We start from the raw sequence: 382,754 nt of genomic DNA on the forward strand, positions 1-382,754 counted from the left end.
TTGAACCGTCAGAATCACTGGCTGTCGCAGACAGCAGTACCGGCGTGTTCAGCGGAACGACTGCGCCATTCAGTGGGGACGCAATTGCTCCAGTCGGCGAGGCATTTGCAGAAACGCTCACCGTAATCGTTTCGACGGCTCCGGCTGCGGCACCTGTATTGGATCCTGTGTCATACGCCTTGACACCGAGCGAGTGACTTCCAGAGGTTGAAAAGCCCCCTACGTGCGTGTACGAAAAGTCCCTGTACGGAATGTCACTGGCAGTGGCACCCGAGGCGCCGAGAGTGGCAGTCCCGACAAAAACGCCGTCGTTGTAAACATCGACCTTTGTGACGTCGAACTGCAGGACGTCACCGTCAGGCATCGCAATCCAATTGCCATATGCCCGACCGGTCAACTGAATGTCAGAGTTTGCTCGAAAGCTTGCAGTAGCTTGAGGTGAAAGGATGCCTGCACTGGGTGCTGCACACTTGCTTTGATAGCAGCCCGCCCAGACATCACCCGACGAAGTCAGCTGCAGACAGGTGAGGAAGCCGCCGCCAGGTTATGGCATTCCAGTATTTCCTCATCCCCCCCGCTCAGAGGTCAGCTGTGCCGTCTGTCGCAAACGGGGCGCTTGCCAACTTAGTGCGCCCCGCCCGCATCCACCGGCGCCCCGACACGCGGCGGCCGCTTGGTCAGCCAGACGCCGGCGATCAGCGTCAGGAAGAGGAAGGCCGAGGCGAGGAAGATGTCGTCGGCGGCGCGGGTGAAGGCCTGCTGGTCGACCAGTCGGTTCAGATAGGCCAGTGCCTGCTCTGGCGCCATGCCGATGCTGGTCAGCCGGTTCAGCGTCTCGCCAGCCACCGCATCGCCCTGCGCCAGCTTCTCGGCCAGATGGTGGTGGTGCAAGGTGGCGCGGTTCTCCCACAGCGTTGTCGAGATCGAGGTGCCCATGGCACCGGCGGTGATGCGCACAAAGTTCGACAAGCCGGCCGCGGCGGCGATGCGGTCGGGCGTAATGCCCGACAGTGTCAGCGTCGTCAGCGGGATGAAGAAGAAGGCCATCGCCGCGCCCTGTAGCAGCGTCGGCACCATGATGGTGGCGAGGTCGGTGTTGGTGGTGAAGTTGCTGCGCAGCTGCAGCACCACGCAGAACATGATGAAGGCAAAGGTCGCCATCCAGCGCGGATCGACGCGTGCCACATTGCGCCCCACCACGGGCGAGAGCAGGATGGCCAGCAGGCCCACCGGCGCCAGCGCCAGGCCGGCATCGGTGGCGGTATAGCCCATGTACTGCTGCAGCCACAGCGGCAGCAGCACCACATTGCCGAAGAAGAGGCCGTAGGCAATCGACAACGTGGCCGCGCCGAACAGGAAGTTGCGCCGCGCAAACAGGCGCAGATCAACGACCGGGTGCTCGTCGGTCAGCTCCCAGACGATGAAGAAGGCCAGGCCCACCGCCGCGGCAAGCGCCAGCAGCTGGATCTCGCCGCTGGCAAACCAGTCGAGCTCCTTGCCTTTGTCCAGCATAATCTGCAGCGAACCGACCCAGACGACCAGCAGCGACAGGCCGACCTTGTCGATGGGCAGCTTCTTCACCGGTGTCTCGCGCTCGCGGTAGATGCTCCAGGTCAGGCCGGCGGCGAACAAACCCACCGGCACATTGATGTAGAAGATCCAGGGCCAGGAGACGTTGTCGGTGATCCAGCCGCCCAAGAGCGGCCCGACCACCGGCGCCACCAGGGTCGTCACGCCCCAGAGCGCCAGCGCCGTGCCGGCCTTCTCGCGCGGATAGCTGGCCAGGAGCAGCGTCTGCGACAGCGGAATCATCGGCCCGGCCACCAGGCCTTGCAGCACGCGGCAGGCGACCAGCATTTCCAGCGAATGGGCAAAGCCGCACAACCAGGACGCCAGCACAAAAAGCAGCACGCTGGTGGTAAACAGGCGCACGGCGCCGAAGCGCTGCGTCAGCCAGCCGGTCAACGGCACCGAGATCGCGTTGGCGACGCCAAAGCTGGTGATCACCCAGGTCCCCTGCACCGGGCTGACGCCCAGATCACCCGAGATCGCCGGCAGCGACACATTGGCAATCGAGGAATCGAGCACGTTCATGAAGGTCGCCAGCGACAGCGCCAGCGTGCCCAGCACCAGGGCCGAACCCTGCAGGGGCTGCGGTGCGGCGGGCGGGCCTGGAGGGGCTGCGGCCGGCGCCGGCAGCGTGGCCGTTGGAGTGGCGGCGCTGCTCATCGATCAGGCCGCCTTCTTGGCCGCACGTGGCGCGGCGGCCGGCTTGGCACCGAGATTGGCCTTGATGATGCGCGCCACCTCGGCGTCAGCAGCCTGGTCCTGCGCATCAAACACGGCCGTCTGTGCCAGCGGCGTGCTGCGCGGCGCATCAGCGATGGACTTGCCGCCCTGCTCGCGCACATCAACAGCAACATTCATCGACAGGCCCACACGCAGCGGGTGTTCAGCCAGCTCCTTGGCATCCAGCGCAATGCGCACCGGCACCCGCTGAACCACCTTGATCCAGTTGCCGGTGGCGTTCTGCGCGGGCAGCAGCGCAAAGGCGGCGCCGGTGCCGGCGCCCAGGCCGACCACCTGACCATGGAACTCGACCTTCTCGCCATAGACATCGGCCACCAGCGTGGCCGGCTGGCCGATGCGCAGCCGCGCCAGCTGGCCTTCCTTGAAATTGGCATCGACCCAGGCCTGCTGCAGGCCGACCACAGCCATCAGCGGCGCACCGGCGGCCACGCGTTGACCCAGCTGTACACTGCGCCGCGCCACCCAGCCATCCACCGGCGCCGGCAACGTGTTGCGCTGCACCGCCAGAAAGGCTTCGCGCACCTTGGCCGCGGCGCGCTGCACATTCGGGTGCTCGGCGACCACCGTGCCTTCGGTCAGCGACTGGTTGGAACTCAGCTGCTCACGCGCGGCCTGCAGCGCCGATTGGGCGGCGGCCAGGCTGCTGCGGGCGCTCGTCACCTGCGCCTGCGCATGCTCGATTTCTTCCTTGCCCACGGCGCCGCTGGCCAGCAGCGGCGTGCGGCGCTGCACATCGGCCTCCAGCCGGGCCAGCTCGCTCTGCGCCCGCTTGACATCGGCCTCGCGGGCCTGGGCTTGCGCCTGCAACGTGCTGTTGTTGGCGTACAGCGTGCGCACCTCACGCACCGTCTGCGCCAGCTGGGCCTGGGCCTGCTCCAGCGCCACGCGGGCATCGGCCGGATCGAGGCTGACCAGCGGCTGGCCGGCCTTGACGAAATCGGTGTCGTCGGCATGGATGGCGCGCACCGTGCCGGCAATCAGCGGGGTGATCTGAACGAGATTGGCCTGCACATAGGCGTTGTCGGTCTTTTCATAGCGGCTGGCCACCAGCCACTGGTAGCCGCTGTAGGCGACAAAGCCGATCGCAATCGCGGCGGCCACCAGGGTCAGCCCCTTCTTGCGCTGAGCCGCCTTGTTGGCAGCGGGAGAAGAAGCGGCGGTGTGTTGATCGTTGCTCATGGTGTATTCCGAAATCTGGGGACGCTGGCTCGCGCCTGAGAAGCGTAAGGAGCGTGAGAAGCGCGAGACGACGTGATAAAGCGTGTTGGGTTCAGCGCTTGGCGCTGGTGCTGTCGTCGGCCTGATAGCCGCCACCGAGCGCCTGCATCAGCCGCACCTGGGCGTCCAGCGCCTGGGCCTGCAGCTCCAGCGCCTGGCGTTGTTGGCTCAGCTGCGCCTGGCGAGCACCGAGCACCGGCAGCTGGTTGCCCAGGCCGGCGGCGGCGCGCTGCTCCAGCAGCTGGGTCTGCTGCGCCGCATTGGCCAGCAGCTGTTGCTGCGTCTGCCGCTGCTGCTGCAGCGATTGCAGGGCGCTGAGTTGGTCAGCCGCTTCTCGAACGGCGTCGATCACGACGGCGTCGTAGGCGGCCACGGCGGCTTGCTGTTGTGCGGCCGAGCCGCGCAGCTGGGCGCGCAGCCGGCCGGTATCGAACAAGGGCAGGCGCAAGGACGGGCCGAAACCGAAATCGCGGCTGCCACCCTTGAACAGGCGATCGGTGCCGATGGCATCGAGGCCGCCAAAGGCCGTCAGGCTCACATTGGGATAGAACTGCGACCGCGCCACTTTCACATCCTCGACCGAGGCTTCGACCCGCCAGCGGGCCGCGACGATATCGGGCCGGCGGCCCAGCAGATCGGCGTGCGGCGCCTGCTGCCAGTTCAGCGTCTCGGGCAGGCGGGCATTCAGATCGGCGAGCGCGGCCTGGGGCTGCGCCGTCAGCGCGGCCAGCGCATGGCGCTGCTGCTGCACCTGAAGCGCCAATGCCAGGCGCTGGCGCTTCAGCTCGTCCAGCGGGGCCTCGGCCTGGCGCAGCGGCTGCTTGTCGTCCAGCCCGGCAGCGACGCGCTGGCGCACCAGGGCGAGGCTTTGCTCACGCAGGGCCAGCTGCTGTTCGAGCAGCTTTTCCTGCGACTGCAGGTGAGCCAGGGCCAGATAGCTGCGCGTCACTGCGGCCGACAGGCCCAGGGCTGCAGCGGCCTGTTCAGCCTCGGCCGCGCGGCGCTGGCCCAGGGCCGCTTGCAGCTCGGCCGCATGGCGACCAAAGAAGTCCCATTCGTAGCTGATCTGCGCGCGAATCGTGGCGCTGTCGCGCACGCTGCCAGCCAGCGGCGGCGGGAACAGGCCATTCTCGCTGTAGCGCTGGCGGGTCAGGTCGGCGCCGAGGCCGATCAGCGGCTTGTCGGCGGCGGCGGCGCCGTCAACCCCGGCCAGCGCACGTGCCAGCCGCGCCCGCGCCAGCGCAATGTTCGGCGCATCGCTGAGGGCGCGCTCGACCAGCGCGTTCAGACGCTCGTCGCCATAGTCGCGCCACCACTGGCTGTGTAGCTCGGTGCCCTCGGCGGCGAGGCCCAGCGTATCAGCCTGGCAAGGCGAGGCGGCTTCCGGCAGGGTCGGGATGGGCGCGCAGGCTGAGAGCAGCAGGCCTGCCAGCAGCATGGCGCTGGCCAGCGCCGGCAGGCGCCACTGTGTGTTCGCGTGTTTGTGCATGGGGAGAGCGGGGTCAGGATTTGTCGGTGGCGGCCTGCTCGCGCAGGGCCTCGCCATTGGCCACGATGCGCTGCAGCAGGCCGATCAAGGTGCGCCATTCGGCCTCTGTGAAACCGGCGAGATGGGCGTTGAAGATTTCGGACAGCACGCTCGGCAGCGAGGCGGTGGCGCGGGCGCCCTCCTCGGTCAGCGAGACCATGACGACACGACGGTCGCTGCTGGAGCGCTCGCGCTGCACCAGCCCCTTGGCTTCAAGGCGATCGAGCAGCCGGGTCAGTGCGCCGGCGTCGATGTCCAGATCGCGCCCCAGCGCCGCCGTGGTGCTGGCGCCGGACAAGCGCAGGCGCAGCATCGGGCCCCACTGGGCGTGGGTCAGGTCCAGCGCATCCAGACGCTCATCGGCCATGCGGACGATGGATTGTTTGATGCGCTTCAGGAGCCAGCCAATGCTCTCCTCGGTCCGATAGCTGTCGGCGCGGTAGAAAGTGGCGGGCTGCGGGGCTTTGCTTGACGGGGACACGGCTTGTGCTTAAATATTTGCCTAGGCAATTATTGTCATGGCAAATAACATTGTTGGCAACCAGGGCGTTGCGCGTCATGCGCCCGCCCGTCAGCCCCGCATCCGATTGCCAACTTGCAGACGGCCCCACCCGCCCCACCTACACTGCCGCGGGCTCATGCCCAGCCCGACCTCCCCAGGATTCCCGCCATGCCCCCACAAGACCTGACCCCGCCGATGCGCCCCGAGATGCCTGGGCCAGCTTCAGCACCAAGCTCAGCGCCTGATGCGCTCAAGCCGGCAGCGCGCCCCGGCCCCCGCGCGCTCAGCGGGCTCTGGCCCTTTTTGCGCCCCTATCGCGGCCGCATCGCCATGGCCGGCCTGTTCCTGCTGCTGGCGGCGCTGACCACGCTGGCCTTTCCGCTGGCGCTGAAGGCCTTGATCGACGAGGGTCTCGTCGCCGCCGATCCGGGCCAGCGGGTGATGGCGCTGCGCGATCATTTCCTGGCCTTGTTTGGCGTCGGCGTGGCGCTGGGCCTGTTCTCGGCGCTGCGCTTCTATTCGGTCACCTGGCTGGGCGAACGGGTGACGGCCGATCTGCGCAACGCCGTCTACCGCCATGTGCTGAGTCAGAGCCCGGAGTTCTTCGAAACCACCCAGACCGGCGAGGTGCTCAGCCGCATCACCACCGACACGACGGTGGTGCAGACGGTGGTCGGCTCCAGCCTCTCGATGGGCCTGCGCAACACGGTAATGGGCATCGGCGCCCTGGTGATGCTGGTGGCCACCAACCCCTATGTGATGACCCAGGTGCTGGGCATTCTGGTGCTGGTGGTGCTGCCGGCGCTGTACTTCGGCCGCCGCGTGCGCAAGCTCAGCCGTGCCAGCCAGGATCGCGTCGCCGACACCAGTGCCATCGCCGCCGAGGTGCTGAACGCCATTCCCGTGGTGCAGAGTTACACGGGCGAGAAGCGCGAGGCCGATCGCTTTGCGCTGGCCAGCGAATCCGCGTTTGAGACCGCGCGCAAGCGCACCCGGCTGCGCGCCGGCATGGTCGCCTTCATCATCAGCGCCACCTTCGGCGCCCTGCTCTGGGGGCTCTACCAGGGCACTCAGGCGGTGATTGCCGGCCGCATCAGCGCCGGCCATCTGGGGCAAACCGTCGTCTATGTGACGCTGCTGGTGTCCAGCGTCGCGGTGCTCGCCGAGGTGTATGGCGATGTGCTGCGCGCCGCCGGTGCGACCGAGCGGTTGATGGAGCTGCTCTCGGCCCGCTCGCCGGTGGCCGAGCCCGCGCAGCCCGTGGTGCTGCCGGCGGCCCGAGGTGGCTCGGCGCTGAGCCTTGCCGGCGTCAATTTCCACTACCCCTCGCGGCCGCAGCAGTTGGCGCTAGCGGACTTCAATCTGGAACTCAAGCCCGGCGAGACGGTGGCCCTGGTCGGCCCCAGCGGCGCCGGCAAGAGCACAGTGCTGCAGTTGCTGCTGCGCTTCTACGACGCGCAATCGGGCCAGCTGCGCCTCGATGGCCAGCCGCTGACGCAGCTGGCGTTGCACGAGCTGCGCGAGCGCATCGCGCTGGTGCCGCAGGAAAGCGTCATCTTCTCGGCCAATGCGCTGGAGAACATCCGCTACGGGCGCCCCGAGGCCAGCGACGAGGAGGTGATGGCCGCGGCCCGTGCCGCCTTCGCCGATGATTTCATCCGCGCCCTGCCCGAGGGTTACCAGACCTTCCTGGGCGAGCGCGGCGTGCGCCTGTCCGGCGGACAGCGTCAGCGCATCAGCATTGCCCGCGCCATTCTGAAGAACCCGCCGCTGCTGCTGCTCGACGAAGCGACCAGCGCACTCGATGCCGAAAGCGAGCGCATGGTGCAGGCCGCGTTGGAGGCGGCGATGAAGGACCGCTCGACCTTGGTGATCGCGCACCGGTTGGCGACGGTGCAACGGGCCGATCGCATCATCGTGATGGAACAGGGCCGTATCGTCGATCAGGGCAGCCATGCCGAGCTGATCGCCCGCGGCGGGCTCTATGCCCGGCTGGCGGCACTGCAGTTCGTCAGCTGAACCACCGCCGATAGCCCTCCAAATCGCGCCGAGATCCGGGTTTGCCAGCTCCCCCGCATTCATGGGGTGATTCAGGAAAACCAGCCCAGACTGACACAGCACTGCCATCGATGGCTCGCTAAGCTCGGCCCTGTCGAGGAGGGGAGGGTCTGAGCGGCGCTGCGTAGCGCAGCTTGGCCGCTGATCCTTGATGTCAGCCCTTTGACCTTTGCGGCAGCCAGGGCTGGCAGCGGCATGGCCGGGGGATGGCTTTTCGCGCCAGGCAAAAAGCGCCAGTTCAGCGGTTCGCAAACGTTTGGGATACCTCAGGGTGGACCTTAACGGGAGAAAACTGAGCTCGGTGCGCTGGCGCGGAGGCCGTCCTGCGGCCTTGCATCGAGTCCACGAGATCCAAGCGAGAACAGCAATGAAACTGAATACCCTGAGCATCATGGTGGCCGCCCTGGCCGCAGCCGGTTCGGCCGAGGCCGGCCTGAGTGTCGACAACACCGGTTACAACTACAGCCAGTCCTTCGACACGCTGGCCGCCAGCGGCAGCGCCGTCGCCTGGGCCAATGACAGCACGCTGGCCGGCTGGAGCCTGTTCAAGACGAACACGACCACGCCGGTGACCAGCTATATCGCCGACACCGGCAGCAGCAACACCGGCGGCATCCACAGCTACGGCAGCACCGCCGAGCGCGCACTGGGTGGCCTGGGCAGCAACAGCTTCAATGGCTGGATTGCCGTGGCCTTCAGCAATGCCACCGGCAAGGCGCTGGATGGCTTCAAGCTGAGCTTCGACGGTGAGCAGTGGCGCAACGGCGGCAACACCAGCAAGCAGACGATGACGCTGCAGTACGGCTTTGGCAGCAGCTTCGCCAGCGTCAGCAACTGGGTCGCGCCCGGTGGCAACTTTGATTGGAGCTCGCCGCTGGCCAGCAGCACCGCCGCCGCGGTGAACGGCAACACGGTCGGTCTGCTCGCCAACCGCGGCGGTACCGTGAACACCAACTGGGCCGCCGGCAGCACGCTGTGGGTCCGTTGGGTGGAGAACAACGACGTCGGCAATGACCACGGCCTGGCCATCGACAACGTCAAGTTCAGCGTCGTTTCCTCGGTGCCGGAACCGCAAACCTACGCCTTGCTGCTGGCCGGTCTGGCCGGTGTGGGCTTTGTAGCCCGTCGCCGCAAGGCCTGAGTCCCACGCTCAGCTGAAGCGCGCCGCCAAGCTGCCTTTCGTGGCACTTGCCGGCGCCCGACGTCGAACTCAATAGAATCGCGGCCATGAGTTCGACCCCAGCCCCCCATAGCAACACCCAGTACGAAGACCTGATGCGCCATGTTGCCGAGCACGGCGTGCAAAAGGGCGACCGCACCGGCACCGGCACCCGTTCGGTCTTCGGCCACCAGATGCGCTTCGATCTGCGCCAGGGCTTCCCGCTGGTGACGACCAAGAAGGTGCACCTGAAGTCCATCATCCTGGAACTGCTGTGGTTTCTGCGTGGCGACTCCAATGTCAAATGGCTGCAGGAACGCGGCTGCACGATCTGGGACGAATGGGCGCGTGAAGACGGCGATCTGGGGCCCGTCTATGGCGTGCAGTGGCGCTCCTGGCCCAAGGCCGATGGCAGTCACATCGATCAGATTGCCGAAGTCGTCAAACAGCTGAAGTCCAACCCGGACTCGCGCCGCATCATCGTCAGCGCCTGGAATGTGGCCGAGCTCGACCAGATGGCGCTGATGCCCTGCCACGCCTTCTTCCAGTTCTATGTAGCCGAGGGCCGGCTGTCCTGCCAGCTCTACCAGCGCAGCGCCGACATCTTCCTCGGCGTGCCCTTCAACATCGCCAGCTATGCGCTGCTGACTCATATGCTGGCCCAGCAATGCGATCTGGAGGTGGGCGATTTCATCTGGACCGGCGGCGATTGCCACATCTACAGCAACCATGCCGAGCAGGTGCAAACCCAGCTGGAACGCGTGCCCTACCCCTTCCCCCGGCTGCACATCAAGCGCCGGCCGGACAGCATCTTCAACTACGAGTACGAAGACTTCGAGGTGCTGGACTACCAGCATCATCCGGCCATCAAGGCGCCGGTCGCCATCTGAAGGGCCACGCCATGACCCAGCTGACCCTGATTGCCGGCGTTGCCGGCGGTGGCGCCATCGGCCGCGGCAATGAGTTGCTCGTTCGCCTGCCCGAAGACATGGCGCATTTCAAGGCCTTGACGCTGAATCACAGCGTCATCATGGGCCGCAAGACCTGGGACTCGATCCCGCCGCGCTTCCGCCCGCTGGTGCAGCGGCGCAATCTGGTGCTGAGCCGCCAGAGCGGCCTGCAGCTCGACGGTGCCGAGGTCTTCGCTTCACTGGATCAGGCGTTGGCCGCCTGTACCGGCGAGGACGAGGTCTTCGTGATTGGCGGCGCCGAGATCTATGCCCAGGCCCTGCCTCGCGCCGACCGGCTGGAGCTGACCGAGTTCGAACTCAGCGTCGATGCCGATGCCTTCTTCCCGCTCTGGAGCGCCGGTGATTTCGCCGAGCAGTCGCGCCAGACGCATCAGGCCAGCCTGCCCGATGGCCGGCGCCTGACCTACCATTTCGTGCGCTATCAGCGCCGTCGTTGATTCAAGAACTCAAGGAGTTATTTCATGTCCGGACACGGTTTCCACGTTCATGGCCCGCACGACCACGAACTGGAGCATGCAGCCCAGCACGAGCCCAAGGGCATGGCCGGCCAGTTGGCCGTGATCACCGCCATTCTGGCCACCATCGGCGCCCTGTTCTCGTACATGGGTGGCGCCACCCAGGCGGCGGCCGGCCTGTACAAAAACGACGCGGCGATCAAGAAGACCGAAGCGTCCAACCAGTGGAACTACTACCAGGCCAAGAGCAGCAAGCAAAACCTCGCTGAACTGGCGGCGGTGCTGGTGACGAGCGACGAAAAGCGCGCCAAGTACGCCGAGGAAATCGATCGCTACAAGAAGGAAAAGAACGAGATCAAGGAAAAGGCCGAGGCGCTGGAAAAGGAGTCGGCGGAATTCGACCACCAAAGCGCCGAGCAGATGCATCTGCACCACCGCTGGGCCCAGGCCACCACGGCGCTGCAGATTTCGATCGCCCTGGCGGCTATCGCGCTGCTGACCAAGAAGCGCTGGATGGAGTTCGCCACGCTGGCGGTGGGTGGCGTCGGCGTGGTGCTGGGTGCTTTGACCTGGCTGCACCTCTGAATACCACCAGCGAGGCCATCTGATGAAGTTCGCCACCTGGAATGTCAACTCCCTCGCCGTCCGGCTGCCCCAGCTGCTGGAGTGGCTGGCCGCCAATCCGGTCGATGCACTGGTCCTGCAGGAAACCAAGCTGACCGACGACAAATTCCCCACGCTGGAGATCGGTGCCGCCGGCTACCAGGTGCAGTGGTTCGGGCAGAAGACCTACAACGGCGTCGCGCTGATCAGCAAGCTGCCGGCCAGCGAGGTCGTCAAGAACATCCCCGGCTTTGCCGATGAGCAGGCGCGGGTGATTGCCGGCACCGTCGGCGGTGTGCGCGTGATCGGCGGCTATTTTCCCAATGGGCAGGCGCCGGACAGCGACAAGTTCGTCTACAAGATGGCCTGGCTCAATGCCTTGCACGACTGGCTGCGCGGCGAACTGAGCCGGCACGACAAGCTCGTGCTGATGGGCGACTTCAACATCACGCCGGATGACCGCGATGTCTACGACCCGGTCGCCTGGGCCGGGCAGATCCACTGCACGCCAGAAGAGCGTGCCCAGTTTCAGCGCCTGATCGATCTGGGTCTGGTCGACGCTTTCCGGCTCTTCGAGCAACCGGCCAAGAGCTGGAGCTGGTGGGATTACCGCAACCTCGCCTTCCGCAAGAATCAGGGCCTGCGCATCGACCACATCCTGGTCAGCCCGGGCTTGAAGCCAGGGGTCAGGTCTTGCGTGATCGACAAGCTGCCGCGCAAGAACGAGCGGCCCAGCGACCATGCGCCGGTGATCGTCGAGATCGAGTGAGCCTCACTCCAAGCAGTTTCAAGGAGTCTGCCAATGAGCCATAGCCAAGATCACCACGCCGTGCTGGAGCACTGGATGGCCGAGGAAGCCGCGGTGCGCACCCGGCTGCGCGGCGAGCCTGGCGTGGCCCGGCCCGAACAGCTGGCTGGCAAGACCGGCCTGCAGCAGATGCAGGCCATGCTGGACGGCGACGCACCGCCGCCGCCGATTGCGCTGACGCTGGACTTCATGCTGATCTCGGTGGCCGCCGGCCGTGCCGTGTTTCAAGGCCGGCCGCAGCAGCGCCACTACAACCCGCTGGGCACCGTGCATGGCGGCTGGTTCGCCACCCTGCTCGATTCAGCGCTGGGCTGCGCGGTGCACACCACGCTGGAACCCGGCCGCGGCTACACGACGCTGGAGTTCAAGGTGAATCTGGTGCGCGCCTTGACCGACAAGGTGCCGCTGGTGCGTGCCATCGGTGAAGTGACGCACGCCGGCCGGCAGGTGGCCACCTCGGAGGCCAAGCTGATCGGGCATGACGGCAAGCTCTATGCCCACGCCAGCACCACTTGCCTGGTGTTCGATCTGCCCAGCAGCAAACGAAGCTGAACGCCGTAACGTCCGGCCTCAGCCGCGCAGTGGATGCGTGGCCTGGGCCAGGCGGGTGATGCGCGCCCAGTCGCCTGATTCGACCGCGCTCTGCGGCGTCAGCCAGGAGCCGCCGCAGACCTTGACGTTGGCCAGTGCCAGGAACTCCGGCGCGGTCTCGGGCGTGATGCCGCCGGTCGGGCAAAAGGCCACATCCGGGAATGGACCGGCCAGCGCCTTCAGCAGGTTCACGCCGCCCACGGCCGTGGCCGGGAACAGCTTCAGAAACTGGTAACCTGCCGCATTGGCCTGCATCACCTCGCTGGCGGTGGACACGCCCGGCAGCAAGGGCAGGCCGTGTTGCTCACAGGCGGCGCCAATCGCCTCGGTAAAACCGGGGCTGACGCCAAAGCGGCAGCCGGCATTGCGCGCCGCCAGCACATCGGCCGGCGTGCGCAGCGTGCCGGCGCCAACGATGGCCTCGGGCACCGCGCGGGCCATCGCTTCCATGGCCTGCAAGGCCACCGGCGTGCGCAGCGTCACCTCCAGCACCTTGACGCCACCGGCCACCAGGGCCTCGGCCAGCGGCACGGCATCTTCCAGGCGCTGGATCACAATCACCGGGATCACCGGGCCGTGGGCGGCGAGGCTGAGGGTCTCAACTGTCATTGCAATTCTCCAGGCCTATCCAAGGGCCGATATCAGGGCCGAGATAAGGGCCGATTCTGTTCATGTCACTGCGCCTGCTGCGCCAGGGCCTTACAGCCAGCTGATCGCGCCCTCTTCGGCGCTGCGCACATTGCGGCGCATGCCGGCAAAGAGTTCGCGGCCCAGGCCGGCGCCGTTTTCCAGCGCCTGCGCCGTAGCGATGGTGGCCAGCTCGCGGGCCTCCCATTCGGCCGCCGGCACCAGGGCAGTCAGCTCGCCGCTGATCGCGTCCAGACGCACCAGATCGCCATCGCGCAGCTTGGCCAGTGGCCCGCCGGCCAGCGCCTCGGGGCTGACGTGGATGGCAGCCGGCACCTTGCCCGAGGCACCGCTCATGCGGCCGTCGGTCACCAGCGCCACCTTGAAGCCCTTGCCCTGCAGCACCGCCAGCGGCGGCGTCAGCTTGTGCAGCTCGGGCATGCCATTGGCCTGCGGCCCTTGGAAGCGCACGATGACGATGACATCGCGATCCAACTCGCCCGCCTTGAAGGCCGTCTGCATCGCTTCCTGATCAGTGAAGATACGCGCCGGTGCTTCGATCACATGGCGGTCTTCCGGCACGGCCGAGACCTTGATCACCGCGCGGCCTAAATTGCCCTGCAGCAGCTTCAGGCCGCCGCTGGCGTTGAACGGCACCGCGGCGGTGCGCACCACGCTCTCGTCGCCGCTATCGGCCGGCAGGTCCTGCCAGACGAGCTGATCACTGGCCTCGCCTTGCAGCGTAGGCACACGGCCATAGGCTTGCAGGCTGGGGCCGACGACGGTCAGCACCTCTTCATGCATCAGGCCGGCGCCGAGCAGCTCGCGGATCACAAAGCCCGGGCCGCCGGCGGCCTGGAACTGGTTCACGTCGGCACTGCCGTTGGGATAGACGCGCGACAGCAGCGGCACCACGCCAGACAGCTCGGAGAAGTCGCTCCAGTCGATCAGGATGCCGGCGGCACGGGCCACGGCCACCCAATGGATCAGGTGATTGGTCGAGCCACCGGTGGCCAAGAGCGCCACCATCGCGTTGACGATGACGCGCTCATCGACCAGGCGGCCGATCGGCGTGTAATCGGCCCGCGGCGCAATGCGCAGCACCTGCCGCACCGCCTCGCGGCTGAGCGCCTCGCGCAGCGAATCGTGCGGGTGCACAAAGGCGGCGCCCGGCAGATGCAGGCCCATGGCCTCCAGCAGCATCTGGTTGCTGTTGGCGGTGCCATAGAAGGTGCAGGTGCCGGCGCCGTGATAGGCGGCCGATTCGGCCTTCAGCAATTCCTCGCGGCCGACCTTGCCCTGGGCATACAGCTCACGGACCTTGGCCTTCTCGTTATTGGACAGGCCACTGCTCATCGGCCCGGCGGGCACGAAAACGCAGGGCAGATGGCCGAAATGCAGGGCACCAATCAGGAGACCGGGCACGATCTTGTCGCAAATGCCCAGCAGCAGCGCGGCATCGAACACATCGTGCGACAGGGCGATAGCCGTGCCCATGGCGATGGTGTCGCGCGAGAACAGGCTCAGCTCCATGCCGGGCAGGCCCTGGGTGACGCCATCGCACATGGCCGGCACGCCGCCAGCGACCTGCACGGTAGCGCCCTGCCGGGCGGCCTCGGCGCGGATCAAGGCCGGATAGCCCTCGTAGGGCTGATGGGCCGACAGCATGTCGTTGTAGGCCGTGACCACGCCGATATGGGGCGCCCGTTCGGCGACGATGCGCAGCTTGTCATTGGCCGGCATCGCGGCCACGGCATGGGCCACATTGGCGCAGCCCATACGCTCAACACCCCGCTTGCGCCCAGCCAGTTGCGCCACCTGTGCCAGATAGCGCTCGCGGGTGGCGGCGCTGCGCGCCTGGATGCGTGCAGTCACCTCGATCAAGGTCTTGTTCATGCCGACAGCCGATGTAACTCGGCAGTATGTAAGTTGGTAACCATATTACAAGATTCTGGCTCCAACGGCGTTACAAGCCGGGTACAAGATGCTGCCAGCCAGGCCTCAGTCGGACATCGTCGCTCCCGGGAAGAAGGGCAGGCTGCGCACCCGCTTGCCACTCAGGCGCGCCCAGGCATTGGCCAGCGCCGGCGCCAGCGTCGGCACGCCAAGCTCACCCACACCGCCCAGTGGCACGCTGCGGTTGGCGGCCGCAGGCGCCGGCAGGATGCTGACGCTGACCACGGGCATCTCCTTGAGCCGCATCATCCGGCTGTTGTTGAAATTCTTGGCCTGCGCCGCGCCATTGACAAAGGTCTGGCGGCCGTAGAGCGCGGCATTGAGCCCGTGGACGATGCCGCCAATCATCTGCGCCTCGATCGAGGCTGGATTGACGGGCAGATAGCAATCGATCGCCAGCCAGACTCGCGTGACCCGCGGCCCCGCGGTGCTGCCCGAGCCAGTGCTGGCCACCTCCACCACCTGGGCCACGATGCTGTTGAAGGCGGTGCCGATGGCAATGCCACGCGCCCTGCCTTTGGGCGCGCCGGCACTCCAGTTGGCCGCGTTGGCGACTGCTTCGAGCACGGCAATCCAGCGCGGATCGGTCAGCCGGGCGCGACGGAACTGGTAGGGGTCCTGCCCGGCCGCAAGCGCCAGCTCGTCCATCATCGACTCCACCGCGAAGGTGTTGATCGAGGCGCCCACCGAGCGCCAGAAACCGACCGGTATCGGCGAGGGATGGCTGACCCATTCGGTCAGCCGTGCGCCGAAGTTGTAGGGCAAGGCCTGCGAGCCTTCATAGCCCTGGCTGTCGCCGCTGGCACCCAGCACCGCGCCGCGCTGCGCCAGGATGGACGGCGACACATTGCGGTAGCTCCAGCCGGTGATCAAGCGGTTGGCATCGAGCCCGGCGCGTACGCGCACCAGGGCCATGGGCCGGTACTGATCATGGGTGAAGTCTTCCTCACGCGGCCACATCAGCTTGACCGGCCGCTGCAGAGCCATGGCCACCTGCACCGCCTGGCTGATGAAGTCGAGTTCCGCCTTGCGGCCGAGCCCGCCGCCCAGATAGGTGGTGTGCAGCGTGATCTTGTCGGCCGAGAGGCCGGTCAGGGCCATGACCAGCGTCAGTGCCGACTTGGCCGATTGCGTCGGCGCCCAGACCTCGCAGCGCTGGCCGGCCAGATAGTCCACCGTGCAGTTCAGCACCTCCATGCAGGCATGGGCCACATAGGGCAGGCTGTAACTGGCCTCCAGGCGCGTCACGGACAGAGCCAGTGCGGCTTCAGCATCCGCGGTGCTGCGCTCCACCGTGTAGACGGTACCGGCCGGATTGCTGCCACCGGCCACATAGGGCTTGGCACTGCTCATCAGGGCCTGGGCATCGGCAGCGAACTGGCTGCTGTTCAAGGCAGCCACATTGGCCGGCAAGTTCCATTTCAGGCTGAGCCGACGCGCGGCCTGCCAGGCGTCCCAGGTGTTGCTGCCCACCACTGCCACCGCATTGGTGTTGCCCACAGCCTCCAGGCCGCGCGCCGTGCCGGCCATCACCTTGGTCGGCACGACAGCTATGGCACCGTTCGGTGTGGCCGGTGTTGCCGCCAGCGTGCCGCCAAAGCTGGGGCAATGCTTGATAACGGCGTAGACCATATTCGGCACCCGCACGTCCAGGCCGTAGACGGCGCTGCCATCAACCTTGAACGGGATGTCCTGCCGCGCCAGCGCCTTGCCAATGCATTTGAACTGGCTGTCAGGCACCAGCGCGGGCGTGGCAGGCAGGGGCTGCAGCGCCGCGTCGGCGGCCAGCTGTCCATAGCTGAGTTGCTGGCCGCTCGGCCCATGTGTCACACGGCCATTGCTGACGCTGTAGTTGGCACGGCTGCTGTCGCCGATGCGCGCCATCGCGGCGCCCACCAGCATTTCACGCGCTGCGGCACCGGCATCGCGCAGGCGCCAGAAGTTGTTGCGCGTGACGCTGCTGCCCACGGTGTTGATGGCGGCCCCCACCGGCGCCAGTGTGGCCAGGCTGGGCGCGCCCTGCACCAGGCGGACGTGGGCCGGATCGACCATCAGGTCTTCACAAAGAATCTGCGCCAGGCCGCTGACGGCGCCCTGCCCCATATCGGAGGCGCCAATGGTCAGCGTGATGCTGTCATCACTGCCGATGCTGAGCCAGCTATTGACACTGGTGCCGCCGGCAGCGCCAGCAGCTGCATCGGCGCCGCCCGGGCTGAGCACAAGGCCCAGCACCAGGCCGCTGCCTGCGCCCAGGAATTGACGACGATCAAGCGATAGCGTGTTCTGCTTCATGGCTGCCTCCGCTCACAAGGTGTTCAGCGCTTGCTTGATGCGCTGGTAGGTGCCGCAGACGCAGACGTTCTCGATCTCGTTGGCAATCTCGCTGCCCTTGTGCCCGGCGTTCATCGCGCCCGCCACCGCCATCAGCATGCCAGACTGGCAGTAGCCGCATTGCGGCACCTGATGCAGGATCCAGGCCTTTTGCGCCGGATGGCTGCGGTCGGCCGACAGCCCTTCGATGGTGGTGATGCGCTTGCCGACCGCCGAAGAGACATCCATATCGCAGGACTTCTCCGGCTTGCCATTCACCAAGACCGTGCAGGCGCCGCAGATCTCGATGCCACAGCCGTACTTGGTACCGGTGAGGCCGATCAGATCGCGCAAGGCCCAGAGCAAGGGCATGCTGGTGCTGCTGACGGTGATGGCGTAATCCTTGCCATTCACGTTAAGAGTCAAGTTGGGCATCGTGTACTCCTTATGCCGGACTGTTGAGCGTTCGCGTCGAAGCGCAAACGCCGCGGTCCAGCTTAGGACGCCCCACGTCTCCTGGCTGTATGGCTTTGTAAGAGCACTGTCTCGCCAAGACTGGCGTAACGACAGTGCGGCCCGCGCCTGCCGCGTGTTCCGCGCTCAGCGCGGTACTGGCGAGGCATCAGGCCGGCGGTGAGGCTCAGAGCTGAGGTTGCAGCTGGGCTCGCAGTTTATGGAGGTCTTCGACGGTGTCGACGTCGACCAAGACGCCGGCGTCGTCCAGCTCCACGCCAGCCGAGGGATAGCGCGCGATCAGGCGTCGCGCGCCTTCGTCGCCTTGCAGCTCGATCAGGTCGGAATACAGCTCGGCAGCGAAACCAACCGGATGGCCGCGCAGGCCGCGGTACTGGGCAAAGGCGACCGGCGATTGCAGCAAAGCCTCGCCCACGGCCCGCATGCTCCGCGCGCGCACCATGGGCATGTCACCAGGCAATATCAACCAGCCGTCAGCGTCACCGCTGGCGGAAACACCTGCGGCAATCGAGTGCCCCATGCCGACAGGCAAGACCTGACCCTGCAGCCCGCGCTCCGGCAGCACCACCACGTCGCTGGCGGCGATCATTTCACGCACCGAGGGCGCCAAGGCCTCGCTGCAGACGACGACGACTCGCAAACCTGTTTCAAGCGCATTGGCCAAGGTACTTCCCAGCACGCTGGTCTGGCCCAAGCCCTGGACCAACTTGTGCCCTGCACCCCGGAAGCGCATGCCGCGACCCGCTGCGAGCACGACGACGGCCAGCCGTCGCATATCCATTCGTACACCCTTGCTTCAATGCCGCGAGACCATACCCGCCGACAGCCGCCATCATCCCGTTGCAAGCACAGGCTCATAAGTGGGGCCAACACCTAAGGTGTTCCCCGCCTGGGACATACTCCAGGGATGAACAAGAAAATTGCAGATCTGCGCAAGAGCTACGAGCTCGGCGAACTCGACGAAGCAGCCGCGGCCAACGCGCCGCTGGAGCAGTTCGGTCAATGGTTTTCGGAAGCCCAGGCCGCCGAGGTTCCCGAGCCCAATGCGATGACGCTCGCCACCGTTGGTGCCGACGGGCGGCCGTCCACCCGCATCGTGCTGATCAAGGATTTCGATGCGCGCGGCATCGTCTGGTACACCAACTACCACAGCCGCAAAGGCCGTGAGCTGGAAGCGCATCCCTATGCCGCGCTGCAGTTCCATTGGGTCGAGTTGGAGCGTGTGGTGCGCATCGAGGGCAGCGTCGAACGCGTGTCCGAGGCGGAGTCGGACAACTACTTCCACAGCCGCCCGCTGGATTCACGACTGGGCGCCTGGGCGTCGCCGCAAAGTGAAGTGATCAGTTCGCGCGCCGTGCTGGTGGCCAACGCCGCCAAGGCTGCCGTCACGCATGGCCTCAATCCGGCCCGCCCCCCGCACTGGGGTGGCTTCAGGCTGAAGCCGGAGCGCTGGGAGTTCTGGCAGGGCCGCAAGTCGCGCCTGCATGACCGCCTGGTCTACCGACTCGACGCGCAGGGCCAGTGGCTGCGTGAGCGGCTGGCCCCCTGAGCATTGACGACTTCGCTCAGAAGCGCAGCTGCAGCCCGGTATGCAGGCTGCGCCCCGGCAAGGGGGCAAGATCGCGCATGGTTGCGACCGTGCTGGCGCTGTAGGCCAGCTGATTGCCCAGGTTGTCGAGCTTGAGGTACCACAGGGCATCGGTGTCGCCCCAGCGGAACTGTCGCGCCACCGACAGTTTCAGGAGTCCGTAGCCGGCGGTGGCTCGGTCTTCGGCCGGAACCCGGGATTGGCGGGCCACACCATGCCAATCGGCACGCAAGGTCCAAGCGCCCTGCTGCGCCTCCAGCCCCAGACCCAAGCGCTGCGGCGCAATGCGCGGCAAGGGCTGTGCATGGCTCAGGTCTTCGCCCCGCACGCCGTCGAGCTGCAGACTGCCAGCCAGCTGCCAGCCGGCCAGCGTCCAGGCTTGCCGCAGCTCGAGCTCATAACCCGTCAACTGTGCGCGCACACCTTGATAGCGATACTCGGGCCAGGCCGTGCTATCGCCATCAGGGGTAACCGTTTGGCCGCTGGCGTTCAGCGCCAGATAGTTGGCAAAACGGGTGCGGTAGATATTGAGCTTGGCGCTGCCGCCGCCGCTGGCCCAGTGCATGCCCAAGTCCAGGCCGGTGGCATGCTCCATGTCCAGCGTGGCATCGCCGCGCTCATACGCACCGCTCGCCACATGAACACCGTTGGCGAAAAGTTCGTAAAAGCTCGGCGCCCGCTCGCTGTGGTTGACACTCATCGTCAAACCAAGCTCTGGCGTCGTGTGATAGCTGGCACTGAACGAGAAACTGCGCGGCGAGAAGCGCCGCTCAAGCGCCGGACCAAAACGGCCGACACCATCGGCGCCATCGCCATCGGAACGCACCCGCGCCTGCTCAACGCGCACACCGCCTGACAAGCCAAAGGCCCCTTGCTGCCACTGTTCAAGCAGGAAGAGCGCGCTGGATCGCGTGGCCGTGCTGGGCACCAAGGCCTCTTCGCCGACCGCTGAAAACGTCGACGATTCCATCTGCGCGCCAATGACGCCGCGCACATCACCGATGGCACGATGCTCGGCTTCCACGCGCAAGTCCTTGCCACTGCTCTTGAAGCGCGTGCCTACCGAACCATCGCCCTCCAGCTCGACATGCTCGTAGCGGCTGCTATTGAGCTGCCACTGCACCTTGCTCAGCATCGCGCCGGCATCATTCCAGGCGCCTGCCGTGGCAATGCGCTGGCGCTGCATCTTGATGGTGACATCAGGCTCCACTGTCACGCCGTAGTGGCTGTGATAGTCCTCGATCGAGACACCAGCGAAACCCTTGCCAAAGAACAGCGAACTGCCAAGCGCCGCGCCATGGCTGTCGCTGGCCGAGTTGCGCACGCGATGGGAGACGCTGCCCTCGGCAGCGCTGAACTCGGGCACAGCCAGATCACCGGCGCTGCGCCCCGAAGCATCGACATGCCAGGCCCAGCGCTTGTCGCCACCTTCCAGCACCATCGCCGCATTGCGCTCACGGCTGGCGCCGCCCAGGCGCAGTTCGGTCACACCACTCAAGCCATCACCTGCCACTCGTGGAATGCGGTTGTCCAAGGTGTTCACGACACCGCCCATCGCACTGCCGCCGTACAGCAAGGCCGAGGGGCCGCGCAGCACTTCGATGCGCTCAATCACCAGCGGGTCGACGGGCACGCCGTGATCAAAGCTGAGGCTTGAGGCATCCACCGAAGCGCCGGCATTGCTCAGGATGCGCACGCGGTCACCGTCCAGGCCGCGTATGGTTGGCCGGTTGCTGTTGGGGCCGAAATAGCTGGAGCCCACACCGCTGATCTGATCAAGGCTGTCGCCCAGCGTGGCGCCGCGCGATAGCGTCAGCGCCTGGCCGCTGAGCACCTGCGAAGATTGCACCGGGTCGCGCTCACCGAGCGGGTTGCCGGTGACAACAACCTGATCCAGTTTGTCGGCGATTTGCTGCGCTTGCGTGCCAGTAGCCAGCAGGCCAAAGGCCAAGGCCACAACACTGAAGCGTGAGCGGGTGTTCAGTGCATGGAGGGAGCACCCAGCAGCGTTGTAGTTTTGCGCCGGGCAGACGCGGGCGTTCCGCATCAAGGGAGTGCTGTTCTTCATTGTCAATCTCTAGGGCAGACGCAGCAGCGTCGTAGGCTGCAACGTCAGTCGAGCATCAAAGGGCAGGCTTGAACGACGCATGGCGCAACTGCGCAGCGGCCGTTCAGCGATGAACTCAGCCTAGAGACAGGGGCGGCCCACGGGCCTGGACATGCCAGCCGGTACGAACGATGAAGGGACTCGATGGCAGCGCCTGCTGCGGCGCTGCAGCGATGACGCCAGACGATGGCGTCGCTGCGCTACAGAGCCCGTCGCCTTGCGCGATATGGTCGAACAGCTGGCAGTCTGCACTGCCAGCCTCGTGCCCCAGCACGAACTTGGCCGTCAGCGTGGCGCTGCCATGGGGGTGCAGAACCCGGTGCCACTGCCCCAGGCCCTGCAGGCCCAGCATGCTGACGGCAAACAGCAGCGCCAGCCAGAAGCGGCGCTGCTGCACGGCGTTTGCAACCGTCTGTTGAGGCTTCATGCCGACCCTCCGCCCAGGCTCATGCGGCGCGACCTGCGGTCGCGGCGGGCGAGACATGGCGATGAAGGGAACAGGAAGTTCATGCGCGGCTTAGAGGCGAACTGCTGACAGTCTGTGACCATGAAGCGAAGGCGCGATTGTGCACGCAAGGGGGCTGCGCTGCCAAAGGCCATGTACTTGTGCCGCGGCGGACTCGGGGCACAGGACACAGCGCTCAGGCCTCAGGCCGCAGGTACTGGCCCAGGGTACGAACAAACTTGTCGACCTTGGCCGCAACCACGAACTGGCAATAGCCCTGCTCAGGATTGCGAGCGAAATAGTGCTGGTGGTAGGCCTCGGCAGGATGGTAGTCGCGGACCTGCTGCAGCTCGGTCACCACGCGCCCCCCTAGCGCTGCTTGCAGTTCCTCAATAACAGCAGCCGCCTCGCGCCGCTGCGCCTCATCGTGATAGAAGATGGCCGAGCGGTACTGTGTGCCAACGTCCGCACCCTGGCGGTTCAGCGTCGTCGGGTCATGGATGGTGAAGAAGATCTCCAGCAGCGCGCGCAGGCTGACTTGCTCGGGCACAAAGCGCAGCTGCACCACTTCGGCGTAGCCGGTCTGGCCGCTACAGACGGCCTCGTAACTCGGCGGCGTCGCAACAAGCCCGTTGCTGTAGCCCGACTCAACCGCGAGCACGCCGCGAACCCGCTCGTACACGGCTTCCAGGCACCAGAAGCAGCCCCCTGCCAGCGTGATGATGTCTTCGCCCGCTGCAGGGCGCACTGTGTCAGTCATTGCTGTGGTCCTCGTTGAGCGCCCGTGAAGGCGCAGTTCGCCGCGGCAGCATAGCCGAGCCGGCCTCAAGCCAGACTCAAGGACTGGAAAGGCTCAGCTGCGCATGGGGTTGCCAGGCCGGATCGCCATCCTCGCCGTCACGACGCAGCCTGGCGCCCAGGAGTTGCAGGCGCTGCGCGGCAATGCCACGCGCCAGCAGCGCCTCGCGCAAGGCAACGGCGCGCTGCAGGGCCAACGCCTGCCAATCGGACTCCGTCGGCAGCTGTGCCGCCAGCAGCAGCGCTTCCATCTGTTCAGGGGGCAATTCCTTCTTGAAGCCGATCAGCGTGCGCTCATGCTTGATCTTGGGACTTTCAAGATAGAGCTTGCGCAGCAAGGCGGCGCGCTCAGGCCCAGTGGGTAGCGTGCCCTGCGCGGCCAGCGGATGCTGCCTCCGCCACAGCTGCAGCAAGGCATCACTGAGCCACTGGCTGCGCCAGGCAGACAGCTCACCAGCCGGATCAACCCAGGGCGCTATCGTCAACTGCAGCTGAGATCGTTGTTGCAAGGCTTGTGCGAGCTGTTCCAGTTGCCCAGGATCTGCCCAGTCGGCCGTGCCCGGCTTGAAGCCGATCTGGTGCAGCTTGTGAGCCTCGGCGCCAGCGAACAGCGAGAACGGCGAAGTCAGCGCGCGGCCGATCAGATTGCCGACCAGGCGCAGCACCAGACCACCAACGCTGAACTCGGGATCGTTCACCGAGCCGCTGATGGGCAGGCTGACATCGATGACCCCGTTGCGATCCTTCAGCAGCGACAGTGCCAGAGCCACCGGCAAGCGCGTCGCATCCGGGCTGTCGACCTTGTCACCCAGCTGGAGCTGGTCCAGGATGACCTGGTTTTGGGCCTGCAGGCTGCCATCGGCCGTGATCTTGTATTGCAGCTTGCTGCTCAAGCTGCCATTGGCGATCGCGTAACCCGCATATTTCTCGGCATAGGGCGAGAGCGGACGCAAGGCGATATCGCGAGCGTCAGCTCGCAGATCGAGTTGCAGCGGGTGGCTCAAGGGATTGAGCGTTCCAGCAATTTCAAGCACACCTTCACCGGCAATACGGCCGCCAATGCGCAAGGCGGCCGGCGCGCCCGCGTTGCTGCTGATGCTGCCAAGCTCCCCCTGCAGCTCGCTGAGACGTGCGCTGTAGTTGGGCTTGATGAAGCGATCCTGGAATGCAACCTCACCGGCATCGACCCGCACGGAGCGAATCAGCAATTGCAGCGGCGGCGATGCGGGCGCAAGCGCTTGCGCGGGCACCGGCTTTGGCGCCGCCGGCTCAGCCGCCTCGACATTCAGGTCGCGAAGATTGAACTGCCCCTTGGCATCCAGGCTCAGCCGTGCAAAGAAGTCACTCAGTGCGATTTGATCCAAGCTCAGCTGCGTGGCCTGCTGCGGCCGCAACTGCAGCTGCAGCCCGGCAAGGCGCAGCGCCTGCCAACGCAAAAGCGGCTCTGCCGCCGGGGCAACAGCGCTCAGCGGCTGAGAGGCAGCGACCGCCTCGACATCACCGCTGCGCTGCACGCGCAAGCTGGCCAGCGCCGCGTCACCTTTCAGGCTCAGGGCTTCCGGCCCCTGCATGGCAAATGCGCCGCGATAGCTCAGAGCGCCCTGCTCCAGCTGCAGCCGTCGGGGCAAGCCGGCCTCATGCAAATAGCCTTGCAGCGGCGCCAAAGGCAAGCCGTCAAGCTGCAATTGGCCACTAACACCCAAATTGCTCGCATCTCGATTGAGCTGGACCTGTGCCTTCAGCCGACCGGCCGGCGCTGCTGCTGACTTGCCGGCATCTCGCAAAACGGCGTCGAGCAGCTGCAATTTGCCAATGCTGGTCTGGCCTTGCTGGCGCAAGTCTTGGGCGTTCAGGCGCAGCTCCTTGATGGCCAGGCGCGCGGCGGGGCTGACGCTATCGTCCTGCCAGTCGATCGCTGCGCCGTCCAGCGCCAGCTCTTGCAGGCTCACGTGCCAGGGTGTGGCGTCAGGTGCGGCCTGCGCTGCCTTGGCACGGTCATCGCCAGCGCCCTCGGGCTTGAAACCCGCCAGGGTGACGCTGCCGGCTGAGCGCCGCAGCGGCAATTGCAGGCCGCGCACTTGCAGACGCCCCAGTTGCAGGTCGCGAGCGGACACCACCAATTTCAACTGATCCAGCTTCAGCTCGGCCAGTTGCAAATGCGTTTGCGCCTTGCTGTCGGTCGAAGCGCTGCGGCCGCTTTTCAGCGCCAGATCACGGAGCGCCAGCGCGCTGCCGTCGATCTTCGAACGATCCAGCGCAGCGGGCGTCAAGGGCTGATCGACTTGCAAGCGCAAGCGCCCACCGGCCAACCCAGCCAGTTGCATGGCCCCGCCTGCCTCGGTCTTCAACGGCAGCAGCTCGCTGGCCCAACGCAGCGGCAGCTGTGACACATCGACTTGCAGCTCCGCCAGCGCCGCCGACACGCGAGCCTCCAGCGTCAGGTCTGCCTGCTCCTTGCCTTGCGCCGGCAGGGCACTGAGCAAGGTTTTCAGCGTCAGAACCGCTGGAGCGGCCTGCTCCGACAGCGGCCATTGCCAGGCACCCAGCTTGACTTGCAGCGCCTCGGCCTGCAGCGATGGCGTTCCGCCCTGCGCCTCGTCGCGCCACTGCACGCCCCCATCGCTGACAGTCAGGCCAGCCAAGCTGAGCCGCCAGGGCGCAGCCGAGGGACCTGCCGACTTGGTCGACGTGCCACCGGACGCCGTCGCGGCTCCGAAACCTTCGCTGCCAGGCAGCAAGACACGGCCCTGACGATCGCGCACCAGGGCCAAACGGGGCTGTTGCAGCACCACGTCACCCAAGGCCACTTGGCGCTGCAATGGCAATAGCTTCTGCAGCGGCAGCTTCAGCTGCTGCAGGCTGAAGCAATCGCTGAAAGGCGTGCTGCCACTGCGGCATTGCGCGGCCAGTTCGTTCAAGACAAGCTCGCCAGCCACCTGCATCTCGGCCGCCTGGCCTGGGGCCTGCTTGAAGCGCAGGGCCAAGTCAACATCCAGGCCGCCCTTCGTGATCTGCACCGGCAGCGCGGCGGGCCAGTAGGGACGCAGGCGCTGCAGCTCAAACCCACGCAGCTTCAGCGCGAGCTGAGCTTCATCAGCGGGACTGAAGGGGCGCAGATTGGCCTCGGCCTCAAAGGCGCTGCCATCGACGCGAGCCCGCAGCGCCGGCTTCACCGCCACATGAATATCTGCGCCCAGCTTGGAAATGAAGGGCAGCGCCAGGTGCAAACCATCGACCCGGTGCTGCTGCCGCAGCGGCCTGTCGTCAAGCAGCAGCTCGCCGTCCAGAACTTCAATGTTGTAGGCCGCCCAGCGCAGCTCAGGCTGATGGCGCTCATCAGACGGGGCGTCAGCCTGAAAGCGCTGCAGGAGATCATCGATGCTGTAGCGCCCCTCGCCGATTCGCGCCAGCCGCAGCCGCGGCCGCTCGATTCGAAGGCTGTCAAGCACGGCTTGGCGGTGCCAGATCGATCGCCAGGACAGGCTCAGCGCCACGCGATCGACATCGAGCAGCGCGGCACCCCCATCGTCACCTGCTCGCGCGGCAACCTGGAGCTTCTTCAGCACCACACCCAGTCGCCAGGGCTGAACCTCGGCCTCCTGCACCGACACCTTGCGCCCCAACGCCTCGCTGGCCGCTTCCATGCCGGGCCCGGCAAGCCAGCGGGGCAGCAAGGTAGCGGCAGCCAGCATCAGCAGCGCTGGCACGCCGATCAGCAGCACCAGGGCCCAACGCCAGCGGCTATAAGCAATCTTTGTCATTACACCCAAGCATCACAATCGCGGCTGCGATTATCAGGGGCAGCATAGGACAGACACCCCGTTTTCAATCCGTTTCAGTAGCGAGCCCCGCACAACGATGCATGACTTGATTTCCAGTCTAAAACCCCTGATCGCCCTGCTGCTGCTCCCGCCCACGCCGACCTGGCTGCTTTTGCTTCTTGGTCTGTGGCTGCGTGCCCGCCGGCAGAACATTGGGACCGGTCTGTGTGTGATCGCCCTGCTGTTGGCTTGGCTCAGTTGTACCGAGGGCATGGGCCAATGGCTTTGGACCCACGCGCTGAAGGCGCCACCAGCCTTGCAACGCGCCGAATGGCCGAGCAAGGCTGCACCGCGGACCGCCGTACTGGTGCTCGGCGGCGGCATCTACCAGCGCAGCCCGGCCTATGGCGCGGCAGATCTGAAGCAGGAGACGCTGGAACGACTGCGCTACGGCATCTGGCTGGCCCGCCAACTGGACCTGCCAGTGGGATTTACGGGCGGCCGCCCCTTCAAGCCCGAATCAGATGACGTCAGCGAAGCTGTGGCCGCCGCCCGGGTAGCGCGGCAGGAATTCGGCTTGCCCCTGCGCTGGACAGAGGATCAGGCACGCGACACCGTCGAAAACGCCCGGTATGCACTGCCACTGCTACGCAAAGACGGCATTCGCGATGTGCTGCTGGTGACCAGCGCGGCACATATGCCGCGCGCTTTGCGGGCCTTCCGCCAGGAGGCGGGCAAGGACCTTCGCATCATTGCCGCACCTATAGGCTGGAAGGAAGCCGGGCCAACGCCCAGCATTCATGACTGGGCACCCAGCGCCGAAGGCTTGCGCGCCGTACGCTACGCCTGCTACGAGTTGCTCGCGCTGGGGGCGAGCCGCTGAGGCGCTGGAGCTCACAACATATATAACCGCCATTCACGCATCCCGAAAATCACGGCTCAAAATGACGAACCCCGCCCGGTTTTGAATCGGGCGGGGCGAGTGGCTGACGCCACTATTGGGGCTCCACAGCTGCTGCTGCGGGGCTCCTGGCGCGCAAAGATTGCGCCAGAGGTGATGCCTGAACAGGCTTCTCAAGACTAGGCGCACGAAGCGCGGCCTTCAAGGCCAGGTGCCTGGGATGAACCCTGATGGAAAAGCGCTTTTTCTCAGCCTTTGTTCGGCGCTAGCAAGTTCGCAAGCAAGGCTTCAGCCTTGGCCGTCACTTCCGCCGGCATGGTGATCGTGCGGCCCCACTCGCGCGTTGTCTCGCCCGGCCATTTGTTGGTGGCGTCCATGCCCATCTTGCCGCCCAGGCCGCTCACCGGTGAGGCGAAGTCCAAGTAGTCGATCGGCGTCTGATCGACAAGCGTCGTGTCGCGCACCGGATCCATCCGGGTCGTGACCGCCCAAATCACCTCGTTCCAGTCCCGCGTGTTGACGTCGTCATCGACGACAACAATGAACTTGGTGTACATGAACTGGCGCAGAAAGCTCCAGACGCCGAACATCACCCTCTTGGCGTGACCCGGGTACGCCTTGCGAATGGACACCACCGCCATCCGGTAGCTGCAGCCCTCGGGAGGCAGGTAGAAATCAACGATCTCGGGAAACTGTTTCTGCAGCAGCGGCACAAACACTTCGTTCAAGGCGACACCCAGTATGGCCGGCTCATCGGGCGGTTTGCCGGTGTAGGTGCTGTGGTAGATCGGATCGCGCCGCTGCGTCAGGCGGCTGAGCTCGAAGACCGGGAACCAGTCCTGTTCGTTGTAGTAGCCGGTGTGGTCGCCAAAAGGCCCTTCCAGGGCGTGGAGGTAGCCATCCTTTTCCTTCAGTGGCACACCATCGGCGCTGAGCCCCTCATAGCCAGGTGCTGCAACGGGGATATGCCCTTCCAGGACGATTTCGGCGCTCGCGGGCACCTGCAGGCGTCGCCCCTCGGGGCCCACGGCCGTATCAACCAGCTCGGTGCGTGAACCACGCAACAGCCCCGCGAACTGATATTCAGACAGCGAATCCGGCACCGGCGTCACGGCACCCAGAATCGTCGCTGGATCGGCGCCCAAAGCCACCGCAATCGGAAACGGTTGCCCCGGATTGGCCAGTGCATGGTCGCGAAAATCCAGCGCGCCGCCCCGGTGGGCCAGCCAGCGCATGATCACTTGACGCGGTCCGATCAGTTGCTGGCGATAGATGCCCAGGTTCTGCCGCAACCGCGGCTTGGCGACGTTCTGCGGTCCGCGCGTCACCACCAGCCCCCAGGTGATCAAGGGCCCAGCGTCCCCCGGCCAACAGGTCTGAATGGGCAGGCGGTGCAAATCGATTTCATCGCCTTCCAGAACTTCCTCCTGGCAGGCTGCGCGCGAGACCAGGCCGGGCTTCATATCCCACAAGGCCTTGGCCATCTGGAACAGACGCCCTGCATCCTTCAAGCCCTTGGGCGGCTCCGGCTCCTTGAGGCTGGCCAAGACCTGCCCAACCTCACGAAGTTCGCCGAGCGAATTCTGGCCCATGCCCAGGGCCACTCGTTTGGGGGTGCCGAACAGATTGGTCAGTACTGGCATACCGAGGCTTGCTCGGTGCTCGAAAAGCAGCGCCGGACCTTGCTGCTTGAGCACCAGATCGCTCAGTGCCGTCATCTCTAGCCGCGGGGACACCGGCTGGCCGATTCGAAGCAGCTCGCCCTGGTTCTCCAGGGCCTGGATGAAGTCGCGCAAATCCTTGTATTTCATAACTCAAAGTAGTTAGAGAGCATCTTTATGCGCTTGACTGGTTATTTTTGATCCCTAAAATCCGCCCTGCCCTGAGTCTTCAGGGTTAACCCGTGCGCGCTTGAACTGGGATTGAGCGCGCACGCCGCTGCCGATGGACGCCGTTCCTCGCCCTGCGCTGACCTCGTTGCCAGGCCCAGGACAAGACAACGGCCCATTATCACTGTCGGCCCTGCCCCGCCCCTGGTGGACGATGGCAAGACCGGCAGAGAAGAAAGGAGTCGCATGACAGCGCGTCAAGATCTGTTATCCCTCGGCCGTTCCACCCGTGCGGCCCTGACCCTGTTCGTTCGCGATATCGGTCAAGGCCTGCTGGTCGTCAGCCACAACACTCTGGCCCTGGTCGGCCTGGCCGTCGTCGCCGTGCTGGCGACCTTTGCCAGCCAAGCCGAATTGCGCCACCAACTGGAAAGCCAAACCCTGGGCTGGTTGCATGCCCGCCAGGAAGCCCGCGCAGAGGCGCTGGGCGACACCCTGTCGGGTGTCGCCGACCCTGAAGCGATTGTTCGCGCCACCGCGACCGATCCCAAGGACCTGCCCCGACAGCAGGCTGCCGTCGCTCAGTGGCTGTCGCGCCGTTACAAGGTTGCGCCTGAGCCGATCAGCCGCTTGGTGCAAGAAGCCTGGGCGGTCGGTCAACGCGCCCATGTCGAGCCGACGCTGATACTGGCCATCATGGCCGTCGAATCCGGCTTCAACCCTTTTGCTCAGAGCACCGTCGGCGCTCAGGGCTTGATGCAGGTGCTGACCCGCGTCCATGACGACAAGTACGAGGCCTTTGGCGGCAGCCATGCGGCGTTCGACCCGATCACCAATTTGCGCGTCGGCGTTCAAGTGTTGAAGGAGTGCATTCAGCGTGCTGGTAGCGTAGAGGAAGGCCTGCGCTTCTATGTGGGTGCCGCCAATCTCCCCGACGACGCTGGCTACGCCGGCCGCGTGCTCTCTGAGCACGAGCAGATGAAGGCCGTTGCGGCAGGCAAGCCAGCCGCGGCGCCGGCCAAACCTGCCCGTGAGGCCGTCGCAGCGACCAGCAACGCTGCGCACGTCGCGATGTTGGATTGAGCGTCACCGCGCTCCGCTACACTCAGCACTTCGCGCGACTGGCGATCAAGGCGGCAGTCAGCCGCCCGAGGTGGTGGACCACCGGGAAGCGCGAACGACAAGCCCGTTCAGGGCCTTGCCGTCTTCAGCCGTTCGCCTGGGCAGCCCAGCCAGCAAGTCGGATCTTTCGACGGCGGGGCTGCGGCTCCAACCCTAGAGTACAGCCACCACACCATGTTTGACCGCAGCACTTCGACCCTGGCCAACATCGATCCGGACCTCTGGGCCGCCATTCAGGCCGAGAACCAGCGCCAAGAAGATCACATCGAGCTGATCGCCTCCGAAAACTACACCTCGCCTGCCGTCATGCAGGCGCAGGGCAGCCAGCTGACCAATAAATACGCTGAGGGCTATCCTGGCAAGCGTTATTACGGCGGCTGCGAGAACGTCGACGTCGTCGAGCAACTGGCGATCGACCGCCTCAAGCAGCTCTTCGGCGCCAACTACGCCAATGTGCAGCCCAACAGTGGCTCGCAGGCCAATCAGGGCGTGTTCTTCGCGCTGCTGCAGCCCGGCGACACCATCATGGGCATGAGCCTGTCCGAGGGCGGCCACCTGACCCACGGCATGGCGCTGAACATGAGCGGTAAGTGGTTCAAGGTCATCAGCTATGGCCTGAATGACAAGGAAGAGATCGACTACGACGCGATGGAGAAGCTGGCGCGCGAGCAAAAGCCCAAGCTGATCATTGCTGGTGCCTCGGCCTACAGCCTGCGCATCGACTTCGAGCGCTTCGGCAAGATTGCCAAGGAAATCGGCGCCTACTTCATGGTCGACATGGCCCACTATGCCGGCCTGATCGCTGCAGGCGTCTACCCGAATCCGGTCCCGCATGCCGACGTTGTGACCTCGACCACGCACAAGAGCCTGCGTGGCCCGCGTGGCGGCATCATCCTGAGCAATAGCGAAGAGATCGCCAAGAAGATCAACAGCGCCATCTTCCCTGGCATCCAGGGTGGCCCGCTGATGCATGTGATCGCCGGCAAGGCTGTTGCCTTCAAGGAAGCGCTGACGCCCGAGTTCAAGGCCTATCAGGAGCAGGTCGTCAAGAACGCCAAGGTGCTGGCCGACACGCTGATCGAACGCGGCCTGCGCATTGTTTCCGGCGGCACCGAAAGCCATGTGATGCTGGTCGATCTGCGCCCCAAGGGCCTGACCGGCAAGGAAGCCGAAGCCGTGCTGGGCCTGGCCCACATGACCTGCAACAAAAACGGCATCCCCAACGACCCGCAAAAGCCCATGGTCACCAGCGGCATTCGTCTCGGCACCCCGGCGATGACCACCCGCGGCTTCAAGGAAGAGCAGGTGCGCGCCACCGCCCACCTGATCGCCGACGTGCTGGACAAGCCACACGATGAGGCCAATCTGGCCGCCGTGCGCGAAAAGGTTGCCGCGCTGACGCGCGACTTCCCGGTCTACCGCTGATCGCTGCGGCTGCCCTCAGGCCCTAAGCGACGATGCGCTGCCCCTTCTGCAGTCATGCCGAAACCCAGGTTGTCGAAACCCGGGAATCGGATGAGGGCGATGTGGTGCGGCGCCGTCGCCGCTGCCAGGGGTGCGAGAAACGATTCACCACTTACGAGCGGGCCGAGATCGCCCTGCCCGTGGTGGTCAAGAAGGACGGCACCCGCGCCGACTTTGACGCCAGCAAGGTTCGTGCATCGATGCAGCTGGCGCTGCGCAAGCGCCCGGTCAGCATCGAACAACTCGATGCGGCACTGGAACGCATCCAGGAACGCCTGCTGACCAGCGGCGCCCGTGAAATCCCCTCCACCAAACTTGGTGAACTGGTCATGCGCGAGCTCAAGCGCATCGACAAGGTGGCCTACGTCCGTTTCGCTTCGGTGTACCGCAGCTTCGAGGACGTGGATGAATTCAGGCAGCTGATTCGGGATATTTGATCCCCACAACGGGGGTCTCCCCCCCTTACGGCACCCGTCAGCAGGACAGAAATGCCGGGCCGCTTGCCTTAATTTTGCTGCCACAGACAGCCAGCAAAGGGGCCAAGCATGAGAGCACAGTCATTGACAGGATCGCGCATGGCGGGTTTTTGCGCCGTCGAGGTCTGCGTAGCCGCAACGATCGTGGCCATGCTCACGTCACTTGCCCTCCCCAGCCTCAAATCAACGGTGACCGCCCACCGCGCCCAGCAGGCCTCGCAGACACTGCTGACAGCAATTCGTGAAGCCAGAAGCGAAGCCATTCGATCACAGAGCGTTGTGAAGCTGAATCTCCAATCGTCAACGCACGGCTCTTGTCTCGTCATGTATGTCGAGAACGGCCCAGCCAGCGCCGGCCGTCAGCCATGCCAATGCTCAGCCGATGGCACAGCGACCTGCAATGCCGCAGCAACCTTGCTCAGACACCAATGGCTACCCTCAACAGCGGAAGTCTCAGTCCTGACCAACGTGCCGACAATGAACTTTGAAGGTGCACGTGGGCTGGTCACGCCAGCCGGCCACTTCGACGTAAATCAGACTTCTGGGCCGGCCATCCGCCATATTGTGAGCATGGCGGGCCGAATCCGCAGTTGCAGCCCAGACGGCGAAGCGAAACAGCTCGTGCGCTGCTAAGCCCCCCCTCAAATCAGGGAGCAATAGATGAGCGGTCAGCTTCGACTGACCGATGGCAGCGCATTCACAGCAGATGGCACCAGGGACAGAATAATCGGGCCATGCACTCACAGACAAACCGCGTCCGACGATCAGCGGCAAAAGGTCCGGTCCAGCTGAGCGGACTGACCTTGATCGAATTGCTTGTTGTTTTGGCTATCGTCGGCATTCTGCTGGCGATTGGTCTTCCTTCGTACCAGCAGTACGTGATGAAGGGCCGCCGTGCCGACGCGATCAAGGCCTTGAATGAGGTGGTGCAGGCGCAGGAGCGATATCGCAGCAGCAACTCCAGCTATGCGAACTCACTGACGACGCTTTACTCAACCACCACGGCCCCCGATCTCGCGCAGCACTACGACATGACATTGAGTGGTGTTTCTGCAAGCGGCTTCACCATCGCTGCGAGCCCTAAGACCGGCGGCTTGCAGACTCAAGACACCGTGTGCGCCACGATCAAAATCAGTCTTGCCGGCGGCGCACTCACCTACTCCAGCCTCAATTCCGCGGCTGCTTCGACCACCTCCAGCTGCTGGCCAAAATGAAGAGTGTTCGCAAACCCATTGGCGTCGGCATAGTTGAAGTGCTCGCAACGCTAGCGATAGTTGGAATATTGCTCGCCGTGGCCGCGCCCTCGTTCTCAGACTTCCTTGATAGAAGGCGGGTTGAGGCAGCCACCACCGAATTTGCCTCAGACATCGCCTTCAGCAAAGCCCTGATCGCAAGCAACACGACCAATATCAATTTGAGCATTGGCAGTGCTTGCTACTCGGTGGCTTTTTTCGCCGGCAATACAACCTGCCCCTGTGAACCACCAATCCCGAACATCTGCCTCGTCAGCCCCACCGCTCAGGCCCAAACGCAAAAAACGGTCCAGAAGACCAACGGTATTCGGTTCTCTACCAGTCCGCAGGTGCAGAGCAACCAAAGGATTATCGCCATACAGGCGTCTGAAGTGCTTCCCCAGCCGGCCTACGTGGAAATTACCGGCGCACGGAGCAACTCGCTGCGGGTGGAGATTGGCCCGGTAGGCAGAGTCAGGATTTGCAGCGTCAGCGGCAACTTTTCTGGATACCCAACATGCTAGCCTCGGTCCAACCCACCGCTCCCGCCCTGCGGGGCGCTCGCCGGCGCCAAGCCGGCCTGAGTCTTGTGGAAATGATGGTGGGGATCACCGTCGGTTTGGTGGTCACCGCTGCCGCTGCGTCGATGATGCTGTCTCAGATGACGGAAACACGGCGACTGCTGCAGGAAACGGAATTGCAGCAGGATCTTCGCGCCATTACCGAGTTGATCCGCCGGGAAACCCAGCACGCAGGGTATTGGGCCAACCCAGATGCTGGTACTTGGATGATTAATGACTCAGGCAATCGAATCAGAAATCCTTACGGGCAAATCTCGCTCAGCACCTCGCCCGGTGCGACCACCCCTGACAGCATCACCTTTTACCGCAGTGAAGCCGAGCGCTTGCTGAATGGCCCGTCGACCAGTCCCGGGTCTGGCTTTAAACACGAGAACAATTCCGCCGATGCGGGCGAACAGCATGGTTTCAGACTCGTTAATTCTGTGCTGTCTTACCGGCTGACGCGTACCAGTCAATGGCAGCCGTTGACCTCAACTGATCAGGTCGAAATCACCAGCTTTTCGATCACACAATCGAACCAGTGCCTGCCGACCAATGAATTCTCGCCAACGCCCTGTCCCTCCGGTTCAACAACTTGCACACCGCCACCAGGTCAGGATGTGATGACTCTGAATTTCAGTATTGGCGCGAGGCTGGCGAAGGATCACAGTGTCACCCGCACTGCGACGACCAGCGTACGCGTCTTGAACGCGGGGAACTGCTGATGGGCACCATGCGCGTCTCTGAAATTCTGTCGCCCAGGCGGCAGCGTGGTGCCGCCACGCTGCTGGTGGTGATGGTGCTGTTCTTTGTCATGGCGCTCGTCGCTGCAGGTGCCGGTCGAAGCATCTTTTATGACCAGAAGATCACTACCAACTACGGCAGGGCAGACGTTGCAAACGAAGCCGCGATCGCCGGCATTGACTGGACCTTTAGTCAACTGAATGGCCTGAAGATCAACTCGAGTTGCACAGAGACCTCATCAGGCCCGGATAGGTTTGCTGAACGTTATCTGCAATTCACACCGACCGCGTCGACAGATCGGATGGATCCGAAACTCGGCATCGGCATCATTGCTCGTTGCGCCAGCTCAGCAACTGGCGCCTGGACATGCGAATGCAATAGCAATGGAGCCATCAATCCGCCTACGACACTGCCAGCTGGCAAGCCTTCGCCTGCCTTTGTAGTTCGGATGGCCTATTCGGACCGCGGTAGCACTGCGGTCGTGAGAGTCTTCGGTTGCACGTCCCCACTGACCAGCTCGTCAATTGGTAGCGATACGTGCAACGCCGCGGATCAAACTGGCCGGGCTGAGGGCGTGGCGAATCGTGTCATGCAGATCGATGCTGGGCTAATACCGGCGCTCAGGGTCCCTCCAGCCAGCCCTTTGATTGCACAAGGCCTGGTCAACTGGGGAGCAGCCGGTTCCAGTGCATTGGTACAGAACACTGACCCCGCAAGGAATGGCCTGATCGCCCAAATAGGTGATAGCCAAAGCGGTTCGACCGCCGGCCTGCAATCACTGCCAGGTACGCCGGTTCAGAATGCCTTGATCACTGATCCTGGCTTGTTGAATACCACTCTGACCTATGACGCGTTCTTCCAGCGCTTTTTTGCGATGACTCCGGCGACTTACCGAACACTGCCGGCAGTGAGAATTGCAAGCTGCCCAACTGGCGGCGGTGACTGCAGCTCCGCGATCAGCACGCTGTTCACGGCCGGAGCAAGAATGATTTGGATTGATGGGAATGCAACAGTATCGAGCGCGCTGACCCTGGGTACAGTGGGTGATCCCGCAGTACTCATCGTTGACGGCAATCTGCAGATCTCTGGCGGATTCAAGTCCGCCGGCGTGGTCGTCGCCAAGGGGGCGCTGAACTGGACGGGTAGTACTGCAGGGCTGGATGAACTACTGGGCAGCCTGGTTGTTGGTGGCGATACGACCTTTACCGGCCCGGTAGTGGTGAATTATGTCTACGCTCCCCTGCGCACTCTAGCGACTCGGCGCGGTAGTTTCGTCCCAGCTCCTGGCTCATTGTTGAATGTGACGCTATGAATCGGTCCAGCACACGTCGTCGCCCTACCCTGCAGTCAATGCCTGCGGCAGCGAGACGCGCAAGCCGTGGGATTACGCTGGTCGAAGCGCTGGTGGCCATGCTCATCATGGCATTCGGCATGGTTGCTTTGAGCGGAATGCAAACGGCCTTGCGACGTGGGGCTGACCTGGGTAAGCAGCGAACCGATGCAATGCGTGTGGCGCAGGCTGAGATTGACCAGCTCCGGTCGTTTACAACCATCACCGCGACGACACCGCCTACCGCTGGCGTTTTCGCCTACAGCAACATCACACAAGACTTGAATCTACCTGCGGTGACTGTCAACGCAACCAGCTTTTCTGTCAGCCGCGCCGTCACCGACCTCAGCAACCCGCCGCGCAAGAACGTTGTGGTGACCGTTACATGGACTGATCGCGCCAACGAGCAACAGTCCGTCAGCTTGTACAGCATGATTGCACCGCTAGACCCCAAGATTTCCGGGGCCTTGCGATTTGCTCCGAACTCAACGACGACACGGCGCCCACTGGAACGCTCCCCGGATATCCCTGCGGGCGCGAAGGATTTGGGCAGCAACTACAGCGCGGCCGCCCCTCCGGGTACCAGTGGCGTGTTCTGGCTGTTCGACAACACCACCGGTCGAATCACCGGCATTTGTGCAGTGCCTGGCGTCAGCCTGGTCAACCTGTCCAGCGGCGACGTCACCAACTGCCAAACCAATGTTACCGGCGGCGCTTACCTGGTCAGCGGTTTCATACGCTTCTCCACTGGCGTCACGGCCGACCCGGATAGCCCCAGCAGTGCTGCCCTACCACTGAGTGTGGATTTGAATGTCACGTCGACCTCGACTGTCACGCCGAAATCAACGTGCTATGACGACTCCGCGCAAGCTGTGGCGGCTGGGCAAACCTGGGCCAGCTATATGTGCATCGTCTATCCAGATGGCACTCACAATCCGCCAGATTGGGATGGGCGTACCAATTTGAATGGCCTGACCTTGGCGGCTGGCGGACAGCGCGTCTGTCGCTACAGTGCCGATTACAACGGCAATGGCAGCATCGACAACGCCGAGCACCCGCTGAATTACAGTGCGGTGCCAGGCTCCTTGAGCAAGCAAAACTTCCTGGTCATCGCCTATGCGAATACCTGTCCGGCAGGCACGCCGGCCAGTCCAAGCAGCGGTCGTTACATCAACACGGCCACGGTTGCCCATCAGCCCTGATCTGATGCTGCCAGACGCCTCCAAGCGACTGGCGAAGGCTAGACTGGAAGGATGAGTTCCGACCAGCCCGCCTCTCCCCACTCGCCCGCCTTTGCCACCCAAGCCATGCACCAAACCTTGGCGCTGGCGGCACAGGCAGTCGGCCTGTCAGACCCCAATCCTCGTGTTGGCTGCCTGCTGATCAGCGCGCAGGGGGAGTTGTTGGGCCAGGGTCATACACAAGCCGCCGGCCAAGCCCACGCCGAGGTGATGGCGCTGCGCGATGCGGCGGGTCGAGGCCACGACGTCCGCGGCGCGGTCGCCTACGTCAGCCTGGAGCCCTGCGCCCACCATGGCCGCACACCCCCCTGTTGCGACGCCCTGATTGCTGCTGGCGTGTCACGCGTTGTCGCTGCATTGGAAGACCCCAACCCTCTGGTGGCGGGTCAAGGCTTGGCTCGCTTGCGCACCGCCGGTATCGCCACCGAAGTCGGTCTGCTCGCCGATGAAGCCCGTGAGCTCAATATTGGTTTCTTCTCGCGCATGCAGCGGCTGCGGCCCTTTGTGCGGATGAAGGCAGCGGCCTCACTGGACGGCAGAACGGCATTGCTCAATGGGCGCAGCCAGTGGATCACCGCCGAGGCCGCCCGGCAAGACGGCCATGCCTGGCGCAAGCGAGCCGGCGCGTTGCTGACCGGCATAGGCACAGTTCGTGACGATGATCCGCGCCTTGACGTCCGGCTGGTGCACACTGAGCACCAGCCGCTGCGGGTGCTGATCGACTCGCACCTCGAGGTGGCAAACAGCGCCAGACTCTTGCAGCCCCCCGGCCAAGTGCTCATCTATCACGGCGGCAGCGCCGGACCTGTCACCGCACAAGCGCTGTGCGACCTTGGAGTGGAGCTGAAGTCGCTGCCCGACGCCCGCGGCAAGGTCGATCTGGTAGCAATGCTCAGCGATCTGGCGCAGCGCGGCATCAATGAGTTGCATATCGAGGCGGGACACCGACTGAATGCCTCGCTGCTACGGGCAGGTCTCGTAGATGAGTTGCTGCTCTATGTGGCGCCCAAATTGATCGGCGAAGGCGCCGGCATTGCCAGCCTGGGGCCGTTCGAGAGCCTGGAGCAGGCGCTGCAGTGGCGCTGGCTGGATGCCGAGATGGTTGGCAACGACCTGCGTCTGCGCTTGCGCAAGCTCGACGCGGTCGCCAATCCCAGCGATTCGAGCCTGTGAACTAGCCCGGCGCGCGGCGCCACCCGGGTTTGCCCGCCTACAATGCGCCCCATGCCTATATCACCTGTTCCCGAGCTGGTCGCCGAACTGGCGGCTGGCCGCATGGTCATTCTGGTCGACGAAGAAGACCGTGAGAACGAGGGCGACCTCGTGCTCGCCTCCGACCACGTCACCCCCGAAGCGATCAACTTCATGGCCAAGTTCGGCCGCGGCTTGATCTGCCTGACGCTGACCCGTGAGCGCTGCGAACGCCTGCAACTGCCGCCGATGGCCACCCGCAACGGCACCCAGCATGGCACGGCCTTCACCGTGTCGATCGAGGCTGCCACTGGCGTCACCACCGGCATCTCGGCGGCCGACCGCGCCCGCACCGTGCAGGCAGCCGTGGCTCGCAACGCCACTGCCGCTGACCTGGTGCAGCCCGGCCACATCTTCCCGCTGCAAGCCCAGGATGGCGGTGTACTGATGCGTGCCGGCCATACCGAGGCCGGCTGCGATCTGGCCCAGATGGCGGGGCTGACACCCTCCTCGGTGATCTGCGAGATCATGAAGGACGATGGCACCATGGCCCGCCTTCCCGATCTTGAAATCTTCGCCAAGGAGCATGGCCTGAAGATCGGCACGATTGCCGATCTGATCGAACACCGCTCCCGTCACGAGTCGCTGGTTGAGCGCGTCGCGCAGCGCCGCATGCAAACCCACCAGGGCGAATTCGACTGCAGCGTCTTCAAGGACCGCACCGGCGCCGTCCATCTGGCGCTGAGCCACGGCCAATGGCATCCCTGCGACGAAGTCTTGGTGCGGGTGCATGAGCCCTTCTCCGCGCTGGACCTGCTGGACGCCGGGCAATGCGGCCATTCATGGCCGCTGCCGCAGGCACTGGCGCGGCTGCGCCAGGCGCCGGGTGCCGTTGCCGTGCTGCTGAACTGCGGCGAAGACACCGAGGCCCTGCTCTCCCGCGTGCAAGGCCAGGCCAGCACGCCGGCTCGCAGCGCGATGGACCTGCGCACCTATGGCGTCGGGGCACAGATCCTGCGCGAGCTGGGCGTGCACAAGATGAAGCTGCTGGGCAGCCCACGGCGCATGCCCAGCATGACCGGCTATGGCCTGGAAGTGACCGGCTTCGTGGCCGCCGAGCCCGAAGCACAAGACTGAGAAAGAACACAGACCATGCAAGGATCAGACAAGGGCCAGGCCCCATCGCTGAACGGCCAGGACCTGCGCATCGGCATCGTGCAGGCGCGCTTCAACGAAGCACTGACGGCCAGGCTGGCCGAGACCTGCATCGCCGAACTGGAGCGCCATGGTGTGCCGTCCAAGCACATCCGCCACGTGACCGTGCCGGGCGCGCTGGAAGTGCCGGTGGCGCTGCAGGCCATGGCCGAGTCGGAGCAGTACGACGCGCTGGTCGCGCTGGGCTGCATCATCCGCGGCGAAACCTATCACTTTGAATTGGTGGCCAATGAGAGTGGCGCCGGCGTCACTCGCGTGGCGCTGGAGAACTGCCTCCCCGTGGCCAACGCCATCCTGACTGTCGAGAACGAAGCTCAGGCCTGGGCACGTGCCGAGGAAAAGGGCGCCGATGCCGCCCGTGTTGCCATCGAAATGGCCAATCTACTGAAAGCCCTGCAGTGACCATGCAAGACAAGCCCGCCAGCAAAGCCCCTGCCAAACGCGCCCCGGCCAAGTCGGCCCGCCGCCGTTCCCGTGAGGCGGCCCTGCAAGGCCTCTACCAATGGCTGCTGACCGGCGAGGACATCGGCGCCATCGACGCGCATATGCGTGAGCAGGACGGCTTCGACAAGCTCGACCGCGCCCACTACGACGCGCTGCTGCATGGCTGCGTGATCGAAGCCGCCGATCTGGACAGCGTGCTGGCCGCCCACGTCGACCGCAAGACCACCGAGCTGTCGCCGATCGAGCACGGCGTGCTGATGATTGGCGCCTACGAGCTGAAGCATTGCATCGACGTGCCCTACAAGGTTGCCATCAACGAGGCGGTTGAGCTGGCCAAATCCTTTGGCGGCACCGACGGCCACAAGTACGTCAACGGCGTGCTCGATCGCGCTGCCGAGGACCTGCGTCCGCTCGAGGTCAAGGCCGCACGCAAGGGCAAGTCCTGACCCCATGAAGCTCGCCGGGCGGCTCGATCAGATCGAGCCCTTCTATGTGATGGAGTGCGCCAAGACGGCTGCCGAACTGGCGCAGACCGCCTTGTGCGACCCGGCCCAGGGCGGCCGGCGGATGATCTTTCTGAACATCGGCGAACCCGATGGCGTGGCCACCGCCGCCGTGCAGGCCGCCGCGCAAGCCTGCATCGCGGCCGGACGCACCCAGTACACGCCAGCCACCGGCCTGCCGCCACTGCGCGAGGCACTCAGCCGTTGGTATCGGCAAACGCAGGGCCTCGCCATCGCCCCCGAGCGCATCGTCATCACGGCCGGCGCCTCGGCAGCCTTGCAGCTGATCTGCCTGGCCTTGTTCGAACGTGGTGATCAGGTGCTGATGCCGGATCCCTGCTACCCCTGCAACCGCCATTTCGTCGCCGCGGCAGATGCTGAAGCGGTACTGCTGGCCTGCGGCCCCGAGCAGCGCTTCCAGCTCGATGCCGAGCAGGTGCGTAGCGCCTGGAACGCGCAAACCCGCGGCGTGCTGCTGGCCTCGCCGAGCAATCCCACCGGCACCTCGATCGATCCCGGCGTGATGGGCGAGATCGTCAACGAGGTACGCGCTCGTGGCGGGGTGTGCATCGTCGACGAGATCTATCAAGGCCTCAGCTACGACGACCGCTTCGGCCGCAGCGCCCTGGCGCTGGGCGACGATGTGATTTCGGTCAACAGCTTTTCCAAGTACTTCGGCATGACCGGCTGGCGCCTGGGCTGGCTGGTGCTGCCTGAGACCTTGGTGCCGGCCGTCGAAAAGCTGGCGCAGAACCTGTTCATCTGCCCATCCAGCGTGGCTCAACACGCCGCACTGGCCTGCTTTGAGCCGGCCTCTATCGACGAGTATGAGCGGCGCCGCGCCGAGTTTCTGGCTCGCCGCGATCTGGTCGTGCCGGCGCTCAATGCGATGGGGCTGAGCGTGCCGGTGCTGCCTGACGGCGCCTTCTACGCCTGGGCCGATTGCTCGGCCTTTCGCGGCGGCAGCTGGGCGCTGGCTTTCGAATTGATGCAGCGCGCACAGGTCGCCTTGACGCCAGGTCGTGATTTCGGCCGTGCCAGCGCCGAGCGCTTTTTGCGCCTTTCCTTTGCCAGCAGCCGCGAAGACCTGCAAGAAGCGCTGGCTCGTCTCGCCGACGTGTTGCCGGAGCTGCGCGCATGAACGACGTCGCCCTGCCCTTCGAGCACCCACTGCGGGTCTATTGGGAAGACACCGATGCCGGCGGCGTGGTGTTCTATGCCAACTACCTGAAGTTCTTCGAGCGCGCCCGCACCGAATGGCTGCGTCAGCGCGGCTTCGCGCAGGAGGCGCTGCGCCAGCAAGAGCGGCTGATGTTCATCGTCAGCCAGACCTCGGTGCGCTATTTGTCGCCGGCTCGCTTGGATGACTGGCTGAGCATCAGCGTTGAAGTGCACGAGGCCGGCCGCGTCAGCATGACGCTGTTCCAGCAGGCCCGTTGCGGCGAGCGCCTGCTGGCCGAAGGCGAGATCCGCATCGGCTGCGTCAATGCCGACAGTTTCAAACCCTCCCGCATTCCGGCTGCCATGCTGGAAGGCCTTCAGCTGCGGGGCAGCCGCCCTGCTGACGGCCCCACCCCCAGTCCTTCAGCAGCGTCGATGCTGCAACCGGCGGCACCCACCGCCTGACGAACCCGCGAGCCATGAACCAAGACCTTTCGATCTTCTCCCTCATCGCCCATGCCAGCCTTGTGGTCCAGCTGGTCATCGGCATGCTTTTGCTGGTGTCGCTGGCCAGCTGGAGCGTGATCTTCAGCAAGCTGATCGCGATCTCGCGGGTCAACAAGAGCAACGAGTCCTTCGAGCAGGAATTCTGGTCGGGCAAGAACCTGAACGATTTGTTCAACACCGTTTCGAGCAAGGCCGATGGCGCGCCGCTGGAGCGCATCTTCGCCTCGGGCATGCGTGAGTTCCTGAAGCTGCGCGAGCGCCGCGTGGCCGAACCCAGCGCCCTGCTCGATGGCGCCCGCCGTGCGATGCGTGCCAGCTTCCAACGCGAGCTGGATGCAATGGAGAGCAATCTGTCCTTCCTGGCCTCGGTCGGTTCGGTGTCGCCCTATGTCGGCCTGTTCGGCACCATCTGGGGCATCATGCACGCCTTTGTTGGGCTGTCCAATCTGCAGCAGGTCACGCTGGCCACCGTGGCTCCCGGCATTGCCGAGGCCCTGGTGGCCACCGCCATCGGCCTGTTCGCCGCCATCCCCGCCGTGCTGGCCTACAACCGCTTTGCGCGCCAGATCGACCGCAGCGCCATCACGCTGGAGACCTTCATCGAGGAGTTCTCCAACATCCTGCAACGCAATGCCGGCACGCCGGCAACGCAGGGCAATACCCGCTGAGCGCTGCAGGAGAGCAAGCCCATGGCAGCAATCGCATCCCGAGGCCGCGGCCGCCGGCGCACGATCAACGAGATCAATATGGTGCCCTTCATCGACGTGATGCTGGTGCTCTTGATCATCTTCATGGTCAGCGCGCCGCTGATCACCACCGGTCTGGTCGACCTGCCCAGCGTGGGCAAGAGCAAGCAGCAGCCGGAGCACGTCATTCATGTGATCGTCAGCAGCGATGAACAGCTGAAGCTCAAGCTCGACAGCGAAGAGCCGCAATCCGTTCCACTCAAGCAGCTGGCCGCCCGCGTGCGCCAGGCTCAAGGCAGCAACGCCGCCACGCCGGTGGTGATCTCGGCCGACCGCAAGGTGCAGTACGAAGCCGTGGTCAAGGTGATGGATGTGCTGCAAAGTGCCGGCGTGCAGCGTGTTGGGCTGGCCGTGCGCAACGGCGCTGCCGCTGACAAGACCTGACCCCCTGCCCTGATCCCCGTTCATGAGCAGCACTGCCCTCGGTCACGCCGACCCCTTCCGCCCACCCGCCGCGCCCGGCGTGGCCCGCGGCTTTGGCTTTGCCATCGTTGCCCACGCCCTGCTGGTGCTGGCCCTGAGCGCCGGCATCAGCTGGCATGCGCAGCCGGAGCCGGCCTTCGAGGCTGAGCTGTGGTCGGTCGTGCCGCAGGCCGCGGCGCCGCGCGCGGCTGAACCGGAGCCAGAGCCGGAGCCGAAGCCTGAACCTGTCGCCAAGACGGCGCCGCCGCCGGAAGAAGCACAACAGCAGCAACGCGACGCCGAGATCACCATCGCCCGCGACAAGAAGCGCCGCGAGGATGAGGCCAAACGCCAGGCTGAGCTGGAGGCCGAGCGCAAGAAGCGCGAGTTGCAGGCCAAGCAGGAGCAGCAGGACAAGCTCGAGAAGGAACGCACCAAGGAACGCGAGCGGCAAAAGGAGCTCGACAAGAAGAAGGCCGAGGACAAACAACGCCAGCAGCAGGAAGCGCGCGACAAGGCCCGTGAGGACGCCAAGCGCGAGCAGCTGCGTCAGGACAATCTGAAGCGGATGATGGGGCTGGCGGGCGCCACCGGATCATCCAACAGCACCGGCACGGCGTTGCAGAGCTCCGGCCCCTCGGCCACCTATGCGGGTCGCATCAAGGCGCGCATCCGACCGAACATCATCTTCACCGACAGCGGCAACGGCAATCCGGTCGCCGAGGTCGAGGTGCGCGTGGCGCCGGATGGCAACATCATTGCGCGCAAGCTGCTGAAGGCGAGCGGTGACGCCGACTGGGACAAGGCCGTGCTGCGCGCTATCGACAAGACCGAAACCCTGCCACGCGACACCGACGGCCGCGTGCCGCCGGTGATCGTGATCAGCTTCAAGCCGGGCGAGTGAGGCCCGGCACGGCGCGGCAGTTCAACGACGTCGCGCCGCCAGCAACGCATCCACCGACCAACGCCCCGGCCCCCACAGCAGCAAGCCAATCAAGAGGCTGCCCCAGAGCTGATGGCCGATCAAGGCGGCCGGCGCTACCTCAGCCAGGCTGAGCACCGCCACCACATTCATCACGCTCAGGCCAGCCGCCGCAAAGCGGCCGCCCAGGCCCAGCACCAGCAGCACGGGCAGCAGCAACTCGCCGCCGGTGCCCATATAGGCCGCCAGCTCGGGCGGCAGCAGGGGCACGTGGTATTCATCTTCGAACAGGGCCAGCGTGATCGACCAGTCGCGCAGCTTGGTCAGCCCGCTCATGAAGAAGACCTGGGCCACATAAAGCCGCGCCAGCAGTTGCGCCAGCGATTGCGCTTCACGCAGCGGCAGCGCCAGCCAACGCGGCCGGGGCTTCGCGGTTTCCACACCGGGATCGCATGCGGCAGCCAGCACCTGGCGCCACCAGGGGCTCGTACTCGTCGTATTCATCGTGTCTATCCTTTGGGCTCGGCCAGCAGCGTGGCACCCGCGAGGCACTCGTCCAGCAAAGCCTGCTGGAACCATGCGGTGAAATCAAAATCGGCGTCCAGCGCCAGTGCGTGGTCCAAGGCCTGTTGCAGCGAGGCACCGGCCAGCAGCGCTGCATAGCATTGCTGCTCGGCTGCATCGAGCCGGCGCCAGCGGCCTCGCCACTGGCAGCGCCAGACCAGCACGCCGTAAGACTCAGAGGCAGGCGGCTGTTCACCACCTTCATCGACCAGCGCCAGCGCCTGCTCGTCAAGCTGCAACACTTGCAAGCCAGGGCGCATGCGCAGGCCCAGCTGATCGGCGCCATGCTGCTGCAGCAGCTGCAGACTGGCCGCGTCCAGGCTGGCATCGGTGGCACGCTCGGCCTGATGCAAGGCCCATTCAAGCGCCGCCACACCTGGCCAGCCTGCAGGCACGTCCGGCTGCGCAGCCAGAAACTCGGGCAAGTCCTGACCCCAGCAGGCCAGGTCGCCGCGCACCGGCGGCCGCCAACGCCAGAAGGCCCAGGCCATGGCGGCAAAGTCTTCATCGCTGAACTGCCGGCGCAGCTGCACAAACACCGCGGCCAGGCTGCGCTCGGCCACAGCCGCTGCATTGAGTCGGTAGGCTGTGAGGCCACGAAGGCGGCCATCGGTGGCAGCAATGCCGGGCAAGGCACGCAGCTGCCCGATCAAGGCCGGCTCGGCCTCGCGATTCAGCAGCGCCTGCACCAGACCGGCCTGCCGCTGCAGCTCGAGCTCAGACATGGGCCGGCTCCGCTTGCAATGCATCCATCAGCTGCGCCGCCTTGTCCGCCTCGTCCAGCAAGACCGAGAGAGCCGGCACATCGGTGTCCCATTCAATCAGGCTCGGAACAGCGCCGAAGCGCTGCAAGGCCGCCCGGTAAACCTGCCAGACCGGCGGGTGAACGCGGCTGCCGTGATCGTCGATGACGATATCGTCCAGCTGCGCATAGCCGGCCAGATGAATCTCGCCGACGCTGCCGGGCCGTACCGCCCGCATCCAAGCGCTGCAGCGTTGCACGGCTGTCTGCTCGTCATCGCCCTCGTTGAGTGCATTGACGACCAGGTTGTTGACATCCAGCAGCAAGCTGCAACCGCTGCGCCGTGTCAGCTCGTTGAAGAACTCGGGTTCGGCCAGCGTATCGCCCTGCCAGCCGATATAGGCGCTGAGGTTCTCAACCAGCAAAGGCCGCCGCAGGCGCTCCTGCACCTGCTGCACATGGCGCAGCATGATGGCGAGGCTGGCCTCGTTGAAGGCGATGGGCAGCAAGTCGTTGCCATGGATCACGTTCGCACCAGGCAACGCGGCCCGGGCAAAGCTGGCGTGATCAGAGACCCGCACCGGATCGACATCGCTGACCAAAGCTGCCAGCTGATCGAGATGCCAGGCATCCAGTCCAGCTGCCGATCCCAGCGACAGGCCCACACCATGCAGGCTGAGCGCATAGTGCTCCCGCGCCTGGCGCAGCACCTGGCGGCTGGCGCCACCGGCGGCGAAGAAATTCTCCGAATGCACCTCCAGAAAGCCCAGCATGGGCCGCTGCTGCATCAGTTCGGCGTAGTGCGGCTGTCGCCAGCCGATGCCGACCTTGCCTGCCATTGCGCTCATGCTGGATCTTCCTTACGACGGTGTTGCTTGGAGGGCTTACTTCTTCAGCTTGGCGCGAGCTTCTTCCGAGCTCAGGCCGCCTTCGGCCTTGCAGCTGCCCTTGGGCACATAGCGCCAGTCGGCGACGTCCTTGTCGGCGCTGGCCTGGCCGGCACAGGAGTGGGTGCCAGTCAGATTGGCGCAGTCATTGGCACCGGCCTTGGCAATGCCGTAGCACTTTTCCTTGGCGCCCTTGTCTTGCGCCATGGCCTGGTCGATGGCACCCAGGCTGAGGGCGGCGAACAGGGCAGAGGTAACGATCTTGCTGGTGGACATGGAGAGCTCCTTGAAAGGATGGGGGTTGAGGTTCAGGTGAAGGGGTTCTGGGCCTGCGAATCATCGTGCCCGCCGCCTTCGGTCGCAAGAGCCCCCGAAGTCCTTACACTGCGCGCATCAAATTTTTTCGACCCGCTGCATGTACGACATTTCTGCCAGCCTGGATGCCCTGCGCCCGCAGCTGCTGAAATATGCCCAGCTGCAGCTGCGCAACAGCGCCTGGGCCGAGGATGCGGTGTCGGAGACGCTGCTGGCGGCGATCGAGAAGCCGCAGTCCTTTGCCGGCCAATCGCAGCTGAAGACCTGGCTGATCGGCATCCTCAAGCACAAGCTGATCGATCAGATCCGCCGCAACTGCCGGGAAATGTCGACCACGCGCGAGGACGAACAAGACTTCGAAGAAGAGCTCTTCGACGAAACCGGCCACTGGCGCGAAGGCCTGCAGGACTGGGGCGACCCCGAAGCCGCCCTGCGCCAGCTCGATTTCATGCGGGTGCTGGAAGCCTGCGTCGAGCATCTGCCCGGCCAGCAGGGCCGGCTGTTCATGATGCGCGAATGGCTGGAGCTGGACACCGAGGAGATATGTAAGGAATTGCAGATCAGCCCGACCAATCTCTGGGTCATGCTTCATCGCGCCCGGCTGCGGCTGCGTGAATGCCTGCAGCTCAATTGGTTTTCCGGCACCCAAACGGCCAGCTGAGGCTGCCCCTTGAAAAGATTCCCCATGCTGCTGCGACGAACCTGCAAGCAAGTCACCCACCTCGTGCTGCAAGCCGAGGACAGCGCCCTGCCCTGGCCGGAAAAACTCGCCGTGCGCCTGCATCTGCTGGCCTGCAAGGCCTGCCCGCGCTTTGTCAGCCAGGTGGCGCTGATGCGCCGCGCCAGCCAACGGTGGCGGCGCTACTCCGAACAAGCCGTCGACAGGGAGCAGGACCTCAGCTGATCGCGCCGCCGCTCTGGCGCAGATCGACCTCGGTGCGCCAGGCGACTTCCAGCGCCAGCTTGACGCCGTCCACCATGGTCTGCAGTGGCATGCAGGGTTGTCCTGGATGCAGCGCCGCCTGCTCGGGCAGATAGGGAATGTGCATGAAGCCGCTGCGCACCGGGCGGTCGCGCAGCGCATGTTGCAGCCCGTAGAACACGTGGTTGCAGACAAAGGTGCCGGCCGTTTGCGACACCGAGGCTGGGAAGCCGGCTACACGCAGTGCGGCCACCATGGCCTTGATCGGCAGGGTGCTGAAGTAGGCCGCCGGGCCATCGGCACAGACCGGCTCGTCGACCGGGCAGGCGCCCCGGTTGTCGGCGATGCGGGCGTCGTCCACATTGATGGCGACCCGCTCCAGCGACAGATCACAGCGCCCACCGGCCAGCCCCAGCGCCAGCACCAGCACCGGCTGATGACGCTGCAGCAGCTCATCGAGCAGCGTCAGCGCCTGGCCGAACACGCAGGGCAGCTGGGCGGCCACCACGCTGGCCCCACCGATCTTCAAGCCGTGCAGCGACTGCGCCACCTCCCAGGACGGGTTCAGGCTCTCGCCACCAAAGGGCTCGAAGCCGGTAAGCAGAATCTGTGCAGGCCGCATCTCAAAATCCTTGATCGGCGGCCGACTGCCCGGCACTGCCATAAGCACCACCACCGGGCGTCGCGATGACGAAGACATCGCCCACCCCCATCTCGACCGAGGCAATATGCCCCAGCGGCTCGATCCGCCCATCGGCGCGCTCGATCCAGCTCTCGCCCGGCGCGCCTGGCTGGCCGCCGGCCAGGCCGAAGGCACCGCGGCTGCGCCCATTGGACAGCAGCGAAGCGCTCATGGCACGCAAAAAACGGATGCGCCGAAGCCCGCCATTGCCCCCGCGCCAGCGCCCCTGGCCGCCGCTGGCAGGCCGAATCACATAGGCTTCCAGCAGCACCGGAAAGCGGAACTCCAGCACCTCGGGGTCGGTCAGCCGCGAGTTGGTCATATGGGTCTGCACGACATCGCAGCCGTCAAAACCTGGCCCCGCGCCCGAGCCGCCCGAGATCGTCTCGTAGTACTGCAGCTCTTGGTCGCCAAAGGTGAAGTTGTTCATCGTGCACTGGCTGGCCGCCATCACCCCCAGTGCGCCGTACAGCGCATTGGTCACGCAGCTGGAGGTCTCGACATTGCCAGCCACCACCGCCGCCGGCGCATGCGGATTCAGCATGCTGCCCTCGGGCACGATCACCTCCAGCGGCTTCAGGCAGCCAGCGTTGAGCGGAATATCGTCGTCAACCAGGGTGCGGAACACATAGAGCACCGCGGCCATGGTCACCGACTTCGGCGCATTGAAGTTGTTGTCCAGCTGCGCGCTGGTGCCGCTGAAATCGATGCGGGCGCTGCGCTGCTGCTGATCGACGCTGATCGCCACCTGGATCTGCGCGCCGTTGTCGAGCGCCAGCGTGTAGCTGCCGTTCTGCAAAGCGCCGATGACGCGTCGCACCGAGGCCTCGGCGTTGTCCTGCACATGGCGCATATAGGCTGCCACCGTGGCCGCGCCGTACTGCGCCACCATGGCCCGCAGCTCCTGCTGGCCCTTCTCATTGGCGGCGATCTGGGCGCGCAGATCGGCAATGTTCTGCTCGACATTGCGCGCCGGCCACGGGCCGGACAGCAGCTGCGCGCGCAGCGCCGCTTCGTTCAGCCGCCCCTCGCTGGCGAGCAGGAAGTTGTCGAACAGCACACCCTCCTCCTCGATGCGGCGCGAGAACGGCGGCATCGAGCCGGGCGTGATGCCGCCGATATCGGCATGGTGGCCGCGCGAGGCCACATAGAAGTCTGGCCGCGCCGATCCCTCAAGAAACACCGGCGTCACCACCGTCACATCGGGCAGGTGGGTGCCGCCGTGGTAAGGGTCGTTGAGCAGAAAGACCTGGCCCGGCTGCATGGCCGGGTTGCGCTGCATGACGGTGCGAATCGACTCGCTCATCGAGCCCAGATGCACCGGCATATGTGGCGCATTGGCGATCAGCTGGCCCTCGGCATCGAACAAGGCGCAGGAGAAGTCCAGCCGCTCCTTGATGTTGACCGAATAGGCCGTGTTCTGCAGCCGCAAGCCCATCTGCTCGGCGATGTTCATGAACAGCTTGTTGAACACCTCCAGCATCACCGGATCCACCGCGGTACCCAGGGCCTGGCGGCGCTGGCGTGGCCGGTGGCGATGCAGGGTCAGTGCCCCTTCAGCATCCAGCCGAGCCGTCCAGCCGGCTTCGACCACGGTGCTGGTATTGCGGGCGGCGATCAAGGCCGGGCCCACAACCACTGCCCCAGCGGCCAGTGCTTCATAGCGGTAGAGGCTGGCCTGCTGCCAGCCCGCCTCGCCCTGTTCATTTTCGCCATAGAGCCGAATAGGCGGCAGCACGGCGGCGGCATCGACTGCCGCGGCCAACGGACGGTCGCGCTGAAGCGCTTCGCCAGCCAGCACCGCCTCGACGCTGGCGGCCTCGATGACCAGGCCGCAGCCCGGCATCAGCAGCGCAAAGCGGCGCCGGTAGGCGGCCTCGAAATCTGCTTGCAAGCGCTGTAGCAACGCCGTGTCGTCCAGGCCGGGTTCGGACATCGCAATCGCCAAGGCCGTGTCGGTGCCCTGGTAGCGCAGCAACAGGCTTTGCTGCAGCACCGGCTGGCCCTCGCCCTGGCCACGCAACTCGTTCAAGGCCTCGTCACCCAAACCGGCCAGCACACGCCGCGCTTCGGCCAGGCCGGCGGCGTTGAGCGGCTGCTCCAGCGCCGCCTCACGCATGGCGCTCTGGTCGGCCAGGCCCATGCCATAGGCGCTCAACACGCCGGCCAGGGGGTGGATGTAGATCTGCGCCATGCCCAGCGCATCGGCAACCAGGCAGGCATGCTGGGCGCCAGCGCCGCCAAAGCATTGCAGCGTGTAGCGGGTCACGTCGTAGCCGCGCGCCACCGAGATCCGCTTGATTGCATTGGCCATGCTGGCCACGGCGATCTGCAAGGCACCCGCGGCGACCTGCTCGGCGCTCATCGACTGCCCGGTCGCCTCGGCGATCTCCGCGGCCATCGCAGCGAAGCCGCGCTGCACCGTCGCCAGGTCCAGCGGCTGGCGCCCGTCGGCGCCAAACACCTGCGGAAACTCATCGGGCTGCAGCTTGCCCAGCATCAGATTGGCGTCGGTCGTCGTCAACGGTCCGCCGTGGCCATAGCTGGCCGGGCCGGGATAGGCGCCGGCGCTTTGCGGGCCGACGCGCAGCCGCGTGCCATCGAAGCGAATGATCGAACCGCCGCCGGCGGCCACCGTGTGAATGCTCATCATCGGCGCGCGCATGCGCACGCCGGCCACCTGGGTGTCGAAGGCACGCTCGAATTCGCCGGCAAAGTGAGACACATCGGTCGAGGTGCCGCCCATGTCGAAGCCGATCACCCGCTCGTGGCCGGCCGCCTGCGCGGTGCGTGCCATGCCAACGATGCCACCGGCCGGGCCGGAGAGGATGGCGTCCTTGCCCTGGAAGCGCCCGGCCTCGGTCAGGCCGCCGCTGGATTGCATGAAGTACAGCGGCACGCCGGGCATCTGCGCGGCGACGCGGTCGACATAGCGGCGCAAGATCGGCGAGAGATAGGCGTCGACGACGGTGGTATCGCCGCGCGATACCAGCTTCATCAGCGGGCTGACCTCGTGCGAGACCGAGACCTGCGCAAAGCCCAGTTCGCGTGCCAGCCGCGCTGCCGCCTTCTCGTGCGCCTGGTAGCGGTAGCCATGCATGAAGACGATGGCGCAGCTGTTCAAGCCTGCCTCGCGGGCCTCAAGCAGCTGGGCACGCAAATCCTTGAGATCGAGGGCCTGCAAGACCTCACCGGACGCCGTGACCCGCTCCTCGGCCTCGATCACACATTGATACAGCAGCTCAGGCAACTGGATCTGGCGGGCAAACAGTTCCGGCCGGGCCTGGTAGGCAATGCGCAGCGCGTCGCGATAGCCGCGTGTGGTCACCAGCACCAGCGGCTCGCCGCGACGCTCCAGCAGCGCATTGGTCGCCACCGTCGTGCCCATCTTGACGGCGGCCAGGCGCTTGGCGCTGATGCCTTCGTCGGGCCGCAGGCCGAGCAGACGTCTGATGCCCTCGATGGCCGCGTCTTCATACTGGCCGGGGTTCTCGGACAGCAGCTTCAGCGTCTGCAGTTCACCTTCGGGCGACAGGCCAACCAGATCGGTAAAGGTGCCGCCGCGGTCTATCCAGACCTGCCATTTCTGCAGTTTGCCCACGCTGGCGGCGCCCGGCGCCGGGGTCAGGTCTTGCGTCAAGGTGCACTCAGTCATCAAAACGAACTGGCCGCCCGGGCCGCCTGGTCATACATGCCCGACATGGTGCGCAAGAGCCTGGCGGCCTCGCCCATGCCGGGATTGAGTTCAGCATCCATGCTGGACAAGAGGCAGGTCTCGCGTGCATCGCGGTAGCTCAGCACCAGCGCCTCGCCTTCCGGCGTGGGGCTGTAGAGCACCTCCTTGCCCTGCTTGTCGGCCGCTACCAGTCCGGCCGCCACCAGTTTTTTAAGCGCATAGGCCACCACATGGGTGTCTTCGTAATTGAGCACAAAGCAGATATCGGCCAGCTTCTTGTTGCGCGCCCGGTGGAATAGATGGTGCAGGATCAGCACATCGGTCACCGCCAAGTCGGCCCGGCCGGCCGCGGCCATGCAACGGACCACCCAGCGCGAAAACGCGTTCCAGGCCACGATCAGGCCGAACTCGAATTCGCTCAGTTCCGGGCTGCGCGCCGACACCAGATGCGAGGACGACACGATGCCGCGCGGAGCGCCCCCAGGCATGGCGTCGGTGGCCAAAACGCCGCCAGCGAATACGTCACCGCCCGCATTCACCTTCGTTTCGGCGGACTCCTGGGCCTTGCTAGCGCTGTCAGTCATCGCTTTACCTTGAGTATTTGTTGATAAATTATCAGCGTTTCAGTGTACGTTCAGTGCCTCGGCAAGCACTCAGGGCTTCCCCGCAATCACCGTATCACTTGAAGTTCAGGGACCAAAGCCTTGATCTGGGCCGTGCCTATCGCCCATATCAGACAGCCAGCCCGGCGGCGCAGCGCTAGCATCCGACAGTACGGGTCACTGTCCCGACCTGCGCCCCACGGAGATGCTTGATGGCTGAATTGTCCGCACCGCTTGAATGGCCCCACGGCAGGCAGGCTGCCGCCCCGGCCGGCGATGCGCCCTTTGTCTGGCCCACCCCCCCCTTCACCGCCTACCCGCAACCGGCGCCGCAATCCGGCCCCGAGGCCTGCGAAATCCTCGGCATGAACAACAGCCGCTCGATCGGCCACCTGATCATGCTGCTGCCGCAGCAACGCATTGCCCAAGTGGCGGTGCCCCCAGCGCGCAATGCCATCCCGCTGAAGTTCGCCCAATTTCGTGCGCTCAAGCTGCTGCGCCCTATCCCAGCCGCGCCGCGCGACCCGAGCGCCGCCGACGCAGCCTTGACGCTGGACCACAGGCCGCGCAGCGAGTTCAAGCTCAGCTTCAAGGGGGGTGGCGAGCTCAAGGGCATCACCATCGGCCATCTGCAAGACGACAACGGGCTGTTCCTGTTCCCGCCGCTGAATGAGCACGACGACGCGGTGCGCTGCGTCTTCATTCCCAAGGAGGTGCTGGGCAGCTTCGAGCTTGGCGAGCGGATCGGCGATCTTTTGGTGAAGGAGCAGGCGGCGACCGCAGAACAGGTGGATGCCGCGCTGCGCGAACAGCAGGACCTGCGCCATCGCCGCGTCGGCGACATCCTGGTGTCCAAACAGGTGGTCAGCCCGGAACAGTTGCTGCAGGCCATTGAGCAGCAGGCGCGCATGCCCATGGTGCGCATCGGCGAGGCGCTGCTGGCGCTGGACCTGATCACACCGACCCAGCTGGAGGAAGCGCTGGCCCAGCAGCGCGACGACCGCTCGGTGCCGCTGGGCGAGCTGCTGGTGCGCAAGGGCGTGGTGACGCGGCAGCAGCTACAGTCGGCGCTGGCGCGCAAGATGGGCTACCCGCTGGTCGACGTTGACCATTTTCCGGTCGAGCCCGATGCCGTTCGCAAGCTGCCCTTCTCGGTCGCCAAGCGCCTGGAAGTGCTGCCGCTGGTGCTGCGCGATGGCCGGCTGATTGTGGCGATGGAAGACCCGACCCGGCGCGATGCGCTGGACGAGGTCGAGTTCATCGCGCAGCTGAAGGTGGTGCCGACGCTGGCCAAGGTCGGCACCTTGCAGTTCGCCCTGCCCGGCGCCTACGACCGTTTTGGCGCCGAGGCCTTGAACCCTCGCGATCTCTCGCTGCCGGCCTTCCAGGCCGACTTCGAGCTGGACAACGCCGACAAGCTGATTGAAACGCTGGAGCGCGAAGGCCAGGAACGTGCCGGTGCGCGCGAGGACGAATCGCAGATCGAGCAGTCCGACAACTCGCTGGTGCGCATGATCAACACCATGATCATCGACGCCAGCAACCAGGGCGTGTCCGACATCCACATCGAGACCCACCCGGGCCGCGAGAAGCTGAAGATCCGCTTTCGCAAGGACGGCGTGCTGCAGCCCTATTTGGAGCTGCCGCACACCTATCGCAGCGCCATGATCGCGCGCATCAAGATCATGTGCGACCTCGACATCTCCGAGCGCCGCAAGCCGCAGGACGGCAAGATCAACTTCGCCCGCTTCTCACCGCAGCACAAGCTGGAACTGCGCGTCGCCACCATCCCGACCAACAACAATCTCGAAGATGTCGTGATGCGCCTGCTGTCCTCGGCGCGGCCGATCGCGATGGAGAAGCTGGGCCTCTCGCCCTACAACTACACGCAGCTGAAGGAGGCCGTGCAGCGCCCCTACGGCATGGTGCTGTGCGTGGGTCCGACCGGCTCGGGCAAGACCACGACGCTGCACTCGGTGCTCTCGCAGATCAACACGCCAGAGCGCAAGATCTGGACGGCCGAAGACCCGGTTGAAATCACCCAGCAGGGCCTGCGCCAGGTGCAGGTCAACCCCAAGATCGAGTGGACGTTTGCCAAGGCCTTGCGCGCCTTCTTGCGCGCCGACCCGGACGTCATCATGGTGGGCGAAATCCGTGATGAGGAGACCGCCGAGATTGCCGTCGAAGCCTCGCTGACCGGCCATCTGGTGCTCTCCACGCTGCACACCAACAGCGCGCCGGAGACGGTGACACGCTTGCTGGACATGGGCACCGACCCGTTCAACTTCGCCGATTCGCTGCTCGCCGTGCTGGCCCAGCGCCTGGTGCGCCGGCTCTGCCCGGCCTGCCGCACCGCCGAGCCCCTGCCCGACGCCGAGCTGCAGGAGCTGCTGGACGACTATCTGCACGTCTTCCCGGTCGATCTGCGCCCACCGCGTCCGGTGCTGTTGAACGAATGGATCAGCCTCTATGGCGAAGGCGGGCAGCTGAAGCGTTATCACTCCAAGGGCTGCCCGCAGTGCGACCGCAGCGGCTTCAAGGGCCGTGCCGGCCTGCACGAGCTGATGATGGTCAGCAAACAGATCCGCCGCCTGATACAGACCGGCGCCCGGGCCGAGGAGTTGCAGCACGCGGCCCTCGCCGAGGGCATGCGCACGCTGCGCCAGGACGGCATCGTCAAGGTGCTGCAAGGCGTCAGCACCCTCGGCGAAGTACGCGCCACCAGCAACGCCTGACACCATGGACAGCAGCAGCCCCAACGACAGCAGCCGGCCCCAAAAACTGCGCCTCGGCGATGTGCTGGTGCAGCAGCAGCTGATCTCCGAGGAGCAGCTGGGTCAGGCGCTGGAACTGCAGCGCACCAGTGGCAAGAAGCTGGGCCGGCTCTTGATCGATGCCGGGCTGATCACCGAAGAAGCACTGGCCCATGTGCTGGCCCGGCAGCTGCGCGTGCCCTTCGTCAATCTGAAGACCTTTGCGCTGAAGACCGAGCTGGTGCGCCTGCTGCCCGAAACCCCGGCGCGGCGCTTCCGCGCCCTGGTGCTGGAGGAACGTGGCGAGACCCTCTTGGTCGCCATGGCCGACCCGCTGGACCTGTTCGCCTACGACGAGCTGACCCGCCTGCTCAAGCGCCGCATTGCCATGGCCGTGGTGGCCGAGAGCCAGCTCGCGCCCGCCTACGACCGCCACTACCGCCGCAGCGAGGAAATCAGCGGCCTGGCGCGGGCGCTGGAAAAAGACATTGGCGATGCGGTCGACTTTGGTGCATTGCAGGCCAGCGTCGGCCAGGAAGGTGCGCCAGTGGTGCGCCTCTTGCAATCGGTGTTCGAGGATGCGGTTCAGGCCGGCGCCTCCGATCTGCATATCGAGCCTCAGGAGACCGAGCTGCTGATACGCACCCGCATCGATGGCGTGCTGCAGACCCAGACCCAGGCCGACAAGCGCATCGCCGCCGCGCTGTCGCAACGGCTGAAGCTGATGGCCGGCCTGGACATCGCCGAAAAGCGCCTGCCGCAGGACGGCCGCTTCTCGCTGCGTCTGCGCGACAAGACCATCGATGTGCGCCTCTCCACCCTGCCCGGCCAGTATGGCGAATCGGTGGTCATGCGCCTGCTTGGCCAGGGCAATGCGATGCGCCGGCTCGATCAGATCGGCATGCCCGCTGACATGCTGGCCCGCTTTCGCGAAATCCTTTCGCAGCACAGTGGCATGGTGCTGGTCACCGGCCCGACCGGCTCGGGCAAGACGACCACGCTGTATGCCGCGCTCGCCGAAATCGATGCCGAACAGCACAAGATCATCACCGTTGAAGATCCGGTCGAGTACCGCCTGCCCGGCCTGACTCAGGTGCAGGTGAACGACAAGATCGAGCTGGACTTTGCCCGCGTGTTGCGCGCCACGCTGCGCCAGGACCCCGACGTGATACTGGTCGGCGAAATGCGCGACACCGAGACCGTCGAGGTCGGTCTGCGCGCCGCGCTGACCGGCCATATGGTGCTCTCCACGCTGCACACCCGCGATGCGCTGAGCACGCCGTTTCGCCTGCTCGATATGGGCGCCCCGCCCTTTCTGGTGGCCACCTCGCTGCAGGCGGTGTTTGCGCAAAGACTGCTCAGAGCCGTCTGCGAGGCCTGTGCCGAGCCGCATGTGCCAACGGCACAGGAAGCGGCCTGGCTGCGCGCCGTCGCTGGCGCCGATGCCGCCAGCATCAGCACCGTCAAGGGCCATGGCTGTTCGGCCTGCGGCGGTACTGGCTATCGCGGCCGGCGGGCCATCTACGAGATGCTGGAAATGGATGCGGCGATGACGCTGGCCATCCAGCGCAGTGACGCCGCCGGCTTCATGAGCGCGGCGCGCCACAGCCTGCATGGCAAGACACTGGCTGACCGCAGCCTGGAGTTGGTGCGCCAGCGCAAGACCTCACTCGCCGAGGCCATGCGCATCAGCATCGACATGGATGGCTGACGGCGATGCAGGCCTTCAACTGGCGCGGCCGCAACAACCGTGGCGAACTGCTCAGCGGCACGCTGGATGCCGAGCATGCCGATGCCGTGGCCGCCCAGTTGATGGCCGGTGGCGTCATCCCTATCGGCATCAGCCCGGCCGGCAACAGCGTTGCCAGCCCGCAGACCGATTGGTGGGCGGCCTTGCGTGCGCGGCCGGTCAATGATGAGGACTGCCTGACGCTGACCCGCCAGCTCTACACCTTGCAGAAGTCCGGCGTGCCGATCCTGCGCTCGCTGGCCGGCCTGCAGGCATCGACCGAGCACAGCGCCCTGATCGCACTGCTGCAGGACCTGCGCATGAGCCTGGATCAAGGCCGTGAACTGGCCACCGCCATGGGGCGCCACCCGAAGGTGTTTGGCACCTTTTACGTCGCCATGGTGCGGGTCGGCGAAATGACCGGCCGCTTGACCGAGGTGTTTCAGCGCCTGGGCGAGCATCTGGAGTTCGAGCTCGATATCCGTGCCCGCATCAAGCAGGCACTGCGCTACCCCATCATGGTCGTCGTGGCGATGGCCATCGCACTGATCATCATCAATCTCTTCGTGCTGCCCAAGTTCGCCGCGGTCTTCGAGCATTTTCATGCCGACCTGCCGCTGATGACGCGCATCCTGCTTGGATTCTCGGCCTGGACCGTGCGCTGGTGGCCGGCACTGGTGGTCGGTACCGTCATCGCCGCCTTTGCCTGGCGCAGTGCGCTTGCTACGCCGAGTGGCCGCTACCGCTGGGACCGCCTGAAGCTGCGCCTGCCGATTGCCGGCCCCATCGTGCTGAAGGCCACGCTGGCCCGATTTGCGCGCAGCTTTTCGCTGGCTTCACGCAGCGGTGTGCCCATCAGCCAGGCGATGGTCGTTGTTGCCCAAACAGTGGACAACGCCTTCATCGCCGGCCGCATCGAACAAATGCGTGCCGGCGTCGAGCGCGGCGAAAGCATTTCTCGATGTGCCGCTGCGGCGGGCGTGTTCACGCCCATCGTGCTGCAGATGATTGCCGTGGGTGAGGAGACCGGCGAGCTCGACAACCTGATGAGCGAGATCGCCGATATGTACGAGCGCGAGACCGATTACGCAATCAAGGGCCTGTCTGCAGCGATCGAACCCATCCTCTTGCTGATCATCGGTTGCCTGGTTTTGGTGCTGGCCTTGGGCGTTTTCCTGCCGCTGTGGGATCTTGGCCAGGCCGCCATGGGGCGCGGCGCTGGCTGAAGTCCAGCCAAGCGTGAATTTGGCCCTTCAGTTTCGGCCCCACTTGCCGATACGCTGAACAGATGCCGCAACAGGGCTCGGGCGCGACCATGGCGGTCGTCGAATTGCCTGTGCAACAAGCCTTTGCAGCCTTCGGCATCCAATGCGAGGCAGTTTATGAAGCGTGAGCAAAGTGGTTTCACTCTGATCGAGTTGGTGATGGTCATCGTCATCCTGGGCGTGCTGGCCGCCGTGGCCTTGCCCAAGTTCGTCGCCGTCGATGACGATGCCAAGCAGGCCGCCGTCAATGGCATTGCCGGCTCGCTGAGTTCGGCGTCGGCGATCAACTACGCCAGCCGCAAGGCAAACGCCGCGAACGGCAATGCGGTGACCAACTGCACCGATGTCGCCAACTCGCTGCAGGGCGGTGTGCTGCCAACCGGCTACGTCATTACCTCACTGGCCGTCGCGGCAGGCAATACCGAAGTCAACTGCGTGCTGACCGCCAATGGCAAGACGGCCAAGTTCACCGCCACCGGCATCCTCTGAACATCGAGGCGAAGGCGGCTTCACGCTGATCGAGCTGGTCATCGTGATGCTGCTGGTCGCCGCGCTGGCGGTGTTTGCCCTGCCCCGGCTGATAGATACCGCGATGTGGCGACTGCGTGCCTTCGGCGACGATGCCGTCAGCCAGCTGCAGGCGATGCAGCGGCTGGCCCTGGCCCAGCGCCGCCCCATCACCGCCACCATCACCGCCAGTGGCATCAGCATCGCCTACAGCGGTGGCACCAGCCTCGCGCAGCTGGATTGCCCCAGCGAAGCCAGCCCCTGCATTGCCGAAGGCGGCAGCCGCAGCGTGGTGTTCAACAGCGGCAACCAGGGCCGCAGCCTCGTGGCGGGCGGCGCCTCGATCACGATGACGGTGGCCTACGGCAGCTACAGCCAGGCCTACCGGATCGAAAACGAATCGGGCCTCGTTTACCCGCTTCCTTGAGGCATTCCCACGCCGCATGCCGGCCTAGCATCTGGGGCAGGAGTCCCCATGTCCCGGCACTTTGCACGCCCCTACACAGCAGCGATGAGGCCCAGCGGCCGGCGCCAGCCTGCCCGGGGGCTGTCGCTGATCGAGCTGTTGATCTTCATTGTGATCGTCAGCATTGCGCTGGCCGCGGTGCTGCGCGTGTTTGTACAGGCCGGCACGGCCAGCGCCGATCCGCAGATTCAGCGCCAGGCCTTGGCCATCGCCGAGTCGCTGCTCGAGGAAGTGGAGCTGATGCCCTTCACCTTTTGCGATCCTGATGACGCCAATGTGGGGTCCGCCACCAGCAGCGCCGGCTGCGCCAGCCTGTCCGAGGCCGGCATCGGCCCTGAGGCCGGTGAGAATCGTTACGCGACGCCGCAGTTCGACAACGTCAACGACTACCACGGCTTCGCGATGACCGGCATACGCGACCTCAGCAACACGGCGATTGCCGGTCTGTCCGGCTACAGCGCCAGCGTCAGCGTCAGCGCCAGCGCGCTGGGCAGCATCAGCCAGGGCAGCGGCGATGCGCTGCTGATCACGGTGACGGTGACCGGGCCGCAATCCACCTCCGTGAGCCTGCAGGGCCTGCGGGCCCGCCATTCACCGAACGCCGCACTATGAGAATGCCCAGCTCCCGGCGTCAGCTGAGTGGCTTCACCCTGATCGAAGCGGTGCTGGTCATCGTGCTGACCGGCGTGCTGATGGTCATCGTGGCGCAATTCATCGTCACGCCGGTGCAGATCTATCTGAACACCAATCAGCGCGTGCAGCTGGTGAACCAGGCCGACCTCAGCCTGCGCCGCATGGCGCGCGAGCTGGCCATCTCGCTCCCCAACAGTGTGCGCGTCACCAGCACGGCAAGCAGCAGCACGCTGGAACTGATTCCCAGCACCGGCGCGGCCCGCTATGCCAGCGAAGGTGCTGGCAAGCTGGACTTCGGCACCTTGGACACCAGCTTTGATCTGGTCGGGCTGCCGCTGACGCTGGCCGCCAGTCAGCAGCTGGTGTTCTACAACCTCGGCCCTTCGGTTCCAGATGCCAATGCCTATGCGGACAACAGCAGCGCCGTCACCCAGGCGAGCTCCAACCGCCGCATGGCCACCAATGGCGCTGGCTCGGCCAGCACGATCACGATCAGCTCGCTGGCCGCCTTGCCGGCCACTCTGCTGGCGCCGCCGTTTCGCGTCTATGCAGTCGAGCAGCCGATTACCTACCGTTGCGATCGCACAGCTGGAACGCTGACCCGCTACAGCGGCTATGGCTTTGTCGCTGTCCAGCCGGACCCACCGAGCGGCGGCAGCAGCGCCTTGCTGGCCCGTGGTGTCAGCGCCTGCAATTTCAGCTATGAAAACGCCATCGTCGCGGCGCGAGCCGCCCTGGTCAGCCTGAGCCTGAGTTTGACTGCCAAGGTCGAAGGCCCGGGCAGCGGCACGGAGACGGTGAGTCTCTACCGCGCCGTTCATGTGGACAACCTGCCATGAAGCAAGCAGCGCAGGGCTTCACGATGATGTCGGCTCTGTTCATCCTGGTCGTGCTGACTGCCTTGGGTGCGACGCTGGCCCAGCTGAGCATGCGCCAGCATCTGGGCGCCGCCAGCGAGCTGGAACAGGCCCGCGCCTACCAGGCCGCGCTGGCGGGGCTGGAATTCGGCAGCTTTCAGATCCTGCGTAACGCCGTCGCGCAGCCGCCCTGCTTTGCCACCACCTCGATTGCCTTCGGTACGCCGGCACAGCCCGGGCCGCCCGGGATGACGGTCACCGTCAGCTGCAGCCGCACCCCGGGCTCCGGCACCGTCAGTGACGGCAGCACGCAACTGGCCTTCTATCAACTGTTGGCCACCGCCTGCAATGCACCCAACGCGGGCAGCTGTCCCGGCGCGTCGCCGCCGCAGCCGAGCTACGTCGAACGCCAGCTGGCAAGGACCTTGCAGCGATGACGCGACTGCCTCGCTCATTGAGCGTGCCGCTGCTGCTGCACCGCTGGCGCATGCTCTTGCTGGCCCTGCTGCTGTGTTTGGGCCAGGGTGTGGCACAGGCCTGCACGATGAGCATCGATGGCCTGGCCACCTCGCCGGCCTCACCGACGGTCGGCAGCACGGTCACCATCACCATCCTGGTCACCTACCAGCATTGCCAGGGCGGCGCCCTGCAGTTCGGTGATGACGCGCCGGCCCGGCTCAGCTACAGCGGCTGCGCGATGCAGAGCACCGACTGGGACTGCAACAACGTCTACAACTCCGGTGGTCAGACCTATTCCGTCTACGTGCCTGGCAATACCGGCATCAAATCGGCGGCCATCGACTTCAGCTACACCGCGACCAGCACCGGCAGCACCACCATCACCTTCACCGAATACATCAGCTTCACCTCGCAAAGCGTGACCATCAACATCGGCACCGCCGTGCAACTGAAAGCCGAGTACCGCTTCGACGAATGCAGCAACTACAGCGGCGCCGCCGGTGAGGTCAAGGCCAGCACCGGCGGCGCCCATGCCACCGCGGTCCAAGGTGCAGCCAACACAGCAGCCACACCCGCCATCGTCAATCGCCATGCCGATCTGCGCGCTGTCGATGGGCGACGCTATTTCAGCGTCAGCGGTGGCACGACGATGAACAGTGACTGGAGCGTCAGCGTCTGGGTCAAGTTTCCACTCTCAACCGGTGGCAGCCGCTACCACGTGCTGGGCGCGATGAGCGGCGGCGGCGATCTGATGTACATGGATGCCTCAGACAGCTTTCGCTGGGGCGTCTACACCAATGGCGGCAGCACCGTGCCGGGCAGCTACAAGTTCAATGTGCTTTCCAGCGGCTGGCACCATATCGTGCTGGTCGCCACCCCGAACAGCACGGAGTTGTATGTCGACGGCGCGCAGAAGGACGCCGTCAATGCCCGCACCATTGGCACGCTGGCTTATATCGGCGCCTCTTACGACATTGATGCCGGCACCCACGAGGGCCTCAATGCCGAGATCGACGAGTTCATGGTGTTCAGCGGCGCGCTCAGTGCCGGCACCATCAGCAGCATCTACAGCAATCAGGCCGGCGGCAAGAATTACGACGGCAGCAGCCGAGCCAATCTGTGCCCGGCGGGCCCCTCGAGATTCGTCATCAGTGGTACCGGCAGCGCCTCGACCTGCACGCCACAAACACTGACTATCACCGCGGTCGACAGCGGCGGCGCCACGGTCACCAGCTATACCGGCAGCATCAATCTGAGCACATCCAGCGGCAAGGGCAACTGGAGTGCTGGCAGCGGGCCGGCGCCCGCGGGCACGCTGAGCCAGGCCGTCGCCAACAGCGGTGCGGCCAGCTACAGCTATGCGGCGGGAGACAGCGGCAGCGTCAAGCTGCGGCTTGACCATGGGCTGGCACAAACGCTGACCGTCACCGTCGTTGATCCGCTGATCAGCGGCTCGAGCAGCACCTCGGCCAGCATCAGCTTCAGCGACAACGCCTTTGTTTTCGCCGAGGACCTGAACAACAAGATCAGCAGCAATGATGTCGCCGTCGCCGGCCGGCCGCACGACTACACGCTGAGCTATATGCGCAAGGATCCGGTGAGCGGCACCTGCGGCGTCGCCACTGACTATGCCGGCAGCCATGCGCTGAAGTTCTGGCGCAGCGACAACGGCAGTTCCTGGACCGCGCCCACCGTGGTCTCCCCGGCCCTGAACATCCCAAGCGCTGCGCCGGTTGGCAACAACCTGACGCTGAACTTCACTGCCGGCGTTGCCAGCTTCAATCTGGGCAGCAGCGACATCGGCCGCTACTCACTCAATGCACGTGACGACAGCCTGAGCACCGCCAGCACCATCATCAATGGCAGCAGCAATGTGCTGACCGTGCGCCCATTCGCGCTGATCCTCGATGCGCTGAGCTACAACGGCGTCGGCAATGCCGGCGGCTCGACGGCGAGCAGCGCCGTCTTTGCGCCAGCTGGCGCCAGTTTCTCGGCCACGCTGGGCGCCTACCGCTGGACGGCAGCCATGACCAGCAATGGCGCCGATCCCACCAACACCGGCACGCCGGACAGCACCGCCAGCGCAGCGGCGCTGAAGGCCGGCGGCCTGGCGCCCGGCTTTGCCAGCGCCGTCACGCTGGCGCCGCTGGCCGGCACTCAGCTGCCCTTCCCGGGCACGCTGGGCAGCCTGTCCAACGGCAGCGTTGCCGCCAACGCTTTCAGCAGCGGCAGCGCCAGCCTCAGCCAGCTGCAGTACAGCGAAGTCGGCAGCTTTGCCTTCAACACGGCCGGCGTGGCGAGCAATTTCTTAGGCAGCGGGCAGAACCTGGGGCTGCTCGTTCTCAATGCCAGCGGCCAGCAAAACGCCCGCGTCGGCCGCTTTGTGCCGGCCGGCTTCAAGACGGCCAACAAGAGCATCACCCAGCGCGTCAACGCCGCCTGTCCCAGTCCATCGAGTTTCACCTACCTTGGCGAGAACCTGCGCCTGAACTTCGATCTGAGCGCGGTCAATCTGCAAGGCAACGTCACCAGCAACTACAGCGGCAGCTATGCCAAGCTTGATCTCAACAGCGTCTCCAGCTACACGGTGGCCGGCATCCAGGGCAGCACGATGTTCAAGGCGGCCAACAACCGCGTGCGCCTGGCCAGCAAGATCGATGTGGCCAGTGGCTGGAGCAATGGCCAGGCCACCGGCATCGGCCTGACAGCAGCCCTGCTGCGCGCAGCGGCGCCTGATGGCCCGTTTGCCACTGTCGCGGTCGGCGTGGCCGTCAGCGATGGCGAGGCCGGCATCTTCCAGCCCGATCTGGACACCGACTCGCCGGCCAATGGCGCCGACAGCAGCCAGATCGCCACAGTCGAGCTGCGTTTCGGTCGCCTTCGTTTGCAAAATGCCATAGGCTCGCAGACAAGAACGCTCGCCCTGCCCGTGCAGGCTCAGCACTTCGACGGTAGCAACTTTGTCACCAACACTTTGGACAGCTGCACCAGCATCAGCGCCAGCCAATTGAGCTTCGGCAATTTCCGCAAGACCCTGGATAGCGCCGATGCCGCGATGCAGGGCAGCTCGCTGACCCTCAGCAGCGGTGTCGGTGCCCTGGTGCTGGCCAAGCCGGCCAGCGGTCACGCCGGCAGCTACGACGTCGCCATCAGCCTGGGCGCCAATGCGGCCGACAACAGCTGCCTGAAGCCCTGGACACCGGCCAAGGCCGCCAGCAGCGGCGCCGGCCGCGACTATCTGCAGACCAATTGGTGTGGCAACAGCCTGGATCGCGACCCTGCCGCGCGGGCCAGCTTCGGCCTCTACCGCGGCAGTGACGCGGTGGTCTATCAAAGGGAGAACTATTGATGCGCTGGCCTTGGCAGACACGAGCCAACAGCCTGAGGCTGTCGCTGCGAATGACGCCCGAGCTCTTCGCCTATGTGCTCGGCGAGCCCGGCGCCGCCCTGCGCAGCTGGGGGGCCATATGGCGGGGAGGCGATAGCGAGGACGACTTCAATCGCCGCATCAAGGCGCTCGGCTTGCAGGCTGGCGAGGTGCAGGCCCTGCTTGAGCCGCCCGACTACCAGATCCTCAAGGTCGATAGCCCCAAAGTGCCGGCCGCGGAAATGAAGGCCGCTGCCCGCTGGCAGATCAAGGAAATGGTCGAGCACAAGCTCGAAGAGCTGACACTCGATGTGCTGCATGTGGGCATCGATGTGCATCGCGGCCAGCCGCAGATGTTCGTCATTGCGGCGCAAAACAGCGCTTTGCGCCAGTTGAACGAGCGAGCCGGCGCCTTGCAGCTAGGCCTTGACATCGCCGACATCTGGGAGACCGCGCTGCGCAACCTCCAAAGCGCTCAGGCCAAGCACGACGGCCTGGGCGAACGTGCCTGTGCCGCCTTGCTGTGGCGCGATGGCGAGCCCTGCCTGCTGTGCATCTGCGCCGAAGGCGAGCTGTACTACACCCGGCGACTGGACAGCGATGCGCGACTGCTTGCACGGGCCATCCAGAGCGACAAGCCGGCCGCCAGCCTGGAGGCCGGACTCAGCTTCGAAGCGCCACCGACCGATGCCAATGGCATCGTTGACTACTCGAGCGGCGGCGAAGAATCTGCGCTGGTGATCGAGCTGCAGCGCTCGATCGATGTCTGGGAACGCTCGACGCCGGACCTGCCGCTCGCGCGGCTCTACGTGGTCGCCGCCGAGCATGCCGAGCCGCTGGCCGCACTGCTGCAACGCGAACTCGGCCTGCGCAGCAGCGCTTTGCAGCTGGGCGAAATCTTCAGCGGCCTGCAAGCCGGCGATGCCCAGCAGCAGCTTGAACTCGCCGCCTGCCTGCCCCTGCTGGGCGCCAGCCTCCGCGACAGCGGCAAGGAGCTCTAGACATGGCGCAGCAGATCAATTTGTTGACGCCCATCCTGGCGGCACCGCGCCGGCATTTCTCGGCCCTGGCGATGCTGCAGGCGGGCGCCCTGCTGCTGCTTGGCATGCTCGCCATTTCGCTGTGGCTGGGTCGTCAGGCCGATCTGGCGCGACGCAGCCATGCAGCGGTACAGGCGCAAACCGAGCAGGAGCGGCGCATGCTGATCGAGGCCCTGGCGCGCTTGCCGCAATCCGGCGACCCCAAGTTGCTGGAGCAGCAATTGGCCCAGCTGGAGCAGCAGAACAACGAGCTGGCGCAGCAGCTGCAAGCCTTGCGCGGCGGCCTGCTCAAGCCCGGCCACCGTTATTCTGACCTGCTGGGCTTGCTGGCACGCAGCGTGCCCGAGCCGGTCTGGCTGAGCGAGCTGCGCTGGCAGCCCGGCCATTTGGCGATGCAAGGCGGCACGCTCGATCCATTGCCGCTGCGTGCCTGGGTCGTCGGCCTGGGCAGCCTGGCGCCGCTGCAGGGCTTGCAGATTCAGCAGGTACGGCTTGAAAAAACTGGCGGCCGCGTTTTGCCCCCGCTCAACAGCAGCCCCGGCAGCAGCACCGCTGGCAGCAGCGGTAGCCTGGCGGGCCTACCGGCCAAGGGGCCGAACAGCTGGGCCTTTGAAGTGCTGCTGGGGTCGGCACAGGCACTGCCTCCGACCGGCGCCGCCTCGCAAGCCAGCACAGGGGGCGCACGATGAGCAACAGCACCCTCGCACGCTGGCGCCAGCAGCTGCTCAACCTGGCGCAGCGGATCGATGCGCTGAGTCTGCGCGAGCGCGTCTTCCTGTTCGTCTCGCTGAGCCTGCTGGCCATGGCCTTGCTCGACCGCCTGCTGATCACACCGCTGCGCGCCGAACGCGAGGCCCAGACCGTGGCCCAGCAGCAGCTGGCCCAACAAATGCAACAGCTGCGCGAGCAGTTCAGCAGCGCCTCGCGGCAAAGCCTGGGCGACGGCCAGGTCTCGCTGCTGCGCCGGCGCATCACTGCCGCGCGCCAACGCCTCATCGCTCAGGCGCAGGACATGAATCTGGGCGCGCCCCAAGGCACGGCGCCCTTGAGCAGTCTGCTGGCTTCCCTGCTGAAGCGCCACGAAGGCCTGACGCTGGAGAAGCTCGACAGCATCAACGATGCCCCGGTCTACGCCCGCGGCATCAGCCTCAAGGGCTTGCAATGGCAGGGCCTGGAACTTCAGCTCGCCGGTGACTACAGCGAGTTGCAAGCCTATCTGCGCGATCTCGAGCAGGCCTGGCCCGAGCTGCATTGGGGCGAGATGCGCTTGCAGGCCGGCGCCAGCGGCCACGCCACCCAGTTGCAGCTGCAACTCTTTGTGCTGAGGGCAGCCCCATGAACCGTGCACGCAGTTCGAAGCGGCGGCAGCTGGCAGCGAGCCTGCTTCTAAGCTTGATCTATTGCCTGCAGGCGAACGCCGCAGCACCGGCACAGCCAGCGCCCGCAGCGCCGGCCAAGCTGCCGACGGCACCAGCTGCCGCCAGCGCCGTCGCTGCCTCCGGCGGCCGCGATCCCATGCAGTGGCCACCGGCCCTGCGCGCCGCTGCCGCCGCCGAGGCCCTGGCCGCCGCAGGCCCTGCCAGCGCAGCCGAGGCCGAGGCCATCGCGCCACGCCTGCTGCTGTTCAGCGACGGCAAGGCCTATGTGATGCAGGGCAGCCGCCGGCTCGGCATCGGCGACAAGCTGGGCGAGGCACGCATCGTGCGCATCGACCAGCAGGCCGTCTGGCTGCGTGAAGCAGGAGTGACCCGGCGCGAGCCTCTGTTCGCCGGCGTCGAGCTGCGACCGAGCCCCGAGAGCGACGCCGCCGCCTCAGCGCCGGCCGGCAAGGCCACCAAGCGTAAGAACAACAAGTCCGTCTCCAAGGAACAGCCATGACGCACAGCCTCCACCGCCTTGGCCGCGGTGCCGCCGCCGGCCCGCACGCATTGGCTCGCCGTTGCCGCAGCGCAGCGCTGCCGCTGATGCCCATCGCCCTGGCCCTGGCCTTCGTCCTGAGCGGCTGTGCCGAGGCACCGCTGCGCCTGGCTCAGCCAGCCGACAATCTGCGCGCCGAGCTGGAGGCTCATCGGCAGCAGCAAGCGGCACGGCTGGCCCAGGAACGCAGCCTGCAACAGGCCCAGCCAGCCAGCCCGCAAGCGGCGACGCCGGCCGCGCCCCCGCCTGCCGCGCCGGCCGAGCCGCGCTTCGACCTGATCGTCAACGGCGCGCAGATCCGCGACGTCTTTCTCTCCCTGGTCACCGACACCCGCTACAGCATGCTGGTCCATCCCGATGTCAGCGGCCAGCTGTCGGTCACCTTGAAGGGTGTGACGCTGCGCGAGGCACTGGAATCCATCCGCGATGTCTATGGCTTTGACTTCCGCATCGACGGCCGCCGCATCAGCGTCTACCCACCGACCATGCAGACCCGCGTGTTCAGCGTCAATTACCTGCAGGGTCAGCGTCTGGGCCGCAGCGAGCTGCGGGTCAGCTCCGGCGCGGCCCTGGTGGCCGCCAACAGCGGTGGCACCGGCTCGGGCAGCACTGGCACCAGCACCGCCGCCAATGGCGCCGGCAACAACACCGGCAATGGCAGCAACGGCGCCCTGACCCAGCCGGAAAGCAGCCAGGTGTCCACGCTGACGAGGAGCGACTTCTGGGCCGATACCGCCCAGGCGCTGCGCAATCTGGTCGGCAGCGAGCCAGGCCGCAGCGTCATCGTCAGCCCGCAGGCCGGCACGATTGCCGTTCGGGCAATGCCACAGGAGCTGCGCCATGTCGAAGCCTTCCTGCGCGCCACGCGCCTGGCCGTCGAGCGCCAGGTGATGCTGGAGGCCAAGATCGTCGAGGTTGAACTGCGCGAAGGCTTCCAGAGCGGGGTCGATTGGTCGGTGCTGGGCAAGAACGGCAGCATCGGGCAGACCAGCGTCAACCCCTCCATTCCCAGCGGCGTCAACACGGTGCTGAATCCGCTGGTCAGCAACAGCCTGCAGCTGCCGGTGCTGTCCACCGGCACGCAGGCACCCGCCTGGCCCGATCTGATTCCACTGCCCTCGGCCGGCGGCGGCGCCTTTGGCCTGGCGCTCAGCAAGGGCGGCTTCCAGGGCCTCTTGAGCTTTCTGCAAAGCCATGGCGATCTGCAGATTCTGTCCAGCCCGCGCGTCGCCACCCTGAACAACCAGAAGGCCGTGCTGAAGGTGGGCACCGACGACTACTTCGTCACCGGCATCACCGGCGGCAATACCAACACCGGCACCAGCACCAACAACAATGTCGGCATCAGCATGCCGACGCTGACGCTGACCCCTTTCTTCTCCGGCATTGCGCTGGACGTGACACCGCAGATCGACGACGCCGGCATGGTCACCCTGCACATCCACCCCTCTGTCACCACGGTGACAGAAAAGATCAAGCAGGTCGATTTGGGCACCATCGGCAATTACCGCTTGCCACTGGCGTCCAGCAGCGTCAACGAAACCGACACCGTGGTACGCATTCCCGATGGCGCGATTGCCGCCATCGGTGGGCTGATGCAGCTGGAGTCGTCCCGGCGCGGCTCCGGCCTGCCCGGCGCCGAGCAGAACCCGATCACCGCCACGCTGTTCGGCAACCGTGCCAACAGCGGACGCAAGCGTGAACTGGTCGTGCTCATCAAGCCGACCATCATCCACGGCAGCGACGATTGGGATCAGCTCAACCCGCAGCTGGGTGCCGCCGACACCGGCAGCGACAGCAGCCCGCGCCGCGTCATCACCGTCAATCCGCCGCCGTCCCCCCCCTCCACGCCCTCCTCTACACCGAGTACGCGCTGACGCGGGGTCAGGGCTTGCCCCGAGACGGCCACTATTGCCTCGCCCGAGCGCTTGCGGGATAGTCAGCCCTTCACCAAGCAGCAAGGGGGAGCGGCCATGGATTTGCCGTTGTACAGCCATTCCAGCGCCAGCGGCCATCCGAGCGGCTTGCCGGTGCAGGGCCAGCTGCCATCGGCACACCAGCAACTGATCCTCAGCTCGCATCAGCGCTGCCAGGCTTTTGGTCTGAATCCGGCCGATGAGGCCGATCTGCACCGGCTCGACGGCGCCGCGCTGCAGGATCTGCAGCAGCGCAATGCCAGGCTCTGCGCCCAGGCACTGCCGGTGATGGACATGCTCTACGAACAGCTGGCCCATGCGCAAAGCATGGTGGTGCTGGCCGACGCCGCAGGCACCATCCTGCATGCGCTGGGTGATAACGGCTTTCTGCAGCGGGCACAGCGCGTGGCGCTGGCACCCGGTGCGCATTGGGCCGAGGCTGACAAGGGCACCAACGCCGTCGGCACCGCCCTGATGACCGAGTTGCCGACGCTGGTGCATGGCAGCGAACACTATCTGCGCAGCATGCAGTTCCTGACCTGCTCGGCCGCACCGATCTTCGACCACAAGGGCGGTCTGCTGGGCGTCATCGATGTGTCGGGTGATCGCCGCTCCTACCATCCGCATACGCTGGCCTTGGCCGCCATGTCGGCGCGGCTGATCGAGAACCAGTGCTTTGCCGAACGTTTCAGGCACAGCCCGCGCTGGCATTTCCACGGCAGCAGCGCCGGCCTGGACACCTTGCAGGAAGGCGTGCTCGCGCTCGATGCCGAGGGCCGCATCCAAGGCGTCAATCGCCGCGCCCAGGAGCTGCTGGGCCTGTCGGCCGCGCAGCTGCGCCGGCACACGCTGGAATCGCTGCTGGGGCAAGGCCTGGGCCAGCTGATGGCTGCCGGCGGCGCCATCGACAACCCGGTCTGCGTGGAGCTGCCCGAGCCCTTGCTGCAGACCAGCCGCCATACGCGCTTCTTTGGCAAGCTGCAGGCGGGTAACCAGGCCTTGCGCGTCGCTGCTCTGGCCCCACAGGCCAGTGGCAACGCTGCGCCCAGCATCATGCTGGCGCCCCAGCCCGAGAGCAGCCCGGCGCAGCCCAAGGCCGAGCCTGTCGACCCGGAAGCGCTGGGGTTGAAGCTGGCCGCCCAGCCGACCACCTTGCGCCAGACCGAGGCCCAGGCCATCGAGGCGGCCGTGCAGGCGGCTGGCGGCAATCTGTCGCTGGCCGCGCGTCAGCTCGGCATTGGCCGCAGCACGCTTTATCGCAAGCTGCGTGGCGGCTGAGTCTCAGCGGCGCAGCAAGGCAAGAATCTCTGCCGCCATCGCTGCGGCCGCACCGCGGTGGCAGGCCGCAAAACGTCTGGCCTGCTCGGCCCGCTGCTGCAAGCCAGCGGGATCGGCCAGCAGCACCTGCGCGCGTTGCAGCGCGCCAGCCAGATCGTCAGCCCGCTCGGCCGCACCGGCCGCTGCGGCCAGCGCCGCAGCGTCGGCAAAATTGAAGGTGTGCGGCCCCATCAACAGCGGGCAGCCGCAGGCGGCGGCCTCGATCAGGTTCTGTCCGCCCAACGGCGCAAAGCTGCCGCCCAGCAGGGCCAGATCGGCCGCAGCATAGTAGAGCGGCATCTCGCGCATGCTGTCGCCCAGCCAGACCTCGGCAGCCAGCGCCGCGGCATCTGGCTCAGCGCCCCAGCTGCTCCGCCGCGCCAGGCGCAAGCCCCGCGCGCTCACCAGGGCCGCCACCTCATCAAAGCGCTGCGGATGGCGCGGCACGATCAGCAGCAAGGGGCGCGGCGCCGGCCATTGCAGGAACTGATCCAGCAGCTCGGCCTCTTCACCTTCGCGTGTCACCGCGGCCAGCAGCACCCGGCGCTCCTGCTGCTGCAAGCGCATCTGCCAGCCCTGCCCCTGCGCCAGCAGGCGCGGATCGGGATGCAGGTCGTACTTCAGATTGCCCATCACCCGCACACGATGCACACCGGCATCGCGCAGCCGCGTGGCGTCGGCCTCGGTCTGCGCCAGTGCCAGCGTCAGCCGCGCGGCCGCCGCGCCCAGCAAGGCCTGCAACCGGCGCCCCTTGCGGGCACTTTTCTCCGACAGGCGGGCATTGGCCAGCACCATGGGCAGGCCCTGGCGCTGTGCTTCGTAGAGCAGCGTTGGCCAGATCTCGGTTTCCATCAGCACGCCGACGGCCGGCCGATGGCGGCACAGGAAACGTCGCACCGCGCCGGGGCTGTCGTAGGGCAGCCAGCACTGCTGATCGCCGTCATGCAGCAGCGCCTGTCCGGCCTCGCGGCCGGTGGCGGTGGCATGGGTGAGCAGCAGGCGCAGGCCCGGCTGAGCGGCGCGCAAAGCCTCGATCAAGGGCGCGGCAGCGCGCGTCTCGCCGAGCGATACCGCATGCAGCCACAGCGCCCCGCCCGCCGAGGCAGGGACGGCAGCAGGCCCAAAGCCGAACCGCTGGCCCCAATCCTGGCGGTACAGCGGCTCGGCCGCTCCGCGCCGCCACAGCTTGAGCAGATACAGCGGCGTGGCCAGGCGCAGCGCCCAGCCGTAGGCCCAGCGCGCCAGCCGCTGCTTCAGCGTCTCGGCGCCGCCTGCCCTCATCGCGGGCTCAGTGGCCGGCCGCAAAGGTCGCGTCGGGCTTGACGCGCTTCAGCTGCGCCAGCACATCGTGCTGGATGCGGTCCAGCGCTTCCTGCGTCTGGCCTTCAAAGCGCAGCACCAGCACCGGCGTGGTGTTGGACGGGCGGATCAGGCCGAAGCCATCGGGGTACTCGATGCGCAAGCCGTCGATCGTGACCAGCTCGGTGGCGCCGGGGAAGTCGGCCAGCGTGGTCTGTGCCTTCAGCTGCTTGACCACTTCATGATGCTCGCCCTCGGCGCAGGGCACGTTGAGTTCGGGCGTGTTGAAGCTGTTCGGCAGGCCATTGAGCAAGGCGCTCGGGTCGGCCTCGCGCGACAGGATCTCCAGCATCCGGCCGGCCGTGTACATCGCATCGTCGAAGCCGTACCAGCGCTCGTTGAAGAAGATGTGGCCCGACAGCTCGCCGGCCATCGGTGCACCGGTTTCCTTCAGCTTGGCCTTGGCCAGTGAGTGGCCGGTCATCCACATCAGCGGCTTGCCGCCATGGGCGCGGATCCAGGGCGCCAGCTGCTGGGTGCACTTGACGTCAAAGATGATCTCGGCGCCGGGCAGGCGCTTCAGGATGTCGGCCGCCAGCACCATGATCTGGCGGTCCGGCATGATCATCTGGCCGTCCTTGGTGACGATGCCCAGCCGATCGCCGTCGCCGTCAAAGGCCAGGCCCAGCTCGGCGTCGCAGGCGTGGACGATGCGCTTCAGGTCTTCCAGGTTTTCCGGCCGCGAGGGATCGGGATGGTGGTTGGGGAAATCGCCATCGACCTTGGAGTAGATGTCGATCACCTCGCAGCCCAGCGCGCGCAGGATGGCCGGTGCGCTGGCGCCAGGGATGCCGTTGCCGCTGTCGACCACCACCTTCATCGGGCGGGCCAGCTTGCAGTCGCTGACGATGCGATGGCTGTACTCGGGCACGATGTCCATCGCTGCCACACGGCCCTTGCCGCTCACATAGTCTTCGGCCTCGATGCGCTGACGCAGGCCCTGGATCTGCTCGCCGTAGACGGCCGCGCCCTTGAGCACCATCTTGAAGCCGTTGTAATCCTTGGGATTGTGGCTGCCAGTGACCATGATGCCGGAGTTGCAGCCGTGCTTGGCGCGGGTGGCGGCCACGTAGTAGAGCATCGGCGTCGTCACCGGGCCGAGGTCGACCACATCCAGGCCGGTCGACTGCAGGCCGCGGATCAGCGCCGCGACTAGCGAGGGGCCCGACAAGCGTCCATCACGACCCACGGCCACGGCCTTCTCGCCCAGCTTGACCGCCTCGGTGCCGAAGGCGCGGCCCAGGTGCTCGGCCAGTTGCTCGTCGAGCGTGCTGCCAACGACGCCACGGATGTCGTAGGCCTTGAAGATGGAGGCGTGAACTTGCATGCGTAATCCCTGGACAAGCGTCCGATGCCAAAAACAGCGCGCCATTGTAGGCAAGCCCGGGGCCGCCGCCGTACTGTTGCCGTAACCGGCCCGGCGCTTGCGATTCAGCGCCGCGGTTGTCGATTCGTCGAGTGCGTGCCACCGCCCTGGGGCCATCCCTCTAGGCTTGCCTCCATCAGACACCGACACTGCCCGCCATGCCCACCCTGACCGATTTGCTGCAAGACTTTGCCTATGCCCGCGGCCGCTATTTCAAGCTGCACAAACACCGCGACGAGAAGTTGTGGGCGCGGCTGCTGATCAGCAGCGCCTTCGCACTGTTCTTCCCGACCTTCTTCATGAGCCTGGGCGTGGTGTTCGGCGACGCCCAGATCGGCCTGGCCGGCGTGCTGCTGACCTATCTGCTGGGTTTCTTCATTGCCTTCTCCATCCACGGCAGCTACCGCGCCGTTGAGCTGCTGCTGCCCGAGGCCCGGCTGCAGCGGCTGAACCGGGGCGGGCCCTACAGCAGCCTGTTCTTCGGCGGCGTGCCCGTTCTGATCATGGCGATCAGCTTCTTTGTGTTCACACAGCTGCTGCGCGTGTTTGCCGATGTGCGCATCACGGATTCGCCGTTTGATTCGATGCGGGCGGCCAGCAGATTCCTCTTCATCAGCCTGATCTTTGCCTTGCTCAGCGCCTTCATCTCCTGGCAGGCCAACAAGCGCAAGGCCTTGCAGCTGCAAGCGACCGAAGCGCAGCTGCTGCGCCTGCAGGCCCAGATCGAACCGCATTTCCTGTTCAACAGCCTGGCCGCGGTGCAAAGCCTGATCGACCCGGCACCTGAGCGCGCCAAGCAGATGCTCGAATGCTTCACCGACTATCTGCGCGCTAGCCTGGGCACGCTGCGGCTGCAGACCTGCAGCCTGGACCAGGAGCTGCAGGCGGTGCAGAGCTATCTGGCCCTGATGCAGATCCGCATGGGCGAGGAGCGGCTGCAGTTCCACATCGACGTGCCCGCCGAACTGCGCGCACTGAAGCTGCCGCCGCTGCTGCTGCAGCCACTGGTCGAGAACGCCGTCACCCATGGTCTGGAAGGCAAGGCCGAGGGCGGCACGGTACGACTCAGCGCAAGACTGCTGGATGAGCGCCTGCATCTGCGCGTCGAGGACGACGGCCTCGGCCTGCGTGCCGCCCAGCGCCGCGCCCGGCCCGGCCATGGGCTGGCGCTGAAAAACATCCGCGAGCGCCTGGACGCCCGCCATGGCGACGATGCCGCCCTGACCATCACCCCGGGCGAACAAGGCTGCGTGGCCGAGCTCGTTCTGCCCATCGAAGCCCAGCCCACCAGCAAGAACGACGACCAGCCATGACACGCGCCTTGATTGCCGACGACGAAATCCACCTGGCCGAATACCTGCGCCAGCAACTGAAGACCCTGTGGCCCGAGCTTGAGCTGCTGCCGCTGGCCCGCAATGGCGATGAGGCCGCCGCACTGATCGCCGCCCACGACCCCGAGCTCGCCTTCCTGGACATCCAGATGCCCGGTCTGACCGGCCTGGAAGTCGCCCAAGGCATCGAAGGCAAGACGCGTGTGGTCTTCGTCACCGCTTTCGATGACTACGCGGTGGAAGCCTTCGACCATGCGGCGCTGGACTATCTGCTCAAGCCCTTGAAGACCGACCGACTGGCACGAACGCTGGAACGCGTGCGTGCCACCCTGACCACCCCGGCCGCGGAGCCGGATGCAGCCCTCGCCGGTGCCTTGCAAAAGCTGCTCGGCGCCAGCCCACAGCCCGGGGTAGCGGCCCCATTGCGCTTCATTCGCGCCAGCCAGGGCGAGTTGATGCATCAGATCGAGGTGAACGAGGTGCGCTACTTCCACGCCGACGAGAAATACACCTGCGTACAGACGGCCGATGCCGAGTACCTGATACGCACGCCGATCAGCGAGCTGATCACCCAGCTCGACCCGACCCTGTTCTGGCAGGTACACCGCTCCACCATCATCAATCTGCAGCACCTGGCCGGTACCCGGCGCGATGAGCTGAGCCGGCTGTTCGTGCGCTTCAAGGACCAGTCGCGCGAGCTGCCGGTGAGCCGCGCCTATGTCCATCTGTTCAAGGCCATGTAGGCGGCCCACCCATTCAGTCGCGGGATAGGCCGCCCGCGGCGCGGTGCTAGAGTCGGCAGCAGGCCAGGGAGATAGAACAAGAAGCGGATGGCCTGTCGATGAATGGTTCTTTGGGCGCGGTGTGGGGCCGTGTCACCCTTTATGGATGCCTGCTGAGCGGATTGCTCTTGGCCCCTCCCTGCCTGGCTGCAGAGACCGAGCTGCAATGGGTAGCCGGCGAACTGCCACCGTTTGCCTGGATAGGCCCAGGCGGCGCGCCACAGGGCTATGCCAGCGAGCTGGCGCTGGCGATGGCGCAAAAGCTCGGCCGCAAGCCCGAGCTGCAGTTCTTCCCCTGGGCCCGCGCGGTGCGCATGACGGCCGAGGGCGAGAACTTTGGCGTTTTCCCGCTGGCCCGCACGCCGGATCGCGAGGCCGGCTTTCGCTGGCTGATTCCGCTGATGCGGGTCGACTACAGCTTCTTCGTCAAGCGTTCGCAGGGCGCCACCGGCAATCTGCTGGAGCTGCGCCGCCAGCGGGTCGGTGTGCTGCGCGGCTCGCCCATCATCAAGAACCTGCAGGCCGAGGGCTTCAAGCAGATCACCGAGGCCAAGGACTACAAAGACCTGCTGCGCATGCTGCAGCAGGGCATGATTGCCGCCATCTATGCCGGCACGCCGATGCTGCAGGCGGCGATTGATCAGGCTGGCCTGTCGCGCGAGGACTTTCTGATCAGCGCCCAACTCGGTTCCGCCGAGCTGTATATGGGCGCTTCGCTGAAGCTGAGCGAGGCCGAGGCCCAGCGCTGGCTGCGCGCCTATGAGCAGTTGCAGGCCGAGGGCACGGTCAAGGAACTGCAGCAGCGCTATCTGAAATAGCGGGCCGAAAACCGCCAGAGCGCCGCCGCCGCCGCGCCTATGATCGCGGCTTTTGCCATGCTGCCATGAAGCCCCGCGATATCCAGGAATTGCTCTTGCTCGCCGCCATCTGGGGCGCCTCCTTCCTGTTCATGCGCCTGGGCGCTCACCAGTTCGGCCCGCTGCCGATGGCGGCGATGCGGGTCAGCGGCGCCTGCCTCCTGCTGTTGCCGCTGCTGGCCCAACGTGGCCGGCTGGGCGAGCTGCGCAGCGCCTGGCGGCCGCTGCTGGTGGTCGGGGTGCTCAACAGCGCCCTGCCCTTTGCGCTCTATGCCTATGCAGCGCTGTCGATCACGGCCGGCCTGTCCAGCATCCTCAACGCCACCACGCCGCTGTGGGGCGCGCTGGTCGCCTGGGCCTGGCTGTCACAGGCGCTGACGCGCTGGCGCCTGCTGGGCCTGGCGGTCGGCTTTGGCGGCGTCGTCTTTCTGGCCTGGGATCAGGCCAGCTTCAAGCCCGGCGGCAGCGGCTGGGCCATCCTGGCCTGCCTGCTGGCCACCTTCTGCTATGGCATTGCCGCCAATGCCAGCAAACGCTGGCTGAGCCACATCAGCCCCTTGAGCGTGGCCACCGGCAGCCAGCTGGGTGCCGCGCTGCTGCTGGCCGGCCCGGCCTTCGTCTACTGGCCATCCGAGACGCCCGGGCTGCAAGCCTGGATCAGCGTGGCCCTGCTGGCCCTGCTCTGCTCCGGCATCGCCTACATCCTCTACTTCCGGCTGATGCAGCGCATCGGCCCGGCCAACACGGTAGCGGTAACCTTTCTGATCCCGGTCTTCGCCGTGCTCTGGGGCGCACTCTTCCTGGCCGAGGCCTTCACGCTGCACATGGCCGCCGGCTGCGCCATCGTGCTGCTGGGCACGGCGCTGGCGGTGGGCTTGCTGCCACGCAAGACCTGACCCCGCCCCCGAAACCCATCAGCGCCGCAGGCTGGCGCCGCGCACCTCGAATCGCACGCTCTGGATCAGCTTGCCGCTGTCGGAGAGCAGGCGCAGCTCATGCCGGCCCGGCATCGGCGCCCAGGACAGCGCCGCGCCTTGCCCGAGGCGCCGACCGTCGAGCTGCCAGACCCCGGCCTCGCCTTCAAAGCGCAGCCGCTGGGCACGCGGCGGGATGTCGGGGTCCAAGGCGTAGACGCTGCCATCGCGCGGGCTCTTGATGCCCTGGGCGGCCAGGCTCTGCACCTCGGCCGTGGCCTGCACACGCGCAAGTTCGCTGCCAGCCAGGAACCATTCCATCCGGTCCGCCTCGCGCGCGGCCTCGAACTGCGTTTTCAGCGCCAGCACGCCGGCCGGCGGCAGCGGCGGCCGCGAGGGCCGATCGCGGTGCAGCCAGCGCATCAGCCCGGCCCAGACCGGCGCCGCGCCGCTGACGCCGGAGACCTGGTGCATGGCCTCGCCGCTGGCATTGCCGACCCACACGCCCACCGTGAATCGGTCGCTGAAGCCGACGCACCAGTTGTCGCGCATGTCCTTGCTGGTGCCGGTCTTGACCGCCGCAAAGCCGCTGGTGGCCAGCGCGCTGTCCAGGCCAAAGGTCAGCGCGCGGGCATTGTTGTCGGCCAGCATTTGGGTGACGATGAAGCTGGCGCCGGCTTCGGCCACGCGCCGCCTGGCCGGCTCCGCGCCTGGCAGCGCCACCGCGCTGTAGACGCCGCCATTGGCCAGCGTGCGGTAGGCATTGGCCAGGGCCAGCAGGCTGACATCGGCGCTGCCCAGCGCCAGCGCCGCGCCGTAGTAGCCGCCCGGCTCGGCCAGCTTCAGGCCCAAGGCGTTCAGCCGTTCGGCCAGCGGGTCGGCACCCAACATCGCACCGACGCGCACCGCCGGCACATTCAGGCTGTTGCCCAGGGCTGTGCGGGCGCTGACCCAGCCGCGGAAGCGCTTGTCGTAGTTCTGCGGCAGGTAGAGGCCATTGCCGGTCTGGATCTGCGCCGGCGAGTCGTCCAGCAGGCTGGCCGCGGTGATCAGCCGCCGCTCCAGCGCCAGCTCGTAGACAAAGGGTTTCAGCGTCGAGCCCGGCTGGCGGCGGGCCAGCACCGCGTCGACCTCGGGCGCATCGGAAAAGCCACTGCCGCTGGAGCCGACCCAGGCCAGCACCGCGCCGCTGGCGTTGTCCAGCACGATGACCGCGCCGTCCTCGACCTGATGACCTTGCAGCTCGCCGAGCTGCTGACGCAAGAGCGCCAGCGCCTGGCGCTGCAGCGCGGCGCTCAGGCTGCTGCGCTGCGCATTCGGCCCCTCGCGGCGCAGCACCAGGCGGGCGTAATGCGGCGCCAGCTGCTCGCCCGGCGGCATGCCGCCGCGGCGCTGCAAGGCCGCCTGCGCCTGCGGCTCCAGCCCGGCGCAGTCCTTGCCCAGGCCTTGCACCTGCAGCAGCACGCAAGCCCGCTGTGCCACCAGGGCCGGCTTGGCATTGGGTGCGCGCAGCAAGGCCGCCAGCAGGGCCGCCTCGCGGGCGTCCAGGCCGGCCGGCGATTTATCGAACAGGGCCAGAGCCGCGGCGGGCACGCCGATCAGATCGCCGCGCAGCGGCACCCGATTCAGATAGGCCTCCAGGATTTGCGCCTTGCTCCATTGCGCTTCCAGCCGGCCGGCCAGCCACAGCTGGCTGACTTTCTGCGCCGGGCTGCGCCCCTCGCGCGGTCGCGCCAGGTCCTGCTCCAGCAGGCCGACCAGCTGCATGCTCAGCGTCGAGGCCCCGCGGGTGCGGCTGTTCCAGAGATTGGCCCAGGCGCTGGACGCCACCGCGCTCCAGTCGACGCCGCTGTGTTCGTAGAAGCGGCGGTCTTCGCTGTAGAGCATGGCGCGCAGCAAGGCGGGAGAGACCTCGGCCAGGCTGACCCAGGGCAGCACGCGCTGCTGCTTGTCCAGGCGCAGCGTCTGTATGGGCACGCCCTCGCGGTCCAGCAGCGCGATGTCGGATACCTTATGGCCGCTGCGCGTCGCCTCGAAGCTGGGCAGGGCCTGGGCCAGCTGCATCACGCAGGCCAGGGCCGGGGCCAGCAAGACCTGACCCCAGCACGCCCAGCCACGCCTTCGAAGTCTCAAGGCGCCACCTCCAGCACCCCGCCGGGCAGCTCACCAAATCGATCCGGTGCATACATAGCTTCGACCCGCGTGCCGGGCAGCTGGAAGCGACCGGCATTGTTCAGCCGAACCGTGTACTCGATCAGCTGCTTGCCGCGCGGCAGGTAAGCGTAGTAGCCACGCCAGGCCTCGAAGCTGCGCTCCTCATAGGCCAGCCAGCCATCGCCCTCGCGGCGTTCGCCTTCAGCAGCGAGCTGCCCACCACCGACGCCGCCACCCAACACACTGGCGCCCCCCGGCACCGGGTCGCTGATCACGACCCAGCTCATATCGGTCTGCGCCTCGATCTCCAGCCGCACCCGCAGCACATCGCCGCGGCTCCAGCGGCTCTTGTCCTTCTGCTCGACGGCCTGCAGGCTGCGGTTGATGCGGTAGCCGGCGTTCATCGGCCCGGCCAGCGGCACGGCAGCCAGCGTCTGCAGCGTCACCCAGGGCTTGCCAGTACCTTCCTGGCGCAGTTGCAGCGTGGCGGGCTTGGCTGGCCAGGGCAGGCTTTGGCTCTCGCCCTCGGGCTTGCGCGCCCAGTCCAGCGTGCGGCTGGCCGACTCCAACTGCGCGACGCTCTTGCCGCTGAGCTTTTGCGACTCGTATCGGGCGCCGAATTTCTCCACTGCCATCACGCCCCAGAAGTTCGCCGTCGTCGTCTGCCAGGCGCCGCGATTCTGGCGGGCCAGCGCGCCCTGCACCAGGCGCGGCAGCTCGCTCTTCCAGCCCGGTTCGTCGAGCATGGCCAGGATCAGCCGGCCGGCATTGCCGTCGGCGTTGTCCATCAGCCACCACCAGGCATCGCTGTCCTCGGTGCTGAACTTCAGCGTGCTGCCGGCATAGCTCAGGCGGCTGCGCAAGAGGCCCTGCACCTCGGCGAGCCGGGCCTCGCGCGCCGGTGCATCGGCCAGGCGCTTGTGGATCAGGTACCAGTCAATCAAGGCCGCGCTGGGCCAGTTGCCGAGCTGGGCCGTGTCGACCGTGGCCAGCATCCGCGCGCTGGCCCTGCCGTAGCGGGACAGCGCCTCGATGGCCGCCAGCCGGCGCACATCGCCATCGGCCCGCGGCGACCAGAAGCGGCGCTGCAGCCGGCCATCGACAAAGGCCGTCAGCGCATCCAGCATCTGCCGCTGCGCCTGCTCGGGCAGTCGCTGGCCGGCCTCATGGGCGGCGCTGAGCAGATAGGCGGTGAGCCGATCGCTGCCGCCCGGCGCCTGGTCGCTGCGCGGCGGGAAGTAGTTGGCCAGGCCATCGGCGTCCAGATAGCTGGGCAGCTTGCCCATCAGCGCCTGCCAGGCCTTGTCGTCATGCAGGCCGAGGTATTTGCTGCTTTGCTGTTCCAGGCAGTTGTAGGGGTAGGTTTCGAAGAAGCGGCGCAGGCCCGGCAGCCCGCCACTCAGGCGTGGCTGCCAGGCCAGCTGCAGGCCACCGCGCTTGATCCCTTCCGCAGGTAGCGCCTCGGCCGGTGCCGCCACCGGCAGGCTCAGCGCGCCGTCGAGCTGCTGCAGCGTCGACTGCTGCACCCGCAGCGGCAGCGCTGGCTGCACCAGCTGGCTGATGCGCAGCTGGTCGCCGGCCTTCAGGGTGCCAGCTTCGCCGCCCTGCTCGCTGACCTCGGCCAGCCAGCCGAGGCTGATCGCTCCAGCGGGAACCGTCACCGGCCAGCTCAGCTCGCGCGCGGCGCCGGGGGCCAGGTCTATGGTCTGTGGCGGCAGTTGCAGCGGCTCGCGCTTGATCGCCTCGGGGCTGCCCTCATCACTGCGCAGCTCGCCCTTCAGCGTCACCTTGAGCTTCAAGGCCCGGCTGCTGGCATTGCGCAGCGTCAGCATGGCCTGGAACTGATCGCCCTCGCGCACCAGCGGCGGCAAGCCGGAGAGCAGCTGCAAGTCTTGCGACACCTTGATGCTGGCGCTGCCGGTGCCAAAGGCCTGGGCGCCGGCATCGGCCACCGCCACCAGGCGGAAGCTGGTCAGCGAATCGTTCAGCGGCACCTCGACGACGGCCTCGCCGCGCGCATCGAGCTGGACGCGAGGGTTCCACAGCAAGAGCGTGTCGAACAGCTCGCGGGTCGCGCGCCCGCCGCCCCCGCCGGCCGCCACCGCCTTGCGGCCATAGTGGCGCCGGCCGACGATCTCGCTCTGCGCCGTGGCCGTCTCAACACCCCAGGCGCGCTGCTGGATCATCGCCGGCAGCAGGTTCCAGCTGGCATTGGGCCGCAGGGCCAGCAGGCCTTCGTCGACGGCGGCAAAGGCGGCCTCGGCATTGGCCAGCGGCTTGCCGTCCTGGCTGACCTGGATGCGCACCCGGGCCTTCTGGCGCACGCCGTACTGGGCCTGTTCGGGCGTCACCTTGACCTGCAGCTGGTGCTGGGCCAGGCCGACCTTGATCGCCGCCACACCGAGCTTGAAGGCGGGTTTGGCCAGGTCGACCATGGCGGTGGGCGGCTGGTAGTCGCCCGAGGCGCGCCAGGCCTGCCACCAGCCGCGCGGGTCCCGCCAGCCCCAGCTGAAGAAGGAATACCAGGGCACGTCGACGATGCGGCCCCGTATCGCCAGCACGCTGACGTAGACATTGGGCGCCCAGGCCTTCTCGATCTTGATCTCCAGCGTCGGGTCACGCCCGCTGAGCGTCTGCACCTGGGTCTGGATGATGCCCTCGCGCTCGATCGCCACCAGCGCGGTGGCCTCGCGGAAGGGCATGCGCACCTGCAAGCGCGCCGTCTCGCCCGGCTCGTACTGGGTCTTCTCGGGCAGCACGTCGATGCGGTCGTCGTTGTCCTGCGCGAACCACAGCTCGCCCTGGCGGGTCACCCACACCGAGCTGGCCGCTTCGACGCTGCGACCCTGCGCGTCGCTGAGCTTGGCAATCAGATCGACCTGGCCGGCGTTCTTCAGGCTGACTTCGCAGTTCAGCAGCCCATGCTCATCACTCTTGCCGCTGCACAGCTCGCCCAGCTCCTGGTTCTCGACCCGGTTGTCATAGGCATAGAAGCCGCCGACCATGCGTTTGCGCACCGACAGCGTCTGCATCAGCCGCGCCCGCACGGCGATGCGCTGGCCGGCCAGCGGCTTGCCGTTCAGATCCAGGGCCAGCGCCTGCAGCTTGATGCTGCCGCCATTGCTGACCCAGGAGGCGCTGCGCAGGCCCACCACCGCCGCAGCCGGCCACAGCGGCTGCAGCTGGCGCACCGTCTGCGTCTCGCCGTTTGGATCGCGGTAGCTCAGCTCGCTGAGCAGATCGCTGGGCCGGCTGAGGCGCGGCAGCTTGGCCAGCGCGAAGCGGGCCGCGCCCTGCGCATCGGTGCTGGCGGCCAGTTTGTCGGCGACCAGCTGGCTGTCGCGCGCCGCGCTCTGTTCGGCGTCCTCATCGCTGTCGGCATTGCGATTGGCCTCGCCGGGCGGTTCGAAGCTGAAACCCTCGAAGCCGGCAAAGCTCAGCACCCGCGGCCGCAGCACCGCGCTGAGCTGCACCGGCGCATTGCCCATCGCGCCACCGGCCAGATAGTTCAGCTGCGCGCCGATCTCCAGCTTCTCGGGCGCGATCAGCGGGCCCTTGGGCGCCATCAGCCGGGCATCGACCAGGGGCACGCGGAATTCCTCGACATTGAAGCCACCGCTGGCCCAGACACGGCGGCGCCTGTCGTCATCGGCGGCGCGTTCCAGCTCGATCCGGTACTGGCCCAGCTTGGCGGCCGGCGGAATCTGCCACTGCGCCGCGGCAAAGCGCGCGCCGGTCCATTGCAGCGTCTGCACAAACTCCTGGCCGCTGCCCTCGTGGATGATCTTCATCCGCGTCGGCAGCTGGTCCGGCGGCGCCAGCGCCAGGCCTTGCGCGGTTTCCAGGCGGAAGAAATGCTTGATGGACAGCGTCTCGCCGGCGCGCAGCAGGCTGCGGTCGAGCACGCTGTGGGCGCGGGCATTGCGTTCGGTGCCGCGCTCGGTGGGCACATTGAAGCGCCAGTTCTCGATGCCGCGGTTCCAGTTGCTGAACACAAAAGCGGTATCGATCACACCGCCGACCTCGGCCTTGCGCGCGGTGATGAAGAGGCCCGTCTCCGCCGTGCATTTGCCATCCCAGCGCGGCGGCTCCAGCGCCTGCGTCACCCAGGCGCGGCCTTGTGAGTCGGTCTTGCCCGACCACAGCGGCTTGCCCTGGCAGTCGTTCACCACCACCTGCGCCTCGGCCACCGGCTTGCCCTTGTCCAGGCTGGTCACCCAGACCAGGCTGTTCTCGCGGCCCAGCTTGAAATGCACGCCCAGATTGGTCACCAGCACGCCGGTGCGCACATACATGGGCTTGCCAGTGTCCAGCAGCGATTGGCCCAGCCGCGGCGAAGTGAGCTCCAGCACGTGATAGCCGGGGGTCTGGATGGGCAGGCCGATCACCTCGAAGGGCCGCGGCCCGGCGCCGTCGAGCGCGGGCAAGGTCAGGGCCTGCGCGCCGTTCTTCTGGCTCAGATAGGGGCGCTTGCGCGTCTCCCATTCATCATGGCTTTGGCGGCGCAAATCGGCATAGGCCTGCAGCATCTCGGCATCGCTGGCATAGCGTTTGACCAGCAACTGCCCCGTGCCTGCACGCCTGGCCTCGGGCCAAAGCTCCGGCTGCACATGGCGCATGGTGATCGGCACCAGGCTGGGGCCGCTGGGCTCGCGTTCGATCACGCCAAAGGGCGCGGCAGCGAACTTGGCAATCGGCGGCGCGGCATCGGTGCGCACCGCCAGCGGAAAGTTCTTGGCATTGGCCAGCGGCCGGCCGGCATCGTCCTTCAGATCGCCGGGCAGCTCGATCTTGAAGCTGGCCTGCTCGGCCAGCGGGTAGGGAAAGTCGACACGGGAGAACTGTGTCTCTTTCTCGTCCTTGGGCAGCCGCGGCGCCACCGCCTCGCCCTTCTCGGGCCGTAGCCTCAGCTTCAGTGCCTGTTCGCGCGAGATCGGCGCACTGAAGTTCAGGCTCATCGGCCGCACCGGTAGACAGCCGGCTTCAGCCCGTTCGCGCTCGCAGCTGAACTCGGCGGTGAAGGGCTTGCGCACGGTGAATTCGAAGCGCTGCTCAAAGCCCGTCTGGACCTGAGGATTCAGGGCCGACGCAATGCCCTTGCCAAGCACCAGCTTCAGCCTGGCTTCGGGCGGCAGGCGCCGCTGGCAGGCGAGCAGCAGCCAGTGGCTGTCGCTGCGTCCCTCGCGCAAGGCCTTCAGCGTGCGCTTCAATTCATCGTTAGGCAGTAACGCAGCCGGCACCCGCTCGCCCAGGCCCTGGATCTCGCACCAAGCGCGGCCTTTCAATGAATCGGTGTTCAGCGGGCCGTCCAGGCGCAGCAAGAAGCGCTGTTCTTCCTCGATCTCGCTGCCCTGCCAGGGGCGGGAGTCCTGCACCGTGGGCGCGGCGACGGTGAAGCTGAACGCCGTCTGCCCCGTCCATTGCGCATTGGCAGCTGCCGAGGGCCGGAAGCCGGGCTTGGCCGCATAGCTGCAGCTGGCCCCCGCCGGCAGCGCCTGGTTCAGCTCGTAGACCCATTCCCGCTCATTGATCCAGCGGCCCTGGCCGTTCATGGCCACCCCGCCCTCGCAGCGCAGTTCCACCGGATCGGCCAGCCGCGCATCGCCCAGCGGCATCATCGCCTCGCTGAAGCGCAGCCGCAGCTGCTGCACCCGCTTGACCTGCCCCTGAGGCGAAGCGCTCGTGACACTGAAAGCCTGTGCCGCCACCGGCAGCATGGCGGCGGCCAGGCAGAAGGCCTGCACCACATTGACGATTCGCCGCATGATCTCAAGCCCTCCCAGGCCGTGTTCGTGCGGCGAGTCTAACGGCGCTCGATGGGCGCCGAACGGGCTTCAGCCCTCGGTTTGTATCAAGGCCTGCAACCCGGCTTCGTCCAGCACCGTCACGCCCAGTTCGCGCGCCTTGTCCAGCTTGGAGCCGGCTTCCTCGCCCGCGATCACATAGTGGGTTTTCTTGGACACCGAACCGCTGACCTTGCCGCCAGCCGCCTCGATTAGCTCCTTGGCCGCGTCGCGGCTGAGTGTGGGCAGGGTGCCGGTCAGCACCAGCGTCTTGCCCAGCAGCGGCTTGGGGCCCTGCTCGGCCGCGGCACCCTCGCCCTCCGGCCAGTGCACGCCGGCGGCACGCAGCTGCTCGACCGCCTCGCGGTTGTGGGGCTGGGCAAAGAAGGTGTGGATGCTCTGCGCGACGATGGGACCGACGTCGCGCACCTCGAGCAGCTGCTCGACGCTGGCATCCATCAACCTATCGAGCGCACCGAAGTGCCGCGCCAGGTCCTTGGCCGTGGTTTCGCCAACCTGGCGTATGCCCAGCGCAAACAGAAATCGCGCCAGCGTCGTCGTCTTGCTCTTCTCCAGCGCATCAACGATGTTCTGTGCGCTCTTCTCGGCCATGCGCTCCAGTGCGGCCAGCTTGGCCACACCCAGCTTGTACAAGCCCGGCAGGCTCAGCACGATGCCGCCGTCAACCAGTTGATCGACCAGCTTGTCGCCCAGGCCCTCGATGTCCATCGCCCGGCGGCCGGCAAAGTGCAGCATCGCCTGCTTGACCTGCGCCGGGCAGGACAGGCCGCCGGAGCAGCGGTAATCCATGCCGCCGCGCTCGCGCACCGTGGCGCTGCCGCAAACCGGGCAGCTGCGCGGCATATGGAAGTTAGGCACATAGGCCGGCCGCTCGGCGGCCAGCTTGCCGACGACCTCCGGAATCACATCGCCGGCACGGCGCACGATCACCGTGTCGCCGACGCGCACGCCCTTGCGGCGCAGCTCGAAGACGTTGTGCAAGGTCGCATTGCTGACCGTGGTGCCGCCAACGAACACCGGCTCCAGCTTGGCCACCGGCGTCAGCTTGCCGGTGCGGCCGACCTGGATCTCGATCGCGTTGAGCCGGGTCAGCTGTTCCTGGGCCGGGTATTTGTGCGCCACCGCCCAGCGCGGCTCGCGGCTGACAAAGCCCAGGCGTTGCTGCAGCACCCGGCTGTTGACCTTGTAGACGACGCCATCGATATCAAACGGGAGACCATCGCGCTGCGCGCCCATGGCGCGATGAAACTCGACCAGGCCGGCCGCGCCGGCGGTGACGACGCGGTGCTCGCACACCGGCATGCTCATGGCCTGCAGCGCGTCCAGCAGCTCGCTGTGCGTGGCCGGCACGTCCCAGCCCTGCACGTCGCCGAGACCATAGGCATAAAAGCTCAAGGGCCGCTTGGCGGCAATGGCCGGATCGAGCTGGCGCACGGCGCCGGCGGCGGCATTGCGCGGGTTGACAAAGGTCTTGTCGCCGGCCTCGCGCTGGCGTTCGTTCAGCGCCTCGAAATCATCACGGCGCATATAGACCTCGCCGCGCACCTCGATCACCGGGGCCTCAACGCCGTGCAGCCGCAGCGGGATCTGGCCGATGGTGCGGATGTTCTGCGTGACATCCTCGCCCGTTTCACCATCGCCGCGGGTGGCGGCCTGCACCAGCACGCCCTGCTCGTAGCGCAGATTGATGGCGAGTCCATCGAACTTCAGCTCGGCGGCGTATTCGACCGGGGCCACCTCTTCGCTGAGCTCCAGCTGCTTGCGCACCCGTTCATCAAAGGCGGTGGCGCCGCTGGCCTCGGTATCGGTCTCGGTGCGGATGCTCAGCATCGGCACCGCATGGCGCACCGGCGTGAAGCCGGCCAGCACCTGGCCGATGACGCGCTGCGTGGGTGAATCGGGCGTCAGCAGTTCGGGATGCGCGGCTTCGATCGCCTGCAGCTCCTGGAACAGCCGGTCGTACTCGGCGTCGGGCAGCTCGGGCGCATCCAGCACATAGTAGAGATGGGCGTGGTGGTTCAGCAGCTGGCGCAATTCGGCAGCACGGTCGGCAGCGCGTTCGGCCGGCGTGCGAGCCGCGGGATTCACCTCTCGTGAGGCGGCGGAAAACAGGTCAGACTGGCTCATAGCCACGCATTGTGGCGCACAAGAATGAGGGAGTATTGCAATGCCTTTGATCGAGCCGCTGGCCGCCGACGCCAACCCCGAAGTGAGCGAACTGGCCACCCTGTTCAACCGCACGCTGGGCTTTGTGCCCAATAGCGTGATGACGATGATGCGCCGCCCGGCCATCGCCCGCGCCTTCACCGCGCTGAACGCCGCGGTGATGCACAACGAGGGCCGCGTCAGCAGCGAGTTGAAGCGTCTGATCGGCCATCTCTGCAGTGCCAGCAGCGGCTGCCGTTACTGTGAGGCGCACACGATTCGCGCGGCCGAACGCTTCGGCGCGGAAGAAGGTGCCGACCCGCGCCGCCTGGCCGAGCTGTGGAACTTTCGCAGCAGCCCGCTGTTCAGCGCCGCCGAACGCGCCGCACTGGAATTCGCCATCGCCGCGGCCGCGGTGCCGAATGCGGTCGATGAGCCGATTGGCGCGACGCTGCGCGAGTACTGGGACGAGGGCGAAATCGTCGAGATTCTCGGCGTCATCGCGCTGTTCGGTTTCCTGAACCGCTGGAACGACTCGATGGGCACCGAGCTCGAGGCCCCGGCTAAGGCCGACGGCCGGCGCCATCTGGCCGTACGCGGCTGGACGCCAGGCAAGCACGGCTGAGGCTCAGCCACCAGTCTCAGGCGGCAGCCGGGTGATCATCACCTGGTCAACCCGGTGGCTGTCAACGTCGACCACCTCAAAACGCCAGCCTTCCCAGACCACCTGATCGGTGCGCTTGGGAATGCGCCGCAGCATCACCATCAGAAAGCCGGCCAGCGTGTCGTACTGACCGGCATGGGGCCAGGCCTCCAGCTCGAGCGCGCGCTGCACATCAGGAATGGGAGTCACGCCATCGGCGAGGTAGGAGCCATCGTCGCGGCGGACGATCTGCTCCTCGTCATGCGGGCTGACCAGGCTGCCCATCACCGTGCTCATCACATCATTCAGCGTGATCACGCCAACGACCAGGCTGTACTCGTTGACGATGACAGCAAAGTCCTCATGCGCCTGGCGGAACTGGCCCAGCACCTCGTTCAGCGTGATGCGGTCCGGCACGATCAGCACCTTCTTCACCAGCCCCGGCGTGCCGCGCAGGTCGATGGCCTCGCCACGCAGCACGCGCTGGAACAGATCGGTGGCGTCGACATAGCCGACGACCTGGTCGATCTCGCCATCACAGACCAGATAGGTGGAATGCGGGTCCTCGGCGATGCGGTTGCGCACCAGCGCGTCGTCGTCGTCGAGCAGGAAGAAGACGATGCGCTCGCGCGTGGTCATCGCGCTCTCGACGGTGCGGGTGTCCAGCTCCAGCACGTTCTCGATCACCTGCTGCTCGGCATCGGCGACCACGCCAGCCTGGTTGCCGGCCTGGGCCAGCGCCAGGATGTCGTCGTGGGTGATGCTGTTGTCGCGCGAGGCCGGCCGGCCCAGCATCCGTATCAAAGCCTCGGTGACATTGCTGAAAATCCAGGCCAGCGGCTTGAGCAAGGTGGCCAGCCCCAGCATCGGCCCGATCAACACCATGGCGATGCGCTCGGGCTCGTTCATCGACAGGCGCTTGGGCACCAGATCGGCCAGCACGATGAATAAGGCGGTGATACAGACAAAGGAGCCGGCAAAGCCCAGCGTCGCGGCGCGGTCGGGTGGCAGCAGATAGGCCAGCGCCGCCTCGAAATGCGGGGTGAAGGCGCCCTCGCCGACGATACCGCCAAGAATGGCCACCGTGTTGACGCCGATCTGCACGACGGTGAAATAGTGGCCCGGCTGTTCCTGCACCGCCAGTACGCGCTCGGCGCGGGCGTCGCCCTCGTCAGCGAGCTGGCGCAGCTTCAGCCGCCGAGAGGCCGCCAGCGACAGCTCGGCCATCGAGAAGAAGGCACTGGCAGCAATCAACAGGGCAATCAGCAGCAGACTGGTGCTCAAGGGCGCGCTTCATTGAGTCCGAATGCCGCCCAGTGTAGCCCCGGGCAGCAGGCTCGATCAGCTGAAAAGCCGCCGTGCCGCCAGGCTGCCCGCGGCCAGATCGCGCGAGGCCAGCGCATGGTAGAGCGTGCCCAACTCCTGGCCGATGGCGGCAAAGGCTTGCAGGGGCAAGACCTGGCCCCGGTCGTCGCAGACATCGGCTTCGATATCGCGCGACAGGCCGCGCGACACCTCCTGCCAGCTGGCAAAGGGCTCCAGCGCTTCCGGCGTTTGCGGCACGTCAAGCGCCAGCGTCAATTCGCGCAGCGAGGACGCCTGCGGATCTTCGGCCAGCGCGGCCTGCGGATCGAAGCTGAGGCTGAGGATGGGCGGTGCGCCCTCGTCGGCCGAGGGCAGCACCAGGCGGCCGGGAATGGCGCCAGGCACAAAGCCATGGCGCAGCGCCATCTGCTGCACATAGCCCAGGGTCCAGGCGGCCTGGCGGGCGCGCAGCACGATGGCCAGCTGCGCATCGTGGGCGCTGGCGAACTGGTCCAGCTCGCGGGCCCGGGCCACCACATCCAGCATGTCGGGGAACTGCACAAAGCCGGCCAGGCCATCGGCAAAGCCCTGCACCTTCTGCACGAACTCCGAGTATTCGATCTCGTTCATCGCGCCGCTGCGGTTGGCCATCTGCACGCCGGCCTGGAACTCGCTGTAGCGCTGGCCCGGCTGGGGCAGATCCCATTCGCCGGTCTCGGCATTCAGGCCTTCGATATGAAAGGGCTTGGTGCCGGCGCGGCGACTGCCGGGCAGATGCGACAGCGCCAGTTCGCCGCTGACCGGCGCTTCGACGCTGATGGTGGCTATCGCGTCGATCAGCGCATCGATGCGCGCCGAAGGCCGGCGCGCCGCCTGGCGCACCACCGCCGGCACCGTTTCATCGAGCGGCGGCAAGGGCTGAAAGGGCTCGGCGACGGCCGCCTTGGCCTCGCCCAGATTGGGTTCCTGGCGGTCACCGAGCTGCGGCTCGATCTGCGGCTCGGCCCGCTTGGGGCCGGCCTTGCGCGCACTCCAGGCGCCGTGGGCCACGATGGCAGCCAGAATCAGGCCACCGAGGATGGCGAGCATGGCGGTCAGGGTCATACCAGGCCTCCCGCCGGGCCGCCTATCCAAAAGGACTGGAAGCCTGCACCCCAAGGCGAATTCAAGGGCCTTTGCAAGTCCCTGGGGGCAGCGAAGGAAGTGAGCGTGGGGGCTGTCATGCAACCTCCGCCATGCCCAGCGCCGCTTCCATATCGACGGCGACGATGCGCGACACGCCCTGCTCCTGCATGGTCACGCCAATCAGTTGTTCTGCCATTTCCATTGCAATCTTGTTGTGTGAGATGAACAGGAACTGGGTGCCGCTGCTCATCTCCGAAACCAGTTTGGCATAGCGCTCGGTGTTGGCGTCGTCCAGCGGCGCATCGACCTCGTCCAGCAGGCAGAACGGCGCCGGGTTGAGCTGGAAGATGGCGAACACCAGCGCAATCGCCGTCAGCGCCTTCTCGCCGCCCGAGAGCAGGTGGATGGTGCTGTTCTTCTTGCCGGGCGGCTGGGCCATCACTTGCACGCCGGCGTCGAGGATCTCGTCGCCGGTCATCACCAGCTTGGCATTGCCGCCACCGAAAAGGCTGGGGAACATGCGGCCGAAATGCTCGTTGACCTGCTTGAAGGTGGCCGCCAGCAGATCGCGCGTTTCCAGATCGATCTTGTGGATCGCGTCTTCCAGCGTCTGCATCGCCGAGCTGAGGTCGGCGTATTGCGAATCGAGAAAGGTCTTGCGCTCACGGGCGGCGGTCAGCTCGTCCAAGGCGGCCAGATTGACGGCACCCAATGCGGCAATTTCGCGGTTGATGCGATCGATCTCGCCCTGCAGGCCGTAGAGCTTGACGCCGCCCTCCTCGATGCTGCGCGCCAGCGCCTCGAGGTCAACGGCGGCGGCCGTCAGCTGTTCCATGTACTGCGCGCCGCCGAGCTGGGCGGCCTGCTCTTCCAGCTGCAGCTTGGTCAGCCGCTCGCGCAGCGGGTCGAGGCTGCGCTCGAAGCTCAGCCGCTGTTCCTCGGCCTTCTTCAAACGCAGGCTCAAATCGTCGTAGCCGGAGCGCACGGCAGCCAGCTCCTTTTCACGCTCCAGCTTGATCGCCAGCGCATCCTGCAGACCGGCCTGGGCGGCGGTGTCGTTCAGCGTCTCCAGCTCGCGACTGAGGTTCTCGGCCGATTGCTGGTTGACCAGCACCTGCTGCTGGGCCGTTTCGATCGAGCGCTGCAACTCGCCGCGACGGCCCGCCAGGCCGCGCGCACCGAACTGCGCTTCCTGCGCGCGCCGCTCCAGGCCGCGCAGCTGCTCACGCGCCTCGGCCAGGCGGCGCTCGGCGGCGATCACCGCATCGTCCAACTCGGCATGCCTTTCCTGGCAGGTGGCCAGCTGCAGATCGAGCTCTTCAAAGCGGCCCTCGCCGGTCATCCGGCGTTCCTGCAGGTCTTCGGCCTGCGCGTCGATCTCGGCCAGTTCTTCTTCCAGTTGCTGGCGCCGGCTGCTGGCCGCCTCGGCCTGCTGGGTCAGGCGCAGCAGTTCCACATGCAGCTGATGTGCCCGCGTCTGCGTCTCGCTGGCTTCGCGGCGCACACCGGCCAGGCGCTGCGAGGCCTCGGTGTAGGCGGCCTCGGCACGCACCAGCTGGGTCTTGGCATCTTCGGCGATCAGCTGCTGCGCACGCAGTTCGCGGCCGAGGTTTTCGATTTCCTGGGCGCGCGCCAAGAGGCCGGCGGCCTCGGAATCGGGCGCATAGAAGCTCACCGCGAACTGGCTGACGGCATGGCCCTCGCGGGTCATGATCAGCTCGCCATGCGTGAGCTTGGCACGGCCGGCCAGCGCTTCGTCCAGCGAGGCCGCCGTGTAGACGCCTTCCAGCCAGTCGTTCAGCAAGGCCTTCAGGCCGGCGTCGTCAAGCCGCAGCAGCTCGGAGAGCCGCGGCAGCGTTTCGTGGGTGTTCGCGATGCCGGCGGCCGGCGGCGAATAAAAGGCCAGCCGGGCCGGCGGCGCGTCGCTGGCAAAGGCGCGTACGGTTTCCAGCCGGCCGACCTGCAGCGCGCCCATCCGTTCGCGCAAGGAAGCCTCCAGCGCGTTTTCCCAGCCGGGCTCGATATGCAGCCGGGTCCACAGGCCCGCCAGGCCATCCAGCCCGTGCTTGGCCAGCCAGGGCTTGAGCTTGCCCTCGGTCTGCACTTTCTCCTGCAGCGCGCGCAACGCATCGAGCTTGGCGGAGAGATCAGACTGCCGCGCCAGCTGCGCGTTAGCATCCTGCTGCGCATTGCGGCGCGCCTCGTCCAGCTGCGGCACCTGCTCAGACAACTCCTGCAGCCGCGCATCGGCCAGCTCGCGCAGCTCGTCGGCCGCCTCGCTCTGGCGCTTCAGCTCGGCCAGCTTGTCCTGATCGGGCAGCGAGAGGCCCTGCCTTTCGCTGGCCAGGCGTTCGCGCCGGGTGCGCAGCGTGCGCGACTGCTCGTCGATATTGCGGCTCTCGGCGGCCAGCACCTGGATCTGCTGCTGCACCTGCACGACGAGATTGCGCTGCTCATTGGCACGCGCCTGCGCGGCGCGCACGGCATCTTCGCTATTGGGCAGATTGGCCGCCTGCTCCTCGGCCTGGGCGGCCAGGATCTCGCTCTGCTCCTCGGCCTCGGCGATCTTGATCGCGATGTCTTCCAGCTCGGCCTGGGCCTGCTCGGAACGTTCCTGCCATTGCTGGTTCTGCGTCTGCAGCTCCAGCAGCCGTTGCTCGGCGCGCTGGCGGCCTTCGACGACGTAGCGGATGCGTTCCTCCAGCCGGCTTACTTCCAGCTGGGCCTCGGCCATGCGGCCCTGCGAGGCATGCAGCTCGTCGCCGGCGGCGTAGTGGGCCTGGCGTATCGTTTCCAGCTCGGCCTCGACATGGCGCAGCTCGGCCAGCCTCGATTCCAGCGCGTTGGTCGCTTCCAGGTGTTCGGCCTTGACGCGGGCCTGCTCGCCGGTGGCATCGCGGTGCTTCAAGAACCAGAGCTGGTGCAGCTTCAGCGTACCGGCGTCCTGCAGGCCACGATAGGTGGCGGCGACCTCGGCCTGGCGCTCCAAGCGCTCCAGGTTGTTGTTCAGCTCGCGCAGGATGTCGTCGACCCGGGTCAGGTTCTCGCGCGTGTCCTTCAGCCGGTTCTCGGTTTCGCGGCGGCGTTCCTTGTACTTGGAGACCCCGGCGGCCTCCTCGAGGAACATGCGCATCTCTTCCGGCTTGGATTCGATGATGCGGCTGATCGTGCCCTGGCCGATGATGGCGTAGGCGCGCGGCCCGAGGCCGGTGCCCAGGAACACGTCCTGCACATCACGGCGGCGCACCGGCTGGTTGTTGATGAAGTAGCTGCTGGTGCCTTCACGCGTCAGCACCCGCTTGACGGCGATCTCGGTGAACTGGTTCCACTGCCCACCGGCACGGGCATCTTCATTGCTGAACACCAGCTCGACGCTGGCCCGGCTGGCCGGTTTGCGATTGCCCGAGCCGTTGAAGATCACATCCTGCATGGACTCGCCACGCAGCTCGCTGGCCTTGCTCTCGCCCAGCACCCAGCGCACCGCGTCCATGATGTTGGACTTGCCGCAGCCATTGGGGCCGACCACGCCCACCAGCTGCCCGGGCAGCTGGAAATTGGTCGGTTCGGCAAAGGACTTGAAGCCCGAGAGCTTGATCGAGTTCAGGCGCATGGACGGCTAGCGGTGCTCAATGGGGTCTGAAGTCAGCGCTTGATACGCCTCTAAGGCGTTGATTTATTTACAGAAATGCCCCTTCAAAGGGGCACGTCGCGGGGTCGGATGATAACATCGGCCTCCTCCCCAAACCGCGTCTTACCGCCTGTTCAAACTGCCTTTGAAACAGCTGGTCAGCGCACGCATGGACAGACGATGAACAAGAACAGCAAGCCCGCCGCCAAACCTGCCGCTAAGCCCGCTATCAAGGCCGCTACCAAGACCACTGCCAAGCCCCGCAAGGCGAGCCAGCCCGCCGCCGAATTGGCGCCCAAGCAGCGCGAGATGCCGCCCAACCCGCCCTCGCGGCCGAGCAAGGAGCTGCACGCCTTCCCGAACCCGGCGCCGGAGCGCGACTATGTGATCCAGTTCCAGGTGCCCGAGTTCACCTGCCACTGCCCGCTGACCGGCCAGCCCGACTTCGCGCACTTCACCATCGACATGATTGCCGACAAGTACTGCGTCGAGCTGAAGAGCCTGAAGATGTACTTCTGGAGCTACCGCGACGAAGGCGCCTTCCACGAGAAGGTGACCAACACCATCCTGGAAGACATCGTCAAGGTCACCCATCCGCGCTTCATCCGCATCACCGCCAAGTGGTATGTGCGCGGCGGCATCTATACCAACGTCGTCGTCGAACACCGCAAGAAGGGCTGGAAGCCGCAGCCGCGCGTCGATCTGCCGAGCCACGACTTCCAGACTGGCTTGTGACTCCCCCCCTACGCGCTACGCGCGCCCCCTCGAGGGGGCGGCAGCGGCCGACCGGCGGAGCCGGATCGGCGCTGCCTGCTGGGCAATGGCCGTGCCTTTGAGATCGCTGTGGCCATTGCCTGCAGTTCTTTGAATCAGGCCGTCGCCGTGAACTTGCGGCGCAGCCGCATTGATGGCTTCGGCGTGTTTGCGGCCGAAGCGATTGCCGCCGAGGCCTGCATTGGCGGCCTGACGGGCGAGGCGATCACCGTGGCCGAGGCACGCCGTCGCGCCGAGGGGCGGCAGCGGCTGATGCTGGTCGAGATTTCGCCGTCGCGCGCGATTGACGCGACCCGCTCCGACGATGCCATGCGCTTCACCAACCACAGCTGCGCGCCCAATGCGCGCATCCAGGTCGAGCAGGGCGACATCCGCTTCTTCGCGCTGCGCGAAATAGCGCTTGGCGAAGAAATAACCGTTGATTACGGCCTGACACACCACCAAGGGCGGCTGCAATGCCGCTGTGGCGCGGACAATTGCCAGGGTCAGCTCTAAAGCCTTCCATGGATCTTCAATCGCCCCCGGCCACGCCCGCCACACCGCACAACCCGCGGCTCGACAAGCTGCAGCCCTACCCCTTCGAGCGGCTGCGCGCGCTGGCCCGCGACATCAAGCCCAACCCGGCCTACAAGGCCATCAGCCTGGGCATTGGCGAACCCAAGCACGCCGCCCCACAGCTGATCGAGGACGCGCTGTGCGCCAATCTGAAGAGCCTGTCGGCCTACCCGGCCACCGCCGGTGATCCGGCCTTGCGTGAGGCCATCTGCGGCTGGCTGCAACGCCGCTACGGCCTGCAGCTCGACGCGGCCACCCAGGTGCTGCCCGTGAACGGCTCGCGCGAGGCGCTGTTCGCCCTGGCGCAAACGGTGATCGACCCCAGCCGCCCCGGCGCTACCGTCGTCAGCCCCAATCCCTTCTACCAGATCTATGAGGGTGCGGCCCTGCTGGCCGGTGCCGAGATTGTCTTCGTCAATTCCGACCCGGCGCGCAATTTCGCCGCCGACTGGCGCCAGATCGACGAAGCGACCTGGGCGCGCACGCAGCTGGTCTACGTCTGCTCGCCAGGCAACCCGACCGGCGCCGTGATGCCGCTGGCCGAATGGCAGGCGCTGTTCGAGCTGTCCGACCGCTACGGCTTTGTGATTGCCTCGGACGAGTGCTATTCGGAGATCTATTTCCGCGATGAGCCGCCGCTGTCTGGCCTGGAGGCCGCGGCCAAACTCGGTCGCAGCGATTTCCGCCGGCTGATCGCCTTCACCAGCCTGTCCAAGCGCTCCAATGTGCCAGGCCTGCGCTCGGGTTTCGTCGCTGGTGATGCGGCGCTGATCAAGCGCTTCCTGCTCTACCGCACCTACCACGGCAGCGCGATGAGCCCGCTGGTGCAGGCGGCCAGCATCGCGGCCTGGAACGACGAGACCCATGTGCAGGCCAATCGCGAGCAGTACCGCGCCAAGTTCGCCCACGTGACGCCGATGCTGGCCGAGGTGCTGGACGTGGCCCTCCCCGATGCCAGCTTCTACCTCTGGGCCGGCGTGCCCGCCGATGTCTGCGGCGGCGACGATGTGCGCTTCGCGCTGGAGCTGCTGGCGCAGTTCAATGTCGCCGTGCTGCCCGGCAGCCTGCTGGCGCGCCAGGCTCATGGCCTCAATCCCGGCGCCGGCCGGGTGCGCCTGGCCCTGGTGGCCGAGGTGGCCGAATGCGTTGAGGCGGCCGAGCGCATCCAGGCCTTTGTACGTGCCCAGCGCGGCCAACGCTGAGCCGCCCCTAAACCCTCCCACTGGGCCGGCCACGAGCAGGCCCATCGCTGAATCCAACTGAAGAGAGCGCCATGAGCCAAGAACTGCAATCCATCATCGACCAGGCCTGGGAAGGCCGCACGGCGCTGAGCGTCAGCAGCGCGCCCGCCGAGGTCCGCGACGCCGTCGAGCATGTCATCGCCGAACTCGATGCCGGCCGCCTGCGCGTGGCCGAGCGCCAAGGCGTTGGCCAATGGACCGTGCACCAGTGGGTCAAGAAGGCGGTGCTGCTGTCCTTCCGCCTGAACGACAACCAGGTCATGGGTGAAGGCCCGCTGACCTTCTTCGACAAGGTGCCGACCAAGTTCGCCGGCATGAGCGACGAGCAGCTGCGCGCCACCGGCGTGCGCGTGGTGCCGCCCGCGGTGGCCCGCCGCGGCAGCTTCCAGGCCAAGAACGTGGTGCTGATGCCGTCTTACGTGAACATTGGCGCCTATGTCGACGAAGGCGCGATGGTCGACACCTGGGCCACCGTGGGCTCCTGCGCACAGATCGGCAAGAACGTGCACCTGTCCGGCGGTGTCGGCATTGGTGGCGTGCTGGAGCCGCTGCAAGCCAACCCGACCATCATCGAAGACAACTGCTTCATCGGCGCCCGCTCGGAAGTGGTGGAAGGCGTGATCGTCGAGGAGAACTCGGTGATCTCGATGGGTGTCTATATCGGCCAGAGCACGCCGATCTACGACCGCGAAACCGATACCGTCAGCTACGGCCGCGTGCCGGCTGGCTCGGTGGTGATCAGCGGCAGCCTGCCCAAGGCCGATGGCAAGTACAGCCTGTATGCCGCCATCATCGTCAAGAAGGTCGACGCGGGCACGCGGGCCAAGACCAGCATCAACGAACTGCTGCGCGCCTGAAGCTCCCACCCCCTACTGCCTGCGGCAGCCGCGCGGACACCACCCCGTACTGCCTGCGGCAGCCCCCTCAAGGGGGCGAGCGCGACAGACCGGCAGAGCCGGATCTGCGCGCTCTGCTGGGGAATGCTTCAAGCGGTTCGATGGGGTGTTTCAGCGGCGATACTCCGGTGATGTTGAAATCCTTGCTTGAAATCCGGGGAGCTGCGCGATGAGCGGAAACATGGAACGCATCCTGCGCCTGATGGCGGAGAAAGGTGCGTCCGACGTCTATCTCTCGGCCAATATGCCGGTGCTGATCCGCATCAATGGCCAGATGTTGCAGCTGTCCGATCAGTTGCTGACGCCTGGTCAGCCGCGCCAGCTGATCGCCGAGGTGATCGATCCGCCGCAGTTGCAGGAGCTGGATCAGACCGGCGAGCTGAATATGGCCGTGGCGATTCCGCGCGTCGGCAGCTTCCGCCTCTCGGGCTTTCGCCAGCGCGGCAGCGTGGCCGCGGTTTTCCGCCACATTCCCCATGTGATTCCCTCGCTGGAAAGCCTGAACCTGCCGCCGGTGCTGGGCAAGCTGGTGCTGGAGAAGCGAGGATTGATCCTGATGGTGGGCGCCACCGGCACCGGCAAGAGCACGACGCTGGCGGCCATGCTGGAGCAGCGCAATCAGACCCTGCCCGGCCATATCCTGACCATCGAGGACCCGCTGGAATACCTGTTCAGCAACAAGCGCTCGGTGGTCAATCAGCGTGAGATCGGCCGCGACACCGCTTCGCTGCAGGTCGCGCTGAAGAATGCGCTGCGACAGTCGCCGGACTGCATCCTGATCGGCGAAATCCGCGACCGCGAGACGATGACGGCGGCGATCTCCTACGCGCTGTCCGGCCACCTGGTGCTGGCCACGCTGCATGGCAACAACAGCTATCACGCGCTGAACCGCATCCTGTCCTTCTACACACCGGAATCGCGCCCGGCCTTGCTGAACGACCTGGCGGCCGGCCTGAAGGCCATCATCTCGCAGCGCCTGGTCAAGGCCAGCGCGGGTGGCCGTGTGCCGGTCACCGAGGTGATGCTGAACACCAAGCTGATCGCCGAGCTGATCGAGCAAGGCGACTTCGCCGGCGTCAAGGAGGCGATGGAGAAGTCCATCGCCGAAGGCTCGCAGACCTTCGAAGAGCATTTCTCCAAGCTGATCAAGGATGGCGTTATCACCCGCGAGGAAGGGCTGGCCTTTGCCGACTCGCCGACCAATCTGATGTGGCGCCTGCAGAACGAGTCCAATCCGATGTCGCGCCAGCCGCCCAAGAAGGAAGACCCGCACGAGGATCAGGCCAGCTTCACCGAAATCACCCTCGACGTGCGCCCCGAATGAGCACCGATACCTTCGCGCTGCTGGAGCAGCTGATTGCCCGCCCTTCGGTCACGCCGCAGGACGCTGGCTGCCTGGAAATCATCGCCGCACGGCTGGCCCCGCTGGGCTTCGGGCTGGAACGGATGGACAGCGGGCCGGATGATTTCCGCGTCAGCAATCTTTGGGCCATCAAGCGCGGCCGTGAGGCCAATGGCCCGGTGCTGCTGTTCGCCGGCCATACCGATGTGGTGCCGCCCGGCGCGCTCGCCGCCTGGGACTCCGACCCCTTTGTGCCCAGCTACCGCGAGGGCCGGCTCTATGGCCGGGGCGCGGCCGATATGAAGACCTCGGTGGCGGCGATGGTGGTCGCCTGCGAGGCCTTTGTCGCCGCCCATCCCGAACACGCCGGCAGCATCGCCTTCCTGTTGACCAGCGATGAGGAAGGCCCGGCGCGCGATGGCACCGTGGTCTGCTGCGAGCGGCTGAAGTCGCGCGGCCAGCGGCTGGATTTCTGCATCGTCGGCGAGCCGACCTCGGTCGAGCGCCTGGGCGACACCGTCAAGAACGGCCGCCGCGGCAGCCTCTCCGGCAAGCTGCGCGTGCAAGGCGTGCAGGGCCATGTGGCCTACCCTCAGCTGGCCCGAAACCCCATCCATCAATCGGCCGCGGCGCTGGCTGCACTGGCCGCGACGCACTGGGACGATGGCAACACCTACTTCCCGCCCACCACCTTTCAGATCTCCAATATCAAGGCGGGCACCGGCGCCACCAACGTCATCCCCGGCGAGTTGGAGCTGGATTTCAATTTCCGCTTCTCGACCGAATCAACACCCGAGCAACTGAAGGCCCGCGTCCATGCGCTGCTCGATGAGCACGGCCTCAGCTACCAGCTCGACTGGACGCTGGGCGGCGAACCCTTTCTGACGCCGGTGGGCAGCCTGTCGGCAGCCCTCTGCGCGGCCATTGCCGCCGAGACCGGCGTGACGGCCGAGCTGTCGACCACCGGCGGCACCTCGGACGGCCGCTTCATCGCCAAGATCTGCCCGCAGGTGGTCGAGTTCGGCCCGCTCAACGCCAGCATCCACAAGATCAACGAATACGTGCCGATCGATCAGATCGAGCCGCTCACCGCCATCTACCGGCGCACCCTGGAGAATCTGCTGCTGTGAAGCTGATCGCCTGCATAGAACTGCAAGCCGCCCGCCTGTCTGAGGCGGGCGTTTCATTTGGGCATGGCACCGCCACCGCCTTTGACGAAGCCGCCTGGCTCACGCTGTGGAAACTCGGCCTGCCACTTGACAGCCTGGATGAGCACGCCGAGCAAGACCTGACGCCGGCGCAGCAAGCCGAAGTGCAGGCGCTGGTTGGCGAGCGCATCGCCAGCCGCAAGCCGGCCGCCTATCTGACCCGCGAGGCCTGGCTGCAGGGCGTGCCTTTTTACGTTGATGAACGCGCCATCGTGCCGCGCAGCTTCATCGCCGAGCTGATCGCCGATGCCAGCATCGATGCCTGGCTGAGCGGCGCGACGGAACGCGTGCTCGACCTGTGCACCGGCAATGGCAGCCTGGCCGTGCTGGCAGCGATGGCCTGGCCCGACATCCGCGTTGACGCAATCGACCTCAGCGCCGATGCGCTGGCCGTCGCCCGCATCAATGTCGACAAGCACGGCCTGCAGGACCGCATCCGCCTGCTGCAAGGCGACGGCTTGGCGCCTGCGGCCGGCCATCGCTATGACCTGATCTTGTGCAACCCGCCCTATGTGAACAGCGCCTCGATGGCGGCACTGCCGGCCGAATACCGGGCCGAGCCCGAATTGGCGCTGGCCGGTGGCAGCGATGGCATGGACTTCATCCGCAAGCTCCTGGCCGACGCCCCCGCCCATCTGAGCGAGCGTGGCGTGCTGGTGCTGGAGATCGGTAATGAGCGCCCCTATTTCGAAGCCGCCTTCCCGCAGCTGGAAGTGGCCTGGCTGGACACCTCGTCCGGCGAGGACCAGGTTTTATTGATCACTGAAGAAGTACTGAAGAAAGCCCTGCACGCATGATCACGCTGCGCAATATCACGCTGCGACGCGGCACCAAGGTCGTGCTCGACGACGCCAGCGTCACGCTACAACCGGGCGAGAAGGTCGGCCTGGTCGGCCGCAACGGCGCCGGCAAGTCCAGCCTATTCGCACTCCTGGCCAACCGCTTGCAAAGCGACAAGGGTGACGTCGAGATTCCGCGCCAGTGGACGATGGCCGAGGTCGCGCAGAACATGCCCGAAACCGATATGCCGGCCACCGATTTCGTGCTCGAAGGCGACACCCGGCTGATGGCCGCACAGCAAGCCCTGGCCGCCGCCGAGGCCGCCGAGGACGGCCACGCCATGGCCGACGCCCATGGCCTGCTGATGGACGCCGGCGTGTTTGATGCCCGCCCGCGCGCGCAGGCACTGCTGATGGGCCTGGGCTTCACCGGCGCGCAGGTCGATGCCCCCGTTAACAGCTTCTCCGGCGGCTGGCGCATGCGCCTGCAGCTGGCCCGCGCGCTGATGTGCCCGGCCGATCTGATGCTGCTTGACGAACCGACCAACCACCTGGATTTGGACGCCCTGGTCTGGCTGGAAGCCTGGTTGCAGCGCTATGAAGGCACGCTGATCATCATCAGCCACGATCGCGAATTCTTGGACGCCATCACCAAGGTGACCCTGCATCTGGACGAGGCCAAGCTGCACCGCTATGGCGGCAACTACACCGCCTTCGAGGCCATGCGCGCCGAACGGATGGTGCTGCAGCAGGCGGCGTTCGAGAAGCAGCAGGACCGCATGGCCCATCTGCAGAAGTTCATCGACCGCTTCAAGGCCAAGGCCAGCAAGGCCAAGCAGGCGCAGAGCCGGGTCAAGGCGCTGGAGCGGATGGAAAAGCTGGCACCCGTGCTCACCGCCTCCGACTTCAGCTTCGAGTTCCGCGAGCCCGTAAGCCTCCCCAATCCGATGCTGATGTTCGACGAAGTCGCTTGCGGCTACATGGTGCCCCGAACCTCCGAGTACGGAGGCCCGCCCCCCGAGGGGGCTGGCGGCAGCGCCTTGGGGCGGCCCGGCGCCGCTGCCGCTGACACCGACCTAGTCGAGAAGATCATCGTCCGCGGCATCGACCGCTCGGTGCTGGCCGGCCAGCGCATTGGCATCCTGGGCGCCAATGGCCAGGGCAAGTCGACCGTTGTGAAGACGGTGGCGCGGATGCAGCGCGCGATGGCCGGCAAGATCACCGAAGGCAAGGGCCTGACCATCGGCTATTTCGCGCAGCAGGAAATGGACGTGCTGCGCCCCGATGAAGGGCCGCTGTCGCATATGGTGCGGCTGGCCAAGGAGGTCAGCCCCTCGGCGCGAGAGCAGGAGCTGCGTGACTTCCTGGGCCAGTTCCGCTTTGTTGGCGATATGGTCAACCAGGCCGTCGGCAGCCTCTCCGGCGGTGAGAAGGCGCGGCTGGTGCTGGCCATGCTGGTCTGGCAGCGCCCCAACCTGCTGCTGCTCGATGAGCCGACCAACCACCTGGACCTGCAGACCCGCGAAGCGCTCTCCATGGCGCTGAACGAGTTCGAAGGCACGGTGATGCTGGTCAGCCACGACCGCGCGCTGCTACGCGAGGTTTGCGACGAGTTCTGGCTGGTGACGCGCGGCGGTGTCGGCCCCTTCGACGGCGATCTGGACGACTACCAGCGCTGGCTGTTGGAGCAGTCCCGCGAGGCCGCCAAACTGGCCAAGGAAGCGGCTCGCGAGGCGGCCAAGGGGGCGAGCAAGGAAGCCGGCAAGGACGCTGGCAAGGACGCGGCCAAGACAGCCCCTGCCCCGGCTCCAGCGGCTGCGCCAAGCAATAGCGGGGGCCGCGAGGATCGCAAGGCCAGCGGCCAGGCGCGCCAGAAGCTGGCCGAACAGACCCGGCCGTTGCGCAAGGAAATGGAGTCCATCGACAAGCGGCTCAACACCCTGGCCGATGAGCGCACCTCTATCGAAGGCCAGCTCGCCGCCGGCACGGCCACGCCGGCGCAGATCGCCGAGCTGGGCCGCCGCCTGAAGGCGATTCACGACGAGCTCGAAAGCGCCGAGCTGCGCTGGTTGGAGCTGAGCGCCGAGATCGACGCGCTGCACGCGGCGGCAGCTTGATGCCCGTGAGCTGATCCGCCGCTGACGGCAGGATCAGCTCCGGACCCTCAGCTAAACAACAGCGCCGCCAGCGTGAGCGCCGCCGGCAGCGCCTGCACGAACAGGATGCGGCGGTTGGCCGTCGCCGCGCCATAGAGGCCGGCCACCAGCACGCAGGCGGCGAAGAACAGCTCGACCGGTCGCCCTGCAGCGCCCAGGCTCAGCCCCCAGAAGAGGCCGGCGGCAAGAAAACCGTTGTACAGGCCCTGATTGGCCGCCAGCACCTTGCTGGCCTCGGCAAATTCGGCCGTGGTACCGAAGGCACGCCGCCCGCGTTTGCTGGTCCACTGAAACATCTCCAGCCACATGATGTAGACGTGCAGCAGGCCCAAGAGGGCGACCAATACCTTGGCAATCAAATCCATCTCAGCTGTCTCCTTGTGAAGCGATCCGTGGGCCGGGCACAGCCCAGCCACACCAACATCCAGACGCTGCGCTGACCGTGCCTCAAGCGTTCGGCCAACACCCACACCCGCATCCAACTCCGCATCGACGCGCAATTTGCGTCGACTGCAGCCAGCGGCGTGCCCCGTCTGTTCTTAGCAGAATCCGCCCGCTCGCGTAAAAACCATTTCAATTGTGCGCAATTTAATTGCGGACTACATTATTACCCATGCCACGCAAACAAGCCGCCTCCAGCAACAGCATTGGCCTCAGCAGCCAGCAAGCCGCCCATGACTGGCTGCAGCTGGACCAGCAGCTCTGCTTTGCGCTCTACGCCAGTTCCCTGGCCATGACCAAGCTGTACAAGCCGCTTCTGGCACCGCTGGGCCTGACCTATCCGCAGTACCTGGTGATGCTCGTGCTTTGGGAGCAGGATGGCATCAGCGTTTCTACCCTGGGCCAACGTCTTTCGCTGGATTCCGGCACCTTGACGCCGCTGCTCAAGCGGCTGGAGGCCGCCGAGTTGATCAGCCGCCAACGCAGCGAGGAAGACGAACGTCGCGTTCATGTCCACCTCAGCAGCGCCGGCAAGAAGCTGCGCCAGCGCGCGCTGGGCATTCCAAAGCAGCTGGCCTGCGCCAGCGCCTGCACCCTGGATGAACTGAGTTCCCTCACCGCCCGTCTGCATCAGCTGCGTGAGCAGCTGGCAAGCGGTGCATCCGACTGACCCTTTCCCTGTCCACACTGGAGACCCCACCATGGCACTCGACAAAGTCCTCTACACCGCCACCGCCACCGCCACCGGCGGTCGTCAAGGCAGCGCGCAATCGTCCGATGGCGCCCTGAAGATTGAACTCAGCACCCCGCGCGAACTCGGCGGTGCCGGCGGCCCCGGCACCAACCCGGAGCAGCTCTTTGCTGCCGGCTATTCGGCCTGCTTCATCGGCGCGATGAAGGCCGTCGGCGCGATGCAAAAGATCGCTATTCCCGCGGATGTGTCCATCACTTCGGACGTGGGCATCGGGCCGATCCCGGCCGGCTTCGGCATCCAGGTCGCCATGCGCATCAGCCTGCCGGGCATGGACCGCGAGGCCGCCCTGGCGCTGATCGACGCCGCCCACAAGGTCTGCCCCTACTCCAACGCCACGCGCGGCAATATCGACGTCAGCCTGACCCTGGTTTGAGGGGGCTACGGCGGCGGCGCTGTCATCGCGCCGTCACCGCAGCGGGCGATGCTCCGACGATTCACAAGAATCGTTGGAGCATTGCCCATGACACATTCCTCTTGCCTCGCCAGCCGCCAGCTGCTGGCACGCCTGCGCCCACATCGCCTCAGCCTCGCCGCTGCCTTTTGCGCACTGACGCTGCAGGTACAAGCCTCGCCACAGCTGGTGGCCACAGGCTCCCTGTCGGGACTGCTGCACGACCAGTCCGGCCAGTCGGCCCTGCTGGAAAACGGCGTGGCCGGCGACCTGCTCGGCGGCTTGGGGTCCGGTCTGGCCTGGGCAGGCGGTACCACCTTCATCGGCCTGCCCGACCGCGGCCCCAACGCCAAGAGCTGGAATTCGGCGCTGGACGACACCACGTCCTTCATTCCGCGCCTGCAAACGCTCAGCCTGACGCTGGCGCCGCAGGCCGGCAAGCTGCCTTTCGCGCTGACGGCGCAGCTGAGCAGCAGCACCCTGCTCTACAGCAACACCGCGCTGAACTACGGTGCGGCGACGCCAAGCCTGAACAACGCCGGCAAGTTCTATTTCAGCGGCCGCTCGGACAATTTCGCTGCCGGCAGCTCGCTCAACGCCAGCAACGCGCGCCTGGACCCCGAGGCGCTGCGCCTGTCCAACGATGGCCGCTCGGTCTTCATCAGCGATGAATACGGCCCCTACGTCTACCAGTTTGATCGCGCCACCGGCCAGCGCCTGAAGAGCTTTGCCTTGCCGGGCAATCTGGCGATCGCCAAGCCCAGCAGCCAGGGCGCCGCCGAGATTGCCGGCAACAGCAGCGGCCGCGTCGCCAACAAAGGCATGGAAGGCCTAGCCATCACGCCGGATGGCAAAACGCTGGTCGGCTTCATGCAGAGCCCGCTGATCCAGGACGGCGGCGATGGCGGTGCGGCCAATCGCATCATCAGCATCGACATCGCCAGCGGCGCAACGCGGCAGTTCGCCTATAACAACTACGATGCGCTGACCAAGAAGAACTACAACAGCAGCGAGATCCTGGCGCTGAACAATCATGAGTTCCTGGTGCTGGAGCGCGATGGCAAGGGCCTCGGCGACGATTCCAACGCCAAGTTCAAGAGCATCTACAAGGTCGATCTGGCCAATGCCAGCGATGTCAGCGGCCTGAGTGGCGAAGCCTCGCTGCTGGGCAAGGCGCCCGCCAAGACGCTGTTTCTGGACATCAAGAAAGCCTTGAACGATCAAGGCATCACGGACGACCAGATCCCGGCCAAGCTCGAGGGTATGAGCTTTGGCGCCGACATCACCGTGGGCGGCGCGATCAAGCACACGCTCTACATCGCCAATGACAATGACTTCATCGCCACGACGGCCGGCGGCAAGAGCAATCCGAATCAGTGGTTTGTGTTTGCCTTCAGCGATGCCGATCTGAATGGCTCGGTCTACCTGCCGCAGCAGATCAGCGCGGTACCAGAGCCGCAGCAAGCGATGCTGCTGGCCAGCGGCTTGCTGGCCATTGCCGGGCTGCGCCGCCGCCGTCGCTGATTGACCGACACGCTGCTTCAGGGCAGCAGATCACGCCCCGGGGCAGCCCCCCGGGCTGGTAGACCTCGGTTTCGCCCTGTTCAGGCCAGCAGCAGTTGCAAGAGCAGCTCGACGCGGGCCTTGACCGCCGACAGCGCACCCGCGCTCGGCAATGCTGCATTGCCGCCGATCACCGGGCCAGACTCACAGCGGCTGCAACGCAGCACCCGCACGCCCTGCTGCTGCGCCTCAAGTAGAGCCTGCTCCAAGCCAGTGGCGAGCGTGCCGTTGCCGGTACCCGCCACCACAAGGCCATCAACCCCCTGCGCCATCAACGCCGCCACCACCGTGCCATCGGCGCCCGCGTGGTTCAAAACGATCTGCACGCGGGGCCAGGTCGAGGCCGGGCGAGCGATATGCGCCAGACCTAGCGCCTGTTGAGCAATGGGCCACGACCCGAGTTGACGCAGCTGCCCCTCCTCGACCAGGCCGATCAAGCTTTCGTCGCGCGAGCGAAAGGCATCGACCCGATAGCTGTGCGCCTTCTGCACCTGCTCGGCCGCATGGATACGCCCGGCAACAACCGCGGCCACACCAGCATGACCGGCCGCCGCCAGCTGCCCCAGGACCGCCACCGCGTCCAGCAGGTTTTGTGGGCCATCGGCCATCAAGGCCGTGGCCGGCCGCATGGCCGCGGTCAACAGCACCGGCTTCTCGGGCGCCAGCACACGTTGCAGGAAATAGGCGGTTTCCTCTAGTGTGTCCGTGCCATGGGTGATCACCACCCCTTGGACCTCGGCTCGCTGCAGATGCTGATCCACAGCCTGGGCCAGACGCTGCCAGGTCGCGTGATCCATGTCCTTGCTGTCGAGCTGGGCCACTTGCTCGGCTTCCAACGTGTAGCCGGCGAGGCCCGGCACCGCGTCGATCAGGCTCTGAACCGACAAGGTACCCGCGCGGTAGCCGACGTTGTCAGCGCTTTGTGCCGCCGTTCCGGCAATCGTGCCGCCGGTGCCCAGGATCACGATCGTTTGGGCTGCGAGGTTTTTTTGCAATTTGCTGATTCCTGGATGAAAATACAGTAGCTGGATAAATCATCAGACCTCATCGCCTGATCCATTCAACTGCCCCTACCGGCTGCTGAAGCCTGCCATGCCGGCCAGCATCCAATCCGAAGCGCTCACCCAAACCGACCTTGTTGAGGCCCTTGTGGACGACACCCCAAAACTCACCGCCCGGCAACAGCAGATTCTCGAACTGGTGCGCAGCGCCATCGAAAACACCGGTTCCCCCCCCACCCGGGCCGAGATTGCTGCCGAGCTTGGTTTCCGTTCGGCCAATGCTGCCGAGGAACACCTCCAAGCGCTGGCGCGCAAGGGTGTGATCGAGTTGCTCGGCGGCACCTCGCGCGGCATCCGCTTGCGCGCCGACACCTTGCAAGGCATCAACCGCTCGCGCATCAATCGCAGCAGCGACATGCCCCAGCAATTCACCTTGCCAGGCCTGGCCCAGCTGTCCTTGCCCTTGGTCGGTCGGGTTGCCGCCGGCTCGCCCATCCTGGCGCAAGAGCATGTCGAACAGAACTATAGCGTCGAGGCCTCGCTGTTCAGCAAGAAGCCGGACTACTTGCTACGCGTTCGTGGCATGAGCATGAAAGATATCGGCATCATGGATGGTGACCTGCTCGCCGTGCAGAAGGCCAGCGAAGCGAAGAATGGTCAGGTCGTCGTTGCGCGCATTGGTGATGAAGTCACAGTCAAGCGCTTCATGCGCCGCAAGCAAGGCATCGAGTTGCTGGCCGAGAACCCGGATTTCGAGCCCATCGTTGTTGAAGAAGGCGACCAGAGCTTCGCCATCGAAGGCCTGGCCGTGGGGCTGATCCGCACCCAGCCCTTCTCCTGACTCTCGGAACGCGCTTGCAGCGGTGTGTGTGTGGATGCGCGGCGGCATGCAGCGCACCTGTCTGGCGAGCAGAACTGTCAGTCAAATGGCGGTCAAGCAGTGGGAGCTCTCTGTTCCTCGAGCCCGCCTTTCTGCGCCCATCATTGAAGCCACGCTGAGTGCCTGCTTGCCCAACTGCATCCGATGAACTCGCCATCCCCACGCCTTGCCAGCAAGCCCAAGGCCGCGGCGCGCGCGAAGGCCCAGCGCTGGGAAGATTGTCAGTCGCTCGCGCAGATTCCCAATATCGGTCCGGCGATGGTGGGCGACTTCCGTTTGCTGGGCATTCACACGCCCCAGCAGTTGCGCGGGCAGGACGCGTTGGCGCTGTATCGGCGCCTATGTCAGATCACCGCCACGCGGCACGATCCCTGTGTGCTCGACACCTTGATGGCCGCCACTGATTTCATGGGCGGCGCGCCGGCTACACCCTGGTGGCACTACACCGCCCAGCGCAAAGCCTTGTACCCGGAGATTTGAGGGCTGAGCGCACCCTGTGCTTGGCCGCGGACAGTCCACCTCGCTGTGCGTGATGAGACGGCGATGCAAATCTATTCAGCCATTCAGCTTGCCTTCGGCACGATCACAGCATTTGAGTGGCAGGGATCTTGAAGTGCCAAGGCCTACGGCGCTGTTGTGCAAGGGGTCGGCCCGCATCGAACCCAGCGCTCAAGTGGCATGGTGGTTTTTTACTGTCGCTTCCAAGCAGTTCCAGCGCGCAGCCACATGCTTGTCTAAATCAGGCGCATTCACAGATAGCGAGCATCGTGACGGGTATTAAAGTGGCCAGGCCGCATCAATGCTTTCAAATAGATCGAGGCCTGGTCAATTCAGTATGTTCCGCACTTTTTATTCGCAGCACATTGACACAACAGCAGTAAATAAAAAACCCCACCAACTTGCGTTGATGGGGTTTTCAAAATGTTGGCGGAGTGGACGGGGCTCGAACCCGCGACCCCCGGCGTGACAGGCCGGTATTCTAACCAACTGAACTACCACTCCATACATTGCCGGAATGATTACCAGCAACGCAGAACAAGTTTTGCAACCATCTCGCGACAGCTGCCAAGCCTTGTCAAACTTGGCGTCCCCTAGGGGATTCGAACCCCTGTAGTCACCGTGAAAGGGTGGTGTCCTAGGCCTCTAGACGAAGGGGACTAAACCTTCTGAGACTTCATCCGCCACTGTGCCGCGCCACAGCCAAAGCAACGAGCTTTGGTGGTGGAGGTAAGCGGGATCGAACCGCTGACCTCTTGCATGCCATGCAAGCGCTCTCCCAGCTGAGCTATACCCCCGAATTTCGGGCGCGCCACAAGAGCGAAATCAATCTCTAAATACAAACGGCCAATTTCTTGGCCGCTTTTCGATACAGTTAATACTATATCTCAAAACCTTTGGCGGAGTGGACGGGGCTCGAACCCGCGACCCCCGGCGTGACAGGCCGGTATTCTAACCAACTGAACTACCACTCCGCGTGGGATAAGTTCGTAACTATAACAGATATTTAACTATCCATCACAATTACCAAGCCTTATCAAACTTGGCGTCCCCTAGGGGATTCGAACCCCTGTAGTCACCGTGAAAGGGTGGTGTCCTAGGCCTCTAGACGAAGGGGACTAAACCTTCTTCCTTGAACTGCGCGCCAGCCAAGCCGCTGATTATAAACCAGCTTTTTGGTGGAGGTAAGCGGGATCGAACCGCTGACCTCTTGCATGCCATGCAAGCGCTCTCCCAGCTGAGCTATACCCCCTAAAAGCTTTACAAGATCCTGATTGCTCAGCTTCTTGCTATTCTTTGTGTATCGCGCCGTTCAAGCGAGAGAAAGATTATAGAACGCTTTTTAGAAGCTTTGCAAGCGTTCGATGACAATTTCTTTTTCGAACAGTTCCAGCACCGCATCGACCGAGGGCGTCTGCGCCCGACCGCAGACCAGCACGCGCACCGGAATCGCCAGCTGCGGCATCTTCAGACCATGGGCGCCGATGGTTTCCTTGATAGCAGCCTGAATGGCTGCCTTGTTCCATTCCAGCGTCGCAAACTTGTCAGCCAGACTGCGCAATGCCGGTCGGATGCTGTCATTCAGATGCGCGGCACGCTCCTCGGCCGACGCTTCAACCTGGCTGAAGTACATCGCCAGCCAGTCAGCCAGAGCCACCGTCGTGCTGCAGCGGTCCTTGAACAGCGCGCACATCGGCTGCAGGCGTTCGACACTGGCCGTGATCCCGCGCTTGGCCAATTGCACGGCCACCAACTGCGCCAGGCGTGCATCGTCGGCCTGCTTGATGTAGTGGCTGTTGACCCATTCGAGCTTGGCCGGGTCCCATTGCGCCGGGCTCTTGTTCAGGTGCGTACCGTCGAACCAGCTGACCAGTTGCTCGCGCGAGAACAGCTCGTCGTCGCCATGGCTCCAGCCCAGGCGTGACAGATAGTTCAGCATCGCCTCGGGCAGATAGCCGCCCTCCTCATACGCCGTGACGCTGACGGCGCCACGTCGCTTGGATAGCTTCTGACCGTCGTCACCGAGGATCACCGCCATATGGCCGAACTTGGGCAGTGGCGCGCCCAATGCGTTGAAGATGTTGATCTGCCAGGGCGTGTTGTTGACGTGCTCATCGCCACGGAAGACATGGCTGATCTGCATGTCCCAATCGTCAACGACCACGGCGAAGTTGTAGGTCGGCACGCCGTCGGTGCGCTGAATGATCAAATCATCGATCTCGCGGTTGTTGATGCTGATCGTGCCCTTGACCAGATCGTCCCACACCACATCGCCGTCAATCGGATTCTTGAAACGAACGACCGGCGTCACGCCCTCGGGCACCGGCGGCAACACCTTGCCGGGTTCCGGCCGCCAGGTGCCATCGTAGCGGCGCTTCTCGCCGCGGGCTTCCTGTGCGGCCTTCATCGCATCCAGCTCTTCGGGCGAGCAATAGCAGCGGTAGGCCTTGCCCTCGGCGATCAGCTGATCGATGACGGCCTGGTAGCGCTCCAGCCGCTGCATCTGATAGATGGGGCCTTCGTCGTAGTCCAGACCCAGCCAGTGCATGGCGGCCAGGATCTGGTCGACCGAATCCTGCGTCGAGCGGGCGACATCGGTATCCTCAATGCGCAGCACAAACTTACCGCCATAGTGCCGGGCATAGGCCCAGGAGTACAGCGCCGTGCGGGCCGTGCCCAAATGCAGAAAGCCCGTCGGGGACGGTGCAATGCGGGTGCGAACTGCCTTGGTGTTGGTGTTGTTCATCAGTGGTTCAGTGTTGAAAGACCGCGCAGCAAATCATCGGTGATGTCGTCCACATGCTCGAGGCCGACCGACAGGCGAATCAGCCCCTGGCCAATGCCAGCGGCCTGACGCTGCTCTTCTGACAGGCGACCATGCGAGGTGGTCGCCGGATGGGTGATGATGGACTTGGTGTCGCCCAGATTGGTCGCGATGCTCAGCACGCGGGTGCTATCGATGATGTGGAAGGCCGCGGCCTTGGCGGCCTCAGGCGTCTCGCCCTTCAGCTCGAAGGACAGCACCGCACCGCCCTGCCCTGACTGCTGGCGCATGGCCAGCTCATGCTGGGGATGAGAAGCCAGCGAGGGGTAGAAGACCCGCGCCACCTCCGGCCGGCCTTCAAGCCAGCGCGCGACCGCCAGCGCCTGCTCGCTTTGTGCACGCATGCGCAGCGACAGCGTCTCCAGCCCTTTCAGCAAGACCCAGGCATTGAACGGTGCCAGCACCATGCCAACCGTGCGCATCACCGGGCCGAACACATCCTTGATCAGGCGTGAGGGGCCGCACAGCGCACCGCCCATCACGCGGCCCTGGCCGTCGATGTACTTGGTCGCCGAGTGCATGATGATGTCGGCACCGAACTCCGCCGGACGCTGCAGTGCCGGGGTCGCATAGGTGTTGTCGACCACGAGCAAGGCGCCGCCACCGTGGGCAATACCGGCCAACGCGGCGATATCGCAGACATCAGTCAGCGGATTGGTCGGCGTCTCGGCAAACAGCAGCTTGGTGCTGGGCCGCATCGCGGCACGCCATTCGGCCAGATCGGTCTGCGAGACGAAACTGGTCTCGACGCCAAACTTGGCAAATTCCTTGGCGAAGAGATTGACCGTCGTGCCGAACACCGAGCGCGAGCAGACCACATGGTCGCCCGACTTCAGCAGGCCCAGGCACAGCAGCAGGATGGCGCTCATGCCGGTGGCCGTGGCAATCGCCGCCTCGGTGCCTTCCATCGCCGCGAGTCGCGCTTCCAGGCTGCGCACCGTCGGGTTGCTGGTGCGCGAGTAGGTGAAATCCTCGGAGGCCGCAAAACGCTGCGCCGAGGTCTGCGCATCGGGCTGCACATAGGCGCTGGTCAGGAACAGCGCCTCGGAGTTTTCGCCGTGCTGGCTGGGCGCCAGCCCGGTGCGAACGGCCAAGGTCTCGGGGCGCAGGCCAGCCGGCAGCTGCGCGCGGGCCAGGCGGCGCGCTTCGTCGTTCTGGCTCATCAGCTCGGCTCCGTTCCGCTTTGCAAGGCCAGGCGGCTGCGCGCCGGGCCGTCTTCTTCGTCGCCCTGGCTCTTGCGCTGCTCTTGCATCGTCGCGAAGTCTTCGGCGCTGACATCACCGGTGATGTACTGGCCATCGAAGCAGGAGGCCTCGAAGCCAGCCAGACCCGGCTTCAGCGCCGCGACCACACGCTTCATCGCGTCGACATCCTGGTAGATCAGCGCATCGGCACCGATGAACTGGCGGATTTCCTCGATGCTGCGGTTGTGCGCCACCAGCTCTTCCTTGGTCGGCATGTCGATGCCATAGACGTTGGGGAAGCGCACCGGCGGCGCGGCCGAGGCCAGATAGACCTTGCGCGCGCCCGCCTCGCGAGCCATCTGCACGATTTCCTTGGATGTGGTGCCGCGGACGATGGAGTCATCAACCAACAACACATTGCGGTTCTTGAACTCCAGGCCGATCGCGTTGAGCTTCTGGCGCACCGACTTCTTGCGCACGCCCTGGCCCGGCATGATGAAGGTGCGGCCGACATAGCGGTTCTTCACAAAACCTTCGCGATAGGGCTTGCCAATCTTGTGGGCCAGCTGCATCGCCGAAGGGCGGCTGGACTCGGGAATCGGGATGACGACATCGATATCGCTGGGCGGCATCGTCGAGATCAGACGTTGGGCCAGCGTTTCGCCCATGTTCAGGCGGGCCTGATAGACCGAGATGCCGTCCATCACCGAATCGGGCCGCGCCAGATAGACGAACTCGAACATGCAGGGGTTCAGCGTCGGGTGCTCGGCACATTGCTCGGTGTGCAGCTGGCCCTGGGTATCGATGAACAGGGCCTCGCCCGGTGCCACATCGCGGATCAGCTGGTGGCCTGTGCCTTCCAGCGCCACACTTTCGCTGGCCACCATGAATTCGCCATCGGCAGCTTGGCCAAAGCACAGCGGACGGATGCCATAGGGGTCGCGGAAGGCCAGCAGGCCATGGCCGGCGATCAGCGCGATCACCGCATAGGATCCCTTGATGCGCAGATGCACATTGCGCACCGCCTTGAAGACGGCATCGGGTGTCAGCGGCAGATCGCGCGCGGCGCGCTCCAGTTCGTGGGCGACGACGTTGAGCAACACCTCGGAATCGCTCTCGGTGTTGATGTGCCGGCGATCGATGTCGAACAGCTCTTTCTTCAGGCCGTGGGCATTGGTCAGATTGCCGTTGTGCACCAGCACGATGCCGAACGGTGCATTGACGTAGAAGGGCTGCGCCTCTTCCTCGCTATAGGCGTTGCCGGCGGTCGGGTAACGCACCTGGCCCAGGCCCGTGGTGCCCGGCAGCGCACGCATATTGCGGGTGCGGAACACATCGCGGACCATGCCGCGTGCCTTGTGCATGAAGCACTTGTTGCCCAGCATGGTGACGATGCCGGCCGCATCCTGGCCGCGGTGCTGCAGGAGCAGCAAGGCGTCATAGATGGTTTGGTTGACCGGCGCCTGGGAAATCACTCCGACGATGCCACACATGCTAGTTCCTCAACGTTTCAGGTCTCTGCCGAGACGATTCTCACAATACCTTGGCGCTGCACACTCGTGATGCTCAGGCCGGGATGAATTTGACCACCGCCTCCGGCAGCATGGGTTCGATTCCATGCAACACAGCCTGCAAAAGCGGCACGGTGCGCGCCGCCGTCCAGACTTCGGCGCGGCTGAGCGGCGTCATGCTCACCAGCACCACTGCCAACAGCGCCAGCAAGAGGCCGCGCAGGGCCCCGAAGGCGGCACCGGCGGCGCGGTCGAAAATGCTTAAGGGCGTGGCATGCAGCAGCGCACGCAGCAGCTTGGCCGCCAGCCCCCACAGCAGCAGGATCAACATAAAGGCCAGCACCAGCGCCAGCGCATGGGCAAGACCTGGCCCCAGCCGCTGCTCGGGCAGCCAGCCTTGCAAGGCCGGCGCCAGGTAGCCCGCGCCCCAGTACGCCACCAGCCACCCGGCAATCGCCAGCAATTCGTACAACAAGCCACGCCAGATGCCGACCAACACCGAGACCAGCAGGATCCCGATGAAGCAGAGGTCCAGCCAGTTCATCGCCATCAAAGCGTCAGCACCACGCCGCTGATGCCAGCCGCGCGCAGCTTGGCCGCGGCCCGGTCGGCCTCCTCACGGCTGGCGAACGGCCCGACACGCACCCGGGTGCGCTTACCATCGGCCGTGTCGACCGCCTGGGTGTAGGTCTTCAGCCCCTGTTTCTCGACCTTGGCACGCGCGTCCTGGGCGGCCTTGCCATCGGCATAGGCGCCGACCTGAACGATGAAGCGTGCGCCGGCGGCCGGCTCGCTGGCCTTCTTGTCGACCGGACGGCCTTCAAGCAATGCCAGCGCGCGAGCCGCCTCGGCGGCCTTGGCCTCAGCGGCACGAGCCTTCTCAGCGGCTTTGTCGGCAGCGGCTTTTTCAGCGGCCTTGTCCACGGATTTCTCCGCGACCTTGTCACTGGCCTTCTCACTTGGCTTCTCGGCGACCTTGGCGCTGGCGCGCTCGGCAGGACGCTCTGCCGGCTTGGCCATCGGCTTTTCAGCCGCGGAAGGTTCGACCTTCTCTGTGGCACGGCCGGTTGGCTGAGCCACGCTGCCTGGCGTCTCAGCGCTATCGGCCACCTGGGGCGGCGTCAGTCCGGGCAACTGGGCCGGCAGCGTCTGGGGCTGCGGCGGAATCGGCAGTTGTGCCGCGCCTTCCTTGCGCGGAATCTCGATGGGCAGATCGACCGGAATCGGCCGCGGCTGCGTTTCGAACAGCAGCGGGAAACCGATCACACCCACGCCCACCAGCACCGCGGCGCCAATCAAGCGGCGCCGGGCCCGCAGGCGCAGCGTCTGCACAGCATCTTGGGAGTCGGAAACCGGCTTGGCCGCAGGTGCTGCCGCACTGCGCTTGAGGAAAGACAGCATGTCGTGGCGGTGCCTTGAATGGAAAGCGGCCCCCATGAGGCCGCAACAGGATGTCCGGGGCGTCCCTCAGTCCAGCTGGGGCCGGGCGGTGGGGGCGCGGCCGGCCGTCAGGCGCGGAACGCCATGGGCCAGCACACCACCGACGGTGTGGAAGGAACCGAACGCCAGAATTCTATCAGCCGGCTCCGCGTCAGCCGCCGCGGCCTGCAGCGCCTCCATGGGGTTGGCATGCTGGGCCATCGCCAGGGCTTGCGGGCATCTCAAGCGCCCGGCTGTGCGCTCGGTCTCGAAGGCCTGGGCCAGGGCAGCGGCAGTGGCCGCACGCGGCAGCGGCAGGTCGGTAAAGTGCCAGCTGTCGACCAGCGGCGCAATGCGGCCGAGGATAGTGGCCAGGTCCTTGTCGGCCATGGCACCGAACACCGCATGGGTGTGCGGGAAGAAACCCATCTGGTCGAGGTTCTGCGCCAGCGCCGCCACCGCATGCGGGTTGTGCGCCACATCGAGCACCAGCATCGGCTGGCCCGGCACGACCTGGAAGCGCCCCGGCAGCTCGACCAGTGCCAGCCCGGTGCGCACCGCCTGGGCACTGATTGGCAGGCGCTGATGCAGGGCCTCGAACACCGCCAGCACGCCGGAGGCATTGAGCAGCTGATTGACACCGCGCAGCGCCGGGTAGGCCATGCCGCTGAAGCGCTTGCTGCGCCCGACCCAGTTCCACTGCTGTCGATCACCGCTGTAGCTGAAATCACGGCCCAACTGGCGCAGATCGGCGCCGACTTCGGCCGCATAGGCAGCGATCGATGCCGGCGGCAAAGGATCGCTGACGATGACCGGCCGGCCTGCACGCATGATGTGGGCCTTCTCGCGGCCGACCGACTCGCGGTCGGGCCCCAGGTATTCGGTGTGATCCAGATCGATGCTGGTGATCACGCTGCAGTCCGCGTCGATCGCGTTGACGGCATCCAGGCGCCCGCCCAGGCCCACCTCCAGGATCACCAGGTCCAGCGGCTCTGCGGCCAGACGGCGCATGATGGCCAGCGTCGTGAATTCAAAATAGGTCAGCGCCAGTTCGCCGCGCGCCGCCTCGATGGCCTCGAAATGCGCCAGCAGCGACTCGGCCTCGACCGGCGCGCCACCGACCCGGCAGCGTTCCTGAAAATGCACCAGGTGCGGCTTCTGGTAGAGCCCGACGCGGTAGCCGGCCTGCAGCGCGATGGCCTCCAGCATGGCGCAGGTCGAGCCCTTGCCATTGGTACCGGCCACCATCACCACCGGAACGTCAAAGTGCAGACCCAGGCGATCGCGCATCTGATGCATGCGCGCCAGGCCCATATCGATTTCCTTGGGATGCAGGCGTTCGCAATGGGCCAGCCAGTCGTCGAGGCGGATTTGGGCGGTGCTGGTGGGCGGAGTGCTCATCGGTCGTGGCTTCTCAAATGCAACACGGCCAGACCTTGCGGGCCTGGCCGTGCGGGTGTCAGGGAAACGGGGTCAGGCCACCGCGTCCGAACTCTGGCGTTGCAGCATGGCCAGTTGGCGGGCAATGGTCTCACGCAGCTGACGGCGGTCGACGATCATGTCCACCGCACCCTTTTCCATCAGGAATTCGGCGCGCTGGAAGCCGGCCGGCAGCTTCTCACGCACGGTGTTCTCGATCACTCGCGGGCCGGCAAAGCCGATCAGCGCCTTGGGCTCGGCGATGACGATGTCGCCCACGAAGGCAAAGGAGGCCGAGACACCGCCCATGGTCGGGTCGGTCAGCACGCTGATATAGGGCAGTTTGGCCTTGGCCAGACGAGTCAGCGCGGCGTTGGTCTTGGCCATCTGCATCAGCGACAGCAGACCTTCCTGCATCCGCGCACCGCCGGTGGCGGTGAAGCAGATGAAGGGCGTCTTCTGCTCGATCGCGGTTTCGACGCCGCGTGCAAATCGCTCGCCGACCACCGAACCCATGGAACCGCCCATGAAGTCGAACTCGAAGCAGGCTGCGACGACCGGCACGCTCATCACCGCGCCGCCCATGACGATCAGCGCATCGGTCTCGCCGGTCGATTCCAGCGCTTCCTTGAGCCGGTCGGGGTACTTCTTGCTGTCCTTGAACTTCAGCGCGTCGACCGGCAGCACTTCCTGGCCGACTTCATAACGGCCTTCGCCGTCGAGGAAGGCGTTCAGCCGGGCGCGGGCACCAATGCGATGGTGGTGGCTGCACTTGGGGCAGACGTTGACGTTCTGCTCCAGGTCGGTCTTGTAGAGCACCGTCTCGCAGGACGGGCACTTGATCCACAGGCCCTCAGGCACCGTGCGGCGCTCCGAGGCCTCGCTTTGCTGCATCTTGGGCGGCAGAAGTTTCTCAAGCCAACTCACAAGCAGACTCCTTTGATTCGCATGGTCATGCGGTTAACCGAGCCGGCCCTTGCCGGCCGGCGTCAGCCGCCCTGGATGTGGTCCAGCGCAGCCCTGATCTCGCGGATGAATTCAGCACCCTTGGAGGCGACATTATCGCTCGGCTCCGTCTCCAGCAATTGGACCAGCCGGGAACCGATCACGACGCCATCGGAAACCCGCGCCACCGCTTGGGCCGAAGCCGCATCGCGAATGCCGAAACCGACCCCGACCGGCACCTTCACATGGGCCTTGATGCGCGGAATCATCGCCGCCACTGCCTCGGTGTCCAGATGGCCGGCACCGGTCACGCCCTTGAGCGAGACGTAGTAGACATAGCCGCTGGCGACCTTGCCGATGCGCGCCATCCGCGCCTCGGTCGAGGTCGGGGCGAGCAGGAAGATCGGATCCATCTCGGCCGCCTGCAGCGCGGCGGCAAAGCGTTCGCACTCCTCCGGCGGGTAGTCGACCACCAGCACGCCATCGACGCCGGCCGCCTTGGCGTCCTGCACAAAGCGCTCCAGGCCGTAGCACTCGATCGGGTTGGCATAGCCCATCAGCACCACCGGCGTGCTTGCATTGCGGGCGCGGAACTCGCGCACATAGCCCAGCACGTCGCTCAGCCCCACGCCCTTGGCCAGTGCCCGCTCGGCGGCACGTTGGATCACCGGGCCGTCGGCCATCGGATCGGAAAACGGCACGCCGAGTTCGATCACATCGGCCCCGGCCTCGGCCATCGCCAGCATCAGCGCGACCGTGGTCTCGGGATAGGGATCACCGGCATGGACGAAGGGAATCAGCGCCCTGCGTCCGCTGGCGGCCAGTTTCGCAAAAGTGGCTTGGATGCGGCTCATCACAGGCCTCCCTTCAGCGCGGCGGTATTGACGATGCTGCTTTGCACCGTGTCGCCGCCCTTGACCGATTGCCCCTTGCAGGACGGCCGGCAATAGAACTCGGCATGCGAGAGATCGGCCACGGTGCCGATGTCCTTGTCGCCGCGGCCGGACAGATTGACCAGCAGATGCTGCTCGGGCGACAGCGTCGGTGCCAGCTTGATCGCGTGGGCGACCGCATGGCTGGACTCCAGCGCCGGAATGATGCCCTCGGTGCGGCAGAGGCGGTGAAAGGCGTCCAGCGCTTCCTGGTCGGTCACGCCAACATACTCGGCCCGACCGATGTCCTTCAGATAGGCATGCTCGGGGCCGACGCCGGGATAGTCCAGGCCGGCCGAGATCGAATGCGTCTCGGTGATCTGGCCGTTCTTGTCCTGCAGCAGATAGGTGCGGTTGCCATGCAGCACACCGGGCGTACCGGCCGACAAGGTGGCCGCATGCTTGCCGCTGGCAATGCCCTCGCCCGCCGCCTCGACGCCAATCAAACGCACGCCTTCATGCGGGATGTAGGGATAGAAGATGCCGATGGCGTTGGAACCGCCACCGACGCAGGCAATCACTGCGTCCGGCTGGCGGCCGATCATCGGCGGCATCTGCGTCAGGCATTCGTCGCCGATGACACGCTGGAAGTCGCGCACCATCATCGGATAGGGGTGCGGGCCGGCGACGGTGCCGATGATGTAGAAGGTCGACTCGACATTGGTGACCCAGTCGCGCATCGCCTCGTTCAGCGCGTCCTTCAGCGTCTTGGAGCCCGACTCGACCGGCACCACGCGGGCGCCGAGCAGATTCATCCGATAGACATTGGGGCTTTGGCGTTTGACGTCCTCGCTGCCCATGTACACCACACACTCGATGCCATAGCGGGCACAGATGGTGGCCGTGGCCACACCGTGCTGTCCGGCGCCCGTCTCGGCGATGACGCGCTTCTTGCCCATGCGCTTGGCCAGCAGGGCCTGGCCGATGGTGTTGTTGACCTTGTGCGCGCCGGTGTGGTTCAGGTCTTCGCGCTTCAGATAGATCTGCGCGCCGCCGAGTTCGCGGCTCAGCCGGTCGGCGTGATAGATGGGGCTGGGCCGGCCGACGAAATGCGCCAGTTCCTTCTTGAACTCGGCGATGAAATCGGGATCGCGGCTGTAGTGGGCATAGGCCTCGTTCAGCTCGTCCAGCGCGTGAACCAGGGTTTCAGCGACAAAGCGGCCGCCGTATTGCTGGCCATTGATGGGGCCAAAGTGCCCGAGCGCGTCGGGCTGGTCGTAGGTCTTCATGGGAATTCTTGCCTTCAGGTGGAAGCTTCATCAAGGCGCGCATCCGCTTCGCGGACGGCCTCGCAGAATTGACGCATCAGCGTGGCGCTCTTGAGGCCCTTGGCCTCCTCGACACCGGAGCTGACGTCAACGGCCCAGGGCCGTACCCGAAGAATCCCTTCGATCACATTTCCGGCATGCAACCCACCAGATAAAGCGACTGGAGAGGGCACGTTTCGTGGAATGAGTGACCAATCAAATACCTTTCCGCCGCCGCCATAGCCCTCGACATGAGCGTCGAGCAGCAGGCCTTGGGCGCTGGAGAACCGAGACGCGAAGTCTAGCAAATCAAAACCCGGCTCCATCCTCGCGGCACGCAGATAGGGGCGGGCCGCACGTTCGCAATCCGCCCTGCTCTCGTCGCCGTGGAACTGCAGCAGCATCTGCGGCAAGGCCTGCAGCGCCGCCTGCAATTCGGCCTCAGTGGCATTGACGAACAGGCCCACCGGCGTCACAAAAGGCGGCAGCCTTCGCGCCAGCTCGGCAGCACGCGCCGGCGTCACCGCTCGCGGGCTCTTGGCATAGAAGACAAAGCCGATCGCGTCGGCCCCTGCCTCCACCGCCACATCGACATCGGCCTCGCGGGTCAGCCCGCAGATCTTGATTCGGGTTCGGCTCATGGGCGCAGTATCTCAGGCCTAGCCCCTCGCCCACGCGCAAGGCCTCAGGGCAGCCAGTCCATCGCGGCGGTCTGTTCCGGCAACTTCAGCTCGGCGTCGTAGTAGGGGCCGACGAAGTACAGTCCGTCCGGCGCGAAAGTCGGCGCCGCCACCTTGCGGTCGCGCGCCGCCAGCACCTCAGCCACCCACTCGGGCGGCCGCACACCGGTGCCGACCGCGATCAGGCAGCCCATGATGTTGCGCACCATATGGTGCAGAAAGGCCGAGGCATCGAACTCGAAGCGCCAGTAGGCGCCGCGCTTGCTGATCTCGATCGCGCGCAGCACCTTGATCGGCGACGCCGCCTGGCACTCGGCCGAGCGGAAGGAGCTGAAATCATGCTCGCCGAGCAGATGCGTCACCGCCTCGCGCATGGCCGCGCCATCGAGCGGCCTGAACACCCAGCCGGCGGCGCCGAATTCGATGGCCGGCCGCACCGGCGACTGCAGCAGCAAATAGGCATAGCGTCGGCCGCGAGCCCAGTTGCGGGCATGAAAGTCGGCCGGCGGAAACGCGCACCACTGGACGGCGATATCGGGCGGCAGATAGCGGTTGGTGCCGCGAACCCAGGAAAAAGGCTCGCGCTCCACTGGCGCATCAAAGTGCACCACCTGGTTCAGGCCATGCACACCGGCATCGGTACGGCCGGCACAGAGCGTACGAATCGGCTGGGCCGCAAACTGGCTCAGCGCAGACTCCAAGGCATCCTGCACCGTCTGCCCGCCGGGCTGGCTCTGCCAGCCGCGGTAGGCCTCACCGCGGTAGCTGACACCCAGCGCCACCCTTACCGTCATTGCGTCACCCACATCACCAAGAAGTACCAGAAAGAAAAAAGCGCCCGGCCGAGCCGAGCGCCTTGGCAGTCATGCCCGCAGCCAGAGCGGCGGGTACCTTGCGTGGTCAGCGCAGCTCGTCCAGCATCGCTTGCGCCTTGTCGCGCAGCGGTCCGGTCGCCTTGCCGACCAACTCCTGCAGCACATCACGCGCGCCCTCAACGTCGCCGATCTGACGGAACTCGTCGGCCAGCTCCAGCTGACGCATCAGCGGGTCGCCCTCATCGCCGGCCAGTGCCTGCATGGCATCGGCCAGCGTGTCGGCCGGCGAAGGCATGGTCGGGAAGTCCGGCGAGTTGACCGGATCGATGGCGGTCGGGCGAGCCGGCTCAGCGGAACCAACGGGCAGGTCCAGATCGATCGACGAGAGATCAAAGTCCAACGCGTTGGGCGTCGGCATCTCGACCTGCAGCGACGAGGCCACCGTCGCCTGGTCAAAGTCACCCAGCTCATCCAGATCAAATTCCAGCGAGGCCGCCGCAGCCTTGGCCGGGGCATCGGCACTGCGCGCCGGCGTGTCGAGGTCGAAGTCCATCGGCATCGGCACCTGCTCAACGCTGGCGGCCATCGCTTGCGTGGCTTCCAGGGCGGTCGGCGACGGCGAACCGAGGTCCAGATCGAGGTCCAAGCCCATGATGCTGGACGGTCCCGGGTCGCTGGCGCGGGCCAGCGGCTCGGTGGCCAGATGCGCACCAGCCGCGGGCAACGTGCTGGCGTCCATCGGTTCGGGGCGCGGATCGTTGTCGTTCAGCAGCTGAGGCGCACCACCAGGCTGGTAGAGCGGGTTTTCTGGATCGACCTGACGGCCCATTTCCTGCGCCTTGGCCCAATCCTCGCCCTGCCCATGGGTCTCGGCGAAGAGCTGGATGGCCAGCTGCTCAAAGCCCTTGACGTCGCGGCGCTTGGCGTAGACCTCCAGCAGCTTCAAGCGAATCGCCATGCGCTCGGGATTGGAACGCAGCGCTTCCTTGAGGATTTCCTCGGCCTGCAGATCGCGGCCATAGGCCAGATACACATCGGCCTCGGCCACCGGGTCGACGTCCCCGATGGCATCGAGCTGGCTCAGCGAGTAGCTCATCGAGGATTGACCGCTGCTGCCATCACGCGTATCGACACGTTGGCCGCCGCTGGCGCCGAAGAAGGAATCCGGCGCCAGACGGCTTTCGGTGAAGGCTGTTTCAGCCTTCAGATCCGGACGGCGGTTGCGGCTGCGCAGGAAGCCGAGCACGCCAAGCACAGCCAGCAGACCAGCGCCCAGCGGCAGCAGCAGCGAGCTGCTCATCAATTCGTCGAAGAAGCCTGGCTCCTCGGCCGCCGGCGGCACGGCGGCCGGCTTGGGCACCGGCTTGGAGGCTGCGGGCTTGGGCACAGGCATGGCGGGCGCTGCCGCCGAGGCCACCGGTGCCGCTTCCGGCGCTGGCGCTGGCGCTGGCGCTGGCGCCGGCTGCGGCGCCGGGGCTTGAGCCACGACAGGCGCCGGCGCAGGTGCTGCAACCGGTGCGGGAACTGGTGCAGGCGCCGGTGCAGCCGCGGGCTTGGCCGCGCTGGACAGCTTCTTCAGCTCCTCGACATTGCGCGTCAACTCGGCCACGCGGGCCGCTGAATCCTTCTTCTCGGTGTCCTTGGAGACCTTCTGCTCACCGCCGGCCACCGCAGGCTTGGACAGCGTCAACTTGTCCGGCGCAACCGGCGCCGAAGACTTGCGCTCGGCGACTTCGGCCTGCACACGGCCCTTGGCCTGGCGTTCGCTGCCCTCCGAAGGCAGCAGCGGCGCGCCGGTGGCCAGGCGTTGGCGATAGCTGTTGAAGTCAGCGCTCTGCGCTTGAATCACTTGGCGCGCTTCCGCCGGCGTCAGCGAAGCCAAGGCCTCGCCGCTGGGCACCTGCAAGACGACACCCGCCTTCAGGCGGTTCATATTGCTATCCAGGAAGGCTTCCGGGTTGTTGCGATACAGGCCGACCAACATCTGGTCCAGCGAGATGCCAGCCGGCTGAGTCTTGGCGGCGATCTTGGACAGGCTGTCGCCCGGCTTGACCGCGTATTCAGACGCTGCGGTTGCGGCAGGCGCAGGTGCGGCAGGCCGTGGCTCGGGCTTGGGTGCCGCAGCAACCGGGGCTGGGGCTGGGGCCGGTTTAGGCTCAGGGCGCGGTGCTTCAGCCTTCGGCGGGCGCGGTGCCGGCGTGGGCGCAGGCGCTGCGGTAGCGGGCGCCGGGCGCGGTGCGACAGGCGCGGTTTCCGCCGGAGCGGCAGCGATCACTGGCGCCGCATTGACTTCAGGCGGCGGCACCGGGCGGGCCAGCGTCGGCGGATCAAACAGCAGCGTGTACTCGCGCACCAGGCGACCGCTGGAGGAGTTCAGCTCCAGCACCACATCGATGAAGGGCTCCTGGACGGCACGATCACTGCTCAGACGCAGCACCGGGCGGCCATCGGCTCGACGCGCCAGCTGCACCTGGGTGCCGGTCAGCACCGCGTTGTATTCGATGCCCGAGCTCTTGTAGACGTCCGGCGGCGCAATGCGCAGGCGCAGGCTGCTGGCTTCCTCGGCGCTGAGACTGCTGACGTCAATTTCCGCCTTCAGGGTTTCACCAAGCGCCGATTGGACGGTCAGGCGACCAAGACCAAGGCTCCAGGCCGAGCCGCAGGCCAGCGACAGGGCAGCGACCGCGACATGGGTCAGGGCAAAGCGCGCATACGCGCCAGGATGAATTTTCAAGGCGTCCCCCAAAGCAACAAGGCGGGCACCTGCAGGTGTCCGCCCGTTCCGACGATGTTTGTATTGTGCACAGCCCACACGATGCTGACCCTGCTCTTCATGCGATCCGAAATCACAACAGCAGCAAGCATATACGCGGATTTGCTCACGCAAAGGCTGAATTCCACCCTTGACAGGGGGATGGTTCACCACCCGTTACCAGCTTGTCGCTTGCCGGCAACGGGCGATGGACTCAGCTCAGGGATATCACTGAGCCAGCAGAATGCGCAGCATCCGACGCAGCGGCTCGGCCGCGCCCCACAGCAGCTGATCGCCAATGGTGAAGGCACCGAGGTATTCCGGGCCCATGGCGAGCTTGCGGATGCGGCCGACCGGGATGGTCATCGTGCCGGTGACCGCCACCGGGGTCAGGTCTTGCACGGTGGCCTCACGGGTGTTGGGCACCACCTTCACCCACTCGTTGTCGGCAGCGATCAGGGCCTCGATATCGGCCAGCGGCACATCCTTCTTCAGCTTGAAGGTCAGCGCCTGGCTGTGGCAGCGCATTGCGCCGACGCGCACGCAGAAACCGTCGACCGGGACGGCGCTCGAGCCAAAGCCCTCGCCCATGCCGAGAATCTTGTTGGTCTCGGCCATGCCCTTCCATTCTTCCTTGGACTGGCCGCTGCCCAAGTCCTTGTCGATCCAGGGAATCAGCGAGCCGCCCAGCGGCACGCCGAAGTTGGCCGTCTCGGCGGCCGACAGCGAACGCTGCTTGGCAATCACCTTGCGGTCAATTTCCAGGATGGCGCTCTTGGGGTCGTCCAGCAGCGCGCGCACCTCGGCATTCAGCGTGCCGTACTGCGTCAGCAGTTCGCGCATATGCTGGGCTCCGCCGCCCGAAGCCGCCTGATAGGTCTGCGTGCTCATCCACTCGACCAGCCCGGCCTTGTACAAGGCACCCACGCCCATCAGCATGCAGGACACGGTGCAATTGCCGCCAATCCAGTTGCGGCCACCCTTGGCCAGCGCGTCCTTGATGACGGGCATATTGACCGGGTCGAGGATGATGACGGCGTCATCGGCCATGCGCAGCGTCGAGGCGGCGTCAATCCAGTGGCCATTCCAGCCGGCAGCGCGCAGCTTGGGGAAGACCTCGGTGGTGTAGTCGCCGCCCTGGGCGGTGATGATGATCTCGCAACGCTTCAGCTGCGCGATGTGATAGGCATCCTGCAGCTGGGTTTCGTTCTTGGCCTGGGCAGGCGCCTTGCCGCCGGCATTCGAGGTGCTGAAGAACAGCGGTTCGATCAGGTCGAAATCGCGCTCGGCTGTCATCCGGTCCATGAGCACCGAGCCCACCATGCCGCGCCAGCCCACCAAACCTACGAGAGTCGTCATCTTGCTTCCTTTGTCATCTCACACCACAAACCCTTTGGTCCTTCTCCGGCTCGTTCGCCGGGTCTGTGGGGGCGAGACGAACCGGAGCTGGATCAGCCCTTAATGGTTTTGGTCATGGTGGTGCCGGCAGCAATCGCTGCGACGACGGCATCACCCATCTCGACCGTGCTCACCTTGCGCGTGCCTTCCGACCAGATGTCGGCCGTGCGCAAGCCCTGCGCCAGCACGGACTGAACCGCCGCCTCGATACGGGCGGCTGCTTCTGGCTGGTTGAGAGAGAACTTGAGCATCATGGCGGCGGAAAGGATGGTGGCCAGAGGATTGGCAATCCCCTTGCCTGCAATATCGGGCGCGCTGCCGTGGCTGGGCTCGTACAAGCCCTGGTTGGCCGCATTCAGCGAGGCCGAAGGCAGCATGCCGATGGAACCCGTCAACATGGCCGCTTCGTCGCTCAGGATATCACCGAACATATTGCCGGTGACCACGACGTCGAATTTCTTCGGCGCTTTCACGAGCTGCATCGCCGCGTTGTCCACGTACATATGCTCCAGCTCCACATCTGGATACTGGGCATGCACCTCGGTCACCACGTCCTTCCAGAACTGGAAGGTCTCCAGCACATTGGCCTTGTCGACGCTGGTGACCTTCTTGTTGCGCTTGCGTGCCGCCTGGAAGGCAACATGGGCAATGCGCTCGATCTCCGGACGCGAATAGCGCATCGTGTCAAAGGCTTCCTCGCTGCCGGGGAAATGGCCATCAACGGCCGTGCGACGACCGCGCGGCTGGCCAAAGTAGATGTCGCCGGTCAGCTCACGGATGATCAGGATGTCCAAACCCGCCACCAACTCGGGCTTGAGGCTGGACGCATGGGTCAGCTGCTCGTAGCAGATGGCCGGGCGGAAATTGGCGAACAGACCCAACTCCTTGCGCAAGCCGAGGATGGCCTGCTCGGGACGCAGACGCCGCTCCAGCTTGTCGTACTTCCAGTCGCCCACGGCCCCAAAAAGCACGGCGTCAGCGGCCTTGGCCAGCGCCAGCGTGCTCTCCGGCAGCGGATGACCAGCCGCCTCGTAGGCAGCGCCACCGACCGGCGCGGTCTCAAGCTCGAAGCTCAGGTCCAACACCCTCAGCACCTTCACCGCCTCGGCGATGATTTCGGTGCCGATGCCATCACCGGGCAAGACTGCAATCTTCATGGTCGTTTCCTTGTTCGCCGGCGCTCAGCCGATGCGTTGGTTCAGCCAGGGCTTGGTGGCGATGCGCTCGGCTTCATAGGCGCGGATCTTGTCGGCATGACGCAGCGTCAGGCCGATGTCGTCAAAGCCGTTGAGCAGGCAGAACTTCCTGAACGGCTGCACCTCGAATGGCAGTCCCGTGCCGTCGGGCTTGAGCACCAGTTGCCGCTCCAGATCCACGGTCAGCGAATACCCCGGAAATGCAGCGACCTCGTCGAACAGCCGGTCAACCTGAGCCGCCGGCAGCACGATGGGCAGCAGGCCGTTCTTGAAGCAGTTGTCGAAAAAGATATCGGCAAAGCTCGGCGCAATCAGCGCGCGAAAACCGTACTGCTCCAGCGCCCACGGTGCATGTTCCCGGCTGGAGCCACAGCCGAAATTGCTGCGCGCAATCAGGATGGATGCGCCGGCAAAGCGAGGCTGGTTGAGCACGAAATCCGGATTGGCCTTGCGCGAAGCCGGGTCCTGCCCGGGCTCGCCCTTGTCCAGATAGCGCCATTCATCGAACAGATTGGGGCCGAAGCCGCTGCGCTTGATCGACTTCAGGAATTGCTTGGGGATGATGGCATCGGTGTCGACATTGTCGCGATCCATCGGTGCCACCAGGCCGGTGTGAATGGTGAACTTTTGCATTTGATGATCCTGTTGCCAAGCCGAAGCGCGGGGGTCATGCCAGCCGACGAACGTCGACGAAATGGCCTTCCATGGCGGCCGCCGCGGCCATCGCCGGGCTGACCAAATGGGTGCGGCCACCGGCGCCCTGGCGCCCTTCGAAATTTCGGTTGCTGGTCGAGGCACAGCGCTCGCCCGGCTCCAGCCGGTCGGCATTCATCGCCAAGCACATCGAGCAACCCGGCTCGCGCCACTCAAAGCCGGCGGCCTTGAAGATCTTGTCCAGCCCTTCGGCCTCGGCCTGCGCCTTGACCAGCCCCGAGCCCGGCACGACCAGTGCCTGCCTGATATTGCTGGCAACACGGCGACCGCTGCCACCGGCGATGCGCTTGACCACGGCGGCGGCCTCACGCATGTCCTCAATACGGCTGTTGGTGCAGGAACCGATGAAGACCTTGTCAACGCGGATGTCGGCAATCGCCTTGTTCGGCTCCAGGGCCATATAGGTCAGGGCGCGCTCAATGGCGCTGCGCTTGACGGCATCGCGCTCCCTGTCCGGGTCGGGCAGGCGGTCCTCGATGGACAGCACCATCTCCGGCGAAGTGCCCCAGGTGACCTGCGGGCGGATCTGCGCGGCATCCAGTTCGACCACAGCATCGAAATGCGCGCCGGCGTCGGAATGCAGCGTGCGCCAGTAGGCCACGGCCAGATCCCACTCCACACCGCTGGGGCTGAAGGGGCGGCCCTTGCAGTAGTTGATCGTCGTGTCGTCGACGGCGATCAGGCCGGCGCGGGCGCCCGCCTCGATGGCCATATTGCAGACCGTCATCCGGCCTTCCATCGTCAACGCACGAATCGCCGAGCCGGCAAACTCAATCGTGTAGCCGGTGCCGCCGGCGGTGCCGATCTTGCCGATGATGGCCAGCACGATGTCCTTGGCGCCGACGCCGGGCAAGACCTGACCCTCGACGCGGATCAGCATGTTCTTGGCCTTCTTGGCCAGCAGCGTCTGCGTGGCCAGCACATGCTCGACCTCGGAGGTGCCGATGCCATGGGCCAGCGCACCAAAGGCGCCATGGGTGGAGGTGTGGCTGTCGCCGCAGACGACGGTCATGCCCGGCAGCGTGGCGCCCTGCTCCGGCCCGATCACATGGACGATGCCCTGGCGGCGGTCGTTCATCTTGAACTGCGTGATGCCATGGCGATCGCAGTTCTTGTCCAGCGTGTCGACCTGCAGGCGCGAGACCGGATCGGCGATGCCAGCGCTGCGGTCGGTGGTCGGCACATTGTGGTCGCTAACCGCCAGATTGGCCGACAGACGCCAGACCTTGCGGCCGGCCAGATCCAGGCCTTCGAAGGCCTGCGGGCTGGTCACCTCATGGACCAGATGGCGATCGATATAGAGCACGGCCGTGCCGTCCTCTTCGGTATGGACGACGTGTTCGTCCCAGAGCTTGTCGTACAGCGTACGTTGCGTCATCGCTATCTCTCCGTCAGGAAGCAGGCTGGGGGCACAGCGCATCAACAAAGCGCTGCACCACGGTCGGCAGGCGCTCCTGGCGCGCCACACCCAAAACATAGTCACGCTGGGCCCAGGGTTCATCCAGGCGCAGATGCTTGACTGCGAAGACCTGGGCAAAACGCCGCGCCGGCGCATCCGGCAGCACCGCCACGCCCATGCCGGCCTCGACCAGCTGAGCGATGGCGTCAAAGCCTCGGACCTGCAGCCGCGCCTTCAGCGTGCGGCCGCGGGCCATGGCCTCGTTCATCATCAATTCCTGGGCCGCCGCACCGCTGTGCAGGCCAACCAGATCATGTTCCAGCAGATCGTCAAAGCTGAGCGATTCGCGCGTGGCCAGCTCATGCTTGGCCGGCACCAGCACGCCCAGCCGGCCGCTGCGGTAAGCCCAGGTTTGCAGCCGGTTGTCCAGCAAGGGGGCGGTGAACACGCCGACATCGGCGCGGCCCTCGGCCACGGCGGCCTGGACCTCGGCGCTGGTCTGGTCTTCCAGGCTGATGCGGATCTGCGGATGGGCCTGCGAGAACGAGGCCAGATCGGGCGGCAGGGCTTCGGCGATCGCGCCGGCATTGGCGGCCAGGCGCAGATGGCCCTTGATGCCGCGGGCGAACTCGACCACCTCGCTCTCCAGCGCATGCAGCGAGGCATGCAGCGAGCGGATGTGGCGGACCAGCGCACGGCAGGCCTCGGTGGGCTCGACGCCGCGGGCACGGCGCTCGAACAGCTGCACGCCCAGCCTTGATTCGAGATCGGAGACCCGCTTGCTGGCGGCGGCCAGCGCGAGATGCTCACGTTCGGCGCCGCGGGTGATCGAGCGCGTTTGCTCGATGGCAAGCACCAGGTTCAGGGTGGTCAGGTCCAGTCGCATCGTCAGCCCTCGCTGCAGGCGCGGAGCTGACGGCCGCTCACGACCGCGGCCATCGCCGTGCGGCGACCAGGCATGCGGGGGGTGAACTTCTCTGGCACGAACAACTCCGGGAAACAACCGTTGAACGCAGCTTAGCGTTCGTTGGAACCCGGCAATTCTGCCATCAAACAATTAAGACTTCGCAATCAGCGAAGCCGAAAGGCGAAAAATCAGGCTTTGCGGCGCTGCAGATAGGCCCACATCGCCTCCAGCGAACCGAGGTTTTCCAGCGTCAGATCTTCGGCCGGAATGCTCAGGTCATAGGCGCCTTCGAACCAGCTCACCAGCTCCAGCAGCGCGGCGGAATCCAGATAGCCGCCCTCGGGAATCGATTCGCCGGGCTGCACGTCACTGGCATCGTTGCCCAGCATCTCAGCCAGTTCGACCAACTTCTTCTTCAAGGCCTGCAGGACCTCGTCGCGATTCAGACTCATTCGTTCTTGCTCCAGACTGGCCCCGCCGCCGACAGCGGTGCTCAGGGCTTGCTCAATAGTTTCAGGACCTTGACCACATCGGCACCGGTCAGCACGCGGTGATCATAGGTGGCGCCCAGCACGCCACGCTCGTCATCGACGGCGGTATGGGCCACCATCAGGCTGGTGTAGGGCGACAGCACCGGGATGTGGCGCCCCACCTTCCAGCGCGCCATGCTCGAAAAGCCCAGGGTGGCACCGGTGCATTGCTGCGGCGAGAGCTTGTGCGCATTGGCCAGGCGCTGCAACTCCACCAGTTCGGTGACGACCTGCGCCGCCTCCTTCTGGGCCGCGTCTTCGACGACGGTCAGGTAAAGCACCTCGCCGACCTGCACGGTGAAGCCCAGATTGACCTGGCCAAACTCATAGCGGCCCTGCTCCACCAGCGTGGCATTGATCTTGGGGTTGTCGCGTGCCAGACGGGCCAACTTGGCCGCCATCAGCGGCAGCAAGGGACTCAAGAGGCCGCCGCGCTCGCTCTGGAACTGCTTGGCCGCCGAAGCCCAAGGCGCCTGGTCGTACTCGATCTCGATATAGCCAGGCACCGCATGATCGCGCTGCCAGCTGACCGTGGCCAGCATGCCGCGCTCATGCGAGGCCAGCGCCTGCACGCTGCCGGCCACCGCCATGCTGCTGGCCGAGGCTTCGGGCGCGCGGCCTCGTCCGCCAGCGGGCGCAGCGCTGCTGCCACGCCGGGCCACGTAAGCCTCAACATCGGCCGCCGTCAAGCGAGCGCCGGCTGTCGGTACCTGATCGGCATGCAGGCCATGGCGGCGCAGCAGCAACAAGGCCTTGGCCGTGGGAGCGGCTTCAGCGCCGGCCGCTGCAGCGTCGCCCGACACGGCAGCCGCGCCCTCGTCGGGCACCGCTTCCTCAGCCGTTTCGCCCAGCCAGATCAGCACCGAACCGACTCGCAGCTGCGTGTCGATCTCGCCACGCAGCGCCAGCACATAGCCCGCGGCCGGCGCCTCGATCTCGACCACCGCCTTGTCCGTTTCGACCTCGGCGACGATCTCGCCCACCTCGACGCGCTGACCCACAGCCACATTCAGCTGGACCAGCTTGACCTCGTCATCGTTGTTGTTGACGCGGGGAACATTGATTGCAACAGCCATGTCCTGGCACTCCGGCACGGGCGCAGTGATGCGCGTTGGGTTCTTTAGAGCAGATCCAGCACCGCATCAACTATGCGGGCCTCGTCAATCATTTGCGCGGTTTCCAGGCTGCGCGCAGCGGCAATGGGCACCGGGTCCAGCCCCAGCCGCGCCACACGGCCGTTAAAGCCCTCCTCCGCCAGCGAGGCCAGCAGCTCGGCGCTGATGCCGTACTGGTGATGCGACTCTTCGACCACCAGGATGCGTTCGCGCTCCAGCAGCAGCGGCAGCAGGCTGTGCCGCGGCCAGGGCGCCAAGAGGCAGGGCGTGATGATCTCGACCTGCAGCTCCTCCTCGGCCTGCAGCCGCGCCGCCGCCTTTTCAACATGGCTGAGCATGCCGCCAAAGGCGATCAGCGTGATGTCGGGCGTGCCGGCAGCCGGGCGTTGCAGCGTCGGGAACAGCGCGGCGCCAGGGTCCAGCTCGCTGGCCGGTACTTCAAGATACTCGCCCGGCGCCTGCGCTTCGGAATAGAGCAGCTTGTGCTCCATGAAGACGGTGGGATTGGGCCAGCGCGTCACCGCATCAACCAGCAACTGCCCCACGTTGTGGCGGTGGCTGCCGAACAGCAGGGTCAGGCCCGGCACCGAGGCCAGCAGGTTCTCAGGACTTTGGCTGTGCGTCGGCCCATAGCCGCGGCGGCCGCCGGCCGGCGCACGCAGCAGCAGCGGCACGTCAAAGTCCTTGAACATGCCGGGGAACTTGACCGCATGGTTGTAGAGCTGATCCAGCGTCAACGTCATGAAGTCGGCGAACATGATCTCGACGATGGGCCGTCGGCCGGCCAGCGCCAGGCCAATGCCACAGCCGGTGATGCCGGCCTCGCTGATCGGTGTGGACAACACCCGACCGGCAAAGGCGTCCGACAAACCCGCCGTCACCTTGAAGGCGCCGCCATAGGGCTCGTGCAGGTCTTCGCCAAGCAGCACCACCCGCTCATCATGGGCCAGCAGATCGCGCAACGCGCGGTTGATGGCGGTGCGTACATTGGCCTGCGCGGCATCCTGCGCTGGCACGGGGCCAGCCGCCTCGACGGGACGCAGGCAGTGCTCGGGCAATGCCTCGAAGCGTGCTTCCGGTGAGGCCAGCGCGGCCTGCTCGGCGGCGCCGATAAAGGCCAGATTGCGCGCCTCCAGCTGCGCAGCCTGCTCCTCGGGCAGTTGCCGGCGCAGCGCCAGCAGCGGGTCGCGGGCGGCGATGGCCGCCTTCACCTCGGCCGCGCGCAGATCGTCGCCCTTGCTGTGCGGGCCCAGCCGGCGGGTGGTGATGGACAGAAAACCCGGGCCCGCACCATCGCGCAGTTCGCGCACCACCGCCTCGGCACGGCCCAGGAAGTCCGGCGCGGCATCGTCCAGTTCCCAGCAGCGCAGGCCAAAGGCGGCACCGCGGGCCATGATGCTGCCGCCGAGCGAATAGGCCGTCTCGGTGGTCTGGGCAATGCCGTTGTTCTCGACGACGAAGAGCACCGGCAGCTTCCAGATCGCCGCCAGGTTCATGCTCTCGTACAGCAGGCCCTCGCCCAGCGTGCCGTCGCCAATCATCACGCTGACCAGACCGCGCGAGCCGCGCTGCTTCAGCGCCAGCGCCAGGCCCACGCCGATGCCGGTCATGCCCGCCTGCACACCATTGCTGTGGAAATGCCGGAAGGCCAGATGCTGGCTGCCGCCGTAGCCGCCGCAAACGCCAGCCTCGCGGCCCATCACCTCGGCCAGCAGACCGGTCACATTGCCGCTGTAAGTCAGGAAATGGCCGTGATTGCGGTGGTTGGACAGCACCACATCATCGGCATCATCCAGCGCCCGCACCACCGCCATCTGGCACAGCTCCTGGCCAATGCAGGTGTGGGTGGTGCCGGACAGCAGGCCACGGCCGAAGAGCTCGAGAATCAGCGTCTCGGTCTGGCGCAGCAGATGGCCAAAGGCGAAGGCCTGCTCGACGCCGCTGCCCACCAGGGGCTTGCCATGGGCATCAAGATCGAAGGGGGGCGCGACGGGCATGGTGCTGTTCATCCCTGGGATTTGACCCGAGTCGCGGCGGATCATAGAGCAGCATCAAAGCCGCTGGCAGGGAGCAATTCCGGGCTTCAGCGCCCCGCGGTTTGTCGGCGCCGCCCCATGAAAAAGCGATCCGGCAAAGAAAAACGCGGCCAGGCAGGCTGCCGGCCGCGTTTCCAGGTGCCTTGCGCGCAGCGTCACTGGGAGACGCCGCCTGCGGCCATCAGCCGCCCTTGTGAGGACGCTTGCCCGGGTTCTTCTTGCTGCGGGTGTGCGAACCGCGCTCGAGGCTGATCTTTTGGCCGCGGCCGGTGGTCAGGGTCACGCCAGCGGTGGCGGTGGGACGGGGGGAAGCACGACGCTGTGCCTCGGTAACGATCTTGTTGCCCATGATGGCTCCGGTACGAGAAATGAACGCGGGATTTTAGAGCAAGTTCGGCATGAGCCCGCCAAGCCTTGCTGCGGCCGCCTTCGCCCACCGTTCTGGCCGTCATGAAAGGCAAGACCTGGCCCTGCCGTGCCGGCGCAACGAAGCAGCACCAAAGCCGGCCAGCCCTGCTAATCTGCTGACCGAGCCGCCCCTGTGCGGCACGGGAGACACCTTGACCGAGGACGCCAGCGCTGCATCAGAGTCCCAGAGCCCGGCAAGCCCGCTACCGGCGGCTGGCGGCGCCGTAGCCAGCGCCCAGTGGCAGAGCGATGCTCAGGGGCCGGTGCTGGTGCTCAGCGGCGATGGTCGGCAGCTCAGCACGCTGCCCTCACCGCCCGACCTGCCACGGCAGCCGGGCCAGACCCTGCGCCTTGATGGGCGCCAGCTCAGCCATTTCGACAGCCGACTGGCCGCCGCGCTCTGGGGCCTGAGCAAACGCAGCGGCCTGCCGCTGGATACCGCCACGCTACCCGCTGGCCTGCGCGGCATCCTGCAACTGGCAGGCCAAACGCCTTCGCTCGCCAACGCGCCCCCGGTACGCAGCCGGCGCTCGCGCTGGCTGGCGCAGATCGGCATCAGCTGGATGATGCGCTATCAGCGCACCCGAACGACGCTGAGCTTTATCGGCGAGGTCTTGCTGGCGCTGATCAAGGCCATGCGCGGCAGCACAGCCATGCGCGCCGAAGACCTGGCCTTTCAGCTGCATGCCACCGGCCCGGCCAGCCTGCCCATCGTCACGCTGGTAAGTTTTCTGGTCGGGCTGATCATTGCGTACATGGGAGCGGCACAGCTGCAACGCTTGGGCGCCCAGTCCTTCATGGCCGATCTGGTCACGGTGGGCGTGGTGCGCGAGATTGCCGCGCTGATGACCGGCATCATCCTGGCCGGCCGGGTCGGCGCTGCTTTTGCGGCCCAGCTCGGCAGCATGCAGGCCAATGAGGAAACGGATGCGCTGCGGGCGATGGGCCTGAACCCGGTCGAGCATCTGGTGCTGCCCCGCGTGCTGGCGATGGCGCTGATGGCCCCGCTGCTGACGACCTTTGCCGCGACCGTGGGCATGGCCGCCGGGGGACTGGTGGCGGTGGGCATCTTTCAGGTCGAGCCGCTGGACTACCTCTACCGCAGCTCGCAGTCGCTGACGCTGACCCATGCGGCCATCGGCCTGCTCAAGGGCACGGTGTACGCGGTGCTGGTGGCCCTGGCCGGCTGCCGGCAGGGGCTCAATGCCGGGCGCAGCGCGCAGGCCGTCGGTGAGGCCACCACCGCGGCAGTGGTGCAGGCCATCGTCTGGATCGTCATTGCGGCCTCGGCGCTGACGATCGCCTTTCAGCGCTTGGGGTGGTAATGGCCGCACATCTTTCACCGCTCATGCGCGCCGAAGGGCTGAGCCTGGCAGCGGGCAGCCGCATCATCCAGCGCGATCTGAGTTTTGAGCTGGCCCGCGGCGAAATCCTGGTGCTGATGGGCGGCAGCGGCTGCGGCAAGAGCACGCTGATGCGCCATCTGATCGGTCTGCAGCCACCGGCCGCCGGCCGCGTGCTTTACGGCGACGTCGACCTGAGCGAGGCCGACGATGCGCAGCTGGCCCAGATCCAGCGCCAATTCGGCGTGATGTTTCAGGCCGGCGCCTTGTGGAGCTCGATGACGGTGGGCGAGAACGTGATGCTGCCGTTACGCGAATTCACCGAGCTCGACGATGCCGAGGCCGAGCAGCTGGCCCGCTTCAAGCTGGCGCTGGTCGGCCTGGACGGTGCCTTCGACGAACTGCCGGCCGCCCTCAGCGGCGGCATGAAGAAGCGCGCGGCCATCGCCCGGGCCATGGCCTTGGATCCGCCGCTGCTCTTTCTCGATGAACCCTCGGCCGGCCTCGACCCGCTGAGCTCGACGCGGCTGGATGAGCTGATCCTCAATCTGCGCGATCATCTCGGTACCTCCATCGTGCTGGTGACCCATGAGCTGGACAGCATCTTTGCCGTTGCCGACCGCGCCCTCTTTCTCGATGCCAAGGAAAAGACGATGACCGCCCTCGATGCGCCGCGCGCGCTCTTGCAGTCCGGCCCCGACACGGTGCGTGCCTTTCTGCGCCGGGAGGCGCGCCCATGAGAAAGCGCCATGGCCACCCGGCCCTGCTGGGCTTGTTTGTCGTCAGCGCGCTGATGGTGTTGTTTGTCGGCGTCTTTGTCACCGCGGGTGGCAAGCTGTTTGGCGGCAAGGAACGGGTGGTGATGTATTTCAATGGCTCGATCTATGGCCTGCAGGTCGGCGCGCCGGTGGTGTTTCGCGGCGTGCGCCTGGGCAGCGTCAGCTCGATCGGCGTGGCCTACGACCGTTCACACAACGAGGTGACGATTCCGGTGCTGGCCGAGCTCGACAGCGACATGCTGGGCAGCCTGAGCGGTGAACAGCGCGCCGGCATGCTAGGCGCTTCCATGAGCGGCCTGGTCGAGCGCGGCCTGCGCGCCCAACTCGCCATGCAAAGCCTGCTGACCGGCCAGCTCTATATCGATCTGGACTTCCGCCCCGGCAAGGCCACGGAAGCCAACAAGCCGCTGCGCGCGGAGATCGAGATCCCGACCGTCAGCACCCCCTTGCAGGATTTGAAGAACCAGGTCGACGGGCTGGACATCAAGCGCCTGGTTGGCGATCTCTCGGCGATTGCCAGCTCGGGCAGGCGCCTGCTCGAAGGGCCGGAGCTGAGCCATGCGGTCAAGGACATCGAGGCGGTGGCGACCAGCCTGCGCCGCCTTACCGAACAGCTCGATCGCCGTGCTGGGCCGCTCGCCGATGCCTCGCTGTCAACCCTGGAAGCCACCCGGCTGGCGATGGAGCGCATGGGCAATACCGCTGTCACCGTCAATGAGTCGGCCCAGCGCGTCGGTCAGACCTTCAATCCCGAGGGGCCGATGGTGCAGGATCTGCGCAAGGCCAGCCAGGAACTCAGCCGCGCCGCCGCCGTGCTCGCCGATGCGGCGAAGGACGAGTCACCGCTGAACCAGAATCTGCAAAAAGCGCTGAAGGATGTGTCGCAAGCCGCGCGCGCCCTGCGCGAGCTGGCCGACACCTTGGATCAGCAACCCGAATCGGTGCTGAAGGGACGACGATGAGCAAACCGTGGAGAGATCTTGGCGTCTTGGTGGCCATCCCAGCCCTGCTGGCGGGATGCAGCAGTTCGCCGCCGGTGCAGCTCTATCAACTCCGGGCCGAGGCGCCCGTGACGACGCCCAGCGTAGCGGCCAGCACCGTGTGGGCCTTGGGCCCGGTGCTCTTGCCCGACTACCTGGACCGCGATGCCATCGTGAGGCCCAGCGGGGCCGCCAGCCTGCAGCACAACCCTTCGCAGCGCTGGGCCGAACCGCTGCGCGAGGCCGTACCGCGCCTGCTGGCGCAAGACCTGGCACAGCTGCGCGGCAGCGCCCAGGTCTGGCGCATGCCGGTGCCCCCTGGTGTGCAGGTCGATCGGCAGCTGCGCGTGGACGTGCAACGCCTGGATGCCAAGGCCGATAGCCGCCAGGTGGTGCTGCAAGCCCGCTGGACCCTGGTCGACCCCAGCGGCAAGACCAAGCCGGTCGTGCTCGAACGCCGGATCGAGCTGGAGGCCAGCGACGCCAGCGTCGATGCGCTGGTCAGCGCCCACCGCAGCGCGCTCTGGCAATTGGCCGAGGCGATTGCAGCCAGCCCCTGAGTCTCAACAGCCCATAGCCGTCAGATAGGCAGTGGGCGGGTTCCTGCCCGGCCTGGCCTGGCTGGAGAGGACCAGGGCGTCGTGGCTGCTATTGCTTCCGCCCACAGCAAAAAGGAAGTCGGGGCGCCCGTCGCCGTCGAAATCACCCAGCGCCTGGATGGACACCTCCCAGCCATAGCCGCCGAGGTCGTATTCGTAGACCTGACCCTCGATCTCCAGCTTGAATTGCGTGCCAGAGCCGTAGGGGCGGCCATCGGCGGTTCGGAAACCGTTCTGAACGGTAAAGGCATAGGGCAAACTGCCCAGCTGCAACTGAATACGATGGCCGAGTTCGGGCACCAAGACAGGGGTGCCGTTGCGAAACCGATGCAGGGCTACTGTGCCAGGCTTCCAGCGCAGCCCGGGGACTCGGACGAACAGATCAGTGCCAGGTTCGATCGGGCTGTAGTTGGCCCAATCGGCATCGGCCGCCTTCTGTGCAATCAGCACCTGCGACAGGACGGGCTTGAGCAGTTGGCGCGCCTCGCCCTCGACGAGGGGCCTGATGCTTAACGTTGCTGCTTGCGTGTCAATCATCAACACGACCCAAGCGTCCATCGGCCAACGTGACGCCGGCACCGTTACCAAGGCCTCCGGAACGCTGAAACTACCGACATCACCGCGCCACTCGCCCTGACGCAGGATCAGGCCAGGCGGCGTTAGTTCGGCGGCGCTGGCGCCGATGCCCACAGCGACCAGAGCGGTCAGCAGCAGCCGGCCAGCAAGCGAGCGACTCAGGAACATGATTCGACGGCACAGCTGCAGGTAGACCGCATCATCTCAGAGTCAGTGCGCGGCCAGCGCCGCCACCACCTCGGCAGGCGCCTGCACCAGCTCGATCAGCACGCCCTCACCGCCGATGGGAAACTCGGCGCTGCTCTTCGGGTGAATGAAGCAGATGTCGTAGCCGGCCGCGCCCTTGCGGATGCCGCCCGGTGCGAAGCGAACGCCATTGGCGGACATCCACTCCACCGCCTTGGGCAGATCGTCCACCCAGAGCCCGACGTGATTCAGCGGTGTGGTGTGCACCGCTGGCTTCTTCTCCGGGTCCAGCGGTTGCATCAGGTCAACCTCGACCTTGTGTGGCCCGCTGCCGATGGCGCAGATGTCTTCATCGACGTTTTCACGCTCGGAGACGAAGTTGCCGGTCACCGTCAGTCCCAGCACATCGACCCAAAGCTTGCGCAGGGCCTGCTTGTCGGGGCCGCCGATGGCGATCTGCTGGATGCCGAGAATCTTGTAGGGCTTGCTCATGTTGCGGTCCTCACTCGAAGCGCAGGATCGGTTGATCGACCGACAGGCTCTCGCCGGTCTTGGCGAGCACCTCGGCGATCTTGACGTCGCGCTCGGCAACGAGGATGTTCTCCATCTTCATCGCCTCGATCACCGCCAGGCGCTCGCCGGCCTGCACCGTCTGGCCGACACTGGCGGCGATATGCACCAGCAGGCCGGGCATCGGCGAGAGCAGGAACTTGCTGGTGTCCGGCGGTGCCTTGTAGGGCATCAGCGCATGCAGCTCGGCCGCGCGCGGCGACAGCATGGTCACTTCGATGGCGGTGCCATTGTTGGCGATGCGATAGGCCAAGGGGTTCTTGCCGGTGCCACGCTCTGCCTGGGCGGTGAAGGGCTGGCCGTTGACGGTGCCGCTTAAGCGGATGTCGTTCAGCCGCGAGCGGCAGACGATTTTGTAGACCCGGCCACCGACGGCCACGGTGGCCTCGCCGCTGTGGCCGACGAATTCGGACACATGCACCGCATGCCGTGCCTGCTTGCCTGCGCCCTCGTTGACGACTGCCACATAGTCGCTGTCGATCTGCATCTCGTGGCCAGCCATCTGGCCGCTGATGCCGGCGGCGCGCTCGCGCGTCTTGCGCCGGATGAAGGCACCCAGTGCCACCAGGAACAGCGGATCGTCGTGCGGCACGTCTTCGGCGCGGAAGCCGTTGGCATAGTGCTGCGCGATAAAGCCGGTGTTGAAGTTGCCGGACACGAAGTCCGGATGCGCCAGCAGCGCCGACTGGAAGGGAATATTGCTGGAGATGCCGCGGATCACAAAGCCGTTGAGCGCCTCACGCATCTTGGCAATGGCTTGCTTGCGGTCGCGGCCGTGCACGATCAGCTTGGCGATCATCGAGTCGTAGAACATCGGGATCTCGCCGCCTTCGTAGACGCCGGTGTCGACCCGAACGCCGCCCCAAGCGGTGTTCGTCGCGTCCTCGCCACCGAAGCTGCCCTCGCCATAGGCCGCCCCCTGCAGTGTTTCGGTGCCCTGCTCCAGATTCGCCGCCGGCGGCTGGTACTTCACCAGGCGGCCGGTCGAGGGCAGGAAGTTGCGGAAGGGATCCTCAGCGTTGATGCGGCACTCGATGGCCCAGCCCTCGCGCCTGATCTCTTCCTGCTTGAAGGGCAGCGGCAGACCGGCCGCCACACGAATCATCTGCTCGACCAGGTCCACGCCGGTGATGCATTCGGTGACCGGGTGCTCGACCTGCAGCCGGGTGTTCATCTCGAGGAAATAGAAGTCCTGGTTCTTGCCGACAACGAATTCGACGGTGCCGGCGCTCTGGTACTTGACCGCCTTGGCCAGCGCCACCGCCTGCTCGCCCATGGCCTTACGGGTGGCCTCGCTGATGAAGGGCGACGGCGCCTCCTCGATCACCTTCTGATGGCGACGCTGGATCGAGCATTCGCGCTCATGCAGATAGACGACGTTGCCCTGCGCGTCGCCGAGGATCTGGATCTCAATATGGCGCGGCTGCTCGACGAACTTCTCCATGAAGACTCGGTCGTCGCCGAAGCTGTTGCGGGCCTCGTTGCGGCAGGATGAAAAGCCGTCGAAGCATTCCTTGTCGTTGAAGGCCACACGCAGGCCCTTGCCACCACCGCCGGCGCTGGCCTTGATCATCACCGGATAGCCGATGCCTTGGGCAATCTTCACCGCCTCCTCGGGCGAAAGGATGGGCTCGTTGTGGCCGGGGATGGTGCTGACCTTGGCCTCGTTGGCCAGCTTCTTGGACGCAATCTTGTCGCCCATGGCCGCAATCGAGTAATGCTTGGGGCCGATGAAGGCGATGCCTTCTTCCTCGACACGGCGCGCGAACTCCTCGTTCTCGCTCAGGAAGCCGTAGCCCGGATGAATGGCCTCGGCGCCGGTCTGCTTGGCCGCGGCAATGATCTTGTCGGCCACCAGGTAGGACTCGCGCGATGGCGCCGGGCCCAAGAGTACGGCCTCGTCAGCGAGTTCCACATGGCGGGCATCCTTGTCAGCCTCGGAATACACGGCCACCGTCTTGATGCCCAGCTTCTGGGCGGTCTTGATGACGCGGCAGGCGATTTCGCCACGATTGGCGATCAGGATCTTCTTGAACATATGAAATCCTTAACCACAGAGACACGGAGACACAGAGCCAAAACGGAGCCCTGAGGATTGCTCTGTGTCTCTGTGACTCTGTGGTTGCAATGGGGTTATCAGAGCGGAATGTTGCCGTGCTTGCGCCAGGGGTTTTCCAGCTTCTTGTCCTTCAACATCGCCAGCGAGCGGCAGATCCGCTTGCGCGTTTCATGCGGCTGGATCACATCGTCGATGAAGCCACGGGCGCCGGCCACAAAGGGGTTGGCAAAGCGGGCCTTGTACTCGGCTTCCTTGGCGGCGAGCTTCTCGGGATCGCCTTTGTCCTCGCGGAAGATGATCTCCACCGCGCCCTTGGCCCCCATCACGGCGATCTCGGCATTCGGCCAGGCGAAATTGACGTCGCCGCGCAAGTGCTTGGAGGCCATCACATCGTAGGCACCGCCATAGGCCTTGCGGGTGATCACCGTCACCTTGGGCACGGTGCACTCGGCATAGGCGTAGAGCAGCTTGGCGCCGTGCTTGATGATGCCGCCGTACTCCTGCGAGGTGCCGGGCATGAAGCCGGGCACGTCGACAAAGGTAATAACTGGAATGTTGAATGCATCACAGAAGCGCACAAAGCGCGCCGCCTTGATGGAGCTCTTGATGTCCAGGCAACCGGCCAGCACCAGCGGCTGGTTGGCGACGATGCCGACGGTCTGCCCGTCCATCCGCGCCATGCCGATGATGATGTTCTTGGCGTAGTCGGGCTGCAGCTCGAAGAAGTCGCCATCGTCGACCGTCTTCAGGATCAGCTCCTTCATGTCGTAGGGCTTGTTCGCGTTGTCGGGCACCAGGGTGTCCAGCGACAGGTCAAGCCGATTGCCGGGATCGCCACTGGGCCGGCTGGGCGCCTTCTCGCGGTTGTTCAGCGGCAGGTAGTTGAAGAAGCGCCGCAGCATCAGAATGGCTTCGACGTCGTTCTCGAAGGCCAGATCGGCCACGCCGCTCTTGCTGTTGTGGGTGGTGGCGCCGCCGAGCTCCTCGGCGGTGACTTCCTCGTGCGTGACCGTCTTCACCACCTCGGGGCCGGTGACGAACATATAGGACGAGTCCTTCACCATGAAGATGAAGTCGGTCATGGCCGGCGAGTAGACGGCCCCGCCGGCGCAAGGGCCCATGATCATGCTGATCTGTGGAATCACGCCCGAGGCCAGCACATTCTTCTGGAACACATCGGCATAACCGCCCAGTGACGCGACCCCTTCCTGAATGCGCGCACCGCCGGAATCGTTGAGTCCGATGACCGGGGCGCCCACCTTCATCGCCTGGTCCATGATCTTGCAGATCTTCTCGGCATGGGATTCGGACAGCGCGCCGCCGAACACAGTGAAGTCCTGGCTGAAGCTGAAGGCCAAGCGGCCATTGATCATGCCGTAGCCGGTGACGACGCCATCACCCGGGATCTTGTTCTCCGCCATGCCGAAGTCGACACAGCGGTGCTCGACGAACATGTCCCACTCTTCGAACGTGCCTTCGTCGAAGAGCAGCTCCAGCCGCTCGCGCGCCGTCAGTTTGCCCTTGGCATGCTGGGCCGCGATGCGTTTCTCGCCGCCGCCCAGCCGCGCCTTGGCGCGCTTCTCTTCGAGCATTTGTTGGATGTCATGCATGGTGGTCTCCAAAGAACTGAGCCAGCAGCTCGCGCGCTGCCGTCGAGGGCGCAAGCCGGCCGGCTAGCACGCGCTCGGTGGTGTCATGAAGCGCCGCCCGCACGGCCGGCGCTTCGGAAAACTCGTGTTTCAGGCCAGCCTGAATGCGCTCCCACATCCAGGCCAGTGACTGCTGCTGGCGCTTCGCGGCGAAGCGCCCATTGCCCTGCTGCAAGGCCTGGAATTGGCTGACGGCGGCCCAGAAACGGTCCAGCCCTTCGGCCTTCAGCGCGCTCAGCTGCATCACCTGCGCCTGCCATTGCAGCTGGTCGTAGGCGACATGATCGGGATGGTGGTGCAGGCCCAGAAGGCGCAGGGACGAGGCGATCTGCGCCTGGGCGCGGGTCGCGGCAGCGGCATCGATATCGGCCTTGTTGATCACCACCAGATCCGCAAGCTCCATCACGCCCTTCTTGATCGCCTGCAGATCGTCGCCGGCATTGGGCAGTTGCAGCAGCACATACATATCGCTCATGCCGGCCACCGCGGTCTCGCTCTGGCCAACGCCTACGGTCTCGACGATGACGATGTCGTAGCCCGCCGCTTCGCAGACCAGCATGGCCTCGCGCGTTTTTTCTGCCACGCCACCCAGTGTGCCGCTGCTGGGGCTGGGGCGGATGTAGGCGCGCTCGTCCATCGACAGCCGCTCCATCCGCGTCTTGTCGCCCAGGATGGAACCACCGGACACGCTGCTGGACGGATCCACCGCCAGCACCGCCACCCGATGGCCGCGCTCGATCAGGAACAGGCCCAGCGCCTCGATGAAGGTGCTCTTGCCCACACCGGGCACGCCCGAGATGCCCAGGCGCAGCGAGCGGCCGCTGTGCGGCAGCAGTTCGGTCAGCAGCGCATCAGCCGCCTGGCGATGATCGGCCCGGGTCGACTCCAGCAGCGTGATGGTCTTGGCAATGGCACGGCGCTGGGCCGGGCCTGGCGCACCCACAACAGCCTCAAAGAATGCGCTCTTTGGCATGGGCGCTGTCATTGGATGCATCGTCTGCGGCAGTCCACCAGCACCCAGCCAGCGGCGCCCCAGGATCCGGCTCTGCCGGTCCTAGGGGCGCGCCCCCTTGAGGGGCTGAGCCTGGACTCAGACGCCTCGGCGTCTGTGCCTGGCGAAGAACCAGGCCGCAGGCCTGGTGCGGCCTGCAAGGCCGGCGAAGCCGGTAGGGGGTGGGTCATGCTACGGCTTGCCGGATCTGCTCCAGCACATCCTTGGCGCTGGCCGGAATCGGCGTACCCGGTCCGTAGATGCCCTTGACGCCAGCCTCGTAGAGCTGCTCATAGTCCTGCGCCGGGATCACACCGCCAACAAAAACGATGATGTCGTCGGCGCCCTGCTTCTTGAGTTCGGCAATGATGGCCGGCACCAGGGTCTTGTGGCCGGCGGCGAGTGTGGAGACGCCCACCGCATGCACATCGTTCTCGATCGCCTGGCGGGCACATTCCTCGGGGGTCTGGAACAGCGGGCCCATGTCGACGTCAAAACCCAGATCGGCATAGGCGGTGGCCACGACCTTGGCGCCGCGGTCATGGCCGTCCTGGCCGAGCTTGGCGATCATCACGCGCGGGCGGCGGCCCTGATCCGCGGCGAAGGCCTTGATCTCTTCCTGCAGCTTGGCCCAGCCCTCGGCGGAGTCGTAGGCAGCGGCATAGACGCCGGTGACCTTTTGCGTGTCGGCACGGTGGCGGCCGTAGACCGCCTCCAGCGCATCCGAAACCTCACCGACCGTCGCCCGCAGGCGGATGGCCTGGATCGAGAGGTCGAGCAGATTGCCCTGGCCGCTCTTGGCTGCCTCTGTCAGCGCGGCCAAAGCGGCCTGCACGGCGGCGTTGTCGCGGCGGGCCTTGATGTCCTTCAGCCGGGCGATCTGACCCTCGCGCACCTTGACGTTGTCCACGTCGAGGATCTCGATCGGGTCCTGCTTGGCCAGCCGGTATTTGTTGACGCCAACGATCACGTCCTTGCCCGAATCGATGCGCGCCTGTTTCTCGGCGGCGCTGGCCTCGATCTTCAGCTTGGCCCAGCCGGAATCGACCGCCTTGGTCATGCCGCCCATGGCCTCGACTTCCTCGATGATGGCCCAGGCCTTGTCGGCCATGTCCTGGGTCAGGCTTTCCATCATGTAGCTGCCGGCCCAGGGGTCGATCACATTGGTGATGTGGGTCTCTTCCTGGATGATCAGCTGGGTGTTGCGAGCAATGCGGGCGCTGAACTCGGTGGGTAGGGCAATCGCCTCGTCCAGCGAGTTGGTGTGCAGGCTTTGTGTGCCGCCGAAGACGGCGGCCATCGCCTCAATGGTGGTGCGCACGACGTTGTTGTAGGGGTCTTGCTCAGTCAGGCTCCAGCCCGAGGTCTGGCTGTGCGTGCGCAGCATCAGGCTCTTGGGGTTCTTGGCATTGAAGCCCTTCATGATCCGGCACCAGAGCAGGCGCGCGGCCCGCATCTTGGCGATCTCCAGATAGAAGTTCATGCCCACGGCCCAGAAGAAGGAGAGGCGGCCGGCAAAGTCGTCCACATCCATGCCCTTGGCAATCGCCGTCTTCACATACTCCTTGCCGTCGGCCAGCGTGAAGGCCAGCTCCAGCGCCTGATTGGCGCCGGCTTCCTGCATGTGATAGCCGCTGATGCTGATCGAGTTGAACTTCGGCATCTTGGCCGCGGTGTACTCGATGATGTCGCCGATGATCTTCATCGACGGCTCCGGCGGGTAGATGTAGGTGTTGCGGACCATGAACTCCTTGAGGATGTCGTTCTGGATGGTGCCGCTCAATTGATCCTGCGAAACGCCCTGCTCCTCGGCCGCCACCACATAGCCGGCCAGCACCGGCAAGACGGCGCCGTTCATCGTCATCGAGACCGAGACCTTGTCCAGCGGAATGCCGTCGAACAGGATCTTCATGTCCTCGACCGAGTCGATCGCCACGCCGGCCTTGCCGACATCGCCGGTCACGCGCGGGTGGTCGCTGTCGTAGCCGCGGTGGGTGGCCAGGTCAAAGGCCACCGACACACCCTGCCCGCCGGCGGCCAGTGCCTTACGGTAGAAGGCATTGCTTTCCTCGGCGGTGGAGAAGCCGGCGTACTGGCGGATGGTCCAGGGCCGCACCGCATACATGGTGGCCTGCGGGCCGCGCAAGAAGGGTTCAAAGCCGGGCAAGGTGTCGGCATAGGGCAGGTTTGCGGTATCCGCCGCGGTGTACAGCGGCTTGACCGTCAGCCCCTCGGGCGTGTGCCAGTTCAGTGCCGAAACATCACCGCCGGGCGCCGACTTGGTGGCTGCCTTGTGCCATTGCTCCAGGCTGGCGGCAGCGAATTCGGACGGGGGACGTTTGGACTCGGACATGGCAAAACTCCTTCAGACCTGCCATCATAGCCGGTCAATCATTCATAATTATGAATGCAAACATGACTACACTCTGACGTCAGACCGCTGCCGCTTTCACCCTTGCATCTCACCTATGCCTACCCAGCAGCGGCACGCCTCAGCCCCTCGACCATAGCGCCCGCGCCGCCACACGTCACTGTCTACCGATGAACGCCATGCCCCAGGCCAGCCTCACCCGCCGCGCCCTCTACGAGGACGTGGCCGAGCATCTGCGCCAGCAGATCTTTGGCCGCCAGCTGGAACCGGGGGCCTGGATCGACGAGCTGCAGCTCTGCGCCGAACTGGGCATCAGCCGCACGCCACTGCGCGAGGCGTTGAAGGTGCTGGCCGCCGAAGGCCTGGTGACGATGAAGGTGCGCCGCGGCGCCTATGTGACCGAGATGTCAGAGCAGGATGTGCGCGAGGCCTACGAGCTGCTCTCACTGCTGGAGAGCGACGCTGCCGCCCGGGTCGCAGCCCAGGCCGAGCCCGCCGCCCTGGCCCGCTTGCAGGCCTTGCACCAAGAGCTGGAGGCGCAAATCGATCAGCACGACGCCTTCTTTCGCGCCAACGAAGACTTCCATATGGCCTTGCTCGCGCTGGAAGGCAATCGCTGGCGCCAGCAGATCGTCAACGATCTGCGCCGGGTGATGAAGCTGAACCGCCACCACTCGCTGTTCAAGCGCGGCCGGCTGGAGGAATCGCTGCAGGAGCATCGCGAGCTGATGCAGGCGCTGATGGCCGGTGAGGCCGAGCGCACGCGCAGTCTGATGGCCCGGCATTTCGCCAACGGCCTGGCCGCCACACGCGGCGCGCCGGCGCAGCTCAGCGGCGGCGCGAAATCAGCTTGAGCGGCGAACCGGCGTACACGCCGTAGGGCTCGAGCACGCCCTTGACCACCGAGCCGGCGGTCACCACAGCGCCCTGGCCGATGCGCGCCCCTTCCAGAATTGTGCAGTTGGCGCCGATCCAGACATCGTCCTCGATGACGATGCCCGGCCGAGGATTGAACAGCGTGCCGGGCGGCACGAAGCCTTGCTCGCGAATCGGCACGTCCTTCTTCATATAGGCGTGGGTCACCGGCGAGATCACCGTGTTGGCCGCGATCAGGCATTTGGCGCCGATCTTGACGCCGTTGCCGGTGTAGATGGCGACGCCGACATTGATCGCGGTGTCATCGCCGATCTCGCAATCACCGCTGCCACCGGCCGGCTTGATCTTGACGAAGGAGTCGATGCTGGCGCGTTCGCCGATGATGATCTTGGAGCCGCGGACCGAGTCCTCGATATCGGCGAAACGGGAAATCTTGGCGCTCTCGGCAATGATCAGCATGGGCTGGATAAATGAATATTCGGTGGATCAGGTCGGCGCCTGGGTGCTGGCTGCCGCAGCGGCAGCGGCTTGGGCAGCGGCCTGAGCGGCGGCATCCTGGGCCTGATTGATCTCGAACATGGCCTTGGTGTAGAGGTTGATGTTCGGCAGGCGCAGCTGCGAGAAGAAGTGGTACAGCACCTTGGTCAGATCGTACTGGCTGGGTTCGCGCATCTCGGCCTCGAAGTCCAGCACGAAGTGCAGGCGGTTGACGATCATGCGCTGCATGATCAAGAGGCGCTGGGCATCGTTGATCTGATTGGCTTCGAGCAGCAGCGTGGCGAACTGCATCAACCGGCGGCACTGGAAGACATAGCGATCAGCGGCCTCGGGCGGCAGCTTGATCTTGTACTTCACATCGTCGACACCGGCGGTGTAGAGCAACTGGTCGGGCACCGTGCGGATGCCATTGAGCAGCATCTGGCGCAGCAGCAGGTATTCGTCGTCGCCGGTGGTGTTGGACGGATCGGCAAACCACAGCACGGTCGAGCGGCGATGCAGACCGTAGAACATGCTGTGCGGCATGGTGTTGAAGAAGCCCATCACATCGGCGAAGCGGTCATCGCCGGTCATCAGCGGCAGATTGGCCACGCCCTTGTGGTTGTGCGCGCGGAAGTCGCGGTAGAAACCGGTCATCACCGTGCCGACCTTGTGCTGCAGATGGGTCTCAACGCAGACCTTGACGAAGTCCGGGTCCCATTCATCGTCGTCGGCCGCCCACATGAAGAAGTCCGAGGTCGACTTCTCCAGCACGTACTTGAAGTTGTTGACCAGGCCGATGTTCTCGCTCTGGTGCGTGACCTTGATGCGCGGATCACGGCGTGCACATTCGTCCAGCAGCGGGCGAACGATCTCGTTGGTCGAGCAGTTGTTGGAGACGACGATCTCCAGGTTCTGGTAGTTCTGCGCCGCCAGTTGCTTGAGGGTGCGCAGCACGCCGTCAGGCCGGTTGTAGGTCGGGACACCGATGCTGACGGTAGGCTGCGAGCTGCTCATGACGCGATTCCTGGCAAGACGTTGATCGAAGGGCGGCGGCGGCTCAGCGGCGACGCAGGAAGCCGTCCGGCGCCGAAGTGACCAGCAGGCGGTCTTCCACCGAGTGGTCGATCTCGAACTCGGGATGGCTCTTCAGGTATTCCCAGACTGCCGTCTTCGGGTTGTTGCCCTTGCCCCAGTAGCGGCCCGGCCATTCGGTCTCGGCCGGCATGTCCTCGACAAAGGTGTCGAACACAACGCAGTAGCTGCCGCTCGTCACCAAATCGGCATAGGCATTGAGCTCGCCGAGCACATGCTCATGGGTGTGGTTGGAGTCCAGGCAGACCAGCACCTTTTGCTTGCCCTGGGCGGCGGCGCGCACCTGCGCCACCACCTCGGGCGCAATCGAGGAGCCCTCGATCATCTTGATGCGGTGCCCCAGCGGATGGGCCTCGATCTCGGCGCGGTTGTGCGGGCGGATTTCGATGTCCACGCCCAGCACCTCGCCGTGGCCGATCAGCTGCAGCATCGAGGCCGACAGGATCAGCGAACCGCCATGGGCAATGCCGGTCTCGATGATCAGATCGGGCTTGACCTGCCAGATGATCTCCTGCATCGCCATCGCGTCCTGCGGCAGCTGGATCAGCGGGCGGCCGAGCCAGGAGAAGTTGTTCATGTACTTGCGCTCGAGCGCCATGGTGCGCCAGGCGTTGGACAGCGCACGAAACTCGGCATCGTCGTGCAGCTTCATGATGCGCTGATGCTTTTCGTCGCGGTACTCAGGGTGCGCGGTAGGCGTGGTCTCGAGGTAGTTCATGTCATCCCTTTGGCTTGTTTGAAGTCCGCTAGAAACTCAGGGAAGTAGACCGCAAAGGGTTGCGGACTAAAGCCCAAAAAACGCTGAATTCGGCCCGCATCTACGGCCCCGCTGCCCAGCACCGGAGCGCCCGCGGCGACCTCGCAGGCAAAGCCCATATGGCGCTGCAGCAGCTCGACGATCTGCCCATTGCTGACCGCCTCGCCGCTGCACACATTGAAGATGCCGCTGGCGTCGGCCAGCGCCAGGCCGGCCAGCATGGCCACGGCATCGTCCAGGGCCACATAGTCCTTGGCCGAGGCCAGCGCCGAGCGCAGCTGCACGCGGCCCGTGCGGCAGCCCTCGTCCAGCAGCTGGTCGATGAAGGTGTCCGGGTCGGCACGCAGGCCGACGACGTTGGACAGCCGCGCGATCTTCATCCGCGGTCCGCCGCTGTGCAGGCACAGCGATTCGCCCATCAGCTTGGAGAGGTTGTAGAGATCGCTGGGATCGGCCGGCGCCACGCTGAGCTTGGCCGACTCGTCGCTGGGGCCGTCAGCCCCGTAAACGCGGCTGCTGGACAGATAGGTCAGCGAATCGAACTGCCCGTGCTCCAGCAGGCGCTTCAAGAGGCAGACATGGGCCTCCACCGTCTCCAGCGGCTTGCTGCGAAAGTCAGCCGTCAGGCCCACCGCATAGACCACATGGCCCATGGGCTGCAGAAAATCGCTCTCGGCGCCGCGCTGCCAGGCCAGTACCTCATGCCCCTGCTCGCGCAGACGCTGCACCAGGCGCGCGCCGACGAAGCCGCCGGCGCCCATCACCGTCACACGCATCCGGGCCTCACAGCACTTTCAGCGCCGGGCTGGCAACGACAAAGCGCCCGCCCCATTCGCTGATCTGCGCGTAGCTGGAACGCACCTCGTCGGCAATATTCCAGGGCAGGATGATCACGTAGTCGGGCCGGCGTTCGGCCAGGGCCTGCGGCGGCAGGATGGGGATGTGGCCGCCGGGCGTGTACTTGTGCTGCTTGGCGGCGGCGGCGTCGCAGATGAAGGCCAGCAGATCGGGCTTGACGCCGGCGTAGTTCAACAGCGTCATGCCCTTGGCGGCGGCGCCATAGGCGGCCACCGTTTTGCCGGCGGCCTGCTGCTCGAGCAGGAAGCGCAGCAGATTGTTCTTCAGCTCATTGGTGCTGGCCTGGAAGCGCTCGTAGCGCGCCAGCGTGTTCAGGCCGAAGTCACGCTCACGCTGCAGCATGGCGGCCACCGCCGGCGCATCGGCACGGGCGTCGTCGGCATGGCAGCCCCAGACACGCAGGCTGCCGCCGTGGGTGGGCAGCTCCTCGACATCGCAAACCCGCAGGCCGGCACGGGCGAACACGCTTTGCACCGCCGTCAGCGACAGGTAGGAGAAATGCTCGTGGTAGACGGTGTCGAACTGGGTCAGCTCGATCAGGCGCATCAGGTGCGGGAACTCCAGCGTGATGCTGCCGCCGGCCTTCAGCGCGCGCTTCATGCCCAGCGTGAAGTCATTGATGTCCGGCACATGGGCATAGACGTTGTTGCCGATGATCAGATCGGCCTGGCGCCCTTCCCCGGCCAGCCGGCTGCCCAGCTGCTCGCCAAAGAATTCGCGCAGCACCGGAATGCCCAGTGCCTCGGCGGCGGCGGCGGTGCTGGCGGTCGGCTCGATGCCCAGGCAGGGAATGCCGGCGGCGACGAAGTTCTTCAGCAGATAGCCATCGTTGGAGGCCAGCTCGATCACCTGGCTGCCGGCGTTCAAGCCCAGCCGTGCCGTCACCATCTCGCAATAGCGCTTGGCATGGGCCAGCCAGGAGCTGGAGGTTGACGAGAAATAGGCGTACTCGGTGTTGAACAGCGCATCGGCCTCGGTGTAGTCATCGGTCTGCACCAGCCAGCATTGCTCACAGACGAAGAGGCGCAGCGGATAGGTCGCCTCCGGCTTGTGCAGATCGGCGGCGTTCAGGTAGGCGTTCGAGGGTGGCGCATAGCCCAGGTCCAGGAAGACATGACTCAGCGCGTTCTGGCAGTGCCTGCATTTCATGGTGTCAGCCCTGAAAAGTCGGAGGAAAGTGGAGGATGTCCGGCGTCGCGCGGCGACAGGCCACGCACCGGCAGCGGCCAGGCGATGGCCGCGCGCGGCTCCTGGCAATGGACGCCGAACTCGGCCTCGGGGGCATAGGCGGCGGTGTGGAGGTAGAGCAGTTCGCTGTCCGGCTCCAGCACCTGGAAGCCATGGGCGCAACCCTCGGGAATGATCATCAGCCGGGCGTTTTGCGGGTCCAGCTCGACCGCATGCCAGCGCATGAAGGTCGGCGAGCCGTGGCGCAGGTCCAGCGCCACATCGAGCACACGGCCGCGCAGGCAGCGCACCAGCTTCATCTCGGCGGCGTTGCCGCGCTGCAGATGCATGCCGCGCACGGTGCCGACGTCGGTGGTGCGCGAGTGATTGATCTGCACGATGCGCCGGCCTTGCAGCGCTGGCGCCAGCGCCTGCTCGCAGAACAGGCGGCCAAAGGCGCCGCGGGCGTCCTGCCGGTAGTCGGTCTCGGCGATCCGCACACCGGCGATCGGCGTATCGAGCAGTCTCATGCGCCGCCCGCCCAGGCGCGGCCGAGCGCGCGGGCATCGGCCAGATAGGCTTGCAGCTGACGCTGGCTGAGGTCGGCGCCCTGGCTGCGCCAGCCCTGATACCAGGCGGCCGTGGCGGCCAAGGCCTGATCCAGGGCCCAGATCGGTTCCCAGCCCAGTTCGCTGCGCGCGCGGGCGCTGTCCAGCATCAAGAGTTGGGCCTCGTGAACCTGGGCCGTCGCATCAACCTGCCAGCGCAGCGCCGGCCAGTGGGCCTGCATGCGCGTCAGCACCTCCTGCACCGAACGGTTGCCGGCGGCATCGGGGCCGAAATTCCAGGCGCTGGCGGCGCTGGCCCGGCCGGCCAGCAGCTGCTCGGCCAGCAGCAGATAGCCGCTCAGCGATTCCAGCACATGCTGCCAGGGGCGGGTCGAGCGCGGTGCACGGATCAGCAGCTCCTGGCCGGCGTCCTGGGCCCGCACCAGATCCGGGATCAGCCGGTCGGCCGACCAGTCGCCACCGCCGATCACATTGCCGGCCCGCGCCGTGGCCAGCAGCGGCTGGCCCGGCTTGCCGAAGAAGGATTCGCGGTAGCTGGCGACCAGGATCTCGGTCGCCGCCTTGGAGGCGCTGTAGGGGTCATGCCCGCCCAGCGCATCGTTTTCGCGATAACCCCAGCACCATTCGCGGTTCTGGTAGCACTTGTCGGTGGTGACGACCAGGATGGCCCGCAGCGCCTCGGCATGGCGGCAGGCGTCCAGCAGATGGGCGGTGCCCATCACATTGGTGGACCAGGTCTCCAGCGGCTGGGCATAGGACTTGCGCACCAGCGGCTGGGCGGCCAGGTGCAGCACCAACTCGGGATTGATGGCCTTAACCCGCGCCGCCACCGCGGCCGCGTCGCGCAGGTCGATGCGGTGGTCGGGCATGTCGAGGCCCAGCAGCTGCCAGTGGCTGGGCTCGGTGTCCGGGTCCAGCGCTAGGCCATGGACCTCGGCGCCCAGGCCTTGCAGCCACAGCGCCAGCCAGCTGCCCTTGAAGCCGGTATGGCCGGTCAGCAGCACCCGGCGGCCGCGGAAGGTGCCGCCGAAGGCTTCAGTCGCAGCACTCATCGCCCGTGCCTCGTTCATGCCCAGACTTTCCAGGGCGGATTGCCCAGCCAGGCTTCCTCGAGCTGGGTCTTGTCGCGCAGCGTGTCCATCGCCTGCCAGAAGCCGGCATGCTGGTAGGACATCAGCTGGCCTTGGGCGGCCAGATCCTGCAGCGGCTGGCCCTCCCAGGAGGTTTGGTCGCCCTCGATCAGGTCGAAGACGCCGGGCTCCAGCACGAAGAAGCCGCCGTTAATCCAGGCGCCGTCACCGGCCGGCTTCTCCTGGAAGCTCTGCACGGCGTGGCCATCCAGGTTCAGGGCGCCATAGCGGCCGGGGGGCTGGATCGCCGTCACGGTGGCCTTGCGACCATGGGTTTTGTGGAAATCGATCAGCCGGGCGATGTTCAGATCGCTGACACCATCGCCGTAGGTGAAGCAGAAGGGGCCGTCGTCCAGGTACTCGCGCACCCGCTTCAGGCGGCCGCCGGTCAGCGTGTGCGGGCCGGTGTCGACCAGCGTCACGCGCCAGGGCTCGGCGTAGTGCTGGTGTACCTCCATCTTGTTGTTGGCCATGTCGAAGGTGACATTGGACATGTGCAGGAAGTAGTTGGCGAAGTACTCCTTGATCACATAGCCCTTGTAGCCCAGGCAGATCACGAAGTCATTCAGGCCGTAGTGGGAATACATCTTCATGATGTGCCACAGGATCGGCTTGCCGCCGATCTCGATCATGGGCTTGGGCTTCAAATGCGATTCCTCGCTGATCCGCGTACCCAGTCCACCGGCAAGAATGACGACCTTCATCTGATGTTCCTCACTGAAGTCAAAGTTCTCGGCTGCCTGGCATCTTAGAAGTGGGCGCCCGGCTAGCCCGGCCGGGTTTGCACCCGACTCCTGAGGCTCGCAGGCAGCCGCAGACGCGGCTTTGCAGCTGACAGCACAGATTGGAGCCGGGGCCGTCAAGCCGCCAAGCAAAAAACAGCAAGGAATTGCTAAGGTATTTGCGGCGACTGCCGATAAGGCCTCCCCCCTAGCATCGCAAGCTCATGGTCAAAGCTGGCTCAAGCTGTGTCTTGGGCGCCGTTCGCGGCTCCGCTTTGACCGCCTGCCTACCGCAACAGGTGCTGCTTGATGACCGCTGACCACCGCAATCGCCCCCCACCCCGGGACCAAGGGGGCCACGCACGCGCACCCAGGCTTGTGCTTGCTCAAGTTTCAAGCAGTCACACCGAAAACACGATTCATGTAGGCAGGTATTCGTCCGGCCTGTGCCGTCCATGCCCCGCGGGGGCCGGCACAGCGAGACATCAATGGAATTTGGGCCTCGCGACCGGCCCCAAGCGTTTCAGGGTTGCGGCACAGCACATGTTTTTTGGTCCCCGAGCGTTGCAGCTGGCACAGGCCACGAACGCGAAGGTGTCAGACGCCGGCCAAGCCGCCGACGTGACCAGCAATTAACCGAGTGAGATACAAATGGCTTCTCTGATCACAACCTTCTCGCCCTCGCAAATCGCAGGCCTGCCGACGAGCACCCTGTCGAAGCTGACGACCGAGGACTGGGCCGCGTTCAACTCGGATCAGATTGCTGCACTGACGGCCACGCAGGTGACCTCGCTGGGCACCTTTGCGATCAACTCGCTATCGACCACGCAGATCAGCTGGTTTGAGACCACCGATGTGGCGGCCTTCAACACCGGCGCGCTGCGTGCGATGAACTCGGCGCAGCTGGCGGCCTTGAACTCCGATCAGATCGGCTCGCTGACCAATTCGCAGGTCGCCGCGCTGACGACGCTGCAGATTTCCAATCTGAACAGCGCCGATCTGAATGCGCTGACGACCGCCCAGGTGCCCTCGCTGACCAGCGCCCAGGTCGGCGCCATCAGCACCACGCAGCTCTCCAAGATGGAGACCGACGACATCGCGGCGCTGAGTACCACGGCGATTCGCGGCCTCAACAGCGACCAGATCAAGGCGCTGACCACCGATGAAGTTGTGGCCCTGACGGCCGCCCAGGCCGCTGCGCTGACGACGCTGCAAGTGTCCTCGCTGACGACGCTGCAGCTGAACAAGATGGAGAGCGACGATCTGCGCGCGCTCACCACGTCCGGCATCCGTGCACTGACCAGCACCCAGTTCAATGCGCTGAGCTCCGATCAGATCGCGCTGCTGACCAATGCCCAGGTGGCGGCGATCAGCACGACGCAGATCGCCAATATGAGCAGCACGGCGCTGAACGCGCTGACGACGGACCAGATCCCGTCCATGAACAGCAGCCAGATCGCCGCCATCGGCACGACGCAGCTGTCCAAGATGACCACCGATGATCTGCAGGCGATCACGACCAGCGGCATCCGCGCCCTGACCACCGACCAGATCAAGGCCCTGACCACCGATGAAGTCGTGGCGCTGACGAATGCGCAAGCCGCGGCGATCAGCAGCACCCAGGCGGCGGCCCTGACCACGCTGCAGCTCAACAAGATGGAGAGCGACGACCTGCGCGCTCTGGCCACCAGCGCCATCCGCGCGCTGGCCAGCAACCAGGTCAACAACCTGAGCAGCGACCAGATTGGCGCGCTGACCAATGCCCAGGTCGCCGCGCTGTCGACGCTGCAACTGTCCAACATCACCTCGGACGCGCTGAACGCGCTGACCACCGACCAGATCCCGTCCCTGACCAGCACGCAGATTGCCTCGATTGGCACGACGCAGCTGACCAAGATGACGACTGATGACCTGCAGGCCATCACCACCACCGGCATCCGCGCGCTGACGACCGACCAGGTCAAGGCGCTGACCACCGATGAGGTCGTCGCGCTGACCAATGCCCAGGCCGCCGCACTGACCAGCACGCAAGCCGCTGCATTGACCACGCTGCAGCTCAACAAGATGGAGAGCGACGATCTGCGTGCGCTCGCCACCAGTGCCATCCGCGCGCTGACCAGCACCCAGATCAACAACCTGAGCAGCGACCAGATCGGCGCGCTGACCAATGCCCAGGTCGCCGCGCTGTCGACCACGCAGCTCTCCAACATCACCAGCACGGCGCTGAATGCACTGACCACCGATCAGCTGCCCTCGCTGAACTCCGCGCAGATCGCGTCCATCGGCACGACGCAGATCTCGAAGATGGATACCGATGACCTGCAGGCCATCACCACCAGCGGCATCCGCGCGCTGACCAGCGACCAGATCAAGGCGCTGACGACCGACGAGATCGTTGCACTGACGGCCGTTCAGGCCGCGGCCTTGAGCAGCACACAGGCCTCCGCACTGACAACGCTGCAGCTGAACAAGATGGAGAGCGACGACCTGCGCGCGCTCACCACCACGGCGATCCGTGCGCTGACCAGCACGCAGATCAACAATCTCAGCAGCGACCAGATCGGTGCGTTGACCAACGCCCAGGTTGCCGCCCTGTCGACCACGCAGCTGGCCAATATCACCAGCACGGCGCTGAACGCGCTGACGACCGACCAGATGCCGGCGCTGACCAGCAGCCAGGTCGCCGCGATCGGCACGACGCAGCTGTCCAAGATGGAGACGGCCGATCTGGCCGCGCTGACGACTTCGGGCATCCGCGCGCTGACGACCGATCAGATCAAGGCATTGACGACCGATGAAATCGTCGCGCTGACGGCCGCCCAGGCCGCCGCACTCTCCAGCACACAGGCCGCGGCCCTGACCACGCTGCAGCTGACCAAGATGGAAAGCGACGATCTGCGTGCGCTGACCACCACGGCCATCCGCGCGCTGACCAGCACCCAGGTCAACAACCTGACGTCCGACGAGATCGGCCAGCTGAGCAATGCCCAGGTCGCCGCGCTGAACACCGATCAGATCAAGAACCTGACCAGTGACGCGCTGAACGCGCTGACGACCGACCAGATTCCGTCCTTGACCAGCACGCAAATCGCTGCCATTGGCACGACGCAGCTGACCAAGATGACCACCGATGACCTGCAGGCGATCACGACCAGCGGCATCCGCGCCCTGACCACCGACCAGGTCAAGGCACTGACCACCGACGAGATCGTCGCGCTGACGGCCGCCCAGGCCGCGGCCATCACCAGCACGCAGGCCGCCGCGCTGACCACCTTGCAGCTGAGCAAGATGGAAAGCGACGATTTGCGCGCACTGACCACCACCGCCATCCGCGCGCTGACCAGCACCCAGGTCAACAACCTGACCTCCGATGAGATCGGCCAGCTGACCAATGCCCAGGTCGCCGCGCTGAACACCGATCAGATCAAGAACCTGACCAGCGACGCGTTGAACGCGCTGACGACCGACCAGATTCCGTCCCTGACCAGCACGCAGATTGCCGCCATCGGCACAACGCAGCTGACCAAGATGACGACGGACGATCTGCAGGCGATCACGACCAGCGGCGTCCGCGCGCTCACCACCGACCAGGTCAAGGCACTGACCACCGACGAGATCGTCGCGCTGACGGCCGCCCAGGCCGGCGCACTGACCAGTACCCAGGCCGCCGCGCTGACCACCTTGCAGCTGAGCAAGATGGAAAGCGACGATCTGCGCGCGCTGACCACCACGGCCATCCGCGCCCTGACCAGCACCCAGGTCAACAACCTGACCTCGGACGAAATCGGCCAGCTGACCAATGCCCAGGTCGCCGCGCTGACCACGACGCAGATCGCCAATCTGACCAGCGACGCGCTGAACGCACTGACGACCGACCAGCTGCCCTCACTGACCAGCACGCAGATTGCCGCCATCGGCACGACGCAGCTGACCAAGATGACGACGGACGATCTGCAGGCGATCACGACCAGCGGTATCCGCGCGCTCACCACCGACCAGGTCAAGGCGCTGACGACCGACGAGATCGTCGCGCTGACCGGCGGCCAGGTCGGTGCGCTCACCAGCACGCAGGCCGCTGCGCTGACGACGCTGCAGCTGAACAAGATGGAGACCAATGATCTCCAGTCGCTCAGCAGCGCCTCGGTGCGCGCGCTGACCAGCAGCCAGATCAACAACCTCAGCTCCGATCAGATCGCGGTGCTGACGAACGCCCAGGTCGGCGCACTGACGACCACCCAGCTGGCCAATATCACCAGCACGGCGCTGAACGCGCTGACCACCGATCAGATGCCGGCGCTGACCAGCAACCAGGTCGCCGCCATCAGCACCACGCAGATCTCCAAGATGGAGACCGACGATCTGGCCGCGCTGACGACCACAGCCGTGCGCGCACTGACCACCGACCAGGTCAAGGCGCTGACGACCGATGAGATCGTCGCGCTGACCGCTGCCCAGGCCGCCGCGCTGACCAGCGCCCAGGCCGGCGCGATGACGACCACCCAGGTCTCGAAGATGGAGACCCAGGACCTGGCCTCGATGACCACCACGGCCATCAAGGGCTTCAGCAGCGACCAGGTCAAGGCGATGAGCACCGACCAGCTGGCCGCGCTGACGGCCGCCCAGGTCGGCTCGCTGGTCACGACGCCGGCGAACCAGCTGGCTGGCCTGAGTTCCGATGCCATCAAGGCGCTGACCGTCACCCAGGCTGCCGCGCTGACTTCTGCCCAGCTGGCTGGTCTCACGACCACCCAGGTCGCGGCCTTTGATACCGACGATCTGCGCGCGCTGACCACCACGGCCCTGCGCGGCTTCAACACCACGCAGCTGGCCGCGCTGAACTCCGACCAGATCGGCGCACTGACCAATGCGCAGGTCGCCGGCCTGACGACGACCCAGGTGGCCGGACTCAACAGCGATGACCTGAACGCGCTGACGACCGACCAGATCCCGTCGCTGACCAGCGCCCAGGTCGCCGCCATCGGCACGACCCAGCTGTCCAAGATGACGACGGACGACATCGCCGCACTGAGCACCTCGGCCGTCCGTGCGCTGACCACCGACCAGATCAAGGCGCTGACCACCGACGAAGTCGTCGCGCTGAGCGCTGCCCAGGCCGCTGCACTTTCCAGCACCCAGGCCGCTGCATTGACGACGCTGCAGCTGACCAAGATGGAGAGCGACGACCTGCGCGCGCTGACCACCACGGCCATCCGCGCGCTGTCCAGCACCCAGGTCAACAACCTGACCTCGGACGAGATCGGCCAGCTGACCAATGCGCAGGTCGCGGCGCTGACCACGACGCAGATCGCCAACCTGACCAGCGACGCGCTGAACGCGCTGACGACCGATCAGATCCCGTCCCTGACCAGCACGCAGATTGCCGCCATCGGCACGACGCAGCTGACCAAGATGACGACCGATGATCTGCAGGCGATCACCAGCAGTGGCATCCGCGCCCTGACCACCGACCAGATCAAGGCGCTGACGACCGACGAAATCGTCGCGCTGACCGGCACGCAGGTCGCCGCACTGACGACCTCGCAGGCCGCCGCGCTGACCACGCTGCAGCTGAACAAGATGGAGACCAACGATCTCCAGTCCTTGACCAGCACCGCCATCCGCGCACTGACCAGCTCGCAGATCAACAACCTGAGCTCCGACCAGATCGCTGCGCTGTCGAACAGCCAGGTCGGCGCGCTGTCGACGCTGCAACTGTCCAACATCACCAGCACCGCGCTGAACGCACTGACGACCGACCAGGTGCCGTCGCTGAACTCGGCCCAGGTGGCCGCGATCGGCACCACGCAGATCTCCAAGATGGAAACGGATGATCTGCAAGCGCTGACGACCTCGGCCGTACGCGCGCTGACGACCGACCAGGTCAAGGCACTGACGACAGACGAGATCGTCGCACTGACCGCTGCCCAAGTGGGCGCGCTCAACAGCGCCCAGGCGGCCGCCCTGACGACGCTGCAGCTCAACAAGATGGAGACCAATGACCTCCAGGCCTTGAGCAGCACGGCGATTCGCGCGCTGACCAGCACGCAGATCAACAACCTGACGTCCGATCAGATCGTCGCCCTGAGCAATGCCCAGGTCGGCGCCCTGACGACCACGCAGCTGGCCAACATCACCAGCACGGCGCTGAACGCTCTGACGACCGATCAGGTCCCGTCGCTGAACTCGGCCCAGGTGGCCGCGATCGGCACGACGCAGATCTCCAAGATGGAGACCGACGACATCGCCGCGCTGTCCACCAACGCCGTCCGCGCGCTGACGACCGATCAGATCCGCGCCCTGACGACCGACGAGGTGGTCGCACTCAGTGGCACCCAGGCCGCTGCGCTGACCAGCACACAGGCCGCTGCCCTGACCACGCTGCAGCTCAACAAGATGGAGAGCGACGATCTGCGTGCGCTCACCACGACGGCGATTCGCGCGCTGACCAGCACGCAGATCAACAACCTCTCATCCGACCAGATCGCCGCGTTGACGAATGCGCAGGTGGCCGCACTGACGACGACCCAGCTGGCCAATATCACCAGCACGGCGCTCAACGCCTTGACGACCGACCAGGTTCCGGCGCTGACCAGCAACCAGGTTGCCGCCATCGGCACGACGCAGATCTCCAAGATGGAGACCGACGATCTGGCCGCACTGACGACCTCCGACGTCCGTGCGCTGACCACCGATCAGGTCAAGGCGCTGACGACCGATGAGATCGTCGCCCTGACCGCCGCCCAGGCCGCCGCGCTGACCAGCGCCCAGGCCGGTGCGATGACGACCACCCAGGTTTCCAAGATGGAAACCGTCGACCTCGCCTCGATGACGACCACGGCCGTCAAGGGCTTCAGCAGCGACCAGATCAAGGCGATGAGCACCGATCAGCTCGCCGCGCTGACGGTCTCCCAGGTTGGCAACCTGTCGACCAACCCGGCCAACCAGCTGGCCGGCCTCACCTCGGATGGCATCAAGGCGCTGACGGTGGCCCAGGCCGCCGCGCTGACCAGCGCCCAGCTGGCCGGCCTGTCGACCACCCAGGTCGCGGCCTTTGACACCGACGATCTGCGTGCCCTGACCACGCTGGCCATCCGCGGCTTCAACACCACACAGCTGGCCGCGCTGAACTCCGACCAGGTGGGCGCACTGACCAATGCGCAGGTCGCCGGCCTGACGACGACCCAGGTGGCCGGCCTCAACAGCGATGACCTGAACGCGCTGACGACCGACCAGATCCCGTCGCTGACCAGCGCCCAGGTCGCCGCCATCGGCACGACCCAGCTGTCCAAGATGACGACGGACGACATCGCCGCACTGAGTACCTCGGCCGTCCGTGCGCTGACCACCGACCAGATCAAGGCACTGACCACCGACGAAGTCGTCGCGCTGAGCGCTGCCCAGGCCGCTGCACTTTCCAGCACCCAGGCCGCTGCATTGACGACGCTGCAGCTGACCAAGATGGAAAGCGACGACCTGCGTGCGCTGACCACCACGGCCATCCGCGCGCTGTCCAGCACCCAGGTCAACAACCTGACCTCGGACGAGATCGGCCAGCTGACCAATGCGCAGGTCGCGGCGCTGAACACCAACCAGATCGCCAACCTGACCAGCGACGCGCTGAATGCGCTGACGACCGATCAGATCCCGTCCTTGACCAGCACGCAGATTGCCGCCATCGGCACGACGCAGCTGACCAAGATGACGACCGACGATCTGCAGGCAATCACGACCAGCGGCATCCGTTCGCTGACCACCGACCAGATCAAGGCGCTGACGACCGACGAAATCGTCGCGCTGACGGCCGCGCAGGCCGCCGCGATCTCCAGCACCCAGGCCGCTGCCTTGACCACCTTGCAACTGAGCAAGATGGAGAGTGACGATCTGCGCGCGCTGACCACCACGGCCATCCGTGCGCTGACCAGCACCCAGGTCAACAACCTGACCTCCGACGAGATCGGCCAGCTGACCAATGCCCAGGTCGCCGCGTTGACAACGACGCAGCTGGCCAACATCACCAGCACTGCGCTGAACGCGCTGACGACCGATCAGGTCCCGTCGCTGAACTCGGCGCAGGTGGCCGCGATCGGCACGACGCAGATCTCGAAGATGGACACCGATGATCTGCAGGCGCTCTCGACCACGGCCGTCCGTGCGCTGACGACGGACCAGATCAAGGCACTGACCACCGACGAGATCGTCGCGCTGACCGCCGCCCAGGTTGCCGCGCTCTCCAGCACCCAGGCCGCCGCGCTGACCACGCTGCAGCTGAACAAGATGGAGACCAACGATCTCCAATCCTTGACCAGCACGGCAATCCGTGCGCTGACCAGCACGCAGGTCAACAACCTGAGCTCGGATCAGATTGCGGTGATGACCAATGGCCAGGTCGGTGCACTGACAACGACCCAGCTGGCCAATATCACCAGCACGGCACTCAACGCGCTGACCACTGACCAGATGCCGGCGCTGAACTCGGCCCAGGTCGCCGCAATCAGCACCACGCAGATCTCCAAGATGGAGACCGACGATATCGCCGCGCTGTCGACCGGTGCCGTGCGCGCGCTGACGACCGACCAGGTCAAGGCGCTGACGACCGATGAGATCGTCGCCCTGACCGCCGCCCAGGCCGCCGCGCTGACCAGCGCCCAGGCCGGCGCAATGACGACCACCCAGGTCTCCAAGATCGAGACGACCGACCTCGCCTCGATGACGACCACGGCCGTCAAGGGCTTCAGCAGCGACCAGATCAAGGCGATGAGCACCGATCAGCTCGCCGCGCTGACGGTCTCCCAGGTTGGCAACCTGTCGACCAACCCGGCCAACCAGCTGGCCGGCCTCACCTCGGATGGCATCAAGGCGCTGACGGTGGCCCAGGCCGCCGCGCTGACCAGCGCCCAGCTGGCCGGCCTGTCGACCACCCAGGTCGCGGCCTTTGACACCGACGATCTGCGTGCCCTGACCACGCTGGCCATCCGCGGCTTCAACACCACACAGCTGGCCGCGCTGAACTCCGACCAGGTCGGCGCGCTGACCAATGCGCAGGTCGCCGGCCTGACGACGACCCAGGTGGCCGGACTCAACAGCGATGACCTGAACGCGCTGACGACCGACCAGATCCCGTCGCTGACCAGCGCCCAGGTCGCCGCCATCGGCACGACCCAGATCTCGAAGATGACGACGGACGACGTCGCCGCGCTGACGACGACCGCCGTTCGTGCGCTGACCACCGACCAGATCCGTGCCCTGACCACCGACGAGATCGTGGCGCTGACGGCCGCCCAGGTCGCCGCCCTCTCCAGCACCCAGGCCGCCGCGCTCACCACGCTGCAGCTGAACAAGATGGAGACCGGTGATCTGCAATCGCTGACCACCACGGCCATCCGTGCGCTGTCCAGCACGCAGATCAACAACCTGAGCTCGGATCAGATTGCGGTGATGAGCAATGGCCAGGTCGCCGCGCTGACGACGACCCAGCTGTCCAACATCACCAGCGACGCGCTGAACGCGCTGACGACTGACCAAATGCCGGCGCTGACCAGCGCCCAGGTCTCGGCCATCGGCACGACGCAGATCTCCAAGATGGACACCACCGATCTGGCGGCCCTCAGCACCAACGCGCTGCGCGCGCTGACGACCGACCAGATCCGTGCGCTGACCACCGACGAGGTCGTCGCGCTGAGCGTGGCCCAGGCTGGCGCGCTGACCAGCACCCAGGCCGCTGCGCTCACCACGCTGCAGCTGACCAAGATGGAAAGCGACGACCTGCGTGCGCTGACCACCACGGCCATCCGTGCGCTGACCAGCACCCAGGTCAACAACCTGACCTCCGATGAGATCGGCCAGCTGACCAATGCACAGGTTGCTGCTCTGAGCACCTTGCAGCTGGCCAACATCACCAGCACGGCCTTGAATGCGCTGACCACGGACCAGATCCCGTCGCTGAACTCGGCACAGATCGCCTCCATCGGCACGACGCAGATCGCCAAGATGGACACGGACGATGTCGCGGCGCTGACGACGTCTGGCGTCCGTGCACTGACGACCGACCAGATCCGTGCGCTGACCACCGATGAAGTCGTGGCGCTGACGGCCGCCCAGGTTGCCGCACTGACCAGCACGCAGGCCGCCGCGCTCACCACGCTGCAGCTGAACAAGATGGAGACCAATGACCTGCAAGCGCTGACGACCACGGCCGTCCGCGCGCTGACCAGCACGCAGGTCAACAACCTGAGCTCGGATCAGATTGCGGTGATGACCAATGGCCAGGTCGGCGCGCTGACGACGACCCAGCTGGCGAATATCACCAGCACGGCACTCAACGCCCTGACGACCGATCAGATGCCGGCGCTGAGTTCGACCCAGGTGGCCGTGATCGGCACGACACAGATCTCCAAGATGGAGACCGACGATCTGGCCGCGCTGTCGACCAGCGCCGTGCGCGCACTGACGACGGACCAGGTCAAGGCACTCACCACCGATGAGGTGGTCGCGCTGACCGCTGCGCAGGCCGCCGCGCTGACCAGTGCCCAGGCCGGTGCGATGACCACGACCCAGGTCTCCAAGATGGAGACGACCGACCTCGCCTCGATGACGACCACGGCCGTCAAGGGCTTCAGCAGCGACCAGATCAAGGCGATGAGCACCGATCAGCTCGCTGCCCTGACCTCGGCCCAGATCGGCAATCTGTCAACCTCGCCGGCCAACCAGCTGGCCGGTCTGAGTTCGGATGCAATCAAGGCGCTGACGGTGGCCCAGGCCGCTGCGCTCAACTCGGCCCAGCTGGCCGGTCTGAACACGACCCAGGTGGCCGCCTTCGACACCGACGATCTGCGGGCATTGACGACACTGGCTCTGCGCGGCTTCAACAGCACCCAGTTGGCGGCGCTGAACTCCGACCAGATCGGTGCACTGACGAATGCACAGGTCGGCTCGCTGAGCACGACACAGATCAACGGCCTGAACAGTGATGATCTGAACGCGCTGACCACCGACCAGATCCCGTCGCTGACCAGTGCCCAGGTCGCCGCCATCGGCACGACGCAGATCTCGAAGATGACGACGGACGACGTCGCCGCGCTGACGACAACGGCAACCCGCGCATTGACCACCGATCAGATCCGTGCCTTGACCACCGACGAGGTCGTGGCGCTGACAGCCGCCCAGGTCGCCGCCCTCTCCAGCACCCAGGCCGCCGCGCTCACCACGCTGCAGCTGAACAAGATGGAAACCGGCGATCTGCAATCGTTGACCACCACGGCCATCCGTGCGCTGTCCAGTACGCAGATCAACAACCTGACGTCCGATCAGATCGGTGTGCTGACGAACGGCCAGGTCGCCGCCCTGACGACGACCCAGCTGTCCAGCATCACCAGCGATGCGTTGAACGCGCTGACGACTGACCAGATGCCGGCGCTGACCAGCGCCCAGGTCTCGGCCATCGGCACGACGCAGATCTCCAAGATGGAAACGGCCGACCTGGCCGCACTGGGCACGACCACCCTGCGCGCGCTGACCAGCGACCAGATCAAGGCCCTGACCACCGACGAGATCGTCGCGCTGACCGCTGCCCAGGCCGCGGCGCTGAGCAGCACCCAGGCCGCCGCGCTGACCACGCTGCAGCTGAACAAGATGGAGACCAATGATCTCCAGGCACTGACGACGACGGCGATCCGCGCGCTGAGCAGCACGCAGATCAACAACCTCTCGTCCGACCAGATCGGGGCGCTCAGCACGGCCCAGGTCGCCGCGCTGACGACCACGCAGCTCAGCAGCATCACCAGCGATGCTCTGAACGCGCTGACCACCGATCAGATGCCGGCGCTGAACTCGGCGCAGGTTGCCGCCATCGGCACGACCCAGATCTCCAAGATGGAGACCACGGACCTGGCCGCGCTGACGACGACCGCGGTGCGCGCGCTGACCACCGACCAGATCAAGGCCCTGACCACCGACGAAGTGGTGGCCCTGACCGCCGCCCAGGCGGCCGCGCTGACCAGCGCCCAGGCCGGTGCGTTCACGACCACGCAGATCTCCAAGATGGAGACCACCGATCTGGCCGCGCTGACGACAACCGCCATCAAGGGGCTGAACAGCGACCAGGTCAAGGCGCTGACGACGGACGAACTGGCGGCCCTGACGGCGGCGCAGATTGCGGCGCTGGCGACAACGCCGGCGAACCAGTTCGCCGGTCTCAGCTCGGACAGCATCAAGGCGCTGACCGTGGCCCAGGCCGCGGCGCTGACCTCGGCCCAGATCGCTGGCTTCAACACCACGCAGGTGGCGGCCTTCGACACCGACGATCTGCGGGCACTGACCACGGCCGCGGTGCGCGCCTTCACAACCACGCAGCTGGCCGCGCTGAACTCCGACCAGATCGGTGCGTTGACCAACACCCAGGTCGCTTCGCTGACGACGACGCAGATCGCCGGCCTGAACAGCGATGACCTGAACGCGCTGACGACCGACCAGATCCCGTCACTGACCAGCACCCAGGTCGCAGCCATCGGCACGACGCAGATTGCCAAGATGGAAACCGCTGATCTGGCCGCACTGAGCACGACGGCACTGCGCGCGCTGACCACCGACCAGATCCGTGCCCTGACCACCGACGAGGTCGTGGCGCTGACCGCCGCCCAGGCCGGCGCGCTCTCCAGCAGCCAGGCCGCCGCGCTGACCACGCTGCAGCTGACCAAGATGGAGAGTGACGATCTGCGCGCGCTCAGCACGACCTCGATCCGTGCGCTGACCAGCACCCAGGTCAACAACCTGACGTCCGACCAGATCGGCCAGCTGACCAATGCCCAGGTGGCAGCGCTGAACACCGATCAGATCAAGAACCTGACCAGTGACGCGCTCAACGCGCTGACGACCGACCAGCTGCCATCGCTGACCAGCACGCAGATTGCCGCCATCGGCACGACGCAGCTGACCAAGATGACGACGGACGATCTGCAGGCGATCACGACCAGCGGCATCCGCGCCTTCACCACCGATCAGATCAAGGCGCTGACGACCGATGAGATCGTTGCACTGACAGGCAGCCAGGTGGCCGCGTTGACGACCAACCAAGCCGCCGCGCTGACGACGCTGCAGCTGAACAAGATGGAGACCAATGACCTGCAATCGCTGTCCACCGCCTCGATCCGGGCGCTGACCAGCACGCAGATCAACAACCTGACGTCCGACCAGATCGGTGCCCTGAGCAACAGCCAGGTCGCGGCCCTGACGACGACGCAGCTCGCCAGCATCAGCAGCGACGCGCTGAACGCGCTGACGACCGACCAGCTGCCGGCGCTGACCAGCACGCAGGTGGCATCGATCGGCACCACGCAGATCTCCAAGATGACCACGGACGATCTGCAGGCGCTGAGCACCTCGGCCATCAAGGCGCTGACCAGCGACCAGATCAAGGCGCTGACGACCGACGAGATCGTCGCGCTGACCGTCGCCCAGGCCGGTGCACTGACGACGCTCCAAGCGGTCTCGCTGACGACGACCCAGGTCAGCAAGCTGGAGACCGACGATCTGCGCGCGCTGAGCAGCTCGGCCATCGCCAACATGAGCAGTGATCAGATCAAGGCGCTGAGCTCGGATCAGATCGTCTCGCTCACCGGCAGCCAGGTGGCCGCACTGACCTCGGCGCAAATCGCCGCGATCGGTTCGGACGATGTTCAGTCGATGACGACCGACCAGTACGCGGCGATGACTTCGCAGCAGATCCTCGGCTTGACAACCCAGGAGATGGCGGCGATCGAGACCAACGACCTGCAGTCGCTCAGCATCTTCGCGGTGCGGGCGCTGAACTCGGCGCAGCTGAACGCGCTCAATACCGATCAGATCCAGGCGATCACCAACGTCCAGATCAGCGGCCTGAGCAGCACACAGCTGAGCAATATGGCGACCGATGACTTCAAGGCGCTGACGAGCTCGCAGTTCGGTGTGATGACCTCGACCCAGATCAACGCGTTCAACACGCTGCAGATGTCCAAGATCGACACCGAGGACATTGCCGCACTGACGACCTCGGCGATCCGTGGCATCACCTCGTCCGATCTGACCGCGTTCAACTCCGATCAGATCTCCGCCCTCACGGTGGCCCAGGTGGCAACGCTGAACAGCGCCCAGATCGCCGGCATCGAAACTTCGGACATCAGCCACATCGGCTCTGACCAGATCGCGGCGATCAGCACCACCGCGCTGAAGGCCCTGAGCACCGATCAGCTGACCGCGCTGACCTCCGACCAGACGGGTGCCTTCAGCACCAGCCAGATCGCGGCGCTGACCACTGATCACGTCAAGGCCTTGCAGACCGACGACATTGCGCACTTCAGCGTGCAGCAGGTCGCCGCGCTGACCTCGGCGCAGATCGCGGTGATGTCGACAGCGCAGGTGCTGCAATTCAGCTCTGACGACATCACAGCGCTGTCGACGCTGCAGGTTCATGGCCTGACCACGCAGCAGATCCACAACTTCACCACCGATCAGATCCTCGGCCTGGAGACCAACGACATTGCGCACATGAATATGTCGCAGGTGCTGGCCTTCACGACTGACCAGACGGCGGCGATGAACGACGATCAGCGTGCCGCGATGTTCCTGGCCACGCCGCTGATGCTCGACCTCGACGGCAATGGCATCAACACCACGGCGGCGGCCAATGGCGTCAACTTCGATCTGCTCGGCAACGGACAGACGAACAAGTGGGGCTGGACCGGTGGCGGCGATGGCCTGCTGGTGATGGATCGCAACCACGACGGCAAGGTCAACGACGGTAGCGAGCTGTTCGGCGCCGGTACGGTGCTGGCCAACGGCAAGAAGGGTGCCGACGGCTTCACCGCCCTGGGCCAGGAGGACAGCAACAGCGACGGCAAGATCGACGCCCACGACAGCCACTGGAAGGAACTGCAGGTCTGGGTTGACAAGAACCACGACGGCAAGACCGAGGATGGCGAGCTGAAGAGCCTGGACGAACTCGGCATCACCGAGCTCGACCTGAGCGCCCAGGCCAGCAGCACCGTCGACCATGGCAACGTGATCGGTCTGGTGTCCGGCTACAAGACGGCCGATGGGCAGACGCATCAGATGGCCGACGTCTGGTTCGCCAAGGACGTCAAACCGGCGCAGACCGAGGAGGCGGCGCATCAGGAGCTGAAGGTCAGCATCCATGATGTGCTGGCCGGGCCGCAGGGCAATATCCTGGCCGGCAGTGCCACCGCAGGCAACGATGCGCAGCCCCATGCGCATCTGACGCCGGTCGATGGCAGCACGCCGCACCTGGATAACCCGCTGGTTCACCTCGGCTTCATCAAGCGGCACGACGACGATGAGAACCGCGCTACACCGCTGATCTAAGCCCCACCCTGCGCCAACGGCGTGGGGTCCAGGAAGGCCCGTGATGCTCACCGCATCGCGGGCCTTCTGCCATTCGTGCCGCTGAGTGCTTGGCCGCGCAACTGAGGGGCATTGCTGCTGTTGCTCGTGCTTTGGACCGCGGGCCCTGCATTTATGCTGCTAGCATGCGCTCGAACTTCGCCGTCGGCGCCCCGTGCCCTTGGAGGATTTCACGATGATCCACAGCACCGCCATCGTCTCGCCACGCGCCCAGCTGGGCCGCGATGTCAGCGTCGGTCCCTTCACCATCATTCATGACGATGTGGTGATCGGCGACGGCAGCACCATTGATTCGCACTGCGAGATCGGCTACCCCACCGCGCTGGCCGAAGGCGCCAAGCTCGAGATCGGTGCCAAGGCGCTGATCCGCTCGCACAGCATCTTCTATGCCGGCTCGCGCTTCGGCGAGCGGCTGGTCACTGGCCACCGCGTCACCGTACGCGAACGCACCCATGCCGGCGCGAACTTCCAGATCGGCACGCTGGGCGATATCCAGGGCCATTGCGAGATCGGCGACTATGTGCGCTTCCACAGCAATGTGCACATCGGCCAGCACTCCAAGATTGGCAACTTCGTCTGGATCTTCCCCTATGTGGTGCTGACCAATGACCCGCACCCGCCCAGCCATGTGATGATGGGCGCGACCGTCGAGGACTATGCGGCCATCGCCACCATGTCCATCATCCTGCCCGGCGTCCGGCTGGGCCAGGGCTGCCTGATCGGCGCGCACAGCTCGGTCAACCGCGACGTGGCACCGGATACCGTCGCCGCTGGTGCGCCGGCGAAGTTCGTCTGCAACACCAATGCGGTGAAGCTCAAGGACGGCAGCGGCCGCACCGCCTACCCCTGGCGCCACCACTTCCACCGCGGCTATCCGGAGGCAGTCGTCCAGCAATGGCTGGCCGAGGCCGCTGCACTCGCCAACCTATCCTGAATGGCGGCTGCATCCGCCTGAGCGAGGCCAATGCGAGCGGGCTTGAATCGACCACAGAGACACAGAGACACAGAGAAGTCCACGGAGCCTTGACTCTGTGCCTACTCTGTGACTCCGTGTCTCCGTGGTCTGTGTTGAATTGCCCTCGTCGTGCCCAGAAGGGAGCTCGCGCGAGCTTCAGGAGGTGACCAAGAGATCCTCGGGCAGCGCCTCCGGCACCGGCACCGACAGCCCCGCATAGCGATGCCAGGCGCCGATGAAGGCGCGTTGCGCCTCGGGCGTCGCCGAGGGCAGATCGGCCATGGTGGCGATCAGCTCCTGCACATCGGCTTCCTGGCCATAGCGCTGCACGATGGTTGGGCACAGGCTGGCCAGACAGGCCAGGGCCTGCGCCTCGCTCAGCCGGCCGACGCGCCAGCCGCCCAGCGCCAGCGCCAGGTAGGCGAAATGGGCCAGCTTCAGCGGCCGGCCATAGGGGTTGGCCGAATGCTGTTCGCCGCTGGTGCGAAAGTAACCCAGCGGCTCATTGATATAGCCGACCGGCCCGCGCAGGCTGGCCATCAGGAAGGCGCCCAAATCTTCCAGACCGGCAAAGCTGAGGCCACCCAGGGTCGACGCCTCGATATCGGCCACCATGCTGGCGCTGAAGGTCGCGTTGGAGAACTCGCCCAACCAATTGCCGCTAACGGCCGCTGTGCTGGCGAACAGCGTGCCGGCGTCCAGGGCCAGGGTGCGCTCGGGATGGTAGGAAACGGCCGTGGGTACCGGCAGCTCGCGCAGCGGCTGGCCGTTCTCCAATGCGGTCCAGCGCCGGCTCACCACGCAATGGACCTGCCCGCTGCCATGGGCCTGCAGATGGCGCTCGTAAAAGGTCGGGTAGCAGATGTCATCGTCCAGCCAGATGTGGAACAGCTCGGTCTGGCCCGCGTACTGCTTGAGCAGGTAGAGGAAGTTGTTCCAGGCACCATTGCGCTGACCTGGGATGACCTCGATGTTCATGTCCGCCAGCGCGGTCTTGACGGCCGGCTGATTCAATTGCGCGACAAAGTCCTGGTTCGGGCTGTCGTCGGAGAACAGGATGCGCGCGGGCTTGACGGTCTGCTGGCGCATCGCCGTCAACAGCTCCATCAGGTACTTGCTCTTGTAGGCGGGAACCAGGGTGGTGATGCGCATGGTGCGAATCCTTGTGGCCTCAGCCCGCCCTCAGCGCCTGGCGCAGCACGCTGACGACCTGGCTGACCTCGTCGGCGCTCATATAGGGCGCGATCGGCAGGCTCAGCACCTCATGCTGCAGCTGCTCGGCCACCGGCAAGTCCGGCCAGCTCTGGTCGGCATAGGCCTGCTGGCGGTGGCAGGCGATCGGATAGTGAACCAGGTGGCCGATCTGCGCCGCGCTCAGCGCGCGCTGCAAGGCCTCGCGGCGCGGGCTGCGCACGACCATCAGATGCCAGGCCGATTCGGCCTGCGGCAGCTGCGCCGGCAAGCCCAGCTCCAGATCCTGCAGCTGCTCCAGGTACGCCGCGGCCACGGCACGGCGCGCGGCGTTTTCGGCATCCAGTGCCGGCAGCTTGGCGCGCAGCATCGCGGCCTGGATTTCGTCCAGCCGCGAGTTCACACCGGCGAACTCGTGGTGGTATTTGATGCTGGCGCCATAGTTGCGCAGCTTCTTCAGCCGCTCGGCCAGCTGATCATCGCTGGTCGTGATGGCCCCACCATCGCCCAGCGCGCCGAGGTTCTTGCCCGGGTAGAAGCTGAAGCCGGCGGCATCGCCCAGACTGCCGGCACGCCGGCCGGCATAGCGGGCGCCGTGAGCCTGTGCGGCATCCTCGATCACCTTGAGGCCATGCTTCTTCGCAATTGCCAGAATGGGATCCATATCGGCCGGCTGGCCATAGAGGTGCACCGGCATGATGGCGCGGGTGCGCGGCGTGATGCGCGCCTCGATCAGCGCCGGGCCGATGTTGTGCGTGGCCGGGTCTGGGTCCACCGGCACCGGCGTCGCGCCGGCCTGGCTGACGGCCAGCCAGGTGGCGATGAAGGTGTTCGAGGGCACGATGACCTCGTCGCCGGCGCCGATGTCATAGGCACGCAGGATCAGCGTCAGCGCATCCAAGCCGTTGGCCACACCGATGCAGTGTTTGGCCTCGCAGTAGCGGGCGAACTCCTGCTCAAAGGCCTCGTTCTCAGCGCCGAGGATGTACCAGCCCGAGGCCAGCACGCGGTCGATGGCGGCACGCAGCGCCGGCTCATGCGCGGCATTGACGCGCTTCAGGTCCAGGAATGGAATCACTTGCTCCACCTCGCACGCATGAATTCGGCGTAGTCACGGTAGTAGTCGGCCTCGTCATAGCGCGAGGACGCCAGCACCATGCAGACGGCACCGGAGGAAAAATTGTCCAGCTCGCGCCAGATCATCGGGCAGACGTAGAGGCCGTTGTATGAGCGGTTCAGGTGCACGCGCTTCTTGTCCTTGCCATCGTCCAGCACGACGTCAAAGCTGCCCGACATCGCGACGATGAACTGGTGCAAGCCCTTGTGCGCGTGGCCGCCACGTTCGGAACCGCCGGGCACGTCGTAGAGGTAGTAGACGCGCTGGATGTCAAACGGCACGTGGACACCGCCCTCGATGAAGGTCAGATTGCCACGCGGGTCGTGGATCTTGGGCAGCTCGAGGATCTGGCAGCTTTCTATGCTCATGGTTCACCCTGTTCGATGAGACGATTGTGCGTGCCGCTGTCAGGGTTGACGACGCAAAAAGGCCGGGGACAGCGCCCCATATCCGTGGCCCGAGACTGCGTCCATCGCTCCTATCGAAGCGGCGCCATCACGCCCCGCCCCATGGACCACATCATCGCCACCGCCTGCTGGCCGTCGAACAGCGCATTGACATGGGCGATGCGGGTCGAATAGTAGTCACCCTCGGCGCCCATCACGTCGAACAGGGAGCGCCGGCCCAACTGCTGCCACTGCTGCAAGGTGGTAGCGCGCACCCGCTCGCTATTGCGCAAGATCTCGACGGTACGGCGCGCGCGATCAAACGAGGACAAGGCCGCCTCATGCAATTCCGCAATACGGTAGCGCCGCGCCTGCACCGACTCCTCGCGCTGAAGCCGGGTCGCCTCGGCGCGGCGTCTGGCCGCACTCAGTGCCGCATCAGCGCCAGCTTGATACAAGGGCATGTTCAGGCTGATACCGGCCGTGTAGTCGCTGGTCCGCGAGGCACCGCCGGCCAGATTGCCGCTGAGCACCCAGCTGAGCTGCGGCTTTTGCCCGGCTGCCACCGATTCGGCATAGCTGGCCTGAGCGCGGGCCTGGGCATCGAGCTGCTCCACCTCGGGCGCCAGCAGGATGTCGTCCTGCATCTTCGCCAGGTCCGGCACCGTGGTCAGCAAGGCGGCATAGCTGGCGCTGGGTGGCAGATCGTCGCCCACAAAGCGCTTCAGCCGCACCTCGGCCTGGCGCAGTGCCGAATAGGTTTGCTCCACCGCGAGCTCGGCCTGCTGCTGGTTCTTGTGTGCCTGCACCAGTTCGCTGGAGCGGCCACGGTCGGCACGGACGATGGTTTCCAGCGCCTCAACGATGCAGGACATCTTGCGCACATATTGCTGGTAGACCTGGATCTGCAGCTGGTAGCGGCTGCGCTCCATCGCCAGCGACACCGTCTGCAGCGCCAGCTGCTGCTCGGTGCTGATCAGGCCCAGCCTTGCCGCATCGGCCAGCTGGCTACGCCAGGCCGTCAGCTGTTGCTGGCGGCCAAAGTCGAACAGCGGTGCCGACAGACTCACCCCCACCCTCCCCTGCAGGCCCTTGGTGGTGGTGATGCCATCCTGTTTGGCGCCTATGCCCACCGTCATCGCATTCAGGGAAATCTGCGGCAGACGCGCCGCCTTGGTCTCTTCCCAGTCGTCGCGCGCCGCCTGGGCCAGCAGCTTGCTGACGCCCAGCGCAGGGCTGCGCTTCAGCGCCATGTCGACCAGGCGCTGCAGCTGGGCCCGCGGGTCTTCACTGCTGAGCTCCAGCGCCGCCGCCTCGCGAGCGACCTTGGCACTGCCCGACTCCTCCTCGCCGCAGCGTGTTTGCGCCAGCACCGGCGCGCTGAACAGCGCCGTCAGCATGCCCGCGGCAAGCAGGCCTTTCAGGGCGGAAGATGGAAGCAGTTTCATGGCAGGGCTCGGCATATCTGGACAGCCTGGTTGCGCCTGCGCTGGAAACCGCGCGACACAACAATGGCAAGCCTCAACTTCAACACAGGCCTGAAAAAGCTAAAGCCCGATCAGCGGCGCGGCTGTCGGGCTTTTCAGAAATGGACTCAGACTAACGTCGAATCGACGCGCCCCCGGCCATCATCCCTTCAACGCTCGCTGAGCGCCTCCTTGGATTTCAGCATCGGACGCAGCAGATAGCTCAGGATCGAGCGCTCGCCGGTGCGTATCTCCACCGTGGCGCTCATGCCGGGAATCACCGGCAGGCTTTCGCCCTTGTAGCGCAGCGTGTTGCGCTCCGAGCGGATGGTGGCGCGGTAGTAGCGGCCATCGGCACCGGCCTTCTCGCTATCGCCCAGGGCGTCGGGGCTGATGTAGTCGACCTTGCCTTCCAAGCCGCCATAGAGGTTGTACTCGTAGCCGGTCAGCTTGACGATGGCCGACTGGCCCACATGCAGGAAGCCGACATCAGAGGGCTTGATGCGCGCCTCGATCAGCACCAAGGGCCCCAGCGGCACGATTTCCATGATGGGCGCGCCGGTGGTGATCACCCCGCCCACGGTGTTGACGCGGATGTTCTTGACCAGGCCACGCACCGGCGACTTCAGCACCGTGCGGCTCAGCGCGTCCTGGCGCACGATCATCTGCTCGTCCTGCATGGCCAGCTCGTTCTGCATACGCACCAGCTCGGTGGCTGCCTCCTGACGGAAGCGGCTGATGCGCTCATTGCGTTGCTGCTGCAGCTCATTGACCTGGCGCACCAGCCGCATCACCTCGACGTCAGACATCAGCCCCTTGGCCGCCATGTCCTGCGACATCTTCAGCTCGCGCTGCAAGAGGCCGACGCTGCGTGCGATGCTGCTGACGGCTTCATCAAGCACGCGCCGGCGCGAGGCCAGCGAATCTGTCTCCGAGCGGGCAATCGCCGGCACCGCCAGCACCTCGGGTGGGAACTGCAAGGCCTGGCCCGTCGCCTCGGACTGCAGCCGCGCAATGCTGGCCAACAGCGACACCCGCTTGGCCTGCCCTTCGTTCTGCTGCGCTTCGACGCGGGTCGGGTCCAGCCGTACCAGTTCCTGGCCGGCCTCGACCTCCTCGCCCTCGCGCACCAGCAGCTCGCGCAGGATGCCGCTTTCCAGGCTGGCAATGACCTGTTCCTTGCCGTCGGGCACGATGCGACCATCGGTGCGAGTCACCTGGTCGACCTTGGCGAATGAAGACCAGCCAATGGCCACCGCCACGATGACCAGCATCAGGTAGATCGCCCAGGTGGCGCGCGGCATCGGTTCGTCGACCTGGGCCGCGGCCAGGCTGCTGAGAAACAGACCCTCCTCGCGGGCCAGCACCGGTGTGTTCTTGGCCATCTCTATCGCTCACTCATGATTCACGGCGCCCCACTCGGCCTTCACACCGAAGCCGAGCGCTGCACCGGCTGCGCGGCCGGATGCATATGCAGATTGGATTGCGCTGCCGGCGCGCTTTCCGGCGCCGCCGGGCGCACGCCGGACAGCGCGGCCAGGACCTGGTCGCGCGGACCGTCGAGCACCAGGCGGCCGGCATCCATCACCGCGATGCGCGACACCAGCTCCAGCACGGCCGGCCGGTGCGTCACCACCACCAGCGTGCAGCTGCCCGCGGCATCACGCAGCTGGCGCAGAAAGGCCATCTCGGACTGCGCGTCCATCGAGCTGGTCGGCTCGTCCATCAACAGGATCTTGGGTTTGGTGACCAGCGCGCGTGCCAGCGCCACCAGCTGGCGCTGCCCGCCCGAGAGCAGACCGCCCATCTCGCCGACCGGCAGATCCCAGCCCTGCGGATGGCCCGCCACGACACGGTCCAGCCCGGTCAGCCGGGCCACCTCAACCAGTCTGGCGGCATCGATATTGGGCCGCCCCATCAAGACGTTATCGCGCAGACTGCCATGGAAGAGCCGCGGCTCCTGCGACACAAAGCCGACATGCAGGCGGAACTCGGCCGGGTCGACCTGGCGCAGGTCCAGGCCATCGACCTCGACCATGCCCTCGGTGGGCTGGTACAAACCGGCCAGCAGGCGCAGCACGGTGGACTTGCCACTGCCGATGCGGCCCAACACGGCCATGCGCTCGCCGGGCTCCAACTTCAGCGTCACATGCTTGAGCACCTTGGGGGCCGGCAGCTCGGGCTTGTGGCTGGGATAGGCAAAGCCGACATCGTGCAGGCCCATGCGCCCGGCCACCTGGTTCAGCGGCACATAGTTGGCATCGGCGCTGCGCTCGGTCGGCTTGGCCATCATCGCGTCCAGCGATTGCATCGCCGCGCGTGCACCTTGGAAACGCATCGCCAGCGCCACCACCCCACCCAGCGGCGCAATCGCCCGGCCGGCGTACATCACCGCGCCGATGAGTGCACCGGCGGTGATCTGCCCATCGGCAATCAGATAGACACCCCAGACCAGCATCACCAGCGTCACCGCCTGCTGCATGCTCTGCGAGATATTGTTGCTCCAGCTGTGCATGCCGCGGCTGCGCAAGCCGGACTCGGCCACCACCGCCATGCTGGTCTCGTAGCGGCGCAGGAAGCGGCCTTCGGCGCCCGACGATTTCAGGTCTTCCAGGCCTTCGATCGCCTCAACCAGCGTGCCGTGCAGATCGGCCTGCTCGGCCATATTCGCGCGCACCGCGCGGCGCATGCGGCCCTGAATGGCCAGCGTCAGGCCGATGATCAGCGGCACTGCCGCCACCAGCACCCAGCCCAGCGGCCCGCCAATCACGAAGGTGACGGCGATGAACACCACGATGAAAGGCAGATCAGACAGCACCGACATGCTGGCCGAGGTGAAGAAATCGCGCACCACCTCGATCTGCGCCAGGTAGTGGGCATAGGAGCCGGCCGACTCGGGCTTGTGCTCCATGCGCACGCCCAGGGTCTGGCGGAACAGCCGGGCACCGATGATCAGATCGGCCTTGCGGCCGGCCAGATCGATCAAATGCGCGCGCAGCTGGCGGGCGAACAGATCGAAGAGCTGGGCCAGGCCGGCACCGATGGCCAGCGTCCACAGCGTCACAAAGGCCTGGTTGGGGATGACCTTGTCGTAGATCACCGAGGTCACCAGGCCCGAGGCCAGCATCAGCACATTGCTGAGCAAGGCCGCCAGCATGGCCGCGCGGTAATAGGGGAAGAAGCGCTTGAGCGTGCTCCACAGCCAGTGGGCACTGTCGGGGCGCAGCACCTGGTTGTCCTTGCGGGTATGCGCCTGCGAGACTTCCTGCGGCGTCGCCACCAGCACAAAGCCGCTGTACTCGGGCTCCAGCTCGGCCGCCGTCGCCGCACATGCGGCGCCCTCTTCCGCACCGGGGAAAACGACCTCATAACGGATCGCGTCCATGCCGGGCTCGCCAACCAGGCGGCGCGCCAGCACGCAGGCATCGCCGCCCTTGAGCAACATCACCGCCGGCAGCAAGAGGCCATTGATATCGTCCAGCGCCTTGCGCATCAGGCCAGCCTTGTAGCCGGCCTCGCGCATGATGCGCAACGCCTGATCCGGCCCCAGCGGCCCCTCAATCGGCATGCCGGCACTCAGCGAGGCCGCCGAGCGCGGATGGCCATGGAAATTCGTCAGCCAGACCAGGGCCTGCAGCAGCGGGTCGCCAATCTCGGCCGCCTCGACGGCCGCCTGCTCGGCAGGGCCGGGCTCGGGCTCATGAACGGGTTCCGGCTCGGGCACCGGCCGCACCGGCTTCGCCGACGCAGCCAGGTACATCGATCCGGCAGCGGCCGATCGAGGCGTGGCGTCGAAGAAGGGGTCGTGGCGTTTGGACACAGGAAACCGTCAGTCAAGAAGCATCAAAGCTGGCCGTCGGCACGGGCGTCGAGCGCCAGCCGTTCAAACTCGTTTTCCAGATCGCGAACAATGGTTGGCAGGTCGAACAGCGGCGAGTTGCGGCCCTCTTCGCGCAGGAAGCGCTTGTAGGAGCGAGCCCGCGCCGGGTTCTTGCCGATCTGCACCGCCAGCTTCACGTAGTCGTCCAGCGAGTAGGTCACCAGATCGGGCAGGCCCACCGCATGCAGCAGCGAGCCGGCCATGCGCGAGATATAGGTGCGGCCGGAGCGGGTCAGGATGGGGGTGCCAACCCACAGGCAGTCGCTGGCCGTGGTGCCGGCGTTGTAGGGGAAGGTGTCCAGCACCAGATCGGGCAGGCGGAAGCGGGCCAGATAGTCGGCCGGCGAGACACGCGGTGCAAAGATCAGGCGCTTGGCATCGATGCCATGGCGCTCGGCCTCGGCCTGCAGGTTCTTCTGCGCCCAGGGGTTGTCGGCCAGCAGCCAGAGCACCGAGTTCTCCACCTCGCCGAGGATGCGCATCCACGCGGCGAAGGTTTCCTCGCCGATCTTGTGGTTGTTGTTGAAGGAGCAGAACAGGAAGGCGTCTTCGGGGATGCCGTACTGGGCCCGCGTCGGTTCGGCGCCAATCGGCCGGGTGCGATCGCTGACCTGGTAGCAATGCGGCAGGTAGATCGGCTTCTCGCTGCAGTACGGCAGGTACTCGGGCTGCATCACAAAGCGGTCGGCAATGATCCAGTCAACGCCGGGCAGCGCCGAGGTGGCCGGCAGGCCCAGATAACCGACCTGAATCGGCGCCGGCCGGTAGGCCAGGATGTTGGGACGGGCACCGCTGGTCAGGCCCTGCAGATCGACCAGCACGTCGATGCCGCTGGCGGCGATCAGCCGCGCGGCCGTCTTGTCGTCCAGATGGCCGATGGGAATGTAGTGATCCATGGCGGCCTTCAGCCGCGCGCGCAGCGGCGTGCCGTCCTCGCGGCTCCAACTGAAGGCAAAAACCTCGAATTTGTCGCGGTTGTGCAGCTCGTACAGCTCGGCCGACAACAGGCCCACCGCATGCATGCACAGATCGCCGGACAGATAGCCGACCTTGATGCGGCCCTCGCGCGGCTTGTTGGCGGCCACGGCCAGCCGGTGGTAAGGCGTCTCGCTGTACTTGACCACCTTCTCGTGGACAAAGCGCTGCGCCGTCATCAGCTGCAGCGCCGGGTCATCGCTGGCGCTCAAGGTGGCCAGCAGTGAGGTGGCGCAGAGCAGCTGGTTGTGGCTCACCTTGCCCATGGTCTGGTAGACCGGCCAGGCGCACTGCTTCTGGCGGATGTGCACATAGTGCTGCATCACATCGCTCTGATCGCCCTTCAGCTCCAGGCTCAGGCGCATCAGCGGCTCGGACTCGTCGTAGCGCTTCAGCATCTCCAGCAGCCGCGCCATATTGTTGATCGCGTGCAGGCGCAGCTGCGGCGCCTCAGGGCCGGCGTTCTGCAGACCGGTGCCCTTCTCCGCCACCTCGCGCCAGGCGGCCAGCGCTTCTTCGTTGCGACCCTGCTGCTCCAGCTGGTGGCCGAGGTTCAGATAAGCCTGCGCAAATTCGGGCTGCAGCTCGATCGCGTGGCGGTAGGCGCGCTCAGCCTCAACCGGCCGCTTCAAAGTGCCCAGCACCGTGCCCCAATTGAAGCAGGCGATATGGCGCAGCGGCGAGTCGGTGGCGGCGATCCAGCTCTCGTAGAGTTGGGCGGAGGCCTCGGCCATGCCGGTGGCATGCAGCTGATTGGCGGTGTCCAGCAGCTCCGGCAGCTGCATCTGCCCCGAACGCGAGCGCGCCAGCACCTGGGCCAGACGCTCGTCGGCGGGGCTGGCGGCAACAGTGGCGGCAGGATCTGGGCTGGGAGCGGGCGTGGCAGCGGCTGGGCGTGAGATGTCCATGGCAATCCGGGCCGCCAAGGCGGCTTTTTGACAGACTGATCCGATGTTAGGAGCCGCACCAGGGCGGCAATCTCAGCATTTGCCGGGCGAATCAACGCCTATTCATAAGCATCTCGGCTGCGCCGGGCTCGACTTGAGTCGAGTCACGCAAAAAGTGGCAACTGATACTCAAAAAGCCCTGAATTGCCGCTCAGTTCGGTCGATTGCGCGCTTCAGTCGGCGCAATTTCGGCCGAGAACCCAGAAGAGCGCCGCCCGGAGGGGAGCGGCCAGTCGCGAAATCAAGACCAAAAAATGCAGATAGCAAGATTGTGTCGTTGGAGTCGTACGCCCGCCGCGCCTGTTTCAGACACGGCCATCACCACCATCTACCGCGACAGCGTGCCGCCGCCCCGGCTGCTGCGCTGGCGCCAGAGCCGCCTGGCCGGGCGCAGCGGCGAGTCGCTGCTGCAAAGCATTCTGCGCTGGCTGCCCGGCGACGACGAGGCCAGCCGGCAACGCCGACAAGTCGAAAAACTGCGGCTGGCGCGACGCGCTTTTCTTGATGGGCTGGCCGATCTCAGCGGGCCGCCGATCAGCGATCTGCGCCGCGCCCTGCACCGGGCCCGCAGCACCCGCGATCTCTGGCATCTGCGCAACAGCTTCTACACCGAGGTCGGCCGCGCGCTGAGCCAGTGGGAGGCCGAACGGCGGCTGCAGGTGCTGAATGTCTGGTTCGAGCATGAGGGCGCGCTGGCGGCCTTGGCACGTGTGAGCCGGCTCAGCCGCCTCTGGACTGCCGCCACGAACAGCCAGCAGCCCGACGCCGAGACACAAACCAGCAGGTGGCGCTGATGGAGCTGACCCTGCGCGAGGTGCCGGGCTTTGTGCCGGCCTGGTCATTCGCCGCCGGCAGCAATCCGGCCGAGCGACGCGGCCGCAGCGCCAGGCGTCAGGCCCTGGTCGCCCTGCGCCTGAGCTTCAGCCGCGCCGCGGCCGAACTCCAGGGCCCGGAGGCGGCGCGGCTGCAGGCGCTGGTGCGTCAGGCCTGCGAGCCGATCGAGCTCTGGCTGCTGCAAGCGGCGCTGGCCACGGCTCTCAGCGACGACGAGGTCGGCGAGGCCCACCGCCGCGCCATGCGCCAGGCACTCGCCGCCGTCTTCAGCGGATCGCCGCTGCTGGCCTGATGCGACGCGCCCGGCTATGCCAGCGAGACCTGGGCACTGAGGGCCCCGAGGGCGATGTGGACCTTGCCGGCCTCAGCGGCCGATGAAGTCCGCCTTGCCCAGCTCGACGCCGGCTTGGCGCAGCAGACCGTAAGTGGTGGTCAGGTGGAAGTAGAAGTGCGGCAGCACAAAGTCGCGCAGATAGTCTTCGCCGCTGAAGTGCAGCGGCTCGCCCACCCGGCGCGGCAGCACGATGGCACGGGCCTCGCTGCCCTCGATGCTGGCCTGCGGCACCGAGTTGACGAACGTGATCGTGCGCTGGATGCGCTCAGCCAGTTCGGCCAGGCTCGCTTCCTTGTCCTCCCAGCTCGGCACCTCGATGCCGCCCAGGCGGGCCGCCGCACCCTTGGCCATATCGCAGGCGATCTGGATCTGCCGCGGCAGCGGGAACATATCGGGCGCCAGCCGCAACGTCATATAGACGGCCGGATCGAACTTCTTCGCCTCGGCATGGGCGGCGGCGCGTTCCAGCCAGGTCAGGGCGTTGCCCAACATGCGGGTGAAGACGGGAATGCTGGCGGTATACATGGTCAGACTCATCGGACTTCCTTTGACGGGGGCACTTCGGGGGTGTGAAGCGCAGGCATCGTAGCGGCGATGCCGAAAGCCTGCCGAAAGCCCAGTTGGAGCGGGCCGCGCACAGGGCACAATGCAGCCCGCACGCCATGAATATCATCATCCTCGACGACTATCAGGACGCGGTGCGCAAGCTCCGCTGTGCCAGCAAGCTGGACCCGCTCAATGCCAAGGTCTTTACCAACACGGTCAAGGGCATAGGCCAGCTGTCGGTGCGCCTGCGCGATGCCGATGTGCTGGTGCTGATACGCGAGCGCACCCAGTTCAACCGCCAGCTGCTGGAAAAGCTGCCCAAGCTGAAGCTGATAGCGCAGACCGGCCGGGTCGGTGCCCATATCGATGTCGAGGCCTGCACGCGGCTGGGCATCGCCGTCGCCGAGGGCGTGGGCTCGCCGATTGCGCCGGCCGAGCTGACCTGGGCCTTGATCATGGCCTCGATGCGCCGGCTGCCGCAGTACATCGGCAATCTCAAGCATGGCGCCTGGCAGCAGTCGGGCCTGAAAGCCGCATCGATGCCGCCGAACTTCGGCGTCGGCATGGTGCTCAAGGGCAAGACGCTGGGCATCTGGGGCTACGGCAAGATCGGCCAGCTGGTCGCCGGCTATGGCAAGGCCTTCGGCATGAAGGTGCTGATCTGGGGCAGCGAGGGCTCGCGTGCCAAGGCGGTGCTGGACGGCCTGGAAACGGCAGACAGCCGCGAGGCCTTTTTCGAGACCTGCGATGTGCTCAGCCTGCACCTGCGCTTGAACGAGGCCACCCGCGGCTTGGTCATCGCCGAAGACCTGGCACGGATGAAGCCGACCGCCTTGTTCGTCAACACCTCGCGGGCCGAGCTGCTGACCGACGGCGCGCTGGTGTCGGCGCTGAACCGGGGCCGCCCCGGCATGGCCGCCATCGATGTGTTCGAGAGCGAGCCGATTCTGCAGGGCCACCCGCTGCTGCGCCTGGAGAACGCCGTGTGCACGCCGCATATAGGCTATGTCGAGCAGGACAGCTATGAGCTGTATTTCAACGCCGCCTTCGACAATGTGCTGAATTTCATCAACGGCGAGCCCAGCAACATCATCAACCCCGAGGCACTGAAAGTGCTGCGCTGAGCACAAAGATGGACGGTGCCCGCGCCCAACCCGCCAGCATCGCGGCGCTGTTCTGGGCCTTCAACCGGCTGGCGCTGCAAGGCTTTGGCGGTGTGCTGGCGGTGGCGCAACGCGAGCTGGTCGAGCGGCTGCGCTGGTTGAGCCGCGAGGAGTTCGTCGAGATCCTGGCCGTGGCCCAGGTGCTGCCCGGGCCCAATGTCGTCAATATCTCGCTGATGATTGGCGACCGCTTTTTTGGCCTGCGCGGCGCCTTCGCGGCCCTGGCCGGCATGTTCGCCATCCCCTGTGTGATCGTGCTCGGCCTGACCGCCGTCTCGGAACAATTGCTCAGCCATCCGGCCATGGCCGGCGCGCTGCGTGGCATGGGGGCCGTGGCGGCTGGGTTGATCACCGCCACCGGCATCAAGCTGCTGAGTTCCCTGCGCCGCAACGCCATGGGTCTGCTGCCCTGCCTGCTGCTGGCGCTGCTGGCCTTCATCACCATTGCGCTGCTGCGCTGGCCGTTGATCTGGGTGGTGCTGGGCCTGGGCGGCAGTGGCATGGCCTGGGCCTGGCGTTGCCTGTTGTTCGAACAGCGTCAGGCCGCGCAGGAGGCTCAGTGATGCCCTGGGACCAACTGCTCTCGCTGTTCCTGCACTTTCTGGCGCTGTCGCTGCTGGCCATTGGCGGCGCGATCACCACGGCGCCGGAGATGCATCGCTATCTGGTCACCCAGCAGCATTGGCTCTCGGACACCACCTTCACCAACTCGATCGCCCTCGCCCAGGCCGCTCCCGGGCCCAACATCCTCTTCGTGGCGGTGCTGGGCTGGAACGTCGCCGGCCCGGCCGGCGCTTTTGCCGCCATGGCCGGCATCATGCTGCCCTCCACCACGCTGGTGCTGCTGGCCACGCGCTGGGCGCGCGAACATCAGCAGGCCATCGGTGTGCGTGCCTTCACCACCGGCCTGGCGCCGCTGACCCTGGGCCTGATCGTGGCCACCGGCTATCTGCTGGCCCAGCCCTATCTGGCCGTGCCAGCACATCGTTGGTCGACGCTGTTGCTGATCGGGCTGACCCTGCTCTTTTGCCTGCGCACCAAGTACAGCGTGGTCTGGATGGTGGCGGCCGGCGGCCTGGCCGGCGCGCTGGGTTGGGTCTGAGCTGGGTCTGCGCTCGGAATTAGCCGGGCTCAGCCTTCCTTGGTGCCGAAGATCTTGTCGCCAGCGTCACCCAGGCCCGGGATGATGTAGCCCTGCTCGTTCAGGTGGCTGTCGATGGCTGCGGTCCAGCAGCGCACCTCCGGGTGGGCGGCCGTCAGTGCCTTGACGCCCTCGGGCGCGGCGACCAGCACCAGCGCCCGGATGTCCTTGCAGCCGCGGGCCTTGAGCAAATCGATGGTGGCGATCATCGAGCCGGCGGTGGCCAGCATCGGGTCGATGATCAGCGCGGTACGCTCGTCCAGCTGGCCAACGAAGCGGTCAAAGTAGTTGACCGGCTTCAGCGTCTCGTGATCGCGCGCCAGGCCGACCACGCTGACCTTGGCATTGGGCATCATGTCCAGCACCCCATCGAGCATGCCCAGGCCGGCGCGCAGGATGGGCACGACGGTGACCTTGCGGCCGGCGATCTGGTCGATCTCGGTCGGGCCGCTCCAGCATTCGATGGTCGTCTTCTCCAGCGGGAAATCGGCGGTCGCCTCGTAGGCCAGCAGACGCGCCACCTCGCCGGTCAGTTCGCGGAACTTCTTGGTCGAGATATCGGCCTCGCGCATCAAACCGATCTTGTGCTTGACGAGGGGGTGCTGAACTTCGATGACGGCCATGGTGCGGACTTCCTTGCTGACGGTTTTTTACCAATTGGTGCGATTATCTCCGCTGGCGCAGCGCCTCATAGAGGCAAACCCCGGCCGCCACCGACACATTGAGACTCTCGACCGCGCCCTGCATCGGGATGCGCACCAACTCGTCGCAGGTCTTGGCCGTCAGCGCCCGCATGCCCTCGCCTTCAGCGCCGAGCACGATGGCGATGGGGCCCTTCAGGTCGAGGTCGTAGATGGACTTCTCGGCCTGGTCCGAGGTACCGATCACCCAGATCTCGCGTTCCTTCAGCTCATTGAGCGTGCGGGCCAGATTCGTGACCATCAGATACGGCACTGTCTCGGCAGCCCCGCTGGCCACCTTGGCCACGGTGGCGTTGAGGCCGACGGCATGGTCCTTGGGGGCGACCACGGCATGGGCCCCGGCGCCGTCGGCGACGCGCAGGCAGGCGCCAAGATTGTGCGGATCGGTGACGCCATCGAGCACCAGCACCAGCGGCGTGGCGCCCGCGCTGTCGACATCATCCAGCACATCATCGAGCGAGTGGTGTTGCACCAGCGCGCTGACACGGGCAACCACGCCCTGATGGCGGCTGTTGCCGCAGAGCTTGGCGAGGCGCTCGTCATCGCTGTCGATCAGCTTGACGCCGGCCTCGCGGGCCCGCTCGACGAACTGGCGCATGCGCTGGTCGCGTCGCGTCGCGTCGATATGGATTTCGCTGATCGAGCCTGCGGAGGTCTTCAGCCGCACGGTGACGGCATGGAAGCCGAAGAGGATTTGTTTGTTGGCGCTCATGCCCGCATGGTATCGCGCCGCCCCTTTGAGCCAAGATCAAGCACCGCCGCGCAGCAGCGCCAGCAGGCTCAAAGCGCCTATCAGCAGCGGCTGGTGAAGCATGTAATAACTCAATGAGTGCTGACCCATCCAAGCCAGCTGCCTGCTGCACCAGGCCGGCAAACGGGGCCGCCAGCCCTGCCGCCCCAGCAGCAGACCCAGGCCCATCACACCGATCCAGGGCAGTACTGGGACATAGTCCTCGGTGATCGGCTTGTGCGTCACCAGGCCAACCCAGTTGCTGGCCCGGTGATCGAAGAGGGGGTGCTGCCACAGCTGCGGCGCGGCCAGCGCCAGCAGGCTCAGGCCCACGAGCAACGCCGTGTTGAGGCGCGGGGCAGCCAGGCGCAAGAGCAAGAGCATCAGCGCCATGCCATGCAGCACACCGAAGCTGATATAGCTGCGCGGGAACATCCACCAGGAGCCCAGCGACACCAGCAGCGCGCAGCCCGCAATCTGCCCCCAGCGGCGCCAGAAGCGCGGCCAGCCCTGGCCGGCCGCCAGCGCCTCGGCCTGCCCCATGCCGGCACAGAGCAGGAACAGGCTGACGATGGCCGTGCGCTGCCAGGTCCAGAACGGGTCCTCGTAGAAGTTGGCACGCAGATAGTGAAACTGCTGCAGGTCAAAGCAGAAGTGATAGACCGTCATCCAGACCATGGCCAGGCCGCGCAAGGCGTCGAGCCCGGGCTGGCGCTGGGCGGACGGCACTGGGCTTGAGATTTCTGTTGCGATACTCATCTGGGCCGCAAGTCTAAGGTCGGTCTAAGCCAGCACCCGAAACGCCGCGGAATAATCAAGGCCACCGACAAGTCCACTACACCGAACCTCACCATGAGCGATCGCCAGCGCCGCGCCTTCACCGCCCTGCCCCTGCTGATCACGGCCTGCCTGGCCGCCGCCACTGCCCTCGCCCAACCACGTGCGGTACAGCCACGCGGGCCGCTGGATGCGGCCGAGCAGAACAATATCAGCGTGTTCAAGCGCGTCTCGCCTTCGGTGGTGCACATCACCAGCCTCGATGTGCAGCGCGACTTCTTTTCGATGAATGTGCAGCAGGTGCCCACCGGTACCGGCACCGGTTTCGTGTGGGACGAGGCCGGCCACATCGTCACCAACTTCCACGTCATCCAGGGCGCCGATGCGGCTCGCGTCACGCTGGCCGATCAGAGCAGCTACAACGCCAAGCTGGTCGGCGTGTTCCAGGACCGCGATCTCGCCGTGCTGCGCATCGACGCGCCCAAGGACAAGCTGCAGCCCATTGCCGTGGGCAGCAGCAAGGACCTGCAGGTCGGCCAGGGTGTCTATGCCATCGGCAACCCCTTCGGCCTGGACCAGACGCTGACCCGCGGCATCGTCTCGGCGCTGAACCGCGAGATCGAATCGGTCAATCGCCGCGCCATCCGCGGCGTGATCCAGACCGATGCCGCCATCAACCCCGGCAATTCGGGCGGCCCGCTGCTCGATTCCGCCGGCCGGCTGATCGGCGTCAACACCCAGATCTACAGCCCCAGCGGCGCCAGTGCCGGCATCGGCTTTGCCATTCCGGTCGACGAGGTCAATCGCGTCGTGCCCAAGCTGATCAAGGACGGCCGCTACATCCGCCCGGCCCTGGGCATCAGCGCCGGCACGGCCCAGCTGAGCGCCGCGCTGGGCCTGCCCAAGGGCGTGGCCATCGTCGGCATTGGCGCGCGCAGCGCCGCCGCTGAAGCAGGCCTGCAGGCCTTTGCCCGCGACCGCAGCGGCCGCATCGTCCACGGCGATGTGATCACCGCCATCAATGACGAGGCCATTGCCAGCCTCGACGACATGCTGGCCCTGTTGGAGCGCCGCCAGATCGGCGAGCGGGTCAGCCTGAGCCTGTGGAACAAGGGCAAGACGCGCAAGCAGACGGTGACACTCGGCTCATCCGACTGACAGGCGCTACTCGCGCCAGTCAAAGCGCCACACCGCCAGCAGCGCCAGCAACAAGGCGCTGCCGAGCAGAATGCCGACCGCCGGCAACGCACTCGCCAGGCCCAGGCCACGCCAGGTCATCGCATCAAAGCCATCAACAGCCCAGCGCACCGGCACCAGCAGGGTCAGGTCTTGCAGCCAGGCCGGGAAGACGAAGCTGGGCACCCAGGCGCCGCCCAGCATCACCATCAGCAAGGTGGCCAGAATGGCCAGGCCACGGGTCGCCTCGGGGGAGCCGCCCAGCGCGGCCAGAAACAGCCCAAAGCCTGCGGTGAACAGGCCATAGCTGACCACCAGCAAGGCCAGCCCCAGCCAGCTGCCGCTGACACCGAAACCGAACACCACCATACCCACCAGCAACACCAGGCCAAGAATGGCACTGGCAATCAGCGCGGTGCTGCAGAAATGGCTGGCCAGCAGGACGCCGCGCGACAACGGCGCCGAGCGCAGGCGCAGCCAGAGCCCGGCGCGGCGCGCCAGCAGAATGCCCACGGCCAGGTCCACGCCCAGCATCAGCACGAACTGCACGCCCATGCCGGCAAAGGAATGGGCATAGCCGTTGTAGCCGCGCTGGCCGCCAGCGCTCAGGCCCTCTTCACGCAGCGTGTAGGGCAAGGTCATGCCGGTGGCCGCCGCAGCCGCTGGTGGCGCCGATGCCGCGCTGGCGGCGCCGGGCGCGCTGGCCGCCGAAGCATCGCGCTGCTGCAGCGCTCCCAGGCTGGTGAACAGCTGCTGCAGGCTGTTGCGTGTTTTTCCATCGAGCGCCGCGTTGTCCTGCAAGGCCTTCAGTGTGCTGTCCAGCCGCGCCTGACCGGCCGCGCCACTGAAGGCATGGCTCATCGTCTGCTGCATCGCATGCTGGGCAAACAGGCCACGCAGCAGATTCAGGCTGATGCGATCGGAGGGGTCATAAAAGATTGCTGCCTCGGCCTTGGCGCCACCCACCATCGCGCGGCTGGCGGCCTCGCCAAAGCCAGCCGGCAGCACCAGGGCGGCCGGCAACTTGCCGCCGCGCACCAGCGTCGTGGCGCTGGCGCGATCCAGCGTTTGCAGGTCCAGCGCGGCATCCTGGGCCATCGCCGCGGCAATGGCCTGCGACAGCTCACTGCGGTCTTCGTCGACCAGACCGACCTTGATATGGGCCGGCGACTCGTTGCCGCCGAACAAGGAACCAAAGAATGCCGCAATCAGGATGGGCATCAGCAGATTGATCGCCAGCGCGCGGCGATTGCTGAGGTAGAGGCGCAGCTGCACACGAACCAGGGCCAGCAAAGCGTTCATCGTCAGCTCCTCAATCGCGCAGGGTACGGCCGGTCAGGGCCAGGAAGACGGCTTCGAGGCTGGGCCGCCCCGAGGAGAACTGCTGCAGGCCATGGCCGCGCAGCGCGTCCAAGGCGCCGGCCGCATCGTCCAGGGACTGCAGGCCGAGCTTCAAGTTGCTCCCCTGCCTGTGAACCGCTCGCACGCCGGGCAGCGCCAGCAGCGTCGCATCGTCCGGCAAGCCGGGCGCCGCCGGCGTCGCTTCGGCGAATTGCAGCTGCAGCTCGGCCGCCACCGGCAGCTTTGCCAGCAACTCGTCCAGGCTGCCCTCGGCGACGCTGCGCCCATGGTCGACGATCTGTATGCGGTCGCACAGGCGCTCGGCCTCCTCCATGTAATGGGTGGTGTAGAGCAGCGCCCGGCCCTGGCCGCGCAGCAGTTCCAGCGTGTCGAAGATGGCGTTGCGGCTCTGCGGATCGACGCCAACGGTGGGCTCGTCAAAGATCAGCACATCGGGCTCATGCAGCAGGGCGCAGGCGATGTTCAGCCGGCGCTTCATGCCGCCGCTGAAATTCGCCACCCGCTCATCGGCCCGCTCGGCCAGGCCGCTGATTTCCAGCACGGCACGAATGCGTTCGGCCAGCGTCGCGCCGGCCAGGCCATAAAGCGCACCAAAGGCCTGCAGATTGGCCCGCGCCGACAGCAACTCATACAGCGCCAGCTCCTGGGGCACCAGACCGATGCGGCGCTTGGCCGGATCGGCGTCGCCCTGCAAGGCGCGGCCATCGAGCAAGACCTGCCCCTGATCGGGCTTCAGCAGCCCGCACAGCATGGCCACCGTGGTGCTCTTGCCGGCGCCATTGGGCCCGAGCAGGCCCAGGGTCTGGCCGCTGCGCAGGCGCAGATTGAGATCGTTGACAACGGTCTTGTCACCGTATCGCTTGCTCAGTCCTTGTGCTTCAAGCATCTCCGTCCTCCGCCATGGCGCTGTGCCGCATCATCGTCGGCCGGCGGATGGTAGTCAGGCCGGCAGCCCATGCGCGACAACAGCTTCGTCACGTCGGCAAAACACGACATCGCCAGCCAGGCTCAGGCATGCCCGGTCAGTGCTCGGCCTTGTGATACCGTCGCCGCTGGTCGCGCGTTTTTTCGAGTCAGAGCATCGCATGAGCAGTCGCCGCCGCGCCGCGGGCCCTGATGGCCCACAGCAGGCATGAAGCCTTCAGTCACAACATCCCCTCAGGTGTCAGCCACGCTCTGGGCGCGGCTGGGCCATGGCTATGGCGCGGCCTGGTTGACCGCCCTCTTGAGCCTCCTGATCTGCACCGGCCTGATTCAGCTGCAGCAGTACTACCAGGCCGATCAGGAGCGACAACGCGTCGAGACCCGGCTGGGTCAGCTGCGCAGCCAGCTCGAAGGCGCTGCCCAAGCCACCTTCAGTCCGACGCTGGGCCTGGAGGCCATGATCCAGCTCGATGGCGACCTCAGCGAGGAGCGCTTTCAGGCCTTGACGACACGGGTGGTGCGCATGGTGCCGCATATCCGCAGCATCGTCGCCGCACCCAACGATATTGCCCGCCATGTCTACCCGCTGGCCGGCAACGAGCGTGTCCAGGGCTTGGACTACCGCAGCATTCCCCAGCAATGGCAACAGGTGCAGGCAGCCCGCAAGCGCGGCGCACCCTTGTTGGTCGGACCAGTCAATCTGGTGCAAGGCGGCCAGGGGCTGATCCAGCGCACGCCGGTATTCCTGCGTCAGGACGGTGAGGAGCGCCTGGGGCACTATTGGGGCGTGGTCTCGGTGGTCGCCGACCTGCCCCGCTTTCTGGCCGCCGCCGGCTTGAATGACAGCTCTGGCTTGGACATCGCCGTGGTCGAGAGCAGTGCCTCCGGCACGATCGGCCGCCTGATCACCGGCCAGGCAGCCGTGCTCAGCCTGCAACCGGCCAGGCAGCTGACGCAATTGCCCGGCGCGCAGTGGATGCTGCTGGCCGTGCCCGCCGGCGGGTGGGAAGCCGAGCCGCCCTGGCAGAACCCGCAAGCCTTGGCGGCCATCTTTGCCGGTGTGGTGATCACCACCCTGGTCTTCATGCTCAACCGGCAGAGCCGGGCCTTGCAAAAGCGCAATGAAACGCTGTCCAACGAGATCGCCCAGGGCCGCCAAGCCCGTGAGCAGTTGGAAGAGTCACAGGCGCGCTTTCGCAGCCTGGCCGCGCTGGCCAGCGACTGGGTCTGGGAACAGGACGAGGAACTGCGCTTCACCTATGTGTCCCGGGCTGCCGAGGAAGCGACTGAGGTCAACACCAACAATGTGCTGGGCTTTCGGCGCTGGGAGTCGCCATCGCTGGTGCCCGGCGTCGATTGGGACGCCCATATGGCCGCGCTGAGCCGCTGCGAAGCCTTCCGCGATTTCGAGTATGCACAGTACACCGCGGACGGTAGCCTGCGCCATGTCAGCGTCTCCGGCGTGCCGATCTTCGATGCCGACGGCCGCTTCCGCGGCTACCGCGGCACGGGGCGCAACATCACGCCTGCCAAGCAGGCGGAGGCCGCACTGAGGGAGTCGCAGGCGGCGCTGGTGCTGGCCCGCGACCGGCTGCAGGCGGTGCTCGATGCGGCCATCGAGGTGGCCATCATTGCGACCGATATGCAGGGGCGCGTCATCCTCTTCAACCGGGGGGCCGAGCGCATGCTGGGCTACCAGGAAGAGTTCATGCTCGGCAAGTCGCCGGCCATGCTGCACCTGCCCAGCGAGGTCAGCGCCCGTGCCCGCGAGCTGAGCGCGCAGCTGGGCCAGACGATCGAAGGCTTTGAAACCTTTGTTGCCCTGCCCCGCCGCGACGGCACGGAATCGCACGACTGGACCTATCTGCGCCAGGACGGCAGCACCGTGCAGGTATCGCTGAACGTGTCCATGGTCTGCGGCCGCAACGGCGTGCCGCTCGGGTTCCTGGGCATTGCCCGCGACATCAGTGCACAGCGCCGCGCCGAGGCCGAGCTGCGCACGCTCAATGCCGAGCTGGAGTCGCGCGTGCAGTCGCGCACCGCCGAACTGAGCGAGGCGCTCAGTCATCTGCGCCAGGCGCAGGACGAGTTGCTGCGCTCCGAGAAAATGGCCGCGCTCGGCAGCCTGGTGGCCGGGGTGGCGCATGAACTCAACACCCCGCTGGGCAACTGCCTGACCACCGCCTCGACGCTGGATGAGCGCACCCGCGAGACCCAGCGTGCCTTCGCCGCCAACACCTTGCGTCGCTCCAGCCTGGAGGCCTATCTGCATGATGCCGCCACCGCAGCCGAGCTGCTGTTGCGCGGCCTGGGCACGGCCAATGAGCTGGTCACGCATTTCAAGCAACTCTCGGTCGACCAGACCAGCGCGCAGCGCCGCAATTTCAGGCTCAGCGCCGTGGTCGGTGATGTGCTGAGCATCATGAAGGCGCGCTGGAAGGCCACGCCCTACCGCATAGAAACCGCGCTGGCGCTGCTCGACGACGACATCGACAGCTACCCCGGCCCGCTCGGCCAGGTGCTCAGCAATTTGCTGCTCAACGCGCTGCTGCATGCCTTCGAGGGGCGTGAGCAGGGCCTGCTGCGCATCAGCGCGCGCGAGGTCGGCGTCGATGAAATCGAGCTGGTGGTCGAGGACGACGGCGTGGGCATGAGCGAGGAAGTGCGGCGGCGCGCCTTTGATCCCTTCTTCACGACCAAGATGGGCCGCGGCGGCACAGGGCTGGGCCTGAACATCGTCTACAACATCATCACCGGCATTCTCGGTGGCCAGGTCGAGCTGCACAGCGAAGCCGGCCACGGCTGCCGCTTTGTCTTCACCCTGCCCCGGGTCGCGCCGGAGCTGCGTAGCGCAAGCTAGGGCCTGTTGACACGACGCAATGCCCCCGCCGCTGCAGCGCGGCGCGAGATCGGCGACGATGCCGCGATGAACACACCGCTTTCCGTGCTGGACCTGGCCCCGGTCGTCGAGGGCAGCAGCACCCGCGAGGCCCTGCTGAACAGCCTCGATCTGGCCCGTCACGCCGATGCACTCGGCTACCAGCGCTACTGGGTGGCCGAACACCACAATATGAGCGGCGTGGCCAGCTCGGCCACGGCCGTGCTGATTGGCCAACTCGCTGCGGTGACACAGCGCATCCGCGTCGGCTCGGGCGGCATCATGCTGCCCAACCATGCTCCGCTCGTCATTGCCGAGCAGTTCGGCACCCTGGCGACGCTCTACCCTGATCGCATCGACCTGGGCCTGGGTCGCGCCCCGGGTACCGACGGGCCGACGATGCGCGCGCTGCGCCGTCATCTGGACGGCGCAGCCGAAGACCGCTTTCCGCAAGACGTGCAGGAACTGCAGGCCTTTCTGGCGCCGGCCCGCGAAGGCCAGCAGGTGCAGGCGGTGCCCGGCCAGGGCACCGAGGTGCCCATCTGGCTGCTCGGCTCCAGCCTGTACAGCGCGCAGCTGGCCGCCTACCTGGGCCTGCCCTTTGCCTTTGCGTCACATTTCGCGCCCGCTCAGCTGATGGCGGCGCTGGCGCTGTACCGCGCCCAGTACCGGCCAAGCAGCCGCCACCCCAAGCCCCATGCGATGGTGGCCCTGAATGTGATCGTGGCCGACAGCGATGAGCAAGCGCAGTACTTGTTCACCTCGCTGCAACAGCGTTTCCTGGGCATGGTGCGCGGCCGGCGCGGGCTGCTGCCGCGGCCGGTGGCGACGATGGACGGCCTGTGGAACCCGGCCGAGCAGTCACAGGTGGCGGCGATGCTGGCCGAGTCCCTTGTCGGCAGCCCGGCCAGCGTCGCTCGCGGGCTCGGCGCCACGCTGGCTCGCACCGCGGCCGATGAGCTGATCGTCGCCTGCGGCGTTCACGATCATCAGGCGCGCAAGCGGTCCTACGCCTTGCTCGCCGCATTGGCTGGTCTGGCAGGCCTGGCGGACACGGGCCAGAAGTGACAAGGCCCTGCCGCAATTGCTTGCGGCAGGGCCTGGCACCAACAGCGAAGGCTGTCCCCACAGCTCGCCTCGTCCACACGCCGCGGGCAGATTTTTCCTGCTGCGGCGCTGCCTGGCGCGGTGGCCGGCGGTGGCTCTCCTCATCCTCATTCAACGGGGTTTGTGACCCGCTGACGCCATTGGACCTGGCTTTGGCATCAGGCTCAATCATCTTGCCCGGGCAGTATGTTTCGCATTGCCGCCGGCAATGGGCAAACGAAAGCTGCGCGGCAAAACGTGAAATATCAGACGCTGGCGAAGAGCTCGACGTTCAGCCTGCGCAGCCAGCAGACCGCTGGATCGTCGTTGAAGCGGCTGTGCCAGTACTGATGCACCAGGATGGACGGCAGGTCCAGCGGGCAGTCGACCACCCTCAGGCCATGAGCGCGGGCCAGGCGCTGAGACACCTGCTCGGTCGCCGTGAACACAAAATCGGTCTGGGCCACCAGATAGGGTGCCACCAGCACCGAATGGACACGGGCGCCGATGGCGGCCTCCCCGGCCGCCGCCAGCACCGCCTGCTCGACGCGCTGGTAGGAATGCATGCTGTCATGCAGCGAGGCCACCACATGGCGTTCGCGGCAGAACTGGGCCAGCGTCATTGACTGGCCCTTGATGCGCGGATGGCCCTCGCGGACCAGGCAGACATAGCGCGAGCCATACAGCGGCTCGGCCAGCACGCGAGGCCCGGGGTCGGTGAACACGCCGAGGCAGAGGTCAACGTCCCCGCTGGCCAGCCTTGCCTCCAGCGAGGCGCCGGTCAGGGGCACGATATCCCAGCGCAGGCCCGGCGCGCGCTGGGCCGCCTCGGCCATCAGCTTGGGCACGAAATGCACGGCACCGACATCGCTGCAGCTGACCCTGAACACCCGGCTGGAGCGCTGCGGCACAAAGCTGGGCTGCTGGCGCAACTCGCGGTCGACCACCTGGATCACCTGGGCCACAGCCGGCGCCAGCCGGTGGGCGAGATGAGTGGGGCGCATGCCGGTTTTGTTGCGCGAGAACAGCTCGTCGTCGTAGTAGCGTCGCAGCGTCGCCAACGACTTGGACAGTGCCGGCTGCGACAGGCCCAGATCTTCCGCCGCCGCCGTCAGGCTGCCCAGGCGGTAGATGGCCTCGAAGGCGCGAAAGTGCAGCAGTTCCGGGGCTCGCTCTGCACCGGCGTTGAGCAAGCTCTGCGTCGGTGTCATCGTGGGCTGCTCCTGCGCGCCTCGTTCGGGGCTCAACCCAGCCAGCGGCGGGCGTTGTCGAACATCCGCGACCAGGGGCTCAACGCGCCCTTGTCACCGCTGGTCCAGCTCATCTGCACATTGCGGAACACGCGCTCCGGATGCGGCATCAGCACGGTGAAGCGGCCGTCGGCGGTGGTCACCGAGGTCAGGCCATCCGGGCTGCCGTTCGGGTTCAGCGGGTAGACCTCGGTCGGGCGGCCGTGGTGGTCCACATAGCGCATCGCCCGTGCCACCGTCGCCGCATTGCCGCGCTGAGAGAAGTCGGCAAAGCCTTCGCCGTGGGCCACGGCAATCGGCAGGCGGCTGCCAGCCATGCCGGTGAAGAACAGGCTGGGCGACTCCAGCACCTCGACCAGGGCCAGCCGCGCCTCGAACTGCTCGCTCTTGTTGCGGGTGAACTTGGGCCAGGCTTCGGCGCCGGGGATGATGGGCGACAGCGCCGCCATCATCTGGCAGCCATTGCAGACGCCCAGCGCGAAGCTGTCGCTGCGCGCGAAAAAGGCCTTGAACTGCTCGGCCAGCACCGGGTTGAACATCACCGAGCGGGCCCAGCCCTCGCCGGCACCCAGGGTGTCGCCGTAGGAGAAACCGCCGCAGGCGATGAAGCCCTTGAACTGGTCCAGCGTCGCACGGCCGGACTGCAGATCGCTCATGTGCACGTCATAGGCGTCGAAGCCTGCCTGGGCCATCGCATAGGACATCTCCACATGCGAGTTGACGCCCTGCTCGCGCAGGATGGCCAGCTTGGGTCGCGCGCCGCTGTTGATGAAGGGCGCGGCCACGCGCTCTGCCGGATCGAAGCTGAGGTGCACATGCAGGCCCGGGTCATCGGCCAGGCCGACTTGAGCGTGCTCCTGATCGGCGCAGGCCGGGTTGTCGCGCAGCTGGGCAATGCGCCAGCTGACCTCGTCCCAGCACTTGTGCAGCGCTTCCAGCGGCGCCTCGAAGACCTTCTTGGTGTCGCGCCAGACCTCGACCACACCGCGATCATTGGGCTTGCCGACCACATGCGAGTGCTTGGACAGGCCATGCTCGCGCAGCAGCTGCAGCACCGCGTCGCGGTCTTCGCTACGCACCTGCAGCAGGGCACCGAGTTCCTCGTTGAACAGGGCCTTGAGCGTCAGCTCGGCGCGGCGCGGGCCGACCTGCTGGGCCCAGTTCTTGGAGTCACCGACATCGGCGCGGCTGTCGCTGACACCATCGCCTTCGGTGATCAGCATGTCGACGTTCAGGCTCAGGCCCAGATGGCCGGCAAAAGCCATTTCGCAGGCCGTCGCCCAGAGGCCGCCGTCGCCACGGTCGTGATAGGCCAGCAGCTGGCCCTTGGCACGCAAGGCGTTGACGGCGCTGACCAGGCTCTTCAGCAGCTGGGCATCGTCCAGATCCGGCACGGCGCCGCCGAACTGGTTCAGCGCCTGGGCCAGGATGGAGCCGCCCATGCGCTGGCGGCCCTGGCCGAGGTCGACCAGGATCAGCGTGCTGTCGCCCGCATCACTGCGCAGCTGCGGCGTCAGCGTGCCACGGACATCGTCGATGCTGGCAAAGGCCGAGATGATCAGCGACACCGGCGCGGTGACCTGGCGGGTTTCGCCGGCCTCGCTCCAGCGCGTGCGCATCGACAGCGAATCCTTGCCAACCGGGATCGACACGCCAAGCGCCGGGCAGAGCTCCATGCCCACCGCGTGCACGGTGTCAAACAAGGCCGCGTCTTCGCCGGCCTCGCCGCAGGCGGCCATCCAATTGGCGCTGAGCTTGACGCGTGACAGCTCGATCGGCGCGGCCAGCAGATTGGTGATCGCCTCGGCGACCGCCATGCGGCCCGAGGCCGGGCCATTGACGGCGGCCAGCGGCGTGCGCTCGCCCATGCTCATGGCCTCGCCGGCAAAGCCCTTGAAATCGGCCAGCGTGACCGCGCAATCGGCCACCGGCACCTGCCAGGGGCCAACGTTCTGATCGCGGTGGTTCAGGCCGCCGACGGTACGGTCGCCGATCGAGATCAGGAAGCGCTTGGAGGCCACCGTCGGGTGGCGCAGCACATCGAAGGCCACCGTGGCCAGGTCAACGCCGTCCAGCACCAGCGTGCCGGCATCGCGCTGCACGCGCTGCACATCGCGGTGCACCTTGGGCGGCTTGCCCAGCAGCGTGTCCATCGGCATGTCGATGGCGCGCTCGCCGCCGGGGCCCTCTTCCAGGATCAGCTCGCGCTCGGCGGTCGTCACGCCCACCACCGCAAACGGGCAGCGCTCGCGCTCGCACATGGCCTGGAACAGTTCCAGACTCTCCGGCGCGATGGCCAGCACATAGCGCTCCTGGCTCTCGTTGCACCAGATTTCCTTGGGCGCCAGGCCCGACTCTTCCAGCGGCACCTTGCGCAGATCGAAGCGCGCGCCACGGCCGGCGTCATTCACCAATTCGGGGAAGGCGTTCGAGATGCCGCCGGCGCCAACGTCGTGGATGGCCAGCACCGGGTTCTTCTCGGCCAGGCCCCAGCAATGGTTGATGACTTCCTGGGCACGGCGTTCGATCTCGGGATTGCCGCGCTGCACCGAATCAAAGTCCAGATCAGCGGTGTTGGTGCCGGCTGCCATCGAGCTGGCCGCGCCGCCACCCATGCCGATGCGCATGCCCGGGCCGCCCAGCTGCACCAGCAGCGTGCCAGCGGGGAACTCGATCTTCTTGGTCAGATCCGAGCGGATCGCGCCGATGCCGCCGGCAATCATGATGGGCTTGTGATAGCCGCGTACGACGCCGTCCACCTCTTGCTCGTAGACGCGGAAATAACCGCCCAGATTCGGGCGTCCGAATTCGTTGTTGAAGGCGGCGCCGCCGATGGGCCCGTCGATCATGATCTGCAGCGGGCTGGCGATGTGCTCGGGCTTGCCGACATTGGCACGCTCCCAGGGCTCGGCCAGGCCGGGCAGGCGCAGATTGGAGACCGAGAAGCCGGCCAGGCCGGCCTTGGGCTTGGCGCCGCGGCCGGTCGCGCCTTCGTCGCGGATCTCGCCGCCTGCACCGGTGGAGGCGCCGGGGAAAGGCGAGATCGCCGTCGGGTGGTTGTGCGTCTCGACCTTCATCAGCACATGGGCCGTCTCGCTGCGCGCCTGGTAGCGCGGCGACTGGCCGCTGGCCGACAGCGGGCCTTCGGGCATCCAGCGTTCGATCTGGTGGCCCTGCATCACCGCGGCGTTGTCCGAGTAGGCGATCACCGTGTGCTGCGGGTTCAACTTCTCGGTATTGCGGATCATGCCGAACAGCGACAGGTCTTGCGCCACGCCGTCGACGGTGAACTTGGCATTGAAGATCTTGTGCCGGCAGTGCTCGCTATTGGCCTGCGCAAACATCATCAGCTCAACATCGCTGGGATTGCGCTTCAGCCCTTCGAAGGCATTGACCAGATAGTCGATCTCGTCATCGGACAGCGCCAGGCCAAAACGCTTGTTGGCCTCTTCCAGCGCCGGCCGGCCCTGGCCCAGCACATCGACATGCTCCAGCGCCTGCGCCGTCTTTTCGTCGAACAGATGGGCCGCGGCTTCGCGCGAGAGCAGCACGCTCTCGGTCATGCGGTCATGCAGCAGCGCAGCGCAGGCCAGCAGCTCGGCCTCGCTGAGCGTCTTCTCGCCGCCCAGCAGGCCCGGCTTCAGGCTGATGCGGTACTCGGTGACCCGCTCGACGCGGTGGATGTTCAGCCCGCAGTTGTGCGCGATATCGGTGGCCTTGGACGCCCAGGGGCTGACCGTGCCCAGCCGCGGTGCCACCACCAGCAGCTGCCCCTGGCTGCCGCCCTCATAGGCATCGCCATAGTTCAGCAAGGCGGCCAGCTTGGACTGCTCCTCGGCGCCCAGCGCCTGATCACACCAGACCCAATGCACATGGCGTGCATGCAGTGCCGTGATGCGGGCATTGACCGCCTGCAGCTTGGGCAGCAGCGCCTGGGCACGGAATGCGGAAAGAGCGTTGCCGCCCTCGAAGTGGGTCAGATGCTTGGAGGAGGATGCCATGGAGTCCCGGGAGTGCGCCTTGGACGCTTGAAGTTGCGGCAACAGACCGGCAAGGTCTGGCCCTAGAAGCCCGGGATTTTAGCTAGGGTCTGTACCGATACGAACACCGGCATAAACTTTCACCGCCTGGTGAAATCCAGCTTGCAGGACGCCAGCGCTGCTGGCGGCACAAAGCGGTCAGATGGAAGCAGACCACAGAGGCACAGAGCCACAGAGAAATCCAAAGTGCTTTGTCTCTGTGGTCCCTCTGTGACTCCGTGTCTCTGTGGCGTGTTCCTGTGCATCGGTTTTGCGCCGTTCAGCGCAGTTCAGCGCCCGGCCTTCATCTGCCCGACGATGTGCTCGGCGCGATCGATCAAGGCGGCGGTGTCGATGGTGGTCAGCTCGCGGCCCTTGAGCACCTGGCGGCCGTTGACCCAGACGTCGGACACATGCTCGCGGCCGGCCACATAGACCAGCTGCGCGTCGGCGTGATAGACCGGGCGGCATTCCAGCGCATCCAGCGACACGGCGACCACATCGGCCAGCTTGCCGACTTCGAGCGAACCCAGATCGGCCTCGCGGCCCATGGCCTTGGCGGCGCGGATGGTGGCCATTTCCAGCGCGGTACGTGCCGAGACGGTCAAGGGGTCCAGCGTGCTGCCCTTGGCCAGCAAGGCCGCGGCGCGCACCTCGGCGAACATGTCTTGGCGGTTGTTCGAGGCGGCGCCGTCGGTGCCCAGCACGGTGTTCACGCCCGCAGCTTCCAGCGCCTTCAGCGGCATGATGCCGGAGGCCAGCTTCAGGTTCGAACTGGGGTTGTGCACCAGGTGGACCTTCTGTGCCGCCAGCAGGGCGATTTCCGCCTCGGTCAAGTGGACCATGTGCACGGCCATCATCCGCTCGTTCAAGAGGCCCAGCTTGTTGAGCCGCTCCAGCGGCCGCATGCCGAACTGTTTCAGGCTGCCATCGACCTCGTCCTGGGTCTCGTGGATATGGCAGTGCATCTGGATGTCCAGGCGCTCGGCCAGTTCGCGCAGCTTGACGAAGGTTTCGTCCGACACCGTGTAGGGCGCGTGCGGTGCGCTGGTCCAGTCCAGCAAGGCCTCGCCCTTGTACTGTTCATAGGCCTGCAGGCCCTTGGCGATGTAGTCGTCCGGGCCGCTGGCATAGCCGGTCGGGAAGTCGATCACATTGATGGACACGCCAGCACGGATGCCGGCATCGACCGCGGCGCGCGCCATGGCGGTCGGGAAGAAGTACATATCGTTCAGATAGGTCACGCCGCCACGCAGCGCCTCGGCGGCGGACAGCAGCGAGCCTTGATAGGTCCATTCTTCGCTGACCCACTTTTTCTCCAGCGGCCAGATGTGGTTGTTCAGCCAGTCCATCAGCGCCAGATCGTCGGCCACGCCGCGCAGCAGCGACATCGCCGAGTGCGTGTGCGCATTGATCAGGCCCGGGATCAGCACATGGCTGCCCAGCTCGACCCGCGCGGCCGCCGGGTATTGCGCCTCGGCCTCGGCCCAGGGCAGGATGGCGGCGATGCGCTCGCCGGCCATCACCAGCGCATGCTGCTCGAGCACGGCGCAGCCGGGGGTCATGGGCAGGACCCAGCGGGCCTTCAGAATGGTGTGGGAAGCGGTGGTCATGGGAGGCTCCTGGTAGCGCGGCAATGATCGCGTGATGGCGGACCGGCAGTATCGCGAACTACACGCCGGCCTTTCAATGGAAAAACGTCAGCCGGCAAAGACGCTGGCGAACTCGGCCCGCACCCGTGCCGCATCGACACGCACGCAGACCTGCTGGCTTGGGCAATGGCTCCAGGGCGAGCCGCTGCCGGCCAGGCCTTGAAAGTCCTGGATGGTCTGGCCGCGCGCGATGCCCTCGGTAACCACGCGCACCGGCCCGGCGCGCAGGCCAAAGGCCTCCGGCGCTGTCAGGAAGATGGCCGCGCTGGCGTCATGCGAGTAGATGCCGCGAATGCCATCGCGGCCGTCGTAAAAGGATTCGTAATGCCGGGTGATGGCCCAGAGAAAATCGCCGGCGCCCTGCCCTTTGCCGCGCAAGGCGGCCAGGTCGTCCTGGCTCATCACCACCTGCTGGGTCACGTCCAGGCCGACCAGCACCACCGGCCAGGCCGCGGTAAAGACCAGATCGGCGGCCTCGGGGTCATTGATGATATTGGCCTCGGCCACCGGGCCGACATTGCCGAAATGGCCGTGCGAGCCAAAAGCGCCGCCCATCACCACCGCCTGGCGCACCTTGGCCGCTATGCTGGGATCGTGGCGCAAGGCCAGCGCCAGATTGGTCAGCGGGCCCACCGCCACCAGCGTGATCTCGCCGGGTGCTGCGTTGACCATCTCGCAGATCAGCTCATGGGCAGCACGGCCATCGGCCTGCCGTGTTGGCGCTGGCACCAGCGCGGACTGTCCGCCCAGCCCATCGTCGCCATGCACATGGGTCGGGTACCAGGCCTCGCTGCGTGGCCGCAGTGGCGCCGCGGCGCCCGCGGCCACCGGCACCTCGAGCCCGTAGAGCGCGCACAGCGACAAGGCATTGCGCGTCGTCACCGCCACCTCGGCATTGCCGAACACGGTGGTGATGGCGCGCAGATCGATGGCCGGATGGCGGGCCAGGAAGAACAAGGCCATGGCATCGTCAATACCGGGATCGGTATCGAAGATCACCGGCAGAGGCTTGGGCGTACTGCTCATTGTTGCCCTCGCCTCAGGCCTGAGCCTGGAATTCGGCGGCCAGCTCGGCGCGACGCGGCATGGCCGTCTGCACACCGATGCGGCTGACCGCCACGGCCGCCGCCGCCTGCCCCAGGCGCAGCGCCTGCTCAGGCGGCATGCCTTCGGCCAGACCGGTCGCCAGCCCGCCCACAAAGGTGTCGCCAGCGCCCACGGTGTCTAGCGCCGTCACCCGCGCGGCGGGCAAACGGCTGATGCCGCCCGCCGCACACAGCAGCAGGCCTTCGCCGCCCAAGGTGATCACCACCTGCGCAAAGCCCTGGGCCCGCAGCGCCTCGGCCGCCGCCTCCAGCTGCGCCGCAGTGTCGACCGGCAGGCCCGACAGCAGCCCTGCCTCGCCCTCGTTGACCACCAACCAATCGGCCTGGCCGCGCAACTCAGGCGTCAGCGCCAGCGCCGGGGCGGCGTTCAGAATCGTCGTCGCACCGGCCTCGCGGGCCAGCGCAAAGGCGCGCGCGATGGCGGGCTGCGGCACCTCCAGCTGCGCCACCACCACGCGGGCGCCGCGCAGCGTCGCCGCGGCGGCATCGATATCGGCCGCGCTCAGCTGCGCATTGCTGCCCGGCACATAGACGATGGAGTTCTCGCCACCGTCGCTGGCGACCATGATCACCGCAATACCCGGCAGCGCCGCCGCATCGCGGGCCGTGGCCTCGGTGGCAATGCCTTCGCGCTCCAGATTGGCCAGCAGCTCGGCGCCATAGGCCTGGGTGCCAACGCGGGAGACAAAACTCACCTGGGCGCCCAGCCGCGCTGCCGCCACCGCCTGGTTGGCGCCCTTGCCGCCCGGCGCCATCGCGAAGCTCTCGCCGACCAGGGTCTCGCCCGGCGCCGGCAGGCGCGGCGAGCGCGAGACCATGTCCATATTGATGCTGCCGACCACGACAACCCGGCCGTGCTGCAGGGAACTGCTTGCTGCTGTCATCGTCCGCCCACCTGTGCCTGCACCGGCTTCTCCAGCGCTTGATTGGGCTCCGCCAGTTGGGGCTTGGCGCTGCTCTGCCGCACGACCAGTCGCGGCGACAGCAGCACGTCCTTCAAGGGCGCGCCCGGGTTCTCGATGCGCTCGATCAGCACCCGGCCCGCTTCGCGGCCCAGCTCCTTGATCGAACAGCCGACCGTCGTCAGCGCCGGATGGACAAAGCCAGAGAGCTCGATATCGTCGAAGCCGACGATGGAAAAGTCTTCCGGCACCCGCCGGCCGGCCTCGGCCACCGCACGCAAGGCGCCTATGGCCATCAAATCATTGCTGGCGAACACCGCCGTGACCTCCGGGTGATGGCGCAGCAGCGCCCGCGCCGCTTCGTAGCCACCGGCACTGGAGAAGTCGCTCTCGATCAACCAGTCTTCATTGGGCTGCAGGCCGGCATCGCGCTGCGCGGCGCGCCAGCCATCGGCCCGCTCAATCGTCACCTCGAATTCGCTCGGCCCGCTGATGCAGGCAATCTTGCGATGGCCCAGCTCGATCAGATGCTTGACCGCCGCATGGGCACCCGCCTGGTTGTGCACGGCCACCCGGTCGGCCCGCGCGCCGGGCACGAGACGGTCCACCGTCACCGCCGGTACGCTGGCCAGCTTGAAGATACGCGCCAACGCTTCGGAGTCACCGGCCGAGGACAGCAGCAAGCCATCGATGCGCTTTTCCAGCAGCGTGCGCATGTACTGTTGCTGGCGCTTGGGGTCGTTGTCCGAGTTGCACAGAAAGACCGAATAGCCGGCCAGCCGGCATGCCTCCTCGACACCGCAAACCAGCTCGGCAAAAAACGGGTTCTGCACATTCGGCACCAGCACGCCAACGATCTTGGTTTCGCTCTTCCTCAGCGAACGCGCCACCGCGCTGGGCAGATAGCCGATCTCCTCAACCGCCGCCAGCACCCGCCGCCGCGCATCGGCGCTGACCGGCCGCGTGTCGTTCAAGACATGCGACACCGTCGTGAAGGAAACGCCCGCCAGGGCGGCAACATCTTTGATCGTGCTCACGGTATTGAACTGGCTATGCCCCGCGCCGCGGGACAGCTGGCGTCGCTGTGGGTCAGAGATTAAGGGCCCTACCGCAATGCCTTGATCGGCAACTCTTAGGGCCTATGGGAACCAGGGCTTGCATACAAGCATTGGCAAACGTTTGCCAACCTGCGAAGCATAGCGGATTTTCAGCGCAGCGCGAGCTGGCTTCAACTATGCCAGCCAGGCTGCGTGTCGCTACGCATGGCTCGTTTGGTGAAGCCTGACGTTTAAAGCCGCGCGCTGAATCTGGCCGCGATGCAGCAATGGCCCGCCCTTCGCTGCGAACTCCCCTGCTCGGCGAAGGACAAGAAAAAACCCCGCGCAGCCGAAGCTGCCGGGGCTTTGAGTCTTGGGGCCCGACTGCAAGCCACTGAAGGCTTGCAGCCAGACCGGCCGATCAGCGCTCGCCGATGGGCTTGACGTTGCGCGAGCTGGCGCCGACGAAGAGCTGGCGGGGGCGGCCGATCTTGTACTCGGGGTCGCCGATCATTTCGTTCAGCTGGGCGATCCAGCCGACGGTGCGGGCCAGCGCGAAGATGGCGGTGAACAGCGGCACGGGGATACCGATGGCGCGCTGCACGATGCCGGAGTAGAAGTCCACGTTCGGGTAGAGCTTGCGGGCGACGAAGTATTCGTCTTCCAGCGCGATCTTTTCCAGCTTCATGGCCAACTCGAACAGCGGGTCGTCCTGCAGGCCCAGCTCGCCGAGCACCTCGTAGCAGGTCTCGCGCATCAGCTTGGCACGCGGGTCGTAGTTCTTGTAGACGCGGTGGCCGAAGCCCATCAGCTTGACGCCGCTGTTCTTGTCCTTGACCTGCTTGATGAACTCGCCGATCTTGGCCACACCACCCTGCTTCTGGATATCGCCCAGCATGTTCAGGCAGGCCTCGTTGGCGCCGCCGTGCGCCGGGCCCCACAGGCAGGCCACGCCAGCGGCGATGGCCGCGAACGGGTTGGTGCCGGACGAGCCGCACAGGCGTACGGTCGAGGTCGAGGCGTTCTGCTCGTGGTCGGCGTGCAGCGTGAAGATGCGGTCCATGGCGCGCACCAGCACGTCATTGGGCTTGTACTCCTCGCAGGGCGTGGCGAACATCATGCGCATGAAGTTGCCGGCGTAGCTGAGGTCGTTCTTCGGGTAGATGTAGGGCTGGCCGATGGTGTACTTGTAGGCCATGGCCACCAGCGTCGGCATCTTGGCGATCAGGCGGATCGCCGCGATCTCACGATGCTCGGGGTTATTGATGTCGGTGCTGTCGTGATAGAAGGCCGACATCGCGCCGACCAAGCCGGTCATCACTGCCATCGGGTGCGCATCGCGACGGAAACCGCGCAGGAAGAACTGCATCTGCTCGTTGACCATCGTGTGGTGCATCACACGGTTCTCGAAGTCAGCCTTCTGCGCCGGGTTGGGCAGCTCTCCGTAGAGCAGCAGATAGCAGGTCTCGAGGTAGTCGCAGTTGACCGCCAGCTGTTCGATCGGGTAGCCGCGATACAGCAACTCGCCCTTGTCGCCATCGATATAGGTGATGGTCGAGTTGCAGGAGGCGGTGGACAGGAAGCCGGGGTCGTAGGTGAACTTGCCCGTCTGCGCGTAGAGCTTGCGGATGTCGATCACATCCGGGCCTACCGTGCCCTTGTAGATGGGCAGGTCCATTTGCGGGCTGCCGTCGGAGAACGACAGGGTGGCTTTGACGTCAGACGGTGTCATGGGCATTCCTTATGACTTCTTGGGGATTCTTTAACGGGTCCTGAGCAGGCCCAGCACTTCCAGCACATCGGGCCGCTGCAAGTCGCCCTCGGGCTCTTTGCGCGCCATCAACAGGTCCATCAGGTCGTTGTCGGCCAGTTCCATCAGCACACGCAGCCCCTCGGCCTGGCGCTCGGTCAGGGTGGCTTCGTAACGCTGGAAAAAGCGCTCGATGAAAAGATCATTCTCAAGCAAACCACGGCGGCAGCGCCACTTCAGTTTGGAGAGTGCTCTCTCATCTATCAGGGCATCGGTCGCGGTGGTCATGACTTGAGAACTTTCGGCAGGGCCAATAACGGGATTGGTCATCGGCCCTGCGTCAGGGGTCGCTGTGCGGCGATCAGACCGCGCGACGAACCATCAATTCCTTGATCTTGCCGATGGCCTTGGTCGGGTTCAGACCCTTGGGGCAAACATCGACGCAGTTCATGATGGTGTGGCAGCGGAACAGACGGTAGGGATCCTCGAGGTTATCGAGGCGCTCGGCGGTCGCTTCGTCGCGGCTGTCGGCGATGAAGCGATAGGCCTGCAGCAGGCCGGCCGGGCCGACGAATTTGTCGGGGTTCCACCAGAAGCTGGGGCAGCTCGTCGAACAGCTGGCGCACAGGATGCACTCGTACAGGCCGTCGAGCTCTTCGCGCTCTTCGGGCGACTGACGACGCTCCTTCTCGGGCGGAATCGTGTCGTTGACCAGGAAGGGCTTGATCGAGTGGTACTGCTTGAAGAACTGCGTCATGTCGACGATCAGATCCCGCACCACCGGCAGGCCAGGCAGCGGCTTGAGCACGATGGTGCCCGGCAGCGAACGCATATTGGTCAAGCAGGCCAGGCCGTTCTTGCCGTTGATGTTCATCGCGTCGGAGCCGCAGACGCCTTCGCGGCAGGAGCGGCGGAAGGACAGCGTCGGGTCGACCGCCTTGAGCTTGATCAAGGCGTCCAGCAGCATGCGCTCGTGGCCATCGAGTTCGATCTCGATGGTCTGCATATAGGGCTTGGCGTCCTTGTCCGGGTCGTAGCGGTAGATCTGGAACGTGCGCTTTTGGGTCGTCATGATGGGGCTGTCCTTTAGAAGGTGCGGACCTTGGGCGGCACCGATTCCACCGTCAGCGGTTGCAGGTTCACGGGCTTGTAGTCCAGGCGGTTGCCTTCGGAGTACCACAGCGTGTGCTTCATCCAGTTCTCGTCGTCACGGTTCGGGAAGTCGTTGTGGGCGTGAGCACCACGCGACTCCGGACGGGCGGCGGCCGAGATCATCGTGGCCTTGGCGGCCTCGATCAGGTTGTCGACTTCCAGCGCTTCCACGCGGGCGGTGTTGAAGACCTTGGACTTGTCCTTCAGACCGATGGCCTTGACGCGCTCGGCCACTTCCTTGATCTTGACCACGCCTTCGTCCATGCTGGCCTGGGTGCGGAACACACCGGCGTGCTTTTGCATCGTCGAGCGGATGTCGTTGGCGACGTCTTGCGCGTATTCGCCGTTGGTGGCCGATTCCAGGCGCGCCAGGCGAGCCAGGGTCTGGTCAGCGGCGTCCTTGGGCAGCGGCTTGTGGTTCTTGTTCTTCAGTGCGAAGTCGACAATGTGATTGCCGGCGGCACGGCCGAACACCACCAGATCCAGCAGCGAGTTGGTGCCCAGGCGGTTGGCGCCGTGCACGCTGACGCAGGAGCACTCGCCGACGGCGTACAGGCCGTTGATGATGTCGTTGTGCTTGCCATTCTTCGGGATCACGACCTGGCCGTGCACATTGGTCGGAATGCCACCCATCTGGTAGTGGATGGTCGGCACCACCGGGATCGGCTCCTTGGTGATGTCGACGTTGGCGAAGTTGTGGCCAATCTCCAGCACCGAGGGCAGGCGCTTGGCAATCGTCTCGGCGCCCAGGTGGGTCATGTCCAGCAGCACATAGTCCTTGTTGGGACCGCAGCCGCGACCTTCCTTGATTTCCTGGTCCATCGAGCGCGACACGAAGTCACGCGGGGCCAGATCCTTCAGCGTCGGCGCATAGCGCTCCATGAAGCGCTCGCCATTGGCATTGCGCAGGATGGCGCCTTCGCCGCGGCAGCCTTCGGTCAGCAGCACGCCGGCACCGGCCACGCCGGTCGGGTGGAACTGCCAGAACTCCATGTCTTCCAGCGGGATGTCGGCGCGGGCCGCCATGCCCAGGCCGTCGCCGGTGTTGATGAAGGCATTGGTCGAGGCGGCGAAGATGCGCCCTGCCCCGCCGGTGGCCATCAGCACCGTCTTGGCCTCAAGAATGTGGACTTCACCGGTTTCCATTTCCAGCGCGGTCACGCCGACGACATCGCCTTCGGCGTCGCGGATGATGTCCAGCGCCATCCACTCGACGAAGAACTGGGTCTTGGCCTTGACGTTTTGCTGGTACAGCGTGTGCAGCAGCGCGTGGCCGGTACGGTCGGCCGCAGCGCAGGCGCGCTGCACCGGCTTTTCGCCGTAGTTGGCGGTGTGGCCGCCGAAGGGGCGCTGGTAGATGGTGCCGTCCGGATTGCGGTCGAAAGGCATGCCGAAGTGCTCAAGCTCGTAAACGACCTTGGGTGCTTCGCGGCACATGAATTCGATCGCGTCCTGGTCACCCAGCCAATCCGAACCCTTGACGGTGTCGAAGAAGTGATAGTGCCAGTTGTCTTCCGACATATTGCCCAGCGAGGCGCCGATGCCGCCTTGGGCCGCGACGGTGTGCGAGCGGGTCGGGAAGACCTTGGACAGCACGGCCACGTTCAGGCCGGCCAGCGAGAGTTGCAGCGAGGCGCGCATGCCGGAACCACCGGCACCGACGATCACCACGTCAAATTTGCGTCGGGCCAGCGAGTTTCCCAGCGAGGTTGCGATTTGCATTTTTACAGTCTCCACAGCACTTGGATCGCCCAGCCGGCGCAGCCCGACAGCCACACCAGTGTGAACACATGCAGCGCCAGCCGCAGGCCCACCGGTTTGACGTAATCCATCCAGATATCACGAACGCCGACCCAGGCGTGATAGCCCAGCGAGATGATCAGCGTGAAGGTCAGGAACTTCATCCATTGCTGGGAGAAGATGCCGGCCCACAGGTCGTAGCCCAGCGGCTGGCGGGTCAGCAGGATCTGCGCCAGCAGCGCGATCGTGAACAGCGCCATCAACACCGCCGTGGCGCGCTGGGCCAGCCAGTCGCGCAGGCCATAGTGCGCACCGACAACGATGCGCTTGGTTCCAAAAGTACTCATTGTTATTGCCTCGTCTTCAGGACAGGGGTCAGGTCTTGCTGTCTGGCCGTACGCATCAGTACAGGCCGAAGAGCTTGGCGCCCAGGGCCAGCGTCAGCAGCGTGCCCAGGGCCAGCGTCAACACGGCGCTGGAATGGCCTTGCTGCTTGCTGACGCTGTGCGTGGCGTCCATCCACAGATGGCGCACGCCGGCGATGAAGTGATGCAGATAGCCCCAGATCAGCGCCAGCGTCACCAGCTTCACAAACCAGGCGGGCACAAAGCCGATGCCGGCCACGAAGGCATTGGTGAAGGCGCCGTAGGAGATCTCGGAAGTCAGACTGGTGTCGAACATCCAGATCACGAAGGGCAGCAGCAAGAACATCAGCAGGCCGCTGATGCGATGCAAGATCGACACGATGCCGGCCGGTGGCAGGCGGTACGAAACGATCTCCGTGACGTGAATATTGCGATAGACCGGTCGCTTCCTGGCAGCGCTGTTGGTGGTGTCCGTCATACCGACCCTTTGTAATTAACGTGAAACCTGATGATTTTATTGCAATGCAACAGCACCCCATGCGGCTTGCTTGCTGTTGCATCCCTGCACCTGTGCGAGGGTCAATTCAAATCATTGCGATAAAAGTGAGTGGAAGTGTTGTACAAGCCGCGCCGCAACTCGACCGGCTTGTCGCCATAGGTGAATGACAGGCGTTCGACGCTGAGCAGCGGCGCGCCGATCTCGACCTGCAGCAGCGCCGCCGTCTCGGCGTCGGCCAGCACAGCCCGGATCTTTTCCTGCGCGCGAATCATCTGCACCCCGAACTCCGTCTCGAACAAACCATAAAAAGGCCCGCGGTGCTGGTTCAGCCGTTCGGTCGTCAGACCCTTGAACAACTGCCCCGGCAGCCAGATATCGTCCAGCACCACCGGCCTGCCCTTGCTGTGCAGCAGCCGGCGCACTTCGACCATCGCGTCACCCGAGCGCATCTGCAAAGCCTTGGCAATCCAGGCCGGCGCGCGCTGCCTCCGGCAATCCAGCAACTGCCGCCCCAGCCCCGCCTCCTGCCCTTCATCGGGCATCAGGCGCAGAAAGCGGTATTGCTGCTGCTGCTCGGCATGGGTGGCAACGAATGTCCCCTTGCCCTGGCGGCGCACCAGCAGATTCTCGGCCGCAAGTTCGTCAACAGCCTTACGAACCGTGCCCTGGCTGACACCAAAGCGCTGCGCCAGTTCCATCTCGCTGGGGATGCTCTCGCCCGCCTTCCATTCACCGGCCTGCAGCCGCGTGATGATCAGCCCCTTGATCTGCCGGTACAGCGGGCTGAACGAGGGCGCGCCCGCGCCGTCGCCGCGCTCGGGCATGTCGGTGCTGGGGGCTAGGGGCTGGGCAGGCATGGCCGGCATTGCAGCACAGGCAGGGCAGGCAGTCCAGCGTCTGACGACTTAGATCTTCTATAAGACATAAGACTGTCAGATTTGTGCAAAGCAGCATTGATAATCTGCAACGGTGTGCGCTATTTGCCGGACTCCGGCGCCGGTCAAGCTCGGGAATGCCCGTGGTCTGGCCTACACTTGGCGCCACCAGCGCTGCCGAGGCCAGCCCTTGGGGCCCGCTCGCCACAGGGTGCGCGGCCAGCGCCGAACAGATTTCGCACTTCAAACCTTTCGGAGAATCCCATGAGCAAGACTCCCGTTCGCGTTGCCGTCACCGGCGCCGCAGGCCAGATTGGCTACGCCCTGCTGTTCCGCATCGCCTCCGGCGAAATGCTGGGCAAGGACCAGCCCGTCATCCTGCAACTGCTGGAGATTCCCGACGAGAAGGCCCAGAACGCGCTGAAGGGCGTGATCATGGAACTGGAAGACTGCGCCTTCCCGCTGCTGGCCGGCGTTGAAGCCCACAGCGACCCGCTGCAAGCCTTCAAGGACACCGACTACGCACTGCTGGTTGGCGCTCGCCCCCGCGGCCCTGGCATGGAGCGTGCTGACCTGCTGGCCGCCAACGCGCAGATCTTCACCGCCCAGGGCAAGGCCCTGAACGCCGTGGCTTCGCGCAACGTCAAGGTGCTGGTGGTCGGCAACCCGGCCAACACCAACGCCTATATCGCGATGAAGTCGGCCCCTGACCTGCCGGCCAAGAACTTCACCGCCATGCTGCGCCTGGACCACAACCGCGCCGCTTCGCAACTGGCTGCCAAGACCGGCACCGCCGTGGGCGACATCAAGAAGCTGACCGTCTGGGGCAACCACTCGCCGACGATGTACGCCGACTACCGCTTCGCCACCACCAATGGCAAGTCGATCAAGGATCTGGTCAACGACCAGGTCTGGAACGCTGACACCTTCCTGCCCACCGTCGGCAAGCGCGGCGCCGCCATCATCGCCGCTCGCGGCCTGTCCTCGGCCGCCTCGGCTGCCAACGCCGCCATCGATCACATGCGCGACTGGGCCCTGGGCTCCAACGGCGAATGGGTCACCATGGGCGTGCCTTCGAATGGCGAGTACGGCATCCCGGCTGGCGTGGTGTTCGGCTTCCCGGTGACCACCGCCGGCGGCGAATACAAGATCGTCGAAGGCCTGGAGATCGATGCCTTCTCGCAAGAGCGCATCAATATCACCCTGGCCGAACTGCAGGGCGAGCAAGACGGCGTCAAGCACCTGCTGTGATCGCCTGCTGAAGACAGCGCTGCTTGCAGCGATACTTGAAAGGGTCGGCCGATGCCGGCCCTTTTTCATTGCGCCTTTGCGCGCCAGTTGTTGAACAAACAAACCACAGAGTCACAGAGCCACGGAGGAAGGCACAGAGCCATAGAGCCACAGAGCCACAGAGCCAATGCGGCTATTTTCTCTGTGTCTCAGTGGCTCTGTGGTGTGCTTCTCTTGGCTTTTGACCCATCAACAAGCAACGCCAAGATAGGCTTGTCATTGCCGTTACTGAACTTGAGTTGATTCGCATGTCCACCGCCCTGCACCCCAAACTGGCCCTGTTCGAAGAAGGCGATGCCGCCACGCTGCTGCCCGTGGTTGACCACTACTGCGGCGTCGAGGCGCGGATGCTCAAGAGCCTGGAATTGCAGGGCGAGCTGGGCCCGGTGTTCGACATCACGCTGGATTGCGAGGACGGTGCGCCGATAGGCGGCGAAGCGGAGCATATGCAGCTGGTGCTGAGCCTGCTCAATGACCCGCAATTGAATCGACATGGCCGCGTGGGCGTGCGCGTCCACCCGTTCGACCACCCGGCCTTTGAAGCCGATGTCGATGCCTTGATTCAGTCAGGCGGCGAGCGCCTGGCCTATCTGATGTTGCCCAAGCCGCGCCAACTCGCCGATGTGCAGGCCGGCTGCGCCTTCATCGATGCCGCGCTACAGCGTCACGGCACTGCCAAGCCGCTGCCGATTCACACGCTGATCGAGACGCATGGCGCGCTGCAGGACGTGCGCGCGATTGCCGCCCATCCGCGCATTGAGTCGCTTTCCTTCGGGCTGATGGATTTCGTCTCCGCCCATCGCGGCGCCATTCCGCGCAGCGCGATGACGCTGGAGGGGCAGTTCAGCCATCCACTGGTGGTGCGTGCCAAGCTGGAAATCGCCGCGGCCGCCCATGCCCATGGCAAGACGCCGTCGCACTGCGTGGTGACCGAATTCAAGAGCGTCAGCAGCATCGAGGCGGCCGCCAGTCGTGCCGCGCGCGAGTTCGGCTACACGCGGATGTGGAGCATCCACCCGAGCCAGATCCAGCCCATCATCGAGGCCTTTGCACCGAGCGTGGCCGAGATCGATGAGGCCATCGCCATCGTGCAGGCGGCGCAGGCCGCGCAGTGGGCGCCCATCCAGTACCGCGACACCCTGCACGACCGCGCCAGCTACCGCTATTTCTGGCAGGTGCTGGAGCGCGCCCATCGCACCGGCCAGACCCTGCCCAAGGAAGTCTGCCGCGCCTACTTTGATGCCTGTTGATCAGCGTAGGCGCGCCTGTTGCAGCCTGTCGCGAATCTGCAGCGCCGCTTGCATCTATGCAGGCAAATGCTTATCTCCAGCGGCGCAAACAGGCTGACAATAGCCAGCATTGATAGACGCCCGTGAGATGTCCCGATGATGATGAAGCGCCTGAGCCCTCTTGCTACCCTGCTCTGCGCCAGCCTGCTGGCCGGCAATGCCTGGTCCGCCGCCGTTGAGAATGCCAAGCCCAAGAGCCGACTGGCCGCCAAGATCAAGCCCGAGACGGCCATCGCGCCGCTGCCCGCCGATGAGCCGGCCTTGAACGAGGAACAGATGGCCGTCGGCCCGCGCGTCCACGCCGGCGAGGTCGCCTGCGAATTCAACCAAAAGGTGCAGCTGACGCCGCATCCCGACAAGCCGGGCCGCTTCCGCCTGCAGTTCGGCAAGATGGTCTACAACATGACGCCCGAGCCCACCAGCACCGGCGCAGTACGCCTCGAAGACAAGGCTGCCGGCGTGGTCTGGCTGCAGATCCCGACCAAATCCATGCTGATGAACGCCAAACTGGGCCAGCGGATGGTCGACAGCTGCCAGCACGCCGACCAGGTCAGCTTCGCCAAGAACCTGAGCGCAGCCAAGCCCGAAGGCGGCATTGGCATCACGCCCGGCACCAGCATCAACAACTGAGTCGCGCGAGAAGGCGAATACGAACAGGAGGCTGCGGCCTCCTTTCTTGTTTTCTGCTGCCATGTCTTGCGTCAGCGCAAGGGAAATCCCTTGGCTGCGGCCTCAAAGTATGTAAAATCAATGCATACTTTCTAGCGCATACCGCGGAGGCTGATGATGGAAGCCACAGTGGCCGAACGAGGCCAGATCACGCTGCCCAAGGCAGTACGCGATGCGCTGGGCCTGAGCAAAGGCACGGTGCTCAAGGTCGAACTCGAAGGCGGCCGCATCATTCTGCGCAAGAACGTCGACGACGCGATCTCGCGCGCCCGCGGCAAGTTCAAGCTGGATGGCTTTGCCTCGGTGGACGACGCCATGCGCGCCGTACGCGGCCGCGCCCCCGGTGATCCGCTCGATCAGTAAACCGCCCGAGCCGCCACCATGATTGCCATCGACTCCTCCGTGCTGGTTGACCTGCTCAGCGACAGCGCCCGTGCCGATCTGGCCGAGGCCGCGCTGCGCGATGCACTCAGCCATGGCCCGGTCGTGGTCTGCGATGTGGTGGTGTCGGAAATCTGCTCCTCGCTGCAGAATGGCGATCAGGCCATGCAGGCGCTCGAAGACATGGGCATCAGTTACAGCCCGGTCGAGCAGAAGGCCGCCATCCGCGCTGGCGAAATGCAGCGCCGCTACCGCAGCCGCGGCGGACACCGCCAACGCACCGTTCCCGATTTCATCGTCGGCGCCCACGCACTGCTGCAGTGCAATGCGCTGATCACCCACGACGACGGATTCTTTCGCGACTACTTCAAGGGCCTGAAGGTGATCACACCCAAGGCCAGCTGAACCTCGACATTGAAGCCAACGCGCCACCTACACCCTCGCAACACCTGGAGAGCTAGACCATGCTGCAAGCCTATCGCCAACACTCCGCCGAGCGCGCCGCGCTGGGCATCCCTCCTCTGCCGCTGGATGCCAAGCAGGTCGCCGAGCTGATCGAGCTGATCAAGAACCCACCGGCTGGCGAAGATGCCTTCCTGCTGGACCTGCTGACCCACCGCGTGCCCCCGGGCGTTGACGATGCCGCCAAGGTCAAGGCCAGCTTCCTGGCTGCCGTGGCTCATGGCGACTTTGCCGTCGCGCTGATCTCCAAGGCCAAGGCCACCGAGCTGCTGGGCACCATGGTCGGCGGCTACAACGTCAAGCCGCTGATCGACCTGCTGGACGACGCCGATGTCGCCGCCGTCGCCGCCGAAGGCCTGAAGAAGACGCTGCTGATGTTCGACTTCTTCCACGACGTCGAAGTGAAGGCCAAGGCCGGCAATGCGCACGCCAAGGCCGTGATCCAGAGCTGGGCCGATGCCGAGTGGTTCACCAGCCGCCCCGAGGTCGAGAAGAAGATCACCGTCACCGTCTTCAAGGTGCCCGGTGAAACCAACACCGACGACCTCTCGCCCGCCCCCGACGCCTGGAGCCGCCCGGACATCCCGCTGCACTACCTGGCGATGCTGAAGAACACCCGCGAAGGTGCGGCCTTCAAGCCGGAAGAAGACGGCAAGCGCGGCCCGATGCAGTTCATCGAAGACCTGAAGAAGAAGGGCCACCTGGTCGCCTACGTCGGCGATGTGGTCGGCACCGGCTCCTCACGCAAGAGCGCCACCAACAGCGTCATCTGGGCCACCGGCCAGGACATCCCCTTCGTGCCGAACAAGCGCTTCGGTGGCGTGACCCTGGGCGGCAAGATCGCGCCGATCTTCTTCAACACACAGGAAGACTCCGGTTCGCTGCCGATCGAGGTCGATGTCTCCAAGCTGGAGATGGGCGATGTGATCGACATCCTGCCCTACGAGGGCAAGCTGGTGAAGAACGGTCCGAATGGTCAAGAAGTCGTCGCCGAGTTCAAGTTGAAGAGCGATGTGCTGTTCGATGAAGTCCGTGCCGGCGGCCGTATCAATCTGATCATCGGTCGTTCGCTGACCGGCAAGGCCCGCGAATCGCTGGGCCTGCCCGCTTCGACGCTGTTCCGCCTGCCGCAAGCCCCTGCCGAATCCAAGGCCGGCTTCACGCTGGCGCAGAAGATGGTCGGCCGCGCCGTTGGTCTGCCGGAAGGCCAGGGCGTGCGCCCCGGCACCTACTGCGAGCCGAAGATGACCACCGTGGGTTCGCAAGACACCACCGGCCCGATGACCCGCGACGAGCTGAAGGATCTGGCCTGCCTGGGCTTCTCGGCCGATCTGGTGATGCAAAGCTTCTGCCACACCGCGGCCTACCCGAAGCCGGTCGATGTGAAGACCCATCGCGAGCTGCCCGCCTTCATCTCCAACCGCGGCGGCGTGGCCCTGCGTCCGGGTGACGGCGTGATCCACAGCTGGCTGAACCGCCTGCTGCTGCCCGACACCGTCGGCACCGGCGGCGACTCGCACACCCGCTTCCCGATCGGCATCTCCTTCCCCGCCGGCTCTGGTCTGGTCGCCTTCGGTGCCGCCACCGGCGTGATGCCGCTGGACATGCCCGAATCGGTGCTGGTGCGCTTCAAGGGCCAGATGCAGCCCGGCATCACGCTGCGCGATCTGGTCCACGCGATCCCGCTGTACGCGATCAAGGCCGGTCTGCTGACCGTCGCCAAGGCCGGCAAGAAGAACATCTTCTCGGGCCGCATCCTGGAAATCGAAGGCCTGCCCGATCTGAAGGTCGAGCAAGCCTTTGAGCTGAGCGACGCGTCTGCCGAGCGCAGCGCCGCCGGTTGCACAGTCAAGCTGAACCCCGCCCCGATCAAGGAATACCTCACCAGCAATATCGTGCTGATGAAGAACATGATCGCCGACGGCTACCAGGACGCCCGCACGCTGCAACGCCGCATCGAGAAGGTCGAAGCCTGGCTGGCCAATCCCAGCCTGCTGGAAGCCGACAAGGACGCCGAATATGCGGCCGTGATCGAGATCGATCTGGCCGACATCAAGGAGCCGATCCTCTGCTGCCCCAACGATCCGGACGATGCCAAGACCCTGTCCGACGTCGCCGGCACCAAGATCGATGAAGCCTTCATCGGCTCCTGCATGACCAACATCGGCCACTTCCGCGCCGCCGCCAAGCTGCTGGGCGGCCAGCGCGACATCCCGGTCAAGCTGTGGGTCGCCCCGCCGACCAAGATGGACCAGAGCGAGCTGATCAAGGAAGGCCATTACGCCGCCTTCGGCACCGCCGGTGCGCGCACCGAAATGCCGGGCTGCTCGCTGTGCATGGGCAACCAGGCGCAGGTGCGTGAAGGCGCGACCGTGGTCTCCACCTCGACCCGCAACTTCCCCAACCGCCTGGGCAAGAACACCAATGTGTTCCTGGCCTCGGCCGAGCTGGCCGCCATTGCCTCCAAGCTGGGCCATATCCCGACCGTGGCCGAATACCACGAGGCCATGGGCGTGGTGAACAAGGACGGCGCCGCGATCTACAAGTACATGAACTTCGACCAGATCGAGGAATACGCCGAAGCCGCCAAGTCGGTCGCCGGTGTGCCGGCCTGCTGATCAGCCGCGCCGATGAATCGCTGATCCTGCAAGCGGGATCAGCGCCACAGCCCCGCCATCGCGCGGGGCTTTTTGCTTTTTCGGCCGGGCGGATAGCGTCCGACGCCACCGCATCGGACGCGTACCAACCGCGTAGCGCACGCCGGCCAGCCGCCGAGTCCTATCATTGAACTGGTATTCAATTGGACTCAAATGAAGCTCCTGACCTGCTTGACCACGCTGACCCTGGCCTGCAACAGCGCCGTTGCCGCCGAAACGCCCATCGCGCCCATCGCGCCCACCGCCACGACTTGGCAAAGCTGGCCTTTGGCCGATGCCGACCAGCTCGACGATTTCTCCGACCTGGCGCCGCTGGGTCAGGCGCTGGCCGGCGTGCAGGTGCTGGGACTGGGCGAGCAGACCCATGGCGCGCATGAGGAGTTCGCCTACAAGCTGCGCCTCTTGCGCTATCTGCACGAGAAGCTGGGCTTCGATCTGCTCTTGCTGGAAAGTGGCTTCTACGACATCGGCCGCATCAGCGCGGCAATGGCGCGCGGTGAAAGCCTGGATGATCTGGCGCCGGGCAATGTGTTCTTCATGTATGCCAAGAGCGCAGAAGGCCGGGACTTGCTGCGATATGTCGATCAACGCCAGCGAGCGGACAGGCCGCTGCTGCTGGCGGGCTTCGACGCGCAGCACAGCGGCGCGCTCAGCGGCAGCGAGCTCTTGCCCGGCCTGCAAGCCGCCTTGCTCAGCCTTGGCCACAAAACGCTGGCGGAGGGTGAGCGATGGCGGCGATTCTCGACTCTGGCTGCGCCCTTGCTCGCCATGAACCGCGCCCTGCCCTCGGCACCCGAGCAGCAGGCCTTTTTCTCCCATGGGCAGGCCATAGGCGCGGCGCTGTGCGGCGCATCGTCTGGCGCGGCGGTCGACACGCCCGCCTGGTGGTGCCGGGTCGTCGACAGCTTGCTGGCACAGGCGCACAGTTTCTGGAGCCAGGATCAGGACTATCAACGCGACAACGCGATGGGCGCCAACGCCATCTGGCTGGTCGAGCAACTGGCCAAGGGGCGCAAGGCGGTGATCTGGGCCCACACGGTTCATCTGGCACGCGGCTTTCAACGCACGCCACAACACTTGCAGGCCGGCGAAGTCATGCACAGGCGTTGGGGGCCGCGCTACCAGGTGCTGCAATTCACTGCCGCTGCGGGGCAGATCCTCGATTTCCGCAGCATGCAGCCGCTGACACTGCCGCCCGTGCCAGCCGGCGGGCTGGAACAGCAGCTGATTCCGCAAGCCAAGGGGCGCCCCCTGCTCGTGCACGCCAGCAGCGCCGTCAATCTCCCGCAGTTCGCCTACGAATATGTGGAGCGCGGTACCGAAAGCTTTCAGCAGCCCGGCCAACTTGGCCGCAACTGGGACTGGCTGATCTTCCTGCCTCGGGTCAGCCCGGTGACGATGGTGCGCTGAGCGCCGCCAGTCGCTCCAGGCCAACAGGCTCTTCGGCCAGCAATGGCACGACGGCATAACGACTGGCATGAACGTCCGCAACGGCCTTGATGAACTCCCGTTCATGCAGCGCACGTGCCTGTAGCAGTGGTGACGCGCTGCCGGCCTGGGCGAGGCTGTTGTTCACCACCCAGGCCCAGGGCTCGATGCCGGCCCGACGCAGCTCGGCCTGCAGCTGCGCCGCCTCCTGCACCGGGGTGTTTTCGGCCAGTGTCACGATCAGCACCTTGGTCCGCTCGGCATCGCGCAGCTGCATCATCGGCGTGGTGAAACCCACACCGCTGCGGCTCATCTGGCGGGCGATATCGCGGTGGTAGGCGCCCGTCGCATCGAGCAGCAGCAGGGTGTGCCCGGTCGGCGCCGTGTCCATCACGACGAAGCGCCGCCCGGCCTCGCGGATGGCGCGCGAGAAGGCCTGGAACACGGCGATCTCTTCGGTGCAGGGCGAGCGCAAATCCTCCGCCAGCATCGCCCTGCCATGGTCATCCAGCGAGCGTCCCTTGCTGGCCATCACCTGGGCGCGGTAGCGCTCGGTCTCGGCCTTGGGGTCGATGCGCGACACGCTCAGCGTCGGCAGTCGCTCCTGCATGGCCACAGCGTCCGAGCCGGCCAAGGTCTCGGTGAGATGCGCGGCCGGGTCCGAGGTGCTGAGCAGGACCGGCAGACCGCGCTGCGCCAAGGCGACCGCAATGGCCGCGGCCAGCGTCGTCTTGCCCACACCGCCCTTGCCCATCACCATGATCAGCCCATGGCCGGGCGCCGCCAAATCCTCCATCAGATCAGCCAGCCGCGGCGATGGCAGGGGCTTCATCGCATCAGCGGCCAGCGCCGTGTCAAGCTCGGCCGGCGCCAGAAAGCGCCTCAAGGCCTCCAGGCCGACAAGATCGAAGCTGCGCAGCGGCAGTTGCTGCATCGGCAAGGCCTGCAGTGCGGCAGGCATCGCCGCCAGGGCCTGCTGTTCGCGCCGGAACACCGCTGCGGCCAGCGCATCACCGGCGCCCTCGGCCTCTGGCATCACACCGTTGACAACCAGCAGCTGTTGGCGCAGGCCGACCTGGGCCAGCTCCTCGTGGGTACGCGCCACTTCGCGCAGTGCCGAGGGCTGCGCTCGCGTGACCAGCACCAGGCGCGTCAAGGCCGGATCAGCCAGTGCATCAACGGCCGCCTGGTATCGCTCGCGTTGCTTGTCCAGGCCGGCCAGCGGCCCCAGGCAGGACGCATCGCCCTGCCCGGTCTGCAAGAAACGGTTCCAGGCGCCGGGCAATTGCAAGAGCCTGATGGTGTGGCCGGTCGGCGCGGTGTCGAAGAGCACATGATCGAAGCGCTGCTGCAGGGCCGCATCGGTGAGCAGGCCAGTGAATTCGTCAAAGGCTGCAATCTCGGTCGTGCAGGCGCCGGACAGCTGCTCCTCCATGCCGCGCAGCGCTTCGGCGCTGAGGCTGGCGCGGGCGGGTTCGATCAGCCGCTCTCGGTAGCCTTGCGCGGCCGCATGCGGGTCAATCTCCAGCGCCGACAAGCCGGGCACCGCATCGATGGCACGGATCTCATTGGCCAGGGCCTGGCCAAACACCTGGCCGACGTTGGAGGCCGGATCGGTGCTGACCAGCAGCACACGCCGCCCCTGCTCGGCCAGGCGCAAGGCCACGGCACAGGCCAGCGAGGTCTTGCCCACGCCTCCTTTGCCGGTAAAGAACACAAAGCGCGGCAGGCGATCCAGCACAGTCATCATCAGCTCCAAGCAAGATGCGAAGCCAAAGACTAGCTCAAGCTTGCACCATCACTCCGTTCACGAACTCACACAAGCTGACTTTCGTCAACTATTCCATAACTATAGAATTATCGAACAATGGACGAAACCAAAATCATCCGCTGCCTGGCCGCGCTGGCCCAGCCGCACCGCTTGCGCGCCTTTCGCCTGCTTGTCGTCGCCGGCCAGGACGGGCTGACGCCGGGTGCGCTCACCGAAGCGCTCGACTTGCCTGCCGCGACGCTGTCCTTTCATCTGAAGGAACTGTGCAATGCCGGCCTGCTGAGCCAGGAGCGCATCGGGCGCAACCTGGTGTACCGCGCCGCCTTTGCGCAGATGAATGAGCTGCTCGCCTATTTGACCGAGAACTGCTGCCAGGGCGAAGCCTGCCTGCCGAAGAACGAGGACAGCTGTGGCTGTTAACCCTCCCAAGGACGCCATCACATGAGCGACAAGCACTTCAACATCCTGTTCGTTTGCACTGGCAATTCTGCGCGTTCGATTCTGGCTGAAGGCTTGATGAACCAGCTGGGGCAAGGACGATTCACAGCCTACTCCGCGGGCAGCCACCCGACAGGAACGGTCAACCCATTTGCACTACGGACACTGGCTTGGCTTGGTCTGAGCACAGAAGGGTATCGAAGCAAGAACTGGGCAGACTTCGCTGCGCCTGGCTCACCGGAACTGGATTTTGTCTTCACTGTTTGCGATAAGGCTGCGGGCGAGGTTTGCCCTGTCTGGCCCGGACAGCCGGTCAGCGCCCATTGGGGCATGCCAGACCCCTCTGCAGTTGTGGGAAGCGAGCCCCAAAAGCTGCAAGCCTTTCAAGACACGGCAATTGCGCTGAAACGCCGCATCGAGTTGATGTTGGCCCTGCCCATCACCAGCCTTGACCGCATGTCCCTGCAACAGGCCGTGCGGCACATCGGACAACAGTGATTTCCAACACGCAAGCATCATGACCACCCACGTTCTCATTCTCTGCACCCACAACTCCGCCCGCAGCGTGCTCAGCGAGGGCATGCTCAACCATCTGGCTGCCAAGCTGGGCAAAGACGTCCGCGCGCACAGCGCCGGCAGCGCCCCCAGCGGCCGGCTCAACCCCTTCGCCTTGGAGGCACTGACGGCCGCCGGGGTCGATGTCAGCGGCTATCGCAGCAAGAGTTGGGACGAGTTCACCACGCCGGAAGCGCCGCCGCTGTCCATCGTCATCACCGTCTGCGACAGCGCAGCTGCCGAGCAATGCCCGGTTTTCTTTGGAGGCAACGGCCAGCCCGTCAAGGTGCACTGGGGCTATCCGGATCCGTCCAATGCACTCGGCGGCGACGAGGGCAAGCGCCAGGCGTTTGAGCTGACCCGCCAGGCGATTGCCTACCGGATGCTGCAGTTGCTGCAGCTCCCCTTGGCCGAGATGGACAAGCCCAGCCTGCAGCAGGCGCTGACCGATATCTACAAGAGCTGAGTCCACACCGCGCCATGAATCTGACACGCAAACTCGCGGCCGAGCTGCTTGGCACCGCCCTGCTGCTGGCCACCGTGATCGGCTCCGGCATCATGGCCGAGCGCCTGTCCGGCGGCAATATCGCCATCGCCTTGCTGGCCAACACGCTGGCCACGGTGGGCAGCCTGTACATCCTGATCGAGATCTTTGGCCCGCTCAGCGGCGCGCATTTCAATCCTGCGGTGTCGCTGGTGATGGCATTGCGCGGCGCGTTGCCGCTGCGCACGCTGGCCGTCTACGTGCCGGCGCAGTTGTTTGGTGCGCTGCTGGGCGCCTGGCTGGCCCATGCGATGTTCGAGCTGCCCATCGTGCAGACCGCCAGCAAGCTGCGCGGCGGCCAGGGCCAATGGATTGCTGAAGTGGTGGCCACCTTTGGCCTGCTGCTGCTCATCCTGCGCGCACCGGCCAGTCGGGTCGCGGCCATGGTGGCCGCCTATATCGGCGCCGCCTACTGGTTCACCGCCTCGACCTCGTTTGCCAACCCGGCCGCCGTGTTTGGCCGCATGTTCAGCGACAGCTTTGCCGGCATTGCCCCGGCCAGCGCGCCCGGCTTTGTGCTGGCCCAGTTGCTCGGCGCCCTGCTGGCACTGGGCGTGCATCGCCTGTTCGGAGCTCAAGAGGCCACCCCATGATGCAGTCGCCCATCGAATCGCCGCCAACCTTTCCCGCACTCGACGCCAGCCAGTTCCTTGTGCCGCAGTCGGAGGCGCTTCAGTCCATCCCGGCCGCGCAGCACGCACCGCGCTTTCTGCTGCTCTACGGCTCGCTGCGCGAACGTTCCTACAGCCGACTGCTGGCCTTTGAGGCTGCACGATTGCTGCAGGCCATGGGCGGTGAGGTGCGCATCTTCCATGCTGACGGCCTGCCCCTGCCCGACGATGGCACTGAGGCCCATCCCAAGGTGCAGGAACTGCGCGAGCTGGTGCTGTGGGCCGAAGGCATGGTCTGGGTCTCGCCGGAGCGCCATGGCGCGATGACCGGGGTGATGAAGTCACAGATCGACTGGATTCCACTGAACAGCGGCGCCGTTCGGCCCACCCAGGGCAAGACGCTGGCCCTGATGCAGGTCAGCGGCGGCTCGCAGTCCTTCAACGCGGTCAACCAGATGCGCCTCTTGGGCCGCTGGATGCGCATGCTGACGATTCCCAACCAATCCTCGGTCGCCAAGGCCTTCGCAGAGTTCGACGAGGCCGGCCGGATGAAACCCTCGCCGTACTACGAACGCGTGGTCGATGTCGTGGAAGAGCTCTACAAGTTCACACTGCTGACCCGCCATCTCACGCCCTATCTGACCGATCGCTACAGCGAGCGGCGGGAAAGCGCGGAGGCGCTGTCACGGCGGGTCAACCAACGCTCGATCTGATGGCCCCCTGAGCCCACGGACTCCAGGCATCCCAGCCATTCACTGGGGCCAGAGGCCCCTCTTCACAGCCCTTTTAGTTGCTATTGACAACCTACAGAGAGCCCACCTATGCTGCGCCCAGATAGTTGCCATACACAACCACATAGCCAACACCATGGCCACAAGCTGCAATCCAACAAAGACACAGAGCCCGACGCAAGCCGGCAGCCTGCTGCGCGAAGTCGCGCGGATGTACACCCGCGCCCAGCGCGTGGTGGCCGACTGCTGCCGCACGACCAGCACCCAATGCCATCTGCTGACCGAGCTGGCTCGCTCCGGGCCCTTGCCGCTGTCCGAACTGGGTACACGACTCAGCCTGGAGAAGAGCTGGGTGTCGCGCGCGGTCGAGGGCATGGTCTCGCGTGGCATGGTGAGCAAGGAGCCGAACCCGAACGACGCAAGGAGCTGGCTCGTCACGCTCACCGCCGACGGCGAACGCACCGTCCGTGAACTCAACGCCACCTTGGATTCCCATGCCGCACAGCTGCTGGATGCGCTGGACGCCGATGAGCGTGCCAGCGTCGAACGCTCCCTGCTGCTGCTCTTGAAAGCCCTGCGCGAGGACACCGCAGCCAACTGCTGCCTGCCTCCCGGCGGGGTGACAAAGGAAAGCAAATCATGTCGCTGAACCTGAACACCATCTCCTTCCGTCCGGCCACGGCCGCCGACTGGCCCGCCATTGCCGAACTGCTGCAGACGAACAAGCTGCCACTGGAGGGCGCTCAAGCCCATCTGCACAACTACCTGCTGGCCTGGTCGGGCTCGCAGTTGCTCGGCTGCGCCGGCGCTGAGCAGTACGGTGATATCGCGCTGCTGCGCTCCTTCGCCGTTGCCCCGAACGCGCAACAACAAGGCCTGGGCAAGGCCATGCTGAGCGTGCTGCTGGATCAGGCCGGGCGCCGCCAGATCAGCCAGCTCTTTCTGCTGACGGTGACGGCACCGGAGTACTTTGCCCAGTTCGGCTTCAAGCGCGGCCGCATCGAGGAGGCGCCGGCGGCGCTGAAGGCCTCGGCCGAGTTGCAGGGAGCCTGCCCGGCCTGCGCCGCCTTCATGTCGCTGCGCCTGACCGAACCGGCAGCCGCCTCGGCGCTGCCTTCGACCTTGCCCGTCGCCGTGATCGGCGCCGGCCCGGTGGGCCTGGCGGCCGTGGCCAAGCTGATCGCCCGTGGCATCCCCTTCATCGCACTGGAAGCCGGGCCGCAGGCAGGCCAGCACCTGCTCGACTACGGCCATGTGCGGCTGTTCTCCCCCTGGCGCTACAACGTCGACGCCGATATGGCCGCGCTGCTGGCACCGACCGGCTGGCAGGCGCCGCCCCAAGAGGGTATGCCGCTGGCCCGGGAAATCGTCGAGCAGGTGTTGCAACCCTTCGCAGCACTGCCCGCGGTGGCAAGAGGGCTGCAGCTCAACACCCGTGTGCTGGCAATCAGCCGAGAAGGCATGGACAAGGTCAAGAGTGCCGGCCGCGCTGAAGCGCCCTTTGTCATCCGTGCCGAGCAACAAGGCCGCTCGCTGGAGTTTCGTGCCCGCGCGGTCATCGATGCCACAGGCACCTGGGGCCAGCCCAACCCGCTCGGCGCCAACGGGCTGCCGGCCGCAGGCGAAGCGGCGGCAGCGGCCCATATTGCCTATGGCATACCTGACGTGCTGGGCACACAACGGCAGCGTTATGCCGGCAAGCGCACCCTGGTGGTCGGCGCCGGACACTCGGCCGCCAACGCCCTGCTGGCGCTGGCCGAACTGGCTCTCGAAGCGCCGGGCACCGAGCTCGTGTGGGCGGTTCGCTCGGCAACGCTGACCCGGGTCTTTGGCGGCGGCGACAGCGACGCGCTGCCAGCCCGCGGTGCCTTGGGCACAGCGCTGCGCCAGCTGCGCGACAGCGGCCGGATGCGCTTCGTCGCCGGCCTGCGCATCGATGCGCTGCACCCCGACGGCGCGCAGCTCAGCGTGCGTGGCCACGACGCTAACGGCGCCGCCCTGCAGCTGGACGGCATTGATGAAATCATCTGCGCCACCGGCCAGCGCCCCGATCTGCGGCTGGCCAGCGAGCTGCGTCTCGATCTGGACAGCGCACTCGAATCAACGACGGCGCTGGGCCCGCTGATCGACCCCAATCTGCACAGCTGCGGCACGGTGCGGCCGCACGGCCACCGCGAGCTGAGCCATGCCGAGCCAGGCTTCTACACCGTGGGGGTGAAGAGCTATGGCCGTGCGCCAACGTTTCTGATGGCCACCGGCTTTGAGCAGGTGCGCTCGGTGGTGGCCGCGCTGGACGGTGACCTCGAAGCCGCCGACCGTGTCGAACTCGATCTGCCGGCCACCGGGGTGTGCAGTGTCGAGCTGGGCAGCGCCGGGCCGGCAACAGCCAGCACCAGCGCCGCGTCTTGCTGCGCAAAGCCCACGCCTGCCGCTGCGACGGGAACGGGAACGGCACGACCAGCGGCGAGCTGCTGTGGCTGAAGCGATGCAGACGAGCTCCTGGCGCACCGTCGCCACCTTGGGCGCCGCGCAGACCCTGGCCTGGGCCTCGTCCTACTACCTACCGGCCATGCTGGCCACGCCGATGGCGCTGGAATTCGGCCTGGCTCCGGCGACGATCTTTGCCGCCTTCTCGGTGGCCTTGGTCGTCTCGGCCTTGGTCGGGCCCTGGGCCGGTCGCCGCATTGACCGCCATGGCGGCCGGCCGCTGCTGATGGGCAGCAGCCTGCTGTTTGCGCTCGGCCTGGCCGCGCTGGGCCTGGCGCAAGGACCGGTGAGCCTGTTTGCCGCCTGGCTGCTGCTGGGCCTGGCCATGGCGGGCGGGCTCTACGACGCCGCCTTTGCCAGCCTGGTGCGGCTCTATGGCCAGGACGCACGGCGTTCGATCACCGGCATCACCTTGATTGCCGGCTTTGCCAGCACCGTCGGCTGGCCTTTGAGCACGCTGATGGAGCAGCACTGGGGCTGGCGTGGCGCCTGCCTCGGCTGGGCGGCCTTGCATCTGCTGCTGGGCCTGCCCTTGAACGCCTGGCTGCCGCGAGCCGCTCCAGAAACCGTGCTCGCCAAACCGATGAAAAAGGCGAGTGACGGCGCCGGCAGCGCGCAGGCGAGCGTCCGCGCCGCATGGATATTGGCACTGGTGTTCGCCGTTGCGGGCTTCGTCGGCACGGCCATGGCCGCGCACCTGCCACGCCTGCTGCAGGCCCAAGGCAGCAGCCTCGCCGCCGCAGTGGCTGTGGGCGCGCTGATCGGCCCGGCCCAGGTGGGCGCGCGGCTGCTGGAATACGGCGTGCTGCGCCGCGCCCATCCCCTCTGGATCGCCCGTGCCGCCACCGCGATGCACCCGCTGGGCGGCGTGCTGCTGGCCGTTTTTGGCGCACCACTGGCGCCGCTGTTCGGCCTGTTGCATGGCGGCGGCAACGGCATCCTGACCATCGTCAAGGGCACGCTGCCGCTGGCCTTGTTCGGCGCCCAGGGCTATGGCCAGCGCCAGGGTCTGCTGATGGCACCTATGCGGGTGAGCCAGGCGCTTTCGCCCTGGCTGTTCGGTCTGGCGCTGGATCGCTGGGGCGGCGGCGCGATCTGGCTCACCGCCCTGCTCGGCTTGCTGAGCCTGGGCGGTTTGCTGATGATTCCGGCCAGACCGGCTGAGCACTGAACGGCTGCATTTGCGCCATTACAGTGGCGAGCCCGTCAACAACACCAGCAGCCCATGAATCCATCATCCGCCGCCGACACCCTCAGCGCCTTGCTGCAGCGCCATCGCTCGATCCGCCGCTTTGAGAACCGCCCGCTGGATGAGTCCGTGGTTGATGAGGTGCTGGCACAGGCGATTGCCGGCAGCTCCAGCTCCGGCAATCTGAACACCTACAGCCTGGTGCTGAGCCGCGATGCCGAACGACGCGCGCGGCTGCATCAGCTGCATTTCGAGCAGGACATGATTCTGCAGGCGCCGCTGCTGATCACCTTCTGCGCCGACACCCGCCGCACCCGCGACTGGCTGAAGCTGCATCAGGCCCGCGACAACTTCGACAATTTCCACGGCTTTCTGGTCGCCGCCTTCGACGCCATGATCCTGGCGCAAAGCGTGGCGCTGGGCTTTGAAGCCCGCGGGCTGGGCATCTGCTACCTGGGCACGACACTGAACGCGGCGGCCGCGATTGCCGAGTTCCTGGAGCTGCCCGATTCGGTGTTCCCGGTCACCTCGCTGGCGGTCGGCTGGCCGGCGGAAAGCCCGGCGCCGCGCGACCGCCTGCCCTTGTCGGCCTATGTGCATCAGGAGCGCTATCAGCGCCACGACGACGCGGCCCTGCAGGCCTTGTTCGCCGAGCGCGACGTCAAGGGCCTGCGGCGCTACCAGGCCATGGGCCCGGAGATGGCTGCGCAGTGGCAGGCCCTGGGTCTGAACTCGCTGGCCCAGTTCTACACCTCGGAGCTGAAGTACTCGCCCGCCGTGCTGCAGGCCAGTTCCCGCGATTTGCTCGCCCTGCTGCAGGCCCGCGGTTTCATGAATAACGCCACGACGGAGCAGCCAAACCGCCCCTGAGCGCCACTCAGAGTCGACGCGCGATCAGCCCGCCCGCCGCCGGCAGGCCGAGCGGAATCCATACCCGCAGCGGGTTGCCGGCGGCCACGCTGATCGCTTCGCCGGCCTCGTTCTGCATCGCCTCCAGACGCAGGCGGCGATTGCCGGCCGGGTGGATCAGCTCGATCTCGTCGCCGACCTGGAAGCGGTTCTTGGTCTCGATCTCCACCCAACCGTCCTCGCGCACGCCACGCACCTCGCCGACGAAATGGCTGCGCTGCAACTCGCTATTGCCAGTCAGATAGTTCTGATAGTCCTGGCTGGGCCGGCGCTCCAGAAATCCGCTGGTATAGCCGCGGTTGGCCAGGCCTTCGAGTTCCAGCAGCAGCTCGGGATTGAACTCGCGGCCGGCCACGGCGTCGTCGATCGCGCGACGGTAGACCTGTGCGGTTCGGGCCACGTAGTAGAGGCTCTTGGTGCGGCCCTCGATCTTCAGCGAATCGACGCCGATGCGCGCCAGCCGCGCGACATGCTCGACGGCGCGCAGGTCCTTGCTGTTCATGATGTAGGTGCCGTGCTCATCTTCCATGATGGGCATCAGCTCGCCGGGGCGGCCCTTCTCCTCGATCAGATAGACCTGATCGGCGGCCGGATGGCGCGCGCCACCGCCGCAGCTGGCGAAGCTGCCCTCGGCCTCGGCCGCCTCGGTGGCGAAATCAAAGCCGGCATCGAGCTGCGCCAGCGGCACCGCCTCGCCGCTATTGCCACATTCGCCGGCCGCCTGCGTGCCGTAGTTCCAGCGACAGGCATTGGTGCAGGTGCCTTGGTTGGAATCGCGCCGGTTGAAGTAGCCGGACAAGAGGCAGCGCCCCGAGTAGGCAATGCAGAGGGCGCCGTGGACAAAGACCTCGATTTCCATGTCCGGGCATTCATTGCGTATGCCCTCGATTTCTTCCAGGCTGAGTTCGCGCGACAGGATCACCCGCGACACGCCCACCTTCTGCCAGAACTTCACCGCCGCCCAGTTCGTGGTGTTCGCCTGCACCGACAGATGGATGGGCACCTCGGGAAAGCGGCCACGCTCCATCGCTTCGCGCATCTGCATGATCAGGCCGGCGTCGGCCATGATCAGCGCATCGGGCTTCAACTCGACCACCGGCTGGATGTCGCGCAGATAGGTGCGCACCTTGTCGTTGTGGGCGATCAGATTGCTGGTGACGAAGAACTTCTTGCCGCGCTGGTGCGCCTCGGCAATGCCTTCGGCAATCTGCTCCAGGCGGAACTCGTTGTTGCGGGCGCGCAGCGAGTAGCGCGGCTGGCCGGCATAGACGGCATCGGCGCCGAAATCGTAGGCAGCACGCATTTTGGCCAGCGAGCCGGCGGGCAGGAGCAGTTCGGGAGCAGAGACGGTAGACATCGGCGCAGTGTCCAACAGGCGCCAAGGGGGGAGCTTGATTCAGGTCATGACATCAAGCCGTCGCAAAACTTTCATAGACTGCCGCGCCTTCAGACCGTCGTTCGGAATCTCCTTGATGCATAACTACAAATCGCTCCAACAGCTGGCACGAGCCGCTGGCGCCGCCCTGCTCGGCCTCTGCGCCTTGAGCGCCCTGCTGCCGCTCAGCGCCCAGGCGCAGGACTCGGCGCCCGTGAATGGCACCGGCGCCAGCTTTCCCTCGCTGGTCTACCAAAGCTGGGCTCAGCAGTACGAAAAGCAGTTCGGCATCCCGGTCAACTACAAGCCGACCGGCAGCGGCGATGGGGTCAAGAAGATCGTCGCCCGCGCGGTCGATTTCGGCGCCAGCGACACGCCTCTCAGTGATGCCGATCTGGAGCGCCACCACCTGATTCAGCTGCCCATGCTGGTCGGCGGCATCGTGCCGGTCTACCGCTTGCCCGGCATCAACGCCGAGCTGAAGCTGACGGGCGAGCTGCTGGCCGATATGTTTCGCGGCCAGGTGAAGAGCTGGAACGATGCGCGCATCGCCGCGCTGAACCCCGGCGTGGCCCTGCCCGCGCTGCCCATCAAGCGCGTGGTTCGCGCCGACAAGTCCGGCAGCACCGATGCCCTGAGCCGCTATCTGGCCCAGGTGTCCGAGGCCTTCAAGGCCGAAGTCGGCGCCGGACAATTGCCGAAATGGCCGGCCGGTGCCATCGCCGCCGAAGGCAACGATGGCATGGTCAAGGCCTTGAGCGAGACGCCCGGCGGCCTGGCCTATGTGTCCTACGACCGGGTGCGCCTGCACAAGCTCAGCGCGGTGCAGCTGCCTTCGGGCAGCGGCAGCTATGTCAGCGCCTCCGAGCAGGCTTTTCGTGCGGCGATCAGCGCCTCGCGCATCGTCCAGGCCGACGACGACCGCGCCAGCCTGATCAATCTGCCCACACCAACCGCCTGGCCGATCACCACCACGTCCTTTGTGCTGCTGGACACCCAGCCCAGCAGCGCTCAGCGCGGTGAGTCGGGCCTGCGCTTCGTCTACTGGGCCTTCCAGAGTGGCGACCGGCTGCTGCGCAATAGCGGCTTCGCGCCGCTGCCGGCACAGCTGCAGGCCAAGCTGGTGGCGCGCTTCCGCCAGGTGCGCCCCCAGGACGGCCGGGCGCTGAACTACGCGACGCTCTGATCGCCTCGAACAGCCGCGCCGGCAGCAGGCCGTCGTTTCAATCGATGAACAGCGTCGCCGGGCACTCGAGCATTGCCCGCACCGCCTGGATGAATTCGGCCGCATCCTGACCATCGACCACGCGATGGTCAAAGGACGAGGACAGATTCATCATCAGCCGGCCGACGACCTGGCCCCCGCGCATCATCGGCCGCTCGACGATGCGATTGACGCCGACGATGGCCACCTCCGGATGGTTGATCACCGGCGTGCTGACGATGCCGCCCAGAGCGCCGAGGCTGGAGATGGTGATCGTCGAGCCACTCAGCTCATCGCGGGTGGCGCGGCCGCTGCGTGCGGCCTCGGCCAGCCGGCGGATCTCGGCCGCGCAACTCCACAGATCATGGGCCTCGGCATGGCGCAGCACCGGCACCATCAGGCCGGCCGGCGTCTGCGCCGCCACGCCCAGATGCACGGCATCGAAGCGATTCAGCACACCGGCTTCATCGTCAAGCCGGGCATTGAGCTGCGGAAAATCAGCCAGGGCCCGGACGATGGCGCGGGCCAGCAGCGGCAATATCGTCAGCTTGCCGCGGCTGGCGCCGTGCTGCTGATTGAGCTGCTGGCGCAGCGCCTCCAGCTCGGTGACATCGACCTCCTCAACATAGCTGAAATGCGGAATGCGCCGCTTGGCCTCCTGCATCTTCTGCGCGATCTTGCGGCGCAGGCCGACGATACGGATCGCCTCGACGCCATCGCCCCGGCTCTGCCTGGTGGGCCGGCGCGCGGCGGCCGGCGCGGCGGCCGCAGGCTGAGCCAGCGCACCACCGCCGGACTGCGGTGTCAGGCTCGCCGGATGGGCGGCGGCATAGGCCTCGACATCGGCATGCATGATGCGACCGGCCGGCCCGCTGGCCGGCACCTGTGCCAGATCGACGCCCAGCTCCCAGGCCTGACGGCGCACGGAGGGCGAGGCGATCGGCCTGTCGCTCGGACGGCCGGCCGGCGTTTCATTCGGCCGCTGCGCCGGCTGACTGGCCGACGCGGCGGTGCTTTGCGTCATCGCGGGCGGCGCCGGCGGACGCGGACTTGAGGCGCCAGCCGACGCTGAGGGCGCAGGCGCTTCTGCCATCACTGCAGGCATCACAGCCGGCTTGACCGCAGCCATCTCGCCATCCACGGCAATCCGTATCAGCTCCGAGCCGACCCTCATCACCGTGCCAGCCTCGGCACCGAGCGCCAGCACCCGGCCCTTGACCGGCGAGGGAATCTCGACGGTGGCCTTGTCGGTCATCACATCGGCCACGATCTGGTCTTCGGCGATCTGCTCGCCGGCCTGCACACGCCAGGCCACCAACTCGACTTCGACGATGCCTTCGCCGATGTCCGGCATCTTGATCACATGTTCACTCATGGTGGGGCTCATCAATTCAGGATTCCATCGCACGCCGCATGGCCGCGGCCACTCGGGCCGGACCAGGGAAGTAGTCCCATTCCTGGGCGTGGGGATAAGGGGTGTCCCAGCCGGTGACGCGCTCGATCGGCGCCTCCAGGTGGTAGAAGCAGTGCTCTTGCACCAGCGCCAGCAGTTCGGCGCCAAAGCCGCTGGTGCGCGTGGCCTCATGCAGGATCAGGCAGCGGCCGGTCTTCTTGACCGAGTTGACGATGGCCGCGAGGTCCAGCGGCCAGATGCTGCGCAGATCGATGATCTCGGCAGCAATGCCGGTCTCGCGCGCTGCCGCCTCGGCCACATAAACCATGGTGCCGTAGGTGATCACCGTCAGCTGCTCACCGGGCTGGTAGATCGCGGCCGATTCCAGCGGCACGCGGTAATGCCCTTCCGGCACCATGCTCATTGCATGGCCGCTCCAGGGTGTGGCCGGCCGGTCGTGATGGCCGTCGAAGGGGCCGTTGTAGAGCCGCTTGGGCTCCAGGAAGATGACCGGGTCGTCGCATTCGATCGCCGAGATCAGCAGGCCCTTGGCGTCATAGGGGTTGGACGGCATCACCGTGCGCAGCCCGCAGACATGGGTGAACAGCGCCTCCGGGCTCTGGCTGTGCGTCTGGCCGCCATAGATGCCGCCGCCGCAAGGCATCCGTATCGTCAGCGGCGCGGTGAAATCGCCGGCCGAGCGATAGCGCAGCCGCGCCGCCTCGGACACGATCTGGTCCGAGGCCGGATAGAAGTAGTCGGCGAACTGGATCTCGGCCACCGGGCGCAGGCCGTAGGCGCCCATGCCGACGGCGATGCCGACGATGCCGCCCTCGGAGATCGGCGCGTCAAACACCCGCTGCTTGCCGTACTTGGCCTGCAGGCCATCGGTGCAACGGAACACGCCGCCGAAATAGCCGACGTCCTGGCCAAAGATGACCACGTCCGGGTCGCGCGCCAGCATCACGTCCATCGCTGAGCGCAGCGCCTGGATCATCGTCATCGAGGTGACGGCACCGGCTTCGGCCTGCACGGCGCCCATGTCTTCTGCCTTCATGCCCGACCTCCAAATGCCTGCACCTGGCGCAACTGTTCCTGCAGATGCGCCGGCATGTCCTTGTAGACGTCCTCGAACATCGAAGCCGCGCTGGGAATATGGCCATTGGCCAACGTACCGAAGGCCTCGGCCGCCTTCTGCGCCACCGCCACCTCGGCCTCCAGCTCCTGCTGCAAGGCCTCATGCTGGGCGTCGGACCACAGGCCGCGGAGGGTCAGGTGTTGCCTGAGCCGGCCAATCGGGTCGCCAAGCGGGAAGCGGGTCCAGTCATCGGCCGGCCGGTATTTGCTCGGGTCGTCCGAGGTCGAGTGCGGGCCGGCGCGGTAGGTTACCCATTCGATCAGCGTCGGGCCCAGATTGCTGCGGGCGCGGTCGGCGGCCCAGCGCGAGGCGGCGTAGACGGCCAGGAAGTCGTTGCCATCGACCCGCAGCGAGGCGATGCCGCAGCCGACGCCACGCGCCGCAAAGGTCACGCCCTCGCCGCCGGCAATGGCCTGGAAAGTCGAGATCGCCCACTGATTGTTGACCACGTTCAGCACCACTGGCGCGCGGTAGACATGGGCAAAGGTCAGCGCGGTATGGAAGTCGCTTTCGGCGGTCGCGCCATCGCCAATCCAGCCCGAGGCAATCTTGGTATCGCCCTTGATCGCCGAGGCCATGCCCCAGCCCACGGCCTGGATGAATTGGGTGGCCAGATTGCCGCTGATGCTGAAGAAACCGGCCTTCTTGATCGAGTACATCACCGGCAGCTGGCGGCCCTTGAGCGGATCGCGTTCGTTGGAGAGCAGCTGGCAGATCATGTCCGTCAGCGGCACATCGTCGCGAGCGATCAAAAGGCTCTGCTGGCGGTAGGTCGGGAAGCACATATCGCCGTCCTGCAGCGCCATCGCGTGGGCGCTACCAATGGCCTCCTCGCCCAGGCTTTGCATATAGAAGCTGAGCTTCTTCTGGCGCTGGGCGATCAGCATGCGGGCGTCGAAGATGCGCGTTTTCAGCATCGTCCTCAGCCCGCGCAGCAGTTGCGCATCGCTGAGCTCGGGCGCCCAGGGGCCAACGGCGCGGCCCTCTTCGTCCAGCACGCGCACCAGGCTGTAGGCCAGCTCGCCGGTGTCGCGCGGCACGACATCTATCGGGGGTTTGGGCACCGCGCCGGCCGGCGACAGGTGCAGGTAGGAGAAATCGGTGTGGCAGCCCGGGCGCCCGGTCGGCTCCGGCACATGCAAACGCAGTGGCTCAGTCATAGGCACAACAGCTCCTGCACGCTGGGGTGGCGTGCTTGGCTCGATCGATTCCGGCAGCACCCGGGTGAGGCACCGCCAGCCCATGCAGGGCACGCCGGGATCGCCGGCACCTGCAAGCCACCTGAGCGTAACGGATAGCGAGGGCGCCGCGAAGCTCCGGCACTACCGATCTGGAAAACCCTGAGCCGCTGGGCTGGTGCCGTGGCCAGCGAGCGAGTTTTTCGCGCTAGGCTGCGGCCCATGTCGTACCGCCTGCTTCTCGTCCTGTCTGCTGTTGCGCTCAGCTTCACCAGCCTGTCTGTCCCTGCCTTGCCACAGGCCTCACGAGCTGCCAGGCCGACGGCCGAGTTGCAGCTGCGCATACTGGAAACCAGCGATCTGCACATGAATCTGCTGGCCTACGACTACTACCAGGACAAGCCCAGCCGCGAGTTCGGCCTGGCGGCCACCATGAGCCTGATCAAGGCCGCGCGCCAGGAGCAGGCCAACACCCTGCTGTTCGACAACGGCGATCTGCTGCAAGGTACGCCGCTGGGCGATCTGGTCGCCAAGATCGAACCGCTGCCGCCCGGCACGATTCACCCCGCCTACAAGTTGCTGAACGCGCTGCAGGTCGACGCCGCCAATCTCGGCAACCACGATTTCAACTATGGCCTGCCTTTCCTGCGCCAGACCCTGGCCGGGGCGCGCTTTCCCACCTTGAATGCCAATCTGCTGGATGCTCACAGTGGCAAACCAGCCTTCCAGCCCAGTGCGGTCCTGCAGCGGCGCTTTGTCGACGCGGCAGGCCGCGCGCAGCCCCTACGCATCGGCGTGATCGGCCTGGCGCCGCCGCAGGTGATGCAATGGGACAGGCAGCATCTGCAGGGCCGCTTGCGCGCCATCGATATGGTGGAGGCGGCCCGCCAGCAGGTGCAGCGCCTGCGCGCCGCTGGCGTCGACCTGATCATCGCGATCGCCCACAGCGGCTACGAGGCCGGCCCGCAGGGCGAAATGGCCGAGAACCGGGCCGGCGAGCTGGCGCAGCTGCCCGGCATCGACCTGCTGCTGCTCGGCCATGCGCACAGCGAGTTTCCCGGCCCAGGCTTTGCCCGCCATGCCGGCGCAGACGTCGCGCGCGGCACCATCCACGGCAAGCCGGCCGTGATGCCGGGGCGCTGGGGCGACCATCTTGGCGTGATCGACCTGCGCCTGCGCCGCGAGGCAGGCCGCTGGCGCATCGTCGACAGCCGCAGCGAGCTGCGCGCCATCTACGACCGTCAGCGCGGGCAGGCGCTGGTGGAAGCCGACCCTTGGGCTGCTACCTTGATTGCGGAGGAGCATCAGCGCACGCTGAACTACGTGCGCCGCGAGGTGGCACGCAGCGAGCTGCCGCTGCACAGCTTCTTTGCCCAGGTGCGGCCCTCACTGCCGGTGCAACTGGTGGCCCGCGCCCAGGCCGCGTTCGTTCGGCGCGCGCTGATCGGCAGCACGCTTGAGGGTCTGCCCATCCTGTCGGCTGCCGCGCCCTTCAAGGCCGGCGGCGCTCGCCAGGGCTGGCGGGCCTACACCGACATTCCTGCCGGTCCGCTGGCCATCAAGCATGTGGCCGACCTCTACCTCTACCCAAACACCATCAAGGTCTTGAAGCTCACCGGCGCCGAACTGCGCGAGTGGCTGGAACGCTCGGCCGCGCAGTTCCGCACCATAGACCCGGCCGGCCGGCCCGAGCAGGCTCTGCTGGATGAGGACTACCCCTCATTCAACTTTGACAGCATCGACGGCCTGCAGTACGCCATCGACGTCAGCCGGCCGCCTCGCTATGCCACGGACGGCAGCCGCACAGAGGCGCCAGGCGCGCGCATCGTCACGCTGTGCTTCCAGGGGCGTGCCATCGACGACAGCGCCGAGTTCCTGCTCGTCACCAACAACTACCGGGCCGCGGGCGGCGGGCGCTTTCCCGCGGCCGATGCCCGCCATCTGGTGCTTGATCTGCCCGACGAGAACCGCGAGGCGCTGGCCCACTACCTGAGCGAGTTGGGCACCTTCAAAGGCGGCCGCGTCGACGCCGAACCGTCGTGGCAGGTGCTGCCCGTGCCCGGCGTGAAGCTGGCCTTTCGCAGCGCCGATATCGCACGCGAACGGCTCGACCGCGATGGGCCGGTACAGTGGCTGCGTGACGCGGCTGATGGCTCCGCCTGGTTTGAATTGGCCGAGCAGCCACGAATCACATGCCGATGATGTGCTGCTGCCGGCTGCGCCCGGCTCAGGCCTTGATGTCCAGCAGCGTGCCCTCGGCGCGCACCTGGGTCTGCAGCATTTTCAGATTGGCCACGAAGGCATAGGTGGCCGAGCGCTGCTCGACCAGATCGGCTTCCAGGGCCGGCCCCGTCTCGCCGGATTGCGCCGCGCGAGCCTGCACGCCGTCAGCGGGCAGGCTGGACAACTCGACCCGCTCGCGCCGGTAGCCAGGCGTCTGGACGTTGGCGATGTTGTTGCTGGACGCGCGAATCCGCTCGTTCGCGGCGGCGATGCCGGACAAGGCGGTGGACAGACTGATGGCCATGGCGACGCTCCAACTGCTGGCGTGATGCCAGACATGTCGGCTGCCGCTAGGCAAACTTGAGAGTTGGGCCGAAAAAACCCCTCATTCCGGGGCTTTGGCCGTGAAAAACTGGGCAACGAGCGGGCCACAAGCGAGCCGGCCCATCGCCGCGGCGGCTCAGCCGGCCAGCTCCTCGTAACCGCCACTCGAGACAAAGACGCGGACGCAATCGCCACCGGCGGCCTTGGCCTCGGCACAGGCCAGGGCACCGGCGCCGAGCACGGCATCCACCGTTTCCAGCGAGTTCTGGATTTGCACCACGCCCACGCTGGCCTTGACCCGCGTGCGATGCAGTCCCCAGCGCAGCCGGTAGGCCGCCACCGCCGAGCGCACTTTCTCGGCCACGATATGGGCGTAATGCTGGTCGCAGTTGGGCAGCAGGATGGCGAAGTGGTCGTTTTCCAGCCGCGAGACCAGGTCGGAGGCGCGCACCTTGGTCACCAGCATCTGGCCCAGGCCGTAGAGGAAATGATCGGCCACCTCAGCGCCCATGCCGTGGATGACTTCGGTGAACTTGTCGACATCGAGCCAGAGAATGCAGACCGGTTCATGCCGGCGGCTGCCCACATGCTCGGCCAGACGGCGCTCAAACTCGCGCCGGTTGGCCAGCTCCGTCAGCGCGTCGTGCTTGGCCACCCAGGTCGGCTGCATGCGCAGCGCGCGAGCCGCCGTGATGTCATCAACAATCCAGAGCTGCTCGCCGCCCGGCTGATCCCAGTGCACCGGCGTGGCCTGCAAGCGGCCCCAGAAGCGCACGCCGTCGTGGCGCACGTATTCGATTTCCTCGTCCAGGGGACGGCCGGCAACGAAGGCGGCCGAGAGCCGCTCCTGCAGGCCGGCATGTGCGCCATCGGAAACATGGACCGCGCGGCTGTTCTGCCCACTCAAATCGGTGTCATCGCCATGGCCGAACAGATGATTGAAATGCTCGCTCACGACCTCAAAGCGCTCACCGCTGACAAAGGCCACGGCCATCGGCGCGCGTACCAGCAGGGCGCGCATCCGTGCGCCGGTCACATCAGAGCCGGCTTCGGGGGCCGCGTCGGGTTTTGCTTGCATCAGCTTCTCCTGGGGCACCGGTTCTGGCGGTGCGACACCCTATGGTGTACCGCTTTTGCGCCGGACTGGAAAGCCCGAAAAGCAGCGCTTTGCCGCCTTGTTGTACAGACGTTGCGGCAGCATCATGGCCGCGGACAGGGCAGCTTGTCGGCTTCACCAGCGCGCTCTCGTTCGGCGGTGCTCAGCGGGCCACCTTTGTCAAACACCACCCGCCATTGATCGCCCTCAAGCTTCCAAATCGAACTGAAGCGCAGCACGGCCTGACCGTCAGGACCACGAACCAGACCTGTCGACAGGGCCAGTTGCCCATCGGCCAGCACCTCGACCTGGTCAGGCGCCCAGGAAAACGGCGCACTCGCAGCTTCAAAAAACCCCTGCCATCCCTTCAGCACCGCGCTCTTCCCGCGCAGCACTTCGGCAGCGCCGAAAAAGACCGCCTGCTCGGACACGAAGCTGCCGAAGGCACTGAAATCCCGGCTGGCCATGCTGCGAGCAAAAGCGCATTCGGCGTCGCGCACTGCTTGAGGCGCCGAGCCGGCTGGTGCGGCGACAGCCACAGGCATCGCCAGCGCTACCGCAAACGGCAACGCTGAACGGCACAATACCCGCACCGCGCGACGCCCGGCGTGTGCCGCCTGTTTCTGTTCTCCCGCTGCTTCCGCATGCATAGACTGGCTCCTGATCAGGTTTTTATGCCGAGCCTTTTCCATCGCTCAGCTCGGCGCGCTTGGCGATTCTGGCCCTTGGGCGCTTGCCTGTATATCGCTGTCGCCCTGCTTTGTGGTACGGCCACCGCCCAGTCACTGCCCGCGCATCCTGCGCCGGTGATGCATATGGTGACGACGGAGTTTCCACCCTATATGAGCGAGCAGATGCCGGAGCAAGGCGTGGTCGTCGCCATCACCCGCGCGGCGCTGGCCAGTCAAGGCTGGCGCCTGGAATTGGCCTTCCGACCCTGGGCCCGTGTGCTGAGCGAACTCGAACAAGGGCAGCACGACGCCGTTCTTGGCGTCTGGTTCCAGACCGAGCGGGAACGCTACGTCGACTACAGCAGACCCACGGGGATCGCCACACCGATAGGCTTCTACGCCGTGCGTGCCGGAGTGGATGCTGGTATTGGCGCAAGCACGGCCGGCGGACGCGCGCCACTTGACCTCGCGGGCAAGCGGATTGCCACCGTCACCGGCTACGCCAACCCGCCAAGCTTTGAGCAGGCCTGCGCCGAGCAGCGCTGCCGGCAGGAGCGTGGCAGCAGCGATCTTGTCAACTTACGCAAGCTCCTGGCAGGCAGGGTGGACCTGGTACTGATCGACAAAGGCGTAGCTGCCCATCTGATCGCGTCAAACCGGCCGTCGCTGCGAGGGGCCGAGCAGTTGTTCTGGCTGGATCCACCCATCGAGCGAATGCCGCTGCATCTGGGCGTCAGCAAAGCGCTCGCCAAGCACCAGCAATTGCGCGCACTGCTTGATCAAGGCCTGCTCGCGATTGAAAGAAGTGGCGAGCTTGAACGCATCCGCCAACGCTGGAAGGCCCTGCTCTGATCAAGGTGCCGGCGGGGCGATCTGCTCGGCGTAGTCGTAGAGCGCGCCGAGAATCTCCTGGCTGCGCTCGTCCTCATGCGCCTCACCCAGCGCATCAATGCGTTCGAAGAACTGGGTCAGCGTCTGCGCACCACCCTCACCGCGGTGCAATCGTGCCGCGCAATGGTCCTGCCAACGCTGGGTTTCCTCGGGCGCCAAGGAATCCGGGAAGTTGCGCGCCCTGAAGCGGAACAGCAACTCGGCCAGTCGCTCATCGGCAAAGGCCGCGCGCCCCTCGGCCACGCGCTCCGACAGCGCCTCGGGGCTGAGCGCCCGCAGGCGGTTGAGCAGACGGCGGTCGTCCTGGCTGAGGAAACCACCGTACAGGTCCTCGTCGACATCGACCGCGCCCTCGGCCGGCGGGCGCTGGAAGACCTCGCCCCACAAACCGGCCAGCAGATGCGCGCTCTTGCTCAACAAGTCAGCATGCTGCATGCCCTGGGCCAGGTCCACGCCCCACCGCGCCGCCATTTCGGGAGACAGGGTTTTCAGCTGGCTGATCACCACCGGCGACTTGTTGATATGGATGGTCTTGATCGGCAGCCGCGTCTGCCCCTCGGGCAACAACTCCTGGCGGGTGAACATGCGCTCGCGGATGCTGGCGGCGTTCAGCGTCAGCAACTCGCTCGGGTCGGCGGCCAGATCCCAGACGATCAGCTCGTTCTTATTGGTCGGATGCGGGGCCAGCGGCCAGACCAGGGCGATACAGCCGCGCTCGGGCCCGTACATGCCGGACACATGCAGGAAGGGCCGGCCCTGCGACTGCGCGGCCTGGATCTCGGCCCAGACCGCATCCTTCTTCCTCAGCTTCAGGCAGAACTCAAACAGCTTGGGCTGAGCCGTTTTCAGCAGCCGGGCCAGGGCAATCGTCGCGCGCACATCAGACAAGGCGTCGTGCGCCGCCTCATGCGCCAGGCCATTGGCGGCCGTCAGGTGCTCCAGCTTGAAAGAGGGGCGGCCGTCCTCATGGCGCGGCCAGACGATGCCGTCGGGGCGCAGCGCGTAAGCGCAGCGCACCACGTCGAGCAGATCCCAGCGGCCACATTCGTTCTGCCACTCGCGCGCATAGGGATCGATCAGGCTGCGCCAGAACAGATGGCGGGTCACCTCATCATCAAAGCGAATGCTGTTGTAGCCCACGCCAACGGTGCCAGGTCTTGCCAGCTCGGCCTCGATGGCCGCCGCAAACTCGTGCTCGGGCAGCCCCTGCTCCAGACAGGTCTGCGGCAGGATGCCGGTCAGCAAACAGGCCTCGGGATCGGGCAACTGATCCGGCGCCGGCCGGCAATAGACCATCAAGGGCGCGCCGATCTCGTTCAGATCGGCATCGGTGCGCAGGCCGGCAAACTGCGCCGGCCGGTCGCGACGTGGCACGCGCCCGAAGGTTTCGTAGTCGTGCCAGTAAAAGCTCAAGGATTCCATGGGCGACACGATAACTGATCACACCGCACCGGTTCTGATGGAACTTCACGCCTGCTTCATCGTCGCTGAGCCAGGCTCGCGATAATCGGTGAGCTTCTGCTCACCACTGGATCATGGCTCGACATCCGAACGTTCCCACAGCTGCATCGCCTGAGGCCGGCATCGCCCTGCCCCGCCTGCTCTTGATACTTGGCGGTGTGCTAGGGCTGATCGTGCTGTTGCTGGGCATCGCCGCGGCCGTCGTGATCCCCAATCTGCCTTCGCTGGACAATCTGACCGATTACCAACCCAAGCAGCCCTTGCGCGTCTACACCGCCGATGAGCAACTGATCGGCGAATTTGGCGCCGAGCGACGTCACTACCTGCCGCTGGAGCAAATCCCGAAGCGGATGCAGAACGCCTTGCTTGCGGTTGAGGACAGCAATTTCTACGAGCATGGCGGGCTCTACTACCCTGGCATCCTGCGTGCGGCGCTGGCGAACCTGTTCAGCTCGCGCAGCCAGGGGGGCTCCACGATCACGCAGCAGCTGGCCCGCGATCTATACCTGACGAAGAAGAAGCTCTATAGCCGCAAATTCGTCGAGGTGCTGCTGGCTTTGAAGATCGAGAGCCAGCTGTCCAAGGAGAAGATTCTTGAGGTCTATATGAACCAGATCTATCTGGGACAGAAGGCCTATGGTTTCGAGGCGGCCGCTGAGGCCTATTTCGGCAAATCGCTGAAGGACCTCAGCATTGCCGAGTCCGCCATGCTGGCCGGCCTGCCGCAAAACCCCGCCTATGCCAACCCGATTGCCAACTTCCAGCGCGCCAAGCGGCGCCAGTTGATCGTGCTGGAGCGCATGCGCGACACCGGCGTGATCACGCCTGAAGACCACGACGCAGCCAAGGCCGAGAGATTGCACATCCGCTCAGCTCAAGACCAGCGCTTGCACGCCGAGTACGCGGCCGAGATGGCCCGCCAGGTCGTCTATGCCCAGTACGGCGAGGAGGCCTATACCCGCGGCTTCAAGGTCTACACGACGCTGCTCGCCGAGCAGCAGCAGGCCGCTTACAAAGCCCTGCGCAGAACGCTGCTGGAATACGAACGGCGCAAGCCCTATCGCGGGCCTGAGGCCTTTGTCGACCTGCCGGACGATGCCGCTGACGAAGATGCTGCCATTGCCCAAGCCCTCGGCGAGCATCCGGACAATGATGACTTGCGAGCGGCGGTGGTGACCAAGGTCAGCAGCGGCAAACTGCTGGCCAGTCTGCAAAACGGCGATGAGCTGACGATCACTGGCGACGGCCTGCGCGGCGTTCAATCAGCGCTGTCGGACAAGGCCCGGCCAGAGCTGAAGCTGCGCCGCGGCGCCATCATTCGTGTGATGCGCGGCGCACCCAGCAAGGACCAGCCGCAGGGCGCCTGGGTTGTGGTGCAGGCGCCAGAGGCTGAGGGGGCGCTCGTTGCGGTGGCACCCGACTCTGGCCGCGTGCAGGCGCTGGTCGGTGGTTTTGATTTCGCTCGCAACAAGGTCAATCATGTGACCCAGGCCTGGCGGCAACCGGGCTCCAGTTTCAAACCCTTCGTCTACTCGGCAGCGCTGGAGTTGGGTGTCACACCCGGCACCCTGGTCAACGATGCACCCATCGTCTATGACAACTGGGAGCCCAAGAACTACGACGGCACGTTTGATGGCCCGATGACGGTCAAGACCGCGCTGGCGCGCTCGAAGAACATGGTCACCATCCGCGTGCTGGAGCAACTCAGCCCGGCGCGCGCCAAGGCCTGGGCGGGCCGCTTCGGGCTGGATCAGGACAAGCAGCCCGATAACCTGACGCTGGCGCTGGGCTCGGGCTCGGTCACGCCGCTGCAGATGGCCAGCGCCTATTCGGTGTTTGCCAATGGTGGTTATGCGTTGAAGCCTTTGGTGATCGCGCGCATCACCGACGCCAAGGGTGCCGTGCTTTTTGAGGCCGATCCGCCCAAGCTCGGCGAGGAGCAGCGCGCCATTTCCGAACGCAATGCTTTCGTGATAGACAGCCTGCTGCAGGAGGTGGCTTTGCGCGGCACGGCAGCGCGCGCCTCGGCAGCGCTGAAACGTTACGACCTCTATGGCAAGACCGGCACCACCAATGACGCGGTCGACGCCTGGTTTGCCGGCTTTCACAAAACGCTGACGGCGGTGGTCTGGATCGGCTATGACAGCCCACGCAGCCTGGGCGAGCGCGAGACGGGAGGCGGCGCGGCCATGCCGGCTTGGATCGACTTCATGGCGGTGGCACTGCGCAATGCGCCGCCGGCTGAGATCGGCCCGCCTAGCGAGGGGCTCCTGCGCCAGGCCGATGGTGACTGGGTGTTCGAAGAGTTTGCCGGCGATGCCGGTATCCGCAGCATCGGCTTGGCGCCTGCGCCAGCCGACGCTGCAGCGTCGGCGCCAGCCCCGTGATTGCCCCATGAAGGCGGGCGCGCAGCACTGCACATTACAGCAGCTCAGACAAGCGCTTGCGTCGCTTCTGGCTGACAGCCAAGTTCACGGCCTGCGGCTACATTGACGGCATTCCGCCGCTCCAGCAGTCGCAAGGAACACACGATGAGCATCGTCAGCCCGCTTCGTCTTTGCCTCGTTCTTCTGGCAGTTAGCGGGCAAGCCGCCTCCGCCGAAGACGGCATCGTCACCGACCGCCCGGACTTCGTCGAGTCCAGCGATGTGGTCGGTGCTGGTCGGGTGCAGATCGAGACCAGCCTGGCCTGGGAGCGCAATTCGCGCGACGGCGTCAGCACACGCCTACGCTGCACACCAACGCTATTGCGCCTGGGGGTCAGCGAGAACTGGGAGCTGCGTCTGGAAACCGATGGCGCGCTGGCGCTGCGCACAACAGCCAATGGCCAGACCCAACGCGACACTGGCATGGCCGACGTCTCGCTGGGGGCCAAATGGCATTGGCAGGATGGCGACGAAGAGACCGGCAAGCCCGGCATGGGCTGGCTGTTTCACATTGATGTCGAATCCGGCTCCGCCGCCTTTCGGGGGCAGGGCTTGCGTCCCTCGGCACGTTTCGTGGCCGAGTGGGATCTGCCGGGCGGCATGTCGCTGGGTGTGATGCCGGGGCTGGTCTGGGATCGCAATGAAGAGGGCAAGCGCTTTGTCGGTGGCATTCTGGCGGCCGTCTTGGGCAAGCAGCTGAACGAGAACCTGCGCGGTTTCGTCGAGCTGTCGGCCCAGCAAATCGCCTCGACCAGGAACGGCGGCAATGTGCTGAGTTTTGACGCCGGACTGGCCTACCTGCTCAACCCCGGCATGCAGCTCGACCTTGCGATCTCACGCGGGCTGAACAAGAACACGCCGGACCTGCAGTGGACCGTCGGCTATTCGGTCAAGTTCTGAGTTGAAGCCTGGGCCAACAGGGCCTGCTCGCGCTCGGTACTGAGCCCGGCCTTGCTGAAACCCTGTGCCGACTCGGGTAGACCGCGCCACCAGGCCAAGGTGTCGCTCACCGTCTCGTCTATCGATCTGAGCTGCAGGCCCGCGGCCAAGGCCGCGGCGTTGCTGGTGCACAGAAAGGCCGCATAGTCACCCTCGGCGGGCAGCCAGAGGGGCAGGTCTTGCCAAGGGCGAACGCCCAGGTCTGCGAGTCGCTCGGCGCTCATCCACTGCCAGGCCGGCTCAAAGGCATGGTCCGCCGCCCGGACACAGGCGGCAAGCAGATCGGCAAAGCGATGCTGGCCCGGCGTCGTGGCCAGATTGAACACGCCGCCCTGCCCCTGTTCCAGGCGGTCCAGCGTGAAGGCAGCAAGATCGCGCGCATCGATCCATTGCAATGCGGCCTCGGCCGGCGCCGGCACCAGCAAAGGCTCGTCGGGCTGCGCCCGCGCCACCCGCGCCGGCCAGTAGGGGAATCGCTCGGTGTGGTCGTGCGGCCCCACCACCAGCGCCGGCCGGATGATCAGGCTGCGTGGCGCGCCAAAGCAGGCAAGCACCTGCGCTTCGCAGGCCGCCTTCAGCGGGCCATAGCTGACGGCGGTGATTTCTTCAGTCGCAGGATCTTCAAGCGCTGACGACTGCCCCAGCGGCGAGTCCTCGGCATTGCTGTGCGCAAAACTTGCATACGCCGAGACGCTGGAGATGAAGGCATAGCGCTCGACGCGCTCAGCCAGCAACTCGACACTGGCCTGCACCTCGCGTGGCAGATAGCCGCAGCAATCGATCACCGCATCCCATGTGCCGCTGCTCAGTGCCGACAGGTCCACACGCCGATCGCCATGGCGTTGCTCGACGCCCGGAAACAGCGCTGCACCCCGAGTGCCGCGGTTGAACAGCGTCAGCTCATGCCCGCGGGCCAGGGCTGCCTCGACCAGATGACGGCCCACGAACTGGGTGCCGCCGAGTAGCAGAATTTTCATCCGGCGATGCTAGCCGGCCAGTGACGAGCGTGCCGGAGGGCACGGGCGGCACGGCAGCCTTCAGTGCTTGCGCACAATCACGCTGCCAATCGAGTAGCCGGCGCCGAACGAGCAGATCACACCGGTATCGCCGGACTGCAGGCCGGCGCGGTGCTTGTGGAAGGCAATGATGGAGCCGGCCGATGCGGTGTTGGCGAACTCATCCAGGATCAGCGGCGCCAATTCCGAACCGGCCACGCCCGCCTCTGCACCGACCAGCTTCTTGATGATCAGCTGATTCATGCCCAGATTGGCCTGGTGCAGCCAGAAGCGCTTGATCGCGGACGGCTGCAACTCCATCGTGGCCAGGTGGGCTTCGATATGGGCGGCGGCCATGGGGACGACTTCCTTGAAGACCTTGCGGCCTTCCTGCTTGAAGGTCTTGTCGCGCGCCCCCGGGTCGCTGTCTTCGCTGCGGTTCATGAAGCCGAAGTTGTTGCGGATCGCATTGGAGAACTGGGTGACCAGCTTGGTGCCCAGCACCTCCCACTGCTCGGTCGCCGTGGCCAGATCGGCCCGCTCAATCAGCACCGCTGTGCAGACGTCGCCGAAGATGAAATGACAATCGCGGTCACGCCATTCCAGGTGCGCCGAGGTGATTTCGGGGCTGACCACCAGCACGCATTTGGCCGTACCGCTGCGCACCGCATTGACCGCCTGCTCGATGCCAAAGGTGGCCGAAGAGCAAGCCACATTCATGTCAAAACCATAGCCACCAGCGCCGATGGCCTGCTGGATCTCCACCGCCATGGCCGGATAGGCCCGCTGCATGTTCGCGGCGGCACAGAACACCGCGTCGACATCGCTGCCCTGGCGCCCCGCCGCAGCCAAGGCCTGGCGGCAGGCTTCAGCGCCGATCTCGGCCATCAGCGACAGCTCCTCGTCGCCGCGCTCGGCAAAGCGCGGATACATGCGGGTCGGGTCCAGCACGCCGCCCTTCTCGATCACATAGCGCTGTTTGATGCCCGAGGCCTTCTCGATGAATTCGACGCTGGAGTGGGTCAGCGGCGCGCGGTCGCCAGCGGCGATGGCCGCCGCATGCTGCTCGTTTTGGAGGTCGACGTAGCGGTTGAAGGCTTCGACCAGTTCGGCGTTGCTGATGGTGTGGGGCGGCTGGTACAGACCGGTGCCGCTGATGACGACTGCATGCATGAAATTCAATCCTGTAGCCCGGCCGAGATGCCGGGCGCGAGCCGAAGTGTAGCGAGCGCTATTGAAGTATCAGTAAGGGAAGGTCTGCATATGTCGGCGTGGGCCGTGGTTGAGAGAAAAGGGGCGGCTACGTAGGCGCGCTGCGAAGGTCGGGCTGGTGGCCCGACAGCCGAGCAGCGCAACGCCCGTGGGGGCCCCTTTTCTCTCAACCCGCAGGGCAAGCACCAGCCAAGCCCTGCCGGTGTTGCGAGCCTTGCGCAGGCCACCAGCCTGAGCTGCGGCTCGCGCCTAGGCAGGCCCTGGCTGGTGCTTGCCACGGCCCGCGCCGACATATGCAGACCTTCCTATGCGGACAAACCCCTTGTTTACGGCACGGCTTCGGCAGAGCCGCGTAGAATCAATCACCGGGCCCAAATTTTGGTGCCCGGTTTTTTGCGCCCGCCCCATGCCTTGCTGCATGGCCTCGCGGAACGCCAACCGGGTCTCCAAGTCAAGCGCTCGCAGCCGAGGCCGTGCACTGCACCAACGCACGCCGTCAATGCGAAACCCTTGAACCATGGAAATCTTTGACTACGACAACATCCTGCTGCTGCCGCGCAAATGCCGGGTGGAGAGTCGGGGCGAATGCGATACCTCGATCGAATTCGGTCCGCGCCGCTTCAAGCTGCCGGTCGTGCCAGCGAACATGAAGACGGTGGTCGATGAGAGCATCACCGAATACCTGGCCGCCAATGGCTACTTCTACGTGATGCACCGCTTCGACCTGGACAACGTCGCCTACGCCCGCCAGATGCGCGACAAGGGCCTGTTCGTGTCGATCAGCTCGGGCGTCAAGCCTGCCGATTACGCCGTGATCGACGCACTGGCCGCCGATGGCGTTGGCGCCGACTACATCACCATCGACATCGCCCATGGCCATGCCGACAGCGTGCAGCGCATGATCGCCCACATCAAGCAGAAGCTGCCCAACACCTTCGTGATCGCCGGCAACGTCGGCACGCCCGAGGGCGTGATCGACCTGGAGAACTGGGGCGCCGACGCTACCAAGGTTGGCATCGGCCCGGGCAAGGTCTGCATCACCCGGCTGAAGACGGGCTTTGGCACCGGCGGCTGGCAGCTCTCGGCGCTGAAATGGTGCGCCCGTGTCGCCACCAAACCCATCATTGCCGACGGCGGCATCCGCCATCATGGCGACATCGCCAAGAGCGTGCGCTTTGGTGCCTCGATGATCATGATCGGCTCGCTGTTCGCCGGCCACGAGGAATCACCGGGCAATACCGTCGAGGTCGATGGCAAGCTGTACAAGGAGTACTACGGCTCGGCGTCCGACTTCAACAAGGGCGAGTACAAGCACGTTGAAGGCAAGCGCATCCTGGAGCCGGTCAAGGGCAAGCTGGCCGACACCTTGCGCGAAATGCAGGAAGACGTGCAGAGCTCGGTGTCCTATGCCGGCGGCAAGCAACTCGCCGACCTGCGCAAGGTCAACTACGTCATCCTGGGTGGTGAGAACGCGGGCGAGCATCTGTTCATGTAATGCTCAGTGCCTTTCCTGCGTTTCGGCGCAGCGCAAACGCAGAGGAGCATTTGTTCATGTAGGACAATCTGCCATCTCCGTCTCCGCTACAGGGGCGGCTCCCGGCCTGGGAGTTCGCCCCTGTGCTTTTTCGATTTGAAGTGAACCGCGCCATGACCGAACTTGCCAAGTCTTTCGAGCCAGCCGCCCTGGAAGCCCATTGGGGCCCCTTGTGGGAGTCAAAGGGGCTGTACAGGCCCACTCTGGACCAAGACCGCGAGTCCTTCTGCATCCAACTGCCGCCGCCCAATGTGACCGGCACGCTGCACATGGGCCATGCCTTCAACCAGACCATCATGGACTCGTTGACGCGCTACCACCGGATGCTGGGCCACAACACGCTGTGGGTACCCGGCACCGACCACGCCGGCATTGCCACCCAGATCGTCGTTGAGCGCCAGTTGCAGGAACGCGGCGTCGAGGGCCAGAAGAGCCGCCACGAGTTGGGCCGCAAGAACTTTGTTGCCCGGGTCTGGGAGTGGAAGCAGGAGTCCGGCAACACCATCACCCGGCAGATGCGTCGCATGGGCGACTCCGTGTCCTGGGAGCACGAGTACTTCACGATGGACGAGAAGCTGTCCAAGGTCGTGACCGAGACCTTTGTGCAGCTGTTCGAAGAGGGCCTGATCTACCGCGGCAAACGCCTGGTCAGCTGGGACCCGGTGCTGAAGTCCGCCGTGTCCGACCTGGAAGTGTCGAGCGAAGAAGAAGACGGTTCGCTCTGGCACATCCGCTATCCGCTGGCCGATGGCAGCGGCGATCTGGTCGTGGCCACCACCCGCCCGGAAACCATGCTCGGCGACGTGGCGGTGATGGTTCACCCGGAAGACGAGCGCTATCTGGCCCTGATCGGCAAGACGGTCAAGCTGCCGCTGACCGATCGCGAAATCCCCATCATTGCCGACGACTATGTCGACCGCGAGTTCGGTACCGGCGTCGTCAAGGTCACGCCGGCCCATGATGTGAACGACTATGCCGTCGGCCAGCGCCACCAGCTGCCAATGATCTGTGTGCTGACGCTTGACGCCACCATCAACGACAACGCGCCCGAGGCCTATCGCGGCCTGGACCGTTTTGTAGCCCGCAAGCGCATCGTGGCCGATCTGGAGGCGCAGGGCTTCCTGGCCGAGGTGAAGAAGCACAAGCTGATGGTGCCGCGCTGCGAGCGCACCGGCCAGGTCATCGAGCCGATGCTGACCGACCAATGGTTCATGGCCGTCACCAAGCCAGGCAAGTCGGGCCGCAGCATCGCCGATGGCGCGATCGAGGCCGTCGCCTCCGGCGATGTGAAGTTCTATCCCGAGCAGTGGGTCAACACCTACAACCACTGGATGAACAATCTGCAGGACTGGTGCATTTCGCGCCAGCTCTGGTGGGGCCATCAGATTCCGGCCTGGTACGGTAGCAACGGCGAACTCTTCGTGGCCCGCAGCGAAGAGGAAGCCCGCGCCAAGGCCGATGCCGCCGGCTACACCGGCACGCTTGCCCGCGACGAAGACGTGCTGGACACCTGGTACTCCTCGGCCATGGTGCCCTTCTCGACGCTGGGCTGGCCCGAGCAGACCAAGGAGCTGGAGCTGTTCCTGCCTTCCTCGGTGCTGGTCACCGGCTACGACATCATCTTCTTCTGGGTCGCCCGGATGATCATGATGACCAAGCACTTCACCGGCAAGGTGCCCTTCCACCATGTCTACATCCACGGCCTGGTGCGCGACTCGCAGGGCCAGAAGATGAGCAAGTCCGAGGGCAATGTGCTGGACCCGGTCGATCTGATCGACGGCATCGAACTCGGCCCCTTGCTGGACAAGCGCACCACAGGCCTGCGCCGCCCCGAGACGGCGCCCAAGGTGCGCAAGGCCACCGAGAAGGAATTCCCCGAAGGCATTCCCGGCTTCGGCGCCGATGCCTTGCGCTTCACCTTTGCCTCGCTGGCGACGCTGGGCCGCAATATCAACTTCGACAGCAAGCGCTGCGAGGGCTACCGCAATTTCTGCAACAAGCTCTGGAACGCCACCCGCTTCGTGCTGATGAACACTGAAGGCCAGGACTGCGGCCTGCTCGAGCACAGCAAGGAGCAGTGCGCACCGGGCGGCAGTGCCCATGGCTATCTGCAGTTCAGCCAGGCTGATCGCTGGATCAGCAGCGCGCTGCAGCGCACCGAGTTGGCCGTTGCCCAGGGCTTTGCCGATTACCGGCTGGACAACGTCGCCAACGCGATCTACAGCTTTGTCTGGGACGAGTACTGCGACTGGTACCTGGAGATTGCCAAGGTGCAGATCCAGACCGGCAGCGAGGCGCAGCAGCGCGCCACGCGGCGCACGCTGATCCGCGTGCTGGAAACCACGCTGCGCCTGCTGCACCCGATCGCCCCCTTCATCACCGAGGAACTGTGGCAGACCGTGGCCCCCATCGCAGGCCGCAAGGCCGCCGATGCGGAGAGTTATCTGGTCAACGCAGCCTACCCCATCGCCAACCCCGAGCGCATCGACGAAAAGGCCGAGGCCTGGGTGGCCAATCTGAAGGCCGTGGTCGGCACCTGCCGCAGCCTGCGCAGCGAAATGAATCTGTCGCCGGCCGAACGCGTGCCGCTGCTGGTCGGCGGTGACACCGGCTTCATCGCCGAGGCGGCCGCGGTGCTGAAGGCCCTGGCCAAGCTGGCCGAGGTGCAGCTGATCGCTGACGAGGCGCAATTCGCCAGCGCCAGTGCGACCTCGCCGGTACTGGTGCATGGCGAAGCGCGCCTGGCCTTGAAGGTGGAGATCGATGTCGAGGCCGAGCGCGCCCGCCTGGCCAAGGAAATCGCCCGCCTCGACGGCGAAGTCACCAAGGCCACGGCCAAGCTCAGCAATGAAAGCTTTGTTGCCCGCGCGCCGGCGGCCGTGGTGGAACAGGAGCGTCAGCGCATCAGCGAATTCAGCAACACGCTGACGCGCCTGCGCGCCCAGCTGGACCGCCTGCCTGCCGCCTGAATCAGCTCAGCGCCAGCCTGATTCCTTCGCGAGATCAGGCAGCGCGGCGGGCCCGGTCGAGCGGAACTGCGGCGGCGCCTCGGGCGGGGCGCCGAGCAGCTCGTCCAAGCGCCGCGCCACACTCCAGGCCGCACGGGTGCGCGACTCGCGCGTGGTGCTGGCCAGGCGCGGCGTCACCTGCAGGCCCGGCAGGCCGTGCAAAGCGCGGCCAGGCTCGAGCCAACCCGGTTCCATGCTGTCGAACCAGGCCGCCAGCAGGCGCCCGCTGCCCAGCGACTCGGCCAGCGCAAGATCGTCAAAGATGGCCGAGTAGCTGAGGCTGACCATCACCTGCCCCGGTTTGCCAAAACCCAGCACACGCTCGCCGATCAAGCCGCGGTAGCGTTGGTAGAAGGGCAGCTGCACGCTCAGGGCATCACTCTGCTCCATCAATTCACGCAAGGACACCGGCTCCAAGCCCCAGTTGGCCCACAGCGGATCGCTCTGATGCAGGCTGGGGTCATAGGCCAGCAGCCGGGTGCCGAAAACTGGCAAGAGCTGCGCCAGCATCCGCGCCGCCGGCGTCATGCCGATCAAGCCAACGGTGGCACAGCCGAGTTCACGGCCCACCAGCATGCCATCGGAACTCTGCACCGGCACGCGGCGCAGCAGCGCCAGCAGCGCACCGACCACGAACTCCGCCTCGGCATTGGCCGTGGCGGTTGTCGAACGCACCAGCTCCACCTGGGCCTGGCGGCAGGCTTCCACATCGATGTTCTCAACGCCGGCGCTGACACGGCCAAGCACCCGCAGACGCGGCGCCGCGCGCAGGAAAGTCGCATCCACCGCCACCGAGGCCGGCAGCACCAGGCCATGCACCTGGTGCAGCGCCTCGCGCAAGGCCTGCGGCTGTTGCGCCAGCTCAGGCGCAAAACGCAGCGGGTGGCGTTCGGCCAGCCACTGCATCACCTCCGCCTCCAGGGCTTCGACGATCAACAGAGTCATTATTGTTAGCTCTTGTACAGGCACCGGCACGGCCCCTCGCCCGTGCCACAATGAGATCAAGCAAGCACACAGTGTAAGGACATGAAGCTCACCAAGGCGATTTTCCCAGTGGCCGGCCTCGGCACCCGTTTCCTCCCCGCCACCAAGGCGCAGCCGAAGGAGATGCTGCCGGTCGTCGACAAACCACTGATTCAGTACGCAGTGGAAGAAGCCTACGCCGCGGGTGTACGCGAAATGATCTTCGTGACCGGCCGCCACAAGCGCCCGATCGAAGACCACTTTGACATGACTTTCGAGCTCGAGGTAGCCCTCGAACAGGCGGGCAAGCAGGAGTTGCTGGAGGTGGTCCGTAGCGTCAAGCCAGACGATATGGAGTGCATCTATGTGCGCCAGGCTCAGGCCCTGGGCCTGGGTCACGCCGTGCTTTGTGGTCAGCGCCTGATCGGCAACGAGCCCTTCGCCGTGCTGCTGGCCGATGACTTGATGGTCGGCCCGCCGAATGGCCAGCCGGTGCTCAAGCAGATGGTCGACCAATTCAATGAATGGCGCGCCTCCATCCTGGCTGTGCAGGAAGTGCCCCAGGAGCACACGCGCCGCTATGGCATCGTGGCCGGCACCGCCGTCAACGAGCAGCTGATGGACGTCAGCCGCATCGTCGAAAAGCCGGCGCCCGAGGCCGCGCCATCACGCCTGGCCGTCGCCGGCCGCTACATCCTGACGCCCGGCGTCTTCCGCGAGATCGCCAGCCAAACCCGTGGTGTTGGCGGCGAGATCCAGCTGACCGATGGCATTGCCGGCCTGCTGCGCCGCGAAAAGGTGTTTGCCTATCGCTACGACGGCAAGCGCTACGACTGCGGCAGCAAGGAAGGCTTTCTGCAAGCCAATGTCGAGCTGGCGCTGGCCCACCCGCAACTGGGCCCAGGCTTCCGCGACTATCTGCGCAGCCTCGAGATCTGAGCCGGCACGCTGCAAACACAAAAGGCCACGCACTGCGTGGCCTTTTGCTTGATCAGCCGTCTGGTCGGCTGATCGCTCATTGCGGCTTGACTGCCAATTCAGCGCCGCTTCAGCACATGGAAGAACTCGCCATTGGCGCTGCTTTGTTCGACCAGCTCATTGCCGGTCTGGCGCGCGAAGGCCTGGAAATCGCGGGTCGAACCCGGATCGGTCGCGACCACTTTCAAGAGCTGGCCGCTTTCCATCTCGGCCAGCGCCTTCTTGGCCTTCAGAATCGGCAGCGGGCAATTCAGCCCGCGGGTATCGAGTTCCTTGTGAATGTCCATGCTCATCCTTGCAATGCGCCGATTCTAGAAGCCTGAGCGCAGCAGCATCTCGGTGTTTGCGCCCTCCGTGCCTGCCAGTTCAGGCCGGGAAGACACCGGTCGACAGATAGCGGTCGCCGCGGTCGCAGACGATGAACACGATGGTGGCATTGCTCAGCTGGCGCGCCAGCTGCAGCGCCACCCAGCAGGCACCGGCCGCAGAAATGCCGCCGAAGAGGCCCTCTTCGCGAGCCAGGCGGCGGGCCATGTCCTCGGCATCGGACTGCCCGACCAGCACCAGCTCATCGACATGATCGGGCTTGTAGATCTTCGGCAGATAGGCTTCGGGCCATTTGCGAATGCCGGGAATGCGCGAACCTTCGGCCGGCTGCGCACCCACAATACGGATCGCCGCGTTCTGCTCCTTCAGGAACTTCGAGGTGCCGGTGATGGTGCCGGTCGTGCCCATGGCGCTGACGAAATGGGTGATCTGCCCGTCGGTATCGCGCCAGATCTCGGGGCCTGTGGTTTCGTAATGGATGCGCGGATTGTCTTCGTTGGCGAACTGATCGAGCACCCGGCCCTTGCCATCGCGCTGCATCTGCTCGGCCAGATCGCGGGCGTATTCCATGCCGCCGGAGCGTGGTGTCAGCACCAGCTCGGCACCGAAGGCCTTCATCGTCTGGGCCCGCTCGATCGACAGATCCTCCGGCATGATCAGCACCATGCGATAACCGCGCATGGCCGCGGCCATGGCCAACGCAATGCCGGTGTTGCCCGACGTGGCTTCGATCAAGGTGTCGCCCGGCTTGATGTCACCACGCTCCTCGGCACGCCGGATCATGCTGATGGCCGGTCGGTCCTTGACCGAACCTGCCGGGTTGTTGCCCTCCAGCTTGGCCAGCAAGACATTGCCACGCGCGGCCAGCTCGGCGCCCAGCACGCGCTGCAGGCGCACCAGCGGCGTGTTGCCGATCACATCCTCAAGGCTGGGGTACTGTTTTTTGTTCATGATGCGCATTGTCGCAGTGACATCGTCTCTTTGCATGGCATAATCATGGGCTTCAAGTCTGAGGGACTTGGCCGGTTGGCCCGGGTGGCGAAATCGGTAGACGCAGGGGACTCAAAATCCCCCGCCGCAAGGTGTGCCGGTTCGAGTCCGGCCCCGGGCACCAACACAGTGCCAAGCCCTCAACACTGAAGTGTTTCGAACGAGCCCCGCCTGCCGGGGCTTTTTTGCGTCCGCGCGGCTGTAATCAGAACAGCTTTCAGCGCTGCGGCAAATTACCCAACGCATGACTGAGCCTGCTCCCGCCCTCGCCCTCAGGCCCTGTTGCGACCGCATACACTTGCCCCGTTTGCGATGCCGAATCAAGACCGCATCGCGCTTCCAGCGAGCCGCAAGACATGCCCCCCATTCCCGCGATCACCAAGGCCTTCATGCTGGCCTGTGTCGGCTTTTTCTGCGCTTTTGTGCTTTTGCCGCCCGGTCTCTCGGGCTGGTTCCAGCTGTGGCCGCTGCAATCAGGCAACTTCCTGCCCTGGCAAGTCATCACCTACGCCTTCTTGCATGGCGATGTCATGCATCTGTTCTTCAATATGCTGGGCCTCTGGATGTTCGGCTCGGAGCTGGAGCGCGTCTGGGGTTCCAAGCGCTATCTGCATCTGCTGATCGCCAGCACCTTGGCGGCCGCTGGTGTGCAGCTGCTGTTCACGCTGCTGATCGGTTCCTATGCGCCGACGGTGGGCGCATCAGGCGCGCTGTTCGGCCTGCTGCTGTCCTTCGGCATGCTGTTTCCCGATCGCATCATCATGCCGCTGTTCCCGCCCATTCCGATGAAGGCCAAGTACTTCGTCGCACTCTTCGGCGGGCTTGAGTTGATGATGGGCTTGGGCGGCAGCACCGGCATTGCCCACTTCGCCCACCTCGGCGGCATGCTGGGCGCCTGGCTGATGATGCGCTATTGGCGCGGCAGCCGCCGGCGCTGAAAACCGCTCAGGATCGGCCGGCCAGCAAGCCCTCAGCGGGTGTGGGGTAGCGCAGCTTCAGCCGCAGCTCGGTCCTCAGCCGGCGATTGCTCAAGCGTCGGGATTCGCTCATGAAGCTCAGCTGCATCGGCGACATCTGTGTGATCGCTTCAGCGCGCGAGATCCGCAGTGGCCGCGGCTGCTGCAGCAAATCAGCGGCCAAGTCGAAGTAGTCCCCCATCAGCAAATCGGCATCGTCGCAGACATGCAGCAGCCGCTGAGGCGCACCGCGCAGCAGGGCCAGCAGGCAGGCGCGGGCCAGATCGTCGGCATGAATGTGGTTGGTGTAGACGTCGTCGTCGCGGCACAGCACCGGCGCCCCTCGTGCGAGGCGTTCTCTCGGATGACCGCCCTCGCGGTCCCAGGCGTAGATGCCGGGAATGCGCAGCACGGTGACCGCCACGCCGTGCTGGCGGCCGAACAGCCGCAGCCGCTGCTCGGCATCGACGCGCCGCTGTGCCCGCGCCGTTGCTGCGCGCACCGGCCGCGTTTCGTCAAACGCGGCGCCGCCGCAATCGCCGTAGACACCGGTGGTGCTCGCATAAACCAGCCGGTGGGGCTTGCCCGAGCGCGCCAGTGCTCGAATCAGGTTCAGGCTGCGACGGTCGACCTCGCCCTGCCCCGGCGGCGGCGCCAGATGCAAAACCAGATCGGCCAGACCGGCCAGGCGTGCCAGGTCTTGCGGCCGGTCCAGATTGCCAATCAGGGGGATCGCACCGGCGTCGCGCAGCTCGGCGCTGCGTGCCGGGTTGGAGCTGAGTGCGTAGACCGTCCAGCGCCCTGCCAGCAAACGCAGCACGCGCATGCCGACATCGCCGCAGCCAACGATCAGCAGGCGCAAGGCTCGCTTGGGGCTGTTCGATCGGGCATGGCGCATCGGTGCTGGGCGGGCTGTGGCAAGGGTCATGGCTTGGATCAGGAACGCCCCGGGCGGGCTCAGGCAAAATACCCGGTCAGTGTACGGCCCGCCCTTCTTCGGACGGGCCGCGTTTTTGTCTGCAGCCATGCACTTCAAGGCCGCTCAAGTCTTCAGCCCAACATGAACTTTCAGGTCACCGTCCAACCCAGCGGCCGTACGTTTGCCGTCGAGCGCGATGAAACCATGCTCAGCGCCGCGATCCGGCAGGGCCTGGGCTTGCCCTATGGCTGCAAGGACGGCGCCTGCGGCTCCTGCAAGAGCAAGCTGCTGGAAGGCCGCGTCATCCATGGCGCTCACCAGGCCAAGGCCTTGAGCGAGGCCGAGGAGGCTGAGGGCTTGGTGCTGACCTGCTGTGCCACACCGCAGACCGATTGCGTGTTGGAGGCCCGCACCGTGCCCGGCGCCGGCGAGTTCCCGGTGCTGAAGCTGCCCAGCCGGCTGATCAGCATCGACAAGCCGAGCACCGACGTCGCCGTGCTGCGCCTGCAACTGCCGGCCACCCAGGCCTTCCAGTACCACGCCGGCCAGTACGTCGAGTTCATCCTGCGCGATGGCGCGCGGCGCAGCTATTCGATGGCCAATGCGCCGCACAACCTGGGCACGCCGGCCGCCATCGAGCTGCACATCCGCCATATGCCCGGCGGCAAGTTCACCGACCATGTCTTTGGCGCGATGAAGGAAAAAGACATCCTGCGCATGGAAGGCCCCTTCGGCAGCTTCTTCCTGCGCGAGGACAGCGACAAGCCCATCGTGCTGCTGGCCAGCGGCACCGGCTTCGCGCCGATCAAGGCCATCCTCGAGCACATTCAGCAAAAAGGCATCACGCGCCCGGTGACGCTGTACTGGGGCTGCCGCAGCAAGGCCGATCTGTATCTGCACGACTGGGCCCTGCAGGCCGCCACGACGATGCCTGGCCTGCGCTATGTGCCGGTGCTCTCGGAGCCACGCGCCGAAGACGGCTGGGACGGTCGCACCGGCTTCGTCCACCAGGCGGTGATGGCCGATCTGCCCGATCTCTCCGGCCATCAGGTCTATGCCTGTGGCGCCCCGGTGATGGTCGAGGCCGCGCAGCGGGAGTTTATGGCCCACTGCGGTCTGCCCGCCGACGAGTTCTTTGCCGACTCCTTCACCTCCGAGGCCGACAAGCTGTCGCCCGCCTGACCCCATCGCCTTAGACCGCCCGACATGAAGCACTTCAGCCCGCCCTATTCCAGCGCTGCCCAGTTCGAGCAGCAATTGCGCGAGCAGGGCTCGGCGGTGATGGCGCCGGAAAGCCTGCGCCATTGGCTGGGCTGCGGCGAAGCCGAGTTGGCGGCTCTGGCTCCCTTCTGGCAGCAGCTGCCGCCGGACAACTATCTGCGCGATGGTGGCCGCTACCGCTTTCGCCGCCATGGCAGCTTTGTCGTCGACGCGTCGGCCGCTGCGCCGGTGCGCCAGGTTGAGCACCGTGCCCACTGGCAGCCGCTGGATTACAACGCGCTGCACGGCGGCCTGGAACGCTGGTTCGAGCCGATGGACGAGGCGCTGCTGGCGCTGCCGGGCTGGTCACGCATCCTCGAGGCGCTGGCCGCCACGGCCAGCCGCTTGAAGGGCGCGCAGCCCTGGTTCGTCGAAGCCCATCAGTTCCGCATTGACACCGCTGACGGCATCGGCCGGCCAACACCCGAGGGCGCCCACCGCGACGGCGTCGATTTCGTTGCCGTCTTCCTGGTCCAGCGCGAAGGCATCAAGGGCGGCGAATCGCGCGTCTTCGAAGCCGCCGGCCCGCGTGGTCAGCGCTTCACGATGAGCGAGCCCTGGACCCTGCTGCTGCTCGACGACGAGCGGGTGATCCATGAAACCACCCCGATCCAGCCAGTGGCCGAGCATGGCTGGCGCGACACCTTGGTGATCACGCTGCGGCGTGGCAGCTTCCAGGACCCCTTGCCCGGCGACAGCAGCGCGGCCTGAGCAAAACTGCGCTGGAATGCGAAGTCTGCATCAAAGCATGACGAATCCGCTGCAGCGCGCCAGGCCTCAAACTGCAGCCTGAAGCTACACTTTGCCCCGCGCCAGGCCACAAGCCAGCGCAGTCCAGGCGCCCCTCGCGATACGAATGGGCGCCTTTGTCCATCCATGCATCACGAGTGCCACGTTCATGACCACCTCCAGCCTCGCCCGCGCGCTGCAAGAAGCGCCCGAATCGATCCCCAGCTCGCTGTTCGGCCTGCCCGATCAAGCCGCCCATGAGCGCGTGCTGTTCGCCACCGACGAACAAACCGGCCTGAAGACCATTCTGGCCGTGCACAGCACCGCCCGTGGCCCGGCCTTTGGCGGCTGCCGCTTCTGGAGCTATGGCAATGAACTGGCCGCACTGAACGACGCGCTGCGTCTGGCTCAAGGCATGAGCCTGAAGAACGCGCTGGCCAATCTGCCCTTTGGCGGCGGCAAGGCCGTGATCCTGAAGCCTGCCGGTGAATTCGACCGTACTGCGCTGTTCGCCGCCTTCGGCCGCGCCGTCGCCTCGCTGAACGGCGCCTACATCACCGCCGAGGACGTCGGCACGACGACCGGCGATATGCGCATCGTCCAGCAGCACACCCAATTCGTCAGCGGCATTCCGCGCGACGGCGCCTTCGGCGGCGACCCCAGCCCGAAGACGGCCTGGGGCGTGTTCGTCTCGATCGAAGCCGGCGTACGCCTGCACCTGAAGCGCGACACGCTGGAAGGCGTGCGCGTGGCCGTCCAGGGTCTGGGCGCTGTGGGCTGGCATCTGGCCGAGTTCCTGCACAAGGCTGGTGCCAAGCTGCTGGTCGCCGATGTCGACGCCGCCAAGGTCGCTCGCGCTCAGGAACTGTTCGGCGCGCAAGCCGTGCACGTCAATGAAATCCTGGCCGCTGATGTCGACGTGCTGGCACCTTGCGCACTGGGCGCCGTGCTGAATGCCGGCACCGTGCCGCAGATCCGCGCCAAGCTGGTCGCCGGCGCCGCCAACAATCAGCTGGCCACCGCCGCCGATGGCGACACCCTGCATGGCCGCGGCGTGCTCTACCTGCCCGACTACCTGGTCAACGCCGGCGGCATCGTCAGCGTCGCCCGCGAGTTCCGCAATGAAGGCGAAGAATCGGCCGTGATGGCCGAGGTCAGCCAGATCCGCGACCGCGTCGCCGAGCTGCTGGATCGCATCCGCGTCAGCGGCAACACCCCGGCCCGCGAAGCCGACGCCTGGGCTCGCTCCAAGCTCGTGGCGGGTTGATGGACCACCCCCTACGGCCTGACGGCCACCCCCTCAAGGGGGCAAGCGCGTAGGCCCGGCGGAGCCGGATCCTCGCGCTTCGTTGGATGGCGGCCGAGCGAATGCCCCTTGCGGGGCTATCGCCGGCCGTCTTTTCTTTTTGCGCTGCGGTGACGCTTACTCACCGAGGTAAGCAGCGCGCACCTTGGGATCGTTCAGCAGGGTCTTGCCCTCGCCGGTCATCGTGACGATGCCGCTCTCCATCACATAGCCGCGGTTGGCGGCGGCCAGTGCGCGGCTGGCGTTTTGCTCGACCAAGAGGATGGTCACGCCCTGGCCGTGGATTTCGTTGACGACCTCGAAGATCTTGTCGACCATGATGGGCGACAGGCCCATCGAGGGTTCGTCCAGCAGCAACACCTTGGGCTGGGCCATCAGCGCGCGGCCCATGGCCAGCATCTGCTGCTCGCCGCCGCTCATCGTGCCGGCCAGCTGCAGGCGGCGTTCCTTCAAGCGAGGGAAGATGCCGAACACGCGATCGATATCGGCTTCGATCTGCGCCTTGTCGTTGCGGATGTAGGCGCCCATCTGCAGGTTCTCGGTGATGGTCATCCGGGTGAAGGTGCCCCGCCCTTCGGGCACCATCACCAGGCCTTGCTTGACCAGATCCCAGGCGCCCTGGCCCTTGATCGATTTGCCCAGGTACTGGATGTCGCCATCGGCGACGGCCTGCAGCCCGGTCACAGCCTTGAGCGTGGTGGTCTTGCCCGCGCCATTGGCACCGATCAGGCTGACCAGTTCGCCCTGGCGCACTTCGAAGTTCACGCCCTTGACGGCCTGGATGCCGCCGTACGCGACCTTCAAGCCGCTGACTTTCAACAATACTTCGCTTGTCATTTGTGACTCCATGTCTGAACTGCGCCTGCCCGGTATTCCCGAGCGGAGCGCGAGGGTCCGGCTCTGCCGGCCCTAGGCGCTCGCCCCCTTGAGGGGGCTGAGGCCGGACTCAAGCAGCCTGCTGTTTGAGCCTGCCGAAGGGTCAGGCCTCCTGGCCTGACGCGGTCGGCAGACCGCGTAGCGCATAGGGGGTGGGCCATCAGTGCGCGGCGTGGCCTGCACCGAGGTAGGCCTCGATCACCTTTTCATTGCGTTGCACCTCGGCCGGCGTGCCTTCGGCAATCTGCTTGCCGTAGTCCAGCACGGTCACGCGGTCGCACAGGCCCATCACCAGCTTGACGTCGTGTTCGATCAAGAGAATCGTGCGGCCGTCCTTGCGGATGCGGTCGATCAGCTCGCGCAACACGACCTTTTCGGTCGCGTTCATGCCGGCGGCCGGTTCGTCCAGCGCGATCAGCTTGGGGTCGGTGGCCAGCGCGCGGGCAATCTCCAGCCGGCGCTGGTCGCCGTAGCTGAGGGTGCGGGCCTTGTATTCCGCGTATTTGCCGATGCCCACGTAGTCCAGCAGTTCCTGGGCGCGCTTCGCAATCGCAGCTTCCTCGGCCTTGAAGCCGGGGCTGCGGAAGATGGCGCCCAAGAGGCCGGAGCCGGTGCGCACATGGCGGCCGACCATGACGTTTTCCAGCGCGGTCATCTCGGCGAAGAGCCGGATGTTCTGGAAGGTGCGGGCAATGCCGGTCTTGGCCACCTGGTGCACGGCGGTGGGCGCATAGGGCGCGCCGCCGAGCTCGAAGCTGCCGGCGTCGGGCGTGTACAGCCCGGTGATGACGTTGAAGAAGGTGGTCTTGCCGGCGCCGTTGGGGCCGATCAGGCCGTAGACCTGGCCTTTGTTGATCTGGATGCCCACGTCGGAGAGGGCTTGCAGACCGCCGAAGCGCTTGGACACGCCGGCTACTTTGAGAACGATGTCGCTCATGGTGGGGGGCTCTCCGGCGTCTTTACTTGTTGTTGGCCAAGGGCTGGGGCGCGGCTTTGCCGTGCTCGGGGCTGGGCCACAGGCCGCGTGGGCGCAGGAGCATGATGCTGATCATCGCCAGCGCCACCAGCAGCTGGCGCAGGATGGCGGCGTCAAGCCGGCCGCCGGTGGCTTCTTGTAGCGGACCGGCCACATAGCGCAGCACTTCGGGCAGGGCCGAGAGCAGGAGCGCGCCGAGGATCACGCCGGGGATGTGGCCGATGCCGCCGAGCACGACCATGGCGACGATCATCACGCTTTCCTGCAGGCTGAAGGACTCGGGGCTGACGAAGCCCTGAAAGGCGCCGAACATCGAGCCGGCCACGCCGCCGAAGGTGGCGCCCATGCCGAAGGCCAGCAGCTTGAGGTTGCGGGTGTTGATGCCCATGGCCTTGGCGGCGATTTCGTCTTCACGGATGGCCATCCAGGCGCGGCCGATGCGCGAGTCTTCCAGGCGCGAGCAGATCAGCACCGAGATCACCACCAGGGCCAGGAACAGGTAGTAGTACTGGCTGACCGAGGGCAGCGTGAAGCCGAAGATCTCCAGCGGCTTGCCCAGGTCCAGCCCGAAGACGTGGATGGCGTCGATCTGGCCGATGCCGCGCGGGCCGTTGGTGATGTTCAGCGGGTATTCCATATTGTTCAGGAACACCCGGATGATTTCGCCGAAGCCCAGCGTCACGATGGCCAGGTAGTCGCCGCGCAGCTTGAGCGTCGGTGCGCCCAGCATCACCCCGGCGAAGGCGGCAAGACCTGCCCCCAGCGGGATGATCAGCCACAGCGGCGAGTGCAGCCCGCCGGGGAAGGCGGCGGCAAAGCCTTCGAAGTTCTCGCTCAGGTGCGGGCTGGCCAGCAGCGCAAACATATAGGCGCCGACCGCGTAGAAGGCCACATAGCCGAGGTCCAAAAGACCCGCGTAGCCGACCACGATGTTCAAGCCCAGCGCCAGCATCACATAGAGCAGCGCCAGGTCGATGATGCGCACCGGCCCGTTGCCGAATTGCTGGGCAATCAGCGGGACGATCAGCAGGCCCAGGGCCGACAACAGAAAAACGATCAGCTTCTTGGTGTTTTGCATTTGAGTGTCTCCTTCAGGCGCGGTCAGCGACGCGCTCACCCAACAAGCCAGACGGACGCAGCGTCAGCACCAGGATCAGTGCGACGAAGGCGAAGATGTCGGCGTAATGGCTGCCGAGGATGCCGCCGGTCAGGTCGCCCAGATAGCCGGCACCGATCGCCTCGATCAGCCCCAGCAGCACGCCGCCGACCATGGCGCCGGCCAGATTGCCGATACCGCCCAGCACCGCCGCGGTGAAGGCCTTCAGGCCGGGCATGAAGCCCATCGAATGCTGCACCGTGCCGTAGTTGGCCGCCCACATCATGCCGGCCACGGCGGCCAGCGCCGCACCGATCACGAAGGTGGCCGAAATCACCATATCGGGCTTCACGCCCATCAGGCCGGCCACCTTGGGGTTCTCGGCCGTGGCGCGCATCGCGCGGCCCAGCTTGGTGTGATTGACCAACCAGAGCAGGCCGCCCAGGATGACGACGGTGGTGATCAGGATGATGACCTGGGTGACAGAGATCACCGGACCGCCGAGGTTGATCGGGTCGGTTGGCAGCAGCAGCGGGAAGGGCTTGGGATTGGGCTTCCAGACAATCATTGCCAGCGTCTGCAAGAGCAGCGACATGCCCATGGCCGTGATCAGCGGTGCCAGACGCGGCGCGCTGCGCAGCGGCCGGTAGGCGATCTTCTCGACCAGGAAATTCAGCAGCGTGCAGACGACGACAGCACAGGCCAGCGCGATCAGCATCAGCACCCAACCCGGCAGGCCGGTGTCGGCCAGCTCCGTGACCACCGTCCAACTGACCATGGCGCCGACCATCAGGATCTCGCCATGCGCGAAGTTAATCAGGTTGATGATGCCGTAGACCATCGTGTAGCCCAGTGCCACCAGCGCATACATGCTGCCGAGCACGAGACCATTGATGATCTGCTGGACAAAGGTTTCCATAGACACTTCTCCGGTTCGACTTGCTGCCCTGTGAGGCAGACTCTTTTCTTGGTGCGCTTGCTGGGAGCCAACAAAAAGGCCCACCTTGCGGATGGGCCTTCGCATCGCTCTCAGCGCCTGCAGGCTGTGCCGATTTTAGAAGTGCGCAAATCGGCAAATTTGATGGGGATTACCCGCTGGGCAAGGCCGCAGTAGCGTGTTGAATAGCGTGTTGAACAATGCGCCATCTGTACTCCTCAGACCTCGGCTTTCAACGATTCAATCATCGCTGTCCGCATCAGCATTGCGCTGCCGCAAGTCGCGCAGCCGCTCACCGATACGCAATTCCAGCCCACGCGGCACCGGCTCATAGAACTGCTGCCCCTGCAGACCATCGGGCAGGTACTGTTCTCCGGCAACAAAACCATCGGGATGCTCGTGGGCATAGCGATAGTCCCGACCATAGCCCAGATCCTTCATCAAGTGGGTAGGAGCGTTGCGCAGATGCAAGGGCACCGGGCGGCTGCCATCCTGCTTGACCAGGGCCCGAACCGTCTTGTAGGCGCTGTAGACCGCATTCGACTTGGGCGCCACGGCCAGGTAGACGACGGCCTGGGCCAGCGTCAACTCCCCTTCCGGCGAGCCCAGGCGCTCATAGGTTTCGGCCGCATCCAGGCACAGGCGCAATGCCCGCGGATCGGCCAGACCGATATCTTCGCTGGCCATGCGGATCAGGCGGCGGCTGATGTAGCGGGCGTCAACGCCGCCATCGAGCATGCGCGCAAACCAGTACAGCGCCGCATCAGGATCGGAGCCGCGCACCGACTTGTGCAGCGCCGAGATGACGTCGTAAAACTGCTCGCCGCCCTTGTCATAGCGGCGCAGTTGCTCGCCCAGCGCGCGCTCCAGCGCCGCCTCGTCGATCTCGGCCGCGCCCTTGGGGGCCAGCGCCGCAGCGGTGTCCACCGCATTGAGCAGCCGGCGCGCATCGCCATCGGCATAGGCGGCCAGCCGTTTGGCCGCGGCTGCACTGAAGGGCGGGCAGCCCAGCGCCTGTTGACCACGTGCGACCAGATCAAGCAACTCGGCCTCGTCCAGCGCCTTCAACACATGAACCGTGGCTCGCGACAGCAGCGCCGAGTTGACCTCGAAGGACGGGTTCTCGGTCGTCGCGCCGATGAAGGTGAACAGCCCCGACTCGACATGGGGCAGAAACGCGTCCTGCTGCGATTTGTTGAAGCGATGCACCTCGTCGACAAACACAACGGTGCGCCGCCCCTGCGCCTGCGCCGCCAGCGCACGATCGACCGCCTCGCGGATCTCCTTCACACCGCCCAGCACCGCCGAGATGGTGATGAATTGGGCGTCGAAGGCCTGCGTGAGCAGCCGCGCCAAGGTCGTCTTGCCGACGCCGGGCGGGCCCCAGAGGATCATCGAGTGCAGCCGGCCGGTCTCGAAGGCCACGCGCAGCGGCATGCCCTCACCCAGCAGCTGGCGCTGGCCGATCACATCGGCCAGCTGCATCGGCCGCAGCCGCTCAGCCAGCGGCTGGGCGCTGCCGACCAGGGCGCTGCGCTTGCCCGCGCCGGCACTGGCGCCGGCACTTGGCGGCGTACCGGCTGGCTCAGCCGGACTCGACCATTCGGGAAACAAGGACTCAGTCATGCGCACGACACGGCCGGATCACGGCTGTGGCCTTCATTGCTCCAGCAGATCCGCCCCCTTGGGCAGCTCGAAGCGGAAATGCTCGGCCGGCAGCGGCACATTGAACTGGGCCGCGCTGAACTGCAGCAGCGAGCGCTGGCCAAAGCTGTCAAGAATCTCGATGGCCGCCAAGTCCTTACCCTTGAAGCCAACGCGCAGGTTCTGCACATTGCCCTCAGCCTGGCGCGGCGTGGCCAGCACCCAGTCCAGACCGCCCTCGGCCGGCTGGGCCTTGAGTACGAAATCGCGCGCCATCGTGCCGCCGGCCAGCAACGCGGCCGGCGTCGAGCCCAGCGCCTGGGCCAGCTTGCGCGAGCTGGCCTGCATCAGGCCGGGGTCATAGATCCAGACCTTCTCGCCATCACCGACGATCAGCTGCTCGGCCGGCTTGGCATAGACAAAGCGAAACTGGTTGGGGCGCTGGAACTCGAAGCTGCCAGTGATGCTTTTCTTGCGCTGACCGTCGGCCGTGCTGACCGTCTGCACAAAGTTCGCCCGACCGCTCTTCACCTCGCGCAGGAAGTCGTTCAGGGCCTGCACGCCATCGGCCTGCACGGCCGTGGTGGCAAAGGCGCACAGCAGCGCCGCAATCCGCAACATCATCATTCCTCGCGCTTGGGCAACAGCAGATCGCGGTTGCCATTGGTGGCCATGGCCGAAACCAGGCCGGACTTTTCCATTTGCTCCAGCAGCCGCGCCGCCCGGTTGTAGCCGATGCGCAGATGGCGCTGCACCAGCGAGATCGACGCGCGCCGGTGCTGCAGCACCACGGCCACCGCCTGGTCGTACATCGGGTCGGCTTCGGTGCCCTGGCCATTGGCCTCGCCGCCGGCACCGCCCTCGCCGCCTTCGGCGTCCAGCACGCCACCTTCGAGAATGCCCTCGATGTAGTTGGGCTCGCCGCCCTGGTCCTTCAGGTACTGGACGACGCGGTGCACCTCCTCGTCGCTGACAAATGCGCCATGCACCCGCACCGGCAGGCCGGTGCCCGAGGCCATATAAAGCATGTCACCCATGCCCAGCAGCGCCTCGGCGCCCATCTGGTCAAGGATGGTGCGACTGTCAATCTTGGAGCTGACCTGGAAGGACAGGCGCGTCGGGATATTGGCCTTGATCAGGCCGGTGATCACATCCACCGAGGGGCGCTGCGTGGCCAGGATCAGGTGGATGCCGGCGGCACGCGCCTTTTGCGCCAGACGGGCAATCAATTCCTCGATCTTCTTGCCGACGACCATCATCAGGTCGGCCAGCTCGTCAATAACCACCACGATGTGCGGCAGCCGTTCCAGCGGCTCGGGCTGTTCGGGCGTCAGGCTGAAGGGATTGCCGATCTTCTCGCCGCGCTCGTCGGCCTCGACGATCTTCTTGTTGTAGCCGGCCAGATTGCGCACGCCCATCTTGGACATCAGCTTGTAGCGCCGCTCCATCTCGCCGACACACCAGTTCAGCGCGTTGCCGGCCTGCTTCATGTCGGTGACCACCGGCGCCAGCAGGTGCGGAATGCCCTCGTAGACGCTCATTTCCAGCATCTTGGGGTCGATCATGATCAGCCGCACATCACGGGCTTCGGCCTTGTAGAGCAGCGACAGAATCATCGCGTTGATACCGACCGACTTGCCTGAGCCGGTCGTGCCCGCCACCAAGCAATGCGGCATCTTGGCCAGATCGGCAACCACGGGCGCGCCGATGATGTCCTTGCCCAGCGCCATCGTCAGCATCGAGGGCGCATCGGCATAGACCTGCGACCCGAGGATTTCCGACAGGCGGATGGTCTGGCGTCGCGCATTCGGCAACTCCAGCGCCATATAGTTCTTGCCGGGAATGGTCTCGACGACCCGGATGCTGATCAGGCTCAGCGAGCGCGCCAGATCCTTGGCCAGATTGACGATCTGCGAGCCCTTGACGCCGGTGGCCGGTTCGATCTCGTAGCGCGTGATCACCGGGCCTGGCGAGGCGGCCACCACGCGCACCTCGACGCCAAAGTCGCGCAGCTTTTTCTCGATCATCCGGCTGGTCATCTCCAGCGACTCCGGCGTCACCGTCTCGATACGCGGCGGTGCGGCGTCAAGCAGATCGACCTGCGGCAGCTTGGTATCGGCCAATTCGGTGAACAGTGTGCTCTGGCGCTCCTTGGCCACCCGGGTGGACTTGGGCACATCGACGACCGGCGCCTCGATGACGATGGGCACATGCTCCTCGACCACCTGACGTTCCACCTCGACGACCTGCTCGCGCTCGCGCTTGGCCACCTTGCCAACCCGCTTGTCTTCGGCAATCTCCAGCCGCTCGACGCGGCGATGGCGCAGGCCCTCGACCCAGGTGCCGATCAGCTCGGCCAGGCGCAGCCAGGAGAATTGCAGCGTCACACCCATGCCCAGCACCAGGAGCGCGATCCAGACCACGCCGGAGCCGGCAAAGCCCAGCATCTTCATGCTCCAGGGGCCGAGCAGATAGCCGAGCACGCCGCCGGCATGGCCGCCGGGCAGACGCTGCTCCCAGCCATACAGGCGCGACCACTCCAGCGCACAGCTGGCACACATCAGCAAGACCAGACCGGCCCACCAGACCGAGCGGCGGCGCCAGATCGGCTGCAGCGACAGTGCCGGCATTTCACTACGCAGCAGCCCGGCCAGGCTGCCCAGCCACAGGCGCGCCAGGCTCAGCACCAGCCACCAGCAGGAGTAGCCAAAGGCGAAAAGGAGCAGATCGGACACCCAGGCGCCAACCGCGCCAACGCGGTTGTGCTGCAGCTCATGGGCGCCGGAGCTGGAAAAGCCGGCATCGCCACCGTCGTGGCTGATCAGCGCCAGCACGAGCAGGCACCAGAGCAGACCCGAGATCGTCAGCCACAGCGGCGTGCGCAGCGGGCCGGGGTGGTCGGGCTCGGGTGCGGCGGCCTTGCGGGTGCCGCGCTTGTGGACCTTGCTGTCGCCGGTCGTGGCGCCATCGCCACCCAGCAATGAACCGAGAGGAAAACTCATGCCCTCATTGTGGCCCAGGAATGGCATGGCGCCGCCCGGGCCGGGCAGGCGTTCAGTCGTGCAGGCGTTCCTTGATGACGACCGAACCGTTCTCCAGTGTCTCGATGACGCCGCGATCTTCCAGATCCTTCATCACCCGGCTGACCATCTCGCGTGAAGCGCCGACGACCTTGGCCATGTCCTGGCGCGAGACCTTGCCGCGGATGATCTTCAAGCCCTTTTCTTCTTCGGACATATCGAGCAGCGTGCGGGCCACGCGGCCATAGACATCCAGCAGGGCCAGCGACTCGATCTGGCGATCGGCATTGCGCAACCGGGCGACCAGCCCGCGCAGGATGGCGTAGGACAGGCTGCTGCTCTCCGGCAGGCAGCGCGAGAACTCGATGCGGCCCAGCACCAGCATGTCCGTCTGCACCTCGGCGCGCACGGTGGCCGAATGCGGCTCGCCGTCGATCAGACTCATCTCGCCGACGTAGTCGCCGGGCTGCAACACGGCCAGGATGACCTCACGGCCACGGGTATCGGCAGTCAGCACGCGGGCACGGCCGTTGAGCAGGATGAACAGCGCATTGGACTTGGTGCCCTGCTCGACGATCACTTCACCGCGCTTGAAGCGGCGCTTGACAACGCTGTCCGCGATCGATTGCGCCTGATCAGTGGTGAGCAAGGAGAACAAGGGCACCCTGCGGATCAGGTCCAGATTGGACAGCATTGCCATGAGATCGACCTCCGTTGACTATGGTCTGTTGAAAAGCCGTCAGCGCGCTGTACGGCCTCTTGCCTAGAATGCAAGTTATTGTGCCAATTAAGTCACGTGCATCCATAGGGTAATGGCCGAATAAGCGGCAGCGTCGCCGCTTGTTTGCCCGCCCAGCAACCCCATATCACCCCCATGAGCGACACCAACCAACACGCCAAGCTGCTGATCCTGGGTTCCGGCCCGGCCGGCTACACCGCCGCCATCTATGCCGCGCGCGCCAATCTGAACCCGCTGCTGATCACCGGCATGGCCCAGGGCGGCCAGCTGATGACCACCACCGAAGTCGACAACTGGCCGGCCGATGTGATGGGCGTCCAGGGCCCGGAGCTGATGCAGCGCTTCCAGGAGCACGCCGAGCGCTTCCAAACCAAGATTCATTTCGACCATATCAACGAGGTCGATTTCTCCAGCCGCCCCTTCAAGCTCAAGGGTGACAGCGGAACCTACACCTGCGACAGCCTGATCATCGCCACCGGCGCCTCGGCCAAGTACCTCGGCCTGCCCTCGGAAGAAGCCTTTGCCGGCCGCGGTGTCAGCGCCTGCGCCACCTGCGATGGTTTCTTCTACCGCGGCCAGGAAGTCTGTGTCATTGGTGGCGGCAACACCGCCGTCGAAGAAGCGCTGTACCTGTCCAATATCGCCAGCAAGGTCCATCTGGTCCACCGCCGCGACAAGTTCCGCGCCGAACCCATCCTGGTCGACAAGCTGATGGAAAAAGTGGCCGCCGGCAAGATCGAGCTGCAGGTCTTCCACACGCTGGATGAGGTGCTGGGCGACCAGAGCGGCGTGACCGGCGTGCGACTGAAGCATGTCGATTCCGGCGCCACGAAGGACATCGCGCTGCAGGGCTGCTTCATCGCCATCGGCCACCAGCCCAACACCGACATCTTCAAGGGCCAGCTGGAGATGAAGGACGGCTATATCGTCACCCGCAGCGGTCTGAACGGCTTTGCCACCATGACCAGCGTGCCCGGCGTGTTTGCCGCCGGCGACGTGCAGGATCATGTCTACCGTCAGGCCATCACCAGCGCCGGCACCGGCTGCATGGCCGCCCTGGATGCCCAGCGCTTCCTGGAGCAAAACGAGGGCTGAACTGCCCCTCGGCCCGCCAAGCGGGTCGTGAAGCGATTGAAGCCATCTGGATCAGCCTCGCAGCTGGCCCAGACGGCTTTTTTCCGCTATACTCGCAGGCTTGCTTGCTGGATGGACCACGCCCACGGCGGTCAAGCAGGGCGTCCGGAGATTCAATTTCCTGATGCGCCCGACGAGACTTCCAAGGGTTTAGCTTGCATATAGTGGTCATGTGGCCGCCTGGCGTGGCCATCACTCGATGTGATGGGCTCGTTGTTTCGAAAGCGAACGCGGGTGCTTGGGCGGCTGGTTAAACAAATCAAGAACGGAGAAGCGTCATGGCACGCGTCTGTCAAGTCACGGGCAAGAAGCCCATGGTCGGGAACAATGTCTCCCACGCCAACAACAAGACCAAGCGTCGGTTCCTGCCCAATCTGCAGTACCGTCGTTTCTGGCTGGAAACCGAAAACCGTTGGGTGCGCCTGCGTATCAGCAATGCTGCTCTCCGTCTGATTGACAAGGTCGGCATCGACCAAGTCGTCGCTGATCTGCGCGCCAAGGGCGAGCTCTGATCATTCGCTGAACATCTAGGAGCATCACCATGGCAAGCAAAGGCGGACGCGAGAAGATCAAGCTGGAATCCACTGCAGGTACCGGCCACTTCTACACCACGAACAAGAACAAGAAGACGACGCCCGAAAAGCTCGAATTCATGAAGTTCGATCCCAAGGCCCGCAAGCACGTCCTGTACAAGGAAATCAAGCTGAAGTAATTCGGCTGTGCTTCGAGCAATAAAAAACCGCCTGGCGTGCCGAGGCGGTTTTTTTATGGCTGACCGGGCTCCAAAGCCCGGCTGGCCTCACTGACTTACAGACTGCTGCGTCGATCGGCAGCAAACTCGCTGGCAAACCAGCGGTCAATCATCTGCTTCTCGTACTGCAGGGCGCCGCTGTAACGACCGGAGAGCCGCTGCAAGTAGTCCATTTCCGAGAGTTCCGTCGTCGCTTCCTTGAGCACCGTGCCGGCCTCGTCACGCAGCACATAGTGCAGCTTCATCGATGGCCAACTGACCTGGCGCAGCACCCGCACCTCTTCCATCCGGTGCCTGAACAGCGGCTCGACTTCACCGGCCAGATTCACCTGCAGCACTTCGATGCTGAGCTTTTGGGTCGCCGGCAACGCCGATTCCGCCGCCTTTTCCAGATGCGCCTTCAGGCCAGCCAAGGCCTCGTCGCGATCACGGGAAGAGCGGCCGATGTCGGCATAGCCATCCGGGGCGACAAAGGTAACTTCAGCGCTGGCCGCCCAGGCGGGGACCGCACAGGCCGTCAATACAGCGGCAAGAACCAGGGCATGACGGCCAATTTGCTTGATCGACTTCATCATTCAATCCTCCATCTGCTTGCTGAACACAGATGAAGTATAGGAAGCAGCGATGCAAAAAGGCGCCCCGCAGGGCGCCCTTTACCGTTTCATTACGCGGCCGTCAAAGACTGTCATCAAGCCCGTTCAGAATCGATACAGACTCAGGCGCGCGCCGCGCGCAGACTCATCGAGAAGCTGCGTAGTTCGGCGATGCCGCTCTCCTCGGCCACCTTGCACCATTGCTGCAAATCCTTAACCAACTGCTCGGCCGAGACATTGGTGCGCGTCCACAGCTGGCGCAGCTCTTCACGCATGACCAGCAGCTTGTCCAGCGCCGGGCTGGCGGCACGCACGCCGGCCAGGTCGCGCTGCACGTCCTCTGGGATATGGTCGGCGTCGCGGTGCAACCAGCGCTTGGCCAGCTTGAACTGCTGCCACTTGGCGCTGTGCTGTTCGCCTTGCTCCTTCAGGCGATTGAGCTCCTGCGTGCAGGCCGCCTTCAGGTTGCGGCCATAGCTGGCCATGATCTCGTAGCGGTTGGCGATGATGGCTTCCAGCGTGTCCTTGTCGGCCACGGCCTTCAGATCGCCCATGCGCAGCTGCGGCGCAGTCTTGCGCACCTTGGCCCACCCCAGCAGCTCGAAGGCGCGGATATAGCCCCAGCCAATATCAATCTCAAAGGGCTTGACCGAGAACTTGGCCGAAGTCGGATAGGTGTGGTGGTTGTTGTGCAGCTCTTCGCCACCGATCCACAAGCCCCAGGGCGAGACATTGGTCGACGCGTCCTGGGCTTCGAAATTGCGATAGCCCCAGTAGTGTCCAATGCCGTTGATCACACCGGTCGCCCAGACGGGAATCCACACCATCTGAATGGCCCAGATCGTCAGGCCGATGGCACCAAAAAGCGCAAGGTTGATCAGGGCCATCAACACAATGCCTTCCCAGCTGAAGCGGGTGTAGAGATTGCGTTCAATCCAGTCATTGGGCGTGCCCGTCCCGTACTTGGCCAGCGTTTCCTTGTTCTTGGCTTCGGCACGGTAGAGCTCGACACCGGTCAGCAACAAGGCCTTCAGGCCGCGGGTTTGCGGGCTGTGCGGGTCTTCCTCGGTCTCGCACTTGGCATGGTGCTTGCGATGAACGGCGACAAATTCCTTGGTCACCAGGCCCGTGGTCAGCCACAGCCAGAAGCGGAAGAAGTGCGAGGGGATGGGGCCGAGATCAAGCGCGCGATGGGCCTGTGCGCGGTGCAGGAAGATCGTCACGCCAAGGATGGTGAGATGGGTCACCACCAAGGTGTAGACCACGATCTGCCAGGCGCTGGCAGCGCTCAGGCCTTGGCTCAGCAACTCCAGCAGAGCGTCGCGCACGATCAACAATTCATTCATTCGGTCCTAACCCTGCTCCACTCGGAGCGTCCTGAGCCTGCAAAAATCAGCGGCGATTGTAGGTGAGCCACTCTAGCGGCCCCATCGATTCAGATTCAATCCGGGCCGCAGCGGCCAGTGCCTTATTGCCGCTTTTCCCAAGCTGCTGCAAAGAAACCATCGGTCTGGTGGCGATGCGGCCAGAGGCGCACAAAGCCGTTCTCGCACAGCTGCTCGGCCTGGCCGACATGGGCGCGCGTCAGCGCCTCGGCAGCGTCCAGAGGCAGGAAGTCCGCGTGCGCGGCACTGAAGGCCTGAGCGATCTCCTCGTTCTCGGCTTCCAGCAGGCTGCAGGTGGCATAGACCAGACGGCCGCCTGGCTTGAGCAAGCGGGCGGCGCTGTCCAGGATGGCGGTCTGCTTGGCCTGCAGTTCCTGCACCGCCTTGGGCGACTGGCGCCACTTCAAGTCAGGATTGCGGCGCAGCGTGCCCAGGCCCGAGCACGGCGCGTCGACCAGCACGCGGTCGATCTTGCCGGCCAGGCGCTTGATGCGCTCGTCGCGCTCATGAACGATCTGCGCCGGATAGACATTGGACAGACCACTGCGCGCCAGCCGCGGCTTCAATGCATCAAGGCGGTGGCCCGAGATGTCGAAAGCGTAGAGGCGGCCGGTATTGCGCATCGCGGCACCCAGCGCCAAGGTCTTGCCACCGGCACCGGCGCAGAAGTCGACCACCATCTCGCCCCGCTTGGCATCCAGCAGCAGGGCCAGCAGCTGGCTGCCTTCGTCCTGCACCTCGATCGCGCCGCTGGTGAACAACTCCAGCTTGTTCAGCGCCGGCTTGCCCTGCACACGCAGACCCCAGGGCGAATAGGGCATGGGCTCGGCATCGATGCCGGCAGCCTTCAGCGCTGCTTGAGCGTCCTCGCGCTTGCTCTTCAGCATATTGACGCGCAAATCCAGCGCCGCGCCCTCGTTCATCGCCTCGGCCAGCGCCCAGAACTCGGCATCACCCAAGCGCTTCTGCAGCGGCTCGGCCAGCCATTCGGGCAGATTGTGGCGCAGCTTCTCGGGCAGGCTGGCAAGGTCGATGCGTTTGACATCAGCCAGCCACTGCTGCTCGGTCGCGCTCAGCGCCCCACGCAAAAACGTCTCGCTGCCGGCCCAGGCCAGCAAGGCCAGGCGGCGTTCGATCGGGCCGCTACCCGATTGCGCCAGGTTCTGCAGCAGCGGACGCTGGCGAAGCACCGTATAGACGGTCTCGGCCAGGGTATGGCGCTCACGTTGGCCAAGGGCCTTGTTCTTGCGAAAGAAGGCGGACACCACGCCGTCGGCCGGCGCGTCGAGTTTGAGCACGGCGCGCAGCAGCTCGCAGCTCAGGTCAAGAAGGGCATTAGGATGCATGGGCCCGATTATCCCAGGCGGCTGATGGTTTCCAGCAGTTCCAGCCGGAGAGTCAAGAATTCCGATCCAAGCCCATGAGCAGCCAAGACCTCCCCGCCCTGCCCGACACGCCCACCGGCCGCTACCGCCACTACAAAGGCCTCGACTACGAGGTAATCGGCGCGGCCCGCCACAGCGAAACGCTGGAGCCGCTGGTCGTCTACCGGCCGCTGTACAACAGCAGCGGGCTGTGGGTGCGCCCCCATGCGATGTTCTTCGAGCAGGTCGAACACGAAGGCCGCCTGCAGCCGCGCTTTGCCCGGCTGGTCGAATGAAGCTCTGGCTGCAACTCAGCCACCATCTGCGGCTGCGGCCGCGGCTGAGCATTGCCGTGCTCGCCGGTGCGCTGCTGGCGACCGTCTGGCCCAGTACGTTGCCGCTGCTGACGCGATTGCTGCTGGGCTGGAACGTCGGCGTCTGGACCTATCTGCTGCTGATCCTGTGGCATATCGGCCGCGCCGACAGCGCCCACGTGCAGCGCCAGGCCCGCGCGCTGGCCCAGGGCATGCCCGTCGTGCTGGTGCTGGCCGTCATCGGCGCCCTGGCCAGTCTGGCGGCGATTGCGCTGGAGCAGGCCCAGGTGCGCCATGGCGGCAATGTTGTGCAGGGCTGGCCCTATCTGCTGCTGGCGATTACCACCGTGGCCGGATCCTGGCTGCTGCTGCCGGTCGAGTTCGCGCTGGCCTATGCCAGCCTCTACCACCGCGGTGACGCGGGCGCGCATGGCCTGGAGTTTCCCGGCGACACCAGCGCGCTGGACTACAGCGACTTCCTCTACTTCTCGATCACGCTGGCCGCGACCTCGCAGACCTCGGACGTGACCGTCAGCTCACGCGCCATGCGCAAGCTGGTGCTGCTGCAGGCGCTGCTGTCCTTCGTCTTCAACACCGGCGTGCTGGCCTTGACGATCAATATCCTGGCCAGCCTGATCGGCTGAGGCAAAGATGCTCAGCTGAAGGCCTGCGCCTGGCCGCCCAGCTGGCGAACACGGCCATCGGCGATGCCCAGCTGGCCTTCGACGAACCAGCGCACCGCCGCCGGGTACATCCGGTGCTCCAGCTTCAGCACCCGTGCCGCCAAGGCGGCCTCGTCATCGCCCGGCTGCACCGCCGCCACGGCCTGGGCCACGATGGGGCCATGATCCAGCTCGGCGGTGACGAAATGCACCGTGGCCCCGGCGAACTGGCAGCCGGCCTGCAAGGCGCGTTGGTGGGTATGCAGGCCGGTGAAGGCCGGCAGCAGCGAGGGATGGATGTTCAACATCCGGCCCTCGTAATGGCGGGTGAAGCCGGGCGTGAGGATGCGCATGAAACCGGCCAGCACGACCAGATCGGGCGCAAAGGCGTCGATCTGCCGGGCCAGCTCGGCATCGAAGGCCTCGCGATCGGCAAAGGCCTTGTGATCGACCACCACTGTTGGCACACCATGGGCGGCGGCAAAGGCCAGGCCGGCTGCATCGGGGCGGTTGCTGATCACCGCGGCGATGCGCGCCGGCCACTGCTCGCCCGCGCAGGCCTTGACGATGGCCTCCATATTGGAGCCACGGCCGGAAATCAGGATCACGATGTTCTTCATGGGGCGGCAGTGTAGCCGGCCGGCTCTCCCTACAATGCGCGCTTCGCCTGCCCAAGCCTGCCATGCCTGATACCCAAGCTCCCCTGCCCCGCCAACGCGTGCTCTCCGGCATGCGGCCGACCGGCGCCCTGCATCTGGGCCATTACCACGGCGCGTTGAAGAACTGGGTGCGGCTGCAGCAGGCCTATGACTGCTTCTTCTTCGTGGCCGACTGGCATGCGCTGACCACCCATTTCCAGGACAAGAGCATCGTCGAGCGCAATGTCTACGACATGGTGGTCGACTGGCTGGCCGCTGGCCTGGACCCCGAGCAATGCACGCTCTTCATCCAGAGCCGCATGCCCGAGCATGCCGAGCTGTTCACGCTGCTGGCCATGAGCACGCCGCACAGCTGGCTGGAGCGCATGCCCAGCTACAAGGACCAGGTCGAGAAGAACCGCGAACTGGCGACCTATGGCTTTTTGGGCTACCCCTTGCTGCAGGCGGCTGACATCCTGATCTACAAGGCCGGTCTGGTGCCGGTGGGCGAGGACCAGGCGGCGCACGTCGAGGTCACCCGCGAGGTGGCGCGCCGCTTCAACAACATCTATTGCGGCGACACCCCGATCCTGCCCGAGCCGCAGGCCTTGCTGACCGAGACCTCCAAGCTGACCGGCCTGGACGGGCAGAAGATGAGCAAGAGCTATGGCAACACGATCGCCATGCGCGACGAGCCGGCCGTCGTTGAGGACAAGATCCGCAAGATGGCGACCGACCCAGCGCGCGTGCGGCGCACTGATGCCGGCGACCCGTCCCGCTGCCCGGTCTGGGAGTTCCACAAGCTCTACTCGGACAGCGACACCCGCGCCTGGGCCGAGGCCGGCTGCAAGAGCGCCGGCATTGGCTGCCTGGACTGCAAGCAGCCGGTCATCGACGCCATCGTCAGGGAGCAACAGCCCTGGCGCGAGCGCGCCGATGAGTTCCTGTCCAACCCGAAGCAGGTGCACTGGATCGTCGAGGTTGGCACCGAGCGAGCTCGCGCGGTCGCGCGCAAGACGCTGAAGGAAGTGCGCAGCGCCATGGGCCTGGCCTACTGAGCGCAAGCCATGGCTGGCATTCACATCACCGATATCGAAGCCGCCATCAACTGGTGGCGCGAACGCGAGCCCGGCCAGGACGGCCTGCAGGCCAGCGCGCCGGTGCAGGCGCTGGCCGAGGTCTATGCGCTGATGGTTTATTACCGCGAGAGCGATTGCGACGAGGACAGCATGCCCGCCGCCGCCCGCGAGGCCTGGCTACGCTGGTACGAGAGCACGCCCGACGCCCCCTGCATTGCGATCTGCTCGACCAGCCAGGGCGACGAGATCTGCAAAGGTTGCGGCCGCACCTTCGACGAGGTGCAGAACTGGCCGGTAATGACACCCGCCGAGAAGCGCATCAGCTGGCGCCGCATCTCGATGGAGGCCACGGCCTGGCGCTTCAACCGCTATGCCGAGCGGGCGCGCGAGTTCGTCGGCATTGATCACCCGCAAGGCCAAGCGCCAGGGCAGGCAGAGGCTGGCACTTGATGAGCGCCGGCCACTTCGACAGCCTGCGCCGTCTGCTGCCACTGGCCTGGCCGGTCTTCATCGGCCAGATTGCCGTGCTGTCCTATTCCACCGTGGACACCGTGCTGGTCGCACGCGCCTCGGCCAATGATCTGGCCGCGCTGTCGGTCGGCTCGGCGGTGTTCTTCACCGTCTTCATCGGCCTGATGGGCATCGTGCTGGCGATCTCGCCGGTGGTTGGCCAGCTCTTCGGCGCCGGCAAGCTGCGCGAGGCTGGCGATGAATTGCACCAGACCGTCTGGCTGGCGCTGGCGCTGACGGTGCTGGGCGAAGCACTGCTGCTCTTCCCCGGCCCCTTGCTGGACATCGCCCGCGTCGGGCCCGAGGTCGAGGCGCGGGTGCGCGGCTATCTGCTGGCGCAGGCGGCCGCCCTGCCGGCCAGCCTGCTGTTCACCGCCTACCGTGGTTTCAACACGGCGGTGTCGCGGCCCAAGGCGGTGATGGTGCTGCAGGTTGGTGGCTTGGCACTCAAACTGCCATTGAGTCTGCTGCTGGTTCAGGGGGTTAGCGCGCTCGGGCTGCCGCCGATGGGCGCCGTCGGTTGCGGCATCGCCACCGCCATCGTCATGTGGAGCCAGGCCCTGGTCGCTGCCGTGCTGCTGCGGCGCGATCCCTTCTACGCCCAGTTCGGCCTGCAAGAAGGTGGCCTGCATCGGCCCCGGCTGCAGGCGCTGAAGCAGTTGTTGAAGCTGGGCCTGCCCATGGGCGGCGCCATCCTGATCGAGGTCACCGGCTTCACCTTCATGGCCATCTTCATCGCCCGCCTGGGCGCCACGCCAGTGGCCGGTCACCAGCTGGCGGTCAATTTGATTGCGCTGATGTTCATGATGCCGATGGCGCTGGGCAATGCGGCCGGCACCTTGGTCGCGCAAAGCCTGGGCGCCCACCGCCACGCCGAGGCGAGGCGCCTGGGCTGGCACAGCCTGGAGATCGGCATGGCGCTGGCCTTTGTGCTCGGCGGCCTGGTGTTTTTTGCCCGCGAGCCGGTGCTCAGGCTCTACACCGATGACGCCAGCATCCTGGCCGCAGCGATGCCGCTCTTGCTCTGGGTCTGGCTCTTCCATCTGGGCGATGCCGGCCAGACGATTGCCGCCTTCGTGCTGCGCGCCCACCACATCGCCACCGCACCCATGCTGATCTATGCGCTGGCCGTCGCCGGCCTGGGCCTGGGGGGCGGCTTTGCACTGGCCTTCGGTCATCTGCCGGCCTTGCCGCAGGACTGGCAAGGCGCCCCCGGCTTCTGGATTGCCGCCACCGCCGGACTGGTCTCGGCCGCGCTGCTGCTCAGTGGCCTGCTGGCCTATGTGCACCGGATCGAAGCGCGGGAAAACCGCAGGGACGCGCTGCCCGCAGGTGCTGAGCACTGAGCCCTCGGCGCTGCATCATCCTGCCAGCGGCAAACTCAGCACAAACTCGCTGCCGCCGCCCTCGCGCGCCTCGCAGCGCACCGTGCCCTGGTGGCGCTGGGCAATCTGCTTGACCAGGCTCAGACCCAGACCCACGCCGCCCGCCTGCTCGGCATGGCCGGGCAGGCGAAAGAAGGCCTCGAAGATACGCTCGCGCATCGCTTCGGGCACGCCCGGGCCGCGGTCACAAACACGCAGCTCCAATCGCTGGCCCTGCTGGCGCAGGCGCAGCAGCACCTCGCCGCCGCCATAGCGGCGCGCGTTCTCAAGCAGATTGCGCAGGGCACGACGCAGCAGGCGTTCTTCGCCGCTGATGCGCAGCGTGCTGATGGCATCGTCCTCGGCATCCAACTCGGCGCCGCTGCGTGCGGCTTCCTCGGCGGCCACGGCAAGGATGTGCACCGGCTCCTTGCCGCCGCTGCCCTGCTGGGCGTCGGCCTCCAGGCGGCTGGCCAGCAAGACCTCTTCGACCAGCGCATCGAGCTCGGCGATATTGGTGTGAATCTCCCGCTGAAGGCGCTCACGCTGTGCGCCACTGGCCTCGTCCAGCATTGCAAAAGCCATCTTCAGCCGCGCCAAGGGCGAGCGCAGCTCATGGCTGGCATTGGCGAGCAGGCTTTGATGTGAGTGCAGCAACGCCTCGATGCGGGCGGCGGCCTGATTGAAGCTGCTGGCCAGGGCGGCGACCTCGTCGCGGCCCTCGTCGTGCACGCGATGGCTGAGCTTGCCGGCACCGAACTGCTCGACACCGGCCTTCAGCGCTTCCAGCCGACGGGTCAGCCGGCGCACCACAGGGAAAGCACCGGCGGCGACACCGACGAAGAGCAGGAGCAAGAGAATCACCAGCACCTGGCCGTTGGGGCGGTGGCCCAGCGGGCCGAAACCCGGCCAATGCGGCTCTTCACGGCGCAGGCCACGCCCCTCGGCAAGGCGAGCAGCGCCGCCTTCCTGGCCGCCCTGGGCAAAGCCGGGTGGCGGCCGTTGCGGTCGAACGAAACTGATGCGCCGGCCATCGTCGAGAACGATTTGCACCATCCTGGCGGTATCGCCCGTTTCCTCTCGCCGCTCAAAGGCCTCAGAGGTCGCGATGCGTCGGCCTTTGGCGTCATCCAGTGCAATCGCCATCCGCAGCCGCTGGGCCCAATCTTCAAAGACCTGCGCCTGCTCGGCGCGTGCTGCCGTGGCCGGCGGCAGCACGCGCTGGATCAGCTGGGCGATGGCCTGGGTGCGATCGGACACCGCGCTTTCGACATGCCCTCGCTCCTGCTCAATCTGGCGCTGGAACAACCAGGCCGAGCCGAAGGCGAAGGCCGCCAGCACCAGCACCAGCGTCAGGTAGATGCGCCAGTACAGCGCCTTCACTCAGCGCCTTCCGCGTCCTGCTTGCGGGCAAACACATAGCCGGCGCCACGCACCGTCAGCACCCGGCGAGGTGCCTTGGGATCGTCTTCAATGACGGCGCGTATCCGCGAGATGTGCACATCGATGGAGCGATCGAATGCCTCCAGTGGGTGACCCTTGAGCGCGTCCATGATCTGGTCGCGCGACAGCACCCGGCCCGGGCTCTGCGCCAGCACCACCAGCAGGTCGAACTGGTGGCTGGTCAGGTCGCAGGGTTTGCCGTCCAGCCGCGCCATCCGGGCCGCCAGGTCAACTTCCAGGCGACCAAAGCGCAGCAACTCCGCGCCATCGCCGGCCGGTTCCAGCCGGCGCAGCAGCGCCTTGACGCGGGCCTGCAACTCGCGCGGCTCGAACGGTTTGGCCAGGTAATCGTCGGCGCCGAGTTCCAGGCCAAGGATGCGGTCCATCGGTTCGCCGCGGGCCGACAGCATCAGCACCGGCAGCCGGCGCAGGCGGTTGTCGCCGCGCAGTTCGCGGCAGAAGTCCAGCCCATCGCCATCGGGCAGCATCAGGTCCAGCACCAGCAGATCGGGCAGGTGCTCGGCCAGATGCTGGCGCGCCTTGGCCAGACTGCCGGCCACGCTCAACTCGAAACCGGCGGCGCTGAGGTAATCAGCCAGCATGCCGGTGAGGCGGGCATCGTCATCGATCAGAAGCAGTTTGGAACTCATGCGTCGGGACTGGGTGGCTGAAGCCAACACCGCCATATCGCCAAGCGCCGAACTGGCCTGCGACGCCGCTGCGGTGTGGCTGCTGGGAGGCGCAAGCATAAGGCCTCAGTTGCCGTGGCCGCCAGCGCGCTCAGCCATGCGCGCCTGGCGCTTCTTGGCCAGCGCCACAAACTTGGCGCGCTGTTCCGGCGTCAGCACGCGTGCGGCGTCGATCATCGCCTGGCTCATGCGCTTGGCAACCTGCTCATGCTGGGCCTGAATCTGCAGGCGCAGCGCCTCGATAGCGGCAGCATCGATATTGGTCGCGCCGAACAGCGTCAGCATCTGTCCATGCAGATCCTGGCCGCTGCTGTGCATGGCCTTCACATCGGCGCGGGCCTGATCCATGATGGCCTTGATCTGGCTGCGCTGGGCGTCACTGGCGTCCACCACATCGAGCAGATGCTCCATCCGCACGCCAGGCAAGCCACCAGGGCCAGCGTGACCACCGTGAGCCCCCATCGGGCCCGCATGACCTTGGGCCGAGGCCAGGGCAGCACCACCAGCGAGCAGCAGGCCCAGGCCCAGCTTCTTCAATGCAGTGAGGGCAGTGTTCGTCGTCATCTTGAGCTCCCGGCTCTGTTTGCGATGACTGCATCTTCACGCGGCCAGGTAACCCCGCCATGGGCCAGCCGTAAAGATCTGTGAAGAATGAAAAAGGCCGTCTTGCGACGGCCTTGATGCTTGGCGGCGGCGCATGGCCGCGGGCTTACTTGATCGGCTTGAAGCGCATGCGCTTGGGGCGTGCGCCTTCCTCACCGAGGCGCTTCTTCTTGTCGGCTTCGTACTCGTGGAAGTTGCCGTCGAAGAAGAACCACTGCGAATCGCCTTCGCAGGCCAGGATGTGGGTACAGATGCGGTCCAGGAACCAGCGATCGTGCGAGATCACCATCGCGCTGCCGGCGAATTCCAGCAGCGCTTCTTCCAGCGCGCGCAGGGTTTCGACGTCCAGGTCGTTCGACGGTTCGTCCAGCATCAGCACATTGCCGCCCTGGGCCAGGGTCTTGGCCAGGTGCAGACGGCCACGCTCCCCCCCGGAGAGCTGGCCGACCATCTTCTGCTGGTCGTTGCCCTTGAAGTTGAAGCGGCCGATATAGGCGCGGCTGGGCATGACGAACTTGCCGACGACGATATTGTCCAGGCCGCCGGAGACGTCTTCCCAGACCGTTTTGTTGGCGTCCAGGCTTTGACGGCTCTGGTCGACAAAGGCCAGCTTGGCCGTCTTGCCGATCTTGACCGTGCCCGAATCCGGCTGCTCGACACCCTGGATCATGCGGAACAGCGTCGACTTACCGGCACCGTTGGGGCCGATGATGCCGACGATGGCGCCGGCCGGCACCTTGAAGCTGAGGTTGTCGATCAGCACGCGGTCGCCAAAGCTCTTGCTGACGCCTTCGAACTCGATCACCTCATTGCCCAGGCGCTCGGCCACGGGAATGAAGATCTCGTTGGTTTCGTTGCGCTTCTGGTATTCGACGTCGCTCAGTTCCTCGAAGCGGGCCAGACGCGCCTTGCTCTTGGCTTGCCGGCCCTTGGCATTGGAGCGCACCCACTTCAGTTCTTCCTTCATCGCCTTGGTGCGGGCGTCTTCACTCTTTTGCTCCTGCTCCAGGCGGCGTTCCTTCTGGTCCAGCCAGTCGGAGTAGTTGCCCTTCCAGGGAATGCCGTGGCCGCGGTCCAGTTCCAGAATCCACTCGGCGGCGTTGTCCAGGAAGTAGCGATCGTGGGTGATGGCCACCACGGTGCCGGGGAAGCGTTGCAGGAACTGCTCCAGCCACTCGACCGATTCGGCGTCCAAGTGGTTGGTTGGTTCGTCCAGCAGCAGCATGTCGGGCTTGGACAGCAGCAGGCGGCACAGCGCGACGCGGCGTTTTTCACCGCCGGAGAGCACGCCGATCTGGGCGTCCCAGGGCGGCAGGTTCAGTGCATCGGCAGCCAGTTCCAGCTGCAGATCGGTGTTTTCGGAACCGGCAGCAGCAATGATGGCCTCCAGCTCGCCCTGCTCGGCGGCCAAAGCGTCGAAATCGGCATCCGGCTCGGCATAGGCGGCATACACCTCGTCCAGGCGTTTCTTGGCTGCCAGCACGCCGCCAATGCCCTCTTCCACCGCCTCGCGGACGGTCTGCTCGGGGTTCAGCTTGGGCTCCTGCTCCAGATAGCCGATCTTGATGCCGGGCATCGGGATCGCTTCACCCTCGAACTCCTTGTCCACGCCGGCCATGATCTTCAGGATGGTCGACTTGCCCGAGCCGTTCAGGCCCAAGACGCCGATCTTGGCGCCGGGGAAGAACGACAGCGAGATGTCCTTGAGGATGTGGCGCTTGGGGGGAACCGTCTTGTTGACACGGTTCATCGAGAAAACGTACTGGGCCATGGAGGGTCCTGTGTGAGGGTACGGTGCTGGTGGTGCAAGGTGGGCGCGCTGGCCCTGCGGCTGGCGCCAAACCGCGTATTGTCGCAGCTTCGTGCGCACTGCAAAGCGATGCAGCTGCCAATCCGGTGAAAACCCGCTCTGTGTGAGGGCTGGCAGGCCTCACTACACTGCCGCCCATGCCGCAGCATCTGCTGCACGACACTGGGAGCTCCTCGATGAAGACAAGCGTCAAGACCTGCCTGTTCACCGCCGGCCTGCTGCTCGCCCTCGGCCTGCAGGCGCAGACCCTGCGCTGGGCCAGCCAGGGCGATCCGCAGACCATGGATCCGCACTCGCAGAACGAGTCGATGACGAACATGATGAATGGTCAGGTCTATGAGACGCTGACCAAACGTGATCGCGAGCTCGGCATCGGCCCGGGCCTGGCCACCGAGTGGAAGCAGATCTCGCCGCTGCAATGGCGCTTCAAGCTGCGCCCCAACGTGAAGTTCCACGACGGCAGCCCCTTCACCGCCGACGACGTGGTGTTCTCGATCAACCGCGCCAAGGATCTGGCCTCGATGATCCGCGCCTACGCGATGGCGGTGGGCACGCCCAAGAAGGTGGATGCCTTGACAGTCGATTTCGTGCTCGACAAGGTCGACCCGGTGTTCCTGCAGCACATCGACACGCTCTTCATCATGAGCAAGAGCTGGAGCGAAGCGCACAAGACCACCAAGCCGCTGAACTTCAAGGACAAGGAAGAGACCTACGCCGCGCTGCACGCCAATGGCACCGGCCCCTATATGCTGGTCAGCCGCCAGCCTGGCATCAAGACGGTCTACAAGCGCAACCCGGCCTGGTGGGGCAAATTCGAAGGCAATGTGCAGGAGATCGTCTACTCGCCAATCAGCAATGACGCGACCCGGCTCGCCGCGCTGGTGTCCGGCGAGATCGATCTGGTGCTGGACCCGGCGCCGCGCGACATCCCCCGGCTGCGCACCACGCCCGGTGTGCGCATCATCGACGGGCCGGAGAACAGGCTTATCTTCGTCGGCATGGACCAGTTCCGCGACAAGCTGCTTTACGGCAATGTGCCGGGCGACAAGAACCCCTTCCAGGACGTGCGCGTGCGCCGGGCGCTCTACCAGGCCATTGATACCGAGGCGATCAGGACCAAGCTGATGAACGGCCTGTCCCTGCCCACCGGCGGGCTGACGCCCTCGTCCAAGGGCGGCTATGACGACGCCCAGATCGAGGCGCGCCTGCCTTACGACATGGCTGCCGCCAAGAAGCTGATCGCCGAAGCCGGCTACCCGAACGGCTTCGAGGTGACGATGGACTGCCCCAACAACCGTTACATCAACGACGAGGAAGTCTGCATGGCGCTGGCCTCGATGTGGGCGCAGCTCAAGGTCAAGGTCAAGGTCAATGCCCAGCCGCGGGTCATCACCTTCCCCAAGCTCGAAAAGCAGGACACCAGCCTCTATCTGTATGGCTGGGGCGGCTCCATCACCGACGCCGAGATCATGATGACGCCGGTGCTGCGCAATCGCGCGGAGAACGGCGTCGGCTACAACAACTTCGGCGGCTTCAAGAACGACAAGGCCGACCCACTCGCCGCGGCGTCCAGCGTCGAGGCCGACGCCGCCAAGCGCGAACAGCTGATCAAGAGCGCACTGCGTGAGTACAAGGAAGCCGTCAACATCATCCCGCTGCACCGCCAGATGATTCCCTGGGGTGTGCGCCAGAACGTCAACGCCGTGCACCGCAGCGACAACTGGCTGGAAGTGGCCTGGGTCAAGATTGGCAACTGAGCGCCCAGGCCTGCGGCGCACCCGCAAACGTGTATTTGCCACGTTTGCGCTTCGCCCTGGCGGCGCCAACGCAAGACCTTTTGCTCTGGCGCCCACAGATAAGCCTATAGAATCCGCCCCGCAGCACCGCTTCAGTCATGGTGCCGCAGTCGCTTCCGACCACCATCCCCTCGCTTGAGCCTTCCGACTGGCGCCCTCAGTTTCTGAGCGGTGACAGGCCGAACGAACCTGCCCCAGGAACACGGGGCGAATCCAAACCACATGCATTTTGCTGACCTCGGCCTGGCCGAACCTATCCTGCGCGCCGTTCGCGACCAGGGTTACGAGACCCCTACCCCCATTCAAGCGCAAGCAATTCCCGCCGTCCTGCAAGGCGGCGATCTTTTGGCTGGCGCCCAGACAGGCACCGGCAAGACCGCCGGCTTTACCCTGCCGATGTTGCACCGTCTTTCGGCCGGTGCCCCGCTGCTGAACAAGCGTGGCAAGCCCGCCATCCGCGCCCTGGTGCTGACGCCAACCCGCGAACTCGCCGCCCAGGTCGAGGAAAGCGTGCAAACCTATGGCAAATACCTGCCGCTGAAGAGCATGGTGATGTTCGGCGGCGTCGGCATGCAGCCGCAGATCAACCGCCTGCGCGACGGTGTCGACATCCTGGTGGCCACCCCCGGCCGCCTGCTCGACCATGCGCAGCAAGGCACGCTGGACCTATCGCAGGTGCAGATGCTGGTGCTCGACGAAGCCGACCGCATGCTGGACATGGGCTTCATCCACGACATCAAGAAGGTGCTGGCGCTGTTGCCGGCCAAGAAGCAGAGCCTGCTGTTCTCGGCCACCTTCTCCGACGACATCAAGGCCCTCGCCGACCGTCTGCTGAACCAGCCGGCCCTGATCGAAGTGGCCCGCCGCAACCAGACCAATGACGCGATTGCGCAGAAGGTCCATCCGGTGGGCCGCGAGCGCAAGAAGGAATTGCTGGCCCATCTGATCAAGGACGGCAACTGGCATCAGGTGCTGGTCTTCACGCGGATGAAGCACGGCGCCAACCGCCTGACCGATTACCTGAATGACCAGGGCATCAGCGCCATGGCCATCCACGGCAACAAGAGCCAAGGCGCCCGCACCAAGGCGCTGGCCGAGTTCAAGAGCGGTGAGCTGACCTGCCTGGTGGCCACCGACATCGCGGCCCGTGGCATCGACATCGACCAGCTGCCCCACGTCGTCAACTTCGAGCTTCCCAATGTGCCCGAGGACTATGTGCACCGCATCGGCCGTACCGGTCGTGCTGGCGCCCAGGGCGAAGCGGTGTCGCTGGTCTGTGTAGACGAAAACGGTTTCCTGCGCGAGATCGAGAAGCTGATCAAGCGCGAGATTCCCAAGGAGATCGTGCCCGGCTTCGCGCCCGATCCCAACGAGCGCGCCGAACCGATCGTGCTGGGCCGCATGGTGCTCAACGGCAATGGCAGCCGCAGCGCGGCCGGCCGTGGTGGCAATCGCGGCGGCGGCGGACGCCCGGGTGCTCCGCGTGGCGACTCGCGCGGCGAGGCTCGCCCGCAAGGTGGCCAGCCGGGAGGCGGCCGTGGCGGCCCGCGTGGCGAGGCTCGCCCCCAGGGTGGTGGCGGTGGCAACGGTGGCGGCAAAGGCGGTGGCCGTGGCCAGCAGCCGGCGCGTGCCGGCCAGGCGCCGCGTGCGGCAGCGCCGGCAGGTGCTCGCACTGGTGGCGGCGGCGGCGGTGGCCGTCCGCAAGGCGCACGGCTGACCCAGCCCAAGCGCTAAAGCCAAGAAAGCAGGCGCTAGCAGCGCAAGACAGCGTCTGAACCACGCTGTCACACAGGCCAGATCCAAGGCCCGTGCCAACTCCACAAGGAGCGGGCTCGGGCCCTTTTTCATTTGCGCCCTTCACCGCGCTGCTCAGGCCGGATTTGGCCCTACCATCGCGCCATGAGTCATCTACAGCACCCCGTCTGGGTGGCCGGCGCCAGCGGTCTGATTGGTCGCGCACTGCTGACCGAACTGGCGCGGCAGCCGGTCCAGGTTCATGCGCTGTTGCGCCGCGCGCAAGACCTGACCCCTGGCCTCCATCTGCAGCTGCATCTGATCGATCATCAGCGCGCCGATCTCGGCGGCGGCCTGCCGGCCCCGGAGGCCGTCTTCATCGCTTTGGGCACGACGATTGCGCAGGCCGGTTCGGAAGCGGCATTTCGCGCCGTTGATCTCGATGCCGTCGTCAACGTCGCCCGTGCGGCCCGGGTGATGGGCGCGCGGCGCTGCGCCGTGGTCTCGGCCCTGGGCGCTGATACCGGCTCGGCGGTGTTCTACAACCGCGTCAAGGGCGAGATGGAGGAAGCACTGCGCTCGCTGCACTTTGCCCATCTGCTGATCGCGCGGCCCTCGCTGCTGCTCGGCGACCGCACGCAGCTGGACCAGCCCGGTCGCAGCGGCGAGCGCTGGGCCCAGCGGCTCAGCGGCCCGCTGGGCGGCCTGATCCCCAAGCGCTGGCGGCCGATTGCGGCCGAACGGGTGGCCCGCGCCATGGTGCTTGCGCTGGCGCAGTCCGGGCCGGCGGTGCATGTGCTGGAATCGGCGCAACTGCAGGACTTGGGAACATCATGAAGCTGACCTTTCTCGGCGCCGCCGATGCCGTCACCGGCTCGCGCCATCTGCTCGACACCGGCGACCGCCGCCTGCTGCTGGATTGCGGCCTGTTCCAGGGCTTCAAGGTGCTGCGCGAGCGCAACTGGGCGCCGCTGGGTGTATCGCCGGCCAGCATCGACGCGCTGCTGCTCTCGCACGCCCATCTCGACCACAGCGGCTACATCCCGGCGCTGGTGCGCCAAGGCTTCAAGGGCCAGATCTTTTCGAGCCCGGCCACCCGTGCGCTGTGCGAGGTGCTGCTGGCCGACAGCGCCCATCTGCAGGAAGAAGACGCTCGCCGTGCCAACCGCGCCGGCAGCAGCCGCCACGACAAGGCGCTGCCGCTGTACACCTTGGCCGATACCAAGAAGGCGCTGGCTCATTTCGTCGGCCTGCCGCGCGATGGCCGGCTCAAGCTCGGCCAGACCGAGATCCGCTTCACGCCGGTCGGCCATCTGCTTGGTGCCAGCGCCATCACCGTCAAGGCCGGCGGCAAGACCATCGTCTTTTCCGGCGATGTCGGTCGCGCCAACGATCTGATGATGCCGGCACCGCAGCGGCTCGAGGAGGCCGATGTACTGCTGATCGAATCGACCTACGGCAACCGCCTGCATCCGGCCGAGGATGTGCAGCAGCGCCTGGCACAGATCATCCGCAGCACCTTGCGCCGTGGCGGCAGCCTGCTTCTGCCCAGCTTCGCCGTCGGACGCGCCCAGGCCCTGCTCTTGGTGCTGCAGCGCCTGCGCATCAGCGGCGAGCTGCCCGACGATGTGCCGATCTTCCTGGACAGCCCGATGGCCCGCGAAGCCACCGAGATCACCCAGAAGTACGCCAAGTTGCTGCGCACCAGCCCGACCGAAGCCGCGCGGATGAGCAACGGCGTGCACATCATCCCCAAGGCGACCGAATCGCTGAAGACCGCATCGATGGTGGCCAAGCGCAGCGCCATCATCATCTCGGCCAGCGGCATGGCCACCGGCGGCCGCGTGCTGAACTACCTCAAGACGCTGGCGCCAGACCCGCGCCACCACATCTGCTTCCCTGGCTTCCAGGTCGGCGGCAGCCGCGGTGCCAAGATGATCGAGGGCTGCCGCGAGATCAAGATGCATGGCGAGTTCGTGCCGGTCAATGCCGAGATCAGCCATCTGGAGGGCTTTTCCGGGCATGCCGATGCCGATGGGCTGATGGCCTGGATGCGCGGCTTCAAGCGCGCCCCCGAGCAGGTCTTCGTCGTCCACGGCGAGCCGGCGGCCAGCGATGCGCTGAGAAGCCGCATCCAGGACGAGCTCGGCTGGCGTGTCCGTGTGCCGCAGCATGGCGAAACCGTGGCGCTCTGACGCCGAGTCGATTGTTCCGAGCGCCCTTGTCCCGGCGCTGCTCCTCGTGAGATGAAGACCCAGCCCATCGTTCCCGCCCGCGTCGATTTCTCTGACGCCCTGGCCCCGCAGTCGCCCGACTATGGCGACGTCTATCACAGCCGCGCCGGCGCCTTTGGCCAGGCCCAGCACGTCTTTCTGGCCGGCAATGGCCTGCCCGAGCGCTGGCGTGGCCGGCCGCGTTTTGTCATTCTCGAAACCGGCTTTGGCTTGGGTAATAACTTTCTGGCGACATGGGCCGCCTGGAAGGCCGATCCGCAGGCCAGCGCGCAGCTGATCTTCATCAGCATCGAGAAGCACCCGCTCAGCCGCGATGACCTGGCGCGTGCCCATGCCAGCAGCGGCGCGCCCGAGCTGGCTGCGCAGCTGATCGAAGCCTGGCCGCCGTTGACACCCAATCTGCATCAGCTGGACTTCGAGCAAGGCCGCGTCAAGCTGCTGTTGGCGCTGGGTGAGGCTCGCGCCTGGCTCAGCGAGCTGGTGGCCAACGTCGATGCGATCTACCTCGATGGCTTTGCGCCCAGCCGCAACCCGGAACTCTGGGATCGCCACACGCTGAAGCTGCTGGCCCGCTTTGCGACACCGGGCACGACGGCCAGCAGCTGGTGTGTGCAAGGCAGCGTGCGAGAGGCACTGCGCGCCGCTGGCTTCGAGCTGCGCAAGGCCCCCGGCTTTGGCAACAAGTGGCAGATGTGCAAGGCCCGCTACGCGCCGCGCTTCGAGCCGCGCGCACCGGCCGGCCGTGCCGCACTGGCAGCTGAGGCACAGGAGGTGCTGATCCTCGGCGCCGGGCTGGCCGGCGCAGCCTGCGCACAGGCGCTGCGCCGCGTCGGCATGCGCTGTCGGGTCATCGACGCGGCCTCAGCCCCGGCCCAACGTGGCTCGGGCAATCCCGGTGGGCTGTTCCATGGCACGCTCAATCCCGACGATGGCCTGCACGCCCGCTTCAACCGCGCCGCCGCGCTGCGCACCCGGCAATGGCTGGCGGCCGGGCCGGCGCTGAGCTGGCAGCAACAGGGCCTGCTGCGGCTGGAGACCCGGCGCAGCTTGGCCGAGATGCAGGCGCAGATCGACAGGCTGGGCCTGCCGCCCGACTATGTGCAGGCGCTGGACGCGGCAGCCGCCAGCGCGCTGGCTGGCCTCCCGCTGCAGCAGCCGGCCTGGTTCTATCCCGGCGGCGGCGCTTTGCCGCCGGCCGAGCAGGTGCGCACGCTGCTGGGCGACACCCCGCTGCAGAGCGGTGCCCCGGTTGATCGCCTGCAGCACAGCGGTAATGAATGGCAGCTGCTGGACGCGCAAGGGCAGTTGATCGCCAGCACCGAGGCCCTGCTGCTGGCGCCCGGCGCCGATGGCCTGCACCTGCTGCAACAGCTGGCGCCAGAACTGCCGCTGCGGCGCCAGCGTGGTCAGCTCAGCCGTCTCGAGCCGCAGCCGGGACTGCCCCGCCCGAGGCTGCCGGTGGCCGGCAGCGGCTATGCGATTGCCGCGCCAGACGGTGGCCTGTGGTGCGGCGCCACCGCGCAGGATGATGATGAAGACGCCGCGCTGCGCGCCGAGGATCAGGCCCACAACCTGGCCCAGCTGAGCCAGCTGTGCGGCTGGCCGGCGCTAGGCATGCCGCAAGCGCTGCAGGGCCGGGTCGGCTGGCGGCTGCTGGCGCCGGATCGGCTGCCGCTGGTCGGCGGCCTGCCCGACCCAACCTACACCGGACGGCGCGATCAGGTGCGGCTGATTCCGCGTTTGCCTGGCCTCGTGCTGTGCACCGCGCTGGCCTCGCGCGGCATCGGCTGGGCCGCCTTGTGCGCCGAGCTGGCGGTGGCCCAGCTGCTGGGCAGCCCCTGGCCGCTGGAAGCCGGGCTGGCCGACGCGCTGGACCCGGCTCGCTTCAGTACCAGGGCCTGATTCAGCGCGCGCCCTTGCCGCCGCCCTTGCCGCCGCTTGCGGGCCCCTGAGCCGCGGGCTGCCTGCGCCTGTGCTGCTGCGTTATCCTCGGGCCAAGAGGGTCGCGAGGAGGGGCTACACCAACAGCTCGGCTGGTGCATGGACCCGTCCCCCACACTGCCGCCACAGCCGCCGGCCACACCGCCGTCAGGTGAGCTGCAGGCATTGCTGCACGGGCTGCGCCACACCATGCTGTTCCGTCAGACAGCGGCCGAGCGGCCCGACCTCGACGCCCTGAGGCGACTCGCTGGCGACAGCGCCGATCGGCTTGAAATCGACGCGCTGGAACTGCTCTACCTGCCGCCACAGGCAATCGATCAAGCCCGCAGCCTGCTGCCACGCGCGGCGGAACTGCTGGCCCAGGCGCAGCAGCGGGGCGCGCCTCATGCCGAGGCCGCGGCCTGGCGGGCCATCTACTGGCTGCAACTGCAGCTCAAGCTCTTTGCCGCCGCCCTGCACAGCATCGCGATGGCGATTCGCGTCTATGAGCAAGTCGGCGAGCATGAGCTGGTCTTTGCGCTGATGGCCAGCCGCTGCACCCTGCTCTACTCCGCCGAGATGGTCACCGAGCTGCGCGAGGCCGCGCGTCAGCTGCTGCAGCAGGCCGATCGGCTGGATCCCATCCAGCATCACCAGATCCTCAATTGCGCTGCCAGCGCGGCCTACTTTCTGGCGATGGAGCTGGAGCAAGACGGCGGTAGTGAAGCGCAGTCAGCCCCGCTGTGGCAGGAATGCGTGGCCTTGCACCGGCAGGCGCTGGCCATGGCCGAAAAGCTGGACCTGCCGCTGCAAAGCTCGGTCAGCCGGATGAATCTGGCCATCGTCAGTGCCACCCGTGGTGACCTGGCCTTGTGCGAGCCGCTGCTGGCCAAGCTGGCGCTCGGCGTGACCGCTCAGCTGCCCGGCGCCGAGCAATGGATCGCCCATTGCCGGCTGCTGATGCGTTGCCACCAAGGCGATCCGACCGAAGTCTGGCCCGAGCTGCTGGCGCTGCAAGAAACACTGAACGAGCCCGCGATGGCCCTGCCGGGCTTGCGCGAGGCACATCTGCGGGCGATCGAGCGTTTCGGCCTGCGCTGGGGTCATGTAGACGCTGCGCTGCAGGCCTCAAGGCTGCAGCTGCAGCTGCGCTGTCAGCAGACCCGCGACCTCGGCCAGGCGCTCGGGGAGACGGTACAGGAGGTGATGGAACACCCGCGCCTGCTGTTCGAGAACGAGGCTTTGAGCCGGCAAGGCGATGCGCTGCAGCATTCGCTGCTGGAGCGCAATGCCGAGCTCCAGCGTGCGCTGCGCAAGCTCGAGGCCGAGGCCGAGGTCCGCCAGGCGGCCGAACAGGCGCTGCAGCGCACCCATGATGATCTGGAACGCCAGGTGCAGGCACGCAGCGCCGAGCTGGAGCGGGCCATGCGCCAGCTGATGGCCCAGGAGCGGCAGCTGGCGCTGTCGCGGATGGTCGCCGGCATGGCCCATGAGATGAACACGCCGCTGGACACCGCCCGCATGGCGGCCAGCGCGATCCAGGAAAGCAGCCGGGAGTTGCGCCAGCGGCTGGCCGAGTCCGGGCTGAAGCGGGCCCAGCTCGAGCAGCTGGATGCCGTGCTGGCCCAGGGTCTGGCGCTGATGCAGCGTGCGCTGGACCGGGTCACCCAGCTGCGCCAGCGCTTTGCCTCCGTCACCCAGAACGCCGCGCAGGAGCCGGCACAGCGCTTTGACGCGGTCGAGCTGATCGAGGCGATGGCGCGCGGCTGGCACGCCCTGCTGCACCAGCGCTCGGTCCGCCTGCAGCTGGACCTGCCGGGGCAGGCCGAGCTGATGGGTCATCCGGATGCGCTGCGCCAGGTGCTGCAGCAGCTGCTCGAGAACAGCCTGCAGCATGGCTTGAGCGGCCGCAGCGATGGCGTGCTGACGCTGGCGCTGCGCGATGAAGGCGTCAGCTGGCTGCTCGGCTGGGCCGATAACGGCTGCGGCATTCCGGCACAGCATCTGCCGCGTGTCTTTGAGCCCTTCTTCACCACCCAGCTCGGCCGCAGCGGCACGGGACTGGGCCTGAGCAGCGTGCACAGCCTGGTCGTTGACTTGATGGGCGGCGAGCTGCAGCTGCACAGCGAGCCCGGCCGCGGCACCAGCCTGCAGATTCGCCTCGCCAAGCCCGGCCTGGCGGTGAAGGCCTCCCGCCAGACCAGCACGAGCGGGAGCGCGCGATGAGCAACAACGCGCAGCATCAGCGCATCGAGGCCTTGTTGGCGCGGCTGCGCCTGAGCATGGCAGGCTGGCAGGATCTGGAGGCGCCGCAATGGGTCAGCGAGATCCGCGCGCTGGAACCGGACGCCGCCCAACTGCTCGAGCTGGAAGCGCTGGCCCAGTTTGCCGAGATCGGCGATGAGCGCGAGCGCGCCCAGCAGCAACTGCACTACGCCCAGCAGCTGCAGCATGCGGCACAGCAGCTCGGCACCGAGCTGGCCGAGGCGGCCGCCTGGCGGCTGATGCATGGCTTGCAAAGCCTGCTGCACCAGCACCAGGCGGCGCTGCACAGCGCCGGCATGGCGGCCACGCTGTACCGCCGCTGTGGCCAGCGCGGCCTGGCCCAGGCCATGCTGGTGTCGCGCAACAATGTGCTGTTCCATCTGGAGCTGTTCCAGGAGCTGCTGCAGTCCTGCGAGGCCTTGCTGGCCGATCCGCAGGACATCAGCCCGGCCTTCCTGCATCGGGCCCGCAATGGCGCGGCCTCAGCCTGTTTCAGCCTGGCCAATGAAGCCGGCAACGAAGCCGATCACCGGCAGCTGATGCAGCGCGCCTTGGCGCATCATCAGGCAGCCTTGGAGTTGGCAGAGCAGCATGGACTGACGCTGCTCTGCGGGATCAGCCATACCAATCTCAGCGTGGTCAATGCCATGCTGGGCCAGACGGCGACAGCGCGCCAGCATCTTGCCGCCGTGAAACGCATGCCCGAGGTGGCCGGCGGGCGGCCTGGCTGGGCCGCCTGGCAGCGCTATGCCGCTGCATTGATTGAAGCTCAGGAAGAGGCTTTGGAAGTGACGCTCGGCGCAGCCAAGAGCACAGAATCGGCATGGGCACGTTTGCTCGCGCTCAGCGAGTCGCTCGGCGAGGACAGCCTGAACAATGGCCCGGCGCATGAATCCTGCCTGCACGCCATCGTCTGGATGGGACCCGCCAGGGGCAAGAGCCTGGACGCGCTGCAGGCCAATCGCAAACTGCTGAGCCTGCAGCGACGCAACAAGCTGGCTCTGTCTGCGGCCCTGGGCGAAACGGTCAACAAGGTGCTGGCCCAACCTCAGCTGGAGCAACGCCAACAGCAGCTGCAAGCCCAGGGCAGCGTGCTGGAACAGGCGCTGGCGCAGCGCAATGCCGAGCTCAGCCTCGCCCTGGCCAAACTGCAGACAGAGATGACGATTCGACTGGGCGCCGAGGCCGCTCTGCAACGCGCCCACGATGAGCTGGAAGTGCGCGTGCAGCAGCGCAGTGCCGAACTGAGCCAGGCCAGCCACACCTTGCTGCTGCAGGAAAAGCAGCTCTCGCTGTCGCGCCTGGTCGCCGACAGCGCCGCGCTGATGGGCCCGCCGCTGGGCCAGGCCCATCAGGCGCTGCAGCAGCTGGACTTGCTGCAGCCGCAGCTGCAGGCCCTGCTGAGCGGTCTGACGGTGCGACGTGGTGAACTGGACCAGTTGCTGGAAGGGTTGGAGCAGAGCAGCGGCGTCACCGATGGCGCGCTGCAGGCGCTGGCACAGCAGGTGCAACGTTTCAAGGCGCTTGATCTGCAGGCCTGAGACAGGTCTGCATGCATCGGCTCGGGCCACCGGAAAGCGCGACTTCTGTCGCAGCCACCGCACATGTCGCCACCTGAAGCGGAGGGCTGCACGGCGCCGCTGCGCTATTCTTGCCGCAGGGGAGGCCCATGGACATCGCCGCAGGTGATGAATGAGCCAGGCAGTACCACAGCAACCAACAGATCCTGAGGCGGCGCCAGACGCACGGCTTTTGGCAGCGCTGGCCCGATTGCGGCACCACCCCGCTGGGCTGGTGCCACGAGGCGTTGCCGACGAGCTCGTCCGCCTGAATCGACTCTCCCCAAGCCCTGAACAAAGCCTGGAGCTCGAGGCTCTGGCGCTGCTGTTCCGGCCGCAGGACGCCGGCTATTCGGCCCAGTCAGCACTTGCCCAGGTCACCTTGCTGCTGGGACGCTGCCAGACGGCCCAAGCCGCCCTCGCCGAGGCCGCCGCCTGGCGCGCCCTGCAATGGCACCAGATGCAGCTCAAGCTGTTCAAGCCGGCCCTGCACAGTGCCGCGATGGCGGCAGCCCTGTATGACCGCGAGGGCGAGGCCGAGCTCAGCATCGCCATGCGGGCCGGCCGCTGCAAAGTGCTCTACATGGCCGAGATGTACCCCGAGCTGCGCCAGACCGCCGCCGAGCTCCTGAGCGAGTCGGCCACCATCGGCCCCAAGACCTTGCATCTGGTGCTCAATAGCGCGGCCACCGCGGCCTATTACCTGGCGATCGAGATTGACGCTGAACGGCTGTATTCGGATGAGCCAGAGCGTGCTGCGGCGTTGAATGCACAGGCCACAGCGCTCTGGGATGAATGCCTGCGCCATCACCGGGCCGCCCTGCAACTGGCCGACACCCACGGCCTGGTGCCGCAGAACTACTTCAGCCATGTCAATCTGGCGGTGGTCTGCGCCACCCTGGGCCTGCCCGACGAATGCCGCCTGCACATGGCCGCGCTGGGCGAAGCCGATGTCGACGAGAACCATGTCCCCGGCTGGTGGCAATGGCGCGAGCATTGCGAGGTGCTGCTGCTGTGCCACAGCGCCGGCCCGGCCGAGGCGATGGCGGCGCTGTTGGCGGCCGAACAGCGCCTGGCCGCGGCGCCCAACCGCATCACCGGCGTGATGGAGGCCACACTGCAGGCGATCGAGCGTTTCGGGCAGCGCTGGGGCTTTTACGACGAAGCCTTGCGCGCCAGCATGGCCCATCTGCAATCGCAACGCCAGCTGACCCGCGATCTCGGCAAGGCGCTGGACGATACCGCGGTGGCCGTGATGGAACAGCCGCGGCTGCTGCACGAGAACGCCGAGCTGGCACGCCAGGGCTCGGCGCTGGAGAGCTCGCTGCTGCAGCGCAATGCCGAACTCAGCAATACGCTCGGCCGGCTGCAGGCCGAGGCGAGCATCCGCCATGCCGCCGAGGCGGCCTTGCAGGCCGCCCATGACGAGCTGGAGCAACAGGTGGCGGCGCGCACCGCCGAGCTGGAGCAGGCCATGCTGACGCTGATGCAGCAGGAGAAGCAGCTGGCGCTGTCGCGGATGGTGGCCGGCATGGCGCATGAGATGAATACGCCGCTGGATAACGCACGGATGGCCACCAGCGCCATCCAGGAGCGCAGCCGGGAGCTCAAGGCCATGCTGGCCCAGGGCGGCTTGCGGCGGGTACAGCTGCAACAGCTGCTGCAGGCCTTGGAGCAAGGCGGTGACCTGATGGGCCGTGCACTCGCCCGTGTCAGCCATCTGCTGCAACGTTTTCGCAGCCTGGCCCAGCACCAGGGGCGTGAGCAAAGCGCCGAGTTCGATCTGGTCGAGCTGCTGCTGGCAACGGCGCAGAGCTGGCAAAACCTGCTGCACCAGCAGGCGGTGCGTCTGCAGCTGGAACTTCCTGATGACGCACCACTACGCGGTTATCCCGATGCGATCCGCCAGGTGCTGCAACAGCTGCTGGAGAACAGCTTGCAGCATGGCCTGCGCGAACGCAGCGACGGCCTGATCACGCTGCGCCTGCAGCCCTGCCCCGATCAGCTGGAGCTGGCCTGGGCCGACAACGGCTGCGGCATCAGCGCCGAGCATCTGCCCCATGTCTTCGAGCCCTTCTTCACCACCCAGCTGGGGCGCAGTGGCACCGGGCTGGGCCTGGCCAGCGTGCACAGCCTGGTCGTCGACCTGATGGGCGGCCAGTTGTGCCTGGATAGCGAACCCGGCCAGGGCACTTGCATCACCATCACCCTGCCCCGCGCCTGCCCGGCCGAACTGGACGAGCACGCGATCAGCGCCACCAAACGAACAGACAACAAAGTCGACAGCCCCACGCACGCGCAGGCCGACTGCCTGGGAGCCCAGCGATGAAGCGCCGCGCTGGAGAGACAAGGCCCGCGGCGGACGGCCCGGTCGAACAACTGCTGGTGCAGCTGCGCCACAGCATGATCGGCTGGCAGGAAATCGATGGCCCGCAGCGCATCGCGGAAATCCGCGCCTTCGGCCCGACGGCCGCCGAGCATCTGGAGTTGGAGGCGCTGGGCCAGTTCTTCAGCCTGACGGATGACCGTGAATTTGCACAGCAGCAGCTGCAGTACGCCAAGGACTTGCAGGAAGCCGCCAATCAGCTCGGTGCGGTCAAGGCGGAAGCGGCGGCCTGGCGGCTGATGCATGGCCTGCAGACCATGCTGAAGATGCACCAGGCGGCCTTGCACAGCGCCGGCACAGCGGCCACGCTCTACCGCAGCTGCGGTGAGACCATGCTGGCGCATGTGATGACGATGTCGCGGATGAACGTCTTCTTCCAGCTGGAGCTCTATCAGGAACAGCTGGACACGACGCTGCGGCTGATGGACGAGGCCGACGACCTGGCGCCGCCCTTCCTTCATCGCGCCATCAACAGCGCTGCCGGCGCCTGCTACTGCCTGGCCTACGAATGCCAGGAAGAGTCCCAGCACCAGCACTGGCTGCAGCAATCCAAGCAATACCAACAACGCGCGCTGCGGCTGGCGGCGGAGCATGAACTGCTGCTCCTGGGCACGATGAGCCGGCTGAATCTCTCGGTGGTGCACGCGATGCTCGGCGAGGTGGCCGATGCCCGCGAACAGATCGCCGCCCTGGACCAGGCCGACTCGCCGATCGCCGGCCGGCCCGGCTGGCAGGCCTGGCGGCGCCTGAGTGTCTGCATCACCGATGCACAGGATCACGGCGTGCCGCTCGAACAATCCTGGCCCGCGCTGCTGCAGCTGGCCCAGGATCTTGGCCAGGAGGCCCTCAACGACTCGGCCGCGCGCGAGGCCTGCCTGCACGCCATCGTGCGCATCGGCCCGCGCCGTGGCCAGGCTGCCGATGCCTTTCGGGCCAGCCAGCAGCTGCTCATGCTGCAGCGCCAGCACCGGCGCTCGCTCTCGCATGCGCTGGGCGACACGATTGGCGCCGTGATGGCGCAACCACAGCTGCTGGAGCAGCACCAGCTGCTGGTTGAAAAAGGCTCGGTGCTGGAACAGGCACTGGCCCAGCGCAATGCCGAGTTGAGCAGCGCGCTGGCCAAGCTGCAGACCGAGGCGGCCATCCGCCAAAGCGCCGAAGCCGCCTTGCAACGCGCCCATGCCGAGCTGGAACAGCAGGTGCAGCAGCGCAGCGCCGAGCTGCATCAGGCCACGCGAACGCTGATGCAGCAGGAAAAGCAGCTGTCCCTGTCGCGCCTGGTCGCTGCGAGTGCGGCCGAGATGAGTGAGCCGCTGAACCGAGCCCATGAGGCCGCGGCCCAGGTGCTGGCCCATCGCAGCCCGCTGGAACAGGCGCTGGCCGGCGTGGCCATGCGGCGCAGCGAGCTGGAGCAGCTGCTCGACAGCCTGGATGGCGCCGGCGCCGTCACCGACGCGGCATTGGAACGTGTGGCCCAGCTGGTACAGCGCTTCAAGGCGCTGGACGGCCAGGCCTGAGCGCTGTTGCTCAGTCGAACGTCATCGTCTTCACGCCGGCTGCAGTGCCGAGCAGGCAGACCTTGGCCTTGTTGCGCGCGAACACGCCGACGGTCACCACGCCCGGCCACTGGTTCACGTCGGCCTCAAAGGCGGCCGGCGCGGTGATGCTGAGGCCGCGCACATCGAGGATGTGGCAGCCGTTGTCGGTCACGACGCCGGCACGCAGCGTGGCCACACCGCCCAGCGCGGCAAAACGGCGTGCGATCTGTGCGGCCGCCATCGGGATCACTTCCACCGGCAACGGGAACTTGCCCAGCGCCTCGACCAGCTTGGATTCATCGGCGATGCAGACAAAGGTCTGGGCCAGATCGGCGACGATCTTCTCGCGCGTCAGCGCGGCGCCGCCACCCTTGATCATGTGGCCGCCGTGGTCGATCTCATCGGCGCCGTCGATATAGACGCCCAGGCTTTCCACCTCGGCCGCTTCCAGCACCGCAATGCCCAGGGCCTTCATCCGTTCGGTCGAACGCACCGAGCTGGACACGGCGCCGGCGATCTGGATGCCGCTGGCGGCCAGCGCGTCGATGAACTTGTCGACCGTCGAGCCGGTACCGACGCCGACGATGGCGCCCGGCTGCACATACTGCAGCGCGGCCTGGCCCACCAGGGTCTTCAGTTCATCTTGGCTCAGGGGGGCGGGGTGGCTCATGGTCGTCGGCAGGGGTTGGTTCGCAAAGGCCGCCATTATCCCTGCCGCGCCAGGCTCCGATCGACGCACTGGCTCAGGCCGCGTAGAACTTGCCGTGAAAGCCGTAAGTCACCCAGTAAGGCAGCCAGACCTTGGCCAGCGGCCCGGCGCTGATGGCCTGGGCATCGAAGACGCTGGCAAAGCTGCGCTGGCGACGGCTGTCAAAACACAGACCCAGCAACCAGCCCTCGCCTTCCTTGCTGCTGCCCGGCTTGGGCACCAGCACATGCTCCTCGACGACGACATCCTGGCCGAAGCAGAAGCGCTGGCGGCGACCGCTCTCAATGTCCAGATGCAGGAGGCCGTCATAGCCCCAGCGGCCCTGGGTGTCGATGGCCGCCGGATACCAGACGTGGCGGTAGCGCTGTGCGACGACCCGCGGGTCGACGACCGGAAACTCGACCGACTCCTCGCGCGATTGCAGCGTGATGCGGCCGCTGTCCAGGTCCAGGCGCAGAAAGCGCGGCGTCGAGGGCTGATGCAGGCGGCGCTCACCGCGCATGATGGCTCGCAGCGACACATTGACCTCGGGCAGCGCCGGCGCCTCGACGTAGTCCAGCTGCAGTTGCTTGCCGTCGTCCCAGCCATTGCCGAAGTGGAAGACCATCGCCGCCGGCATGCTGAACAAACGGCGCTGATTGAAGTCGGCCTTGCTGACCAGCAGCAGCTGCGTGCCGTCCGCTGGCACCCAACTCATGGCGTCCAGCATCGCGCTGCCCGCATGAACGGCCTGCATATCGAGATGGATGGGCGCCAGCAGGAAGACCAGATAGCGCTCGGTAACGACAAAGTCGTGCACCATGGTCGTCGAGGCAGGCACCTTGAACACCGTGCTGCGCAAGACCTGACCCTGCGGCGAGATCTGGTACAGCGCGAGGCGTCCGCCGGGCGTGCTGCCAAAGTTCCACAGCGTGCCATCGGCCTCGACCTTGGGGTGGGCCGAGAACGGCATGCCGGCCAGCTCCGGGGCCCAGACCCGCGGGCCCTTGGCGGCCAGGCTGTCGGCATCCAGCTCATAGGCGCTGCCGCCCTCCCACAGCGCGTAAAGCCGGCCGCCCTGGCGCAGCACGCTGGTGTTGGCGACGTTGACGCTGTCCGGCCCGGTGATGGGCAGCTCGGGCTTGATGGCCGTGCCATAGGCCGGCAGCAGGAAGCGCCCGGCCTGGCTCTCGGCGCGGAATTTCTGCGTCTGCACAAAGCGCGCCTGATGCGAGACCCGCCCGCCATCGAAACGCCAGGCCTGCACCAGGCCGTCGCCATCAAACCAGTGGCGGTAGCGTTGACCGCCGCGGCTCATCAGGCCTGGGCCGTTCTTGTAGTAGGTGCCGCGCAGCGCGGCCGGCAACCGGCCTTCGATCTGCAGATCGCGGGCCTCCAGATCACGGCCGTCCAGGCCTTGCAGCGGCAGCAGCTCCGGCACACCGGCAGCGAAACCGTCGCCGCCGCCCAGGCCCAGGGCCAGCGCTTCCTGGAGATGGCTGAGGCCCAGCGCCGCACCGGCGGCACCGGCTTGCAAGAGTTGGCGTCTTTGCATCATCACCACCTCCGCTCAGTTTAGGCGCACGCTGACACGTACACCGGGCTTGACGCTGAACTTGGCCTGCTCGAAGCTGGCCGGCCCGAAATTGCCCGTCGCGTTGTTCGAGAACGCATAGGGCTCGGTGGGCATGCCCATGGCATTGCTGTCGAGCTTGCCGTTGTCGTTGACGTCGTGGAACACGCTGAACGCAACCTCACCCTCGGGCAAGTCCTTCAGGCTCAGCAGCAGGCGGCCATTCTGCTGAGCGCTGGCTGCGGCGCGCGCCAGGGCCACCGGCTTGCCGCCCAGCCACTGGGCAGCCTGGTCAAACACAGCCACCATCAGCTGACCGCTGGACGCCGTGAGGCCGCTGACTTCCAGCTCCATCTCCGCGGCCTGGGCCGAGCCCGGCAACAGCACGCCGCCAACGGACAGCAAGGCGCTCAACGCAGCGGCAAGGCGAATGGAATTGGCATTGAATCGGGACATGCGGTGCTCCTGGCAGTGAAAGTGAGTTCACTGTAGAAAGCGCCCGCATCGGCGCACAGCGGCTTGAGACGGAGCGGCGCCAGCCGGCGCCAAGCGTCACTCGGTGGCGCCAATCGTCTGCGGATTCGTCTGCGAATCCTTCAGCCGGCGCGCCGCTGGCGCACCGCGGCAGCCAGCTCGCGCAGCAGCGGCTCGGTCTGTGTCCAGCCCAGGCAGGCATCGGTGATCGAGACGCCGGGCAGCAGATCGGCCTTGCGCTGGCCCTCGCCCAGGTCCTGGCGACCGGCCTGCAGATGCGACTCGATCATCACCCCGGTGATGCGCGCCTCGCCGGCCGCGATTTGCGCCGCCACATCGCGGCCCACATCGATTTGGCGCTCGTACTTCTTGCTCGAATTGGCATGCGAGAAGTCGACCATCACCTGCTCGCGCAGGTCGGCGCTCTTGAGCGCCTCGCAGGCAGCCTGCACCGAGGCGGCGTCGTAGTTCGGCGCCTTGCCACCGCGCAGGATGATGTGGCAGTCGTCGTTGCCGCGGGTTTCGAAGATGGCGGCCGCACCCATCTTGGTCATGCCCATGAAGGCGTGGCTGGCGCTGGCGGCCAGCACCGCATCCGAGGCCACCTTGATGCCGCCATCGGTGCCATTCTTGAAACCGACCGGGCATGACAGGCCCGAGGCCAGCTGCCGGTGGCTCTGGCTCTCGGTGGTACGGGCGCCGATGGCGCCCCAGGCAATCAGGTCGGAGATGTACTGCGGCGACAGCAGATCGAGGAACTCGGTGCCGGCCGGCAGGCCCAGCGCGCTGACGTCCAGCAGCAACTTGCGCGCCAGACGCAGGCCTTCGTTCATATGGAAGCTGCCATCCAGGCGCGGATCGTTGATATAGCCCTTCCAGCCCACCGTCGTGCGCGGCTTCTCGAAATAGACGCGCATCACCACCAGCAGGTCCTGGCTCAGCTCGTCGCGCAGGTCCTTGAGCAGGCGGGCGTAGTCCATCGCCTGGTCGTGATCGTGGATGGAGCAGGGGCCGACGACGACCAGCAGCCGGTCATCGCGGCCATGCAGCACATTGCTGATCTCGGCCCGTGCCCGCTCAACCAGGCTCAGCGCCGCGTCCGGTGCCGGCAGTTCGTCGAACAACAGCGCCGGCGAGATCAGCGGGCGCACGGCGCCGATGCGGGTGTCGTCGGTGCGGGTGCTGTCCAGGGTGGCGTCGCGAGAGCCGACTTCACGGTCGTGGCGGGGGTCGTCGAGGGCGTTCATGGCAGCGGGCATGGCTATGCAGACAGAGGAGACGGAGCCGGTGATTATCACCAGCGCCTGTGCCAGCGGCGCGACAAGGGGGATGAGACAATCCGCCCCGCTTCCCAAACAGCCCCGCCAAGACAATGTCGCTCGTGCCCTATGCCCTCGCCCGCCCTTTTCTCTTCGGCATGGACCCCGAGCATGCGCATGAGCTGACGCTGGGCGCCATCGCCCGCTTGCAGAACACGCCGGCGCAATGCCTGTGGGCGCAGGCCCGCATCAGCGATCCCGTCACCGTGGCCGGGCTCAAGTTCCCCAACCGCATCGGCCTGGCCGCCGGCCTGGACAAGAACGGCCGCTGCATCGACGGCCTGGGCGCCATGGGCTTTGGCTTCATCGAGGTCGGCACGGTCACGCCCAAGGGCCAGCCGGGCAATGACAAGCCGCGGATGTTCCGCCTGCCCGAGGCCGATGCGCTGATCAACCGCCTGGGCTTCAACAACGAGGGCCTGGCGAGCTTCATCGCCAACGTCCAGCGCGCCCACAGCTTCCGCAAGGCCGGCGGTCTGCTGGGCCTGAACATCGGCAAGAACGCGGTCACGCCGATCGAGAACGCCGTCGACGACTACCTGCTGGGCCTGGACGGTGTGTTCGCCCATGCCGACTACATCACCGTCAACATCTCCAGCCCCAATACCAAGAACCTGCGCGCGCTGCAAAGCGACGAGGCGCTGGATGCGCTGCTGGCCGCGCTGCAGGAGCGCAAGCTCAAGCTCGAAGCCGAGGCGCGCCGCCGCGTGCCGATGTTCGTCAAGATCGCGCCGGACCTGGACGAGGCCCAGGTCAGCGTCATCGCCCGCACGCTGCAGCACAACGGCATCGACGGCGTGATCGCCACCAACACGACGATTTCCCGCGAGGCGGTCAAGGGCCTGGCCCATGCCGAGGAAACCGGTGGCCTGTCCGGCCGGCCGGTGTTCGAGGCCAGCAACCGCATCATCAGCCTCTTGCGCGCCGAGCTGGGCAGCGCCTATCCCATCATCGGCGTGGGCGGCGTGCTCAGCGGCGAAGATGCGCGCGCCAAGCTCAAGGCCGGCGCTGATCTGGTGCAGATCTACACCGGCCTGATCTACAAAGGCGCCGGCCTGGTGAGCGACTGCGCCCGCGCGCTGGCCGCCAAGCGTTAAGGCCCGGCGATGGGCATCGAGATCGAGCGCAAATTCCTGGTTCAGGGTGAGGCCTGGCGCGCGGCCGAGGCGCAGAGCGAGCGGCTCTGCCAGGCCTATCTGAGTCGCGACCCGGCGCGCACGGTGCGCGTGCGCATCGCCGGCGATCAGGCCTGGCTGACGATCAAGGGCCAGGCTCTGGGCAAGTTCCAAGGCGAGAGCAGCGGCATCAGCCGCGCCGAGTTTGAGTACCCGATCCCGCTGGCCGATGCCCAGCAACTGCTGGCTCTGGCCGACGGCCCGGCGATCGACAAGATTCGCCATCGCATCCGGCACGCCGGCATGACTTGGGAAGTCGACGAATTCCTCGGCGACAACGCCGGCCTGGTTGTCGCCGAGATCGAGCTGGCCAGCGAAGGCCAGAGCTTCGAGGCACCGCCCTGGCTGGGCGCGGAAGTCAGCAGCGATGCACGCTACTTCAACTCGGCGCTGAGCCGCCTGCCCTACCGCCACTGGACCCGCTGAGCGGCCAGACCAAGGGCTGCACCGTCGCCCCATCACCGGGAAAGCCCTGTGATGCGGCCCAGCGACGCTTGCACATATTCCGCCGTTTTGGGCGCATTGCGTACAAGCTGAAGCGGCGCGATTTGACGACCATGGCACTCCCTCTTGCACGGCCCGGCTACCCGCTGGGCCACACCCGATGGAGATGCCCATGAAGCATTGCTTCCCCTCAAAAGCCGGCTGGTTCGCCGCGCTCGCCCTTCTCACCGCCAGCGCGCAGGCCGAAGACCTGATGCTGCGCCTCAACGCCGACGCCAGCAGCGGCAGCAGCAGCATCGCGATCACCCATGCGGTGCGCGGCAGCTTTGCCCAGCATGTTGACACCGCACCGGCCAAGGACGGCGATCTGGTCGTCATCGGCCGCGATGCCGCCGGCGCCGAGCTGTTCCGCCGCGCCATCGGCAACCCGGCGCGCAAGCAGGCCGAAATCTTCGATGCCAAGACCGGCCAGATCCAGCTCTCCAAGCCGCTGACGGCCAAGGGCGCCATCGAGCTGCGCATGCCGCATCCGGCCAATCTGGCCAGCGTCGAGGTCAGCGAATACATCAGCCGCAATGGCATCAGCGCCCTGAGCAGCACGCCGGCTCGCAAGCTGAGCCGCAAGGAGCTGGACGCCCTGGTGCAGCAAACCGCGCAGGCCAGCCTGGTCGCCAGCGCCGTACCCACCGGCAGCGCGATGCTGTGGGAAAGCGGCACGACCGCCAAGCGCATGGACATCGTCATCATCGGCGACGGCTTCACCAAGGCCGAGACGTCGACCTGGCAGGCGGCGGCCAAGAAGGTGTCCGACGGTGTCCTGGCCGACCCGCTGTTCGCCAAGTTCAAGAACAGCATGAATATCCGCCGCATCGACATCGAAAGTGCCCAGTCCGGCGTCACCGAGGGCGGCGTCACGCGCAACTCGGCGCTGGGCAGCGAGGTCGGCTGCTTCGGCATCGACCGGCTGGTCTGCACCGATGAAGCCAAGGTGCTGACCGCCGTGGGCGCCATCGCGCCGACCGATGGCCGCGACGTCATCATCGTGCTGGTCAACAGCAGCACCTATGCCGGCGCCGCCAGCGGCAATATCGGCGGCTTCTCGCTGCATCCGCAGTCGATCGAGATCGCGCTGCATGAGATCGGCCACGCGGCCTTCCAACTGGCCGATGAATACGACTACGGCACCTGCGACACCAGCAGCGAGCCGACCGCGGCCAACGTCACCCGGGTGTCCTCGCGCGCCAACGTCAAGTGGGCCTCGCTGATCGCCGCCGCCACACCGGTGCCGACCTCGCCAGGCTCGGTCGCCAACGGCACCGTGGGCATCTTCCAGGGCGCCGACTACTGCAGCAGCGGCAAATACCGCCCGACCGAAACCTCGCGGATGCGCGCCCTGTCCAACCCCTGGCATGCGGTCAACGAGGCACGCGCCAAGCGGGTCTTCGACAGCTACACCGGCGGCAGCACGGACACGGCCCCCGCCATCAGCAGCCAGCCGGCCAGCCAGACGGTGACGGCCGGCCAGAGCGCGACCTTCAGCGTGGCCGCCAGCGGCGGCAATCTGAGCTATCAATGGCGCAAGAACGGCACGGCCATCAGCGGCGCCACCGCTGCCAGCTACACGACGCCGGCCACCACCACGGCCGACAACGGCGCGCAGTACAGCGTGGTGATCAGCAACGGCGCCGGCAGCGTGACCAGCAGCGCCGCGACACTGACGGTCAAGAGCAGCGACGTGAACGTGCCCGTGATCAGCAGCCAGCCGGCCAGCGTCACCGTGAAGGCCGGCGCCACGGCCAGCTTCTCGGTCAGCGCAACAGGCAGCGCGCCGCTGAGCTACCAGTGGCGCAAGAACGGCACGGCGATTGCCGGCGCCACGGCCGCCAGCTACACCACGCCGGCCACCACAGCGGCGGACAACGGTGCGCAATTCAGCGTCGTCGTCAGCAACAGCGCCGGCAGCGTCACCAGCGGCAATGCGACCTTGACCGTCACCAGCGATAGCAGCGGCGGCACCACGGTCAAGGGCACGATTGCCTCCGGCGCCAGCCTCACCTACCCCAGCGGCAGCCCCGGCTACTACCAGAGCACCGTGGGCGGCAGCTTCAGCGCCAAGCTGAGCGGTCCGGCTGGCACCGACTTCGACCTCTACCTGTACAAGTGGAATGGCAGCAACTGGGCCGTCGTCGCCAAGTCCGAAGGGCCGGCCTCGACCGAGTCCTTCAACTACAACGGCAGCGCCGGCTACTACTACCTGGAGCTGAAGTCCTACTCTGGCAGCGGCGCCTTCACGCTGAACTACAGCTTCGCGAAGTAAGCGGCTGAGCGCTCGGGCCAAGACCTAGCGCGCCCATCGGCGACTGCCGGTGGGCGCGCTGTCGCTTGCACGCGAGCATTGCAGTCGCGCCCGCGGCACTGCCCAGCGCTACAGGCAGCCCCTAGGCCGACTGCCCTAGCTCCAGGTCTGCAGAGCAGCACCTGCCAAGGTCACATGGGCCGCGGCCAGCGCCGCCGTCGGCGCGGACGATCCGCTCATATACATCGTCATCAGCAGTGGCACCGGCTGCGCGACAGGCCAGGCGATCAGTACATCATTGACGGCACCGCGGGCGCCAGTGCCGGTTTTGTCGCCGACGCGCCAGTTGCTCGGCAGACCGCCGCGCAGACGGCCCAAACCCGTCTCGCTGGCCTGCATCCAAGCCAACAAGCGGCGCCGCGAGGCCGGGCTGAGCGCCTCGCTCTCACCTAACAAGTGGCGCATCAGCTGCGCCATGGCCAGCGGCGTGCTGGTATCGCGTTCGTCACCGGGCAAATTGCTGTTCAGCTCCGGCTCGATACGATCCAGACGCGTGACCGGGTCGCCCCAATCGCGGCAACGCCTTGTCAGCCCTGCCGGTCCACCGAGCAGCGCCAGCAGCAGATTCGCGGCGGGGTTGTCGCTGGCCAGCATGATGGCCGCGCACAGCGCCTCCACGCTCATCCAGCCCCGTTGCAGATGCTGCTCGGTGTGCGGCGCATGCGGCACCAGATCCGCCTTGCCATAGGGAACACGTTGATCCAGTCGCAATCGTCCGGCGTCGACCTCCGCCAGCACCGCCGCAGCGAGCAACAGCTTGAAGGTCGAGCACAGGGCGAAGCGTTCCTGCTCGCGATAGCCCAGCGGCAGTACCCGGCCGTCGAGGGCGAAGGCATGGAAACCGATACGTCCGCCCAGCGTCTGCTCGAGTCGCTCGCAGCGCGCGGTGAAGGCAGCCATCAAGGCGACGTCACCCGGCCGTCCGGCCGCTTGCGCAGCCGCACTGCCCAGCCAGCTCGCCGCACAGCCGAGTCGCCAGAGCGTCTGGCGCCGCGTCCATCTCGGATTGGCCATCTCTTGTCCCTCAGCCGGCCAGCACGCGCAGGACCTTTTGCAGGCCGTCCACCGGCTTGCCCTTGCGGGCCCGCTTGCCGGCGTAGCTGGCAAGACCTGCCCCCTTGAGCAGCTCTTCCTTGGCCTTACCGCCCCGGCCGGAGCCCAGCACCTGCAGCGTGGTGGTGAAGGCGGCCACGCTGAGCAGCGCGTCCTTGGGTTCCAGCTCCATCAGCGTCAGGCCGCGGCCGCCCTTGGGCTGGTGCTTGAGTTCATCCAGCGCATAAGTCAGCAAGCGGCCGTTCAGGCTCAGGCAGGCCAGCTGCACGCCCAGCACCTCGCCGGTGGGCACCGGGCTCGGCGGTAGCGGCTTCTCGTCGCCCTCCAGGCTCAAGAAGGTCTTGCCAGCCTTCTGGCGGCCGACCAGATCGCCGAGCTGCGCAATCAGGCCAAAGCCGCCGGTGCCGGCCAGCACCAAGCGCTGCGTGGCGGCACCGGCGAAGTAGTGGGCGATCTGGCTGCCGGACTCCAGCTCGATCAGCGTGGTGATCGGCTGGCCATCGCCGCGCCCGCCGGGCAGTGCCGCCACCGGCACCGAGTAGACCCGGCCATTGCTGCCAAAGACGATCAGCGGATCAACGCTGCGGCAGGGGAAGGTGCCGTAGAGCTGGTCGCCCGACTTGAAGGACAGCGCGGCCTGATCGACCTCATGGCCCTTCAGCGCCCGCACCCAGCCCTTCATGCTGACGACCACGGTGACCGGCTCGTCAACCACCTTGATCTCGGCGACGGCCTTCTTCTCTTCCTGGATCAGCGTGCGGCGCTCGTCGCCGAACTGCTTGGCGTCGGCCTCGATCTCCTTGACCACGGTGCGCTTCAGCGTGGCCGGGTTGCCGAGAATGTCTTCCAGCTTGCCCTGTTCCTCGCGCAGGCTCTTCAACTCCTGCTCGATCTTGATTGCCTCCAGCCGCGCCAGCTGGCGCAGGCGGATTTCCAGGATGTCCTCGGCCTGGCGGTCCGAGAGCCGGAAACGTTCGATCAGCGCCGCCTTGGGCTCATCGCTGTTGCGGATGATGCGGATCACCTCGTCGATGTTCAGGAGCACCAGCTGGCGACCTTCCAGCACATGGATGCGATCCAGCACCTTGCCCAGCCGGTGCTGGCTGCGCCGCTGCACCGTGGCCATGCGGTAGCCCAGCCATTCGCTGAGCACCTGGCGTAGGCTCTTCTGCGTCGGCCGGCCATCGGCGCCGATCATCGTCATATTGATCGAGGCGCTGGTCTCCAGGCTGGTGTGCGCCAGGAGCGTGGTGATCAGCTCGTTCTGCTCGACGGTGCGGCTCTTGGGCTCGAACACCAGGCGCACGGCGGCGTCCTTGCTCGACTCGTCGCGCACGCAGTCCAGCACCGCCAGCACGGCGGCCTTGAGCTGCAGTTGCTCGGCCGTCAGCGCCTTCTTGCCGGTCTTGACCTTGGGGTTGGTCAGTTCCTCGATTTCTTCCAGCACCTTTTGCGAACTGGTGCCGTGCGGCAACTCGGTCACGACCAGCTGCCACTGGCCGCGGGCCAGATCCTCGATCTTCCAGCGGGCACGCAGCTTCAGCGAGCCGCGGCCGCTGCGGTAGGCGGCCTGGATGTCGTCGGCCGAGCTGATCAGCTGGCCGCCGCCGGGGAAGTCCGGCCCGGGCAAGAGGGTGAACAGCTCGGCATCGCTGAGCTTCTCGTTCTTCAGCAGGGCCACCGCGGCGGCGGCCACCTCGCGCAGATTGTGGCTGGGCACCTCGGTGGCCAGCCCCACGGCAATGCCGCTGGCGCCATTGAGCAGCACAAAGGGCAGCCGCGCCGGCAGGGTGCGCGGCTCCTGCGTGGAGCCGTCGTAGTTCGGCGTGAAGTCAACCGTGCCTTCGTCGATCTCATCGAGCAGCAGCCGTGCAATCGGCGCCAGCCGTGCCTCGGTGTAGCGCATCGCCGCGGCGCCATCACCGTCGCGGCTGCCGAAATTGCCCTGGCCGTCGATCAGCGGGTAGCGCTGGCTGAAGTCCTGCGCCATGCGCACCAACGCGTCATAGACCGACTGGTCGCCGTGCGGGTGGAAGCGGCCCAGCACATCGCCAACCACGCGCGCGCCCTTGACCGGCTTGGCGCCAACCGTGCTGTTGGCGCCGCTGAAGGACAGGCCCATGCGCTCCATCGAATAGAGGATGCGCCGCTGCACCGGCTTCTGGCCGTCGCAGACATCGGGCAGCGCCCGGCCCTTGACGACCGACAGCGCATACTCGAGATAGGCACGCTCGGCGTAATGGGCCAGCGTCAGTGAGCGGCCGTCGTCATCGCCATCGTCCGGACCATCCGGGCCGTCCGGACCACCGGGGCCACCCGGCACCGAAGGCGGCAGCGGCGGCGCAGCCGGCGGCTCATCAAAGTCAAAGGCGTTCTGGTTCACGTTCTCGTTCATCGTCATACTTCAACGGGCCGTCGCTAACGAATTTTGTCAGCGTGCGGCCGTGTGGATCTTCAGTTGCTGGGCCTGCCCCGGCAGGCTGCGTTGCAGCAGCGCCCAGTACAGCTCCAGCACCATATGGACATGGGCTTGCGTTTCCTCGATCTCGGGCATGCGCCCGCCGGCGCGGCGCACCGCACCCTCACCCGCGTTCCAGGCCGCCAGCGCCGCATCGATGCGGCCGAAGCGGCGGATCAGATCGGCCAGCATGCGCGCGCCGATGTGCACATTGCTGCGCGGGTCACGCAGCAGCGCAGCGGCCGGGCGACGGGCCTCGTCGCGGGTCGCGTAGCGCTCGGCGGTGTCGCTGCTCAGCTGCATCAGGCCGGTGGCGCCGCGTGGCGAGACCGCGTCGGCCTTGAAGCCTGACTCGACCGCGATGATGGCCTTGAGCAGCTCCATGTCCACACCGCTGGCCCGGGCCGCCTCGCGCAGATAGGGCTGCACCGATTTCACCTCGGGGGCAATTTCCAGCCAGGTCAGCAGCTGGCGGCTGCTGTCGGTCTTGCCGGGCACGGCCTGCGGCTCGGCACCGGCGCTGAGCACCGGCTGGTACTGGCTATTCAGTGGCGTGCTGGCGAAATGCGCAATGCCAGCGCCGTCCACATAACCCCAAAGCTGTGCGTGCGCCGCACTGGCGGCCAACAACAAGAGGGCGAAGACCTGCGAGCGCAGTCGCCTCATGCCAGCTCCTCGCCAAGGGCCACACGGGCCTGGTATTCGCGGTCCAGCATGGACATCACGATCAGGCTGTCGTAGCCATCGGCGCCTTCGCCCGTCACCCGCACGCTCTCGCGCAAGCGACCTTCCTCGACAAAGCCCTCGCTCAGGTAGAGCGCCAGCGCCCGCGTGTTCAAGCCCTTCACATCGAGCCAGAAGCGGTGCGCATGCAGCTGGGTGAAGGCCAGCTGCTTGAGCAGGCGCACACAGCGCCGCCCCAGACCCAGGCCCTTGGGCTGCAGCACGATGCGCTTCAGCTCAACCGAGCCATTGGGGTTGCGGCAGCCCTGCAGGATCACATAGCCGGCGCGCTCGAAGGCAGCATCGCCATTGGGCGTTCGAGCCAGTTCGACGATGAAATGGCGCGAGTCCGGAAAGCGCAGCGCGCCCTCATGCTGGGTGCGTTCCCAGGGCGTGATGAAGGGGCGGTTGGCGCCGTCCTGCTCGACCGACACGACATAGTCCAGATCGGACAGCATCGTCGGCCGCAGGTGCACCCGCAGGCCGTCGTTCAGCGCATGGCTCGGCGTGCTCGTCATCGCACCAGCTCCTCGAAGCCCTGCAGCACGGCCAGCACATTGCGACCTATTGCCTCGGTGGCGTAGCCGCCCTCCTGCAGGAACAGCGTGGGCAGCTGCAGGCCGTGCAGGGTCTGGCCGATGCGGCGGAACTCGGGCTCATCAAGCTTGAAATGCGAGATCGGATCACCGCCATAGGTGTCGACACCCAGCGAGACGATCAGCAGCTCCGGCGCATGCGCATTGAGCTGCACCAGCGCGCGCTCGAAGGCCTCGAACCAGCGCTCATTGCTGGCCCCGCTGGGCAGCGGGAAATTGGCATTGAAGCCCAGGCCAGCGCCGGCGCCGTGCTCGTCGGCATGACCGAGGAAAAACGGGTATTCGGTCTGCGGATCGCCATGGATGCTGGCGTAGAACACATCGGCGCGCTCGTAAAAGATCGCCTGGGTGCCGTTGCCGTGGTGGTAGTCGACGTCGAGGATGGCGACTCGCTCACGGCCGGCATCCAGCGCCGCCTGCGCGGCCACCGCCGCGTTGTTGATGAAGCAATAGCCGCCGAAGAAATCGGCGCCGGCATGGTGGCCGGGCGGGCGCGTCAGGCAATAGGCCGCGCGCTCGCCGGCCAGCACCAAATCCAGCGCCGTCAGGCTGGCCTGCGCGCCCCAGTAAGCGGCCGACCAGCTCCCGGCCGTCAGCGGCGTGCCGCTGTCCATCGAATACAGGCCCATGCGCGCGGCAAAGCTCTGCGGCTCCACATCGCTGCGCAGGCTGCGCACCGGCCACACCGCCGGAAAGGCCTCGCCCTCGCCGCCAAGCGCCAGCCACTCGGCATGCGCGCCTTCGATGAAGCGCAGATAGGCGCCGCTATGCACCCGCTGCAAGGGCGCCAGCCCATGATCCACCGGCGCCAGCAGCTCACCCAAGCGCGCCTCGACGATCGCCGCATGGATGTAATCCGCCCGCGCCGGCACCTCGAAGGCCTCCACCAGCCGCCCCCGGAAAAATTCCTTGGTGGCGGCGTGCTCGCCGTGGTGGTGGTTGTAGACCGTCTTCATATCTGTCGTGAGCTCAGTCTGGCTGTTCCCAAGCGGGCGCCGTCGATCCAGCTCTGCTGGTCGGCCGGCGCCGCCCCCTTGAGGGGGCTGAGGCCGGACACAAACGGCTCGCCGTTTGTGCCTGCCTCAGGGTCAGGCCTCCTGGCCTGACGCGGTCGGCAGACTGCGCAGCGCGTAGGGGGTGGTCCATCACACATCCACTTCGACCGAATCCCCATGGAGCTCCATCAACTCGCGCCGGGCCGCGGCTTCGCCCTTGCCCATCAGCTTGTTGATCGACCCCTCGGTCTGTTCGACGTCGAAGCGGCCAAAGGCCACCTGGCTCAGCCGGCGGGTTTCGGGGTTCAGCGTGGTGTCCCAGAGTTGCTCAGCGCTCATCTCGCCCAGGCCCTTGAAGCGGCTGATCGCCCAGCTGTTCTCGCGCGCGCCTTCCTTGCGCAGCTTGTCCAGCGTGGCCGTCAGTTCGCCCTCGTCCAGCGCATAGATCTTGGCGGCCGGCTTCTTGCCACGTGCCGGCGCATCGACCCGGTACAGCGGCGGCCGCGCCACAAAGATATGCCCGGTTTCGATCAGCTTGGGGAAGTGGCGGAAGAACAGCGTCAGCAACAGCACCTGGATGTGCGAGCCGTCGACGTCAGCATCCGAGAGGATGCAGATCTTGCCGTAGCGCAGGCCGGAGAGATCGGGGCTGTCGTTCTTGCCATGCGGGTCGACGCCGATGGCGACCGAGATGTCGTGGATCTCGTTGTTGGCGAACAGCCGGTCGCGTTCGACCTCCCAGCTGTTCAGCACCTTGCCGCGCAGCGGCAAGATGGCCTGTGTTTCCTTGTCGCGGCCCATCTTGGCCGAGCCACCGGCCGAGTCGCCCTCGACCAGGAAGAGCTCGTTGTGCAACAGATCGCGGCTCTCGCAATCGGTCAGCTTGCCGGGCAGCACGGCCACACCCGAGCCCTTGCGCTTCTCGACCTTCTGGCTGGCGCGCTGGCGCGTCTGCGCCTGCTTGATCACCAGCTCGGCCAGCTTCTTGCCGTGCTCGACATGCTGGTTCAGCCACAGCTCCAGCGCCGGCTTCACATAGGCCGAGACCAGGCGCAGCGCATCGCGCGAGTTCAGCCGCTCCTTGGTCTGGCCCTGGAACTGCGGGTCCAGCACCTTGGCCGAGAGCACAAAGCTGGCCCGCGAGAACACATCGTCCGGCATCAGCTTGACGCCCTTGGGCAGCAGGCTGTGCATCTCGATAAAGCCCTTGATCGCGCCAAACAAGCCGTCCTTCAGCCCCGACTCATGGGTGCCGCCCGCCACAGTGGGAATCAGATTGACATAGCTCTCGCGCATCGGCGCGCCGTCTTCGGTGAAGGCCACGCACCAGGCGGCGCCCTCGCCTTCGGCAAAGTTCTCGGTTTCGGCCCGACCGGCGTACTGCTCGCCCTCGAACAGCGGGATCAGCGGGTCGTTGTTGAGCGTCTGCATCAGGTAGTCGCGCAGCCCGCCCTTGTAGGACCAGGTCTGCACATCGCCCGATTTCTCGTTCTTCAGCGTCACCGTGACGCCCGGCATCAGCACTGCCTTGGAGCGCAGCAGATGGACGAGCTCATGCTTGGGCAGCTCGGCGCTCTCGAAGTACTTGGGGTCCGGCCAGACCCGCACCGTCGTGCCCTGCTTGCGGTCGCCCGAGGCCATCGACCGCACGCTGACCGGCTCGACCACATCGCCGCCGGCAAAGGCCAGGCTGGCCACCTGTTTCTCGCGCCAGACCGTCACCTCCAGCCGGGTCGCCAGCGCGTTGGTCACCGAGACGCCCACGCCATGCAGGCCGCCGGAGAAGCTGTAGGCGCCGCCCGAGCCCTTGTCGAACTTGCCGCCGGCGTGCAGCCGGGTGAACACGATCTCGACCACCGGCACGCCCTCCTCGGGGTGCAGGCCGTAGGGGATGCCGCGGCCGTCGTCGGCCACCGAGATCGAGCCGTCGACATGCTGAATCACGTCGATGCGCTTGCCAAAGCCGGCCAGCGCCTCGTCGGCCGCGTTGTCGATCACCTCCTGGATGGTGTGCAGCGGGTTGTCGGTGCGCGTGTACATGCCCGGCCGCTGTTTGACGGGCTCCAAGCCCTTCAACACGCGGATCGAGCCTTCGCCGTAAGCGGCGGGGGTACTGCCCTGGGTAATGCCTTGTTTCGTCGCCATCGGGGCATTGTAGGGAGGCTGGCGAACGCTTCAGCCATGCTGGCGGCTGCTAGCATGCGCGGCTCACCCAGAAGCGATGCGCCGCTGCGGCGCGCTACCGAATGCCTCTTTTCCCGTCCCTGAAGCGCTGGGCCGCGGTGCTGCTGGCCAGCCTGGCCGGCGCTGCGCTGGCCCAGCCCGGCGGCGATGCGCCGCTCAAGGCCAGCGCACCGCTGACGCTGGAGCTGCGCAATGCCCAGTGGTTTGATGGCCGCGAGTTCAAGCGCGGCACGCTCTACGTGGCCGACGGCAAGTTCACCGCCCAAAAACCCAAGCGCATCAACCGCCGGCTGGAGCTGCGCGCTCAGTTCCTCGTGGCGCCGCTGGCCGAAGCGCACAACCACAATCTGCAGAATGAATGGGGCGTGCAGAACTTTGCCCAGCGCTACCTGCAAGAGGGCGTCTTCTATGCCGAGATGCAGTGTGGCGACCCGGATGGCGTCAACCCGGTGCGGCCGCTGCTGAACCGGCCGGACAGCCCCGACGTCGCCTTCGTCACCGCCTGCGTCACCTCCTCCGATGGCCATCCGCTGGCCGTGCTGCTCGGCGCAGCACCGGCCGAGGGTCAGCCCGCGCTGAAACTGGCCGATGTGGCCGACCGCGCCGTGCTACTGATGGATGAGCCGGCCGATGTCGAGCGCAAATGGCCGCTGCTGGCCAGCCGCAAGACCGATCTGCTCAAGCTGGTGCTCAGCTATCACGAGCGCGAGGAGCTGCGCGGCCAGCCGGCCCTGCATGGGCGGCTGGGGCTCAGTGCCGCCACTGCCAGCGCGCTGGTGCGCCAAGCGCACAAGCAGGGGCTGCGCGTGATCGCTCAGGCCGACAGCCTGGCCGACTTCGAGCTCGCCGTGCAGGCCGGCGTTGACCAGATCGCCCACCTGCCCGGCTACTTCAACCACCATGGCGACGCGCCCGAACGCTTCGCCATCACACCGGAACTGGCCAGCCTGGCGGCACGCCAGAAAACGGCCATCATCACCGGCACGGCAGCCACCGCGCTCTTCCCCGCCACGCCCGAGCTGCAAGCGCAGCTGCGCCAGGTGCAGGCGGCCAATCTGAAGCTACTGCAGGCGGCGGGCGTGCCGCTGCTGCTCGGCTCGGACAGCTTCATGGCCACCGCCCAGGCCGAAGTGAAAAGCCTGGCCGCGCTGGACGCGCTGTCGCCCGCGGCGCTGCTGAAGATCGCCACCATCGACACCGCGCGGGCCATCTTCCCGAAGCGCCAGCTGGGCTGTTTCAACCCGGGCTGCGAGGCCAGCTTTCTGGTGCTGGGCGGCAATCCGCTGCAAGACCTGGAACAGCTCGGCAAGCCGATGCTGCGGGTCAAGCAGGGCCGCATCCTGACGCCGCTTGCCGACGTCGCCCAGGCCAGCGATGCCCTCAGCGAAAACACCGACACGCCGGCGCTGAAGGGTCGCAAGAGGACTGCAGGCAAGACCGCGACCAAAGCCACGGCAAAGAGCAGCGGCAAGGCCAAGAGCGGCGCCCGCATGGTCCCGCGCACCGCCGCAAAGTCCGCCAGTGGTACGCGGTCAGTCAAGGCGGCGTCAGCGCCACGGCATTGAACTCGCTACAGTTGGCCGGATGAGCAGTCACCCCAGCCCCAAGCCCGGCGCCTATGCGCTGTCCATGACCCAGGTGCTGCTGTGCGGCGCCATGATCGTGACGATCTCGATGGGCATCCGCCATGGCTTCGGCTTCTGGCTGCAGCCCATCACGCAGGCCCGCGGCTGGACGCGCGAAACCTTCGCCTTCGCGCTGGCGATTCAGAACATCGCCTGGGGCGCCTGTGGGCCGATTGCCGGCATGCTGGCCGACCGCTTCGGCGCCTTCCGCGTGCTGGTGGCAGGCGGCCTGCTCTACGCGCTGGGCCTGGTGCTGATGGCGCTGTCGACCAGCGGCCTGGCCTTAACCGGCAGCGCCGGTCTGCTGATCGGCATGGCGCAGTCGGGCACCACCTATGCAGTGATCTATGGCGTGCTGGGCCGCAATGTGGCGCCCGAGCGGCGTTCCTGGGCCTTCGGCGTCGCCGCCGCAGCGGGCTCCTTTGGGCAATTCCTGATGGTGCCTGTGGAAACCTGGCTGATTGCCTCGGCGGGTTGGCAGAACGCCCTCTTCCTGCTGGGCCTGGCGGCCTGCGTCATCGTGCCGCTGGCACTGGGGCTGCGGGAACCGCAGCGCAGCGTCGCCACCACCGGCCATCAGCAAAGTGTGCTGCAGGCGCTGCGCGAGGCCTTCGGCTACCGCAGCTTCCAGTTGCTGATGCTGGGCTACTTCGTCTGCGGCTTCCAGGTCGTCTTCATCGGCGTGCACATGCCCAGCTACCTGCGCGATCACGGCCTGAGCCCGCAGGTTGCCACCACCGCGCTGGCGCTGATCGGCCTGTTCAATGTCTTTGGCACCTATGGCGCCGGCGTGCTGGGCCAGCGCATGCCCAAGCGCTATCTGCTCTCGGCGATCTACGCGCTGCGCTCGGTGGCCATCGTCATCTTTCTGTCCGTGCCGCTGACGCCGCTGAGCGTCTATCTGTTCTCGGCCGTCATCGGCGTGCTGTGGCTGTCCACCGTGCCACCGACCAATGCGGTGCTGGCGCAGATCTTCGGCCTGCAACATATGTCGATGCTGGGCGGCTTTGTCTTCTTCAGCCACCAGATCGGCAGCTTCATGGGGGTCTGGCTGGGCGGCCGGCTCTACGACGCCAGCGGCAGCTACGACATCGTCTGGTGGCTGGCCGTGGCGCTGGGCGTGATGGCCGCCTTGGTCAATCTGCCGGTGCGCGAGAGTCCCATCGCGCGCAGCGGCGCCGCACAAGCCGCCTGAACATGCCCCCCATCGGTCGCCGCTGGCTGCTGCGCCTGCTCGCTGCAACGGCGCTGTTGCTGGTCTTTTTCGCCTACCAGCAGCCCGGCCTGATGGTGGAACTGGCCAATCAGCTCTGGTCCTGCTTCTGAAACGCCATGCTGGAAGCCCCAACTCGCCCATCTCCCTGGCTGCTGCGCTGGCAGCAGGCCGCCCAGCCCGGCCACAGTGCGCTGGACCTGGCCTGCGGCTCGGGCCGCCATCTGCGCTGGCTGGCCGCACGAGGTCTGCAAGTCACCGGCGTTGACCGCGACGCAGCCGCGCTGGCACCGTTGGCCGGCCTGGGTAGCAGCGTGGAGCTGATCAACGCCGATATCGAAGCCGGCCCCTGGCCGCTGGCGGGCCGACAGTTTAATCTGGTGCTGGTCAGCAATTATTTGTGGCGCCCGCTGCTGGCGCAGATCGTTGCCAGTGTGGCGCCGGGCGGCTGGCTGATCTACGAGACCTTTGCCCACGGCCAGCAAAGCATTGGCCGGCCGGCGCGGGCGGACTTCCTGCTACAGCCTGGTGAACTGCTGCAGGCCTGCGCCGGCCTGCGCGTGATCGGCTATGAGGATGGCTTTGACAGTGCAGAGGCTCGGGATGACGCTGTCAACGGCCGCTATGTGCAGCGCGTTGCTGCCGTTCGCGAAGTGGCAGCGACCGGGGGCTTTCCTCGATACCCGCTGGTAACGGCCGGAAAGGCCTGCGCTTCTCAGTAGAATCCGCGGATTGCGAGGAACCCTCATGAAACCGATTGTTGGCAGCATCGTGGCCCTGGTCACCCCGATGCAAGAAGATGGCAGTGTTGATTACGCCGCGCTGCGCCGTCTGATTGATTGGCATATCGCCGAAGGCACCGATGTGATCGGCGTGGTGGGTACCACCGGCGAATCACCGACCGTCACCGTCGAGGAACACTGCGAAATCATCCGCGTGGCGGTTGAGCATGCCGCCGGCCGGGTGCCGGTGATGGCTGGCACCGGTGCCAATTCAACCGCCGAGGCCATCAATCTGAGCCGCTTCGCCAAACAGGTGGGCGCCGATTGCACGCTGTCGGTCGTGCCCTACTACAACAAGCCGTCGCAGGAAGGCATCTACCAGCACTTCAAGGCGATTGCCGAGGCCGTGGACATCCCGATGATGCTCTACAACGTGCCCGGTCGCACCGTGGCCGATATGGCACCGGAAACGACGCTGCGCTGTGCCAGCCTGCCCGGTGTCATCGGCACCAAGGAAGCCAGCGGCAATATCGAGCGCTCGGCCCAGCTGATCAAGCACGCCCCCGCCGGCTTTGGCATCTACTCGGGCGACGACGGCACCGCCATCGCCTCGATGTTGATGGGCGGACGTGGCAATGTCAGCGTCACTGCCAACGTCGCCCCGCGCGCGATGCATCTGCTGTGCCAGGCCGCGATGGCCGGCGATGTCCGCGAAGCCACTCGCCTTCATTTCGAACTGCTGAGCCTGCACAAGCAGCTGTTCTGCGAACCCAGCCCCGCACCGACCAAATGGGCGCTGCAACGCCTGGGTCATATCAAGCAGACTGTGCGATTGCCGATCACGCCGCTCACCGCCGCCGGCCAAGCCAGCGTCGAGCAGGCGATGCGTGAGGCAGGTCTGCTCTAATCGCCACTTTGCAAGCGCAGCACCAGCGGTTCAAACCCACCGCTGCGCCCCCCTGACCACTGGAGATGTCTAGCGTGACTCGTCCCTTCATTGTTTCCTCCAAGGCCCTGGCCTGTGCGAGCCTGGCCGCGACTCTGGCGGGCTGCGGCACGGTGGAGGGCATGTTCTCATCCGACAAGGTCGACTACCGCACCGGCGCACGCCAGACCACCGGCCTGGATGTGCCGCCCGACCTGACCCAGCTGGTCAAGGAGCAGCGCGCCCAGAACCCCGATGGCGTGGTCAGCGCCGTGGCCTTGCAGCAGCGCAGCGCCGGCAGCGGTGCCGCGACAAAGCCGACCGCGGCCATGGCATCGCAAGTGGCCTTGAACAGTGCTGGCGATGTGCGCCTGGAGCGCAGCGGTGATGTCCGCTTCCTGCGCACCAGCGCTACCCCTGAGCAGCTGTGGCCGCTGCTGCTGGCCTTCTGGCAGGAGCGTGGACTGGAAGTCGTCAAGCAGCAGCCGGAACTCGGCCTGATCGAGACCAACTGGGCCGAAAACCGCGCCCGCCTGCCACAGGACGTGATCCGCCAGACCATTGGCAAGGTCTTTGATGGCCTGTATTCGACCGGTGAGCGTGATATGTACCGCACCCGTGTTGAACGCAGCGCTGGCGGCACCGAGATCTACATCAGCCATCGCGGCATGAAGGAGGTCTACACCGGCACCCAGAAGGACAGCACCGCCTGGCAGCCTCGGCCCGCCGAGGTCGATCTCGAAATCGAGATGCTGTCACGCCTGATGCTCAAGCTCGGCGGCAAAGACCTGGCCCCGACGACCACCGCCGATGCCGGCGCCAAAACCACCGTGCTTCCCACAGCACCGAGCGAAGCGCTGTCCCGCCCCTTGGCCGAGGTGCCGAATCAGCTGACGGTCAAGGACGGCTTCGACCTGGCCTGGCGCCGCGTTGGTCAGTCATTGGATCGCCATGGCTTCACCATCGAAGATCGCGACCGCAAGCAAGGCCTGTTCTTCCTGCGCTATGCCGATCCGACCAAGGTGGGCAAGGAAGAGCCCGGCTTCTTCGCCAAGCTGTTCGGCACCGACAAGGCGGTCACCGCCGGCCGCTACCGCGTTTCGGTCAAGGCCGAAGGTGAGCAGACCATCGTCAAGGTGCTGGACGACAAGGGCCAGTTGCAGACCGACGAGAATGCCAAGCGCATCATGTCGCTGCTGATGGACGATCTGCGCTGAGTTCTGGCTGCCGGGCGGATGCCCGGCAAGGCCGGCCTCGACGCCACCGCCAGCGCGGTGGCGTTTTTCATTGTTCTCGGAACTTTCTGGGGAGTGCGCAGCGATGCGTTTTTGCAGTCTGGGCAGCGGCAGCGGCGGCAACGCCACCGTTGTCGAAGCCAGCCAGGGCATCACGCAGACCCGGCTCTTGATCGACTGTGGCTTCAGCCTGCGTGAACTGGAGCGCCGCCTGTCGCTGCGCGGCCTGAGCGGTGCCGATCTCGACGGCATCTTCGTGACCCATGAGCATGGCGATCATGTCGGCTGCGCACTGGCGCTGGCCGGCAAATACCGCATTCCGCTGTGGGCCAGTGCCGGCACCTGGCGCGCAATCGGCAAAGAAGGGTTTGAGCCCCAACTGCTCAAGCTCTGCCGCGATGGCCAGGTGATCGGCTTTGGTGATTTGCGGCTGCAGCCCTTCGCCGTGCCTCACGACGCGGAAGAACCGCTACAGCTGCGCTGCGATGATGGTCATCACAGCCTGGGCATCATCACCGACGCCGGTAGCATCAGCGCACGGATGACTGAGGCCTTGCAAGGCTGCCACGCCTTGCTGCTGGAGTGCAATCATGATGAGGAGATGCTGCGACGCTCCGCCTACCCGGCGAGCTTGAAGAAGCGGATTCTGGGCAGCCATGGTCACCTGTCCAATCACAGTGCCGCCGACTTGCTCGCGCGCTGCCTGCACGCCGGCCTGCATACCGTGGTGGCCGCCCATTTGAGTGAGAAGAACAATCTGCCGGAACTCGCACTCGCGGCCCTGCAGCAATGCCTGGGCGACTATTCACCCGAGATACTTATCGCCCAACAGGCCGGTGGTATCGACTGGCTGGCAGTGGATAGACACTGAAACCACCAGCCATCACCACGGCTGGTCGCTCGGCTTGAAACCAAGGGCACAAAACAAAAGCCGCCTGGCTTTTCAGCCAGGCGGCTTTCGCTGAACCGGAAAACCGATTACTTGCTTGCAGCAGCCGAAGCAGCGTCAGCAGCGGCAGGAGCCGAAGCTTCAGCAGCAGGAGCCGAAGCGGCTTCCGAGGCAGCAGGAGCGGGGGCAGCGGCAGGAGCCGGAGCCGGAGCAGCTTCTTCAGCCTTCTTGCCGCAAGCGGTCAGGGCAGCAGCAGCCAGCAGGGAAGCCAACAGGATCGACTTTTTCATACTTGTCCTCAAGATCTATTAGACGAAGATTCAATTACCGGTAATTCATCGAGCCACACACTTGCAAAATGCACAGGCATGCTGCTCAGCAGAACAAGACGTGGAAACCTCGAGCGCTTCCCTCGCCTAGCCGTAAATTATAGCGTCAGCAAATGCCAGTCCTTACAGGCCCAATGTGCTGGCGCCGAAGGATTCGCTTGATCGTTGTGTGACAGCATCAAACCATTCCCTCGCCGCCAGCTCGTCACGCCGCTCTGGCGAGAGCACGGCGCGCCAGCTGTCGCGCGCCAGCAGACGCAACACGCCTTGCTCCGGCACCAGCAGCACGGCTTGAGGCAGCCGCCCACCCTGCCACTCGCTGGCCTCGAATTGAGCCGCCTGAACCAGGTGGGAATGGGTTTGCCGCCAGCGCACAAAGCGGGGATGGGCACGCTTCAAGGTCTCGAAATCCAGCGCCAGCAAACGCAGCTGACGCCCTGGCCCTGACCAGGCGTGTAGCGCCTCCAGCACGGCCGCGTCGGACCAGGGCCAGGATTCGAAATCGGCATCCAGGCAGAGGATGTCGCGTTTCTGCCGCTGCAGTGCTTGCAGCAGCACATCGCGCAAAGCCCCTAGCCATGCGGCTTTTGACTCGATGAGCTGCGCCGAGACCATCGGCTGCTCGTCAGTCGGCCAAGGGCTGCACCCAGCCGTCTTCGGTCCATTGATCGAGCAGTTCCCGAGCGCCTTCTGACAGCGCCTGGACCTGCTTGGCGCTCAGCTGGCGCGCATCGGCAAACTCGCGCATCAGCCGGGCATCGCGCCCGGCAGCACGGTAGGACTCACCGTTCAGGAACACATGGGCGCGGTCGTACATCATCCGGCTGCGCCGGTCGAGTTGCGCGCCCAGGCCCGCGGGCAAGGCATCGCCTGGCTCAAAGAACACCCGTGGCTTGGGCTCGGTCAGCGCCTCGCCCAAGGCGCGCTCCAAGGCCAGCGGTTCGCGCAAGGCGCGTTCGGCAGCATCACGAGCAAAGTTATGTAAAGCCTCTGGAATCAGGCCTGGCTGCTCGGTCGCCGGCTGCTTGGGGTCGGCATACATCTTGTTGGCATAGGCCTGTGAATCGTCATCCATCAGGCGCTGCAGCAGCTCGCGGGCCAGCTCGGCGCGCCAGGGTGTGCGAAAGCCCACCGAACAGGTCATGCACTCGCCGATGGCGATGCCATCATGGGCCCAACCTGGTGGCAGATAGAGCATATCGCCCGGCTCCAGCACGAACTCCTGCTCAGGCTCGAAATCTGCCAGCAGCTTGACCGGCACGCCCTCGCGCAGCGCGCCACTGGTCGCCACACCCTGGCGACCGATGCGCCAGCGACGCTGGCCATGGACCTGAATCAGGAAGACATCGTAGGAATCAAAGTGCGGGCCGACGCCGCCGCCATCGCTGGCATAGGAAATCATCAGATCGTCCAGCCGTGCCTCCGGCACAAAGCGGAATTGCGATAGCAGCTGATGCGCGTTTTGCAGGTGGAGATCCAAGCCCTGCACCAGCAGGGTCCAGCGCGGCTTGCTGAACGGCGGCAGCTTCGCCACCGGCCCCTGCTTCAGCGCCCATTTGCCGTTGAACTGCGACACCAGCCGCGACTCCACGTCCCCGCTGGCGGCCAGCGCGGCCAGCTCGCTGCGCGACGCTGGGGGCTGAATACCCGGCAGGGCCTGACGAACCAGCAGCGGCTGTTTCTGCCAGTGGCGGCGCATGAATTGCTCGGGGCTCAGGCCACCAAGAAGTGGAAGTTTGGCTTTGATGTTCATCGCCGGATTGTCGCCGTTGAAGCGTCCCGCAAGTGGGACTGTGGGTGCCGATTGCGTCCCGATTTCGCAAAAGTTGGCGCTGGATCAATCAGCCGACAAGACCGAGCTACCCAGAAAAATCAAAGACTTGCAGCTGCTCGAAGACGCCAACCGCAGCTGGCACGCCTTCTGCAATACAGAGCGCATGGACCTGCAAAGAACGCTTTCTCCCTGGCAACGCTGGCGTCGCCACGCGACGCGCCCTGCCCTCCTGCTGCTGCTCGTGCTCGGCACGGCCGGCGCCGGGTATGCACTGCGCCAACAAGCAGACGGCGCCGAACTGACCATCTCGGCCCGCGGTATCAGCATCGCCACCGTCGAGCGCGGACCGCTGGCCTTGGATGTACGCGGCAGCGGCGTGCTGCTGCCGCGCGACCTGCGCTGGATCGCCGCGCAAAGCGAGGCCCGTGTCGAGCGCCTGGTCGCCCAGGCCGGCAGCCGGCTCAAGAAGGGCGAGTTGCTGCTGGTGCTGAGCAACCCGCAGCTGCTGCAGCGGGCGCAAGAGAGCCGCTGGCAGTTGGAGCAGGCACAGGCCGAGTTGAAGGCACTGGGCTTGAGCCTCAGCAGCCAGGCCATGAACCAGCGTGCCGCCGCGCAACGCGCCGAGTTCGCCGCCCGCAGTGCCGAGCTGCAGTGGCAGGCTGACCAGGAGCTGCTGAAGGACGGCATGGTATCCAAGCTGGCGTTTCAGCGCAGCCGCTTCAGCGTCGAACAATCGCAGCAGACCTTGCAGTTGGAGCGCGAGTTGCTGCTGCAACACGACAGCGCCATGCAGGCACAGCTCGACGCCAAGCGCGCTGCGATCGCGCGCCTGCACAAGGCCTGGGAGCGCGATCTGGAGCTGGTTGAAGCACTGCAGGTGCGCGCCCCGGAAGACGGCGTGCTGCAGGAGCTGACGCTGCAGCCGGGTCAGAGCGTGGCCGCCGGCAGCAATCTGGCCAAGCTGTCCAGCGGCGATGCTCTCTATGCCGAGCTGCAAATCCAGGAAGCGCAGGCGCGCGACATTGCCATCGGCCAGAGCGTCACATTGGACCTGCGCACCGGCGACAAGGACGGCGTGCTCAGCGGCACCGTCAGTCGTGTCGCCCCCAAGCTCAGCAACGGGCTGCTGAAGATCGACGTCAGCATCCTGGGCCAGCTGCCACGCGGTGCCCGCCCCGACCTCAACGTGGACGGCGTCATCGCGCTGACACGCCTGGCCGACGCGCTGCAGGTGCAACGCCCCGTCTTCAGCCAGGCGATGAGCCGCGGCCATGCCTACCGACTGATCGGCGACGACCTGGCTGAGCGCATCAGCGTGCAGTACGGCCCGGCCTCGGTCGGGCGCATCGCGATCGCCGATGGCCTCAAGGCCGGCGAACGCATCGTTGTTTCCGACACCAGCGCCTGGGGGCAGAACCAGCGCGTTCGTCTGCGCTGAAGCGCAGCCCGCCTTCACCTCAACCCACCCTATAGTCAACGCGAGCCAAGGAAGCCACCATGAAATCCACCAGTACCGTTCTCCCGACGAGCGCAGGAGCCGGCGCACCGCTGATCCGCCTGACGGGCATACGCAAGAGCTTCCTCAGCGAGGAACTGGAAACCCGGGCCCTTGACGACGTGCATCTGGAAATTCGCAGCGGCGAGTTTCTGGCCGTCAGCGGCCCCTCGGGCTGTGGCAAGTCCAGCCTGCTGTCCATCCTCGGCCTGCTCGACAGTCCGAGCGCCGGCAGCTACGAGCTCAATGGCCAGCAGGTCGCGCAACTCGACAACCGGGCGCGCGCCCAGCTGCGCAACCGGCAGATCGGCTTCGTCTTCCAGGCCTTCAATCTGATCAGCGATTTGAGCGTTGAGGACAACGTCGCGTTGCCGCTGAGCTACCGCCCCGAACTGGGCCGCGCCGAGCGCCGCGATCGCGTCGCCGAGGTGCTGGCGCTGGTCGATATGGCCCATCGCGCACGCCACTATCCGGCCCAGCTGTCGGGCGGTCAGCAGCAGCGCGTCGCGATCGCCCGCGCCCTGGTCGGCCGGCCCAGCCTGATCCTGGCCGACGAACCGACCGGCAATCTCGACTCACGCAATGCCGAGCTGGTGATGGACCTGCTGCAAACGGTTCACCGTGATGGCGCCACGCTGTGCATGGTCACCCATGATCCGCGCTATGCCGCGATGGCGCAGCGCACCGTGGCACTGTTCGATGGCCGGGTCGTCGCCGACCTGCCCACGGCCGCCTTGCAGCCCCAACGCCAGCCTGCGGAGGCCCTGTGATGTTGGACGATCTGCGCTACACCGTGCAGGCACTGCTACGCCGCCCCGCTCATGCCATGCTGAGCCTGCTGACGCTGAGCTGCGGCATCGGCTTTGCCATCTACGCCGCGGCCGTCTATTTCACCTTCAACACCGGCGATCTGCCTTTTCCGCACAGCGAGCGGCTGATCGGCATTGAAGCCACCCGCGAGGGCGAACGCACCCAGGCCAATAGCGTTCACTACCTCGACTTTCAAGAGTATCAGCGCGCAGCGCCCAGCCTGGAGGGGCTGCACGCGATCCAGCTCGCCACCGTCACGCTCGGCGGCCACCGGCAGTACCCGACCAATTCCCGCGCGGCCTATGTGCCGGCCGAGATTTGGCCCTGGCTCGGCGAAGCGGCTCGTCCCGAACTCGGCCGTCAGCTGCAGGCCGGAGATGCAACACCTGGTGCAACGCCTGTGGCCGTGATCAACGCCAAGTTGTGGCAAGACTTCCTTGGCGGCGACAAGCGGGTGATAGGCAGCCACCTGAAGATCAATGGCATTGACACCGAGATCGTCGGCGTAATGCCTGCCGAACTGAACTTTCCCATGACCCAGCAGCTTTGGCTGCCCTTTCAGGCGCCCGCGGGTCCGCTCAAGCGCGCCAGCGGCTATTCGATGGGTACGCCGCAACATGTGCTGGCGCTGGGACGGCTGAAGCCGGGCGCCAGCCGTGACGGTGCCGGTCAGGAACTGTCCCTGGTCGCCCAGCAACTGGCCAAGTCCTATCCGACCAGCAACGCAAAGGTTGGCGTCATCACCCTGCCCTATGCGGCCTGGGGCATGCCCGACGTGGACATGATCTACCTCGCGCTCGGTGCAGCCGCGGTGCTGCTGCTGGCCCTGGTCTGCGTCAACACCGGCAATCTGCTGCTGGCCCGCGCCAATGAGCGACGCCAGGAACTGGCCGTGCGCAGCGCGCTGGGCGCGCCAAGGGCGCGGCTGATCAGGCAGATGCTCGGCGAAACGTTGCTGCTGTGTCTGCTGGCCTCTGTCATCGGCCTGTTCTTCAGCGCCTGGGCGCTCGAGGCAACCCAGCAAGCCGTACAGGCCACCGCCGACGGCCGCCTGCCGTTCTGGATCAAATTTTCCCTGCGTCCTCAGGCCGTGGCTGCGGCACTTGCCATCATGGTGCTAACGGCGCTGGCCACCGGCCTGCTGCCCGCCTGGCGGGCCTCAGCGCTGGATCTGAACAGCGTGCTGCGCGATGGCCGGGGTGCCCAAGGCCGCGCCGGCGGGCGCATGTCGCGGCTCATTGTGTTCGTGCAGATCGCCCTGTCCAGCCTGCTGCTGCTGGCGTCGGGCCTGCAGACCTACACGGTCCACCAGCGGCTGACGGCAGGGACCGGCACGCGAATCGAAGGCGTGCTGACCGCCAGATTGACGCCGCGCTTGGCGCAGTACAAGGGCGAGTCAGGCCAAGCCGCTCGCGCGGCACTGTGGGCGCGGCTGGAGGCACGGCTGCAGGAAGCAGCCGCGGGTGCCGGTGCGCAGCTGGCCCTGTCCGACAGCCTGCCTGGCGGTGGCATGACGATCACCGAGGAAGTGCTGCCCGAAGGCATGAGCGTCGAGGGAGATCGCTACCCCGAGGTCGGCGACTACAGCGTCAACCCCAGCTTTTTCAAGGCCCTCGATGTCAAGCTGTTGGCCGGCCGGGAATTCAACAGCCAGGACCGCGCCGACAGTCTCAAGGTCGCCATCGTCAATGCGAACTTCGCCGCTCAGTACTGGCCGGGCCAAGACCCGCTGGGCAAGCGCCTATTGCTCAAACCTGCCAACCAGCGCGGACATGGCGAGGCTGGCACGGCTCAGGATGCACAGACGCCACCGGACTGGATCACCGTTGTTGGCGTCACTCCGCATCTGTTGCAGGGCATCGGTCGGGAGCAGGGACTGCGCGCCGCCAACGTCTATCGGCCAATCAGCCAGACCGCGCCTGGCGATCTTGGCATCGCCGTCGCGGGCGTCGCTGACAACGGCGCCAGCCGGGAGCTGCTCGCACGCGCCGTCGCGCTGGCCGATCCAGCGCTGGCGCTTGAACAAGTTTTCAGTGCCGAGGAACGACAGCGCATCGCCCATGGCGGCGAGGAGGTGATGGCTGGCATGTGCCTGGTACTGGGCCTGATGACGCTCGCGCTGGCCAGCAGTGGCATCTACGGGGTGACCAGTCGCGCGGTGCAGCTGCGCGGCCAGGAGATCGGCGTGCGCCGGGCCGTTGGTGCCAGCGACGCGCAGATGATGCGGCTGCTGCTCGGCCAGGCACTGTGCCTCCTGGCCATGGCGCTGCCACCTGGACTGCTCGGCGGTGCGCTGCTGATGAGTGGCGAGCTGGCCGGCATGGCTCCTCTGGGCCTTGGCGTCGCACTGGTGGCGGCGCTGATTGCAGCGCTGGTGCTGCTGTCGACATGGCTGCCGACACGACAGGCGCTGCGCCAGCTGCCCAGCGCTGCGCTCAACTCGGCATGAGAGCCTGCTCACTCGGCGAGAATGCCACGGCCACCACTGCCCGCGATCAATGACGCCGCTGCCTGCCCCTGCCCTGCCCGTTCTGGTGGCCGACGACGACGCCGCGGTGCGCAGCGCGCTGCGGCTGTTCCTGAAGAGCGAAGGGCTGCAGGCCGAGCTGGCCGCCTCGCCGGCCGAGGCGCTGGCCTTGCTGCGCGAGCGCGAGTACGGCTTGCTGCTGGCCGATATGAACTACGGCCGCGACACCACCTCGGGCAAGGAAGGCCTGACGCTGATCGAAAGCGTCAGGACCCTGGACCCCCAGCTGCCCATCATCGCGATGACGGCCTTTGGCTCGGTGGCGCTGGCGGTCGAGGCGATGCGAGGCGGCGCGCAGGACTTCATCGAGAAGCCCTGGGACAACCAGCGCCTGGCCACGCAGATCCGCAGCCAGCTGGCGCTGCGCGACAGCCAACGTCGTGCCCAGCGCCTCGCGGCGGAAAACGCCCTGCTGATGGCCGCCGGCGACCGCCCCTGGATAGGCAGCTCGCCCGCCATGCAGACCTTGATGGGCCGGGTGGCCGCGGTGGCCAGCGCCGATGTCACGCTGCTGATCACCGGCGAGAACGGCAGCGGCAAGAGCCAGCTGGCGCACAGCATCCATCGCCAGTCGGCCCGCAGCGACGGCACCTTCATCAGCGTGAACATGGGTGCCATTCCCGACACCCTGTTTGAGAGCGAGATGTTCGGCCACGAGCGCGGCGCCTTCACCGATGCCAAGCAGACCCGACTCGGCCGCTTCGAGCTGGCCGATGGCGGCACGCTCTTCCTGGATGAAATCGGCAACCTCTCCCTGCCCCAGCAGGCCAAGCTCTTGCAGGTGCTGGAGGGCGGCCAGTACGAACGGCTGGGCTCGGTGCGGCCACGGCACGCCAATGTGCGCCTGATCGCCGCCAGCAACGCCGATCTGACGGCCATGGTCGAACAGGGCCTGTTCCGCCGCGATCTGCTCTACCGCATCAACAGCGTGCAGCTGCATTTGCCACCGCTGCGCGAGCGCGGCGCCGACGTGCTGGCGCTGGCCGAGCATTACCTGGCCAGCCATGCAGCGCGCTACCAGCGGCCGGCCAAGACGCTCAGCGAAGCAGCGCGACAGGCCCTGCTTCAGCACAACTGGCCCGGCAATGTGCGCGAGCTGGCGCATTGCATGGAACGCGTCAGCCTCTTGGCCGCCGGCGCGCAGATTCAGGCGAGCGATCTGGCCCTTTCCACGCCGTCCACACCGTCCACGCCGTCCACGCCGTCCATGCCGGCCGCACCCGCCGCGACGGCGAACGCCTTTGACGGCAGCGAACTCACACTCGAAGAGGCCGAGAAGCTGCTGATACGCACGGCGCTGCGCCGCCACGGCGGCAATGCCCTGCAGGCGGCGCAGGCGCTGGGCTTGAGCCGCTCGGCCTTTTACCGCCGGCTGGAAAAGTACCAGCTGTGATGGCAAGCCCTCAACCCGCTGGCCTGCTGCGCGGCTTTGCCCAGCGGCAGTTCCTGCTGGCGCTCGCGGGCGGGGCACCCGCCTGGGCGCTGGCCGTCTGGCTGCTGGCCGGCCTGCCCTGGCTGATCTACCCGAAAGTGCTGTTGATACTGTTGTGCACGCTGGCCTGGTTGGGCTCGGCCGTCGCGCTGCGTGCCCGGGCCGAATTCCAGCGCCAGCTGCTGGGCAATGTGATCGAGGGCATTGCCGCTGGCGACTACAGCCAGCGGCTGCGCCAGGATGGCGCCGACGACCTGCTCGGCCGCCAGCTCAACCAGCTGATCGACCGCCTGCACCAGCAGCGCCAGCAAGCCTTGGCGGCCAGCGGCCTGGCCGACAATGTGCTGCGCCATATCGATGTGGCGGTGTTCGCCTTCGATAGACAACAAAGGCTGCAGCTGGCCAACCCAACGGCGCAGCGCCTGCTGCAGCGCGGCAGCGATCAGCTGCTCGGCCGCCCAGCCGCCGAGCTGGGCCTGCTGCCCCTGCTGCAAGCGGCAGAAAGCCCGGCCGACAGCTCGACGCTGGAGCATGTCTTCGCAGGCGCCGCCGGCCTCTGGCAGCTGCGCCACCAGCGCTACGAGATTGCCGGCCAGCCACATCAGCTGCTCTTCGTCACCGACCTGAAACAGGTGCTGCGCGAGCAGGAGCTGCAGGCCTGGCAACGCCTGCTGCGCGTGCTCAGCCATGAGGTCAATAACTCACTGGCACCGATCGTCAGCCTCAGCAATCTGGTGGCGGGCAGCCTGCGCAACGAAGGGCAGCCGCCCATGAGCGAAGAGCAGCGCCGGGACAGCCTGGAAGCGCTCGGCCTGATCGAGGACCGTGCCCGCCACCTCGGCGACTTCGTCCAGCGCTATGCGCAGCTGGCCCGGCCGCCTGCACCGCACCGAGTCCCGTTTGATCTGCTCGCTCAGCTGCGCCGGCTGCCAGCCCTGCTGCCCGAGGCCGGCTTGACGCTGCAGATCGACGCCGGCGAGCACGGCGAGGGTCAGGTCTTGCCGCTTGATGATCAGACGGCCCCTTTGCCGTTTTACGGCGACGCCGCGCTGATCGAGCAGCTGATGATCAATCTGCTGAAGAACGGCATCGAGGCCGGCGGTGCACCGCTCAGCCTGGTGATACAGCGCCAGCCGCTGCAGCTGAGCCTGTTGGACCGCGGCTGCGGTCTGGCCAATCCGGCGAATCTCTTCGTGCCCTTCTACACCACCAAGCCGGGCGGCAGCGGCATCGGCCTGGTGCTGGCGCGGCAGATCGCCGAGGCTCACCAGGGCAGCCTGCAACTGCTGCCGCGCCGCAACGGGCCGGGCAGTGAGGCGCGGCTTTGTTTCGCCAGCGCTGTGCCGGCAGCCGCCGAGGCGGCTGTGAAACAATAGCGGCATGCAAATTTCAGCCCCCTGCGTCGTCTCCCTGAGCTGGAGACTTGAGGACGCCCAAGGCCAGTTGATCGACGAACTGGCCGAACCCCTGGAGTTCTTCTACGGCGGCGACGACCTGTTCGCCAAGGTCGAGGAAGCGATCAACGGCCAGGAGGCCGGCTTCGAGACCAGCCTGGCGCTGGAGCCCGAGGACGCCTTCGGCGAGTACGACTCGGCCCTGGTCTGCTTCGAGGCCCGCTCGGTGCTGCCCGAGAACGTCGAGGTCGGCATGCAGTTCGAAGGCCTGCCCGAAGGCGCGGTGACCGAGAACATGCCGGCCGAGGCCATCTACACCGTCACCGAGGTCTATCCGCAGCACGTGGTGCTGGATGGCAACCACCCGCTGGCCGGCATCGGCCTGCGCATGCATCTGCGTGTGCGCGATGTGCGCGAAGCCAGCGAGGAAGAAATCGCCGTCGGCAGCCTCGGCGAGGCGGTATTCAGCATCGTCAACGGCGCCCCGCCGGACGAGCCGCTGCACTGAACACCAAGAACCAACCACAGAGACACAGAGACACGGAGACGCATGAGGGAGTGGCAGCGACTGCCGCGCTCTCCGCGTTGCTCTGTGTTGCCTCTGTGCCTCCGTGTCTCTGTGGTCTGCTCAAGAACGCTTCAGTGCTTGCCTGTCGAGCCGAATCCGCCTTCGCCGCGCGCACTGGCGTCGAAGTCGTCGACAACACGGAACTGCGCCTGCACCACCGGCACGATGATCAGCTGGGCGATGCGCTCCAGCGGGTTGATCACAAAGGTCGTCTGGCCGCGGTTCCAGCAGCTGACCATCAGCTGGCCCTGGTAGTCTGAATCGATCAGGCCGACCAGATTGCCCAGCACGATGCCATGCTTGTGGCCGAGGCCCGAGCGCGGCAGGATCATGGCCGCCAGGCCCGGGTCGCCGATGTGGATGGCCAGGCCGGTGGGCACCAGAAAGGTCTGACCGGGCTCCAGCGTCACCGGCGCATCGAGGCAGGCGCGCAGATCGAGGCCAGCGCTGCCGGGGGTTGCATAGGTGGGAAGTTGCTCGGCCATGCGGGCGTCGAGCACTTTGATGTCAATCGTCGTCATTGGGGGCTTGAGTTCAGGAGGCGTGGAGACGTCGGGCAATGTCGGCCACCAGTTCGCGGGCCAGGCTCAGCTTGTCGCGGGCCTGGCCGTCGGCGGGTAGATGGCGCTCGCCGTCGGCGTCCACCAGGACCAGCGCGTTGTCATCGCGACCAAAGGTGGCCGGGCCCAGATTGCCGACGATCAGCGGCACGCCCTTGCGTTGCAGCTTGTCGCGCGCATGCTTGATCAGGTCTTGGCTCTCGGCGGCAAAGCCAACGCAGAAAGGCTTGTCGGGCAAGGCCGCCACGGCCGCCAGGATGTCCGGGTTCTCGGTCAGCTCGAACACCGGCGCGCTCTTGGGCGCGTCGGGGCTCTTGTCTTTCTTGATCTTGTGCTCGTTCATCGTCGCCGGGCGCCAGTCGGCCACGGCGGCGGTGGCGATGAAGATGTCGTGGGCGGCGGCGCGGGGCAGCACGGCCTCATGCATCTGCAGCGCCGTTTGCACATCGATGCGCCGCACCCCGTGCGGCGTGGCCAGGTGCACCGGGCCGGCCACCAGCGTCACCTCGGCGCCGGCCTCGGCCGCCGCACGCGCCAGCGCAAAGCCCATCTTGCCGCTGGAGCGATTGGTGATGCCGCGCACCGGGTCGATCGGCTCGAAGGTCGGGCCGGCGGTGATCAGCAGCCTCTTGCCGGCCAGCAGCTTGGGCTGCACAAAGGCGATCAGCTCATCAAGCAGTTCCTGCGCTTCCAGCATCCGGCCATCGCCGACCTCGCCACAGGCCTGATCGCCCGCGGCCGGACCGAGCACCGTCGCCCCATCGGCACGCAGCTGCGCGATATTTCGCTGCGTGGCCGGATGGGCCCACATCTCGCGGTTCATCGCTGGTGCCACCAGCAGCGGGCAGCGTTCGATGGGCCGCGCCAGTGCAGTGAGGCTGAGCAGATCATCGGCGCGGCCCTGCACCAGCTTGGCGATCAGGTCGGCACTGGCCGGCGCAATCAGCATCAGATCGGCCTCGCGGCTCAGATTGATGTGGGCCATATTGTTGGCCTCGCGCGCATCCCACTGGCTGCTGTAGACGGGGCGGTTGGACAGCGCCTGCATCGTCACCGGCGTGATGAAGGCCTCGGCGGCCTCGCTCATCATCACCTGCACCGTCGCACCGGCCTTGGCCAGCAGCCGCGTCAACTCGGCAATCTTGTAGCAGGCGATGCCGCCGGAGAGGCCGAGCAGCACATGCTTTCCCTGCATCTGCAGTTTTTCCAATTGGGACATGCCTCAACTCTACCAGCCCTCCACATCACCAATGAGGCTGGCGATGTCCAAGCAGAGCCCTCGCGACAGCGTGGTTTGCATCTGCTGCTATTCTCCCGCCCGCGATGCCGCGCCAACACCGGAGCGGCGTGCGTTCAGCAAAACCTAGACGCCAAACCAGGCGCGCCAAACGGAGGAAACCCATGGAAGCAATACGCTTCAGCGACGCAGTGCGTCGTTCACATTCTGTGTTCATGCTCACCGTCACGCTGAGCCTTCTCTTTTCCGGCTGCGGAGGCGGTGGCGGCGGTGCTGGTGGTTCCAATGCCCAGCCCAATCAGCCCGGCGACACCAGGCCAGTGACTTCGATCAAGGCTCAGCCGACCGATCAGAGCGTTGTCGCCGGCAAGGCTGCAAGCTTCAGTATCAGCGTCGAGGGAACTGCAAGCATCCAGTGGCAAGCCCTGTCAAATGGAAACTGGATCGACATCTCGGGTGCTACCTCAGCGAGCTTTGCGCTTCCCACCACCAGCGTTGAGGACGACGGTCACCAGTATCGAGCGGTCATAGCCCCATCGGCTGGCGGCAGTGCAATCACCAGTGCAGTCGCTACCTTGCATGTCGCCCCAAACATCAGTTGGAGCTTCAAGTCCCCGTCTTTCATTGGCGCGGAACTCAACAGCGTCCGCTGGGTCGACGACGGAAAGGTTGCCGTGGCAGTTGGCAGCAATGGGACCATTGTGCGCAGCGTTGATGGCGGCCTCACCTGGACACACATTCGCAGAAGCCGCAACGATGCGCCGCGTCTGACTCAACTGCTGGTGACAGATTCGCAGACTCTGGTAGCCAGCGGCCCCAAGGTATTCATGCGATCTAGCGACGCCGGAGCCACTTGGTCCCAATTGCCCGCACCTTGGGGCGATGGACTGCTACTCGCGTTTCGCACATCTCAAGTGGGCATTGCAGCAGACGCCACCGGGAAGGCATATCGCACATCCGACGGCGGATTAACCTGGCAGGAGACCAAGCCTGTCGCCGTTGGCGCACTCAATACCCTTGAATGCAACTCCCAGGTCTGCATTGCCACAGGCTGGGACAGGACTCACAACGGGAACTTGAATGCCTGGAAGAGCAACGACGATGGGTTCAGCTGGACGGAAGTTGACTTCAAGCCAAAGACAGTCGAGGACCTAGGCCTGTGGGCCGTTGGTGTTGTTGACGCCAATACCATTTACGCCTTCGGGGACGGCTGGAAGGGGCGCTCCGTCGGCCGCAGCGCAGACGGTGGAGCCACTTGGACTTGGGAGACTATGTTTGCCCAGCAGCGCTCGACCGGTGTGCGGTTTGCCGACCGTACTCACGGCTTGACTCTGGATGGCTCGGCGCGCACAGAAGACGGCGGCCGAAGCTGGCTCGACACGCCGAGCTTCAGAAATTTCATGCCACAGGGTCTTGCGCTGTCGAGTAGCGGTTTGAGTCTAGCGGTCGATGTAGCCGGGCAAATCATGCGGAGTGTCGACTTCGGCGCAAGCTGGTCGGCTGTTTTCAAGACTGCCGACGGCGATATGAAGCGCCATCAGTTCAGCAGCCTTGCATTCTCGGATCGACAGAATGGATTGGCCGTCAGCGCCCACGATGTGCTCTTCACGGTTGATGGTGGTCAGTCGTGGACAAAGACCAATCTAGACGCATCCATTGCCAATGGAGTATTGGAAAAGGTTGCCTTCGCCAACCCGACAACTGCAGTCCTAGTGGGGAGCTCTGCGGTGCGCAGCACAGATGGTGGGAGATCTTGGCAGAAGATCAACAGCCTACCTTGGGGCGACTTTAGCGCCGTCGCCTTCTCGCCTGCCGGGTGGGGTCTGCTCGCAGGTCAGAATGGCATGTTCAGGAGCACAGATGCAGGCGCGAGTTGGACGATGGTCCGAGCGCCAGGAACAGATAGGTTCGGAGTCTTCGCCATCCGCGGGAACGTCGTGTTGGCGGGGGGATTTGGCACCATGCTTCGTAGCGAGGATGCAGGCCTGACCTGGACCCAGGTGTCGGGACTCACAGAATGGGTCTACAGCATCAGTTGGTCGGATGCACAAACAGCGTTTGCTGTAACGACGCGCGGCAGGCTCTTGAAGAGCACGGACGCCGGTAGGAGCTGGAATGCGGTCGACGTCGGCACTGACAAGCATCTGTTGGCAGTGTCCTTCTCGTCAGATGGCAGCCTCGGACTAGTGAGTGGTGCAGGCGTGGTTCTGCATACCACCGATGGAGGCCAGACCTGGTCTAAGGACTTGTCGGGCTATCCGTTCTTTTGGTATGCCATCGCCTTTGCCGACTCCCGTACGCCTTTCGTGGCTGGAGACAACGGCGTGATCATGCAAGGTTCTGGCTACTGAACTTTAGCCGAAGGTGCAATACGCAGGCGGCAGGGGCTGCCTGCTGCACCTGCCAATCGATTCAAAGCCGACAAAAAGTTGGCTTAGCGCCGCCTGAACACCAGATCCCAGACGCCGTGGCCCAGCTTGATGCCACGGTTCTCGAACTTGGTCAGCGGCCGGTAGGCCGGCTTCTCGGCATAGCTCTCTGCGGTGTTCTGCAACTGCGGCTCTGCGCCCAGCACTTCGAGCATCTGCTCGGCGTAGGGCTGCCAGTCGGTGGCGCAATGCAGATAGCCGCCCGGCGCCAGGTGTTCGACCAGCTTGGCCACAAAGGCCGGCTGGATCAGCCGGCGCTTGTTGTGGCGCTTCTTGTGCCAGGGATCGGGGAAGAAGATGTGGATGCCGGCCAGGCTGGCCTTGGGAATCATCTGCTCCAGCACCTCGACGGCATCGTGCTGGAAGATGCGGATATTCGGAATGCCCTGCTCGCCAATCAGCTTCAGCAGCGCGCCGACGCCCGGCTCATGCACCTCGCAGCCGATGAAGTCGTGGTCGGCCAGCGTCTGCGCAATCTGCGCCGTGGCGCCGCCCATGCCAAAGCCGATCTCCAGCACCACGGGGGCCTGGCGGCCGAACACCGCCTCGTAGTTCAGCGGCGCGGCCGGCTGGTAGGGCAACACGAAGCGCGGGCCCAGCTCGGCCAGCGCCTTGATCTGGCCGGTACCCATGCGACCGGCACGCACGACAAAGCTCTTGATGCCCCGGCGCTGCGCGGCGGCCGCCTCGCTCTCGGCCATCTCTGCGCTCTCAGGGGTGTCAGGTCTTGCGTCGTTCATGCTGCGGCTCTCTGGGGCCGCCCTCGGTAGCGGGGCGGCGGGGGTGGGATTTTAGGCCAGCGCGCAGCGAGGGCCGAGCTCAGCCGCCGTGATCAGCCGACCACGCCCATGACGATGGGTCCGTCTTGCCAGGCCGTGCCCGGCTCGGCCAGCGTGCAAGCGGCCTGATAGCTGGCAATGGCGCGCTCGGCCTGAGCCTGCGTGTTGGCGTGAACGAAAGCCATCGGCTCGCCGGCCGCCAAGCTGCTGCCCAAGGGTCGTACCTGCGAGAGGCCAACACCGAAGTCGATGCCATCGCTGGCCTGGCGACGCCCCCCGCCCATCTCGACGATGATCAGGCCGATATCGCGGGTGGCCATTTGCGTCAGCACACCGGCGCGCGGGGCCGGCACCGGCAGGCGCAGCGGCGCGGCCGGCAGGTAGTGGCTGCTGCGCTCGAGCAGATCGGCCGGACCACCGAGGGCGGCAACCATCTGCGCGAACTTCTCGGCCGCTGCACCGCTGTCCAGCGCCGCCTGCAGCTTCAGCCGTGCCGCGGCGCTGTCGGCGGCCAGGCCACCGAGCACCAGCATCTCGGCGGCCAGCGCCAGCGTCACCTCATGCAGGCGTGGCTCGACGCGCTCACCCTTGAGGTAAGCAATCGTCTCGTCGATTTCCAGCGCATTGCCAACCTCGTAGCCCAGCACCTGGTTCATGTCGGTGATCAGCGCCCGTGTCTTGAGCCCGGCACCGCCGGCCACGGCGACGATGCTCTCGGCCAGTTCCTGCGCAAAAGCCGGCGTGCTGGCGAAGGCGCCGTTGCCGCACTTGATGTCCATGGACAGGCCCTGCAGCCCCGCCGCCAGCTTCTTGGACAGGATGGACGCGGTGATCAGCGGCACGCTTTCCACCGTGGCCGTCACGTCACGGGTGGCGTAGAAGCGCTTGTCGGCCGGTGCCAGATCGCCGGTCTGGCCAATGATGGCGCAGCCGAGCTTGCGCACCAGGCGATCGAACTCGGCCGGCGGCGGCATGGTGTTGTAACCGGGAATGGCCTCCAGCTTGTCGACGGTGCCGCCGGTGTGGCCCAGGCCGCGGCCGGCAATCATCGGCACATAGCCGCCGCAGGCCGCCACCATGGGCGCCAGCATCAGGCTGACCTTGTCGCCGACGCCGCCGCTGGAATGCTTGTCCAGCACCGGGCCTGGCATATCGGGCCAGGCCATGACACGGCCAGAATGCATCATCGCGCGGGTCAGCGCTACCGCTTCGTCGCGGCCCATGCCGCGCAGGAACACCGCCATGCCCAGCGCGGCCACCTGCCCTTCGCTCCAGCTGCCATCGGTGAGGCCCTGTACAAAGGACTGGATCTGTGCCTCGCTCAGCGCGTGGCCGTCGCGCTTGGCGCGGATGATTTCTTGAGCCAGCATCAAACTGCGTGTCCGTTCAAGAGGTGGAAAAAACAAACGTCAACAAGGCATCAGTAAGCGGCATTCGAGCGCTGCGTGCCCTCGCCGCGCAGCTGCGCCTCGATGGCATCGAGCAGGCCACTGGCGCCGAAGCGCAGGCGGCGTGGCTGCAGGGCCTCACGACCGAGCTTGGCGGCCGCAAGTTCGAGGTAGACGCGTGCGTCCTCGACGCTGCGGATGCCGCCCGAGGCCTTGAAGCCGGCCGCCGGCAGGCCGCTGGCGGCAATCTCCTGCAGCATCATGGCCGCTGCCTCCGGCGTGGCCGAGACGCGCGACTTGCCAGTGCTGGTCTTGACGAAATCGGCACCGGCCATCAGCGCCAGCCGGGTCGCCTGCGCTATCAGCTCCGGCGTGGCCAGCTCACCGCTTTCGATGATGACCTTCAGCGTCAGCGGCCGGCTGGCATGGCGCACCTCGGCCAGGAACTCGGCCACCTCGGTCTGCTGGCCGGCGATCAAGGCCTTGTAGGGCAGCACCACATCGACCTCGTTGCCGCCGGCCTGGGCAATGGCTGCCACATCGGCCAGCGCGCGCGGTACGTCGAGCGCACCGTCGGGGAAATCGGCCACCGCCGCGACCTGGATCTCGGCCGGCAACAGCCGGCGCGCCAGCGCCACGAAACGCGGCCAGACACAGACGGCGGCCACGGCGCCGAACGGGCTCTGCGCACGCAGGCAGAGGCGTTCGATGTCCGCCTCGGTATCGCCATCGTTCAGGCTGGTCAGGTCCAGGCACTGCAGCGCCAGGCGGGCCGCTTCTTCGTGCGTCAGGCGCTGTTCGTTCTTTGACTCGCTCATTGACGACTCCTCCCTTGTGATCACCGCCGCGGCTTCAGCTGCGCAGCGAGGGCAACTCGGCCAAGCCGGCCACCACCTGGGCGAGGAACTGGGCCGCACGTTCGCCGCTGACGGCCGCCTGCTGCAGCGTCAGCGCATGGGTCAGCGCTTCGGCCGACAGGCCGGCGGCCATATTCGTCATCAGCGCCATGCCCATCACGCGCAGGCCGGCATGGCGAGCCAGAATGGTTTCGGGCACGGTGCTCATGCCCACGGCATCGGCACCCCAGGCCGCGAACATGCGGATCTCGGCCGGCGTTTCGAACTGCGGGCCCAGCGCCCAGACATAGGTGCCCTCGCCCAGCATCAGATTGCTGGCCTGGGCGATCTTCTTGGCGTGCTGGCGCAACTCCAGGTCGTAAGCGGTGCTCATGTCGACAAAGCGCTCACTGCCCGGCTCGCCGACCAGCGGCGAGCGCTGCGGCGCGTTGATGTGATCGGCAATCAGCATCAGGCTGCCCGGCGGCATGTGCGGGCGCAGGCTGCCCGAGGCATTGGTCTGCACCAGGGCCTTGACGCCCCAGCGCTTGAGCGTACGCAGCGCGCCAGCCATGCCGGTGCACTCGCCGCTCTCGTAGGTGTGGGCACGGCCACGCAGCATGATGACGCGCTGCTCGCCCATGCGGCCGACGACGACCTCGCTGACATGGCCCTCGACCTTGGGTTGCGGGAAGGCGCTCAGCTCGCCGTAGGCCAGATGCTTGGCGTCCTGCACCTGGTCCACCGCACCGGCCCAGCCGGAACCCAGCACCACGGCCACCTCGGGCGCTGCGCCAAACTCGGCTTGCAGGCGGGCCACACTGGCGTCGATGCGCGTATTCAAATCGTTGGACATGATGTTCTCTCCATGGCTGGGGTCAGGGCCGACCCACTCAGAATTTCAGATGATCGGGGCCAAAGCTGAAAGGCAGCAAGTCGGCCAGCGTCCACTGCTGGCGGATGCCGCCGGGATCGCCAGCAATGATCAGCAAGTCGCCGCCGGCGAACTCGCGCAGCTTCTGCCGGCAACCGCCGCAGGGCGTGATGATCTCTGGGCCGGGCCCGGTGACGAGCACCGCCCGCGCCTGGCGACCACCGGCCATCACCATGGCGCTGAGCGCCGTGGCCTCGGCGCACCAGCCCTGCGGATAGGCAGCGTTTTCAATATTCGCGCCGGCGTGTATGCGGCCCTGCTCATCGAGCACCGCAGCGCCCACGGCATAGCCCGAGTACGGTGAATGCGAATGCGCGCGCGCGCCCAGCGAGGCTGCCAGCAGCTGCTGCAGCAGTTCAGTCGAGATCGAAGCCATTACCTTTCCTTGACGTAGGGTCGGCCCAGCGCCTTGGGCGCCAGTGCCTGGCCGATGAAACCGGCCAGCAGGATCACAGTCAGCAAATAAGGCAAAGCCTGAATCAGCTGCACCGGCACCTCACCGCCACCGAAGGCCGCGGGCAGACGTGTGCCTTGCAACCGTATCGCCACTGCATCCAGGAAACCGAACAGCAGGCAGGCGGCCATCGTCGGCAGCGGCTTCCACTTGCCGAAGATCATGGCCGCCAGGGCGATGAAGCCGCGGCCGGCGGTCATGTTCGGCGAGAAGGAGGCGTTCTGTGCCAGCGTCAGATAGCTGCCCGCCAGGCCGCAGATCAGTCCATTGAGCAGCAAGGCGGTGTAGCGCAGGCCCGGCACCGACACGCCAGCGGCATCAACCATCGCCGGGTTCTCGCCGACCGCGCGCAACCGCAATCCCAGCTTGGTGTGTTCAAGCAGGAACCACACGCCCACCACCAGCGCAAACGCCAGATAAACCAGCAGGTTGTGGCTCAGCAGGCCATGGCCCAGCACCGCCTGAAGCCACTGCCCCGCCTGGGGTTCGGCAAAGGCCGGCGCCACGGCGCTGATACGCACCTCGGGCGCCACCGGCGGCGTCTGCCCGCCCTGGGCAAACCAGGCAATGCCCAGCACCACGGTCAGGCCGGCGGCGACCATATTGATCGCCACGCCGGTGACCACCTGATCACCCCGATGGCTGACGCAGGCAAAGCCATGCAGCAGCGACAGCGCGCAGGCCACCAACAGCGCCGCCGTCACACCCAGCGCCGTCGAATGGCCCAGGCTGGCCGCGGCCGCCGCAGCGAAGGCAGCGAACAGCATCTTGCCTTCCAGACCGATGTCGATCACGCCGGAGCGTTCAGACAAAAGCCCGGCCAGCGCGCACAGCAGCAGCGGCGTGGTGACGCGCAGCGTCGACGCAATCAGCGAGCCAATCAGCACCTCATCCATGGCGGACCTCCCGGCGCTTGAAGCTGGCGTACAGGCGAGCGAACATCGGCGCGCTGACCATGGCCATCGCTCCAGCGAACAAGACGATCAGGCCCTGCACCGTGACCACCATCTCGCGCGAGAAGCCGGGCACCTCGAAAGACACTTCGACACCGCCCTGGTACAGCACACCAAACAGCAGCGCCGCCAGGATGATGCCGACCGGGTGATTGCGCCCCATCAGCGACACGGCAATGCCGGTGAAGCCGGCGCCTGCGACGAAGTCCAGCGTCAGCTTGCCCTGCACACCGGAGATTTCATTGACGCCGACCAAGCCGGCCAGTGCACCGGACAAGCCCATCGCAATCAGCACCTGCAGGCGTGGCTTGATGCCGGCATAGTGGGCCGCCTGCGGCGCCGAGCCGACCGCGCGCAGCTTGTAGCCGGCGCGGCTCTTCCAGAGCAGCCACCAGACCCCGAAGGCGGCCAGCAAGGCCAGCAGCAGGCTCAGGTTCAGCGGTGAGGACGGCAGCTCGATGCCGAACTTCTCGGCCAGCTGATGCAGGGCCGGCATGCGCGCGCTGTCGGCGAATTCATCGCTCTCCACCGCCATCGAGCCCTTGGGGCGCAGCCAGTTGACCAGCAGATAGACGTTCAGACTGGCAGCCAGGAAATTGAACATGATGGTCGTGATGACGATATGGCTGCCGCGCCAGGCCTGCAGATAGGCCGGCACCGCCGCCCACAGCATGCCGAACAGCCCGGCGGCCAGAATCACCAGCGGCAGCATCACCAGCATCGGCAGGCCCTTGCCCAGCCACAGCGCTACCAGCGCCACGCCGAGGCCGCCAAAGGTCGCCTGCCCTTCACCGCCGATATTGAACAGGCCGCCATGAAAAGCCACCGCCACCGCCAAGCCGGTGAAGATGAACGTGGTCGCGTAATAAAGCGTGTAGCCCAGGCCGCGGGCACTGCCCAGCGAGCCCTGCAGCAGCACCGACAGGGCCTGCAGCGGGCTTTGCCCGATCAGCAGCACGACGCCGCCGGCCACCAGCAAGGCGATCAACAGATTCCACAAAGGCAGCAGCACCAGATCCATCCAGCGCGGCATCACGATGGCCTGGCTCATGCGCCCTGCTCCTCAGCTTGTGCGGCCATCAACAGGCCCAGGGTTTTCTCGTCGCATTGCGCAATGCCCAACTCGCCGGTGACGCGGCCGCCGTTCATCACGACGACGCGATCGGCCAGCGCCAGAATCTCGTCCAGCTCGCTGCTGACCAGCAGCACCGCACAGCCTTCGCGGGCCAGGCGGCGCAGCTGGCCGTGAATGAACTCGATGGCGCCGATGTCAACGCCACGGGTCGGCTGGCCCACCAGCAGCACCGCCGGCTGCTGGCCGATCTCGCGGGCCAGGATCAGCTTCTGCTGATTGCCGCCGGAGAACTTCGACGAGCCCAGCAGCGGGTCACGCGGCCGCACATCGAACTGCTCCATCATCTGCGCCGTCTGTGTGCGCATATGGCCTTGATTCATGCCCAGACCCAGCGGCGCGGCGCGGTACTGCGCCTGCTCGTGATAGCCGAGAGCCGCCGTTTCCCAGGCCGGAAAGCTCATCACCATGCCCAGCACATGGCGGTCTTCCGGCACATGGGCCAGTTTCAGCTGGCGCGCCAGTTCGGGCGTCAGCCACTGCCCAGCGGCAAAGCGCTGATCGCCCAGCTGCAGCTCACCAGCTTCGGGCGCGCGCATGCCCGCCAGCACCTCCAGCAGCTCACTCTGGCCATTGCCGGACACCCCGGCCACGCCGACGATTTCGCCGGCACGCAGCTCGATGTTCACCCCGGCCAACGCCGGCACACCGTGCGCGTCACGCAGCTTCAGGCCACGCGCTTGCAGGCGCAGCGCCTGGGCCTCAGCGGCCACCAGATCGCCACGGGCCAGGTTGACCTTGCGCCCCACCATCGCCTCGGCGAGATCTTCCGGGCTGGTGTCGGCAATGGCCGTGGTCTTGACGACCTGGCCCGCACGCATCACCGTCACCGCATCGCACAGCGCCATCACTTCCTTGAGCTTGTGCGTGATCAGCAGAATCGTCGTGCCCATGGCCTTGAGCTTGCGCAGGGTCACGAACAGCTGTTCGGTCTCCTGCGGCGTCAGCACCGCCGTTGGCTCGTCCAGGATCAGGATCTTGGCGCCGCGGTACAGCGCCTTGAGAATTTCCAGGCGCTGCAACTCGCCCACCGGCAGTTCGCCCACCAGCGCATCCAGCCGCACCTGCAGGCCGGTGTCCTGCATCAGCGCTTCCAGCTTGGCGCGCACCGCCTTCTTGCCGCGCGAGAGGAAGAAGGCCGGCTCTGCGCCGAGCATCACGTTGTCGATGCAGGACAGCGTGTCCACCAGCATGAAGTGCTGATGCACCATGCCAATGCCCAGCGCGATCGCTTCATGCGAGTTGGCGATGCGCACGCGCTCGCCGCGAACCTCGATATGCCCCTCGTCGGCCTGGTAGTAGCCGTAGAGGATGGCCATCAGCGTCGACTTGCCGGCACCGTTTTCACCAACGATGCCGTGCACCGTGGCCGGCGCGATGCTCATGGAAACCGCACGGTTGGCCTGCACCGCGCCGAAGCGCTTGGAGATGTCGCACAGGCGAACCGCGGGGGGCACTGCTGTGCCGCGGCTGGATTCAGACATGCTGTTGGAGCGCCGGTTGATCAGTACTTGCAGGCGCCGTCGGCCATGTAGTCGGCGACCTTGATCTTGCCGTCGACGATATCGGCCTTGTAGGCCTCCAGCTTGGTCTTCAGCGCCGGCGTGATCAGCTTGGCGTTGTGCTGGTCGACGGCGTACTCGACGCCGCCTTCCTTCAGGCCCAGATTCAGCACGCCTGGCGTCCAGGCCTTCAGCACGTTGTAGACGGCGACGTCCACCCGCTTGACCATGGAGCTCAGCATCGTGCCGGGCTGCAGATGGTTTTGATTGCTGTCCACGCCAATCGCCAGCTTGCCGGCATCCTTGGCGGCTTGGTAGACGCCCGAGCCGGTGCCACCGGCCGCGGCGAACACCACATCAACGCCCTTGGCGAACTGCGCCTTGGCGAGTTCGCCGCCACGGGTCGGGTCGTTCCAGGCGGTGGCCGTGGTGCCGGTCATATTGGCCAGCACTTCGGCCTTGGGGTTGGCCGCCTTGGCGCCCTGCTCGTACCCGCACTGGAATTTGCGGATCAGCGGAATATCCATGCCGCCAACGAAGCCGACCTTGCCCGACTTGCTGGCCAGCACGGCCAAGGCACCGACCAGGAAGCTGCCCTCATGCTCCTTGAACACCACCGACTGCACATTGGGCAGATTGACCTTCTCGTCGATGATGACGAAATGGGTCTTGGGGAAGTCCTTGGCCACCTGCGCCACCGCCGAGGCCTGGGCGAAGCCAACCGAAATGATGGGGCTGGCACCGCGTTCAGCCATGCGACGCAGGGCCTGCACACGCTGGGTGTCGTTGCTGATCTCGAACTCGAGGTAGGTCTTGCCGGTCTCGGCCTTCCAACGCTCGACGCCACGGTAGGCCGATTCGTTGAAGGACTTGTCGAACTTGCCGCCCATGTCAAAGATGACGGCCGGGGAAGCCTGGGCCACAGCGGCCGTGGAGGCAATCGACAAGGCAGCGGCGGCCAACAGGGACAGAGAAAGCTTCATTGCATTCCTAAAGACAAAAGAGGCGGATCGCCCCGGTTTGCACGGTCAGCAGCAGACCGATCGCCAGCATGCCCCAAATGCGCGCCTGAATGATGAAAACAGGCAGCCGCAGCGTTGCTGGCAATTGTAGAAAAAGCGAGTGTATTCGCCTTCTAAGGAAAACGCTAAACGTTTGCGCGCCCGTGTTTACGTGTTTGCGCAAAATTTCGGCCAGGCCATTTGCGGCTGGAAAATGCTCGGCGGCGCTACCGTCTCAGCGGCGCCTCCCACTCGTCGAGCAGGCCACGAGCCCAGCCGCATGCGCTGTCTGTGCTGCCCGCACCACACGAGTAGCAGCACCGCGCGGCGCCAGTCCTTGGGCTGCCGCTACAGGGCTTTTGCACTGCTCCAGGCACACCAGCACGGGCGCAAAGCACCGTTTAAGGCCCTTGCCGGCTTGCGCCAACGCAAAGACCGCACAGATTTCGCTACGCCGGCAAAGCAAATGCGATTCCTTCTCATTTAGAATCGTGCTATTGCGTCCCTGGTGACGCGCCGCCGAGCATGCCCCCATGAGTCGAGCCCCTGCCTTCACCCTTGCCAGCGCCACCCTGGGCCACGCCCACCGGGTGCACCGCGTCAGCGCGCCGGCCTATGCGCCGGAATGGTCGCAATGGCTGGAGGAAATCGGCTTTGTCAGCGGCGAACATGTCAGCGTGCTGGCCCGTGGCCTGCCCGGCGCCGACCCGCTGGTGGTGCGCATTGGCCAGTCCACTTTCGCGCTGCGCCAGGCCGAAGCCGCCTGCATCCAGTTGCAAGACGACGACGCTGGAGCCGCGCAGCCGGCATGACTGAATCCGTGATCCATCTCCACCCGGCCGGCCCGCTGCTGGCCCTGGTGGGCAATCCGAACTGCGGCAAGACCGCCCTCTTCAACCGCTTGACCGGCAGCCGCCAGAAGGTGGCCAATTACGCCGGCGTCACCGTCGAGCGCAAGGAAGGCCGGCTCAAGACCCATGCTGGCAAGACGCTGCGCCTGCTTGACCTGCCCGGCACCTACAGCCTCTACCCGCGCTCGCCCGATGAGCGCGTGACCTGCGATGTGCTGGCCGGCCGCGCCCGCGGCGAGAAGCGGCCAGACCTGGTCATCTGTGTGCTCGACGCCACCAATCTGCGCCGCAATCTGCGTCTGGTGCTGGCGGTGCAGCGCCAAGGCATTCCCTGCGTCGTGGCGCTGAACATGGCCGATCTGGCGGCCAGCCGCGGCATCAACATCGATGTCGACAAACTGTCCAAGGCACTGGGCCTGCCCGTGGTGCGCACCATCGCCACCCAGGGGCATGGGCTGGACGATTTGCGTCAACTGCTCGAGCAACGCGAGCAGTGGCCTGCACCGCCCGTGCCGCCTGGCAACGAGCAGGACGGCCAGGATCAGCAGCGCGTCAACGCCATCCTGAAGGAACTGGGGCTGGACGAACAAAGCCCGGCCCTGCCCAGCGACAAGATCGACCGCTTCGTGCTGCACCCGGTGTTCGGCCCGGTGTTGCTGGCCGTGCTGCTCTTCCTGCTCTTCCAGGCGGTGTTTTCCTGGGCCGAGGCGCCCAAGGACTGGATTGAGAGCGGTGTGGGCTGGCTGGGCGACGTCGTCGGCAGCGCTTTGCCCGAGGGCCTGCTGAAAAGCCTGCTGGTCGACGGCGTGATTGCCGGCGTGGGCAGCGTGCTGGCCTTTTTGCCGCAGATCCTGATCCTGTTCTTCTTCATCCTGTTGCTGGAGGAGTCCGGCTATCTGCCGCGCGCCGCCTTCCTGCTCGATCGGCTGATGGGCAGCGTGGGCCTGTCGGGCCGCAGCTTCATACCGCTGCTGTCCAGCTTCGCCTGCGCCATTCCCGGCATCATGGCCACGCGCTCGATCGCCAACCCGCGCGACCGCCTGGTCACCATCATGATCGCGCCGCTGATGACCTGCTCGGCCCGCTTGCCGGTCTACGCCCTGCTGATTGGCGCCTTCGTGCCGCAGCGCGAGGTCTGGGGCTGGTTCGAGTTGCAGGGCCTGGTGCTCTTCGTGCTCTACCTGGCCGGCATCGTCGGCGCCATGCTGGTGGCCTGGATACTGAAGCGCTTCACCAGCGCACGTCAGGTGCGGCCGCTGATGATGGAGTTGCCCGCCTACCACCTGCCCCATGCGCGCAATATCGCGATCGGACTGCTGCAACGCGCCGAGATCTTCCTGAAGCGCGTGGGCGGCATCATCCTGCTGTTGACGCTGGCGCTGTGGGTGCTGGCCACCTTCCCTGGCGCGCCCGAGGGCGCCACCGGCCCGGCCATCCAGTACAGCTTTGCCGGCATGCTGGGCCGTGGCCTCGAACATGTGTTTGCGCCCATCGGCTTCAACTGGCAGATCAGCCTGGCGCTGGTGCCAGGTCTTGCCGCCCGCGAAATTGCGATCAGCGCGCTGGGCACGGTCTATGCACTGTCGGCCACCGGCACCGATGCCGCCGCGCAGGCGCTAAGCCCCTTGATTGCCCAGAGCTGGAGTCTGCCCACGGCCTTCTCGCTGCTGGCCTGGTTCGTGTTCGCGCCGCAATGCCTGGCCACGCTGGCCGCCGTCAAACGCGAAACCGGCGGCCTGCGCATGCCCTTGATCATGGCCGGCTACCTGTTTGCGCTGGCCTATCTGGCCGCCTTCGTCACCTTCCGCGTCAGCAGCTACTTGCTGGCCTGAGGCTGGTTTTCAGGCCGCCCACAGCTCGCCTTGCGCGGCCGGCCTGGGCTCAATTTGCGGCAGATCGCCGACGGCCAGCGCAGCGGCAATGCAGTCCATGTCCGCCGCGCTGATCTGCAGCAGGCCAAAACGCAGCTTGGCGCCCCAGCCCGGCGCTGCCGTCAGTTCGAGCCGGCCGCGCAGCGACTGGATCGCCACCTGGCGGCCTTCCGAGGCCCAGCGCACATCGCGCCGATAGGGATGAAAGCCCGGATGCAGATCGGACATATCGACCTGATAGGGCTCCACAGGCAAGACCTGGCCCAGCGCCGTGAAGGCGCGCAGCGTGGCCGGGCCGCCCATGTCCTGCCCCGGTGAGTAGTAGACGACGCGATCGCCAGCAGCCATGCGTTTCAGCGGCGCGCACTTGCCATGGCAAACCTGCATGAAGCCGCCGGCCAGGCCGCGCGCGACATGGGTCGCGCAGGCCACGGCCAGCCAGTTGCGAGGCGCAGCGGCCTCGATTCGCGGTGCTGGCATGGCCGTCTCCTTACTGTGCGGCGTCGGGCGTCGGGTTGAAGACGCGCAAGCGGTGGCCATCCGGATCGAGGGCGGCAAAGGTGTAGCCAAAGTCCATGACGGTGGGCGCCTGAGCGATCGTCAGGCCCTGCTCGATCCAGCGCTGGTGCAGCGCATCGACCGCCGCACGGTCGGGCTGCACAAAACCCAGTTCGACGGCACCAGCCTCGACGACCGGCGCGGGCTCGACGCCAGCACGGGTCCACAGGCCCAGCATCACGCCACCATCGAGCGCAAACATCGCAAAGGTCGGCGCCGATTCGACCGGTTCGCGGCCCAGCAAGCGGGTGTAGAACGAGGCGCTGGCCAGCGCGTCGCGAACATAAAGGATGGTGAAATTGGGGCTCAGCATGACGGTTCTCCCTGAGAGTTAGCTGTCGGGTTGATCAGCACCCGCCGCGGTGGGCTAGAAGGCCCTGCGGCGAGTGACTGAGCGTCATGCTAAGTGGCGCTACTGTCAGCAGATGTCAGTAGGCTGCAGATGCTGAACAGAGACCTTCATCTGCGATCAATTGGCCTGGCGCAGCAGCGCCGACACCTCGGTCTGGCGCGCATAGGCCTTGCCCAGCTTGCTGAGCTTCTGCAGCTCCGTCAGCGCCTGTGCCTTGCTGCCACTCTGGATCAGGTAAGTCGCCAGATTGAGGCGGAAATCGCTGACGTCGGGCGCCAGCTGCACCACCTTTTGCTGCACCGTCAGCGCCTGCGCGAGCTTGCCTTCGGCGGCCAGCGCGGTGGCGTAGGTGTCCATGATGGCCGGCTGCTCGCCGGACAGCTTGACGGCCTTCTCCGCCATCTCGACGGCGCCGGGGCGCTTCTGGCTGGCACGAATCCAGGCGATGTTGTTCAAGGCTGGCACCAGGTCCGGGCGGCGCTTGAGCAGCTCCTGATAACTCTTCTCGGCACCAGCCAGATCGCCCTTGGCCATCAGCTGGTCGGCCAGATAGGTGCCAAAGCGCAGATCGTCGGGGTGCGCCTTCTGCCAGCTGTCGGCAAAACTCTGCGCCTCGGGCAGGCGCTGTGCGCCGACCAGCGCCGCATGCACGCGCAGCGGCGCCTCGGCCGGCTCGGGCAGAGCTAGGGCCTTGCGGTAGGCGGCCAGCGCCTGGTCCCAGCGCTTCTGGTCCTGCTCGACCTGGCCCTCGGCCAGATAGCCCATGGCCAGTTTGGGTTGACGGGTCTGCAACTCACGCGCCTGCTGCATCGCTTCCTGCGGCTTTTGCAGCTTCAATGCCACCTGGACCGCCAACTCACGGGCCTGCAGATTGTCCGGGCTGATTTCGAGCACGCGACGCAGGTCGCGCTGGGCCACCACGAAGTCTTGGGCGGCAATATGGATCTGTGCCGCCCCCCAGGGGCCGGCCGGATTCTCCGGCGCGAGATTGCTGATGCGGGCGTAGTTGTTCAAGGCCTGGGCGCGATCGCCGGAGGCCAGTTGGGCGCGGGCCAGGCGCTCCAGGATGTCGATATTGTTCGGCAGTGCCGCCACCGCCGCCTGTGCCGCGGCCAGGGTGGCCTTGGCATCACGACCAGACAGCAACAGATCCAGCTGCATCAACCGCGCGCTGGCATCAACCGGATCGATGCGCACCGCCTCGGCCACCACCTGCTCAACCTCCGCCGCGGGCACGCCGCTGCGCGCCATCAGCTCGGCCAAGGCCAGACGCGCCTGCACATTTTTCGGATGGGCCTTGACGAAGTCCTGCAGTCGCGCACGCGCAGCGTCGGGCTTTTTCTCCATCATGTCGACTGCGGCCATGCCACCGACGCTGACCAGGAAATTCGCATCGCGGGCCAGCGAGGCTTCGAAGAACTTGCGTGCCTTGGCGGCGTCGTTCTGCGTCAGATAGAGCTGGCCGCGCAGGCTGTCGGGCACCGGGCTGCCGGCCATCTTCAACTCCAGCGCCTCGATGGCGCGCAGCGCGCCATTGACGTCCTTGCGGCGGATCTGCGCGCTGATCAGCGCCATGTCCACGCCGCTGCCCTTGTCGGCCGCGGCGATGCTGGCCAAATCGCGCAGCGCCGTGCTGGCGTTGCCCTTGCCCAGCTCGGACATGGCCAATGCGGCGCGCAACTTCAGATCGTCCGGCCGCGCCTTGGCGGCGCGCTGGAAGAACTCGTCTGAGCCCTTGCTGTCCCCCTGCATCAGCAGGGCCTGCCCGGCCAGCGACAAGGCCTCGGCGTCGGGGTCCTTCACTTCCACCAGCGGCTTGAGCACCGCCAGCGCCTTGGCAGGCTGATGCATGCGCAGCAGCGTTTGCGCCTGCAGGCGCTGGATCGGCGGCTGGTTGGGCGCCAGCTGCGCAGCACGCGAGGCCAGCGCGTCGGCCTCGGTCAGCGCATTGAGCTGCAACTCGGTGGCCGCCGCCAGGGTCAGCATCGGCACATGATCGGGCGCGTGGCGGCGCAGCGCTTGCAGCAATTCGCGGGCCTTCTTGAAATCGCCTTCGGCAAAGCTCAGCTGCGCTTCCAGGTACTGGGTCTTGCTGGCGCCAACACCAGCCTTCTTCAGCTGATTGAGCTGCTCACGCGCCTGGGCGGGCTGGTTATGGCTGAGCGCAATCGTGATCAGGGCAGCATGGGCGTCAAAGGAAGCCGGCTCGATGCTGATCACCTGCTTGAAGGTCTGGATCGCAGCCTCGCGTTCGCCCTTGCCGCGCAGCAGCATCTCGGCCTTCAGCAACAGCGCCTGGGCCGACTGCGGGTTCTTCGCCAGCGCGGCGTCCAGGCGGCCGATGGCACCATCGATATCGCCGCCGGTGGCCTGGATGCGGGCCTGCGCCATCAGCGCCGGCAGCGCCTCGGGCGTCAGCGCCAGCGCGGCATTCACCGCCTGCTCGCCCGCCGGCAGTTGGTTCTCGGCCAGATAAGCCATCGACAGGCTGACCAGCAGATCCGATTGCGCCGCCTTGTCGGCCAGCGTCTCCTTGCCCAACTCCTTGATCAGCTTGCCGTTCTGGCCGGCGAGCAGCAGTGTGCGAGCCAGCACCGGCAGCACGGCGTCGCGGCTGTACTTGAATTCCAGTGCGCGGCGCAGTTCGGCTTCGGCGCCAGCCACATCGCCGATGGCCAGCAGCGTCTGGCCCAACAGGAAGCGGCCTTCGCCGTGGTTGGGGCTTTGCTGCAGCAGCGTCTTCAGTTCGATGGTGGCCGACTTGTTGTCGCGCTTTTGCATGAAGGCCTTGGCCGAGTCGAGCAGCTTGGCCTCGTCTTTGCCACCACAGGCCGCCAGCAAAGCCGCCGACAGGAACAGCGGCACACAGACACGTTGGAAATTCAAGGACACGGGCTTCCTCCAGATCTCATCAATTTTTCTCGCCCGGCAGTATTGCGCAGAAATGTGTCTCCACGCCGCCGCGCTCCCGCCATCCCCCTGCATGAAGGGCAGCAAAAGCGCACTTTGCCGCACTCCTTGGCCCCCACGGGCCGGCCATGACGACCAGGGCCCCTGCCGCAGCGCGCTATGCTGCGCGCCAACCGGCGGCGGCCCCAGGAAAGGTCTGCCCGCTCACCACACATATACCCAACTGATCCCGCCATGATCTTCAGGCCCACCCCCTCCTTCACCGCCGTGCTGAGTCTGTGCGCCGCGCTGCTCAGCCCGCTCTCGCATGCCACCGCGCCGGCTGCCAGCCCCACCCAGTCCAGCCGTGCAGATCAGGCGCAGAACCGCGCCTTCGACAAGCTCAGCCACCAGTTCATTGAAGCGCTGTGGCGCACTGACAGCGAGAGCGCCCTCGGCGCCGGCCGCTATGAGTTTGCCGACCGCCTGCCCGCGCCCGACGCCGCCGCGCGGGCCGCCCAGCTGGCCTTTGCCGAAGACTGGCTGCAGCGCTTCCATGCGGTGGACACTGCCTCGCTCTCCACCCGCCAGCGCACCGACCTCGGCCTGCTCTTGAACAAGCTGGAGAGCGACCGCTGGTACCTCACCAGCTTCCGCGCCCATGAGTGGGACCCATCGATCTACGGCGTGGCCGGCAGCCTCGATCTGATTCTGAACACCGAGTACGCGCCCAAGCCCCAGCGCCTGCGCGCCCTGCTCAAGCGCGTGGCCGCCATCCCGGCCTACTACCAGGCCGCGCAGGGCAATCTGAAGCAGCTCAGCCATGAGCATGCCCAGCTGGCCATCAAGCAGGCCCCGGGCGCATTGGGCGTGCTTGACGACATCGCCAAGGCTGCCGCCACGGCAGCACTCACCCAGGCCGAGAAGGCGCAATTCAAGGAACGCCTCGCCGCTGCGCGCACGGCGATCCAGGGCTTTGTCGACTTCGTCAGCGCACTCGACGCTCAGCAACAGCGCGACAACAGCGGCCGCAGCTTCCGCATCGGCCGCGAGCTCTACGACACCAAGTTTGCGCTGGACATCGCCTCCGGCAGCAATGCCGAGCAAACCTACCAGAAGGCGCTGTCCGCCCGCGAGCAACTGCTGCAGCGCATGGATGGCCTGGCCGACGAGCTCTGGGCCAAGACCATGGGTAGCGCCGCCAAGCCGCAGGACCGCACCGAGAAGATCGGCCTGGTGATCGACAAGCTTTCGGCCAAGCACGTGGCCCGTGAAGACTTCTTCAAGGAAATCCGCCGCCAGATTCCCGTGTTGCAGGACTGGGTGGTCAAGCACGATCTGATCGGCATCGACCCCAAGAAGCCGCTGGTCGTGCGCGAAACACCGGTCTATGCCCGCGGCGTGGCCGGCGCCGGCATCCAGGCGCCTGGCCCCTACCGCCCGCAGGACCGCACCTATTACGACGTCACCCCGCTGGACGGCGCCAGCGCCGAGGCCGCCGAGAGCACGCTGCGTGAATACAACCACTGGATCCTGCAGATCCTCAACATCCACGAAGCCATTCCTGGCCACTACACCCAGCTGGTCTATGCCAACCGCTCGCCCTCGCTGGTGAAGTCGCTGTTCGGCAATGGCGCCATGGTCGAAGGCTGGGCCGTCTATGGTGAGCGCATGATGCTGGAATCAGGCTATGGCGACAACGCGCCCGAGATGTGGCTGATGTACAGCAAGTGGAATCTGCGCAGCGTCACCAACACCATCCTCGACTACAGCGTGCATGTGCTGTGCATGAGCGAGGCCGAGGCTATCGACCTGCTGACCCGCCAGGCCTTCCAGACCCGCCAGGAAGCGATCGAGAAATGGCACCGCGTGCAGGTCAGCTCGGTGCAGCTGGCCAGCTACTTCAGCGGTTATAGCGAAATCATGGAATTGCGCGAGGAACGCAAGAAGGCGCTGGGCGATAAATTCAATCTCAAGGCCTTCCACGAACAATTCTTGAGCTACGGCAGCGCGCCGGTGCATGTGATCAGGGAATTGATGCAGTAAGCTGTGGCCATGCGCAGGGCCGGGGCATGCCGGACGCAGTCAGCGTCCGACTCAAAAGCTACCGGCCTTTTTTCATCCACACCATTTCATCCAAGCCGCGCCGCCAGGCTGCGCGACCGATCAAGGGAGCAAGACCATGGCCAAGGGGCAGCAAAAGAGCAACAAGGAAGCGAAGAAGCCCAAGAAGGACGCTTCGCCCTCCAAGCCGGTATCAGCCGGCGCAGTGATGCCCACGGTCACCACCGTGGTGCCGGACCGCAGCAAGAAGAAGAAATAAGGGCGTCGTCTGCCACCTCGCCTGAGCGCAGCCAGCTCAGGTAGCGCTCCCGAGGCTTAGGGAAGGTCTGCATAAGTCGGCGTGGGTCGTGGTTGAGAGAAAAAGGGCGGTCACGTAGACGCGCTGCGAAGGTCGGGCTGGTGGCCCGACAGCCGAGCAGCGCAACGCCCGTGGGGGCCCTTTTTCTCTCAACCCGCAGGGCAAGCACCAGCCACGCCCTGCCGGTGTTGCGAGCCTTGCGCAGGCCACCAGCCTGAGCTGCGGCTCGCGCCTTGGCAGGCCCTGGCTGGTGCTTGCCACGGCCCACGCCGACTTATGCAGACCTTCCTTAGCGCCAGCGGCGCCGGCTCGCCTCGATGGCGGCACGGGTCTGCTCTGCCTCCTGCAGTGCTGTTTCGCGGTCGTAGCTGTCCAGTCGGTTCGGCGCATGCTTGAAGGCCTCGATGGCCTCGGGGCCCAAGGTGGGCAGCACATTCATCGCCGTCAGCGCAATCACGCGGTCGGGGTCGTTCATCATCGCGGCCAGCACGGCAATGTCGGCCACCGTCACCGCACGGCCCAGCGCCTCGATGGTGTAGCGATTCATGCCGCGCATCAGGTGCGCATGGCCGACATGCCGGTTGACGATCTTGCACAGTGCCTGGTAGCGCTTGCGATCAATCGGGGCCTCCCGGGCCGCCTGGGCCGCCAGCGATGCATCTTGAGACTTTGACCCGACCGGCGCCCCGCTCGTCTGCGAGCCAGGCGGCACGGCGGGCTGAGACTGCGCGGCCGCCGCTTCAAGGCCCAGGGCCAGCCCCAAGGCATAGAGCAGGCCGGCGCGGCGCCACAGGCTCATGGCTTGGGGATCGATGGTGCGTTTCTTCGGACAAGTGCTCGGGTGATTCATCGGTTCGCAGCGCTCAGTCGCCAATTCGGCCGGAAGATCGGCCTCAGGAGTCGCGAGCCTAGCATCGAACATCAGCGGCCTGCAGCAGGCTTGGCTCGCAACAGCTGCAGCTGCGCGCTCAACCACGGCTGGCTGGCCTGAGCCGCCGCACCACCGCAACGCACCAGATAGGGCTTGCCGCTGCTGCTGCTCGTCGACGCCGCCCGCTCGATGAACTGCTCGGTCGTCTTGACCATGTCCTTGCCTTCCAGATACTCCAGCTTGCGCAGCAAATGCGCCTTTGCCTCGGCGGCCTCGTACCAGCTGCCATTGCGGTTGAACTGACAGTTCGAGGCCTGCATCGCCGCCATCAAACCATCGATCTCAGCACGTACTGAGGGCGCAACCGGCGCGGCCTGCAGCAAACCATGCGCAAGGGCCAGCAGGCTGGCGGCCCACATGACGCGCCAGCCGGCAGGTCCAACAACTAAGGACTGGTTCTTCAGCACCACAGGGAGCCTCCCGCATCAACCCTCTACATCCGCCGCGTGCTACCGTGATCGATCCAGCGAATGCGCCAGCCAAACAAAAGGCGCCGAGCGATACATCGCTCGGCGCCTGGGTCTTCGTGATCCTAGTCGGATCGGTATTTGGTGGGCCGGGGTCTATCGCCCCCCCCATGTCTATCCCTTTGTATATTGATAGTTGCGCTCGCACACCCTCCTTTGTGCCCACATTTGTGCCCCCAGAAGTGAGCCACTGTCCGATCACGCCCCCCCCTGCTTGCTAGCTGTCATGGAGCAGCGTTCTCGCGCGGGCTGTGGGGCAGAGCCGCCCAGTGCCGAGCGCAGCTAACAAGCTTCGCATCTGCAACCTAACCGACCACTCAGACGACAGACACTGTTACGAGAAGTAGCCACACCCCACGCCGCTCGCTAAAGTCAGTGAGTACGCGAGGGCGTTGCGTTAGGCCTGTAAGCCGTGTCTGCCTGCAAGATGTCGTCCAACAATGGCATAAAGAGAGGGATGAATGAAAATTAACGACCTCAATATTTCTAATTTTCGAGGCATTAGCAAGTTAGAAACCGGCCCCCTCGGGGATACGATAATTATCGCCGGCCAAAACGGGTCGGGAAAATCGTGCATTTTCGATGCAATTCGGCTCCTTAAATCCGTTTATGGCGGATATCAACAGAACGAGTGGCAGCACTTTTTTAACGAATTTCAGATTCAACTCAATTCAGGCATCGCGAATTTAAAAGGATTGTTCAACGACGTCACTAGATCAGTCGAAATAACGGCCAGATTTCAACTTCGCGATCGAGAAAAGGCGTATCTGAAAGATTGCGCCGCTGAGTTACTCGAAGAAACCATTTGGCAGAAGGTGCTACCCGAGGCATTTCAATTCGGCGGATATCACAAAGCGATGTTCGCAGCGCAATTCAGAGAGAAGCAACCGGAGGTCACTGCGAGGGTTCAGCGCGAATTACCTGAATTCATGGATGGCCTTAGGGAGTCTGAGCACACCGGCAGCGTTGTGATAACCCCCAACGGTCAGATTAACACTAAAGATTCACTCGTTCTTCAGGCTATATTTTCGACCTATCGGCCGAGGTATATCGGCGTTATTGATTTTCATGGCGCCCAGCGCCACTATAGCCGCGAAAACGTCCAAGGCATAAACCTAAACCTCGACCAACTTAATCAGACGCGAAGCCAAAGCTCGCTATATAACTACAATTCAAAATATAGCAACGTCAAAAGCGAAATGGCAGGCAACTATATCGGCGCTATGCTGGCGGACAAGGCTGACCCGAGCAAGTCGCACAGCGAACAATCGCTTGAACAAACGATGAAGGAGCTCTTCGCCTCCTTCTTCCCCGAAAAAGAATTCCTTGGACCAAGACCTACAGCGGAAGGGACCCTGTCATTCCCCGTGCGCACCGCAAACGGCACGCTGCATGACTTGGACGAACTAAGTTCCGGAGAAAAGGAAATACTCTACGGCTACCTTAGAATTAGAAGCTCCGCACCGAAAGATTCGATAATCCTGCTTGACGAACCCGAGCTTCACCTAAACCCTAGGCTTATTAGAGGTCTGCCAGAATTTTACAAAAAGCATCTTGGATCGGCCCTTGAAAATCAACTGTGGCTAGTGACGCATTCAGATGCACTAATTCGTGAAGCGGTTGGCAAGCCAGGATTCAACGTTTTCCACATGCTTCCGTGCGGTGTTGACAGCTCGATGCATTCGCAGTTAAAGCCGCTTTCAGCGAAAACAGATCTGGAACAAGTCATGACTGACCTTGTCGGTGACTTAGCGACTTACCGGCCGGGCGGAAAGGGGCTGATTTTTGAAGGCGGAGGAGACTCCGATTTTGATAAGACTCTGACGCAGACCCTCTTCGCAGGGGAACTTCGAGGCATCAATCTGGTATCTGGTTCAAATAAAACCAAAGTTAAAGCGCTCCATGAGGTTCTCAGCCGAGCGCATGCTCAAGGTGATCTTCCTACAAAATTCTTCGCGGTCGTCGATAGGGACAGCATCAATCAAGAAGCAAAAACCGATGGCCTCACCCAGTTCGTTTGGGATGTATATCACATCGAAAACTACTTGCTAGAGCCGCAATTTATCGCAAGTGCGATGAATGCGCTTGTAATAGGGAAAGCAGTCACGACTCAAGAAGCAGAAGAGAAACTGCGACTTGCGGCTCGAAAAGTAGTGCCAAGCGTCCTAATTCAAAGAATTACCGAGTTCGCCAACTCAGCTTTAATTTCAGGGATCAACTTGAATTTTGATCCGGCCACAAACAATGTAAGCGCTAAGCTAAGGGAAGCGGTCGAGCGGTCTCTTGCACGGGTTCAGCAATCTGCGGCGAACTCCCTTTCTCAGCTGAGTATCGAAACAAAAGAATCTGACCTTCGCAAGGAAATTGAATCCAACTTCTTAGATGGAACATGGAAAGCCACCCTTCCCGGTCGAGATATCCTCAAGCAACTGGTCTCTGGGGAGAAAATTCCGACCAACTACGAGGCCTTTCGCAATCTGATCGTTAGCCAGATGGCGTCCGCTGGTTTCAAACCGCCAGGCATGAAAACGATAATTGATAAGGTTGCGGCGGGATAAACCATTTATAAGCCATAGCTCTTGCCGCGCGAACATGAAACGTCTCGTACGTACGATGTAACGTGCGTGTCTCGTACATGGGTACAAGTGCCGTACGTACAGCCTTCGTACGTATGGAAAGAAGCTGCTGTTTAAGCCGCAGCTTCAATATGCGGAGCACTCCGGCCAGCTCGTCCCACATCACGCCGGCGGGAATCATAAAGGCCGTCATTTGGGTTGAAACGGCGCAAATCCGCTACAGCGCTGCAACAGCCCTGCCAACTCCGAACTGACAATTCGCTCGCCCAACCCAGCCCACCGAAAGTTCGCACAGTTCCCAGGCCAATAGTGCCGGCATTCAAAGCAGCTGACCCGCTCGTCGCCCGAGCGATCCCGCTCCACCAAACGGCCCGCAAATGCCTCGGCATCGGCCTTTGGCCAATGCAACCTCAGCAGGCGTGCCACGTACCTTTGCCGCGCCGCGTCGTCCACCGTGCATGCCGCTGCTGCCGGTCCTGGCTGACGCAAATCAGGCGCGCCGCGCAGCAGAGCCAAGAGTTCCGGCTTGACCTCCCGCAGCGCGGCACGCAGTTCGTCGGTCAGCTTCGAGCCAGGCCGAATTACCAACCGATCCCCCTCGGCCGCCACGCTCATCCCGGCGTCGCCCAATGCATCGAGCAGATCACGGGCGCCCATCAGATCACCGCCGCATCGTCAGTCTCGCCACCAGTCTCGCCACCAGTCGCGCCACCAGTCGCGCCATTGGCGCCAGTTCCTGCGTGTGGCGCCAATGGCGCGACTGTGGCGCGACTGACCTTGAGGAACCACTCGGCCGCCTTGCCGAACCCGTTGCGCCGCGACTCCGCACCAGCCTTGCGCATCGCCCGCTGCATCGTCCGCCAAGAGTAGCCGGCCTCATCCGCATAGCGCTTCACGTCGCCAGAAGCCACAGGCCCATGCGCGTGCAAATCACGCAGCCACGCCGCCGCGTCGCCCGCGCCTTCACCGTCATCCGCACCATCGGCCTCTGCATCCGCCAGCAGCTCGCGCGCCGATCCTTGCAAGACCTCTAGCCAACGCACGTACTGCCCCTCAACGTCGGGCGCCACTTCGGCCCGTTCCAGCGCATAGGCGAAACCGCCGTCATCAGCCCCGATGTTGGACTTGGCGCGCAGCAGCACGCGTCGCTCATCGCCGTCATCCCCTGGCTTCACCTTCGCCGCCACCAGAACCAGCTGCGCCAGCGCCGCGAACGCAATGCTGCCCGTCACCCGCTCCAAAGGATCGCGGCCCGACGTGCCCTTGCTGAAATGCGTGATCCCCAGCACCGCACAACCCAGCCGCTGCGTCAATGTCACCACCGGCTGCAGTGAACGGCGCACCTCGGCGCCCTTGTGCGAATCGCCCGCCACGGCCGAAAGCATGGGGTCGAGGATCAACAAGCGTGGAGTCGCCCACGTTCCGGCGTTCTTTTCCAGCAAGTCCATGTCGCGGCCGGGATCAAAGGCTTCGCCATCACTCCCGGTGAGCCCGTTGATGAAGTGCGCCCGTTTCATATTGACCCCGGCAGCTATCAGTTGCGTAGCAATCACAGAATGCCCATCCTCGACGCTCCAGCAACTCGCCTGGAAAGTGGCTGCGCTCCCGGTGGCCGTGTGTCACCCCGCCTGATGATCAGCGCGGCAGACAGGTCAATCGGCGTCTTAACCCACATGCAAACAAAAGGCGCTGAGCGATTGGTTCACTCAGCGCCTTCGGTCTTTCGCGGTCCTGCGTGGACCCATGATTGGTGGAGCCGGGGGGAATTGAACCCCCGTCCGTCAGCCATCACCGGGCAGATCTACATGCTTAGCCGTCTGATTTGAATCTCGCGTTCAGCTCGCGCAGTGGCACGCTAGCTTTCCCGCCAGTCACTAAATCTTGTTGCCGGCCGAGTGACCCGACTGGCAACCAGCCCATGTGAATGTCTTCTCAGCCTTGAACCTTGCGGCTCGCGGCCCGGCCCATGGGCCAACCGTTGAGAAGCTCAGCCGGTATTAAGCGGCGAGTGCGAACGTAGAGTCGTTTGCAGTTACTTTGTTTCCAGATGGATTTACGAGGTGACTGGTCCTCGGCATGCCCCACTCCGGATCCGCACCCACGTCGAAACCAAGTCGGCCCCAGAGAAGTCTCACATTATGCCAGTCGCAGGCATTTCAAGAGGGACATCGGCTCGTCGATGATGAAATCAGCGCCCCAGGCCTCGATGGCACTGCCCTTGCCAAGGTAGCCCCAGGCGGCAGCCACGGTGATCATGCCGGCGGCGCGGCCGGCGATGATGTCGCGCTCATCGTCGCCCACGTACACGCATTGCTCGGCCGGCACGGCCATGCGCCGGGCAGCTTCCAGCAGCGGTGCCGGGTGCGGCTTGGCATGCGGCGTGCTGTCGCCACCAATCACCGCCCGTGCCGCGGCAGCCAGCCCCAGGCCGGCGGTGACCGGCAGCGCAAAGCGCTCGGCCTTGTTGGTGACGATGCCCCAGGGCAGGCCGAGTTCATCGAGCTGCTGCAGCATAGGCTGCACGGCGGCGAAGATGGCCGTTTCTTGCAGCATGCGCTGTTCGTAGCGGGCCAGGAAGTCGACGCGCAGGCGCTCGAAATCGGCATGGGCCGGCGTCACGTCCAGCGCCACGGCCAGCATGCCGCGGGCCCCGGCGCCAACCATGGGCCGCAGCGCTTCATAGGGCAAGGGCGGCAGGCCATGGGCGGCGCGCAGCTCGTTGGCGGCGCCGGCCAGGTCGGGCGCGCTGTCGATCAGCGTGCCGTCCAGATCGAAGAGCACGCCACGCAGGGGCGTGAGTTCCGTGCGAGCGGCAACACCGCCGGGCTGCAGGCTGTCCAGCATCATGTCCTTCATGGGCGGCGGCTCAGAGCGGGCGGCGGCAGGCCAGCATGTAGTTCACATCGGTGTCGCTGCCGATGCTATAGCGTTGGGTGAGCGGCTGGTAGCTCAGGCCCTTCATGCTGTGCAGTTCCAGGCCGGCATCGCGGCACATCTGGGCCAGCTCGGCCGGCTTGATGAAGCGCGCGTACTCATGGGTGCCAGCGGGCAGCATCTTGAGCAGGTATTCGGCGCCAACGATGGCCAGCATGAAGGCCTTGGCGTTGCGGTTCAGCGTCGACAAAAACACCCAGCCGCCCGGCTTGACCAGCGTGGCCAGGGCGCGCACGACCGAGGCCGGATCGGGCACATGTTCGAGCATTTCCATGCAGGTGACGGTATCGAAGCTTGCGGGCCGCTGCTCGGCCAGCGCCTCGACGGCGATCTCCTGGTAGCTGATGTTCTCGGTGCCGGCCTCCATCGCATGCAGCTCGGCCACGCGCAAGGCCTTGGTGGCCAGATCGATGCCCAGCACGGTGGCGCCCTTGCGCGCCATCGAATCGCTGAGGATGCCACCGCCACAGCCCACATCGAGCACCTCGCGGCCAACCAGCGGGCTCAGGCTGTTGATCCATTCCAGGCGCAGTGGATTGATCTGGTGCAGCGGCTTGAATTCACTCTCGGTATCCCACCAGTGATGGGCCAGATCGCCAAACTTGGCGAGCTCTTGGGGGTCGGCATTCGTCATGGGCGGAGATGGTAGCCCATCCGGCCAAAGCGCCCGGGGCCGGCTACAGTGCCGGGCGATGACTGCTGCAACCGATTCACCCTACTCCTCCCCTTTGCCCGCCGCGCTGTTCGCCCAGTTCCGCGCGGACCGCGCTGCCCTGCCCATCACCGGCTTCGAGCTCGATGCCGAGCCGCGCTTCAGCCGCCATCTGCCGCGCCTGCCCGGCGCCGAGGCGCTGATCTGCTTCACCCGCATCAGCGACGAACAAGCGCTGGTGGCCGAGATCGCCACCCAGCAGCGCTTCTTCACCGAGCGGCAGCAAAGGCTGGAATGGAAGGTCTATGAGCTGGATGAACCGCCCACGTTGCGCCAGCGCCTGGCCGAAGCCGGCTTTGTGGCCGGCGAGGTGGAGGCCTTCATGCTCTACCCGCTGGAGCGGCCCTGGCAGCCGCGCCGGCAGATGGACGGCAGCCGCCTGGCGGTTCGCCGCATCAGCGACGATGCCGGCCTGCGCGCGCTGATTGCGCTGCAGGAACAGGTCTGGCAGATCGAGCTGGGCTGGCTGTATCAGCAGATGAGCCAGACGCTGGCGCGCCAGCCGCAGTGTCTGAGCGTGTTCGGCGCCTATGCGGGGCGGCAGCTGGTAGGCACCGGCTGGATAGACTTCCCCGCCGGCTCGGCCTTTGCCGAGCTGCATGGCGGCTCGGTGTTGCCCGACTGGCGCGGCCAGGGGGTCTACAGCGCGCTGCTGGCGCCGCGCCTGGCCGAGGCCCGCGAGCGCGGCCTGCGCTGGCTGGGGGTGGATGCCGCGCCGATGAGCCGGCCGATTCTGGAGGGGCTGGGCTTCAGTTGCGTGTGCCTCAGTTGGCCCATGCGCTGGCAACCCTAGCTCACCAGCTCACTCGCCTTCCTGATAACTGCGCCCTTTGGCCAGCCAGACCTCATGATGGCCGGCCCCGGCAGGGATCATCGGGAAGCAGTTTTCCTGCGCGGCCACCGCCACATCGAGAAAGAACGGCCTCTCGGCGGCCAGGCACTCGGCCAGCGCGGCATCGAGTTCGGCGCGCTCGGTCACACGCCGGGCCCGCCAGCCAAAGGCCCGTGCCAGTGCCACGAAGTCGGGCAAGGCCTCGGTATAGCTGTGGCTGTAGCGGCCGCCGTGAATCAGTTCCTGCCACTGCCGCACCATGCCCATATAGCCGTTGTTGGACAGCACCAGCTTGACGGGCGTGCGGTGCTGCACCGCCGTCGACAACTCCTGGATGTTCATCAGCACCGAGGCATCGCCGCTGACGCAGACCACCGTCTTGTCCGGATGCGCGATCTGCGCCCCGATGGCGGCCGGCAGGCCAAAGCCCATGGTGCCGGCGCCGCCGGAGCTGAGCCAGCGGCGCGGCGCCTGCAGCGCGATGTACTGCGCCGCCCACATCTGGTGCTGGCCCACATCGGTGGCGACGATGGCATCGCGCCCTTGCAGCGCGGCCTGCAGCCGGCTCATCAGCGCCTGCGGCAGGATCTCATCGGCGCTGTCCTCGAAGGCCAGCGAGCGCTCGGCGCGCCAGGCCTCGATGCGCGCCCACCAGGGGGTCAGGTCTTGCCTGAGTGCACCGCTCCAGCCGCTCAAGAGCGCGCGCAGGCCGTCGCCGCAGTCAGCCAGCAGGGCGACATCGGCGCGCACCACCTTGTTGATCGAGCGTGGATCGATGTCCAGATGAATGATGCGAGCGCCAGGGCAGAAGCGATCAAGCCGGCCGGTCACGCGGTCGTCAAAACGGGCGCCGACGCAGACCACCAGATCGGCATGGTGCATGGCCAGATTCGCTTCCAGCGTGCCATGCATGCCCAACATGCCCAGGTACTGCGGGTCGGCCGCCGGGAAGGCGCCCAGGCCCATCAACGTCAGCGTGCAGGGCGCGCCGCTGGCGCGAACCAATTCGGCGAAGGCGGCGCAGGCGCCCTCCCCGGCGTTGATCAGCCCGCCGCCACCGTAGAACACCGGGCGCCGCGCCTGAGCCAGCAGGGCCAGCGCTGCCTGCACGGCCAGGGGCTCGGGCGGCAGCGGCTGATGAACGGGCGTTTGCTGGCTCAGCGGCTGCGGGCCGTTCCAGCCCGGCAGCGGCGCCAGCTGCACATCCTTGGGCACGTCGATCAGCACCGGCCCGGGCCGGCCGCCGGCGGCAATCGCATGGCCGCGGGCGATGGTGCTGCTGAGCTCCTGCACCTCGCGGACCTGAGCGTTCCACTTGGTCACCGGGCGCGAAATGCCGAGCGCGTCGCATTCCTGAAAGGCATCGGTGCCGATGGCGGTGGTGGCCACCTGGCCGCTGATGCACAGCACGGGAATGGAGTCGCACAGCGCGTCGAGCAGGCCGGTGGTGGTGTTGCTCATGCCCGGACCGGAGGTGACAAACACGACGCCCACCCGCCCGGTCGTCCGCGCATAGCCCTCGGCCGCATGGACGGCGGCTTGCTCATGGCGCACCAGCACATGGCGCAGGCGCGGCTCGGCGTGTAGCGCGTCGTAGAGCGGCAGCACGGCACCGCCGGGATAGCCGAACACGGTGTCGACGCCCAGGCTGAGCAGTGTGGCAATCAGCGCGTCGGCGCCGTTGACGGGGCGCGGTGCCACCGGCAGCTGCAGAGCAGCCTGGACAGTGGGCATGGCGGTGGCAGGCGGCAGGGGTTCCAGGATTGCATTCATGCCGCCACTTTGCCCGCAAGCCGCCAGAATTAATTGCTTATCTTTCCGACTCTTCGCCTACGATAAGCAAATTATTCTTTCATACATCAATTTGGCAGCATGAATCTGGACAAGTTCGATTTCGCCATCCTGCGCGCGCTGCAAGGCGATGCGCGGATGAGCTTGCAGGAAATCAGCCAGCAGGTCGGGCTGACCAGCTCGCCCTGCTGGGCGCGCATCAAGCGGATGGAGGAAGCCGGCGTCATCGAGGGCTACTCGGTGCGCGTCAATGCCGCCAAGGTAGGCCTGGCCGACACAGTGATCGTGCAGGTGACGTTGGACAGCCACTCCGACGAGGCGCTGTTCGAGTTCGGCCGCGCGCTCGAGCAGATTCCCGAGGTGCTGGAGGCCTTCCTGGTTTCCGGCGACTACGACTACTACGTGCGCATCGCCGTGGCCGACACCCGCGACTACGAACGCCTGCTGCGCGAGCGGCTGTACAAGATTCCCGGCATACGCCACAGCAAATCCAGCTTCGTGCTGCGCCAGCTGAAGCAAAGCCAGCTGCCGCTGCAGCCACGCTGAACGGCCTGCAATGAAAACAGCCGCCTCGCAGGGCGCGGGGCGGCTGTTTCAGCAATGATGGCGGCGCGCTACCCCTTGGGGCAGCGGCAGCGCCAGACTCAGTGCTTGTGCTTCAGCGACTTCTTGGCCGACACCTTGCCGTGGCTCTTGGCCGTGGCTTGCTTTTTGTTCTTCTTGGACTTCTTGCCGGCATGAGCCAGCTTGCTCTTCTTCGCCGGCTTCTTGGCTGCGACGACGGGCGCCGGCTCCTTCATCGGTGTGCCGACAACGGCTGGAGCGACCGGCTGATAGCTTGGCTGCACCGTGCCTTGCTGGGCAAAGGCAGACGTGGCCAGCAGGCCAGCCAGGGCGAGGGAGATGAAGGCTTTCATGAGCTGTTGTCCTTGTCGAATGATTCTGTGTGTCGCAGCGGCGGCTTCAGGCGCCAGCACTTGGGAGTCTAGTGCCTACTCGAACACGCCCTGGCGCATCCATTTGGTGGCTACCCATTTTTCGCCTTCCAGCACCGGCGTACCGCCATGCAGGGTCAGCGTTGAGGGGTGCGGCCGGTCATAGCTGAAGAACACCGCATTGCCCTGCACCGGCGCCACCTCCAGCTTGATGTTCGGGAAGATCGTGCCACCGCCACGCAGCGGCGTGTTGAGGTACATCACCAAGGTACCAACCCGGTTGCCACCGCGCTGCAGGATGGCGGCGCTGCTGGCGTTGTTGGGCTCGAAATAGTCGTAGTGCGGCAGGTACTCGGCGCCGGGCTGGTAGTGCAGCACCTGCAGGCCTTCGCCGTTCTCGATGGGCCAATTCAGCAAGGCAGCAATGCGTGCCTCGATGCGGCAGCACAGCTCGGTTTCGCCGCGGTCGAAGAACATGCCGCGGCTGGTGCGGGCGGTGTTGATCTCGCTGCCATCGGCATCGACGGCCACCGTCTCCGAACGCGCCAGCCGGGTCGCGGCGGACTCGCGCAGCGCCACGCATTCCTCGTCGCTGAGCAGGCCGCCAAACACCACCAGGCGCGGCGCCGCCATGCTCAGCAGCACCTTGACCTCGCGGTCGTGCGCCCACAGGCTGGTCGGTGCGCCCTGTAGCGCCGGCTCAGGCACCGGTGCGGCCGGGGCGGCGGCAATGCGCAGCGGCGCCAAGGCCTCGGCATTGAAGACGCCAGCCAGCGCCTGCAGGGCCACGTCGGGCGTCCAGCCGCTGCTCTGCATCGCCTTGAGCACCTGCTCGGGGGCGACACCGGCACGCTGCTGCTCTTGCAACCAGCGGCGCAACTCGGGAGTGATGTTCTGCTCGCTCATGGGCGAAATTCTGCCTTGCCGATTCAGGCCAGACGACGGCGGAACAGCAGTTTGTCGGGCGTGGACAACTCCGGCTGGTAGGCATAGCCATCCAGATTGAAGCCCTGCAGCCCGGCCGGTGTGTCGATGCGCCGCTCGATGCAGTAGCGCGCCATCAGACCACGCGCCCGCTTGGCGAAGAAGCTGATGATCTTGTACTGGCCGTTCTTCCAGTCTTCGAACTGGCAGTCGATCACCCGCGGCTGCAGGCAGGGCCGGCGCGCGGCCTTGAAGTACTCCTGCGAGGCCAGATTGACGATCACCGGCACCTGGCTGGCCGCAGCGCGCTGATTCAGATGCTCGGCCAGCTGGTCGCCCCACCAGGCGTACAGCGTCTTGCCACGGCTGGAGGCAAGACCTGTCCCCATCTCCAGCCGGTAAGGGCGCATCCAGTCCAGCGGGCGCAGCACGCCGTAGAGGCCGGAGAGGATGGCCAGATGCTGCTGGGCCCACTGCAGATCATCGAGCTTCAGCGTGCGGGCCTGCAGGCCGTCGTAGACATCGCCGTTGAAGGCCAGCACGCAGGGCTTGCTGGTCTCGGCATCGAACTTGGGTTCCCAGGCCTGATAGCGGCCGACATTCAGCGCTGCCAGCGCGTCCGACAAATCCATCAACTCGGCGATCTGCCGCGGCGTCTGCTTGCGCAGCAGCTTGATCAAGGCCTGCGCTTCCTTGACGAACAGCGGCTGCGTGGCCAGGCTTTGCACATCGGCCGGCACCGGGGTTTCATAGTCCAGCGACTTGGCAGGAGAGAGCAGGAAGAGCATGGGGCGGGAACGGGGCAGGAAATTCTCGGGCGGCCGATTCTCGCCGAAGCGGCGCGGCTGAAACGACAACACCCGCCGCAGCGGGTGTCGTGAGACGGCTGAAGGCCGTGCGAACCGCTTACTTGGCCAGCAGCTGGTTCAGCGCGGCGATATCTTCGGGGCGCAGCTGTCCGGAAGCCTGGCGCAGCTTGAGGCCCCCGACCAGCACGTCATAGCGCGCCTTGGCCAGCTGGCTTTGAGTCGAGTACAGCTGGGTCTGCGCGTTCAGCACATCAAGGTTGACGCGCACGCCGACCTTGTAGCCCAGCTGCGTGGCTTCCAACGCCAGCTTGGTCGAAGACTCGGCGGCTTCCAGCGCCTTGACCTGGGCGGCACCAGACTGCACGCCGAAAAAGGCGCGGCGGGTGCCCTCAACCACTGAGCGTCGAGCGAAGTCCAGATCGTTGCGCGACTTCTCTTCCAGCTTCAGCGTTTCCTTGATCCGGTTCTGGTTGTAGCCGCCGCTGTAGAGCGGGTAGCTCAGCTGCACACCGATGCTGGCGTTCTTGGTCGTGCCGGCCAGCTGCGCGCCGCTGCCCGACTGGTTCTGCACACCGAGGGTGCCGGTCACGTCGACGGTTGGACCGTCTGCGGCCTTGGCCTTGGAGGTTTCCAGCTGTGCCACCTCCAGGCCCAGCTTGGCCTTGCGAATTCCCGGGTGCAGCTCTTCTGCTTGGCTTACCCAGGAGTCGGGCGTGGTCGGCGTGATGGCCGGCAGCGCGACGGGCACGGCCAGCGGCTTGGGCTCGACGCCATTGCGGCCAACCAGCTGATCCAGCGTCACGCGCTTGACGCGCAGATCGTTATCGGCGCCGATTTCCTGGGCAACGGCCAGGTCATACTTGGCCTGGGCTTCACGGGTATCGGTGATGGTCGCTGTGCCGACCTCGAAATTGCGCTTGGCCGACGCCAACTGCTCGGCGATGGCCGACTTGTTGGCCCGCGAAGTGGCCAACGTGTCTTGCGCGGCCAGCACATCGAAATAGGCCTGAGCGACACGGACGATCAGGTCCTGCTCGGCAATCTCCAGATCGGAAGCAGCCACGCCCAAGGCACGCTGAGCCTGATCGACCGAGAGGTTGTTACTGCGGTTGTACAACGAATACTTGGCGTTCAAGCCGCCTTGCCAGGTGGTGCTGCTGACGCGGTCACCGGAGACCTGTTTCGTGAAACTGTTCGGCGTGCCCGGCGTGGCGGACACCACGACGCCAGGCTGCAGCTGAACAAAAGTGCCTTCGTTGCTCGGCGGCTGAGTCTGCGTGTTGGTGCCGCTGACGCCAAGACCCAAGGTCGGCCGCAGCGAGGCATCCGCTTGCGCGGCCTTGAACTGAGCCGAATCGGCCTGCGCACGGGCGGCCAGATAGCTGGCGTCGTAGGCACGGGCTGCGTCGTAAAGCTCCTGCAGGCTCTGCGCCTGGGCGCCGGCCGCGCCGGCCAGACCAAGGGCCAGGGCGAGCGACAACTGACGCAGACGGGGCGCGGATTTTGCGCGTTGGGTGTTTCGACGATCAGCGGCCATGTGGCTTCCTTGCAGGGATTGCATCCGTTGAGTTGTTGGGTGTTCAGTATCTAGGCACCGAAGGGTCTTGCTCGCAGGACCACGCATCAATGCCGCCGGCGAGGTTATAGACCAATTCAAAGCCCTGACGCTCCAGAAATGCGACGACTTGCTGACTTCGCATCCCGTGATGGCAATAACAAACGACAGGCTGCGCGGGGTCGAGCTCGGGCAAGCGCGCGACCAGTTGGCCCATCGGAATCAGCTTGCTCGCCAGCCCATCGATGTGGATGCTGGCCAGGGCCGCTTCCCAGGGCTCACGAATGTCGAGCAGCAGCAGCGCCTCGTTCTGGCGCGCCAACCCCTGCAGATCCTGAACAGCAAGCTGCTTCATCAGGTCTCAAAAGCTGAAGGCGTTGCTGTCAGCAAAGCCCGGCAGGCGCGGCGCCAGCGTGTCGAACAGCGCCTCGCTCTTGAATTCCTGCTCGCTGACGCGGCGCACCAGCGTCGCGCGCATCACCGGCTCGTCGCCGACGATGGCCAGCAGGCGGCCGCCGACCTTCAGCTGCTGCAGCAGGGCATCGGGCACCTCCTGCACCGAGCCGGACAGCAGGATGGCGTCAAACGGGGCTTCGCCCGCCAGGCCCAGACGGCCATCGCCTTCACGGACGGTGACATTGGCCAGCCCGGCGCGGCGCAGATTGTCGCCAGCCTGCTTGGCGATGGCGGCATTCGATTCCAGCGTGATCACACGCTGCGCACGGTGGCCCAGCATGGCGGCCAGGAAGCCGGTGCCGGTGCCGATTTCCAGCACTTTTTCATGGCGTTCGACGGCCAGCGACTGCAGCAGCCGGGCCTCGACCCGCGGTGCCAACGCCAGGTGGCCAGCGCCCAGCGGCAGCTCGGTGTCGGTAAAGGCCATATTGCGATAGGCCGCGGGCACGAAATCTTCGCGCTTGACGACCGACAACAGCGACAGCACGGCGGGGTCCAGCACATCCCAGGGGCGGATCTGCTGTTCGATCATATTGAAGCGGGCTTGTTCGAAATTCATATCAGTCCTTCAGCGCCACGCCTGCGCGCGGCATCAACAATCGCAGGATTCTAGGGGGCGCCGTGGGCCGCGCTACTGTCAGAAGCGGCAGTGCCCAGGAAGCGATGGCGCAGCCATTGCGCCAGATCATCGAGATAGCAATAGATCACCGGCACGACGACCAGGGTCAGCAGCGAGGACGTGATCACGCCGCCGATCACCGCCTGCCCCATCGGCGCGCGCTGCTCCGAGCCTTCAGACAATGCAAAAGCCAGCGGCACCATGCCAAACACCATGGCCAGCGTCGTCATCAGGATGGGGCGCAGCCGCACCCGGGCGGCGTGCAGGAGCGCGTCTTCACGGCCCATCGGTTCGGCGTCAACGCCATGGCCATGCTCGCCTTCGCGCGAGCGGATGGCAAAGTCGATCAGCAGGATCGCGTTCTTGGTCACCAGGCCCATCAACATGACGATGCCGATGATGCTGAACATATTCAGCGTCGAGCGGAAGGCCAGCAGCGCCAGCACCACGCCGATCAGCGTCAGCGGCAGCGAGCTCATCAGCGCCAGCGGCTGCAAAAAGCTCTTGAACTGGCTGGCCAGAATCATGTAGATGAAGACGATGGCCAGGGCCAGCGCGCCGACGGCGTACTGGAAGGACTCGGTCATGTTCTTGGTCGAGCCGCCAAAGCTGTATCGGTAGCCAGGCGGAAATGGCGTCGCGTCCAGCACCTTCTTGATGTCGGCCGAGACCTCGCCGGAGCTACGGCCCAGCGCATTGCCGTCGATGGTGATCTCGCGATTCATGTCGCGGCGGTTGATCTGGTTCGGGCCGGTCGAGGGGCGCACATCGGCCACCTGGGCCAGGCGCACCACCCGCGGCGAACCATCGGCCCCAGGCGCCACATTGATCGGCATGTCCTGCAGATCGGCCAGATGGTCGCGCTGCTCGGGCGCCAGGCGCACCAGCACATCGTAGTTTTCACCATCGGGCGCGCGCCAGTTACCGACCGTCGTCCCAGCCACCAGCGTGCGCAGCGTGCCGGCCAGCGCATTGACGTTGAGCCCCACGTCGGCGGCCGCATCACGTTTGACTTCGATGGACACAGTGGGTTTGTTCGGCTTCAGGGTGCTGTCCAGATCAACCAGGCCGGGGATCTTGTTCAGCTGTGCCGTCACGCCGTTGGCGATGCGTTCCAGTTCCCTCAGATCGGGGCCTTGCAGCGAGAACTGCAGGCTCTTGCCACCGCCGAGATCGGTCTGGCCGATATTGGTGACGGTGATGCCAGGAATCGTTGACAGCTTCTCGCGCAGCGGCGCGGCCAGTTCGACCACGCTGCGCTGGCGGTCCTTGCGGTCGACCAAGCGCACATAGATGGCACCATAGATCTTGCCGGCCGCGAAGCCGCTGTTGATCGTGGTCACCGTGTAGCGCACCTCGGGCATGCTGCGCAGCACCTCGTCGATCTGGCGCGCCCGCGCTTCCGTCACTTCAAGCGAGGAGCCGACCGGCGTGTAGAAATTGATCTGCGTTTCAGACAGATCGGCCTTGGGCACAAACTCCTTGCCCACGCTGCCCAGCAGACCACAGCTGGCCAGCAAGGTGCCCAGCGCGATGGCCAGCGTCTTGCCCTTGTGGCGCAGCGACCAGGCCAGGATCACCTGATAGGCATCCGACAACCAGTTTGTGAAGTCGTCAAACACGCCGGTGACGCGACCAATGGTCTTGTCGTACAGCGTGACCGGCGTGCCACGATGGCCGCCATGGGCCTGCGGGTCGTGCCAGACGCTGGACAGCATCGGGTCCAGCGTGAAGCTGACGAACATTGAGATCAGCACCGCCGCGACGATGGTGATGCCGAACTCGTGAAAGAACTTGCCGACGATGCCGCCCATGAAGCCGATGGGCAGGAACACCGCCACGATGGACAAGGTGGTGGCCAGCACCGCCAGGCCGATCTCCTCGGTGCCATCCAACGCCGCCTGCCGCGGGCTGACGCCCATCGCCACATGGCGAACGATGTTCTCACGCACCACGATGGCATCGTCGATCAACAGGCCCACGCACAGCGAGAGCGCCATCATCGTGATCGTGTTGATCGTGAAGCCGAAGGCATACATGAACAGGAAGGTGCCGATCAGCGCGATCGGCAGCGTCAGCCCGGTGATGACGGTCGAGCGCCAGGAGTTCAGGAACAGGAACACGATCAGCACGGTGAGCACCGCGCCTTCGATCAGCGTGCGCTTGACGTTGGCCACCGAGACCCGGATGCCGCGCGAGTTGTCGCGATTGACTTCGAGCTTGACGCCAGCCGGGGTCAGGTTTTGCGCTTCCTTCAGCGCCACCATCAGGCCATCGACGACGGCAATGGTGTTCTCGCCCTGGCTCTTCTGCACCGACAGCAGCACCGTGCGCTGGCCGTTGTACAGCGCCAGGCTCTCGACCTCCTGCGGGCCGTCGACCACATCGGCAATCTGCGCCAGCTTGATCGAGCTGCCGGCCTTGCGCGCAACGACGATGTCGCGGAAATCCTCCGGCCGCTTCAGCCGGGCATTGATCTGTACCACCTGCTCGCGTTCGCGCGAACGCAGATTCCCCATCGGCAGTTCCTGGTTCTCGCTCTTCACCGCGGCCAGCACCTGATCAACGCTGATGCCCAGCGCCTCCATGGCCTGCGGCTTCAGGAACAGCTGAATCTGCCGCTGCAAGCCGCCCACCACGGCGACCGAGCCGACGCCGCGAACGTTCTCCAGCCGCTTCTGCAGCACTTGGGTGGCCCAGGTGGTCAGCTCCTGCGTACTCTTGTCTTTGTTCTCGGCCAGCACCGCCACATTGAAGATGGGCGCACTCTGCGGGTCGAAGCGCGAGATGCGCGGCTCCTTGACCTCATCGCGCAGCAGCGGGCGAATCAGCGCCACCTTCTCACGCACATCCTCGGCGGCCTTGCGGCCGTCGACATCGAGATTGAACTCGATGATGACCACCGAGCTGCCCTCGTAGGAGCGCGAGTACAGCGAGTTGATGCCGGCCACCGTGTTGACCGCTTCTTCGACCTTCTTGGTCACCTCGGCCTCGACGATCTCGGGTGAGGCGCCGGGATAGTCCATGGCCACGACCACGGTCGGAAAGTCGATATTGGGGAACTGGTCAACCGACAGACGCTGGTAGCTGAACAGCCCCAGCACGACAAAGGCCAGCATGACCATGGTGGCCATGACCGGGTTCTGGATCGAGACTCTGGTGAACCACATGGTGCGCGGCCGCCTTAGTTGGAGGCTGCCGAGGCAGGGGCGGGAGTCGCAGTCGGCGTTGCGGTGGGTGCCGCGCTCAGCTTGACTGGTGTGCCCTCGGCCACCGCACCCGCGGCCAGGCTCAAGAGCTGCGCCCCGGCACTGAGACCCGAGCGAATCTCCACCATGGCCTCGCCCTTGCTATCGCCAACGGCGCCCAACTCCACTGTCTGCGCCCTCACCTTGCCGCCCTCAACCATCAGCACATAGGGCTTGGCGCGATCGACCCGCACCAGCGTGCTGGGCACGGCGAGCGCCTGCTTGTCCTCCAGCGCCAGGCGGCCGCGGGCAAACATGCCGTGACGCAGGCCGGGTTGGCCGTCCATGCGCAGATAGGCCAGCACCGCGCGCGAGCCGGCCTGCGCGGCCGGATTGACCCGCGCAACGATGGCCCGCACCGGCTGGTCCAGGCCATCGATCTGTAGCTGCGCGACCGCGCCGGGCTTCAGTCCGACAGCCTGCTCGGCGGGAACAGCGGCTTCGAGTTCGAGCTTGGAAATGTCAACAATTTCGACGATGCGGCCGTCGATCGCTACCCGCTCACCCGGCTGTGCCAGCCGCTGAGAGACCTGCCCGCTGATCGGTGCCAGCAGCTGCGCGTCGTTCAAGGCCTTGCGCGCCAGCTGCACCGCCGCCTCGGCCGCCAGCAGATTGGCCTTGGCCGCAGCTTCTGCTGAGATGGCAGATTCCATCGCCGTCGACGAAATAAAGCCCTGGCTGACCAGGGCCCGGTTGTTGTCCAGCGTGCGGCGGGCAATGTCCAGCTGCGCCTTGTTGGCCAGTGCCGTTTGCTCGGCCTGCTTCAGCCGCCATTCGAATTCGGTGGTGTCCAGCTGCCCGAGCAGCTGGCCAGCGCGAACGCCATCGCCCTCGCGCACGGTCAAGCGCGCCAACTCGGCCGCCACCTTGGCCTTGAGCACGGCGGTATCGACCGCCTTCAGGCTGCCCGAGATCGCCAGGCTGCGCGAAAAGGGGCGTGGCTGCAGCGTCAGCAGATCAAGCGCCCCGAGACTCAAGCTTGGCGTCGCCGCGGCGGCCACCGGCGCGGCTGCGCCACGCGACTTCATCCAGCGCGATGCGCCCGCCCCCACCAGCACCAAGATGAGCACCGGGATCGCGATCTTCTGCCAAGCTTTCATGCGTCTCTACTCGTTTTGTTTTATGGAAGGAGGAGCGGCCAGCAAGCCCCGCAGTATCAGGTCGATCTGCACGCGTATCACCGCGGCCGGATCGATGGGCGGACCAAACATCGCACAGGCCCCGAAGGAGTGCTGGTTGAGCACCATGTGCAGCATCGGCCCGATCAGCACATGAACGGCCTCGGACACCGGCACCGGTCTGAACTCACCGCTGGCAATGCCGCGGGCGATCACGCCACCCAGCAGCTCATGCGTCGGCGCAATGACTTCATCAACAAAGAACTGCGCCAGCTCGGGGAAGTTGCGCGCCTCGGCCACCATGATCTTGCTGATGCCGCCGGCCGGGGTATTGCCCACCCGCACCCACCAGTCGTTCAACACCATCGCCAGCAGTTCGGCCATGCTGCCCTGGTAGCCGGCAATCAAGGCCGCGCCCTCGGCGATGTGGGCCGACAGGCTCTCGCGAATCAGCGCCTTGAACAGCTCTTCCTTGGAGGCGAAATAGAGGTAGAGCGTGCCCTTGGACACGCCGGCGCGGGCCGCCACCTCCTCGGAGCGCGTCGCCGCAAAGCCTTTCTCGACGAACAGCGACAACGCCGCATCCAGCAGTTCCTGCGGGCGGGCTTCCTTGCGACGCTGACGGGGCGATGGTGAGGCGGGGGCTGGGCGCATTCGAGTACTGACTAACCGGTCAGTAATGTATGACTGGCGTCTGGGAGGGTCAAGCCTGGCACAGAATGCCGAAATGCAAAGATTCTTGAAGTCACGCCGCACCCTGTTCGCCACCCCCCTGCTGCTTGCCAGCGTGCTGCTGCCTGGCTGCGCGACCGGCCCACGCACCGTGACCCTGGGCGAGACCGAGCTGAACCTGCTGCTGAGCCGGCAGATGCCGGTGGAAAAGCGCGTGCTGGAGCTGCTGGACACCCGCCTCAGCGCACCGCAGCTGCGCTTGCTGCCCGAGCGCAACCGGCTGGCCTTGTCGCTGCAGCTGAGCTGGCGCGAGCGGCTCAGCGGCCACGAAGGGCAGACGCCGCTGACCCTGGAATTTGCCCTGCGCTGGGACGAGGCGACGCGGGCCATCCGTGCGCAACAGGTCGAACTGCTGGAACCCGGCAGCGCGGGCGGCAGCGGCCGCCAGGCCTTGGCCAGTCGCGCCGCCAAGCTGCTGGCCGAGCAATGGCTGGAAGGCCAGGCCATCTACCGCTTCAAGCCCGACGACCTGACGAAAGCCGAGGCGCTGGGGCTGAAGCCGCGCGCGGTGACGGTGACCTCACGCGGTGTCGAGATCACGCTGGCCGCCAGCTGACCCACGCAGCGAACCACGCCACAGGCCGGTCGCTTCACCTGCCCCAGCTATCATCGCGCCCATTTTCGCCAGTCTGGCTGGGCTGATCGCCCGCGCCCGGTGCGCCATATCAATTGTTTTTGCGGGGTCGTTGTGGACACTCTTTTACTGATCAAGTCCGTCATCATGGGCATCGTCGAGGGCTTGACGGAATTCCTGCCGGTGTCCTCGACCGGCCACCTGATCCTGACCGGTTCGCTCCTCGGCCTGCACGACGAGAAGAGCAAGGTGTTCGACGTCGCCATCCAGACCGGCGCCATCTTTGCCGTCATCCTGGTGTACTGGCAGCGCCTTCGCGATACCGCTGCTGGCATCTTCAGCGAAGCGCGCTCGCAGCGCTTTGCGCTCAATGTCCTGGTGGGTTTCCTGCCCGCCGCGGTGATCGGCGTGGTCGCGTACAAGGCGATCAAGGCGCATCTGTTCAACCCGCTGGTGGTGGCCGGCGCCTTCATCGTTGGGGCGCTGATCATCCTGATGGTCGAGCGGCGCAAGAATCCGGTCGTGCGCATCCAGACGGTTGACGACATGAGCGTCGTCGATGCGCTGAAGGTCGGCCTGGTGCAATGCCTGGGCATGATTCCAGGTACCAGCCGCTCCGGCGCGACCATCATCGGCGGCATGCTGCTGGGCCTGTCACGCAAGGCCGCGACCGACTTTTCGTTCTTCCTGGCCATCCCGACGCTGATCGGCGCCGGCGCCTACAGCATGTTCAAGGCGCGGGCGCTGCTGTCGATGGCCGATCTGCCGCTGTTCACCGTGGGCCTGATCAGCTCCTTCCTGAGCGCCTGGTTGTGCGTGCGCTGGCTCTTGCGCTATATCGCCACGCACAGCTTCGTCGCCTTCGCCTGGTACCGCATCGCCTTCGGCATCGTCGTGCTGGTCACCGCCTATACCGGCGTCGTCGTCTGGGCCGACTGAGCAAGCGCCTGCAGCCCGGGGGCGGCTCGGTGATAATCCGCCCCCATGACGATCACGATCAAATCCGCGGCCGACATCGCCGCCATGCGCATCGCCGGGCGACTGGCATCCGAAGTGCTGGACATGCTGACCGCGCATGTCAAACCCGGCATCACGACCGATCAGCTCGACAAGCTGGCGCATGACTACATCGTCAACGTCCAGCAGGCGATTCCGGCGCCGCTGAACTACTGCCCGCCGGGCTACACGCCCTATCCCAAGTCCATCTGCACCTCGATCAACCATCAGGTCTGCCATGGCATCCCCAATGACCGCGCGCTGAAGAGCGGCGACATCGTCAATATCGACGTCACCGTCATCAAGGACGGCTGGCACGGCGACACCAGCCGGATGTTCGTCGTCGGCGAGGGATCGATCGCCGCCAAGCGGCTGTGCGCCTTCACCTACGAGGCGATGTGGAAGGGCATTGCCAAGGTCAAGCCCGGCGCCCGCCTCGGCGACATCGGTCATGCGGTGCAGACCTTTGCCGAGAACGCCGGCTTCTCCATCGTTCGCGAGTTCTGCGGCCACGGTATCGGCACCGTCTTTCACGAGGAACCGCAGGTGGTCCATTACGGCCGCCCCGGCACGCTGGAAGAGCTGGTGCCCGGCATGGTGTTCACCATCGAGCCGATGATCAACGCCGGCCGCCGCGAAATCAAGGAACTCGGCGATGGCTGGACCATCGTCACCAAGGACCGTTCGCTGTCGGCCCAGTGGGAACACACGATTGCCGTGACGGAGACCGGTTATGAGGTGCTGACGCTCTCCGCCGGCAGCCCGCCGCCGCCGGCCTTCATCACCGGCTGAGCGCCCCGCCCCACACGCGCATTGCCGCGCACCGCCATGGACGTTCGACTGGAATGCCCGCTATGAGGCCTGAGATCGGCATCGCCGAGTTGCGTCAGCATTTCAAGACCGGCAAGCAGGGCCTGCTGGACGCCTTCCGCGCCGCGGCGCCCACCGTCTCGGCCGCCACCGCGCTGATGCGCAAGCTGGCGCGGCATGTCGACGCCACGCTGCAGACGCTCTGGCATCAAGCCGGCCTGCCGCCCGAGGCCTGCCTGGCGGCCGTGGGCGGCTATGGTCGCGGCGAGCTGTTTCCCTTCTCCGATGTCGATGTGCTGCTTCTCCTGCCCGATGGCATGGAGGCCCACCAGCCCGGCGCGCTGAAGACGGCGCTGGAGGCTTTCATCACCGCCTGCTGGGATATCGGCCTGGAAATCGGGGCCTCGGTGCGCACGCTGGGCGAATGCGTGCACGAGGCCGCCGGCGATGTGACGATTCAAACCGCCATGCTCGAGGCGCGCCAGCTGGCCGGCGCCAAGCCGCTGTTCAAGCAGTTCGAGCAGCGCCTGGGTACGGCGATGGACGCACGCGCCTTTTTGCGCGCCAAGACGCTGGAAATGCGCCAGCGCCACACCAAGTACGACGACACGCCCTATGCGCTGGAGCCCAACTGCAAGGAGAGCCCCGGTGGCTTGCGCGATCTGCAGCTGCTGATCTGGATCGCCCGCGCCGCCGGCCTGGGCAAGACCTGGCCCCAGCTGGCCGCACGCGGCCTGATCACGCCCTTCGAGAGCCGCCAGTTGCAGCGCCATGAAGGGGTGCTCAAACTGATTCGCGCCCGGCTGCATGTGGTGGCCGGGCGGCGCGAGGATCGCCTGGTGTTCGACCTGCAGACCGCCGTGGCGCAGAGCTTCGGCTACCAGGCCGACAGCCCGGGCAACCGCGGCCAGCGCGCCTCCGAGGTGCTGATGCGGCGCTATTACTGGTCGGCCAAGGCGGTCAGCCAGCTGAACCAGATCCTGCTCTTGAATCTGGAAGAACAGATCAGCGGCTCGCAGAACGCGCCGATGCGGGCCATCAACGAGCGCTTTCTGGACCGTGCCGGCATGCTCGAGGTCGCCAGCGACGATCTCTACGAGCGTGAGCCGCATGCCATCCTCGAAACCTTTCTGATCTACCAGCAGACGCCGGGCGTCAAGGGCCTGTCGGCACGCACGCTGCGCGCGCTCTACAACGCCCGCGAACAGATGGACAGCGGTTTTCGCCGTGACCCGGTCAACCGGGCGATGTTCCTGAAGATCCTGCAGCAGCCCGAGGGTCAGACCCACGCCTTCCGGCTGATGAACCAGACCTCGGTGCTGGGCCGCTACCTCTGGGTGTTCAGGCGCATCGTCGGGCAGATGCAGCATGACCTGTTCCACGTCTACACCGTCGATCAGCACATTCTGATGGTGCTGCGCAATGTGCGGCGCTTCTTCATTCCCGAGCATGCCCACGAGTACCCGTTCTGCTCGCAACTGGCAGCGCAGTTCGAGCGGCCCTGGCTGCTCTATATCGCGGCGCTGTTCCACGATGTGGCCAAGGGGCGCGGGGGCGACCACTCCGACCTCGGCGCGCGCGAGGTGCGGCGCTTCTGCCGCGAGCATGGGCTGCCCAAGGAAGACAGCGCGCTGGTCGAGTTCCTGGTTCAGCACCATCTGACGCTGTCGCGCGTGGCGCAGAAGGAAGACCTGTCCGACCCCGAGGTGATCAATGCCTTTGTCGCCAAGGTCGGCGACACCCGGCGGCTGACCGCGCTCTACCTGCTCACCGTGGCCGATATCCGCGGCACCAGCCCCAAGGTCTGGAACGCCTGGAAGGGCAAGCTGCTGGAAGACCTGTTCCGCGTCAGCCTGCGCGCTTTAGGCGGAGCCAAACCCAATGGCGAAGCCGAGATCGAGGCGCGCAAGCAGGAGGCCCGCCAGGCCCTGGCCCTGCATTCGATGCTGCCCGGCACCGAGGCGCCGCTGTGGAACACGCTGCAGGTCAGCTATTTCGCTCGCCACGATGCCGGCGATCTGGCCTGGCATGCGCGCTCGCTGTGGCGCCACGTCGATGCCGCCGCGCCCATTGTCCGCGCCCGTCCCTCACCGGTCGGCGAAGGCCTGCAGGTGCTGGTCTATGCGCCCGATCAGGCCGATCTGTTCGCCCGCATCTGCGGCTATTTCGACAGCGCCGGCTTCAACATCCTGGACGCCAAGGTGCACACCACGCGCAGCGGCTTTGCGCTGGACACCTTCCAGGTGATCTCGCCCGATCTGGACCTGCACCACCGCGATCTGGTCTCTCTGGTCGAAACCAAGCTCGCGACGGCGCTGGCCGCACCGGGCCCGCTGCCCGAACCGCGTCGCGGCCGGCTGTCGCGGCGGGTCAAGAACTTTCCGTTCACGCCGCGGATCTCGCTGCGACCCGACGAGCGGGCGCAGGCCTGGCTCTTGTCGATCAGCGCCAGCGACCGCGCCGGGCTGCTCTACGCCATCGCCCGCGTGCTGGCCCGCCACGGCATCAATCTGCAGCTGGCCAAGATCTCGACGCTGGGCGAGCGGGTCGAGGACACCTTTCTCGTCGACGGCCCGGCGCTGCAGCAGAACCGCCTGCAGCTGCAGATCGAGAGCGAGCTGCTCGACGCCGTCGCCCTGCCCGCCTGAGCGTTACTTCGCGGCCTGTGCGGCAATGCCAATCAGGGGCAGATTGCCGTAGCTGGTGGTCGGCAGCACGCCGTTCCACTTGGCGATGGCGGCACGCTGGTTCTCCACCTCGCGCAGCTTCAGCAGCTCAGGCGTGACCTGCTGGCGCTGCAGAGCCAGCGATTCGGCCTCGGCCTTGGCCTGCGTGACCTTCTGCTCCGCCTCGACGCGGATGCGCAGCAGATCGCGCTCGGCACGCAGCTTGTCCTGCTCGGCACCGACCTTGGCCTCGATGGCACGCGAGAAGCTGTCCGAGAACTTGAAGTTGACGATGGCGAACTCGTCCAGCACCAGGCCGTGACGCTGCATCTTCTCGCGCAGCAAGGCAGCAATGCCCTCGCGCACATCGGTGCGGCGGGTGATCAGCTCCTCGGCGGTGAATTTCGCCGTCACCGCCTTCACCGATTCCTGCGCCGCCGGCAGGATGATGCGGTCGGCAATCACCTCGGTGCTCGGGCCGATGCTGGCAAAGGCCGCTGCCACCTGATGGGGCTCGAGGTGGTAGTTGATCGCCACCCGGGTATGCACCGCCTGCAAGTCCTTGGAAGCCGCGTCGCCCTCGCCTTCACCCTTTTGCACCCGCGTCTCCAGCGTGTGGATGGTCTGCGCCAACGGCAGCCGGAAATGAATGCCCTCACCCAACACCTCATTGCCCGGGCGGCCGAAGGTCGTCATCACGCCGCGCGAGCCGGCCGGCACGATGCCATACGGTGCCAGCAGCCAAACCAGACCCAGCACCAGCAGCGCCTTGAGCAGCCGTGCCGGAAACATCCCAAACCCATCCCTGTTGAACTCCATCATTGCTCTCCTTGTTGAAGCGGCCCCCGCGCCAACTGCGCCGTAGGCCCGACGCAACTATCCGAGCCGTGGCATCAGGAACACATAAGTCACCCAAATCGCCCGATGCCGCCGCAGCCCAGGGCTTACCCTTGACACCCGTCAAGCCCTGCTTCATGCGAGCATGGCAGCATGCCCATCCTGATGCCCAACAAATACACCGAGAAAGCCCTGCAGGAATCGCGCCGTTTCGGCGTCAAGCCTGTGCCCGTGCTGCGCCCGCTGGGCTGGCTGGCGCGCGGCTGGCTCGATCTGCTGCGCTGCCCACTGCCCTCGCTGCTGCACGGATTGCTGCTGGCCGGCGCCGGAGCGCTGATCTTTTTGCTGGCGCGCGAGCGCTTCTGGCTGCTGGCCGGCGCCTTCAGCGGCTTTCTGTTGGTGGCGCCCATCCTCGCCACCGGCCTTTATGCGATCAGCCGCGAACTGGAGCGGGGTCAGAAGCCCGGCTTCGAGACCGTGCTGAAGGCCTGGCGGCCGCATGACGGCCGGCTGATCGTGTTTGGCGTCTTGCTGGCCTTTGCCGGTACCGGCTGGGTCTTCACCTCGGCCTCACTGATCACCGGATTTGCCGGCCAGCCCATCAACAAGCCCTTGGACTTCCTGCGCCATGTGGTGCTGAACGAGCAGTCGCATCTGTTCGAGGTCTGGCTGGGCCTTGGCGCGCTGCTGGCCGCCCCGATGTTTGCCTCGACCCTGGTCGCCGTGCCGCTGATCCTGGATCGGCAAATCGGTGTGCTTGGCGCGGTCTTTACCAGCTGGCGCGTGGTGATGGAGTACCCGGCGCCGGTGGCGCTGTGGGCCGCGCTGATCATGGGGCTGACGCTGCTGGGCATGGTCAGCCTGATGCTGGGCCTGGTGGTCGTGCTGCCCTGGCTGGGCCACGCCAGCTGGCATGCCTACCGCGACCTGGTCGACACCTCGGGCATGGCCAAGAACGATTGAAGCGCCCAAAGAAGCACCGCGATGTTTGGATACACAGAAGAGCAAATTGCGCAGTTCGGCCTGAGCTTCGGCGTCACGGCCTTCATGCTCTATATGGTGTTCATCATCATTCAGCTGGCGCGCGAATCGAAGGCTGGCAAGTTCGGCACCTTTGTGCTGCTGCTGGGCCTGGGTTTCGGCCTGGTCGGCTTTGCCGCCAAGGGGCTGATCAAGTTCTTCCTCAGCGGCCTTGGGGAGTAGGCAGATGGCAACACCTGGCACACGCAGCTTTCGCCACTCCTTGTTTGAAGACGCCCAGGCGCTGATCACCGGCACGCTGTTCGTCGCCATCGGCGTGGCCATGTTCAAACAGGTCGGCATGCTGACCGGCGGCACCGTCGGCATCGCTTTTTTGCTGCACTACGCCAGCGGTTGGCCCTTCGGCGCGCTGTTCTTCTGCATCAACCTGCCCTTTTACTGGCTGGCCTACCGGCGCATGGGACTGCCCTTCACGCTGAAGACGGTGGCAGCGGTGACGCTGATGTCCAGCCTTTCGGAAGCCCTACCGCGGATGATCCAGTTCAGCGGGCTGAACCCCTGGTTTGCTGCCATCGCCGGCGGCCTCCTGATCGGCGCCGGCATGCTGATCCTGTTCCGCCACCGCGCCAGCCTGGGCGGGCTGAACATCGTCGTGCTCTATCTGCAAGATAAAAAGGGCTGGCGCGCCGGCTATATGCAGGCCATCCTGGACGCCAGCATCCTGCTGGCCTCGCTGAGCGTGGTCTCGCCGGAGCGCATCGGCCTGTCACTGCTGGGCATGGCAGCGATGAACGCCTCGTTGGCCATCAATCACCGGCCAGGGCGCTATCTGGCAATCTGAAGCCAGCGTCTTTATACGTTAGCAAACGACTTAAAGGCCCAAGTCCTCATCGACAGGCTGATCGGGCTGGTGCTGCTGCGCCACCCGAGCGACCGCCGCGAACAGGCCGTCAAGTTCGGGCGCTTCTGCCGTCTCCGTGGCTGTACTGGCCAGAGACAGATCCAGTGTCGGCAACACTTCGACGTTGGCCGGCACAGCGCCTTGGTGCAAGCGGCTCAGATCCAATGAAGGCGCCTCAGGCTCCTGCCAGCGCGCCGCGGCCCGCAAGCGCTCCAGGCTGCCAGTGAGCGCCGCGTCGACCGCCTCGCGTTGCTGCCGCGCCTGGGCTTCGGCTTGTTCGCGAGCCTCGGCCTGCGCTTGTTCCAGGCGTTGACGTTCTGCAGCGGCTGCAGCCGCTTCCGCTTGTGCAGCGGCCAGAGCGGCTGCCGCTCGCTCGGCCTCCAGTGCTGCAGCCTGTCGCTGAGCTTCTCGCAGCTCAGCCTCTGCCGCCTCAGCCTGCGCCGCCCGGCGCTGCGCGGCGGCACGCGCGGCCTCTTCACTTGCTTCTCTTGCTTCACGCGCTTCACGCGCTTTGGCCTCGCGAACCAAACGCACGTTTTCAAGCCTGTCCGCTTCTGCCTGCGCGGCCCGCAGAGCGGCTTCGCGGGCCAGTTGCGCGGCTTGTTCACGCGCCAGTTGTTCTGCCGCTTGCTCAGCCATTCTTTCGGCAAGCCGAGTGGCCGCGTCGCGCTGCTCTTGTGCAGCCCGTTCGGCCGCGAGCGCTGCCGCAGCCTCGGCGGCTTGATTTGCAGCCAGTGCCTCAGCCTCACGCTGTCGTTCGGCCTGTTCCGCCTCGGCAAGCAGCAACGCCAGCCTTTCAGCGGCTGCCTTTTCGGCTGCATGCTGCCGCTCAAGCGCCTGTGCCTGCCGATCACGCTGCGCCGCCAACTCAGCCTCCCGTCGCGACTGCAGTGCCTGCTGCGCTTCGTCCCAGGCCTGTTTCTGAGCGCGTTCAGCCGCAGCGCGTTCAGCCGCAGCGCGTTCAGCCGCAGCGCGTTCAGCCGCAGCGCGTTCAGCCGCAGCGCGTTCAGCCGCAGCGCGTTCAGCCGCAGCGCGTTCAGCCGCAGCGCGTTCAGCCGCAGC

Annotated in this window: 321 protein-coding genes, 7 tRNA genes, 1 other RNA gene, 1 pseudogene and 1 riboswitch; of the genes and pseudogenes, 155 read left to right on the forward strand and 175 right to left on the reverse strand. The window is 65.9% G+C overall.

Annotated elements, in window-relative coordinates; all coding sequences use genetic code 11:
- The 5 genes from RQP53_RS05350 to RQP53_RS05370 all read right to left on the reverse strand — a co-directional run.
- On the reverse strand, positions 1-364 hold a 364-nt coding region (locus RQP53_RS05350), incomplete at its 3' end, for a hypothetical protein (protein WP_315649202.1).
- A gap of 260 nt (positions 365-624) precedes the next feature.
- A complete protein-coding gene (locus RQP53_RS05355) occupies positions 625-2,229 on the reverse strand; it encodes a DHA2 family efflux MFS transporter permease subunit (protein ID WP_315649203.1) in 1,605 nt (534 codons plus the stop codon).
- Between the two features lie 3 nt (positions 2,230-2,232).
- Positions 2,233-3,489, reverse strand: a complete 1,257-nt coding sequence (locus RQP53_RS05360; RefSeq protein WP_315649204.1) for an HlyD family secretion protein — start codon at positions 3,487-3,489, stop codon at positions 2,233-2,235.
- A gap of 91 nt (positions 3,490-3,580) precedes the next feature.
- The gene (locus RQP53_RS05365) at positions 3,581-5,017 is read right to left on the reverse strand and encodes an efflux transporter outer membrane subunit (RefSeq protein WP_315649205.1); all 1,437 of its coding nucleotides are present in this window, start codon (positions 5,015-5,017) and stop codon (positions 3,581-3,583) included.
- Between the two features lie 13 nt (positions 5,018-5,030).
- The gene (locus RQP53_RS05370; RefSeq protein ID WP_315649206.1) at positions 5,031-5,537 is read right to left on the reverse strand and encodes a MarR family winged helix-turn-helix transcriptional regulator; all 507 of its coding nucleotides are present in this window, start codon (positions 5,535-5,537) and stop codon (positions 5,031-5,033) included.
- 228 nt (positions 5,538-5,765) lie between these two features.
- Between RQP53_RS05370 and RQP53_RS05375 the strand changes: the two genes are divergently transcribed.
- The 7 genes from RQP53_RS05375 (at position 5,766) to RQP53_RS05405 (ending at position 12,164) form a co-directional block, all read left to right on the forward strand.
- Positions 5,766-7,577 (forward strand): ABC transporter transmembrane domain-containing protein, encoded by a 1,812-nt coding sequence (locus RQP53_RS05375; protein ID WP_315649875.1) that lies wholly within the window; start codon positions 5,766-5,768, stop codon positions 7,575-7,577.
- A 406-nt stretch (positions 7,578-7,983) separates the two neighbouring features.
- A complete protein-coding gene (locus RQP53_RS05380; protein WP_315649207.1) occupies positions 7,984-8,757 on the forward strand; it encodes a PEP-CTERM sorting domain-containing protein in 774 nt (257 codons plus the stop codon).
- Between the two features lie 86 nt (positions 8,758-8,843).
- Positions 8,844-9,665 carry a thymidylate synthase gene (locus RQP53_RS05385; RefSeq protein ID WP_315649208.1) on the forward strand — a complete coding sequence of 274 codons (822 nt, stop codon included), beginning with the start codon at positions 8,844-8,846 and terminating at the stop codon, positions 9,663-9,665.
- An 11-nt stretch (positions 9,666-9,676) separates the two neighbouring features.
- Positions 9,677-10,183 (forward strand): dihydrofolate reductase, encoded by a 507-nt coding sequence (locus RQP53_RS05390; RefSeq protein ID WP_315649209.1) that lies wholly within the window; start codon positions 9,677-9,679, stop codon positions 10,181-10,183.
- A 24-nt stretch (positions 10,184-10,207) separates the two neighbouring features.
- Positions 10,208-10,786 (forward strand): DUF4337 domain-containing protein, encoded by a 579-nt coding sequence (locus RQP53_RS05395; protein WP_315649210.1) that lies wholly within the window; start codon positions 10,208-10,210, stop codon positions 10,784-10,786.
- Between the two features lie 22 nt (positions 10,787-10,808).
- Positions 10,809-11,573 carry an exodeoxyribonuclease III gene (gene xth, locus RQP53_RS05400; RefSeq protein ID WP_315649211.1) on the forward strand — a complete coding sequence of 255 codons (765 nt, stop codon included), beginning with the start codon at positions 10,809-10,811 and terminating at the stop codon, positions 11,571-11,573.
- A 33-nt stretch (positions 11,574-11,606) separates the two neighbouring features.
- On the forward strand, positions 11,607-12,164 hold the full coding sequence (locus RQP53_RS05405) for a PaaI family thioesterase (protein WP_315649212.1): 558 nt from the start codon (positions 11,607-11,609) through the stop codon (positions 12,162-12,164).
- 18 nt (positions 12,165-12,182) lie between these two features.
- Here RQP53_RS05405 and eda read toward each other — a convergent pair whose 3' ends face one another.
- The 5 genes from eda to RQP53_RS05430 form a co-directional block, all read right to left on the reverse strand.
- Entirely contained in the window at positions 12,183-12,812 is a 630-nt protein-coding gene (eda, locus tag RQP53_RS05410) for a bifunctional 4-hydroxy-2-oxoglutarate aldolase/2-dehydro-3-deoxy-phosphogluconate aldolase (protein WP_315649213.1), read from the reverse strand.
- Between the two features lie 90 nt (positions 12,813-12,902).
- Positions 12,903-14,726: a phosphogluconate dehydratase gene (gene edd / locus RQP53_RS05415; protein ID WP_315649214.1), complete on the reverse strand. Its 1,824-nt coding sequence runs from the start codon at positions 14,724-14,726 to the stop codon at positions 12,903-12,905.
- Between the two features lie 105 nt (positions 14,727-14,831).
- Entirely contained in the window at positions 14,832-17,078 is a 2,247-nt protein-coding gene (locus RQP53_RS05420) for a xanthine dehydrogenase family protein molybdopterin-binding subunit (RefSeq protein WP_315649215.1), read from the reverse strand.
- A 12-nt stretch (positions 17,079-17,090) separates the two neighbouring features.
- Positions 17,091-17,531 (reverse strand): (2Fe-2S)-binding protein, encoded by a 441-nt coding sequence (locus RQP53_RS05425; RefSeq protein ID WP_315649216.1) that lies wholly within the window; start codon positions 17,529-17,531, stop codon positions 17,091-17,093.
- A 205-nt stretch (positions 17,532-17,736) separates the two neighbouring features.
- Complete coding sequence (locus tag RQP53_RS05430; RefSeq protein WP_315649217.1) at positions 17,737-18,351, reverse strand: nucleotidyltransferase family protein; 615 nt, start codon at positions 18,349-18,351, stop codon at positions 17,737-17,739.
- Positions 18,352-18,477: 126 nt separating this feature from the next.
- On the opposite strand from RQP53_RS05430, the gene pdxH reads away from it, so the two are divergent.
- Positions 18,478-19,119 (forward strand): pyridoxamine 5'-phosphate oxidase, encoded by a 642-nt coding sequence (gene pdxH / locus RQP53_RS05435; RefSeq protein ID WP_315649218.1) that lies wholly within the window; start codon positions 18,478-18,480, stop codon positions 19,117-19,119.
- A 16-nt stretch (positions 19,120-19,135) separates the two neighbouring features.
- On the opposite strand, the gene RQP53_RS05440 is transcribed toward pdxH, so the two are convergent.
- From RQP53_RS05440 to RQP53_RS05455, 4 genes are all read right to left on the reverse strand, one after another.
- Complete coding sequence (locus RQP53_RS05440) at positions 19,136-21,226, reverse strand: TonB-dependent receptor (RefSeq protein WP_315649219.1); 2,091 nt, start codon at positions 21,224-21,226, stop codon at positions 19,136-19,138.
- 115 nt (positions 21,227-21,341) lie between these two features.
- Positions 21,342-21,692, reverse strand: a complete 351-nt coding sequence (locus RQP53_RS05445) for a hypothetical protein (protein WP_315649220.1) — start codon at positions 21,690-21,692, stop codon at positions 21,342-21,344.
- Between the two features lie 214 nt (positions 21,693-21,906).
- Positions 21,907-22,470 (reverse strand): peptide-methionine (S)-S-oxide reductase MsrA, encoded by a 564-nt coding sequence (gene msrA, locus RQP53_RS05450; protein ID WP_315649221.1) that lies wholly within the window; start codon positions 22,468-22,470, stop codon positions 21,907-21,909.
- Between the two features lie 76 nt (positions 22,471-22,546).
- Positions 22,547-26,269 (reverse strand): DUF748 domain-containing protein, encoded by a 3,723-nt coding sequence (locus RQP53_RS05455; RefSeq protein WP_315649222.1) that lies wholly within the window; start codon positions 26,267-26,269, stop codon positions 22,547-22,549.
- A 97-nt stretch (positions 26,270-26,366) separates the two neighbouring features.
- Between RQP53_RS05455 and RQP53_RS05460 the strand changes: the two genes are divergently transcribed.
- The gene (locus RQP53_RS05460) at positions 26,367-27,152 is read left to right on the forward strand and encodes a YdcF family protein (RefSeq protein ID WP_315649223.1); all 786 of its coding nucleotides are present in this window, start codon (positions 26,367-26,369) and stop codon (positions 27,150-27,152) included.
- Between the two features lie 266 nt (positions 27,153-27,418).
- Here RQP53_RS05460 and RQP53_RS05465 read toward each other — a convergent pair whose 3' ends face one another.
- Positions 27,419-28,981, reverse strand: coding sequence for a UbiD family decarboxylase (locus RQP53_RS05465; protein WP_315649224.1), 1,563 nt, complete (start codon positions 28,979-28,981; stop codon positions 27,419-27,421).
- Between the two features lie 264 nt (positions 28,982-29,245).
- Here RQP53_RS05465 and RQP53_RS05470 point away from each other — a divergent pair, with 264 nt between their 5' ends.
- From RQP53_RS05470 to tolA, 18 genes are all read left to right on the forward strand, one after another.
- Complete coding sequence (locus RQP53_RS05470; RefSeq protein WP_315649225.1) at positions 29,246-30,082, forward strand: transglycosylase SLT domain-containing protein; 837 nt, start codon at positions 29,246-29,248, stop codon at positions 30,080-30,082.
- Positions 30,083-30,106: 24 nt separating this feature from the next.
- Positions 30,107-30,231, forward strand: a riboswitch (ZMP/ZTP riboswitch).
- Between the two features lie 64 nt (positions 30,232-30,295).
- Complete coding sequence (glyA, locus tag RQP53_RS05475) at positions 30,296-31,546, forward strand: serine hydroxymethyltransferase (protein ID WP_315649226.1); 1,251 nt, start codon at positions 30,296-30,298, stop codon at positions 31,544-31,546.
- Positions 31,547-31,578: 32 nt separating this feature from the next.
- On the forward strand, positions 31,579-32,022 hold the full coding sequence (gene nrdR, locus RQP53_RS05480) for a transcriptional regulator NrdR (RefSeq protein ID WP_315649227.1): 444 nt from the start codon (positions 31,579-31,581) through the stop codon (positions 32,020-32,022).
- Between the two features lie 108 nt (positions 32,023-32,130).
- A complete protein-coding gene (locus tag RQP53_RS05485) occupies positions 32,131-32,694 on the forward strand; it encodes a GspH/FimT family pseudopilin (RefSeq protein ID WP_315649228.1) in 564 nt (187 codons plus the stop codon).
- Between the two features lie 101 nt (positions 32,695-32,795).
- The gene (locus RQP53_RS05490; RefSeq protein ID WP_315649229.1) at positions 32,796-33,275 is read left to right on the forward strand and encodes a type IV pilin protein; all 480 of its coding nucleotides are present in this window, start codon (positions 32,796-32,798) and stop codon (positions 33,273-33,275) included.
- A complete protein-coding gene (locus tag RQP53_RS05495; RefSeq protein WP_315649230.1) occupies positions 33,272-33,817 on the forward strand; it encodes a pilus assembly FimT family protein in 546 nt (181 codons plus the stop codon). The genes RQP53_RS05490 and RQP53_RS05495 overlap by 4 nt, the downstream gene beginning before the upstream one ends.
- Positions 33,811-34,578: a PilW family protein gene (locus tag RQP53_RS05500; protein ID WP_315649231.1), complete on the forward strand. Its 768-nt coding sequence runs from the start codon at positions 33,811-33,813 to the stop codon at positions 34,576-34,578. The genes RQP53_RS05495 and RQP53_RS05500 overlap by 7 nt, the downstream gene beginning before the upstream one ends.
- Positions 34,578-35,909 carry a hypothetical protein gene (locus RQP53_RS05505; RefSeq protein WP_315649232.1) on the forward strand — a complete coding sequence of 444 codons (1,332 nt, stop codon included), beginning with the start codon at positions 34,578-34,580 and terminating at the stop codon, positions 35,907-35,909. The genes RQP53_RS05500 and RQP53_RS05505 overlap by 1 nt, the downstream gene beginning before the upstream one ends.
- A 38-nt stretch (positions 35,910-35,947) precedes the next feature.
- Positions 35,948-37,129 (forward strand): prepilin-type N-terminal cleavage/methylation domain-containing protein, encoded by a 1,182-nt coding sequence (locus tag RQP53_RS05510; protein WP_315649876.1) that lies wholly within the window; start codon positions 35,948-35,950, stop codon positions 37,127-37,129.
- A 105-nt stretch (positions 37,130-37,234) separates the two neighbouring features.
- Positions 37,235-38,341: a bifunctional diaminohydroxyphosphoribosylaminopyrimidine deaminase/5-amino-6-(5-phosphoribosylamino)uracil reductase RibD gene (gene ribD, locus RQP53_RS05515; protein WP_315649233.1), complete on the forward strand. Its 1,107-nt coding sequence runs from the start codon at positions 37,235-37,237 to the stop codon at positions 38,339-38,341.
- 51 nt (positions 38,342-38,392) lie between these two features.
- The gene (gene ribBA, locus RQP53_RS05520) at positions 38,393-39,496 is read left to right on the forward strand and encodes a bifunctional 3,4-dihydroxy-2-butanone-4-phosphate synthase/GTP cyclohydrolase II (protein ID WP_315649234.1); all 1,104 of its coding nucleotides are present in this window, start codon (positions 38,393-38,395) and stop codon (positions 39,494-39,496) included.
- Between the two features lie 15 nt (positions 39,497-39,511).
- Positions 39,512-39,976: a 6,7-dimethyl-8-ribityllumazine synthase gene (gene ribH, locus RQP53_RS05525; protein WP_315649235.1), complete on the forward strand. Its 465-nt coding sequence runs from the start codon at positions 39,512-39,514 to the stop codon at positions 39,974-39,976.
- Positions 39,977-39,978: 2 nt separating this feature from the next.
- Positions 39,979-40,464: a transcription antitermination factor NusB gene (gene nusB, locus RQP53_RS05530; protein WP_315649236.1), complete on the forward strand. Its 486-nt coding sequence runs from the start codon at positions 39,979-39,981 to the stop codon at positions 40,462-40,464.
- A 4-nt stretch (positions 40,465-40,468) separates the two neighbouring features.
- The gene (locus tag RQP53_RS05535; protein ID WP_315649237.1) at positions 40,469-41,662 is read left to right on the forward strand and encodes a pyridoxal phosphate-dependent aminotransferase; all 1,194 of its coding nucleotides are present in this window, start codon (positions 40,469-40,471) and stop codon (positions 41,660-41,662) included.
- Positions 41,659-42,147: a tol-pal system-associated acyl-CoA thioesterase gene (ybgC, locus tag RQP53_RS05540; RefSeq protein ID WP_315649238.1), complete on the forward strand. Its 489-nt coding sequence runs from the start codon at positions 41,659-41,661 to the stop codon at positions 42,145-42,147. The genes RQP53_RS05535 and ybgC overlap by 4 nt, the downstream gene beginning before the upstream one ends.
- A 14-nt stretch (positions 42,148-42,161) precedes the next feature.
- Positions 42,162-42,857: a protein TolQ gene (tolQ, locus tag RQP53_RS05545; RefSeq protein ID WP_315649239.1), complete on the forward strand. Its 696-nt coding sequence runs from the start codon at positions 42,162-42,164 to the stop codon at positions 42,855-42,857.
- A gap of 21 nt (positions 42,858-42,878) precedes the next feature.
- Entirely contained in the window at positions 42,879-43,319 is a 441-nt protein-coding gene (tolR, locus tag RQP53_RS05550; protein WP_315649240.1) for a protein TolR, read from the forward strand.
- A gap of 22 nt (positions 43,320-43,341) precedes the next feature.
- Positions 43,342-44,241, forward strand: a complete 900-nt coding sequence (gene tolA / locus RQP53_RS05555; protein WP_315649241.1) for a cell envelope integrity protein TolA — start codon at positions 43,342-43,344, stop codon at positions 44,239-44,241.
- Positions 44,242-44,262: 21 nt separating this feature from the next.
- On the opposite strand, the gene RQP53_RS05560 is transcribed toward tolA, so the two are convergent.
- The 4 genes from RQP53_RS05560 to RQP53_RS05575 are packed head-to-tail and all read right to left on the reverse strand — an operon-like array spanning position 44,263 to position 46,728.
- Complete coding sequence (locus RQP53_RS05560) at positions 44,263-44,763, reverse strand: DoxX family protein (protein ID WP_315649242.1); 501 nt, start codon at positions 44,761-44,763, stop codon at positions 44,263-44,265.
- Between the two features lie 5 nt (positions 44,764-44,768).
- Positions 44,769-45,548 carry an HvfC/BufC family peptide modification chaperone gene (locus RQP53_RS05565; RefSeq protein WP_315649243.1) on the reverse strand — a complete coding sequence of 260 codons (780 nt, stop codon included), beginning with the start codon at positions 45,546-45,548 and terminating at the stop codon, positions 44,769-44,771.
- Positions 45,541-46,413: an MbnB/TglH/ChrH family RiPP precursor modification enzyme gene (locus RQP53_RS05570; protein WP_315649244.1), complete on the reverse strand. Its 873-nt coding sequence runs from the start codon at positions 46,411-46,413 to the stop codon at positions 45,541-45,543. Before RQP53_RS05570 ends, RQP53_RS05565 begins: the two co-directional genes overlap by 8 nt.
- Before the next feature lie 36 nt (positions 46,414-46,449).
- Positions 46,450-46,728 carry a BufA1 family periplasmic bufferin-type metallophore gene (locus tag RQP53_RS05575; RefSeq protein ID WP_315649245.1) on the reverse strand — a complete coding sequence of 93 codons (279 nt, stop codon included), beginning with the start codon at positions 46,726-46,728 and terminating at the stop codon, positions 46,450-46,452.
- Positions 46,729-46,867: 139 nt separating this feature from the next.
- Here RQP53_RS05575 and RQP53_RS05580 point away from each other — a divergent pair, with 139 nt between their 5' ends.
- On the forward strand, positions 46,868-47,428 hold the full coding sequence (locus RQP53_RS05580; protein ID WP_315649246.1) for a sigma-70 family RNA polymerase sigma factor: 561 nt from the start codon (positions 46,868-46,870) through the stop codon (positions 47,426-47,428).
- 24 nt (positions 47,429-47,452) lie between these two features.
- Positions 47,453-47,671 carry an anti-sigma factor family protein gene (locus RQP53_RS05585; protein ID WP_315649247.1) on the forward strand — a complete coding sequence of 73 codons (219 nt, stop codon included), beginning with the start codon at positions 47,453-47,455 and terminating at the stop codon, positions 47,669-47,671.
- Here the strand turns inward: RQP53_RS05585 and pcp are convergent.
- From pcp to RQP53_RS05600, 3 genes are read right to left on the reverse strand one after another with little or no spacing between them, the layout of a single operon-like run.
- Positions 47,664-48,311, reverse strand: a complete 648-nt coding sequence (gene pcp, locus RQP53_RS05590) for a pyroglutamyl-peptidase I (protein ID WP_315649248.1) — start codon at positions 48,309-48,311, stop codon at positions 47,664-47,666. The two genes, RQP53_RS05585 and pcp, sit on opposite strands and share 8 nt — an antisense overlap.
- A 1-nt stretch (position 48,312) precedes the next feature.
- Positions 48,313-52,026: a hydantoinase B/oxoprolinase family protein gene (locus RQP53_RS05595; protein WP_315649249.1), complete on the reverse strand. Its 3,714-nt coding sequence runs from the start codon at positions 52,024-52,026 to the stop codon at positions 48,313-48,315.
- Positions 52,026-52,631, reverse strand: a complete 606-nt coding sequence (locus RQP53_RS05600; protein WP_434064059.1) for a winged helix DNA-binding protein — start codon at positions 52,629-52,631, stop codon at positions 52,026-52,028. The genes RQP53_RS05595 and RQP53_RS05600 overlap by 1 nt, the downstream gene beginning before the upstream one ends.
- A 230-nt stretch (positions 52,632-52,861) precedes the next feature.
- On the opposite strand from RQP53_RS05600, the gene RQP53_RS05605 reads away from it, so the two are divergent.
- From RQP53_RS05605 to RQP53_RS05675, 15 genes are all read left to right on the forward strand, one after another.
- On the forward strand, positions 52,862-55,384 hold the full coding sequence (locus tag RQP53_RS05605) for a GspE/PulE family protein (protein ID WP_315649250.1): 2,523 nt from the start codon (positions 52,862-52,864) through the stop codon (positions 55,382-55,384).
- 4 nt (positions 55,385-55,388) lie between these two features.
- Positions 55,389-57,113 (forward strand): GspE/PulE family protein, encoded by a 1,725-nt coding sequence (locus tag RQP53_RS05610; protein WP_315649251.1) that lies wholly within the window; start codon positions 55,389-55,391, stop codon positions 57,111-57,113.
- A gap of 5 nt (positions 57,114-57,118) precedes the next feature.
- On the forward strand, positions 57,119-58,357 hold the full coding sequence (locus RQP53_RS05615; protein WP_315649252.1) for a type II secretion system F family protein: 1,239 nt from the start codon (positions 57,119-57,121) through the stop codon (positions 58,355-58,357).
- Positions 58,358-58,513: 156 nt separating this feature from the next.
- Positions 58,514-58,885 (forward strand): pilin, encoded by a 372-nt coding sequence (locus tag RQP53_RS05620; RefSeq protein ID WP_315649253.1) that lies wholly within the window; start codon positions 58,514-58,516, stop codon positions 58,883-58,885.
- Entirely contained in the window at positions 58,845-59,330 is a 486-nt protein-coding gene (locus RQP53_RS05625; RefSeq protein ID WP_315649254.1) for a pilus assembly FimT family protein, read from the forward strand. The genes RQP53_RS05620 and RQP53_RS05625 overlap by 41 nt, the downstream gene beginning before the upstream one ends.
- 48 nt (positions 59,331-59,378) lie before the next feature.
- Complete coding sequence (locus RQP53_RS05630; RefSeq protein ID WP_315649255.1) at positions 59,379-59,981, forward strand: type IV pilus modification PilV family protein; 603 nt, start codon at positions 59,379-59,381, stop codon at positions 59,979-59,981.
- A 2-nt stretch (positions 59,982-59,983) separates the two neighbouring features.
- Positions 59,984-60,841: a PulJ/GspJ family protein gene (locus RQP53_RS05635; RefSeq protein ID WP_315649256.1), complete on the forward strand. Its 858-nt coding sequence runs from the start codon at positions 59,984-59,986 to the stop codon at positions 60,839-60,841.
- Entirely contained in the window at positions 60,838-61,296 is a 459-nt protein-coding gene (locus RQP53_RS05640) for a pilus assembly PilX family protein (RefSeq protein WP_315649257.1), read from the forward strand. The genes RQP53_RS05635 and RQP53_RS05640 overlap by 4 nt, the downstream gene beginning before the upstream one ends.
- Positions 61,293-64,667: a LamG-like jellyroll fold domain-containing protein gene (locus RQP53_RS05645; RefSeq protein ID WP_315649258.1), complete on the forward strand. Its 3,375-nt coding sequence runs from the start codon at positions 61,293-61,295 to the stop codon at positions 64,665-64,667. Before RQP53_RS05640 ends, RQP53_RS05645 begins: the two co-directional genes overlap by 4 nt.
- Positions 64,667-65,686 (forward strand): hypothetical protein, encoded by a 1,020-nt coding sequence (locus RQP53_RS05650; RefSeq protein WP_315649259.1) that lies wholly within the window; start codon positions 64,667-64,669, stop codon positions 65,684-65,686. The genes RQP53_RS05645 and RQP53_RS05650 overlap by 1 nt, the downstream gene beginning before the upstream one ends.
- A 2-nt stretch (positions 65,687-65,688) precedes the next feature.
- Positions 65,689-66,414 carry a hypothetical protein gene (locus RQP53_RS05655; RefSeq protein WP_315649260.1) on the forward strand — a complete coding sequence of 242 codons (726 nt, stop codon included), beginning with the start codon at positions 65,689-65,691 and terminating at the stop codon, positions 66,412-66,414.
- Positions 66,411-67,064, forward strand: coding sequence for a hypothetical protein (locus tag RQP53_RS05660; RefSeq protein WP_315649261.1), 654 nt, complete (start codon positions 66,411-66,413; stop codon positions 67,062-67,064). The genes RQP53_RS05655 and RQP53_RS05660 overlap by 4 nt, the downstream gene beginning before the upstream one ends.
- Entirely contained in the window at positions 67,061-67,603 is a 543-nt protein-coding gene (locus RQP53_RS05665; protein ID WP_315649262.1) for a hypothetical protein, read from the forward strand. The genes RQP53_RS05660 and RQP53_RS05665 overlap by 4 nt, the downstream gene beginning before the upstream one ends.
- Positions 67,600-69,519, forward strand: coding sequence for a secretin GspD/PilQ domain-containing protein (locus tag RQP53_RS05670; RefSeq protein WP_315649263.1), 1,920 nt, complete (start codon positions 67,600-67,602; stop codon positions 69,517-69,519). The genes RQP53_RS05665 and RQP53_RS05670 overlap by 4 nt, the downstream gene beginning before the upstream one ends.
- Positions 69,520-69,615: 96 nt before the next feature.
- A complete protein-coding gene (locus tag RQP53_RS05675; protein WP_315649264.1) occupies positions 69,616-70,836 on the forward strand; it encodes a sigma-54-dependent Fis family transcriptional regulator in 1,221 nt (406 codons plus the stop codon).
- Positions 70,837-70,839: 3 nt separating this feature from the next.
- On the opposite strand, the gene RQP53_RS05680 is transcribed toward RQP53_RS05675, so the two are convergent.
- Both RQP53_RS05680 and RQP53_RS05685 read right to left on the reverse strand, forming a co-directional pair.
- On the reverse strand, positions 70,840-72,156 hold the full coding sequence (locus RQP53_RS05680; RefSeq protein ID WP_315649265.1) for a 3-deoxy-D-manno-octulosonic acid transferase: 1,317 nt from the start codon (positions 72,154-72,156) through the stop codon (positions 70,840-70,842).
- A 7-nt stretch (positions 72,157-72,163) separates the two neighbouring features.
- A complete protein-coding gene (locus tag RQP53_RS05685; RefSeq protein ID WP_315649266.1) occupies positions 72,164-73,561 on the reverse strand; it encodes a phosphomannomutase/phosphoglucomutase in 1,398 nt (465 codons plus the stop codon).
- Between the two features lie 197 nt (positions 73,562-73,758).
- Here RQP53_RS05685 and RQP53_RS05690 point away from each other — a divergent pair, with 197 nt between their 5' ends.
- The 4 genes from RQP53_RS05690 to RQP53_RS05705 all read left to right on the forward strand — a co-directional run bounded on the left by RQP53_RS05690 (position 73,759) and on the right by RQP53_RS05705 (position 77,466).
- Entirely contained in the window at positions 73,759-74,913 is a 1,155-nt protein-coding gene (locus tag RQP53_RS05690) for a sensor histidine kinase (protein ID WP_315649267.1), read from the forward strand.
- Positions 74,910-75,674 (forward strand): LytR/AlgR family response regulator transcription factor, encoded by a 765-nt coding sequence (locus tag RQP53_RS05695; protein ID WP_315649268.1) that lies wholly within the window; start codon positions 74,910-74,912, stop codon positions 75,672-75,674. Before RQP53_RS05690 ends, RQP53_RS05695 begins: the two co-directional genes overlap by 4 nt.
- A gap of 167 nt (positions 75,675-75,841) precedes the next feature.
- The gene (locus RQP53_RS05700) at positions 75,842-76,531 is read left to right on the forward strand and encodes a substrate-binding periplasmic protein (RefSeq protein ID WP_315649269.1); all 690 of its coding nucleotides are present in this window, start codon (positions 75,842-75,844) and stop codon (positions 76,529-76,531) included.
- 65 nt (positions 76,532-76,596) lie between these two features.
- A complete protein-coding gene (locus RQP53_RS05705) occupies positions 76,597-77,466 on the forward strand; it encodes a DMT family transporter (protein WP_315649270.1) in 870 nt (289 codons plus the stop codon).
- An 18-nt stretch (positions 77,467-77,484) separates the two neighbouring features.
- On the opposite strand, the gene pbpC is transcribed toward RQP53_RS05705, so the two are convergent.
- The 3 genes from pbpC to ligA form a co-directional block, all read right to left on the reverse strand.
- Positions 77,485-79,548 carry a penicillin-binding protein 1C gene (gene pbpC, locus RQP53_RS05710; protein WP_434064068.1) on the reverse strand — a complete coding sequence of 688 codons (2,064 nt, stop codon included), beginning with the start codon at positions 79,546-79,548 and terminating at the stop codon, positions 77,485-77,487.
- A gap of 65 nt (positions 79,549-79,613) precedes the next feature.
- Complete coding sequence (locus RQP53_RS05715) at positions 79,614-85,403, reverse strand: alpha-2-macroglobulin family protein (RefSeq protein ID WP_315649272.1); 5,790 nt, start codon at positions 85,401-85,403, stop codon at positions 79,614-79,616.
- 69 nt (positions 85,404-85,472) lie between these two features.
- The gene (gene ligA, locus RQP53_RS05720; RefSeq protein WP_315649273.1) at positions 85,473-87,569 is read right to left on the reverse strand and encodes an NAD-dependent DNA ligase LigA; all 2,097 of its coding nucleotides are present in this window, start codon (positions 87,567-87,569) and stop codon (positions 85,473-85,475) included.
- Positions 87,570-87,609: 40 nt separating this feature from the next.
- On the opposite strand from ligA, the gene RQP53_RS05725 reads away from it, so the two are divergent.
- The gene (locus RQP53_RS05725; RefSeq protein ID WP_315649274.1) at positions 87,610-88,212 is read left to right on the forward strand and encodes a carboxymuconolactone decarboxylase family protein; all 603 of its coding nucleotides are present in this window, start codon (positions 87,610-87,612) and stop codon (positions 88,210-88,212) included.
- Between the two features lie 3 nt (positions 88,213-88,215).
- On the opposite strand, the gene paeA is transcribed toward RQP53_RS05725, so the two are convergent.
- From paeA to smc, 3 genes are all read right to left on the reverse strand, one after another.
- The gene (paeA, locus tag RQP53_RS05730) at positions 88,216-89,514 is read right to left on the reverse strand and encodes a polyamine export protein PaeA (RefSeq protein ID WP_315649275.1); all 1,299 of its coding nucleotides are present in this window, start codon (positions 89,512-89,514) and stop codon (positions 88,216-88,218) included.
- Between the two features lie 57 nt (positions 89,515-89,571).
- Positions 89,572-90,639: a cell division protein FtsZ gene (locus tag RQP53_RS05735; RefSeq protein ID WP_315649276.1), complete on the reverse strand. Its 1,068-nt coding sequence runs from the start codon at positions 90,637-90,639 to the stop codon at positions 89,572-89,574.
- Positions 90,640-90,754: 115 nt separating this feature from the next.
- Complete coding sequence (gene smc, locus RQP53_RS05740; protein WP_315649277.1) at positions 90,755-94,270, reverse strand: chromosome segregation protein SMC; 3,516 nt, start codon at positions 94,268-94,270, stop codon at positions 90,755-90,757.
- A gap of 327 nt (positions 94,271-94,597) precedes the next feature.
- Between smc and queF the strand changes: the two genes are divergently transcribed.
- From queF to RQP53_RS05780, 8 genes are all read left to right on the forward strand, one after another.
- Entirely contained in the window at positions 94,598-95,023 is a 426-nt protein-coding gene (queF, locus tag RQP53_RS05745) for a preQ(1) synthase (RefSeq protein WP_315649878.1), read from the forward strand.
- A 147-nt stretch (positions 95,024-95,170) separates the two neighbouring features.
- Complete coding sequence (locus tag RQP53_RS05750) at positions 95,171-95,557, forward strand: SET domain-containing protein (protein ID WP_315649278.1); 387 nt, start codon at positions 95,171-95,173, stop codon at positions 95,555-95,557.
- An 8-nt stretch (positions 95,558-95,565) separates the two neighbouring features.
- The gene (gene dapC, locus RQP53_RS05755) at positions 95,566-96,819 is read left to right on the forward strand and encodes a succinyldiaminopimelate transaminase (protein ID WP_315649279.1); all 1,254 of its coding nucleotides are present in this window, start codon (positions 95,566-95,568) and stop codon (positions 96,817-96,819) included.
- A 71-nt stretch (positions 96,820-96,890) separates the two neighbouring features.
- On the forward strand, positions 96,891-97,715 hold the full coding sequence (gene dapD, locus RQP53_RS05760; protein ID WP_315649280.1) for a 2,3,4,5-tetrahydropyridine-2,6-dicarboxylate N-succinyltransferase: 825 nt from the start codon (positions 96,891-96,893) through the stop codon (positions 97,713-97,715).
- Positions 97,716-97,923: 208 nt separating this feature from the next.
- Positions 97,924-99,078: a PilT/PilU family type 4a pilus ATPase gene (locus RQP53_RS05765; RefSeq protein ID WP_315649281.1), complete on the forward strand. Its 1,155-nt coding sequence runs from the start codon at positions 97,924-97,926 to the stop codon at positions 99,076-99,078.
- On the forward strand, positions 99,075-100,226 hold the full coding sequence (gene dapE / locus RQP53_RS05770; RefSeq protein WP_315649282.1) for a succinyl-diaminopimelate desuccinylase: 1,152 nt from the start codon (positions 99,075-99,077) through the stop codon (positions 100,224-100,226). The genes RQP53_RS05765 and dapE overlap by 4 nt, the downstream gene beginning before the upstream one ends.
- On the forward strand, positions 100,223-101,101 hold the full coding sequence (prmB, locus tag RQP53_RS05775) for a 50S ribosomal protein L3 N(5)-glutamine methyltransferase (RefSeq protein ID WP_315649283.1): 879 nt from the start codon (positions 100,223-100,225) through the stop codon (positions 101,099-101,101). The genes dapE and prmB overlap by 4 nt, the downstream gene beginning before the upstream one ends.
- On the forward strand, positions 101,098-103,200 hold the full coding sequence (locus RQP53_RS05780) for an ATP-binding cassette domain-containing protein (RefSeq protein WP_315649284.1): 2,103 nt from the start codon (positions 101,098-101,100) through the stop codon (positions 103,198-103,200). The genes prmB and RQP53_RS05780 overlap by 4 nt, the downstream gene beginning before the upstream one ends.
- A gap of 47 nt (positions 103,201-103,247) precedes the next feature.
- Here the strand turns inward: RQP53_RS05780 and RQP53_RS05785 are convergent, their stop codons facing one another.
- Positions 103,248-103,604: a DUF1304 domain-containing protein gene (locus tag RQP53_RS05785; protein WP_315649285.1), complete on the reverse strand. Its 357-nt coding sequence runs from the start codon at positions 103,602-103,604 to the stop codon at positions 103,248-103,250.
- A gap of 248 nt (positions 103,605-103,852) precedes the next feature.
- Here RQP53_RS05785 and RQP53_RS05790 point away from each other — a divergent pair, with 248 nt between their 5' ends.
- From RQP53_RS05790 to RQP53_RS05800, 3 genes are all read left to right on the forward strand, one after another.
- Positions 103,853-104,350: a MarR family winged helix-turn-helix transcriptional regulator gene (locus RQP53_RS05790; RefSeq protein WP_315649286.1), complete on the forward strand. Its 498-nt coding sequence runs from the start codon at positions 103,853-103,855 to the stop codon at positions 104,348-104,350.
- Between the two features lie 31 nt (positions 104,351-104,381).
- On the forward strand, positions 104,382-104,807 hold the full coding sequence (locus RQP53_RS05795) for an organic hydroperoxide resistance protein (protein ID WP_315649287.1): 426 nt from the start codon (positions 104,382-104,384) through the stop codon (positions 104,805-104,807).
- An 87-nt stretch (positions 104,808-104,894) separates the two neighbouring features.
- Positions 104,895-106,349, forward strand: coding sequence for an esterase-like activity of phytase family protein (locus tag RQP53_RS05800; RefSeq protein WP_315649288.1), 1,455 nt, complete (start codon positions 104,895-104,897; stop codon positions 106,347-106,349).
- 80 nt (positions 106,350-106,429) lie between these two features.
- Here RQP53_RS05800 and RQP53_RS05805 read toward each other — a convergent pair whose 3' ends face one another.
- Positions 106,430-107,383, reverse strand: a complete 954-nt coding sequence (locus RQP53_RS05805; RefSeq protein ID WP_315649289.1) for an asparaginase — start codon at positions 107,381-107,383, stop codon at positions 106,430-106,432.
- 154 nt (positions 107,384-107,537) lie between these two features.
- On the opposite strand from RQP53_RS05805, the gene lexA reads away from it, so the two are divergent.
- Together lexA and RQP53_RS05815 are read left to right on the forward strand one after the other, a co-directional pair.
- Positions 107,538-108,230, forward strand: coding sequence for a transcriptional repressor LexA (gene lexA, locus RQP53_RS05810; RefSeq protein WP_315649290.1), 693 nt, complete (start codon positions 107,538-107,540; stop codon positions 108,228-108,230).
- A gap of 183 nt (positions 108,231-108,413) precedes the next feature.
- Positions 108,414-108,749: a helix-hairpin-helix domain-containing protein gene (locus RQP53_RS05815; protein WP_315649291.1), complete on the forward strand. Its 336-nt coding sequence runs from the start codon at positions 108,414-108,416 to the stop codon at positions 108,747-108,749.
- A 445-nt stretch (positions 108,750-109,194) separates the two neighbouring features.
- Here RQP53_RS05815 and RQP53_RS05820 read toward each other — a convergent pair.
- The 27 genes from RQP53_RS05820 to RQP53_RS05950 all read right to left on the reverse strand — a co-directional run bounded on the left by RQP53_RS05820 (position 109,195) and on the right by RQP53_RS05950 (position 134,139).
- A tRNA-Asp gene (locus tag RQP53_RS05820) sits at positions 109,195-109,271 on the reverse strand.
- Positions 109,272-109,351: 80 nt separating this feature from the next.
- A tRNA-Glu gene (locus RQP53_RS05825) sits at positions 109,352-109,427 on the reverse strand.
- A 61-nt stretch (positions 109,428-109,488) separates the two neighbouring features.
- Positions 109,489-109,564: transfer RNA gene (locus RQP53_RS05830), tRNA-Ala, on the reverse strand.
- A 100-nt stretch (positions 109,565-109,664) separates the two neighbouring features.
- A tRNA-Asp gene (locus tag RQP53_RS05835) sits at positions 109,665-109,741 on the reverse strand.
- Between the two features lie 69 nt (positions 109,742-109,810).
- A tRNA-Glu gene (locus RQP53_RS05840) sits at positions 109,811-109,886 on the reverse strand.
- 57 nt (positions 109,887-109,943) lie between these two features.
- A tRNA-Ala gene (locus RQP53_RS05845) sits at positions 109,944-110,019 on the reverse strand.
- Positions 110,020-110,109: 90 nt separating this feature from the next.
- Complete coding sequence (gene gltX, locus RQP53_RS05850; RefSeq protein WP_315649292.1) at positions 110,110-111,513, reverse strand: glutamate--tRNA ligase; 1,404 nt, start codon at positions 111,511-111,513, stop codon at positions 110,110-110,112.
- A complete protein-coding gene (locus RQP53_RS05855) occupies positions 111,513-112,754 on the reverse strand; it encodes an O-succinylhomoserine sulfhydrylase (RefSeq protein ID WP_315649293.1) in 1,242 nt (413 codons plus the stop codon). The genes gltX and RQP53_RS05855 overlap by 1 nt, the downstream gene beginning before the upstream one ends.
- Entirely contained in the window at positions 112,754-114,268 is a 1,515-nt protein-coding gene (purF, locus tag RQP53_RS05860; RefSeq protein ID WP_315649294.1) for an amidophosphoribosyltransferase, read from the reverse strand. The genes RQP53_RS05855 and purF overlap by 1 nt, the downstream gene beginning before the upstream one ends.
- Positions 114,269-114,341: 73 nt before the next feature.
- The gene (locus tag RQP53_RS05865; RefSeq protein ID WP_315649295.1) at positions 114,342-114,830 is read right to left on the reverse strand and encodes a CvpA family protein; all 489 of its coding nucleotides are present in this window, start codon (positions 114,828-114,830) and stop codon (positions 114,342-114,344) included.
- Between the two features lie 5 nt (positions 114,831-114,835).
- Complete coding sequence (locus RQP53_RS05870) at positions 114,836-115,687, reverse strand: SPOR domain-containing protein (protein ID WP_315649296.1); 852 nt, start codon at positions 115,685-115,687, stop codon at positions 114,836-114,838.
- Between the two features lie 66 nt (positions 115,688-115,753).
- Entirely contained in the window at positions 115,754-117,106 is a 1,353-nt protein-coding gene (gene folC / locus RQP53_RS05875) for a bifunctional tetrahydrofolate synthase/dihydrofolate synthase (RefSeq protein WP_315649297.1), read from the reverse strand.
- A gap of 72 nt (positions 117,107-117,178) precedes the next feature.
- Positions 117,179-118,051: an acetyl-CoA carboxylase, carboxyltransferase subunit beta gene (gene accD, locus RQP53_RS05880; protein WP_315649298.1), complete on the reverse strand. Its 873-nt coding sequence runs from the start codon at positions 118,049-118,051 to the stop codon at positions 117,179-117,181.
- A 62-nt stretch (positions 118,052-118,113) separates the two neighbouring features.
- Positions 118,114-118,923 carry a tryptophan synthase subunit alpha gene (gene trpA / locus RQP53_RS05885; RefSeq protein ID WP_315649299.1) on the reverse strand — a complete coding sequence of 270 codons (810 nt, stop codon included), beginning with the start codon at positions 118,921-118,923 and terminating at the stop codon, positions 118,114-118,116.
- Positions 118,923-120,230, reverse strand: coding sequence for a tryptophan synthase subunit beta (gene trpB / locus RQP53_RS05890; RefSeq protein ID WP_315649300.1), 1,308 nt, complete (start codon positions 120,228-120,230; stop codon positions 118,923-118,925). The genes trpA and trpB overlap by 1 nt, the downstream gene beginning before the upstream one ends.
- 14 nt (positions 120,231-120,244) lie before the next feature.
- A complete protein-coding gene (locus tag RQP53_RS05895; protein WP_315649301.1) occupies positions 120,245-120,889 on the reverse strand; it encodes a phosphoribosylanthranilate isomerase in 645 nt (214 codons plus the stop codon).
- A 44-nt stretch (positions 120,890-120,933) separates the two neighbouring features.
- The gene (truA, locus tag RQP53_RS05900) at positions 120,934-121,722 is read right to left on the reverse strand and encodes a tRNA pseudouridine(38-40) synthase TruA (protein WP_315649302.1); all 789 of its coding nucleotides are present in this window, start codon (positions 121,720-121,722) and stop codon (positions 120,934-120,936) included.
- 106 nt (positions 121,723-121,828) lie between these two features.
- On the reverse strand, positions 121,829-124,477 hold the full coding sequence (locus RQP53_RS05905) for a FimV/HubP family polar landmark protein (RefSeq protein WP_315649303.1): 2,649 nt from the start codon (positions 124,475-124,477) through the stop codon (positions 121,829-121,831).
- 246 nt (positions 124,478-124,723) lie between these two features.
- Entirely contained in the window at positions 124,724-125,854 is a 1,131-nt protein-coding gene (gene asd / locus RQP53_RS05910) for an aspartate-semialdehyde dehydrogenase (protein ID WP_315649304.1), read from the reverse strand.
- A gap of 92 nt (positions 125,855-125,946) precedes the next feature.
- Positions 125,947-127,050 (reverse strand): 3-isopropylmalate dehydrogenase, encoded by a 1,104-nt coding sequence (leuB, locus tag RQP53_RS05915; RefSeq protein WP_315649305.1) that lies wholly within the window; start codon positions 127,048-127,050, stop codon positions 125,947-125,949.
- Positions 127,051-127,074: 24 nt separating this feature from the next.
- On the reverse strand, positions 127,075-127,722 hold the full coding sequence (gene leuD / locus RQP53_RS05920) for a 3-isopropylmalate dehydratase small subunit (RefSeq protein ID WP_315649306.1): 648 nt from the start codon (positions 127,720-127,722) through the stop codon (positions 127,075-127,077).
- Positions 127,723-127,756: 34 nt separating this feature from the next.
- Complete coding sequence (gene leuC / locus RQP53_RS05925; protein WP_315649307.1) at positions 127,757-129,181, reverse strand: 3-isopropylmalate dehydratase large subunit; 1,425 nt, start codon at positions 129,179-129,181, stop codon at positions 127,757-127,759.
- Positions 129,182-129,194: 13 nt separating this feature from the next.
- Entirely contained in the window at positions 129,195-130,088 is an 894-nt protein-coding gene (locus tag RQP53_RS05930) for a LysR family transcriptional regulator (protein ID WP_315649308.1), read from the reverse strand.
- 209 nt (positions 130,089-130,297) lie between these two features.
- On the reverse strand, positions 130,298-130,561 hold the full coding sequence (locus RQP53_RS05935) for an acyl carrier protein (protein ID WP_315649309.1): 264 nt from the start codon (positions 130,559-130,561) through the stop codon (positions 130,298-130,300).
- A 41-nt stretch (positions 130,562-130,602) separates the two neighbouring features.
- Positions 130,603-131,715: a 2-oxo acid dehydrogenase subunit E2 gene (locus tag RQP53_RS05940; RefSeq protein WP_315649310.1), complete on the reverse strand. Its 1,113-nt coding sequence runs from the start codon at positions 131,713-131,715 to the stop codon at positions 130,603-130,605.
- Between the two features lie 44 nt (positions 131,716-131,759).
- Positions 131,760-133,751, reverse strand: a complete 1,992-nt coding sequence (locus RQP53_RS05945; RefSeq protein ID WP_315649311.1) for a dehydrogenase E1 component subunit alpha/beta — start codon at positions 133,749-133,751, stop codon at positions 131,760-131,762.
- A 220-nt stretch (positions 133,752-133,971) separates the two neighbouring features.
- Entirely contained in the window at positions 133,972-134,139 is a 168-nt protein-coding gene (locus RQP53_RS05950; RefSeq protein ID WP_315649312.1) for a hypothetical protein, read from the reverse strand.
- A gap of 211 nt (positions 134,140-134,350) precedes the next feature.
- Here RQP53_RS05950 and RQP53_RS05955 point away from each other — a divergent pair, with 211 nt between their 5' ends.
- From RQP53_RS05955 to RQP53_RS05970, 4 genes are read left to right on the forward strand one after another with little or no spacing between them, the layout of a single operon-like run.
- Positions 134,351-135,523: an MlaE family ABC transporter permease gene (locus tag RQP53_RS05955; protein WP_315649313.1), complete on the forward strand. Its 1,173-nt coding sequence runs from the start codon at positions 134,351-134,353 to the stop codon at positions 135,521-135,523.
- A 23-nt stretch (positions 135,524-135,546) separates the two neighbouring features.
- Positions 135,547-136,281 (forward strand): ABC transporter ATP-binding protein, encoded by a 735-nt coding sequence (locus tag RQP53_RS05960; protein WP_315649314.1) that lies wholly within the window; start codon positions 135,547-135,549, stop codon positions 136,279-136,281.
- Positions 136,278-137,282: an MlaD family protein gene (locus tag RQP53_RS05965; RefSeq protein WP_315649315.1), complete on the forward strand. Its 1,005-nt coding sequence runs from the start codon at positions 136,278-136,280 to the stop codon at positions 137,280-137,282. The genes RQP53_RS05960 and RQP53_RS05965 overlap by 4 nt, the downstream gene beginning before the upstream one ends.
- A complete protein-coding gene (locus RQP53_RS05970) occupies positions 137,279-137,860 on the forward strand; it encodes a PqiC family protein (RefSeq protein WP_315649316.1) in 582 nt (193 codons plus the stop codon). The genes RQP53_RS05965 and RQP53_RS05970 overlap by 4 nt, the downstream gene beginning before the upstream one ends.
- A gap of 3 nt (positions 137,861-137,863) precedes the next feature.
- On the opposite strand, the gene RQP53_RS05975 is transcribed toward RQP53_RS05970, so the two are convergent.
- The 6 genes from RQP53_RS05975 to scpA all read right to left on the reverse strand — a co-directional run bounded on the left by RQP53_RS05975 (position 137,864) and on the right by scpA (position 146,283).
- Positions 137,864-138,643, reverse strand: coding sequence for a hypothetical protein (locus tag RQP53_RS05975; protein WP_315649317.1), 780 nt, complete (start codon positions 138,641-138,643; stop codon positions 137,864-137,866).
- A 42-nt stretch (positions 138,644-138,685) separates the two neighbouring features.
- Entirely contained in the window at positions 138,686-139,153 is a 468-nt protein-coding gene (locus tag RQP53_RS05980) for a VOC family protein (protein WP_315649318.1), read from the reverse strand.
- A 10-nt stretch (positions 139,154-139,163) separates the two neighbouring features.
- Entirely contained in the window at positions 139,164-141,269 is a 2,106-nt protein-coding gene (locus RQP53_RS05985) for an acetyl/propionyl/methylcrotonyl-CoA carboxylase subunit alpha (RefSeq protein WP_315649319.1), read from the reverse strand.
- Positions 141,270-141,367: 98 nt separating this feature from the next.
- Positions 141,368-142,900: an acyl-CoA carboxylase subunit beta gene (locus RQP53_RS05990; protein ID WP_315649320.1), complete on the reverse strand. Its 1,533-nt coding sequence runs from the start codon at positions 142,898-142,900 to the stop codon at positions 141,368-141,370.
- On the reverse strand, positions 142,893-143,912 hold the full coding sequence (gene meaB, locus RQP53_RS05995) for a methylmalonyl Co-A mutase-associated GTPase MeaB (RefSeq protein ID WP_315649321.1): 1,020 nt from the start codon (positions 143,910-143,912) through the stop codon (positions 142,893-142,895). Before meaB ends, RQP53_RS05990 begins: the two co-directional genes overlap by 8 nt.
- 205 nt (positions 143,913-144,117) lie before the next feature.
- Complete coding sequence (gene scpA / locus RQP53_RS06000) at positions 144,118-146,283, reverse strand: methylmalonyl-CoA mutase (protein WP_315649322.1); 2,166 nt, start codon at positions 146,281-146,283, stop codon at positions 144,118-144,120.
- A gap of 197 nt (positions 146,284-146,480) precedes the next feature.
- On the opposite strand from scpA, the gene RQP53_RS06005 reads away from it, so the two are divergent.
- Positions 146,481-147,155, forward strand: coding sequence for a GntR family transcriptional regulator (locus RQP53_RS06005; RefSeq protein WP_315649879.1), 675 nt, complete (start codon positions 146,481-146,483; stop codon positions 147,153-147,155).
- Here RQP53_RS06005 and RQP53_RS06010 read toward each other — a convergent pair.
- The 8 genes from RQP53_RS06010 to rfbF are packed head-to-tail and all read right to left on the reverse strand — an operon-like array spanning position 147,130 to position 153,934.
- Complete coding sequence (locus RQP53_RS06010) at positions 147,130-147,636, reverse strand: acyltransferase (protein WP_315649323.1); 507 nt, start codon at positions 147,634-147,636, stop codon at positions 147,130-147,132. The genes RQP53_RS06005 and RQP53_RS06010 overlap by 26 nt on opposite strands.
- A gap of 27 nt (positions 147,637-147,663) precedes the next feature.
- Positions 147,664-148,671 (reverse strand): glycosyltransferase family 2 protein, encoded by a 1,008-nt coding sequence (locus tag RQP53_RS06015; protein WP_315649324.1) that lies wholly within the window; start codon positions 148,669-148,671, stop codon positions 147,664-147,666.
- 43 nt (positions 148,672-148,714) lie between these two features.
- Positions 148,715-149,467, reverse strand: coding sequence for a cephalosporin hydroxylase family protein (locus RQP53_RS06020; RefSeq protein ID WP_315649325.1), 753 nt, complete (start codon positions 149,465-149,467; stop codon positions 148,715-148,717).
- Complete coding sequence (locus RQP53_RS06025) at positions 149,464-150,282, reverse strand: NAD-dependent epimerase/dehydratase family protein (RefSeq protein WP_315649326.1); 819 nt, start codon at positions 150,280-150,282, stop codon at positions 149,464-149,466. Before RQP53_RS06025 ends, RQP53_RS06020 begins: the two co-directional genes overlap by 4 nt.
- 7 nt (positions 150,283-150,289) lie before the next feature.
- Entirely contained in the window at positions 150,290-151,513 is a 1,224-nt protein-coding gene (locus RQP53_RS06030) for a class I SAM-dependent methyltransferase (protein WP_315649327.1), read from the reverse strand.
- Positions 151,510-152,061, reverse strand: a complete 552-nt coding sequence (locus tag RQP53_RS06035; RefSeq protein WP_315649328.1) for a dTDP-4-dehydrorhamnose 3,5-epimerase family protein — start codon at positions 152,059-152,061, stop codon at positions 151,510-151,512. Before RQP53_RS06035 ends, RQP53_RS06030 begins: the two co-directional genes overlap by 4 nt.
- Positions 152,058-153,152, reverse strand: coding sequence for a CDP-glucose 4,6-dehydratase (gene rfbG, locus RQP53_RS06040; protein WP_315649329.1), 1,095 nt, complete (start codon positions 153,150-153,152; stop codon positions 152,058-152,060). Before rfbG ends, RQP53_RS06035 begins: the two co-directional genes overlap by 4 nt.
- 14 nt (positions 153,153-153,166) lie before the next feature.
- Positions 153,167-153,934, reverse strand: a complete 768-nt coding sequence (gene rfbF / locus RQP53_RS06045) for a glucose-1-phosphate cytidylyltransferase (RefSeq protein WP_315649330.1) — start codon at positions 153,932-153,934, stop codon at positions 153,167-153,169.
- A 669-nt stretch (positions 153,935-154,603) separates the two neighbouring features.
- Here rfbF and RQP53_RS06050 point away from each other — a divergent pair.
- On the forward strand, positions 154,604-169,303 hold the full coding sequence (locus RQP53_RS06050) for an SPM autocatalytic domain-containing protein (protein WP_315649331.1): 14,700 nt from the start codon (positions 154,604-154,606) through the stop codon (positions 169,301-169,303).
- Positions 169,304-169,517: 214 nt separating this feature from the next.
- Positions 169,518-170,276: an acyltransferase gene (locus tag RQP53_RS06055; protein ID WP_315649332.1), complete on the forward strand. Its 759-nt coding sequence runs from the start codon at positions 169,518-169,520 to the stop codon at positions 170,274-170,276.
- A 177-nt stretch (positions 170,277-170,453) separates the two neighbouring features.
- Here RQP53_RS06055 and RQP53_RS06060 read toward each other — a convergent pair whose 3' ends face one another.
- The 7 genes from RQP53_RS06060 to RQP53_RS06090 form a co-directional block, all read right to left on the reverse strand.
- Positions 170,454-171,449 (reverse strand): glycosyltransferase, encoded by a 996-nt coding sequence (locus tag RQP53_RS06060; protein WP_315649333.1) that lies wholly within the window; start codon positions 171,447-171,449, stop codon positions 170,454-170,456.
- Between the two features lie 19 nt (positions 171,450-171,468).
- Positions 171,469-172,566, reverse strand: coding sequence for a DegT/DnrJ/EryC1/StrS family aminotransferase (locus RQP53_RS06065; protein WP_315649334.1), 1,098 nt, complete (start codon positions 172,564-172,566; stop codon positions 171,469-171,471).
- The gene (locus RQP53_RS06070) at positions 172,563-172,973 is read right to left on the reverse strand and encodes a sugar 3,4-ketoisomerase (protein WP_315649335.1); all 411 of its coding nucleotides are present in this window, start codon (positions 172,971-172,973) and stop codon (positions 172,563-172,565) included. The genes RQP53_RS06065 and RQP53_RS06070 overlap by 4 nt, the downstream gene beginning before the upstream one ends.
- A 110-nt stretch (positions 172,974-173,083) precedes the next feature.
- Positions 173,084-174,439 (reverse strand): TolC family protein, encoded by a 1,356-nt coding sequence (locus RQP53_RS06075; protein WP_315649336.1) that lies wholly within the window; start codon positions 174,437-174,439, stop codon positions 173,084-173,086.
- Between the two features lie 188 nt (positions 174,440-174,627).
- On the reverse strand, positions 174,628-175,842 hold the full coding sequence (locus tag RQP53_RS06080; protein ID WP_315649337.1) for an HlyD family type I secretion periplasmic adaptor subunit: 1,215 nt from the start codon (positions 175,840-175,842) through the stop codon (positions 174,628-174,630).
- Between the two features lie 41 nt (positions 175,843-175,883).
- Positions 175,884-178,277 (reverse strand): type I secretion system permease/ATPase, encoded by a 2,394-nt coding sequence (locus tag RQP53_RS06085; RefSeq protein ID WP_315649338.1) that lies wholly within the window; start codon positions 178,275-178,277, stop codon positions 175,884-175,886.
- Positions 178,278-178,300: 23 nt separating this feature from the next.
- Positions 178,301-180,220, reverse strand: coding sequence for an O-linked N-acetylglucosamine transferase, SPINDLY family protein (locus RQP53_RS06090; RefSeq protein ID WP_315649339.1), 1,920 nt, complete (start codon positions 180,218-180,220; stop codon positions 178,301-178,303).
- Between the two features lie 293 nt (positions 180,221-180,513).
- Between RQP53_RS06090 and RQP53_RS06095 the strand changes: the two genes are divergently transcribed.
- The gene (locus RQP53_RS06095; RefSeq protein ID WP_315649340.1) at positions 180,514-181,053 is read left to right on the forward strand and encodes a hypothetical protein; all 540 of its coding nucleotides are present in this window, start codon (positions 180,514-180,516) and stop codon (positions 181,051-181,053) included.
- A complete protein-coding gene (locus tag RQP53_RS06100) occupies positions 181,053-181,385 on the forward strand; it encodes a hypothetical protein (protein WP_315649341.1) in 333 nt (110 codons plus the stop codon). The genes RQP53_RS06095 and RQP53_RS06100 overlap by 1 nt, the downstream gene beginning before the upstream one ends.
- 72 nt (positions 181,386-181,457) lie before the next feature.
- Here the strand turns inward: RQP53_RS06100 and RQP53_RS06105 are convergent, their stop codons facing one another.
- Positions 181,458-181,964 carry a DUF1993 domain-containing protein gene (locus tag RQP53_RS06105; RefSeq protein WP_315649342.1) on the reverse strand — a complete coding sequence of 169 codons (507 nt, stop codon included), beginning with the start codon at positions 181,962-181,964 and terminating at the stop codon, positions 181,458-181,460.
- A gap of 125 nt (positions 181,965-182,089) precedes the next feature.
- Here RQP53_RS06105 and RQP53_RS06110 point away from each other — a divergent pair, with 125 nt between their 5' ends.
- The 3 genes from RQP53_RS06110 to RQP53_RS06120 are packed head-to-tail and all read left to right on the forward strand — an operon-like array spanning position 182,090 to position 184,238.
- The gene (locus tag RQP53_RS06110; protein WP_315649343.1) at positions 182,090-183,097 is read left to right on the forward strand and encodes a D-2-hydroxyacid dehydrogenase family protein; all 1,008 of its coding nucleotides are present in this window, start codon (positions 182,090-182,092) and stop codon (positions 183,095-183,097) included.
- A gap of 8 nt (positions 183,098-183,105) precedes the next feature.
- Complete coding sequence (locus tag RQP53_RS06115; RefSeq protein ID WP_315649344.1) at positions 183,106-183,699, forward strand: chromate transporter; 594 nt, start codon at positions 183,106-183,108, stop codon at positions 183,697-183,699.
- On the forward strand, positions 183,699-184,238 hold the full coding sequence (locus RQP53_RS06120) for a chromate transporter (RefSeq protein WP_315649345.1): 540 nt from the start codon (positions 183,699-183,701) through the stop codon (positions 184,236-184,238). Before RQP53_RS06115 ends, RQP53_RS06120 begins: the two co-directional genes overlap by 1 nt.
- A 29-nt stretch (positions 184,239-184,267) precedes the next feature.
- Here RQP53_RS06120 and upp read toward each other — a convergent pair whose 3' ends face one another.
- Genes upp through RQP53_RS06135 form a run of 3 tightly spaced genes read right to left on the reverse strand, consistent with a single transcriptional unit; the run spans position 184,268 to position 186,467 of the window.
- Positions 184,268-184,900: a uracil phosphoribosyltransferase gene (gene upp / locus RQP53_RS06125; RefSeq protein ID WP_315649346.1), complete on the reverse strand. Its 633-nt coding sequence runs from the start codon at positions 184,898-184,900 to the stop codon at positions 184,268-184,270.
- 43 nt (positions 184,901-184,943) lie between these two features.
- Positions 184,944-185,690 carry a 23S rRNA (guanosine(2251)-2'-O)-methyltransferase RlmB gene (gene rlmB / locus RQP53_RS06130; RefSeq protein WP_315649347.1) on the reverse strand — a complete coding sequence of 249 codons (747 nt, stop codon included), beginning with the start codon at positions 185,688-185,690 and terminating at the stop codon, positions 184,944-184,946.
- Positions 185,691-185,726: 36 nt separating this feature from the next.
- Positions 185,727-186,467, reverse strand: a complete 741-nt coding sequence (locus RQP53_RS06135; protein WP_315649348.1) for an acetyltransferase domain-containing protein — start codon at positions 186,465-186,467, stop codon at positions 185,727-185,729.
- A 93-nt stretch (positions 186,468-186,560) separates the two neighbouring features.
- Between RQP53_RS06135 and RQP53_RS06140 the strand changes: the two genes are divergently transcribed.
- Positions 186,561-187,643, forward strand: coding sequence for a S1C family serine protease (locus RQP53_RS06140; protein WP_315649349.1), 1,083 nt, complete (start codon positions 186,561-186,563; stop codon positions 187,641-187,643).
- A 6-nt stretch (positions 187,644-187,649) separates the two neighbouring features.
- Here the strand turns inward: RQP53_RS06140 and RQP53_RS06145 are convergent, their stop codons facing one another.
- The gene (locus tag RQP53_RS06145) at positions 187,650-188,963 is read right to left on the reverse strand and encodes an ABC transporter permease (protein ID WP_315649350.1); all 1,314 of its coding nucleotides are present in this window, start codon (positions 188,961-188,963) and stop codon (positions 187,650-187,652) included.
- A gap of 10 nt (positions 188,964-188,973) precedes the next feature.
- On the reverse strand, positions 188,974-189,909 hold the full coding sequence (locus RQP53_RS06150) for an ABC transporter ATP-binding protein (RefSeq protein WP_315649351.1): 936 nt from the start codon (positions 189,907-189,909) through the stop codon (positions 188,974-188,976).
- Between the two features lie 276 nt (positions 189,910-190,185).
- On the opposite strand from RQP53_RS06150, the gene RQP53_RS06155 reads away from it, so the two are divergent.
- Positions 190,186-192,807, forward strand: coding sequence for a sensor histidine kinase (locus RQP53_RS06155; RefSeq protein ID WP_315649352.1), 2,622 nt, complete (start codon positions 190,186-190,188; stop codon positions 192,805-192,807).
- 66 nt (positions 192,808-192,873) lie between these two features.
- Positions 192,874-193,893: an LLM class flavin-dependent oxidoreductase gene (locus tag RQP53_RS06160; protein WP_315649880.1), complete on the forward strand. Its 1,020-nt coding sequence runs from the start codon at positions 192,874-192,876 to the stop codon at positions 193,891-193,893.
- A 284-nt stretch (positions 193,894-194,177) separates the two neighbouring features.
- Here RQP53_RS06160 and RQP53_RS06165 read toward each other — a convergent pair whose 3' ends face one another.
- From RQP53_RS06165 to RQP53_RS06225, 13 genes are all read right to left on the reverse strand, one after another.
- Positions 194,178-195,122, reverse strand: a complete 945-nt coding sequence (locus tag RQP53_RS06165; RefSeq protein WP_315649353.1) for a LysR family transcriptional regulator — start codon at positions 195,120-195,122, stop codon at positions 194,178-194,180.
- A 32-nt stretch (positions 195,123-195,154) separates the two neighbouring features.
- Positions 195,155-199,162, reverse strand: coding sequence for a phosphoribosylformylglycinamidine synthase (gene purL / locus RQP53_RS06170; protein WP_315649354.1), 4,008 nt, complete (start codon positions 199,160-199,162; stop codon positions 195,155-195,157).
- Between the two features lie 308 nt (positions 199,163-199,470).
- Positions 199,471-200,793: a TRZ/ATZ family hydrolase gene (locus RQP53_RS06175; protein ID WP_315649355.1), complete on the reverse strand. Its 1,323-nt coding sequence runs from the start codon at positions 200,791-200,793 to the stop codon at positions 199,471-199,473.
- 87 nt (positions 200,794-200,880) lie between these two features.
- The gene (locus tag RQP53_RS06180) at positions 200,881-201,858 is read right to left on the reverse strand and encodes a nucleoside hydrolase (protein WP_315649356.1); all 978 of its coding nucleotides are present in this window, start codon (positions 201,856-201,858) and stop codon (positions 200,881-200,883) included.
- Between the two features lie 13 nt (positions 201,859-201,871).
- Complete coding sequence (gene rbsK / locus RQP53_RS06185) at positions 201,872-202,822, reverse strand: ribokinase (RefSeq protein WP_315649357.1); 951 nt, start codon at positions 202,820-202,822, stop codon at positions 201,872-201,874.
- Positions 202,819-203,877, reverse strand: a complete 1,059-nt coding sequence (locus tag RQP53_RS06190; RefSeq protein ID WP_315649358.1) for a LacI family DNA-binding transcriptional regulator — start codon at positions 203,875-203,877, stop codon at positions 202,819-202,821. Before RQP53_RS06190 ends, rbsK begins: the two co-directional genes overlap by 4 nt.
- Before the next feature lie 421 nt (positions 203,878-204,298).
- Positions 204,299-205,609 carry a citrate synthase gene (gene gltA, locus RQP53_RS06195; protein ID WP_315649359.1) on the reverse strand — a complete coding sequence of 437 codons (1,311 nt, stop codon included), beginning with the start codon at positions 205,607-205,609 and terminating at the stop codon, positions 204,299-204,301.
- Positions 205,610-205,639: 30 nt separating this feature from the next.
- Positions 205,640-205,957, reverse strand: coding sequence for an FAD assembly factor SdhE (locus RQP53_RS06200; protein WP_434064060.1), 318 nt, complete (start codon positions 205,955-205,957; stop codon positions 205,640-205,642).
- 31 nt (positions 205,958-205,988) lie between these two features.
- Positions 205,989-206,699, reverse strand: a complete 711-nt coding sequence (locus tag RQP53_RS06205) for a succinate dehydrogenase iron-sulfur subunit (RefSeq protein ID WP_315649360.1) — start codon at positions 206,697-206,699, stop codon at positions 205,989-205,991.
- A 14-nt stretch (positions 206,700-206,713) separates the two neighbouring features.
- Positions 206,714-208,501: a succinate dehydrogenase flavoprotein subunit gene (gene sdhA / locus RQP53_RS06210; protein ID WP_315649361.1), complete on the reverse strand. Its 1,788-nt coding sequence runs from the start codon at positions 208,499-208,501 to the stop codon at positions 206,714-206,716.
- A 2-nt stretch (positions 208,502-208,503) separates the two neighbouring features.
- Positions 208,504-208,866 (reverse strand): succinate dehydrogenase, hydrophobic membrane anchor protein, encoded by a 363-nt coding sequence (sdhD, locus tag RQP53_RS06215; protein WP_315649362.1) that lies wholly within the window; start codon positions 208,864-208,866, stop codon positions 208,504-208,506.
- 55 nt (positions 208,867-208,921) lie between these two features.
- Positions 208,922-209,362: a succinate dehydrogenase, cytochrome b556 subunit gene (sdhC, locus tag RQP53_RS06220; protein WP_315649363.1), complete on the reverse strand. Its 441-nt coding sequence runs from the start codon at positions 209,360-209,362 to the stop codon at positions 208,922-208,924.
- Between the two features lie 101 nt (positions 209,363-209,463).
- Entirely contained in the window at positions 209,464-210,240 is a 777-nt protein-coding gene (locus RQP53_RS06225) for a GntR family transcriptional regulator (protein WP_434064061.1), read from the reverse strand.
- A gap of 282 nt (positions 210,241-210,522) precedes the next feature.
- On the opposite strand from RQP53_RS06225, the gene RQP53_RS06230 reads away from it, so the two are divergent.
- The 7 genes from RQP53_RS06230 (at position 210,523) to RQP53_RS06260 (ending at position 218,416) form a co-directional block, all read left to right on the forward strand.
- Positions 210,523-211,509: a malate dehydrogenase gene (locus tag RQP53_RS06230; protein WP_315649364.1), complete on the forward strand. Its 987-nt coding sequence runs from the start codon at positions 210,523-210,525 to the stop codon at positions 211,507-211,509.
- Positions 211,510-211,796: 287 nt separating this feature from the next.
- A complete protein-coding gene (locus RQP53_RS06235; RefSeq protein ID WP_315649365.1) occupies positions 211,797-212,798 on the forward strand; it encodes an HpcH/HpaI aldolase/citrate lyase family protein in 1,002 nt (333 codons plus the stop codon).
- 135 nt (positions 212,799-212,933) lie between these two features.
- The gene (locus RQP53_RS06240) at positions 212,934-213,467 is read left to right on the forward strand and encodes a hypothetical protein (RefSeq protein WP_315649366.1); all 534 of its coding nucleotides are present in this window, start codon (positions 212,934-212,936) and stop codon (positions 213,465-213,467) included.
- Positions 213,468-213,623: 156 nt separating this feature from the next.
- Positions 213,624-213,869 carry an AbrB/MazE/SpoVT family DNA-binding domain-containing protein gene (locus tag RQP53_RS06245; protein WP_315649367.1) on the forward strand — a complete coding sequence of 82 codons (246 nt, stop codon included), beginning with the start codon at positions 213,624-213,626 and terminating at the stop codon, positions 213,867-213,869.
- A gap of 18 nt (positions 213,870-213,887) precedes the next feature.
- Positions 213,888-214,292, forward strand: coding sequence for a type II toxin-antitoxin system VapC family toxin (locus RQP53_RS06250; protein ID WP_315649368.1), 405 nt, complete (start codon positions 213,888-213,890; stop codon positions 214,290-214,292).
- 59 nt (positions 214,293-214,351) lie between these two features.
- Positions 214,352-216,967: a bifunctional aconitate hydratase 2/2-methylisocitrate dehydratase gene (gene acnB, locus RQP53_RS06255; protein ID WP_315649369.1), complete on the forward strand. Its 2,616-nt coding sequence runs from the start codon at positions 214,352-214,354 to the stop codon at positions 216,965-216,967.
- Between the two features lie 192 nt (positions 216,968-217,159).
- A complete protein-coding gene (locus tag RQP53_RS06260) occupies positions 217,160-218,416 on the forward strand; it encodes an erythromycin esterase family protein (protein WP_315649370.1) in 1,257 nt (418 codons plus the stop codon).
- On the opposite strand, the gene arsA is transcribed toward RQP53_RS06260, so the two are convergent.
- Entirely contained in the window at positions 218,391-220,181 is a 1,791-nt protein-coding gene (gene arsA, locus RQP53_RS06265) for an arsenical pump-driving ATPase (RefSeq protein WP_315649371.1), read from the reverse strand. The two genes, RQP53_RS06260 and arsA, sit on opposite strands and share 26 nt — an antisense overlap.
- 120 nt (positions 220,182-220,301) lie before the next feature.
- On the opposite strand from arsA, the gene RQP53_RS06270 reads away from it, so the two are divergent.
- The 9 genes from RQP53_RS06270 to RQP53_RS06310 all read left to right on the forward strand — a co-directional run bounded on the left by RQP53_RS06270 (position 220,302) and on the right by RQP53_RS06310 (position 227,630).
- Positions 220,302-220,625, forward strand: coding sequence for an ArsR/SmtB family transcription factor (locus tag RQP53_RS06270; RefSeq protein ID WP_315649372.1), 324 nt, complete (start codon positions 220,302-220,304; stop codon positions 220,623-220,625).
- Positions 220,626-220,646: 21 nt separating this feature from the next.
- Positions 220,647-221,141: an arsenate reductase ArsC gene (locus RQP53_RS06275; RefSeq protein ID WP_315649373.1), complete on the forward strand. Its 495-nt coding sequence runs from the start codon at positions 220,647-220,649 to the stop codon at positions 221,139-221,141.
- A gap of 19 nt (positions 221,142-221,160) precedes the next feature.
- Positions 221,161-221,664 carry an arsenate reductase ArsC gene (locus RQP53_RS06280; protein ID WP_315649374.1) on the forward strand — a complete coding sequence of 168 codons (504 nt, stop codon included), beginning with the start codon at positions 221,161-221,163 and terminating at the stop codon, positions 221,662-221,664.
- Positions 221,665-221,678: 14 nt separating this feature from the next.
- A complete protein-coding gene (locus RQP53_RS06285; RefSeq protein WP_315649375.1) occupies positions 221,679-222,335 on the forward strand; it encodes an aquaporin in 657 nt (218 codons plus the stop codon).
- On the forward strand, positions 222,332-223,066 hold the full coding sequence (gene arsH / locus RQP53_RS06290; protein ID WP_315649376.1) for an arsenical resistance protein ArsH: 735 nt from the start codon (positions 222,332-222,334) through the stop codon (positions 223,064-223,066). The genes RQP53_RS06285 and arsH overlap by 4 nt, the downstream gene beginning before the upstream one ends.
- Positions 223,067-223,220: 154 nt before the next feature.
- A complete protein-coding gene (locus RQP53_RS06295) occupies positions 223,221-223,733 on the forward strand; it encodes a MarR family winged helix-turn-helix transcriptional regulator (protein WP_315649377.1) in 513 nt (170 codons plus the stop codon).
- Positions 223,724-225,565, forward strand: coding sequence for an arsenic resistance N-acetyltransferase ArsN2 (gene arsN2, locus RQP53_RS06300; RefSeq protein WP_315649378.1), 1,842 nt, complete (start codon positions 223,724-223,726; stop codon positions 225,563-225,565). The genes RQP53_RS06295 and arsN2 overlap by 10 nt, the downstream gene beginning before the upstream one ends.
- Positions 225,566-225,569: 4 nt before the next feature.
- A complete protein-coding gene (locus RQP53_RS06305) occupies positions 225,570-226,742 on the forward strand; it encodes an MFS transporter (RefSeq protein ID WP_315649379.1) in 1,173 nt (390 codons plus the stop codon).
- Positions 226,743-226,796: 54 nt separating this feature from the next.
- Positions 226,797-227,630, forward strand: coding sequence for a nitroreductase family protein (locus tag RQP53_RS06310; RefSeq protein ID WP_315649380.1), 834 nt, complete (start codon positions 226,797-226,799; stop codon positions 227,628-227,630).
- Between the two features lie 7 nt (positions 227,631-227,637).
- Here RQP53_RS06310 and trhP read toward each other — a convergent pair whose 3' ends face one another.
- Positions 227,638-229,026: a prephenate-dependent tRNA uridine(34) hydroxylase TrhP gene (trhP, locus tag RQP53_RS06315; RefSeq protein WP_315649381.1), complete on the reverse strand. Its 1,389-nt coding sequence runs from the start codon at positions 229,024-229,026 to the stop codon at positions 227,638-227,640.
- Positions 229,027-229,141: 115 nt separating this feature from the next.
- Between trhP and pstS the strand changes: the two genes are divergently transcribed.
- The gene (gene pstS, locus RQP53_RS06320; RefSeq protein WP_315649382.1) at positions 229,142-230,230 is read left to right on the forward strand and encodes a phosphate ABC transporter substrate-binding protein PstS; all 1,089 of its coding nucleotides are present in this window, start codon (positions 229,142-229,144) and stop codon (positions 230,228-230,230) included.
- Positions 230,231-230,267: 37 nt separating this feature from the next.
- Here pstS and RQP53_RS06325 read toward each other — a convergent pair whose 3' ends face one another.
- Genes RQP53_RS06325 through RQP53_RS06335 form a run of 3 tightly spaced genes read right to left on the reverse strand, consistent with a single transcriptional unit; the run spans position 230,268 to position 233,939 of the window.
- Positions 230,268-231,623, reverse strand: coding sequence for a dihydrolipoamide acetyltransferase family protein (locus tag RQP53_RS06325; protein ID WP_315649383.1), 1,356 nt, complete (start codon positions 231,621-231,623; stop codon positions 230,268-230,270).
- Positions 231,624-231,639: 16 nt separating this feature from the next.
- The gene (locus tag RQP53_RS06330) at positions 231,640-232,644 is read right to left on the reverse strand and encodes an alpha-ketoacid dehydrogenase subunit beta (RefSeq protein ID WP_315649883.1); all 1,005 of its coding nucleotides are present in this window, start codon (positions 232,642-232,644) and stop codon (positions 231,640-231,642) included.
- A 50-nt stretch (positions 232,645-232,694) separates the two neighbouring features.
- Complete coding sequence (locus RQP53_RS06335; RefSeq protein WP_315649384.1) at positions 232,695-233,939, reverse strand: 3-methyl-2-oxobutanoate dehydrogenase (2-methylpropanoyl-transferring) subunit alpha; 1,245 nt, start codon at positions 233,937-233,939, stop codon at positions 232,695-232,697.
- Positions 233,940-234,179: 240 nt separating this feature from the next.
- Between RQP53_RS06335 and RQP53_RS06340 the strand changes: the two genes are divergently transcribed.
- Complete coding sequence (locus tag RQP53_RS06340; protein ID WP_315649385.1) at positions 234,180-236,159, forward strand: bifunctional 2',3'-cyclic-nucleotide 2'-phosphodiesterase/3'-nucleotidase; 1,980 nt, start codon at positions 234,180-234,182, stop codon at positions 236,157-236,159.
- 25 nt (positions 236,160-236,184) lie between these two features.
- Here the strand turns inward: RQP53_RS06340 and RQP53_RS06345 are convergent, their stop codons facing one another.
- From RQP53_RS06345 to RQP53_RS06355, 3 genes are all read right to left on the reverse strand, one after another.
- Entirely contained in the window at positions 236,185-236,484 is a 300-nt protein-coding gene (locus RQP53_RS06345; protein WP_315649386.1) for a flagellar basal body protein, read from the reverse strand.
- Between the two features lie 156 nt (positions 236,485-236,640).
- Complete coding sequence (locus tag RQP53_RS06350; RefSeq protein ID WP_315649387.1) at positions 236,641-237,582, reverse strand: GGDEF domain-containing protein; 942 nt, start codon at positions 237,580-237,582, stop codon at positions 236,641-236,643.
- A gap of 122 nt (positions 237,583-237,704) precedes the next feature.
- Positions 237,705-238,250, reverse strand: coding sequence for a YybH family protein (locus RQP53_RS06355; protein WP_315649388.1), 546 nt, complete (start codon positions 238,248-238,250; stop codon positions 237,705-237,707).
- Between the two features lie 165 nt (positions 238,251-238,415).
- Here RQP53_RS06355 and RQP53_RS06360 point away from each other — a divergent pair, with 165 nt between their 5' ends.
- A complete protein-coding gene (locus RQP53_RS06360) occupies positions 238,416-239,123 on the forward strand; it encodes a substrate-binding periplasmic protein (RefSeq protein WP_315649884.1) in 708 nt (235 codons plus the stop codon).
- On the opposite strand, the gene sbcB is transcribed toward RQP53_RS06360, so the two are convergent.
- The gene (gene sbcB, locus RQP53_RS06365; protein ID WP_315649389.1) at positions 239,124-240,584 is read right to left on the reverse strand and encodes an exodeoxyribonuclease I; all 1,461 of its coding nucleotides are present in this window, start codon (positions 240,582-240,584) and stop codon (positions 239,124-239,126) included. It lies immediately after the preceding gene.
- Positions 240,585-240,697: 113 nt separating this feature from the next.
- Between sbcB and RQP53_RS06370 the strand changes: the two genes are divergently transcribed.
- Positions 240,698-243,010: a penicillin-binding protein 1A gene (locus RQP53_RS06370; RefSeq protein ID WP_315649390.1), complete on the forward strand. Its 2,313-nt coding sequence runs from the start codon at positions 240,698-240,700 to the stop codon at positions 243,008-243,010.
- A 144-nt stretch (positions 243,011-243,154) separates the two neighbouring features.
- The gene (locus RQP53_RS06375) at positions 243,155-243,949 is read left to right on the forward strand and encodes a transporter (RefSeq protein WP_315649391.1); all 795 of its coding nucleotides are present in this window, start codon (positions 243,155-243,157) and stop codon (positions 243,947-243,949) included.
- Here RQP53_RS06375 and RQP53_RS06380 read toward each other — a convergent pair.
- Both RQP53_RS06380 and RQP53_RS06385 read right to left on the reverse strand, forming a co-directional pair.
- Positions 243,931-244,965 (reverse strand): NAD-dependent epimerase/dehydratase family protein, encoded by a 1,035-nt coding sequence (locus RQP53_RS06380; protein ID WP_315649392.1) that lies wholly within the window; start codon positions 244,963-244,965, stop codon positions 243,931-243,933. The genes RQP53_RS06375 and RQP53_RS06380 overlap by 19 nt on opposite strands.
- Positions 244,966-245,025: 60 nt before the next feature.
- Entirely contained in the window at positions 245,026-246,156 is a 1,131-nt protein-coding gene (locus RQP53_RS06385; RefSeq protein WP_315649393.1) for a beta-ketoacyl-ACP synthase III, read from the reverse strand.
- Positions 246,157-246,712: 556 nt separating this feature from the next.
- Between RQP53_RS06385 and RQP53_RS06390 the strand changes: the two genes are divergently transcribed.
- Positions 246,713-247,690 (forward strand): GMP reductase, encoded by a 978-nt coding sequence (locus RQP53_RS06390; protein WP_315649394.1) that lies wholly within the window; start codon positions 246,713-246,715, stop codon positions 247,688-247,690.
- Between the two features lie 152 nt (positions 247,691-247,842).
- Complete coding sequence (locus RQP53_RS06395) at positions 247,843-250,698, forward strand: valine--tRNA ligase (RefSeq protein WP_315649395.1); 2,856 nt, start codon at positions 247,843-247,845, stop codon at positions 250,696-250,698.
- Positions 250,699-250,704: 6 nt separating this feature from the next.
- Here RQP53_RS06395 and RQP53_RS06400 read toward each other — a convergent pair whose 3' ends face one another.
- Entirely contained in the window at positions 250,705-251,682 is a 978-nt protein-coding gene (locus RQP53_RS06400) for an NAD(P)-dependent oxidoreductase (RefSeq protein ID WP_315649396.1), read from the reverse strand.
- A gap of 81 nt (positions 251,683-251,763) precedes the next feature.
- Here RQP53_RS06400 and galU point away from each other — a divergent pair, with 81 nt between their 5' ends.
- Positions 251,764-252,639 carry a UTP--glucose-1-phosphate uridylyltransferase GalU gene (gene galU / locus RQP53_RS06405; protein WP_315649397.1) on the forward strand — a complete coding sequence of 292 codons (876 nt, stop codon included), beginning with the start codon at positions 251,764-251,766 and terminating at the stop codon, positions 252,637-252,639.
- 98 nt (positions 252,640-252,737) lie between these two features.
- On the opposite strand, the gene RQP53_RS06410 is transcribed toward galU, so the two are convergent.
- Together RQP53_RS06410 and cysM are read right to left on the reverse strand one after the other, a co-directional pair.
- Positions 252,738-252,965 carry a sulfurtransferase TusA family protein gene (locus RQP53_RS06410; protein WP_315649398.1) on the reverse strand — a complete coding sequence of 76 codons (228 nt, stop codon included), beginning with the start codon at positions 252,963-252,965 and terminating at the stop codon, positions 252,738-252,740.
- A gap of 79 nt (positions 252,966-253,044) precedes the next feature.
- Positions 253,045-253,956 carry a cysteine synthase CysM gene (gene cysM / locus RQP53_RS06415; protein WP_315649399.1) on the reverse strand — a complete coding sequence of 304 codons (912 nt, stop codon included), beginning with the start codon at positions 253,954-253,956 and terminating at the stop codon, positions 253,045-253,047.
- Positions 253,957-254,034: 78 nt separating this feature from the next.
- Between cysM and RQP53_RS06420 the strand changes: the two genes are divergently transcribed.
- Together RQP53_RS06420 and RQP53_RS06425 are read left to right on the forward strand one after the other, a co-directional pair.
- A tRNA-Leu gene (locus tag RQP53_RS06420) sits at positions 254,035-254,119 on the forward strand.
- 232 nt (positions 254,120-254,351) lie between these two features.
- On the forward strand, positions 254,352-254,933 hold the full coding sequence (locus RQP53_RS06425; protein WP_315649400.1) for a rhomboid family intramembrane serine protease: 582 nt from the start codon (positions 254,352-254,354) through the stop codon (positions 254,931-254,933).
- A gap of 7 nt (positions 254,934-254,940) precedes the next feature.
- On the opposite strand, the gene RQP53_RS06430 is transcribed toward RQP53_RS06425, so the two are convergent.
- Entirely contained in the window at positions 254,941-255,879 is a 939-nt protein-coding gene (locus tag RQP53_RS06430) for an NAD-dependent epimerase/dehydratase family protein (RefSeq protein WP_434064062.1), read from the reverse strand.
- A gap of 132 nt (positions 255,880-256,011) precedes the next feature.
- On the opposite strand from RQP53_RS06430, the gene RQP53_RS06435 reads away from it, so the two are divergent.
- The 3 genes from RQP53_RS06435 to RQP53_RS06445 all read left to right on the forward strand — a co-directional run bounded on the left by RQP53_RS06435 (position 256,012) and on the right by RQP53_RS06445 (position 259,126).
- Positions 256,012-257,052, forward strand: a complete 1,041-nt coding sequence (locus RQP53_RS06435) for a CDP-6-deoxy-delta-3,4-glucoseen reductase (RefSeq protein ID WP_315649401.1) — start codon at positions 256,012-256,014, stop codon at positions 257,050-257,052.
- 24 nt (positions 257,053-257,076) lie between these two features.
- Positions 257,077-257,841 (forward strand): 2OG-Fe dioxygenase family protein, encoded by a 765-nt coding sequence (locus RQP53_RS06440; protein ID WP_315649402.1) that lies wholly within the window; start codon positions 257,077-257,079, stop codon positions 257,839-257,841.
- Between the two features lie 187 nt (positions 257,842-258,028).
- Positions 258,029-259,126 (forward strand): Leu/Phe/Val dehydrogenase, encoded by a 1,098-nt coding sequence (locus RQP53_RS06445; RefSeq protein WP_315649403.1) that lies wholly within the window; start codon positions 258,029-258,031, stop codon positions 259,124-259,126.
- A gap of 156 nt (positions 259,127-259,282) precedes the next feature.
- Here the strand turns inward: RQP53_RS06445 and RQP53_RS06450 are convergent, their stop codons facing one another.
- The 8 genes from RQP53_RS06450 to RQP53_RS06485 form a co-directional block, all read right to left on the reverse strand.
- The gene (locus RQP53_RS06450) at positions 259,283-260,002 is read right to left on the reverse strand and encodes an ABC transporter ATP-binding protein (protein WP_315647921.1); all 720 of its coding nucleotides are present in this window, start codon (positions 260,000-260,002) and stop codon (positions 259,283-259,285) included.
- A 199-nt stretch (positions 260,003-260,201) separates the two neighbouring features.
- Positions 260,202-260,978 (reverse strand): ABC transporter ATP-binding protein, encoded by a 777-nt coding sequence (locus RQP53_RS06455; protein ID WP_315649405.1) that lies wholly within the window; start codon positions 260,976-260,978, stop codon positions 260,202-260,204.
- A 22-nt stretch (positions 260,979-261,000) separates the two neighbouring features.
- Positions 261,001-262,095 carry an ABC transporter permease subunit gene (locus tag RQP53_RS06460; protein WP_315649406.1) on the reverse strand — a complete coding sequence of 365 codons (1,095 nt, stop codon included), beginning with the start codon at positions 262,093-262,095 and terminating at the stop codon, positions 261,001-261,003.
- A 13-nt stretch (positions 262,096-262,108) separates the two neighbouring features.
- Complete coding sequence (locus RQP53_RS06465) at positions 262,109-263,032, reverse strand: branched-chain amino acid ABC transporter permease (RefSeq protein ID WP_315649407.1); 924 nt, start codon at positions 263,030-263,032, stop codon at positions 262,109-262,111.
- Positions 263,033-263,290: 258 nt separating this feature from the next.
- Positions 263,291-264,676, reverse strand: coding sequence for a replication-associated recombination protein A (locus RQP53_RS06470; protein ID WP_434064063.1), 1,386 nt, complete (start codon positions 264,674-264,676; stop codon positions 263,291-263,293).
- Between the two features lie 33 nt (positions 264,677-264,709).
- Positions 264,710-265,315, reverse strand: coding sequence for an outer membrane lipoprotein periplasmic chaperone LolA (gene lolA / locus RQP53_RS06475; RefSeq protein WP_315649408.1), 606 nt, complete (start codon positions 265,313-265,315; stop codon positions 264,710-264,712).
- Positions 265,316-265,317: 2 nt separating this feature from the next.
- Complete coding sequence (locus tag RQP53_RS06480) at positions 265,318-267,696, reverse strand: DNA translocase FtsK (protein ID WP_315649409.1); 2,379 nt, start codon at positions 267,694-267,696, stop codon at positions 265,318-265,320.
- A 52-nt stretch (positions 267,697-267,748) separates the two neighbouring features.
- Entirely contained in the window at positions 267,749-268,414 is a 666-nt protein-coding gene (locus RQP53_RS06485; RefSeq protein ID WP_315649410.1) for a Crp/Fnr family transcriptional regulator, read from the reverse strand.
- Between the two features lie 174 nt (positions 268,415-268,588).
- Here RQP53_RS06485 and trxB point away from each other — a divergent pair, with 174 nt between their 5' ends.
- The 3 genes from trxB to rpmG all read left to right on the forward strand — a co-directional run bounded on the left by trxB (position 268,589) and on the right by rpmG (position 270,299).
- Entirely contained in the window at positions 268,589-269,548 is a 960-nt protein-coding gene (trxB, locus tag RQP53_RS06490; RefSeq protein ID WP_315649411.1) for a thioredoxin-disulfide reductase, read from the forward strand.
- Positions 269,549-269,865: 317 nt separating this feature from the next.
- Complete coding sequence (rpmB, locus tag RQP53_RS06495; protein WP_137945616.1) at positions 269,866-270,099, forward strand: 50S ribosomal protein L28; 234 nt, start codon at positions 269,866-269,868, stop codon at positions 270,097-270,099.
- Between the two features lie 29 nt (positions 270,100-270,128).
- The gene (gene rpmG / locus RQP53_RS06500) at positions 270,129-270,299 is read left to right on the forward strand and encodes a 50S ribosomal protein L33 (protein WP_025564431.1); all 171 of its coding nucleotides are present in this window, start codon (positions 270,129-270,131) and stop codon (positions 270,297-270,299) included.
- Positions 270,300-270,394: 95 nt separating this feature from the next.
- Here rpmG and RQP53_RS06505 read toward each other — a convergent pair whose 3' ends face one another.
- The 3 genes from RQP53_RS06505 to RQP53_RS06515 form a co-directional block, all read right to left on the reverse strand.
- Positions 270,395-270,910 (reverse strand): DUF3016 domain-containing protein, encoded by a 516-nt coding sequence (locus tag RQP53_RS06505; protein ID WP_315649412.1) that lies wholly within the window; start codon positions 270,908-270,910, stop codon positions 270,395-270,397.
- A 143-nt stretch (positions 270,911-271,053) separates the two neighbouring features.
- Positions 271,054-272,277, reverse strand: coding sequence for a DesA family fatty acid desaturase (locus RQP53_RS06510; protein WP_315649413.1), 1,224 nt, complete (start codon positions 272,275-272,277; stop codon positions 271,054-271,056).
- Positions 272,278-272,399: 122 nt separating this feature from the next.
- Positions 272,400-273,662, reverse strand: coding sequence for an RsmB/NOP family class I SAM-dependent RNA methyltransferase (locus tag RQP53_RS06515; protein WP_315649414.1), 1,263 nt, complete (start codon positions 273,660-273,662; stop codon positions 272,400-272,402).
- A 74-nt stretch (positions 273,663-273,736) separates the two neighbouring features.
- Between RQP53_RS06515 and RQP53_RS06520 the strand changes: the two genes are divergently transcribed.
- Positions 273,737-273,976, forward strand: a complete 240-nt coding sequence (locus tag RQP53_RS06520; protein WP_315649415.1) for a DUF1653 domain-containing protein — start codon at positions 273,737-273,739, stop codon at positions 273,974-273,976.
- Positions 273,973-274,638: a DUF1345 domain-containing protein gene (locus RQP53_RS06525; protein WP_315649416.1), complete on the forward strand. Its 666-nt coding sequence runs from the start codon at positions 273,973-273,975 to the stop codon at positions 274,636-274,638. Before RQP53_RS06520 ends, RQP53_RS06525 begins: the two co-directional genes overlap by 4 nt.
- Positions 274,639-274,649: 11 nt before the next feature.
- On the opposite strand, the gene purN is transcribed toward RQP53_RS06525, so the two are convergent.
- The gene (purN, locus tag RQP53_RS06530; protein ID WP_315649417.1) at positions 274,650-275,276 is read right to left on the reverse strand and encodes a phosphoribosylglycinamide formyltransferase; all 627 of its coding nucleotides are present in this window, start codon (positions 275,274-275,276) and stop codon (positions 274,650-274,652) included.
- 110 nt (positions 275,277-275,386) lie between these two features.
- On the opposite strand from purN, the gene trpS reads away from it, so the two are divergent.
- From trpS to RQP53_RS06545, 3 genes are read left to right on the forward strand one after another with little or no spacing between them, the layout of a single operon-like run.
- Entirely contained in the window at positions 275,387-276,352 is a 966-nt protein-coding gene (gene trpS, locus RQP53_RS06535) for a tryptophan--tRNA ligase (protein WP_434064069.1), read from the forward strand.
- Between the two features lie 9 nt (positions 276,353-276,361).
- Entirely contained in the window at positions 276,362-276,823 is a 462-nt protein-coding gene (locus RQP53_RS06540; protein WP_315649418.1) for a DUF3717 domain-containing protein, read from the forward strand.
- A complete protein-coding gene (locus RQP53_RS06545; RefSeq protein ID WP_315649419.1) occupies positions 276,823-278,229 on the forward strand; it encodes an MATE family efflux transporter in 1,407 nt (468 codons plus the stop codon). Before RQP53_RS06540 ends, RQP53_RS06545 begins: the two co-directional genes overlap by 1 nt.
- A 15-nt stretch (positions 278,230-278,244) precedes the next feature.
- Here RQP53_RS06545 and RQP53_RS06550 read toward each other — a convergent pair whose 3' ends face one another.
- The 4 genes from RQP53_RS06550 to ettA all read right to left on the reverse strand — a co-directional run bounded on the left by RQP53_RS06550 (position 278,245) and on the right by ettA (position 282,753).
- A complete protein-coding gene (locus tag RQP53_RS06550) occupies positions 278,245-279,630 on the reverse strand; it encodes a sensor histidine kinase (protein WP_315649420.1) in 1,386 nt (461 codons plus the stop codon).
- Positions 279,627-280,340 carry a response regulator gene (locus RQP53_RS06555; protein WP_315649421.1) on the reverse strand — a complete coding sequence of 238 codons (714 nt, stop codon included), beginning with the start codon at positions 280,338-280,340 and terminating at the stop codon, positions 279,627-279,629. Before RQP53_RS06555 ends, RQP53_RS06550 begins: the two co-directional genes overlap by 4 nt.
- 105 nt (positions 280,341-280,445) lie before the next feature.
- Positions 280,446-280,943, reverse strand: a complete 498-nt coding sequence (locus tag RQP53_RS06560) for a Spy/CpxP family protein refolding chaperone (RefSeq protein ID WP_315649422.1) — start codon at positions 280,941-280,943, stop codon at positions 280,446-280,448.
- A gap of 145 nt (positions 280,944-281,088) precedes the next feature.
- A complete protein-coding gene (ettA, locus tag RQP53_RS06565) occupies positions 281,089-282,753 on the reverse strand; it encodes an energy-dependent translational throttle protein EttA (RefSeq protein WP_315649423.1) in 1,665 nt (554 codons plus the stop codon).
- A gap of 215 nt (positions 282,754-282,968) precedes the next feature.
- Here ettA and RQP53_RS06570 point away from each other — a divergent pair, with 215 nt between their 5' ends.
- The 9 genes from RQP53_RS06570 to RQP53_RS06610 all read left to right on the forward strand — a co-directional run bounded on the left by RQP53_RS06570 (position 282,969) and on the right by RQP53_RS06610 (position 298,203).
- A complete protein-coding gene (locus RQP53_RS06570; protein ID WP_315649424.1) occupies positions 282,969-284,549 on the forward strand; it encodes an ABC transporter substrate-binding protein in 1,581 nt (526 codons plus the stop codon).
- Positions 284,550-284,810: 261 nt separating this feature from the next.
- Positions 284,811-286,322: a DEAD/DEAH box helicase gene (locus RQP53_RS06575; protein ID WP_315649425.1), complete on the forward strand. Its 1,512-nt coding sequence runs from the start codon at positions 284,811-284,813 to the stop codon at positions 286,320-286,322.
- 165 nt (positions 286,323-286,487) lie between these two features.
- Positions 286,488-287,159: an NAD(P)H-binding protein gene (locus tag RQP53_RS06580; protein WP_315649426.1), complete on the forward strand. Its 672-nt coding sequence runs from the start codon at positions 286,488-286,490 to the stop codon at positions 287,157-287,159.
- Positions 287,156-288,517: an MBL fold metallo-hydrolase RNA specificity domain-containing protein gene (locus RQP53_RS06585; RefSeq protein WP_315649427.1), complete on the forward strand. Its 1,362-nt coding sequence runs from the start codon at positions 287,156-287,158 to the stop codon at positions 288,515-288,517. Before RQP53_RS06580 ends, RQP53_RS06585 begins: the two co-directional genes overlap by 4 nt.
- Before the next feature lie 51 nt (positions 288,518-288,568).
- Positions 288,569-290,458 (forward strand): bifunctional tRNA (5-methylaminomethyl-2-thiouridine)(34)-methyltransferase MnmC2/FAD-dependent 5-carboxymethylaminomethyl-2-thiouridine(34) oxidoreductase MnmC1, encoded by a 1,890-nt coding sequence (mnmC, locus tag RQP53_RS06590; protein ID WP_315649428.1) that lies wholly within the window; start codon positions 288,569-288,571, stop codon positions 290,456-290,458.
- Between the two features lie 138 nt (positions 290,459-290,596).
- Positions 290,597-292,702 (forward strand): HAMP domain-containing sensor histidine kinase, encoded by a 2,106-nt coding sequence (locus RQP53_RS06595; RefSeq protein WP_315649429.1) that lies wholly within the window; start codon positions 290,597-290,599, stop codon positions 292,700-292,702.
- On the forward strand, positions 292,699-294,282 hold the full coding sequence (locus RQP53_RS06600) for a tetratricopeptide repeat protein (protein ID WP_315649430.1): 1,584 nt from the start codon (positions 292,699-292,701) through the stop codon (positions 294,280-294,282). Before RQP53_RS06595 ends, RQP53_RS06600 begins: the two co-directional genes overlap by 4 nt.
- A 253-nt stretch (positions 294,283-294,535) precedes the next feature.
- Positions 294,536-296,629: a sensor histidine kinase gene (locus tag RQP53_RS06605; RefSeq protein ID WP_315649431.1), complete on the forward strand. Its 2,094-nt coding sequence runs from the start codon at positions 294,536-294,538 to the stop codon at positions 296,627-296,629.
- A complete protein-coding gene (locus RQP53_RS06610; protein WP_315649432.1) occupies positions 296,626-298,203 on the forward strand; it encodes a sensor histidine kinase in 1,578 nt (525 codons plus the stop codon). Before RQP53_RS06605 ends, RQP53_RS06610 begins: the two co-directional genes overlap by 4 nt.
- A gap of 10 nt (positions 298,204-298,213) precedes the next feature.
- Here RQP53_RS06610 and rpiA read toward each other — a convergent pair whose 3' ends face one another.
- The 4 genes from rpiA to RQP53_RS06630 all read right to left on the reverse strand — a co-directional run bounded on the left by rpiA (position 298,214) and on the right by RQP53_RS06630 (position 302,206).
- On the reverse strand, positions 298,214-298,894 hold the full coding sequence (gene rpiA, locus RQP53_RS06615) for a ribose-5-phosphate isomerase RpiA (RefSeq protein WP_315649433.1): 681 nt from the start codon (positions 298,892-298,894) through the stop codon (positions 298,214-298,216).
- A 73-nt stretch (positions 298,895-298,967) separates the two neighbouring features.
- A complete protein-coding gene (locus tag RQP53_RS06620; protein WP_315649434.1) occupies positions 298,968-300,467 on the reverse strand; it encodes a carotenoid oxygenase family protein in 1,500 nt (499 codons plus the stop codon).
- Positions 300,468-300,482: 15 nt separating this feature from the next.
- Complete coding sequence (locus tag RQP53_RS06625) at positions 300,483-300,941, reverse strand: DUF2141 domain-containing protein (RefSeq protein WP_315649435.1); 459 nt, start codon at positions 300,939-300,941, stop codon at positions 300,483-300,485.
- Between the two features lie 140 nt (positions 300,942-301,081).
- Positions 301,082-302,206: a 3-deoxy-7-phosphoheptulonate synthase gene (locus tag RQP53_RS06630; RefSeq protein ID WP_315649436.1), complete on the reverse strand. Its 1,125-nt coding sequence runs from the start codon at positions 302,204-302,206 to the stop codon at positions 301,082-301,084.
- Positions 302,207-302,331: 125 nt separating this feature from the next.
- On the opposite strand from RQP53_RS06630, the gene RQP53_RS06635 reads away from it, so the two are divergent.
- The 3 genes from RQP53_RS06635 (at position 302,332) to RQP53_RS06645 (ending at position 306,214) form a co-directional block, all read left to right on the forward strand.
- The gene (locus RQP53_RS06635; RefSeq protein WP_315649437.1) at positions 302,332-303,375 is read left to right on the forward strand and encodes a quinone-dependent dihydroorotate dehydrogenase; all 1,044 of its coding nucleotides are present in this window, start codon (positions 302,332-302,334) and stop codon (positions 303,373-303,375) included.
- A 9-nt stretch (positions 303,376-303,384) separates the two neighbouring features.
- On the forward strand, positions 303,385-303,879 hold the full coding sequence (locus RQP53_RS06640) for a CYTH domain-containing protein (RefSeq protein ID WP_315649438.1): 495 nt from the start codon (positions 303,385-303,387) through the stop codon (positions 303,877-303,879).
- 190 nt (positions 303,880-304,069) lie between these two features.
- Positions 304,070-306,214: a M64 family metallopeptidase gene (locus RQP53_RS06645; protein WP_315649439.1), complete on the forward strand. Its 2,145-nt coding sequence runs from the start codon at positions 304,070-304,072 to the stop codon at positions 306,212-306,214.
- 135 nt (positions 306,215-306,349) lie between these two features.
- On the opposite strand, the gene bla is transcribed toward RQP53_RS06645, so the two are convergent.
- From bla to RQP53_RS06675, 6 genes are all read right to left on the reverse strand, one after another.
- Positions 306,350-307,267 carry a class A beta-lactamase gene (gene bla / locus RQP53_RS06650; RefSeq protein ID WP_315649440.1) on the reverse strand — a complete coding sequence of 306 codons (918 nt, stop codon included), beginning with the start codon at positions 307,265-307,267 and terminating at the stop codon, positions 306,350-306,352.
- 10 nt (positions 307,268-307,277) lie between these two features.
- On the reverse strand, positions 307,278-309,701 hold the full coding sequence (gene parC, locus RQP53_RS06655; RefSeq protein ID WP_315649441.1) for a DNA topoisomerase IV subunit A: 2,424 nt from the start codon (positions 309,699-309,701) through the stop codon (positions 307,278-307,280).
- Between the two features lie 36 nt (positions 309,702-309,737).
- Positions 309,738-310,430: a lytic transglycosylase domain-containing protein gene (locus RQP53_RS06660; protein ID WP_315649442.1), complete on the reverse strand. Its 693-nt coding sequence runs from the start codon at positions 310,428-310,430 to the stop codon at positions 309,738-309,740.
- Positions 310,427-311,005, reverse strand: coding sequence for a GNAT family N-acetyltransferase (locus RQP53_RS06665; RefSeq protein ID WP_315649443.1), 579 nt, complete (start codon positions 311,003-311,005; stop codon positions 310,427-310,429). Before RQP53_RS06665 ends, RQP53_RS06660 begins: the two co-directional genes overlap by 4 nt.
- A complete protein-coding gene (locus RQP53_RS06670; RefSeq protein WP_315649444.1) occupies positions 311,002-312,039 on the reverse strand; it encodes a histone deacetylase family protein in 1,038 nt (345 codons plus the stop codon). The genes RQP53_RS06665 and RQP53_RS06670 overlap by 4 nt, the downstream gene beginning before the upstream one ends.
- A gap of 189 nt (positions 312,040-312,228) precedes the next feature.
- Positions 312,229-314,223, reverse strand: a complete 1,995-nt coding sequence (locus tag RQP53_RS06675; RefSeq protein WP_315649445.1) for a DNA topoisomerase IV subunit B — start codon at positions 314,221-314,223, stop codon at positions 312,229-312,231.
- A gap of 101 nt (positions 314,224-314,324) precedes the next feature.
- Here RQP53_RS06675 and RQP53_RS06680 point away from each other — a divergent pair, with 101 nt between their 5' ends.
- The 7 genes from RQP53_RS06680 to RQP53_RS06710 all read left to right on the forward strand — a co-directional run bounded on the left by RQP53_RS06680 (position 314,325) and on the right by RQP53_RS06710 (position 320,853).
- A complete protein-coding gene (locus RQP53_RS06680) occupies positions 314,325-315,827 on the forward strand; it encodes an amidohydrolase family protein (RefSeq protein ID WP_315649446.1) in 1,503 nt (500 codons plus the stop codon).
- Between the two features lie 19 nt (positions 315,828-315,846).
- Positions 315,847-317,082, forward strand: a complete 1,236-nt coding sequence (locus RQP53_RS06685) for an MFS transporter (protein ID WP_315649447.1) — start codon at positions 315,847-315,849, stop codon at positions 317,080-317,082.
- 2 nt (positions 317,083-317,084) lie between these two features.
- Entirely contained in the window at positions 317,085-317,213 is a 129-nt protein-coding gene (locus RQP53_RS06690) for a hypothetical protein (protein ID WP_315649448.1), read from the forward strand.
- A 6-nt stretch (positions 317,214-317,219) separates the two neighbouring features.
- Positions 317,220-317,822 (forward strand): class I SAM-dependent methyltransferase, encoded by a 603-nt coding sequence (locus tag RQP53_RS06695; RefSeq protein ID WP_315649449.1) that lies wholly within the window; start codon positions 317,220-317,222, stop codon positions 317,820-317,822.
- Positions 317,823-317,847: 25 nt separating this feature from the next.
- Positions 317,848-318,729, forward strand: coding sequence for a 4-hydroxy-tetrahydrodipicolinate synthase (gene dapA, locus RQP53_RS06700; protein WP_315649450.1), 882 nt, complete (start codon positions 317,848-317,850; stop codon positions 318,727-318,729).
- Positions 318,730-318,794: 65 nt separating this feature from the next.
- A complete protein-coding gene (gene bamC / locus RQP53_RS06705; RefSeq protein WP_315649451.1) occupies positions 318,795-319,964 on the forward strand; it encodes an NlpB/DapX family lipoprotein in 1,170 nt (389 codons plus the stop codon).
- Positions 319,965-320,067: 103 nt separating this feature from the next.
- Entirely contained in the window at positions 320,068-320,853 is a 786-nt protein-coding gene (locus RQP53_RS06710) for an MBL fold metallo-hydrolase (protein ID WP_315649452.1), read from the forward strand.
- A 470-nt stretch (positions 320,854-321,323) separates the two neighbouring features.
- On the opposite strand, the gene RQP53_RS06715 is transcribed toward RQP53_RS06710, so the two are convergent.
- A complete protein-coding gene (locus tag RQP53_RS06715) occupies positions 321,324-321,767 on the reverse strand; it encodes a hypothetical protein (RefSeq protein ID WP_315649453.1) in 444 nt (147 codons plus the stop codon).
- Positions 321,768-321,825: 58 nt separating this feature from the next.
- Entirely contained in the window at positions 321,826-322,953 is a 1,128-nt protein-coding gene (locus RQP53_RS06720) for a JmjC domain-containing protein (protein ID WP_315649454.1), read from the reverse strand.
- A 184-nt stretch (positions 322,954-323,137) separates the two neighbouring features.
- Between RQP53_RS06720 and RQP53_RS06725 the strand changes: the two genes are divergently transcribed.
- From RQP53_RS06725 to RQP53_RS06750, 6 genes are read left to right on the forward strand one after another with little or no spacing between them, the layout of a single operon-like run.
- The gene (locus RQP53_RS06725; protein WP_315649455.1) at positions 323,138-324,412 is read left to right on the forward strand and encodes an efflux RND transporter periplasmic adaptor subunit; all 1,275 of its coding nucleotides are present in this window, start codon (positions 323,138-323,140) and stop codon (positions 324,410-324,412) included.
- Positions 324,413-324,471: 59 nt separating this feature from the next.
- Positions 324,472-325,239 (forward strand): ABC transporter ATP-binding protein, encoded by a 768-nt coding sequence (locus RQP53_RS06730; protein ID WP_315649456.1) that lies wholly within the window; start codon positions 324,472-324,474, stop codon positions 325,237-325,239.
- Entirely contained in the window at positions 325,239-327,728 is a 2,490-nt protein-coding gene (locus tag RQP53_RS06735; RefSeq protein WP_315649457.1) for an FtsX-like permease family protein, read from the forward strand. Before RQP53_RS06730 ends, RQP53_RS06735 begins: the two co-directional genes overlap by 1 nt.
- Positions 327,729-327,777: 49 nt before the next feature.
- On the forward strand, positions 327,778-329,199 hold the full coding sequence (locus tag RQP53_RS06740; protein ID WP_315649458.1) for a sigma-54-dependent transcriptional regulator: 1,422 nt from the start codon (positions 327,778-327,780) through the stop codon (positions 329,197-329,199).
- Positions 329,199-330,614: a sensor histidine kinase gene (locus tag RQP53_RS06745; RefSeq protein ID WP_315649459.1), complete on the forward strand. Its 1,416-nt coding sequence runs from the start codon at positions 329,199-329,201 to the stop codon at positions 330,612-330,614. Before RQP53_RS06740 ends, RQP53_RS06745 begins: the two co-directional genes overlap by 1 nt.
- A 4-nt stretch (positions 330,615-330,618) precedes the next feature.
- Complete coding sequence (locus tag RQP53_RS06750) at positions 330,619-331,140, forward strand: FKBP-type peptidyl-prolyl cis-trans isomerase (RefSeq protein ID WP_315649460.1); 522 nt, start codon at positions 330,619-330,621, stop codon at positions 331,138-331,140.
- A 131-nt stretch (positions 331,141-331,271) separates the two neighbouring features.
- Here the strand turns inward: RQP53_RS06750 and dut are convergent, their stop codons facing one another.
- Positions 331,272-331,721 carry a dUTP diphosphatase gene (dut, locus tag RQP53_RS06755; RefSeq protein WP_315649461.1) on the reverse strand — a complete coding sequence of 150 codons (450 nt, stop codon included), beginning with the start codon at positions 331,719-331,721 and terminating at the stop codon, positions 331,272-331,274.
- Between the two features lie 13 nt (positions 331,722-331,734).
- On the reverse strand, positions 331,735-332,979 hold the full coding sequence (coaBC, locus tag RQP53_RS06760; RefSeq protein WP_315649462.1) for a bifunctional phosphopantothenoylcysteine decarboxylase/phosphopantothenate--cysteine ligase CoaBC: 1,245 nt from the start codon (positions 332,977-332,979) through the stop codon (positions 331,735-331,737).
- A 182-nt stretch (positions 332,980-333,161) separates the two neighbouring features.
- On the opposite strand from coaBC, the gene RQP53_RS06765 reads away from it, so the two are divergent.
- Positions 333,162-335,348 (forward strand): WD40/YVTN/BNR-like repeat-containing protein, encoded by a 2,187-nt coding sequence (locus tag RQP53_RS06765; RefSeq protein WP_315649463.1) that lies wholly within the window; start codon positions 333,162-333,164, stop codon positions 335,346-335,348.
- An 83-nt stretch (positions 335,349-335,431) separates the two neighbouring features.
- Here the strand turns inward: RQP53_RS06765 and trmB are convergent, their stop codons facing one another.
- The 9 genes from trmB to RQP53_RS06810 all read right to left on the reverse strand — a co-directional run bounded on the left by trmB (position 335,432) and on the right by RQP53_RS06810 (position 344,387).
- Positions 335,432-336,127 (reverse strand): tRNA (guanosine(46)-N7)-methyltransferase TrmB, encoded by a 696-nt coding sequence (trmB, locus tag RQP53_RS06770; RefSeq protein WP_315649892.1) that lies wholly within the window; start codon positions 336,125-336,127, stop codon positions 335,432-335,434.
- Positions 336,128-336,258: 131 nt separating this feature from the next.
- Positions 336,259-337,578 (reverse strand): thymidine phosphorylase, encoded by a 1,320-nt coding sequence (gene deoA / locus RQP53_RS06775; protein WP_315649464.1) that lies wholly within the window; start codon positions 337,576-337,578, stop codon positions 336,259-336,261.
- A gap of 47 nt (positions 337,579-337,625) precedes the next feature.
- Positions 337,626-338,411, reverse strand: a complete 786-nt coding sequence (deoC, locus tag RQP53_RS06780; RefSeq protein WP_315649465.1) for a deoxyribose-phosphate aldolase — start codon at positions 338,409-338,411, stop codon at positions 337,626-337,628.
- Positions 338,412-338,445: 34 nt separating this feature from the next.
- On the reverse strand, positions 338,446-339,285 hold the full coding sequence (locus RQP53_RS06785; protein WP_315649466.1) for a purine-nucleoside phosphorylase: 840 nt from the start codon (positions 339,283-339,285) through the stop codon (positions 338,446-338,448).
- A gap of 37 nt (positions 339,286-339,322) precedes the next feature.
- Positions 339,323-339,739, reverse strand: coding sequence for a cytidine deaminase (gene cdd / locus RQP53_RS06790; RefSeq protein ID WP_315649467.1), 417 nt, complete (start codon positions 339,737-339,739; stop codon positions 339,323-339,325).
- Positions 339,739-340,713: an ABC transporter permease gene (locus RQP53_RS06795; protein WP_315649468.1), complete on the reverse strand. Its 975-nt coding sequence runs from the start codon at positions 340,711-340,713 to the stop codon at positions 339,739-339,741. The genes cdd and RQP53_RS06795 overlap by 1 nt, the downstream gene beginning before the upstream one ends.
- The gene (locus RQP53_RS06800) at positions 340,706-341,821 is read right to left on the reverse strand and encodes an ABC transporter permease (RefSeq protein ID WP_315649469.1); all 1,116 of its coding nucleotides are present in this window, start codon (positions 341,819-341,821) and stop codon (positions 340,706-340,708) included. Before RQP53_RS06800 ends, RQP53_RS06795 begins: the two co-directional genes overlap by 8 nt.
- Complete coding sequence (locus RQP53_RS06805) at positions 341,818-343,386, reverse strand: ABC transporter ATP-binding protein (protein ID WP_315649470.1); 1,569 nt, start codon at positions 343,384-343,386, stop codon at positions 341,818-341,820. Before RQP53_RS06805 ends, RQP53_RS06800 begins: the two co-directional genes overlap by 4 nt.
- Before the next feature lie 20 nt (positions 343,387-343,406).
- Entirely contained in the window at positions 343,407-344,387 is a 981-nt protein-coding gene (locus tag RQP53_RS06810) for a BMP family lipoprotein (protein ID WP_315649471.1), read from the reverse strand.
- A 551-nt stretch (positions 344,388-344,938) separates the two neighbouring features.
- Here RQP53_RS06810 and RQP53_RS06815 point away from each other — a divergent pair.
- Both RQP53_RS06815 and feoB read left to right on the forward strand, forming a co-directional pair.
- A complete protein-coding gene (locus tag RQP53_RS06815; RefSeq protein WP_315649472.1) occupies positions 344,939-345,217 on the forward strand; it encodes a FeoA family protein in 279 nt (92 codons plus the stop codon).
- Complete coding sequence (feoB, locus tag RQP53_RS06820) at positions 345,214-347,088, forward strand: ferrous iron transporter B (protein WP_315649473.1); 1,875 nt, start codon at positions 345,214-345,216, stop codon at positions 347,086-347,088. Before RQP53_RS06815 ends, feoB begins: the two co-directional genes overlap by 4 nt.
- Positions 347,089-347,097: 9 nt before the next feature.
- On the opposite strand, the gene RQP53_RS06825 is transcribed toward feoB, so the two are convergent.
- The 3 genes from RQP53_RS06825 to prsT form a co-directional block, all read right to left on the reverse strand.
- The gene (locus tag RQP53_RS06825; protein ID WP_315649474.1) at positions 347,098-347,607 is read right to left on the reverse strand and encodes an EVE domain-containing protein; all 510 of its coding nucleotides are present in this window, start codon (positions 347,605-347,607) and stop codon (positions 347,098-347,100) included.
- Between the two features lie 10 nt (positions 347,608-347,617).
- Positions 347,618-347,998: a VOC family protein gene (locus tag RQP53_RS06830; protein WP_315649475.1), complete on the reverse strand. Its 381-nt coding sequence runs from the start codon at positions 347,996-347,998 to the stop codon at positions 347,618-347,620.
- A gap of 156 nt (positions 347,999-348,154) precedes the next feature.
- A complete protein-coding gene (prsT, locus tag RQP53_RS06835) occupies positions 348,155-350,929 on the reverse strand; it encodes an XrtA/PEP-CTERM system TPR-repeat protein PrsT (protein ID WP_315649476.1) in 2,775 nt (924 codons plus the stop codon).
- A gap of 252 nt (positions 350,930-351,181) precedes the next feature.
- Here prsT and RQP53_RS06840 point away from each other — a divergent pair, with 252 nt between their 5' ends.
- Positions 351,182-352,972 (forward strand): DUF885 domain-containing protein, encoded by a 1,791-nt coding sequence (locus RQP53_RS06840; RefSeq protein ID WP_315649477.1) that lies wholly within the window; start codon positions 351,182-351,184, stop codon positions 352,970-352,972.
- 136 nt (positions 352,973-353,108) lie between these two features.
- Positions 353,109-353,249, forward strand: coding sequence for a hypothetical protein (locus RQP53_RS06845; RefSeq protein ID WP_315649478.1), 141 nt, complete (start codon positions 353,109-353,111; stop codon positions 353,247-353,249).
- Between the two features lie 328 nt (positions 353,250-353,577).
- On the opposite strand, the gene RQP53_RS06850 is transcribed toward RQP53_RS06845, so the two are convergent.
- Together RQP53_RS06850 and RQP53_RS06855 are read right to left on the reverse strand one after the other, a co-directional pair.
- Positions 353,578-354,087 (reverse strand): hypothetical protein, encoded by a 510-nt coding sequence (locus tag RQP53_RS06850; RefSeq protein ID WP_315649479.1) that lies wholly within the window; start codon positions 354,085-354,087, stop codon positions 353,578-353,580.
- 122 nt (positions 354,088-354,209) lie between these two features.
- Positions 354,210-354,578 carry a YfeK family protein gene (locus RQP53_RS06855; protein ID WP_315649480.1) on the reverse strand — a complete coding sequence of 123 codons (369 nt, stop codon included), beginning with the start codon at positions 354,576-354,578 and terminating at the stop codon, positions 354,210-354,212.
- A 569-nt stretch (positions 354,579-355,147) separates the two neighbouring features.
- On the opposite strand from RQP53_RS06855, the gene RQP53_RS06860 reads away from it, so the two are divergent.
- Positions 355,148-357,244 (forward strand): AAA family ATPase, encoded by a 2,097-nt coding sequence (locus tag RQP53_RS06860; RefSeq protein WP_315649481.1) that lies wholly within the window; start codon positions 355,148-355,150, stop codon positions 357,242-357,244.
- 207 nt (positions 357,245-357,451) lie between these two features.
- Here RQP53_RS06860 and RQP53_RS06865 read toward each other — a convergent pair whose 3' ends face one another.
- From RQP53_RS06865 to ubiG, 5 genes and pseudogenes are all read right to left on the reverse strand, one after another.
- Entirely contained in the window at positions 357,452-357,919 is a 468-nt protein-coding gene (locus RQP53_RS06865) for a TubC N-terminal docking domain-related protein (protein WP_315649482.1), read from the reverse strand.
- Positions 357,919-358,827, reverse strand: a pseudogene (locus tag RQP53_RS06870) (AAA family ATPase); the annotation flags it as partial. The gene RQP53_RS06865 and the pseudogene RQP53_RS06870, both read right to left, overlap by 1 nt.
- Before the next feature lie 183 nt (positions 358,828-359,010).
- Positions 359,011-359,384: a transfer-messenger RNA gene (gene ssrA / locus RQP53_RS06875) on the reverse strand.
- A gap of 14 nt (positions 359,385-359,398) precedes the next feature.
- Positions 359,399-360,109, reverse strand: a complete 711-nt coding sequence (gene gph, locus RQP53_RS06880) for a phosphoglycolate phosphatase (protein ID WP_315649894.1) — start codon at positions 360,107-360,109, stop codon at positions 359,399-359,401.
- Positions 360,110-360,128: 19 nt separating this feature from the next.
- Positions 360,129-360,830 carry a bifunctional 2-polyprenyl-6-hydroxyphenol methylase/3-demethylubiquinol 3-O-methyltransferase UbiG gene (gene ubiG, locus RQP53_RS06885; protein ID WP_315649483.1) on the reverse strand — a complete coding sequence of 234 codons (702 nt, stop codon included), beginning with the start codon at positions 360,828-360,830 and terminating at the stop codon, positions 360,129-360,131.
- 58 nt (positions 360,831-360,888) lie between these two features.
- Between ubiG and RQP53_RS06890 the strand changes: the two genes are divergently transcribed.
- On the forward strand, positions 360,889-361,701 hold the full coding sequence (locus tag RQP53_RS06890) for a GNAT family N-acetyltransferase (RefSeq protein ID WP_315649484.1): 813 nt from the start codon (positions 360,889-360,891) through the stop codon (positions 361,699-361,701).
- A 9-nt stretch (positions 361,702-361,710) separates the two neighbouring features.
- On the opposite strand, the gene ilvB is transcribed toward RQP53_RS06890, so the two are convergent.
- Complete coding sequence (ilvB, locus tag RQP53_RS06895; protein ID WP_315649896.1) at positions 361,711-363,474, reverse strand: biosynthetic-type acetolactate synthase large subunit; 1,764 nt, start codon at positions 363,472-363,474, stop codon at positions 361,711-361,713.
- Between the two features lie 138 nt (positions 363,475-363,612).
- Between ilvB and RQP53_RS06900 the strand changes: the two genes are divergently transcribed.
- Complete coding sequence (locus RQP53_RS06900; RefSeq protein WP_315649485.1) at positions 363,613-364,077, forward strand: Lrp/AsnC family transcriptional regulator; 465 nt, start codon at positions 363,613-363,615, stop codon at positions 364,075-364,077.
- A 98-nt stretch (positions 364,078-364,175) separates the two neighbouring features.
- On the opposite strand, the gene RQP53_RS06905 is transcribed toward RQP53_RS06900, so the two are convergent.
- The 9 genes from RQP53_RS06905 to RQP53_RS06945 form a co-directional block, all read right to left on the reverse strand.
- The gene (locus tag RQP53_RS06905; RefSeq protein WP_315649486.1) at positions 364,176-364,448 is read right to left on the reverse strand and encodes a hypothetical protein; all 273 of its coding nucleotides are present in this window, start codon (positions 364,446-364,448) and stop codon (positions 364,176-364,178) included.
- A 75-nt stretch (positions 364,449-364,523) separates the two neighbouring features.
- A complete protein-coding gene (locus RQP53_RS06910; protein WP_315649487.1) occupies positions 364,524-365,372 on the reverse strand; it encodes a 2OG-Fe(II) oxygenase in 849 nt (282 codons plus the stop codon).
- Positions 365,373-365,395: 23 nt separating this feature from the next.
- Positions 365,396-366,178: a peroxide stress protein YaaA gene (gene yaaA, locus RQP53_RS06915; protein ID WP_315649488.1), complete on the reverse strand. Its 783-nt coding sequence runs from the start codon at positions 366,176-366,178 to the stop codon at positions 365,396-365,398.
- Between the two features lie 118 nt (positions 366,179-366,296).
- Entirely contained in the window at positions 366,297-367,736 is a 1,440-nt protein-coding gene (locus tag RQP53_RS06920) for a TolC family outer membrane protein (protein ID WP_315649489.1), read from the reverse strand.
- A gap of 43 nt (positions 367,737-367,779) precedes the next feature.
- Positions 367,780-368,109, reverse strand: a complete 330-nt coding sequence (locus RQP53_RS06925; RefSeq protein ID WP_315649490.1) for a rhodanese-like domain-containing protein — start codon at positions 368,107-368,109, stop codon at positions 367,780-367,782.
- A gap of 6 nt (positions 368,110-368,115) precedes the next feature.
- Entirely contained in the window at positions 368,116-368,769 is a 654-nt protein-coding gene (locus RQP53_RS06930; protein ID WP_315649491.1) for a protein-L-isoaspartate O-methyltransferase family protein, read from the reverse strand.
- A 50-nt stretch (positions 368,770-368,819) separates the two neighbouring features.
- Positions 368,820-371,999 carry an efflux RND transporter permease subunit gene (locus RQP53_RS06935; protein ID WP_315649492.1) on the reverse strand — a complete coding sequence of 1,060 codons (3,180 nt, stop codon included), beginning with the start codon at positions 371,997-371,999 and terminating at the stop codon, positions 368,820-368,822.
- Positions 372,000-372,013: 14 nt separating this feature from the next.
- Positions 372,014-373,177 (reverse strand): efflux RND transporter periplasmic adaptor subunit, encoded by a 1,164-nt coding sequence (locus RQP53_RS06940; protein ID WP_315649493.1) that lies wholly within the window; start codon positions 373,175-373,177, stop codon positions 372,014-372,016.
- A 6-nt stretch (positions 373,178-373,183) separates the two neighbouring features.
- Positions 373,184-373,849 (reverse strand): TetR/AcrR family transcriptional regulator, encoded by a 666-nt coding sequence (locus RQP53_RS06945; RefSeq protein WP_315649494.1) that lies wholly within the window; start codon positions 373,847-373,849, stop codon positions 373,184-373,186.
- Between the two features lie 73 nt (positions 373,850-373,922).
- Here RQP53_RS06945 and RQP53_RS06950 point away from each other — a divergent pair, with 73 nt between their 5' ends.
- The 4 genes from RQP53_RS06950 to RQP53_RS06965 all read left to right on the forward strand — a co-directional run bounded on the left by RQP53_RS06950 (position 373,923) and on the right by RQP53_RS06965 (position 378,955).
- On the forward strand, positions 373,923-374,483 hold the full coding sequence (locus RQP53_RS06950; RefSeq protein WP_315649495.1) for a YceB family lipoprotein: 561 nt from the start codon (positions 373,923-373,925) through the stop codon (positions 374,481-374,483).
- 132 nt (positions 374,484-374,615) lie between these two features.
- Positions 374,616-375,440, forward strand: a complete 825-nt coding sequence (locus tag RQP53_RS06955) for an undecaprenyl-diphosphate phosphatase (protein ID WP_315649496.1) — start codon at positions 374,616-374,618, stop codon at positions 375,438-375,440.
- A 45-nt stretch (positions 375,441-375,485) separates the two neighbouring features.
- Entirely contained in the window at positions 375,486-376,289 is an 804-nt protein-coding gene (gene map, locus RQP53_RS06960) for a type I methionyl aminopeptidase (protein WP_315649497.1), read from the forward strand.
- 62 nt (positions 376,290-376,351) lie between these two features.
- A complete protein-coding gene (locus tag RQP53_RS06965) occupies positions 376,352-378,955 on the forward strand; it encodes a [protein-PII] uridylyltransferase (protein WP_315649498.1) in 2,604 nt (867 codons plus the stop codon).
- Positions 378,956-378,958: 3 nt separating this feature from the next.
- Here RQP53_RS06965 and RQP53_RS06970 read toward each other — a convergent pair whose 3' ends face one another.
- Complete coding sequence (locus RQP53_RS06970; RefSeq protein WP_315649499.1) at positions 378,959-379,792, reverse strand: prohibitin family protein; 834 nt, start codon at positions 379,790-379,792, stop codon at positions 378,959-378,961.
- Positions 379,793-379,963: 171 nt separating this feature from the next.
- On the opposite strand from RQP53_RS06970, the gene RQP53_RS06975 reads away from it, so the two are divergent.
- Genes RQP53_RS06975 through RQP53_RS06985 form a run of 3 tightly spaced genes read left to right on the forward strand, consistent with a single transcriptional unit; the run spans position 379,964 to position 381,632 of the window.
- A complete protein-coding gene (locus RQP53_RS06975; RefSeq protein WP_315649500.1) occupies positions 379,964-380,773 on the forward strand; it encodes a DUF2189 domain-containing protein in 810 nt (269 codons plus the stop codon).
- Positions 380,774-380,794: 21 nt separating this feature from the next.
- Complete coding sequence (locus RQP53_RS06980) at positions 380,795-381,013, forward strand: DUF2788 domain-containing protein (RefSeq protein ID WP_315649501.1); 219 nt, start codon at positions 380,795-380,797, stop codon at positions 381,011-381,013.
- A 4-nt stretch (positions 381,014-381,017) separates the two neighbouring features.
- Positions 381,018-381,632, forward strand: a complete 615-nt coding sequence (locus RQP53_RS06985) for a YitT family protein (RefSeq protein WP_315649502.1) — start codon at positions 381,018-381,020, stop codon at positions 381,630-381,632.
- A 30-nt stretch (positions 381,633-381,662) separates the two neighbouring features.
- Here the strand turns inward: RQP53_RS06985 and RQP53_RS06990 are convergent, their stop codons facing one another.
- The gene (locus RQP53_RS06990) at positions 381,663-382,331 is read right to left on the reverse strand and encodes a hypothetical protein (RefSeq protein WP_315649503.1); all 669 of its coding nucleotides are present in this window, start codon (positions 382,329-382,331) and stop codon (positions 381,663-381,665) included.
- 180 nt (positions 382,332-382,511) lie between these two features.
- Between RQP53_RS06990 and RQP53_RS06995 the strand changes: the two genes are divergently transcribed.
- Positions 382,512-382,754, forward strand: a 243-nt coding sequence (locus RQP53_RS06995; protein WP_315649504.1) for a hypothetical protein, incomplete at its 3' end; no start/stop codon positions are given.

It is taken from the genome of Roseateles aquae, assembly GCF_032337115.1.
GTDB classification, from domain to species: Bacteria; Pseudomonadota; Gammaproteobacteria; order Burkholderiales; family Burkholderiaceae_C; genus Roseateles_C; species Roseateles_C aquae.

Coding starts and splice junctions, on each gene's coding strand:
- RQP53_RS05355 (WP_315649203.1), bottom strand. CDS start 2,229: ATGAGCAGCGCCGCCACTCCAACGGCCACGCTGCCGGCGCCGGCCGCA.
- RQP53_RS05360 (WP_315649204.1), bottom strand. CDS start 3,489: ATGAGCAACGATCAACACACCGCCGCTTCTTCTCCCGCTGCCAACAAG.
- RQP53_RS05365 (WP_315649205.1), bottom strand. CDS start 5,017: ATGCACAAACACGCGAACACACAGTGGCGCCTGCCGGCGCTGGCCAGC.
- RQP53_RS05375 (WP_315649875.1), top strand. CDS start 5,766: ATGCCTGGGCCAGCTTCAGCACCAAGCTCAGCGCCTGATGCGCTCAAG.
- RQP53_RS05380 (WP_315649207.1), top strand. CDS start 7,984: ATGAAACTGAATACCCTGAGCATCATGGTGGCCGCCCTGGCCGCAGCC.
- RQP53_RS05385 (WP_315649208.1), top strand. CDS start 8,844: ATGAGTTCGACCCCAGCCCCCCATAGCAACACCCAGTACGAAGACCTG.
- RQP53_RS05390 (WP_315649209.1), top strand. CDS start 9,677: ATGACCCAGCTGACCCTGATTGCCGGCGTTGCCGGCGGTGGCGCCATC.
- RQP53_RS05395 (WP_315649210.1), top strand. CDS start 10,208: ATGTCCGGACACGGTTTCCACGTTCATGGCCCGCACGACCACGAACTG.
- xth (WP_315649211.1), top strand. CDS start 10,809: ATGAAGTTCGCCACCTGGAATGTCAACTCCCTCGCCGTCCGGCTGCCC.
- RQP53_RS05405 (WP_315649212.1), top strand. CDS start 11,607: ATGAGCCATAGCCAAGATCACCACGCCGTGCTGGAGCACTGGATGGCC.
- eda (WP_315649213.1), bottom strand. CDS start 12,812: ATGACAGTTGAGACCCTCAGCCTCGCCGCCCACGGCCCGGTGATCCCG.
- edd (WP_315649214.1), bottom strand. CDS start 14,726: ATGAACAAGACCTTGATCGAGGTGACTGCACGCATCCAGGCGCGCAGC.
- RQP53_RS05420 (WP_315649215.1), bottom strand. CDS start 17,078: ATGAAGCAGAACACGCTATCGCTTGATCGTCGTCAATTCCTGGGCGCA.
- RQP53_RS05425 (WP_315649216.1), bottom strand. CDS start 17,531: ATGCCCAACTTGACTCTTAACGTGAATGGCAAGGATTACGCCATCACC.
- RQP53_RS05430 (WP_315649217.1), bottom strand. CDS start 18,351: ATGGATATGCGACGGCTGGCCGTCGTCGTGCTCGCAGCGGGTCGCGGC.
- pdxH (WP_315649218.1), top strand. CDS start 18,478: ATGAACAAGAAAATTGCAGATCTGCGCAAGAGCTACGAGCTCGGCGAA.
- RQP53_RS05440 (WP_315649219.1), bottom strand. CDS start 21,226: ATGAAGAACAGCACTCCCTTGATGCGGAACGCCCGCGTCTGCCCGGCG.
- RQP53_RS05445 (WP_315649220.1), bottom strand. CDS start 21,692: ATGAAGCCTCAACAGACGGTTGCAAACGCCGTGCAGCAGCGCCGCTTC.
- msrA (WP_315649221.1), bottom strand. CDS start 22,470: ATGACTGACACAGTGCGCCCTGCAGCGGGCGAAGACATCATCACGCTG.
- RQP53_RS05455 (WP_315649222.1), bottom strand. CDS start 26,269: ATGACAAAGATTGCTTATAGCCGCTGGCGTTGGGCCCTGGTGCTGCTG.
- RQP53_RS05460 (WP_315649223.1), top strand. CDS start 26,367: ATGCATGACTTGATTTCCAGTCTAAAACCCCTGATCGCCCTGCTGCTG.
- RQP53_RS05465 (WP_315649224.1), bottom strand. CDS start 28,981: ATGAAATACAAGGATTTGCGCGACTTCATCCAGGCCCTGGAGAACCAG.
- RQP53_RS05470 (WP_315649225.1), top strand. CDS start 29,246: ATGACAGCGCGTCAAGATCTGTTATCCCTCGGCCGTTCCACCCGTGCG.
- glyA (WP_315649226.1), top strand. CDS start 30,296: ATGTTTGACCGCAGCACTTCGACCCTGGCCAACATCGATCCGGACCTC.
- nrdR (WP_315649227.1), top strand. CDS start 31,579: ATGCGCTGCCCCTTCTGCAGTCATGCCGAAACCCAGGTTGTCGAAACC.
- RQP53_RS05485 (WP_315649228.1), top strand. CDS start 32,131: ATGAGAGCACAGTCATTGACAGGATCGCGCATGGCGGGTTTTTGCGCC.
- RQP53_RS05490 (WP_315649229.1), top strand. CDS start 32,796: ATGCACTCACAGACAAACCGCGTCCGACGATCAGCGGCAAAAGGTCCG.
- RQP53_RS05495 (WP_315649230.1), top strand. CDS start 33,272: ATGAAGAGTGTTCGCAAACCCATTGGCGTCGGCATAGTTGAAGTGCTC.
- RQP53_RS05500 (WP_315649231.1), top strand. CDS start 33,811: ATGCTAGCCTCGGTCCAACCCACCGCTCCCGCCCTGCGGGGCGCTCGC.
- RQP53_RS05505 (WP_315649232.1), top strand. CDS start 34,578: ATGGGCACCATGCGCGTCTCTGAAATTCTGTCGCCCAGGCGGCAGCGT.
- RQP53_RS05510 (WP_315649876.1), top strand. CDS start 35,948: ATGCCTGCGGCAGCGAGACGCGCAAGCCGTGGGATTACGCTGGTCGAA.
- ribD (WP_315649233.1), top strand. CDS start 37,235: ATGCACCAAACCTTGGCGCTGGCGGCACAGGCAGTCGGCCTGTCAGAC.
- ribBA (WP_315649234.1), top strand. CDS start 38,393: ATGCCTATATCACCTGTTCCCGAGCTGGTCGCCGAACTGGCGGCTGGC.
- ribH (WP_315649235.1), top strand. CDS start 39,512: ATGCAAGGATCAGACAAGGGCCAGGCCCCATCGCTGAACGGCCAGGAC.
- nusB (WP_315649236.1), top strand. CDS start 39,979: ATGCAAGACAAGCCCGCCAGCAAAGCCCCTGCCAAACGCGCCCCGGCC.
- RQP53_RS05535 (WP_315649237.1), top strand. CDS start 40,469: ATGAAGCTCGCCGGGCGGCTCGATCAGATCGAGCCCTTCTATGTGATG.
- ybgC (WP_315649238.1), top strand. CDS start 41,659: ATGAACGACGTCGCCCTGCCCTTCGAGCACCCACTGCGGGTCTATTGG.
- tolQ (WP_315649239.1), top strand. CDS start 42,162: ATGAACCAAGACCTTTCGATCTTCTCCCTCATCGCCCATGCCAGCCTT.
- tolR (WP_315649240.1), top strand. CDS start 42,879: ATGGCAGCAATCGCATCCCGAGGCCGCGGCCGCCGGCGCACGATCAAC.
- tolA (WP_315649241.1), top strand. CDS start 43,342: ATGAGCAGCACTGCCCTCGGTCACGCCGACCCCTTCCGCCCACCCGCC.
- RQP53_RS05560 (WP_315649242.1), bottom strand. CDS start 44,763: ATGAATACGACGAGTACGAGCCCCTGGTGGCGCCAGGTGCTGGCTGCC.
- RQP53_RS05565 (WP_315649243.1), bottom strand. CDS start 45,548: ATGTCTGAGCTCGAGCTGCAGCGGCAGGCCGGTCTGGTGCAGGCGCTG.
- RQP53_RS05570 (WP_315649244.1), bottom strand. CDS start 46,413: ATGAGCGCAATGGCAGGCAAGGTCGGCATCGGCTGGCGACAGCCGCAC.
- RQP53_RS05575 (WP_315649245.1), bottom strand. CDS start 46,728: ATGTCCACCAGCAAGATCGTTACCTCTGCCCTGTTCGCCGCCCTCAGC.
- RQP53_RS05580 (WP_315649246.1), top strand. CDS start 46,868: ATGTACGACATTTCTGCCAGCCTGGATGCCCTGCGCCCGCAGCTGCTG.
- RQP53_RS05585 (WP_315649247.1), top strand. CDS start 47,453: ATGCTGCTGCGACGAACCTGCAAGCAAGTCACCCACCTCGTGCTGCAA.
- pcp (WP_315649248.1), bottom strand. CDS start 48,311: ATGCGGCCTGCACAGATTCTGCTTACCGGCTTCGAGCCCTTTGGTGGC.
- RQP53_RS05595 (WP_315649249.1), bottom strand. CDS start 52,026: ATGACTGAGTGCACCTTGACGCAAGACCTGACCCCGGCGCCGGGCGCC.
- RQP53_RS05600 (WP_434064059.1), bottom strand. CDS start 52,631: ATGACTGACAGCGCTAGCAAGGCCCAGGAGTCCGCCGAAACGAAGGTG.
- RQP53_RS05605 (WP_315649250.1), top strand. CDS start 52,862: ATGGCTGAATTGTCCGCACCGCTTGAATGGCCCCACGGCAGGCAGGCT.
- RQP53_RS05610 (WP_315649251.1), top strand. CDS start 55,389: ATGGACAGCAGCAGCCCCAACGACAGCAGCCGGCCCCAAAAACTGCGC.
- RQP53_RS05615 (WP_315649252.1), top strand. CDS start 57,119: ATGCAGGCCTTCAACTGGCGCGGCCGCAACAACCGTGGCGAACTGCTC.
- RQP53_RS05620 (WP_315649253.1), top strand. CDS start 58,514: ATGAAGCGTGAGCAAAGTGGTTTCACTCTGATCGAGTTGGTGATGGTC.
- RQP53_RS05625 (WP_315649254.1), top strand. CDS start 58,845: ATGGCAAGACGGCCAAGTTCACCGCCACCGGCATCCTCTGAACATCGA.
- RQP53_RS05630 (WP_315649255.1), top strand. CDS start 59,379: ATGTCCCGGCACTTTGCACGCCCCTACACAGCAGCGATGAGGCCCAGC.
- RQP53_RS05635 (WP_315649256.1), top strand. CDS start 59,984: ATGCCCAGCTCCCGGCGTCAGCTGAGTGGCTTCACCCTGATCGAAGCG.
- RQP53_RS05640 (WP_315649257.1), top strand. CDS start 60,838: ATGAAGCAAGCAGCGCAGGGCTTCACGATGATGTCGGCTCTGTTCATC.
- RQP53_RS05645 (WP_315649258.1), top strand. CDS start 61,293: ATGACGCGACTGCCTCGCTCATTGAGCGTGCCGCTGCTGCTGCACCGC.
- RQP53_RS05650 (WP_315649259.1), top strand. CDS start 64,667: ATGCGCTGGCCTTGGCAGACACGAGCCAACAGCCTGAGGCTGTCGCTG.
- RQP53_RS05655 (WP_315649260.1), top strand. CDS start 65,689: ATGGCGCAGCAGATCAATTTGTTGACGCCCATCCTGGCGGCACCGCGC.
- RQP53_RS05660 (WP_315649261.1), top strand. CDS start 66,411: ATGAGCAACAGCACCCTCGCACGCTGGCGCCAGCAGCTGCTCAACCTG.
- RQP53_RS05665 (WP_315649262.1), top strand. CDS start 67,061: ATGAACCGTGCACGCAGTTCGAAGCGGCGGCAGCTGGCAGCGAGCCTG.
- RQP53_RS05670 (WP_315649263.1), top strand. CDS start 67,600: ATGACGCACAGCCTCCACCGCCTTGGCCGCGGTGCCGCCGCCGGCCCG.
- RQP53_RS05675 (WP_315649264.1), top strand. CDS start 69,616: ATGGATTTGCCGTTGTACAGCCATTCCAGCGCCAGCGGCCATCCGAGC.
- RQP53_RS05680 (WP_315649265.1), bottom strand. CDS start 72,156: ATGAGGGCAGGCGGCGCCGAGACGCTGAAGCAGCGGCTGGCGCGCTGG.
- RQP53_RS05685 (WP_315649266.1), bottom strand. CDS start 73,561: ATGCAAGTTCACGCCTCCATCTTCAAGGCCTACGACATCCGTGGCGTC.
- RQP53_RS05690 (WP_315649267.1), top strand. CDS start 73,759: ATGCCCACCCTGACCGATTTGCTGCAAGACTTTGCCTATGCCCGCGGC.
- RQP53_RS05695 (WP_315649268.1), top strand. CDS start 74,910: ATGACACGCGCCTTGATTGCCGACGACGAAATCCACCTGGCCGAATAC.
- RQP53_RS05705 (WP_315649270.1), top strand. CDS start 76,597: ATGAAGCCCCGCGATATCCAGGAATTGCTCTTGCTCGCCGCCATCTGG.
- pbpC (WP_434064068.1), bottom strand. CDS start 79,548: ATGCAGCTGGCCCAGGCCCTGCCCAGCTTCGAGGCGACGCGCAGCGGC.
- RQP53_RS05715 (WP_315649272.1), bottom strand. CDS start 85,403: ATGCGGCGAATCGTCAATGTGGTGCAGGCCTTCTGCCTGGCCGCCGCC.
- ligA (WP_315649273.1), bottom strand. CDS start 87,569: ATGAGCCAGTCTGACCTGTTTTCCGCCGCCTCACGAGAGGTGAATCCC.
- RQP53_RS05725 (WP_315649274.1), top strand. CDS start 87,610: ATGCCTTTGATCGAGCCGCTGGCCGCCGACGCCAACCCCGAAGTGAGC.
- RQP53_RS05735 (WP_315649276.1), bottom strand. CDS start 90,639: ATGACCCTGACCGCCATGCTCGCCATCCTCGGTGGCCTGATTCTGGCT.
- smc (WP_315649277.1), bottom strand. CDS start 94,270: ATGCGCCTGAACTCGATCAAGCTCTCGGGCTTCAAGTCCTTTGCCGAA.
- queF (WP_315649878.1), top strand. CDS start 94,598: ATGCCGCCCAACCCGCCCTCGCGGCCGAGCAAGGAGCTGCACGCCTTC.
- dapC (WP_315649279.1), top strand. CDS start 95,566: ATGGATCTTCAATCGCCCCCGGCCACGCCCGCCACACCGCACAACCCG.
- dapD (WP_315649280.1), top strand. CDS start 96,891: ATGAGCCAAGAACTGCAATCCATCATCGACCAGGCCTGGGAAGGCCGC.
- RQP53_RS05765 (WP_315649281.1), top strand. CDS start 97,924: ATGAGCGGAAACATGGAACGCATCCTGCGCCTGATGGCGGAGAAAGGT.
- dapE (WP_315649282.1), top strand. CDS start 99,075: ATGAGCACCGATACCTTCGCGCTGCTGGAGCAGCTGATTGCCCGCCCT.
- RQP53_RS05780 (WP_315649284.1), top strand. CDS start 101,098: ATGATCACGCTGCGCAATATCACGCTGCGACGCGGCACCAAGGTCGTG.
- RQP53_RS05785 (WP_315649285.1), bottom strand. CDS start 103,604: ATGGATTTGATTGCCAAGGTATTGGTCGCCCTCTTGGGCCTGCTGCAC.
- RQP53_RS05790 (WP_315649286.1), top strand. CDS start 103,853: ATGCCACGCAAACAAGCCGCCTCCAGCAACAGCATTGGCCTCAGCAGC.
- RQP53_RS05795 (WP_315649287.1), top strand. CDS start 104,382: ATGGCACTCGACAAAGTCCTCTACACCGCCACCGCCACCGCCACCGGC.
- RQP53_RS05800 (WP_315649288.1), top strand. CDS start 104,895: ATGACACATTCCTCTTGCCTCGCCAGCCGCCAGCTGCTGGCACGCCTG.
- RQP53_RS05815 (WP_315649291.1), top strand. CDS start 108,414: ATGAACTCGCCATCCCCACGCCTTGCCAGCAAGCCCAAGGCCGCGGCG.
- gltX (WP_315649292.1), bottom strand. CDS start 111,513: ATGAACAACACCAACACCAAGGCAGTTCGCACCCGCATTGCACCGTCC.
- RQP53_RS05855 (WP_315649293.1), bottom strand. CDS start 112,754: ATGAGCCAGAACGACGAAGCGCGCCGCCTGGCCCGCGCGCAGCTGCCG.
- purF (WP_315649294.1), bottom strand. CDS start 114,268: ATGTGTGGCATCGTCGGAGTGATTTCCCAGGCGCCGGTCAACCAAACC.
- RQP53_RS05865 (WP_315649295.1), bottom strand. CDS start 114,830: ATGAACTGGCTGGACCTCTGCTTCATCGGGATCCTGCTGGTCTCGGTG.
- RQP53_RS05870 (WP_315649296.1), bottom strand. CDS start 115,687: ATGCTGTCTTTCCTCAAGCGCAGTGCGGCAGCACCTGCGGCCAAGCCG.
- folC (WP_315649297.1), bottom strand. CDS start 117,106: ATGAGCACTCCGCCCACCAGCACCGCCCAAATCCGCCTCGACGACTGG.
- trpA (WP_315649299.1), bottom strand. CDS start 118,923: ATGAGCCGCATCCAAGCCACTTTTGCGAAACTGGCCGCCAGCGGACGC.
- trpB (WP_315649300.1), bottom strand. CDS start 120,230: ATGAAGACCTACGACCAGCCCGACGCGCTCGGGCACTTTGGCCCCATC.
- RQP53_RS05895 (WP_315649301.1), bottom strand. CDS start 120,889: ATGAGCCGAACCCGAATCAAGATCTGCGGGCTGACCCGCGAGGCCGAT.
- truA (WP_315649302.1), bottom strand. CDS start 121,722: ATGACGGTAAGGGTGGCGCTGGGTGTCAGCTACCGCGGTGAGGCCTAC.
- asd (WP_315649304.1), bottom strand. CDS start 125,854: ATGACGACTCTCGTAGGTTTGGTGGGCTGGCGCGGCATGGTGGGCTCG.
- leuB (WP_315649305.1), bottom strand. CDS start 127,050: ATGAAGATTGCAGTCTTGCCCGGTGATGGCATCGGCACCGAAATCATC.
- leuD (WP_315649306.1), bottom strand. CDS start 127,722: ATGCAAAAGTTCACCATTCACACCGGCCTGGTGGCACCGATGGATCGC.
- leuC (WP_315649307.1), bottom strand. CDS start 129,181: ATGACGCAACGTACGCTGTACGACAAGCTCTGGGACGAACACGTCGTC.
- RQP53_RS05930 (WP_315649308.1), bottom strand. CDS start 130,088: ATGCGACTGGACCTGACCACCCTGAACCTGGTGCTTGCCATCGAGCAA.
- RQP53_RS05935 (WP_315649309.1), bottom strand. CDS start 130,561: ATGAGTCTGAATCGCGACGAGGTCCTGCAGGCCTTGAAGAAGAAGTTG.
- RQP53_RS05940 (WP_315649310.1), bottom strand. CDS start 131,715: ATGGCTGTTGCAATCAATGTTCCCCGCGTCAACAACAACGATGACGAG.
- RQP53_RS05945 (WP_315649311.1), bottom strand. CDS start 133,751: ATGCCCGTCGCGCCCCCCTTCGATCTTGATGCCCATGGCAAGCCCCTG.
- RQP53_RS05950 (WP_315649312.1), bottom strand. CDS start 134,139: ATGGGCAACAAGATCGTTACCGAGGCACAGCGTCGTGCTTCCCCCCGT.
- RQP53_RS05960 (WP_315649314.1), top strand. CDS start 135,547: ATGCGCGCCGAAGGGCTGAGCCTGGCAGCGGGCAGCCGCATCATCCAG.
- RQP53_RS05965 (WP_315649315.1), top strand. CDS start 136,278: ATGAGAAAGCGCCATGGCCACCCGGCCCTGCTGGGCTTGTTTGTCGTC.
- RQP53_RS05970 (WP_315649316.1), top strand. CDS start 137,279: ATGAGCAAACCGTGGAGAGATCTTGGCGTCTTGGTGGCCATCCCAGCC.
- RQP53_RS05975 (WP_315649317.1), bottom strand. CDS start 138,643: ATGTTCCTGAGTCGCTCGCTTGCTGGCCGGCTGCTGCTGACCGCTCTG.
- RQP53_RS05980 (WP_315649318.1), bottom strand. CDS start 139,153: ATGAGCAAGCCCTACAAGATTCTCGGCATCCAGCAGATCGCCATCGGC.
- RQP53_RS05985 (WP_315649319.1), bottom strand. CDS start 141,269: ATGTTCAAGAAGATCCTGATCGCCAATCGTGGCGAAATCGCCTGCCGC.
- RQP53_RS05990 (WP_315649320.1), bottom strand. CDS start 142,900: ATGCATGACATCCAACAAATGCTCGAAGAGAAGCGCGCCAAGGCGCGG.
- meaB (WP_315649321.1), bottom strand. CDS start 143,912: ATGCCAAAGAGCGCATTCTTTGAGGCTGTTGTGGGTGCGCCAGGCCCG.
- scpA (WP_315649322.1), bottom strand. CDS start 146,283: ATGTCCGAGTCCAAACGTCCCCCGTCCGAATTCGCTGCCGCCAGCCTG.
- RQP53_RS06005 (WP_315649879.1), top strand. CDS start 146,481: ATGCCCCAGGCCAGCCTCACCCGCCGCGCCCTCTACGAGGACGTGGCC.
- RQP53_RS06010 (WP_315649323.1), bottom strand. CDS start 147,636: ATGCTGATCATTGCCGAGAGCGCCAAGATTTCCCGTTTCGCCGATATC.
- RQP53_RS06015 (WP_315649324.1), bottom strand. CDS start 148,671: ATGAGCAGCTCGCAGCCTACCGTCAGCATCGGTGTCCCGACCTACAAC.
- RQP53_RS06020 (WP_315649325.1), bottom strand. CDS start 149,467: ATGAACTACCTCGAGACCACGCCTACCGCGCACCCTGAGTACCGCGAC.
- RQP53_RS06025 (WP_315649326.1), bottom strand. CDS start 150,282: ATGCGTGTGACGGTGATGGGCGCCGGCGGCTTCGTCGGCGCGCGCCTG.
- RQP53_RS06030 (WP_315649327.1), bottom strand. CDS start 151,513: ATGAAATGCAGGCACTGCCAGAACGCGCTGAGTCATGTCTTCCTGGAC.
- RQP53_RS06035 (WP_315649328.1), bottom strand. CDS start 152,061: ATGAGACTGCTCGATACGCCGATCGCCGGTGTGCGGATCGCCGAGACC.
- rfbG (WP_315649329.1), bottom strand. CDS start 153,152: ATGAGTGCTGCGACTGAAGCCTTCGGCGGCACCTTCCGCGGCCGCCGG.
- rfbF (WP_315649330.1), bottom strand. CDS start 153,934: ATGAAGGTCGTCATTCTTGCCGGTGGACTGGGTACGCGGATCAGCGAG.
- RQP53_RS06050 (WP_315649331.1), top strand. CDS start 154,604: ATGGCTTCTCTGATCACAACCTTCTCGCCCTCGCAAATCGCAGGCCTG.
- RQP53_RS06055 (WP_315649332.1), top strand. CDS start 169,518: ATGATCCACAGCACCGCCATCGTCTCGCCACGCGCCCAGCTGGGCCGC.
- RQP53_RS06060 (WP_315649333.1), bottom strand. CDS start 171,449: ATGCGCATCACCACCCTGGTTCCCGCCTACAAGAGCAAGTACCTGATG.
- RQP53_RS06070 (WP_315649335.1), bottom strand. CDS start 172,973: ATGAGCATAGAAAGCTGCCAGATCCTCGAGCTGCCCAAGATCCACGAC.
- RQP53_RS06075 (WP_315649336.1), bottom strand. CDS start 174,439: ATGAAACTGCTTCCATCTTCCGCCCTGAAAGGCCTGCTTGCCGCGGGC.
- RQP53_RS06080 (WP_315649337.1), bottom strand. CDS start 175,842: ATGGCCAAGAACACACCGGTGCTGGCCCGCGAGGAGGGTCTGTTTCTC.
- RQP53_RS06090 (WP_315649339.1), bottom strand. CDS start 180,220: ATGGACATCTCACGCCCAGCCGCTGCCACGCCCGCTCCCAGCCCAGAT.
- RQP53_RS06095 (WP_315649340.1), top strand. CDS start 180,514: ATGCAGATAGCAAGATTGTGTCGTTGGAGTCGTACGCCCGCCGCGCCT.
- RQP53_RS06100 (WP_315649341.1), top strand. CDS start 181,053: ATGGAGCTGACCCTGCGCGAGGTGCCGGGCTTTGTGCCGGCCTGGTCA.
- RQP53_RS06105 (WP_315649342.1), bottom strand. CDS start 181,964: ATGAGTCTGACCATGTATACCGCCAGCATTCCCGTCTTCACCCGCATG.
- RQP53_RS06110 (WP_315649343.1), top strand. CDS start 182,090: ATGAATATCATCATCCTCGACGACTATCAGGACGCGGTGCGCAAGCTC.
- RQP53_RS06115 (WP_315649344.1), top strand. CDS start 183,106: ATGGACGGTGCCCGCGCCCAACCCGCCAGCATCGCGGCGCTGTTCTGG.
- RQP53_RS06120 (WP_315649345.1), top strand. CDS start 183,699: ATGCCCTGGGACCAACTGCTCTCGCTGTTCCTGCACTTTCTGGCGCTG.
- upp (WP_315649346.1), bottom strand. CDS start 184,900: ATGGCCGTCATCGAAGTTCAGCACCCCCTCGTCAAGCACAAGATCGGT.
- rlmB (WP_315649347.1), bottom strand. CDS start 185,690: ATGAGCGCCAACAAACAAATCCTCTTCGGCTTCCATGCCGTCACCGTG.
- RQP53_RS06135 (WP_315649348.1), bottom strand. CDS start 186,467: ATGAGTATCGCAACAGAAATCTCAAGCCCAGTGCCGTCCGCCCAGCGC.
- RQP53_RS06140 (WP_315649349.1), top strand. CDS start 186,561: ATGAGCGATCGCCAGCGCCGCGCCTTCACCGCCCTGCCCCTGCTGATC.
- RQP53_RS06145 (WP_315649350.1), bottom strand. CDS start 188,963: ATGAACGCTTTGCTGGCCCTGGTTCGTGTGCAGCTGCGCCTCTACCTC.
- RQP53_RS06150 (WP_315649351.1), bottom strand. CDS start 189,909: ATGCTTGAAGCACAAGGACTGAGCAAGCGATACGGTGACAAGACCGTT.
- RQP53_RS06160 (WP_315649880.1), top strand. CDS start 192,874: ATGAACACACCGCTTTCCGTGCTGGACCTGGCCCCGGTCGTCGAGGGC.
- RQP53_RS06165 (WP_315649353.1), bottom strand. CDS start 195,122: ATGACACCGACGCAGAGCTTGCTCAACGCCGGTGCAGAGCGAGCCCCG.
- purL (WP_315649354.1), bottom strand. CDS start 199,162: ATGGCATCCTCCTCCAAGCATCTGACCCACTTCGAGGGCGGCAACGCT.
- RQP53_RS06175 (WP_315649355.1), bottom strand. CDS start 200,793: ATGACCACCGCTTCCCACACCATTCTGAAGGCCCGCTGGGTCCTGCCC.
- RQP53_RS06180 (WP_315649356.1), bottom strand. CDS start 201,858: ATGAGCAGTACGCCCAAGCCTCTGCCGGTGATCTTCGATACCGATCCC.
- rbsK (WP_315649357.1), bottom strand. CDS start 202,822: ATGACAGCAGCAAGCAGTTCCCTGCAGCACGGCCGGGTTGTCGTGGTC.
- gltA (WP_315649359.1), bottom strand. CDS start 205,609: ATGACACCGTCTGACGTCAAAGCCACCCTGTCGTTCTCCGACGGCAGC.
- RQP53_RS06200 (WP_434064060.1), bottom strand. CDS start 205,957: ATGACCAATCCCGTTATTGGCCCTGCCGAAAGTTCTCAAGTCATGACC.
- RQP53_RS06205 (WP_315649360.1), bottom strand. CDS start 206,699: ATGACGACCCAAAAGCGCACGTTCCAGATCTACCGCTACGACCCGGAC.
- sdhA (WP_315649361.1), bottom strand. CDS start 208,501: ATGCAAATCGCAACCTCGCTGGGAAACTCGCTGGCCCGACGCAAATTT.
- sdhD (WP_315649362.1), bottom strand. CDS start 208,866: ATGAGTACTTTTGGAACCAAGCGCATCGTTGTCGGTGCGCACTATGGC.
- sdhC (WP_315649363.1), bottom strand. CDS start 209,362: ATGACGGACACCACCAACAGCGCTGCCAGGAAGCGACCGGTCTATCGC.
- RQP53_RS06225 (WP_434064061.1), bottom strand. CDS start 210,240: ATGCCTGCCCAGCCCCTAGCCCCCAGCACCGACATGCCCGAGCGCGGC.
- RQP53_RS06230 (WP_315649364.1), top strand. CDS start 210,523: ATGAGCAAGACTCCCGTTCGCGTTGCCGTCACCGGCGCCGCAGGCCAG.
- RQP53_RS06235 (WP_315649365.1), top strand. CDS start 211,797: ATGTCCACCGCCCTGCACCCCAAACTGGCCCTGTTCGAAGAAGGCGAT.
- RQP53_RS06240 (WP_315649366.1), top strand. CDS start 212,934: ATGATGATGAAGCGCCTGAGCCCTCTTGCTACCCTGCTCTGCGCCAGC.
- RQP53_RS06245 (WP_315649367.1), top strand. CDS start 213,624: ATGGAAGCCACAGTGGCCGAACGAGGCCAGATCACGCTGCCCAAGGCA.
- RQP53_RS06250 (WP_315649368.1), top strand. CDS start 213,888: ATGATTGCCATCGACTCCTCCGTGCTGGTTGACCTGCTCAGCGACAGC.
- acnB (WP_315649369.1), top strand. CDS start 214,352: ATGCTGCAAGCCTATCGCCAACACTCCGCCGAGCGCGCCGCGCTGGGC.
- RQP53_RS06260 (WP_315649370.1), top strand. CDS start 217,160: ATGAAGCTCCTGACCTGCTTGACCACGCTGACCCTGGCCTGCAACAGC.
- arsA (WP_315649371.1), bottom strand. CDS start 220,181: ATGACTGTGCTGGATCGCCTGCCGCGCTTTGTGTTCTTTACCGGCAAA.
- RQP53_RS06270 (WP_315649372.1), top strand. CDS start 220,302: ATGGACGAAACCAAAATCATCCGCTGCCTGGCCGCGCTGGCCCAGCCG.
- RQP53_RS06275 (WP_315649373.1), top strand. CDS start 220,647: ATGAGCGACAAGCACTTCAACATCCTGTTCGTTTGCACTGGCAATTCT.
- RQP53_RS06280 (WP_315649374.1), top strand. CDS start 221,161: ATGACCACCCACGTTCTCATTCTCTGCACCCACAACTCCGCCCGCAGC.
- RQP53_RS06285 (WP_315649375.1), top strand. CDS start 221,679: ATGAATCTGACACGCAAACTCGCGGCCGAGCTGCTTGGCACCGCCCTG.
- arsH (WP_315649376.1), top strand. CDS start 222,332: ATGATGCAGTCGCCCATCGAATCGCCGCCAACCTTTCCCGCACTCGAC.
- RQP53_RS06295 (WP_315649377.1), top strand. CDS start 223,221: ATGGCCACAAGCTGCAATCCAACAAAGACACAGAGCCCGACGCAAGCC.
- arsN2 (WP_315649378.1), top strand. CDS start 223,724: ATGTCGCTGAACCTGAACACCATCTCCTTCCGTCCGGCCACGGCCGCC.
- RQP53_RS06305 (WP_315649379.1), top strand. CDS start 225,570: ATGCAGACGAGCTCCTGGCGCACCGTCGCCACCTTGGGCGCCGCGCAG.
- RQP53_RS06310 (WP_315649380.1), top strand. CDS start 226,797: ATGAATCCATCATCCGCCGCCGACACCCTCAGCGCCTTGCTGCAGCGC.
- trhP (WP_315649381.1), bottom strand. CDS start 229,026: ATGTCTACCGTCTCTGCTCCCGAACTGCTCCTGCCCGCCGGCTCGCTG.
- pstS (WP_315649382.1), top strand. CDS start 229,142: ATGCATAACTACAAATCGCTCCAACAGCTGGCACGAGCCGCTGGCGCC.
- RQP53_RS06325 (WP_315649383.1), bottom strand. CDS start 231,623: ATGAGTGAACATGTGATCAAGATGCCGGACATCGGCGAAGGCATCGTC.
- RQP53_RS06330 (WP_315649883.1), bottom strand. CDS start 232,644: ATGACGATGATCCAGGCGCTGCGCTCAGCGATGGACGTGATGCTGGCG.
- RQP53_RS06335 (WP_315649384.1), bottom strand. CDS start 233,939: ATGACTGAGCCACTGCGTTTGCATGTGCCGGAGCCGACCGGGCGCCCG.
- RQP53_RS06340 (WP_315649385.1), top strand. CDS start 234,180: ATGTCGTACCGCCTGCTTCTCGTCCTGTCTGCTGTTGCGCTCAGCTTC.
- RQP53_RS06345 (WP_315649386.1), bottom strand. CDS start 236,484: ATGGCCATCAGTCTGTCCACCGCCTTGTCCGGCATCGCCGCCGCGAAC.
- RQP53_RS06350 (WP_315649387.1), bottom strand. CDS start 237,582: ATGCAAGCAAAACCCGACGCGGCCCCCGAAGCCGGCTCTGATGTGACC.
- RQP53_RS06355 (WP_315649388.1), bottom strand. CDS start 238,250: ATGCATGCGGAAGCAGCGGGAGAACAGAAACAGGCGGCACACGCCGGG.
- RQP53_RS06360 (WP_315649884.1), top strand. CDS start 238,416: ATGGTGACGACGGAGTTTCCACCCTATATGAGCGAGCAGATGCCGGAG.
- sbcB (WP_315649389.1), bottom strand. CDS start 240,584: ATGGAATCCTTGAGCTTTTACTGGCACGACTACGAAACCTTCGGGCGC.
- RQP53_RS06370 (WP_315649390.1), top strand. CDS start 240,698: ATGGCTCGACATCCGAACGTTCCCACAGCTGCATCGCCTGAGGCCGGC.
- RQP53_RS06375 (WP_315649391.1), top strand. CDS start 243,155: ATGAGCATCGTCAGCCCGCTTCGTCTTTGCCTCGTTCTTCTGGCAGTT.
- RQP53_RS06380 (WP_315649392.1), bottom strand. CDS start 244,965: ATGAAAATTCTGCTACTCGGCGGCACCCAGTTCGTGGGCCGTCATCTG.
- RQP53_RS06385 (WP_315649393.1), bottom strand. CDS start 246,156: ATGCATGCAGTCGTCATCAGCGGCACCGGTCTGTACCAGCCGCCCCAC.
- RQP53_RS06390 (WP_315649394.1), top strand. CDS start 246,713: ATGGAAATCTTTGACTACGACAACATCCTGCTGCTGCCGCGCAAATGC.
- RQP53_RS06395 (WP_315649395.1), top strand. CDS start 247,843: ATGACCGAACTTGCCAAGTCTTTCGAGCCAGCCGCCCTGGAAGCCCAT.
- RQP53_RS06400 (WP_315649396.1), bottom strand. CDS start 251,682: ATGACTCTGTTGATCGTCGAAGCCCTGGAGGCGGAGGTGATGCAGTGG.
- galU (WP_315649397.1), top strand. CDS start 251,764: ATGAAGCTCACCAAGGCGATTTTCCCAGTGGCCGGCCTCGGCACCCGT.
- RQP53_RS06410 (WP_315649398.1), bottom strand. CDS start 252,965: ATGGACATTCACAAGGAACTCGATACCCGCGGGCTGAATTGCCCGCTG.
- cysM (WP_315649399.1), bottom strand. CDS start 253,956: ATGAACAAAAAACAGTACCCCAGCCTTGAGGATGTGATCGGCAACACG.
- RQP53_RS06425 (WP_315649400.1), top strand. CDS start 254,352: ATGCCCCCCATTCCCGCGATCACCAAGGCCTTCATGCTGGCCTGTGTC.
- RQP53_RS06430 (WP_434064062.1), bottom strand. CDS start 255,879: ATGACCCTTGCCACAGCCCGCCCAGCACCGATGCGCCATGCCCGATCG.
- RQP53_RS06435 (WP_315649401.1), top strand. CDS start 256,012: ATGAACTTTCAGGTCACCGTCCAACCCAGCGGCCGTACGTTTGCCGTC.
- RQP53_RS06440 (WP_315649402.1), top strand. CDS start 257,077: ATGAAGCACTTCAGCCCGCCCTATTCCAGCGCTGCCCAGTTCGAGCAG.
- RQP53_RS06445 (WP_315649403.1), top strand. CDS start 258,029: ATGACCACCTCCAGCCTCGCCCGCGCGCTGCAAGAAGCGCCCGAATCG.
- RQP53_RS06450 (WP_315647921.1), bottom strand. CDS start 260,002: ATGACAAGCGAAGTATTGTTGAAAGTCAGCGGCTTGAAGGTCGCGTAC.
- RQP53_RS06455 (WP_315649405.1), bottom strand. CDS start 260,978: ATGAGCGACATCGTTCTCAAAGTAGCCGGCGTGTCCAAGCGCTTCGGC.
- RQP53_RS06460 (WP_315649406.1), bottom strand. CDS start 262,095: ATGCAAAACACCAAGAAGCTGATCGTTTTTCTGTTGTCGGCCCTGGGC.
- RQP53_RS06465 (WP_315649407.1), bottom strand. CDS start 263,032: ATGGAAACCTTTGTCCAGCAGATCATCAATGGTCTCGTGCTCGGCAGC.
- RQP53_RS06470 (WP_434064063.1), bottom strand. CDS start 264,676: ATGACTGAGTCCTTGTTTCCCGAATGGTCGAGTCCGGCTGAGCCAGCC.
- lolA (WP_315649408.1), bottom strand. CDS start 265,315: ATGTTGCGGATTGCGGCGCTGCTGTGCGCCTTTGCCACCACGGCCGTG.
- RQP53_RS06480 (WP_315649409.1), bottom strand. CDS start 267,696: ATGAGTTTTCCTCTCGGTTCATTGCTGGGTGGCGATGGCGCCACGACC.
- RQP53_RS06485 (WP_315649410.1), bottom strand. CDS start 268,414: ATGGCAATGCTGTCCAATCTGGACCTGATCCGCAGGGTGCCCTTGTTC.
- trxB (WP_315649411.1), top strand. CDS start 268,589: ATGAGCGACACCAACCAACACGCCAAGCTGCTGATCCTGGGTTCCGGC.
- rpmB (WP_137945616.1), top strand. CDS start 269,866: ATGGCACGCGTCTGTCAAGTCACGGGCAAGAAGCCCATGGTCGGGAAC.
- rpmG (WP_025564431.1), top strand. CDS start 270,129: ATGGCAAGCAAAGGCGGACGCGAGAAGATCAAGCTGGAATCCACTGCA.
- RQP53_RS06505 (WP_315649412.1), bottom strand. CDS start 270,910: ATGAAGTCGATCAAGCAAATTGGCCGTCATGCCCTGGTTCTTGCCGCT.
- RQP53_RS06510 (WP_315649413.1), bottom strand. CDS start 272,277: ATGAATGAATTGTTGATCGTGCGCGACGCTCTGCTGGAGTTGCTGAGC.
- RQP53_RS06515 (WP_315649414.1), bottom strand. CDS start 273,662: ATGCATCCTAATGCCCTTCTTGACCTGAGCTGCGAGCTGCTGCGCGCC.
- RQP53_RS06520 (WP_315649415.1), top strand. CDS start 273,737: ATGAGCAGCCAAGACCTCCCCGCCCTGCCCGACACGCCCACCGGCCGC.
- RQP53_RS06525 (WP_315649416.1), top strand. CDS start 273,973: ATGAAGCTCTGGCTGCAACTCAGCCACCATCTGCGGCTGCGGCCGCGG.
- purN (WP_315649417.1), bottom strand. CDS start 275,276: ATGAAGAACATCGTGATCCTGATTTCCGGCCGTGGCTCCAATATGGAG.
- trpS (WP_434064069.1), top strand. CDS start 275,387: ATGCGGCCGACCGGCGCCCTGCATCTGGGCCATTACCACGGCGCGTTG.
- RQP53_RS06540 (WP_315649418.1), top strand. CDS start 276,362: ATGGCTGGCATTCACATCACCGATATCGAAGCCGCCATCAACTGGTGG.
- RQP53_RS06545 (WP_315649419.1), top strand. CDS start 276,823: ATGAGCGCCGGCCACTTCGACAGCCTGCGCCGTCTGCTGCCACTGGCC.
- RQP53_RS06555 (WP_315649421.1), bottom strand. CDS start 280,340: ATGAGTTCCAAACTGCTTCTGATCGATGACGATGCCCGCCTCACCGGC.
- RQP53_RS06560 (WP_315649422.1), bottom strand. CDS start 280,943: ATGACGACGAACACTGCCCTCACTGCATTGAAGAAGCTGGGCCTGGGC.
- ettA (WP_315649423.1), bottom strand. CDS start 282,753: ATGGCCCAGTACGTTTTCTCGATGAACCGTGTCAACAAGACGGTTCCC.
- RQP53_RS06570 (WP_315649424.1), top strand. CDS start 282,969: ATGAAGACAAGCGTCAAGACCTGCCTGTTCACCGCCGGCCTGCTGCTC.
- RQP53_RS06575 (WP_315649425.1), top strand. CDS start 284,811: ATGCATTTTGCTGACCTCGGCCTGGCCGAACCTATCCTGCGCGCCGTT.
- RQP53_RS06580 (WP_315649426.1), top strand. CDS start 286,488: ATGAGTCATCTACAGCACCCCGTCTGGGTGGCCGGCGCCAGCGGTCTG.
- RQP53_RS06585 (WP_315649427.1), top strand. CDS start 287,156: ATGAAGCTGACCTTTCTCGGCGCCGCCGATGCCGTCACCGGCTCGCGC.
- mnmC (WP_315649428.1), top strand. CDS start 288,569: ATGAAGACCCAGCCCATCGTTCCCGCCCGCGTCGATTTCTCTGACGCC.
- RQP53_RS06595 (WP_315649429.1), top strand. CDS start 290,597: ATGGACCCGTCCCCCACACTGCCGCCACAGCCGCCGGCCACACCGCCG.
- RQP53_RS06600 (WP_315649430.1), top strand. CDS start 292,699: ATGAGCAACAACGCGCAGCATCAGCGCATCGAGGCCTTGTTGGCGCGG.
- RQP53_RS06610 (WP_315649432.1), top strand. CDS start 296,626: ATGAAGCGCCGCGCTGGAGAGACAAGGCCCGCGGCGGACGGCCCGGTC.
- rpiA (WP_315649433.1), bottom strand. CDS start 298,894: ATGAGCCACCCCGCCCCCCTGAGCCAAGATGAACTGAAGACCCTGGTG.
- RQP53_RS06620 (WP_315649434.1), bottom strand. CDS start 300,467: ATGCAAAGACGCCAACTCTTGCAAGCCGGTGCCGCCGGTGCGGCGCTG.
- RQP53_RS06625 (WP_315649435.1), bottom strand. CDS start 300,941: ATGTCCCGATTCAATGCCAATTCCATTCGCCTTGCCGCTGCGTTGAGC.
- RQP53_RS06630 (WP_315649436.1), bottom strand. CDS start 302,206: ATGAACGCCCTCGACGACCCCCGCCACGACCGTGAAGTCGGCTCTCGC.
- RQP53_RS06635 (WP_315649437.1), top strand. CDS start 302,332: ATGTCGCTCGTGCCCTATGCCCTCGCCCGCCCTTTTCTCTTCGGCATG.
- RQP53_RS06640 (WP_315649438.1), top strand. CDS start 303,385: ATGGGCATCGAGATCGAGCGCAAATTCCTGGTTCAGGGTGAGGCCTGG.
- RQP53_RS06645 (WP_315649439.1), top strand. CDS start 304,070: ATGAAGCATTGCTTCCCCTCAAAAGCCGGCTGGTTCGCCGCGCTCGCC.
- bla (WP_315649440.1), bottom strand. CDS start 307,267: ATGGCCAATCCGAGATGGACGCGGCGCCAGACGCTCTGGCGACTCGGC.
- parC (WP_315649441.1), bottom strand. CDS start 309,701: ATGAACGAGAACGTGAACCAGAACGCCTTTGACTTTGATGAGCCGCCG.
- RQP53_RS06660 (WP_315649442.1), bottom strand. CDS start 310,430: ATGAGGCGACTGCGCTCGCAGGTCTTCGCCCTCTTGTTGTTGGCCGCC.
- RQP53_RS06665 (WP_315649443.1), bottom strand. CDS start 311,005: ATGACGAGCACGCCGAGCCATGCGCTGAACGACGGCCTGCGGGTGCAC.
- RQP53_RS06670 (WP_315649444.1), bottom strand. CDS start 312,039: ATGAAGACGGTCTACAACCACCACCACGGCGAGCACGCCGCCACCAAG.
- RQP53_RS06675 (WP_315649445.1), bottom strand. CDS start 314,223: ATGGCGACGAAACAAGGCATTACCCAGGGCAGTACCCCCGCCGCTTAC.
- RQP53_RS06680 (WP_315649446.1), top strand. CDS start 314,325: ATGCCTCTTTTCCCGTCCCTGAAGCGCTGGGCCGCGGTGCTGCTGGCC.
- RQP53_RS06685 (WP_315649447.1), top strand. CDS start 315,847: ATGAGCAGTCACCCCAGCCCCAAGCCCGGCGCCTATGCGCTGTCCATG.
- RQP53_RS06690 (WP_315649448.1), top strand. CDS start 317,085: ATGCCCCCCATCGGTCGCCGCTGGCTGCTGCGCCTGCTCGCTGCAACG.
- RQP53_RS06695 (WP_315649449.1), top strand. CDS start 317,220: ATGCTGGAAGCCCCAACTCGCCCATCTCCCTGGCTGCTGCGCTGGCAG.
- dapA (WP_315649450.1), top strand. CDS start 317,848: ATGAAACCGATTGTTGGCAGCATCGTGGCCCTGGTCACCCCGATGCAA.
- bamC (WP_315649451.1), top strand. CDS start 318,795: ATGTCTAGCGTGACTCGTCCCTTCATTGTTTCCTCCAAGGCCCTGGCC.
- RQP53_RS06710 (WP_315649452.1), top strand. CDS start 320,068: ATGCGTTTTTGCAGTCTGGGCAGCGGCAGCGGCGGCAACGCCACCGTT.
- RQP53_RS06720 (WP_315649454.1), bottom strand. CDS start 322,953: ATGAACATCAAAGCCAAACTTCCACTTCTTGGTGGCCTGAGCCCCGAG.
- RQP53_RS06725 (WP_315649455.1), top strand. CDS start 323,138: ATGGACCTGCAAAGAACGCTTTCTCCCTGGCAACGCTGGCGTCGCCAC.
- RQP53_RS06730 (WP_315649456.1), top strand. CDS start 324,472: ATGAAATCCACCAGTACCGTTCTCCCGACGAGCGCAGGAGCCGGCGCA.
- RQP53_RS06735 (WP_315649457.1), top strand. CDS start 325,239: ATGTTGGACGATCTGCGCTACACCGTGCAGGCACTGCTACGCCGCCCC.
- RQP53_RS06740 (WP_315649458.1), top strand. CDS start 327,778: ATGACGCCGCTGCCTGCCCCTGCCCTGCCCGTTCTGGTGGCCGACGAC.
- RQP53_RS06745 (WP_315649459.1), top strand. CDS start 329,199: ATGGCAAGCCCTCAACCCGCTGGCCTGCTGCGCGGCTTTGCCCAGCGG.
- RQP53_RS06750 (WP_315649460.1), top strand. CDS start 330,619: ATGCAAATTTCAGCCCCCTGCGTCGTCTCCCTGAGCTGGAGACTTGAG.
- dut (WP_315649461.1), bottom strand. CDS start 331,721: ATGACGACGATTGACATCAAAGTGCTCGACGCCCGCATGGCCGAGCAA.
- coaBC (WP_315649462.1), bottom strand. CDS start 332,979: ATGTCCCAATTGGAAAAACTGCAGATGCAGGGAAAGCATGTGCTGCTC.
- RQP53_RS06765 (WP_315649463.1), top strand. CDS start 333,162: ATGGAAGCAATACGCTTCAGCGACGCAGTGCGTCGTTCACATTCTGTG.
- trmB (WP_315649892.1), bottom strand. CDS start 336,127: ATGGCCGAGAGCGAGGCGGCCGCCGCGCAGCGCCGGGGCATCAAGAGC.
- deoC (WP_315649465.1), bottom strand. CDS start 338,411: ATGAGCGAGTCAAAGAACGAACAGCGCCTGACGCACGAAGAAGCGGCC.
- RQP53_RS06785 (WP_315649466.1), bottom strand. CDS start 339,285: ATGTCCAACGATTTGAATACGCGCATCGACGCCAGTGTGGCCCGCCTG.
- cdd (WP_315649467.1), bottom strand. CDS start 339,739: ATGGCTTCGATCTCGACTGAACTGCTGCAGCAGCTGCTGGCAGCCTCG.
- RQP53_RS06795 (WP_315649468.1), bottom strand. CDS start 340,713: ATGGATGAGGTGCTGATTGGCTCGCTGATTGCGTCGACGCTGCGCGTC.
- RQP53_RS06800 (WP_315649469.1), bottom strand. CDS start 341,821: ATGAGCCAGGCCATCGTGATGCCGCGCTGGATGGATCTGGTGCTGCTG.
- RQP53_RS06805 (WP_315649470.1), bottom strand. CDS start 343,386: ATGTCTGAATCCAGCCGCGGCACAGCAGTGCCCCCCGCGGTTCGCCTG.
- RQP53_RS06810 (WP_315649471.1), bottom strand. CDS start 344,387: ATGAAGCTTTCTCTGTCCCTGTTGGCCGCCGCTGCCTTGTCGATTGCC.
- RQP53_RS06815 (WP_315649472.1), top strand. CDS start 344,939: ATGAGTCGAGCCCCTGCCTTCACCCTTGCCAGCGCCACCCTGGGCCAC.
- feoB (WP_315649473.1), top strand. CDS start 345,214: ATGACTGAATCCGTGATCCATCTCCACCCGGCCGGCCCGCTGCTGGCC.
- RQP53_RS06825 (WP_315649474.1), bottom strand. CDS start 347,607: ATGCCAGCACCGCGAATCGAGGCCGCTGCGCCTCGCAACTGGCTGGCC.
- RQP53_RS06830 (WP_315649475.1), bottom strand. CDS start 347,998: ATGCTGAGCCCCAATTTCACCATCCTTTATGTTCGCGACGCGCTGGCC.
- RQP53_RS06840 (WP_315649477.1), top strand. CDS start 351,182: ATGATCTTCAGGCCCACCCCCTCCTTCACCGCCGTGCTGAGTCTGTGC.
- RQP53_RS06845 (WP_315649478.1), top strand. CDS start 353,109: ATGGCCAAGGGGCAGCAAAAGAGCAACAAGGAAGCGAAGAAGCCCAAG.
- RQP53_RS06850 (WP_315649479.1), bottom strand. CDS start 354,087: ATGAGCCTGTGGCGCCGCGCCGGCCTGCTCTATGCCTTGGGGCTGGCC.
- RQP53_RS06855 (WP_315649480.1), bottom strand. CDS start 354,578: ATGTGGGCCGCCAGCCTGCTGGCCCTTGCGCATGGTTTGCTGCAGGCC.
- RQP53_RS06860 (WP_315649481.1), top strand. CDS start 355,148: ATGAAAATTAACGACCTCAATATTTCTAATTTTCGAGGCATTAGCAAG.
- RQP53_RS06865 (WP_315649482.1), bottom strand. CDS start 357,919: ATGGGCGCCCGTGATCTGCTCGATGCATTGGGCGACGCCGGGATGAGC.
- gph (WP_315649894.1), bottom strand. CDS start 360,109: ATGATGCTGGACAGCCTGCAGCCCGGCGGTGTTGCCGCTCGCACGGAA.
- ubiG (WP_315649483.1), bottom strand. CDS start 360,830: ATGACGAATGCCGACCCCCAAGAGCTCGCCAAGTTTGGCGATCTGGCC.
- RQP53_RS06890 (WP_315649484.1), top strand. CDS start 360,889: ATGACTGCTGCAACCGATTCACCCTACTCCTCCCCTTTGCCCGCCGCG.
- ilvB (WP_315649896.1), bottom strand. CDS start 363,474: ATGCCCACTGTCCAGGCTGCTCTGCAGCTGCCGGTGGCACCGCGCCCC.
- RQP53_RS06900 (WP_315649485.1), top strand. CDS start 363,613: ATGAATCTGGACAAGTTCGATTTCGCCATCCTGCGCGCGCTGCAAGGC.
- RQP53_RS06905 (WP_315649486.1), bottom strand. CDS start 364,448: ATGAAAGCCTTCATCTCCCTCGCCCTGGCTGGCCTGCTGGCCACGTCT.
- RQP53_RS06910 (WP_315649487.1), bottom strand. CDS start 365,372: ATGAGCGAGCAGAACATCACTCCCGAGTTGCGCCGCTGGTTGCAAGAG.
- yaaA (WP_315649488.1), bottom strand. CDS start 366,178: ATGCTCTTCCTGCTCTCTCCTGCCAAGTCGCTGGACTATGAAACCCCG.
- RQP53_RS06920 (WP_315649489.1), bottom strand. CDS start 367,736: ATGGCCGCTGATCGTCGAAACACCCAACGCGCAAAATCCGCGCCCCGT.
- RQP53_RS06925 (WP_315649490.1), bottom strand. CDS start 368,109: ATGAAGCAGCTTGCTGTTCAGGATCTGCAGGGGTTGGCGCGCCAGAAC.
- RQP53_RS06930 (WP_315649491.1), bottom strand. CDS start 368,769: ATGAATTTCGAACAAGCCCGCTTCAATATGATCGAACAGCAGATCCGC.
- RQP53_RS06935 (WP_315649492.1), bottom strand. CDS start 371,999: ATGTGGTTCACCAGAGTCTCGATCCAGAACCCGGTCATGGCCACCATG.
- RQP53_RS06940 (WP_315649493.1), bottom strand. CDS start 373,177: ATGAAAGCTTGGCAGAAGATCGCGATCCCGGTGCTCATCTTGGTGCTG.
- RQP53_RS06945 (WP_315649494.1), bottom strand. CDS start 373,849: ATGCGCCCAGCCCCCGCCTCACCATCGCCCCGTCAGCGTCGCAAGGAA.
- RQP53_RS06950 (WP_315649495.1), top strand. CDS start 373,923: ATGCAAAGATTCTTGAAGTCACGCCGCACCCTGTTCGCCACCCCCCTG.
- map (WP_315649497.1), top strand. CDS start 375,486: ATGACGATCACGATCAAATCCGCGGCCGACATCGCCGCCATGCGCATC.
- RQP53_RS06965 (WP_315649498.1), top strand. CDS start 376,352: ATGAGGCCTGAGATCGGCATCGCCGAGTTGCGTCAGCATTTCAAGACC.
- RQP53_RS06970 (WP_315649499.1), bottom strand. CDS start 379,792: ATGGAGTTCAACAGGGATGGGTTTGGGATGTTTCCGGCACGGCTGCTC.
- RQP53_RS06975 (WP_315649500.1), top strand. CDS start 379,964: ATGCCCATCCTGATGCCCAACAAATACACCGAGAAAGCCCTGCAGGAA.
- RQP53_RS06980 (WP_315649501.1), top strand. CDS start 380,795: ATGTTTGGATACACAGAAGAGCAAATTGCGCAGTTCGGCCTGAGCTTC.
- RQP53_RS06985 (WP_315649502.1), top strand. CDS start 381,018: ATGGCAACACCTGGCACACGCAGCTTTCGCCACTCCTTGTTTGAAGAC.
- RQP53_RS06990 (WP_315649503.1), bottom strand. CDS start 382,331: ATGGCTGAGCAAGCGGCAGAACAACTGGCGCGTGAACAAGCCGCGCAA.